The 453,722-nt window shown below is 70.8% G+C and carries 446 protein-coding genes, 1 tRNA gene, 2 pseudogenes and 1 riboswitch (1 of these 450 cut by a window edge); of the genes and pseudogenes, 208 read left to right on the plus strand and 241 right to left on the minus strand.

Annotated elements, in window-relative coordinates; all coding sequences use genetic code 11:
* Both secG and ABLE68_RS18585 read left to right on the plus strand, forming a co-directional pair.
* Positions 1–36: the end of a preprotein translocase subunit SecG gene (secG, locus tag ABLE68_RS18580; RefSeq protein ID WP_348873414.1), read on the plus strand. 195 nt of this gene lie to the left of the window's left edge; the window shows 36 of its 231 coding nt (coding positions 196–231); the start codon falls outside the window, past its left edge; the stop codon is at positions 34–36.
* A gap of 27 nt (positions 37–63) precedes the next feature.
* Positions 64–423, plus strand: coding sequence for an RNA polymerase-binding protein RbpA (locus ABLE68_RS18585; RefSeq protein WP_348873415.1), 360 nt, complete (start codon positions 64–66; stop codon positions 421–423).
* Positions 424–508: 85 nt separating this feature from the next.
* Here ABLE68_RS18585 and pgl read toward each other — a convergent pair whose 3' ends face one another.
* From pgl to tkt, 6 genes are read right to left on the minus strand one after another with little or no spacing between them, the layout of a single operon-like run.
* Positions 509–1,234, minus strand: coding sequence for a 6-phosphogluconolactonase (gene pgl / locus ABLE68_RS18590; protein WP_348873416.1), 726 nt, complete (start codon positions 1,232–1,234; stop codon positions 509–511).
* Entirely contained in the window at positions 1,231–2,142 is a 912-nt protein-coding gene (locus ABLE68_RS18595) for a glucose-6-phosphate dehydrogenase assembly protein OpcA (RefSeq protein ID WP_348873417.1), read from the minus strand. The genes pgl and ABLE68_RS18595 overlap by 4 nt, the downstream gene beginning before the upstream one ends.
* Complete coding sequence (gene zwf / locus ABLE68_RS18600) at positions 2,142–3,680, minus strand: glucose-6-phosphate dehydrogenase (protein WP_348873418.1); 1,539 nt, start codon at positions 3,678–3,680, stop codon at positions 2,142–2,144. The genes ABLE68_RS18595 and zwf overlap by 1 nt, the downstream gene beginning before the upstream one ends.
* On the minus strand, positions 3,677–5,335 hold the full coding sequence (gene pgi, locus ABLE68_RS18605) for a glucose-6-phosphate isomerase (protein ID WP_348873419.1): 1,659 nt from the start codon (positions 5,333–5,335) through the stop codon (positions 3,677–3,679). The genes zwf and pgi overlap by 4 nt, the downstream gene beginning before the upstream one ends.
* A complete protein-coding gene (gene tal / locus ABLE68_RS18610; RefSeq protein ID WP_348873420.1) occupies positions 5,332–6,438 on the minus strand; it encodes a transaldolase in 1,107 nt (368 codons plus the stop codon). Before tal ends, pgi begins: the two co-directional genes overlap by 4 nt.
* Before the next feature lie 44 nt (positions 6,439–6,482).
* Complete coding sequence (gene tkt / locus ABLE68_RS18615; protein WP_348873421.1) at positions 6,483–8,585, minus strand: transketolase; 2,103 nt, start codon at positions 8,583–8,585, stop codon at positions 6,483–6,485.
* A 97-nt stretch (positions 8,586–8,682) separates the two neighbouring features.
* Between tkt and ABLE68_RS18620 the strand changes: the two genes are divergently transcribed.
* Positions 8,683–9,627: a heme o synthase gene (locus tag ABLE68_RS18620; RefSeq protein WP_348873422.1), complete on the plus strand. Its 945-nt coding sequence runs from the start codon at positions 8,683–8,685 to the stop codon at positions 9,625–9,627.
* A gap of 92 nt (positions 9,628–9,719) precedes the next feature.
* Here ABLE68_RS18620 and ABLE68_RS18625 read toward each other — a convergent pair whose 3' ends face one another.
* From ABLE68_RS18625 to ABLE68_RS18640, 4 genes are read right to left on the minus strand one after another with little or no spacing between them, the layout of a single operon-like run.
* Positions 9,720–10,586 carry a COX15/CtaA family protein gene (locus tag ABLE68_RS18625; protein ID WP_348873423.1) on the minus strand — a complete coding sequence of 289 codons (867 nt, stop codon included), beginning with the start codon at positions 10,584–10,586 and terminating at the stop codon, positions 9,720–9,722.
* Entirely contained in the window at positions 10,577–11,347 is a 771-nt protein-coding gene (locus ABLE68_RS18630) for an ABC transporter permease (protein WP_348873424.1), read from the minus strand. Before ABLE68_RS18630 ends, ABLE68_RS18625 begins: the two co-directional genes overlap by 10 nt.
* On the minus strand, positions 11,344–12,153 hold the full coding sequence (locus ABLE68_RS18635; RefSeq protein ID WP_348874379.1) for an ABC transporter ATP-binding protein: 810 nt from the start codon (positions 12,151–12,153) through the stop codon (positions 11,344–11,346). The genes ABLE68_RS18630 and ABLE68_RS18635 overlap by 4 nt, the downstream gene beginning before the upstream one ends.
* Positions 12,154–12,205: 52 nt before the next feature.
* Entirely contained in the window at positions 12,206–13,510 is a 1,305-nt protein-coding gene (locus ABLE68_RS18640) for a cytochrome P450 family protein (RefSeq protein ID WP_348873425.1), read from the minus strand.
* Positions 13,511–13,613: 103 nt separating this feature from the next.
* On the opposite strand from ABLE68_RS18640, the gene ABLE68_RS18645 reads away from it, so the two are divergent.
* The 9 genes from ABLE68_RS18645 (at position 13,614) to ABLE68_RS18685 (ending at position 20,839) form a co-directional block, all read left to right on the plus strand.
* A complete protein-coding gene (locus ABLE68_RS18645) occupies positions 13,614–14,300 on the plus strand; it encodes a helix-turn-helix transcriptional regulator (RefSeq protein ID WP_348873426.1) in 687 nt (228 codons plus the stop codon).
* Positions 14,300–15,718 carry a Fe-S cluster assembly protein SufB gene (gene sufB, locus ABLE68_RS18650; protein WP_348873427.1) on the plus strand — a complete coding sequence of 473 codons (1,419 nt, stop codon included), beginning with the start codon at positions 14,300–14,302 and terminating at the stop codon, positions 15,716–15,718. Before ABLE68_RS18645 ends, sufB begins: the two co-directional genes overlap by 1 nt.
* Positions 15,719–15,775: 57 nt before the next feature.
* Positions 15,776–16,951 carry a Fe-S cluster assembly protein SufD gene (gene sufD / locus ABLE68_RS18655; RefSeq protein ID WP_348873428.1) on the plus strand — a complete coding sequence of 392 codons (1,176 nt, stop codon included), beginning with the start codon at positions 15,776–15,778 and terminating at the stop codon, positions 16,949–16,951.
* The gene (locus ABLE68_RS18660) at positions 16,951–17,286 is read left to right on the plus strand and encodes a non-heme iron oxygenase ferredoxin subunit (RefSeq protein ID WP_348873429.1); all 336 of its coding nucleotides are present in this window, start codon (positions 16,951–16,953) and stop codon (positions 17,284–17,286) included. Before sufD ends, ABLE68_RS18660 begins: the two co-directional genes overlap by 1 nt.
* Positions 17,283–18,041 (plus strand): Fe-S cluster assembly ATPase SufC, encoded by a 759-nt coding sequence (gene sufC / locus ABLE68_RS18665; RefSeq protein WP_348873430.1) that lies wholly within the window; start codon positions 17,283–17,285, stop codon positions 18,039–18,041. The genes ABLE68_RS18660 and sufC overlap by 4 nt, the downstream gene beginning before the upstream one ends.
* A gap of 1 nt (position 18,042) precedes the next feature.
* A complete protein-coding gene (locus ABLE68_RS18670; RefSeq protein ID WP_348873431.1) occupies positions 18,043–19,293 on the plus strand; it encodes an aminotransferase class V-fold PLP-dependent enzyme in 1,251 nt (416 codons plus the stop codon).
* A 3-nt stretch (positions 19,294–19,296) separates the two neighbouring features.
* Complete coding sequence (sufU, locus tag ABLE68_RS18675) at positions 19,297–19,764, plus strand: Fe-S cluster assembly sulfur transfer protein SufU (protein ID WP_348873432.1); 468 nt, start codon at positions 19,297–19,299, stop codon at positions 19,762–19,764.
* On the plus strand, positions 19,757–20,125 hold the full coding sequence (locus ABLE68_RS18680) for a metal-sulfur cluster assembly factor (RefSeq protein ID WP_348873433.1): 369 nt from the start codon (positions 19,757–19,759) through the stop codon (positions 20,123–20,125). The genes sufU and ABLE68_RS18680 overlap by 8 nt, the downstream gene beginning before the upstream one ends.
* 87 nt (positions 20,126–20,212) lie before the next feature.
* Positions 20,213–20,839 carry an acVLRF1 family peptidyl-tRNA hydrolase gene (locus tag ABLE68_RS18685; RefSeq protein ID WP_348873434.1) on the plus strand — a complete coding sequence of 209 codons (627 nt, stop codon included), beginning with the start codon at positions 20,213–20,215 and terminating at the stop codon, positions 20,837–20,839.
* A 1-nt stretch (position 20,840) separates the two neighbouring features.
* Here ABLE68_RS18685 and ABLE68_RS18690 read toward each other — a convergent pair whose 3' ends face one another.
* On the minus strand, positions 20,841–21,422 hold the full coding sequence (locus ABLE68_RS18690; RefSeq protein WP_348873435.1) for a hypothetical protein: 582 nt from the start codon (positions 21,420–21,422) through the stop codon (positions 20,841–20,843).
* 92 nt (positions 21,423–21,514) lie between these two features.
* Between ABLE68_RS18690 and ABLE68_RS18695 the strand changes: the two genes are divergently transcribed.
* The 3 genes from ABLE68_RS18695 to ABLE68_RS18705 are packed head-to-tail and all read left to right on the plus strand — an operon-like array spanning position 21,515 to position 24,919.
* Positions 21,515–22,432, plus strand: a complete 918-nt coding sequence (locus ABLE68_RS18695; protein WP_348873436.1) for an ABC transporter ATP-binding protein — start codon at positions 21,515–21,517, stop codon at positions 22,430–22,432.
* Positions 22,429–24,000 carry an ABC transporter permease gene (locus ABLE68_RS18700; RefSeq protein WP_348873437.1) on the plus strand — a complete coding sequence of 524 codons (1,572 nt, stop codon included), beginning with the start codon at positions 22,429–22,431 and terminating at the stop codon, positions 23,998–24,000. Before ABLE68_RS18695 ends, ABLE68_RS18700 begins: the two co-directional genes overlap by 4 nt.
* Before the next feature lie 10 nt (positions 24,001–24,010).
* Positions 24,011–24,919 carry a phosphotransferase gene (locus ABLE68_RS18705; protein WP_348873438.1) on the plus strand — a complete coding sequence of 303 codons (909 nt, stop codon included), beginning with the start codon at positions 24,011–24,013 and terminating at the stop codon, positions 24,917–24,919.
* On the opposite strand, the gene ypfJ is transcribed toward ABLE68_RS18705, so the two are convergent.
* Positions 24,916–25,839 (minus strand): KPN_02809 family neutral zinc metallopeptidase, encoded by a 924-nt coding sequence (gene ypfJ / locus ABLE68_RS18710; protein ID WP_348873439.1) that lies wholly within the window; start codon positions 25,837–25,839, stop codon positions 24,916–24,918. The two genes, ABLE68_RS18705 and ypfJ, sit on opposite strands and share 4 nt — an antisense overlap.
* A gap of 57 nt (positions 25,840–25,896) precedes the next feature.
* Between ypfJ and abc-f the strand changes: the two genes are divergently transcribed.
* From abc-f to ABLE68_RS18735, 5 genes are read left to right on the plus strand one after another with little or no spacing between them, the layout of a single operon-like run.
* Positions 25,897–27,495: a ribosomal protection-like ABC-F family protein gene (gene abc-f, locus ABLE68_RS18715; RefSeq protein WP_348873440.1), complete on the plus strand. Its 1,599-nt coding sequence runs from the start codon at positions 25,897–25,899 to the stop codon at positions 27,493–27,495.
* A gap of 44 nt (positions 27,496–27,539) precedes the next feature.
* Positions 27,540–28,196, plus strand: coding sequence for a maleylpyruvate isomerase N-terminal domain-containing protein (locus ABLE68_RS18720; RefSeq protein ID WP_348873441.1), 657 nt, complete (start codon positions 27,540–27,542; stop codon positions 28,194–28,196).
* A 21-nt stretch (positions 28,197–28,217) separates the two neighbouring features.
* The gene (locus ABLE68_RS18725) at positions 28,218–29,003 is read left to right on the plus strand and encodes an enoyl-CoA hydratase/isomerase family protein (protein WP_348873442.1); all 786 of its coding nucleotides are present in this window, start codon (positions 28,218–28,220) and stop codon (positions 29,001–29,003) included.
* Positions 29,004–29,016: 13 nt separating this feature from the next.
* Positions 29,017–30,900: an ABC transporter ATP-binding protein gene (locus ABLE68_RS18730; protein WP_348873443.1), complete on the plus strand. Its 1,884-nt coding sequence runs from the start codon at positions 29,017–29,019 to the stop codon at positions 30,898–30,900.
* 9 nt (positions 30,901–30,909) lie between these two features.
* Positions 30,910–31,665 carry an SDR family oxidoreductase gene (locus ABLE68_RS18735; protein WP_348873444.1) on the plus strand — a complete coding sequence of 252 codons (756 nt, stop codon included), beginning with the start codon at positions 30,910–30,912 and terminating at the stop codon, positions 31,663–31,665.
* Here the strand turns inward: ABLE68_RS18735 and ABLE68_RS18740 are convergent.
* Positions 31,551–32,525, minus strand: coding sequence for an SURF1 family cytochrome oxidase biogenesis protein (locus ABLE68_RS18740; RefSeq protein ID WP_348873445.1), 975 nt, complete (start codon positions 32,523–32,525; stop codon positions 31,551–31,553). The two genes, ABLE68_RS18735 and ABLE68_RS18740, sit on opposite strands and share 115 nt — an antisense overlap.
* 66 nt (positions 32,526–32,591) lie before the next feature.
* Between ABLE68_RS18740 and moaA the strand changes: the two genes are divergently transcribed.
* A complete protein-coding gene (gene moaA, locus ABLE68_RS18745; protein WP_348873446.1) occupies positions 32,592–33,593 on the plus strand; it encodes a GTP 3',8-cyclase MoaA in 1,002 nt (333 codons plus the stop codon).
* On the opposite strand, the gene ABLE68_RS18750 is transcribed toward moaA, so the two are convergent.
* Both ABLE68_RS18750 and ABLE68_RS18755 read right to left on the minus strand, forming a co-directional pair.
* Positions 33,590–33,790 (minus strand): acetone carboxylase, encoded by a 201-nt coding sequence (locus tag ABLE68_RS18750; RefSeq protein ID WP_348873447.1) that lies wholly within the window; start codon positions 33,788–33,790, stop codon positions 33,590–33,592. The genes moaA and ABLE68_RS18750 overlap by 4 nt on opposite strands.
* A gap of 124 nt (positions 33,791–33,914) precedes the next feature.
* Positions 33,915–34,268 (minus strand): DUF3099 domain-containing protein, encoded by a 354-nt coding sequence (locus tag ABLE68_RS18755; protein WP_348873448.1) that lies wholly within the window; start codon positions 34,266–34,268, stop codon positions 33,915–33,917.
* Between the two features lie 68 nt (positions 34,269–34,336).
* On the opposite strand from ABLE68_RS18755, the gene ABLE68_RS18760 reads away from it, so the two are divergent.
* From ABLE68_RS18760 to ABLE68_RS18775, 4 genes are read left to right on the plus strand one after another with little or no spacing between them, the layout of a single operon-like run.
* Positions 34,337–34,549: a dodecin gene (locus tag ABLE68_RS18760; RefSeq protein WP_348873449.1), complete on the plus strand. Its 213-nt coding sequence runs from the start codon at positions 34,337–34,339 to the stop codon at positions 34,547–34,549.
* A gap of 45 nt (positions 34,550–34,594) precedes the next feature.
* Entirely contained in the window at positions 34,595–35,314 is a 720-nt protein-coding gene (gene fabG / locus ABLE68_RS18765) for a 3-oxoacyl-ACP reductase FabG (RefSeq protein ID WP_348873450.1), read from the plus strand.
* Between the two features lies 1 nt (position 35,315).
* Positions 35,316–36,089, plus strand: coding sequence for an enoyl-ACP reductase FabI (gene fabI, locus ABLE68_RS18770; protein ID WP_348873451.1), 774 nt, complete (start codon positions 35,316–35,318; stop codon positions 36,087–36,089).
* Between the two features lies 1 nt (position 36,090).
* Complete coding sequence (locus ABLE68_RS18775) at positions 36,091–36,594, plus strand: SixA phosphatase family protein (protein WP_348873452.1); 504 nt, start codon at positions 36,091–36,093, stop codon at positions 36,592–36,594.
* Between the two features lie 101 nt (positions 36,595–36,695).
* Here the strand turns inward: ABLE68_RS18775 and serB are convergent, their stop codons facing one another.
* Positions 36,696–37,922, minus strand: a complete 1,227-nt coding sequence (gene serB, locus ABLE68_RS18780; protein ID WP_348873453.1) for a phosphoserine phosphatase SerB — start codon at positions 37,920–37,922, stop codon at positions 36,696–36,698.
* A gap of 61 nt (positions 37,923–37,983) precedes the next feature.
* Between serB and ABLE68_RS18785 the strand changes: the two genes are divergently transcribed.
* A complete protein-coding gene (locus tag ABLE68_RS18785; RefSeq protein ID WP_348873454.1) occupies positions 37,984–38,343 on the plus strand; it encodes a VOC family protein in 360 nt (119 codons plus the stop codon).
* Positions 38,344–38,349: 6 nt separating this feature from the next.
* Here the strand turns inward: ABLE68_RS18785 and ABLE68_RS18790 are convergent, their stop codons facing one another.
* A complete protein-coding gene (locus ABLE68_RS18790; RefSeq protein WP_348873455.1) occupies positions 38,350–39,084 on the minus strand; it encodes a hypothetical protein in 735 nt (244 codons plus the stop codon).
* A gap of 54 nt (positions 39,085–39,138) precedes the next feature.
* Between ABLE68_RS18790 and ABLE68_RS18795 the strand changes: the two genes are divergently transcribed.
* From ABLE68_RS18795 to ABLE68_RS18810, 4 genes are read left to right on the plus strand one after another with little or no spacing between them, the layout of a single operon-like run.
* Positions 39,139–39,933 (plus strand): ABC transporter ATP-binding protein, encoded by a 795-nt coding sequence (locus ABLE68_RS18795; RefSeq protein ID WP_348873456.1) that lies wholly within the window; start codon positions 39,139–39,141, stop codon positions 39,931–39,933.
* Positions 39,934–39,971: 38 nt separating this feature from the next.
* Positions 39,972–40,433, plus strand: coding sequence for an NfeD family protein (locus tag ABLE68_RS18800; RefSeq protein ID WP_348873457.1), 462 nt, complete (start codon positions 39,972–39,974; stop codon positions 40,431–40,433).
* A gap of 19 nt (positions 40,434–40,452) precedes the next feature.
* Positions 40,453–41,586 carry an SPFH domain-containing protein gene (locus tag ABLE68_RS18805; RefSeq protein ID WP_425475661.1) on the plus strand — a complete coding sequence of 378 codons (1,134 nt, stop codon included), beginning with the start codon at positions 40,453–40,455 and terminating at the stop codon, positions 41,584–41,586.
* Complete coding sequence (locus ABLE68_RS18810; RefSeq protein ID WP_348873459.1) at positions 41,583–42,347, plus strand: sulfite exporter TauE/SafE family protein; 765 nt, start codon at positions 41,583–41,585, stop codon at positions 42,345–42,347. Before ABLE68_RS18805 ends, ABLE68_RS18810 begins: the two co-directional genes overlap by 4 nt.
* Positions 42,348–42,356: 9 nt before the next feature.
* On the opposite strand, the gene ABLE68_RS18815 is transcribed toward ABLE68_RS18810, so the two are convergent.
* Positions 42,357–42,716 carry a DUF4267 domain-containing protein gene (locus ABLE68_RS18815; protein ID WP_348873460.1) on the minus strand — a complete coding sequence of 120 codons (360 nt, stop codon included), beginning with the start codon at positions 42,714–42,716 and terminating at the stop codon, positions 42,357–42,359.
* A 51-nt stretch (positions 42,717–42,767) separates the two neighbouring features.
* On the opposite strand from ABLE68_RS18815, the gene ABLE68_RS18820 reads away from it, so the two are divergent.
* Positions 42,768–43,427 carry a nitroreductase family protein gene (locus ABLE68_RS18820; RefSeq protein ID WP_348873461.1) on the plus strand — a complete coding sequence of 220 codons (660 nt, stop codon included), beginning with the start codon at positions 42,768–42,770 and terminating at the stop codon, positions 43,425–43,427.
* Here the strand turns inward: ABLE68_RS18820 and ABLE68_RS18825 are convergent.
* The 8 genes from ABLE68_RS18825 to ABLE68_RS18860 form a co-directional block, all read right to left on the minus strand.
* Positions 43,415–44,134 carry a hypothetical protein gene (locus ABLE68_RS18825; RefSeq protein ID WP_348873462.1) on the minus strand — a complete coding sequence of 240 codons (720 nt, stop codon included), beginning with the start codon at positions 44,132–44,134 and terminating at the stop codon, positions 43,415–43,417. The genes ABLE68_RS18820 and ABLE68_RS18825 overlap by 13 nt on opposite strands.
* A 121-nt stretch (positions 44,135–44,255) precedes the next feature.
* Positions 44,256–45,218 (minus strand): alpha/beta hydrolase, encoded by a 963-nt coding sequence (locus tag ABLE68_RS18830; RefSeq protein WP_348873463.1) that lies wholly within the window; start codon positions 45,216–45,218, stop codon positions 44,256–44,258.
* 2 nt (positions 45,219–45,220) lie between these two features.
* Positions 45,221–45,886 (minus strand): glycerophosphodiester phosphodiesterase, encoded by a 666-nt coding sequence (locus tag ABLE68_RS18835; RefSeq protein ID WP_348873464.1) that lies wholly within the window; start codon positions 45,884–45,886, stop codon positions 45,221–45,223.
* Positions 45,883–46,596 (minus strand): gamma-glutamyl-gamma-aminobutyrate hydrolase family protein, encoded by a 714-nt coding sequence (locus tag ABLE68_RS18840; protein WP_348873465.1) that lies wholly within the window; start codon positions 46,594–46,596, stop codon positions 45,883–45,885. The genes ABLE68_RS18835 and ABLE68_RS18840 overlap by 4 nt, the downstream gene beginning before the upstream one ends.
* Entirely contained in the window at positions 46,596–47,375 is a 780-nt protein-coding gene (locus tag ABLE68_RS18845; RefSeq protein WP_348873466.1) for a 3-oxoacyl-ACP reductase, read from the minus strand. The genes ABLE68_RS18840 and ABLE68_RS18845 overlap by 1 nt, the downstream gene beginning before the upstream one ends.
* A 68-nt stretch (positions 47,376–47,443) precedes the next feature.
* The gene (locus tag ABLE68_RS18850) at positions 47,444–48,802 is read right to left on the minus strand and encodes an aldehyde dehydrogenase family protein (protein ID WP_348873467.1); all 1,359 of its coding nucleotides are present in this window, start codon (positions 48,800–48,802) and stop codon (positions 47,444–47,446) included.
* Complete coding sequence (locus ABLE68_RS18855; protein WP_348873468.1) at positions 48,803–50,173, minus strand: glutamine synthetase family protein; 1,371 nt, start codon at positions 50,171–50,173, stop codon at positions 48,803–48,805.
* 32 nt (positions 50,174–50,205) lie between these two features.
* A complete protein-coding gene (locus tag ABLE68_RS18860) occupies positions 50,206–50,940 on the minus strand; it encodes a FadR/GntR family transcriptional regulator (RefSeq protein WP_348873469.1) in 735 nt (244 codons plus the stop codon).
* 151 nt (positions 50,941–51,091) lie between these two features.
* Between ABLE68_RS18860 and ABLE68_RS18865 the strand changes: the two genes are divergently transcribed.
* Genes ABLE68_RS18865 through ABLE68_RS18875 form a run of 3 tightly spaced genes read left to right on the plus strand, consistent with a single transcriptional unit; the run spans position 51,092 to position 56,000 of the window.
* Entirely contained in the window at positions 51,092–52,708 is a 1,617-nt protein-coding gene (locus ABLE68_RS18865) for an amino acid permease (protein ID WP_348873470.1), read from the plus strand.
* Positions 52,709–53,611 carry a phosphotransferase gene (locus tag ABLE68_RS18870; protein ID WP_348873471.1) on the plus strand — a complete coding sequence of 301 codons (903 nt, stop codon included), beginning with the start codon at positions 52,709–52,711 and terminating at the stop codon, positions 53,609–53,611.
* Positions 53,604–56,000 (plus strand): GcvT family protein, encoded by a 2,397-nt coding sequence (locus ABLE68_RS18875; RefSeq protein WP_348873472.1) that lies wholly within the window; start codon positions 53,604–53,606, stop codon positions 55,998–56,000. Before ABLE68_RS18870 ends, ABLE68_RS18875 begins: the two co-directional genes overlap by 8 nt.
* Before the next feature lie 4 nt (positions 56,001–56,004).
* On the opposite strand, the gene ABLE68_RS18880 is transcribed toward ABLE68_RS18875, so the two are convergent.
* Positions 56,005–56,784, minus strand: a complete 780-nt coding sequence (locus tag ABLE68_RS18880) for a chitosanase (protein WP_348873473.1) — start codon at positions 56,782–56,784, stop codon at positions 56,005–56,007.
* Positions 56,781–58,373, minus strand: coding sequence for a catalase (locus ABLE68_RS18885; RefSeq protein ID WP_348873474.1), 1,593 nt, complete (start codon positions 58,371–58,373; stop codon positions 56,781–56,783). The genes ABLE68_RS18880 and ABLE68_RS18885 overlap by 4 nt, the downstream gene beginning before the upstream one ends.
* A 274-nt stretch (positions 58,374–58,647) precedes the next feature.
* Between ABLE68_RS18885 and ABLE68_RS18890 the strand changes: the two genes are divergently transcribed.
* Together ABLE68_RS18890 and ABLE68_RS18895 are read left to right on the plus strand one after the other, a co-directional pair.
* The gene (locus ABLE68_RS18890) at positions 58,648–59,715 is read left to right on the plus strand and encodes a hypothetical protein (RefSeq protein WP_348873475.1); all 1,068 of its coding nucleotides are present in this window, start codon (positions 58,648–58,650) and stop codon (positions 59,713–59,715) included.
* Positions 59,708–60,355 carry a class F sortase gene (locus ABLE68_RS18895; protein WP_348873476.1) on the plus strand — a complete coding sequence of 216 codons (648 nt, stop codon included), beginning with the start codon at positions 59,708–59,710 and terminating at the stop codon, positions 60,353–60,355. The genes ABLE68_RS18890 and ABLE68_RS18895 overlap by 8 nt, the downstream gene beginning before the upstream one ends.
* On the opposite strand, the gene ABLE68_RS18900 is transcribed toward ABLE68_RS18895, so the two are convergent.
* Entirely contained in the window at positions 60,313–60,924 is a 612-nt protein-coding gene (locus tag ABLE68_RS18900; RefSeq protein WP_348873477.1) for a DUF2238 domain-containing protein, read from the minus strand. The two genes, ABLE68_RS18895 and ABLE68_RS18900, sit on opposite strands and share 43 nt — an antisense overlap.
* A 101-nt stretch (positions 60,925–61,025) precedes the next feature.
* Between ABLE68_RS18900 and ABLE68_RS18905 the strand changes: the two genes are divergently transcribed.
* A complete protein-coding gene (locus ABLE68_RS18905) occupies positions 61,026–62,150 on the plus strand; it encodes an LLM class flavin-dependent oxidoreductase (RefSeq protein ID WP_348873478.1) in 1,125 nt (374 codons plus the stop codon).
* On the plus strand, positions 62,147–62,743 hold the full coding sequence (locus ABLE68_RS18910) for an FMN reductase (RefSeq protein WP_348873479.1): 597 nt from the start codon (positions 62,147–62,149) through the stop codon (positions 62,741–62,743). The genes ABLE68_RS18905 and ABLE68_RS18910 overlap by 4 nt, the downstream gene beginning before the upstream one ends.
* Positions 62,744–62,849: 106 nt before the next feature.
* On the opposite strand, the gene ABLE68_RS18915 is transcribed toward ABLE68_RS18910, so the two are convergent.
* Genes ABLE68_RS18915 through ABLE68_RS18925 form a run of 3 tightly spaced genes read right to left on the minus strand, consistent with a single transcriptional unit; the run spans position 62,850 to position 65,787 of the window.
* Positions 62,850–63,914 (minus strand): amidohydrolase family protein, encoded by a 1,065-nt coding sequence (locus tag ABLE68_RS18915; protein WP_348873480.1) that lies wholly within the window; start codon positions 63,912–63,914, stop codon positions 62,850–62,852.
* Between the two features lies 1 nt (position 63,915).
* Complete coding sequence (locus ABLE68_RS18920) at positions 63,916–65,250, minus strand: type I glutamate--ammonia ligase (RefSeq protein WP_348873481.1); 1,335 nt, start codon at positions 65,248–65,250, stop codon at positions 63,916–63,918.
* A gap of 9 nt (positions 65,251–65,259) precedes the next feature.
* Positions 65,260–65,787 carry a YbhB/YbcL family Raf kinase inhibitor-like protein gene (locus ABLE68_RS18925; protein WP_348873482.1) on the minus strand — a complete coding sequence of 176 codons (528 nt, stop codon included), beginning with the start codon at positions 65,785–65,787 and terminating at the stop codon, positions 65,260–65,262.
* A gap of 96 nt (positions 65,788–65,883) precedes the next feature.
* Between ABLE68_RS18925 and cobA the strand changes: the two genes are divergently transcribed.
* Positions 65,884–67,107: a uroporphyrinogen-III C-methyltransferase gene (gene cobA / locus ABLE68_RS18930; RefSeq protein WP_348873483.1), complete on the plus strand. Its 1,224-nt coding sequence runs from the start codon at positions 65,884–65,886 to the stop codon at positions 67,105–67,107.
* A complete protein-coding gene (locus ABLE68_RS18935; protein ID WP_348873484.1) occupies positions 67,107–67,910 on the plus strand; it encodes a TrmH family RNA methyltransferase in 804 nt (267 codons plus the stop codon). The genes cobA and ABLE68_RS18935 overlap by 1 nt, the downstream gene beginning before the upstream one ends.
* A 159-nt stretch (positions 67,911–68,069) precedes the next feature.
* On the opposite strand, the gene ABLE68_RS18940 is transcribed toward ABLE68_RS18935, so the two are convergent.
* From ABLE68_RS18940 to def, 3 genes are all read right to left on the minus strand, one after another.
* Entirely contained in the window at positions 68,070–69,209 is a 1,140-nt protein-coding gene (locus ABLE68_RS18940) for a magnesium and cobalt transport protein CorA (protein WP_348873485.1), read from the minus strand.
* 116 nt (positions 69,210–69,325) lie between these two features.
* Positions 69,326–69,844 carry a GNAT family N-acetyltransferase gene (locus ABLE68_RS18945; protein ID WP_348873486.1) on the minus strand — a complete coding sequence of 173 codons (519 nt, stop codon included), beginning with the start codon at positions 69,842–69,844 and terminating at the stop codon, positions 69,326–69,328.
* Complete coding sequence (gene def, locus ABLE68_RS18950; protein ID WP_348873487.1) at positions 69,841–70,425, minus strand: peptide deformylase; 585 nt, start codon at positions 70,423–70,425, stop codon at positions 69,841–69,843. Before def ends, ABLE68_RS18945 begins: the two co-directional genes overlap by 4 nt.
* A 92-nt stretch (positions 70,426–70,517) precedes the next feature.
* On the opposite strand from def, the gene ABLE68_RS18955 reads away from it, so the two are divergent.
* Positions 70,518–71,882, plus strand: a complete 1,365-nt coding sequence (locus ABLE68_RS18955) for an acyl-CoA dehydrogenase family protein (protein ID WP_348873488.1) — start codon at positions 70,518–70,520, stop codon at positions 71,880–71,882.
* Entirely contained in the window at positions 71,882–73,102 is a 1,221-nt protein-coding gene (locus tag ABLE68_RS18960; RefSeq protein ID WP_348873489.1) for an acyl-CoA dehydrogenase family protein, read from the plus strand. The genes ABLE68_RS18955 and ABLE68_RS18960 overlap by 1 nt, the downstream gene beginning before the upstream one ends.
* 1 nt (position 73,103) lies before the next feature.
* Here the strand turns inward: ABLE68_RS18960 and ABLE68_RS18965 are convergent, their stop codons facing one another.
* From ABLE68_RS18965 to galK, 3 genes are all read right to left on the minus strand, one after another.
* Positions 73,104–74,453 carry an LLM class flavin-dependent oxidoreductase gene (locus tag ABLE68_RS18965; RefSeq protein WP_348874381.1) on the minus strand — a complete coding sequence of 450 codons (1,350 nt, stop codon included), beginning with the start codon at positions 74,451–74,453 and terminating at the stop codon, positions 73,104–73,106.
* A complete protein-coding gene (locus ABLE68_RS18970) occupies positions 74,450–74,860 on the minus strand; it encodes a hypothetical protein (protein WP_348873490.1) in 411 nt (136 codons plus the stop codon). Before ABLE68_RS18970 ends, ABLE68_RS18965 begins: the two co-directional genes overlap by 4 nt.
* Before the next feature lie 136 nt (positions 74,861–74,996).
* Positions 74,997–76,175 (minus strand): galactokinase, encoded by a 1,179-nt coding sequence (gene galK / locus ABLE68_RS18975; protein WP_348873491.1) that lies wholly within the window; start codon positions 76,173–76,175, stop codon positions 74,997–74,999.
* A gap of 25 nt (positions 76,176–76,200) precedes the next feature.
* Here galK and ABLE68_RS18980 point away from each other — a divergent pair, with 25 nt between their 5' ends.
* The gene (locus ABLE68_RS18980; RefSeq protein WP_348873492.1) at positions 76,201–77,637 is read left to right on the plus strand and encodes a GuaB1 family IMP dehydrogenase-related protein; all 1,437 of its coding nucleotides are present in this window, start codon (positions 76,201–76,203) and stop codon (positions 77,635–77,637) included.
* 1 nt (position 77,638) lies between these two features.
* Here ABLE68_RS18980 and ABLE68_RS18985 read toward each other — a convergent pair whose 3' ends face one another.
* The 6 genes from ABLE68_RS18985 to ABLE68_RS19010 form a co-directional block, all read right to left on the minus strand.
* Positions 77,639–79,288: a BCCT family transporter gene (locus ABLE68_RS18985; RefSeq protein WP_348873493.1), complete on the minus strand. Its 1,650-nt coding sequence runs from the start codon at positions 79,286–79,288 to the stop codon at positions 77,639–77,641.
* Between the two features lie 89 nt (positions 79,289–79,377).
* Positions 79,378–79,971: a LysR family substrate-binding domain-containing protein gene (locus ABLE68_RS18990; RefSeq protein ID WP_348873494.1), complete on the minus strand. Its 594-nt coding sequence runs from the start codon at positions 79,969–79,971 to the stop codon at positions 79,378–79,380.
* Positions 79,972–79,979: 8 nt separating this feature from the next.
* A complete protein-coding gene (locus ABLE68_RS18995) occupies positions 79,980–80,243 on the minus strand; it encodes a GlsB/YeaQ/YmgE family stress response membrane protein (protein ID WP_348873495.1) in 264 nt (87 codons plus the stop codon).
* 16 nt (positions 80,244–80,259) lie between these two features.
* Positions 80,260–80,976: an FAD-binding oxidoreductase gene (locus tag ABLE68_RS19000; protein ID WP_348873496.1), complete on the minus strand. Its 717-nt coding sequence runs from the start codon at positions 80,974–80,976 to the stop codon at positions 80,260–80,262.
* On the minus strand, positions 80,973–81,584 hold the full coding sequence (locus ABLE68_RS19005) for a sulfite oxidase-like oxidoreductase (protein WP_348873497.1): 612 nt from the start codon (positions 81,582–81,584) through the stop codon (positions 80,973–80,975). Before ABLE68_RS19005 ends, ABLE68_RS19000 begins: the two co-directional genes overlap by 4 nt.
* A gap of 92 nt (positions 81,585–81,676) precedes the next feature.
* Positions 81,677–82,900: a hypothetical protein gene (locus tag ABLE68_RS19010; protein ID WP_348873498.1), complete on the minus strand. Its 1,224-nt coding sequence runs from the start codon at positions 82,898–82,900 to the stop codon at positions 81,677–81,679.
* Between the two features lie 88 nt (positions 82,901–82,988).
* Here ABLE68_RS19010 and fadD1 point away from each other — a divergent pair, with 88 nt between their 5' ends.
* Together fadD1 and ABLE68_RS19020 are read left to right on the plus strand one after the other, a co-directional pair.
* On the plus strand, positions 82,989–84,578 hold the full coding sequence (gene fadD1 / locus ABLE68_RS19015) for a fatty-acid--CoA ligase FadD1 (protein WP_348873499.1): 1,590 nt from the start codon (positions 82,989–82,991) through the stop codon (positions 84,576–84,578).
* Between the two features lie 55 nt (positions 84,579–84,633).
* Positions 84,634–86,091: an LCP family glycopolymer transferase gene (locus ABLE68_RS19020; protein WP_348873500.1), complete on the plus strand. Its 1,458-nt coding sequence runs from the start codon at positions 84,634–84,636 to the stop codon at positions 86,089–86,091.
* A gap of 13 nt (positions 86,092–86,104) precedes the next feature.
* Here the strand turns inward: ABLE68_RS19020 and ABLE68_RS19025 are convergent, their stop codons facing one another.
* Positions 86,105–87,790 (minus strand): CHAP domain-containing protein, encoded by a 1,686-nt coding sequence (locus ABLE68_RS19025; protein ID WP_348873501.1) that lies wholly within the window; start codon positions 87,788–87,790, stop codon positions 86,105–86,107.
* Positions 87,791–87,972: 182 nt separating this feature from the next.
* On the opposite strand from ABLE68_RS19025, the gene ABLE68_RS19030 reads away from it, so the two are divergent.
* Complete coding sequence (locus tag ABLE68_RS19030) at positions 87,973–88,851, plus strand: alpha/beta hydrolase family protein (protein WP_348873502.1); 879 nt, start codon at positions 87,973–87,975, stop codon at positions 88,849–88,851.
* On the opposite strand, the gene ABLE68_RS19035 is transcribed toward ABLE68_RS19030, so the two are convergent.
* Positions 88,835–89,020 (minus strand): hypothetical protein, encoded by a 186-nt coding sequence (locus ABLE68_RS19035; protein ID WP_348873503.1) that lies wholly within the window; start codon positions 89,018–89,020, stop codon positions 88,835–88,837. The two genes, ABLE68_RS19030 and ABLE68_RS19035, sit on opposite strands and share 17 nt — an antisense overlap.
* A gap of 264 nt (positions 89,021–89,284) precedes the next feature.
* Between ABLE68_RS19035 and ABLE68_RS22335 the strand changes: the two are divergent.
* Positions 89,285–89,575, plus strand: a pseudogene (locus tag ABLE68_RS22335) (Hsp20/alpha crystallin family protein); the annotation flags it as partial.
* A 141-nt stretch (positions 89,576–89,716) separates the two neighbouring features.
* Here ABLE68_RS22335 and ABLE68_RS19040 read toward each other — a convergent pair.
* The 3 genes from ABLE68_RS19040 to ABLE68_RS19050 form a co-directional block, all read right to left on the minus strand.
* Complete coding sequence (locus ABLE68_RS19040; protein ID WP_348873504.1) at positions 89,717–90,415, minus strand: DUF4389 domain-containing protein; 699 nt, start codon at positions 90,413–90,415, stop codon at positions 89,717–89,719.
* 106 nt (positions 90,416–90,521) lie between these two features.
* Positions 90,522–90,728 (minus strand): hypothetical protein, encoded by a 207-nt coding sequence (locus tag ABLE68_RS19045; RefSeq protein ID WP_348873505.1) that lies wholly within the window; start codon positions 90,726–90,728, stop codon positions 90,522–90,524.
* 478 nt (positions 90,729–91,206) lie between these two features.
* Positions 91,207–91,292, minus strand: a tRNA-Leu gene (locus tag ABLE68_RS19050).
* Positions 91,293–91,370: 78 nt separating this feature from the next.
* On the opposite strand from ABLE68_RS19050, the gene ABLE68_RS19055 reads away from it, so the two are divergent.
* A complete protein-coding gene (locus tag ABLE68_RS19055; protein ID WP_348873506.1) occupies positions 91,371–92,708 on the plus strand; it encodes a M20/M25/M40 family metallo-hydrolase in 1,338 nt (445 codons plus the stop codon).
* Between the two features lie 94 nt (positions 92,709–92,802).
* Here ABLE68_RS19055 and ABLE68_RS19060 read toward each other — a convergent pair whose 3' ends face one another.
* Positions 92,803–92,994 (minus strand): DUF5703 family protein, encoded by a 192-nt coding sequence (locus ABLE68_RS19060; RefSeq protein ID WP_348874382.1) that lies wholly within the window; start codon positions 92,992–92,994, stop codon positions 92,803–92,805.
* A gap of 76 nt (positions 92,995–93,070) precedes the next feature.
* On the minus strand, positions 93,071–94,018 hold the full coding sequence (locus ABLE68_RS19065; protein WP_348873507.1) for an aldo/keto reductase: 948 nt from the start codon (positions 94,016–94,018) through the stop codon (positions 93,071–93,073).
* A gap of 120 nt (positions 94,019–94,138) precedes the next feature.
* On the opposite strand from ABLE68_RS19065, the gene ABLE68_RS19070 reads away from it, so the two are divergent.
* Complete coding sequence (locus ABLE68_RS19070) at positions 94,139–94,966, plus strand: undecaprenyl-diphosphate phosphatase (protein WP_348873508.1); 828 nt, start codon at positions 94,139–94,141, stop codon at positions 94,964–94,966.
* A gap of 31 nt (positions 94,967–94,997) precedes the next feature.
* Here ABLE68_RS19070 and corA read toward each other — a convergent pair whose 3' ends face one another.
* Positions 94,998–95,969 (minus strand): magnesium/cobalt transporter CorA, encoded by a 972-nt coding sequence (corA, locus tag ABLE68_RS19075; protein ID WP_348873509.1) that lies wholly within the window; start codon positions 95,967–95,969, stop codon positions 94,998–95,000.
* A gap of 32 nt (positions 95,970–96,001) precedes the next feature.
* Here corA and ABLE68_RS19080 point away from each other — a divergent pair, with 32 nt between their 5' ends.
* The 4 genes from ABLE68_RS19080 to mshC are packed head-to-tail and all read left to right on the plus strand — an operon-like array spanning position 96,002 to position 99,341.
* The gene (locus ABLE68_RS19080) at positions 96,002–96,733 is read left to right on the plus strand and encodes a histidine phosphatase family protein (RefSeq protein WP_348873510.1); all 732 of its coding nucleotides are present in this window, start codon (positions 96,002–96,004) and stop codon (positions 96,731–96,733) included.
* A 10-nt stretch (positions 96,734–96,743) separates the two neighbouring features.
* On the plus strand, positions 96,744–97,319 hold the full coding sequence (locus ABLE68_RS19085; RefSeq protein ID WP_348873511.1) for a DUF3090 domain-containing protein: 576 nt from the start codon (positions 96,744–96,746) through the stop codon (positions 97,317–97,319).
* The gene (locus tag ABLE68_RS19090) at positions 97,316–98,080 is read left to right on the plus strand and encodes an SCO1664 family protein (protein ID WP_348873512.1); all 765 of its coding nucleotides are present in this window, start codon (positions 97,316–97,318) and stop codon (positions 98,078–98,080) included. The genes ABLE68_RS19085 and ABLE68_RS19090 overlap by 4 nt, the downstream gene beginning before the upstream one ends.
* A 22-nt stretch (positions 98,081–98,102) precedes the next feature.
* Entirely contained in the window at positions 98,103–99,341 is a 1,239-nt protein-coding gene (gene mshC / locus ABLE68_RS19095; RefSeq protein WP_348873513.1) for a cysteine--1-D-myo-inosityl 2-amino-2-deoxy-alpha-D-glucopyranoside ligase, read from the plus strand.
* An 89-nt stretch (positions 99,342–99,430) separates the two neighbouring features.
* On the opposite strand, the gene ABLE68_RS19100 is transcribed toward mshC, so the two are convergent.
* Positions 99,431–100,279 carry a PAC2 family protein gene (locus ABLE68_RS19100; RefSeq protein ID WP_348873514.1) on the minus strand — a complete coding sequence of 283 codons (849 nt, stop codon included), beginning with the start codon at positions 100,277–100,279 and terminating at the stop codon, positions 99,431–99,433.
* A gap of 133 nt (positions 100,280–100,412) precedes the next feature.
* On the opposite strand from ABLE68_RS19100, the gene metH reads away from it, so the two are divergent.
* The 5 genes from metH (at position 100,413) to ABLE68_RS19125 (ending at position 107,288) form a co-directional block, all read left to right on the plus strand.
* On the plus strand, positions 100,413–104,135 hold the full coding sequence (gene metH / locus ABLE68_RS19105; RefSeq protein ID WP_348873515.1) for a methionine synthase: 3,723 nt from the start codon (positions 100,413–100,415) through the stop codon (positions 104,133–104,135).
* Positions 104,128–104,787 (plus strand): HAD family hydrolase, encoded by a 660-nt coding sequence (locus ABLE68_RS19110; protein ID WP_348873516.1) that lies wholly within the window; start codon positions 104,128–104,130, stop codon positions 104,785–104,787. The genes metH and ABLE68_RS19110 overlap by 8 nt, the downstream gene beginning before the upstream one ends.
* Before the next feature lie 99 nt (positions 104,788–104,886).
* Positions 104,887–105,309 (plus strand): hypothetical protein, encoded by a 423-nt coding sequence (locus ABLE68_RS19115; RefSeq protein ID WP_348873517.1) that lies wholly within the window; start codon positions 104,887–104,889, stop codon positions 105,307–105,309.
* A gap of 51 nt (positions 105,310–105,360) precedes the next feature.
* Positions 105,361–106,665 (plus strand): sensor histidine kinase, encoded by a 1,305-nt coding sequence (locus ABLE68_RS19120; protein WP_348873518.1) that lies wholly within the window; start codon positions 105,361–105,363, stop codon positions 106,663–106,665.
* The gene (locus ABLE68_RS19125; protein WP_348873519.1) at positions 106,662–107,288 is read left to right on the plus strand and encodes a response regulator; all 627 of its coding nucleotides are present in this window, start codon (positions 106,662–106,664) and stop codon (positions 107,286–107,288) included. The genes ABLE68_RS19120 and ABLE68_RS19125 overlap by 4 nt, the downstream gene beginning before the upstream one ends.
* Positions 107,289–107,380: 92 nt before the next feature.
* Here the strand turns inward: ABLE68_RS19125 and ABLE68_RS19130 are convergent, their stop codons facing one another.
* On the minus strand, positions 107,381–108,259 hold the full coding sequence (locus ABLE68_RS19130; protein WP_348873520.1) for a RecB family exonuclease: 879 nt from the start codon (positions 108,257–108,259) through the stop codon (positions 107,381–107,383).
* 97 nt (positions 108,260–108,356) lie between these two features.
* Between ABLE68_RS19130 and ABLE68_RS19135 the strand changes: the two genes are divergently transcribed.
* The 3 genes from ABLE68_RS19135 to arc all read left to right on the plus strand — a co-directional run bounded on the left by ABLE68_RS19135 (position 108,357) and on the right by arc (position 112,452).
* A complete protein-coding gene (locus ABLE68_RS19135; RefSeq protein ID WP_348873521.1) occupies positions 108,357–109,493 on the plus strand; it encodes a site-2 protease family protein in 1,137 nt (378 codons plus the stop codon).
* Positions 109,494–109,602: 109 nt separating this feature from the next.
* Positions 109,603–110,511, plus strand: a complete 909-nt coding sequence (locus ABLE68_RS19140; RefSeq protein ID WP_348874384.1) for a tRNA (adenine-N1)-methyltransferase — start codon at positions 109,603–109,605, stop codon at positions 110,509–110,511.
* Positions 110,512–110,697: 186 nt separating this feature from the next.
* Positions 110,698–112,452: a proteasome ATPase gene (arc, locus tag ABLE68_RS19145; protein ID WP_348873522.1), complete on the plus strand. Its 1,755-nt coding sequence runs from the start codon at positions 110,698–110,700 to the stop codon at positions 112,450–112,452.
* A gap of 90 nt (positions 112,453–112,542) precedes the next feature.
* On the opposite strand, the gene ABLE68_RS19150 is transcribed toward arc, so the two are convergent.
* Entirely contained in the window at positions 112,543–113,013 is a 471-nt protein-coding gene (locus ABLE68_RS19150) for an aminoacyl-tRNA deacylase (RefSeq protein ID WP_348873523.1), read from the minus strand.
* Positions 113,014–113,057: 44 nt separating this feature from the next.
* Here ABLE68_RS19150 and dop point away from each other — a divergent pair, with 44 nt between their 5' ends.
* From dop to ABLE68_RS19220, 14 genes are all read left to right on the plus strand, one after another.
* Complete coding sequence (gene dop / locus ABLE68_RS19155; protein WP_348873524.1) at positions 113,058–114,566, plus strand: depupylase/deamidase Dop; 1,509 nt, start codon at positions 113,058–113,060, stop codon at positions 114,564–114,566.
* Between the two features lie 17 nt (positions 114,567–114,583).
* A complete protein-coding gene (locus tag ABLE68_RS19160) occupies positions 114,584–114,781 on the plus strand; it encodes a ubiquitin-like protein Pup (RefSeq protein ID WP_348873525.1) in 198 nt (65 codons plus the stop codon).
* A gap of 3 nt (positions 114,782–114,784) precedes the next feature.
* Positions 114,785–115,627 carry a proteasome subunit beta gene (gene prcB / locus ABLE68_RS19165; RefSeq protein WP_348873526.1) on the plus strand — a complete coding sequence of 281 codons (843 nt, stop codon included), beginning with the start codon at positions 114,785–114,787 and terminating at the stop codon, positions 115,625–115,627.
* On the plus strand, positions 115,624–116,448 hold the full coding sequence (prcA, locus tag ABLE68_RS19170; protein ID WP_348873527.1) for a proteasome subunit alpha: 825 nt from the start codon (positions 115,624–115,626) through the stop codon (positions 116,446–116,448). The genes prcB and prcA overlap by 4 nt, the downstream gene beginning before the upstream one ends.
* Before the next feature lie 164 nt (positions 116,449–116,612).
* On the plus strand, positions 116,613–117,584 hold the full coding sequence (locus ABLE68_RS19175) for a hypothetical protein (protein ID WP_348873528.1): 972 nt from the start codon (positions 116,613–116,615) through the stop codon (positions 117,582–117,584).
* A 104-nt stretch (positions 117,585–117,688) separates the two neighbouring features.
* Positions 117,689–119,050: a Pup--protein ligase gene (pafA, locus tag ABLE68_RS19180; RefSeq protein ID WP_348873529.1), complete on the plus strand. Its 1,362-nt coding sequence runs from the start codon at positions 117,689–117,691 to the stop codon at positions 119,048–119,050.
* A 92-nt stretch (positions 119,051–119,142) separates the two neighbouring features.
* Positions 119,143–120,099: an FKBP-type peptidyl-prolyl cis-trans isomerase gene (locus ABLE68_RS19185; protein WP_348873530.1), complete on the plus strand. Its 957-nt coding sequence runs from the start codon at positions 119,143–119,145 to the stop codon at positions 120,097–120,099.
* Between the two features lie 13 nt (positions 120,100–120,112).
* A complete protein-coding gene (locus ABLE68_RS19190) occupies positions 120,113–121,093 on the plus strand; it encodes a helix-turn-helix transcriptional regulator (protein WP_348873531.1) in 981 nt (326 codons plus the stop codon).
* Positions 121,090–122,079, plus strand: coding sequence for a helix-turn-helix transcriptional regulator (locus ABLE68_RS19195; RefSeq protein ID WP_348873532.1), 990 nt, complete (start codon positions 121,090–121,092; stop codon positions 122,077–122,079). Before ABLE68_RS19190 ends, ABLE68_RS19195 begins: the two co-directional genes overlap by 4 nt.
* Positions 122,080–122,127: 48 nt before the next feature.
* Complete coding sequence (gene tatA, locus ABLE68_RS19200; protein ID WP_348873533.1) at positions 122,128–122,424, plus strand: Sec-independent protein translocase subunit TatA; 297 nt, start codon at positions 122,128–122,130, stop codon at positions 122,422–122,424.
* Positions 122,425–122,447: 23 nt separating this feature from the next.
* The gene (gene tatC / locus ABLE68_RS19205) at positions 122,448–123,290 is read left to right on the plus strand and encodes a twin-arginine translocase subunit TatC (RefSeq protein ID WP_348873534.1); all 843 of its coding nucleotides are present in this window, start codon (positions 122,448–122,450) and stop codon (positions 123,288–123,290) included.
* A complete protein-coding gene (locus ABLE68_RS19210; RefSeq protein WP_348873535.1) occupies positions 123,287–123,688 on the plus strand; it encodes a hypothetical protein in 402 nt (133 codons plus the stop codon). The genes tatC and ABLE68_RS19210 overlap by 4 nt, the downstream gene beginning before the upstream one ends.
* Positions 123,689–123,787: 99 nt before the next feature.
* Entirely contained in the window at positions 123,788–124,669 is an 882-nt protein-coding gene (locus ABLE68_RS19215; protein WP_348873536.1) for a diacylglycerol kinase, read from the plus strand.
* A 10-nt stretch (positions 124,670–124,679) separates the two neighbouring features.
* On the plus strand, positions 124,680–127,481 hold the full coding sequence (locus ABLE68_RS19220) for a DEAD/DEAH box helicase (protein ID WP_348873537.1): 2,802 nt from the start codon (positions 124,680–124,682) through the stop codon (positions 127,479–127,481).
* A gap of 1 nt (position 127,482) precedes the next feature.
* Here the strand turns inward: ABLE68_RS19220 and ABLE68_RS19225 are convergent, their stop codons facing one another.
* Positions 127,483–128,133 carry an NAD(P)H-binding protein gene (locus ABLE68_RS19225; RefSeq protein ID WP_348873538.1) on the minus strand — a complete coding sequence of 217 codons (651 nt, stop codon included), beginning with the start codon at positions 128,131–128,133 and terminating at the stop codon, positions 127,483–127,485.
* 45 nt (positions 128,134–128,178) lie between these two features.
* On the opposite strand from ABLE68_RS19225, the gene ABLE68_RS19230 reads away from it, so the two are divergent.
* Entirely contained in the window at positions 128,179–129,312 is a 1,134-nt protein-coding gene (locus ABLE68_RS19230; RefSeq protein ID WP_348873539.1) for an FAD-dependent oxidoreductase, read from the plus strand.
* On the opposite strand, the gene ABLE68_RS19235 is transcribed toward ABLE68_RS19230, so the two are convergent.
* On the minus strand, positions 129,309–130,214 hold the full coding sequence (locus ABLE68_RS19235) for a 5'-3' exonuclease (protein WP_425475662.1): 906 nt from the start codon (positions 130,212–130,214) through the stop codon (positions 129,309–129,311). The genes ABLE68_RS19230 and ABLE68_RS19235 overlap by 4 nt on opposite strands.
* Positions 130,215–130,275: 61 nt before the next feature.
* Between ABLE68_RS19235 and ABLE68_RS19240 the strand changes: the two genes are divergently transcribed.
* Entirely contained in the window at positions 130,276–130,728 is a 453-nt protein-coding gene (locus ABLE68_RS19240) for an Lrp/AsnC family transcriptional regulator (RefSeq protein ID WP_348873541.1), read from the plus strand.
* Positions 130,729–130,837: 109 nt separating this feature from the next.
* Here the strand turns inward: ABLE68_RS19240 and ABLE68_RS19245 are convergent, their stop codons facing one another.
* Genes ABLE68_RS19245 through ABLE68_RS19265 form a run of 5 tightly spaced genes read right to left on the minus strand, consistent with a single transcriptional unit; the run spans position 130,838 to position 136,709 of the window.
* Positions 130,838–132,304 (minus strand): KamA family radical SAM protein, encoded by a 1,467-nt coding sequence (locus tag ABLE68_RS19245; protein WP_348873542.1) that lies wholly within the window; start codon positions 132,302–132,304, stop codon positions 130,838–130,840.
* A gap of 59 nt (positions 132,305–132,363) precedes the next feature.
* Positions 132,364–132,957 carry a GNAT family N-acetyltransferase gene (locus ABLE68_RS19250; RefSeq protein ID WP_348873543.1) on the minus strand — a complete coding sequence of 198 codons (594 nt, stop codon included), beginning with the start codon at positions 132,955–132,957 and terminating at the stop codon, positions 132,364–132,366.
* Positions 132,954–134,555: an amidohydrolase gene (locus ABLE68_RS19255; protein WP_348873544.1), complete on the minus strand. Its 1,602-nt coding sequence runs from the start codon at positions 134,553–134,555 to the stop codon at positions 132,954–132,956. The genes ABLE68_RS19250 and ABLE68_RS19255 overlap by 4 nt, the downstream gene beginning before the upstream one ends.
* Complete coding sequence (locus ABLE68_RS19260) at positions 134,552–135,970, minus strand: AMP-binding protein (protein ID WP_348873545.1); 1,419 nt, start codon at positions 135,968–135,970, stop codon at positions 134,552–134,554. The genes ABLE68_RS19255 and ABLE68_RS19260 overlap by 4 nt, the downstream gene beginning before the upstream one ends.
* Complete coding sequence (locus ABLE68_RS19265; RefSeq protein ID WP_348873546.1) at positions 135,963–136,709, minus strand: enoyl-CoA hydratase/isomerase family protein; 747 nt, start codon at positions 136,707–136,709, stop codon at positions 135,963–135,965. Before ABLE68_RS19265 ends, ABLE68_RS19260 begins: the two co-directional genes overlap by 8 nt.
* Positions 136,710–136,798: 89 nt before the next feature.
* On the opposite strand from ABLE68_RS19265, the gene ABLE68_RS19270 reads away from it, so the two are divergent.
* The 4 genes from ABLE68_RS19270 to ABLE68_RS19285 all read left to right on the plus strand — a co-directional run bounded on the left by ABLE68_RS19270 (position 136,799) and on the right by ABLE68_RS19285 (position 140,668).
* Positions 136,799–137,383, plus strand: coding sequence for a TetR/AcrR family transcriptional regulator (locus tag ABLE68_RS19270; RefSeq protein WP_348873547.1), 585 nt, complete (start codon positions 136,799–136,801; stop codon positions 137,381–137,383).
* 458 nt (positions 137,384–137,841) lie between these two features.
* On the plus strand, positions 137,842–139,431 hold the full coding sequence (gene lnt / locus ABLE68_RS19275; protein ID WP_348873548.1) for an apolipoprotein N-acyltransferase: 1,590 nt from the start codon (positions 137,842–137,844) through the stop codon (positions 139,429–139,431).
* Positions 139,428–140,186 carry a polyprenol monophosphomannose synthase gene (locus ABLE68_RS19280; protein WP_348873549.1) on the plus strand — a complete coding sequence of 253 codons (759 nt, stop codon included), beginning with the start codon at positions 139,428–139,430 and terminating at the stop codon, positions 140,184–140,186. The genes lnt and ABLE68_RS19280 overlap by 4 nt, the downstream gene beginning before the upstream one ends.
* A 38-nt stretch (positions 140,187–140,224) precedes the next feature.
* A complete protein-coding gene (locus tag ABLE68_RS19285) occupies positions 140,225–140,668 on the plus strand; it encodes an FxsA family protein (protein WP_348873550.1) in 444 nt (147 codons plus the stop codon).
* On the opposite strand, the gene ABLE68_RS19290 is transcribed toward ABLE68_RS19285, so the two are convergent.
* The 3 genes from ABLE68_RS19290 to ABLE68_RS19300 form a co-directional block, all read right to left on the minus strand.
* Complete coding sequence (locus ABLE68_RS19290; protein ID WP_348873551.1) at positions 140,665–141,051, minus strand: RNA polymerase-binding protein RbpA; 387 nt, start codon at positions 141,049–141,051, stop codon at positions 140,665–140,667. The two genes, ABLE68_RS19285 and ABLE68_RS19290, sit on opposite strands and share 4 nt — an antisense overlap.
* 210 nt (positions 141,052–141,261) lie before the next feature.
* Positions 141,262–142,626, minus strand: coding sequence for an MFS transporter (locus ABLE68_RS19295; RefSeq protein WP_348873552.1), 1,365 nt, complete (start codon positions 142,624–142,626; stop codon positions 141,262–141,264).
* Positions 142,623–143,435, minus strand: a complete 813-nt coding sequence (locus ABLE68_RS19300) for a glycerophosphodiester phosphodiesterase family protein (RefSeq protein ID WP_348873553.1) — start codon at positions 143,433–143,435, stop codon at positions 142,623–142,625. The genes ABLE68_RS19295 and ABLE68_RS19300 overlap by 4 nt, the downstream gene beginning before the upstream one ends.
* Positions 143,436–143,525: 90 nt before the next feature.
* On the opposite strand from ABLE68_RS19300, the gene ABLE68_RS19305 reads away from it, so the two are divergent.
* A complete protein-coding gene (locus ABLE68_RS19305; protein ID WP_348873554.1) occupies positions 143,526–143,798 on the plus strand; it encodes a TFIIB-type zinc ribbon-containing protein in 273 nt (90 codons plus the stop codon).
* A gap of 123 nt (positions 143,799–143,921) precedes the next feature.
* On the opposite strand, the gene ABLE68_RS19310 is transcribed toward ABLE68_RS19305, so the two are convergent.
* Complete coding sequence (locus ABLE68_RS19310) at positions 143,922–145,448, minus strand: UDP-N-acetylglucosamine 1-carboxyvinyltransferase (protein WP_348873555.1); 1,527 nt, start codon at positions 145,446–145,448, stop codon at positions 143,922–143,924.
* Positions 145,449–145,552: 104 nt separating this feature from the next.
* Here ABLE68_RS19310 and ABLE68_RS19315 point away from each other — a divergent pair, with 104 nt between their 5' ends.
* Positions 145,553–146,569 (plus strand): zinc-dependent alcohol dehydrogenase family protein, encoded by a 1,017-nt coding sequence (locus ABLE68_RS19315; protein ID WP_348873556.1) that lies wholly within the window; start codon positions 145,553–145,555, stop codon positions 146,567–146,569.
* A gap of 3 nt (positions 146,570–146,572) precedes the next feature.
* On the opposite strand, the gene ABLE68_RS19320 is transcribed toward ABLE68_RS19315, so the two are convergent.
* Positions 146,573–146,983, minus strand: a complete 411-nt coding sequence (locus tag ABLE68_RS19320) for a hypothetical protein (RefSeq protein ID WP_348873557.1) — start codon at positions 146,981–146,983, stop codon at positions 146,573–146,575.
* 530 nt (positions 146,984–147,513) lie between these two features.
* Here ABLE68_RS19320 and ABLE68_RS19325 point away from each other — a divergent pair.
* The 6 genes from ABLE68_RS19325 to ABLE68_RS19350 are packed head-to-tail and all read left to right on the plus strand — an operon-like array spanning position 147,514 to position 152,017.
* A complete protein-coding gene (locus ABLE68_RS19325; RefSeq protein WP_348873558.1) occupies positions 147,514–147,891 on the plus strand; it encodes a hypothetical protein in 378 nt (125 codons plus the stop codon).
* Positions 147,892–147,910: 19 nt separating this feature from the next.
* Positions 147,911–148,360: a helix-turn-helix transcriptional regulator gene (locus ABLE68_RS19330; protein WP_348873559.1), complete on the plus strand. Its 450-nt coding sequence runs from the start codon at positions 147,911–147,913 to the stop codon at positions 148,358–148,360.
* Between the two features lie 5 nt (positions 148,361–148,365).
* Positions 148,366–148,776, plus strand: coding sequence for a VOC family protein (locus ABLE68_RS19335; protein ID WP_348873560.1), 411 nt, complete (start codon positions 148,366–148,368; stop codon positions 148,774–148,776).
* Position 148,777: 1 nt separating this feature from the next.
* Positions 148,778–149,014 (plus strand): hypothetical protein, encoded by a 237-nt coding sequence (locus ABLE68_RS19340; RefSeq protein WP_348873561.1) that lies wholly within the window; start codon positions 148,778–148,780, stop codon positions 149,012–149,014.
* Positions 149,015–149,042: 28 nt separating this feature from the next.
* Positions 149,043–151,391 carry an ATP-binding cassette domain-containing protein gene (locus ABLE68_RS19345; RefSeq protein ID WP_348873562.1) on the plus strand — a complete coding sequence of 783 codons (2,349 nt, stop codon included), beginning with the start codon at positions 149,043–149,045 and terminating at the stop codon, positions 151,389–151,391.
* A complete protein-coding gene (locus ABLE68_RS19350; RefSeq protein WP_348873563.1) occupies positions 151,391–152,017 on the plus strand; it encodes a GrpB family protein in 627 nt (208 codons plus the stop codon). Before ABLE68_RS19345 ends, ABLE68_RS19350 begins: the two co-directional genes overlap by 1 nt.
* On the opposite strand, the gene ABLE68_RS19355 is transcribed toward ABLE68_RS19350, so the two are convergent.
* Positions 151,968–153,338, minus strand: a complete 1,371-nt coding sequence (locus ABLE68_RS19355) for an oxygenase MpaB family protein (RefSeq protein WP_348873564.1) — start codon at positions 153,336–153,338, stop codon at positions 151,968–151,970. The genes ABLE68_RS19350 and ABLE68_RS19355 overlap by 50 nt on opposite strands.
* A 117-nt stretch (positions 153,339–153,455) precedes the next feature.
* Between ABLE68_RS19355 and lepB the strand changes: the two genes are divergently transcribed.
* Both lepB and ABLE68_RS19365 read left to right on the plus strand, forming a co-directional pair.
* Positions 153,456–154,223 (plus strand): signal peptidase I, encoded by a 768-nt coding sequence (gene lepB, locus ABLE68_RS19360; RefSeq protein WP_348873565.1) that lies wholly within the window; start codon positions 153,456–153,458, stop codon positions 154,221–154,223.
* A 24-nt stretch (positions 154,224–154,247) separates the two neighbouring features.
* Positions 154,248–154,745, plus strand: coding sequence for a VOC family protein (locus ABLE68_RS19365; protein WP_348873566.1), 498 nt, complete (start codon positions 154,248–154,250; stop codon positions 154,743–154,745).
* Between the two features lie 4 nt (positions 154,746–154,749).
* Here ABLE68_RS19365 and ABLE68_RS19370 read toward each other — a convergent pair whose 3' ends face one another.
* Genes ABLE68_RS19370 through ABLE68_RS19380 form a run of 3 tightly spaced genes read right to left on the minus strand, consistent with a single transcriptional unit; the run spans position 154,750 to position 156,935 of the window.
* Positions 154,750–155,316: an HAD family acid phosphatase gene (locus ABLE68_RS19370; protein ID WP_348873567.1), complete on the minus strand. Its 567-nt coding sequence runs from the start codon at positions 155,314–155,316 to the stop codon at positions 154,750–154,752.
* Between the two features lie 4 nt (positions 155,317–155,320).
* Positions 155,321–156,190, minus strand: coding sequence for an LLM class F420-dependent oxidoreductase (locus ABLE68_RS19375; RefSeq protein ID WP_348873568.1), 870 nt, complete (start codon positions 156,188–156,190; stop codon positions 155,321–155,323).
* Between the two features lie 10 nt (positions 156,191–156,200).
* A complete protein-coding gene (locus tag ABLE68_RS19380; protein WP_348873569.1) occupies positions 156,201–156,935 on the minus strand; it encodes a M50 family metallopeptidase in 735 nt (244 codons plus the stop codon).
* 55 nt (positions 156,936–156,990) lie between these two features.
* On the opposite strand from ABLE68_RS19380, the gene ABLE68_RS19385 reads away from it, so the two are divergent.
* From ABLE68_RS19385 to ABLE68_RS19400, 4 genes are read left to right on the plus strand one after another with little or no spacing between them, the layout of a single operon-like run.
* Positions 156,991–157,203, plus strand: coding sequence for a hypothetical protein (locus ABLE68_RS19385; RefSeq protein ID WP_348873570.1), 213 nt, complete (start codon positions 156,991–156,993; stop codon positions 157,201–157,203).
* The gene (locus ABLE68_RS19390) at positions 157,200–157,607 is read left to right on the plus strand and encodes a hypothetical protein (protein ID WP_348873571.1); all 408 of its coding nucleotides are present in this window, start codon (positions 157,200–157,202) and stop codon (positions 157,605–157,607) included. Before ABLE68_RS19385 ends, ABLE68_RS19390 begins: the two co-directional genes overlap by 4 nt.
* Before the next feature lie 10 nt (positions 157,608–157,617).
* Complete coding sequence (locus ABLE68_RS19395; RefSeq protein ID WP_348873572.1) at positions 157,618–158,448, plus strand: aldo/keto reductase; 831 nt, start codon at positions 157,618–157,620, stop codon at positions 158,446–158,448.
* A gap of 19 nt (positions 158,449–158,467) precedes the next feature.
* Complete coding sequence (locus tag ABLE68_RS19400) at positions 158,468–159,169, plus strand: peptidylprolyl isomerase (RefSeq protein ID WP_348873573.1); 702 nt, start codon at positions 158,468–158,470, stop codon at positions 159,167–159,169.
* 3 nt (positions 159,170–159,172) lie between these two features.
* Here the strand turns inward: ABLE68_RS19400 and ABLE68_RS19405 are convergent, their stop codons facing one another.
* Both ABLE68_RS19405 and ABLE68_RS19410 read right to left on the minus strand, forming a co-directional pair.
* Complete coding sequence (locus ABLE68_RS19405; protein WP_348873574.1) at positions 159,173–160,048, minus strand: oxidoreductase; 876 nt, start codon at positions 160,046–160,048, stop codon at positions 159,173–159,175.
* Entirely contained in the window at positions 160,048–160,473 is a 426-nt protein-coding gene (locus tag ABLE68_RS19410) for an OsmC family protein (protein WP_348873575.1), read from the minus strand. Before ABLE68_RS19410 ends, ABLE68_RS19405 begins: the two co-directional genes overlap by 1 nt.
* A gap of 112 nt (positions 160,474–160,585) precedes the next feature.
* On the opposite strand from ABLE68_RS19410, the gene ABLE68_RS19415 reads away from it, so the two are divergent.
* The 3 genes from ABLE68_RS19415 (at position 160,586) to ABLE68_RS19425 (ending at position 162,484) form a co-directional block, all read left to right on the plus strand.
* Positions 160,586–160,870, plus strand: coding sequence for a Fe-S cluster assembly protein HesB (locus tag ABLE68_RS19415; protein WP_348873576.1), 285 nt, complete (start codon positions 160,586–160,588; stop codon positions 160,868–160,870).
* A gap of 78 nt (positions 160,871–160,948) precedes the next feature.
* Positions 160,949–161,941: an NADP-dependent oxidoreductase gene (locus ABLE68_RS19420; RefSeq protein ID WP_348873577.1), complete on the plus strand. Its 993-nt coding sequence runs from the start codon at positions 160,949–160,951 to the stop codon at positions 161,939–161,941.
* A gap of 24 nt (positions 161,942–161,965) precedes the next feature.
* Entirely contained in the window at positions 161,966–162,484 is a 519-nt protein-coding gene (locus ABLE68_RS19425) for a hypothetical protein (protein WP_348873578.1), read from the plus strand.
* Between the two features lie 86 nt (positions 162,485–162,570).
* Here ABLE68_RS19425 and ABLE68_RS19430 read toward each other — a convergent pair whose 3' ends face one another.
* A complete protein-coding gene (locus tag ABLE68_RS19430; protein ID WP_348873579.1) occupies positions 162,571–164,268 on the minus strand; it encodes an aminotransferase class V-fold PLP-dependent enzyme in 1,698 nt (565 codons plus the stop codon).
* Between the two features lie 33 nt (positions 164,269–164,301).
* Between ABLE68_RS19430 and pepN the strand changes: the two genes are divergently transcribed.
* The 4 genes from pepN to ABLE68_RS19450 all read left to right on the plus strand — a co-directional run bounded on the left by pepN (position 164,302) and on the right by ABLE68_RS19450 (position 171,541).
* Complete coding sequence (pepN, locus tag ABLE68_RS19435; RefSeq protein ID WP_348873580.1) at positions 164,302–166,746, plus strand: aminopeptidase N; 2,445 nt, start codon at positions 164,302–164,304, stop codon at positions 166,744–166,746.
* Entirely contained in the window at positions 166,743–167,576 is an 834-nt protein-coding gene (locus tag ABLE68_RS19440; protein ID WP_348873581.1) for a formate dehydrogenase accessory sulfurtransferase FdhD, read from the plus strand. The genes pepN and ABLE68_RS19440 overlap by 4 nt, the downstream gene beginning before the upstream one ends.
* A 138-nt stretch (positions 167,577–167,714) precedes the next feature.
* Positions 167,715–168,878, plus strand: a complete 1,164-nt coding sequence (locus tag ABLE68_RS19445) for an exonuclease SbcCD subunit D (protein ID WP_348873582.1) — start codon at positions 167,715–167,717, stop codon at positions 168,876–168,878.
* Positions 168,875–171,541, plus strand: a complete 2,667-nt coding sequence (locus ABLE68_RS19450) for an AAA family ATPase (RefSeq protein ID WP_348873583.1) — start codon at positions 168,875–168,877, stop codon at positions 171,539–171,541. Before ABLE68_RS19445 ends, ABLE68_RS19450 begins: the two co-directional genes overlap by 4 nt.
* A gap of 3 nt (positions 171,542–171,544) precedes the next feature.
* Here the strand turns inward: ABLE68_RS19450 and ABLE68_RS19455 are convergent, their stop codons facing one another.
* Positions 171,545–172,015 carry a pyridoxamine 5'-phosphate oxidase family protein gene (locus tag ABLE68_RS19455; RefSeq protein ID WP_348873584.1) on the minus strand — a complete coding sequence of 157 codons (471 nt, stop codon included), beginning with the start codon at positions 172,013–172,015 and terminating at the stop codon, positions 171,545–171,547.
* Positions 172,016–172,078: 63 nt separating this feature from the next.
* Between ABLE68_RS19455 and ABLE68_RS19460 the strand changes: the two genes are divergently transcribed.
* From ABLE68_RS19460 to ABLE68_RS19480, 5 genes are all read left to right on the plus strand, one after another.
* Positions 172,079–173,599, plus strand: coding sequence for a TldD/PmbA family protein (locus ABLE68_RS19460; RefSeq protein WP_348873585.1), 1,521 nt, complete (start codon positions 172,079–172,081; stop codon positions 173,597–173,599).
* Positions 173,599–174,987 (plus strand): metallopeptidase TldD-related protein, encoded by a 1,389-nt coding sequence (locus tag ABLE68_RS19465; protein WP_348873586.1) that lies wholly within the window; start codon positions 173,599–173,601, stop codon positions 174,985–174,987. The genes ABLE68_RS19460 and ABLE68_RS19465 overlap by 1 nt, the downstream gene beginning before the upstream one ends.
* A gap of 89 nt (positions 174,988–175,076) precedes the next feature.
* Complete coding sequence (locus ABLE68_RS19470; RefSeq protein WP_348873587.1) at positions 175,077–175,589, plus strand: hypothetical protein; 513 nt, start codon at positions 175,077–175,079, stop codon at positions 175,587–175,589.
* Positions 175,590–175,666: 77 nt separating this feature from the next.
* Positions 175,667–176,413, plus strand: coding sequence for an Ig-like domain-containing protein (locus tag ABLE68_RS19475; protein ID WP_348873588.1), 747 nt, complete (start codon positions 175,667–175,669; stop codon positions 176,411–176,413).
* Positions 176,410–177,105, plus strand: a complete 696-nt coding sequence (locus tag ABLE68_RS19480; protein WP_348874386.1) for an Ig-like domain-containing protein — start codon at positions 176,410–176,412, stop codon at positions 177,103–177,105. The genes ABLE68_RS19475 and ABLE68_RS19480 overlap by 4 nt, the downstream gene beginning before the upstream one ends.
* Before the next feature lie 3 nt (positions 177,106–177,108).
* On the opposite strand, the gene ABLE68_RS19485 is transcribed toward ABLE68_RS19480, so the two are convergent.
* The 13 genes from ABLE68_RS19485 to ABLE68_RS19545 form a co-directional block, all read right to left on the minus strand.
* On the minus strand, positions 177,109–178,443 hold the full coding sequence (locus tag ABLE68_RS19485; RefSeq protein WP_348873589.1) for a serine hydrolase domain-containing protein: 1,335 nt from the start codon (positions 178,441–178,443) through the stop codon (positions 177,109–177,111).
* Positions 178,440–181,313, minus strand: a complete 2,874-nt coding sequence (gene gcvP / locus ABLE68_RS19490; protein WP_348873590.1) for an aminomethyl-transferring glycine dehydrogenase — start codon at positions 181,311–181,313, stop codon at positions 178,440–178,442. Before gcvP ends, ABLE68_RS19485 begins: the two co-directional genes overlap by 4 nt.
* A 67-nt stretch (positions 181,314–181,380) precedes the next feature.
* Positions 181,381–181,480: riboswitch (glycine riboswitch) on the minus strand.
* A gap of 86 nt (positions 181,481–181,566) precedes the next feature.
* Entirely contained in the window at positions 181,567–182,163 is a 597-nt protein-coding gene (locus ABLE68_RS19495; RefSeq protein ID WP_425475654.1) for a MerR family transcriptional regulator, read from the minus strand.
* A gap of 135 nt (positions 182,164–182,298) precedes the next feature.
* Positions 182,299–182,772, minus strand: coding sequence for a bifunctional nuclease family protein (locus tag ABLE68_RS19500; protein ID WP_348873591.1), 474 nt, complete (start codon positions 182,770–182,772; stop codon positions 182,299–182,301).
* A gap of 149 nt (positions 182,773–182,921) precedes the next feature.
* Entirely contained in the window at positions 182,922–183,662 is a 741-nt protein-coding gene (gene ftsR, locus ABLE68_RS19505; protein ID WP_348873592.1) for a transcriptional regulator FtsR, read from the minus strand.
* Between the two features lie 2 nt (positions 183,663–183,664).
* Positions 183,665–184,198, minus strand: coding sequence for a zinc-ribbon and FHA domain-containing protein (locus tag ABLE68_RS19510; RefSeq protein ID WP_348873593.1), 534 nt, complete (start codon positions 184,196–184,198; stop codon positions 183,665–183,667).
* 131 nt (positions 184,199–184,329) lie between these two features.
* Positions 184,330–184,716 carry a glycine cleavage system protein GcvH gene (gene gcvH / locus ABLE68_RS19515; RefSeq protein ID WP_348873594.1) on the minus strand — a complete coding sequence of 129 codons (387 nt, stop codon included), beginning with the start codon at positions 184,714–184,716 and terminating at the stop codon, positions 184,330–184,332.
* Between the two features lie 44 nt (positions 184,717–184,760).
* Positions 184,761–185,552, minus strand: coding sequence for a DUF881 domain-containing protein (locus ABLE68_RS19520; protein ID WP_348873595.1), 792 nt, complete (start codon positions 185,550–185,552; stop codon positions 184,761–184,763).
* Positions 185,545–185,877, minus strand: coding sequence for a small basic family protein (locus ABLE68_RS19525; protein ID WP_348873596.1), 333 nt, complete (start codon positions 185,875–185,877; stop codon positions 185,545–185,547). The genes ABLE68_RS19520 and ABLE68_RS19525 overlap by 8 nt, the downstream gene beginning before the upstream one ends.
* Complete coding sequence (locus ABLE68_RS19530; RefSeq protein WP_348873597.1) at positions 185,874–186,707, minus strand: DUF881 domain-containing protein; 834 nt, start codon at positions 186,705–186,707, stop codon at positions 185,874–185,876. The genes ABLE68_RS19525 and ABLE68_RS19530 overlap by 4 nt, the downstream gene beginning before the upstream one ends.
* Complete coding sequence (gene clsA / locus ABLE68_RS19535; protein WP_348873598.1) at positions 186,700–187,299, minus strand: cardiolipin synthase ClsA; 600 nt, start codon at positions 187,297–187,299, stop codon at positions 186,700–186,702. The genes ABLE68_RS19530 and clsA overlap by 8 nt, the downstream gene beginning before the upstream one ends.
* Positions 187,300–187,338: 39 nt before the next feature.
* Positions 187,339–188,406, minus strand: coding sequence for a hemolysin family protein (locus ABLE68_RS19540; protein WP_348873599.1), 1,068 nt, complete (start codon positions 188,404–188,406; stop codon positions 187,339–187,341).
* On the minus strand, positions 188,403–189,761 hold the full coding sequence (locus ABLE68_RS19545; RefSeq protein ID WP_348873600.1) for a hemolysin family protein: 1,359 nt from the start codon (positions 189,759–189,761) through the stop codon (positions 188,403–188,405). Before ABLE68_RS19545 ends, ABLE68_RS19540 begins: the two co-directional genes overlap by 4 nt.
* A gap of 213 nt (positions 189,762–189,974) precedes the next feature.
* Here ABLE68_RS19545 and ABLE68_RS19550 point away from each other — a divergent pair, with 213 nt between their 5' ends.
* On the plus strand, positions 189,975–191,552 hold the full coding sequence (locus ABLE68_RS19550; protein ID WP_348873601.1) for a DUF1800 domain-containing protein: 1,578 nt from the start codon (positions 189,975–189,977) through the stop codon (positions 191,550–191,552).
* Positions 191,549–192,811, plus strand: a complete 1,263-nt coding sequence (locus tag ABLE68_RS19555) for a DUF1501 domain-containing protein (protein ID WP_348873602.1) — start codon at positions 191,549–191,551, stop codon at positions 192,809–192,811. Before ABLE68_RS19550 ends, ABLE68_RS19555 begins: the two co-directional genes overlap by 4 nt.
* Positions 192,812–192,824: 13 nt before the next feature.
* Here the strand turns inward: ABLE68_RS19555 and ABLE68_RS19560 are convergent, their stop codons facing one another.
* The 4 genes from ABLE68_RS19560 to ABLE68_RS19575 all read right to left on the minus strand — a co-directional run bounded on the left by ABLE68_RS19560 (position 192,825) and on the right by ABLE68_RS19575 (position 196,750).
* Positions 192,825–193,679: an NAD(P)-dependent oxidoreductase gene (locus tag ABLE68_RS19560; RefSeq protein WP_348873603.1), complete on the minus strand. Its 855-nt coding sequence runs from the start codon at positions 193,677–193,679 to the stop codon at positions 192,825–192,827.
* Positions 193,680–193,701: 22 nt separating this feature from the next.
* Entirely contained in the window at positions 193,702–193,866 is a 165-nt protein-coding gene (locus ABLE68_RS19565; RefSeq protein ID WP_348873604.1) for a hypothetical protein, read from the minus strand.
* Between the two features lie 96 nt (positions 193,867–193,962).
* Positions 193,963–195,069: an NAD(P)H-dependent flavin oxidoreductase gene (locus ABLE68_RS19570; RefSeq protein WP_348873605.1), complete on the minus strand. Its 1,107-nt coding sequence runs from the start codon at positions 195,067–195,069 to the stop codon at positions 193,963–193,965.
* Positions 195,070–195,088: 19 nt separating this feature from the next.
* Positions 195,089–196,750: an acyl-CoA synthetase gene (locus ABLE68_RS19575; protein ID WP_348873606.1), complete on the minus strand. Its 1,662-nt coding sequence runs from the start codon at positions 196,748–196,750 to the stop codon at positions 195,089–195,091.
* 48 nt (positions 196,751–196,798) lie between these two features.
* On the opposite strand from ABLE68_RS19575, the gene ABLE68_RS19580 reads away from it, so the two are divergent.
* Together ABLE68_RS19580 and ABLE68_RS19585 are read left to right on the plus strand one after the other, a co-directional pair.
* Positions 196,799–197,605: a crotonase/enoyl-CoA hydratase family protein gene (locus ABLE68_RS19580; RefSeq protein WP_348873607.1), complete on the plus strand. Its 807-nt coding sequence runs from the start codon at positions 196,799–196,801 to the stop codon at positions 197,603–197,605.
* A gap of 32 nt (positions 197,606–197,637) precedes the next feature.
* Positions 197,638–198,474 carry a phosphatase PAP2 family protein gene (locus ABLE68_RS19585; RefSeq protein WP_348873608.1) on the plus strand — a complete coding sequence of 279 codons (837 nt, stop codon included), beginning with the start codon at positions 197,638–197,640 and terminating at the stop codon, positions 198,472–198,474.
* Between the two features lie 4 nt (positions 198,475–198,478).
* On the opposite strand, the gene ABLE68_RS19590 is transcribed toward ABLE68_RS19585, so the two are convergent.
* The 9 genes from ABLE68_RS19590 to ABLE68_RS19630 form a co-directional block, all read right to left on the minus strand.
* Positions 198,479–199,447 (minus strand): acetylxylan esterase, encoded by a 969-nt coding sequence (locus ABLE68_RS19590; RefSeq protein WP_348873609.1) that lies wholly within the window; start codon positions 199,445–199,447, stop codon positions 198,479–198,481.
* 4 nt (positions 199,448–199,451) lie between these two features.
* Entirely contained in the window at positions 199,452–201,740 is a 2,289-nt protein-coding gene (locus ABLE68_RS19595) for a beta-glucosidase family protein (protein WP_348873610.1), read from the minus strand.
* Entirely contained in the window at positions 201,737–202,768 is a 1,032-nt protein-coding gene (locus ABLE68_RS19600) for a LacI family DNA-binding transcriptional regulator (RefSeq protein ID WP_348873611.1), read from the minus strand. Before ABLE68_RS19600 ends, ABLE68_RS19595 begins: the two co-directional genes overlap by 4 nt.
* A gap of 10 nt (positions 202,769–202,778) precedes the next feature.
* Positions 202,779–203,618 carry a carbohydrate ABC transporter permease gene (locus ABLE68_RS19605; RefSeq protein ID WP_348873612.1) on the minus strand — a complete coding sequence of 280 codons (840 nt, stop codon included), beginning with the start codon at positions 203,616–203,618 and terminating at the stop codon, positions 202,779–202,781.
* A 10-nt stretch (positions 203,619–203,628) separates the two neighbouring features.
* Positions 203,629–204,609, minus strand: a complete 981-nt coding sequence (locus ABLE68_RS19610) for a carbohydrate ABC transporter permease (protein ID WP_348873613.1) — start codon at positions 204,607–204,609, stop codon at positions 203,629–203,631.
* Positions 204,610–204,616: 7 nt separating this feature from the next.
* Positions 204,617–205,909 carry an ABC transporter substrate-binding protein gene (locus tag ABLE68_RS19615; protein ID WP_348873614.1) on the minus strand — a complete coding sequence of 431 codons (1,293 nt, stop codon included), beginning with the start codon at positions 205,907–205,909 and terminating at the stop codon, positions 204,617–204,619.
* Positions 205,910–206,157: 248 nt separating this feature from the next.
* Entirely contained in the window at positions 206,158–207,753 is a 1,596-nt protein-coding gene (fadD8, locus tag ABLE68_RS19620; protein ID WP_348873615.1) for a fatty-acid--CoA ligase FadD8, read from the minus strand.
* A gap of 54 nt (positions 207,754–207,807) precedes the next feature.
* Positions 207,808–208,581: an NAD(P)-binding domain-containing protein gene (locus ABLE68_RS19625; RefSeq protein ID WP_348873616.1), complete on the minus strand. Its 774-nt coding sequence runs from the start codon at positions 208,579–208,581 to the stop codon at positions 207,808–207,810.
* Complete coding sequence (locus ABLE68_RS19630; RefSeq protein ID WP_348873617.1) at positions 208,578–209,621, minus strand: LLM class F420-dependent oxidoreductase; 1,044 nt, start codon at positions 209,619–209,621, stop codon at positions 208,578–208,580. The genes ABLE68_RS19625 and ABLE68_RS19630 overlap by 4 nt, the downstream gene beginning before the upstream one ends.
* A gap of 46 nt (positions 209,622–209,667) precedes the next feature.
* On the opposite strand from ABLE68_RS19630, the gene ABLE68_RS19635 reads away from it, so the two are divergent.
* From ABLE68_RS19635 to ABLE68_RS19655, 5 genes are read left to right on the plus strand one after another with little or no spacing between them, the layout of a single operon-like run.
* Positions 209,668–210,630: a Zn-ribbon domain-containing OB-fold protein gene (locus ABLE68_RS19635; RefSeq protein WP_348873618.1), complete on the plus strand. Its 963-nt coding sequence runs from the start codon at positions 209,668–209,670 to the stop codon at positions 210,628–210,630.
* Between the two features lie 10 nt (positions 210,631–210,640).
* Entirely contained in the window at positions 210,641–211,693 is a 1,053-nt protein-coding gene (locus ABLE68_RS19640; protein ID WP_348873619.1) for a thiolase domain-containing protein, read from the plus strand.
* The gene (locus ABLE68_RS19645) at positions 211,693–212,859 is read left to right on the plus strand and encodes a thiolase domain-containing protein (RefSeq protein WP_348873620.1); all 1,167 of its coding nucleotides are present in this window, start codon (positions 211,693–211,695) and stop codon (positions 212,857–212,859) included. The genes ABLE68_RS19640 and ABLE68_RS19645 overlap by 1 nt, the downstream gene beginning before the upstream one ends.
* Before the next feature lie 56 nt (positions 212,860–212,915).
* Positions 212,916–213,236, plus strand: a complete 321-nt coding sequence (locus tag ABLE68_RS19650; RefSeq protein ID WP_348873621.1) for a helix-turn-helix domain-containing protein — start codon at positions 212,916–212,918, stop codon at positions 213,234–213,236.
* Position 213,237: 1 nt separating this feature from the next.
* On the plus strand, positions 213,238–214,140 hold the full coding sequence (locus ABLE68_RS19655; RefSeq protein WP_348873622.1) for an arginase family protein: 903 nt from the start codon (positions 213,238–213,240) through the stop codon (positions 214,138–214,140).
* Here the strand turns inward: ABLE68_RS19655 and ABLE68_RS19660 are convergent.
* Genes ABLE68_RS19660 through ABLE68_RS19675 form a run of 4 tightly spaced genes read right to left on the minus strand, consistent with a single transcriptional unit; the run spans position 214,134 to position 217,071 of the window.
* Positions 214,134–214,910, minus strand: coding sequence for a maleylpyruvate isomerase family mycothiol-dependent enzyme (locus tag ABLE68_RS19660; RefSeq protein WP_348873623.1), 777 nt, complete (start codon positions 214,908–214,910; stop codon positions 214,134–214,136). The genes ABLE68_RS19655 and ABLE68_RS19660 overlap by 7 nt on opposite strands.
* A gap of 14 nt (positions 214,911–214,924) precedes the next feature.
* On the minus strand, positions 214,925–215,527 hold the full coding sequence (locus ABLE68_RS19665) for an ATP-dependent Clp protease proteolytic subunit (protein WP_348873624.1): 603 nt from the start codon (positions 215,525–215,527) through the stop codon (positions 214,925–214,927).
* Positions 215,524–216,132 (minus strand): ClpP family protease, encoded by a 609-nt coding sequence (locus ABLE68_RS19670; RefSeq protein ID WP_348873625.1) that lies wholly within the window; start codon positions 216,130–216,132, stop codon positions 215,524–215,526. The genes ABLE68_RS19665 and ABLE68_RS19670 overlap by 4 nt, the downstream gene beginning before the upstream one ends.
* Before the next feature lie 27 nt (positions 216,133–216,159).
* Positions 216,160–217,071, minus strand: coding sequence for an aldo/keto reductase (locus ABLE68_RS19675; RefSeq protein WP_348873626.1), 912 nt, complete (start codon positions 217,069–217,071; stop codon positions 216,160–216,162).
* Positions 217,072–217,109: 38 nt separating this feature from the next.
* Here ABLE68_RS19675 and map point away from each other — a divergent pair, with 38 nt between their 5' ends.
* Positions 217,110–217,883, plus strand: a complete 774-nt coding sequence (gene map / locus ABLE68_RS19680; protein WP_348873627.1) for a type I methionyl aminopeptidase — start codon at positions 217,110–217,112, stop codon at positions 217,881–217,883.
* Positions 217,884–217,898: 15 nt separating this feature from the next.
* Here the strand turns inward: map and ABLE68_RS19685 are convergent, their stop codons facing one another.
* Complete coding sequence (locus ABLE68_RS19685; protein WP_348873628.1) at positions 217,899–219,140, minus strand: cytochrome P450; 1,242 nt, start codon at positions 219,138–219,140, stop codon at positions 217,899–217,901.
* Between the two features lie 146 nt (positions 219,141–219,286).
* On the opposite strand from ABLE68_RS19685, the gene ABLE68_RS19690 reads away from it, so the two are divergent.
* Both ABLE68_RS19690 and ABLE68_RS19695 read left to right on the plus strand, forming a co-directional pair.
* Positions 219,287–220,450 carry a steroid 3-ketoacyl-CoA thiolase gene (locus tag ABLE68_RS19690; protein WP_348873629.1) on the plus strand — a complete coding sequence of 388 codons (1,164 nt, stop codon included), beginning with the start codon at positions 219,287–219,289 and terminating at the stop codon, positions 220,448–220,450.
* A 91-nt stretch (positions 220,451–220,541) separates the two neighbouring features.
* Positions 220,542–220,952, plus strand: a complete 411-nt coding sequence (locus ABLE68_RS19695; RefSeq protein WP_348873630.1) for a DUF7144 family membrane protein — start codon at positions 220,542–220,544, stop codon at positions 220,950–220,952.
* 1 nt (position 220,953) lies between these two features.
* Here ABLE68_RS19695 and ABLE68_RS19700 read toward each other — a convergent pair whose 3' ends face one another.
* The gene (locus tag ABLE68_RS19700; protein ID WP_348873631.1) at positions 220,954–221,835 is read right to left on the minus strand and encodes an SDR family oxidoreductase; all 882 of its coding nucleotides are present in this window, start codon (positions 221,833–221,835) and stop codon (positions 220,954–220,956) included.
* Positions 221,832–222,608, minus strand: coding sequence for an SDR family oxidoreductase (locus ABLE68_RS19705; RefSeq protein ID WP_348873632.1), 777 nt, complete (start codon positions 222,606–222,608; stop codon positions 221,832–221,834). Before ABLE68_RS19705 ends, ABLE68_RS19700 begins: the two co-directional genes overlap by 4 nt.
* Positions 222,609–222,667: 59 nt before the next feature.
* On the opposite strand from ABLE68_RS19705, the gene ABLE68_RS19710 reads away from it, so the two are divergent.
* The 4 genes from ABLE68_RS19710 to ABLE68_RS19725 are packed head-to-tail and all read left to right on the plus strand — an operon-like array spanning position 222,668 to position 226,129.
* Positions 222,668–223,423, plus strand: coding sequence for an enoyl-CoA hydratase family protein (locus ABLE68_RS19710; RefSeq protein ID WP_348873633.1), 756 nt, complete (start codon positions 222,668–222,670; stop codon positions 223,421–223,423).
* Positions 223,420–224,298, plus strand: a complete 879-nt coding sequence (locus ABLE68_RS19715) for a CoA transferase subunit A (RefSeq protein WP_348873634.1) — start codon at positions 223,420–223,422, stop codon at positions 224,296–224,298. The genes ABLE68_RS19710 and ABLE68_RS19715 overlap by 4 nt, the downstream gene beginning before the upstream one ends.
* Complete coding sequence (locus ABLE68_RS19720) at positions 224,295–225,065, plus strand: CoA-transferase subunit beta (RefSeq protein ID WP_348873635.1); 771 nt, start codon at positions 224,295–224,297, stop codon at positions 225,063–225,065. The genes ABLE68_RS19715 and ABLE68_RS19720 overlap by 4 nt, the downstream gene beginning before the upstream one ends.
* Complete coding sequence (locus ABLE68_RS19725; protein WP_348873636.1) at positions 225,062–226,129, plus strand: NAD(P)H-dependent flavin oxidoreductase; 1,068 nt, start codon at positions 225,062–225,064, stop codon at positions 226,127–226,129. The genes ABLE68_RS19720 and ABLE68_RS19725 overlap by 4 nt, the downstream gene beginning before the upstream one ends.
* On the opposite strand, the gene ABLE68_RS19730 is transcribed toward ABLE68_RS19725, so the two are convergent.
* Positions 226,126–227,112 (minus strand): GNAT family N-acetyltransferase, encoded by a 987-nt coding sequence (locus ABLE68_RS19730; RefSeq protein ID WP_348873637.1) that lies wholly within the window; start codon positions 227,110–227,112, stop codon positions 226,126–226,128. The genes ABLE68_RS19725 and ABLE68_RS19730 overlap by 4 nt on opposite strands.
* Positions 227,113–227,172: 60 nt before the next feature.
* Between ABLE68_RS19730 and ABLE68_RS19735 the strand changes: the two genes are divergently transcribed.
* Genes ABLE68_RS19735 through ABLE68_RS19745 form a run of 3 tightly spaced genes read left to right on the plus strand, consistent with a single transcriptional unit; the run spans position 227,173 to position 228,782 of the window.
* Positions 227,173–227,625 carry a hypothetical protein gene (locus ABLE68_RS19735; protein WP_348873638.1) on the plus strand — a complete coding sequence of 151 codons (453 nt, stop codon included), beginning with the start codon at positions 227,173–227,175 and terminating at the stop codon, positions 227,623–227,625.
* A 4-nt stretch (positions 227,626–227,629) separates the two neighbouring features.
* Complete coding sequence (locus tag ABLE68_RS19740; RefSeq protein WP_348873639.1) at positions 227,630–227,986, plus strand: hypothetical protein; 357 nt, start codon at positions 227,630–227,632, stop codon at positions 227,984–227,986.
* A 13-nt stretch (positions 227,987–227,999) separates the two neighbouring features.
* Positions 228,000–228,782: an isocitrate lyase/PEP mutase family protein gene (locus ABLE68_RS19745; RefSeq protein WP_348873640.1), complete on the plus strand. Its 783-nt coding sequence runs from the start codon at positions 228,000–228,002 to the stop codon at positions 228,780–228,782.
* Between the two features lie 20 nt (positions 228,783–228,802).
* On the opposite strand, the gene ABLE68_RS19750 is transcribed toward ABLE68_RS19745, so the two are convergent.
* Positions 228,803–231,106 (minus strand): M4 family metallopeptidase, encoded by a 2,304-nt coding sequence (locus ABLE68_RS19750; protein WP_348873641.1) that lies wholly within the window; start codon positions 231,104–231,106, stop codon positions 228,803–228,805.
* A gap of 404 nt (positions 231,107–231,510) precedes the next feature.
* On the minus strand, positions 231,511–231,861 hold the full coding sequence (locus ABLE68_RS19755) for a nuclear transport factor 2 family protein (RefSeq protein ID WP_348873642.1): 351 nt from the start codon (positions 231,859–231,861) through the stop codon (positions 231,511–231,513).
* Between the two features lie 79 nt (positions 231,862–231,940).
* On the opposite strand from ABLE68_RS19755, the gene ABLE68_RS19760 reads away from it, so the two are divergent.
* Positions 231,941–232,750, plus strand: a complete 810-nt coding sequence (locus ABLE68_RS19760; RefSeq protein WP_348873643.1) for a MerR family transcriptional regulator — start codon at positions 231,941–231,943, stop codon at positions 232,748–232,750.
* Between the two features lie 332 nt (positions 232,751–233,082).
* On the opposite strand, the gene ABLE68_RS19765 is transcribed toward ABLE68_RS19760, so the two are convergent.
* The 4 genes from ABLE68_RS19765 to ABLE68_RS19780 are packed head-to-tail and all read right to left on the minus strand — an operon-like array spanning position 233,083 to position 236,791.
* Positions 233,083–234,231: an acetyl-CoA C-acetyltransferase gene (locus ABLE68_RS19765; protein WP_348873644.1), complete on the minus strand. Its 1,149-nt coding sequence runs from the start codon at positions 234,229–234,231 to the stop codon at positions 233,083–233,085.
* A complete protein-coding gene (locus tag ABLE68_RS19770) occupies positions 234,224–234,817 on the minus strand; it encodes a TetR/AcrR family transcriptional regulator (protein ID WP_348873645.1) in 594 nt (197 codons plus the stop codon). The genes ABLE68_RS19765 and ABLE68_RS19770 overlap by 8 nt, the downstream gene beginning before the upstream one ends.
* Positions 234,810–235,613 (minus strand): SDR family oxidoreductase, encoded by an 804-nt coding sequence (locus tag ABLE68_RS19775; RefSeq protein ID WP_348873646.1) that lies wholly within the window; start codon positions 235,611–235,613, stop codon positions 234,810–234,812. The genes ABLE68_RS19770 and ABLE68_RS19775 overlap by 8 nt, the downstream gene beginning before the upstream one ends.
* Positions 235,610–236,791: an acyl-CoA dehydrogenase family protein gene (locus tag ABLE68_RS19780; protein ID WP_348873647.1), complete on the minus strand. Its 1,182-nt coding sequence runs from the start codon at positions 236,789–236,791 to the stop codon at positions 235,610–235,612. The genes ABLE68_RS19775 and ABLE68_RS19780 overlap by 4 nt, the downstream gene beginning before the upstream one ends.
* Positions 236,792–236,837: 46 nt before the next feature.
* Here ABLE68_RS19780 and ABLE68_RS19785 point away from each other — a divergent pair, with 46 nt between their 5' ends.
* From ABLE68_RS19785 to ABLE68_RS19825, 9 genes are all read left to right on the plus strand, one after another.
* Positions 236,838–238,316 carry a FadD3 family acyl-CoA ligase gene (locus ABLE68_RS19785; RefSeq protein WP_348873648.1) on the plus strand — a complete coding sequence of 493 codons (1,479 nt, stop codon included), beginning with the start codon at positions 236,838–236,840 and terminating at the stop codon, positions 238,314–238,316.
* A gap of 125 nt (positions 238,317–238,441) precedes the next feature.
* On the plus strand, positions 238,442–239,590 hold the full coding sequence (locus tag ABLE68_RS19790; protein ID WP_348873649.1) for an acyl-CoA dehydrogenase family protein: 1,149 nt from the start codon (positions 238,442–238,444) through the stop codon (positions 239,588–239,590).
* The gene (locus ABLE68_RS19795; RefSeq protein ID WP_348873650.1) at positions 239,587–240,405 is read left to right on the plus strand and encodes an acyl-CoA dehydrogenase family protein; all 819 of its coding nucleotides are present in this window, start codon (positions 239,587–239,589) and stop codon (positions 240,403–240,405) included. Before ABLE68_RS19790 ends, ABLE68_RS19795 begins: the two co-directional genes overlap by 4 nt.
* Positions 240,405–241,358 carry an acyl-CoA dehydrogenase family protein gene (locus ABLE68_RS19800; RefSeq protein ID WP_348873651.1) on the plus strand — a complete coding sequence of 318 codons (954 nt, stop codon included), beginning with the start codon at positions 240,405–240,407 and terminating at the stop codon, positions 241,356–241,358. Before ABLE68_RS19795 ends, ABLE68_RS19800 begins: the two co-directional genes overlap by 1 nt.
* A 4-nt stretch (positions 241,359–241,362) precedes the next feature.
* Positions 241,363–241,770, plus strand: coding sequence for a DUF4440 domain-containing protein (locus ABLE68_RS19805; RefSeq protein WP_348873652.1), 408 nt, complete (start codon positions 241,363–241,365; stop codon positions 241,768–241,770).
* Positions 241,771–241,796: 26 nt separating this feature from the next.
* A complete protein-coding gene (locus ABLE68_RS19810) occupies positions 241,797–242,186 on the plus strand; it encodes a cupin domain-containing protein (RefSeq protein ID WP_348873653.1) in 390 nt (129 codons plus the stop codon).
* 141 nt (positions 242,187–242,327) lie between these two features.
* A complete protein-coding gene (locus ABLE68_RS19815; RefSeq protein ID WP_348873654.1) occupies positions 242,328–242,483 on the plus strand; it encodes a hypothetical protein in 156 nt (51 codons plus the stop codon).
* Positions 242,484–242,525: 42 nt separating this feature from the next.
* Positions 242,526–242,675: a hypothetical protein gene (locus ABLE68_RS19820; RefSeq protein ID WP_348873655.1), complete on the plus strand. Its 150-nt coding sequence runs from the start codon at positions 242,526–242,528 to the stop codon at positions 242,673–242,675.
* Positions 242,676–242,730: 55 nt separating this feature from the next.
* A complete protein-coding gene (locus ABLE68_RS19825; protein WP_348873656.1) occupies positions 242,731–243,870 on the plus strand; it encodes an NAD(P)/FAD-dependent oxidoreductase in 1,140 nt (379 codons plus the stop codon).
* Here the strand turns inward: ABLE68_RS19825 and ABLE68_RS19830 are convergent.
* The 10 genes from ABLE68_RS19830 to ABLE68_RS19875 form a co-directional block, all read right to left on the minus strand.
* Positions 243,867–244,511 carry a flavin reductase family protein gene (locus ABLE68_RS19830; protein WP_348873657.1) on the minus strand — a complete coding sequence of 215 codons (645 nt, stop codon included), beginning with the start codon at positions 244,509–244,511 and terminating at the stop codon, positions 243,867–243,869. The two genes, ABLE68_RS19825 and ABLE68_RS19830, sit on opposite strands and share 4 nt — an antisense overlap.
* Positions 244,512–244,524: 13 nt before the next feature.
* Positions 244,525–245,427, minus strand: coding sequence for an iron-dependent extradiol dioxygenase HsaC (gene hsaC, locus ABLE68_RS19835; protein ID WP_348873658.1), 903 nt, complete (start codon positions 245,425–245,427; stop codon positions 244,525–244,527).
* Entirely contained in the window at positions 245,427–246,308 is an 882-nt protein-coding gene (gene hsaD, locus ABLE68_RS19840) for a 4,5:9,10-diseco-3-hydroxy-5,9,17-trioxoandrosta-1(10),2-diene-4-oate hydrolase (RefSeq protein ID WP_348873659.1), read from the minus strand. The genes hsaC and hsaD overlap by 1 nt, the downstream gene beginning before the upstream one ends.
* 1 nt (position 246,309) lies before the next feature.
* Positions 246,310–247,476 (minus strand): 3-hydroxy-9,10-secoandrosta-1,3,5(10)-triene-9,17-dione monooxygenase oxygenase subunit, encoded by a 1,167-nt coding sequence (gene hsaA / locus ABLE68_RS19845; protein WP_348873660.1) that lies wholly within the window; start codon positions 247,474–247,476, stop codon positions 246,310–246,312.
* Positions 247,477–247,563: 87 nt separating this feature from the next.
* Positions 247,564–249,063, minus strand: a complete 1,500-nt coding sequence (locus ABLE68_RS19850) for an FAD-binding oxidoreductase (RefSeq protein WP_348873661.1) — start codon at positions 249,061–249,063, stop codon at positions 247,564–247,566.
* A 62-nt stretch (positions 249,064–249,125) separates the two neighbouring features.
* Positions 249,126–250,238, minus strand: coding sequence for an FUSC family protein (locus tag ABLE68_RS19855; protein WP_348873662.1), 1,113 nt, complete (start codon positions 250,236–250,238; stop codon positions 249,126–249,128).
* 60 nt (positions 250,239–250,298) lie between these two features.
* On the minus strand, positions 250,299–252,992 hold the full coding sequence (locus ABLE68_RS19860) for an FtsX-like permease family protein (protein WP_348873663.1): 2,694 nt from the start codon (positions 252,990–252,992) through the stop codon (positions 250,299–250,301).
* Positions 252,993–252,994: 2 nt separating this feature from the next.
* Positions 252,995–256,180, minus strand: a complete 3,186-nt coding sequence (locus ABLE68_RS19865; RefSeq protein ID WP_348873664.1) for an FtsX-like permease family protein — start codon at positions 256,178–256,180, stop codon at positions 252,995–252,997.
* Positions 256,181–256,192: 12 nt separating this feature from the next.
* Positions 256,193–256,882 carry an ABC transporter ATP-binding protein gene (locus tag ABLE68_RS19870; RefSeq protein ID WP_348873665.1) on the minus strand — a complete coding sequence of 230 codons (690 nt, stop codon included), beginning with the start codon at positions 256,880–256,882 and terminating at the stop codon, positions 256,193–256,195.
* The gene (locus ABLE68_RS19875) at positions 256,879–257,781 is read right to left on the minus strand and encodes an ABC transporter ATP-binding protein (RefSeq protein ID WP_348873666.1); all 903 of its coding nucleotides are present in this window, start codon (positions 257,779–257,781) and stop codon (positions 256,879–256,881) included. Before ABLE68_RS19875 ends, ABLE68_RS19870 begins: the two co-directional genes overlap by 4 nt.
* Before the next feature lie 167 nt (positions 257,782–257,948).
* On the opposite strand from ABLE68_RS19875, the gene ABLE68_RS19880 reads away from it, so the two are divergent.
* Together ABLE68_RS19880 and ABLE68_RS19885 are read left to right on the plus strand one after the other, a co-directional pair.
* A complete protein-coding gene (locus tag ABLE68_RS19880) occupies positions 257,949–258,596 on the plus strand; it encodes a TetR/AcrR family transcriptional regulator (protein WP_348873667.1) in 648 nt (215 codons plus the stop codon).
* Entirely contained in the window at positions 258,589–260,064 is a 1,476-nt protein-coding gene (locus tag ABLE68_RS19885) for a DHA2 family efflux MFS transporter permease subunit (protein ID WP_348873668.1), read from the plus strand. Before ABLE68_RS19880 ends, ABLE68_RS19885 begins: the two co-directional genes overlap by 8 nt.
* On the opposite strand, the gene ABLE68_RS19890 is transcribed toward ABLE68_RS19885, so the two are convergent.
* Genes ABLE68_RS19890 through ABLE68_RS19900 form a run of 3 tightly spaced genes read right to left on the minus strand, consistent with a single transcriptional unit; the run spans position 260,036 to position 263,458 of the window.
* A complete protein-coding gene (locus ABLE68_RS19890; RefSeq protein WP_348873669.1) occupies positions 260,036–260,968 on the minus strand; it encodes an alpha/beta hydrolase in 933 nt (310 codons plus the stop codon). The two genes, ABLE68_RS19885 and ABLE68_RS19890, sit on opposite strands and share 29 nt — an antisense overlap.
* Positions 260,961–261,542, minus strand: a complete 582-nt coding sequence (locus ABLE68_RS19895) for a TetR/AcrR family transcriptional regulator (RefSeq protein WP_348873670.1) — start codon at positions 261,540–261,542, stop codon at positions 260,961–260,963. The genes ABLE68_RS19890 and ABLE68_RS19895 overlap by 8 nt, the downstream gene beginning before the upstream one ends.
* Positions 261,539–263,458: a flavin-containing monooxygenase gene (locus tag ABLE68_RS19900; RefSeq protein ID WP_348873671.1), complete on the minus strand. Its 1,920-nt coding sequence runs from the start codon at positions 263,456–263,458 to the stop codon at positions 261,539–261,541. Before ABLE68_RS19900 ends, ABLE68_RS19895 begins: the two co-directional genes overlap by 4 nt.
* A gap of 67 nt (positions 263,459–263,525) precedes the next feature.
* On the opposite strand from ABLE68_RS19900, the gene ABLE68_RS19905 reads away from it, so the two are divergent.
* Both ABLE68_RS19905 and ABLE68_RS19910 read left to right on the plus strand, forming a co-directional pair.
* Entirely contained in the window at positions 263,526–264,548 is a 1,023-nt protein-coding gene (locus tag ABLE68_RS19905) for an alcohol dehydrogenase catalytic domain-containing protein (protein ID WP_348873672.1), read from the plus strand.
* Positions 264,545–265,276: an SDR family NAD(P)-dependent oxidoreductase gene (locus ABLE68_RS19910; RefSeq protein WP_348873673.1), complete on the plus strand. Its 732-nt coding sequence runs from the start codon at positions 264,545–264,547 to the stop codon at positions 265,274–265,276. Before ABLE68_RS19905 ends, ABLE68_RS19910 begins: the two co-directional genes overlap by 4 nt.
* A 113-nt stretch (positions 265,277–265,389) precedes the next feature.
* Here the strand turns inward: ABLE68_RS19910 and ABLE68_RS22340 are convergent.
* The 6 genes and pseudogenes from ABLE68_RS22340 to ABLE68_RS19935 form a co-directional block, all read right to left on the minus strand.
* A pseudogene (locus tag ABLE68_RS22340) lies at positions 265,390–265,506 on the minus strand (hypothetical protein); the annotation flags it as partial.
* A 46-nt stretch (positions 265,507–265,552) separates the two neighbouring features.
* Entirely contained in the window at positions 265,553–266,884 is a 1,332-nt protein-coding gene (locus ABLE68_RS19915; RefSeq protein ID WP_348873674.1) for a hypothetical protein, read from the minus strand.
* A 14-nt stretch (positions 266,885–266,898) separates the two neighbouring features.
* Positions 266,899–267,939, minus strand: a complete 1,041-nt coding sequence (locus ABLE68_RS19920) for a hypothetical protein (RefSeq protein WP_348873675.1) — start codon at positions 267,937–267,939, stop codon at positions 266,899–266,901.
* A 402-nt stretch (positions 267,940–268,341) separates the two neighbouring features.
* On the minus strand, positions 268,342–269,424 hold the full coding sequence (dmpG, locus tag ABLE68_RS19925) for a 4-hydroxy-2-oxovalerate aldolase (protein ID WP_348873676.1): 1,083 nt from the start codon (positions 269,422–269,424) through the stop codon (positions 268,342–268,344).
* A gap of 50 nt (positions 269,425–269,474) precedes the next feature.
* Positions 269,475–270,377 (minus strand): acetaldehyde dehydrogenase (acetylating), encoded by a 903-nt coding sequence (locus tag ABLE68_RS19930; protein ID WP_348873677.1) that lies wholly within the window; start codon positions 270,375–270,377, stop codon positions 269,475–269,477.
* 4 nt (positions 270,378–270,381) lie between these two features.
* A complete protein-coding gene (locus ABLE68_RS19935) occupies positions 270,382–271,194 on the minus strand; it encodes a 2-keto-4-pentenoate hydratase (RefSeq protein WP_348873678.1) in 813 nt (270 codons plus the stop codon).
* 34 nt (positions 271,195–271,228) lie between these two features.
* Here ABLE68_RS19935 and kstD point away from each other — a divergent pair, with 34 nt between their 5' ends.
* Genes kstD through ABLE68_RS19950 form a run of 3 tightly spaced genes read left to right on the plus strand, consistent with a single transcriptional unit; the run spans position 271,229 to position 274,634 of the window.
* Entirely contained in the window at positions 271,229–272,950 is a 1,722-nt protein-coding gene (kstD, locus tag ABLE68_RS19940; RefSeq protein WP_348873680.1) for a 3-oxosteroid 1-dehydrogenase, read from the plus strand.
* On the plus strand, positions 272,950–273,798 hold the full coding sequence (locus ABLE68_RS19945; protein WP_348873682.1) for a MaoC/PaaZ C-terminal domain-containing protein: 849 nt from the start codon (positions 272,950–272,952) through the stop codon (positions 273,796–273,798). Before kstD ends, ABLE68_RS19945 begins: the two co-directional genes overlap by 1 nt.
* A complete protein-coding gene (locus ABLE68_RS19950; protein WP_348873683.1) occupies positions 273,795–274,634 on the plus strand; it encodes an SDR family NAD(P)-dependent oxidoreductase in 840 nt (279 codons plus the stop codon). The genes ABLE68_RS19945 and ABLE68_RS19950 overlap by 4 nt, the downstream gene beginning before the upstream one ends.
* Positions 274,635–274,714: 80 nt before the next feature.
* On the opposite strand, the gene ABLE68_RS19955 is transcribed toward ABLE68_RS19950, so the two are convergent.
* Positions 274,715–275,920 carry a DUF480 domain-containing protein gene (locus tag ABLE68_RS19955; protein ID WP_348873684.1) on the minus strand — a complete coding sequence of 402 codons (1,206 nt, stop codon included), beginning with the start codon at positions 275,918–275,920 and terminating at the stop codon, positions 274,715–274,717.
* Between the two features lie 34 nt (positions 275,921–275,954).
* Here ABLE68_RS19955 and hrpB point away from each other — a divergent pair, with 34 nt between their 5' ends.
* Positions 275,955–278,438, plus strand: a complete 2,484-nt coding sequence (hrpB, locus tag ABLE68_RS19960; RefSeq protein WP_348873685.1) for an ATP-dependent helicase HrpB — start codon at positions 275,955–275,957, stop codon at positions 278,436–278,438.
* Here the strand turns inward: hrpB and ABLE68_RS19965 are convergent.
* The 4 genes from ABLE68_RS19965 to bglX form a co-directional block, all read right to left on the minus strand.
* Entirely contained in the window at positions 278,435–279,397 is a 963-nt protein-coding gene (locus tag ABLE68_RS19965) for an RNA polymerase subunit sigma-70 (RefSeq protein ID WP_348873686.1), read from the minus strand. The genes hrpB and ABLE68_RS19965 overlap by 4 nt on opposite strands.
* Positions 279,394–279,705 (minus strand): hypothetical protein, encoded by a 312-nt coding sequence (locus tag ABLE68_RS19970; RefSeq protein ID WP_348873688.1) that lies wholly within the window; start codon positions 279,703–279,705, stop codon positions 279,394–279,396. Before ABLE68_RS19970 ends, ABLE68_RS19965 begins: the two co-directional genes overlap by 4 nt.
* Complete coding sequence (locus tag ABLE68_RS19975; protein WP_348873690.1) at positions 279,702–281,099, minus strand: MFS transporter; 1,398 nt, start codon at positions 281,097–281,099, stop codon at positions 279,702–279,704. Before ABLE68_RS19975 ends, ABLE68_RS19970 begins: the two co-directional genes overlap by 4 nt.
* Before the next feature lie 69 nt (positions 281,100–281,168).
* A complete protein-coding gene (gene bglX / locus ABLE68_RS19980) occupies positions 281,169–283,484 on the minus strand; it encodes a beta-glucosidase BglX (protein ID WP_348873692.1) in 2,316 nt (771 codons plus the stop codon).
* 102 nt (positions 283,485–283,586) lie between these two features.
* Between bglX and ABLE68_RS19985 the strand changes: the two genes are divergently transcribed.
* Both ABLE68_RS19985 and ABLE68_RS19990 read left to right on the plus strand, forming a co-directional pair.
* Positions 283,587–284,318 (plus strand): dienelactone hydrolase family protein, encoded by a 732-nt coding sequence (locus tag ABLE68_RS19985; RefSeq protein WP_348873693.1) that lies wholly within the window; start codon positions 283,587–283,589, stop codon positions 284,316–284,318.
* Positions 284,319–284,481: 163 nt separating this feature from the next.
* Positions 284,482–285,393, plus strand: coding sequence for a DUF559 domain-containing protein (locus ABLE68_RS19990; RefSeq protein ID WP_348873695.1), 912 nt, complete (start codon positions 284,482–284,484; stop codon positions 285,391–285,393).
* Positions 285,394–285,497: 104 nt separating this feature from the next.
* Here ABLE68_RS19990 and ABLE68_RS19995 read toward each other — a convergent pair whose 3' ends face one another.
* The 5 genes from ABLE68_RS19995 to ABLE68_RS20015 are packed head-to-tail and all read right to left on the minus strand — an operon-like array spanning position 285,498 to position 290,119.
* Positions 285,498–286,661, minus strand: a complete 1,164-nt coding sequence (locus ABLE68_RS19995; RefSeq protein ID WP_348873697.1) for a lipid-transfer protein — start codon at positions 286,659–286,661, stop codon at positions 285,498–285,500.
* Positions 286,658–287,044 (minus strand): MaoC family dehydratase, encoded by a 387-nt coding sequence (locus ABLE68_RS20000; RefSeq protein WP_348873698.1) that lies wholly within the window; start codon positions 287,042–287,044, stop codon positions 286,658–286,660. The genes ABLE68_RS19995 and ABLE68_RS20000 overlap by 4 nt, the downstream gene beginning before the upstream one ends.
* Entirely contained in the window at positions 287,041–287,439 is a 399-nt protein-coding gene (locus tag ABLE68_RS20005) for a Zn-ribbon domain-containing OB-fold protein (protein ID WP_348873700.1), read from the minus strand. The genes ABLE68_RS20000 and ABLE68_RS20005 overlap by 4 nt, the downstream gene beginning before the upstream one ends.
* Positions 287,436–287,939, minus strand: coding sequence for an FAS1-like dehydratase domain-containing protein (locus ABLE68_RS20010; RefSeq protein ID WP_348873702.1), 504 nt, complete (start codon positions 287,937–287,939; stop codon positions 287,436–287,438). The genes ABLE68_RS20005 and ABLE68_RS20010 overlap by 4 nt, the downstream gene beginning before the upstream one ends.
* Positions 287,936–290,119 (minus strand): acyl-CoA dehydrogenase family protein, encoded by a 2,184-nt coding sequence (locus tag ABLE68_RS20015; RefSeq protein WP_348873704.1) that lies wholly within the window; start codon positions 290,117–290,119, stop codon positions 287,936–287,938. Before ABLE68_RS20015 ends, ABLE68_RS20010 begins: the two co-directional genes overlap by 4 nt.
* A 124-nt stretch (positions 290,120–290,243) precedes the next feature.
* Between ABLE68_RS20015 and ABLE68_RS20020 the strand changes: the two genes are divergently transcribed.
* On the plus strand, positions 290,244–291,164 hold the full coding sequence (locus tag ABLE68_RS20020) for an alpha/beta fold hydrolase (RefSeq protein ID WP_348873705.1): 921 nt from the start codon (positions 290,244–290,246) through the stop codon (positions 291,162–291,164).
* On the opposite strand, the gene ABLE68_RS20025 is transcribed toward ABLE68_RS20020, so the two are convergent.
* Positions 291,130–292,572, minus strand: coding sequence for a WS/DGAT/MGAT family O-acyltransferase (locus tag ABLE68_RS20025; RefSeq protein ID WP_348873707.1), 1,443 nt, complete (start codon positions 292,570–292,572; stop codon positions 291,130–291,132). The genes ABLE68_RS20020 and ABLE68_RS20025 overlap by 35 nt on opposite strands.
* 276 nt (positions 292,573–292,848) lie before the next feature.
* On the opposite strand from ABLE68_RS20025, the gene ABLE68_RS20030 reads away from it, so the two are divergent.
* Entirely contained in the window at positions 292,849–294,111 is a 1,263-nt protein-coding gene (locus tag ABLE68_RS20030; protein WP_348873708.1) for an alpha/beta hydrolase fold domain-containing protein, read from the plus strand.
* Here ABLE68_RS20030 and ABLE68_RS20035 read toward each other — a convergent pair.
* The gene (locus tag ABLE68_RS20035) at positions 294,098–295,393 is read right to left on the minus strand and encodes a lytic transglycosylase domain-containing protein (protein ID WP_348873710.1); all 1,296 of its coding nucleotides are present in this window, start codon (positions 295,391–295,393) and stop codon (positions 294,098–294,100) included. The two genes, ABLE68_RS20030 and ABLE68_RS20035, sit on opposite strands and share 14 nt — an antisense overlap.
* A gap of 197 nt (positions 295,394–295,590) precedes the next feature.
* Between ABLE68_RS20035 and ABLE68_RS20040 the strand changes: the two genes are divergently transcribed.
* The gene (locus ABLE68_RS20040) at positions 295,591–296,148 is read left to right on the plus strand and encodes a dihydrofolate reductase family protein (protein WP_348873712.1); all 558 of its coding nucleotides are present in this window, start codon (positions 295,591–295,593) and stop codon (positions 296,146–296,148) included.
* Between the two features lie 24 nt (positions 296,149–296,172).
* A complete protein-coding gene (locus tag ABLE68_RS20045) occupies positions 296,173–296,325 on the plus strand; it encodes a hypothetical protein (RefSeq protein ID WP_348873713.1) in 153 nt (50 codons plus the stop codon).
* Here ABLE68_RS20045 and ABLE68_RS20050 read toward each other — a convergent pair.
* Complete coding sequence (locus ABLE68_RS20050) at positions 296,306–296,629, minus strand: hypothetical protein (RefSeq protein WP_348873715.1); 324 nt, start codon at positions 296,627–296,629, stop codon at positions 296,306–296,308. The two genes, ABLE68_RS20045 and ABLE68_RS20050, sit on opposite strands and share 20 nt — an antisense overlap.
* A 50-nt stretch (positions 296,630–296,679) precedes the next feature.
* On the opposite strand from ABLE68_RS20050, the gene ABLE68_RS20055 reads away from it, so the two are divergent.
* Complete coding sequence (locus tag ABLE68_RS20055; RefSeq protein ID WP_348873717.1) at positions 296,680–296,967, plus strand: DUF1905 domain-containing protein; 288 nt, start codon at positions 296,680–296,682, stop codon at positions 296,965–296,967.
* Positions 296,968–297,256: 289 nt separating this feature from the next.
* On the opposite strand, the gene ABLE68_RS20060 is transcribed toward ABLE68_RS20055, so the two are convergent.
* Complete coding sequence (locus ABLE68_RS20060; protein ID WP_348873719.1) at positions 297,257–297,715, minus strand: hypothetical protein; 459 nt, start codon at positions 297,713–297,715, stop codon at positions 297,257–297,259.
* Positions 297,716–297,833: 118 nt separating this feature from the next.
* Positions 297,834–299,894 (minus strand): acyl-CoA dehydrogenase family protein, encoded by a 2,061-nt coding sequence (locus ABLE68_RS20065; RefSeq protein ID WP_348873720.1) that lies wholly within the window; start codon positions 299,892–299,894, stop codon positions 297,834–297,836.
* A 49-nt stretch (positions 299,895–299,943) separates the two neighbouring features.
* On the opposite strand from ABLE68_RS20065, the gene ABLE68_RS20070 reads away from it, so the two are divergent.
* Positions 299,944–300,588 (plus strand): class I SAM-dependent methyltransferase, encoded by a 645-nt coding sequence (locus ABLE68_RS20070; protein ID WP_348873722.1) that lies wholly within the window; start codon positions 299,944–299,946, stop codon positions 300,586–300,588.
* Here ABLE68_RS20070 and ABLE68_RS20075 read toward each other — a convergent pair.
* The 3 genes from ABLE68_RS20075 to ABLE68_RS20085 are packed head-to-tail and all read right to left on the minus strand — an operon-like array spanning position 300,559 to position 303,678.
* Positions 300,559–301,680, minus strand: coding sequence for a prenyltransferase/squalene oxidase repeat-containing protein (locus tag ABLE68_RS20075; RefSeq protein ID WP_348873724.1), 1,122 nt, complete (start codon positions 301,678–301,680; stop codon positions 300,559–300,561). The genes ABLE68_RS20070 and ABLE68_RS20075 overlap by 30 nt on opposite strands.
* Complete coding sequence (locus tag ABLE68_RS20080; RefSeq protein WP_348873726.1) at positions 301,677–302,429, minus strand: class I SAM-dependent methyltransferase; 753 nt, start codon at positions 302,427–302,429, stop codon at positions 301,677–301,679. Before ABLE68_RS20080 ends, ABLE68_RS20075 begins: the two co-directional genes overlap by 4 nt.
* Positions 302,416–303,678, minus strand: coding sequence for a glycosyltransferase family 4 protein (locus tag ABLE68_RS20085; RefSeq protein WP_348873728.1), 1,263 nt, complete (start codon positions 303,676–303,678; stop codon positions 302,416–302,418). The genes ABLE68_RS20080 and ABLE68_RS20085 overlap by 14 nt, the downstream gene beginning before the upstream one ends.
* A 209-nt stretch (positions 303,679–303,887) precedes the next feature.
* Here ABLE68_RS20085 and ABLE68_RS20090 point away from each other — a divergent pair, with 209 nt between their 5' ends.
* A complete protein-coding gene (locus ABLE68_RS20090) occupies positions 303,888–304,493 on the plus strand; it encodes a TetR family transcriptional regulator (protein WP_348873729.1) in 606 nt (201 codons plus the stop codon).
* Here ABLE68_RS20090 and ABLE68_RS20095 read toward each other — a convergent pair.
* Both ABLE68_RS20095 and ABLE68_RS20100 read right to left on the minus strand, forming a co-directional pair.
* A complete protein-coding gene (locus ABLE68_RS20095) occupies positions 304,471–304,977 on the minus strand; it encodes a lecithin retinol acyltransferase family protein (protein ID WP_348873731.1) in 507 nt (168 codons plus the stop codon). The two genes, ABLE68_RS20090 and ABLE68_RS20095, sit on opposite strands and share 23 nt — an antisense overlap.
* A complete protein-coding gene (locus ABLE68_RS20100; RefSeq protein WP_348873732.1) occupies positions 304,974–305,438 on the minus strand; it encodes a GtrA family protein in 465 nt (154 codons plus the stop codon). Before ABLE68_RS20100 ends, ABLE68_RS20095 begins: the two co-directional genes overlap by 4 nt.
* A gap of 121 nt (positions 305,439–305,559) precedes the next feature.
* On the opposite strand from ABLE68_RS20100, the gene ABLE68_RS20105 reads away from it, so the two are divergent.
* Positions 305,560–306,054: a hypothetical protein gene (locus tag ABLE68_RS20105; RefSeq protein ID WP_348873734.1), complete on the plus strand. Its 495-nt coding sequence runs from the start codon at positions 305,560–305,562 to the stop codon at positions 306,052–306,054.
* Here the strand turns inward: ABLE68_RS20105 and ABLE68_RS20110 are convergent.
* The 18 genes from ABLE68_RS20110 to ABLE68_RS20195 all read right to left on the minus strand — a co-directional run bounded on the left by ABLE68_RS20110 (position 306,051) and on the right by ABLE68_RS20195 (position 322,514).
* Entirely contained in the window at positions 306,051–307,355 is a 1,305-nt protein-coding gene (locus ABLE68_RS20110) for a hypothetical protein (protein ID WP_348873736.1), read from the minus strand. The genes ABLE68_RS20105 and ABLE68_RS20110 overlap by 4 nt on opposite strands.
* 110 nt (positions 307,356–307,465) lie before the next feature.
* Positions 307,466–308,473, minus strand: coding sequence for a hypothetical protein (locus ABLE68_RS20115; protein WP_348873738.1), 1,008 nt, complete (start codon positions 308,471–308,473; stop codon positions 307,466–307,468).
* Entirely contained in the window at positions 308,470–308,961 is a 492-nt protein-coding gene (locus ABLE68_RS20120) for a SigE family RNA polymerase sigma factor (RefSeq protein WP_348873740.1), read from the minus strand. The genes ABLE68_RS20115 and ABLE68_RS20120 overlap by 4 nt, the downstream gene beginning before the upstream one ends.
* Positions 308,962–309,019: 58 nt before the next feature.
* A complete protein-coding gene (locus ABLE68_RS20125) occupies positions 309,020–309,520 on the minus strand; it encodes a pyridoxamine 5'-phosphate oxidase family protein (RefSeq protein WP_348873742.1) in 501 nt (166 codons plus the stop codon).
* 9 nt (positions 309,521–309,529) lie between these two features.
* Positions 309,530–310,297 carry an SDR family NAD(P)-dependent oxidoreductase gene (locus ABLE68_RS20130; RefSeq protein WP_348873744.1) on the minus strand — a complete coding sequence of 256 codons (768 nt, stop codon included), beginning with the start codon at positions 310,295–310,297 and terminating at the stop codon, positions 309,530–309,532.
* A gap of 1 nt (position 310,298) precedes the next feature.
* Entirely contained in the window at positions 310,299–311,198 is a 900-nt protein-coding gene (locus ABLE68_RS20135) for a 3-oxoacyl-ACP reductase (protein WP_348873745.1), read from the minus strand.
* A gap of 2 nt (positions 311,199–311,200) precedes the next feature.
* On the minus strand, positions 311,201–311,395 hold the full coding sequence (locus ABLE68_RS20140; protein WP_348873746.1) for a ferredoxin: 195 nt from the start codon (positions 311,393–311,395) through the stop codon (positions 311,201–311,203).
* A gap of 3 nt (positions 311,396–311,398) precedes the next feature.
* The gene (locus tag ABLE68_RS20145; RefSeq protein ID WP_348873747.1) at positions 311,399–312,379 is read right to left on the minus strand and encodes an NAD(P)/FAD-dependent oxidoreductase; all 981 of its coding nucleotides are present in this window, start codon (positions 312,377–312,379) and stop codon (positions 311,399–311,401) included.
* Positions 312,380–312,442: 63 nt separating this feature from the next.
* Positions 312,443–313,141 (minus strand): hypothetical protein, encoded by a 699-nt coding sequence (locus ABLE68_RS20150; RefSeq protein ID WP_348873749.1) that lies wholly within the window; start codon positions 313,139–313,141, stop codon positions 312,443–312,445.
* A complete protein-coding gene (locus ABLE68_RS20155) occupies positions 313,141–313,671 on the minus strand; it encodes a hypothetical protein (RefSeq protein ID WP_348873751.1) in 531 nt (176 codons plus the stop codon). The genes ABLE68_RS20150 and ABLE68_RS20155 overlap by 1 nt, the downstream gene beginning before the upstream one ends.
* The gene (locus ABLE68_RS20160; protein ID WP_348873753.1) at positions 313,668–314,936 is read right to left on the minus strand and encodes an MlaD family protein; all 1,269 of its coding nucleotides are present in this window, start codon (positions 314,934–314,936) and stop codon (positions 313,668–313,670) included. The genes ABLE68_RS20155 and ABLE68_RS20160 overlap by 4 nt, the downstream gene beginning before the upstream one ends.
* The gene (locus ABLE68_RS20165) at positions 314,933–316,300 is read right to left on the minus strand and encodes an MCE family protein (RefSeq protein WP_348873754.1); all 1,368 of its coding nucleotides are present in this window, start codon (positions 316,298–316,300) and stop codon (positions 314,933–314,935) included. Before ABLE68_RS20165 ends, ABLE68_RS20160 begins: the two co-directional genes overlap by 4 nt.
* On the minus strand, positions 316,297–317,520 hold the full coding sequence (locus tag ABLE68_RS20170; RefSeq protein WP_348873756.1) for an MCE family protein: 1,224 nt from the start codon (positions 317,518–317,520) through the stop codon (positions 316,297–316,299). Before ABLE68_RS20170 ends, ABLE68_RS20165 begins: the two co-directional genes overlap by 4 nt.
* A 1-nt stretch (position 317,521) precedes the next feature.
* A complete protein-coding gene (locus ABLE68_RS20175) occupies positions 317,522–318,505 on the minus strand; it encodes an MCE family protein (RefSeq protein ID WP_348873758.1) in 984 nt (327 codons plus the stop codon).
* Entirely contained in the window at positions 318,502–319,587 is a 1,086-nt protein-coding gene (locus ABLE68_RS20180) for an MCE family protein (protein ID WP_348873760.1), read from the minus strand. Before ABLE68_RS20180 ends, ABLE68_RS20175 begins: the two co-directional genes overlap by 4 nt.
* On the minus strand, positions 319,584–320,894 hold the full coding sequence (locus tag ABLE68_RS20185; protein ID WP_348873761.1) for an MCE family protein: 1,311 nt from the start codon (positions 320,892–320,894) through the stop codon (positions 319,584–319,586). The genes ABLE68_RS20180 and ABLE68_RS20185 overlap by 4 nt, the downstream gene beginning before the upstream one ends.
* Positions 320,894–321,733 (minus strand): MlaE family ABC transporter permease, encoded by an 840-nt coding sequence (locus ABLE68_RS20190; RefSeq protein WP_348873763.1) that lies wholly within the window; start codon positions 321,731–321,733, stop codon positions 320,894–320,896. Before ABLE68_RS20190 ends, ABLE68_RS20185 begins: the two co-directional genes overlap by 1 nt.
* Positions 321,734–321,740: 7 nt before the next feature.
* Positions 321,741–322,514 (minus strand): MlaE family ABC transporter permease, encoded by a 774-nt coding sequence (locus ABLE68_RS20195; RefSeq protein WP_348873765.1) that lies wholly within the window; start codon positions 322,512–322,514, stop codon positions 321,741–321,743.
* Between the two features lie 184 nt (positions 322,515–322,698).
* On the opposite strand from ABLE68_RS20195, the gene ABLE68_RS20200 reads away from it, so the two are divergent.
* Positions 322,699–323,250 carry a DUF1707 SHOCT-like domain-containing protein gene (locus tag ABLE68_RS20200; protein ID WP_348873766.1) on the plus strand — a complete coding sequence of 184 codons (552 nt, stop codon included), beginning with the start codon at positions 322,699–322,701 and terminating at the stop codon, positions 323,248–323,250.
* Positions 323,247–323,918, plus strand: coding sequence for an ion channel (locus ABLE68_RS20205; RefSeq protein ID WP_348873768.1), 672 nt, complete (start codon positions 323,247–323,249; stop codon positions 323,916–323,918). The genes ABLE68_RS20200 and ABLE68_RS20205 overlap by 4 nt, the downstream gene beginning before the upstream one ends.
* Here ABLE68_RS20205 and ABLE68_RS20210 read toward each other — a convergent pair.
* Positions 323,915–324,199: an MmcQ/YjbR family DNA-binding protein gene (locus tag ABLE68_RS20210; protein ID WP_348873770.1), complete on the minus strand. Its 285-nt coding sequence runs from the start codon at positions 324,197–324,199 to the stop codon at positions 323,915–323,917. The two genes, ABLE68_RS20205 and ABLE68_RS20210, sit on opposite strands and share 4 nt — an antisense overlap.
* Positions 324,200–324,407: 208 nt before the next feature.
* On the opposite strand from ABLE68_RS20210, the gene ABLE68_RS20215 reads away from it, so the two are divergent.
* A complete protein-coding gene (locus tag ABLE68_RS20215; protein WP_348873771.1) occupies positions 324,408–325,487 on the plus strand; it encodes a hypothetical protein in 1,080 nt (359 codons plus the stop codon).
* Between the two features lie 210 nt (positions 325,488–325,697).
* Here ABLE68_RS20215 and ABLE68_RS20220 read toward each other — a convergent pair whose 3' ends face one another.
* From ABLE68_RS20220 to uvrB, 6 genes are all read right to left on the minus strand, one after another.
* Positions 325,698–326,345 carry a DUF4145 domain-containing protein gene (locus ABLE68_RS20220; RefSeq protein ID WP_348873772.1) on the minus strand — a complete coding sequence of 216 codons (648 nt, stop codon included), beginning with the start codon at positions 326,343–326,345 and terminating at the stop codon, positions 325,698–325,700.
* Between the two features lie 187 nt (positions 326,346–326,532).
* Positions 326,533–327,093: a hemerythrin domain-containing protein gene (locus tag ABLE68_RS20225; RefSeq protein WP_348873774.1), complete on the minus strand. Its 561-nt coding sequence runs from the start codon at positions 327,091–327,093 to the stop codon at positions 326,533–326,535.
* A 115-nt stretch (positions 327,094–327,208) separates the two neighbouring features.
* Positions 327,209–328,495, minus strand: coding sequence for an MFS transporter (locus ABLE68_RS20230; RefSeq protein ID WP_348873775.1), 1,287 nt, complete (start codon positions 328,493–328,495; stop codon positions 327,209–327,211).
* 550 nt (positions 328,496–329,045) lie between these two features.
* Complete coding sequence (locus ABLE68_RS20235; RefSeq protein ID WP_348873777.1) at positions 329,046–329,411, minus strand: GIY-YIG nuclease family protein; 366 nt, start codon at positions 329,409–329,411, stop codon at positions 329,046–329,048.
* 206 nt (positions 329,412–329,617) lie between these two features.
* On the minus strand, positions 329,618–330,055 hold the full coding sequence (locus tag ABLE68_RS20240; protein WP_348873779.1) for a VOC family protein: 438 nt from the start codon (positions 330,053–330,055) through the stop codon (positions 329,618–329,620).
* Positions 330,052–332,172 carry an excinuclease ABC subunit UvrB gene (uvrB, locus tag ABLE68_RS20245; protein ID WP_348873781.1) on the minus strand — a complete coding sequence of 707 codons (2,121 nt, stop codon included), beginning with the start codon at positions 332,170–332,172 and terminating at the stop codon, positions 330,052–330,054. The genes ABLE68_RS20240 and uvrB overlap by 4 nt, the downstream gene beginning before the upstream one ends.
* 112 nt (positions 332,173–332,284) lie before the next feature.
* Here uvrB and ABLE68_RS20250 point away from each other — a divergent pair, with 112 nt between their 5' ends.
* The 5 genes from ABLE68_RS20250 to ABLE68_RS20270 are packed head-to-tail and all read left to right on the plus strand — an operon-like array spanning position 332,285 to position 337,365.
* On the plus strand, positions 332,285–334,756 hold the full coding sequence (locus ABLE68_RS20250) for a sensor histidine kinase (RefSeq protein WP_348873782.1): 2,472 nt from the start codon (positions 332,285–332,287) through the stop codon (positions 334,754–334,756).
* Positions 334,753–335,178 (plus strand): roadblock/LC7 domain-containing protein, encoded by a 426-nt coding sequence (locus ABLE68_RS20255; protein ID WP_348873783.1) that lies wholly within the window; start codon positions 334,753–334,755, stop codon positions 335,176–335,178. The genes ABLE68_RS20250 and ABLE68_RS20255 overlap by 4 nt, the downstream gene beginning before the upstream one ends.
* Positions 335,165–335,512, plus strand: coding sequence for a DUF742 domain-containing protein (locus tag ABLE68_RS20260; protein ID WP_348873784.1), 348 nt, complete (start codon positions 335,165–335,167; stop codon positions 335,510–335,512). Before ABLE68_RS20255 ends, ABLE68_RS20260 begins: the two co-directional genes overlap by 14 nt.
* On the plus strand, positions 335,493–336,086 hold the full coding sequence (locus ABLE68_RS20265) for a GTP-binding protein (RefSeq protein ID WP_348873786.1): 594 nt from the start codon (positions 335,493–335,495) through the stop codon (positions 336,084–336,086). Before ABLE68_RS20260 ends, ABLE68_RS20265 begins: the two co-directional genes overlap by 20 nt.
* A 16-nt stretch (positions 336,087–336,102) precedes the next feature.
* Positions 336,103–337,365 carry a phospholipase D-like domain-containing protein gene (locus ABLE68_RS20270; protein WP_348873788.1) on the plus strand — a complete coding sequence of 421 codons (1,263 nt, stop codon included), beginning with the start codon at positions 336,103–336,105 and terminating at the stop codon, positions 337,363–337,365.
* Here the strand turns inward: ABLE68_RS20270 and ABLE68_RS20275 are convergent.
* Positions 337,362–338,291 carry a DNA-3-methyladenine glycosylase family protein gene (locus ABLE68_RS20275; protein ID WP_348873790.1) on the minus strand — a complete coding sequence of 310 codons (930 nt, stop codon included), beginning with the start codon at positions 338,289–338,291 and terminating at the stop codon, positions 337,362–337,364. The genes ABLE68_RS20270 and ABLE68_RS20275 overlap by 4 nt on opposite strands.
* A gap of 53 nt (positions 338,292–338,344) precedes the next feature.
* On the opposite strand from ABLE68_RS20275, the gene ABLE68_RS20280 reads away from it, so the two are divergent.
* Together ABLE68_RS20280 and ABLE68_RS20285 are read left to right on the plus strand one after the other, a co-directional pair.
* Entirely contained in the window at positions 338,345–339,130 is a 786-nt protein-coding gene (locus ABLE68_RS20280; protein ID WP_348873792.1) for an enoyl-CoA hydratase/isomerase family protein, read from the plus strand.
* Between the two features lie 64 nt (positions 339,131–339,194).
* On the plus strand, positions 339,195–339,887 hold the full coding sequence (locus ABLE68_RS20285) for an alpha/beta fold hydrolase (RefSeq protein WP_348873793.1): 693 nt from the start codon (positions 339,195–339,197) through the stop codon (positions 339,885–339,887).
* Here the strand turns inward: ABLE68_RS20285 and ABLE68_RS20290 are convergent.
* The gene (locus ABLE68_RS20290) at positions 339,881–340,861 is read right to left on the minus strand and encodes a 5'-3' exonuclease (protein ID WP_348873795.1); all 981 of its coding nucleotides are present in this window, start codon (positions 340,859–340,861) and stop codon (positions 339,881–339,883) included. The two genes, ABLE68_RS20285 and ABLE68_RS20290, sit on opposite strands and share 7 nt — an antisense overlap.
* Positions 340,858–341,874 carry an App1 family protein phosphatidate phosphatase gene (locus ABLE68_RS20295; protein ID WP_348873797.1) on the minus strand — a complete coding sequence of 339 codons (1,017 nt, stop codon included), beginning with the start codon at positions 341,872–341,874 and terminating at the stop codon, positions 340,858–340,860. Before ABLE68_RS20295 ends, ABLE68_RS20290 begins: the two co-directional genes overlap by 4 nt.
* 44 nt (positions 341,875–341,918) lie before the next feature.
* On the opposite strand from ABLE68_RS20295, the gene ABLE68_RS20300 reads away from it, so the two are divergent.
* Entirely contained in the window at positions 341,919–343,421 is a 1,503-nt protein-coding gene (locus tag ABLE68_RS20300) for an ATP-dependent DNA ligase (RefSeq protein ID WP_348873798.1), read from the plus strand.
* Positions 343,422–343,497: 76 nt separating this feature from the next.
* Positions 343,498–344,178: a TetR/AcrR family transcriptional regulator gene (locus tag ABLE68_RS20305; RefSeq protein WP_348873800.1), complete on the plus strand. Its 681-nt coding sequence runs from the start codon at positions 343,498–343,500 to the stop codon at positions 344,176–344,178.
* A 60-nt stretch (positions 344,179–344,238) separates the two neighbouring features.
* On the opposite strand, the gene ABLE68_RS20310 is transcribed toward ABLE68_RS20305, so the two are convergent.
* On the minus strand, positions 344,239–345,525 hold the full coding sequence (locus tag ABLE68_RS20310) for an acetyl-CoA C-acetyltransferase (protein ID WP_348873802.1): 1,287 nt from the start codon (positions 345,523–345,525) through the stop codon (positions 344,239–344,241).
* 97 nt (positions 345,526–345,622) lie between these two features.
* Between ABLE68_RS20310 and ABLE68_RS20315 the strand changes: the two genes are divergently transcribed.
* Positions 345,623–346,969: a 3-oxoacyl-ACP reductase gene (locus ABLE68_RS20315; RefSeq protein WP_348873804.1), complete on the plus strand. Its 1,347-nt coding sequence runs from the start codon at positions 345,623–345,625 to the stop codon at positions 346,967–346,969.
* Entirely contained in the window at positions 346,969–347,772 is an 804-nt protein-coding gene (locus ABLE68_RS20320) for a MaoC/PaaZ C-terminal domain-containing protein (protein WP_348874389.1), read from the plus strand. The genes ABLE68_RS20315 and ABLE68_RS20320 overlap by 1 nt, the downstream gene beginning before the upstream one ends.
* Here ABLE68_RS20320 and ABLE68_RS20325 read toward each other — a convergent pair.
* The 5 genes from ABLE68_RS20325 to ABLE68_RS20345 all read right to left on the minus strand — a co-directional run bounded on the left by ABLE68_RS20325 (position 347,769) and on the right by ABLE68_RS20345 (position 352,289).
* Positions 347,769–348,443 (minus strand): hypothetical protein, encoded by a 675-nt coding sequence (locus tag ABLE68_RS20325; RefSeq protein ID WP_348873805.1) that lies wholly within the window; start codon positions 348,441–348,443, stop codon positions 347,769–347,771. The genes ABLE68_RS20320 and ABLE68_RS20325 overlap by 4 nt on opposite strands.
* A 112-nt stretch (positions 348,444–348,555) precedes the next feature.
* On the minus strand, positions 348,556–349,353 hold the full coding sequence (locus ABLE68_RS20330) for an aldo/keto reductase (RefSeq protein ID WP_348873807.1): 798 nt from the start codon (positions 349,351–349,353) through the stop codon (positions 348,556–348,558).
* A gap of 22 nt (positions 349,354–349,375) precedes the next feature.
* On the minus strand, positions 349,376–350,491 hold the full coding sequence (locus ABLE68_RS20335) for a DNA glycosylase AlkZ-like family protein (protein ID WP_348873808.1): 1,116 nt from the start codon (positions 350,489–350,491) through the stop codon (positions 349,376–349,378).
* A 15-nt stretch (positions 350,492–350,506) separates the two neighbouring features.
* The gene (locus tag ABLE68_RS20340) at positions 350,507–350,911 is read right to left on the minus strand and encodes a nitroreductase family deazaflavin-dependent oxidoreductase (protein ID WP_348873810.1); all 405 of its coding nucleotides are present in this window, start codon (positions 350,909–350,911) and stop codon (positions 350,507–350,509) included.
* A 7-nt stretch (positions 350,912–350,918) separates the two neighbouring features.
* A complete protein-coding gene (locus ABLE68_RS20345; protein ID WP_348873811.1) occupies positions 350,919–352,289 on the minus strand; it encodes an MFS transporter in 1,371 nt (456 codons plus the stop codon).
* Positions 352,290–352,307: 18 nt separating this feature from the next.
* Between ABLE68_RS20345 and ABLE68_RS20350 the strand changes: the two genes are divergently transcribed.
* Both ABLE68_RS20350 and ABLE68_RS20355 read left to right on the plus strand, forming a co-directional pair.
* A complete protein-coding gene (locus tag ABLE68_RS20350) occupies positions 352,308–352,682 on the plus strand; it encodes a winged helix-turn-helix transcriptional regulator (RefSeq protein ID WP_348873812.1) in 375 nt (124 codons plus the stop codon).
* Positions 352,679–353,182 (plus strand): PaaI family thioesterase, encoded by a 504-nt coding sequence (locus ABLE68_RS20355; protein WP_348873814.1) that lies wholly within the window; start codon positions 352,679–352,681, stop codon positions 353,180–353,182. Before ABLE68_RS20350 ends, ABLE68_RS20355 begins: the two co-directional genes overlap by 4 nt.
* Position 353,183: 1 nt before the next feature.
* Here ABLE68_RS20355 and ABLE68_RS20360 read toward each other — a convergent pair whose 3' ends face one another.
* The 3 genes from ABLE68_RS20360 to ABLE68_RS20370 are packed head-to-tail and all read right to left on the minus strand — an operon-like array spanning position 353,184 to position 355,860.
* Positions 353,184–354,062, minus strand: coding sequence for an acyl-CoA thioesterase (locus ABLE68_RS20360; RefSeq protein ID WP_348873816.1), 879 nt, complete (start codon positions 354,060–354,062; stop codon positions 353,184–353,186).
* On the minus strand, positions 354,059–354,916 hold the full coding sequence (locus tag ABLE68_RS20365) for an acyl-CoA thioesterase (RefSeq protein ID WP_348873817.1): 858 nt from the start codon (positions 354,914–354,916) through the stop codon (positions 354,059–354,061). The genes ABLE68_RS20360 and ABLE68_RS20365 overlap by 4 nt, the downstream gene beginning before the upstream one ends.
* On the minus strand, positions 354,916–355,860 hold the full coding sequence (locus tag ABLE68_RS20370; protein WP_348873819.1) for a proteasome assembly chaperone family protein: 945 nt from the start codon (positions 355,858–355,860) through the stop codon (positions 354,916–354,918). The genes ABLE68_RS20365 and ABLE68_RS20370 overlap by 1 nt, the downstream gene beginning before the upstream one ends.
* Positions 355,861–356,002: 142 nt before the next feature.
* On the opposite strand from ABLE68_RS20370, the gene ABLE68_RS20375 reads away from it, so the two are divergent.
* The 3 genes from ABLE68_RS20375 to ABLE68_RS20385 are packed head-to-tail and all read left to right on the plus strand — an operon-like array spanning position 356,003 to position 359,995.
* On the plus strand, positions 356,003–357,217 hold the full coding sequence (locus tag ABLE68_RS20375; RefSeq protein WP_348873821.1) for a thiolase family protein: 1,215 nt from the start codon (positions 356,003–356,005) through the stop codon (positions 357,215–357,217).
* Positions 357,217–359,280 carry a 3-hydroxyacyl-CoA dehydrogenase NAD-binding domain-containing protein gene (locus ABLE68_RS20380; protein ID WP_348873822.1) on the plus strand — a complete coding sequence of 688 codons (2,064 nt, stop codon included), beginning with the start codon at positions 357,217–357,219 and terminating at the stop codon, positions 359,278–359,280. Before ABLE68_RS20375 ends, ABLE68_RS20380 begins: the two co-directional genes overlap by 1 nt.
* A gap of 31 nt (positions 359,281–359,311) precedes the next feature.
* Positions 359,312–359,995, plus strand: a complete 684-nt coding sequence (locus ABLE68_RS20385; RefSeq protein ID WP_348873823.1) for a L,D-transpeptidase family protein — start codon at positions 359,312–359,314, stop codon at positions 359,993–359,995.
* Between the two features lie 52 nt (positions 359,996–360,047).
* Here the strand turns inward: ABLE68_RS20385 and ABLE68_RS20390 are convergent, their stop codons facing one another.
* Entirely contained in the window at positions 360,048–360,725 is a 678-nt protein-coding gene (locus tag ABLE68_RS20390) for a hypothetical protein (protein WP_348873824.1), read from the minus strand.
* A gap of 133 nt (positions 360,726–360,858) precedes the next feature.
* Between ABLE68_RS20390 and ABLE68_RS20395 the strand changes: the two genes are divergently transcribed.
* Entirely contained in the window at positions 360,859–361,257 is a 399-nt protein-coding gene (locus tag ABLE68_RS20395) for a universal stress protein (protein ID WP_348873825.1), read from the plus strand.
* A 620-nt stretch (positions 361,258–361,877) separates the two neighbouring features.
* On the opposite strand, the gene ABLE68_RS20400 is transcribed toward ABLE68_RS20395, so the two are convergent.
* The 8 genes from ABLE68_RS20400 to ABLE68_RS20435 are packed head-to-tail and all read right to left on the minus strand — an operon-like array spanning position 361,878 to position 370,396.
* Positions 361,878–362,783 carry a homocysteine S-methyltransferase family protein gene (locus ABLE68_RS20400; protein WP_348873827.1) on the minus strand — a complete coding sequence of 302 codons (906 nt, stop codon included), beginning with the start codon at positions 362,781–362,783 and terminating at the stop codon, positions 361,878–361,880.
* Positions 362,784–362,793: 10 nt separating this feature from the next.
* Positions 362,794–363,975 carry a GDSL-type esterase/lipase family protein gene (locus ABLE68_RS20405; RefSeq protein WP_348873828.1) on the minus strand — a complete coding sequence of 394 codons (1,182 nt, stop codon included), beginning with the start codon at positions 363,973–363,975 and terminating at the stop codon, positions 362,794–362,796.
* A 27-nt stretch (positions 363,976–364,002) separates the two neighbouring features.
* Entirely contained in the window at positions 364,003–365,496 is a 1,494-nt protein-coding gene (locus ABLE68_RS20410; RefSeq protein WP_348873830.1) for an amino acid permease, read from the minus strand.
* Between the two features lie 42 nt (positions 365,497–365,538).
* Positions 365,539–366,783 carry a hypothetical protein gene (locus tag ABLE68_RS20415; protein WP_348873831.1) on the minus strand — a complete coding sequence of 415 codons (1,245 nt, stop codon included), beginning with the start codon at positions 366,781–366,783 and terminating at the stop codon, positions 365,539–365,541.
* Positions 366,764–368,668, minus strand: a complete 1,905-nt coding sequence (gene dxs / locus ABLE68_RS20420) for a 1-deoxy-D-xylulose-5-phosphate synthase (RefSeq protein WP_348873833.1) — start codon at positions 368,666–368,668, stop codon at positions 366,764–366,766. The genes ABLE68_RS20415 and dxs overlap by 20 nt, the downstream gene beginning before the upstream one ends.
* Before the next feature lie 19 nt (positions 368,669–368,687).
* Entirely contained in the window at positions 368,688–369,626 is a 939-nt protein-coding gene (locus ABLE68_RS20425) for an SMP-30/gluconolactonase/LRE family protein (protein WP_348873834.1), read from the minus strand.
* Entirely contained in the window at positions 369,623–370,054 is a 432-nt protein-coding gene (locus ABLE68_RS20430; protein WP_348873835.1) for an NUDIX domain-containing protein, read from the minus strand. The genes ABLE68_RS20425 and ABLE68_RS20430 overlap by 4 nt, the downstream gene beginning before the upstream one ends.
* Positions 370,055–370,057: 3 nt before the next feature.
* Positions 370,058–370,396: a DUF6054 family protein gene (locus ABLE68_RS20435; protein WP_348873836.1), complete on the minus strand. Its 339-nt coding sequence runs from the start codon at positions 370,394–370,396 to the stop codon at positions 370,058–370,060.
* Between the two features lie 41 nt (positions 370,397–370,437).
* On the opposite strand from ABLE68_RS20435, the gene ABLE68_RS20440 reads away from it, so the two are divergent.
* Genes ABLE68_RS20440 through ABLE68_RS20450 form a run of 3 tightly spaced genes read left to right on the plus strand, consistent with a single transcriptional unit; the run spans position 370,438 to position 375,872 of the window.
* Complete coding sequence (locus tag ABLE68_RS20440) at positions 370,438–371,442, plus strand: glycosyl hydrolase family 18 protein (protein ID WP_348873838.1); 1,005 nt, start codon at positions 370,438–370,440, stop codon at positions 371,440–371,442.
* Positions 371,443–371,461: 19 nt separating this feature from the next.
* Positions 371,462–374,845 carry an ATP-binding protein gene (locus ABLE68_RS20445; protein ID WP_348873840.1) on the plus strand — a complete coding sequence of 1,128 codons (3,384 nt, stop codon included), beginning with the start codon at positions 371,462–371,464 and terminating at the stop codon, positions 374,843–374,845.
* 43 nt (positions 374,846–374,888) lie between these two features.
* Complete coding sequence (locus ABLE68_RS20450) at positions 374,889–375,872, plus strand: aldo/keto reductase (protein WP_348873842.1); 984 nt, start codon at positions 374,889–374,891, stop codon at positions 375,870–375,872.
* A gap of 19 nt (positions 375,873–375,891) precedes the next feature.
* On the opposite strand, the gene ABLE68_RS20455 is transcribed toward ABLE68_RS20450, so the two are convergent.
* The 3 genes from ABLE68_RS20455 to ABLE68_RS20465 all read right to left on the minus strand — a co-directional run bounded on the left by ABLE68_RS20455 (position 375,892) and on the right by ABLE68_RS20465 (position 379,457).
* Entirely contained in the window at positions 375,892–376,452 is a 561-nt protein-coding gene (locus ABLE68_RS20455; protein ID WP_348873843.1) for a TetR/AcrR family transcriptional regulator, read from the minus strand.
* A gap of 133 nt (positions 376,453–376,585) precedes the next feature.
* Positions 376,586–377,299 (minus strand): hemerythrin domain-containing protein, encoded by a 714-nt coding sequence (locus ABLE68_RS20460; protein WP_348873845.1) that lies wholly within the window; start codon positions 377,297–377,299, stop codon positions 376,586–376,588.
* Between the two features lies 1 nt (position 377,300).
* Positions 377,301–379,457 carry an MMPL family transporter gene (locus ABLE68_RS20465; RefSeq protein WP_348873847.1) on the minus strand — a complete coding sequence of 719 codons (2,157 nt, stop codon included), beginning with the start codon at positions 379,455–379,457 and terminating at the stop codon, positions 377,301–377,303.
* A 110-nt stretch (positions 379,458–379,567) separates the two neighbouring features.
* Here ABLE68_RS20465 and ABLE68_RS20470 point away from each other — a divergent pair, with 110 nt between their 5' ends.
* Positions 379,568–380,767, plus strand: coding sequence for a S8 family peptidase (locus ABLE68_RS20470; RefSeq protein WP_348873848.1), 1,200 nt, complete (start codon positions 379,568–379,570; stop codon positions 380,765–380,767).
* Here ABLE68_RS20470 and ABLE68_RS20475 read toward each other — a convergent pair.
* Genes ABLE68_RS20475 through ABLE68_RS20490 form a run of 4 tightly spaced genes read right to left on the minus strand, consistent with a single transcriptional unit; the run spans position 380,764 to position 386,421 of the window.
* Positions 380,764–381,417, minus strand: coding sequence for an ABC transporter ATP-binding protein (locus ABLE68_RS20475; protein WP_348873850.1), 654 nt, complete (start codon positions 381,415–381,417; stop codon positions 380,764–380,766). The genes ABLE68_RS20470 and ABLE68_RS20475 overlap by 4 nt on opposite strands.
* A complete protein-coding gene (locus ABLE68_RS20480) occupies positions 381,410–382,243 on the minus strand; it encodes an ABC transporter ATP-binding protein (RefSeq protein WP_348873852.1) in 834 nt (277 codons plus the stop codon). The genes ABLE68_RS20475 and ABLE68_RS20480 overlap by 8 nt, the downstream gene beginning before the upstream one ends.
* A gap of 29 nt (positions 382,244–382,272) precedes the next feature.
* A complete protein-coding gene (locus tag ABLE68_RS20485) occupies positions 382,273–385,299 on the minus strand; it encodes an FtsX-like permease family protein (RefSeq protein WP_348873853.1) in 3,027 nt (1,008 codons plus the stop codon).
* Positions 385,300–386,421, minus strand: coding sequence for a histone deacetylase family protein (locus ABLE68_RS20490; protein WP_348873855.1), 1,122 nt, complete (start codon positions 386,419–386,421; stop codon positions 385,300–385,302). It abuts the gene before it with no gap.
* Between ABLE68_RS20490 and ABLE68_RS20495 the strand changes: the two genes are divergently transcribed.
* From ABLE68_RS20495 to ABLE68_RS20505, 3 genes are all read left to right on the plus strand, one after another.
* Positions 386,420–387,481 carry a P1 family peptidase gene (locus ABLE68_RS20495; protein ID WP_348873857.1) on the plus strand — a complete coding sequence of 354 codons (1,062 nt, stop codon included), beginning with the start codon at positions 386,420–386,422 and terminating at the stop codon, positions 387,479–387,481. The two genes, ABLE68_RS20490 and ABLE68_RS20495, sit on opposite strands and share 2 nt — an antisense overlap.
* Positions 387,478–389,427, plus strand: coding sequence for a CocE/NonD family hydrolase (locus ABLE68_RS20500; RefSeq protein ID WP_348873859.1), 1,950 nt, complete (start codon positions 387,478–387,480; stop codon positions 389,425–389,427). The genes ABLE68_RS20495 and ABLE68_RS20500 overlap by 4 nt, the downstream gene beginning before the upstream one ends.
* A gap of 1,050 nt (positions 389,428–390,477) precedes the next feature.
* Entirely contained in the window at positions 390,478–390,660 is a 183-nt protein-coding gene (locus ABLE68_RS20505; RefSeq protein ID WP_348873861.1) for a hypothetical protein, read from the plus strand.
* Between the two features lie 82 nt (positions 390,661–390,742).
* Here the strand turns inward: ABLE68_RS20505 and ABLE68_RS20510 are convergent, their stop codons facing one another.
* The 8 genes from ABLE68_RS20510 to ABLE68_RS20545 all read right to left on the minus strand — a co-directional run bounded on the left by ABLE68_RS20510 (position 390,743) and on the right by ABLE68_RS20545 (position 399,263).
* Complete coding sequence (locus tag ABLE68_RS20510) at positions 390,743–390,946, minus strand: cold-shock protein (RefSeq protein WP_348873862.1); 204 nt, start codon at positions 390,944–390,946, stop codon at positions 390,743–390,745.
* Between the two features lie 217 nt (positions 390,947–391,163).
* Positions 391,164–392,309: an FAD-dependent oxidoreductase gene (locus ABLE68_RS20515; protein WP_348873864.1), complete on the minus strand. Its 1,146-nt coding sequence runs from the start codon at positions 392,307–392,309 to the stop codon at positions 391,164–391,166.
* Entirely contained in the window at positions 392,302–393,408 is a 1,107-nt protein-coding gene (locus ABLE68_RS20520; protein WP_348873866.1) for an aromatic ring-hydroxylating oxygenase subunit alpha, read from the minus strand. Before ABLE68_RS20520 ends, ABLE68_RS20515 begins: the two co-directional genes overlap by 8 nt.
* A 2-nt stretch (positions 393,409–393,410) precedes the next feature.
* Positions 393,411–394,406 carry an ABC transporter ATP-binding protein gene (locus ABLE68_RS20525; protein ID WP_348873867.1) on the minus strand — a complete coding sequence of 332 codons (996 nt, stop codon included), beginning with the start codon at positions 394,404–394,406 and terminating at the stop codon, positions 393,411–393,413.
* Positions 394,403–395,425 (minus strand): ABC transporter ATP-binding protein, encoded by a 1,023-nt coding sequence (locus ABLE68_RS20530; RefSeq protein ID WP_348873869.1) that lies wholly within the window; start codon positions 395,423–395,425, stop codon positions 394,403–394,405. Before ABLE68_RS20530 ends, ABLE68_RS20525 begins: the two co-directional genes overlap by 4 nt.
* Entirely contained in the window at positions 395,415–396,335 is a 921-nt protein-coding gene (locus ABLE68_RS20535) for an ABC transporter permease (protein WP_348873871.1), read from the minus strand. Before ABLE68_RS20535 ends, ABLE68_RS20530 begins: the two co-directional genes overlap by 11 nt.
* A complete protein-coding gene (locus ABLE68_RS20540; protein WP_348873873.1) occupies positions 396,332–397,381 on the minus strand; it encodes an ABC transporter permease in 1,050 nt (349 codons plus the stop codon). Before ABLE68_RS20540 ends, ABLE68_RS20535 begins: the two co-directional genes overlap by 4 nt.
* Before the next feature lie 4 nt (positions 397,382–397,385).
* Positions 397,386–399,263, minus strand: coding sequence for an ABC transporter substrate-binding protein (locus ABLE68_RS20545; protein WP_348873875.1), 1,878 nt, complete (start codon positions 399,261–399,263; stop codon positions 397,386–397,388).
* A 183-nt stretch (positions 399,264–399,446) separates the two neighbouring features.
* On the opposite strand from ABLE68_RS20545, the gene ABLE68_RS20550 reads away from it, so the two are divergent.
* Both ABLE68_RS20550 and ABLE68_RS20555 read left to right on the plus strand, forming a co-directional pair.
* Complete coding sequence (locus ABLE68_RS20550; RefSeq protein ID WP_348873877.1) at positions 399,447–401,516, plus strand: prolyl oligopeptidase family serine peptidase; 2,070 nt, start codon at positions 399,447–399,449, stop codon at positions 401,514–401,516.
* Positions 401,513–402,826 carry a M20/M25/M40 family metallo-hydrolase gene (locus tag ABLE68_RS20555; protein ID WP_348873878.1) on the plus strand — a complete coding sequence of 438 codons (1,314 nt, stop codon included), beginning with the start codon at positions 401,513–401,515 and terminating at the stop codon, positions 402,824–402,826. Before ABLE68_RS20550 ends, ABLE68_RS20555 begins: the two co-directional genes overlap by 4 nt.
* Positions 402,827–402,961: 135 nt before the next feature.
* Here the strand turns inward: ABLE68_RS20555 and ABLE68_RS20560 are convergent, their stop codons facing one another.
* Together ABLE68_RS20560 and ABLE68_RS20565 are read right to left on the minus strand one after the other, a co-directional pair.
* The gene (locus ABLE68_RS20560; protein WP_348873880.1) at positions 402,962–403,543 is read right to left on the minus strand and encodes a GNAT family N-acetyltransferase; all 582 of its coding nucleotides are present in this window, start codon (positions 403,541–403,543) and stop codon (positions 402,962–402,964) included.
* Position 403,544: 1 nt separating this feature from the next.
* Positions 403,545–403,949, minus strand: a complete 405-nt coding sequence (locus ABLE68_RS20565) for a secondary thiamine-phosphate synthase enzyme YjbQ (RefSeq protein WP_348873882.1) — start codon at positions 403,947–403,949, stop codon at positions 403,545–403,547.
* A gap of 36 nt (positions 403,950–403,985) precedes the next feature.
* Here ABLE68_RS20565 and ABLE68_RS20570 point away from each other — a divergent pair, with 36 nt between their 5' ends.
* The gene (locus ABLE68_RS20570; RefSeq protein ID WP_348873883.1) at positions 403,986–404,768 is read left to right on the plus strand and encodes a GNAT family N-acetyltransferase; all 783 of its coding nucleotides are present in this window, start codon (positions 403,986–403,988) and stop codon (positions 404,766–404,768) included.
* A 9-nt stretch (positions 404,769–404,777) separates the two neighbouring features.
* Here ABLE68_RS20570 and ABLE68_RS20575 read toward each other — a convergent pair whose 3' ends face one another.
* The 5 genes from ABLE68_RS20575 to ABLE68_RS20595 form a co-directional block, all read right to left on the minus strand.
* Positions 404,778–405,476 carry a thioredoxin-like domain-containing protein gene (locus tag ABLE68_RS20575; protein WP_348873885.1) on the minus strand — a complete coding sequence of 233 codons (699 nt, stop codon included), beginning with the start codon at positions 405,474–405,476 and terminating at the stop codon, positions 404,778–404,780.
* Positions 405,476–405,775 carry an MTH1187 family thiamine-binding protein gene (locus ABLE68_RS20580; protein ID WP_348873886.1) on the minus strand — a complete coding sequence of 100 codons (300 nt, stop codon included), beginning with the start codon at positions 405,773–405,775 and terminating at the stop codon, positions 405,476–405,478. The genes ABLE68_RS20575 and ABLE68_RS20580 overlap by 1 nt, the downstream gene beginning before the upstream one ends.
* Positions 405,772–406,248, minus strand: coding sequence for a SigE family RNA polymerase sigma factor (locus ABLE68_RS20585; RefSeq protein ID WP_348873887.1), 477 nt, complete (start codon positions 406,246–406,248; stop codon positions 405,772–405,774). Before ABLE68_RS20585 ends, ABLE68_RS20580 begins: the two co-directional genes overlap by 4 nt.
* The gene (locus ABLE68_RS20590; protein WP_348873888.1) at positions 406,235–407,530 is read right to left on the minus strand and encodes a hypothetical protein; all 1,296 of its coding nucleotides are present in this window, start codon (positions 407,528–407,530) and stop codon (positions 406,235–406,237) included. The genes ABLE68_RS20585 and ABLE68_RS20590 overlap by 14 nt, the downstream gene beginning before the upstream one ends.
* Positions 407,531–407,659: 129 nt before the next feature.
* The gene (locus tag ABLE68_RS20595) at positions 407,660–410,473 is read right to left on the minus strand and encodes an aconitate hydratase (RefSeq protein WP_348873889.1); all 2,814 of its coding nucleotides are present in this window, start codon (positions 410,471–410,473) and stop codon (positions 407,660–407,662) included.
* A gap of 340 nt (positions 410,474–410,813) precedes the next feature.
* On the opposite strand from ABLE68_RS20595, the gene ABLE68_RS20600 reads away from it, so the two are divergent.
* The gene (locus ABLE68_RS20600; protein WP_348873890.1) at positions 410,814–411,776 is read left to right on the plus strand and encodes a hypothetical protein; all 963 of its coding nucleotides are present in this window, start codon (positions 410,814–410,816) and stop codon (positions 411,774–411,776) included.
* Positions 411,777–411,891: 115 nt separating this feature from the next.
* Here the strand turns inward: ABLE68_RS20600 and ABLE68_RS20605 are convergent, their stop codons facing one another.
* Both ABLE68_RS20605 and ABLE68_RS20610 read right to left on the minus strand, forming a co-directional pair.
* Positions 411,892–413,019: a class I SAM-dependent RNA methyltransferase gene (locus tag ABLE68_RS20605; RefSeq protein WP_348873891.1), complete on the minus strand. Its 1,128-nt coding sequence runs from the start codon at positions 413,017–413,019 to the stop codon at positions 411,892–411,894.
* On the minus strand, positions 413,016–415,058 hold the full coding sequence (locus ABLE68_RS20610; protein ID WP_348873892.1) for an APC family permease: 2,043 nt from the start codon (positions 415,056–415,058) through the stop codon (positions 413,016–413,018). Before ABLE68_RS20610 ends, ABLE68_RS20605 begins: the two co-directional genes overlap by 4 nt.
* 72 nt (positions 415,059–415,130) lie before the next feature.
* Here ABLE68_RS20610 and ABLE68_RS20615 point away from each other — a divergent pair, with 72 nt between their 5' ends.
* Together ABLE68_RS20615 and ABLE68_RS20620 are read left to right on the plus strand one after the other, a co-directional pair.
* The gene (locus ABLE68_RS20615; RefSeq protein WP_348873893.1) at positions 415,131–415,793 is read left to right on the plus strand and encodes a potassium channel family protein; all 663 of its coding nucleotides are present in this window, start codon (positions 415,131–415,133) and stop codon (positions 415,791–415,793) included.
* Between the two features lie 7 nt (positions 415,794–415,800).
* Positions 415,801–416,472 (plus strand): potassium channel family protein, encoded by a 672-nt coding sequence (locus ABLE68_RS20620; protein WP_348873895.1) that lies wholly within the window; start codon positions 415,801–415,803, stop codon positions 416,470–416,472.
* On the opposite strand, the gene ABLE68_RS20625 is transcribed toward ABLE68_RS20620, so the two are convergent.
* The 4 genes from ABLE68_RS20625 to dut are packed head-to-tail and all read right to left on the minus strand — an operon-like array spanning position 416,460 to position 418,711.
* Positions 416,460–417,191 (minus strand): DUF3159 domain-containing protein, encoded by a 732-nt coding sequence (locus tag ABLE68_RS20625; RefSeq protein ID WP_348873897.1) that lies wholly within the window; start codon positions 417,189–417,191, stop codon positions 416,460–416,462. The genes ABLE68_RS20620 and ABLE68_RS20625 overlap by 13 nt on opposite strands.
* Positions 417,188–417,550 (minus strand): OB-fold nucleic acid binding domain-containing protein, encoded by a 363-nt coding sequence (locus tag ABLE68_RS20630; protein ID WP_348873898.1) that lies wholly within the window; start codon positions 417,548–417,550, stop codon positions 417,188–417,190. Before ABLE68_RS20630 ends, ABLE68_RS20625 begins: the two co-directional genes overlap by 4 nt.
* Positions 417,551–417,563: 13 nt before the next feature.
* Complete coding sequence (locus tag ABLE68_RS20635; RefSeq protein WP_348873899.1) at positions 417,564–418,208, minus strand: DUF3710 domain-containing protein; 645 nt, start codon at positions 418,206–418,208, stop codon at positions 417,564–417,566.
* A gap of 47 nt (positions 418,209–418,255) precedes the next feature.
* Positions 418,256–418,711, minus strand: coding sequence for a dUTP diphosphatase (dut, locus tag ABLE68_RS20640; protein WP_348873901.1), 456 nt, complete (start codon positions 418,709–418,711; stop codon positions 418,256–418,258).
* Positions 418,712–418,763: 52 nt separating this feature from the next.
* Here dut and ABLE68_RS20645 point away from each other — a divergent pair, with 52 nt between their 5' ends.
* Both ABLE68_RS20645 and ABLE68_RS20650 read left to right on the plus strand, forming a co-directional pair.
* On the plus strand, positions 418,764–419,231 hold the full coding sequence (locus tag ABLE68_RS20645; protein ID WP_348873902.1) for a DUF3093 domain-containing protein: 468 nt from the start codon (positions 418,764–418,766) through the stop codon (positions 419,229–419,231).
* A 21-nt stretch (positions 419,232–419,252) separates the two neighbouring features.
* On the plus strand, positions 419,253–419,546 hold the full coding sequence (locus ABLE68_RS20650) for a DUF4235 domain-containing protein (RefSeq protein ID WP_348873903.1): 294 nt from the start codon (positions 419,253–419,255) through the stop codon (positions 419,544–419,546).
* Between the two features lie 60 nt (positions 419,547–419,606).
* Here ABLE68_RS20650 and ABLE68_RS20655 read toward each other — a convergent pair whose 3' ends face one another.
* The 3 genes from ABLE68_RS20655 to ABLE68_RS20665 form a co-directional block, all read right to left on the minus strand.
* Complete coding sequence (locus ABLE68_RS20655) at positions 419,607–419,897, minus strand: DUF4193 domain-containing protein (RefSeq protein WP_348873905.1); 291 nt, start codon at positions 419,895–419,897, stop codon at positions 419,607–419,609.
* A 173-nt stretch (positions 419,898–420,070) separates the two neighbouring features.
* Positions 420,071–420,889, minus strand: coding sequence for an inositol monophosphatase family protein (locus ABLE68_RS20660; RefSeq protein ID WP_348873906.1), 819 nt, complete (start codon positions 420,887–420,889; stop codon positions 420,071–420,073).
* Complete coding sequence (locus ABLE68_RS20665) at positions 420,886–421,989, minus strand: ferrochelatase (protein WP_348873907.1); 1,104 nt, start codon at positions 421,987–421,989, stop codon at positions 420,886–420,888. Before ABLE68_RS20665 ends, ABLE68_RS20660 begins: the two co-directional genes overlap by 4 nt.
* 86 nt (positions 421,990–422,075) lie before the next feature.
* Between ABLE68_RS20665 and ABLE68_RS20670 the strand changes: the two genes are divergently transcribed.
* The 3 genes from ABLE68_RS20670 to ABLE68_RS20680 are packed head-to-tail and all read left to right on the plus strand — an operon-like array spanning position 422,076 to position 426,230.
* Positions 422,076–423,254, plus strand: coding sequence for an MFS transporter (locus ABLE68_RS20670; RefSeq protein WP_348873909.1), 1,179 nt, complete (start codon positions 422,076–422,078; stop codon positions 423,252–423,254).
* Positions 423,255–423,264: 10 nt separating this feature from the next.
* Entirely contained in the window at positions 423,265–424,911 is a 1,647-nt protein-coding gene (locus tag ABLE68_RS20675; protein WP_348873910.1) for an AMP-binding protein, read from the plus strand.
* A 14-nt stretch (positions 424,912–424,925) separates the two neighbouring features.
* Positions 424,926–426,230: a D-arabinono-1,4-lactone oxidase gene (locus ABLE68_RS20680; protein WP_348873911.1), complete on the plus strand. Its 1,305-nt coding sequence runs from the start codon at positions 424,926–424,928 to the stop codon at positions 426,228–426,230.
* Between the two features lie 130 nt (positions 426,231–426,360).
* On the opposite strand, the gene ABLE68_RS20685 is transcribed toward ABLE68_RS20680, so the two are convergent.
* Positions 426,361–426,996: a trimeric intracellular cation channel family protein gene (locus ABLE68_RS20685; protein ID WP_348873912.1), complete on the minus strand. Its 636-nt coding sequence runs from the start codon at positions 426,994–426,996 to the stop codon at positions 426,361–426,363.
* 159 nt (positions 426,997–427,155) lie between these two features.
* Here ABLE68_RS20685 and sepH point away from each other — a divergent pair, with 159 nt between their 5' ends.
* Complete coding sequence (sepH, locus tag ABLE68_RS20690) at positions 427,156–428,100, plus strand: septation protein SepH (RefSeq protein WP_348873914.1); 945 nt, start codon at positions 427,156–427,158, stop codon at positions 428,098–428,100.
* On the opposite strand, the gene ABLE68_RS20695 is transcribed toward sepH, so the two are convergent.
* A complete protein-coding gene (locus ABLE68_RS20695; RefSeq protein WP_348873915.1) occupies positions 428,084–428,896 on the minus strand; it encodes a sulfurtransferase in 813 nt (270 codons plus the stop codon). The genes sepH and ABLE68_RS20695 overlap by 17 nt on opposite strands.
* Positions 428,897–428,912: 16 nt before the next feature.
* Here ABLE68_RS20695 and ABLE68_RS20700 point away from each other — a divergent pair, with 16 nt between their 5' ends.
* From ABLE68_RS20700 to ABLE68_RS20710, 3 genes are all read left to right on the plus strand, one after another.
* Positions 428,913–429,569: a thymidine kinase gene (locus tag ABLE68_RS20700; protein WP_348873917.1), complete on the plus strand. Its 657-nt coding sequence runs from the start codon at positions 428,913–428,915 to the stop codon at positions 429,567–429,569.
* A 22-nt stretch (positions 429,570–429,591) separates the two neighbouring features.
* Complete coding sequence (locus ABLE68_RS20705; RefSeq protein ID WP_348873919.1) at positions 429,592–430,815, plus strand: SGNH/GDSL hydrolase family protein; 1,224 nt, start codon at positions 429,592–429,594, stop codon at positions 430,813–430,815.
* Positions 430,816–430,961: 146 nt separating this feature from the next.
* Positions 430,962–431,609 carry a hypothetical protein gene (locus ABLE68_RS20710; protein ID WP_348873921.1) on the plus strand — a complete coding sequence of 216 codons (648 nt, stop codon included), beginning with the start codon at positions 430,962–430,964 and terminating at the stop codon, positions 431,607–431,609.
* A gap of 67 nt (positions 431,610–431,676) precedes the next feature.
* On the opposite strand, the gene ABLE68_RS20715 is transcribed toward ABLE68_RS20710, so the two are convergent.
* Positions 431,677–431,877: a hypothetical protein gene (locus ABLE68_RS20715; protein WP_348873922.1), complete on the minus strand. Its 201-nt coding sequence runs from the start codon at positions 431,875–431,877 to the stop codon at positions 431,677–431,679.
* 52 nt (positions 431,878–431,929) lie between these two features.
* Positions 431,930–432,325: an aldo/keto reductase gene (locus tag ABLE68_RS20720; protein WP_348873924.1), complete on the minus strand. Its 396-nt coding sequence runs from the start codon at positions 432,323–432,325 to the stop codon at positions 431,930–431,932.
* Here ABLE68_RS20720 and ABLE68_RS20725 point away from each other — a divergent pair.
* Genes ABLE68_RS20725 through ABLE68_RS20735 form a run of 3 tightly spaced genes read left to right on the plus strand, consistent with a single transcriptional unit; the run spans position 432,279 to position 436,378 of the window.
* Positions 432,279–433,175, plus strand: a complete 897-nt coding sequence (locus ABLE68_RS20725) for a hypothetical protein (RefSeq protein ID WP_348873926.1) — start codon at positions 432,279–432,281, stop codon at positions 433,173–433,175. The genes ABLE68_RS20720 and ABLE68_RS20725 overlap by 47 nt on opposite strands.
* 12 nt (positions 433,176–433,187) lie before the next feature.
* A complete protein-coding gene (locus tag ABLE68_RS20730) occupies positions 433,188–434,861 on the plus strand; it encodes a bifunctional 3'-5' exonuclease/DNA polymerase (RefSeq protein WP_348873928.1) in 1,674 nt (557 codons plus the stop codon).
* A 26-nt stretch (positions 434,862–434,887) separates the two neighbouring features.
* Positions 434,888–436,378 carry an MFS transporter gene (locus ABLE68_RS20735; protein ID WP_348873929.1) on the plus strand — a complete coding sequence of 497 codons (1,491 nt, stop codon included), beginning with the start codon at positions 434,888–434,890 and terminating at the stop codon, positions 436,376–436,378.
* Positions 436,379–436,388: 10 nt separating this feature from the next.
* Here ABLE68_RS20735 and ABLE68_RS20740 read toward each other — a convergent pair whose 3' ends face one another.
* Positions 436,389–437,969: a sensor histidine kinase gene (locus ABLE68_RS20740; protein WP_348873931.1), complete on the minus strand. Its 1,581-nt coding sequence runs from the start codon at positions 437,967–437,969 to the stop codon at positions 436,389–436,391.
* Positions 437,970–438,105: 136 nt separating this feature from the next.
* Here ABLE68_RS20740 and ABLE68_RS20745 point away from each other — a divergent pair, with 136 nt between their 5' ends.
* Genes ABLE68_RS20745 through ABLE68_RS20755 form a run of 3 tightly spaced genes read left to right on the plus strand, consistent with a single transcriptional unit; the run spans position 438,106 to position 439,324 of the window.
* Complete coding sequence (locus ABLE68_RS20745; RefSeq protein WP_348873932.1) at positions 438,106–438,423, plus strand: ArsR/SmtB family transcription factor; 318 nt, start codon at positions 438,106–438,108, stop codon at positions 438,421–438,423.
* On the plus strand, positions 438,420–438,944 hold the full coding sequence (locus tag ABLE68_RS20750) for an SRPBCC family protein (protein ID WP_348873933.1): 525 nt from the start codon (positions 438,420–438,422) through the stop codon (positions 438,942–438,944). Before ABLE68_RS20745 ends, ABLE68_RS20750 begins: the two co-directional genes overlap by 4 nt.
* Complete coding sequence (locus ABLE68_RS20755; protein ID WP_348873935.1) at positions 438,944–439,324, plus strand: VOC family protein; 381 nt, start codon at positions 438,944–438,946, stop codon at positions 439,322–439,324. The genes ABLE68_RS20750 and ABLE68_RS20755 overlap by 1 nt, the downstream gene beginning before the upstream one ends.
* Before the next feature lie 13 nt (positions 439,325–439,337).
* Here the strand turns inward: ABLE68_RS20755 and ABLE68_RS20760 are convergent, their stop codons facing one another.
* From ABLE68_RS20760 to ABLE68_RS20770, 3 genes are read right to left on the minus strand one after another with little or no spacing between them, the layout of a single operon-like run.
* On the minus strand, positions 439,338–440,453 hold the full coding sequence (locus ABLE68_RS20760; RefSeq protein ID WP_348873936.1) for an alkaline phosphatase family protein: 1,116 nt from the start codon (positions 440,451–440,453) through the stop codon (positions 439,338–439,340).
* A 1-nt stretch (position 440,454) separates the two neighbouring features.
* Positions 440,455–441,048: a DUF5998 family protein gene (locus tag ABLE68_RS20765; protein WP_348873938.1), complete on the minus strand. Its 594-nt coding sequence runs from the start codon at positions 441,046–441,048 to the stop codon at positions 440,455–440,457.
* A 21-nt stretch (positions 441,049–441,069) separates the two neighbouring features.
* Complete coding sequence (locus ABLE68_RS20770; RefSeq protein WP_348873939.1) at positions 441,070–443,784, minus strand: bifunctional acetate--CoA ligase family protein/GNAT family N-acetyltransferase; 2,715 nt, start codon at positions 443,782–443,784, stop codon at positions 441,070–441,072.
* Positions 443,785–443,861: 77 nt separating this feature from the next.
* Here ABLE68_RS20770 and ABLE68_RS20775 point away from each other — a divergent pair, with 77 nt between their 5' ends.
* From ABLE68_RS20775 to ABLE68_RS20800, 6 genes are all read left to right on the plus strand, one after another.
* Complete coding sequence (locus tag ABLE68_RS20775) at positions 443,862–446,336, plus strand: DNA gyrase/topoisomerase IV subunit A (protein WP_348873940.1); 2,475 nt, start codon at positions 443,862–443,864, stop codon at positions 446,334–446,336.
* A gap of 4 nt (positions 446,337–446,340) precedes the next feature.
* Complete coding sequence (locus ABLE68_RS20780; protein WP_348873942.1) at positions 446,341–447,039, plus strand: LppX_LprAFG lipoprotein; 699 nt, start codon at positions 446,341–446,343, stop codon at positions 447,037–447,039.
* Entirely contained in the window at positions 447,036–448,790 is a 1,755-nt protein-coding gene (locus tag ABLE68_RS20785; RefSeq protein WP_348873944.1) for an MFS transporter, read from the plus strand. Before ABLE68_RS20780 ends, ABLE68_RS20785 begins: the two co-directional genes overlap by 4 nt.
* Before the next feature lie 21 nt (positions 448,791–448,811).
* Positions 448,812–449,303 (plus strand): beta-class carbonic anhydrase, encoded by a 492-nt coding sequence (locus ABLE68_RS20790; protein ID WP_348873945.1) that lies wholly within the window; start codon positions 448,812–448,814, stop codon positions 449,301–449,303.
* A gap of 40 nt (positions 449,304–449,343) precedes the next feature.
* Complete coding sequence (locus ABLE68_RS20795; RefSeq protein ID WP_348873946.1) at positions 449,344–449,595, plus strand: hypothetical protein; 252 nt, start codon at positions 449,344–449,346, stop codon at positions 449,593–449,595.
* Positions 449,596–449,796: 201 nt separating this feature from the next.
* On the plus strand, positions 449,797–451,050 hold the full coding sequence (locus ABLE68_RS20800; protein WP_348873948.1) for an HNH endonuclease signature motif containing protein: 1,254 nt from the start codon (positions 449,797–449,799) through the stop codon (positions 451,048–451,050).
* Between the two features lie 315 nt (positions 451,051–451,365).
* Here ABLE68_RS20800 and ABLE68_RS20805 read toward each other — a convergent pair whose 3' ends face one another.
* The gene (locus ABLE68_RS20805) at positions 451,366–451,557 is read right to left on the minus strand and encodes a DUF6019 family protein (RefSeq protein WP_348873950.1); all 192 of its coding nucleotides are present in this window, start codon (positions 451,555–451,557) and stop codon (positions 451,366–451,368) included.
* 30 nt (positions 451,558–451,587) lie between these two features.
* Positions 451,588–453,684: a DNA gyrase/topoisomerase IV subunit B gene (locus tag ABLE68_RS20810; protein ID WP_348874391.1), complete on the minus strand. Its 2,097-nt coding sequence runs from the start codon at positions 453,682–453,684 to the stop codon at positions 451,588–451,590.
* Positions 453,685–453,722: the final 38 nt, after the last annotated feature.

Raw genomic sequence — 453,722 nt, forward strand, 5'->3', positions numbered from 1 at the left:
TGCGTGGTGGCCCTCGGGCTCCTGCTCGCGTACTGAAGAACTTCTTCGAAAGGGAATCGTTCCGTGGCTGGTGGAGGAAACGCTATTCGGGGTAGCCGGGTGGGGGCCGGCCCGATGGGCGAGGCGGAGCGCGGCGAGGCCGCCCCGCGTCAGGCGGTGACGTACTTCTGTACCCGCGAGCACCGCTCGGTGGTCACGTTCTCGATCGAGGCCACCGTGCCCGACTCGTGGGACTGCCCCAAGTGCGGCCTGCCCGCCGGCCGGGACTCCGAGAACGCGCCCCCGGCGCCGAAGATCGAGCCCTACAAGACGCACCTCGCCTACGTGAAGGAGCGCCGCTCCGACCAGGAGGCGGCCGACATCCTCGACGAGGCGCTCCAGCTGCTGCGCTCGCGCCGCAAGTCCGGCGACATCATCTTCTAGGTTGAATCGAGACTTCCGTCAGTCGAATCGAGAGTTCTGTACGCCGGAACTCTCGATTGGACTGACGGAAGTCTCGACTCAACCGTCAGAGCTGGCTGGCGGCCGCGCGGTCGAGGAACCAGATGGTCTCCTCGTTGCCGGTGACCCCGGCGGCCGGGATGTCGTGGAGGTCGGCCCCGCCGAGGGCCTGGGAGACCGCGGACGCCTTGCCCTCGCCGCTGACCAGGAACCACACCGACCGGGCGCGGTTGAGGCAGGCGAAGGTCAGGCTGATCCGCTCCGGCGGGGGCTTCGGGGAGCCGGTGACGCCGACGGCGATGTCGTCGACATCGAGCTGCGGGAAGCCCGGGAAGAGCGACGCGACGTGACCGTCCGGGCCGATGCCGAGCATCACGACGTCGAACTCGCCGCTGCCGTGCGCACGCATCGTCTCGGCGTACGCCGCCGCGCCGGCGTCCACGTCCGCGGCGTCGTCCGTCGAGGGCATCTCGTGCACGTTCGCCCTGTCGGCGCCGACGGCGTCGAGGAACGCCTCGCGCGCCTGGAGCGCGTTGCGGTCGGGGGAGTCGGCGGCGACGAAGCGCTCGTCGCCGAACCAGAAGACCACCCGCGACCAGTCCACCTCGGACGACGGCGCGAGCCGGGCGATCTCCCGGTGGATCGACTCGGCGATGGTGCCACCGGTCAGCGCGATCTGCGGTGTGCCGCCGGCCGCCTGGGCGTCCGCGAGGCGGCTCAGCAGCTCACCGGCCACCGCGGTCGAGAGCGTGTCGCCGTCCGGATGGACCTCAATCCTCGGCTCGGTCGTCACTTCTTGGTCCCCATCTTCAGCAGGCGGCGAGCGGTCTCGGCGTAGACGTCGTCCTCGTCGAGACGGCGCAGCTCCTCGCCCAGCAGCTCGGGCAGGTCGCGACGCTTGAGCGCGACCGGGCGGTCGGGCCGGTCCGGCGAGGAGAAGGTCGCGAGCTTGCCGTCGGTGCGGCTGATCCGGATCGGCCCCTCCTTCGTCTCCATCACGACCTCGGTGATGCCGGGACCGGCGGAGTTCTTGCGGTCGACGTCGACCTTGAGCCGGTCGGCGAGCCACGCGGCGAGCAGGTCAGCGCTCGGGCTGATCCGCTCCGCGGTCACCGACGCGCGGGTCACCTTGAGCTGCTGCTGGTCGAGGGCGGCCGCCAGCAGCGCGCGCCACAGCGTGATCCGCGTCCACGCGAGATCGGTGTTGCCCTTGGTGTACGCCGTGCACTGCTGGTGCATCGCCTTCGTCTTGCCGCGTGCGGCGGCGGCCGCGTCGGTCACCCGGCGCTGCGCCAGCTTGCCGAGCGGGTCGCCGGCCGGGTCGTCCGGCGGGTGGTTGGGCCACCACACGGCCACGGGGGAGTCGGGCAGCAGCAGGGGGAGCACGACGGACTCCGGGTGCTTGACGACCTCCCCGCTGAGCCGGATCAGGGCGGTCTCGCCGGTCCAGCCGGCACCCGTGCCGACCTGGGCGTTGACCTGGCCGGTCCCGCGACCGTCGCCGAGGATGACGCCCAGCACGCGGGCGGGGTGCTCGTGGGAGGCCGCTCGCGCGGCCTTCATGGCACCGTCGGCGTCATCCTCGTCGACGACGATGACCAGGGTCATCACCATGCCCATCGCCGGGCTGCCGGCGCGCGTGCGCGCCCGCAGGAACTCGGTGGCGATCTCAGAAGAGTTGGTGTCGATCAGCTCGATCATCAGGGACGCCTCCAGACGCGACCGTCGCGGGCGAGCATGGCGTTGGCCGAAGCCGGACCCCACCCTCCCGACTCGTACTGCTCGGGCTTGCTCTTGCCGGCCGCGTCCTGCTTGGCCCAGTGCTCCAGGATCGGGTCGAGGATCTTCCAGGAGAGCTCGACCTCCTCGTGCCGCGGGAAGAGCGGCGGGTCGCCCAGGAGGACGTCCAGGATCAGCCGCTCGTAGGCCTCCGGGGACGACTCGGTGAACGCGCCGCCGTAGACGAAGTCCATGTTGACGTCGCGGATCTCCATGGCCGTGCCCGGCACCTTCGAGCCGAACCGCATGGTGATGCCCTCGTCGGGCTGCACCCGGATCACCAGCGCGTTCTTGCCGAGCTCCTCGGTGGCGGACTCGGCGAACGGCAGGTGCGGCGCCTTCTTGAAGACGATCGCGACCTCGGTGACCCGCCGGCCGAGCCGCTTGCCGGTGCGCAGGTAGAACGGCACCCCGGCCCAGCGACGGTTCTCGACGTTGAGGGTGACGGCGGCGAACGTCTCCGTCGTCGACGTCTTCTTGATGCCCTCCTCGTCGAGGAAGCCCTCGACCTTCTCGCCGCCGGCCCAGCCCGCGGCGTACTGCCCGCGCGCCGTCGTCAGGTCGAGGCGGCGGGGGAGCGTGATGCTCGCGAGCACCTTCTCCTTCTCGATCCGCAGGTTGTCGGCCGAGAAGTTCGTCGGCTCCTCCATCGCGACCAGGCTCATCAGCTGCAGGAGGTGGTTCTGGATGACGTCGCGCGCGGCGCCGATCCCGTCGTAGTAGCCGGCCCGGCCGCCGATGCCGATGTCCTCGGCCATGGTGATCTGCACGTGGTCGACGTAGTTGGAGTTCCAGATCGGCTCGAACATCTCGTTGGCGAAGCGCAGCGCCAGGATGTTCTGCACCGTCTCCTTGCCGAGGTAGTGGTCGATCCGGAAGATCGAGCCCGAGTCGAAGACGTCGGCGAGCGTGGCGTTGAGCTGGCGTGCCGACTCCAGGTCGTGGCCGAACGGCTTCTCCACGACGACCCGTCGCCAGGATCCCTCCGCCGGAGTCGCGAGCCCGTGCTCCTTCAGCTGGCCGACGACGTCACCGAAGAACCCGGGCGGGATGGCCATGTAGAACGCGTGGTTGCCGCCGGTGCCGCGCACCTCGTCGAGCTCCTCGATCGTGCGCCGGAGCTGGTCGAAGGCGTGGTCGTCGTCGAAGTTGCCCGGCACGAACCGGAATCCTTCGGCGAGCTGCTTCCACACCTCCTCGCGGAACTCGGTGCGCGCGTGCTGCTTCACCGAGTCGTGGACGATCTGTGCGAAGTCCTGGTCGGCCCAGTCGCGCCGGGCGAAGCCGGTCAGGCTGAAGCCCGGCGGCAGCAGCCCGCGGTTGGCCAGGTCGTAGATCGCCGGCATCACCTTCTTGCGCGACAGGTCTCCGGTGACACCGAAGAGCACCATGCCGCACGGTCCGGCGATGCGGGGCAGCCGGCGGTCACGAGGATCGCGCAGCGGGTTGTCGTAGGTCATCGGCGACGGTGCTCCTGGTAGTAGGCGATGAGGGCCTGGGTGGATGCGTCCTGCTCGGCGAGCGCGGCCGCGTCGCCCGCGATGGCGGGACCGACCTCCTGCGCCAGCTTCTTGCCCAGCTCGACGCCCCACTGGTCGAAGCTGTCGATGCCCCACACGACGCCCTGGACGAAGGTCAGGTGCTCGTAGAGCGCGACCAGCTGACCGAGGACCGACGGGGTGAGCTCCGGCGCCATGATCGACGTCGTGGGCCGGTTGCCGGTGAAGACCCGGGCGGGTACGACCGCCTCGTCGGTGCCCTCGGCGCGCACCTCGTCCGCGGTCTTGCCGAACGCGAGCGCCCGGGTCTGGGCGAGGAAGTTCGCGAGGAAGAGCTCGTGGACGTCCGTGTCGCCGTCGGCCAGGGCGTACGACGGGTTGGCGAACGCGATGAAGTCGGCCGGGATCAACCGGGTGCCCTGGTGGATGAGCTGGTAGAACGCGTGCTGCCCGTTGGTGCCGGGCTCGCCCCAGAAGACCTCACCGGTGTCCGTGGTGACCTGGCTGCCGTCCCAGCGGACGCCCTTGCCGTTGGACTCCATGGTGAGCTGCTGGAGGTACGCCGGGAAGCGGTGCAGCAGCTGCGCGTAGGGCAGCACCGCGTGGGTCTGAGCGCCGAGGAAGTTGGTGTACCAGACGTTGAGCAGCCCCATCAGCAGCGGGACGTTCTGCGCCGGCTCGGTGGTGCGGAAGTGCTCGTCCATCGTGTGGAAGCCGGCGAGGAACTCGGCGAACCGCTCCGGCCCGATGGCCAGCACCAGCGAGGTGCCGATGGCCGAGTCGACCGAGTAGCGACCGCCCACCCAGTCCCAGAAGCCGAACGCGTTGGCCGGGTCGATGCCGAAGTCGGCGACCTTGCCGAGCGCGGTCGAGACGGCGACGAAGTGCTTCGCCACCGCGTCGGTCTGGTCGACGTCCGCGCCGAGGCCGTCCAGCAGCCAGGCCTTGCACAACCGAGCGTTGGTCAGGGTCTCGAGCGTCCCGAAGGTCTTGCTGGAGACCACGAACAGCGTCGACGCCGGGTCGAGGCCGGCCAGGGTCGTGGCCGCGTCGGTCGGGTCGATGTTGCTGATGAAGCGGCACTCCAGGCCGGCTTGTCGGTAGGCCGCGAGCGCCTCGTAGGCCATCACCGGACCGAGGTCGGAGCCGCCGATGCCGATGTTGACGACCGTGCGGATCCGCTCGCCCGTGACGCCGGTCCGCTCGCCCGAGCGCACCTGGTCGGCGAAGGCGTAGACGCGCTCGAGGACCTCGTGGACGTCGCGTACGACGTCCTGTCCGTCGACCTCGAGGACGGCGTCGGCCGGCAGGCGGAGCGCCGTGTGGAGCACCGCCCGGTCCTCGGTGACGTTGATGTGCTCGCCGCGGAGCATCGCGTCGCGGCGCTCGACCACGCCGACCTCGTCGGCGAGGTCGAGGAGCGACGCGAGCACGTCGCCGTCGAGCAGCGACTTGGACAGGTCGACGACCAGGTCACCCGCGGTGAACGTGAGCCGCTCCACCCGACCTGCGTCCGCGGCGAACCACGAGCGCAGGTCGGGGGTGAAGTCGGCGGCCAGGGCGGTCAGCCGTGACCACGCCGGTGTCGAGGTCGGATCCACCGGCGCGTCGGTCACTGGGTCGCCTTCTCCATCTGGCCCTGGACCGTCTCGGTCAGCTCCTCCCACGACTTCTTGAACTTGTCGACACCCTCGTGCTCGACCGTGACCAGCACGTCCTCGAAGTCGATCCCGGCGGCCGACAGCTGGTCGAAGATCGACTGGGCGGCGGACGCCTTGCCGCTTACCTGGTCGCCCGCGACCTCACCGTGGTCGGCGAAGGCGTCCATGGTCTTCTCGGGCATCGTGTTGACCGTGTTCGCCACGACGAGGTCCGTGATGTACATCGTGTCGGAGTAGTCCGGGTTCTTGACGCCGGTCGACGCCCACAGCGGACGCTGCGGGTTGGCACCGGCCTCCTCGAGCTGCTTCCAGCGGTCGCTGGAGAAGACCTCCTGGTACGCCGCGTACGCGATCCGTGCGTTGGCGACAGCCGCCTTGCCCCGCAGGGCGAGTGCCTCGTCGGATCCGATCTTCTCCAGACGGGAGTCGACCTCGGTGTCGATGCGGGACACGAAGAACGACGCGACGGACTGGATGCGGCTGAGGTCGAGCCCGGCGTCGCGGGCGGCCTCGAGGCCGGTCAGGTAGGCGTCCATGACCTCCTGGTAGCGCACCTTGCCGAAGATCAGCGTCACGTTGACGCTGATGCCCTCGGCGATCGCCGCCGTGATGGCCGGGAGCCCCTCCTTCGTGGCGGGGATCTTGATCAGCACGTTGGACCGGTCGACGGCCGACCACAGCGCCCGCGCGGACGCGATGGTGCCCTCGGTGTCGTTGGCCAGCGTGGGCTCGACCTCGATGGAGACCCGGCCGTCGGCCGACTCCTCACCCGCGAGCGGCTCGAAGATGTCGCAGGCGTTGCGGACGTCCTCGGTGGTGAGTTCGAAGATCACCCGGTCGACGGGCTCGCCCTTCTCGACGAGCTTGCGGACCTGCGCGTCGTAGCGCTCGCCGTTGGCGATGGCCGCCGCGAAGATGGTGGGGTTGGTGGTCACCCCGACCACCGACTTCTCCTTGATCAGGTCGGCGAGGTTGCCGGACTCGATCCGTTCGCGGGAGAGGTCGTCGAGCCAGATGGACACTCCCGCGTCAGCGAGAGCCTTGAGACGGTCAGTCATTTGTTCCTCCTAGGGAAAGCATGGGGTGTGCGGCACGGCGTCGGTCAGACGCTGGCCGCCAGGATCGAGTCGTGCGCGGCGGAGACGACCGCCTCGGCGGTGATGCCGAACTCCTGGTAGATCCGGGCGTAGTCGGCCGACGCGCCGTAGTGGTCGATCGAGACGATCCGGCCGTGGTCGCCGACGTACTCACGCCAGCCCTGCTTGACGCCCGCCTCGACCGAGACGCGCGCCTTGACGATCGGCGGGATGACGGAGTCGCGGTAGGACTGGTCCTGTGCCTCGAACCACTCCAGGCACGGCATCGACACGACGCGCGCCTGGATGCCCTTCTCGGCGAGCTGGGTGCGGGCCTCGACCGCCAGCTGCACCTCGGAGCCGGTGGCCAGCAGGACCACGTCGGGCGCGCCGCCCTCGGCGTCGAGCAGCACGTAGCCGCCGCGGTGGACCTCGCTGGTCTCGGCGAAGCCCTCGGTGCCACGCGGGAAGACGGGCACGTTCTGGCGGGTCAGCGCGAGCGCCGCGGGCCGGTCGGTGTGTCCGAGGATCGTGAACCAGCAGGCGGCCGTCTCGTTGGCGTCCGCCGGGCGTACGACGTCCAGGCCGGGCATCGCGCGCAGGGCGGCGAGGTGCTCGATCGGCTGGTGGGTGGGACCGTCCTCGCCGAGCCCGATCGAGTCGTGGGTCCAGACGTAGGTGACCGGCAGCTGGCTGAGCGCCGCCACCCGCACCGCTCCGCGCATGTAGTCGGAGAAGGTGAGGAACGTGCCGCCGAAGACGCGCGTCAGGGCGTCGGCCGCGATGCCGTTCATGATCGCGCCCATGCCGTGCTCGCGGATGCCGAAGTGGAGCACCCGGCCCTGGTAGGGGTCGGCGGTCCACTCCTCGACGCTCCGGCTGGTCGGCAGGAAGGACGGTGCGCCCTTGATCGTCGTGTTGTTCGAGCCGGCGAGGTCGGCCGAACCGCCCCACAGCTCGGGCATCAGCGGCGCGACGGCGTTGATCACGTCACTCGAGGCGGTCCGGGTGGCAACACCCTTGGCGCTCGCCTCGAAGACCGGCAGTGCCCCTTCCAGCCCGTCGGGCAGCGCGCGCGCCTTGAGCCGGTGGAGCAGCGTGGCCTTGTCGGGGTGGGCGTCCGCCCAGGCGGCGTACTTCTCGTCCCAGGCTGCGCCCCACTCCGCGCCGCGCTCGCTGAGCTTGCGCGTGTGGGCCAGCACCTCGTCCGGCACCTCGAACGTCTTCTCGGGGTCCCAGCCGAGGACCTCCTTGGTGGCGGCCACCTCGGCGTCGCCGAGCGCGCTGCCGTGGGCCTTCTCGGTGCCCTGGGCGTTGGGCGCCGGCCACGCGATGATCGTGTCGAGCACGATCAGCGACGGCTTGTCCTTGACCTTCGCGGCCGCGGTGATGGCGTCGTAGAGAGCCGGCACGTCCTCGACGTACTTCTTGCCGCCGTTGGTCCAGTCGACGACCTGCACGTCCCAGCCGTAGGCCTCGTAGCGCTTCGCGACGTCCTCGGTGAAGGCGATGTCGGTGTTGCCCTCGATGGAGATCCGGTTGCGGTCGTAGATGACCGTCAGGTTGCCGAGCTCCTGGGTGCCGGCGATCGAGCTGGCCTCGCCGCTGACACCTTCCTGGAGGTCGCCGTCGGAGCACAGGGCGTAGACGTGGTGGTCGAAGAGGCTCTGGCCGGGCGCGGCCTCCGGGTCGAGCAGGCCGTGCACGCGGCGGGCCTCCATGGCCATGCCGACGGCGTTGGCGACGCCCTGGCCGAGCGGGCCGGTCGTCACCTCGACGCCCGCCGTGTGGTGGAGCTCTGGGTGGCCCGGCGTCTTGGATCCCCAGGTGCGCAGCGCCTTGAGGTCCTCGAGCTCGAGGCCGAAGCCGCCGAGGTAGAGCTGCGTGTAGAGCGTGATGCTCGAGTGGCCGCACGAGAGCACGAACCGGTCGCGGGCGATCCAGCGGGAGTCCGCCGGGTCGTGGCGCATCACCTTCTGGAAGAGGAGGTAGGCCGCGGGCGCCAGGCTCATGGCGGTGCCGGGGTGGCCGTTGCCGACCTTCTGGACGGCGTCCATCGCGAGCACTCGGGCCGTGTCCACCGCCTTCTCGTCGAGGTCGGTCCAGTCGAGGGCAGAGGGCTTGCTCACAGGTTTCCTTTCGAGGGCATCAGGCGATCACGAGCCTACTCACTCGGAGGGTTAGACTCACACCCGGCAAGTACCCGCTTTCCCAGCAAGGATCCCCGTGACGTACGTCGGCCAGTCGGCCTCTGCTGCACAGCAGCCCACGGCCGATCGGGCGACCTTCAAGGACGTCGTCGGCGCGTACGTCGGTCTCACGAAGCCGCGCGTCATCGAGCTGCTGCTGCTGACGACCGTTCCGGTCATGTTCTTCGCGGCGCAGGGCGTCCCCGATCTCGGTCTCGTCGTCGCGACCGTCCTCGGTGGGACCTTCTCCGCGGGGTCGGCCTCGGTCTTCAACTGCGTCTACGACCGCGACATCGACGAGCAGATGCGGCGTACACGACGACGGGCGCTGCCGCGCCACATCGTGTCGCCGCGCGCGGCACTCGTCTTCGGCTTCGTGCTCGGCATCCTGTCGACGGTGATCCTCTACGTGTGGGTCAACCCGCTGTCGGCGCTGCTGTCCGTGACGGCCATCGCGTTCTACGTCTTCGGCTACACGATGATCCTCAAGCGGCGCACGACGCAGAACATCGTCTGGGGCGGCCTCGCCGGCTGCTTCCCGACGCTGATCGGCTGGACTGCGGTCACCGGCTCGCTGGCCTGGACCCCGGTGGTGCTGTTCATGGTCGTCTTCTTCTGGACGCCGCCGCACACCTGGGCGCTGGCGCTGCGCTACCGCGAGGACTACGCCAACGTCGACGTCCCGATGCTCCCGGTCGTCGCGCCGGCGCGCGAGGTCGGCAAGCAGATCGTCCTGTACAGCTGGGTGATGGTCGCGACCTCGCTGCTGCTGTGGCCGGTCGCCGACACCGGGATCTTCTACCCGATCGCGGCCGCCGTCCTGGGCGCCGTCTTCCTCGTTGAGGCGCACCGGATGTGGGGCCGGACCAAGGGCACCGAGAACCTGGCCGAGATCCAGCCGATGCGGCTGTTCCACGCGTCCAACCTGTACCTGTCGCTGCTCTTCGTCGCCGTGGCGCTCTCGCCGCTGCTCTCGCGCTGATCGGGGTCCCGGCGTCACGGTGGGCACGCCACACCGTCTGACTCCTGGACGGCGGCTGTCCCGGGCACGGGGGTGTGGGGCAGTCGTCGTTCCTACTCGGCCTGGAGCGGGGCCTCGCGCACCTGCAGGAGCGCCCAGGTCACGGTCGCAGAGATCAGCGCGGCGCCGAGCATGTGGAAGCCGACCAGGACGATCGGCAGGTCGGTGAAGTACTGCACGAACCCGATCGCCCCCTGGGCGACCTCGACCACCAGCAGCACGACGACGGCCCGCTTCGCGATCGCCGGAGCGCCCGTCGCGTAGAGCGTGAACAGCAGCCCGAGCGTGAGGCCGACGAAGAGGAAGACCAGGTCGGCGTGGAGCTGGCTCATCTGCAGCGGCGACAGACCGTTGCGGGGCGAGTCGGCGTCGCCGGCGTGCGGACCGGAGCCGGTCACGACGGTGCCGACGTAGAGGACCGCCCACGCGGCCGCGAACGTCGCCCAGGCGAGGCCGACCGCCGCGCCGCGAGGGGGTACGGCGGGGGCCGGGTTCTCGATGCGCTGGAGGAACAGCACCGAGAGCCCGATGATCGCCATCGAGCAGAGCAGGTGCAGCGAGACGATCCACGGGTTGAGGTCGGTCAGCACCGTGATGCCGCCGATCACCGCCTGAGCGGGGATCCCGAGCGCCATGACCAGCGCGATCCGGCGCAGGTCGCGGCGGCCGGAGCGCCAGGCGACCACGAACGTGCCGACGGCGACCGCCACGAGCACGTAGGTGAGCATCCGGTTGCCGAACTCGATCGCCTGGTGGACGTCGTACGCCCCGTGCGGCGTGAACGACTCGTCGGTGCACCGCGGCCAGGTCGGGCACCCGAGCCCCGACCCGGTGAGCCGGACGACGCCGCCGGTCACCACGATGGCGCAGTTGACGACGATGGACGCCCAGGCCCATCGCCCGAGGGCGGTCACTCCCACTTGAAGGTCCTAGCCGTGAGCACGGTGCCGAAGACGGCCCAGATGGCGAGGACGCCGAGGTCGCGCCAGGCGACCCCGCCGTCGATGAAGCCGGTGCGCATCGCCTCGCCGAGCGCGGCGGACGGGAGCCACTGCAGGAAGGGCCGCGCGTCGCCGTACGCCGTGAGGGGCAGGACCACGCCGCCGCCGGTCATCAGCAGCAGGTAGATCAGGTTGGCGGCCGCCAGGGTGGCCTCGGCGCGCAGCGCACCGGCGACCAGGAGACCCAGCGAGGCGAAGGCCGCGGTGCCGAGCAGGATCGCCAGCGCGACCCCGATGACGCCGGGCTCCGGCGTCCACCCGAGCAGCTGGCCGACGCCGCCGATGATGACGACCTGGACGAGCTGGACGAGCAGGAGTGCGCCGACCTTGCCGGCGAGCAGGCCCGAGCGGGGGAGCGGCGAGCTGCCGAGCCGCTTGATCACGCCGTAGCGGCGCTCGAAGCCGGTCGCGATCGCGAGAGAGGTGAACGACGTCGACATCACCGCCAGCGCGATCACCCCGGGCGTGAAGGTGTCGACGAGGGGACGTGAGGTGTTGAGGTCGAGGTTGAGGTGCTCGCCCGCGGTGACGGCACCGAACAGCACCAGCACCGGGATGACGACGGCCAGGAGCAGCTGCTCGCCGTTGCGCAGCATCAGCCGCGACTCCATCCGCGACTGCGCGAGCACCTGCCGGGGGAGCGGCGCCGCGCCGGGCTTGGGCGTGAAGGTGCCGCTCACGGCGCGAGCTCCCGTCCGGTCAGCTCGAGGAACACGTCCTCGAGGGTGCGGGAGCCGAAGCTGATCGAGCGCACGCCCACGTCGTGCTCGGTGCTCCACCGGTCGACCGACGCCCGCAGCGCCGCCTCGGCGTCCGACGGCAGCTCCTGGTCGACGACGAGACGCACCGTCGCCGACGTGCCGCGGGTCAGCTCCTCCGGCGTGCCGGACGCGATGAGGCGACCGTGGTCGATGATGTGGATCTGGTCGGCCAGCCGCTCGGCCTCGTCCATGTAGTGGGTCGTCAGCACGACCGTGACGCCGTCGTCGCGGAGTTCCTCGAGCAGCTCCCACGTCGTACGACGGGCCTGCGGGTCCATGCCCGCCGTCGGCTCGTCCACGAAGACGATCTCGGGGCGGCCGACGATCGCCATCGCCAGGCCAAGTCGCTGCTGCTGGCCGCCGGAGAGCCGGCGGTAGGGCGTCCGACCGCAGTCGCCGAGACCGAGGCGCTCGGAGAGCATCGCGGTGTCGAGGGGGTGCGCGTGCAGCCGCGCGATGTGGTCGAGCATCTCCATGGCGCGCACGCCGCTCCACGCGCCGCCGCCCTGGAGCATCACGCCGATCCGCGGGAGCAGGTCGCGCCGGTCGCGCACGGGGTCGAGGCCGAGCACCCGGACCGAGCCCTGCTGCGGCTTGCGGTAGCCCTCGCAGGTCTCGAGCGTGGTGGTCTTCCCGGCGCCGTTCGGACCGAGGACGGCGGTGATCGTCTGACGCTCGACCGTCAGCGAGAGCCCGTCGACGGCGACCTTGTCGCCGTACCGCATCACCAGTCCGTCGACCTGCACGGCAGGGTCGGAGGGGGCGTCGGGCACCGGGTCAGTCTAGGGAGCCGCCCGCCCGGGTCCGACGGCGGCTGTAGGTCACCGGGCACGGGGATGCGGCGCGCGCCACACCGCCGATCTGCGCGGGCACGGGTGCGGGGTACGACGTCCACCCGGGCGTCAGCTCGAAGGTGCCGAAGAGGTGGCTGACCGCCGCGGTCATCGCGCTCAGGGAGAAGGGCTGCGCCGGACAGGTGTGCCGACCGTGACCGAACGCCGTGACGAGCTGCGGCGAGGCGAGCGCGCCGGTGTCGGCGAGCCGGTGGCGCGCCCACCGGTCCGGCTCCCAGGTGTCGAGGCCGGGGGCCGCGGACGTGTTGAGCAGCGGCAGCAGGGTCGCGATGGTGACGCCCGGCGCGACGGCGTACGTCGCGTCGCCGACGGCGAGGTGGACCGGAGCCATCACGTGGCGCGCCATGATCGAGCGCTGGGCCAGGCGGGTGGTCTCGAGGGCGCAGCGGTCCGCGAGGTCGCGGTCGCCGGCGACGACCCGGGCCAGCTCGGCGGGGTGCTGGGTGAGGTCGACCACCGCCCAGCCCAGCGCCGCGGCGAGATTGGACATCGACGCGATGTGGATGAGCGCGACGTCGTACGCCACGCCCGTGCGGCGTACGTCGTCCGGCTCGTCGGCCCAGGACTCGACGATCCGGGCGAACAGGGCGTTCTGCCCAGGGGCGTCGACGAGCGGTCCGACGATCGCGACGACCTCCGCCAGGGCGGCCCGCTCGGCGGACTTCCCGGAGGCGGCCACCGCGGCCATCGCGTCGGGGTGCACGAACGCGTCCGACCCGTCGAGCATGTCGAAGGCGACGACCAGACGCTCGAAGGCCTCGCCCTCGGCGCACCCTGGCCCGGCCCAGGAGGCGAGGCCCATCCGGTGGCCGAGGCGGCGGGTCAGGGCGAAGACGTCGGCGGTCCCGCTCTCGCCGAGCTCGGCGACGGTGGCGTCCAGGGCCAGGTCGAGGTTGGCGAGGTAGTGGACCACGTCGCCCTTGCGGAAGAGGAGGTGCGGCATCGTGCGGCGTCCGTCGAAGACCTCGTCGGGCAGCTTGCGGCGCAGCATCAGGTAGTCGGCGACGCCCTTGGACGCCTGCTCCTCGGGGAGCGCGTAGAACGACTCGACGCCGGTGGGCGAGAAGGTGAAGAGGTACTCGTCGCGCCCGCTGACGACGACGAACGTGTCGCCGTACCTCTCCCGCGCCTGGCGGACGACCTCGACGGCATCGTCGACCGGGACGTCCCACGGGAGGCCGGTCCCTGCGGCGAGCGGCGGGGGCGGACTGATGCGAGAGCTCGGCACCGCGGCATCATGTCACCGGCGACGGCCGGGCCGGCGGCGCAGCCACGCGGGGTTAGGACACCCTTGCTTGAACGGGTCCAGACAATAACGGCACACTGGTGTTGTGGAATTCGACGAGGCGCCTCTCCAGGTGCACGACCAGCCGACGCGCCAGCGCGTCGCCCGGTCGATCCTCGTCAACGGACCGTCGACCGCCGCGGCACTCGCCGAGCGGCTCGATCTCACCCCGGCCGCCGTACGCCGCCACCTCGACCAGCTGCTCGAGGAGGGTCTGGTCGAGGCCCGCGAGCCACGCAGCCAGGCCACCCGAGGGCGCGGCCGGCCCGCGAAGGCGTTCGCGCTGACCGAGTCGGGCCGCGACGGCTTCGACCAGCAGTACGACGACCTCGCCGCCCAGGCGCTCCGGTTCCTGGCCGAGACCGCCGGCGAGGACGCCGTCCGGGAATTCGCGGCGCGCCGGATGGCGTTCATCCCAGAGCGGTTCGAGCGGATCCGCGCGGAGCACCCCGAGCTGGGACCGGCCGAGATCCTGGCCCAGGTCTTCACCGACGAGGGGTACGCCGCGTCGGTGCGCGACCTGCCCATGGGAGAGCAGCTGTGCCAGCAGCACTGCCCGGTCTCCCACGTGGCCCACGAGTTCCCGCAGCTGTGCGAGGCCGAGACCGAGGCGATCAGCAAGGTCCTCGGCAGCCACGTGCAGCGACTGGCCACGATCGCCCACGGCGACGGGGTCTGCACCACCAGCATTCCGAAGAGCACATCCCCCACAACGAAGGAGCGGGTCAGCTGATGACCACCATCGACGAGCGCAACCCCGAGCTCGAGGGCATCGGGCGCTACGACTTCGGATGGGCCGACTCCGACGTCGCCGGCGCCGCCGCCAAGCGGGGCCTGAGCGAAGAGGTCGTCCGCGACATCTCCGCGAAGAAGAGCGAGCCGCAGTGGATGCTCGACCTGCGCCTCAAGGGCCTCAAGCTCTTCGGTCGCAAGCCCATGCCCAACTGGGGCTCGGACCTGTCGGGGATCGACTTCGACAACATCAAGTACTTCGTGCGCTCCAGCGAGAAGCAGGCGGCCACGTGGGACGACCTCCCCGAGGACATCAAGAACACCTACGACAAGCTCGGCATCCCGGAGGCGGAGAAGCAGCGCCTCGTCTCGGGCGTCGCGGCCCAGTACGAGTCCGAGGTCGTCTACCACTCGATCCGCGAGGACCTCGAGGAGCAGGGCGTCCTCTTCCTCGACACCGACACCGCTCTCAAGGAGCAGCCGGAGCTCTTCCAGGAGTACTTCGGCACCGTCATCCCCGTCGGTGACAACAAGTTCGCCGCGCTCAACACCTCGGTGTGGTCGGGCGGCTCGTTCATCTACGTCCCGCCGGGCGTCCACGTCGACATCCCGCTGCAGGCCTACTTCCGGATCAACACCGAGAACATGGGCCAGTTCGAGCGCACCCTGATCATCGTCGACGAGGGTGCCTACGTGCACTACGTCGAGGGCTGCACCGCGCCGATCTACTCGTCGGACTCGCTGCACTCCGCGGTCGTCGAGATCATCGTGAAGAAGGGCGGCCGCTGCCGCTACACGACCATCCAGAACTGGTCGAACAACGTCTACAACCTCGTCACCAAGCGCGCCGTCTGCGAGGCCGGCGCGACCATGGAGTGGGTCGACGGCAACATCGGCTCCAAGGTGACGATGAAGTACCCCGCCGTCTACCTCATGGGCGAGCACGCCAAGGGCGAGACGCTCTCCATCGCGTTCGCCGGCGAGGGCCAGCACCAGGACGCCGGCGCCAAGATGGTCCACGCCGCGCCCAACACCTCGTCGTCGATCCTGTCGAAGTCGGTGGCCCGTGGCGGCGGGCGTACGTCGTACCGCGGCCTGATCCAGATCAACGAGGGCGCCCACGGCTCGAAGTCCAACGTCCTGTGCGACGCGCTCCTGGTCGACCAGATCAGCCGCTCGGACACCTACCCCTACGTCGACATCCGCGAGGACGACGTCTCGATGGGTCACGAGGCCTCGGTCTCGAAGGTCTCCGACGACCAGCTCTTCTACCTGATGTCGCGCGGCATGGAGCAGGACGAGGCGATGGCCATGATCGTCCGCGGCTTCATCGAGCCCATCGCCAAGGAGCTCCCCATGGAGTACGCCCTGGAGCTCAACCGGCTGATCGAGCTCCAGATGGAAGGGGCCGTCGGTTAACAGCCGCCTCCTCTTCCCGAACGACCCGACGCACGTAGAGAGTTTTCTGTAGTGACTGTGACTGACACTGCCCGCGAGAGCGTGGCGGACTCCCTGGAGCTGGGTGCTGGCTTCAGCCACCTGAACCCGCCCCCGTCGTACGACCTCGCCGACCACCCGGTGCCCACCGGGCGGGAGGAGATCTGGCGCTTCACGCCGCTCAAGCGGCTGCGCGGGATCCTCGACGGCGACGCGTCCGACGCGAGCCTGACCTGGGAGACCACGCTGCCCGAGGGCGTGACGCTGACCGAGATCACCGCCGACCAGGCGCGTGAGATCGGCGAGCTCGCACCCAACGACCGGCCGTCCGCGCTCGCCGCGGCCAACGCCGGTGCGGCGATGCTGCTCGACGTCCCGGCCGAGGCCGAGATCACCGAGCCGATCGTGCTCCGCCTGCACGGGGAGTCCGTCGACGACCTGGTCTGGGGCCAGCTCGTGATCCGGGTCGGCCGGCACGCGCAGGCGACCGTCGTGGTCGCGCACTCGGGGTCGGCGCGCTACGCGGCGATCACCACGGTGCTCGCGGGCGACGCGTCCAACGTCAACGTGCTGTCGCTGCAGGACTGGGACGACGACGCGGTCCACCTCGGCCGCGACGCCATCCAGGTCGGTCGTGACGCCACCGTCAAGCACACGTCGATCTCCTTCGGCGGCGACCTGGTCCGGATGCACGCCAACGTCGAGTACGCCGGTCCCGGCGGCTCGGCCGAGCTGCTCGGCCTCTACTTCGCCGACGCGGGCCAGCACCTCGAGCACCGGCTCTTCGCCGACCACACCGCGCCCCGGACCAAGAGCCACGTGCTCTACAAGGGCGCGCTGCAGGGCCAGGGGGCCCACACGGTCTGGATCGGCAACGTGCTGATCCGCAAGGTCGCCGAGGGCATCGAGACCTACGAGGAGAACCGCAACCTGGTCCTCTCCGACGGCTGCCAGGCCGACTCGGTCCCCAACCTCGAGATCGAGACCGGCGAGATCGAGGGTGCGGGACACGCGTCCGCGACCGCCCGCTTCGACGACGAGCAGCTCTTCTACCTGCGCTCGCGCGGGGTCTCCGAGAAGGAGTCGCGCCGTCTCGTCGTGCACGGCTTCTTCAACGACCTGATCCGCAAGGTCGGCATCCCCTCGATCGAGGAGCAGCTGCTCACGACGGTCGAGGCCGAGCTTGCGAAGAACGTGCTCAAGGACCTCGACTGATGGGGTTCGAGCGGGCCTGCGATGTCGCAGACGTCGCCACCGACGAGGCGTTCGGCGTCACCGTCGGTGCCTACGACGTCGCGGTGGCGCGGCACGGTGACGAGTTCTTCGCCGTCCAGGACCTCTGCTCCCACGCAGCCGTCTCGCTGAGCGAGGGCGAGGTCGAGGACTGCACCGTCGAGTGCTGGCTGCACGGCTCGCGTTTCGACCTCCGCACCGGCAAGCCCACCGGCCTCCCGGCCACCGAACCCGTCGCGACCTTCCCGATCGAGGTCCGCGACGACCAGATCTTCATCGACACCACCACCACCCTGAACGGAGTCACCCCCTCATGAGCGAGCTCATCATCAAGGACCTGCAGGTGTCCGTCGACACCGAGGACGGGCCCAAGGAGATCCTCAAGGGCGTCACGCTGACCATCAAGGACGGCGAGACCCACGCGATCATGGGGCCGAACGGTTCCGGCAAGTCGACGCTGGCCTACTCGATCGCCGGCCACCCGAAGTACACGATCACCGGCGGCACCGTCACCCTCGACGGCGACGACGTCCTCGCGATGAGCGTCGACGAGCGGGCGCGGGCCGGGCTGTTCCTGGCGATGCAGTACCCCGTCGAGGTCCCCGGCGTCTCGGTCTCCAACTTCCTGCGTACGGCGAAGACCGCGCTCGACGGCGAGGCCCCGAAGCTCCGTACCTGGGTCAAGGACGTCAACAGCGCGCTCGAGAAGCTCAACCTCGACCCGACGTTCGGCACCCGCTCGGTCAACGAGGGCTTCTCCGGCGGCGAGAAGAAGCGCCACGAGATCGCCCAGCTCGAGCTGCTGAACCCGAAGGTCGCGATCCTCGACGAGACCGACTCCGGCCTCGACATCGACGCGCTCAAGATCGTCTCGGAGGGCGTCAACCGCTTCCGCGAGCAGGAGGGCAAGGGCGTCCTGCTGATCACGCACTACACCCGCATCCTGCGCTACATCGAGCCCGACTTCGTCCACGTCTTCGTCGACGGCAAGGTCGCCGAGTCCGGCGGTTCCGAGCTGGCCGAGGAGCTGGAAGCCAACGGCTACGAGAAGTACCTCACGGCGGCGGTCTGACATGACCACGACGCAGCTGGCCGGCCTCCTGCCTGAGCTGGAGGTGATCCGCGCCGACTTCCCGATCCTGGACCGCCTGGTCGCGGGTGGTCAGCCGCTGGTCTACCTCGACAGCGCCAACACCTCGCAGAAGCCGCAGGTCGTCATCGACACGATGGTCGACCACCTCGAGCGGCACAACGCCAACGTCGCCCGCGCCATGCACACGCTGGGCGCGGAGTCGACCGAGGCGTTCGAGGGGGCGCGCGACAAGGTCGCCGCCTTCCTCAACGCGCCGTCGCGCAACGAGGTGGTCTTCACCAAGAACGCCACCGAGGCGCTCAACCTGCTGGCGCGCACGATCGACCTCGGCCCCGGCGACAACGTCGTCATCACCGAGATGGAGCACCACTCCAACATCGTGTCGTGGCAGCTGGCGTGCGAGCGTTCCGGCGCCGAGCTGCGCTGGTTCGGGCTCACCGACGACGGTCACCTCGACCTGTCGAACGCCGACGCACTGATCGACGAGCACACCAAGGTGGTGGCCTTCACCTGGGTCTCCAACATGCTCGGCACGATCAACCCGGTCACCGAGCTGGTGGCGCGGGCGAAGGCCTTCGGTGCGTTCTCCGTCATCGACGCCTCCCAGGCCGCGCCGCAGCTGCCGGTCGACGTGGTGGCGACGGGGTGCGACTTCCTGGTCTTCACCGGTCACAAGGTCGTCGGCCCGACCGGCATCGGCGTGCTGTGGGGTCGCGAGGAGCTGCTCAACGCGCTCCCGCCCTTCCACGGCGGCGGCGAGATGATCGAGACCGTCACGATGGCGCGCTCGACCTACGCCTCGGCCCCGCAACGCTTCGAGGCCGGCACCCCGCCGATCGTCGAGGCCGTCGGGCTCGGCGCTGCGGTGGACTACCTCTCCCACATCGGGATGGACGCGATCCACCGGCACGAGCAGACGATCACGGCGTACGCCCTCGACGGCCTGGCCACCGTGCCCGGCCTGAAGGTGCTGGGCCCGCTGAGCGCCGCCGAGCGTGGGGGAGCGATCTCCTTCGAGATCGACGGCGTCCACCCCCACGACGTCGCGCAGGTGCTCGACTCGCGCGGCATCGCCGTGCGTGCCGGCCACCACTGTGCGAAGCCCGCGCACGCGCGGTACGGCGTGCAGAGCTCGACCCGGATGTCGTCGTACCTCTACACGACCCCGGCCGAGATCGACGCGCTGGTCGAGGGTCTGGAATACACCCGCTCGTACTTCAAGTTGGGTTGAGAGATGAGCACTGAACTCGACAGCCTCTACCAGGACATCATCCTCGACCACGCGAAGCGTCGGCTGAACGCCGGCCTTCGTGAGCCGTTCGAGGCCGAGGTCCACCACGTCAACCCGACCTGCGGCGACGAGGTCACCCTCCGCCTGCACCTCGACGGCGACGTCGTGCGCGACATCTCCTACGACAACCAGGGGTGCTCGATCTCGTCCGCGTCGGCGTCGGTGATGACCGAGCTGCTGATCGGCAAGACCGTCGCCGAGACCGAGCCGATCCACGCCGCGTTCCTCGAGATGATGCGCGGCAAGGGCCAGGTCGAGCCCGACGAGGACGTCCTCGAGGACGCCATCGCCTTCGCCGGTGCCGCCAAGCTGACCGCGCGCATCAAGTGCGCACTCCTGTCCTGGATGGCCTTCCAGGACGCCCTCGTCCGAGCCCAGGAGAACCCTTCCCATGGAGGCACAGATGCCTGACCACAGCGACCTTCCCGACGTACCCGAGGCCACCGGCGGTGTCGGCACCTCCACCGTCTCGGTCGAGGACGTGACCGAGGCGATGAAGGACGTCGTCGACCCCGAGCTCGGCATCAACGTCGTCGACCTCGGCCTGGTCTACGGCCTCCACATCGACGAGGGCTCCAACCTGGTCATCGACATGACGCTCACCTCCGCGGCCTGCCCGCTGACCGACGTCATCCAGGACCAGACCAACTCCGCCCTCGAGGGCCTCGTCAACGACGTCGCCATCAACTGGGTCTGGATGCCGCCGTGGGGCCCCGACAAGATCACCCCCGACGGCCGCGAGCAGCTGCGGGCTCTCGGGTTCAACGTCTGAGGAATACCCGGTTCACCGGGTATTCCAGATGTTCTGGGGTGTTGCAACACCCCAGAACATCAGGAACTGCCTGAGAAGATCGGGTCCATGACTCTCGTCCTGGTGCCATCAGCTCGGCTGGCCCGATGGGTCGAGAACTTCACGACGAGCCACGGCGAGACCGAGCTCACCACGACCGACGGCGCCCTGAGCGGTACGGCGGAGGACGGCAGCACCTTTAGCGCACGCCTCCCGTTCGGCGAGGCGTACGCCGGCCCGCCCGACCCGGCCGCCTTCGCCGAGGGGATCAGCGTCCCCGACGACTGGGGCATCCTGCTCGTCCGCAAGGGCGGGTTCGCGATCGCCCGGATGAGCGGGACGACCTTCGCCGAGTCCAAGGTCGGCCAGCGGCACGTCCAGGGCCGGACCAAGGCCGGCGGGCAGAGCCAGCAGCGCTTCGCCCGGAGGCGGGACAACCAGGCGCGGCAGGCCTACGAGGCGGCCGCCGAGCACGCCGCGCGGATCCTCGGCGAGGGTCTCGACAAGAGCGACCAACGCCGCACGGTCGTCACCGGGGGAGACCACGCGGCCGTCGACGAGGTGCTCGCCGACGTTCGCCTCAAGAGCCTCACCGTGGTCGAGCCCTGGCTCGCCGTACCCGACCCACGGCGCGGCGTGCTGGAGCAGGCGGCCCTCGACGCGCGCTCGGCACGCGTCGAGGTCCACAACAGCTGAGTCAGCCGCACCAGGTGGCGTCCTGGGTGCCCGAGATGCCGTGCCAGGCGCGGTTCATCGGCTTCTCCCACTTCTGGGTCACCGACGTGAACGCGCGCGGGGTGCGGATCGGGTCACCCGGCGGGTTCGTCGAGCGAGCGCGGATGACGGTGAGCGGCAGGGTCACGGCGGACGCCGTCGTGCCGGCCCAGCAGGACGAGGCGCGCTTCTTGGTCTTCGCGACCGCGTTCGTGACCTCGTCGCCCACCTTCTCGCCGGCGTAGCGGAAGGCGACCGTCGGCACGTAGCCCGCGCCGCCGTCCCAGGGCGCCAGCACGGTGATGCTCAGCCCGTGCGTGCGCGTGGTCGGGATGGTCCAGCTGACCTTGCCGTCCTTCACGGTGTGCTGCTTCGACTGCCACACCTTCTGGCGCCCCTCCAGCGCCTGGGTGAGGCGCAGGTGGCAGCCGTTGCAGCCGGCGACCTGGAGCGTCAGCTTCGTGGTGGGGGCGGCAGGCGCGGCCGTCGACGTCGGTGCGACACCGACGAGCGAGGCAGCGGCGATACCGAGGGTGAGAGCGGTGGTGGCGACCCGAGAGAACATGTCCGTCCTTCGTCGTACGAGGCCCGGCCGGTCCGGGCGTCCGTGGAGGAGACGTACCCATCCCGGCAAGAAGTTGCCCTAGATTTCGAGACGTGACCGATGAGCGCGTCATCGACATCCGCGGCCTGGTGAAGAGCTTCGGTAGCCTCCGCGCGCTCGACGGCCTCGACCTCGTCGTCGCACGCGGGGAGGTGCACGGCTTCCTCGGGCCCAACGGCGCGGGCAAGTCCACCACGATCCGGGTCCTGCTGGGGCTCCTGCGCAAGGACGCCGGCGAGGTCCGGCTCCTCGGCGGCGACCCGTGGCGCCAGGCCGCCGATCTGCACCGCCGGTTGGCCTACGTCCCGGGCGACGTCAACCTGTGGCCGAACCTCACCGGCGGCGAGGTGATCGACCTGCTCGGCCGGCTCCGCGGCGGCATCGACGAGCGGCGGCGCACGGACCTGCTGGAGCGGTTCGACCTCGACCCGACCAAGAAGGGCCGCAGCTACTCGAAGGGCAACCGGCAGAAGGTCGCCCTCGTGGCGGCGCTCGCCTCCGACGTCGACCTCCTGCTCCTCGACGAGCCGACCTCCGGACTCGACCCTCTGATGGAGGCGGTCTTTCGGGACTGCATCGACGAGTTCCGGTCGGAGGGGCACTCGGTGCTGCTCTCCAGCCACATCCTGGCGGAGGTCGAGCGGCTCTGCGACCGCGTGAGCATCGTCCGCGCGGGCCGCTGCGTCGAGTCGGGGACGCTCGCCGAGCTGCGGCACCTGACCCGGACGTCCATCACCGCTGACCTCGCCTCGGTGCCGGCCGGTCTGGCCGACCTCCCGGGCGTCCACGACGTCGACATCGACAACCACCGCGTGCACCTCGAGGTCGACACCACGCAGCTCGACGCCGTGCTCGACCTGCTGCAGACCGGCGGGGTGCGGTCCCTCGAGAGCCAGCCGCCGACGCTGGAGGACCTCTTCCTGCGCCACTACGGCGATCGCATCGACGGTCCGGAGGACGGCGGGCCATGACCGGGACCCTGGTCCTCCTGCGGGCGTTCCTGCGTCGTGATCGCTGGATGTACCTGTGGTGGCCCGTCGGGATCGCCGTGCTCTACGTCAGCCAGGGCTGGAGCGTCGACGGCCTTTACACGACCCAGGCGGAGTTCGACCGGGCCGCTGCCGGCATGGAGAGCAACGCGGCCCTGATCGCGATGGCCGGGCCGGCCCGGGCGCTCAACACCACCGGCGGACAGGTGACGTGGCAGTCGGCCGCCTTCGGCGCGATCCTGGTCGGTCTGATGAGCATGTTCATCGTGGGCCGGCACACCCGCGCCGAGGAGGAGTCGGGCCGCGACGAGCTCCTCCGGGCGGCCCCGGTGGGGCGCCACGCCGCGACGTCGGCCGCGGTCCTCGACGCCGCGCTCGCGAACGTCGTGGTCGGCGTCCTCACCGGCGCGGCGCTGATCGCCTACGGCCTCGCGGTGGCCGACTCCGTCGGGCTGGCGGTCGGGCTGACGCTGTGCGGCTGGTTCTTCACCGGCACCGCCCTGGTCGCCGCCCAGCTGACCACCAGCACCCGCGCGGCCTACGGGCTCGCGGGCACCGTGATCGGGCTGTCCTACGCCCTGCGCGCGATCGGTGACGTCAGTGCTCAGGCGTTGAGCTGGATGACGCCGATCGGCTGGTATCAGTCGATGCACGCCTTCTCGGGCCTCCGGTGGTGGCCGGGGCTCCTGCTGCTGGCAGGTGCCGGGGCAGGTACGGCGTTGGGGTACGCCGTCTTCGACCGCCGCGACTACGGGTCGGGGGTGCTGCCCGCCCGGCCGGGCCCGGCCCGAGCGAGCCGCAGCCTCGGCACGGGGTTCGGCCTCGCGTGGCGTCTCCAGCGCGCCGCGCTCGCCGGGTGGGCAGTGGGCCTCCTGCTCGGCGGCCTCGGCTTCGGGACGATGGGTGACGACGTCGGCGACCTCGTGGGCGACTCCGAGACCTCGAAGGACCTGATGCTCCAGGGCGCCGGCGACCTCGTCGACGGGTTCTACGCGACCCTGATCCTGATGCTGGCCCTGCTCGCCGCGGGCTTCGCGATCTCGTCGGCGCTGCGCCCCCACGGGGAGGAGGATGGTGGGCGGCTCGAGGTGCTCGTCGCGACCGCGCTCCCGCGCTCGACCTGGCTGATCGGTCACATCGTGGTCACCGTCGCCGGGACACTGCTGGTGCTCGCGCTCGCGGGTGCCGGCCTCGGCACGAGCTATGCACTCGTCACCGGGGACGGCGGGGCGGTGGTGCGCATGACGCTCCAGGTGCTGGCGGCCGCACCCGCCGTGCTCGTCCTGAGCGGGTTCGCGCGCCTCCTGCACGGCGCGCTGCCCCGGGCCACCCTGGTGGCCTGGCTCGCGCTGCTGCTGTGCTGCGTGGTCCTGCTCTTCGGCGAGCTGCTGCAGCTGCCGCAGTGGTTCCAGGACCTGTCGCCCTTCGAGCACCTGCCGCTGGTGCCGGTCGAGGACTTCCGGTGGGCGCCGTTCCTGGCGCTGAGCGCCGCCGCCGCCGCGCTGAGTGTCGCGGGCCAGATCGCCTTCCGACGGCGCGACCTGCACTAACGTGCGAATCATGTGGGAGCCCGAACCCGACTGGCACGCGCTGCCGGGCGGCGGTGGAGCATCGACGGTCGGCGTCTGGCGGACCGTGCTCGGTGAGCAGCCCGTGGTCGTGAAGCGTCTGGCCGCACCCGTCGACGGCGACCCGGCCGACCTCAGCAACCCACGCCACTTCGCCTACTGGCGCCGCGCGGCCGACGTCGTCACCGCGGGGACGGTGCTCGACACCACCGGCCTGCGCGCACCGCGGCTGGGAGCGGTCGAGGAGGACGACGAGGGGATCACGCTCTACGAGGAGTGGGTCGAGGACTCCTCCAACAGCGGGCTCTTCGCGGCCCACAGCCTGGGCCGGTTCGCAGGCACGCACCTGGTCGCCGCGCCGTGGTTGGCGCGCAACCACCTGCGAGACCGGATGGCGCGCGTGGAGAGGCACGGCGGCTGGAAGACCTTGGCGCGTACGACGGTCGCCGACGTGGCCGACCACCTGTGGCAGCGGCGGGAGGAGTTCCTCGCGGCCGCGGACGCCCTGGTCCAGGTGCCGGTGCACGGCGACGCCGTACCCCCCAACCTGCCGGGGCGCGACGGCGACGACCTGATCGCGATCGACTGGGCGATGCTCGGCACCGGTCCGGTGGGGGCCGACCTCGGTTACTACGCCCTCGCGGCCCGCGAGGAGCTCGAACCGCTGCTCGACGCTTACCTGATGGGCATGCCCGACGGGCTGGCCACGCGCGAGGAGGCCACCCTCGGTGCTCGCGTGACCGCGGTCTACACGGTCCTCAACCGTGCCGAGTGGGCGCTGGCCAGGGTCGCGGGCGGTGAGGGAGCGCTCGCCGGGAAGTACCGGCACCCGTCCGTGGCGCCGCACCTGCGGGCGCTGCAGCGTCAGTTCCCGCACCTCGAGGCGCTGGTCGACGGCTAGAGGGCTCCCGCCGCGAAGGTGTCGCACGCCTCGAGCGTGCCCTCGCGGTAGCCGGTCGTGAACCACTGCACCCGCTGCTGCGCGGACCCGTGGGTCCACGAGTCGGGGTCGACCTCGCCGCCGGAGTCCTGCTGGATCCGGTCGTCGCCGACGGCGGTCGCGGCGGCGATCGCCTGCTGGACGTCCTCCTGGGTGAGGTCGGAGATCAGCACGTTGCCGTCGGCGTCCTCGGTGGTCGTCGCCGACTTCGCCCACATGCCGGCGTAGCAGTCGGCCTGCAGCTCGAGCCGCACCGAGTCGCTCTTCGGACCTTGCTGGGTCTTCACCTGGCCCATGGTGCCGAGGAGGTTCTGGATGTGGTGGCCGTACTCGTGCGCGAGGACGTACGGCTCGACGAAGGCCCCGCTCGGGCCGTTGAGCTGACCTTCGAGGACGTCGTCGAAGAAGGTGGTGTCCAGGTAGATCGTCTGGTCGGTGGGGCAGTAGAACGGGCCGACGTCCGCGGTCGCGCCGCCGCAGCCGGTGCCGATCCCGTCGGTGAACGTCTCGACCTTCTTCTCGGGCTCGAAGGCGACGTCGGACTGGGCGGGCAGGGTGTCGGACCAGTAGTCGACGAGCGAGTTCTCGACCGCGACCCGGGCGCAGTCGGACGAGGAGTTGGCGTCCTCGCCGGTCTTGCAGTCCTTGTAGCGACCGGTGTCGGACATCCGGCTGGTGTCGTACGACGACCCCGAGCCGCCGCCCAGCCACATGCTGACCAGGACCACGATGACCACGAGGACCAGGCCGCCGACGCCGCCGCCGGCGAGGCCGCCGGGGATCGGGAGCGACCCGCCGCCGCCTCCGCCTCTGCCCGCGCCTGAGCGACCTGCGTCACCCATGCGTCGGGTGTCCAGGCGCGCCTTGGGGTTGAACCGCATGTGGCCTCCTCGCCGATGTCAGCGGGAACGGTACCCACACCTAGACTTTGGACTCTCATGATCACTGCCAACAAGCTCGAGGTCCGCGCCGGAGCACGCCTGCTCATGGAGGACGTCAGCTTCCGGGTGGCGGCCGGCGACAAGGTCGGTCTGGTCGGGCGCAACGGCGCCGGCAAGACGACGCTCACCAAGATCCTCGCGGGCGACGCACTGCCCGCGTCGGGCTCGGTGCAGACGACCGGTGAGGTCGGCTACCTCCCGCAGGACCCGCGCATCGGCGACCCCGAGGTCCTGGCTCGCGACCGGATCCTCTCGGCGCGCGGCCTCGACGACGTCGTACGCCGGCTGCGCAAGGCCGAGACCGACATGGGCAGCGACGACCCCGCCGTACGCGAGAAGGCGATGCGGCAGTACGAGCGGGCCGACTCCGAGCTGCACGCGGGCGGCGGGTACGCCGCGGAGTCCGAGGCGGCGACCATCGCGTCGAGCCTGGGCATCGAGGAGCGGATCCTCTCCCAGCAGCTCAAGACGCTCTCCGGCGGTCAGCGCCGCCGGGTCGAGCTCGCCCGCATCCTCTTCTCCGGCGCGGAGACGTTGCTCCTCGACGAGCCCACCAACCACCTGGACGCCGACTCCGTCGTCTGGCTACGTGGGTTCCTGAAGGCCCACAAGGGCGGGCTGATCGTGATCAGCCACGACAACGCGCTGCTCGAGGAGACGGTCAACAAGGTCCTGCACCTCGACGCGAACCGCGGCGAGATCGACGTCTACAACATGGGCTGGAAGGCCTACCTGACGCAGCGCGAGACCGACGAGAAGCGCCGCAAGCGGGAGCGGGCCAACGCCGAGACGAAGGCCAAGACGCTCACCGACCAGGCCAACCGGATGCGCGCCAAGGCGAGCAAGGCCACGGCTGCGCAGTCGATGCTCAAGCGCGCCGAGAAGATGATGGCCGGCCTCGAGGGGGAGCGCGCCGCCGACAAGGTCGCGCGGATCAAGTTCCCCGCCCCGGCGCCGTGCGGCAAGACGCCGCTCACCGCGACCGAGCTCTCGAAGTCCTACGGGTCGCTGGAGGTCTTCACCGACGTCGACCTGGCGATCGACAAGGGCTCGCGGGTCGTCATCCTCGGCCTCAACGGCGCCGGCAAGACCACGATGCTGCGCATCCTGGCCGGCGTCGACCAGTCCGACACCGGTGAGGTCGTCCCCGGGCACGGGCTGAAGGTCGGCTACTACGCCCAGGAGCACGAGACCCTCGACGTCAACCGCACCGTGCTCGAGAACATGCAGAGCGCCGCGCCCCAGCTCACCGACACCGAGGCGCGCTCCGTGCTCGGCTCGTTCCTCTTCTCCGGCGAGGACGCCCACAAGCCGGCCAAGGTGCTCTCCGGTGGCGAGAAGACCCGGCTCGCCCTGGCGTCGCTGGTGGTCTCGAGCGCCAACGTGCTGCTGCTCGACGAGCCCACCAACAACCTCGACCCGGCCTCCCGCGAGGAGGTGCTGGCCGCGATCCGCACCTACGAGGGCGCGATCGTCCTGGTCACCCACGACGAGGGCGCGGTCTTCGCGCTCGAGCCCGACCGGGTCCTGCTGCTGCCCGATGGCGACGAGGACCTCTGGAACGACGACTACGCCGACCTGGTGTCCCTGGCCTGACCGTCACGGGCCGCGTGTCCCCGGCAGCGCCTAGGGTCGCGCCCATGGACCTCACCATCGACCTGGAGACCGCCCCCACCGCCGCCCGCGACTCGGTGACGGCGTTCGTGGACGCCGTCGACGGCTTCGACGAGCTCGCGCTGCTCGGTGCCTCGCGCTGCCACGGCTGGACCCGCCTCGACGTCGTCGTCCACGTCATCGCGGGCTGGCAGGAGATGCTCGGCGGCTTCGTGTCGCCCGTCGAGCAGGAGCCGACGGTCGACGCCGCGTCGTACTGGCCGGTCTTCGCCGAGGAGGAGACCGGTGACCCGCTCGTGACGCTGATGGCGCAGCGACGACGGTCGGCGTCCTACTCCCGGCCCAGCTCCGCCTGCTCCCAGCTCCGCGACGTCGCCGAGGCGGTCCTCCGCGGCACTGCCGGGCTCGCCGAGGGCCACTACCTCTGGCAGGGGCAGGTGTTCACCGCGGGCGACTTCCTGGCGATCTGGGCCGTCGAGGACGTCATCCACCACCTCGACCTGCTGGCCGGGCAACCCGCGCCCGGCTCGGCGCTCGACCTGGCGGGCGACACCGTCGCGGCCCTCGCCGGACCCCTCCCGGCCGACTGGACGGCGGAGGACGCCGTGCTGATCGGCACCGGACGGCGACCGGTCCCCGACGGCGCAGGACCACTGGCCGCCCGGCTGCCGGCGCTCGGCTGAGCCACGGCTAGATTGCGCACCATGGACCCGAAGACGCTCGAGGACGCCGGCCTGCAGTACGACGTGGCCGGTCCGATCGCCACGATCACGCTCAACCGGCCGCAGGTGCGCAACGCGCAGACGCCGACGATGTGGCACGCGCTCGCCGCCATCGGCGCCGAGATCCCGGACGACGTCCGGGTCGTGGTGGTGAGGGGCGCCGGCGCGGCGTTCTCCGCGGGTCTCGACCGCTCGATGCTCGACCCGGCCGGCACCGGTCCCGACTCCGTGGCGTCCCTCATGACGCGCTCCGACGAGGAGGTGTCGTCGGCGATCGACGGCTTCCAGCGCGGCTTCACCTGGCTGCGCGACCCGAGCTTCGTGTCGATCGCGGCCGTGCACGGCTACGCCATCGGCGCCGGCTTCCAGCTCGCGCTCTCGTGCGACCTGCGGGTCGTGGCCGAAGACGCCCAGTTCTGCATGAAGGAGTCCGCCCTCGGCCTGGTGCCCGACCTGACGGGAACAAAGCCCCTCGTCGAGAGCGTTGGCTACGCCAGGGCACTGGAGATCTGCGCGACCGCACGGATGGTCGGGGCTGCGGAGGCCGTCGACATCGGGCTGGCGCTGGCCGCCGTACCCGTCGACGACCTCGAGGCCACGGTCGCGGACCTCGCCGGAGCCCTGATCGCGCCGATGGCCGGCGCGGTGCGCGAGACCACGGCACTGCTCCAGGGTGCTGCCGACCGCAGCCTCGACGAGCAGCGTCGCCTCGAGCGTGAGGCCCAGCTGCGGCGGTTCCGCGAGCTGGTCGCGCTGATGGGCGGATAGGAAGGCGGCAGCGATGTCGATGGGGATGGGTTTCGGCCCGGCGATGCGCGCGATGCGCAGCGATCGGAGCGCCGCCAACCAGAAGCTCGCCCCGGGCACGGTCCGGAGGGTGGTCAGCTACGCCCTGCCGCACCGGTCGCTGATCACGCTCTTCCTCGGGTTCACGGTCATCGACGCCGGGTTGGTCGTCGTGTCGCCCCTGCTGGTCAAGCGGATCGTCGACGACGGCATCGTGAAGGGCGACAGTGCGCTCGTGACCGGACTGGCGCTCGCCATGGTCGTCGTCGCACTCTTCGACGCCCTGCTCAGCGTCGTGACCGGCTACCTGTCCTCGCGCATCGGTGAGGGGCTGATCTTCGACCTCCGCACCCAGGTCTTCGGCCACGTGCAGCGCCAGTCGCTCGCCTTCTTCACCCGCACCCAGACCGGGGCCCTGGTCTCGCGGCTCAACAACGACGTCATCGGCGCCCAGCGCGCGTTCACCTCCACGCTCTCGGGCACGGTCTCCAACGCGATCTCCGTGGTCGTGGTCGGGATCGCCATGCTCGCGCTGAGCTGGGAGGTCACGGTGCTGTGCCTGCTGCTCTTCCCGATCCTGATCGTCGCCTCGCGCTGGGTGGGCAGCCGGCTGGCCGGGCTCACCCGCGACCAGATGAACGGCAACGCCGACATGGGCAACGCCATGACCGAGCGCTTCAACGTCGGCGGGGTGATGCTGCTGAAGCTCTTCGGTCGCCGCGACGAGGAGGACGCGATGTTCGCCTCGAAGGCCGGCGTGGTCCGCGATCTCGGGATCCAGATCTCCCTCATCCAGCGGGTCTTCCTCGCCGCGATGCTCGCGGTCCCCGCCGTCGCGACCGCGGTCGTCTACGGCGTGGGCGGCCGCCTCGCCATCGACGGCACGCTGACGGTCGGCACGCTCGTCGCCCTGGCCACCCTGCTCGTCCGGCTCCTGGGCCCGCTCCAGGGTCTCTCCAACGTGCGCATCGACGTGATGACCGCGCTCGTCAGCTTCGAGCGCGTCTTCGAGGTCCTCGACCTGCCGTCCCTGATTCAGGAGCGGCCCGACGCCGTCGCGCTGCCGCCGTCGGCGTCCCGGCTGGAGTTCGACCACGTCGCGTTCGGCTACCCGCGCGCGGACGAGATCTCGCTGGCGTCGCTCGAGTCGGTGGCGCGGGTCGAGTCGCGCGACTCCGGTCCGGTGCTCGGTGACATCACGTTCACGGCCGAGCCCGGTCAGATGGTCGCCCTGGTCGGCCCCTCGGGCGCCGGCAAGACGACGATCACCCACCTGGTCGCGCGGCTGTACGACGTCGGCGGGGGAGCCGTCCGGGTCGGCGGCCACGACGTGCGCGACGTGACGCTGCAGTCGCTCGAGGACGTCGTCGGCTACGTCACCCAGGACGCCCACATGTTCCACGACACGATCCGGGCCAACCTCCTCTACGCCCGGCCGCACGCCGACGACCCGGAGATCTGGGCGGCGCTGGAGGCCGCGCAGATCGCCCCGCTGGTCCGGGCCCTGCCCGACGGCCTCGACACCGTCGTCGGCGACCGCGGCTACCGGCTCTCCGGCGGCGAGCGCCAGCGGCTCGCGATCGCGCGGCTCCTGCTCAAGGCTCCGGCCATCGTGGTGCTCGACGAGGCCACCGCCCACCTCGACAGCGAGTCCGAGGCCGCCGTCCAACGCGCGCTCGACGCCGCACTCGACGGGCGGACCTCGCTGGTGATCGCGCACCGGCTCTCGACGGTCCGCAACGCCGACCAGATCCTGGTCGTCGACGGCGGCGAGATCGTCCAGCGCGGCACCCACGCGTCGTTGCTCGCCGACGGGGGCCTCTACGCCGACCTCTACCGCACCCAGTTCGTCGAGGACCTGCCCCCGACGCCGGTCTAGGTTGGCCGCATGGACCTCGAGCTGACCGACCGCGTCTTCATCGTCACCGGAGGGGCACGCGGGCTCGGCCGCGCGACCGCCGACTGCCTGGTCGCCGAGGGTGCCCGGGTGGTGCTCTCGGGCCGGAGCGAGGACACGCTCGCCGACGCGGCCCGGGCGCTGGGCGACGCGGCCGTGCCAGTGGTCGCCGACAACGCCGAGCCGTCCGCACCCGCGCGGCTGATCGCCGCCGCGACCGAGCGCTGGGGCCGGCTCGACGGGGCACTGATCAGCGTCGGCGGCCCGCCGAAGGGTCCGGTCTCCGCGATCACCGACGAGCAGTGGATGACGGCGTTCGGGTCGGTCTTCCTCGGTGCCGTCCGGTTGGCCCGCGAGGTCGGCCAGGTGCTGCCGCACGGCGGGTCGATCGCGTTCGTGCTCTCGTCCAGCGTCCGCGCCCCGCTCGCTGACATGGCGATCTCCAACGGTCTCCGGCCCGGTCTGGCCATGGTCGCCAAGACCCTCGCCGACGAGCTGGGGCCGGCCGGAGTCCGCGTCAACGCGCTGCTGCCGGGCCGGGTCGGCACCGACCGGGTCGCCGAGCTCGACGCCGCCACCGGCGACGCCGATGCTGCGCGTGCGTCGGCGGTGAGGTCGATCCCGCTCGGCCGCTACGGCGAGCCGGAGGAGTTCGGCCGGGTCGCGGCCTTCTTGCTGTCGCCCGCCTCGTCCTTCGTCTCCGGGTCGATGCTCCCGGTCGACGGCGGGATGCTCCGCGCCCTCTGAGCCCGCGCCTCCCGCTCGGCGGCGTACGCCTTCTGGTACGCCGCGCGCACCTTCTGCTTCTTGGCGTTCTTGGCTGCCCGCTTCTGCTTGCGCTCGGCCAGGACCGTCTCGGTGCGCGAGGTCTCCTCGCCGCGGCGGCTGGTGCGCCACTCGTCCCAGGCGAGGTAGCCGAAGCCGAAGACGGCGAGCACGCCGAAGAACCACCACTGCAGGCCGTAGAAGAAGTGCGGACCGTTGTCGAGCTCGGGCATCTCGACGGGCAGGAGGCCGTCGGCCGGCTGTCCGTCCTCGGACTCGAGCTCCACGAACCCGCCGTAGACCGGCCGGTCGAGGGCCGTCCCGATCTCCTCGCTGGAGATCGCCCGGGTCGACTGGTCGCTCACCTTGGTGCTGTCGCCGGTGGCGTCGGTGCGGACCCAGCCGGTGACGGTGACCTCGCCGGCTGGAGGGGCGGGCACGTCGTCGGGGGAGGCGCCCTCGTTGTCGGCCGCCATCCAGCCCCGGTCCACGAGCAGCGAGGTGCCGTCGGCGGTGACCAGCGGGACGACCGCGTCGATGCCCGAGGCGCCGTCGCGGGTGCGGTAACGGACGATGACGGTGTCGCCCGTGTCGTAGGTGCCGGTCGCGGTGACCTGGCGCCACTCCTCGGTGTCGTCGACCGGTCGGCCCGGGGTGAGCACCTCGGCCACGGGTGCCGGGTCGCGTGCCTCGTTGGTGCGGACGATCGCGTTGTCGGCCTTGCGGGCCGCCAGCCGGTGGAACTGCCACTCGCCGAGCCACCACGCGGCGTACGCCAGCAGGACGACGACGAGCGCGAAGAGCACCCACCGTCGGCTCAGCAGGAAACGCAACGACCGCACCCGTCGAGGTTATCCGGCGCGTGGGCGCCTGCGGCGAGCGGTGTCAGGTGCCCTCCCTAGACTGTGGTGGTGACGACACAGGGGCTGGTGGACCGGTACGGCCGGGTGGCGAGCGACCTGCGGGTCTCGCTGACCGACCGGTGCAACCTGCGCTGCTCCTACTGCATGCCCGCCGAGGGCCTCGACTGGCTGCCGGACGAGTCGGTGCTCACCGACGACGAGGTGGTCCGGCTGGTGCGGATCGGCGCGGAGCTGCTCGGCATCCGCGAGGTGCGCTTCACCGGCGGCGAACCCCTGGTGCGCCGCGGACTGGTCGACATCGTGCGCCGTACGCATGAGGCGGCCCCGTCGCTCGACCTCTCGATGACGACCAACGCCCTGGGTCTGGCCCGCAACGCCACGGCGCTCGCCGAGGCGGGGCTCGACCGGGTCAACGTCAGCCTCGACAGCATCCGGCGCGACACCTTCCGCGCGATCACCCGGCGCGACCGGCTCGACGACGTGCTCGCCGGGCTCGCGGCGGCTCGCGACGCCGGGCTGGGACCGGTCAAGATCAACGCCGTCCTGATGCGCGGCCACAACGACGACCAGGCGCCCGAGCTGCTGCGCTGGGCGATCGCGGAGGGCTACGAGCTGCGGTTCATCGAGCAGATGCCGCTCGACGCCCAGCACGGCTGGAGCCGCGACGGCATGGTGACCGCCGACGAGATCTTCACGTGGCTCGAGGCCGAGTTCGAGCTCACGCCGGCCATCGAGCCGCGCGGCAGCGCTCCGGCCGAGCTCTTCCAGGTCGACGGCGGCCCGGCCACGGTCGGCGTGATCGCATCGGTCACCCGGCCCTTCTGCGGTGACTGCGACCGGGTGCGGCTCACCGCCGACGGCCAGATCCGCAACTGCCTCTTCGCCCGTGAGGAGTCGGATCTCCGCGGTGCACTGCGTGCTGGCGCCACTGACGAGGAGATCGCCGACCGCTGGGTGACCGCCATGCTGGGCAAGCGGGCCGGGCACGGCATCGACGACCCGACGTTCCTGCAGCCGGACCGGCCGATGTCCGCCATCGGCGGTTAGTGCCCTACGACGTCCTTGAGGAAGCCTCGGGCGCCGAGGAAGTCCGACAGCGACGTCTTGTGGTCGTCGCAGGCCAGCCAGATCTTGCGGCGGTCGGGCGTGTGCAGCTTCGGGTTGTTCCAGAGGAGCTCCCAGGTGGCCGAGGCCTGGCAGCCCTTCGCCGAGCACACGTCGAGGTCGGCTTGGGCTTCGGTCACGAGAGTCTCCTGAACACGTGAAAGTGGTGCCAGACAGCCACGGGGGAAGCTGTCCGGCACCACGGCGACCCGGGACGGGGGAGACCCGGCTCGCGCGGCGATTCTGTCATTCCGGTGACCGAAGTCAAGGACGCGCGCCACCGGCTCCCGGCGTGTCTGGAGCAGTGCGTTCGGGGGTCCCGAGCTCGCGCGCGGCGTACTGGCCGGTAGGGAGATCGAAGCCGTCGTCCTTGGTGAAAGCGGCGTTCGCCATCACGACCGCGATGTAGGGGAGGATCAGCGCGCCGGCGATCAGGATCGGCCACAGCCACCCGACGCCGGACAGCGCCGCGATGATCGCGCCGACGAAGCACAGCGACCGGAGCGTCATCGAGAAGAGGTAGCGCTTCTGCCGGGCCGCGATGTCGGCGTGGCGGCTCGACGCGGCGGTGGTGATGCGGACCGCCTCGTCCTGCTCACGTCGCAGGTCCCTGGCCATGACGCCCACTGTACGTCGCTAGTGTCGGTGTCCCACGCCCGCATCTGCGCCCGTAACCGGAGGCCACCATGACCAACCGCACCTACCGCGTCACCGAGATCGTCGGCACCTCGCCGGACGGCATCGACGCGGCCATCCGCAACGGCGTCGAGCGCGCCGGCAAGACCCTGCGCCACCTCGACTGGTTCGAGGTCACCCAGGTGCGCGGGCAGGTCAAGGACGGCGTCGTCGAGCACTTCCAGGTCGGCATCAAGGTCGGCTTCCGGCTCGAGGACGACTGAGGCTGGGTTCTGTGTACCCACGGGTAGTCGCTAGCGTCTCGTGACGTGAGCGAACCAGTGGAGCCCAGGTCGGTCCTCGTGACCGGCGGCAACCGCGGCATCGGCCGCGCGATCGCCGAGGCGTTCGTGGCGAACGGCGACAAGGTCGCCGTCACCACCCGCAGCGGCGGAGCGCCCGACGGGACCCTCGACGTCCGGTGCGACATCACCGACGCCGGGCAGGTCGAGGCGGCGTTCGCGCAGATCGAGGAGGCCCACGGGCCGGTCGAGGTGCTGGTCGCCAACGCCGGCATCACCGCCGACACGCTGCTGCTGCGGATGTCCGACGACGACTGGTCCTCGGTCATCGACACCAACCTGACCGGCTCCTTCCGGCTCGCCAAGCGCGCCTCGAAGGGGATGCTGCGCCTGCGCCGCGGCCGGATCGTCTTCATCTCATCGGTCGTCGGCCTGCTCGGCTCGGCCGGGCAGGTCAACTACGCGGCGTCGAAGTCCGGCCTCGTCGGCATGGCGCGCTCGATCGCCCGCGAGCTCGGCTCCCGGTCGATCACGGCGAACGTCGTCGCGCCGGGCTTCATCGAGACCGACATGACCGGCGTGCTCACCGACGAGCAGAAGGCGGCCATCAAGGCACAGGTCCCGCTGGGCCGCTACGGCGCAGTGGAGGACATCGCGGAGACCGTGCTGTGGCTGACCGGCCCCGGCGCGTCGTACGTCACCGGGGCAGTGATCCCGGTCGACGGTGGACTGGGAATGGGGCACTGACATGGGCGGCATCCTCGAGGGCAAGCGGATCCTGGTCGCGGGCGTGACGATGGACAGCTCCATCGGCTTCGCGGCCGCGAAGGTGGCGCAGGAGCAGGGCGCGACCGTGCTGATCTCCAACTTCGGGCGGGCCCTGGGCATCACCCGGCGGATCGCCAAGCGGCTCCCCGTCGAGCCGCCCGTGCTCGAGCTCGACGTGACCGACGACGACCACCTCGCCGGCCTGGAGGCCCAGGTGCGCGAGCACGTCGACGGGCTCGACGGCGTGGTCCACTCGATCGCGTTCGGCAACCCGGAGACGCTGCTCGGCGGCCAGTTCCTGACCGGGCCGTGGCCCGACGTGGCCCAGGCCGTGCAGGTCTCGGCCTACTCGCTGAAGTCGCTGGCCGAGGCGGCCCGCCCGCTGATGGGCCCCGGCGGTTCCATCGTGGGTCTGACCTTCGACGCGACCGTCGCCTGGCCGGCGTACGACTGGATGGGCGTGGCCAAGGCCGCTCTCGAGTCCACCTCGCGCTATCTGGCGCGCGACCTCGGTGCGCACGGCATCCGGTGCAACCTGGTGTCCGCCGGTCCGCTGAAGACGCTGGCCGCGAAGGCGATCCCCGGCTTCGAGGACCTCGAGTCGATGTGGAGCGACCGCGCGCCGCTGGGCTGGGACAACACCGACCAGGAGCCGACGGCCAAGGCCGTCTGCGCGTTGCTGTCGGACCTCTTCCCGGCGACCACGGGCGAGATCATCCACGTGGACGGCGGTCTGCACGCGATGGGTGCGTGACGTGCGCCGACTGGTCGTGATGCGGCACGCGAAGGCCGAGCAGGACGGGCCGACCGACTTCGACCGGCCGCTGGCCGCTCGTGGCCACCGGGACGCCGAGGAGGCCGGCCGGTGGCTCGCCGGGATCGGTCCGGCGCCCGACCACGCGCTGGTGTCGGCCGCGCTGCGCACCCGCGAGACCTGGGCGTACGTCGAAGCCGGCGCCGACTGGGACCTCGACCCCGAGCTCGACCGCGGCCTCTACGCCGCCGGGCCGGACACCGCGCTCGACCTGATCCGGCTCACGGGCGACGACGTCACGTCGCTGGTCGTGGTCGGTCACAACCCGACGATGGGCTCGCTCGCGCAGCTGCTCGACGACGGGGACGCGTCGCCGGAGCACGCGGAGGGCCTCGTCTCGGGCTTCCCGACCAGCGCGGTCGCGGTGTTCGACCACGACGGTTCCTGGGCCGACCTCGGCTGGGGCTCGGCCAGCCTCGTCGACTTCCACGTCGGGCGCGGCTGAGCCTCGGTCTCGATACGTCGGTCGCGAGCTCGTTGCTCGCTCGCGCGACTGCTCGTCCTGGCTGCTGGGTCCCTGCCGTCGCAGGCTCCGGCAGGGGCAGCTCAGACGGGCGGGCTCGGGGTGACGAACCCCGCCTCGCGGTCGGCCGCCTCGATCTCCTCGCGGGAGATGCCGAGGAGGTACATGATCGCGTCGAGGTAGGGCACGTTGACGGCTGTGTCGGCGGCGTCCTGCACCAGGGGCTTGGCGTTGTAGGCGATGCCGAGCCCTGCGGCGTTGAGCATGTCGAGGTCGTTGGCGCCGTCGCCGATCGCGATGGTCGCCTCCTCGAGGACGCCGATCTCCGCGGCGAACTCGCGCAGCGCGGCCGCCTTGCCCGCGCGGTCGACGACCGGCCCGACGATGCGTCCGGTGAGGACGCCGTCCACGATCTCGAGCTCGTTGGCGCGGGAGAAGTGGATGCCGAGGTCGTCCGCGAGCCGGTCGGTGATCTGGCTGAAGCCGCCCGACACCAGCGCGAACCGGTAGCCGAGCCGGCGGAGCGTCCGGACCAGGGTGCGGGCGCCGGGGGCGAGCACGATCGCGTCGTACACCTCGTCGAGGGCCGTGGCGGGCACCCCCTCGAGGAGGGCGACCCGCGAGCGGAGCGAGGCCTCGAAGTCGAGCTCGCCGCGCATCGCGGCCTCGGTGACGGCGGCGACCTCGGGCTCGCACCCGGCGTGGGCGGCGAGCATCTCGATCACCTCGCCCTGGATGAGGGTCGAGTCCACGTCCATCACGATCAGTCGGGTGCCGCGGCGGAGCAGGTTGGCGGCCTGGACGGCGATGTCGACGCCATGGGTGGCGGCCTCGATCGCCAGCACGGTACGCAGCTGGTCGGTGTCGACCCCGGAGACGTGCAGGTCGATGGCGGTCACGGGATAGCGCGCCATCCGCTCGATCCGGTCGATGTTGCCGCCCGCGTCGGCGATCCGCCCGGCGACCGCGGCCATCGCGCTCGCGCGCAGCGGGGTGCCGATGATCGTCACGTGGGAGCGACCCTCGCCCCGGGACTTGTTGTCGCCGACGCCGTGGTCGACGTCGACGCTCATCCCGAGGTCGGACGCGGTCTGCTCCACGGCCGTCTTGACCCGCGCGACGTTGCGGGGAGCGGTCACGAGCACGCCGAGGATCAGCCGTCCGCGGAGCACGATCTGCTCGATGTCGAGGACGTGGATGCCGGCACCGGCGAGGGCCGCGAACACCGAGGACGTCACGCCCGGTCGGTCCTTGCCGGTCAGCGTGATGAGGAGGGTCTCCGGCTTCACACCGGCGCGTGGGTCAGTCATCTCAGTGCCTGAGGCTATCGGTGCCCGGGCAGATGTCCGTGGTCCGGCCTACCGTCGAGACATGACCAACATCCATCACGCGATCGACTACGTCGAGATCTACGTCGGCGACCGGATGGCCCGCACCCGGTCGTTCTACGAGCAGGCCTTCGGCTGGACGTTCAACGACTACGGGCCCGACTACGCCGGCATCCGCTGGAGCGACGGGGAGGGCGAGGTAGGCGGGCTCAACGCCGCCCGGGAGTCGGTCCGGGGCGGCGTCCTGGTCCTGCTCTACTCCGACGACCTCGACGCGACGGCGACGGCGGTGACGGCGGCCGGAGGGGAGGTGGTTGAAGGGCCCTACGAGTTCCCGGGCGGTCGGCGGTTCCACTTCACCGATCCGGCCGGCAACGAGCTGGGCGTGTGGGCGTCGGCCTGAGCGGGCTCAGGAGGGCGGCCACACCTCGGGCGAGCAGGCGGCGACGAGAGCACGGCGCCCAGCACGCTCGAGCGGCACCAGCGCGGCCCGGCGCTCGGCGATGTCGTACGCCGTGATCGCCCCGCCGTCGTCCTCGAGGGCGAGGTCGACGATGCCGGTCGCGAGGATCCCGCGCGCGGCCAGCTCCACGCACCGCGGCGGCACACCGTCCGGGGCGACGACGGGCTCGAGGTGGCGCAGGTTCATCAGCCGGTCGGCGACCTCGGGACGCCACTTCGCGACCTCGAGGCGGGCCAGCGCGTCTGCGGCGCCGACGAGCGTGGCGCGCAGGTCGCGGTCCGCGTCACCGACGTCGGGCAGCTGGCGGCGCTCGGCGGGGTGCGCCGTCCAGATCACCGCGGCGCCGGTGCGCTCCGGCACCAGGCCGAGCCCGGTTCCGGCGACGACGACGGCCTCGCCGACGTCGAGCGCGTCCGCGTTGAAGGCGGCCGGCCCGCCGAGCCCGAGCGGGTCGCCCTCGACCGGCAGGGCCAGCCCGAAGGACGTGGCGCCCGCCGTACGCAGGCGGCCGAGCGCGCCGACCAGGGTCTCCGTGCCGTCGGCGCCGGGCAGTCCGGCGACGGCGTGGGTCGCGTCGTCGCCGATCAGCGCGTCGACCAGGAGGTCCGTGACGACCTGCCCGCGCAGCCAGGCGGTGCCCCACCAGGCGAGGCGGGCGGACGGTGGCAGCGGGGTGGTCACGGCGCGTGACGATACGCCGTCGGCTCGCTCCGACGTCTCGCTAGGGTGGGCGCCATGACAGCCGTCCTGGACTTCGCCGAGGTCACCATCAGGCGGGGACAGGCCACCCTGCTCGACCGCGTCTCGTGGCGCGTCGAGGAGGACGAGCGCTGGGTGATCCTAGGTCCCAACGGCGCCGGGAAGACGACGCTCCTCCAGGTCGCGAGCGCCCAGATCCACCCGACCTCGGGGGTGGCCGGGATCCTCGACGAGGTCCTCGGCACCGTCGACGTCTTCGAGCTGCGCCCCCGCATCGGCATCACCAGCGCCGCCCTCGCGGAGCGGGTCCCACGGTCCGAGCGCGTCCACGACGTGGTCGTGTCGGCGTCGTACGGCGTCGTGGGCCGCTGGCGCGAGGCCTACGACGACCTCGACCACGAGCGGGCGGTCCAGCTGCTGACGGAGGTCGGCGCCAGCCATCTCGCCGACCGGACGTTCGGCACGCTCAGCGAGGGCGAGCGCAAGCGGGTGCAGATCGCCCGGGCGCTGATGGCCGACCCCGAGCTGCTGCTCCTCGACGAGCCCGCTGCTGGTCTCGACCTCGGCGGTCGCGAGGACCTCGTGTCGACGCTGTCGGTGCTGGCCGCCGACGAGGCGTCGCCCGCCACCGTGCTGGTCTCCCACCACGTCGAGGAGATCCCGCCCGGCTTCACCCACGCGCTGCTCCTGCGACGCGGCCAGGTCGTGGAGGCGGGTCCGATCGAGGAGGTCGTCACCGCGACGACGCTGTCGGCGACGTTCGGGATGCCGCTAGTGCTCAACCACGAGGACGGACGCTGGAACGCCCGTCGGCGTACCCGTCGGGGCTAGACCCTGGTTCTCGACGCATGTGCGGCTAGGGTCACGGCATGGACTGGTTGAGCGACAACGCGTGGGCCGCCTGGCTCAGTGTTGCCGTCCTGTTCGGGGTGGCAGAGCTGGTCAGCCTCGACCTCATCCTGGTCATGCTCGCCGTCGGCGCCCTTGCCGGCATGCTCACCGCAGCGCTCGGTGCGGCCGTCGTCGTGCAGATCCTGGTCGCCGGCGCAGCCTCCGTCGCGATGCTCGCGCTGGTGCGTCCCTCGCTCGTCGCCAAGCTGAACAGCGGCCCGGAGCTCCGTCTCGGGCACGGCAAGCTGGTCGGTGAGCGCGCGGTCGTCACCCAGCGGATGACCGGCCACGACCTGGGCCAGATCAAGCTGGCGGGGGAGACCTGGTCGGCCGCGCCGTACGACGAGCACCTCACGATCGAACCCGGCGCCACCGTGGAGGTCTTCGAGATCCGCGGCGCGACGGCGTACGTCCATCCAGTACCCGAGCTCGGCGAATGAGAGGGAGTGTCTCGTGCCCCTGGTGATCCTGATCCTGCTGTTGCTGGTCGTCATCTTCGTGATCGCGCTGCTCGCGAAGACGGTCCAGATCATCCCGCAGGCCCGCGCCGGCATCGTCGAGCGGTTCGGCAAGTACAAGGCCACGCTGCCCGCGGGCCTCAACATCGTCGTGCCGTTCGTCGACAAGGTGCGCTACGTCATCGACCTGCGTGAGCAGGTCGTGAGCTTCCCGCCGCAGCCGGTGATCACCGAGGACAACCTGGTGGTCTCGATCGACACGGTCATCTACTTCCAGGTCACCGACCCGATCGCCGCGACGTACGAGATCGCCAACTACATCCAGGCGATCGAGCAGCTCACGATGACCACGCTCCGCAACATCGTCGGTGGCATGGACCTCGAGGAGACGCTGACCAGCCGCGACCAGATCAACTCCGGCCTGCGCGGTGTCCTCGACGAGGCCACCGGCAAGTGGGGCATCCGGGTCAACCGCGTCGAGCTCAAGGGCATCGACCCGCCGCCCTCCATCAAGGACTCGATGGAGAAGCAGATGCGCGCCGACCGTGAGAAGCGGGCCGTCATCCTCACCGCGGAGGGTCAGCGGCAGGCCGCGATCCTCACGGCCGAGGGCGCCAAGCAGTCGTCGATCCTGAACGCCGAGGGTGCGCGCGAGTCGCAGATCCTGCGCGCCCAGGCCGACCGGGAGTCCTCGATCCTGCGGGCGCAGGGTGAGGGACAGGCCATCCAGACGGTCTTCCAGGCGATCCACGACGGTCGGCCCGACCAGTCGCTGCTGGCCTACCAGTACCTCCAGATGATGCCGAAGATCGCCGAGGGCGACGCCAACAAGGTGTGGATCGTCCCGAGCGAGATCGGCAAGGCCCTCGAGGGGCTCGGCTCGACGATGAACAGCCTCCAGGGCATCCCGGACAAGGTCGAGGGACCCGTGAAGCGCGTCGACATGGGCCCGAGCGAGCCGGTGGTGCCCGCGATCGACGAGCAGCTGAGCCAGACGAACGCCGCCGTCGAGGCCGCGATCGCCGAGGCCAACCGAGCCGCCAACCCAGGCAAGAACCTCCCGACGGCGACCGACCCGGCCGTGGACCCCGGTGAGGTGCCCCCGGCGCCGCCGGAGGAGCCGCCCGCTTCGTGAGCCCGTTCGAGGTCGTCGCGATCCTGCTCGCCGGGGTCGCGGCCGGCACCATCAACACCGTGGTGGGGTCGGGGACGTTGATCACGTTCCCGACCCTGCTGGCGTTCGGCGTCCCTCCGGTGACCGCCAACGTCTCCAACACCATCGGTCTGGTGCCGGGATCGGTCTCCGGAGTGATCGGCTACCGGCGCGAGCTCGCCGGCCAGCGCTCGCGGATCACCCGCCTGGCCAGCGCGTCGCTGCTCGGTGCGATCGTCGGGGCCGTCCTCCTGCTGGTGCTGCCCGACGGCGCCTTCATCGCCATCGTGCCCGCCCTGATCCTGCTCGGATGTGTGCTGGTGGCCCTCCAGCCCCGGATCTCGGCCGCGGTCGCGCGCCGCCACGACGCGAGCGGCGGGATGCCGCACCGCGGGGTCTGGTGGGTCTGGCCGGCCGTCGCCGGCACGGGTGTCTACGGCGGCTACTTCGGCGCTGCCCAGGGCGTGCTGCTGATGGCGATCCTCGGCATCGGGATCGACGAGGACCTCCAGCGGCTCAACGCCGTCAAGAACATCCTCGCCGCCATCGTCAACGCCGTCGCCGGGCTGATCTTCGCCTTCGTGGCGGACGTCGACTGGCGGATCGTGCTGCTCATCGGCGTCGGTTCGGTGATCGGCGGCCAGCTGGGCGCGACCGTGGGCCGCCGGCTGCCCAGCGGCGTGCTCCGGGTCGTGATCGTGCTGGTGGGCCTGGTCGCCCTGTCGGTCTTCCTGCTGACCTAGGGCGGGTGCTCAGCCGCGGCGTACGAGCGCGAGCAGCCCGGAGCCCACGGCACCCGCAGCGGGACCCATGAGCGTCATCGCGGTCTTGCGCGAGATCGAACCGTCCTGCATCGCGAGGTAGCCGGTCGCGCCGTCGGCGGCGTCGACGAGGATGCCGATGCCGACCATGCCCTTGCGGGTCTTGCCGCTGCTGATCAGCGTCGCCAGACCCAGCGCGATCTCCCGGATGCCGAAGAGCCGGGTGACGTAGGGGAGCTGGGGGTTCGACACCGGGTCGAGCTGGAAGATGCGCGCGCCACGCTCGGGGTCGGCCACCGCCACGGCACCGACCGCGATCCGGCCGAGGGAAAGTCCGGTCACAGGGTTCATGCGTGCACCGTAGCGGTCGCCCGGCGTGGACGGGCGTGACAGGCTCGACCCATGGACCTGTACGACGTGATGCGCTCGACCCCGGCCGTCCGCGACTTCACCGACGACCCCCTGCCCGACGAGACGCTGCACCGGATCCTCGACAACGCCCGGTTCGCGCCCAGTGGCGGCAACCGGCAGGGCACCCACGTGATCGTGATCCGTGAGCAGGCCACGCGCGAGGCACTGGTGGAGCTCTACGGCCCGACGGTGCGGCGCTACGTCGCCCAGATCGGCGCCGGCCAGAGCCCGTGGAACAGCCTCGAGCCGCCGATCCCGACGCCCGAGGAGATCGCGGCGACCGACGTACCCGAGCGGTTCACCGGGCCGGTGCTCGAGGCCCCTGCGGTCCTGGTCGTCTGCGTCGACCTCGGTGTCGTGGCCTCGACCGACCAGGACCTCGACCGGGTCGGGGTGATCAGCGGCGCGTCGGTCTACCCGCTCGTCTGGAACATCCTGCTCGCCGCCCGCAACGAGGGCTTCGGCGGCACCATCACCACGATGGCGGCCGCCCAGGAGCCGAAGGTCCAGGAGCTGCTCGGCATCCCACCGGAGTACGCCGTGGCCGCGGTGCTCCCGCTCGGCAAGCCGGTCAAGGTGCTCACCAAGCTGAAGAGGAACCCGGTCGAGGACTTCGTGACGCGGGAGCGGTTCGACGGTCAGCCGTTCTGAGGGCCCGGGCCGGCCGGCACCGGCGGGCTGAGCGGAGGCAGCCAGGACGACTCGCCCTCCTCGGGAGTGCCCCACCAGTCGTAGAACACCGAGAAGGTCTGGTCGGCGCCGTTGACGAATCCGGTGCTGGTCACGCCGACCCGGACCCACGGAGGGTTGCGCAGACACGTGCGCGGCACGCTCACCCGCACGAGATCGGCATCGAGATCGACGTCTGTGTGCAGACGGCGACAGGACACGTCGATGACCGAGGTGAACCAGCCGCAGCCGTCGGGGTCGTCCGGCGGGTCCGTCGGATCCGGGAACCTGGGCTCCTTGGACAGGTCGGTCGTCACCTTGGGCGGTCTGGACTTGCCCGCCGGGGACCGGGACACGTCGATGGACCAACCGCGGAGCAGCGGCGTCCCTACATGGATCGTCAGGTACTGCTCGAGCGTCGGGTCGAGGTCCTCGAAGCCGACGGTGATCGTGACCACCTTGCGGGTGTGCCGCACGGTCAGGTCCGTGATGTCGTCGTTCGTGTCGGTGGAGCCGTCCACGTCGGTGAACGTCCCGCACGGCTCCGGCGCCGGGTCGTAGTGGCTGCCGATCACGTCTCCGCCCGGGTCGGCACCATGCCACCGCTCCGCCTGCGCGCTCTGGGCGGCAGCGATGAGAACGAACGGCGCCATGAGCCCGATCAGGGTCACGCGAAGCATCCGAGACATGGCGCGATTGTGACCGCTGCGGCGCCCCGGGGGATGCGGTTTGGTCACAAACCGCAACCTGGGCGCGCTCCCACCTGCGGTTGGTGACCAAACCGCATTCCGACTCGGCGGCGGCGGAGCCTCAGTCGACGTACGCCGAGATCCAGCGATCCATCTCGGCGTACGCCTGGGCGCGCGGCTCAGGACGCGACAGCACGACGTCGTGGCGGGCGCCCTCGACGGCGACGTAGGTGACGTGGGCGCCGAGGGCGGTGGCCCACCGCCGGATCTGCGGGACCTCGAGCACGATGTCGTAGCCGTGGGCGTCGTCGCCCATCTCCTTGGGCCAGCGGGTGCCGGCGGACGACAGCACGAGCGTCGGACAGCCGACCTCGAGGCCGCGGTGCACCTCGTCGTGGCCGAGCCGGATCGCGCGGATCCAGCCGAAGGAGACCGGGAACGAGTCCAGCGGCTTCCAGTCGGTGTTGAACGACCACTCGCCGGCGTGGTCGGCGTGGAGGCTGCGGCCGTAGTGGCCCCCGACGGTGCGGGGGATGAGCTTCGTCGGGTTCCGGGCGCCGACCTGCTTGATCACCGACGTGCCGAGCCCCTGCACCAGCCGGCCGCCCTGCATGTCGAGCCACGGGGAGTTCAGGACCAGGCCGGCCAGCGCCGGCTTGCGCTCGTTGGCCCACAGGGACGCGATCAGGCCGCCCGTCGAGTGAGCGCTGACCACGACGTGGTCGTGGCCGTCACGCTCGGCGACCCGGTGGAAGGCGGCGTCCAGGTCGGGGAAGTGCTGGCGCAGGTCCGTCACGTAGTTGGGGGTCTGGTGCGGACGCAGCGACCGGCCGTACTTGCGCAGGTCGACGGCGTAGAAGTCGTAGCCGCGCTCGTTCCACCACTCGGCGTAGTCCGTGTGGAAGAAGTAGTCGCAGAAGCCGTGCACGTGGAGCACGGCCTTGCCGGTGGGCTCCGCCGCCCGTCGTACGACGAGGGTGACGACGACCGGACCCTCCTCGTCGGGCGGCAGCCCGATCGTCTCGGCCAGGTAGGGCTCACCCAGCACGTCGGGCACCAGCTCGTCGAAGACACCAACGCTCACGGTCAGATTCTGTCAGGACGCCGGAGGTCGAGGGCCACCTCGGGTCGGTTGGTGGTCACCAGCCAGGCTCGACCGGGCCGCATCCAGTAGGCCAACGACTTCTCGGTGTCGACGGTCCACACCAGCAGCGGGATCCGGTGCTTGCGCGCGAAGCGCCGCACCTGCAGCCGCGCGAGCCAGTGGTGGGCGACCGCGAGGTTCGCGCCCGCCTCCTGGTAGCGCGCCCGCGGGAAGAGCTCGGTCAGCCGGATCCGGATCGCGTGGAGCACCCGGATGTCGCGCAGGCCGCGGCCCAGCGAGAGCCCGACCAGGAGGTCGTCGTGGCCCGCCTCGACCGCCCACCGACGGACGGTGCGGACGCCGTCGTCCTCGAGCGTGGTCACGAGCAGCCGCTCGGTGCCGAGACGCTCGACGGCGCGGGCCACGATCGGCACCTCGCCGCCCACGACCTTGAGGTCGAGGTGCAGCCGGATCCGGCCGGCCACGATGTCGAGCGCCTCGTCGTACGTCAGCGTCCCCGGCGGAGGTACGGCGACCGCGTCGTGGAGCAGCACGAGCGACCCGTCGCCGCAGCGCTGCACGTCGAACTCCACGTAGTCGGCGCCCATGGCGATCGCCGCCTCGACGTCGGCGCGCGTGAGGCAGCGGTGAGCACTGACGAGGGTCATCGGGCAGCAGCGTACGTCGCGGCCGCGCGCACCAGCCCCGCGAGCAGGCCGACGTCGGCGGCCGTCTCCGGGTGCCACTGCACGCCGACGCAGAAGCGGTCACCGGGCGCTTCCATCGCCTCGAGCGTGCCGTCCGCCGCGCGCGCGACCGCGTCGTAGCCCGGGTGCGAGTCGACCGACTGGTGGTGGTGGCAGTTGACGCTCAGCCGGTCGCCCACCAGCCCGGCGACCCGGGTGCCGGCGGTGGTCGTCACCTCGACGGCGCCGAAGGCATCGCCGCCCGGGGAGTGCTGCTCGTGGTCGACCAGGTCCGGCACGTGCTGCACCAGGACTCCGCCGGAGCGCACGGCCATCACCTGCATGCCCCGGCAGACGCCCAGCACCGGCAGCCCGATCGCCTCGGCGGCGTCCAGCAGGGCGACCTCCCAGGCGTCGCGGTCCGGCCGCCAGCCCGCCGTGCGCGGGTGCGGCTCGGCGTCGTAGCGACCCGGGTCGACGTCGGCCCCACCGCTGATGACGAGCCCGTCGAGGCGCGCGACCACCGCCTCGGCGGCTTCCGGAAGCCCGAGCGGTGCGAGCAGCACGGGTACGCCGCCGGTCGCCTCGACCGCGTCGGCGTACTGCGTCGGCAGCAGGTCGGCGCGCTGGTGCCACACCCCCCAGGCCGCTTCCTCGCGGTAGGTGGTGAGGCCGATGACCGGAGCGACCATCAGAGCGGCGTGACGTAAGCCCCGGAGATGCCGCCGTCGACCAGGAAGGTGTTGGCGGTCATGAACGAGGAGTCGTCGGAGGCGAGGAACAGCACCGCGGAGGCCATCTCGGACGGCTCGCCGAAGCGACCCATCGGGACGTGCACGAGCCGGCGAGCGGCACGCTCGGCGTCCTTGGCGAAGAGCTCCTGCAGGAGCGGCGTGTTGACCGGCCCGGGGCACAGCGCGTTGACGCGCACCCCCTGGCGGGCGAACTGCACGCCGAGCTCGCGCGTCATCGACAGCACGCCGCCCTTCGAGGCGGAGTAGGAGATCTGCGACGTCGCGGCCCCCATCACCGCGACGAACGACGCGGTGTTGATGATCGAGCCCTTGCCCTGCTCGAGCATGTAGGGGAGCGCGGCCTTGCAGCAGAGGTAGACCGAGGTCAGGTTGACCTCCTGCACCTTGCGCCAGGCGTCGAGGTCGGTGTCGAGGATCGAGTCGTCCTCCGGCGGGCTGATGCCGGCGTTGTTGAAGGCGATGTCGACCGAGCCGTAGACGTCCTTCGCCGTCTTGAAGAGTGCGTCGACCTCGTCCTTGGACGTGACGTCCACGTGGACGTACGTCGCGATCTCGCTGCCGCCGAGCTGGCCGACGAGCTCGTGCCCGCGCTGGTCGTCGATGTCGCCGATGACGACCTTGGCGCCCTCCTCGACGAAGCGTTCCACCGTCGCCAGACCGATGCCCGAGCAGCCGCCGGTGATGACCGCGACCCGGTCCTGGATGCGTCCTGCCACTTGCTGTTTCCTTTCGGCTTTCCGGGGTTTCGAGACGGGCGCCGCGCGCCCTCCTCAACCGCCGGGGATCAGTGGGCGATGAAGACGTTCTTGAGCTCGGTGAACGCGTTGGGGGCGTCCGGGCCGAGCTCGCGGCCGAGGCCGGACTGCTTGTAGCCGCCGAACGGCGTCCAGTAGCGGACCGAGGAGTGCGAGTTGACGCTGAGGTTGCCGGCCTCGACGCCGCGCGCGACGCGGAGCCCGCGGCCGAGGTCGTTGGTGAAGATGGAGCCGGACAGGCCGTACTCCGTGTCGTTGGCGAGCTCGATCGCGTGCGCCTCGTCGTCGAACGGCATCACCGCGACGACGGGCCCGAAGACCTCCTCGCGCCAGATCCGCGCGCTGGGGTCGTCGACGGTCACGACCGACGGCGGCACCCAGAAGCCGTCGCCGCCAGGGGTGGACCCGGCGAACGCGACCTCCACCTCGTCGAGGTAGGCGCTGACCGTCGACTTCTGATGCGCGGAGATGAGCGGGCCCATCTCGCTGGACTCGTCGCTGGGGTCGAGCACCCGCATGCCGCTGACGGCGGGCTCCAGCTTCGAGAGGAACTCGTCGTACGCCGAGCGCTCGACCAGGATCCGCGAGCGGGCGCAGCAGTCCTGGCCGGCGTTGTCGAAGACGGCGTACGGCGCACTGGCGGCCGCCGCAGCGATGTCGGCGTCCGCGAACACGATGTTGGCGCTCTTGCCGCCGAGCTCCAGGGTCACCCGCTTCACCTGGTCGGCACAGCCGCGCATGATCCGCTTGCCGACCTCGGTCGAGCCGGTGAAGCAGACCTTGCGCACCAGCTCGTGGGTCACGAACCGCTCACCGACGACCGACCCCTTGCCCGGGATCACGGTCAGCACGTCGGCGGGCAGGCCGGCCTCGAGCGCGAGCTCGCCGAGCCGGATGGCCGTCAGCGGGGTGAGCTCGGCCGGCTTGAGCACGACCGTGTTGCCGGCGGCCAGCGCGGGCGCGAAGCCCCAGCCGGCGATGGGCATCGGGAAGTTCCAGGGCACGATGATGCCGACGACGCCCAGCGGTTCGTGGAAGGTCACGTCGATGCCGCCGGCGACCGGGATCTGCTGGCCGAAGAGCCGCTCGGGCGCCCCGGCGTAGTAGTTGAGGCAGTCGCGGACGTTGCCGGCCTCCCAGCGGGCGTTGCCCCAGGTGTGCCCGGCGTTGCGCACCTCGAGCTCCGCGAGCTCGTCGATGTGCGCGTCGACCACGGCGGCGAAGCGGCGGAGCACGGTGGCCCGCTCGCCCGGCGCCATCGCCTTCCACGCCGGGAAGGCGGCGTGCGCGCGCTCGATCGCGGCGTCGGCCTCCTCGACGGATGCCAGGTGTACGTCGGTCACCGGCGACGCCGTCGCCGGGTTGATGACGGTGAACGTGTCGGTCACTTACAGCCTCTCGAATCCACGGTGGAGCTCCCAGTCGGTGACTGCGGCGTTGAAGGCGGCCAGCTCGACGTCGGCCATGTTGACGTAGTGGTCGACGACCTCGTCGCCCAGGGTCGCGCGGGCGATCTCCGAGGTGGCGAAGGCGTCGCGGGCCGCGGCCAACGTCGAGGGCACCTTGGGACGGCCCGACGTGTAGGCGTTGCCCACGAGCTCGTCCTCGAGGGGCAGCTCGTGCTCGATGCCGTAGAGGCCACCGGCGAGCATCGCCGCCAGGGCGAGGTAGGGGTTGGCGTCCGCGCCGGGGACGCGGTTCTCCATCCGGGCGCCGGCACCGTGCCCGACCAGGCGTACGGCGCAGGTCCGGTTGTCCAGGCCCCAGGCGATCGTGGTCGGCGCGAACGAGCCGTCGGCGAAGCGCTTGTAGGAGTTGATGTTGGGCGCGAAGAGCAGCGTGAAGTCGGCGATCGTCGCGAGCACACCCGCGATGAAGTGGTCGTAGAGCGGGGTGCGCGCACCGTCCTTCCAGAACACCAGCTCGTCGTCGAGTCCGCGCAGCGACAGGTGGATGTGGCAGGAGCTGCCTTCACGCTCGTTGTACTTCGCCATGAACGTGATCGCCTTGCCCTGCTGGGCGGCGATCTCCTTCGCGGCGGTCTTGTAGACGACGTGGTTGTCGGCCGTCGTGAGCGCGTCGGCGTAGAGGAAGCCGATCTCGTGCTGGCCGAAGTTGCACTCGCCCTTCGCGCCCTCGACGTCGAGCCCGGCGTCGTACATCGTGTTGCGGATCGCGCGGAGCAGCGGCTCGACGCGGGTGGTGCCGAGGATCGAGTAGTCGACGTTGTACTGGTTGACCGGTGTCAGGTCGCGGTAGTGGGCGTCGTGGGCGTCCTCGTACGTCGTGTCGAACGCGATGAACTCGAGCTCGGTGCCGGCCAGCGCCTGCCAGCCGTGCTCCGCCGCGCGGTCGAGCTGCTTCTGCAGGATCGCCCGCGGTGACTGGACGACGGGGGAGTGGTCGGGCCAGACGAGGTCGCACTGCACCATCGCGGTCGCAGGCAGGTGCGTGAGCACCCGGATGGTGCGCTCGTCGAGGACGAACTCCATGTCGCCGTAGCCCTTCTCCCACGACGAGATGGCGTAGCCGCCGACGGTGTTCATGTCGACGTCGACCGCGAGCAGGTAGTTGCAGCCCTCGGTGCCGTGCGGGACGACGACGTCCGCGAAGTAGCGGGCGTGCAGCCGCTTGCCCTGCAGGCGTCCCTGCATGTCGGTGAAGGCGACGACGACGGTGTCGATGTCGCCGTCGTTGATCCGGTCGACGAGCTGCTTCATCGTCAGGTGCCGCTTGTTGCGCAGGTCGTTCTTGCTCACGCTGTCCCCTTCGTCGGACTCATCCGGCTCACTCATCCCACGAGCCCGCGCAGCAGCGCAGCCGTGTCGTCGCAGTGCTGCTCCATGACCAGGCGGGCGCGCTCGGCGTCGCCGGTGAGGATCGCCTTGACCAGGGCAGCGTGCTGCCGGTCGGAGTGGGCGATGTTGGTGTCGAGGACGGGGATCGCCAGCAGCATCTCGTGCAGTGTCGACTGCACCGAGGTGACCGCCTCGATCAGCCTCGACGACTCGCTGAGCGCGGCGATGGTGAGGTGGAAGCGGGAGTCGGACTGGCGGTGGGCGGCCGGTCGGGCAGCGGCCGCGACGTCGGCGTAGGCGCGCTCGAGCTGCTGGCGGCGTACGTCGGTCATCGGCAGGTGGGCGGCCAGGTAGGCGGCGCCCGGCTCGACCACGCGCCGGAAGTCGAGCGCGTCGAGCCAGTCCTGGCGGCGCTCCGGCGCGACGCGGGCCGCGGCTCGGGCCGACGGCGTCCGCGGCTTCAGGGTGACGACGGTGCCGCCGCCGCGGCCGCGCCTGGTCTCGACCAGTCCGGCCTCGCGCAGGGCTGCCATCGCCTCGCGGAGCGTGGCCCGGGAGACGCTCAGCATCACCGCCAGGTCCCGCTCCGAGGGGAGCGTGGTGCCGAGCGGGTAGACGCCCAGCCGGATCGCGGTCGCCAGCTGCTCCACGCAGGCCTCGAAGGCGTGGTGCCCACGAACGGGGCGGAGCACGGCCTCCGGGAGGTGCGGTTGGGGCGACGCGGTCACGGGCTCAACCTTCCGGCGCGCGGGAGTGGAGTGTCAATCGTTCAAAGGTCTGAGTTCATACCATTTTTACCAGCATGTATTTACACCCGAATCAACGCGGGTCTAGCGTCCGGTTCACATTCGCACGATCGCCCCTGGAAGGTGTGTCGCAATGCCTGAAGCGCACGAGCCGGTCCCGGCTCACCCGACCGCGGAGCTGACCGACGACGAGAAGCACCTGGCCAAACTCGGGTACAAGCAGGAGCTCAACCGTTCGTGGTCCGGCTTCTCCAACTTCGCCATCTCGTTCTCGATCATCTCGATCCTGGCCGGCTGCTTCACGACGTTCGGTCAGGCCTGGAGCAACGGTGGACCGATCGCCATCACGTGGGGTTGGCCGGTCATCTCGATCTTCATCCTGATCATCGGCTTCACGATGTCCGAGCTGGTGTCGGCGTACCCGACGTCGGGCGGCATCTACTGGTGGGCGTCGAAGCTCGGTGGACCGCGGGCCGGCTTCTACACGGGTTGGCTGAACTGGATCGGCCTGGTCGCCGTGACCGCCTCCGTCGGCTACGGCGCCGCGAACTTCGTCGACATCCTCTTCGGCCTGATCAGCGACAGCTGGGCGGAGAACTGGAGCCTGCAGCGGGTCTTCGTCATCTTCGTGGTGATCATGGTGCTCGCCGCGCTGGCCAACATCTTCTCGAGCCACCTGCTGGCCGTGATCAACAACATCTCGGTCTGGTGGCACGTGGCCGGTGCGGCGTTGATCATCGGCATCCTGATCGTGGTGCCCGACCACCACCAGAGCGTCAACTGGGTGATGACCGAGCGGATCAACAACTCCGGCTACGACGACGGTTCGTCGAGCTCGATGATGTTCTGGTTCCTGGTGCTGCCGCTCGGCTTCCTGCTCACGCAGTACACGATCACCGGCTTCGACGCCTCGGCGCACCTCTCCGAGGAGACCGAGGCCGCGTCGAAGTCGGCGGCCAAGGGCATCTGGCGCTCGATCTTCTACTCCGCCGTCGGCGGGTGGATCCTGCTGCTGGCGCTCCTCTTCGCCGTGAAGGACGAGCAGGGTGTCACCGACGGCGTCAACGTGGGGCTCTACGGCTCCGACGTGATCCTGGGCCAGGCGCTCAGCGACTCCTGGCACACGGTCGTGATCGCGATCTCGGCGGCGGGCCAGCTCTTCTGCACGGTCGCCTGCCTCACCAGCGCGTCCCGGATGACGTTCGCGTTCTCCCGCGACGGCGCGATCCCCGGCTCGGCGATGTGGTCGAAGGTCACCCGCACCCGGGTGCCGGCGAACGCCGTGCTGCTGGTCGCGACCATCGGTGTGCTGATCACCCTGCCGGCGCTGATCGAGGTCAACTTCGGCACCCCGGACGCGCCGATCATCCTGCCGACCGCGTTCTACGCCGTCGTCTCGGTCGCCGTCATCGGTCTCTACCTGTCCTTCGCGATCCCGATCTACCTGCGCTGGAAGATGGGCGACGCGTTCCAGGCCGGGTCGTGGAACAACGGGTCGAAGTACAAGTGGATGAACCTCGTCGCGGTCATCGAGATCGTGGTCATCTGCATCTACTTCATCCTCCCGCTCTACCCGTCGGGCTGGATTTTCAGCGACGCGTTCGAGTGGAAGTTCGTCAACTACGCCCCCATCCTGACGTTCGGCACGCTCCTGCTCGTGACGATCTGGTGGCAGCTGTCGGCGAAGAAGTGGTTCACCGGTCCGAAGCACACGATCGACCAAGCCGTCATCGAGGCGTTCGACGACTGAGTGACTGACGCAGCGCCGCTGGACCGCCTCGTCACCCTGGCGGGGCGGTCCTGGCGCGTCCAGGACCTGCCGGGCGGCCTGACCAACCGCAACTTCCACGTCACGGACGACGACGGCCTCGACGTCGTGGTGCGCTGGTCGCAGGGTGACGCCACGCTGCTCGGCATCGACCGCGACGCCGAGGCCTTCAACACCGCCGCGGCGTACGACGCCGGGGTGGGAGCCCCGGTCGTGGAGTACCGCCCGGACCTGTCGATGCTCGTCATCGGCTTCCTGGGAGGGCGGTCGCTGGAGAACGCCGACTTCACCGATCCGGGCGTGCTCGGTCGTGCGGCGTCCGCGACCCGCGCGCTGCACGCCGGCCCGCGGTTCCAGGGCGACTTCGACATGTTCGCGCGGCGAGCGGCGTACCTCGCGACCGTCCAGGAGCACGGCTACGGCCTGCCGAGCGGCTACCTCGACCACGCCGACGCCTGGGAGGACGTACGCCGCGCGCTGGCTGTCGCGCCCGGGCCGACCGTGCCGTGCAACAACGACCTGCTCGCCGCGAACTTCATCGACGACGGCAGCCGCTGCGCGCTGATCGACTACGAGTACTCCGGCAACAACGACGCCTGCTTCGAGCTCGGCAACACCGCGACCGAGTGTGACTTCGCCGCCGAACAGGTCGAGGCCTACACCGCGGCCTACTTCGGCAGTCCGACTCGCGGCGACCTGGCCCGGGTGCGCCTGCAGATGCTCGTCAGCGAGTACGGCTGGTCGCTGTGGGGCTTCATCCAGGCCGCCGCGAGCCCGATCGACTACGACTTCAACGGCTGGGGGATGGAGCGCTACGAGAAGGCGGTGGCGACCTTCCGCGGTCCACACCTCACGGGGTTGCTGGAGGATGTCGCTCGTGGCTGACCTTCCTACGCGCGCCCAGGTGGTCATCGTCGGCGGCGGGGTGATCGGCACATCGGTCGCCTACCACCTGACCAAGCTCGGCTGGACCGACGTGCTGCTGCTCGAGCAGGGCACGCTCTCGTGCGGCACGACGTGGCACGCGGCCGGACTCGTCGGACCGCTGCGAGCCTCGGAGAGCGGCACGCGGCTGGTGCAGTACTCCGCCGAGCTCTACTCCGCGCTCGAGGCCGAGACCGGGCTGGCGACGGGCTACCGCAACGTCGGTGGCGTGATCGTCGCGCGCACGGAGGACCGGATGGTCCAGCTGCGGCGTACGGCGGCCAACGCCACGGCGTACGACATGGAGTGCGAGCTGGTCTCGCCCGAGCGCGCGCGGGAGCTGTGGCCGCCGATGCAGGTCGACGACCTGCTCGGTGCGATCTGGCTGCCCGGGGACGGCAAGGTCAACCCTGCCGACGTCACCCAGTCGCTCGCCAAGGGCGCCCGGATGCGCGGCGCGCGGATCGTGGAGCGGGTCCGGGTCACCGGCTTCGACGTCACGGACGGTCGCGTCACCGGCGTCCGCACCGACCAGGGCGACGTGGAGACGGAGGTCGTCGTCAACTGCGCTGGTCAGTGGGCCAAGGCGCTGGGGGACCTGGTCGGCGTGACGATCCCGCTGCACTCTGCGGAGCACTTCTACGTCGTGACCGAGTCGGTGCCAGGGACCCATCCCGACCTGCCGATCATGCGTGACCCGGACGGGTGGACCTACTTCAAGGAGGAGACGGGCGGTCTGGTCGTCGGCGGCTTCGAGCCCGAGGCCAAGCCGTGGCGCTCGCCCGACGACCTGCCCTACCCCTTCGAGTTCCAGCTGCTCCCCGAGGACTGGGAGCACTTCTCGGTGCTGATGGACGAGGCACTGCTCCGGATCCCCGCGCTCGAGGAGACCGGGATCCGCAAGTTCTACAACGGCCCGGAGTCGTTCACCCCCGACAACCAGTTCTTGCTCGGTGAGGCCCCCGGGCTGGCGGGCTTCTTCGTCGCTGCCGGCTTCAACTCGGTCGGGATCGCTTCTGCCGGTGGCGCCGGACGAGCGCTGGCCGAGTGGATCGTGGCGGGGGAGCCGCAGGACGACCTGGTCGGGGTCGACGTACGCCGCTTCGCGCCGTTCCAGGCCGACAACCGCTGGCTCCGGTCGCGGGTCGCCGAGGTGCTCGGCCTCCACTACGCCGTGCCGTGGCCCAACCGTGAGCTCGAGACCGGCCGACCCCAGCGCACCTCGCCCTTGTACGACCGGCTGGCCGCCGCCGGAGCGCTCTTCGGCACCCGGATGGGGTGGGAGAGGCCGAACGTCCTCGGCCCCTCGCTCGACTACTCCTGGGGCAAGCCGTCGTGGCTGCCGTGGTCGGCGGGCGAGCAGCGCGCCACCCGCGAGGACGTCGCGGTCTTCGACCAGACGTCGTTCTCGAAGTACGTCGTCGACGGCCCTGACGCGCTCGAGGCCCTCCAGTGGATCTGCGCCGCCGACGTCGACGTGCCGGTCGACGGCTGCGTCTACACCCCGTTCCTCAACGAGCGGGGAACCTACGAGGCCGACCTGACCGTCACCCGCACCGGTCCCGACGCGTTCCTCCTGGTCTCGAGCTCGGCCACCACGGTCCGTGACCTCGACTGGCTGCGTCGCCACGGCGCACGTGCGCGCGACATCACGGAGGACCATGCCGTCCTCGGCGTGATGGGTCCGCGATCGCGCGCCCTGTTGTCCGGGCTGACTGACGCCGACCTCTCCGAGGAGGGCTTCCCGTTCGCCACGTCGCGCGAGATCACGCTCGCCGGCGCGACCGTACGAGCCACCCGGATGACCTACGTCGGCGAGCTCGGCTGGGAGCTGATGGTCCCGGTCGACGCCGCTGGTGCGGTGTACGACGCCATCTCGTCCGGCGGCGCGACCGACGCCGGCTACTACGCGATCGAGTCGATGCGCCTGGAGAAGGGCTACCGCGCCTTCGGTCGCGAGCTCACGCCGGACTTCGGCCCGGTCGAGGCGGGCCTGGTCTTCGCGACGGCGTTGAGGGGCGACAAGGACTTCCTGGGCCGCGCCGCGCTGGAGGCACACCGAGCGGCGCTCGCGGAGGGCGGTCCGAGGCGTCGGCTGGTGTCGTTCGTCGTCGACTCACCGGAGCCGATGCTGTGGGGAGGCGAGCTGGTGCTGCGCGACGGCATGCCTGCTGGCCAGGTCACCAGCGCTGCCTGGGGTGCGACCGTCGGCTCCTGCGTCGGCCTCGCCTACCTGCGCTCGGACGGCCCGGTCACCACGGCTTGGCTCGAGGCGAGTGTCTTCGAGGTCGACGTGGCGGGGGAGCGGTACGCCGTACGCGCGTCGCTGAAGGCGCCGCTCGCCGGCTGAGCCGTCAGCGCGAGATGTGGAACCGGTCGCCGTAGACGTGCCAGGTGAGCGGTGGCTTCAAGGTCATGTTCCGCTGCCGGAGGAAGACCCGCTGGGCGGTGTCGACCCGTGAGGTGTCGTCGTGGGCGGCCTCGGCCTTCATCGCGGCGACGCGGGCGTCGAGGAAGGCGTTGAGGTAGCGCACCTCCGAGCCACCCTCGGCCGGCGTGCGGGCGTGCTTCATCGCCGTCCGCCGGATGCCGCCGAAGCTCAGGTGGCTGCTTCCCGGGCCGTGCATGACGATCGCGTCGTAGTAGATGAACTGGCCGAGCGCCCGCAGGCCGTCGCGCTCGGCCCGGCGTACGGCGGGGTCGAAGTAGACCCGGTCCCGCTCGGCGTCCTGGGCGTGCCGGAACGCCGGGTCCTTCGCGGCCCGGTGCCAGGCCCTCACGAAGGGCTGGCCCAGTCCCTCGTGCGACTCCGTGCCGTTGACCCGGCGCAGGGCCGGGAGGAAGCGGGCGAGCGGGTTGTCCGGCTCAGCGTCGGTGTAGGCCTGCACCACCTCGAGCATGTCGCCGGTGCCGGAGCAGAAGCCGATGATCCCGCCGGTGTAGCCACGGCCGTCCCCGATGTCCTCGAGGTAGGTGTACTGCTGCTTCCACTTCAGCGAGGAGTTCTCAGCACTGGAGACGAGCTCCATCGCGATCTCCTTGCGGTCCGGGCGGTCCAGCCCGGGCGAGGACGCCGCCGCGGGCGCCCCGACCAACAGGGTCAGGGCGACCGCGCCGGCGGCAAGCAACCTCACGACTTCGCGTTCGTGTCCGACTCCACGATGGGATCCTGCGCGTTCTCCTTGGCCTTGTCATCCTGGCCGCCGGGTCCACCGAGGTCTGCGTCGGCGCGGACCAGCTCCTCGATCCGCTTCCCGCAGTCGGCGTCGACCGCCTTCCAGTAGGCGAAGGCTCGTTCGAGCACGTCGCCCTCGACCCCGCCGAGCAGGTGACCGGCAACGGTCTTCACGAAGGTCTCGCGCTGGTCGTCGTCCCACACGTCGCGGACGAGCGTCCCGGCCTGGGTGAAGTCGTCGTCGTCCTCGCGCAGCGTGTAGGCCTGCCGGACCATGGCGCCGTCGGTCTCCCAACCGGGGTCGACCTCGCCGACCTCGTCGGCGTACCCGCGTCCGAAGGAGTTGGGCGCGTAGACCGGGTCGTCGCTCCGGTGCTCGTAGGCCATCGGGCCGTCCTGGGTGTAGGTGTTGACCTCGACCTTGGGCCGGTTGACCGGGAGCTGCAGGTAGTTGGCCCCGATCCGGTGCCGGTGCGTGTCCGCGTAGGCGAATGCTCGGCCGAGCAGCATCTTGTCGGGCGAGAAGCCGATCCCGGGCACGAGCGCTGACGGCTCGAACGCCGCCTGCTCGATCTGGGCGAAGAAGTTGTCCGGGTTGCGGTTGAGCGTCATCGTGCCGACCTTGATCAGCGGGTAGTCGCTGTGCGGCCAGATCTTGGTCAGGTCGAACGGGTTGATCCGGTAGGTCTTCGCGTCGTCGTACGGCATCGCCTGGATCGACAGCGTCCACGACGGGAAGTCGCCCTTCGCGATCGTCTCGTAGAGGTCGCGGCGGTGGAAGTCGGCGTCCTCGCCAGCGATCCGGGTGGCGTCCTGGTCGGTGAGGCCCTCGACGCCCTGGTCGCTGTGGAAGTGGTACTTCACCCAGTGCTTCTCACCGGCCTCGTTGATCCAGAGGTAGGTGTGGGAGCCGTAGCCGTTCATGTGCCGGTAGCTCTTCGGGATGCCGCGGTCGCCCATCAGGTAGGTCACCTGGTGGGCGGACTCCGGGTTGAGGCTCCAGAAGTCCCACTGCATGTTGTTGTCGCGCAGGCCCGAGCCACCGCGGCGCTTCTGCGAGCGGATGAAGTGCGGGAACTTCATCGTGTCACGGATGAAGAAGACCGGGGTGTTGTTGCCGACCAGGTCGTAGTTGCCCTCGGTCGTGTAGAACTTCAGCGCGAAACCGCGGGGGTCGCGCCAGGTGTCGGGCGATCCCATCTCGCCGGCGACGGTCGAGAACCGAGCCAGCATCTCGGTCTTCGCGCCGGGCTGGAAGAGCGCGGCCTTGGTGTACGCCGAGACGTCCTCGGTGGTCTCGAACTCACCGAAAGCGCCGGACCCCTTGGCATGCACGTTCCGCTCCGGGGTGCGTTCCCGGTTGAAGTGCGCCATCTGGTTCAGGAAGTGGACGTCGTGCAGGACGATCGGTCCGTCCGGGCCGACGGTCAGGCTGTTGCGGTCGCTCGGGGCGGGCGCGCCGGTGTCGGTCGTCGACCCGAGGTGCGCCTCCTCCGAGGGAGCGTTCTTGATCGAGGTGCCGTCGGTGGGCTGGGGCAGGTCAGGCATGGGTCCTCCGGGTCGCGGATGGGCGGGTACGCCGGGAGGTACCCGCCTGGTCCCGACACAAGCACGAGAGCCCCAGGTGATCAACCGCAGTCCGCGCTACGACGTCGGGGAGGGACATGAGAACGTCTCGAAGAGCGGCTGGTCACGGGTGATCCGCGTCCTGTCTAGACCAGGTGTTGACATCGGTTTCCCGCGGCCCGCGTAAGGACACATCGTCTGTCCGTAGGGGGAACCGGCCGCGCCCGAAGCGGCCCCAACAACGGGAGAGATCACCATGCGGAGCTCGGTACGCACAAGCGCACTGGCACTGGCCACCGTCGCAGTCCTGGGGGTGTGGTCGACGGCGGGTGCTGCGATCGCCGACCCCAAGCCTGACCACGCGGACCACGGCAAGCACGTGGGCCAGGACAAGTCGCAGGACCAGGTCGCGGAGCACGGCGCGGGCAAGGATGCCGACAAGGCGAAGGGCCAAGGTCAGGGCAAGGGGCACCAGGGCCAGGGCTACGGGAACCAGGGCCAGAGCAAGGGCCACGGGAACCAGGGCCAGGGCAAGGGGCACCAGGGCAAGGGGCACGGCAACGGTCAGGCCCACGCTCCGGGCCAGCAGCCAGGCGGGGGACACGGCGACCCCGCCGGCAACAACGGCACCGTGAAGATCGCCGGCCCGGGCGACGCGGTCGGCCACCCGAGCAACAACCCGCACCCGGGTTGCACCTTCTTCGTCGAGTGGTTCGGCTATGACGAGGGCGCCGACGTCGTCTCGACGGTGACCTTCGCGTCGCAGGCCCCCACCTCGGACGTCGTCCTGGGCGGCACTTCGCCCTCGCAGGTCTTCGTCGGTGGCGACTCCGCTGGTGGTGGCACCGACCTCGACGGTCGCCAGGCCTACACGCTGAGCTTCAGCGGTGGCGCGCCGCACCCGAAGCAGGGCTACCACGTGAAGCTGACGGTCGCGACGCCGCGGTCCCAGGGCAACGACACGAAGACCAAGGTCTTCTGGGTGGAGCCCTGCGCGTCTGACACGCCCGCCCCCGGCTCCCAGTCGGGCACGGGGCCTGGTGCCACGGACGACGACACGAACGACGACGCGAACGACACTGCCACGGAGGCTGCTGACCAGGGCGTGCTCGGCACGTCGGCGACCGCGCCAGCCGCTGCGCCGGCCGGCACCGACGCCGACTCGAGCGGTGGCTCGGCCCCGGTGCCGACTGCGGTTGACGCGGGCGAGAGCAGCTCCGCCCTCCCCGAGTGGGCGCGTTCGCCGCTCCCGCTCACACTGATCGCCTTCGGGGTCGTGCTCGCCGGCGTCGGCATCGTGCTGCGCTCGCGGTCCCGTGCCTGACACCAAGGCCACTGCATCGTCGCGCGGCCACCACCTTGCTCGTTGGGTGGTGGCCGCCGGCGTGGTGGTCGTCGTGGTCGGCGCGATCGCGTGGTGGGACCAGTCTGACGAGGATCGAGCCGCCGCAGTGTCGGCCGGGAGATCCGGACAGGTCTCCACCGCTCCGGTTGCGCCCTCACCCGAGGCCGTGCGCGCTCGGTGGGAGCCGGGCGCGCCACGACACGTGCAGATCCCCGCGCTGGACGTCTCCGTTCCCGTCGTGCCGGTGAAGGCGCCCGGACGCACGCTGGTGCCGCCGAGCGATCCGCAGCAGCTCGGGTGGTGGGCGGACGGCGCCGAGCCCGGCGCGCGCCGCGGCAGCGCGCTCATCACCGGCCACACCGTGCACACCGGTGGTGGCGCCCTCGACGATCTCGAGCAGCTGGAGCCCGGTGACGCTGTCGTCGTGCGCACCCAGCGCGGGACGATCCGCTACGACGTGCGCCGCGTCCACATCTACAGCAAGGGTTCGCTGGCCGCCCACGCTGAGAAGGTCTTCAGCCAGCACGTCGCTGGACGCCTGGTGCTGATCACCTGCGAGGACTGGGACGGCGAGCGCTACCTGAGCAACGTGGTCGTGGTCGCTGTCCCACGCACCTGACGACGACGCGCTGCCAGGACGACCAGGCCGCCGAGCGTCGCTCCGACCGTCCCGAGCGTCATGTCGCCGAGGGTGTCCTCGTAGGCGGTCTCGATCTCGGTGCCGTGCCGGATGAACGTGTACCACTCACCCAGCTCCCACCCGAGCGCCAGCGCGGATCCCAGCCCCGCGACCAGGAGCACCACCGCCCAGTCGGGCTGGACCCGGGTGCAGATGATCAGTCCGATGCCGGTGAGCAGCAGGAACCAGTTGAAGAAGTGGTTGAAGTCGTCCCACCACACGATCGAGTCGTAGAGGTCGAGGCTGTTGCCGGTCACGTCGACCAGGAACGGCAGCATCACCAGCGTGAACGCGCCGTACGGCGGGGTGGGGCGCGGGTCCCGACGCCGCGTCGCGAGCCACCAGACGGCCGGCGTGAACAGCATCAGCAGGGGATAGGCGACCAGGCGTGCGCCGAACGCCTTGTCGGCGAACCGGTCGATCCCCGGCACCCACTCGGCGACCGCGAGCTGCCCCACGGTCAGGACGATGACCAGGGCGGGGAGCCACCACGAGATGCGTCGGTTCACGAGCCCATCGTGGTGTCTGACACGCGGAATACTGGGCAGCCGCGCAGGGTTGAGGCATTAGTTCGATATTCAACCATTGGCTTCCAGGAGTTGAGGTTCCCATGCAGTTCGGCATCTTCTCCGTCGGCGACGTGACGACGGACCCCACCACCGGTCGCACCCCGACCGAGCACGAGCGGATCAAGGCGCAGGTGGAGATCGCGAAGAAGGCCGAGGAGATCGGCCTCGACGTGTTCGCCACGGGCGAGCACCACAACCCGCCGTTCATCGCGTCCAACCCGACCGCGACGCTGGCCTACATCGGGGCGCAGACCGAGAAGATCATCCTCTCGACCGCGACGACCCTGATCACGACGACCGACCCGGTGCTCATCGCCGAGGACTACGCCAAGATCCAGCACCTCACCGACGGTCGCGTGGACCTGATGATGGGCCGGGGCAACACCGGCCCCGTCTACCCGTGGTTCGGCAAGGACATCCGCGACGGCATCAACCTGGCCGTCGAGAACTACGCGCTGCTGCGCCGCCTGTGGGACGAGGACGTCGTCAACTGGGAGGGCAAGTACCGGACGCCGCTCCAGGGCTACACCGCGACCCCGCGGCCGCTCGACGGCGTCGCGCCCTTCGTCTGGCACGGCTCGATCCGCAGCCCCGAGATCGCCGAGCAGGCGGCGTACTACGGCGACGGGTTCTTCCACAACCACATCTTCTGGCCGGCCGGGCACACCAAGCAGATGGTCGACCTCTACCGCCGGCGCTTCGAGCACTACGGCCACGGCACCGCCGACCAGGCGATCGTCGGCCTCGGCGGGCAGTTCTTCATGCGCAAGAACAGCCAGGACGCGGTCAACGAGTTCCGCCCGTACTTCGACAACGCGCCGGTCTACGGCCACGGCCCGTCGCTGGAGGACTTCACCGAGGCGACGCCGCTGACCGTCGGTTCGACGCAGCAGGTGCTCGAGCGCACGCTCGGCTTCCGCGACTACGTCGGTGACTACCAGCGCCAGCTCTTCCTCATCGACCACGCGGGTCTGCCGCTCAAGACCGTGCTCGAGCAGCTCGACCTGCTCGGCGAGATCCTTCCCGACCTGCGCGCCGGCATGGCCGAGGGACGCCCGGCGCACGTGCCGGACGCGCCCACCCACGCCTCGCTGGTCGCGAAGGCCGGCGGCGCCCACGACGCGACCCTCCACGCCGTCGACGACGTCACCGGGGTGTCGGTATGAGGCGCCTCGTCGTGATCAGTGCCGGCCTGAGCGTCCCGTCCTCGACGCGACTGCTCGCCGACCGGCTCTCGGCCGCGGCCGTGGAGGCGATCCATGGCCCGGTGGAGGTCGACGTCATCGAGCTGCGGCCGCTGGCCCACCTGCTCGCCGACAACCTGCTGACCGGGTTCGCGACGGGCGAGCTGGCCGAGGCCATCGAGACCGTACGCCGGGCCGACGCGCTGATCGTCGTCACGCCGGTCTTCGCGGCGTCGTACTCCGGTCTCTTCAAGACCTTCTTCGACGTCATCGAGCCCGACCTGCTGACCGGCGTGCCGGTGCTGATCGCGGCGACCGCGGGCACGGCTCGGCACTCGTTGGTGCTCGAGCACGCGCTGCGGCCGCTCTTCAGCTACCTGCACGCGACCGTCGTCCCGACCGCCGTCTTCGCGGCGAGCGAGGACTTCGGCGAGGCCGGTCTCGACTCCCGCATCGAGCGCGCGGCCGGTGAGCTGGCGATCCTGCTCTCCGGTGCGCCCCGCCAGCGGGCACGCACCCTCGAGGAGGAGTTCGCCGACCCCACGCCGTTCGAGGACCTGCTCCGCGGCGCCTGAGCCTCAGGCCCCGAGGCATGCGGTTTGGTCACAAACCGCATGTTCTGGGCCCGGAATGTTGAGGTTTGTGACCAAACCGCAGGTCCGGACGGACGTGCGGGGTGGCTCAGAGCCCGTAGACCCGACGCGCGTTGCCCGACCCGATCAGGTCGGCGACGCGCGTCGCGTCGTCGAGGGACCAGTCGCCGCGCTTGAGCCACGACCCGAGGACCAGGCTCATGGCGCGGCGCCACAGCAGCGACCCGAGGTAGTGCAGCTCGGGCAGGCCGTAGGCGTCGGAGGAGTAGAGCTGCTTCGCGAACGGCGCCAGCTCCATCGCCTCGCCGACCAGCTCGACCGAGCGGCTGCCGAGGTGGTTGATCGCCAGGCCGACGTCGAAGTGGACGTGGTCGAACGCCTGGGCGAGGTAGCCCGCCTGCCGGTGGTAGGGGTAGCAGTGCAGCAGCAGGACCGGTGAGTCGGTCATCCGCAGCAGCGGCAGGAGCAGCATCGGGTCGGCCCGGCGCAGGTCGAGGTCGCGGTCGCCGAGTCCGGTGTGCACCTGTAGCGGCAGACCGCGCGAGAGCGCCTCGTGGACGACGAAGGCGACCAGCACCGGGTCGTCGACCCGCGGTCCGCTCGCCCGCGCCTGACCGGCAACGGCCGCGTCCGTCGGCCGCGTCCAGTCGATGTCGAGACCGCTGCGGTAGGCCGCGATCGTCTTGGTGCCGACGATCGACGCCATCGCGGCGTCCAACCGGTCGCGGAACGCGCCCGGCACGTCGTCCGAGCCGAGCACCGACTCCAGGAGCGTCTCGAGCCGGAGCACCTCCGACGACGGCTCGGGCGACGACACCCGGTCGGGGTTGAGGCCCGTGTCGACGACCCAGTGGTCGATGCCGGCCTCGCGCAGGAAGAGCGCCACGAGTTCGTCGTACGGCGCGGCCGAGCGCGCGGCCCAGTAGTCGTCGGCCGAGGCGTGCGGCTCGAGGCCGAGGAGGGGCGCGCACCACCGACGGATCGCGACCCCGATCGGCAGGTCGAGGTCGGCGAGCGGGCTCCCGGACGCCTCGTTGAGCGCCGCCGTGAACGACGCACGGTCCCCGGGCTCGGTGAAGGTCCCGTGCACGTGGTGGTCGACGAGGCGCATCGCGCGCAGGTGCTCGTCGAGGTGCACCGTCTCCAGGGCCAACTCAGCAGCTCCAGGCCAGTCGCAGCGCTTCGGCCACCTCCGGCGCCGACGGGTCGGGGAAGGTGTCGACCTCGTAGCGACGCACGGCGAGCAGCCCGTCCACGATGGGTGTGCCGAGCACCGCGCGGGCGACCGGTGAGGCGGCGAAGGCGTCGAGCACGGCGGCCTGGCCCGCAGGCAGGGACGGGAGGTCGGCGGCCGATCCCGCCGGGTCGTCCGGGACCTCGGGCGGGAGCGGGAGGCCGGCCTCGATGCCGTGCAGGGCGCTGCCGAGCAGGGACGCGACAGCCAGGTAGGGGTTGGCGCTCGGGTCGACCACCTTGAGCTCGACGTTGGCGCCGTGCGCGCTCGAAGGCCCACCGGCGATCAGGCGTACGGCGGCCTCGCGGTTCTCCAGACCCCAGCAGAGCGCTGCGCCGGCCCAGTTGCCGGGCTGCAGCCGCGACTGCGACAGCACGGAGCCGGCGTACACCCCGACGAGCCCGGGCAGGGCGTCGAGGATCCCGGCGATCGCCGACTCGCCGGTCGTCGTCAGCCCGTGCGTTCCGGTGCCGCCGCCGAAGACCGGGCCGTCGGAGGTGGCGAGCGACAGGTGGAGGTGGGCGCCGTTGCCGACCTCGCCCGCGAAGGGGTACGGCGAGAAGGACACCTGCATGCCGTGCCGGGCCGCCGCGCGGCCGAGCACCAGCCGGGCGAGGACGACGTCGTCGGCGGCGCGGACAGGGTCGGACGGGGACAGCGAGATCTCGAGCTGGTCGTGGCCGTACTCCATGTGCAGCTGCTCGAGACCCAGTCCCACCGCGGCCGCTGACTCGGCGAGGTCGGCGAGGAACGCGGCCTGCTCGAGCGAGGTGCGCAGGCCGTACGGCGACCGGGCCCCGCTGGTCGCGTGGCCCCCGTCGGGCCCCAGGAGCGTGCACTCCAGCTCGGCGCCGACCAGTGCGGTCAGGCCCGCGTCCTCGGCCGCCGCGACCGTGCGTCGCAGCGCGGAGCGCGCACACATGTCGTTGCTGCCGCCGCCCTGGTCGTGGAACTCGCCCGGCGCCCAGGCGACCCCGTCCTCCACCACCCGCAGCTCGGCGGGGTCGATCAGGATCCGCAGGTCGCCGACCACGTTGAGCTCGGGCGTGAAGGCGATGTTGCCGTCGACGCAGAAGACGCTCCAGCACGGCGACGCGCCCATGCCGACCCGGTGGAAGGCCGCGAGCCGCGGCGTGGGCACGTACTTGGCCCGGGCGACGCCGCCCATGTCCACCACCGAGCCGCCGACCAGCCGGACGCCCTTCCCGGTGAGCTCCTCGACGTACGCGGCCAGGTCGGCATCGCTGTGGGTCATGGTCCCTGTCTAGTGCTGGTAGGTGCCGTGGAGGATGGCCCGGCCCGCGGTCTTGAACGCGAGGTTGAAGGACACCACGGCCGGCGAGGCGTCAGAGTCGACGCCGAGCGTCTCCTCCTTCACCGCGTGGACGACGAAGAAGTAGCGGTGCACCTGGTCGCCGGCCGGGGGAGCCGCCCCCATGAACGCCTTGGGCCCGCCGTCGTTGCGGCACATGAAGGCGTTGCCGGGCAGCGACGCACCCTCGGCGCCTGCGCCGGCGTCCAGCGAGGTCACGTCGGCGGGCAGGTCGACCAGCACCCAGTGCCAGAACCCGCTCGGCGTCGGGGCGTCGGGGTCGAAGCAGGTCACCGTGAAGCTCTTGGTCCCTTCCGGGGCACCCTCCCAGGACAGCTGCGGGGAGGTGTTGCCGGCGTCGGCGACCTGGTCGTCCTTCAACGGCTGGCCGTCGGTGACGTCGGCGCTCGTGACCGTGAAGGACGGCACGGCGGGAAGCAGGTCGTAGGGGTTCGGCGTGACCGGGCGGTCGAGACTCATGTCGCTCCTATCGCGTGGCTGCGGGACTCCTTCAACGTAGTCCGCTGGGTGAACCCGCGTCACGGGGCTCGCACCCGCGCCCGGGATGATGGTCCGATGGACGACTTCAGGATCTACCCGTCGGGCCTGCTGCTGACGGGCCGGCGGGTGGTCGTGGTCGGCGGTGGCCACGTGGCGCAGCGCCGGGTGCCGCACCTCATCGCGGTCGGCGCCGACGTCCACGTCGTCTCACCCGAGGTGACGCCCGCGATCGAGGGCATGGTCGGCTCCGGCGAGGTCACCTGGCACGAGCGCGGCTTCGAGCCCGCGGACCTCGACGAGACCTGGTACGTCATCGCCGCGACCGACGACCAGGCGGTCAACGAGGAGGTCACCCGGGCCGCGGAGGTACGCCGGGTCTTCTGCGTCCGCGCCGACGACGCGACCCGCGCCACCGCCTGGACGCCCGCGGTCGGCAGGCACGCCGGCGTGACCGTGGCGGTCCTCGGCCAGCGCGAGCCGCAGCGCTCTGCCGCCGTACGCGACGAGATCCTGGAGGGGCTGCGCGAAGGCACCATCGTCGCGCGCCACCAGCGCGACCGGCCGGCCGGCGTCGTCCTCGTCGGCGGGGGCCCGGGCGATCCCGAGCTGATGTCGGTCGCCGGGCGCAAGGCACTCATGGAGGCCGATGTCGTCGTCGCCGACCGGCTCGCGCCGCGGGAGCTGCTCGGCGAGCTGCCGCCCGACGTCGAGCTGATCGACGTCGCGAAGCTGCCCCGGGGCCGCTCGGCCCAGCAGGAGGAGATCAACCGGCTGCTCGTCGAGCACGCCCTCGCCGGCAAGTGCGTGGTGCGCTTCAAGGGCGGCGACAACTTCGTCTTCGGTCGCGGCTACGAGGAGGTCATCGCCTGTCGCGAGGCGGGCGTCCCCGTCACCGTCATCCCCGGGCTGAGCAGCCCGATCACGGTGCCCGGCGTCGCGGGCATCCCGATCACCCACCGGGGCGTCGCCCACGAGTTCACCGTCATCTCGGGTCACCTGCCGCCCGGTCACCCCGAGTCGCAGGTCGTCTGGCCCGCGGTCGCGCAGCTCACCGGAACCGTCGTGCTGATGATGGCCGTCCAGAACGCGCCGGCCATCGCCACCGCGCTGATCGAGGGCGGGCGACCCGGCACGACCCCGGTCGCCGTCATCTGCGACGGCACGATGCCGGGGGAGCGGACCGTCCTCGCCACCCTGGAGACCCTCGAGGCCGAGCTCGCGGCGCACCGCGTCCTGCCGCCCGCGATTATCGTGGTCGGCGAGGTGGTCGCCGTCGCGCACCCGGCGGCGTTCGCCTGATGGCGACGGTCGTCGAGATCTCGGATCCGGCCGACCCCCGGCTCGGGGACTACCGCGACCTGCGCGACGTCGAGCTGCGCAAGAGCTTCGAGGCCGAGCACGGCCTCTTCCTCGCCGAGGGCGAGAAGGTCGTACGCCGTGCCGTCGAGGCCGGCTTCGCACCGCGCTCGTTCCTGATGGCGCCGCGCTGGGTCGACGGGCTCGCCGACGTGCTGGCCGCCACCGACGCGCCCTGCTTCGTGCTCGCCGAGTCGCTCGCCGAGGACGTGACCGGCTTCCACGTCCACCGCGGTGCCCTCGCCTCGCTGGAGCGTCGTCCGCTGCCGAGCGTCGAGTCGGTGCTGGACGGCGCCCGGTCGGTCCTGGTGCTCGAGGACCTGGTCGACCACACCAACGTCGGGGCGATCTTCCGCGCGGGCGCGGCCCTCGGTTTCGACGGGGTGCTCCTCGCCCCGCGCTGCGCCGACCCGCTCTACCGGCGCTCGATCAAGGTGGGGATGGGTGCGGTCTTCACGACGCCGTGGACCCGGCTCCCTGACTGGTACGACGCGCTGCCGTCGCTCTCCGCACTCGGCTTCACCACCGTCGCGCTCACCCTGACCGAGGACTCCGAGCCGATCGAGGACGTCGTCGCCGGCCTCGACCGGGTCGCCCTCGTGCTGGGCTCCGAGGGGCACGGTCTCTCGCCGCGCTGGGAGCAGTCGGCCGACCGTCGCGCGATCATCCCCATGCGCGCGGGCATCGACTCGCTCAACGTCGCCGCCGCCAGCGCGGTCGCCTGCTACGTGACCGCTCGACGCTGACCGTCTGCTCGCTGGTCGAGTAGCGAGCGCCAGCGAGCGTATCGAGACCCCGGGTGAGGTCTCGATACGCCGGTCGCGAGCTCGTTCCTCGCTCGCGCGGCTACTCGACCTGGCTGCTGCGTCTTCCTCTCCCGAGCAAGCTCGGGAGAGGAAGGCAGCTCATATCCAGCGACGCGTCTTGAACACCGCCCAGAGCGTCACGCTGACGAAGAGCATCATCACCAGCGCGAAGGGGTAGCCGAGCGCCCAGTGCAGCTCGGGCATGTGGTCGAAGTTCATGCCGTAGACCGTGCCGACCAGCGTCGGGGCGAACAGGATGGCGGCCCAGGCGGAGATCCGCTTCACGTCGTCGTTCTGCTCGATGCTCGCCTCGGAGAGCGCGCGCATCTCCTCGTTCTGCCGCTGCGCGACCAGGGTCGCGTTGACGGTGAGGATGTCGCGCAGGAGCTGGCGGTAGCCGACGACCTGCTCGATGACCTGGGTGAGGTGGTCCTCGACGTCGCGGAGGTAGCGCTGCAGCTCCTCGTCGGTGCCGTACTTCTCGAAGCCCGCGGTCAGGCTCGCGAGCACCGTCACGAGCGGACGGGTGGCGCGCTGGAACTCGATGACCTCGCGGGAGAGCTCGTAGATGCGCCGCGACACCTGCGGGTCGCTGCCGAACACCTCGGTCTCGATCTCGTCGATGTCGTTGCCGAGGCCGGCGACGACCGGCGCGTAGCCGTCGACGATCCGGTCGAGGATCGCGTAGAGGATCGCCTCCGGCCCGAGTGCGAGCAGGTCGGGGTTGCTCTCGAGCCGACGGCGTACGGCGGAGAGGTCGGGCGACTCGCTGTGCCGGACGGTGATCACGAAGTCGGGACCGACGAAGAGGTGCACCTCGCCGAAGTCGACCTCCTCGCGCTCGTCGTCGTAGTGCGCCGCGCGCAGCACCACGAAGAGCGTGTCGTCGTAGCGCTCGAGCTTGGGTCGCTGGTGCGCGACGATCGCGTCCTCGATGGCCAGCTCGTGCAGGTCGAACTCGTCGGCGATCGACCCGAGCTCGTGGTGGTCGGGGCGGTAGAGACCGATCCAGGCCACCGCGTCGTCGTGGTCGCGCAGCGAGCGGTAGGTGTCGGCCAGTGTCGTGGGGGAGTCGACCCGGTCGCCGGCGACGTAGACGGCGCTGTCGACCATGCTGACCCGGTTGCCGATGCGCTCGACGGCGAGCGAGGCGCCGGGTGCGACAGGAGTGCGTCGTACGCCGGGCCGGCGGACGCGGCCGGTCAGCGAGCGGATCGGCTTGAAGCTGCGGTCAGACATGACAGGACCTCGGGGCTGGTGAGGATGCGGACGGGTGACTGGCAACTGTCGCTATGCATCGCACTCACCTCCGTCCGGCCGGGTCCTGGCTGACCGAGAGAAGCGTACGCCGGGGGTCAGCCGGTCGACGACTCGGTCCCGAGCTCGAAGATCAGCTCCAGGCCGTCCTCGTCGTCCCACTGCTCCCCGTTGTGGACGAACGGGTACTGCCGGATCAGGCCGAGGGACGCCTCGTTGTCCGGCGAGATCGTGGCGCGCAGCGTGCGCACCCCGGGCTCCCGCCGCGCGCGGTCGATCGCGATCTCCAGCGCCGCCCGGGCATAGCCCCGTCGCCGGTACGCCGGGTCGACGCCGTACCCGACCTCGACCATGCCGTCCTCGTCGGGCGCGGCGTGGAAGCCGGACTGCCCGACGGCCACCTGGTCGTCGTCGTCCCAGAGCACACCGGTGATCCAGGGCAGGTCCTCGGGCGACTCGACGGCCTGGACGGTGCGGTAGCTCCACGTGCGGATGGACTCGTCCGACACCATCCACGGGGAGAGCGGGACGGGGGAGTGCGCGTTGGCGGTCGCCAGGTCGCCGGCGGCCAGCGCGGCGATCGCCTCGGGCGACAGGTGGATGACGCGGACGTTCACGCGGGCCAGTCCGGCGGGAACTCGTCGGCGGTCTTGTCGTGGGCCTTCTGGAGCTTCTTGCGCTGCTTGGTGGAGAGCCGGTCGCCGAAGACCGTGCCGAGCGTGTGGTCGGTCTCGTGCTGCAGGCAGCGGGCGAGCAGGCCGTCGCCGCTGAACGACACCGGCTCGCCGTCGAGACCGGTGCCGCTGACCGACGCGAAGTCGGGGCGGGCGCACTCGACGAAGGCGCCGGGGAAGGAGAGGCAGCCCTCCTCGCTGTCGTCGAGCTGGCGGTCCTTCCCCTCGGGCAGCGTGAGCACGGGGTTGCAGACAATCCCGACGGTGTGCTGACCCGACTCGTCGGGGCAGTCGAAGACGAAGACCGCGAGGTCGACCCCGATCTGGCAGGCGGCCAGGCCGACGCCGTCGGCGGCGTACATCGTCGCGACCATGTCGGCGGCCAGGGCGCGGAGCTCGTCGTCGTACGCCGTGACCGTCGCCTGGGGCCGGTGCATGACCGGGGTCCCCCATCGGGTCATCGGTCGGACGGTGCCGCCCTCGGGGAGCGGGCCGTGCGGGGCGAGGGGTGGTGCGTCAGGCATGACGAGGAGCCTAGCCAGCGCCGGGCGCTCCTGTGACCGGACCCACGGCGGCTGCTGTAGCGGAGAGTGTAACTCCGAGTTACATTGACGACATGACTCTCATCCAGGGCCTCAAGCCCGGCGGGAAGCACGGACTGTCGTCGACGGAGTCGCGCGACCCGATCGGGTACGCCGTGGCCGCACTGAGCCGGCTCGCCCAGAGCGACCTGCTCGACCGGGTCGGGCTGCGCAAGCAGACCGAGCAGGTCGTCTTCACGACCACCCGGAGCGGCTTCAAGACGATCACCGCGGCCAGCCGGCAGTTCGCGAAGGCAGGGAAGCGCGGCAAGCCCGGCGCACGTCCGGCCAACGCCCCGCGCACCGGCGTCTTCGACCTGACCCCGTCCGAGGACGAGCAGATGCTCGTCGACGTCGTCACCGAGTTCGCTGCCGAGGTCGTGCGACCCTCCGCCGCCGAGGCGGACGAGGCCTGCGCCGCTCCTGAGGCGGTCCTCGCCGCCGGCCTCGAGATCGGGTTGCCGATCCTCGGCGTCCCCGAGGCGCTCGGCGGCATCTCCGAGGAGCGCTCGGCCATGGCCGGGACGCTCGTCGCGGAGGCGCTCGCCCACGGCGACCTCGGCCTCGCAGTCGCCTCGCTGGCGCCCGGATCGGTCGCGACCGCGCTCGGGCTGTGGGGGACCGACGCCCAGCAGCAGACCTATCTCCCGGCGTTCACGGGCGACGACGTCGCGGCCGCGGCGATCGCGCTCACCGAGCCGACCGTCCTCTTCGACGTGCTCTCGCCGTCGACGACCGCCGAGCGCACGGAGGACGGATTCGTCCTCAACGGCGTGAAGTCGGCGGTCCCGCGCGGCTCCGACGCCGAGCTCTTCGTCATCGGTGCGCAGCTCGAGGGCGCGCCCGTGCTCTTCCTCGTCGAGTCCGGCACTTCCGGGATCTCGGTCGTCGCCGACCCGGCGATGGGAGTGCGCGCGGCCGGGCTGACCCGCCTGGAGCTGACCGACGTGAAGGTCTCTGCCGACGCGGTGCTCGGGGCGACCGACGGGTCGACGTACACCGAGTGCGTCCGACTGGCGCGCCTCGCGTGGTGCGCCCTCGCCGTCGGGACGGGTCAGGCGGTGCTCGACTACGTGGCGCCGTACGTCAAGGAGCGTGAGGCGTTCGGCGAGCCCGTCGCCCACCGGCAGTCGGTGGCGTTCATGGTCGCCAACATCGCGATCGAGCTGCAGGCGATGCGGTTGCTGACCTGGAAGGCCGCGTCGCGCGCGGCCGCGGGCAAGGACTTCGCCCGTGAGGTCGCGCTGGCCCGCAAGCTGTGCTCCGACAAGGGCATGCAGATCGGCCTCGACGGCGTGCAGCTCCTCGGTGGCCACGGCTTCGTGAAGGAACATCCCGTCGAACGCTGGTACCGCGACCTGCGGGCCATCGGCATCATGGAAGGTGCGGTGCTGGTCTGATGGCCATCTACCTGGACGACCCGAAGAAGTTCCGCCCGCTCGTCGGGCAGGCCCACCAGGTCGCGATGAACATGCTGCGGCCGATCTCGCGCAAGTACGACAAGGCCGAGCACGCCTATCCGCAGGAGCTCGACATGCTCGCCGCGATGATCGACGGACTGTCGGAGTCCGGCGCCAGCGAGGGTGCCGGCGCGGCCGGCGTGAAGCGCGACGAGGCCTCCGCCTCCGACGAAGGTGGCGTCAAGAACGGCACCAACCTCGCCTCGGTCATGTCGATCGCCGAGATGTGCTGGGGAGACGTGGGGCTGCTGCTCTCGATGCCGCGTCAGGGTCTCGGCAACTCCGCGATCGCGTCGGTGGCCAACGCCGAGCAGCAGGAGCGGTTCGCCGGCGTCTGGGCCGGCATGGCGATCACCGAGCCGGGCACGGGCTCCGACTCGGCGAACATCAAGACGACCGCCGTCCTCGACGGCGACGAGTACGTCATCAACGGCGAGAAGATCTACGTCACCTCCGGTGATCGGGCCGACGCCATCGTGGTGTGGGCGACCCTCGACCGCGACCTGGGCCGGGCCGCGATCAAGTCGTTCGTGGTCCCGAAGGGCACCCCCGGAATGCGGGTCGACCGCCTCGAGCGCAAGCTCGGCATCAAGGCGTCCGACACGGCGACGATCATCTTCGAGAACTGTCGCGTGCCGGCCGAGAACCTCCTCGGCTCGCCCGAGATCGACACCAAGCAGGGCTTCGCCGGCGCGATGGCGACCTTCGACAACACCCGCCCGCTCGTCGCGTCGATGGCGGTCGGCTGCGCCAAGGCCGCGCTCGACCTGACCCGTGACCTGCTGGCGCAGGCCGGGGTGGAGGTCGACTACGACCGGCCTGCCGTCGTGCAGTCCGCGGCTGCTGCGAAGTTCCTGCAGATGGAGGCCGACTGGGAGGCCGCCCACCTGCTGATGCTGCAGGCCGCCTGGATGGCCGACAACCGGCAGCCGAACTCGCTCGAGGCCTCGATGGCCAAGGCGAAGGCCGGGCGGGTGGGGTCCGACATCACGCTCTCGTGCGTGGAGCTGGCGGGCTCGGTCGGCTACGCCGAGTCCGAGCTGCTCGAGAAGTGGGCTCGCGACTCCAAGATCCTCGACATCTTCGAGGGCACCCAGCAGATCCAGCAGCTGATCGTGGCCCGCCGGATCCTCGGGCTCTCCTCGGCGGAGCTGAAGTAGCTCACGCGGTCAGGCTGCTCAGCCGCTCGAGGTCGTCGGGCCCTGCGAGGTCGGAGATCGCGAGGTAGACGGTGTCCACGCCCTGGTCGGCCAGCGCGCCGTAGCGGTCGAGCTGCCGTGCCGGCGGGTCGGCGAAGTCGCGCCCACCCGGTGGCACGTCGAGCACGGTGACCTTCACGTCGGTGCCTGCGACGGCTGCGAGCGCCTTGTCGACATCGGCGGTCCGGACGTTGACGGCGTCGGCGAGCCGCGCACCGATGGACAGGGTGCGGGCACCTGACCCGCCGAGGACGATCGGGATGTCGTGCACGGGGCGCGGGTAGCAGGTCGTCTCGGGCAGGTCGCCGACCGCCTTGGTCCCGGGTGCCCAGAGAGCGCGCATCGTGGCGATCGCCCGCTCCACCTCGTCGAGACGTTCACGTGGGGGCGTGAAGGGCACGGCGTACGCCGCGTGCTCCCGCTCCCACCAGCCGGCGCCGAGGCCGACGAACGCGCGACCGCCGGTGAGGGCGTCCAGGGTGGCGGCGGCCTTCGCGGTGACGCCGGCCGGGCGGAAGGTCACCGGCGTGACCAGGGTGCCGAGCTCGAGACGCGTGTCGATGCCGGCGAGCAGGCCGAGGGTGACCCACGGCTCCGGGATCGGCTCCCACGCGCGCCCGACCTGGGGGATCTGGATGAGGTGGTCCATGACGGCCAGGCCCGCGAAGCCTGCATCGTCCGCTGCGCGCGCGATGCTGCCGAGCCAGGCCGCCGGGTCCTCGCCCCAGGGGAACCGGCTGACCTGCAGCACGAACCTCAGTCCTTGGCTGCTGCGGCGCTCCGGTGACGCGGTCGTGCGCCTGACACCGGTTTCCGGGTCGTCCTGAGGCGCACGACCCGTCTCGGGCACGTGCACGAGGTCCCAACCCTCGAGGTCGAGCGCGGTGCGTACGGCGTCCGCGCGCTTGAGCTGGCTCGCGAGGGCGGGCGCAGGCACGGGTCGGTCCCGTTCCCGGTTGCGGCGTCGGCACTCCTCGGCCGGGGTGTCGAGGCGTACGACGACCGTGGGCAGGCCGGCCGCGCGGCCCGCGTCACGCCAGCGGGCCCGGCGTACGTCGTCGAGGCCGAGCGTGTCGACGACGGTGGTCAGTCCGCGGCCGAGGCGGGCGTCGACGATCCGCTCCAGCAGGTCGAAGGCATCGTCGGAGGCGTCGAGGTCGTGCGGACCGCTGCCGACGACGCCGCGGAGCAGGTCGGACGAGACGATCTCGTCGGCCCGGTAGCGACCGCTCGCCCAGGTCGACTTCCCCGATCCCGAGGCACCGACCAGGACGACCAGGGCCGGGTCGGGCAGGCGTCCGGCCGTCGTCAGACCTTCTTGCGCGGGGGCAGCTTCGCGCTGGGCGAGGACGGGGCCTTCTTCGCCGGAGCCTTCTTGGCGGGTGCCTTGCGGACCGCGGCCTTCTCCGTCGGGCTCTTCTTCTCGACGACCTTGGCGACGTCCGCCGGCGTCCCGATCGTGGGCTTCTCGACCAGGGGAGCGGCCGGCTCGGCCTCGGGGCGCGGCGACGGGACGAACGCGGCGACCGTGCCGGTCGTCTTCACGGCCCGGTGCGTGGCGGAGCGGGCGACCTGCCCCGCCATCTCCCTGCCGATGGCGAAGGTGCCCTTCGCCTGCTGGACCGCCTTGCCGGCGCTGCCGGCGGGGTCGTGGACGACCCCCTTGACGGTCCCGACCACGAGGTCCTGGAGCTTCTGGATCGAACTCTTGCTGGCCACGGGCTTCCCTTCGATCGGAGATCTGGGTCGTGGTCTGGATTCAAGCACGCCCCTGGGCGCCGCGGCTGCTGCGGTTTGGTCACAAACCGCACGTGGGAGCGCTCCGAGGTTGCGGTTGGTGACCAAACCGCAACCGTCAGGGCGCCGGCCAGACCAGCTCGGCGGCCGGCCCGGGGGAGGCGAGGAGGTGCGCGGGAGGACCGAACCCGGCAGCCACGAACGCGACGTCGATGGCGCGGACCACGGCGTCGACCCGGTCGACCGGCACCAGCGCGATGGACGAGCCGCCGAAACCACCGCCGGTCATCCGGGCGCCGACGGCACCTGCCTCGACGGCGGTCGCGACGGCGACGTCGAGCTCGGCGCAGGAGATCTCGAAGTCGTCGCGCATCGAGGCGTGCGACGCGCGGAAGATCCGGCCGACCTCGTCCCAGTCCTGTGCGGCGAGCGCGGTGACGGTCTCCCGCACCCGCTCGATCTCCGTGACGATGTGGGTGGCGCGGCGGCGGACCCGATCGTCCGTCATGGCGGAGACGGACGACAGCGTCGCCTGGCGCAGCGAAGGTACGCCGAGGGCGTCGGCCGCGGCCTCGCAGTCCGCCCGGCGCTCGGCGTAGCCGCCGTCGACGAGCGCGTGCTTGACCCGGGTGTCGGTGACCAGCAGCGCCAGGCCGGCCTCCTCCAGGGGAAGTGCCACCGGCTCGGAGGTGCCCTCGTCGAAGTCGATCAGCAGTGCGGCGCCGGACGAGGCGCGCAGCGAGACGGTCTGGTCCATGCCGCCGGTCGGCGCTCCCGCGACCTCGGTCTCCGCCCGGATGCACGCGTCGATCAGCAGCTGCCGGTCGACGGGGACACCCACGGCCGCGCAGACCGCGAGCGCCACGGAGCACTCGAGGGCGGCCGACGACGACAACCCGGCACCGAGCGGGACCGTCCCGTGCACCAGCAGGTCGACGCCCGGGACCGGGATCCCGGCCTCGCCCAGCGCCCACACGACGCCCGCGGCGTACGCCGCCCAGCCGGTCGCCGACGACAGGGCGTCCGGCCCGCCGGTCCACGGCTCGTCCTGCTCGAGGCTGCCGATGCGCACCTGGTCGTCGTCGCGCAGCGCGACGGCGGCGAACGTCGCGTGGGGGAGCGCCACGGGCAGCACCAGCCCACGGTTGTAGTCGGTGTGCTCGCCGATCAGGTTCACCCGACCCGGCGCCCGGGTGACGAGCGCGGGCTCGACACCGTACGTCTCGGCGAACGCGGCCCGCACCTCCTCGACGAGGTCGGACGGTTCTCCAGCGGCGACGAAGGGGGTGGACGACACGCTAGGAACCGTAGACTGCGGCAACGTGCAGTTCCTCGACGGCCTCGTGCCCACCCACGACCTGACCTACGACGACGTCTTCATGGTGCCGCGGCACTCCGCGATCGCCAGCAGGTACGACGTCGACCTCTCCGCCGACGACGGGACCGGCGTGACCATCCCGCTGGTCGTCGCCAACATGACGGCGATCGCCGGCAAGCGGATGGCCGAGACGGTCGCCCGACGCGGTGGTCTGACGGTGATCCCGCAGGACATCCCGGCACACGTGGTCGCCGATGTGGTCCGCTACGTGAAGTCGCGGCACCTCGTCTTCGACACCCCGATCGAGCTGCGCCCCTCTCAGACCGTCGCCGAGGCCCTCTCGCTGATCCCGAAGCGCGCCCACCGGGCCGCGGTCGTCGTCGACGGGGGCAAGCCGATCGGTGTCGTGTCCGAGGCCGACTGCGCCGAGGTCGACCGCTTCGCCCAGGTGCAGCACGTGATGCGCCGGCCCGAGGTCGTGCTCCAGGAGGACGCCGACCCGCGGGCCGCGTTCGAGGCGCTGGACGCCGCGCACGCCGCACTCGCCGTGGCGGTCGACGGCGACGGCGACCTGGTCGGCGTCCTCACCCGCACGGGCGCGCTGCGCGCGACCCTCTACGACCCGGCGGTCGACGCCACCGGTGGGCTCCGGATCGCCGCCGCCGTCGGCGTCAACGGCGATGTCGCCCAGAAGGCCCAGGACCTCCTCGACGCGGGCGTCGACTGCCTCGTCGTCGACACCGCGCACGGCCACCAGGACCGGATGCTCGAGGCGCTGGCCGCCGTCCGCAGTCTCGACCCGCAGGTCCCGGTCGCCGCGGGCAACGTCGTCTCCGCCGAGGGCACCCGTGCCCTGATCGAGGCAGGCGCCGACATCATCAAGGTAGGCGTCGGGCCGGGCGCGATGTGCACGACCCGGATGATGACCGGCGTCGGTCGACCGCAGTTCTCGGCCGTCCTCGAGTGCGCCACCGAGGCCGCGAAGCACGGCAAGCACGTCTGGGCGGACGGCGGCGTACGCCACCCCCGCGACGTGGCCCTCGCGCTCGCGGCCGGCGCCTCCGCCGTGATGATCGGCTCCTGGTTCGCCGGCACGCACGAGTCGCCGGGCGACCTGATGCTCGACTCCGACGGCCGCGCGTTCAAGGTCTCCTTCGGGATGGCGTCGGCACGCGCGGTCGCCAACCGGACCAGCACCGAGTCGGCCTTCGACCGTGCTCGCAAGGGGCTCTACGAGGAGGGCATCTCCTCGTCGCGGATGTACCTCGACCCGGCCCGTCCAGGCGTCGAGGACCTGATCGACCAGATCTGCTCGGGTGTGCGGTCCTCCTGCACGTACGCCGGAGCCGGCACGCTCGCGGACTTCCACGAGCGTGCCGTCGTCGGCGTGCAGTCGGCGGCCGGGTTCCACGAGGGCCGGCCGCTGCCCGCGGGCTGGTGACCTAGGCCGAGGGGTCCTTCTCGACGGAGATCACGAAGTCGTCACCGTGCTCGGTGACGCCTGCGACGACCGCCGCCTCGACCGCCTCCGCGGCGTACCTCTTGCGCACCATCATCGGGTCGCTGCGCAGGTCCTTCACCAACGAGACGGCGAGCCCGATCATCACCACGACGAACGGCAGCGCGGCCACGACGGTGATCGTCTGCAGCCCGGTGAGGGCGTCGGAACCGCCGACCAGCAGCATCACCGCGGCGACGGCACCGGTGGCGACACCCCAGAAGACGACCGTACGGCGGGAGGGCTCGAGCGTCCCCCGCTCGGAGAGCGTGCCCATCACGATCGAGGCGGCGTCGGCGCCGGAGACGAAGAAGATCGCCACGAGCACCATCACGACGACGCTCGCGACCGTCGAGATCGGGTAGGCCTCGAGGGTCGTGAACAGCTGCGACTCGATGCCGCCTGCGCCGGCGATGTCCGTCCCGGTCTTCTGGAGGTCGATCGCCGCACCTCCGAAGATGCAGAACCACACCAGGCTGACCAGGCTTGGCACGAGGAGCACGCCGGTCACGAACTGACGGATCGTGCGGCCGCGGGAGATGCGGGCGATGAACATGCCGACGAACGGGGTCCAGGAGATCCACCAGGCCCAGTAGAAGACGGTCCACGACTGCAGCCAGGAGCTCGTCTCCGAGCCCTCCGCGCCGGTGCGGGCAGACATCATCGCGAGGTCCTGGAGGTAGCTGCCGAGCGACGTCGGCACCAGGTTGAGGATGAAGATCGTCGGGCCGAACACGAAGACGAAGAGCGCCAGCGCGAGCGCCAGCACCATGTTGATGTTGGAGAGCAGCTGGATGCCCTTGGCGACGCCGGTGACGGCCGAGAGGATGAACGCGGCGGTCAGCACCGCGATGATCCCGATCAGGATCCCGTTGCCGACCTTGCCGATCCCGCCGACGATCTCGAGGCCGCTCTGGATCTGCAGCGCGCCGAGACCGAGCGAGGCGGCCGAGCCGAAGAGCGTGGCGAAGATCGCCAGCATGTCGATGACCTTGCCCCAGCCGCCGTTCGCACGCTTGCCGAGCAGCGGCTCGAACGCCGCGGAGATCAGCTGCACCCGGCCCTTGCGGTAGGTGCCGTAGGCGATCGCCAGGCCGACGACGGCGTAGATCGCCCACGGGTGCAGGGTCCAGTGGAAGAGCGTGGTGGCCATCGCGTGCTGGGTGGCCTGCGGGTTGCCCGGGTCGCCGGTGCCGGGAGGCGGGGTGGCGAAGTGGGTGATCGGCTCGCTGACGCCGTAGAACATCAGGCCGATGCCCATGCCTGCGCTGAACATCATCGCGACCCAGGAGACCGTCCTGAACTCGGGTTCCTCGTCGTCGCGCCCGAGCGGGATGTTGCCGAACCGGCTGGCGGCCAGCCAGATCACGAACACCACGAAGGCGCTCGCGGTGGTCACGAACAGCCAGCCGGTGTCGCGCATCACCCAGGTGAGGGCGTTGCCCGACGCGGTGGCGAGCGAGTCGGTGCTGAGGAAGCCCCAGACGAGGAAGGCGACCGAGACCGCCGCGGTCACGCCGAAGACGACCTTGTCGAGGCCGCGCTCGGGTGCCGCTTCCTCGACGGCCTGGTCGAGCGCCGGATGGTCGGTCACGGGTGGAGAGGTCGGATCCGTGGGGCGTCGTTGCATGGTGGTCACCCGGTCCGCCTACCCACCTCGCCGCGTCTTACCCGTGAGGGGACTCACCCTCGTGAGCTGCGCTCCGACCGTCCTCGGACGATGCCGATGAACCGCTGGACCCACGGGTCCTCGTTGTCGACGAGCCAGGCCAAGCCGATCTGGGTCGGCGGCAGGTCGGTGACCACGCGGTACGTCGCGTCCCTGCGGTGGTGGAGGCGCGCGATCGACATGGGTACGACGGCGACGCCGGTGCCGCTCGCCACCACCTCGACAGCGTCGGCGACCGACATCGCCGGCCACGCCAGCTGCTCAGCGGTCGGCGTCCACCCGGAGCGCTCCGGGATGACCAGCTGCTCGTCGGCGAGGTCCGCCGTCGTCACCTCGTCGGCGAGGGTCAGCAGGTGCTCGGCGCCCATGACGGCAACCGGGAGCTCCTCGTAGAGCGGGATCAGGTGCAGGCCGTCCCGATCGACGGGCAGGCGCACGAGCGCCATGTCGAGCGTGCCGGCGCGGATCCGGTCCTCCTGCTCGGCCTCCTCGAGGGGCACCAGCTCGAGCTCGTCCCGGGCGAAGCGCTCGCGCCAGGTCCGCGCCCACTTGTCCGGCGTCGCACCGGTGACGAATCCGACGCGGAAGTGGCCGAAGGCCTCACTCAAGGGTGGGCTCAGGCCGTCTTCGAGCGGCCGGCGAAGTAGCGCCACAGGGCGGTCACGATGACGGCGCCCAGGATCGAGCCGATGATGCCGCTGGCGCGGAACTCGATCCCGTCACCCGCGATCAGGCTGAAGATCAGACCACCGACGAAGGAGCCGACGAGGCCGGCGACGATCGCCATGGTCCAGTCGATGCTGCCGCCGGACCGGCCGAGGATGAGCTGGGCCGCGGCGCCGATGAGCATGCCGAAGAGGATGATGCCAAGGATGAGCATGGCCCTGATCCTAGGGCTACGAGGTCTCCCCGAACTGCTCCACCCGGATCGTGTCGGTCCGGACGCCGGATTCCTGCAGCAGCCGGGTCGCGAACGACGCGAAGCCGACCGACCCGCAGACGTAGGCGCGCTCGGCTCCCTCGACGTACGCACCCATCTCGTCGGGGTACGGCGGGTGCGCGACCCGGTCGCCGTGGTTCTCGCGGGTCAGCGCGATGAAGGCGCCGTACTTCTCCAGCTCGGCGGCGTAGGGGAGTGCCTCCCAGGAGCGGGCGACCACGACCACCCGGAGCTTGTCCTGGATGCCCATCCGGGTGGCGTAGCGCGTCATCGCGACGATCGGGACCACCCCTGACCCACCGGCGACCGCCACCGCGGGCACGTCGCCGTCCCACACGAACCACCCACCGATCGGCCCGCGCAGCTCGAGCTCGTCGCCGACCTCGGCGACGTCGTGCAGGAAGCCCGACACCTCGCCGCCGGGCAGGCACTCCACCATCAGCTCAAGCAGCGGGTCGTCCGGGTCGCTGGCGATCGAGTAGGACCGCTGGGCCGTGTAGCCGTCGGGCGCGCGCAGGCGTACGACGTAGTGCTGCCCCGGGAGGTGGTCGACCCGGTCGTCGACGTGGAAGCGCAGCCGGACCAGGGTCTCGGTGGGCTTGTCGATCTCGATGATCCGCCCGGTGGTCCAACCGCCGGCCGGGGCGCTCTCCGGCAGGGGAGTGGCCGTCACGGATCGCCCTGGTAGCGCTGCTCGAGCCAGGGGTCGCCGCGGTCGTGGTAGCCGTTCTGCTCCCAGAAGCCGGGCCGGTCCTTGGCCATCAGCTCGAGGCGGGTGACCCACTTCGCCGACTTCCAGAAGTAGAGGTGGGGGACCAGCAGCCGCACCGGGCCGCCGTGGCCGCGCGGCAGCGGCTCGCCGTTGTAGTCCCAGACGACCCAGGCCTTGCCGCCGGTGACGTCCTCGAGCGGCAGGTTGGTCGTGTAGCCGGTGGTGGAGTGCGCCATCACGAAATGGGCGTCGGCGGTCGGTCCCGCCGCCTCGAGCAGCGTGTCGACGCTGACACCGGCGAAGGTGACGTCGAACTTGGACCAGGTGGTCACGCAGTGGATGTCGCCGAAGTACGTCGAGCCCGGGAGCGCGTGCATCTCGCGCCACGACCAGGTCTGCGGGCTGTCGACGAGACCGTCGACGGTCATCGACCACTTCTCGGGGTCGAGGTTCGGCGTCGCCTCCGCGGTCAGCGTCGGCCAGGAGCTGCCGGTGTCGTACTGCCCGGGTGGAAGACGGTCGGGACGTGACGGCTTGCGCTTCCCGATGAACCCTCGCGTGATGGCCACGCTCCCAAGTATGACCGGAGTTCCGGTGGTTGAGGAGGTTGCGCTGGCAACCGTCTCGAAACCCCCGCAGCCGACGTCACCTCGGCGGGAGGTCAGAGCACCGTGATGGGAATGGACTTCCTACCCTCGAACTCGAACGTCGCTCCGGTGCTGAAGCGGGTCACCGCGACCTCGCCGAGCTCGGGTGCCGGCTCGTCGCGCCGGACGAGCGTCGCGGTCCACGAGTCGGGGCCACCCGTGACGTCGACGTCCAGGTGCGGGTCGACCGCCCGCACAGCCGCCTGCAGGGGCCGCGTCTCGTCGGGACCGCAGAGCGCGACCCACGCGCCGTCGGCCGTCGCGTCCGAGGGCTCGACAGTGAGGGAGTAGCCGTCCAGCGACGCCTCGACGTACGCCGCGGGGTTGAGCAGCGGATGCAGCTCGAGCGTCCGGAGCGCACCCTCGGCGGTGTCGGGCAGGCCGAGGGCGCGGTGGATCCGCTCGCCGGCGATGCCCGCGATGCCGATCAGCTGCTTGGTCGCGATCTCGGTCGCCTGGGCGGCGTCGCTCGACCGCTGGCGGACGGCGTGCACGAAGGAGAGGTTGAGCAGGTGCATCTGCAGGCAGACCTCGTCCGCGATCCGCACCAGCGCCGAGTGGGAGAAGGCGCCGAAGTCGACGTCCGCGACCAGGTCGCCGGAGTAGTCGGCGGCGCCCTCGTCGGCCGGGTCGATCGGGTCGAGCTCGACCACCGCGGCGCGGGTCTTCTCGATGACGTAGTAGGGCGCGAGCGGGGTGACCTCGGGGTGGGACTCGTCGATGACGACGGTCCAGGCGCAGTGCGGCGTACGACCGGCCGGCGACCTCGGCGGCCGGTGGACGGGTCGCACCTGGGCCTTCGGGTTCGTCGCGACCGCGGTGGCGTCGAAGGTGGGGTCCTCGATGTCGTGGCACATGGAGCGCACGTAGTCCTCACCCATCGGCTCGACGTCCATCAGGGCACCGCAGTGGTCCAGGTGGAAGGTCCCGTGCCACCGGTCCTGGACGTCGTAGCGGAAGTCCATGAACTGCGGGGGAGCGCCGATGTCGAGCTGCAGGCCCTTGAAGATGGTGAAGATGTCCGTGCCCTCGTACCTCAGGGCCTTCTGCATCCGGCGGGTGTAGATCGGGCTCGACCCCGCCCACTCCTCGATCGCGACCTGCGCCATCTCCTCACGGCCCCACGCCGAGATGCACCACGCCATCCCGGAACGGTCGATCAGCTGACCGATGAGGAGCAGCTCGGGGACCAGGGTGGCGAGCTCGGAGCGGGTCAGGCTGGAGTAGCGGCTGGGCATGGTGTCTCCTGTGCTCAGAAGTAGAACGTGTTGCAGACTAGAGGATCGTCGCCTAGTTTGACGCGCGTCAACTATTCGAGGAGGACCCGTGGCTGAGACCGTCCAGCAGCTGTTGCGCGAGCGTGCGGAGGATGACCAGCCGGGCATCCTGTACGGCGACCAGGCCTGGTCGTGGCGCGAGTACGTCGCCGACTCGGAGACGGTCGCGGCTGCGCTCATCGAGATCGCGGACCAGGGTCGGCCGATGCACATCGCGAGCCTGCTCGGGAACACCCCGGACATGCTCCGGATGATGGCGGCCGCGGGCCTCGGCGGCTACACGCTCTGCGGCATCAACAACACCCGGCGCGGGGAGGGCCTGCTCAAGGACATCCGCCGCGCGGACTGCCAGGTGCTCGTCACCGACGCGGAGCACCGGCCCCTGCTGGACGGGTTGGACCTGACCGGCGTCCGCGTGCTCGACACGTCGACCGACGAGTGGGCGCAGCTCATCGCGGGAGCCGGTGCTCTCACGCCGTACCGCGAGGTCGAGGCGATGGACACCTTCATGATGATCTTCACCTCGGGCACGAGCGGCGACCCGAAGGCCGTGCAGGTCAACCACCTGATGGTGCTCTTCTCCGGCCTCAACCTGCAGGGCCGCTTCGAGCTCGGCACGAGCGACGTCTGCTACGTCGCGATGCCGCTCTTCCACTCCAACGCGGTCGTCGCGGGCTGGAGCCCCGCCGTCTGCGCGGGCGCTGCCATCGTCCCGGCCAAGTTCAGCGCGTCGCGGTTCCTCGAGGACGTCCGCCGCTACGGCGTGACCTACATGAACTACGTCGGCAAGCCCCTCGCCTACGTCCTGGCGACCCCCGAGCTCCCGGACGACGCCGACAACACCCTGCGCGTCGCCTTCGGCAACGAGGCCAGCGACCGCGACATCGACGACTTCAGCCGCCGCTTCGGCTGCGACGTCTGGGACGGCTTCGGTTCGACCGAGCTCGCCGTGATCATCACCCGCGAGCCCGGCACCCCGGTGGGCTCCATCGGCAAGGGCTTCGACGGGGTCGCGATCTACAACTCCGACACCGTCACCGAGTGCGCGGTCGCGGTCTTCGACGAGAACGGCGCGCTCGCCAACGCCGACGAGGCCACCGGCGAGCTGGTGAACACCCAGGGCGCCGGCTACTTCAACGGCTACTACAACGACAAGAGCGCGAACGACGAGCGGATGCGCCACGGCATGTACTGGTCGGGCGACCTCGCCTACCGCGACGCCGACGGCTGGATCTACCTCGCCGGCCGCACCGCCGACTGGATGCGCGTCGACGGCGAGAACCTCGCCGCCGCCCCGATCGAGCGGATCTTCCTCCGGCTGCCGGCGGTCAACCGGATCGCGGTCTACGCCGTCCCGGACGAGCACGTCGGCGACCAGGTGATGGCGGCCATCGTCCTCCAGGACGATGCGACCCTGTCGCCCGCGGAGCTCGAGGAGTTCCTCGCGGCGCAGCCCGACCTGTCCGCCAAGGCCTGGCCGCGCTACGTCCGGCTCGCGACCGACCTGCCGAGCACGGCGACCAACAAGGTGCTCAAGCGCGAGCTGGCCGCCGAGGGCGCGACCGCTGGCTCCGGCGTGTTGTGGACCCGCGACGCCCGCGGCACGGCGTACTCCTCGACGTCCGAGGTTCCCGCCTGAGGCTGCGCCTTCCCCGGTAGGCTCCGCGCAGGATTTCCGGCGCGGAAGGGTGCGGATGTCGGGATCGGTCGGCTCGAGCGCGCCCCAGGCACGTCATCGGGCGCCACGTCAGCGTGGCTTCCGGCGCGCCCGGACGCTCGCCGGCGCGCTCTGCGTGACGCTCCTGGGCGCGGCCGTCCCCGGCGCGGGCTACCTGTGGACCCGCCGACGGCTCGGGTGGTTCGTGCTGGTGCCCTTCCTGGTCGCCCTCGCAGCAGTCGGCTACTACGCCCGCGATTGGCGCGACCACATCGACTTCGCGTTCGACCCCACCCGGCTGCGGATCACCGGTGCCGTGATCGGCGTGCTCTTCGTGGTCTGGGCCTTCACGGTCGTGACGACGTACGTCATGGCACGGCCGCTCGGCATGACGCGACTCGAGAAGGGGCTCGGCGTAGTAGTGGTCGCGCTGCTGTGCGTCCTCGTCGCGCTCCCGGCCGTGCAGAGCGTCCGGCTGGCGAACACGCAGGCGGGCTTCGTCGCGGCTGTCTTCGACGACGAGAAGACCGCGACCATCCCCGAGCACGTGACCGAGGAGGACCCGTGGGCCGGCCGGGACCGGGTCAACGTGCTGCTGCTCGGCGGCGACGGGGGAGTCGGGCGCACCGGCATCCGGACGGACTCGGTGATCCTGCTCAGTATGGACACCCACACCGGGAAGTCCGTGATGTTCAGCCTGCCGCGCAACATGATGAACGCGCAGTTCCCGGCGGACAGCCCGTTGCACGAGGCCTTCCCCGACGGCTTCCGCAGCACGGACCCGGACGCCGACGCCGGCAACTGGATGCTGAACGCCGTCTACAGCCAGGTCCCCGCGCTCTACCCGCACATCCTGGGCGCGTCCGAGAACGAGGGAGCTGACGCGGTGAAGCAGGCCGTCGCCGGGAGCCTCGGGGTCGATGTCGACTACTACCTGCTGATCAACCTGCTGGGCTTCCAGCAGCTCGTCGACGCGATCGGCGGCGTGACCGTGAACATCAACGAGCCGATCGCGATCAACGGCAACACCGATGCCGGCATCCCGCCCACCGGCTACCTCCAGCCCGGCCCCGACCAGCACCTCGACGGCTTCCACGCCCTCTGGTACTCCCGCGGACGCTGGGGGTCCGACGACTACCAGCGCATGCTGCGGCAACGCTGCATGGTCAACGCGATCGTGGCCGAGGCGGACCCGCTCACGGTGCTCACGCGCTACCAGGCGCTCGCCAAGGCGGGCCAGGAGATCCTGCGCACCGACATCCCGCGCAAGCTGATGCCGGCGTTCGTCGACCTGGCCCTGAAGGTGAAGGACACGAAGATGAAGTCGGTCGCCTTCGTGTCCTCCGACAAGTTCTTCTCCGGGGACCCCGACTACCCCTGGATGCAGTCGGTCGTCGCGAAGGCTCTTGGCCCGCACCAGCCGCACGCGCCGAAGGACGACGCCGGCACCGCCGTCACCGCCAACGACGCCTGCGGCTACCACCCGGTCAGCTGAGAACGGCTGAGGGTCAGGGCATCCAGAGGGAGCCGTCGCGGGTGGCCCGCTCGACGGTCGGGCTGCCGGTGTAGGTCAGGTGGACCGTGCGCTGGCCCTTCGGCAGGTCACGGACGCTGACGTGGGCCTTGCCGTGGTTGAGGGTCAGGACCTGGCGGAAGCCGCCCTGCACGCGGACCACGACGCTGCCGGTGACCTCGTCGACGTCAGGGGCCGTCACCGTGATCACGAGCCGGACCCGGTGCTTGAGCTTGGTGCGCTCCATGACGATGTGCGGCGCGGAGCGGACGAGCGTCGTGGCAGGAGCAGTCAGGGTCGTGGCCTGGTAGCCGGCCCGCGACAGGGTGACCTGGGCCGACATCCGGTGGCCGAGGTCGAGCGCCGTGAGGACGTACGTCGGGCCGGTGGCGTTGAGGACGGGCTCGCCGTCCCGCAGCCACTGCACGGCGACCTGGACGTGGTCGTCGGACGGCCGGTAGGCGCCCTCGTCGAGGGTGAGCGTCTCGCCGAGGCGCGGCGTGCCGCTGATGCTGGGCTCGCGGTCGACCTTGAAGACGCCGGGAGCGACCTGCGCGGAGCCCGTCGTCGTGACGGTGACCGGGTCGTAACCCGCCCGGGTGGCGGTGACGGTCGCCGTGATGACGCGGTCGACGAGGTCCGGCCCGAGCGCCAGCGTGGAGCCGGTCGCGCCGTCGATCGCGACGCCGTCGGCGTACCACTGGAAGGCGAGCTTGTCGGGGGCCGGGTCCCAGGTGCCGGAGTCGAGCGTGAGCGTCTGCTCGACCTGTGCGACGCCGCCGAGCGTGGGCGCGGTGTCGTTGGAGATCACGCCGGGCAGCACGACCGCGGTGGGCGCGGACGTCGCGGAACGGGTCGGGTAGCCGAGCTTGGTGGCGGTGGTGGTGACCGTGAGCACCTGGCCGATCCGCTTGCGGCCGATCGTGAAGGTCGCGCCGGTGCCCTTCTTGATGGGCTGCCCGTCGGCCTTCCACTGGTAGGAGACCTTGGCGTCGGTGGGCTTCCACGTGCCGGGTGTCGCGGTCAGCTGCGCGCCGACCTTGGCGATGCCGTCGACGGTCGGCGCGGTCTTGTTGACCAGCGTCTGGTCGTTGAAGTGGATGAAGCCGCTCGGCCAGTTGCCGCTGCTGCGGGTGATCGTGGCCCACGAGAAGTCGCCGTTCCAGCTGTCCTGGGACACGATCACCTCGTCGGCGGAGACGACCTGCTCGACGTACGCGACGTGGCCGGCCGACCCGGCGGGGCCGGTGTTGGCCTTCCACCAGGCGACCGCGCCGACGTGCGGGACGTCGTCGGTGATCTGGGGCATCGACGTGCCCCAGTAGGTCGCGTTGCCGCCGCCCGACCACGGGCGCTGGTTGGGCAGCCCGCTGTGGACCATCCGGTAGGCCGCGTAGTTGGTGCAGTTGTGGCCGGAGTACATCCGCCAGTACATCTTGTCGTTGGCCGAGGCGTAGCCCGCGTTGCCCATCCCGGCGTCCTTGCAGTCCTGGTAGCCGTAGCAGAGGTAGGAGCTGCGCTTGAAGACGGTCTTGGTCGGGGTCTGGTCGGCCTTCGTGTGCGTGACGGGCGCCGGGACCGCGGCCGTTGCCGGTGTTGGGGCAAGCACCAGCACGCCCAGGACCAGGCCACCCGTCAGGGCAGCGGTCACGGGCGCGAGCAGGCGATTCCGCAGCGACACGGGTGGGAGTCTAGGGACACGAGACGGCTTATGGGAACGTTGTTGCGAAAGTTGTCAAGCAACACGCCGAACTTCAATAGTAAAATTACAGCGATGTGATTCGGCCTGTGCAGGATCCGGGACCAAGTCCTCTGGCCCCGGGCTGCGGGTCCCGCGAGCCTGGATGCGGGAGGTGAGGATCGGTGGCCAGAAGCCCCGGGGTACGACGTACGGGCATCATCGCGCTCGCGCTCCTGGTGGTCGGCGTCGTGGCCTGCGCCGGCCCGACGTCCGACTCCGACACGTCACCCGAACCCTCCGGGGCGCCTCCGGGCGGGAAGGTGGTCGAGGTGGAGTACGCGCCGGGCCTGACCGAGGAGCTCTACCTGCCTGCGCGTCAGGGGCGCGTTCCCCTGGTCGTGATGGTCCCGGGCGGTGGTTGGGCGACCGCCGACCCCACCGGGTTCGGAGGCCTCGCGTCGGACCTCGCGGCCCGCGGTGTCGCCGCAGCCCCGACCCACATCCGGTCCGCCGAGGACGAGGTCGTCTACCCGACACCGGTCGAGGACATCCTGTGCGCCACGGCGGCGGCTGTCGCCGAGCTGCGTGCGAGAGGTCGCGTCGCCAGGCCCGTGGCGGTGCTCGGGCACTCGTCGGGGGCGCAGCTGGCGGCCCTCGCGGTGCTGGCGCCAGGTGACTTCTCACCGACCTGCGACGCCCCCTCGGTGGAGACGGAAGCTCTGGTCGGGCTCAGCGGGCCCTACGACATCAGCCAGGTGCCGGACCTGGCGGCGACCCTGATCGGCTCGACGCCCGACGAGGACGCCGCGACGTGGGAAGCGGCCAACCCCGTGCTCCGGGCAGCGGAGCGTCCCGAGGTGCCGGTCCTGCTGCTGCACGGCGACGCCGACGCGGTGATGCCGGTCTCCTTCACCACGCAGTTCGCCGAGGCGCTGAAGGACGAGGGTCACCCGACCACCGTCGACATCGTCGACGGGGCGGACCACGACACCATCTACACCGCAGCGAACGCGGGCGAGCGCGTCGCTCAGTGGCTCGCCGGCCTCACTGCTGCCCCGTGACCACTCCGAGCAGCGCGTGCACGAGACGCACGAGCACGGTGCCGATCAGTCCGCCGGTGGACACACCGACGGCGACGAGGAAAAGGACCGTGGCCACGGATCCCAGCCACGGGTGCCTCTCGAGGAACCCGAACGAGCCCGGGCGACTCGGCGGGGTGATCGTGCTCATGGTGCAAGAGTCCTGGGGGTGCCGCGCGCGCAGCAGGGTCGACGGCCACGTCGTCGTAGGACCATGGACCCGGACCTCGACCGCCGCGCGTGCCACGCGCGCTCAGATGCCGTGGGTCGCAGGGAGTGATGACCTTCTCCTCTGTGCGCATCCTCGGCAGCGCGCTGTGCTGGAGGTGTCACAGGCACAGGAAGGAGAGTCACAGTCATGACTACTGCAGTTCAGCGCAACGGCCAGTCGCTGGTCGGCGAGCTGATGAGCTGGATGGGATCGGTCACCGATCCCGACATCCGGATCGAGGAGTTCGTGGAGGACGGTCACCGGGTCGTGCGCGCCGACATCCCTGGTGTGGACCCGGCTCGGGACCTCGACCTCGTGGTCGAGGGGAACGTCCTGCGGCTCCGCGGTGAGCGTCGGGCCGAGGAGCACGACACCCACCACACGGAGATCCGGTACGGATCGTTCGAACGGATCATCTCCCTGCCTCCGGGCACCACTCCCCAGGACGTCACCGCCGAGTACGTCGACGGCGTCCTGACGGTCACGATGCCGGCCGAGGCTGCGGTCAGCACCGCCAAGATCCCGGTCCGGCACCGCGAGCTGCCCGCCGAGCAGGCACCGACCAGCGACAGGTCCACGTGCCACGGCCCCCTCCTGCAGGAGGGGGCCGTGACGCGTCCGGTGACCGGTCAGCGCTCAGCCGTCGCCGGCGGCCAGCGGGCCGGCAGCCTGCGGGTCGGTGCCTCCGAGGTCCAGCCGGAACGGCGGGTAGTCGTCGGTCATCAGCGCCGCATAGGCGGCCACGCGCAGCGCCCACCGGTTGATCCCGAGCACCAGGTCGAAGATCGACCGCGGGTAGCGACCCGAGAAGAGCAGCCCGAGGGCGGCGAAGAGCACGAGCAGCCCGAGCAGGCCCGAGCTCCACAGGGCGGGCGAACCCGAGTCGGCCGTGCGCCCGCCGAGGTAGACCCCGCCGTTGAGGAGCACGCCGAGGACGAGGTAGTGCGGGATCGCCAGCAGCCACCACTTGACCAGCACCAGACCGCGCGACAGGTGCTCGGGGTAGGAGATGTCGAGCCGAGCGGGGTAGTCCGGCACGTCGGCCAGGGTGAACGGGGGATACCGGTCGGTCCCGAGCGCCCCGTACGCGTAGAACGACACGCGCCAGGTCCACCGGAGGACGCCGAGGTTGAAGTCGAAGATCGCCCGCGGGTAGCGGCCCGTGAACAGGATCGCGAAGAACGCGACGATGCTCGTGGCGACGAAGGCGATCCAGAGGAAGAACAGGATCACGTAGTGCGGCAGGGCCAGCAGCCACTTGAACAGCCACAGCCAGCGCCTGAGGTGGGTGTCGAGGAGTCCGTCCACGCGGACCGGGTACGTCGTCGTGCTCATCGTTGCCTCCCGTCGGATCGCGGAACTCCAGCGTCGTCCGTGGGGGCGTGAGGTGGGCAGGGCCGAAGGTCCGCGATCGCATGGACGCTCGGTCCGAGCGGGGAGGTCAGTCCCGGCGGGGCCAGGGTCCGGCGAGCGAGCAGGCGACGAGTGAGCCGAGCTCGAAGGCCCAGGACTCGAGGCAGTTCACGCAGGTGAACACGACGTCGTCCTCGCCGCTGACCGGCCGCAACCGGTACGAGCCGCAGGCCGGGCAGGTGCGAGGCGACGCGAGAGTGCTGGCGATGTCGATGTCGAGTGATTGCAGCTTCATACCTCGAGGCTTCCCCTCGACGTCCGCGCCGGGTGAGAGCGGAAGGTCCCCGAGCTGCCAGACGAACGTCCCGGCTGGCCTGGCCCAGAGACACCGGACCAGAGTCCGTGCCGGTCGGGTCGCGAGGCTGGACCCATGGGAGGACAGCACGTGCCCGTCACGTCGGCCCCAGCCCCGACCACGGCCTCTGCGGAGCCGTCACCCGAGAGTCGCTCGCGGCGGCGCAAGCCCGGCACGCCGACGTGTCGATGGAGCTGTCCGCCGGGCGCTTCACGGCGATCATGGGGCCGACACCACGCTGACGGCTACCGGGGGGGGGCCACGCTCTCCGAGCACGACCCCCGCGACGTTCCCGAGGTCGGCGACGAGCTCCTGCAGACGGCGGTCGCGGACGTCGAGCGCATCTCCGGTGCCTGAATGCGCAGACATGCAAGAAGGGCACCTTCTCCGGAATCTGGAGTCGGTGCCCTTCGCTGTGTGTCCGAGGGGGGACTTGAACCCCCACGCCCTAATACGGGCACTAGCACCTCAAGCTAGCGCGTCTGCCAATTCCGCCACCCGGACGAGTGCGGTGGAACAGTAGCAAAGGTGACGGGCAATCCTCACATCGGGATCGGCCCGTGTGGGTGTCATGCTGGGGCCATGTCGAACGAGTCCCCGAACGTGCCTCCGAACGACGCCCAGGACCCGGCCGGCGAGGTCGTCGAGCTCTGCCGCGAGCTGATCCGGATCGACACCTCCAACTACGGAAGCGAGGACGGACCGGGCGAGCGCAAGGCCGCCGAGTACGTCGCCACGCTGCTCGACGAGGTGGGCATCGAGTCCCGCCTCATCGAGTCGTCGCCGGGACGCACCTCGGTGGTCGCCCAGTGGGGTGGGACCCCGTCCTCGCGGACCGACGGGCTGCTCCTGCACGGTCACCTGGACGTCGTACCTGCCGCCGCCGAGGACTGGCAGGTCGACCCCTTCTCCGGCGAGGTCCAGGACGGCTACGTGTGGGGCCGCGGGGCGGTCGACATGAAGGACTTCGACGCGATGCTGCTCAGCGTCGTGCGCGACCGGCAGCGGACCGGGCGGGTGCCGGAGCGGCCGGTCACGCTCTGCTTCACCGCCGACGAGGAGGCGGGCGGCCACCTCGGCGCGCAGGTGCTCGTCGAGGAGCACGCCGACGAGCTCGCCCACTGCACGGAGGCGGTCGGTGAGGTCGGAGGCTTCAGCGCGACCGTCCGCGGTCGCCGCGTCTACCTGATCGAGGCCGCGGAGAAGGGCATGGCCTGGATGCAGCTGACCGCCCGTGGTCGCGCCGGGCACGGCTCGATGATCAACCGCGAGAACGCCGTGACGTCGCTGGCCGGCGCGGTGGCCCGGATCGGTGCCTACGACTGGCCGGTGCGGCTCACGCCGGCGATGCGCACGCTGCTGGCGGCCGTCGGCGAGCTGGCGGGCACCGAGGCGACACCGGAGAACGCCGAGGCGCTGGTGTCGGAGTTCGGGGGAGCGGCTCGGATGATGGGTGCCGTCATCCGCAACACCTGCAACCCGACGATGCTCGGGGCCGGCTACAAGGTCAACGTCATCCCGACCGAGGCGACTGCGCACATCGACGGACGCTTCCTGCCGGGCTACGAGGACGAGTTCTTCGCGACGTTGGCCGAGCTGGTGGGCGACGACATCGAGATCGACTACGTGAGCCACCAGCAGCCCTGGGAGACGCCGTACGACGGCGACCTGGTGGACGCGATGACCCGCTCGATCCTGGCCGAGGACGACGAGGCGATCGTCGCGCCGTACCTCATGAGCGGCGGCACCGACGCCAAGCACTTCCGCAAGCTCGGCATGAGCTCCTACGGGTTCGCGCCGCTGCGCCTGCCCGCCGACCTCGACTTCACCGCGCTCTTCCACGGTGTCGACGAGCGGGTCCCTGTCGACGCCCTGGAGTTCGGTGCGCGGGTCTTCGACCGGTTCCTCGACCAGGTCTGAGCGGCTCTCGCGGTTGCGGATTGGTCACCAACCGCAAGGTGGAGCGCTCCCAGGTTGCGGTTGGTGACCAAACCGCATGCCGGCGGCCGGTGCGTTACAGGTAGTACCAGGGCTGCTGCTGGCGGATGATCTTGCGGCGCAGGACGACCCGGCGGGTGCCGTCGGGGCCGATCCGGACCCGGTCGAGCTCCCAACCGCCGTGCTCGGCGCGCTCGACGAGCAGCTTGCGGACGACGTTGCGGGAGTACTCCCGGGAGAAGGTCACCTTGTCGAACTCCCACTCCACCCCGCGGGCGGGCGGTCGACGCTGCTCACGGCTCACGAGCGGCTCCTCATCGCAGGACTCTTCACATCTGGATGGGTCAGTCGGCGGACACGTCGTCGAGAGCGGCGGTGATCTCGGCGGGCAGGGAGAGCTCCTCGACGCCGAGCGCGCCGCGCAGCTGTGCCGCGGTCCGCGCGCCGACGATCGGAGCGGTGACGCCGGGCCGGTCCCGCACCCAGGCGAGAGCGACCTCGAGGGTCGACCACCCGAGGCCCTCGGCGGCGCGGGCGACGGCCTCGACGATGCCGGCGGACCGCTCGTCGAGGTAGGGGCCGACGAAGTTGGCGAAGTGCGTCGACGCACCCCGGGAGTCGGACGGCGTGCCGGTGCGGTACTTGCCGGTCAGGACGCCCCGGCCGAGCGGCGACCACGGGAGTACGCCGAGGCCCAGTGCCGCGGCCGCCGGCAGCACCTCGACCTCTATCGCGCGGTTGAGGAGGGAGTACTCGACCTGGGTGCACGCCAGCGGCGAACGCCCCGGGACGGCCCGCTGCCACGTCTGCGCCTGGGCGGTCTGCCAGCCGGTGTAGTTGGAGATCCCGACGTACGACGTGCGCCCGCTGTCGACGGCGCGGTCGAGGGCCGCGAGGGTCTCCTCGATCGGGGTGTCGTCAGACCAGATGTGCACCTGCCACAGGTCGACGTGGTCGGTGCCGAGGCGCGCCAGCGACGCGTCGAGGGTGGCGAGCAGGTGACCGCGCGAGGTGTTGTACTCGCGACCGCCACGCCGCGCGGAGATCCCCGCCTTGGTGGCGAGGACGATCTCGTCGCGGGCGACGACGTCGCCGATGAGGGTGCCGATCAGCTCCTCGGACGAGCCGTTGCCGTAGCCGGCCGCGGTGTCGACCAGGGTGCCGCCGGCCTCGGCGAAGGCGATCAGCTGGTCGCGCGCCTCGTGCTCGTCGGTGTCGCGTCCCCAGGTCATCGTGCCCAGGCCGAGCCGGGACACCGTGAGGCCGGTCGAGCCGACACGCCGCTGCTGCATGGAGAAGAAGGTAGCCAAGGCCACCACGTACGACGGAGTCGGCTCGCCGGTCACGTCGCGTGCAGGTTCGACCCCGTAGGCTCGCGTCCACGCCGACCCGACCCACCCGAAAGCGAGTCGATGGACTACTTCGACGCCATCGTCCTGGGCATCGTCGAGGGGCTCACCGAGTTCCTCCCCATCTCCAGCACGGGACACCTGACCATCGCGGAGAAGGCCCTCGGGCTCGATCTCACCGACCCCGCTGTGACCGGCTACACCGCCGTCATCCAGATGGGTGCCATCGCGGCGGTGATCGTCTACTTCGCCCAGGACATCTGGCGGATCGCCCGTGCCTGGTGCGTCGGCCTGGTGAAGCCGGAGTACCGCGGCCAGCTCGACCACCGGATGGGCTGGTACGTCATCGTCGGCACCATCCCGGTCGGCATCGCCGGGCTGCTGTTCAAGGACCTGATCACCGGAGACCTCCGCTCGCTGTGGGTGGTCGCGGTGGCGCTGATCGCCTGGAGCGGCGTGATGTGGGCCGCCGAGCGGGCGGGGCGCCAGGACCGCTCCGAGCGCGACCTCACCATGCGCGACGCGATCGCGGTCGGCCTGATCCAGGTCGTCGCGCTGATCCCGGGCGTCTCGCGCTCCGGCGCCACGATCTCGGGCGGCCTCTTCCGGGGGCTCGACCGCGTCACCGCGACCAAGATCAGCTTCTTCTTCTCGATCCCGGCGCTCGTGGCGGCCGGGATCTTCGAGCTGCCCGACGCGATGAGCGGCGACATCCCGCTGGGCGTGGCGCTGGTCGGCATCGTCACCGCGTTCGTCGTCGCCTACGCGACGATCGCCTGGCTGCTCCGCTTCGTCGCCGGGCACGCGATCACGTGGTTCATCCCCTACCGGGTCGGCCTGGGCGTGCTGCTGCTCGTGCTGCTCGGGACCGGCGTCGTGTCGGCGACCTGACCCGCCACCGGCTCAGAGCCAGCCCGGACTTTCAGAGCCAGCCGGACTTCTTGAACAAGGCCCACAGACCCACGACGGTCAGGGCCATCAGGAGCAGCGCGAACGGGTAGCCGTAGGTCCACCCGAGCTCGGGCATGTGCCGGAAGTTCATGCCGTAGATCCCGGCGATCAGCGTCGGGACCACGACGATCGCCGCACCGGCCGAGATCTTGCGCATGTCGTTGTTCTGCTGCACCGAGATCTGCGCCAGGTGGGCGTCGAACGCGGTCGACAGCAGCGAGTCGAGGGAATCGACGGTCTCGGCCGCGCGGGCCAGGTGGTCGGAGACATCGCGGAAGAACGGCGCGGCCTTCTCGGGTACGGCGGGCAGGTCGCCGCTCGCGAGCCGCAGCACCGGGTCCCGCAGGGGGAGCACGGCGCGGCGTACCTCGGCGAGCTCGCGCTTGAGCACGTAGATCCGCGCGGAGTCGTTGGTGCGCTGGTTGGAGAAGACGGACTCCTCGATCTCGTCCACGTCGATGACCAGCTCGTCGACGACGTCGAGGTACTCGTCCACCACCCGGTCCATCACGGCGTACAGCACGCCGCCCGGTCCGTGGCTGAGCACCAGCTGGTTGGACTCCAGCTCGCTGCGGGCGGTGTGCAGCTCGTTGCCCTTGCCGTGGCGGACGGTGACCACGAAGTCGTCACCGACGAACATCGCGATCTCGCCGGTCTCGACGGCGTCGTCCTCGTCGACGTACCAGAGCGTCTTGAGCACCAGGAAGACCATGTCGCCGTAGCGCTCGAGTTTCGGACGCTGGTGTGCCTGGACCGCGTCCTCGACCGCCAGCGCGTGCAGCCCGAAGGACTGCGCCATGTCGTGGATCTCTTCCTCGGTCGGCTCGTACAGGCCGACCCAGACGAAGTCGTCGGGTCCGGTCGCCTGGGCACGCATCGCCCGCCAGTCGGAGCCGGCCTCGGCACGCTTGCCGTCACGGTAGAGCGCGCAGTCGACGATCACGGGGTCACCGTAGTCCCACTACAGTCGCCGCCATGGCAACGGTGATCCTGGTCCGGCACGGACGTACGACGGCCAACGCGTCCGGCGTCCTCGCCGGACGGACCGTCGGCGTGCGTCTCGACGAGACCGGCGCGGGCCAGGCGACGCGGACCGGGGAGCGGCTGGCGGTCGCTCCGCTCGTCGCCGCCGTCACCAGCCCGCTGGAGCGCTGCCGCCAGACGACCAAGGCCATCCTGGCCGCGCAGCCGAACGCCCTGCGCGCGCAGACCGACCGGGGCCTCACGGAGTGCGACTACGGCGAGTGGCAGGGACGGCCGCTCAAGGAGCTCGCCAAGGAGAAGCTCTGGGCGACCGTCCAGGCACAGCCCTCGGCAGTGACCTTCCCCGGTGGTGAGTCGATGGTCGCGATGCAGGCGCGCGCCGTGTCCGCCGTACGCCGTCGCGACGCGCTCATCGAGGCCGAGCACGGACCCGGGGCGGTGTGGCTCGCGGTCAGCCACGGCGACCTGATCAAGTCGATCCTCGCCGACGCGCTGGGGATGCACCTCGACCTCTTCCAGCGGCTCCACGTCGACCCGGCCTCGGTGTCGATCATCCGCTACACCGCGACCCGGCCCTACGTGCTCGCGACCAACACGCATGCGGGCGACCTGTCCTGGCTGGCCCCGCCACCGGCGAAGAAGGCCGGCACCAAGACGCGTCGGAGCCGTCGTACGGACGACGCCGCGGTCGGTGGTGGCGCAGGCCCTTCGGCCACCGCCTAGGGTGACTTCCATGCCTCTCGTCCACGGATTCGACCCTCCGGAGCGGTTCGTCACGGGCACCGTCGGGCCGCCCGGACAACGGACCTTCTTCCTCCAGGCGCGCTCCGGTGCGCGGGTGGTGAGCGTCTCGCTCGAGAAGCAGCAGGTGCAGGCCCTCGCGGAGCGCATCGACGAGCTGCTCGACGAGATCATGGCCAGCACGCTCAGCGACTCGGTCATCCCCGCCGTCGCCCCGCTCGGCCTCGACGACAGCGACCCGCTCGAGCAGCCGATCGAGGAGGAGTTCCGCGCCGGCACCATGACGCTGTCCTGGGACCCCGGTGACGAGCGCATCGTGATCGAGGTGTTCCCCTACACCGAGGCAGCGGTGGTGTCGCCGGAGCAGATCGACGAGGACTTCGAGGAGCCCGAGCCGGACGAGGTCTTCCTGGTCCGGATCCCGCCGGGCCCGGCGCGGGCCTTCGTCAAGCGGGCCGAGCAGGTGCTCGAGGCCGGCCGGCCGAGCTGCCCCTTCTGCGGCAACCCCGTCGACCCGGAGGGCCACCTGTGCGTGCGGGCCAACGGCTTCCGTCGCAGGGACCCGTGACCGCACCGGACCTGGCCGAGGGGGAGCTGGTCCTCCACGGCCGGATCATGCCGGCGTCGAACGCCACCTTCGTCGGCGAGATCGACGGCGTGCGCGTCGTCTACAAGCCGGTCGCGGGGGAGCGGCCGCTGTGGGATTTCCCCGACGGGACCCTCGCCGACCGCGAGCGCGCGGCGTACCTCGTCTCGGAGGTCTTCGGCTGGAACGTCGTGCCCGAGACCTGGCTGCGCGACGGCCCGCACGGCCCCGGCATGGTCCAGCGCTGGCAGGAGCCGGACGAGGAGCAGGCCGCGGTCACGCTGGTCGCCGAGGGCGAGGTGCCCGAAGGCTGGCGGCACGTCTTCGACGGGTTCGACGCGCAGGACCAGCCGATCTCGCTGATCCACGAGGACTCCGCGCCGCTGCGGCGGATGGCGGTCTACGACGTGATCGTCAACAACGCCGACCGCAAGGGCGGGCACGTGCTTGAGATGACCGACGGGCACCGGTACGGCGTCGACCACGGCGTGACGTTCCACACCGACCACAAGCTGCGCACCGTGCTCTGGGGCTGGCTGGGCGAGGCCCTGACCACCGAGGAGTCCGCCGTGGTCGAGGCCGTCCGTGCGGAGGTCGCCGGACAGCTCGGCGACGCACTGGCCCCGCACCTCACCGACCTGGAGATCGAGGCCCTGCTCCGACGGTGCGACCGGCTGGTCGCGAAGGGCTCGATGCCGTTGCCGCGCGGCGAGTGGCCGGCCATCCCGTGGCCGCCCTTCTGACGTGAGTCGATAGTCTTTCCGCATGCGAGCCTGGCCGTCCCCCGAGATCCCCACCCTGCCCGTCGCGGGTCCGCCGGTCGCCCTCCACGACACCCCCTCCGGCGCGGCCGTCACGACGGCCCCGGAAGGCCCGGCGCGGATGTACGTCTGCGGCATCACGCCGTACGACGCCACGCACCTGGGTCACGCGAACACCTACGTCGCCTTCGACCTGCTCAACCGGGCCTGGCGCAACGCCGGCCACGACGTGACCTACGTGCAGAACGTCACCGACGTCGACGACCCGCTGCTCGAGCGGGCCGCGAAGGTCCACGTCGACTGGGTCGAGCTGGCGGAGCGCGAGACCGAGCTGTTTCGCCAGGACATGACCGCGCTGCGCGTGCTGCCGCCGGCGCACTACATCGGCGCGGTCGAGTCGATCCCGCTCGTGATCGAGCTGATCCAGCGACTGGACGCGGCCGGCTCGATCTACCGGGTCGAGGACGACCTCTACTTCTCGGTGACCGCCGACCCGGCCTTCGGCGCCGAGTCCGGCATGAGCCGCGAGACGATGCTCGAGATCTTCCCCGAGCGCGGCGGCGACCCGGACCGTGCCGGCAAGAAGGACCCCCTCGACTGCGTCGTCTGGCGCGGGGAGCGCGAGGGCGAGCCGTCGTGGCCGAGCCCGTGGGGCCCCGGACGTCCGGGGTGGCACGTCGAGTGCACCGCGATCGCCCAGGAGCACCTCGGCGGCGCCTTCGACGTCCAGGGCGGTGGCAGCGACCTGGTGTTCCCGCACCACGAGATGTGCGCGGGCCACGCCCAGGTGGCGGTCCCCGGTGTGCCGTTCGCGAAGGTCTACAGCCACGGCGGCATGGTCGGCTACGACGGCGAGAAGATGTCGAAGTCGCGGGGCAACCTGGTCTTCGTGTCCGCGCTGCGCAACAGCGACGTCGACCCGATGGCGATCCGGCTGGCGCTGATGCGCCACCACTACCGCGCCGACTGGGAGTGGGTCGACGGCGAGCTGTGGACCGCCGTCGACGACCTGGGCCGCTGGCGTCAGGCCGTCTCGCTCGGTGCCGGTGCCCCCGCGGCGCCGGTGGTCGAGGAGATCCTCGCGGCCCTGGCCGACGACCTCGACGCCCCGCGTGCCACGGCCGCCGTCGACCGCTGGGTGGCCGCCACGCTCGGCACCGACGGCGTCGCCGACACGACCGACCCCCACGCCGCCATCCAGATGCTCGCGGTCCTCGACGCCGCCCTGGGGCTCGCGCTCTGACCCTCCCGGCTCTGCGGTTTGGTCACAAACCTCAAGCCTGGAGCGCTCCCACCTGCGGTTTGTGACCAAACCACATGCCGGGGCAGCCGTCAGTCGTCGTCCTGGCGTCGCTTGAGGTAACGCTCGAACTCACGGGCGATGGCCTCACCGGAGGCCTCGGGCAGGTCGGTGGTGTCGCGGGTCTCCTCGAGGGCCCGCACGTAGTCGGCGACGTCCTCGTCCTCCTCGGCCAGCTCGTCGACACCGCGCTCCCACGCCCGGGCGTCCTCGGGCAGGTCACCGAGCGGGATGCTCACCTGCAGCAGGTCCTCGAGCTGCCCGACCAGGGCCAGCGTCGCCTTGGGGCACGGCGGCTGCGCGACGTAGTGCGGTACGGCGGCCCAGTACGACACCGCCGGCATGTCGAGCTGCACGCAGGCGTCCTGGAAGACGCCGACGATGCCGGTCGGGCCCTCGTACGTCGACTGCTCGAGCTTCAGCCGGTCGACCAGCTCGAGCTCGGTGGCGGTGCCGGTGACCGGGATCGGGCGCGTGTGCGGCGTGTCAGCCAGCAGCGCGCCGAGGGTGACGACGAGCTCGCCGCCGAGCTCGTCGCAGGCCGCGAGCAGCTCGGCGCAGAACTGGCGCCAGCGCATGTTCGGCTCGATCCCGCGGATCAGGATGATGTCGCGGTCGAGGTCCGGGGGAGAGGCGATCGCGATCTGGGTGCTCGGCCAGGTCAGCTTCCGGTGCCCGAGCGAGTCGGACCCGACGATCGGGCGGTTGACCTGGAAGTCGTAGAAGTCCTCCGGGTCGACGGCTCCGACGACGCGCGCCCCCCACACGTCGATCAGGTGGTCCACGGCCGACGACGCGGCGTCGGCGGCGTCGTTCCAGCCTTCGAACGCGGCGATGACCACCGGGTTCACCAGGTCGGTCACGCCCTCCAGCTCGATCACACCATCAGCCTAGTCCGCCCGTGGATTTCTGCTGCCGCCACGCCCGATGTCACGATCTGGGAATCAGGTCCAGCCCGTGGACGCTCTTCCTACGCTTGACCCCTGGTCGCGCCGCGACCCGAGAGGAGTCCCGTTGTCCGACCTGCGACCCGATGCCACCGAGGAGCTCACCCGCGCCCTCGAGACTCGGATCATGGTGCTGGACGGCGCGATGGGTACGGCGATCCAGCGCGACCGGCCCGACGAGGCCGGCTACCGCGGCGAGCGGTTCGCCGACTGGCCCAGCGACCTCCAGGGCAACAACGACCTGCTCACGATCACGCAGCCCGAGATCATCGCCGGCATCCACCGCGAGTACCTCGAGGCCGGCGCCGACATCATCGAGACCAACACGTTCAACGCCAACTCCGTCTCGCTCGCCGACTACGGCCTCGAGGAGCTCTCCTACGAGCTCAACCTCGAGTCGGCCCGCCTGGCTCGACGCGAGGCCGACGCCGCGGCGACGCCCGACAAGCCGCGGTACGTCGCCGGCGCCCTCGGGCCGACGACCCGCACCGCCTCGATCTCTCCCGACGTCAACGACCCCGGCGCGCGCAACGTGTCCTACGACCAGCTCGTCGCGGCGTACCTCGACGCCGCCCGCGGGCTCGTCGACGGCGGCGCCGACCTGCTGATGATCGAGACGATCTTCGACACGCTCAACGCGAAGGCCGCGATCTTCGCGGTCGAGACGCTCTTCGAGGAGCACGGTCGTCGGTGGCCGGTCATCATCTCCGGCACGATCACCGATGCCTCCGGTCGCACGCTGTCCGGCCAGGTGACCGAGGCGTTCTGGGACTCGGTCCGCCACGTCCGTCCGCTCGCGGTGGGCCTCAACTGCGCCCTCGGCGCGAAGGAGATGCGCCCGTACATCGCCGAGATGTCGCGTCTGGCCGACTCGTTCGTGTCCTGCTACCCGAACGCCGGCCTGCCCAACGCGTTCGGCGAGTACGACGAGGCGCCCGAGGAGACCTCGGCGATCCTCGCCGAGTTCGCCGACAGCGGGTTCGTCAACCTCGTCGGAGGCTGCTGCGGCACCACCCCGGCCCACATCGCGGCGATCGCCCAGGCGGTCGAGTCGAAGCAGCGCCGTACGCCCGTCGAGGTGGCGCCCGGCATGCACCTCTCCGGACTCGAGCCGTTCACGATCAACGACGACAGCCTCTTCGTCAACGTGGGCGAGCGCACCAACATCACGGGGTCGGCGAAGTTCCGCAACCTGATCAAGGCCGGCGACTACGACACGGGCCTCACCATCGCCGCGCAGCAGGTCGAGAACGGCGCGCAGGTCATCGACATCAACATGGACGAGGGCATGATCGACGGCGTCGCGGCCATGGACCGCTTCACCAAGCTGATCGCCAGCGAGCCCGACATCAGCCGCGTTCCGCTCATGATCGACTCCTCCAAGTGGGAGGTGATCGAGGCCGGTCTGAAGAACGTCCAGGGCAAGGCCATCGTCAACTCGATCTCCATGAAGGAGGGCGAGGACAAGTTCCTCGAGCAGGCACGCCTGGTGCGCAAGTACGGCGCCGCCGCGGTCGTGATGGCCTTCGACGAGGACGGCCAGGCCGACAACCTCGAGCGCCGCAAGGCGATCTGCGAGCGCGCCTACCGCCTGCTCGTCGACGAGGTCGGCTTCCCGCCCGAGGACATCATCTTCGACCCCAACGTCTTCGCGGTCGCGACCGGCATCGAGGAGCACGCGTCGTACGGCCTGGACTTCATCGAGGCCACCCGCTGGATCAAGCAGAACCTGCCCGGCGCCAAGGTCAGCGGCGGCATCTCCAACGTCAGCTTCTCGTTCCGGGGCAACAACCCCGTCCGCGAGGCGATCCACGCGGTGTTCCTCTTCCACGCCATCGAGGCCGGCCTCGACATGGGCATCGTCAACGCCGGCGCCCTGATCCCCTACTCCGAGGTCGAGCCCGAGCTGCGAGAGCGGATCGAGGACGTCGTCCTCAACCGGCGCCCCGACGCCGCCGAGCGGCTGCTCGAGATCGCCGAGGAGCACAACAAGCAGGGCGAGGTCGTCGAGGCGACCGCGGCCGAGTGGCGCAGCCTCCCGGTCGGGGAGCGGATCACCCACGCGCTCGTGAAGGGCATCGACGCGTACGCCGAGAGCGACACCGAGGAGCTCCGCCTGGAGATCGCCGAGCGTGGCAGGCGACCGATCGAGGTCATCGAGGGACCGCTGATGGACGGCATGAACGTCGTCGGCGACCTCTTCGGCGCCGGCAAGATGTTCCTCCCACAGGTCGTGAAGTCCGCGCGCGTGATGAAGAAGGCCGTCGCCTACCTCATCCCGTTCATCGAGCAGGAGAAGCTCGACAACCCGGAGTACGCCACCGCCAAGGACACCAACGGCACGATCGTGATGGCGACCGTCAAGGGCGACGTCCACGACATCGGCAAGAACATCGTCGGCGTCGTCCTGCAGTGCAACAACTTCGAGGTGATCGACCTCGGCGTGATGGTCCCCGCGCAGAAGATCCTCGACACCGCCAAGGAGATCGGCGCGGACGCGATCGGCCTCTCCGGCCTGATCACGCCGTCGCTCGACGAGATGGTCAACCTCGCCTCCGAGATGCAGCGCCAGGGCTTCGAGATCCCGCTGCTGATCGGCGGGGCGACCACGTCGCGCGCCCACACGGCCGTCAAGGTCGACGGCAAGTACGACGGCCCCGTCGTGTGGGTCAAGGACGCCTCGCGCTCGGTGCCGACGCTGGCAGCGCTGCTGAGCGACGCGCAGCGACCCAAGCTGATGGCCGACGTGAAGGCCGACTACGACTCGTTGCGCGAGCGGCACGCCGCCAAGCACGACCGGCCGATGCTGAGCGTCGAGAAGGCGCGCGCCAACCGCACCCCGGTCGACTGGGCCGGCTACGAGCCGCCGGCGCCGAACGCGCCGGGCACCCATGTCCTGACCGACTACGACCTCGCCGAGCTGCGCGACTACATCGACTGGCAGCCGTTCTTCAACGCCTGGGAGATGAAGGGCAAGTTCCCCGACATCCTCAACAGCCCGACCACGGGCGAGACCGCGAAGGCGCTGTACGACGACGCCCAGACGATGCTCGACAGGTTGATCGCGGAGAAGTGGCTGACCGCCAACGCGGTGTTCGGCTTCTTCCCCGCCAACGCGGTCGGCGACGACATCGAGGTCTACACCGACGACTCCCGCTCCGAGGTCCTCGCCACGCTCCACAACCTGCGCCAGCAGGGCGAGCACCGCGACGGCGTACCCAACCGCTCGCTCGGCGACTTCGTCGCGCCCCGCGACACCGGGCTCGCCGACCACGTGGGCGCCTTCGCTGTCACGGCGGGCCTCGGCGGCCAGGACCGGATCGCGGCCTTCAAGGAGGCGAACGACGACTACTCGGCGATCCTCCTCGAGTCGCTGGCCGACCGCCTGGCGGAAGCCTTCGCCGAGCGCCTGCACCAGCGGGTGCGGACCGAGTTCTGGGGCCACGTGCCCGACGAGCAGCTCGCCAACGAGGACCTGATCGCCGAGAAGTACACCGGCATCCGACCCGCTCCTGGCTACCCGGCCTGTCCCGAGCACACCGAGAAGCTCACCCTGTGGGAGCTGCTCGACGTGCAGGCGACGACCGGCATCGAGCTCACGGAGAGCATGGCGATGTGGCCGGGCGCCGCTGTCTCGGGCTGGTACTTCTCGCACCCCGAGGCGCAGTACTTCGTCGTCGGCCGCCTGGGTCGCGACCAGGTGAGCGACTACGCCGAGCGCAAGGGCTGGACGCTCCAGGAGGCCGAGCGGTGGCTGTCGCCCAACCTCGGCTACGACCCCGATGACTGAGACACGCCCCGCTGCCGTTCTTTGGGACATGGATGGCACGTTGGTCGACACGGAGCCGTACTGGATCGAGACCGAGTTCGCCCTCGCCGAGCAGTACGGCGGCACCTGGAGCCACGCCGACGCGATGCACCTGGTGGGGAGCGACCTGCTCGACTCCGCTGCGTACATCCGCGATCGCATGGGCATCGACCTGGAGCCCGAGGAGATCGTCGAGCGCCTGCTCGACGGCGTGGTCGCCCGGGTGCAGCACGAGGTGCCGTGGCGTCCCGGCGCCCGCGAGCTCCTCGCTGCGCTGGTCGCCGACGGCATGCGCTGCGCGCTGGTGACGATGTCGTACGAGCGGTTCGTCGCGCCGATCCTCGCCCAGCTGCCTCCCGAGACCTTCCGGGTCATCGTCACCGGCGACCAGGTGGAGTTCGGGAAGCCGCACCCCGAGCCCTACCTCACGGCCGCCGCGGCCCTCGGCGTACGCCCCGAGGACTGCCTGGCGATCGAGGACTCGAACACCGGAGCCAAGTCGGCCGAGACCGCCGGCTGCCTGGTCCTGGTCGTCGAGAACCACGTCCCCGTCCTCGCCAGCGAGCGCCGGGTCTTCGTGGACACCCTCGAGGGGCTCGACCTGGGCCAGATCTGGGCCGACCAGAGGTCCTAGTACCACCGGGCAATGGTGGACTGCACCGTCGCGGCCCCAGGATGAGGACATCTCGGGGGGAGCAGTTCCACCTGGAAGAGTCAGGTAGTAAGAGGTCACATGTTCGTCCGACGCGGTCCCGCCATCGTGCTCAGCCTGGTGCTGGGTGCAGCGGCCCTCTTTGTCGTGCCCAGCGCGGCGTGGAGTGATGGCGGGAACGCATCGGACGTCCAGACCGCCCGGGACGGGTGTGACACCGGTACGACGAGCCGAGCGAAGCTCAAGGTCGCGCCCGTCGACGGCAACAACCTGCGTCTCGCGATCACCGGCACGGTGTGGAGCGAAGACAGCGATGCCTGGGACTGGAAGCTCAAGCACAACGGTGAGCTGGCCTTCGACGGCCGCGCCCGTGGCAACGAGGACAGCGACCTCAGCTTCCGCGTCAACCGCACCATGTTCGACGGGTACGGCGAGGACGACATCGTCTTCCGCGCCCAGAACGCGCGGACCGGCGAGGTCTGCCGCGCCTCCCTCTCGTACTAGCCCCGATGTGAAGGACCTATCCTGAGCGGGCCCCGTCGAAAGGTGACCCGCTTGCGTGTCCTTCGCAACCCGGTCGCGCTCTTCTTGCTGATCGGGACCCTCACGGTCGTCGCGATCTTCCTCGGGACCAACAGACTCGCCGACCGCGCAGCTCGCCAGGAGGCGATCGCCGAGGCCCAGGGCACCACCGAGGTGCTGGCCCGCTCGATCGTGGAGCCCGATGTCCCGAAGGGCCTGGTCGACGTCACCAGGCGCAGGATCGCCAAGGCGGACCTGATGGACCAGACGGTCGGTGAGCGACTCCTCGACGTCGACACCGTCCGCCGCGTCAACATCTGGACCGCGGAGGGGCGCATCGTCTACTCGAGCGAGGGCACCCCGTTGAACGGCCGGAAGTTCCCGCTCCCGACCGACGAGCTCGAAGTGCTCAACAACGGCGGCCACGGCGGCGGCATCGCCGACCCGCAGCGGCCCGAGAACAAGGACATCGAGACCTCGACGGGCGACGGCGGGCTGGTGCTGACGTACACCCAGATCGAGTCTCCGGAGGGGCAGCCCCTGCTCCTCGAGGCCTACTACACGCTCGACGAGATCGAGAGCCGCAGCAACGAGATCTTCTCTGCGTTCCGGTGGATCACGCTCGGGCCCCTGGTCCTGCTGATCCTGGTCGCGACCGCGATCCTCGCCGGACTGACCCGACAGCTGCGCAGTGCGGCTGCCGAACGGGAGCGGCTGCTGCGCTCCGCGATGGACGCCTCCGACGCCGAGCGTCGTCGGATCGCCCGGGACCTGCACGACGGCGTCGTACAAGACCTCGCCGGCTCGGCGTTCGCGATCAGCGCCGTGGCGCGCAACCCGGCCACGGACGAGGACGCCCGGCAGACGCTCGACAGCGCCGGGTCCTCGCTGCGCACGAGCCTCACCTCGCTCCGCTCGTTGCTCGCGGAGATCCACCCGCCCGACCTGCACGCCGACGGCCTGTCCGCCGCGCTGGCGGACCTGATCGCACCGGCCGCGACGGCAGGTATCCAGGCGTCGGTGAGCGTGGAAGGTGTCGAGGGGGCGTCCAACGAGCGGGCGGCTCTGGTGTGGCGGGTCGCCCAGGAGGCGGTGCGCAACGCCATCCGGCACTCGTCCGCCTCCACCCTGGCCGTCACCGTGCGTGTCGCCGGTCCGCAGCTGGTGCTCGAGGTCGTGGACGACGGTGTCGGCTTCGATCCGAAGACCGTTCGCGACGCCGACCGCTACGGTCTTCGAGGGCTGCGAAGCCTGGTCACCGACAACGGTGGCCATCTCGACGTGCGTTCGTCACCCGGCGAAGGCACCACGGTCCGGATGGAGGTGGACGCCCGATGAGTGAAGTCAAGATCCGCGTCGTCCTCGTTGACGACCACGCGGTGATCCGCGGCGGCCTGCAGCAGCTGCTGGGCGGGACCTCCGACATCGAGGTCGTCGGCACGGCGGCCAACGGCCGGGAAGCGCTCGAGGTGGTCCGACGGATCCGCCCCGACGTGGTGCTCATGGACCTGCAGATGCCCGAGGTCGACGGTGTCGTCGCGACCCGGATGATCATGTCCGAGAACCTCGGCGTGGACGTCCTGGTCCTCACGTCGTTCTCCGACAGCGAGCGGATCCTCGCCGCACTCGACGCCGGCGCGGTCGGCTACCTGCTGAAGGACGCCGACCCGGACGACGTGCTCCAGGGCATCCGCGCGGTCAGCCGGGGCGAGTCTCCACTGCACCCCAAGGCGGCCCGGGCTCTCCTCGGCACCCGCGCCGGCTCGACCCAGGTGCAGCTGACGAGCCGGGAGACCGAGGTGCTCGGGCTGGTCCGCGAGGGGCTGGCGAACAAGCAGATCGCTCGGCGCCTCGACATCAGCGAGCGCACCGTCAAGGCCCACCTGACGTCCGCCTTCGCCCGGATCGGGGTCTCCGACCGCACCCAGGCCGCCCTCTGGGCCGAGCGCAACGGGCTCTGACCTGCCGGGCCGCGGTTTGCGGTTTGGTCACAAACCGCATTCCTGGAGCGCTCCCACTTGCGGTTTGTGACCAAACCACATGTGCCCGGCAATCAGTCAGCCGTGTCCACGGCAGCCGGGTCTTCCTTGACCGGCAGCGGCGGGGGAGTGCCGCCCCATGCGGGGCACACGGCCTGGTGCGCGCACCACGAGCAGAGCCGGCCGGGGCTGGGACGCCAGTCACCCGACTCCTCCGCAAGCCGGATCGCGTGCCAGATCGCCTCGACCTTGCGCTCGGTCGCGAGCAGGTCCTGCTCGTCCGGGACGTAGCGGAGCATCTCGCCACTGCCCAGGTAGACCAGCTGGAGCATCGCCGGCAGGACGCCGCGCGTACGCCAGATGACCAGCGCGTAGAACTTCATCTGGAAGAGGGCCTTGGCCTCGAACATCTCGTCGGGCGCCTTGCCCGTCTTGTAGTCGACCACCCGGATCGCTCCGTCGGGGGCGACGTCGATGCGGTCGACGAAGCCGCGCAGCAGCAGCCGTGAGTCGAGCAGCGTCTCGACGTACAGCTCACGCTCCGCCGGCTCGAGCCGGCGCGGGTCCTCGAGCGTGAAGTAGCGCTCGAGGACGCTGCGGCACGACGCCAACCAGGCGCCGGCTTCGGGACCGTCCTCGCCGAACATCTCGAGCAGCTCGGGCGACTGCTCGACCAGCGCCTCCCAGGCGGGTTCGAGCATCTGCTCGGCCTGCTCGGGGGTACGACGCTCTGCCGGCAGGTCGAACAGGTCCTCGAGCACCTTGTGGACCACGGTGCCGCGAACGGCGTCGGGCGAGAAGGGCTCGGGCAGGTGGTCGATCGTGCGGAACCGGTAGAGCAGCGGGCAGCTCATGAAGTCGCCCGCACGGCTCGGTGACAGAGCCCCGAGCACCTCGATGCCGTCGACCGGCGTGGAGATCCGTGTCGCCGGCGACTCCTGCTCCACACTCACGACGCCACCCTAGGCGAGCCCACCGACCAGCCCGACGACCCTGCTGCCCATCCGGCCTCCGCGTCGTACCCGCTGCCTCGTCGGATAGCCTCCAAGAGTGCCCGACACACCCTCCCGGCCCCGTCCGCCGGGCACCTTCAAGGTCGGCACCGTCGCGGGCAGCGACGTCCTCGTCTCGTCGTCGTGGTTCCTCGTCGCAGGTCTGATCGCGATCATCATGGCTCCGGTCGTCGAGGTCGCGCAGCCCGGCCTGGGGATCTGGAAGTACGTCGCGGGCGTGGCCTTCGCGGTGATCCTCTACCTGTCGGTCCTCCTCCACGAGGCCTCGCACGCGATCGTGGCGCGGCGCTACGGTTTTCCGGTCTCGTCGATCACGTTGCACTTCCTGGGCGGGATGACGGCGATCGACGGCGAGGCGCGTCGTCCGCGCCAGGAGTTCTGGATCGCGGTCGTCGGGCCGCTCACCTCGCTGGCCGTCGGCCTGGTCGGCCTCGGTCTGCACCAGGTCACACCGGACGGCCTGCTCCTGATCGCCGTGAACGGACTGGCGGGGGCGAACCTGCTGGTCGGACTGCTCAACCTGGTGCCCGGACTGCCGCTCGACGGTGGCCGGGTGCTCAAGTCGCTGGTCTGGAAGATCACCGGCAGCGTGCACCGCGGCACGATCGTCGCCGGGTGGGGCGGCCGCCTGACCGCGATCGCAGCGCTGGGCTGGCCCCTCCTGCAGGAGCGGATCTTCGGCACCCAGGCCGAACCCCTGGACTTCGTGCTCGCGGTCGTGATCGCCGGCTTCCTCTGGCAAGGCGCCACGGCAGCGATGTCCTCAGCCCGCCTCCGGAGTCGCCTGCCGCACCTGGTCGCCCGCGAGCTCGTCCGCAGCACCCTCGTCGTACCCAGTGACCTGCCGCTCTCCGAGGCCGTACGACGGGCCCACGACGCGCTCGCCAGCAGCGTGGTGACGGTGACCAGCAGCGGCGTACCCGTCGGGATCGTCAGCGAGGCCGCCCTCGCCGCGACGCCCGAGGATCGCCGGCCCTGGGTCCCGGTCTCGACGGTCGCGCGCACCATCGAGGACGGGCTGCGCCTTCCCGCCGCCATCGGCGGCGAGGACCTGGTGACGGCGATCACCCGGATGCCCGCGTCGGAGTACCTCCTGGTCGAGCCGGACGGCTCGATCCTCGGCGTGCTGGCGACCGCCGACGTCGATAGGGCGTTCCGCGAGAGCGCGCACTAATCTCTCCGGGGTGTCCGAGACCCCCGATGCTCCCGAAGTCCCCATCGCCTCACCCGTCGCCTCGCACTCCGAGCAGGCGCCGGACGTGCCCCTCGAGGCCTGGTCGGGCGTGCACCGCGGACCTCTCCGCGTCGGAGAGTGGATCCGGCTGGTCGACCAGAAGGGCCGCCGCCACAACTTCGAGCTCGTCGCGGGCAAGCGCTTCTTCTCCAACCGCGGACACATCGAGCACGACGAGCTGATCGGCCGCGAAGAGGGCTTCACCGTCGCCTCGTCCGCCGGCGGGGAGTACCTCTGCTTCCGGCCACTGCTCTCGGAGTTCGTCGTCTCGATGCCGCGCGGTGCCGCGGTGGTCTACCCCAAGGACGCCGCGCAGATCGTCGCGCTCGCCGATATCTTCCCCGGTGCGCACGTGGTCGAGGCCGGGGTCGGTTCCGGCGCGCTGACCTGCTCGCTGCTGCGGGCCGTCGGCCCGTACGGTCGCGTGACGTCGTACGAACGGCGCGAGGAGTTCGCCGACGTCGCCCGCAAGAACGTGAACCAGTTCTTCGGCGCACCCGAGGGAGAGACGCACCCCGCGTGGCAGCTCAGGCTGGGCGACCTCGCCGAGGCGCTCCCGGCCTCCGGTGAACGCGCCGACCGGATCATCCTCGACATGCTCGCGCCCTGGGAGTGCCTCGACGCCGCGGGCGACGCCCTGCGCCCGGGCGGCATCGTCTGCGCGTACGTCGCGACCACGACCCAGCTGTCGCGGTTCGTCGAGACCGTCCGCGTGCACGGCGGCTTCACCGATCCTCAGGCGTGGGAGTCGCTCGTGCGGGACTGGCACGTCGAGGGCCTCGCCGTACGCCCCGGTCACAAGATGATCGGCCACACCGCTTTCCTGGTGACCGCGCGTCGCATGGCTCCGGGTGAGCGGCCGCCGCTCAAGCGCCGGCGACCTGCTCCCGGCGCCTACGGACCCGACTACACCGGCCCGCGACCCGCCGACATCCCCACCGAGGAGCTCGCGGACTGATCCACCCGGCCGCGTGCTCGCGGAGCATGTGGTTTGGTCACAAACCGCAGAGATTCGGGCCTCGGGCGTGCGGTTTGGTCACAAACCACATGGTCGGTCGCGTCCAAATCGTGACCAACACCGCGAAATGTGCTCTTCCCTCGACGATGCTCGCGGGTAGGGTCGATCGCACAGGAGGTGGCGCTGATGTCGACATCCGAAGGCGTTTCCAGCACGGGGGGCCGCTCCCCGGACGAGCTCGCGGACCAGGTCCGGCTCCTCGAGGCCGAGATCTCCGACCTGCGCCACCGGCTTGCGGACGGCCCGTCTCCATCGCGCGGCCTGGAGCTGCGCCTCGCGGACGCCCAGCGTTCGCTGGCCGGGCTCACCTCCCAGAACGAGCGGCTCGCCCAGACGCTGCGCGAGGCCCGCGACCAGATCATGAAGCTCAAGGAGGAGGTCGACCGACTGGCGCAGCCGCCGGCCGGGTTCGGCACCTTCCTCGCCCGCAACGACGACGACTCGGTCGATGTCTTTACCGGCGGACGCAAGCTGCGCGTCAACGCGTCGCCCAGCATCGATCTCGACTCGCTGCAGCGTGGCCAGGAGGTCATGCTCAACGAGGCGTTGAACGTCGTCGCCGCGTTCGACTTCGAGAAGGTCGGCGAGGTCGTGATGTTCAAGGAGCTGCTGGCCGACGGCGATCGTGTCCTGGTCATCGCGAACGCCGATGAGGAGCGCGTCGTGCGCCTCGCCGAGCCGCTGCGCACCGAGAAGATCCGTGCGGGTGACTCGCTCCTGCTCGACGCGCGTTCCGGCTACGTCTACGAGAAGGTCCCGAAGTCGGAGGTCGAGGAGCTCGTCCTCGAAGAGGTCCCCGACATCGACTACAGCGACATCGGCGGTCTGTTCAGCCAGATCGAGACGATCCGCGACGCGGTCGAGCTGCCCTACCTGCACCCCGAGCTCTTCGTCGAGCACCAGCTCAAGCCCCCGAAGGGCGTGCTGCTCTACGGACCTCCCGGCTGTGGCAAGACCCTGATCGCCAAGGCGGTCGCCAACTCACTGGCCAAGAAGGTCGCCGCCAAGACCGGCCAGGAGGGGAAGTCCTACTTCCTCAACATCAAGGGGCCCGAGCTCCTCAACAAGTACGTCGGCGAGACCGAGCGTCACATCCGCCTGGTCTTCCAGCGGGCGCGTGAGAAGGCCAGCGAAGGTACGCCGGTCATCGTGTTCTTCGACGAGATGGACTCGCTCTTCCGCACCCGTGGCTCGGGCGTCTCTTCGGACGTCGAGAACACCATCGTCCCGCAGCTGCTCAGCGAGATCGACGGCGTCGAGCTGCTGGAGAACGTGCTGGTCATCGGTGCGTCCAACCGCGAGGACATGATCGATCCGGCCATCCTGCGACCCGGCCGCCTCGACGTGAAGATCAAGATCGAGCGGCCGGACGCCGAGTCCGCTCGCGACATCTTCAGCAAGTACCTGACCTCGTCCCTGCCGCTCCACGCCGAGGACCTCGGTGAGTTCGGTGGCGACCGCGAGGCCTGTGTCGCAGGCATGATCCGGGCGACGGTCGAGCGGATGTACACCGAGACCGAGGAGAACCGCTTCCTCGAGGTCACGTACGCCAACGGCGACAAGGAGGTCCTCTACTTCAAGGACTTCAACTCGGGCGCGATGATCCAGAACATCGTCGACCGGGCCAAGAAGATGGCGATCAAGGACCTCCTCGACCACGACCAGAAGGGTCTGCGGGTCTCGCACCTGCTGCAGGCGTGCGTGGATGAGTTCAAGGAGAACGAGGACCTCCCCAACACCACGAACCCCGACGACTGGGCCCGCATCTCCGGCAAGAAGGGCGAGCGGATCGTCTTCATCCGCACGCTCATCACCGGCAAGCAGGGCACCGAGCCGGGCCGGTCGATCGACACCGTCTCCAACACCGGCCAGTACCTCTGACGGCCGTCCGCGAGCTCGCCGGCGTGCGGTTTGGTCACCAACCGCACGTTGGTCACGCTCCCACCTGCGGTTGGTGACCAAACCGCAGGGCTAGCCGGACAGGTCCGTCACGTCCGCAACGGTGGCACCGAGAGCACCGAGCAGCTCTCCGGCGTCGACCGTGAGCGCGACGCCGGGTGCACCCGCGCCGATGCTGATCTCACCCTGGATCGACGCGTCGGCGATCACCGGCAGGGGAGAGGCGCTGCCGAGCGGCGTGATCGTGCCGCGGACGTAGCCGGTCACGTCGTACGCCGCCTCCGCGCTCGGCATCGACACCCGGTTGACACCCAGCAGCGCGCGCAGCTTGGGCCACGCGATCTCCCGGTCACCCGGGACGAGCACGAACCGGTGGTCGCCCTCGCTCACCCGCACCACCATCGTCTTGACGATCTGGCGCGGCTCGACCCCGCGCGCTGCGGCCGCTTCGGCGAGCGAACCCACCGCGCCGTGACGGGTGACGGTGTGCGCGACGCCGAGCGCAACCGCCGCGGTGATCGCCCGGTCGGCCGTGTCGCTCATGGTCACGAACCTACTGGCCCACCCTGCTCGCGTACGCTCGGAGCATGAGTGTTCGCCGGGTCATGGGGGCCGAGGTGGAGTACGGCATCGCGGTGCAGGGACAGCCCCTCGCGAACCCGATGGTCGCCTCCTCCCAGGTCGTCAACGCCTACGCGTCGGCGACCGTCCGCGCGCGGCGCGCGCGGTGGGATTTCGAGGAGGAGTCCCCGCTGCGGGACGCCCGCGGCTTCGACATGTCGCGCCAGGTCGCCGACCCCACGCAGCTCACCGACGAGGACATGGGGCTGGCCAACGTCATCCTCACCAACGGTGCGCGCCTATACGTCGACCACGCCCACCCGGAGTACTCCACCCCCGAGGTGACCACGCCGCTCGACATCGTCCGCTGGGACAAGGCGGGCGAGCTGGTGATGCTCGACGCGGCCAAGCGTGCGGCCCAGCTCCCCAACGGCCCCACGATCGCGCTCTACAAGAACAACACCGACAACAAGGGTGCGTCGTACGGCGCCCACGAGAACTACCTGATGCGCCGGTCCACGCCGTTCGCCGACATCGTCCGCCACCTCACGCCGTTCTTCGTGAGCCGCCAGGTGATCACCGGCGCCGGCCGGGTCGGCATCGGCCAGGACGGTCGCGAGCACGGGTTCCAGATCAGCCAGCGCGCCGACTTCTTCGAGGTCGAGGTCGGGCTCGAGACCACGCTGAAGCGGCCGATCATCAACACCCGCGACGAGCCGCACGCCGACCCGGAGAAGTACCGCCGGCTCCACGTGATCATCGGCGACGCCAACCTCGCTGAGATCTCGACGTACCTCAAGGTCGGCACCACCTCGCTGGTGCTCGCGATGATCGAGGACAGGTTCATCACCGCCGACCTGACCGTCGAGGGCCCGGTCGCCGGCCTGCGGGCGATCTCCCACGACGCGACGCTGCGCCACCAGGTCACGCTCACCGACGGACGTCAGCTCACGGCGATCCAGCTGCAGCTCGAGTACCTCGACCTCGCGAAGAAGTACGTCGAGGACCGGTACGGCGCCGACGCGGACGAGCAGACGGTCGACGTGCTCCGGCGCTGGGAGTCGGTCCTCGACCGGCTCGAGCGCGACCCGATGCTCTGCGCGAGCGAGCTCGACTGGGTCGCCAAGCTCCAGCTGCTCGAGCAGTACCGCCAGCGCGACGGCCTCGACTGGGACGACGCCAAGCTCCAGCTCATCGACCTGCAGTACTCCGACATCCGTCCCGAGAAGGGGCTCTACCACCGACTCGTCGCCGGCGGCCGGATCCAGCGCCTGCTCGACGACCACGCGGTCGAGGCCGCGATGCACGACCCGCCCGAGGACACCCGGGCCTACTTCCGCGGCCGGTGCCTCGAGAAGTACGCCGAGCACGTCGCCGCCGCCTCGTGGGACTCCGTGATCTTCGACCTGCCCGGTCGCGAGTCGCTGCAGCGCGTCCCGACCATCGACCCGCTCCGCGGGAGCAAGGCCCACGTCGGTGAGCTGCTCGACCGCAGTGAGACAGCAGAGGCTTTGTTCACCGCTCTCACCCGATGACTGGATAGGGTCGGGACATGGCACAGGAGCAGAAGCAGCCGCGGAAGTCCTCTGAGACCGAGGAGTCGGTCGAGACCGCCCCCGAGACGGATGTCGCCGAGCGCAAGGAAGCTCTCGACAACGACGTGGACGACCTCCTCGACGAGATCGACGACGTGCTCGAGACCAACGCCGAGGACTTCGTGAAGTCCTTCATCCAGAAGGGCGGCGAGTAGGCCTTGGCCGACCCGCGCCTCCCGGCCGCGTTCCTGCAGCCGGGTTCCTCGTCCTTCAGCGACTTCCTCGCCGAGCAGGCACCCGACCTGCTGCCCGGGCGTCGCGCCGTACCTCAGGGTCACGCAGGCGACCTCGCCCCGCACGGCACCACGATCGTCGCTGCGACCTTCGAGGGCGGCGTCGTCATGGCCGGTGACCGCCGGGCGACGATGGGCAACATCATCGCCCAGCGCGACATCGAGAAGGTCTTCCCTGCCGACGAGTTCTCCGTGGTCGGGATCGCCGGTTCGGCGGGTTTGGCGATCGAGATGGTCCGCCTGTTCCAGACCGAGCTCGAGCACTACGAGAAGATCGAGGGCACGACGCTGTCGATGGACGGCAAGGCGAACCGTCTCGCGACCCTGATCCGCTCCAACCTCGCCATGGCGATGCAGGGGCTGGCCGTCGTACCCCTGTTCGCCGGCTACGACCTCGCCACCGATCACGGCCGGATCTTCAGCTACGACGTGACCGGGGGGCGCTACGAGGAGACGGCCTTCCACTCGGTCGGCTCCGGATCGCTCTTCGCGCGCGGCTCGCTCAAGAAGCTCTACCGCGACGACCTCGACGAGACCGGGTGCGTCACCGCTGTGATCCAGGCGCTGTACGACGCCGCCGACGACGACTCCGCGACTGGCGGACCCGACCTGACCCGCCGGATCTTCCCGGTGGTCCAGGTGATCACGGCCGACGGTGGCCGACGGATCCCCGACTCCGCGGTCGCTGCGATCGCCGACGAGGTGATCGCCGGGCGGATGACGCGTCCCGACGGACCGTCGGCGCCGCTGACGGGAGGTGCGCGATGAGCATGCCGTTCTACGTCTCGCCCGAGCAGCTGATGAAGGACCGGGCCGACTTCGCCCGCAAGGGCATCGCCCGGGGCCGGTCCGTGGTGGCGGTGCAGTACGGCGACGGCGTGCTCTTCGTCTCCGAGAACCCGTCCCAGGCGCTGCACAAGGTGTCCGAGATCTACGACCGGATCGCCTTCGCCGCGGTCGGCCGGTACAACGAGTTCGAGAACCTCCGGATCGCCGGCGTACGCCTCGCGGACATGCGCGGCTACGCCTACGACCGGCGCGACGTCACCGGTCGTGGGCTCGCGAACGCCTACGCCCAGACGCTCGGGACGATCTTCTCGAGCGGCGGGGAGAAGCCCTACGAGGTCGAGATCTTCGTCGCCGAGATCGGTGACGAGGCTGCCGACGACCAGCTCTACCGGCTGACGTACGACGGCCAGGTCGCCGACGAGCACGGCTTCGCCGTCATGGGCGGTGCTGCCGACGTGGTGGCGTCGTACCTCAAGGAGCGGTACGTCGACGGTTCCAGCCTCGCCGACGCACTCGGTCTCGCCGTGGCCGCCCTCGGCCACTCCGCGAACGAGAAGGGCGATGCCGCGGACCGGATCATCCCCACCGGCGACCTCGAGGTCGCGATCCTCGACCGCACCCGCACCCGGCCGCGCAAGTTCGTGCGTCTCCGCCCCGCCCGTCTCCACGAGCTGCTCGGCGACCGCGGTCCGGCCGAGCACGCCCCCGAGCCCGGTGTCGAGCCTGGTGCCGAGCCTGGTGCCGACGTCGACTCGGCCGACGACACCGACCCACCGCCGCTCGCCCCGCCGATCGCCTGACGCGTCGGCGTGGACCTGCGGTTTGGTCACAAACCGCAGGTCGCGGCGGCCGTGCTGTGCGGTTGGTGACCAAACCGCAGCCTCAGACAGGTGGGGGCCGCGGCCATCCACAGGCCTGAGCGAGCGCTGTTTGTCCCAGGTCCGGTGCGCGCAGGTTGCGTGGCATGGATGAAGAAGACGACGACGCCCCGATCCGGGGCGAGGTGCGGCTGGCCAGCCACGAACGGATCAGCCACGGCCTCTACCGACGCAAACGACATGGCCTGACCTCGGACGACCAGTTCGTGCGCGAGCTCGAGTGCTATCAGCTGGTCCTTCCGGCGAACGCCGTTTTCACCCATCTGACGGGTGCCCGACTGCTCGGCTGGCAGCTGCCGAAGCTGCCGGAGCAGGTTCCGGTGTTCGCGGCTGTCGGCGTCAGGGATCCGAGACCGAGACGCCACGGCCTTCTCTGCTCCCGGCTGGTCCGCACGCCGCGGCCCCGTCGCGGGATGGGCGGCCTGCCCGTCGATGATCCGGAAGAGATCCTGCTGCGTGCCGCTCGGGACCTGGGCGTGCTCGACCTGGTCGTGCTGATCGACTCGGCACTCGCGAAGGGCCACCTCGACCGGCAGCGGATGGCTGAGCTCCTCGCGACCAGACGGCCCGGCGTTCGGATGCTGCGAGTTGCGTACGAGCTCTCCGACCACCGCGCGGAGTCCGGCCCCGAGACGGTCCTGAGGCTCTTCCACAGGGCGATCGCGGTGGGGGTGCAACCACAGGTGGAGCTCTTCGACGACCGAGGGACGTCGATCGGGCGGGTCGACCTGCTCGTGGTCGGCACGGCGTTCGTGCACGAGTACGACGGTGCCCACCACCGCGACCAGGCACAGCACCGTTCCGACCTGCGCCGTGAGAGGAGGTTCGCCGACTCGCCGTACGTCCGACGTGGGTTCACGTTGGACGACCTTCTCAACCACCCGGCGATCGCGATGCACGAGATCGACCGCACCCTGGACCGACCCCACGACCTGCGGCGGCTCGCCGTCTGGCGTCGGGTGGTCGACAACTCCCTCTACTCCGAGGTCGGACGTGAGCGCGTGATGAACCGGTGGCGTCGACAGCAAGGCATCATCGATTGGTCACGAACCGCATGAGCCGGCGCCCGTTTGTTGCGGTTGGTGACCAAACCGCAGCGCGCCAGCGCGCCGAGCCGCGACGAACACCCCCGGTTCGACCAACGTGCACCTAGGCTGATCACGTGGACCGGCGGATCTTCGGGATCGAGAACGAGTACGGCGTGACGTGCACGTTCAAGGGTCAGCGCCGTCTGAGCCCGGACGAGGTCGCTCGCTACCTGTTCCGCAAGGTCGTCAGCTGGGGTCGCAGCAGCAACGTCTTCCTCCGCAACGGGGCCCGGCTCTACCTTGACGTCGGCAGCCATCCCGAGTACGCCACCCCCGAGTGCGACGACATCACCGAGCTGGTGACCCACGACAAGGCGGGGGAGCGCGTCCTCGAAGGACTGCTCCTCGACGCCGAGCAGCGCCTCCACGACGAGGGCATCGCGGGCGAGATCTACCTCTTCAAGAACAACACCGACTCTGCCGGCAACTCCTACGGCTGCCACGAGAACTACCTCGTCGGCCGGGCCGGGGAGTTCTCCAAGCTCGCCGACGTGCTCATCCCGTTCCTGGTGACGCGCCAGATCATCGTCGGCGCGGGCAAGATCACCCAGACGCCCCGGGGTGCGACGTACTCCGTCAGCCAGCGCGCCGAGCACATCTGGGAGGGCGTCAGCAGCGCCACCACCCGCAGCCGGCCGATCATCAACACCCGCGACGAGCCGCACGCCGACGCCGAGAAGTACCGGCGCCTCCACGTCATCGTCGGCGACTCCAACATGAGCGAGACGACCACCATGCTCAAGGTCGCCAGCTGCGACCTGGTCCTGCGGATGATCGAGGAGGGCGTGGTGATGCGCGACCTCACGATGGAGAACCCGATCCGGGCGATCCGCGAGATCTCGCACGACGTCACTGGCCGCCGCAAGATCCGGCTCGCCAACGGCCGCGAGGCCAGCGCGCTCGACATCCAGCAGGAGTACCTCTCCAAGGCCCGCGACTTCGTCGACCGCCGCGAGATCAGTACGCCGGTCATCGAGCAGGCGCTCGACCTCTGGGAGCGCGGGCTCAAGGCGGTCGAGTCCGACGACCTGAGCCTGGTCGACCGTGAGATCGACTGGGTGATCAAGTGGAAGCTGATCGAGCAGTACCGCGCCAAGCACGGACTGCCGCTCGGCCACCCCCGCGTCGCCCAGCTCGACCTCGCCTATCACGACATCCACCGAGGTCGCGGGCTCTACTACCTCCTCGAGAAGCGCGGCATGGTCGAGCGCGTCACCACCGACCTCCGGATCTTCGAGGCCAAGTCGGTGCCGCCGCAGACCACCCGAGCGCGCCTGCGCGGCGAGTTCATCCGCAAGGCCCAGGAACGGCGGCGCGACTTCACCGTCGACTGGGTGCACCTCAAGCTGAACGACCAGGCCCAGCGCACGGTCCTCTGCAAGGACCCGTTCCGGGCGTACGACGAGCGGGTGCAGCGCCTCATCGACGGCATGTGAGCACCGCACAGCCGAACCTCAGGTTCGGCGGCTAGTGTGTCCCGCGCTGTTGCACCACCCCTGCTCCCGAGATCTTCAAAGGTGTGAAACCTGTGTCACGACGTCTCCGACGCCTCCCGATCCTGCTCCTGCCGCTGGTCATGATGACCGCGCTGTCCGCGTGCGGCAGTGACGACGGGAGCTCGTCCGACGGCTCCTCCTCGTCGTCCTCGGCCTCCACCGACGACCTCCACGGCATCTCCATCACCGGCGATGTCGGCAAGGAGCCCACGGTCACGTGGGACGGCAAGCTCGACGTCGACAAGACGGAGACCAGCGTCGTCACCGCCGGCGACGGCGACACCGTCGCCGAGGGTGACCAGGTCAACGCGCACCTGTGGATCGGCAACGGCACGACGCAGAAGAAGGCCTACAGCACGTACGACGCGGGCAAGCCCGAGACCGTCACCGCGAGCGACCAGCTCGCCCCGGTCTTCAAGGACGCGATCCTCGGTCAGAAGATCGGCTCCCGCGTGGCGGTGACCACCACCGCTGCCGACGCGTTCGGTGAGTCCGGCAACCCGCAGCTCGGGATCGGCAACCAGGACACCGTCCTGATCATCGTCGACATCATCGACCAGTACACCCCGCCGAAGCCGAAGGACGTCCCGTCCTCGCAGCTCCCCTCGCTGAAGATCGAGAAGGGTGACCCGGTCGGGTTCGACTTCTCCGGCATCGACGAGCCCAAGGCCGACGGTGACCTGCTGCGCAGCGTCATCAAGGAGGGCACCGGCGAGACGGTCACCACCGACATGACGATCAAGGCCGACTACCTCGGTGCGGTGTACGGCGCCAAGAAGCCCTTCGACGAGAGCTACTCCAAGGACCCGGTCGAGTTCGCGCTGACCGACGTCGTCCAGGGCTGGACCTACGGTCTCTCGGGGCTCAAGGTCGGCAGCCGCGTGATCCTCCAGATCCCGCCGTCGCTCGGGTACGGCGACCAGGCCCAGACCAACATCCCGGCCGGAAGCACGCTGTACTTCGTGGTCGACATCGTCTCGGCCAAGTAGCCTTCGGAGCCTGATGAGCAGCATGACGGTCCGGAAGAGCGAACGCCTGCTCAACCTGCTGATCATGCTGCTCGTCCAGCGCCACTTCGTCCCCAAGGAGCGGATCCGCGCGATCCTCTACCCCGACATGGGGGACGACGCGTTCGAGAAGATGTTCGAGCGCGACAAGGAGGAGCTGCGCAGCCTCGGCGTACCCATCGAGGTCGGCAGCCTGGACGCCTACTTCGACGACGAGCCCGGCTACCGGATCCGTCCCGACGAGTTCGCGCTGCCGGACATCTCGCTCACCGCGGACGAGGCGGCCGTCATCGGCCTGGCGACCCGGGTGTGGCAGCACGCCCGGCTCGCCGAGGCGACCACCGAGGCGGTCCGCAAGCTCACCGCCGCGGGGGTCGCGGTGGACGAGACCGCGCTCGACATCGCCGAGCCCCGGCTCAGTGCGGACGAGCCGTCGTTCGACGTCTTCTGGGAGGCGACCCAGGAGCGGACGCCGGTGGAGTTCGACTACCGCCGTGCCGGGGCCACCCGCACCAGCACCCGACGGCTCCAGCCCTGGGGCGTCGTGCGCTACTCCGGGCGTTGGTACGTCGTCGGCCTCGACACCGACCGCGGGGAGGAGCGGGTCTTCCGCCTGTCCCGCGTCCAGGGCGAGGCGCGCAAGGCCGGGGCGCCCGGCTCGTACGACGTCCCGGCCGGCACCGACGTACGCGCCACCACCGTGCGGCTCGCGCCCGCGCCCACCAGCGGTGAGGCGGTCGTCCTGGTCCGCACCGGTGCCGGAGTGGCGCTGCGGCGCGACGCCGTCTCGGTCGAGCGCGATGTCGCCGGACCGGACGACCGGAGCGGCTGGGACCGGCTCACGATCAGCCGCGGCGGCCCAGGGGTGGCCGACGAGCTGCTCGGCTACGGCGCGGACGTGTACGTCGAGGCGCCCGACGAGCTGCGACGGATCATGGTCGAGCGGCTGACCGCCGTCGTCGGGAGCACGGTATGAGCACGCCCGCGCCCGCCGGGGCCAAGGACCAGGTCGCCCGGCTGCTGACCCTGGTGCCGTTCCTGCACGCCTGGGGACAGGTGCGGCTCGACGTCGCCGCCGAGGCTCTCGGGGTGCCACCCGAGCAGGTGCTCTCCGATCTCAAGGTGCTGCTCATGTGCGGGCTGCCCGGCGGCTACCCCGACGACCTCATCGACGTCGACCTGGACGCGCTCGAGGGTCCCGACGCGACCGGCATGATCCGGGTGAAGAACGCCGACTACCTCGCCCGCCCCCTGCGGCTCACGCCGACCGAGGCCACGGCGATCATCGTGGCGCTCCGTGCTCTGCGCGGCAGCTCGGAGGCGGAGACCAGGGAGATCGTCGACCGTGCCCTGGCCAAGCTCGAGACAGCGGCGGCCGAGGGCTCGGCCAACGTCCAGATCGACCCGGGCGAGTCCCGCGGCGGGCCCGACCTGGTCCGCCTCGAGGCCGACCTGCGCCGGGCTGCCGCGACAGGTCGCCAGGTGCGCCTGCACTACTTCGTGCCGTCTCGCGACGAGATGTCCGAGCGCGTGGTCGACCCACGTGGAGTCGTCACCGCCCACGGGTTCGACTACCTCGACGCGTGGTGCCACAGCGCGGAGGCTCCCCGGTTGTTCCGGCTCGACCGGATCCAGGACGCCCAGGTGCTCGACACCCCGATCGCCACCGAGCCCCAGGAGCCCCGCGACGTCGGCCAGGGGCTGTTCCCGCGCTCACCGGAGACGACCGTCGTCACGCTCGAGCTCGACCCGGAGGCCCGGTGGATCGTGGAGTACTACCCCGTCGACGCCGTACGCAGCCGCCGCGGTGGCCGGCTCGAGGTCGACCTCGTGGTCGCCAACGAGCTCTGGCTGCGGCGGATGCTGCTGCGGCTCGCGCCCCACGCGCGGGTGCTCAGCCCCACGTCGTACGCCGAATCATTCACTGGGGCCGCACAGGCCACCCTCAGCCTGTACACCTAGCACGGCGTAGTATCTGAAGAGATCACAGACCTATACGTGAGGACGCACATGCTCCCGCTTCTCATCGGCGGCCTCGGCACTCCCGAGCTGCTGCTCATCCTGGCCGTCGTCGTGCTCCTCTTCGGCGCCACCAAGCTGCCCGAGCTCGCTCGGGGCAGCGGCCGTGCGCTGCGGATCTTCAAGGCGGAGACCAAGGGCCTGATGGACGACGACGAGGACGACAAGCCCGCCGCGGCCAAGACGGCCGAGCAGCGCGAGCTCGAGGCACGCCAGGCCGAGCTCGATGCCCGCCAGGCTGAGATCGACGCCGAGCGCGAGCGCCTGCGCGGCAACGACACCGCCTGACCTGCGGCGTCCCGGCTCCCACCTTGGCTATCAGCGGCGTCCTCGGCCTGTTCTCCGGTCGTCCACAGCACCCGATCGGTGCCGATGGCCGGATGGCGCTCTCGGACCACTTCCGGGAGCTGCGTGCGCGTTTGTTGCGCTCCGTCCTGGTCCTCGTCGTCGCGTTCTGCATCGCGCTCTTCTTCTACGACCAGCTCCTCGAGCTGATCCTGGTGCCCTACAACAAGGCCGTCGACCAGCTCGATCCCGAGACGAGGTCGGAAGCGGTCCTCAACGGCGTAGCCGCCGGTCTGCTTCTCCAGCTCAAGCTCTGCGGCGTCGCCGCACTCGTCGCCTCGAGCCCGTACTGGCTCTACCAGATCTGGGCCTTTATCGTCCCGGGCCTGCACCCGAGCGAGAAGAAGTGGACCCGGATCTTCGCCGCGGTCGCCGGCCCGCTGTTCATCGTCGGGGTGGCGGTCGGCTACTACGTGCTGCCGAAGGGCATCGCGGTCCTGATCGGCTTCACCCCTGTCGACGTCACCAACCTGGTCGAGTTCACCGAGTTCTTCTCGTTCATCAGCCGGATGCTGCTGGTCTTCGGCATCTCGTTCGAGATCCCGCTGTTCGTGATCATGCTCAACCTGGCCGGCGTGGTGAAGGGCAAGCAGATCGCGCGGTACCGCCCGTGGATCATCTTCGGCACCTTCGTCTTCGCCGCGGTCGCGACGCCGTCGACAGACCCGTTCTCGATGCTGTTCCTCGCGATCCCGATGTTGGTCCTGTTCCTCGTCGCCGAGGTGATCGCGAGATCCGTGGACAAGGCGCGCGGCCGCGACGCAGGCAGCACCGACCAATGGTCGGACGACGAGGTCTCGCCCCTGTGACGACGTCCGGCCTGACCGCGGTCGACCCCTTCGACCTGCCTGAGTGGCTGGGGGAGTGCGACGTCACCTGGTCCGCCGAGGGCGGGCTGCGCGCCGGCTCATCGGTCCCCGGCGGGCTGGTCGCTGACGACCACGACGTCCTCCCGTGCGACCTCCTCGCCGTGGACGACGCCTACCCGACCCCGGTGGCCACCGACGACGTCCGTCTGCGCGCTCACCAGGCCTGGCGCCACGGCGAGGTGTTCCTCGTCGACCGGGACGGCCGACTCACCCTGGCAGTGCCGGGTACGACGTTCTCCGCCGACCTGGTGCTCGACGCCGTCAGCCGGCTCGCCCGCGCCGTCGGCGCCTCCGCCGACCACTACTCCGTCCGGCTGCGGATCGGCCTCACGCGCTGAGCATGTGGTTTGGTCACCAACCGCAAGGTGGGAACGCTCCCGATTGCGGTTTGTGACCAAACCGCATGCCGGCGGCTGCGGATGGCTAGGGTCACCCCCGTGACCGGCAGCACCCGAGAGATCGCAGTCCTGACCAACCCGACATCGGGGAAGGGCAAGGGCGCGCGAGCGCGGGACGCGGCGGTGGAGCGGATGCGGGCGGCCGGGGTCAGCGTGCGGACCCTCGAGGGTCGCGACGCGGACGAGGCCCTCGACCTCGCGCACCAGGTCGTGGCCGACGGCGCCGAGACGCTGGTCATCGTCGGGGGCGACGGCATGGTGCACCTCGGCGTCCAGGCGCTCGCCAACACCCGGACCGCCCTCGGGATCATCCCCGCCGGGACGGGCAACGACGTCGCGCGCTACTTCGACCTCCCGCGCAAGGACCCCGTCGCCGCGGCCGACCGGGTGCTCAACGGCGAGAAGCGCACGGTCGACCTGGCCCGCAGCGGCAGCAAGTTCTTCACGACCGTCCTGTGTGCCGGCTTCGACGCCATCGTCAACGAGCGCGCCAACCGGATGACCTGGCCCAAGGGGCAGATGCGCTACAACATCGCGACCCTCGCCGAACTCCGCACCTTCGAGCCGATCCCGTACACCCTCGACCTCGACGGCGAGCAGCTGTCCTTCGAGGCGATGATGGTCTCGGTCGGCAACGGGCCGTCGTTCGGCGGTGGCCTCCGCATCACCGAGGGCGCGCTGCTCGACGACGGGATGCTCGACGTCGTCATCATCAAGCCGATGAGCAAGCCGAGCCTGGTCAAGACCTATCCCAAGCTGTTCAAGGGCACCCACGTCACCCATCCGAAGTACGAGCACCACCGGGTCCGCTCGGTCACCGTCGCGGCGCCCGGGATCGTCTCGTACGCCGACGGCGAGCGTTTCGGAGCGCTGCCGCTCACCGTGGAGTGTGCGCCGGGAGCGTTGACGGTCCTCGCGTAGGTTTGGGCGTATGAGCACCGCGGACGACCAGGAACTCTCCCCGTCCGAGCGGTACGCCGACTACCGCGCCGGTCGCAAGCACCCGGTGCTGCGGAGCTTCACCGACCTCTACGACTTCCCGCTCGACGACTTCCAGGTCCGCGCCTGCCAGGAGATCGAGGACGGGCGCGGTGTCCTGGTCGCGGCACCGACCGGGTCCGGCAAGACCATCGTCGGCGAGTTCGCCATCCACCTGGCCCTCGAGACCGGCCGCAAGTGCTTCTACACGACCCCGATCAAGGCGCTCTCCAACCAGAAGTACAACGACCTGGTCGCCCGCTACGGCTCCGACCAGGTCGGCCTGCTCACCGGCGACAACGTCGTCAACGGCGAGGCGCCGATCGTGGTGATGACCACCGAGGTGCTCCGCAACATGCTGTACGCCGGTTCGCGGACCCTCCTGGGTCTCGGGTTCGTCGTCATGGACGAGGTGCACTACCTGGCCGACCGGGCGCGCGGCGCGGTCTGGGAGGAAGTGATCATCCACCTCCCCGAGTCGGTCTCCCTGATCTCGCTCTCCGCGACCGTCTCCAACGCCGAGGAGTTCGGCGAGTGGCTCGAGACCGTCCGTGGCGACACGGTCACGATCGTCGAGGAGCGCCGGCCGGTCCCGCTCTACCAGCACGTGATGGCCGGCAGGCGCCTGCTCGACCTCTTCGCCTCCTCCGACGTGGATGCGGCGGCCGGCTTCGTCAAGGAGGGCGCACCGGTCAACGACGAGCTGGTCAAGCTCGCCCGTGACGACTGGGCCAGCAACCGGATGAAGGACCGTCGTACGCCGCGGGGCCGCTCCGCACCAGGCCGCGGTGGCGGCAAGCAGGTCGGCAACGGACGGCGGATCTGGATCCCCAGCCGGGCGGACGTGATCGACCGGCTCGACCGCGACGGGCTGCTGCCCGCGATCGTCTTCATCTTCAGCCGGGTCGGGTGCGACGCCGCGGTCACGCAGTGCCTCAGCGCCGGCATCCGGCTCACCACACCCGAGGAACGCGACGCGATCTACCAGTACGTCGAGGAGTCCTGCCGCAACCTCCCCGAGGACGACCGGCACGCCCTGGGCTACCACGACTTCCTCGACGCCCTGACCCGCGGCATCGCCGCCCACCACGCCGGGATGCTGCCCGCCTTCAAGCAGTGCGTCGAGGAGCTCTACATCCGCGGGCTGTGCAAAGTGGTCTTCGCGACCGAGACCCTCGCGCTCGGCATCAACATGCCTGCTCGCACGGTCGTCATCGAGAAGCTCAGCAAGTGGAACGGCGAGACCCACGCCGACATCACGCCGGGGGAGTACACCCAGCTCACCGGCCGCGCCGGTCGCCGCGGTCTCGACGTCGAGGGCCACGGCGTCGTCCTGTGGCAGCAGGGCATGAACCCCCGGGAGCTGGCCGGCCTGGCCTCCACCCGCACCTATCCGCTGCGCTCGTCGTTCCGGCCGTCGTACAACATGGCGGTCAACCTCGTGCACCAGTTCGGCCGGGAGAAGTCCCGCCAGCTCCTCGAGCAGTCCTTCGCGCAGTTCCAGGCGGACAAGGCGGTCGTCGGCCTCGCCCGCCAGCTGCGCAAGAGCCAGGACGCCCTCGACGGCTACCGCGAGGCCGCGACCTGCCACCTCGGCGACTTCATGGAGTACGCCGAGCTCCGTCGCAAGATCAGCGACGCCGAGAAGGGCGCCAGCAAGTCCCGTCGCAGCGACCGTCGCGAGGAGGCCATGGCATCGCTGCGCGAGCTCAAGCCGGGCGACGTGATCATGGTCCCCACCGGCAAGTTCGCCGGCTTCGCCGTCGTCATCGACCCGGGCTGGTCGCCCGAGGGACCCCGTCCGTACGTCGTCACGGCCGACCGGCAGGCGCGGCGGCTCGCGATGATCGACTTCCCGGAGCCGGTCGAGGCCGTCACCCGGCTGAAGATCCCGAAGAGCTTCAACGGCCGCAACCCGCAGATGCGCCGCGACCTGGCCGCGGCCCTCCGCAGCCGCACCCACGACCTCACCCCGCCGCCGCCATCGGCCAGGAAGAGCAAGGACCCGTCCCGCGGCCCCGTCGACGACCAGATCGCGGCCCTGCGCGCCCAGCTCAAGGCGCACCCGTGCCACGAGTGCGCCGACCGCGAGGAGCACGCCCGGTGGGCCGAGCGCTACTTCAAGCTCGACCGTGACGCGCAGACCCTCAAGCGGCGGGTCGAGCAGCGCACCAACACCGTCGCCCGCCAGTTCGACCGGGTCTGCGAGGTCCTGACTGCGCTCGACTACCTCGAGGGTGACACCGTCACCGACCGCGGCCGCCGGCTGCGCCGTCTCTACTCCGACATGGACCTCGTCGCAGCCGAGTCGATGCGCCAGGGGCTCTGGGACGAGCTCTCCGCGTCCGAGCTCGCCGCGGCACTGTCGGTGCTGGTCTTCGAGTCCCGCCGCCCCGACGACGCCTCGTCGCCGCGGATCCCGGGCGGTCGCGTGCGCGAGGTCATCGGCGAGATGGTCAAGCTGTGGGGGAGCCTCGACGCGCTCGAGCGGCAGCACAAGCTCGACTTCCTCCGCCAGCCCGACCTGGGCTTCGCCTGGGTCGCCTACCGGTGGGCCGAGGGGGACGACCTCGACGCTGTGCTCGAGGTCAGCGACCTCGCCGCCGGCGACTTCGTGCGCTGGATGAAGCAGCTCATCGACCTGGCCGGGCAGGTCGCCGACGCTGCGGGCGAGGCCCCGCTGCGGGAGACCGCCCGCGACCTCGTCCGCCAGCTGCGGCGCGGCGTGGTCGCCTACACGGCGCTCGCCGACTGACCTAGGCGCGGACGGCGTCGGCGACCGGCGTCTCGCCGTTCACGAGCGCCCACTGCTTGCCGACGGTGCTGTCGGCGTCGAGCACCGCGGCAACCACTGCTGCGACGTCGGCACGGGACACGTCACCACGAGCGACGTCCTCGCCCAGGGACACGAGCCCGGTGCCAGGGTCGTCGGTGAGCCGGCCGGGCCGGATGATCGTCCAGGCCAGCCCGCTCGCGCGCAGCGCGGCGTCGGCGTCGCGCTTCGCCTCGACGTACGCGCGCCACACGTCGGAGGTGTCATCGGGCAGCGGGTCGTCCACGCCGATCGCGGACACCTGCACGAACCGGTCGATGCCGGCGATCTTCGCGCCCTCGATCGACTTCAGCGACCCCTCGAGGTCGACGGTGCGCTTGCGCTCGATGTTGCCGTCCGCGCCGCCGCCGGCGGCGAAGACGACCGCGGAGCAACCCGTGAACGCCGCCGCGAACGCGTCGGCGCCGTCCTGCTCGATGTCGAGGATCCGCACCGCGGCACCGAGGCCCTCGAGCTCCTCGCGGTACTCCTCCTTCCGCACCAGGGCGACCGCGTCGTGGTCCGTCCGGCGCAGCACGTGGAGGAGTTGGATGGCCACCTTGCCGTGGCCGCCGACGATCGCGATCTGAGTCATGCCAACCACGGTACGAGCCCCGCGGTTGCGGCGTACCGTTCGAGCGTGGTCACCGAACGCACCGACTTGCTCGTCATCGGAGCCGGCCCCTACGGCTACGCCGCCGCGGCGTACGCCGGGGACCGTGGCATCGACACCCACGTCGTCGGCCTGCCGCTCTCCTTCTGGCGCGACCAGATGCCGTCCGACATGTACCTCCGCTCCGGGTTGGACTGGTACCTCGACGCGAACCGCGAGCACACCTTCGCGGCGTACGCCGAGGAGCACGGGATCGCCCCGGCCGACGTCGACCCGATCCCGATCGACGTGTGGCTCGACCACGCGGAGTGGTTCGCCCGGCAGAAGGGTCTGGCGGCCGACCCGCGCCTGGTCGCCGACCTGACCAAGCCGAACGGCTCCTTCGTCGCCGAGATGGCCGACGGCAGCCGGATCGAGGCGGAGAAGGTGCTCGTCGCCCCGGGCGTCGGCTACTTCGCGCAGCGGCCCGACTGGCACGCGCGGGTGCCCGCGGAGCGGCAGTCGCACACGCTCGACCGGGTCACCTTCGACGACCTGTCCGGTGCCCGGGTGGCGGTCATCGGTGGCCGGCAGAGCGCCTACGAGTGGGCGGCGCTGCTGTGCGACCACGGCGCGGAGCGGGTCGACGTGGTGCACCGCCACCCGACGCCGGCCTTCGAGCGGGTGAGCTGGGGGTTCGTGGACGCGTACGTCGACCAGACGCTCGCCCAGCGGGGCTGGTGGCGCAGCCTGTCGGCCGACGAGCGGGCCGGCATCGCGCAGGAGTTCTGGCAGGTCGGGCGGCTGACGCTCGAGCACTGGCTGGTCCCGCGGCTCCGGCCCGAGGTGGTGCACTCACATGGACAGTGCGCGGTCACCGACGTCGAGGGCGACGGGCCGGTCCGCCTGACGCTCTCGGACGGCGATGTGCTCGAGGTCGACCACGTCGTCTTCGCCTCCGGCTACAAGCCGGACATCGCCCGGGTGCCCTACCTCACCGGGGTGCTCGACCGGGTCCAGTCCACGGAAGGCTTCCCGGACCTCTCCGAGGGCTTCGAGACGAGCCTGCCGGGGCTGTACACCGTCGGGTTCCTCGCGACCAAGGACTTCGGGCCCTTCTACGGCTTCACGAAGGGCTGCCCGTCGGCCGCGAAGATCGTGGTCGACGAGATGGTGGGCTAGCGGGCCAGCAGGACCTCGGTGAGCCGCTGCACGGGGCTCTCGATGCCCCACTTCGTGCCGAGCTCGGCGACGCGGGCCAGGTCGCGCGGCTCGGACGGGAGCCGCGTGTCGGGGGAGCCGAGCTCGAGGTCGCGGGCCACCGCGACGACCTGGGGTGCGACCGCGAGGTAGTCGGCCGCGGCCTTGATCTTGCCGCGCGGCCCCGGCCCCATGTCGCCGTCCGGGTCGAGCGCGGCCGCGACGATGCCGTCAATGTCGCCGAACCGGTTGAGCAGCGTGGCCGCGGTCTTGTCGCCGACGCCCGCGACACCGGGCAGCCCGTCCGAGGCGTCACCGCGGAGCGTCGCGAAGTCGGCGTACTGGCGGGCGTCGACGTCGTACTTCGCCCGCACCCAGTCGTTGGTGACCCGCTCGTGGTTGCCGACGCCGCGCGCGATGTAGAGGACCCGCACGTCGGCCTGGTCGTCGACGAGCTGGAAGAGGTCGCGGTCGCCGGTGACGATGTCGACGGGCTGCTTCGCCTGCGCGGCGAGGCTGCCGATGACGTCGTCGGCCTCGTAGCCGTCGATCCCCTTCACGCAGAGACCGAAGGCGTCGAGGACGTCGAGGATGATCGGCACCTGCACCTCGAGCGGGTCGGGCACCTCCTCGACGTCGGGGGCGTCGGTGCGCTCCGCGACCACCCGGTGGGCCTTGTACGACGGGAGCAAGTCGACCCGCCACTGCGGGCGCCAGTCGTTGTCCCAGCAGCAGACGAGGTCGGTCGGACCGTAGTCACCGACCAGCCGGGAGATGAAGTCGAGGAACCCGCGGACCGCGTTGACGGGAGTGCCGTCCGGCGCCTTGATCTCGGGTACGCCGAAGAACGCGCGGAAGTACATGGACGCACTGTCGAGGAGCATCAGACGCCCCGGCTGGTCTGTCACCCGCCAGATCCTGCCATGCGCCGCTAGTCTGTCCGCCGTGAGCCAGTCCGAACTCGAAGCCACTGACCGGAAGATTCTCGAGCTTCTCGCCAATGACGGCCGGATGTCTTTCACCGACCTGGGCAAGGCGACGGGACTTTCGACGTCGGCCGTCCACCAGCGGGTGAAGCGACTCGAGTCGCGCGGACTGATCCTCGGCTACGGCGCGACGATCGACCACGAGCAGCTCGGGCTGCCGCTGACGGCGTTCATCTCGATCCGACCGATCGACCCCTCGCAGCCGGACGACTCGCCCGAACGCGTCCGCGGCATCCCGGAGATCGAGTCGTGCTGGTCGGTCGCCGGCGACGAGTCCTACATCCTGAAGGTGCGAGTCGGCATGCCCACCGACCTCGAGGACCTGCTCGCCCGGATCCGGGCGGCCGCCAACGTCTCCACCCGCACCACGATCGTGCTCTCCACGCCGTACGAGAACCGCCCCGTCACCTGACCGCGGGCCGCCCGGGCGTTGCGGTTTGGTCACCAACCGCAACATCGGAGCGCTCCCACGTGCGGTTTGTGACCAAACCGCATGCCCACGGGCGTGCGGGAGGGCGGACCTACCAGGCCTGGAGCGCAGCCGTACGACGCGACGCCTCGGCCACCTCGGCGGCCTTGAGAGCGGACTCGTCGAGGTCGGCGTGCTCGGCCCACCACTGCTGGCCCGACTCGGGCAGCGTGTGGATCGGGTCGTAGTACTCGTAGGTCCGCTCGAGGGCGTCGGCCGCCGTGGCCTCGATCGAGGTCCGGTAGTTCTTGGTCCAGTAGGAGATGCCGCGCTCGGTGTCGTAGGACGACAGCTGGTGCACCCAGCGCTTGCCGACGAACGGCACGTCGCAGACGATCCGCGGGGTCGCGAAGCCCGGCAGGTAGCCCATGATGTGGTGCTGCAGCCGCTGCGCGTCGGCGACCGAGACCCGCCAGTGCTCCGAGTAGGGGATCAGGTCGCACATGTAGAAGTAGTACGGCATGATCTGCGCGCCATCGAGCAGCCGGAAGCACAGGTCGAGCAGCGCGTGCGGGTCGGCGTTGACGCCGTTGAGCAGCACGCCCTGGTTGCGGACGTCGCGGATGCCGGCGTCGAGCATCGCCCGCGTGGCCTTCGCGACGAGCGGCGTGATCGAGTTGGCGTGGTTGGCGTGGGTGTGGATGGCGACCGAGACCCCGCGCGAGCGCGACATCGTGCCGATCCGGGTCATCCCCTCGACGACGTCGTCCTGCAGCCAGTGGTGGGGGAGACCGACCAGGGCCTTGGTGGCCAGCCGGATGTCGCGGATGTTCTCGATCGCGAGCAGCTCGGTCAGGAACGCCTCGAGCCGCGGCCACGGCATGTTGGCCACGTCGCCGCCGGAGACGACCACGTCGCGCACCTGCGGCGTACGGCGCAGGTAGTCGAGCATGTCGCCGAGCCGGTCGTTGGGCTTGCCGACGAACTTCAGCTTGTCGATGGTCGGGGTCGAGTTGCCGACCAGGTCCATCCGGGTGCAGTGGCCGCAGTACTGCGGGCAGGTCGGCAGCAGCTCGGCGAGCACCTTGGTCGGGTAGCGGTGCGTCAGCCCCTCGGTCGCCCACATGTCGTGCTCGTGCAGCGAGTCGCGGGTGGCGTGCGGGTGCGACGGGAAGTCGGTACGTCGGTCCGAGAAGACCGGGATCATGTAGTGGCGGACCGGGTCGGCGTAGAACGCCTCGGTCAGCGAGCCGGGGCCACCGGGGGTCTCGTGCGGCAGCATCGTGTTCATCATCTGCGGCGGCACGAGCATCGACATCGTCGCCCGCTCGGACTGGTCGCGCTCCAGGTCGGCGTAGAAGCGCTCGTCGACGAGGTCGCCGAGCAGCTCGCGGAGCTGCTTGACGTTCTTGATGCAGTGGGCGCGCTGCCACTGGACGGACTCCCACTCCGCGGTGGTGACGTCCTTCCAGCCCGGGAAGCGGGTCCAGTCGGGCTCCACCAGCTCGACGCGACGGTAGGGGTAGGGCTGACCGGTCTCGCCCTCGACGAGGGACGCGATCGACGTCTCGATGCTCATGCCCGCAAGGGTGACAAAGATATTGCGGCGATGCAAACACATCGCCGCATGTTCTCCTGTCAGAGAAGAGAACTGGCCAGTAACGTCCGGCGTACGACGGGATCGTCGGCAGCCAGCCCGTAGCGGTGCCGGAACACGCCCTCAACCACGGCGCGCAGCGTCGCGTCGTCGCCGTCTCCGAGCGGCGCGTCCATGAGCAGCAGCTGCGGGGCGTGCCCGTCGTCGTGCGGCGGGAAGTACTCCCGCACCGGGTGCAGCCGCCCGCCCAGGCGCTCGTAGAAGACGATCCGCCGACGGTGCTCGTCCTCGTGCTCGGGGGAGATGCCGGGCTCGGCCGGGTCCTCGACGTCCCAGATGAGACGCGTCCTGCCCTCGCCCGCGAGCAGCGCCGTGAGCGACGCCCACATCAGCGAGCCGATGCCCTGACCGCGACGGCCCACGGCGTAGAACCGCAGGAACGTCCACGTGGTCTCCGGCAGGTCGCGCACCAGGGCGAACCCCGCCGGGCCGTCCTCGTCCAGCAGCACGAGCATCCGATCGGCGAAGAGGTCCGTGAACGGCGCCTGCAGCTCGTCGGGGAACGCATCGACGTAGATGCGCTCGACCGCCTCCAGCTCACCAGGAGAGAGGCTCGCGGCCTCGACGAGCCTCATCGCTCCCACACGACCTCTCCGGCGAGCACGGTGCGGAGCACCTCGATGTCCTTGATCCTGGACGGATCCACGGTCGCCGGGTCGTCCGACAGCACGGCGAGGTCGGCGTACTTCCCGACGGCGACGGTGCCCCGGTCCGCCTCCGCGTGGGAGGCGTACGCCGAACCCAGCGTGTACGCCGTCAGCGCCTCCAGCCCGGTGATGGCCTCCTCGGGGCCGCAGGGCTGCCCGCCGTCGGTCAGCCGGTTGACCATGTCGTGGATGCCGCGCAGGGGAGCGCCGTCGACCACCGGTCGGTCCGAGCTCCCGGGCGGGGTGATGCCCGCGTCGAGCAGGGACCGGTAGCGGTAGGCCCACCCGGCACGCTCCGAGCCGAGGGCGCGCAGCATGCCGTCGCCGATCTCGCCGACGAAGCGCCCCTGCGGCACCGGCACCACCCCCAGCGCGGCCGCGCGCGCCACCTGGTCGGGACGCGAGACCCCGAAGTGCTCGATCCGGTGGCGTACGTCGTGGCGCGGCCAGCGTTCCTGGGCCTCGGCGACCGCATCGAGCACCAGGTCGATCGCGGCATCACCGATCGCGTGGGCCGCGACCCGCCACCCCGACCGGTGGGCGTCGAGGATCCGGGTGCGCAGGGCGTCGGCGTCGTCCTGGAGGAAGCCGCGCTCGCCGGGGGTGTCGGCGAAGTCCTCGGTCATCGCGCAGGTGTGGCCGATCAGGGAGCCGTCGCTGAAGATCTTGGTCGGCCCGATCCGGAGCCGGTCGTCGCCGAGACCCGTCCGGATGCCGAGGTCGAGCCCGAGGACGAGCCCGTCGGACTCGTGAGCAGGGAGCTCGTGCAGCGCGTCGGCGGCCACCATCAGCTCGACCCGCACCGGCAGCCGGCCGGAGTCGCGTGCGAGCTGGTAGGCCGCGACCTCGACCGGGCTCTTCCCGATCCAGCCACCACCGACGCCGGCCTCGACCACGCTGGTGATGCCCTGCGCGAGGTAGACCTGCCCGGCGCGCTCGATGGCATCCACCAGGGACGCCACGGGGTAGGGGAGGACCAGCCGGTTGAGCAGCTGCTGGGCCTGCTCCTGGAGCAGCCCGGTCGGCCGCCCGGTGTCGTCGGTGACGACGAGGCCACCCGACACCTCCACGGGCGCGTCCGCGATGCCGAGCTCCGCGAGCAGCGGCCCGTTGACGACGCACATGTGGCCCGAGGTGTGCCGCAGCCAGACGTTGCGGCCGGGCGCTGCCCGGTCGAGCGCGTCGCGGGTCGGGTGCCCGCCGATCTTGTTCTCGTCGTAGCCGGCGCCGACCACCCACTCACCGGGAGGCAGCTCGGCGGCCCGGGCCGCGACCGCGTCGTACAGCGCGTCGAGCGACGACACCCGGAGGTCCACCTCGGCGAGGGACAGGCCGTACCACGCCATGTGGTTGTGGGCGTCGTGGAAGCCGGGCGTGACGACGGCCCCGTCCAGATCGATCGTTCGATCGGCGGGCACGTCCTCGAGGGCGACGACCCGGTCCCGCCAGATCGCCACGGCCGGAGCGACGGCGTCCCCGTCGACGGTCCGCACCCGTGCGTTCGTCAGCAGCAGGTCGGCCTTCACAGCTTGCTCTTCTCGACCCGGTGTGACGCGGTCAGCGGCAGGTCGTCGCGGAACTCCCAGAAGCGCGGCACCTTGAACGACGCGAGCCTCTCGGTGCACCAGGCCGCCAGCTCCTCCTCGGAGGCGTCCGGCGCCACGACGTACGCCTTGACCTCCTCGCCGCGGATGTCGTCGGGCACGCCGACCACGGCGGCCAGCCGGACGGCGGGGTGGGAGAGGAGCACCTCCTCGACCTCGCGAGCTGCGATGTTCTCGCCGGAGCGCCGGATCATGTCCTTGAGCCGGCCCTGGAGGTAGACGCGGCCCTGGTCGTCGACGCGGGCCAGGTCGCCGGTTGGGAACCAGCCGTCGACGAACGGGTCGGGGTGGCCGAGGTAGCCGTCCATCATCCCGGCGCCGCGCAGCCACATCTGACCGCCGTCGTCGATGCGCACCTCGCGGTGCGCTGCCGGACGACCCAGGCATCCGCTTCCGACGAGCTCGTCGTGGTCGTCGGGCGACACCCGGATGTCGGCGCCGGTCTCGGTCATCCCGAACGCCTCGAACCACGGCGCACCCCAGCGCTTCTCGAGCTCGGCGTGCAGCGACGGCGGGATCGCCGAGCACTGCACGGCGCGCACCCGGTGCTCCCGGTCGAGGTGGTCGGGCGGCATCCGCAGCAGCAGCGTCGGCATCGCGGCCAGGCAGTAGAAGTACGTCACGCCATGGCGGCGCACCTGGTCCCAGAAGGTCGACGGGTGGAAGCCGTCGAGCACGACCAGGTGGGCGCCGGCGCTCAGCGCGGTGACCATGTTCCACATCGGGTCGATGTAGTGGAACGGCTGCGCGGTCAGCATCACGTCGTCGCTCCCGATGCGCGGGAACTCGTCCACCAGGCTGGTGGCCAACGTGGTCCAGTAGCGGTGCGAGAGCAGGCAGCCCTTCGGGCGCCCGGTCGTGCCGGAGGTGTACTGCACGTTGACGATCGCCGCCGGGTCGACCGGTCCCTGCGCGAAGTCACGCTCAGGGGAGAGGTCGTCGACGAGGTGCACCGTAGGCGGGCGGTCGAGCCGCCGGAGGAGGTCGGCGTACGCCGCGCTCGTGACTGCGACACGCACGCCGGCGTCGTCGAGGAGGTGTTGGGCGTCGACGGAGCGGTAGCGCACGTTGAGCGGGACGATCGCCGCTCCGAGACGCGTGAGCGCCAGCCAGGTCACCGGGAACTCCGGCTGGTTGTCGAGCATCACGGCGACCCGGTCGCCGGCCTCCACGCCGCGCTCGCGGAGCGCCTGCGCAACGGCTGCGGTGCGGAGCTCGACCTCGTCGAAGGTGAGGGTCACCTCGACGCCCTCGGCGTCGACGAAGGTCCACGCCGGTCGGTCGGGCCACCGGGCGGCGGCGTGCAGCAGCCGGGAGACGAGGGTGGTGTCAGGCACGCGTGAACGCCTCCTTGGGTGCGGCACCCTCGCCCGACATGGAGGTGATGATCGCGTGGTCGACCTCGCGGGCCATCGCCTCGTCGATCGTCGAGTCCAGGCCCTGGTCGAGCACCTGCTTGGCGAGGTTGACCGAGACCGCCGGCCGCTCGGCGATCCGCTGGGCCAGCTCGAGCGCGACCTGCTCGTGCTCACCGGTGGGTACGACGCGGGCGACCAGCCCGATCCGGGCCGCCTCGGTCCCGTCCACCCGTTCGCCGAGGAGCAGCAGCTCCTTCGCGCGTGCCCAGCCGACCAGCACCGGCAGCAACCGGGAGATGCCGCCGGTGACGCTGAGTCCGACGCTCACCTCGGGGAAGCCGAACTGCGCGTCCTCGCCGGCCACGACGAGATCGCAGGCCAGTGCGAACTCGCAGCCCGCGCCGAGCGCGTAGCCGTGCACCGCTGCGACGACCGGCCCGGGGAAGCGGCGTACCAGCCGGGTGACCTCCTGGATGTCCTCGAGACGGGCCCGGGTCTGGACGGGGTCCTCGACCGGTTCGGGCTCCTTCAGGTCGTGCCCCGCGCAGAAGGCCCGACCCCGACCGGCGATCACGACCGCGCGTGCGCCTTCGGCGGTGGCGCGCGCGAGCGCCGCGGCGAGTCCCTCCGTCAGCGCGGTGTTGACGGCGTTGAGCCGCTCGGGCCGGTTCAGGTGGACCAGCGCGACCGCACCGTCCCTGGCGTATTCGACCTCCACGGAGGCCTCCTTCTGTCCTGGGCTACCGATCGATCGATCGATCGGGCATCATGCTGACCGTAGGTCGTCGTCCGGAGAGGGGTCAAGTGGTGGCAGAGGCAGTCGCACCGACCACCGCCGAGCGCGTGCGGGCGGCGGCGCTCAGCCTCTTCGCCGAGCGCGGCTACCACGGCACCGGGATCCGCCAGCTGGCCGATGCCGCCGGCCTGTCCTCGGCCTCGCTCTACCACTACATGGGCACCAAGGAGGAGCTGCTGGTCGCGATCATGCGCACCAGCCTGACCCGGCTGGTCGACGCGGGGGAGGAGATCTGTGCCGACCCCGCGCTCACCGCGCGCGAACGCCTGGTCGCACTCGTCGAGATGCACGTGCGCACCCATGCTCGCTCACCCGAGGAGACCCGCGTCGTCGACGACGAGGTGCGGGCCCTGTCGGCCACGTCCCGGGGAGAGATCGTCGCGCTCCGCGACCGCTACGAGGACCTCTGGCAGGCGACGATCGACGAGGGCGTCCGCAGCGGGTCCTTCCGGGTGGAGACTCCGGCACTGGCCCGGCGCGCCCTGCTGGAGATGTGCAGTGGAGTGGCCCGCTGGTGGGTGCCGTCCGGGCCGCTCAGCCTGGACGAGCTCGCCGACGAATATGCGACGATGGCCGTCCATCTGGTGCGCGCCTGAGGCGCGGGTGACGCGACCCCGGCGCGTCGCGCGCGACACGCCGAATCCGCAGGAATTTTCACCCTCGATCTCACCCGGGCGACTGCCCCTCTGACCTGCGGGTTCACGCAAACGCGCAGGTCACGGAACGGTTGACAGCCACCCGCTCCGCATTCGAGGGTGTGCCGTCCACCCATGCAGATCGTGGCAGGTGGACCGACGTCCGAGTGGCCGGGTCGGAGGGTGGGGCTCCAACCATCCCGTCCGCCCCTGTTCGCGGAGGTCGGTCCGCTCCGCGAGGGTGGATACGGAAGGGACCCGTATCCCCTAGACAACAGCCACGTACCTGGCAGCCGGTCGGGGACGGACTGGTCCGAAGGGTGCGGGACCCTTCCGGAGCTCTGCAAGAGATGGACAAGGTGTCGCCAGAAGTTGTCTCGTGCCGGTCCCGCAGACGCGGGGCCGGTATTTTTCATGTCGTGCCCCTTCGGATCCTGGTCGCGCTCGCCTGCGGCGTCGCGCTGTCGCTCGCCTTCGAGCCGGTCGCGGCGCCGATCGTGATCCCGTTCGCGGTCGCCGGCTTCGTCCTGGCGACCCGTGGCCTCCGGGCCCGCTCCGCCTGGGTGGTCGGCCTCGCCTTCGGGCTCGGCTTCGAGCTGGTGCTGCTGTTCTGGATGCGAACGGTCGGACCGGACGCCTGGATCGGGCTCTCGATCTGGCAGTCGCTCTACTTCTCCGTGCTCGGGATCGGGTCGACGCTGCTCCAGCGACACCGGCTGTGGCCGCTCTGGTTGCCGGCAGCGTGGGTGACGACCGAGCTCTGGTACAGCACCTGGCCGTTCAGCGGGATGCCGTGGGGCCGCCTGGCGTTCGCCGTCATCGACACCCCGGTCGCCGACGCGATGCCCTGGCTCGGCACCGTTGGCGTCAGCTTCGTCCTGGCCCTCAGCGGCAGCCTCCTCGCGTGGGTCGTGCTCGCGCGCGAGCGGACCCGCCTCGTGGCAGGCGGGCTCCTGGTCGCCGTGGTCGCCGGGGCGCTCGTGCTGCCAGTCGCCTTCGCCTGGGAGCCGACCCAGGAGGGCGAGGTGACCGTCGCGGCCGTCCAGGGCGACGTGCCCGGCAACGGCGACGACATCCTCTACGACTACCGACAGGTCACCCAGAACCTCGTCGACGTCACCACCCGGCTCGCGCAGGACGTCAGCGCCGGGACGGTGAAGCAGCCCGACTTCGTCGTCTGGCCGGAGAACTCCACCGCCGTCGACCCCTTCCGCGACACCCGGACCAACGCGCAGATCGAGGCCGCGAGCGCGGCGATCAAGCTCCCGATCATGGTCGGCGCGATCGTCGACGCCGGCCCGACGCACGTGCTCAACCAGGGGATCGTGTGGGATCCCGTGACCGGGGCGGGGGACCGCTACACCAAGCACCACCCGGTGGTCTTCGGCGAGTACATCCCCTTCCGCGGCCAGCTCGACGACCTCCAGATCGGCCGGCTCACGATGGTGGGTCGCGACATGGTCGCCGGCACGCGCACGGAACCGCTGCGCGTCGCCGGCATCGAGGTCGCCGACTCGATCTGCTTCGACGTCGCGTACGACGACGCGATCTACGCCCAGGTCAGCCGCGGCGCCCAGCTGCTCACCGTGCAGACGAGCAACGCCACCTTCATCCACACGCACCAGATCGACCAGCAGTTCGCGATCACCCGCCTGCGCGCGATCGAGACCGGCCGGTGGCTCGTGGTCGCGTCGACCAACGGCGTCTCCGGGATCATCTCGCCCGACGGCACGGTCGTCGCCCAGGCCGCGCCGCGCACCCAGGCGGCCCTGGTCGAGACGGTCGGGCTGGACACCGCGCTGACCCCCGCGGTGCGGATGGGCGCCTGGCCCGGACGGGTCTGCATCGCGCTCACCGCCGTTGGCCTCCTGGTCACGTTCTTGGCAGGTGGGGTCCCGTATCCTCGGCGCCGGAACCGGCAGCAGGCCGAGGACGGCCGGGCAGGCTCCGACGCCCCGGTCGCCGCCTCAGCAGCGAACACAGCAGCGAGTGAAGGACGACCCGCGTGAGCGAGCGCAGCATCGATGGTCTCGGTCGGATCGTCGTGGTGATCCCCACCTACAACGAGGCCGAGAACATCGCCTGGATCGTCGGGCGTCTGCGCGCGGCGCAACCGGCGGTCGACGTCCTGGTCGTCGACGACGGGTCGCCCGACGGGACCGGCGGCATCGCCGACGACCTGGCGGCCGCCGACCCGGCCGTGCGCGTGATCCACCGCTCGGTGAAGGCGGGCCTGGGCGCCGCCTACCTCCACGGGTTCCGCGAGGCCCTGGCCGCGGGCTACGACGTCATCGGCGAGATGGACGCCGACGGCTCCCACCAACCCGAGCAGCTCGACCGGCTCCTCGACGCGCTGCGAGGCGCCGACCTGGTGATCGGGTCGCGCTGGGTCCCGGGCGGCTCGGTCGTGAACTGGCCGCTGCAGCGCGAGATCCTGTCGCGCGGCGGCAACCTCTACGTGCGGCTGCTGCTCGGCGTGAAGATCCGGGACGCGACGGCCGGGTTCCGGCTGTTCCGGCGCACGACCCTCGAGAAGATCGACCTCGACGCGGTCGAGTCGACCGGCTACGTCTTCCAGACCGACATGGTCGCCCGGACGCTCGCGGCGGGCCTGGTCGTGCGCGAGGTGCCGATCGAGTTCGTCGAGCGGATCCGCGGCGACTCGAAGATGAGCGGCGCGGTCGCCACCGAGTCGCTCAAGCGGATCACCGCCTGGGGCCTGCGCGAGCGCAGGGCCCAGATCACGAGGGCGCTGCGCCGATGAGGTCGCGTCGTCGCCGGTTGGTCTCGGGCCTGTTGTTCGTGCTTTTCGTGGTCGTGCCGCTGGTCGAGATCTACGTCCTGGTGCAGGTCGGCCAGGTGATCGGCGCCGGCTGGACGATCGCGCTGCTGCTGGCGGACGCGATCCTCGGCACCTGGCTGATCCGGCGCGAGGGCCGCCGCACCTGGCTGGCGCTGCGCGAGGCGCTGAACACCGGGCGGATGCCGGCGACCGAGCTCGCCGACGGCGCGCTGGTGCTGGTCGGCGGCACGCTGATGATCGCGCCGGGGTTCGTCACCGACATCTTCGCGTTCTTCCTGATCCTGCCGCTGACGCGGCCGGTGTTCCGGCGGCTGCTGACGGCGGTCGTCGCACGCCGGCTGGTCGTGAACGTGACTCGCCCCGGACCCGGGCCCTCGTCGGGGCCCGTGATCCGGGGCGAAGTCGTCAACGATCCTCCGGAAGAGGGTCAGGCCTCGCGCTAGGCGGAGGCCTTCCGCTTCTTCTGGTTGGCGCGGTGCAGGTGCGCCGGGCCGATCTCGCCGCCGCGCAGCAGCTCGAGGCGCTCCTTGAGGATGTCCTCGAGCTCCTTCTCCGAGCGCCGCTCCAGCAGCATGTCCCAGTGGGTGCGGGCCGGCTTCTCGGCCTTCACCTCGGGGACGATGCCGGAGATGCTGAGACCCTCCGCGCCGCAGCGCGGGCACTCCCAGATCGCCGGTACGTCGGCCTCGACCGACATCGTGATCTCGAACTCGTGTCCCTGCGGACAGCGGTAGCCGACCTGCTGACGAGCCGCGAACTCGATCCCGCGCTCGTCCTCAAAACTCTGGCCCCCGAGCCGCGCTCCACGCAGTGTGCGCTCTGCCATGAGCCACCTCCCGAATCTAGTTCCCCCGTTGTGCCTGACCGAGACGGACGAAACCTGTGTTCGTGACACCGGATTTCGGGGTTCATCTACCCACCCGGTCGACGTCTCAATCTGTTCAACGGTAGCGGTGAGGACAAGATTCCGGGAATTGCCCGATGAGGCAGCGGTCACAGCTCGAGGTACTAGTACCTCTGGGTCGTGGGCGTGCCCTCAGATGACCGCAGGCACCCGGTTGCCGGCTTCCTCGATGCCGCGCTTCGGGTCGAGCCGCAGCAGGAAGAAGGCACCGAGCACGAAGAACGCGATGAGCGCGAAGATCGCCGGTCGGTAGGACCCGGTCAGCTGGAAGACCAGGCCGAAGACGAACGTCCCGAACCACGACGTACCGCGCTCGCAGGCGTTGTAGAGGGCGAAGTACTCGCCCTCGCGGCCGCGGGGGATCAGCAGGCTGAAGAACGAGCGGGACAGCGCCTGCGTGCCGCCCAGGACGATGCCGATCGCGACGCCGACGACCAGGAAGAGGGCGACGTTCTTCTCGGGGAGGAACATCGCGGCGACCACGATCACCATCCAGGCGAAGACGCCCCAGAGGATCGAGCGGTAGGCGCCGTACGTCGCGGCGAGGCGGCCGAAGAGGAGCGCACCGCCGAAGGCCACGAACTGGATGAGCAGGATCGTCGCGATCAGCACGGAGTCACCGAAGTGCAGCTGCTTGGAGCCGTACGTCGACGCCGCGTAGATCACCGTCTGGATGCCGTCGTTGTAGAAGAGGTAGGCGACGAGGAAGGTCAGCGTCATCGGGAAGGCGCGCATCTCCTTGAGCGTGGCGAAGAGCTGCCCGAAGCTGCGCTGGAAGAGGCCGCCCGACTCCGCGACGACGTGCTGCGCCGGCCGGTTGCGGAGCCGGATCACCGGGATGATCGTGAAGCCGGCCCACCAGACGGCGGCGCTCAGCAGGGAGAGCCGCACCGACATCTCCTTCGAGAGCCCGAAGCTGTCGTGACCCAGCACCATGACCAGGTTGAGGAGCAGCAGCAGGCCACCGCCCAGGTAGCCGAACGCCCAGCCTCGCGAGGAGACGCGGTCGCGGTCGTCCTCGTCCGAGATGTCGACGAGGATCGCGTAGTAGCTGACCAGCGAGCAGCCGCCGAGGATGCTGCTGATCACGATGACCACGGCACCGAGCTGCCAGCTGTCGCCGTGCATGAGGAAGAGCAGGCCGCAGAAGAACGACCCGGCCCAGGCGAACCCGGCCATGTGCCACTTCTTGCGGCTCGAGCGGTCGACGAAGGCGCCGACGACCGGGAGCAGGAAGGCGCTCGCGATGGTGGCGAAGCTGGTCAGGTAGAACGGCAGCGAGCCTGCGGCGAGGTGGAGCCCGAGGACGTCGACGGTCTTCGAGCAGGTGTCGTCGGCATCGACGCACCCGGCCGCCTTGCCGGCGACGCTGATCATGAACGGCGCGAACAGGACCGTCAGGACGGTCGTGTAGTAGGCCGAGTTGGCCCAGTCGTACCAGTTCCAGGCCTTCTGCTCCCGGACCAGCTCCTCGGGACTGACCTGCGCTGTGGTCATCGGTCGTTCCTCCACTGGCCCCGCTCGACAAGGACGGACCTGAGTATGTCCGTCCGGTCCGTGAAGATGCCGTCAACGCCCCGGTCGAGCAAGGCGTTCATCTCGTCGGCGTCGTCGATCGTCCAGACGTGCACCTGGCGGCCGGTCGCGTGCGCGCGCCGTACGAGGCCGGGGGTGACGACCCGGAGCCGACCGCGTCGGTGCGGGATCTGCAGGGCCGCCGACTGGTGGCGCGTGAGCAGCCCAGCCAGACGTGCGCTCGGGAGGAAGCGGAACAGGCCGATCTCCCGCAGGGTCGCCGAAGTCGCGACCCGACCTCCGGTGAGCTCGCGGAACTGGTCGATCCGGCTCTGGGAGAACGAGCCGACCAGGACCCGGTCCCAGGCCTCGCGCGCGGCCACGAAGTCGGCGAGCGCCGTGACCGCACCGTCCGACTTGAGGTCGATGTTGAAGCTGGCCCCGGGCAGCGCGTCGAAGAGCTCGGCGAGCGTGGGGATCGGTTCTCGGCCGCCGACCCGGGCCTCGTGGATCTCGGCGTACGTCAGGTCCGCGACCGCGCCGGTGCGGTCGGTGGTCCGGTCCAACACGTCGTCGTGGAAGGCGAGCAGCACGCCGTCGCGGGTCGTGTGGACGTCGGTCTCGAGGTAGGTGTAGCCGAGGTCGGCAGCGTGACGGAAGGCGACCAGGGTGTTCTCGAGGCCGGCGGTCTCGGGGTGGTGGGCGCCGCCCCGGTGCGCGAACGCGAGCACCGTCCCGGGTCGGTCGAGCAGCCGGTCGAGGTACGGGAAACCCGTCCGGGGCGTAGGCACGTGTCGAAGTATCCCTGGTGCCCGCGTGCGCCCGGCCCTGGGTCGGCGAGGGTCCCTCACGCGTCACCACCGGAGCGGTAACGTCTCGGCATGGAGACCTTGACCTGTCCTCGATGCGGCGCCGAGATGGTCACGCGAGCCGTCAGCTCGTCCCTGGGGGAGGGAGAGGTCAGCTCGTGCCCCGACGGGCACGGCGTGTTCCTCGCCCGGGCCGACCTCGGCGCCCTGGTCGAGTCCGAGAGCGACTGGCACCGCCACGCGGGTCAGCACACCGCCCCGATGCCGCGGATCACCCCCGACATGGTCGCCCCGCCGGCCGGCAAGATCCCGGCACGCGCGTGGGTGGAGACCCTGTTCGACTGAGAGCGCCGGAGGTTGAGGAAGGACGAAGTCCTGTCTCGAAACCCCGGAAACCAAGGCTGGCGCTAGGGCTGCAGGGGACAACGAGTGCGGTTGCTGCGCAACCTCCTCAACCAACGAGATGGCTCAGATGTCGCGGAACGTCTCGATGCTGGCGCCGAGCTGGTTGAGCCGCTCGGCGAGGTCCTCGTAGCCGCGGTGGATGACGTACGTCGAGCGGAGCACCGAGGTGCCCTTCGACGCGAGCATGGCCAGCAGGATGACGACAGCCGGGCGCAGTGCCGGGGGGCAGACGAGCTCGGTGCCGGTCATGCTGGTCGGGCCCTCGATCATCACCCGGTGGGGGTCGAGCAGCTTGACCTTGGCGCCGAGCTTGTTGAGGTCGGTGAGGTAGATCGCCCGGTTCTCGTAGACCCAGTCGTGCAGCAGGGTCTGGCCCTCGGACACGGCGGCGATCACCGCGAAGAACGGCAGGTTGTCGATGTTGAGCCCCGGGAACGGCATCGGGTGGATCTTGTCGAGCGGGGCGTGCAGCTCGGACGGCTTCGTGGTGATGTCGACCAGGCGGGTGTGGCCGTTGCGGGCGACGTACTCCTCCGACCGGTCGTAGTTGAAGCCCATCTCCTCGAGGAGCGCGAGCTCGATCTCGAGGAACTCGATCGGCACCCGGCGGATGGTGATCTCGGACTTCGTCACGATGCCGGCGGCCAGCAGCGACATCGCCTCGATCGGGTCCTCGCTGGGGGCGTAGTCGACGTCGACGTCGATGTCCTCGAGCCCGGTGACGGTCAGCGTCGTGGTGCCGATGCCCTCGACGGTGACGCCGAGGCGCTGCAGGTAGAAGCAGAGGTCCTGGACCATGTAGTTCGACGACGCGTTGCGGATCATCGTCGTGCCGGGGTGCAGCGCAGCGGCCATCAGGGCGTTCTCGGTGACCGTGTCGCCACGCTCGGTGAGCACGATCGGGCGCTGCGGCTCGATGGCCCGGTTGACCTGGGCGTGGTAGCTGCCGTCGGTCGCCTTCACCTCGAGCCCGAACGGGCGCAGCGCGGCCATGTGCGGCTCGACGGTGCGGGTGCCGAGGTCGCAGCCTCCGGCGTACGGCAGCTCGAAGACGTCGGCACGGTGGAGCAGGGGCCCGAGGAACATGATGATCGAGCGCGTACGACGGGCCGCCTCGGCGTCGACGTGGTCGAGGTCGAGCTGCTTGGGCGGGATGATCTCGAGGTCGTTGTCGTCGTTGAGCCACCGCGCCTGGACGCCCATGCTGGTGAGCACCTCGAGGAGCCGGTTGACCTCCTCGATCCGGGCGACCTTGCGCAGCGTGGTGCGCCCCCGGTTGAGCAGCGAGGCGCAGAGCAGCGCGACGCCGGCGTTCTTGGACGTCTTCACGTCGATCTCGCCCGACAGGGTGGTCGGACCCGTCACCCGGAGGTGGGTGGGGCCGCCGCCGACGGCGACGATCTCGGAGTCGAGAGCGGCACCGATGCGCGCCAGCATCTCGAGGGACATGTTCTGGTGGCCCTTCTCGATCCGGTTGACCGCGCTCTGGCTGGTGCCGAGCAGGTCGGCCAGCTGGTGCTGCGTCAGACCGCGGTGCTTGCGGGCGTCCCGGATGAGGTTGCCGATGCGGTTCTTGTATCCCTCGCTCATGTCACTCACGGTAACTCATATATGAGATAACGCAACTCCCGGCGGGATCGGGAGTGTCGACAGGGGGAGCGGAGGCTCAGGACAGACCTGCGAGGATTGCCGTCATGCGTGCAACGACTCTCCACGGTACCCGAGACATCCGGCTTTCCGAGGTTCCCGACCCGACGATCCAGAAGCCGACCGACGCGATCGTCAAGGTCGTCGCCGGCTGCATCTGCGGTTCGGACCTGTGGCCCTACCGCGGCGAGAACGAGATCACCCCCGGCGAGACCATCGGCCACGAGTGCATCGGGGTGGTCGAGGAGGTGGGCGCCGAGGTGCGCTCCTTCAAGCCGGGCGACTTCGTGATCGTCCCGTTCGACCACTGCGACAACACCTGCCCGCACTGCCTCGCGGGGGCGCAGGCCGCCTGCGACAACCTCGGCTTCACCGAGAGCGGGCAGGCGGAGTACTCGCTGGTGAACCAGGCCGAGGGCAGCCTGGTGAAGACCGACGGCATGCCCGACGCGTCCCTGCTCCCGTCGCTGCTGACCCTCGCCGACGTCTTCCCGACCGGCTGGCACGCCGCGGTCTCCGCCGGCGTCCGTGAGGGCGGTACGGCGGTCGTGGTCGGCGACGGCGCGGTCGGCCTGTGCGGCGTGCTCGCCGCCTCGATCATGGGCGCCGAGAAGATCATCGCGATGTCGCGCCACGAGCCCCGTCAGGAGATCGCCCGGGCCTTCGGTGCGACCCACGTCGTCGCCGAGCGCGACAAGGAGGGCGCCGCGGCGATCAAGGAGATCACCGGGGGAGTGGGGGCCGACTCGGTGCTCGAGTGCGTCGGCACCGACCAGGCCATGAAGACCGCCTTCGCGATCGCCCGCCCGGGCTCGACGGTCGGGTTCGTGGGAGCGCCGCACGGGATCGAGCTCCCGGTGCGCCGGATGTTCGTCAAGAACATCGGGCTGGCCGGCGGCATGGCGCCGACGCGCAAGTACATCCCCGAGCTGCTCGACCTCGTGCTGTCGGGCAAGGCCGACCCGGGCAAGGTCTTCGACCTGACGCTGCCGCTCGACCAGGTCGCCGAGGGCTACCAGGCGATGGACGAGCGCCGAGCGGTCAAGGTGCTCCTGCAGCCGTGAGGGTCAGCTGCGGGTGCCGACGACCCGCAGGCCCACCCCGGCGAGCAGGCCGATGCCGGCGAGCAGCTCCGTCACGACGACGACCTGCTCGTCGTCGAGGAACAGCGCGAAGAGGATCAGCAGCACGCCGCAGAGCCCCAGCAGGGCGAGCGTCGGCTTCTCGGGCAGCGAGGTGTTGAGCGCCATCGCCGCGAGGACCACGACCGTCCCGATGATCCCGGCCCAGTAGCCGGCCCACATGCCCGAGGCCTCGTTGCCGTAGAGCAGCCAGCTGGCGAGGATCAGGCCGATGCCCGAGACCAGGATGAGCACCCACCCGAACGGTGCGAGCACCGGGACCGGTCCCGACGCCGAGGCCGGCGCGGTGTGGACAACGGGGGTGCCAGGTGCGGTACGTCGCTCGGGAGTCGCCATGGCAGAAATCCTACTCATGACGCAGGTCGGATGTGGGGAGTGGTCGACGGTCGCCAGGAACAGCCCGTGCTCAAGCGGGGTGGCGACCGTCGACCGAGCCGGCAAAAGCGCCGAGACGCGCGCTTCGCCGACATCCCAGGAGGGGGGTCGGAGTGAGGTCAGAGGCCGGTCACACGGTCACGAGGACCGTGGAGCGCCCGGGGACCGATGCCGGCTCGCAGTCGCAGGTGTCTCCACACGCAAGGTACGTGTGGAGGGCGTGCCCGCACTGCAGGCACGGCATGTCGTGCGACAAGTGCACCGAGTTCGTCTGAACGGTGTCCCACATGGCTCTACCTCCCCCCGTACCTCATGCTGCCCCCCAGCAGGCCCGACGTCGCGGGCCACCACCGACGGTAGGGAACCCCGGAGCGGCCCGTGGGCGGATTCGTCCGAAGATGGCCCAGATCGGGCATGCCGGCATGGCCCATCTGGGCCAGGGGTCGGCGCGTTCTCCGGACGGCCGCGCCGAGCGCTGCCATGCTGGACCGGTGATCTCGCATCGGTGGCGGCCGACCCTGCCCCTCGCCGCGACGGTGCTCGCCATGGCGCTGACGGCCGGCTGCTCGGGTGACGACTCGTGCGCGGGCAAGAGCTACCACCCGGATCTCGGTCAGAAGGGTGCGGCGACCCCGATCGACGCCCTGAACGTCTGGCTGGGCGGCACCACGGGCTACGGCGACGACCTGCCGCCCGACGACTCCTGGATCGTGTCGGAGCCCGATCCTCACGACACGACGGTCACGGTGATCCGCAACGACGACGGCGACGGCTGGTGGGTCTCGGTGAGGAAGACGGAGTCCGGTGGGTGGGTGGTCGCCGAGGCGACCGACGACGCGACCGGCTGCGCGGACGAGCTGTCCGGCTGACCCGTGGGACGATGACGTCGTGACCAGCACGGCCGCCGAGAAGCAGCGCCTGCGCGACCTCGCCCTCCTGCGCCGGGTGCGCGACCGGATGGATCGCGAGTACGCCGAGCCCCTGAACGTCGAGGCGCTCGCGCTCGGCGTGAACATGTCGGCCGGCCACCTGAGCCGGGAGTTCAAGCGTGCGTACGGCGAGTCGCCGTACTCCTACCTGATGACCAGGCGCATCGAGCGCGCGATGGCGCTGCTCCGTCGTGGTGACCTCTCCGTCACGGAGGTCTGCTTCGAGGTCGGCTGCCAGTCGCTCGGCACCTTTAGCACCCGCTTCACCGAGCTGGTCGGGATGTCGCCGAGCGCCTACCGGCGCGAGGCCGAGCGCGACGCCGACGGCATGCCCCAGTGCGTGGTCAAGCAGGTCACGAGACCGGTCAGGAATCGAGAAGCAGCTGGGGCTGACCGGCTACTAGCGTGAGCCACATGGACATCACCATTCACACCACGGTTCTCCCGCACGAGGATCCCGAGGCCTCGTTGGCGTTCTACCGCGACGTCCTCGGCTTCGAGGTCCGCAGCGACGTCGGCAAGGGCACGATGCGCTGGATCACCGTCGGACCTCCCGGGCAGCCCGAGACCTGCATCCTGCTCGGCCCGCCGGCAGCCAACCCCGGGATCACCGACGACGAGCGCACCACGATCACCGAGATGATGGCCAAGGGCACCTTCGGCTGGATCATGCTCGCGACCCGCGACCTCGACGGCACCTTCGACCGGGTCCAGGCCAGCGACGTCGAGGTCATCCAGGAGCCGACCGAGCAGCCCTACGGCATCCGTGACTGCGCGGTCCGCGACCCCGCCGGCAACATGGTCCGCATCCAGGAGGTGCGCTGAGATGAAGACGATGACCTGCCGAGAGATGGGCGGCCCGTGCGACCAGGCCTTCCAGGGCGAGAAGGCCGACGACGTGATCAACCAGCAGGACCAGCACCTGAAGGACATGGTCGCCGCCGGGGACGACGCCCACGGGCCCGCGAACGACGAGATGCGTGGTCGCTGGAAGCACCCCATCAAGGGGATGGGTTGGTACAAGAGCACCAAGAAGGCGTTCGCCGCCCTCCCCGAAGACTGAGCCGGAAGACTGAGGAGCCACCGCCCGCATGCACGAGGCCGACCGCCACGACCTGATCCGGGTGACCGGTGCCCGCGTCAACAACCTGCAGGACATCAGCGTCGAGATCCCGAAGCGACGGCTGACGGCGTTCACCGGTGTCTCCGGGTCGGGCAAGAGCTCGCTGGTCTTCGGGACGATCGCGGCGGAGTCGCGCCGGCTGATCGACGAGACCTACTCCACGTTCGTGCAGGGCTTCATGCCGAGCCTGCCGAGGCCCGACGTCGATGCGCTCGAGGGACTCACGACCGCCATCCTGGTGGACCAGGAGCGTCTGGGCGCCAACCCACGCTCGACGCTCGGCACGGTCACCGACGCCAACGCGATGCTCCGCTCGCTCTTCAGCCGCCTCGGCACGCCGTACATCGGTGGTCCGACCGCCTTCTCGTTCAACATCCCCACGACCAGGGCCAGCGGCGTCATGACCGGGCCCAAGGGTGAGAAGAAGATCGTCAAGGACGCGGTCTACCTCGGCGGCATGTGCGCGGAGTGCGAGGGGCGCGGCACGATCTCCGACCTGGACCTGTCGGTGATCATCGACGAGTCGAAGTCGCTGGTCGACGGCGCGATCCTGGTGCCGGGCTACACGGCCGACGGCTGGATGGTCGCGACCTACATCGAGTCCGGTTTCGTCGACCCGCAGAAGCCGATCAAGGACTACACCGAGAAGGAGCGCAACGACCTTCTCTACAAGCAGACGACCAAGATCAAGGCCAAGGGCATCAACGTCAGCTACGACGGGCTGATCCCGAAGATCCGCAAGTCGATGTTCAGCAAGGACGTCGACTCCCTGCAGCCCCACATCCGCGCGTTCGTCGAGCGGGCCGCGGTGTTCAAGACCTGCCCGGTCTGCGACGGCACCCGCCTGAACGAGTCGGCCCGGTCCTCGAAGATCGGCGGCGTCAGCATCGCGGACGTCTGTGCCATGCAGGTCGTGGACGCGGCGGCCTGGGCGCGCACCATCGACGACAGGGGAGTGGCGCCGCTCGTCGAGGGCCTCCTGCACCTCTTCGACTCCTTCGTCGAGATCGGTCTCGGCTACCTGTCCCTCGACCGGCCGTCGGGGACGCTGTCCGGGGGAGAGGCGCAGCGGACCAAGATGGTCCGCGCGCTCGGGTCGTCGCTCACCGACGTCACCTACGTCTTCGACGAGCCCACCGTCGGCCTGCATCCGCACGACATCGCGCGGATGAACAACCTGCTGCTGGAGCTGCGCGACAAGGGCAACACCGTGCTGGTCGTCGAGCACAAGCCGGAGACGATCGCGATCGCCGACCACGTCGTCGACCTCGGACCGGGCGCCGGCACCGGGGGAGGCACGATCTGCTTCGAGGGCACCGTCGACGAGCTGACGGCCTCCGACACGTTGACCGGTCGGCACCTCCACCAGCGGATCAGCCTCAAGGACGCGGTGCGCACCGCGTCGGGTCAGCTGGAGATCCGCGGCGCCAGCGAGCACAACCTGCGCGACGTCGACGTCGACGTGCCCCTGGGCGTCCTCTGCGTGGTCACCGGGGTGGCCGGGTCCGGCAAGTCGTCGCTCATCCACGGCTCGATCCCCACCGACGCGGAGGTGGTGTACGTCGACCAGGGGGCGATCAAGGGCTCCCGACGGTCCAACCCCGCGACGTACACCGGACTGCTCGAGCCGATCCGCAAGGCCTTCGCGAAGGCGAACGGCGTGAAGCCGGCGCTGTTCTCGGCCAACTCCGAGGGAGCCTGCCCGACCTGCAAGGGCAACGGGATGATCTACACCGAGCTCAGCTTCATGGAGACGGTGGCGACGCCGTGCGAGGACTGCGGCGGCAAGCGGTTCCAGGCCGCGGTGCTCGAGCTGCGGTTCGGGGAACTGAACATTGCCGAGGTGCTCGACCTGCCGGTCGCCGAGGCCCGTGCGTTCTTCGCCGAGGGCGACGCCAAGACCCCGGCAGCGGCAACGATCCTGACGCGCCTCGAGGACGTCGGCCTGGGCTACCTCAGGCTCGGCCAGCCGCTGACCGCACTGTCCGGCGGCGAGCGCCAGCGGCTCAAGCTGGCCATGAGCATGGGGGAGAAGGGCGACGTCTACGTCCTCGACGAGCCGACCACCGGTCTGCACCTCGCTGACGTCGAGAACCTGCTCGGACTGCTCGACCGGCTCGTCGACTCCGGCAAGTCGGTGATCGTCATCGAGCACCACCAGGCCGTGATGGCGCACGCCGACTGGATCATCGACCTCGGTCCGGGAGCCGGCCACGACGGCGGCCGCATCGTCTTCGAGGGCACGCCGGCCGACCTGGTCGGCGCGAAGAAGAGGACGCTCACCGGTGAGCACCTCGCGGAGTACGTCGGCGCGTGATGGCGACCCACCCGCTGTGGAACCCCTACGAGGTCCCGTCGATGGACGAGATCAACGCGGCGCGCGTCGAGATCGGCGCGTGGTCGCCCGCGGCTGTCGAGGTGGTCGCTCCGGACCCGGCGTGGCCGGCGGCGTATGCCGTCGTACGCGATCGCGTCGTCGACGCGCTCGGCGACCGGGTCGTGTCGATCGAGCATGTCGGCTCGACCTCCGTGCCGGGCCTGTGGGCGAAGCCGGTGATCGACCTCGACCTCACGGTGGCGGACTCCGGCGACGAGCACGCCTGGCTGCCCGACCTCGAGGCGGCCGGCTTCGTGCTGCGCGTCCGTGAGCCGGAGTGGGAGGAGCACCGCTGCCTGCGCGGCCAGGACCCGGAGTCCAACCTGCACGTCTTCTCTCCTGGCGCGCGCGAACCGCAGCGGCACCTGGTCTTCCGCGACTGGCTGCGCGCGCATCCCGACGACCGGGACCGCTACGCCTCGGTGAAACGCGCGGTGGCGGCTCGTGGTCACACCGACGCGATGCTCTACAACAACGAGAAGGCCTGGGTCGTCTACGACCTGTACGAGAAGGCGTTCACGGCCGACCCGCGGCACCAGCACGACCCGCAGCCGCGGCCGAGCTGACCGGCTTGTAGTTCGCTGCGTCCGAGCTGAAGTCCGCGTGGCCGAGACGCCCCAGGATCCGGTCCAGCTTGGCGACCAGCCGTCGGTCCGCGACCTCAGCGAGGCCGGGGACCCGCAGCGCGAGGTTGTAGCCGAGGACCTGACCACCGGCGAGAAGGGCGACGGCGAGCGCCTGCACCCGGTCTGCTCCGGTGAGCGCGACACCCATCTCGGCGGCTCGCGCGTCGTCGCCCTCGAGGAAGCGCTTCACGAAGAACGCCTTCGAGAAGCTGCGCTCGAACCGGTCGTGGACGCGGCTCCGCCGGGAGTGGTCGGGCTCGAGGTAGGCCTTCATGGTCGCGCGCAGCAGGGCGCCGCAGGTGTCGTCGTCGTACGCCTTGCGCAGCGTCGCCTGCCGGGTGCCGAGCGCGTCGATGATCCCGCGCGGCGTGCCGGGCAGCAGCTCCTCGGGCAGTCCCAGCAGGAAGCACCGGTAGCGCGACAGGTCGACCCGGGCCTGCTCCTCGCGGCTGAACTCGGTGCGCCCGGAGCGCACCACCTGCAGCGCCAGCACGAAGATCGTGAGCAGCCCGGCCGGCATCTGGTCGACCTGGGGGATCGGTACGCCGTAGACGGCCGAGTCCCACTTGCCGCGCCTCAGCACGTTGAACCGGACCATCGAGTGCATCAGCCGCACCTTGGCGGCCGCCTTGAAGCCCGGCCCGTGCCGCCCGAGGGCGCCCGGCAGCACGGTGCACGTGAAGAACGTGGCAGTCTCCTTGATCCGGTTGGCCGCCATGTCCTCACCCAGCGCGCCGGTGATCGCCATCGGCAGCGCGGCGTAGGCGTTCATGAACGTCGCGACGAACGCCCCGCGGATCGCGTAGGGACTGACGTGGGCGCTGAGGTTGCGATCGAGTCGGGCGCCGAGCTCGACGAGCTCCATGTCGAGCCAGTCCGGCCGGCGCTCCATGTCGGCGATCAGCGCCACCAGCTCGTCCGGAGCGTCCTGGACGGCGTCGATGCCGTGGTCGCACGCGTCGTCGAGCATCTGGACCAGGCGCTGGAAGCCGATCTCCGGCAGCAACGCGGCGTACGCGTCGGCCTCGGCGTCACCGAGCATCGTGAACGCCTCGATGACGGCGACCTGGTCCCGGTTCTCCAGGAGCTTGCGACGCTGCGGCGCCAGCGCGGCTCCAAGCTGCGACTCGTCGTCCGGATCGTCCGTGAAGCGCTCAGGACGCGCGTCGAAGTCGATCTCGCCGTACATCATCGGCAGTGCGGTGCGCTGGGAGGCGACCTGCCGGCGCAGGTCGTCGATCGAGGCGGTCGTGGGTGGCACAGTCAGACCGTAGGGGAATCCCCTTCTCCACGCCTGGATATATCGCCGATAACTGACATTATGTCAGTTAGTGAAGGCGCGAACAGGTAGTGACGGTGTACGCCGTACGCTCCCCTCGTGACGACGGGTGAGAACGAAGCGGCTGAGAACGAGGCGGCACCACGTGCCCCGAAGCCGACCAAGCGCAAGCACCTGTCGTGGTGGCAGGAGACGCTGCTGCTGGTGGTGATCGCCGTCGTCGTGGCGATCGTCGTGAAGACGTTCTTCGTCCAGGCGTTCTACATCCCGTCGCCGTCGATGGTGCCCGGACTGGTGAAGAACGACCGGATCCTCGTGGAGAAGCCGTCGTACTGGTTCGGCGAGCCGCAGCGCGGCGACGTCGTCGTCTTCAAGGACCCGGGCGGCTGGCTGCCGCCCGAGGACTCCGAGCCGCCGAACAAGGCGGCCGACCTGATGACGAAGATCGGCCTCTACCCCGCCGGCGGGCACCTGGTGAAGCGCGTGATCGGGACGCCCGGCGACGTGATCGTCTGCTGCGACGAGCAGGGACGGCTTTCCGTCAACGGACAGCCGCTCAACGAGGACGACTACGTCAACACCCCCGACGAGGTCGACTGCCGGGGCCCGATGGGCCCGGGCGACTGCGACTGGAAGGTCGGTCCGATCCCGGACGGCGACCTCTTCGTCATGGGCGACAACCGCGCGAACTCCGACGACTCCAGCGCCCATATGTGCCGCCCGGGCGAGACCGCGTGCGACCCCGACCGCGCCTTCGTCGACGAGGACCTGGTCGTCGGCCGGGTCTTCGCGGTGATCTGGCCGCGTGACCACATGGACTGGCTGCACCGGCCGGACACGTTCGCCGACGTACCGGACGCCCCGTAGCCGACCGGGAGTAGCGTTCACACCATGACCGATGTCGACCTCGCCGCGATCGAGACCGAGCGCGAGCGGATCCGCTCGACCTACCTCTCCCCTGATGGCGCTCGCCCGGTCTCGACGGCCCGCGGCCTGCACCACTTCGCGATCGTCTGCGCCGACGTCGAGCGCACCGTGCGCTTCTACCAGGAGCTGCTCGAGTTCCCGCTGACCGAGATCTTCGAGAACCGCGACTACCCCGGCTCCAACCACTTCTTCTTCGACATCGGCAACGGCAACCTGCTGGCCTTCTTCGACTTCCCCGGGCTCGACGTCGCGCCGTACGCCGAGGTCCTCGGCGGGCTCCACCACGTCTGCATCTCGATGGACCCGGCGCAGTGGGACCGGATCAAGGCCAAGCTCGACGACGCGGGCGTCGACTACGTCGCCGAGAGCGGCAGCTCGATCTACTTCCGCGACCCCGACGGCGCCCGGCTCGAGCTGATCTCGGACCCGCTCGGCGAGATGTACGGCACCAAGGTCACCTGAGCGATCAGGTCAGCTTGTTGCCGTAGCTCGGCAGCCGGAAGGCGCGCTCGTAGTTGCCTCCGACGAAGTCGGTCGAGTGGTTGCCGATGTTGGCGATGATCTTGTAGCCCTCGTCGACGAAGTGCCGGCGGCACCGCTGCTTGCTGTGGGCGACCTGCTCGCTGCGGTCCGTCTTGCCGCACAGCTCCTGCACGCGGTAGCCGGCGTCGACGAGCTCGCCCTCGGCGAGCTGCAGGGCCCGACCGCTGCGAGCCGTGTTGAAGAGCAGCACGACGCCGAGCTCGTCGGCATGGCGGGCGAACTTCAGGATCCGCGGGATCGCGTGGCCCGGGTCGTAGTGGCTGGCCAGCGACGAGTTGTCGATGTCGAGGTTGATCGCCAGACGGTCGCCCGTGCCCTCGGACCGGGCCACGCGCTTCTCCAGCCAGGTGTCGGAGCCGTGCATGACGCGGGCGACGTCCTGGGTCCACTTCCGCTCGCTGGGCAGTGCGGCCGACGCCGGCGTCGGTGCGGCGGCGACCAGGACGGCGCCTGCGACGACGGCCGCGGCCAGCATCTTCTGACGCAGCACGGGCTCAGACCTCCGCGAGACGCGGCAGGACGTCCTCGCACACCGACGTCGTCCACCCGACCGGGTCGTCGGTCGGCGGGACCATGGTGATGAGCTCGATCCCGAGAGCGGCGTACTCCCCCATCGACGTGAGGAACGCGTCGGTGTCAGAGAGCGGGTCGCCCATGATGATCATGGTCTTCTCGATCGCGTCGTAGTCGCGGCCGAGCGTGTCGCAGTGGCCGCGCAGCACCTCGAGCTTGTGGCGCACGACGTCGGGCTCCTGGCCGAAGATGTTGCAGGCATCGGCGTACTGCGCGACCATCCGCAGCGTCTTCCGCTCGCCACTCCCCCCGATCAGGATGGGCGGGTGCGGCTGCTGCACCGGAGGCGGGACGCAGACGGTCTCGGCGAGATGGAAGTGCTTGCCGTCGTAGGGGCCGTCCTCGGCGCTCCACATCTGCTGGCAGATCTGCAGGGTCTCCTCGAGCCGCTCGAAGCGGTCGGAGGTCGACGGGAACGGCACGCCGAGCCCGTCGTGCTCGCGGTCGTACCACGCCGCGCCGATGCCGAGCATCGCCCGGCCGCGCGAGAGCACGTCGAGGGTGGTCACGATCTTGGCGAGCAGGCCCGGGTAGCGGTACGTCGCGCCGGTCACGAGCAGGCTGAGCCGGACGTTCTCGGTCTGGCCGGCCAGGTAGCCGAGGGTCGTGTAGCCCTCCATCATCGGCTCGGGCGGGCCGCCCAGGTTCTCCATCTGGAACCAGTGGTCCATGACCGTGAATAAGGACACGCCCCCCTGGTCGGCGACCTTCGCGGTCTCCGTCAGCCGGTCGGCGAGACGGGTCTGCCAGTCGGGGTGGGTGAAGTTCGCGTAGTGGATGCCGATGCGCACGCCGACGACCCTACGCCGCGGCTCCCAGCAGCCACGCCGCCCCGAGCGTGAGGCACCCGCCCGTCACCACCAGGAAGATGCCGATCCACACCAGCCCGGGCAACGGCGTCAGCCGCGCGAGCACGTCGGCGTCGGAGGTCCGTGCCTGCCCGCGGCGTCGTTGCGCCTGCAGCTCGAGCACCGGACGCGGCGCCGCCAGCAGCAGGAACCAGGTCCCGGTGCACGCCGTGACGGCCTGCACGTCCCCGCTCCCCCACCACGACACCGCGAAGACCGCGACCCCGGCGACCAGCACGGCGTAGAGCCCGTAGAAGTTGCGGATCTGGAGCAGCAGCAGCCCGAGGAGCACGACCACCAGCCACAGCACGGCCAGCGCGTGCTGGCGCCCGAGGAGGTACGCCGCCCCGAGCCCGACCAGCGCCGGCCCGACGTACCCGGCGAACGCCGTGGCGATCATCCCGGGACCTGTGGGCCTCCCCTTCGAGACCGTCAGCCCGGAGGTGTCGGAGTGGAGACGGATTCCGGACAAGCGACGTCCGGCCAGCAGTGCGGCCACCCCGTGGGCGCCCTCGTGGGCGATGGTGACGACGTGCCGGCCGACCCGCCACAGCTGCGGCACGACCACCACGAGGAGCGCGACCACCCCGCAGAGCAGGGTCGCGCCGCGGTCGAGCGCGGGCTGGGTGCCGGTGATGTCGCCCCAGATCGACGACCAGGAGCCAGGGAGCGACTCGTGGACCAGCACGCCGACATCGTGCCCGACGCGCGTGTGAGAGCCGTGGATCGGGTACGCCCCCGCCATGACAGACGAGCGATACGAAGCAATCCAGGCAGTGGTCGACCGGGTCTCCTCCTACCAGGACGGTGCACCCGAAGGCACGGTGGAGAAGGAGCTGCGCGCCGGGCTCACCGAGGTCGGGGTCGAGACGACCGACGACGAGGTGACCGCTCTCGCCGAGGCGATCGAGTCCGAGCACGGCGCTGTGTCGGCAGCGGACGTCCTGGGCGGATGAGCGACCCCGACGACGCGACCGTCGAGGCCCTCGGCAAGCTCTCCGAGGCCCTCGAGGTCGTCGAGGAGGCGCGCGGCTTCCTCTACGCCTTCCACCGTCGCTGCGGGACGGCCGACCTGGCACTCGGCGAGGCCGTCGACCTGCTCCGCGAGGCCGGGCACGACGAGCAGGCCGACCGGATCTCCCGCGAGCTGGTGGGCCGCAACATCCTGCAGGGCCGCTGGTCCTTCCAGGTGGTCGAGGAGTACGACGACGGCTACTACGCGCTCTTCAAGGAGCTCGAGCAGGACGCCCGCGACGCTCTCGCCGACGGGCGCCGCCACCTCTTCGAGGCGCAGATGAAGGAGGACCGTCGCACGCACGGCGCTCCCGGTCACGCAGCGCGGCCGGAGAGTGCTGGGTAACGTGAGCGGCATGTCTGCACCGACCTACGAGCTCAACGACGGCACCACGCTGCCTGCGATCGGCTTCGGCACCTACCCGCTCCAGGGCGAGGACGGCATCACCGCGATCCAGAGCGCGATCGAGGTCGGCTACCGCCTGCTCGACACTGCCGTCAACTACGAGAACGAGGCGGAGGTCGGTGAGGCCATCCGACGATCCGGACTCCCCCGCGACCAGCTGCGGGTCGCCAGCAAGGTCCCCGGCCGCGACCACGGCGACGCCCTGGCGAGCGTGCGCGGCTCGCTGGAGCGGCTCGGCCTCGACTACCTCGACCTCCACCTCGTCCACTGGCCGAACCCCAGCGTCGGCAAGTACGTCGACGCGTGGCGCGGACTGATCGCGGCGCAGGAGGAGGGCCTGGTGCGCTCGATCGGCGTCTCCAACTTCAGCGCCGAGCACCTCGAGCGGATCATCGACGAGACCGGCGTGACGCCGGCCGTCAACCAGATCGAGCTGCACCCCTACTTCCCCCAGGCCGTCATGCGCGACGTCAACGCGGGCTACGGGATCCGCACCGAGTCGTGGAGCCCGCTCGGCAAGCGGCAGGCGCCGTTCAGCGAGCCGCCGATCGCCGCCGCAGCGGATAAGTACGCCGTCACGCCGGGCCAGGTGATCCTGCGCTGGCAGGTGCAGCTGGGGTCGATCCCGATCCCGAAGTCCGCCACGCCCGAGCGTCAGCGTCAGAACCTCGACGTGTTCGGCTTCGAGCTCACCGACGAGGAGGTCGCCGAGATCAGCGCTCTCGGTCGGCCGTCGGGCCGGTTGTTCGGTGGCGACCCGGACACCCACGAGGAGATGTGACCTCCCCTACGATCGGCACATGCTGATCCGCCCTGCTGCCGCCCTCGCCGGTCTGGCCGTCGCCGCCCTCGCCCTCGCCGGGTGCTCGTCCGACGGCTCGTCCGACACCGCCGCCGACCCCGCTCCGACGAGCGGGGTCTCGTGCGACTACCCGGCCGGTGGCGGGGACGCTGCCAAGGACGTCGACCCGCCGCCCGCGACCGCCACGCAGACCGGCACGGTCGCCGCGACCATCGCGACGAGCGCAGGTGACCTGCACGCCGACCTCGATGCCGATGCGACGCCGTGCACGGTCAACTCGTTCGTGTCCTTGGCGGAGCAGGGCTACTTCGACGGCACCAGCTGCCACCGGCTGACCACGGGCGGGATCTTCGTCCTGCAGTGCGGCGACCCGACCGGCACCGGCTCCGGCGGTCCGGGCTACTCGTTCGACGACGAGCTCGACTCCCTGCCGAAGCCCGATGCCGACGGGAGCATCGCCTACCCGGCCGGGACCCTCGCGATGGCCAACGCCGGCCCCGGCACCAACGGCTCGCAGTTCTTCGTCGTCTACGACGACACCAGGCTGCCCCCGGCGTACACGGTCTTCGGCACCATCGACGACGCCAGCGTCGCGATCGTGCAGAAGGTCGCCAAGGCCGGCACCGACGACGCCAACGGTCCCGGCGACGGCCACCCCAACACCCCGGTCGACATCAGCAAGGTCACCGTCGACAACTGAGGGCTACAGCGGGAACGTCACTCCGGTCATCTCCTCGGACCGCTCCCACAGGCCCTTGGCCAGGTCGGGGTCGACGGCGGCCCGGCTGCGGGCGACCCCGGTCGGCCAGCCGCTCATCTCCTTGAACCCGTCGGGACCGATGAAGCTGTTGCCGGGGATGTCCATGGTCGCGGCGTACAGGCTGCTCAACGCACCCTTCTCCACCGACATCCCCGCAATCTTGTGACCCCAGGACCCGACCCAGGTCTTGAACGCGTTGCCGGTGTTGCCGGTGATCGAGGTCGCCGTCGAACCGGGGTGAGCCGCGACCGAGCGCACCGGCGACCCGACGGCGGTGAGCCGACGCTGGAGCTCCGCCGTGAACAGCAGGTTGGCGAGCTTGGTCGTCGTGTAGACCGTGAAGCCCTTGTAGGGCCGGCGCTCCCAGTTGAGGTCGGTGAGGTCGAGCTTCGCGAGCCGGTGGCTGTCGGACGAGATCGCCACGACCCGGTCGCGCAGCTGCGGGAGCATCAGGTTGGTCAGCGCGAAGTGGCCGAGGTGGTTGGTGGCCAGCTGGGTCTCGAACCCGTCGGCGGTGAGTGCGAAGGGCACGGCGAGGACGCCGGCGTTGTTGACGAGCACGTCGACCGGGCCGATCTCGGCAGCGAACTCGCGCACCGAGGACAGGTCGGCGACATCGAGGCGACGTACGTCGACGGAGCCGGTGAGCGTGGCCGCGACGGCCTCGCCCTTCTCGACGTTGCGCACGGCGAGCACGACCTCGGCGCCGTTGGCCGCCAGCACGCGGGCGGTCTCGAGACCGAGGCCGCTGGAGGCCCCGGTGACGACGAAGCGACGGCCGTGCTGCGGCAGGTCGGCGCGCCAGCCCTCGCTGCCCATCAGACGATCACGTAGTCGACGGCGGACCCGAGCTGGACGGTGCGGCCGACCGTGCAGAGCCGGTCACCGGACTGGGCGACCGACCGCGGCAGCGCCTCGCGGGCGCGGTCGCCGTCCTCGCCCTCGGGAAAGCGCACCTCGAAGGTGATGCGCAGGTCGGTCAGGTGGTTGCCACCCTCGTCACGGACCTTCTCGCCGGACGCGGTCACCTCGAACGTCGTGGCTTCGGCGCGCTTGCCGGTGATCAGGTCGACGTCGATCGCGCTGCAGCCCGCGAGGGCGGCCAGCAGGAGCTCGACGGGCGTGAAGTCGGGGTCGCCACCAGAACCGACGGGGAGCACGCCACCGCGGGCGTTCGTGGCCTTGTAACGGCCCTCCCCCATCTTGCTGAGGCTGATGGAACGGAGGTTCTCCTGCGACGTCATGCGCACAGCGTGCCAGAGCCGCGACACGCCCGGGAGGCCACGTCGACTTGTCTCGTCGCGCCCGATCGGACACGGTGGAAGGGACCAGCCAAGCTATCCGGAAGGCGGAGCAATGCTCACCCTGACCGAGAACGCCAGTGCCATCGTCAACGAGATCACCTCCCAGCCCGGCCTCACCGAGACGGCTGGACTGCGGATCACCTCCGACAGCTCCCCCGACCCGGCCTTCGAGGTCACCGCGGCGGCCCAGGCCGAACCCGGCGACCAGGTCGTCGAGCAGGCCGGAGCCACGATCTACCTCGACCAGACGTCCGCCCAGCTCCTCGACGACAAGGTCCTCGACGCCGCCGTCGACGGCTCGGGCAAGGTGGAGTTCGCGCTCGCCCTCCAGGGCTGAGCCCGCACGTTCCGCGCAGGCCCCGGACCTTCAGGGTCCGGGGCCTGCTGCCATTTCCGCTGCTGGAAGGATCGACCCATGACGACCTCCCGTGAGATCCACCTCGCCTCCCGCCCGTCCGGCTGGCCGACCGCGGAGAACTTCCGCACCGTCGACACCGAGCTGGCCGACCCCGGCCCGGGCGAGGTGCTGGTGCGCAACACGTTCGTCTCGGTCGACCCCTACATGCGTGGTCGCATGAACGACGTGAAGTCCTACGTGCCGCCGTTCGCGCTCGACGCGCCCATGGACGGCGGCGCCGTCGGCGAGGTCGTCGCCTCCGGCGACGAGCGCTTCCAGCCCGGCGACACCGTCCTCCACCAGGCCGGTTGGCGCACGCACGCCCTGCTCCCCGCCGGCGAGGTGCGCACGGTCGACACGACCGCCGTCCCGGCCTCGGCGTACCTCGGAGTGCTGGGCATGCCCGGCATGACGGCGTACGTCGGTCTCACCCGCATCGCCGAGGTTCGCGAGGGTGACACGGTCTTCATCTCGGGCGCTGCGGGCGCGGTCGGCTCGCTGGCCGGCCAGATGGCCAAGCTGCTCGGCGCCGGGAAGGTGATCGGCTCCGCCGGGACCGCCGAGAAGACCGCCTGGCTGACCGAGCTCGGCTTCGACGTCGCGCTCAACTACAAGGACGCGCCGATCGGCAAGCAGCTGCGCGAGCACGGACCTGTCGACGTGTACTTCGACAACGTCGGTGGCGACCACCTGGAGGCCGCGATCTTCGCGATGGCCGACTTCGGCCGGATCGCCGAGTGCGGGATGATCGCCGACTACAACGCCGACGCTCCGGCGCCCGGACCGCGCAACATGATGATGATGATCAGCAAGCGGCTGACGATGCGCGGCTTCATCGTCACCGACCACCGCGACGTCGCCGGTGACTTCTACCGCACCGTCGGGCCGTGGCTGGCCGACGGATCGCTGGCCTACCGCGAGACCGTCGTCGACGGCATCGACAACGCGGTCGACGCGTTCCTCGGGCTCCACCGCGGCGACAACACGGGAAAGATGATCGTCAGCATCTAGGGGCTGCTGTGGCAGGGTGACCCCATGCTGCGATCTCTCGGGAAGATGCTCGGATGCACGGCGGCCGCTCTGGTGCTCGGCGCGGGCCCGGCCACGGCCGAGTCGGTCGTCATCGGCGAGGACGCCGGTGACGCGTCGGGTCCGCTCGACATCACCCGGGTCAAGGTCGACAACGGCGACCACGCGCTCGTGGCGTCCGTCCGCTACGACGGCTCGTCGCGCGGCAACCTGGTCGTCAGCATCGACCAGCGCGGCGGACGCGGCGTCCGGCTGATCAGCGAGCACCGCCCGGTCGGTCACACGACCGACCTCGTGGTCGGCCGCGCCTTCTCCGACCACGGCGGGAGCTCCGCACGGATCCCGTGCCCCGGCTTCCGGGTGACCTGGAGCGCTGACGAACCCACGGTCAGGCTCCGGATGCCGTCCTCGTGCCTCGGCGGCGGGGACTACGGGGCGATCCGCTTCGTCGTGCTCACCGAGGACGCGAGTGGCGGAGACTCGGACGACAGCTACCCCGTGTCCCCCTGGCTCGCCCGGGGTTGACCTACTCGGTCAGCAGCACAAGCTGGTCTCGATACGCGCCGTCGCGACCTCGTTCCTCGGTCGCGGGCGCTACTCGACCTGACCTCCTACTCCGCTTCGAGCAAGCTCGAAGCGGGGAGGTCAAACCACCTCAGGTGCTCGAAGTCGGCGCTGACGTTGCCGGGGTGCCCGGTGAGGTCCGGGCCGACGGCTGCCGCGAGCAGGGCGGCCCCGTCGCGCAGGTGCTCGGCGAGGAGGTCCTCTCCCCCGGTGGCCCGGTTGGTCGGCATGGTCGCGCGACCGTCGGCGTACGACACGTCGCGCAGCGACAGCGGCGGCGTGACGAGGCCGTCGCGGTGGCGCCACAGCCCGGTGGCGACCTCGAAGCGGTAGTCGCCGAGCAGCTTCCAGCCCTCGCGCGCGACCAGCGCGACCGCGGCGATGAGGTAGTCGACGACCGCGTCGGAGACGAAGTAGTTGAAGTTGATCCGGACCCACCCCGGCTTGATGCCCTCGCAGCCGCCGGTGATCTCGCGCTCGAACTCGTGGGAGCGCTCGAGGTCGATGCCGAGCAGCCGGTGGCCGTAGGGGCCGGCGCACGAGCAGCCGCCGCGCGACTGGATGCCGAAGAGGTCGTTGAGCAGGGCCACGACGTAGTTGTGGTGGAGGTAGCGCCCGCTCGGTGAGCGGAGCACGAAGGACACGATCGAGAGTCGGTCGGCGTCGAGGTTGCCGAGCAGCTCGATGGACGGCTCGTCGGCCCAGGCCGCGACGGCTCGGCGCAGGTGGCGCTCCTCCTGCTCCCGGATCGTGTCGGTGCCGACGGCCTCCTTGAGCTGGAAGACCAGCCCGGCGCGGATCGACTCGATGATCGCCGGCGTGCCGCCCTCCTCTCGGTGGGTGGGGTCGGCCAGGTAGCTGTGGTCGTCGTCGTTGACGTAGGCGACGGTGCCGCCGCCGGGGACGTCGGGCACCCGGTTGGCGAACAGCGCCCGGCGCGCCACCAGGACGCCCGGGGTGGACGGTCCGCCGATGAACTTGTGGGGCGACAGGAAGACCGCGTCCTTGTAGGACAGCGGCTGGTCGGCCACGGGACCCATCTGGATCCGGACGTACGGCGCCGCCGCAGCGAAGTCCCAGAAGCTGAGAGCACCGTGCTCGTGCAGGAGCGTCGCGATGCTCGCGGTGTCGGACACGATCCCGGTCACGTTGGACGCGGCCGAGAACGAGCCGATCTTCAGCGGACGGGCGGCGTACTTCTCGAGCTGGACGCGCAGGTCGTCCTGGTCGACGCCACCGTCCTCGTCCTGGCGGATGGTGACGACGTCCGCGATCGTCTCGCGCCACGGCACCTCGTTCGAGTGGTGCTCGTAGGGGCCGACGAACACGACCGGCCGCTCTTCGGGGGCGATGTGGTCGGAGAGGCGGTGGGAGTCCTCGAGGACCGACGGGATGCGCAGCCCGAGGACGCCGATCAGCTTGGCGATCGCACCGGTGCACCCGGAGCCGGCGAACAGGACGACGGTGTCGTCGTCGCCACCGACCGACTCCCGGATGATCTCCCGCGCCTCCTCGCGCAGCCGGGTCGTCTGGAGGCCGGTGCCGCTCGACTCGGTGTGGGTGTTGGCATAGCTGGGCAGCACCTGGTCGCGGATGAAGTCCTCGATGAAGGTGAGCGCACGGCCCGAGGCGGTGTAGTCGGCGTAGGTGACCCGGCGGGCGCCGTACGGCGTCTGCATGACGTGGTCGTCACCGATCACGGAGTCCCGGATCAGGGCCAGCAGCTCCTCCTTCGCCTCAGTCACGAAGCCAACATAAGCCCGACATAGGGTGTCCGCGTGAGCAGCCCGTACCAAAGCCTTCAGCGCACCGAGGCCATCGCCCGCCGCGAGCTCCTGAGCGTCGACGACTACGACGTCCGCCTCGACCTGGCCGGTGACGAGAAGACCTTCCGGTCGATCACGACCGTGCGTTTCACCAGCGCCGGCGGACCGACGTTCCTCGACCTGAAGCCCGAGCGCCTCGACGAGATCCGCCTGAACGGCGACGTGCTCGACCCGGGTCTGCTCGACCGCGGTCGCTACCCGCTGGAGACCGTCGCGGGCGCCAACGAGCTGGTCGTCGACGCCGTCATGCGCTTCCGCAACGACGGCGAGGGTCTGCACCGCAGCGTCGACCCCGCCGACGGGCTGCACTACGTCTACGGCATGTCCTTCATGGACGCCGCACCCTCGATCTTCGCCTGCTTCGACCAGCCCGATCTCAAGGCGCCGTACACGTTCCACGTCCGAGCTCCGGAGGACTGGACCGTGATCGGCAACGCCCCGGGGACCAACCCTGAACCCGGCGTCTGGGAGCTCGAGCGCAGCCACCCCCTGTCGACCTACTTCGTCACCCTGGTCGCCGGCCCCTACTACGTCATCCACGACGAGCACGACGGCATCCCGCTCAGCCTCTCGGTGCGGGCGAGCCTGGCCAAGGACCTCGACGCGGACGCCGAGGAGATCTTCACGATCACCAAGCAGTGCTTCGACGAGTTCCACCGTCTCTTCGGCATCCGCTACCCCTTCGGCAACTACCACCAGGCGTTCGTGCCGGAGTTCAACGCCGGAGCGATGGAGAACCCCGGCTGCGTCACCTTCCGGGACCCGCTGATCTTCTCCTCGCGGGTCACCCGCGGTCAGCGCATCAACCGCGCGTCGACCATCGCCCACGAGATGGCACACCAGTGGTTCGGCAACATCGTGACGCCGCAGTGGTGGGACGACCTGTGGCTCAACGAGTCCTTCGCCGAGTACATGGGCAACCGGGTGACCGCCGACGTCACGGAGTACGACGACACGTGGGTCGACAACGCCTACGCGCGCCGTCAGTGGGGTCTGACCGCCGACCAGGCGCCGAGCACCCACCCGGTGGCCGGCAACGGCGCCGTCGACGCGGTCGCCGCGCTGCAGGACTTCGACGGCATCTCCTACGCCAAGGGCTCGAGCATCCTCAAGCAGCTCGCCGCCTCGCTCGGCGACGACGTCTTCTTCGCCGGGGTGATCGACCACTTCACCCGGCACCGCTTCGGCAACGCGACGATGCACGACCTCATCGACAGCTGGGAGCGAGCCGGAGCCGGCGACCTCTCGTCGTTCAGCGCCAACTGGCTGCGGACCGCCGGTCCCGACGCCATCGTGCTCGACCGGGAGGCCGGCGTCGTCCGCCGTACGCCTCCGGCAGAGCACCCCGCCGACCGCTCCCACACGTTCCAGGTCGCGGTGGCGACCGACGGCACGTGGTCGACGCAGACGCTCACCGTCGAGGGACCCGAGACGCCGTTCGAGGTGGCTGGCGACGCCGTGGTGCTCGACCCCTACGAGGAGACCTGGGCCGCCGTCATGCCCGACCCGGCGACCGTCGACGCGCTGAAGTCGTTGCTGCCCGACATCGAGGACGCCGCCCTCAGGGCGGGCATCTGGAACAACCTGCGCACCGGCTTCCACAACGCCCTCGTCTCCCCCGCCGACCTGGTCGACCTGGCCGAGGCCAGCCTGCCGATCGAGGACCTCGAGGACACCCAGCGGCGTACGTTGCCGTGGCTGTTCGGCCGGGTCCTGCCCCTCGCACCCGCCGGGAGCGCTGACCGTCTCCACCGCGCCGCGCTCGCCAAGCTGGCCGGCCTGCCGGTCGGCTCCGAGCTGCAGCTGTCGGCCTTCCGGGCCTCGATCGCCTCGGCCTCGGACCCCGACGAGCTGCGCGGCTGGCTGTCGACCCCGCCCGAGGGCATCGACGTCGACCTCGAGCTGCGCTGGCGCCTCCTGGTCCGGCTGGCGACCCTGGGCGCGACCGACCGGTCCGAGCTGCAGGCCGCCCTGGACGCCGAGCCGACCGGCCGCTCGCGTGTGGAGCACATGCGGGCCGTGGTCTCACTGCCCGACGCCGAGGCGAAGGCTCTCGCGTGGGACGTCTTCACCGGGCGGCTCGACGTGCCCAACTACGAGCTCGAGGCGGCCGCCCTCGGCATGTGGCGCTCCGGCCAGGAGGCCGTGACCGACGAGTACGTCGACCGCTACTTCGCCGACCTGCCGGCCACCGTCGGGGTGCGCAGTGGATGGGTGCTCGCGGACGCGGCGCTCTTCTTCTTCCCGCGGACCGCCGTCCGGCAGTCGACGCTCGACCAGGCACAGACCCTGATCGACGACGAGAGCCTGGTCCCGCAGGTCCGGCGCCAGCTGGTCGACCAGGCGGACCTGCTGTCGCGGGAGCTCGCCGTACGCAAGGCGTTCCCGGTCTCGTGACCACCGACCGCGCGCGACGCCCGGGGCCGACGGTCCGCACGCGTGTGCGCGAGCTGACGGCGGCCGGCGAGCGCCACCACGAGGACCGTCTGGCGACCGAGGAGCCGCTGGAGATCCGGCTCGCGTGGCCCGGCGCACCGGCGCGGCGGGTGTGGGTCACGATGCGCACCCCCGGCAACGACTTCGAGCTGGCCGCTGGCTGGCTGCTGCACGAGGGACTCATCGGGCCGGGCGCGATCTCGGGGATCGCCTACTGCACCGACACCGACCTGACGCCGGAGCAGGAGTTCAACGTCGTCACGGTGACGCTCGGTGCTCCCCCGGCGCGCGATCCGGGGCACCGGCACGTCGGGCAGTCGTCCGGGTCGTCGGCCTGCGGGGTCTGCGGCAAGGACAGCATCGCGGAGGCGCTCGCGGCCCCGGCCGCCTCGCGGTGGACCGGTCCGCTGCCCTCGCCGGAGGTGGTGCGGACGCTGCCCGACCGGCTGCGCGAGCACCAGGCGGTCTTCGCGCGCACCGGCGGCGTCCACGCGGCCGCCCTGGCGACCGCTGACGGTGACCTGCTCGCCGTACGCGAGGACGTCGGGCGGCACAACGCCGTCGACAAGGTCACCGGCGCCCGCGTCCTGGCCGGCCACGATCCTGCTGCCGCCTGCCTGGTCGTGAGCGGCCGTGCCGGATTCGAGCTCGTGCAGAAGGCGGTCGCCGCCGGCACCGGGTCGCTGGTCGCCGTCGGTGCCCCCACGAGCCTCTCCGCCCGGCTCGCCGAGGAGTCCGGTCTGGTGCTCTACGGCTTCACGCGGGCCGATCGGTGCGTCCGCTACACCTGACCGTCGGCATGTGGTTTGGTCACCAACCGCAGACAATCGGCCCGTTTCGTTGCGGTTTGTGACCAAACCGCAGGCCCCGAGGGCTGCGGCTCGGCGTGGGTACGCAGCACTGTCGGCGCCCGCTCCTACCGTGGCGGTGTGCGCATCCTCCACACCTCCGACTGGCACCTCGGGCGGTCCTTCCACCGGGAGGGCATGCTCGGCCACCAGGCTGCGTACGTCGACCACCTGCTGGAGGTCGTGGAGGCCGAGCGGGTCGACCTCGTGGTCGTCGCGGGCGACGTCTACGACCGTGCGCTCCCCCACGTCGACGCCGTCCGGCTCGCCGACGAGACGCTCGCGCGGCTGGCGGCGAGCCGCGCCAAGGTGGTCATCACCAGTGGCAACCACGACTCGGCCCAGCGGCTCGGGTTCAGCTCGCGCCTGATCGACGCCGCCGGTGTCTTCATCCGCACCGACGCCGCCTCCGTTGGCACTCCCGTCCTGCTCGACGACGACCACGGGCCGGTCGCGGTCTACGGCATCCCCTACCTCGACCCCGACGCGGTCCGCGAGCCCTGGGGGCTGACCGGCCGCAGCCACGAGGCCGCCCTGGCCGAGGCGATGCGACGGGTCCGCAGCGACCTGGGCTCCCGCAACGCGCGATCGATCGTCCTCGCCCACGCGTTCGTGGCGGGCGCGCAGCCCAGCGACTCCGAGCGCGACATCAGCGTCGGCGGGGTCTCGCTCGTCTCCACCAGCGTCTTCGACGGCATCGACTACACCGCCCTGGGCCACCTCCACGGCCCGCACACCCTCACTGACGCGGTCCGCTACTCCGGCTCCCCCCTCGCCTACTCGTTCTCCGAGGCCGCGCAGGTCAAGGGCTCGTGGCTCGTCGACCTGGGGAGCGACGGCACCACCCACGCCGAGTTCGTCGAGGCACCGGTCCCCCGCCCGCTGGCCCGGATCCGGGGCACGATCGACGAGCTGCTCGCCGACCCCCGGCTCGATGTCCACGAGACGTCATGGGTGCAAGCGACGTTGACTGATGACAGCCGTCCGATGCAGGCGATGGAACGGCTCCGGGCGCGGTTCCCCCACACCCTGGTGCTCGCGTTCGAGCCGGCCGGAGGCGACCCCACGGCCGTCCCGCTCGCCCGCACCACGGGGCGCTCCGACCACGCCATCGCGCTCGACTTCGTCTCCGAGCTGCGCGGCAGCGCCGCCACCGAGGCCGAGTCCGCCCTGCTCCTCGACGCGTGCGACGCGTGCGCGGAGGACCCCGACGCCGACGTGCTGCTCACGGAGCCGGTCGGATGAGGCTCCACCACCTCGAGGCGACAGCCTTCGGGCCCTTCGCCGACACCGTCCACGTCGACTTCGACCACCTCTCCGACGCCGGTCTCTTCCTGCTCTCGGGGCCGACGGGCGCGGGCAAGACCAGCGTCCTCGACGCCGTCTGCTTCGCGTTGTACGGCGACGTCCCGGGCGACCGGTCCGCGGCCAAGCGGCTGCGCTGCGACCAGGCGGCGCCAGGTGTCGCTCCCCGGGTGACGCTCGAGACGACGCTCTCGGGACGCCGCTTCCGGATCACGCGGTCCCCCGCCTGGGAGCGCCCCAAGAAGCGCGGCTCCGGCACCACCACCGAGCAGGCGTCGGTGAGCATCGCCGAGCGGATCGACGGTGCCTGGGTCACCCACTCGACGCGCCTGGACGAGACCGGCCACCTGGTCAGCCGGCTGGTCGGGATGAACCTCGCTCAGTTCACCCAGGTCGCGATGCTGCCGCAGGGCCGGTTCCAGGCGTTTCTGCGGGCTCGCTCCGAGGAGCGCCACCAGCTCCTGCAGCAGCTCTTCCGCACCGGCCGCTTCGAGGACGTCGAGCGCTGGCTCCGCGACCGCAAGAACTCCCTGCGCCGCGCCTCCGAGTCGGCCCGCGAGCAGGTCGCCGACCTGGTCAGCCGGGTCAGCGAGGCGACCGGAGTCGCGGCGCCCGAGGTCGACGAGACGCCCGAGTCGATCGGACCGTGGGCGGTCGGCCTCCGCGAGGCTGCGACCGGCGAGAGCGCCCGCGCCTCGATCGTCGCCGCCGCGGCCACCGAGTCCGAGGCGAGCTCGCGCGCGGCCCTCGAGGCCGGTCGTGCCCTGGCGGAGCGGCGGGTCCGGCTCGCATCCGCCGCTGCCGAGCACCGTCGGCTCATCGAGACCGCCGCCGAGCACGAGACCGCTCGGGGGCGGCTCGACGACGCCCGTCGGGCCGCGGGAGTCGTCCCCCTGGAGCACCTGGCTGTCCGAGCCCGGCGGGCGCGCGCAGCGGCGCAGACCGCGGTGGCCAGGCTGGAGGTCGACGACCGTCCGACCCTCGAGGAAGCCCTCGCCGAGGCGGTCGACGGAGCCGCCTGGGTGCGGGCCCTCCAGCCCCGCGCCTCGCGCCTGCGCCAGGTGCGCAGCGAGATCGTCCGGCTCGATGCGCGGTTGGTCCAGCTCGCCGACGCCCAGGCGCGAGCCCGGGCCGACGCAGTCGCGCTGGTCGAGGCCCTCACCGACGAGCTGGGCGCTGCCCGGGTCGCCCACGACCAGGCCCGCGAGCACGCCTACGTCCTGCGCGGCCGCGCGCTCGACGTCCGCGAGGCCCGGCTGCAGGGCATGGCGGCCGAGATGGCGGGTCAGCTCGTCGTGGGTGGGTCGTGCCCGGTCTGCGGATCCTGCGACCACCCCCACAAGGCGCCCACCGGCACCGGATCGCCCGGCGACGACGACGAGAAGGCCGCGCAGAAGGCCGCCGACGGCGCCGCCGCGACCGAGCACCTGCGCGACACCGAGGTCCGCGACCTCGTGACCCGCCTCGCGGTGGCCACCGAGCGCGTCGACGTCGTGCCCCCGGCGATCGCCGAGGAGGTGAGCGCGGCGACCGCCTCGCTCTCCGCGCTCCGGGCCGAGGCGGAGGCGACCGAGGCGGAGCTGCTCGCCCACGGCGACCTCGACGCTCAGCTCGCGGCCCACACCCAGCGGGAGGCCGCGGCCCGCGCTGCGCTGAAGACGCTCGACGACCTCGCGACCGCTGACAGCTCGCTGGCCGCCGCGGAGCAGACGCTCACTCAGGCGGTCATCGACGCTGACTTCGCCTCCGCCACGGAGGCGGTCGCGGCCGCTCTCGACCAACGCGCGTACGACGCCCTGGCGCGCGACGTCGCCGACCACGACCGCCGTCTGGCCGCCGTGACGGCGGTGCTCTCCGCGCCCGATGCCGACGAGGTCGCCGCTGCGACCGCTCCCCCGCTGCCCGAGCTCGAGTCCGCCCACGCCGAGGCGCTCTCCGCGCTCAGCGCCGCCCGCGCACGCGAGTCGGTGTGGGCAACCCGTGTCGAACGCCTGGGCAACCTGGTCGCCGACCTCCAGGTGGCCCTCCGGGCCTGGTCACCGCTGCGCGACGACCTCGACCTGACCACCCGGCTGTCGTCGTTCGTCGACGGCAAGTCCGCCGACAACCGCCTGCAGATGCGCCTCTCCGCCTACGTCCTGGCCTTCCGCCTGTCCCAGGTCGTCGCAGCGGCCAACGCCCGGTTGGCCGGGATGAGCGACCAGCGCTACTCCCTCGAGCACACCGGTCGCCGCGGCGCCGGTGAGACGCGCGGCGGGCTGAGCATCATGGTCCGCGACGACTGGTCCGGCGAGTCCCGTGACCCGGCCACCCTGTCGGGCGGCGAGACGTTCGTGGTGTCCCTCGCGCTGGCCCTGGGTCTCGCCGACGTCGTCACGCAGGAGGCAGGCGGCGCCGACCTCGACACGCTCTTCGTCGACGAGGGGTTCGGCTCCCTCGACGCCGACACCCTCGACGACGTCATGGACACCCTCGACTCGCTCCGCGACGGAGGCAGGGTCGTCGGGGTCGTCAGCCACGTCGCCGAGATGCGCGACCGGATCCCGACCCAGCTCCTGGTCTCGAAGTCCCGGCAGGGATCGACGCTGCGGGTCAGCCGCTGAGCGTCAGACGTCGACCTGACCGTGGTCGGCGTCGAGGGTGTCACCGGTCAGCTTGGTCTTGACGAAGCTCAGGAGCGAGGCGACCTTGCTGCCGGGCGTGTCCCAGTACTCCCCGCTCTCGACGTCGACCCGGATCAGGGTCGCGTTCGGGTCTTCCGGCCCGCCGGGCAGCCAGGCCTCGGCGAAGGTGGTCCAGAGCTCGCGCAGCTTCTCCGTGTCGTCGACGACCTCGGCCCGGCCGTACGCCGCGACCCACGAGTCCCGCGCCGAGAAGGTCAGCGAGACCCGTGGTTCCTGCTGAATCGCGCGGGTGTGCGCCGTGTCCCGGGCCGTGATGAACCACAGCTCGAGGGACGGCTCGACCTCCTGCCGCGCCATCGGCACGCTGCGCGGACCCTCGGATCCGAACGTCGTCAGCATCGCGATCGGGATGTCGTCGATGAGCTCGGCCAGCTTCTTCGCGTCGTCAGTCATGGCGGGGCAGTACCCATCCGACGGTCCCAAAACGCGGTGGACGGCATCGGATAGGTTCGGCGCATGAGCGCGCGATCGCTGGACCCGACGTTCACCGCACTGCCCTACCGGAGCCTCGGCGACGTCGCCCTCCAACGGGCCGGCGAGCTCGGGGCGAGCCATGCCGACTTCCGCTTCGAGCGGGTGCGCTACCAGTCGCTGTCCGTCCGCGACGGCGCACTCCAGGGCGCGAGCGACCAGGAGGATCTCGGCTTCGCGGTCCGGGTGATCCACGGCGGCGCCTGGGGCTTCGCCTCCGGCGTCGTGCTGACCGTCGACGAGGCCGTCCGGGTCGCCGAGACCGCGGTCGCCGTCGCGCGCGTCTCCGCGGAGATGACCAGCGCGCCGGTCGTGATGGCCCCCGAGCCGGTCCACGCCGATGTCGAGTGGGTGTCGGCGTACGACGTGAACCCCTTCGACGTGTCGGTCCCCGAGAAGTCCGCGCTCCTCATCGACTGGACCGAACGACTGCGCACCGGAGCCGCGGTCGACCACGCGTCGGCCTTCCTCCTGCAGGTGCAGGAGAACAAGTACTACGCCGACCTCGCCGGCACCCGGACCACCCAGCAGCGGGTCCGCCTCCAGCCGGGCTTCGAGGCGATGGGCGCGGGCGCCGACACCTTCGACTCGATGTCGAGCATCGCGCCGCCCGTCGGTCGCGGGTGGGAGTACCTCACCGGCGGTCCCGCCAGCTGGGACTGGGACGGCGAGATCGAGGAGGTGCCCGAGCTGCTCGCCGAGAAGCTCAAGGCGCCGAGCGTCGAGGCCGACACCTACGACCTCGTGATCCATCCCTCCAACCTGTGGCTCACCATCCACGAGTCGATCGGCCACGCGACCGAGCTCGACCGCGCGCTCGGCTACGAGGCCAACTACGCCGGCACCTCGTTCGCGACGTACGACAAGCTCAACTCGCTGCAGTACGGATCGGCGGTCATGAACGTGACCGGCGACCGCACCGTCGAGCACGGGCTCGCCACGATCGGGTACGACGACGAGGGTGTCCAGACCCAGAGCTGGGACATCGTGAAGGACGGCGTCTTCGTCGGCTACCAGCTCGACCGGCAGATGGGCGAGATGTTCCCGGACCTCAACGGCGGACGCTCCAACGGCTGTGCGTACGCCGACTCCCCCGGCCACATCCCCATCCAACGGATGGCCAACGTGTCGCTGCAGCCCGCAGCCGACGGACCGAGCACCGAGGAGCTGATCAGCCGCGTCGACCACGGGCTGTTCATCGTCGGCGACAAGTCCTGGAGCATCGACATGCAGCGCTTCAACTTCCAGTTCACCGGGCAGCGCTTCTACAAGATCGCCGACGGCGAGCTGGTCGGGCAGGTGCGCGACGCCGCCTACCAGGCGACCACGACCGACTTCTGGAACTCCATGGAAGCCGTCGGCGGTCCCGACACCTGGCAGCTCGGTGGCGCGTTCAACTGCGGCAAGGCCCAACCCGGGCAGGTCGCGAGCGTGAGCCACGGCTGTCCGACGGCGCTGTTCCGCGGCGTACGCATCCTGAACACCACCACCGAGGCGGGCCACTGATGACGTCCCTCCACCAGTCCTTCGTCGAGCACGCGCTGGCGACGTCGATCGCCGACGACTGCATCGCGATCGTCCGGGACCGCACCAGCGCCAACCTTCGGTGGGCCAACAACACGCTGACCACCAACGGGGTCACGCACGGCCTCGACGTCACGGTGATCTCGTTCATCCGCACCGGGGCCGGCGTCGCCACCGGTTCGGTGACCGGCAACGCCACCGACCAGGCCGGGGTGACCGCCCTCGTCGAGGCCGCCGACGCCGCGGCCCGAGCCTCCTCGCCCGCCGAGGACGCCGCCGAGCTGGTGCGCGACAAGGCGTCACCCGACTGGGACGATGCGCCCGTCCCCACCGACATCCACGTCTACGACGCCATCGCGCCCGCCCTGGGTGAGGCGTTCGGCCGCGCGAGCTCCGCCGACCGGGTCCTCTACGGCTTCGTCAACCACGAGATGACGACGACCTACCTCGGCTCGACCACCGGCCTGCGGCTGCGCCACGTCCAGCCCACCGGCCACTACGGCTGCACCGGCAAGACCGCTGACCTCTCCGCGAGCGCCTGGGTGGGTGGCGCGACCCGTGACTTCGCCGACGTCGATCCGCTCGCCTTCGAGGCCGAGCTGGCCCAGCGCCTCGGCTGGGCGAACCGCCGTGTCGACCTGCCCGCCGGTCGCTACGACACGATCCTGCCGCCGACCGCGGTCGCCGACCTGATGATCTACGCCTACTGGAACGCCGGCGCGCGGGTCGCCCACGAGGGGCAGTCCGTCTACAGCCGTCGCGGCGTCGGCACCCGCGTCGGGGAGCGCATCGCCTCCCCCGGCGTAAACCTGCTCTCCGACCCGTCGTACGCCGGCCTCGCGTGCGCACCGTTCGCCGTGGCGACCCAGTCGAGCAACGAGTCGTCCGTGTTCGACAACGGGCTGACGCTCGGGCCGACCGACTGGATCCGCGACGGCGAGCTCACGTCGCTGGTCCAGACGCGACACTCCGCCGAGATGACCAAGCTGCCGGTCACGCCCGCGATCGACAACCTGGTGCTCACTGTCGACGGAGCCAGGGGCGGCATCGACGACGTGGTCGCCGGCACCGAGCGCGGTCTCCTGCTGACCTGCCTCTGGTACATCCGCGAGGTCGACCCGCAGACCCTGCTGCTCACCGGCCTGACCCGCGACGGTGTCTACCTGGTCGAGAACGGCGAGATCACCGGCGCGGTCAACAACTTCCGCTTCAACGAGAGCCCGGTCGACCTGCTCCGACGGTTCAGCGGGTCCACGGCGACCGTGCCGTGCTTCAGCCGCGAGTGGGGCGACGACTACTTCTCCCGCACGGCCATGCCCGCTCTCCGCGTGCCCGACTTCAACATGTCGAGCGTCTCCCAGGCCCAGTAGAACTTTCTGCGCCTCGCATGCAACCGACCTGCGAGGTCGGGCGTACTCCCTGTGTTCAGACACACCACACAGGAAGCAAGGAAGCCACCATGCGCAGCAACCAGCTGATCACGGGCGTCCTGGCCGCTGTCGCGACCTCCGGCCTGATCGGCCTGGGGAGCGCGGCACACGCCGGCGAGCCCACCACGACGTACGAGAACGGCACCGTCCTCGAGTGCTCCGGCACGTGGAAGGGCGACCGCGTCTACGCGCTCGTCTACGAGAACAGCACCGCCGGCAACACGGTGCAGGTCGTCATCAACGACGGGCAGTACGGCGCCAGCCACGGCACGAAGCACGATCTCGTGCAGGGCCGCAGGGTCCACGCCGCCGTCAAGCTCGACGGCAAGCGCGCTGTCATCCGGGGCGACGCACACGCGGTCGGCCGGAGGACGCCGGTCCACGAGGAGCTGGAGGACGCCGGCCAGCACATCGTCACCGACGGCACCCACCGCCGGCTGGCCAACCACGTCACCCTCACCTGGAAGGGCGTCACGACCCCGCTCGACTGCGCGGGCTCGTTCGTCTACGACCTGCAGGTGACGCGCACTCCGGTCGAGTAGCTGCAACAAATCGGCATCGAGGGCGCGTGTGTCCTACCGTTCTCCCGGTTCATCAACACTCGGAGAGCGGAACACCCATGCACGCACGCGCCCTCGCCCGGGCCATCACGGCCGTCCTCGCGATCGGGATCGGCGCGACACTGACGTCGGCCACCCCGTCGTACGCCGCCGACGTCGACCCGCAGGCACCGGTCGTCGTCAACGACTCGATCTCGCTCTGGCCCTACGAGGCCAAGCAGATCAACGTCCTGGCGAACGACACCGACCCGACCGGCGACGAGCTGTCCGTGTGCTGGCTCCCGCAGGAGGTCGGACCGGCCGTTCCGAGGGCCGTCGTCGCCGACGCCTCCCCGATGGGCGCCCCGGCCGGCACCCTGCTGGTGATGGCGCTGTCGCAGTCGTCGGGAACGTTCACCGTCGACTACTCGGTGTGCAGCCACACGCGCGTGACTCCGGCCACCCTCACGGTGACCATCCGCACGGCCGCGCCGGTGGTGGTCGAGAAGGTCGAGGACCACCCCGGCCGCCTGCGCGTCACCAACGAGAACGGCCAGGACATCAGGTTCTGGTACGGCTCACCCCGGGCTGCCCGAGCGGACGGCAAGATCACCATCCCTGCTCACGGCACCCGCGTCGTCCGGGTCCAGCGGCACACGATCCAGTGGATCGCGCTGATCGGTCACCGCGGTCTCGCCGGCCACGGCCGGGTCCGCGACATCGAGCTCGACGGTCCCGCCCTGCCCACGCCCCACCACGGTGGGCTCGGCTCCGGTGGCAAGGGCGGCGGCGGCACCCTCGGCACGATGCGGGCGTGGGCCCGATGAAGCGGCTTCCCGCGGTCCTCGCTCTGGTGCTCGGCGCCACACTCGTGAGCACGACGCCCGCCGTCGCGGCGGACGAGACGGATGCGCCGGTCGTCGTGAACGACTCCATCACCCTGTGGCCCGGCGAGAGCGGGACCATCGACGTCCTCGCCAACGACAGCGACCCGGCCGGCGACGACCTCGACCTGTGTCGACTCCCCGGCGAGATGTTCTCCTCGGCGCCCGTCTACGTCGAGGACGGCGGCAGCTACGGGATGCCGACCGGCACGATCCTCGTGGGGACGCGCCCGGGCGTGCGCGGGACCCACGCGATCGACTACTACGTGTGCAACCACACCCGGCTCACGCCGGCGACGCTGACGGTCGTCATCCGCCCGGTCCAGCCGGTCGACGTGTATCCGGTGGCCACCAGGCCGGGCGTGCTGCGGGTCCACAACAACAACGACCGCGGCGTCACCTTCGTCGCCACGGACAGGACCGGGTGCGAGCGCGATGCCATCGTGAACGTCCCGGCGCACGCCACGCGGACCGCGAAGGTCAAGCGTCACGCGGTGCGGTGGACGGCGTTCATCGGCAACGGCGGCGTCGCCGACCGGGGCAGGCTCAACCACCTCCGGCTCGACGGTCCCGCCGCACCTGCGGGCGACCCGCACACCGGGTGCTCCTTCAGCGTCGGCGAGGCGCCCTTCTAGGGCTCAGCCCGGGTGCCCGCCAGGAATGGGGGCATCCGGGTCGTACGGCGTGCGCGTGTAGATGAACGTCGCGATGTCGAGGTGGCTGATGGAGCCGTCCGCCCGTCGTACGACGCGCAGCTCCTCTCCCGCGTGGTAGCCCGTCCGTCCGACGACCCGACCGTCCACCACGGCGAACCGGTAGGACTCGGTGCCGTTGCGGCGGGCGACCAGCTCGGTGCCCTCCACGGCGAAGACGAACGGCGTGTTGCCCCAGTGCCACACGCCCGGCACGCCCGCCAGCTCGGTGGGGACGCCGGCGGACGGCAGCCAGGGCTCGGCGATCGTGGGCTCGCACTCCTCGAGCTCGGCCAGCAGGTCGGTGACGATCTGTACGGGTGAGTAGCCCGCGGTCGCGTTGGCGAGCACGACCGCACCGGCTCGACGCTTGCGGTCGACCACGCAGGCTGCCAGGAAGCCCGGCATCGAGCCGCTGTGCCCGGCGAGGGTGCCCGAACCGCCCGGGAAGAGCTGGAAGCCCAGCCCGTGCGCGTAGGTCACGCCGTCTCGCGGGTTGCCCGACTGCGGGCCGAAGGCCTGCGCGAGCTCCTCGCTCGACAGCACGTCGGGGTGGCCCTGGCCGAGGAAGGTCGCGTAGGTCGCGAGGTCGGTGATCGTCGCCCAGACCTGCCCGGCCGGTGCCATCGCGCCGGTGTCGGTCGACGGCTCGTCGACCAGCGTGCCGTCGTACGGGTGCACGGAGAGCCCCTGGGCGGCGGCGCCCTCCGGGAGGTACGACGTGCGGGTCATGCCGAGCGGTACGAGCACCCGGTCGCGGACCGCGTCCCACCAGGTCGTGCCGATCAGGCGGGCCGCCAGCTCGCCGAGGAGCGCGTAACCGAGGTTGGAGTAGTGGAACTCCTGGTGGGTCGGGAACGCCGCCGCCGAGCCGTCGTTGGCGGCGACCAGGTCCTCGAACGAGCCACCCACCGAGCGCTCCCACCACGAACCCGCCGGCTCCGACTGCATGCCGGAGCTGTGCGCGAGCAGCGTGCGGACCGAGCGGTCGGCGTACCCCACGTCTCCCAGCACGACGGACGCGGAATCGTCGAGGGCGAGGCGACCGTCCCGGACGAGCTGCAGGACCAGCACCGCGGTCATGGTCTTGGTGATCGACCCGATGCGGTACTGCACGTCGAGCGCGTCGTGACCCGGCACCGCGGGCGACCCGTAGGAGCCGAACCACACCGGCTCGCCGTCGCGGACCAGGCCCGCGACGACCGACGGCAGCTTGCCGGTCGACTGGGCGTGGGCGAGGCGGGCGCGGAGGCGGTGAGAGGTGTAGTCGGTGACCGTCACTCGGCGAATGCTTCCAGAGGCGGGCAGGCGCACACCAGGTTGCGGTCGCCGTACGCCTGGTCGATGCGGGCGACCGGGGGCCAGTACTTGTCCGGGTCGGGGCCGTTCGGGAAGACCGCCAGCTCGCGGGAGTAGGCGCGGTCCCACTCGCCGACGAGCGCGCGCGAGGTGTGGGGGGCACCGCGCAGCGGTGACTCCTCCGGCGTCCACTCCCCCGCCGCGACCCGGTCGATCTCGGCGCCGATCGCGATCATCGCCTCGACGAACCGGTCGATCTCGGCCAGGTCCTCGGACTCGGTCGGCTCGACCATCAGCGTGCCGGCGACCGGGAAGGACATGGTCGGCGCGTGGAAGCCGTAGTCGACGAGCCGCTTGGCGACGTCGTCCACGCTGACGCCGGTGTCCTTGCTCAGCCCGCGCAGGTCGAGGATGCACTCGTGGGCGACCAGCCCGCCGTGGCCGCGGTAGAGCACCGGGTAGTGCTCACCGAGCCGGGCTGCGATGTAGTTGGCCGACAGCACCGCGACCGCGGTCGCCCGGGTCAGACCCGCGGCTCCCATCAGCCGGACGTAGGCCCACGAGATCGGCAGGATCCCCGCCGAGCCGTACGGCGCCGCGCTGATCGGACCGATGCCGGAGCGCTTCGCCTCCTCGGGGTGCATCGCGTGCGAGGGGAGGTACGGCGCCAGGTGGGAGCGCACCGCGACCGGGCCGACGCCCGGACCGCCGCCACCGTGCGGGATGCAGAAGGTCTTGTGCAGGTTGAGGTGCGAGACGTCGCCCCCGAACTCACCCGGCTTCGCGTAGCCCAGCAGGGCGTTGAGGTTGGCCCCGTCGACGTAGACCTGACCGCCGTACTGGTGGACGGTCGCGCACAGCTCGGTGATGGTGTCCTCGTAGGCGCCGTGGGTCGACGGGTAGGTCACCATGATCGCGGCGAGGTCGTCGGCGTGCTTCTCGCACTGCGCGCGCAGGTCGGCGAGGTCCACCTCTCCCCCGTCGGTCGACTTCACGACCACGACCCGCATGCCGGCCATCACCGCGGAGGCCGCGTTGGTGCCGTGGGCGGACGACGGGATCAGGCAGACGTCGCGCTCACCCTGGCCGTTGGCCTGGTGGTAGCCGCGGATCGCCAGCAGGCCGGCGAGCTCGCCCTGCGAGCCCGCGTTGGGCTGGATCGAGACCCGGTCGTAGCCCGTCACCTCGGCGAGCCAGCCCTCGAGGTCGGTGATCAGCTGGCGGTAGCCCGCGGCATCCTCGGCCGGGGCGAAGGGGTGCAGGTCGGCGAACCCGGGCAGCGACACGGGCTCCATCTCGGTCGTCGCGTTGAGCTTCATCGTGCAGGAGCCGAGCGGGATCATGCCGCGGTCGAGCGCGTAGTCGCGGGCGGACAGCTTGCGCAGGTAGCGCAGCATCGCGGTCTCGCTGTGGTGGCTGGAGAACACCTCGTGGGTGAGGTACGGCGTGGTGCGACGCAGCCCCTCGGGCAGCGCGTCCTCGGTCGCCTCGTCGACGGCGTGGAGATCGGCCGAGACCCCGAAGGCCTTCAGCACGCTGGTGAGCGTCGAGCGGGTGGTGCACTCCGACGTCGTCACGCCCACGGTGTCCGCGTCGATGCGACGCAGCTGGAGGCCGAGCGTGCGGGCGGTCGAGACGATCTCGCCCGCGCGGCCGGGCACCACGATCGTGAGGGTGTCGAAGAACTCCCCGTGGGCGACCTCGACGCCACCCTCCCGGAGCGCTGCCGCGAGGACCGCCGCGTAGCGGTGGGTGCGCGCCGCGATCGACCGGAGCCCCTCGGGGCCGTGGTAGACGGCGTACATCGACGCCACGACGGCGAGCAGCACCTGAGCGGTGCAGATGTTCGACGTCGCCTTGTCGCGGCGGATGTGCTGCTCGCGGGTCTGCAGCGCGAGCCGGTAGGCCGGACGGCCCTCGGCGTCGACCGAGACCCCGACCAGGCGGCCGGGCAGGTGCCGCTCGAGCCCGGCACCGACGCTCATGAAGCCGGCGTGGGGGCCGCCGTAGAACAGCGGGACGCCGAAGCGCTGGCTGGATCCGACGACGACATCGGCGCCCAGCTCACCCGGCGACTCGAGGACGGTCAGCGCCAGCAGGTCGGACGCGACGACAGCGAGCGCGCCGCGCTCGTGGGCCTGCTCGATGACGTGACGGGGGTCCGAGACCCGGCCGGAGACACCGGGGTACTGCACCAGCACGCCCGACAGGTCGCCGTCGGGGAGGCCGTCGGTCAGGTCGGCGACGACGACCTCGATGCCCATCCCCTGCGCGCGGGTCCGGACCACGTCGATCGTCTGCGGCAGCGCGTCGGCGTCGACCACGAACGGGCCGGACGCCTTCTTGTTCGCCCGGCGGACGAGCGTCATCGCCTCGGCGGCCGCGGTCCCCTCGTCGAGGAGCGACGCGTTGGCCGTCGGCAGGCCGGTGAGGTCGCCCACCACGGTCTGGAAGTTGAGCAGCGCCTCGAGCCGGCCCTGCGAGATCTCCGGCTGGTACGGCGTGTAGGCGGTGTACCAGCTCGGGTCCTCGAGCACGTTGCGGCGGATCACCGGCGGCGTGATCGTGGCGTGGTAGCCGAGTCCGATCATCGCCTCGCCGGGACGGTTGAGGTGTGCCAGGTGCCGCAGCTCGCGCGCGGCAGCCTCCTCGCTCAGCGGCGAGGGGAGGTCGAGCTGGTCCGGCGTACGGATGCCACCGGGCACCGCAGCGGTCATCAGCGCGTCGAGGGTGTCGAACCCGAGCCGCTCGAGCATCAGCGCGATGTCGCTGTCCCGCAGGCCGATGTGGCGCTCGACGAACGGCAGGGCGGCGTCCAGGTCGTTCAGGGTGGGGCGGGACCGATGGGTCACGGGGGCTCCTCGAAGATCGTTCGGGTGCCTCCCCCTCTGTCGCGTCGACGGTGACGCTTCAGAGTGCCTGGCCTGCACGGTCCTGTGGCCTGAGAGGTTCCGGGGAGGAATTGCCCCTTCGGCGCCCCGGCCGAGACTGGCACCGAGGACTCTCCCGTGCGGGAGTTGTCAGCGGTCCCAACCTATCAAGCCACTCCGAAATCACAGCGACCCGTCCGACGGTGTCGGACGGGTCGCTCGAGAAGTCGGTGGGTCAGCCGGTCTGGCGGGCCGCCCGGCGAGCGGCGAGCTCGTCACCGGCGACCGGGTCGGCGTCGGCCTCCGCGGTGCGCTCGCTCGGCAGCTCGGCGAGGGTGCCCTCGATCTCCTGCCAGACACCGCCGATCGCGATGCCGAACACGCCCTGGCCGCCCTGGAGCAGGTCGATGATCTCGTCGTTGCTGGTGCACTCGTAGACCGAGACACCGTCGCTCATCAGCGTGACGCGCGTCAGGTCGTCGGTGCCACGCTCGCGGAGGTGCTGGACCGCCGTACGGATCTGCTGCAGCGAGATGCCGGCGTCGAGCAGTCGCTTGACGACCTTGAGCAGCAGGATGTCCTGGAAGGAGTAGAGCCGCTGCGAGCCGGAGCCCTTGGCGCCACGGACCGTGGGCTCGATCAGGCCGGTGCGGGCCCAGTAGTCGAGCTGGCGGTAGGTGATGCCGGCGGCGTTGCACGCGGTCGGGCCGCGGTAGCCGGTGTCACTGGGCAGCGGGGAGACATCGTCGGCGAAGAGCAGTCCCTGCTCCTCTGCAGCCTGGGCGGCGAGAGCCACCTCGACGTCCGCCTGCTGCTGCTCGATCTCGTTCACGGGTCCTCCGACGGTTATCCGTTGTGCGTAACACCGGGGAAGTAGTTACAACGGAGACAGTTCAAGGTAGGCCCCGTCCGCAGACCCGTCAAAGACGTTGGCGGCGTGTCGCAACTCTCAACCTCAGGTTGAGGGTTAGTCCTGGGGGGCCTCGAAGTCCTCCGGCGTGACGTGGTCGAGGAACTCGCGGAACTTCTCGACCTCGTCCTCCTGCTCGGCGGGCACGGCCAGGCCGGCCTCGTCGAGGACCTCCTCGGCGCAGAGGATCCGGGTGCCCGTACGCAGGGCCAGGGCGATCGAGTCGGACGGCCGGGCGCTCACCTCGACCCCCGACCCGAAGACCAGGGTCGCGAAGAAGACGCCGTCCTTGACCTCGGTGATCTGCACCTCGGCGAGCTCGTTGCCGGTCGCCTCCAGCACGTCCTTCATCAGGTCGTGGGTCAGCGGCCGAGGAGGTACGACGCCCTGCTGGGCGAAGGCGATGGCCGTCGCCTCGACCGCACCGATCCAGATCGGGAGATAACGCTCCCCCGACACCTCGCGCAGCAGCACGATCGGCTGGTTCGAGGGCATCTCGACCCGGACTCCCATGACATCGACTTCGCGCACGTGGTCACCCTACTCCGGATGCCGAAGCCGGCCAGACGGCGTACTTCTCAGGCAGTTCCTGCACTTCTCGGCCGATGCATCGCCCCAGAACAGCAGGAATCACCGGTGCACCGGGGATTCCGACGGCACCGCGAGATCGCACCGCGAGATCAGCTGGACCGCAGACCGGACTTCACGAGCGTGGCGTGGAGCCGGATCGACAGGGCGGCGATCTCGCTGACGGTCTCGTCGGCACGCGCCTTGGCGGCGGCGTCGCGGCCGTTGCGGTGCGGCGCGACCACCTGGTCGACCAGGCCGACCTCGCGGTCGGCAGCGGTCTTGAAGGCACGCAGGTGGCGCGGCTCGAAGCCGTAGTCGGCCAGCTCGCGGGCCGTGGTGGCGATGACCAGCGCGTCGGTGTCGTAGTGGCCGGTGCCGGGTCGCGGCGTGATCAGGCCGTACTGCTCGAGCTGGTCGAGCAGCTCGTCGGACACCTCCGCGATCTTGAGCAGCTCGCGACGCGAGAGCCGCAGGTTGTCACGGCGGGTGAAGGACTCGGCGCTGGGCAGACCGTCGGCGGCGAGCGCGACCCGCGGGACGGTCGGCACGACCGGGTCGATCGGCGGCGGCTCCAGGCCACGGTCGATCGCGTCGAGGTGCTCGCCGATCACCTTCAGGGGCAGGTAGTGGTCGCGCTGCATGCGCAGCACGTAGCGCAGCCGGTCGACGTCCTCGGCCGAGAACTTCCGGTAGCCGGCGGGCGTGCGCTCGGGCTTGATCAGCCCCTTGTCCTCCAGGAACCGGATCTTGGGGATCGTGATGCCCGGGAAGTCCGGGCGCAGTCGGTCCAGGACCTCCCCGATGTTCATCCGGGCCCGAGAGGACGACGCAGCGGCGCTCGACGCGGTCACGCTCAGCCGCCCGGGTGTCCCGAGAAGAACACCAGGCGGTACTTGCCGATCTGGACCTCGTCACCGTCGGTCAGCAGCACCCGGTCGATGCGGTCCCGGTTGACGTAGGTGCCGTTGAGGCTGCCGACGTCGCTGACGGTGAAGGAGTCGCCGTCGCGGTGGAACTCCGCGTGGCGACGCGACACGGTCACGTCGTCGAGGAAGATCTCGCTGTCGGGGTGGCGGCCGGCGTTGACCACGTCGGCGTCCAGCAGGAAGCGGCTCCCCGAGCCCGGGCCGCGCTGGACGACCAGCAGGGCGTGGCCCGACGGCAGCGCGTCGACCGCAGCGGCGTCGACAGCGTTGAGCTGGCGGTCGGACGTCTCGGTCTTGTCGGGCGTGCCGATGTTGATCGTCGCGGTCGACTCGCCGGCGACGTCGGGCGACGGGCCGGGGGCCTCGGTCGGCGCGGCAGGCGCCACCAGCCGGGTGCCGCACTGCGCGCAGAAGCGGGCGTCATCGGGGTTCTGCGTGCCACACGCTGTGCAGAACGGCATCGGACAGTCCTTCGATCGGGGCGAACCCACGGATCCCAAACCCTCAGGGCCGGGTTGAGGTTGATGGTTGCCCCGAACTTATCAGCCCGGCAGCGCCGATCAAGTGGACTCGCGGCCCGAGGCGACAGACCTCAGGAGTCGACGGACGCCTGGTACGTCGTCGCGTCCATGAGCCCGGCGAGCTCGGTGTCGTCCGAGGGCGCGACCTCGAAGAGCCAGCCCCCGCCGTACGGGTCGCTGTTGACCAGCTCGGGCGTCGCGTCGAGCGAGTCGTTGCGCGCGACGACCTCACCGGTCACCGGCGCGTAGATGTCGCTGACGGACTTCGTCGACTCGAGCTCACCGCACGTCGAGCCGGCCTGGACGGTGTCGCCCACCTCCGGCAGCGACACGTAGACGATGTCCCCGAGGGCGTCCTGGGCGTACTGCGTGATGCCGATCCGGACCGACCCTGCGGTCTCCCCGGGCTCGCGGACCCACTCGTGCTCAGAGGTGTACTTCAGGTCGTCGGGGTACACAGGGTCTCCTCCAGGTCGGGTCGTGCGGGTCACCAGCGGTGAGGTTACTGCGACGAGTCGGGCTGCGCGTACTCAGGCTTCTTCGGGGTCACGACGCTCTCGATGTCGAGCGCCTCGAGCTGCTCGACCTGCACGGTCGCGCCTTCGTCCTCGAACTGCTCGCGCGGACCCTTCGGGAAGGACACGGCGCCCGCGAGGGTGCTCGGCTCGCCGATCGCGTCGACGACGTACGGAGAGGAGACGAGCTGACCGTCGACGAGGATCCCGCCGACCGCGTCGTCGAACGACGTCTGCGCGACGACCCGGACCTGGCCGTTGAACTGGATCGACTCGGCGCCGGCGGTGCGCAGCTCCTGGATCATGTCGACCATGCTGTCGACGTCGATGGTGCCGTCCTGCTCGGTGATCGTGATCCGGATGCCGGGCCCGGTGACCGGGACCAGGCCGGCCATGATCGCGAGCGTGTCGGCGTCGTGCTCGGCCTGCGCCAGCGCCGCCTGCCGAGCGCCGGTGTCGGACTGCAGGTCGTCGCGCGTGCGCTCGAGGCGCGCGATCTCCGCCTCGGCACGCTGCGTCGTGCCGGCGAGTCCGTTGAGGACGTCGATCAGGTCCTGCTCGCGCAGGCTCGCGTAGGTGTTGTCGACCGTGTTGAAGCGCACCTGCGTGACCGCGGCGTAGCCGAGCAGCGCCAGCAGGACCGCGACGATCACCTGACCGCGGGTCGGTCGGAGCAGCGCGCCGCGGAGCCGGGCCCGCCCGGTCTCCTCGGAGGCCGGGTGCTCCTGAGCCGGCTGCTCCTCGGGCGCCTGCTCGTCGGGCCTCTGGTCGTCAGGCATGGAAGAGGTGCCGGCGGATGGCGGCGACGTTGGAGAAGATCCGGATCCCGAGCACCACGATCACGCCGGTCGAGAGCTGGCCACCGACGCCGAGCTTGTCGCCGAGGTAGACGATCGCGGCGGCGATCACGACGTTGCTGATGAAGGAGACGACGAAGACCTTGTCGTCGAAGATCCCGTCGAGGTAGGCGCGCAGGCCTCCGAAAACCGCGTCGAGCGCTGCGACGACGGCGATCGGGAGGTAGGGCTCCAGGCCGAGGGGTACGTCGGGCTGGAAGATGACCCCGAGGACGATGCCCACCAGCAGGCCGAGTGCGGCGATCACTGCGTTGTCTCCTTCGGGCGCTGGGTGGCGTTCTGCTCGGCGGTGCCGGTCTCTGCGAAACGTGGCTTCTGCGGTCGCGCCGCGGGCAGCGTGACCTGGTCGACATTCTCCATCGTCACCGGGAAGCCCAGTGCATTGGCTCCCGTCTGGAACTCCAGCCCGGTGGTGGTCTCGAGCAGGTCCGCCTGCAGGGTCTTGTTGTTGCCGATCGCGGTGACGACGTACGGCGGCGACAACGGGATCCCGTTGACGTTGATCGCGACGCCGGAGTTGCGGATCGCGGAGCGGGCGGTGAGCCGCTTGCCGTTGATCGAGATCGCCTCGGCGCCGGCCCGCCACAGTCCGTTGACGAGCCGCGCGAGGTCCTCGTCGCGCACCGCCTCGCCGTTCGGGGCGTCGTCGACGGTGATCCGGACGCCCGGACCGGTGACCGTGCCGTAGCCGGCCTGCGCCGCCAGCCGCACGTTGCGGCTCTCGGCTGCGGCGGCCGCGGTGGTCACCGCGTCGAGCTCGTCCTGCAGACCGACGTTGAGCTCCCGGAGCCGGACCAGCTTGCGCTGCAGCTCGGCCAGGTCGCTGCGCTTGTCGTTGATCGACTCGATGAGCGACGCCCGGCTGGCGTCCTCGACGCCGGAGCGTTGCGAGTTCTGCACGGCGGCCACCGCGACCAGGGTCCCGAACGCGGCGACGACGATCGCGGCGGTCCAGTGCGGACGTCGCGGCGACCGGTCGCCGGTCTCCTGGGCGCGACGACTGGCGACGTGCTCGTAGTCCTCGTCGAGCGAGCCCTGGGTGATGCGGGTCAGCAGCGGGGTGTTGACGTCAGGCATCGGGCACCGTCCGGCGCCGCTCCGTCGTCCTCAACAACGTGCGCACCTGCCAGGCGTAGAGAAGACCCGCCCACCAGTAGAGGCCGATCCCCCACAGCGCGAAGGCCCAGCCGAAGACGTTGGCCAGGGTGGCGACCGTGCCGTCGCCGTCGCCGAGGAGCAGCAGCGGGAAGGCGTAGAGGAGGTTGAACGTCGCGGCCTTGCCGAGGAAGTGGACCGGCAGCGCGCTGTAGCCCCGGGTGCGCAGCAGCGGCACCAGTCCCCACAGGAGCAGGTCGCGCAGCGGCAGTGACACCGCCACCCACCACGGGATGATGTCGCGCAGCGCGAGGCCGACGACCACCGCGAGGATGTAGAGGCGGTCGGCGACCGGGTCGAGGACCTCACCGACTGCTGACGTCTGTCCGAGCTTGCGCGCGAGGTAGCCGTCGAGGAAGTCCGTGACGCCAGCCAGCATGAGCACGCCGAGGGCGAGGCCGTCAGCCTCCGGACCGAGGACCAACCACAGGAAGAGCGGCACCCCGGCGAGCCGGATCATGCTCAGGAGGTTGGGCAGCGTCCACACGCGGTTGCGCGACGAGTCGTCTGCCACTGCTGCCTGCACTTCTCCCGGGTGGTTGCCGAGCACACCTTAACGGTCGGAGACGCCGCTGCTCGATTCCTCCAGGTGGGCCGCGTCGCGGATCTCGCCGACCAGCTCCTCGATCACGTCCTCGAGGGTCACCAGGCCCTGCACGGCGCCCGTGTCGTCGACGACCAGGCCCATGTGCGCGCCCCGGCGCTGCAGGCTGGCGAGCGCGTCGTGGAGCGCGTCGTCGGCACCGACGGGAGCGAACGGCCGGATCCACTTGTCGTCGAGCGGGCGCTGACGGCGTCGCTCGTCGGGCTCCAGCACGTCCTTGATGTGGAGGTAGCCGACCAGGCTCTCGTCATCGCCGACCACCGGGAACCGGCTGTAGCCCGTGGACGCGCACAGCTCCTCGACGTCGGCGGCGGTGGTCCCCCGGCGTACGGTCGTCAGCGACTCGGGCGGCATCAGCACCGAGCCCACGGTCTTCTCCGTGAAGCCGAGCGCGCCAGCCAGCCGGTCGTACTCGTCGGCCTCGAGCAGGCCCTCGCCCCGGGACTCCTCCACGAGAGCGGCGACCTCCTCGCGGGTGAACGTCGAGCTGACCTCGTCGGTGAGCTTCGCGCCGAGCAGGCGGAGGATGACCGACGCGATCGCGTTGATCACGACGACCACCGGACGCAGCACCGTCACGATGCCCCAGATCGGCGGACCGAGGATGAGCGCCGCTCGGTCCGGGCCGGCGAGAGCGATGTTCTTGGGGATCATCTCCCCGAGGACGACGTGGAGGTAGACGACCACCATCAGGGCGATCACGAACGAGACCGGGTGGAGGGCGCCCTCCGGCAGGTGGGCTGCGTGCAGGACCGGCTCCACCAGGTGCGCGACCGCGGGCTCGCCGACGGCGCCGAGCACGAGCGAGCAGATCGTGATGCCGAGCTGGTTGACGCCGATCACCAGGGAGATGTTCTCCATCGCCTTGATCGTGGTCTTCGCCATCCGCGACCCCGCCTCGGCGCGCGGCTCGAGCTGGGTACGGCGTGCGGAGACCAGGGCGAACTCGGCGCCGACGAAGAACGCGTTGCCGAGCAGCAGGAAGATCGCGAGCACGATCGCGGTGGCGCTGCTCATCTGTCCACCTCCTGGGTGGTCGAGCCGTCGAGCAGGCGCAGGGTCAGCCGGTCGATGCGCAGACCGTCCATCCGGTCGACCGTCAGGATCGCGAGCTGCTCACGCGGCTCGTCGGGGTCGGAGCGGTCGGGCACCTGCACCTCGGCGAGGTCACCCACCTCGGGGACCCGGCCGAGCACCTGGAGCACCAGGCCGGCGATCGTGTCGTAGTCCTCGTGGTCGGGCAGCTCGATGCCGGTCAGGTCCTCGACCTCGTCCGGGCGGAGCAGGCCGGAGAGCGACCAGGTGCCGTCACGGTGGAGGCGGGCGTTGGCGCTGAGCCGGTCGTGCTCGTCGGAGATGTCGCCGACGATCTCCTCGACGACGTCCTCGAGCGTCACGATCCCCGCGAACCCGCCGTACTCGTCCATGACGACGGCCATCTGGAAGCCGTCCTTGCGCAGCAGCGCGAGCAACGGGTCGAGTCGCAGCGAGTCGGGAACGATGATCGGGCGGACCATCAGGTGCTTGACCTTGGTCGTGGCCCGCTCGTTCATCGGCAGGGCCACGGCGTGCTTGACGTGGACGGTGCCCACGACGTTCTCCTCGGCGTCGACGACCGGGAAGCGGGAGTGTCCGGTCGCCCGGGTGAGCTCGAGCAGCGCGGTCGCGCGGTCGTTGACGTCGAGGCTGCTGCTGCGGACCCGCGGCGTCATGATCTCGCCCGCGGTGCGCGAGCCGAACTCCACCGAGCGCTCCATCAGCTCCGCGGTCTCGACGTCGAGCGTGCCGAGGTCGGCGGAGCGCTGGATCAGCGACGCCAGCTCGGTCGAGCTCCGGGCGGACCTGAGCTCCTCCTGCGGCTCGATGCCGAGGCGGCGTACGAACGCGTTGGCAGATCCGTTCAGCACCCTGATCGGACCGCGGGCGATCGCGGTGAAGGTCCGCTGGAAGCGCTGGGTCGCCCGGGCCACCTCCATCGGCTTCGCGAGCGCGAGGTTCTTGGGCACCAGCTCGCCGAAGATCATCGTGAGGATCGTGCCGAGGGCCAGGCCGATGCCGACGGCGACCGGCGTGATCGCGTTGTCCGGCACGCCGAGCGACTCGAGCGGCCCGTCGATCAGGTCGGAGATCGCTGGCTCGGCGAGGTAGCCGATCGCGAGGTTGGTGATCGTGATGCCGACCTGGGCCCCGGAGAGCTGCGTCGACAGGGACCGCAGGGCCAGCTGCACGCCGCGCGCGCCGGCGTCACCCGCGGCGGCGGCCTGGTCGACCTTCGTGCGGTCGACGGTCACGAAGGCGAACTCCGCGGCGACGAAGACGCCGCAGGCGACGATCAGCAGCAGAGCAGTGGCCAGCAGCAGCCACGCGGTCATCGGTGCTCTCCTTGGTCAGGGCGGTGGACCGCCTGGGAGAGCTGGGGACTTTGAGAGCCGTCCATGGGCTGGGCGTCGAGTCCTCACGGGTGCGGGATTGGTCATGAGCACTGTACCGGCGCAGCCACGCCGCGGAAGATTCCGGAATGCGCGAAATCGGGGTTGCGCGCGTCATAACCTGTGGCCCCGCACGATCACTCGGGAGATTTCGACATGCAGGTCCGCCCCCCGCGCGCGTCACGACGGACCCTCGCCGGAGGCGTCGGCGCCGTCACCGCGCTCGCCGCCGCCGGCTCGGCGGCGGCCGCGCCCGAGCGCGCGTCGTACGCGCCTGCGCGCTACCGCGGGGGCCCCAAGCTGCTCAGCACCCAGGACCGCCATCTCGTCAGCCGCTTCTCGTACGGCGTGACACCGGGCCTCGCCGCGGAGGTCCGTCGCGCGGGTGGCGGACGCGCGTGGTTCGAGGCTCAGCTCGACCCGTCCTCCGTGCCGGACGCAGCGGCCGACGATCTCGTCGCCTGGTGGCCGAGCCTCCAGCGCGGTCCCTGGGACCTCTGGAAGCGCCAGATCCACGAGGTCGAGGGCATCTGGGAGGTGATGGAGGCCTACCAGCGCTGGGTCCTGATGCGGCGGCTGAGGTCGCGCCGCCAGGTGCTCGAGGTGATGACCGAACTGTGGGAGAACCACTTCAACGTCCCCGTGAACGGTGACGCCCAAGGGACCTGGCGCAAGCGGTACGGCGACCAGATCCGGTCTCATGCGCTCGGCCGGTTCGAGGACCTGTTGCAGGCGACGACGACCCACCCGGCGCTGCTGATCAGCCTCGACAACGTCAGCTCGACCGCCGAGCACCCCAACGAGAACCTCGGCCGCGAGCTCCTCGAGCTGCACACCGTCGGCCGTGGTCACTACACCGAGGACGACGTCAAGGGCTCCGCCCGGATCCTGACGGGCTGGACCGTCGACATGTGGGACACCTTCGCGGCCCGCTACGACAAGTACGAGCACTACCGCGGCCCCGTCACGGTGATGGACTTCCACGCCGCCAACAGGAGCGCCGAGGGTCAGCAGGTCGCCCGCGACTACCTGACCTACCTGGCCCACCACCCCGCCACCGCGCGGCGGGTGGCCACGAAGCTCGCGGTGAAGTTCGTCAGCGACACCCCGTCCGATGCCCTCCTCTCCGACCTCGCGGAGGTCTACCTGACCCACGACACCCAGATCCGACCCGTGCTCCGGGCGCTGGTCCGCTCGGCGGAGTTCCGCACGTCCGTGGGTGGCAAGGTCCGTGACCCGGGCGAGGACCTGATCGCGTCGTACCGCGCCTTCGGCCTCTCCCCCACCAAGCCGCCGGTGGGCGAGGCGGGAGGGGCGTACGCCGCGACCGTGATGGTCTGGCAGGCCTCGAGCCTCGGCACCGCGCCGTTTGCGTGGCCGCGTCCCGACGGTCAGCCGATCACCAACGAGGCCTGGGCGACGCCGTCGCGGGTGCTCGCGTCGATGAGCCTCCACACCGACATCAGCGGTGGGTGGTGGCCGAGCAAGGGTGTGACCTACCGGACGCCCGCCGAGTGGGTGCCGGAGTTCCCGATCCGGTTCGACATGCTGGTCGACCACCTGTCGCAGCAGCTGCTGCACCGTCGTTCGACCGCGCCGCTGCTCGAGGCTTGCTGCCTGGCCGTGGACCTGCCTCCCGACGAGAAGATCACCCGCGCCCACGGACTCGTGAAGTGGAACATGGTCCGTCTTCTCACGACCTTCCTCGACTCCCCCGCCTTCCTGACCCGGTGAGCCCCGTGACCCTTCCCCCGACACCTCAGCCCTGCTGCCCGGAGTTCGCCGCCGTGTCCCGGCGTGGCCTCTTCTCGGGAGCCCTCGCGCTCGCGGGCGCGACCACGATCATCGGGTCTGCAGCCGTCACGACCTCGGCCGCCGCACTCACCCCGGCGTCCTCCGCCCTCGTTGTCCTGTCGCTCCGCGGTGCGGCCGACGGCATGTCGCTGGTCGTGCCGCACGCCGACCCGGTCTACTACTCGGCGCGACCACGGATCGCGGTCCCACCCGATCAGCTGCTCGCCAAGGACGCCATGTTCGGCCTGCACCCGCAGCTCGAGCCACTCCTCCCGATGTGGCAGTCGGGCCGCCTGGCCGCTGTCCAGGCGACCGGCCTTCCCGCCCCCAACCGCTCGCACTTCGCGGCCATGGAAGAGGTCGAGGACGCCGATCCCGGGTCGACAGTCCGCAGCGGCTGGCTCAACCGGCTGATCGGCACCGACGGCAGCACCTCTCCCCTGCAGGGCTTCGCGATGGGCGGCGGCGTCGTCCCGACATCGTTGTACGGCGCCCAGCCCGTGATGTCCGCGGCCGACGTCTCCTCCATGCAGATCCCCGGTGACGACGAGTGGGACACGACCCGTGGTCGCCGCGCCTCGCTCCACACGCTCTGGGACGCCGACCGCTCCCCGATGGGCACCGCGATGCGCTCGCTCTTCGGCGTTCTGGACGACTTCGGACCGGTCGTCGACGCGGCAGACCACTCCTCGTCGTACCCGGAGACGGACCTGGGTCGAGCCCTCGCAGAAGCGGCGCGGGTCATCCGCGGCGACGTGGGTGTCGAGGTGATCACCGTCGACCAGGGCGACTGGGACATGCACTCGGGCATGGGCACCGCGCAGGACGGTTGGATGAGCAACAACGCTCGCGACCTCGCCACCGCTATCGCGACCTTCTTCGCCGATCTCGGCGACCTCGCGTCGAAGGTCACCCTCGTGACGCTGAGCGAGTTCGGACGACGGGTGGTCGAGAACGCCAGCAACGGGCTCGACCACGGCTACGGCAACGTCATGTTCGTCGCCGGCGCAGGCGTCAAGGGCGGCACCTACTACGGCAGCTGGCCGGGCCTGACCGAGGACGACGACGCCGATCTCCTGGTCACCACCGACTACCGCAGCGTGCTCTCCGAGATCGTGTCGACCCGGTTCGGCGCCTCGACGGCCTCCGTGTTCCCCGGCTTCTCCCCCGAGTCCGTCGGAGTCATGACGTCGGTGTAGTCGGGCGGACGCCTCAGTGCGATCGGTAGGTCGCCGCCATGTCGAGGTCGCCGTGGCCGTCCGCGACCGCGCGGGCGAGGTGGTCGCGTGCCCCGGGCAGCAGAGCCAGTTCGACGCCGGCCTCCTCGGCCGCCTCCAGGATGAGCTCCGCGTCCTTGAGCGCGCCGGAGAGCGCGAACGCCGGGTCGAGCTGGTCGTCGAGCATCGCGGTGCCCTTGAGCTGCACGTACGGCGCGTCCATCGCGCCGCCCTTGACCGCCTCGAGGAAGAGCCGGGGGTCGAGGCCGAGCTCGCGGGCCAGGGTCAGCGAGTCCGCGATGCCCTCGAGCACCGTGAACACCCAGCCGTTGGCGACCAGCTTCAGGCGGGTGCCGGCTCCGGCCTCGCCGACCCACATGGTCCGGCTGCCGATGGCGTCGAAGACCGGTGCCACGGCGCTCTGGGCGTCCGCCGGGCCGGAGGCGAGCACCACGAGGGCACCGTCCTCCGCAGGCTTCTTGGTGCCGAGCACCGGAGCATCGACGAACGTCACGTCCAGGTCGGCGGCGAGTGCGATCAGCCGGTCGGTCGAGCCGATCCCCACGGTGGCGGCCTGCACCCACACCGCGCCGTCCGCCCAGGCACCGCGGGTCTCCGCGACCGTCGACTCCACGGACTCGCCGTCGTACAGCATCGTCACGACGATGTCGGCACCCGTGACCGCCTCGGCCGGGGTGTCGACGACGGTCGCGACGTCGCCGAGCGGCTCGGCCTTCTCGCGGGTGCGGTTCCAGACCCGGAGCGGGAGGCCGGCGGCCGCGATGTTGCGGGCCATGCCGAGGCCCATGGTGCCGGTGCCGAGCAGGGCGACAGTGGGAGCGGTTGTCATGCTCCCGACGGTACGGCGCCGATCAACGTCCGGGCGCGGTGTCGCTGCTCACCTGCCGGATCGACGTCCCGTCGTCATGCTTCAGGTCGCTGATCGCCCGGTCGACGGAGCCGACCTGGACCAACACACACACGGCTGCGACCAGCACGACCAGTGCGGTCGCGATCAGATGCACGATCTCACGCATCGCAGTACCCCCCAGTACTTCGTCTTGCGCCTGCCCTTCCATGGTGCCACGCAGGGGGTGAGGGATCCGGCAGATCCGCCGGACGAGGTGGTTCGGCTACGCGCGGATGGTGTCCAGCCGGGTCATGGTCGCCTCGAACTCCGAGACCAGGTCGGCCATCACGTCGGCGACCGGGCGGACCTCGTTCATCCGGCCCACGATCTGGCCGATGGGCATCGAGATCACGTCCGGGTCGTTGGCAGCGCTGATCCGGTTGTGGGCGTTGGCGACCAGGAGGTTCTGCAGCGGCATCGGGAGCGGGGCGGGCGCGCCCTCCTCGTTCCAGGCCTCGGTCCACTTGGTCTTGAGCAGGCGCGCGGGCTTGCCGGTGTAGACGCGGGTGCGGACGGTGTCGGAGGACGTCGCGCGGGTGAACGCGGTCTCCCACGCCTCGCTGTTGGCGCCCATCCCGCGGTACTCCTCGGTGCCGAGCCAGATCGAGCCCATCCACACGCCCTGCGCGCCGAGCGCGAGCGAGGCGGCGATCTGGCGGCCGGAGCCGATGCCGCCTGCACCCAGGACCGGCACGTCGGGACCGACCGCGTCGACGATGTCCGGCTGCAGCACCATGCTGGCGACCTCACCCGTGTGGCCGCCGGCCTCGTAGCCCTGGGCGATGATGATGTCGACGCCGTTGGCCACGTGGCTCAGCGCATGCTTGGCCGCACCGGCGAGGGCACCGATCTTGATGCCGTGCTCGTGGCACTTGTCGATGACGTCCTTCGGGGGCGAGCCGAGCGCGTTGGCGATGAAGACCGGACGGTGGTTGAGCGCGACGTCGAGGTGTGACCGGGCGACCGAGTGCAGCCAGCCCAGGACGCCTTCCCGCCCCTCCCCCTCTGGCAGGGGCGGGACGCCGAGCTTCAGCAGCGTCTCGTCGACGAACTTCTTGTGCTCCTCCGGGATCATCGCGCCCAGGTCGAGCGAGGTGCCCTCGGTGGGGATCTTCATCGGCATCACGATGTCGACGCCGTACGGCTTGCCGTCGGTGTTGTCGTCGAGCCAGGTCAGGACCCGCTCGAGCTCCTCGGTGTCGTTGAACCGCACGCACCCCAGCACACCGAGCCCGCCGGCGCGCGAGACCGCGGCGGCGACGTGCTCGGAGGGGGTGAACGCGAAGATCGGGTAGTCGATGCCGAACTCTTCACACAGGGGGGTACGCATGGCTGCCTTTCCGAGCAGGTCAGACGGAGGTCGGGTCGACGGTCGCAGCCTTGGCGGCGAAGCCGGCGAGCGCGAGCTCCTTCGCGGCGGGGTACTGCGCCTTGCCGGCGGCGTTGCGCGGCACCTGGTCGACCAGGGTCAGGGTGCGCGGGAGCTTGTAGCCGGACAGGTGGGCGCGGAGGTAGGTGCGCAGGTCCTCGAGCTCGAGGGACTCACCCTCGCGCAGCTCGACCACCGCGGCGACGGCCTGACCGTACTTCTCGTCGGGCACGCCGACCACGAGCACGTCGTAGACCGACGGGTGACCCTTGATGGCCATCTCGACCTCTTCGGGGTAGACCTTCTCGCCGCCGGTGTTGACGCAGTTGGAGCCGCGACCGAGGAGCGTGAGCCGGTTGCCCTCCTCGATCCGGGCGAAGTCGCCGGGGACGGAGTAGCGCTCGCCGTCGATCACGAGGAACGTCGCGGCCGACTTCTCGGGGTCCTTGTAGTAACCGACCGGCACCGAGCCGCCGCGGCCGAGGCGGCCGACCTTCCCGATGTCGGTCGCCGGGTCCAGGATCCGGTTGTCCTCGTCGATGACGACGGTGGCTGGCCCGATGCCGATGACCGGGCCGTCCGTCGAGATGTTGTTGGCGTCCTGCATGCCCATCCCGGAGAAGCCGGTCTCGGTGGCGCCGACGGAGTCGGTGAAGATCGAGTTCGGGAACGCCGCCATCCAGCGCGCCTTCACCTGCGGGCTGAAGATCGCGGCACTGCTCGAGATCGCGACCAGGTTGGACGCGTCGTACGGCGTGCCGGTGGCCGCCTTCTCCTCGTACGCCTCGATGAGCGGGCGGGCCATCGCGTCGCCGGTCATGAAGATCAGCTGGATCTTGTCCGCCTCGATGATCTCCCAGGTGCGGACCGGGTCGAACTTGGCCTCGAGGATCGTGAGGTGGCCGGCGAAGAGGTGCATCAGCAGGCCGGACTGGGCGCCGCCGTGCATCAGCGGGCTGAGCGGGAACGTCGCCATCCGCGGGTTGGTCGCCTGGCTCGACTGCGAGAACTCGTCCTGCGCCTCGCCGGTGTAGAAGTCGATGCCACCGCCGAGCACGCGCCACCAGTCCTCGTGGCGCCACATGACGCCCTTCGGGAAGCCGGTGGTGCCGCCGGTGTAGATGATGTGGATGTCGTCGGAGCTGCGCTCGCCGAAGTCGCGCTCGGCACTCTGCCCGGCGATCGCGTCGTCGTAGTGGACACCGCCGTACGACGAGTAGTCCGACTGGTCGGCCGGGTCGAGCGAGTCGTCCACGACGACCGCGACCTTGAGCTGGTCATGCTTGGGCCAGCAGGCCGCCACGAGCGGAGCGTAGGAACGCTCGTGGATCAGGGCGACCACGTCGGCGTTCTCGAAGATGTAGTTGAGCTCGCCCTCGACGTAGCGGTAGTTGACGTTGATCATCACCGCGCGGATCTTGACGATCGCCAGCATCGCGACGACGTGCTCGATGCTGTTCTTGGCGTAGATCGCGACGTGCTCCCCGGGCTTCACCCCCTGCGCCTGCAGGTAGTGCGCCAGCTTGTTGGAGTCGGACTCCAGCTCGGCGTAGGTCACGACGCGGTCCCCGAACTTCAGGGCGGGGTTGTCCGGCGCGACGTCGACAGCATGTTCGAAGAGGTCAGCGATGTTGTGAGCCACGACCGCGAGACTAGAACACGTTCTCGTTCTTGGCTAGCATCCCCCACCATGACCGAGTCGCAGGCCCCAGAGACCGCACCGCACTGCCTCGTGGAGCAGGACGGGCACAAGCTGATCGTCACCATGAACCGCCCCGAGACGCGCAACGCGCTCTCCGGCGAGATGATGGCGATCATGGAGGAGGCCTGGGACCGGGCCAACTCCGACGACTCGATCCGGGTCGTCATCCTCACCGGCGCCGGGGGCTACTTCTGCGCCGGGATGGACCTGAAGGCCGCGACCAAGCGCTCGCCCGACGAGAGCTTCAAGTCGGGCTTCGACCCGTCCGTCATCAAGGGTCTGCTCAAGGGCTTCCGGCTCACCAAGCCGCTCATCGCCGCGGTCGAGGGACCGGCCATCGCCGGCGGCACCGAGATCCTGCAGGGCACGGACATCCGGATCGCCGGCGAGTCTGCGCGCTTCGGCGTCGCCGAGGCACGCTGGAGCCTCTACCCGATGGGCGGGTCCGCCGTACGCCTGCCGCGGCAGATCCCCTACACGGTCGCCATGGACCTGCTCCTGACCGGCCGGGCGATCAAGGCGCCCGAGGCCAAGGAGATCGGCCTGATCGGGACCGTCGTCCCCGACGGCGAGGCGCTGGCCAAGGCCCACGAGATCGCCGACCTGATCTGCGCCAACGGCCCGCTCGCCGTCCAGGCCATCCTCAAGACCGTCCGCGACTCCGAGGGCAAGCACGAGGAGGACTGCTGGGCCGACGACGCCGTCGTCGGCATGGCCGTCTTCGCGTCCGAGGACGCCAAGGAGGGCCCCCGTGCCTTCGCGGAGAAGCGGAAGCCGAACTTCCAGGGTCGCTGACCTGGCTTCACGCACGCTGGCAGAATGGCCCGGTGCCGTGGCCGACGTGGGATCAAGCCGCAGTGGCCTGCGCGATCAGCCTGGCGCTGTGGCTGGTGCTGCGCACCTGGCCGACGAGGCTCACGTCCTGGGCGACGCCGGCCGCCGCTGAGTTCGCACTGATCGCCGGCCTCTACTCGATCTGGCGCCTGGCCCGGATGCTGCCGATCGCCTCCACCGACGGAGCCATCGACCGGGCGCACGACATCGCCCGGTTCGAGCAGGACCTGCACCTGCCCTCCGAGCTCAGCCTCGAGCACTTCATGCTCCAGCACCACGCGGTCGCCGAGGCGACCACCTGGTACTACGCGAGCGTCCACATCCCCGCGCTGATCGGCTTCCTGATCTGGATGTTCGTCCGCCACCGCGACCAGTACCCCCACTGGCGCAACGGGCTGGTCCTGGTCACCCTCGGCTGCCTGATCATCCGCTTCATCCGGGTCGCACCGCCGCGCTTCCTCTACGACCTCGGCTACACCAACCTGGCCGGCAACTACGGGCCGTCGGTCTACGGCTCGGACGTCTCGAAGGGCATCTCCGACCAGTTCGCGGCGATGCCGTCGATCCACGTGGGGTGGGCGGCCGTCGTGTCCTTCGGGATCGTGATGGCCAGCACCAGCAAGTGGCGCTGGGTCTTCCTCCCCCACGTGTTCATCACGACCGTGGTGGTGGCCGCGACCGCCAACCACTGGTGGATGGACGGCGTCGTCGCCGTGATCCTCCTGGCGGGAGGTCTGGTGCTCGACACCGCCGTACGCCGTGCCGCCGCGCGACGGGCAGCCCTGCAACCCGTCGAGACCGAGACCGCGCCGGAGCCGGTGAGCGCCTGACCCGTCAGAGCGTCGCGCGCAGGTGCTCCAACCGGCGCTCGGCGTGGACCGTCGGCACGTCGTGCCCGCTGTACGGATGGACGACGATCTCCTTCGCCGACGTGATCTCGTTGTAGGCGGCGAAGACCGTCGACGGCGGGCAGACCTCGTCCATCAGTCCGACGCTCAGCAGGCACGTCGCGCGGATCCGGCGGGCCAGCAGCGCAGCGTCGATGTGACGCAGGGTGTCCAGCGCCTGCGGCACGAGGTCGACCTGGTGGGCGAGGAAGTCGGCGACCTCCCGGTAGGGACTGGTCGGTGACAGCCCGATCGCGCGCTGGACGTCGCAGAGGAACGGGACGTCGGCGTGGCAGACCCGGACCAGGTCGGGTCGGAGTGCGGCCGCCGCCAGGGCCAGGCCGCCACCCTGGCTGACGCCCTGGACGCCGATCCGCAGCGGGTCGATCCCCTCGAGGCCTGCCACGACGTCGACGGCTCGGACCGCGTCGGTGATCAACCGCGTGTAGTAGTAGGTGTCGGGGCTGGTGATGCCCCGGGTCATCACGCCCGGGTGCTCCGGCCCCTCCCCACGGCGGCCCGGGTCGCCGGTGGCACCGGTGGTCCAGCCGCCGCCCTGGCCGCGGCTGTCCATCACGAACGTCGCGATGCCGACGGCCGGGAGCGTGAGGTGGTCGACCGGGACACCGCGCCCGCCGCCGTACCCGATGAAGGTGACGACGACGGGCGCGGGCGCCGAGCCGGGCGGCCTCAGCAGCCAGCCTCGGATCGGGTCTCCCCCGTCACCGGAGAACGTGACGTCGTCGACGGTGACGGGACCGTAGACGTGCGGCGCGTGCGGGCTGAGGACCGTCGGTGTCGCCGAGCCCGCGGCGGCCGCGAGCCGAGCCCGCCAGAAGTCGTCGAGGTCGGCGGGCTCGGCGGTCGCGGTGCGGTGGCTCCGCAGCTCCGCCTCAGGCAGGTCGTACCAGGGCATCGGATCAGTGCAGGCTCACGTCGACGATCGGCTCGAGGACACGATCGGTCCCCACCTCCCGCGACGGGCCGACCAGGTCGAGCGGCAGGATCGCCCGGATGTCCGCGCTCGAGGCGCCCACGTGGAGCTCGACGGCGCCGGGCTCGACGATGCGCGCCCGGTCGCGCCCGGTGAAGGAGGTCTGGTCGGCGTGCAGGGTGAGGCGCACCTGCGCGCGCTCGCCGACGGCGAGATCGACACGGACGGCACCGACCAGCTGCAGGACCGGCCGCACGACGGACGCCGTGACGTCGTGCAGGTAGACCTGCACCACCTCCGACACCTCGCGCTCGCTGTCGTTGGCCAGCGCGACGGTGACCTCGCAGCTGCCGTCGGTCTCCCACCTCGGCCCGGTGGGCAGGGCCACCTCGCCCCAGGTGGCCTCGGCGTACGCCAGGCCGTGGCCGAAGGCGAAGAGCGGCGTGGGGTCGACGACGCTGACGTCGCTGCGCCGGCCGAGCACCGGCGCGAGGTACGTCGAGGGGTGGCTCGACCCAGCCCCGGGGAAGCTCACAGGGAGGTGACCCGATGGGTTGACCCGCCCGGTCAGCACGTCGGCGATCGCCTGCGCGCCCTCCTCACCGGGGAAGAACCCGCAGACGAGCCCGGCCAGGCGGTCGGCCTGCCGGCTCAGGTCGTAGGGACGTCCGACGAGCAGCACCGCGACGACGGGCGTCCCCGTGTCGAGCAGGGCCTCCAGCAGCTCTTCCTGCCGTCCCGGGAGCCGGAGGTCGGCGACGTCGCAGCCCTCCCCGGACGTGCCCTTGCCAAAAAGGCCGGCCTGGTCGCCGAGCACCGCCACGCAGACCTCGGCGTCCTCTGCCGCTGCGACAGCGGCGTCGATGTCGGCGTCGCGACCGCCGAGGACCGGGCAGCCGAGCGCGTAGGTCACCTCGAGGGTCTCGGCGAGGACATCGCGGACCGTGCGGATCTCCAGCCCGTCCTCGACCTCCGGGTGGTGGACGAGCACGTGCATCGGGAACGAGTAGCAACCGAGCATCGCCTGCGAGGTGTCGGCCCGGGGCCCGACCACGGCCACCTTCGCGCCGGAGGCCAGCGGCAGGCTGCCGTCGTTGGACAGCAGCACGACCGAACGGCGGGCCAGGTCGAGGGCGAGTGCACGCGACTCCGTGTCGTCGAGATCGACATCGCTGGGTTCGACCGGGGCCCAGCCCGGGTCGAGCAGACCGAGCTCGCACTTCTGCCGCAGGACGCGCGAGAGCGCTCGGTCGACGACCTTCTCGTCGACGAGCCCGGCCGAGACGGCCTGCAGCAGCGGCTCGCCGTACGCACTGGTCGACGGCAGCTCCACGTCGATGCCGGCCTCGAGGGCGAGACCGGCGGCCTCACCGAGGTCCCCGGCGACCCGGTGCAGGGTCTGCAGGAACGCCACGGAGAAGTAGTCCGAGGCGACCGTGCCCTCGAAGCCGAGGTGGTCGCGCAGCAGCGTGGTCAGCAGCCCGGGGTCGGCCGCCGCGACCACGCCGTCGATGTCGGTGTAGGAGTTCATCACCGAGCGCGCCCCAGCCCGCAGCGCCATCTCGAAGGGCGGCATGACGACGTCCGCGAGCTCCCGAGGCCCCATCGACACCGGCGCCAGGTTGCGGGCGCCCCGCGACGCCGAGTAGCCGAGGAAGTGCTTGAGGGTGGCGACGACGCCAGTGCTCTCCACGCCGCGGACGTAGGCGCTCCCGATGACGCCGACCAGGAACGGGTCCTCACCCAGGGTCTCCTCGACCCGGCCCCAGCGCAGGTCGCGGACGACATCGAGGACAGGAGCCAGGCCCTGGTGCACACCGAGGCTCCGCATGGAGTCGCCGATCCGGGCGCCCATCCGCTCCACGATCTCGGGATCGAAGGTCGCCGCCCAGCAGAGGGGCGACGGGTAGATCGTCGCCCGCCACGCTGCCAGCCCGGTCAGGCACTCCTCGTGCACCTGCGCCGGGATCCCGAACCGGTTCGCCGCCACCACGTCGCGCTGCCGCTGCGCCAGGGTCCGGAGGCCGTCGGCCGGTTCGAGGGGTGCGGTGCCGTACATGCGGGTGATCTGGCCGAGACCGTCGGCGACCACCTCGTCCCACGGGGGCAGCGGACCGACCGACTCCCGCAGCATCGGCGCCATGCCACCCGCGTCGGGCTCGAGCCACCACACGCCCGAGAGCTGGGCGACCTTCTCCTCCAGCGTCATCCGCGGGACGAGGTCGGAGACCCGCGCCTCGACGGAGGCCGACGGGTCGCGCCACAGCTCGGTCATCGGCTGCCTCCGGGTCCGGCGGTCGAGTGTCGACGCACCAGCGTGGTCTCGAGCATCACGTGGGTGTCCTCCAGGGCCTCGCCCGCGATCAGCGTCACCAGCATCGCGATCGCGTCGTGGCCCATCTGCCGGATCGGTTGCTGGACGGTGGTGAGCGGCGGGTGCGCCATCGCCGCCTCCGGGATGTTGTCGAAGCCGACGACCGAGAGCTGGCCGGGCACGTCGATGCCCAGCTCGGCCGCGACCTCCAGCGTCGCGATCGCGGACAGGTCGTTGGCCGCGAACACCGCGGTCGGCGGCTCGGGCAGGGTGAGCAGCGTGCGCGCGGCCTCGCGGGCCTGCTCGGGCTCGTAGGCGCCGGGCTGCAGGAGTGCTTCGTCGACGACGACACCGGCCGCCTGGTGGGCATCGCGGAAGCCCCGCTCACGGAGCTGGGCGGAGACGAGGTCCCGGCGACCCGTCACCATGCCTATCCGGCGGTGCCCGAGCTCGAGCAGGTGGTCGACACCCAGCCGGGCACCCTGGAGGTTGTCGCCGGCCACCGTGGGCAGCTCGGACCTGCCGGTGTGGGGGTCGACGGCCACGATGGGGCCGTCGTAGCGGACGTCGGTGACCGTCGGCGTCACCAGCACGGCGCCGTCCACGAGGGTGCCCATGACCCGCGACAGGTAGCGACGCTCCCAGCCGACGTGCTCGTCGATCCGGCCGCCGGCGGAGTAGGCGACCAGCTCGAACCCGGTCCCCCGGATGGCGTCGGCCGCGCCCTTGAGGACCTCGGTGCTGAAGGGTTCGAAGTCGGCGACGAGCACGCCGATCACGTTGGTGCGGCTGTTGCGGAGGCTCCGGGCGACCAGGCTGGCCTCGTAGCCGAGGCGGTTGATGACCGCGGTGACGGTCTCGACCGTGTCGCTCGAGACGCCGTACCGGCCGTTGATGACCTTCGAGACCGTCGAGACCGAGACCCCGGCCTCGGCAGCCACCTGCTGCATCGTGACCCGGCCGTTGGTGTGGTTCGTGGTGTCCGTCATGAGTGCCTCCTCAGCCCTTGACCGCGCCCTGGAGGCCGCCGACGATCCGGCGCTGCATCGCCAGGAACAGCACTAGCGCCGGGATCATCGCGATCGTCGTGAACGCGAGCACGCCGGCCGTGTCCGCAGAGTGCTCGGTCGAGTAGTCAGCCACGCCGAGTGGAAGGGTACGCATGTCGTCCTGCAGCAGGAGCAGAGGCAGCAGGTAGGCGTTCCACGAGGCGACGAAGGCCAGCACACCGACGGTCACCAGCGCCGGCATCGACAGCGGCAGCGCCAGCCGCCAGAAGATGCCGATCCGCGAGGCGCCGTCGATGAGGGCGGCCTCCTCGAGCTCCTGGGGCATCGCCATCAGGAAGGGGCGCAGGATCACCACGGTCATCGGCAGCGCGAACGCCGCCTGCGGGAGCGCGACGCCCCACCAGCTGTTGGCCATGTGGAGGTCGTGGGTGATCAGGATGAAGAGCGGGATGATCGCCACGGCCGCGGGGAACAGCAGGCCGAGCACGAACACCATGAACAGCGGCTCGCGCATCCGGAACCGGTAGCGGGCGAGCGGGTACGCCGCCATCACGCCGGCGAGCACGGCGACGAACGTGGTGATCAGGGCGATCACCGTCGAGTTGAGGGCGTAGCGCCAGAAGTCCGCGTTGGTGACGACGTCCGTGTAGTTGTCGAACACCCAGGGGTCCGGCAGGCCGGCCGGGTCGCTGGCGAGCTGCTCGTTGCTGCGGAACCCACCCAGCGCGCCGTACAGCACGGGACCGAGCGTGAGCGCGACGACCACGAGGGCGAGGCAGTAGACCAGCGGCCCTCCGGCGCCGAACTGCTTCGTGCGTCCTGCCGTCATGCGGTCCCCCTCATCGTTCCTGCACCGTGTCCCGGCGGAGGATGAACACCTGGTAGAAGAGCGCGAGCACGAAGCCGACCACGAACAGGACCACCGACGCGGCTCCGGCGATGCCGTAGTTGTGGCGCTCGGTGCCCTGGTTGACGAGGTACGTCGCCATCGTGGTCGTCGCGTTCGCCGGACCGCCGCCGGTCAGCACCCAGACCATGTCGAAGAGCTGGATGGAGCCGATCATCGACAGGAACAGCCAGGTGCGGATCGTCGGGCCGAGCAACGGGATCGCCACCCGTCGCTGCGCCTGCCACCAGCTCGCCCCGTCGAGCTGGGCCGCTTCGAACAGCTCGTCGGGGACGTTCTGGAGTCCGGCCAGGAACAGCAGGACGGCCAGGCCGAGGTACTTCCACGTCAGCACGACGAACACGGTGGGCAGCGCGAGCGACGGGGTCCCGAGGAAGCCTTGCTCCGGCGGGGTCAGTCCTACGGCCTCGATCAGGCTGTCGACCACGCCGTACTCCGGCTGCAGGAGCTGGAACCAGATGACGCCCGCGATCACCTCGGCCACGACGTACGGGACGAAGACGATCGTGCGGAGCAGACCCCGGCCCTTGATCCGGCGGTTGAGCAGCAGCGCGAGCCCGAGCCCGAGCGGTAGCTGCACGAGGATCGACGCGACGACGATGGTGAGGTTGTGCATCACCGCGTCGGTGAACACCTCGTCCTGGAGGACCAGGCGGTAGTTGTTCAGGCCGACGAAGTCGTCCATCGGGCCGAAGCCCTTCCAGCGGTAGAACGACATCCGGACCGCCGACACGATCGGCCAGGCGACGAAGACCCCCATCAGGATCAACGCCGGCGACACGAACATCGCGATCTCGAGCCGCTGCCTCCCCCGCCCGCCGATCGGGCGGGGGATCGCCCGGCGCATGTCCTCGCGCCGGGCGACCCCCTCGTCCTGTGCGGGTGTCGCCGGGGCGACACCCGGATGCGTCACGGTCAGCTCACCCCTCCTGGTCCGCGGCCTGCTGGGTGGCATCGACCACGTCCTGCGGTGACGCCTGCCCGGCGAACAGCAGGGCGATCTCGTCGTTCATCGCGCCACCGACGGACTCGCCGAAGGCGGTGTCGAAGTACAGCTGGATGTACGGCGAGCTGTCGCGCACCTTCAGCAGGTCGGCCAGGGCCGGGTCGGCCACGGAGCCCGACGCCGCGGAGTTGGTCGGCAGACCCATGTTGTTCTCGGCGAAGCCCTTCTGGAGGTCGTCGGAGAGGAGGTACTTCACGAAGTCGACCGCCACGTCGGGAGCGTCCTCCGACACCGCCCAGGCGTCACCGCCGCCGAGCTGGGCAGTCGGGTCGCCCTGGCCACCGTCGATGGCCGGGAAGGGGAACCAGCCGGTCTTGTCGCCGAGGCCCTTGCCGTCGTCGGTGAGGCCCTGCATGACGCCGGGCTCCCAGTGGCCCTGCATCTCCATGGCCACCTTGCCGGTGGCGAGCAGCCCGGACGCCGAGGTGGCCCCCTCCTGCGCGGGGGTGCTCAGGAAGCCCTTGTTGAAGGGGTCGGTGGCCAGCAGCTCCTCGACCGCGTCACCGGCGGCGACGAAGCACGGGTCGGAGAAGTCGAGGCTGGTGACGGCGTCCTTCAGGACGTCCTCGGGGCACTCACGCAGCGCGGCTTGGTACCAGTAGTGGGCAGCGGGCCACTTGTCGCCCGCGCCGACCGAGAGCGGCGTCATGCCGGCGTCCTTCAGCGTGGCGATGTCGTCCTCGAGCTCGGCCATCGTCGTCGGCGTGGTCGTGATGCCCGCCTGGTCGAACATCTCCGTGTTGTACCAGAACCCGACCACGCCCAAGGAGAACGGCAGCGCGTAGGTCTTGCCGTCGACCTGCCAGCCGGCGACGGAACCGCCGATCTTGGCGATCTCGTCCGACGCGTCGTCCGAGATGTCCCGGACCAGACCCGCCTCCACGTGGTCGGCGAGCTCGCCGCCGCCGCGCTCCATGTAGATGTCGGGGACGTCACCGCTCTGGAACGCCGCCGCGAGCTTGGCGACCATGTCCTCGTGCGCCATGGCGCTGATCTCGATCTTGACCCCCGGGTGGTCGGCCTCGAAGTCCTTCGCCGCCTGCTCGTAGAAGCCCTTTCCGGGCTCGTTGTTCGAGTTGTGCCACCACGTGATCGTGGTTTCGCCCCCCGCGTCCGACGAGTCGCTGTCGCTGCCGCATGCCGCGGCCAGCACCAACGCACCCGCACAGAGCACGGCGAGAGCCGCGCTTCGAGTCTTCGACCTCATCCGGAAAGCCTCCATTTCCGCCCAGCCGTTGCGTGCGACGTGCGTCACACCAGGGAGAACGTGGCAGGCGCGGAGGGAGCGTGTCAATCGTTATCGATAACGATTTCCATCGCAACCGTTTACGTCCGCGACATCGCACGCCAAGGCATGCGGATTGGTCACCAACCGCAACTGGGAGCGCGACCAGTCTGCGGTTGGTGACCAATCCGCAGACCGGTCGGGCTGAGGACGACCGACCTCGGACCGGGTCAGCCGACGGCGCGGTCCCCGGTCCAGTACTGCGCGCGGAGCGCCTTCTTGTCGGGCTTGCCGAGACCGGTCAGCGGCAGGGAGTCGGCCACGATGACCTGCTTGGGCGACTGCACCGAGCCCTTGCGCTCCTTGACCGCCTCCTGGATCTCGGCCGTCATCCTCGCGATCGACTCCTCGTCGGTGGGCGCGTCGGAGCGGAGCACGACGATCGCAGTGACGGCCTCGCCGAACTTCTCGTGCGGGGTGCCGATCACGCCTACCTGGGCGACCATCGGGTGCTCGGCGACGACGTCCTCGACCTCGCGCGGGAAGACGTTGAAGCCGCCCGTGACGATCATGTCCTTGGTCCGGTCGACGATGAACCAGAAGCCGTCCTCGTCCTCGCGGGCGACGTCGCCGGTGTGCATCCAGCCGTCGCGGAAGGTCTCCGCGGTCTCGTCCGGGAGGTTCCAGTAGCCACCGGCGAGCAGCGGGCCGGCGACGCAGATCTCGCCCGGCTCCCCCACCGGGACGGGCTTGCCGTCCTCGCCGAGCAGCGCCGTACGCAGGAACGCCGACGGCCGGCCGCACGACGACAGCCGCTTCTCGTCGTGGTCGGCCTTGGCGAGGTAGCTGATCACCATCGGCGCCTCGGACTGGCCGTAGTACTGCGCGAAGATCGGGCCGAACCGGTCGATCGCCTCCTGGAGACGCACCGGGTTGATCGCGGACGCGCCGTAGTAGACGGTCTCGAGCGACGACAGGTCGCGGGTCTTGCTGTCGGGGTGGTCCATGAGGGCGTAGAGCATCGACGGCACCAGCATCGTGGCCGTGATCTTCTGCTCCTCGATGGTCCTCAGCACCTCGGCCGGGTCGAACTTCGAGAGCACGTAGAGGCAGCCGCCCTTGAGGATCGTCGGCACGAAGAACGCCGCGCCGGCGTGCGACAACGGGGTGCACATGAGGAAGCGCGGCGACTCGGGCCACTCCCACTCCGACATCTGCACCGTGGTCATCATGTTCATCTGCCGCGAGAGCCCGATGACGCCCTTCGGCTTGCCCGTCGTGCCACCCGTGTAGGTGATCGAGACCATGTGCTCGGGGTCGAGCGTCTTGGCGGTGAGCGGCTGCGGGTCGAACGACGCCGCAGCGGCGACCAGGTCCTGGCCGACGTGCGCGAGCTCCTCGGGCACCGGCCCGATGGTCAGCACCTTCTCCAGCTTCGGGCACTTCTCGAGCAGTCCCAGCGTGCGCTCCACGAACATCGGGACCGGGTCGATCGTGATGTGGGTGATCTCGGCGTCGTTGATGACGTAGGCGTGGTCGTCGAGCGACCCGAGCGGGTGCAGCGAGCTGCGCCGGAAGCCCTGGGTCTGCCCGGACCCGAGGATGAAGAGCACCTCGGGGCGGTTGAGCGCGAGCAGCGCACCCGCCGTACCCGAGCCGGCGCCGAGCGCCTCGTACGCCTGGACGTACTGGCTCATCCGCTCCGCGGCCTCGGCCCCGGTGATCGTGGTGTCCCCGAGGTACATCACCGGCTTGTGCTGGTGCCGCTTCAGCGCGGCGACCATCAGGTGGCCGTTGTGGGAGCCGGTACGCATGTCATCCGTCATGCGCCCGAGAGTAGAACGTGTTCCAGTTCCGGGCAACGGCCTCGGCCGGATGTCTCAGCCCAGAAGTCGGGCCAGGACCCCGTCCATCCCCGCCCCGACGGCATCGACGGCGCCGGCGTCGCGGAGGTGACGCGCGAACTGCTCGTTGAGCCCCCCGGGTGTCGCCACCTCGGTGATCAGCTCGTCGAAGTCGACGTCAGCGCCGCGGAGCGACTCCGTCGCCCCGAGGTACGTCGCGGCCACGTAGCCGCGCGCCGCCGCGGGCTCGAGACCGCGCTCGACCAGCCAGTCGGCGATCGCGCCGAGGTAGGCGAAGTGGGCGGCCACGGTCGCGGACGACACCGTGAGCGCCTCGTACGACGCGAGGTCCTCGACCGGCAGGGCGCGGCCCAGCCGGTCGAACAGCGCGACCGCCTCGGGCAGCGGCGGGTAGACCGGGGTGACTCCGTCGCGGCCGGCGACCGCAGGCAGCGGGACCGACCGGGCGACCTTGGCCGCGGGCGCGACCCAGCTCCTCAGCCGGTCGAGGTCCACGCCGGCGACGACGCTGATCACGACGTGACGGTCCTCGAAGGTGAGGTCGGCCAGCACGGGTTCGACCTGCTGAGGGAGCACGGCGACGATGACGACGTCCGCACCGTCGACGACCTTCTGGTTGTCGGCAGCGACCGTGACGCCGTCGAACCGCGCGGCCAGGTCGGCGGCGGTGTGCGCGCTGCGCGGCGACAGGAGGACGCGTGGCGCGTCCTCGACCCCGTCGGACAGCCCGACCACGATGGCCGCCGCGATCGAGCCGACCCCGATGACGCCGTACGTAGGTCCGCTCACGTGAGCAACTCTGCCACCGACCTGATCTCGTCGGCCGAGCGGGCGCTCAGGAGCAGCGTGGTCACGCCGGTCTCCTCCCACTGCGCGACCCGCTCCTTGACCTCGCCGGCCGTCCCGACGATGTGCATGTCGTCGACGAGCTCGTCGGGGATCAGCGCGGTCGCCTTGTCCTTCTCGCCGTTCAGGTAGAGCTTCTGCACCTCGGCGGCGAGGTCCTCGTAGCCCATCCGGACGAAGACCGCGTTGTGGAAGTTTGCGTCCTTGGCGCCCATGCCGCCCATGTAGAGCGACACGGACGGCTTGATCGCATCGAGGACGAGCTGCTTCTCCTCGGCGTTCTTGACCACCTGCAGGTGGCAGGTCGCGGCGATCTCGAAGTCGGCGCGGGTACGCCGCGCGCCGGGCCGCGCGAAGCCCTCGTCGAGCCACGGCTGGTACATGCCCGCGGACTTCGGCGTGTAGAAGATCGGGATCCAGCCGTCGGCGATCTCGGCCGTGAGCGCGACGTTCTTCGGGCCCTCGGCGCCGAGCCAGATCGGGACGTCCGCGCGCAGCGGGTGCACGATCGGCTTGAGCGGCTTGCCCAGTCCCACGGAGTTCTCGCCGCGGAACGGCAACGGGTAGTGCGGCCCGTCGTTGGTGACCTTGTCCTCGCGGGCCAGCACCTGGCGGATGATGTCGACGACCTCGCGGGTCCGGGCCAGCGGCTTGCCGAACGGCTGGCCGTACCAGCCCTCCACGACCTGCGGGCCGCTCACTCCCATGCCCAGGATGACCCGGCCGTTGGAGAGGTGGTCGAGCGTCAGCAGGTGCATCGCGATCGAGGTCGGCGCGCGGCCGGACATCTGGATGATCGACGTGCCGAGCTTGATCCGGGAGGTCTCGCGACCCCACCAGGCCAGCGGGGTGAACGCGTCACTCCCCCACGCCTCGGCGGTGAAGATGGCGTCGAAGCCCGCCTCCTCGGCCGCGGCGACGAGCTCGCCGACGCCCTGCGGGGGCTGTGCGCCCCAGTAGCCCAGCTGCAGTCCCAGCTTCATGGTCGTCTCCTTGTGCGATCCCTAGAACGTGTTCTACTTTCGGATCATGCCACGAACTTTGTCCGCACCGGTCACCGTAGCGTTCGACTACACCCGATCGACCGGCCCCGTGCTCGGTCGCTTCCTCACCGGCCTCCGCGACGGCGTCGTCGTCGCCGGTCGTACGTCGGAGGGCGAGGTCGTCGTACCGCCCCTGGAGTACGACCCGGTCACCCACGAGGCCACCACCGACTTCATCGAGGTCGCGCCGGTCGGGACCGTCACGTCCTGGACCTGGGTGCCCGAGCCCGTCGCGGAGCAGCCCTTCGACCGGCCGTTCGCGTTCGCACTCGTGACCCTCGACGGTGCCACCCGCCCGTTCCTGCACGCGCTCGACGTCTCGTCGCCCGACGAGGTCACCACGGGCATGCGCGTGCAGATCCGCTGGGCCGACGAGCGCGTCGGGTCGATCACGGACATCGCCTGCTTCGAGCCGCTCGGTGACGAGTCGGCGGCGCGTCCCGCCGGTGGCGGCCTGATCGAGGACCACCTGATCACCGGGATCACGGTGCCGGTCTCGCTCGACTACCTGTACGCCGCGAGCCCCGAGGAGTCGGCGTTCTACCGGGGCCTCAACGAGGGCCGGATCGTCGGTCAGCGCTGCCCCACCTGCCAGAAGGTCTACGTCCCGCCGCGGAGCGCGTGCCCGGCCGACGGCACCCCGACGGCGGAGGAGGTCGAGGTGTCGCAGACCGGCACCATCACGACGTTCTGCATCGTCAACGTGCCGTTCCTCGGCCAGAAGATCGTGCCGCCGTACGTCTCGGCGTACGTCCTGCTCGACGGCGCCGACATCGCCGTCCTCCACCTGATCCTCGGCATCCCGGCCGATGAGGTGCGGATGGGCATGCGGGTCAAGGCCGTGTGGAAGCCGCGCGAGGAGTGGACCTACTCGCTCGAGAACATCGACCACTTCGAGCCCGCCGACGAGCCCGACGCGGACTACGACACCTACCGGCACCACCTCTGAAGGGCGTGAGATGAGAGACGTTGCAGTCGTCGGGTTCGCCCAGCGACAGATGGCAGAGTTCGACGGGTCGCCGACCTGCGTGGAGATGCTGGTGCCGCTCTTCGCGGAGTGCTACGAGCAGACCGGCTGGACCCGGCGCGACATCGGCTTCTGGTGCTCGGGCTCGTCCGACTACCTGGCCGGCCGGTCGTTCTCGTTCGTGTCGGCGGTGGACGCCATCGGCGTGATCCCGCCCGTGAACGAGTCCCACGTCGAGATGGACCTGGCGTGGGCGATGTACGAGGCCTGGCTGAAGATCCAGACCGGCGAGGTCGACACCGCCCTGGTCTACGCCTTCGGCAAGTCCTCGGCCGGCGTGCTGCGCCGCACGCTCGGACTCCAGCTCGAGCCCTACACGATGACGCCGCTGTGGCCCGACACGGTGTCGCTCGCCGGGCTCCAGGCCCGCGCCGGCATCGACGCCGGCGTCTGGGACGAGACCGCGATGGCCGAGGTGGCCAACCGGTCGCTGACCGACGCGGAGAAGAACGAGTGGTCCATCCGCAAGGGCGGCTCGTCGGTCGAGGAGCTGCTCGCCCGACCGATGTACGCCGACCCGCTGCGCAAGCACGACTGCTCCCCCGTCACCGACGGTGCCGCCGCGATCGTGCTCGCCGCCGGTGACAAGGCGCGTGACGTCCGGGACAAGCCGGCGTGGATCAACGGTCTCGCGCACTACATCGACCCCATGGGCATGGGTACCCGCGACCTGACCCGGTCGCCGTCCGCCGCTCGCGCGGCCGCTGCGGTCGACCTGACCGGCGTCGAGGTCGCGGAGCTGCACGCGCCGTTCAGCCACCAGGAGCTGATCCTGCGCCGCGAGCTCGGCCTGGCCGACGACGTACGCATCAACCCGTCGGGCGGCGCGCTGACCAGCAACCCGATGTTCTCCGGCGGCGGCATCCGGATCGGCGAGACCGCCTCGCGGATCTGGTCCGGCGAGATCACCAAGGGCGTGGGGCACGCGACCTCCGGTCCTGCCCTGCAACAGAACCTGCTCTGCGTGCTGGAAGGAAGCAACTGATGGCCAAGCAGCCCGCCGCCGTGGTCGGGGTCGGTCAGACCCACCACCGCGCCAAGCGCCTGGACGTCTCGATGGCCGGTCTGTGCCGCGAGGCGATGGACCGGGCCCTCGAGGACGCCGGGATGACGCTCGACGAGATCGACGCGATCGTGGTCGGCAAGGCGCCCGACCTGTTCGAGGGCGTGATGATGCCCGAGCTGTTCCTCGCCGAGGCCCTCGGTGCCGCCGGCAAGCCGCTGCTCCGGGTGCACACCGCCGGCTCGGTCGGCGGGTCGACTGCGATCGTCGCCGCGTCGCTCGTCCAGGCCGGGGTCCACCGCAAGGTGCTGACCGTCGCCTTCGAGAAGCAGTCCGAGTCCAACGCCATGTGGGCCCTCTCGGTCCCGCTGCCGTTCAACATGCCGGTGCACGCCGGTGCCGGCGGCTACTTCGCACCGCACGTCCGGTCCTACATCCGGCGCTCCGACGCGCCCAACCACATCGGCGCGATCGTCGCGGCCAAGGACCGCAACAACGCGCTGAAGAACCCCTATGCCCACCTGCACAACGAGGGCACCACGGTGGAGTCGGTGATGGCGTCGCAGATGCTCTGGGACCCGATCCGCTACGACGAGACCTGCCCGTCCTCCGACGGTGCCTGCGCGCTCGTGATCGTGTCCGAGGACGTCGCGGCCGCCTCGCCCAACCCGGCGTGGATCCACGGCACCGTGATGCGGTCGGAGGCCACGTCGGCCGCCGAGCGCGACCAGGTCAACCCGCAGGCCTCGCGCGACGCGGCCGCGGCGCTGTGGAAGCAGACCGGCATCACCAACCCGCTCGAGGAGATCGACGCCGCGGAGATCTACGTGCCGTTCTCGTGGTTCGAGCCGATGTGGCTCGAGTCGCTGGGCTTCGCCGACGCGAACGGCGGCGGCTGGCGGCTCACCGAGTCGGGCGGCACGGCGATGGACGGCGTCCTCCCCGTCAACTGCTCGGGCGGCGTCCTCTCGTCCAACCCGATCGGCGCGTCGGGCATGCTCCGCTTCGGCGAAGCCGCCCTGCAGGTCCGTGGCGCGGCCGGCGAGCACCAGGTCGACGGCGTCCGCAAGGCGCTCGGCCACGCGTACGGCGGCGGCTCGCAGTTCTTCGCCATGTGGGTCGTCGGCGCGGACAAGCCGACCAACTAGTTCGCCCACAGAGAACAGCCGACGACGTCACCCGCGTCCCGCCCTACTGTCGGGACATGGGTGACGTCGTCGTACTTCCGGTCCAGCCGCTGCACTCCCCTGCCCCGGATCCCGAGCCCCTGTGGCGCGAGTCCGTCGGCCGCGAGCTGCGCGAGGAGCGCCGTACGGCGGACCGCACGCTCGCCGACGTCGCCGAGGAGGCAGGGGTCTCGACGCAGTACCTGTCCGAGATCGAGCGCGGGCTCAAGGAGCCCAGCTCGGAGATCATCGGAGCCGTGTCGGGCGCCCTCGGACTCCGGCTCGTCGACCTCACGACGCGCGTCAGCCGACGGCTGAGCGCCGGCGCGATCTCCGGGCCGGTCTGTCTGGCGGCCTGACATGTCCCGCACCCTCTCGGTCGTCGGCGCGCCCTCGAGCGCAGGCGCCTACGCGCCCGGCCAGGAGCGAGCCCCCTCGGCCTGGCGCGCCCACGGGCTGCTCGACGCCCTGCGTGGTGCCGGTCGCGATGTCCGCGACCGGGGCGACGTCGACGGCTTCCGATGGAGCCTCGATCGCGACCACCCGGACGCGATGAACGTCGACGCCGCCGCCGGGACCGCTCGTGCGCTCGCCGACCGCGTGGCCGACGCGCTCGAGGCCGACGACGACGTCCTCGTCCTGGGCGGTGACTGCACCGTCGAGCTCGGCACCATCGCCGGCGCCCTGCGCCGAGGCCGGTCCGTGGCTCTCGTCTACATCGACCTGGATGCCGATCTCAAGGTGCCCGCGACCGGTGAGGGGGCGCTCGACTGGATGGGGGTGGCCCACCTGCTCGACGTGGCCGGCGCCCGGGAGGAGCTCAGCTCGCTCGGCGCGCGCCGTCCGATGCTGAGCGGGTCCGACGTGCTGCTCTTCGCCCAGGACAACATCACCGGGTCCGAGGCCGAGATCATCGCCGCCGCCGAGATCGAGGTCGAGACGCTCGCTGCCGTCCGCGCCGACCCCGACGCTGCCGTGGACCGCGTGCTCGACTGGGCGGCAGGACACGACGAGATCTGGGTCCACGTGGACATCGACGTGCTCTCGTGGCTCGACTTCCCCATCGCGGAGAACAGCCGCCGCGGAGACGGCCTCACCCTCGTCGAGCTGACCGCCGTCCTGGGTCGACTGGTGTCCGCGCCCTCCTGGCGAGGGCTCACCGTCTGCGAGGTGAATCCCGACCACGCGTCCGACGAGGCTGAGTCGTTCGAGCGGCTCGTGGCCGCGGCAGCCGAGATCTTCTCGACCGAGCGGCCTCAGTAGCCCGGGAAGACCTTCCGCAGGTCGTCCAGCGACACGTTGCCCGTGACCTGCACTCCCGCGGGGGTGAACTCCGACTTCAGCCGACCGGTCAGGAGCCGGGCGACAGCCTCGGCGGGGCCCTCGAAGGTCGCGGTCGCGTCGTCTAGGTCGGACGTCACGGCGACGGCGTCGGTCACGACGATCCCGCCGCCGGGAACGGCGACCCGGGCGGGCTCGGAGAGCTGGTCCGGCTTCGCCGCGAAGCCGAGCAGGAAGCCCAGCGGGCCGGCGTACAGCTCGAGCAGCAGCGCCGCCGACCCCGGGTCGATGCCCGCCTCGGGGTCGAGCCCGACGCGCACGTCCCAGGCGTGGGCGGCGACCTCGTTGAGGCGCATCCCGAGAGCGACCACGAGCGGCACCGGCTCGGGCAGGAAGCCCAGGTCGATGCTCAGGTCAGCCTTCTGCGCTGCAGACAGTCCCTCGACCACGTCGAGGTAGTGGGCGTCGTGCTCCACGAAGCCCGCCGCCTGGTCGAGCGGCGCCGAGGCGTCCCACCGCGCCCACACGTCCTGGTTGTCCTCGGCCTCGAACGGCAGGCCGGCCGCGTCCGCGATCGGCTTGACGGTGATCTCGGCGCCGCTGCCGAGGTGGGACAGCGCCTGGGCGACAGTCCACTCCGACGCGCCGCTCGGTCCGGTCAGCTGCTCCTCGTCGAGGTCCGGGACCAGCGCAGCGAGGACGTCGTGGTTGGTGCGCAGGGCCGCGGTCACGCGGTCGACGAGTTCGGTCATGCGGGGGCAACCTCTCAGTCGGTGGTTTTCTTCCGACTGCTCAGGACCCCGTCCACGATGCCGTAGGTCACCGCCTCCGTCGCCGAGAGCACCAGGTCGCGCTCGGTGTCCTCGCGGATCTGCTCCACGGACCGCCCGGTGTGTGCCGCGAGGATCTCCTCCATCTCCACACGGGCCCGGGCGATCTCCTTGGCCGCCACGGCCAGGTCGGGCAACGCGCCCTGTCCGCCACCGGAGGGCTGGTGGAGCACGACCCGCGCCCGGGGCAGCACCATCCGTTGACCCGGCGCACCGGCCGCGAGCAGCACGGCGGCGGTCGACGCGGCCTGACCGACGCACTTCGTCCCGACCTCCGGCCGGATGAACTCCATGGCGTCGTAGATCGCGAGCATCGAGGTCATCGAGCCGCCGGGCGAGTTCAGGTAGAGGTCGACGGGGGCGTCGGGGTTCTCCGACTCCAGGTGCAGCAGCTGCGCGATGACGACGTTGGCCACCCCGTCGTCGATCTCGGTGCCGATGTAGACGATCCGCTCTGTGAGCAGCCGGCTGTAGATGTCGACCGCACGCTCGCCACGGTGGGTCTTCTCGATGACGGACGGGATCGTGTACTGACTCATGCGCGCACCATCCCGAAGCTCGGCGCCGACCGGGTCGGCGTCACGGCCGCCACGTCGTTGATCACCTGGTCGACGAAGCCGTAGTCGAGGGCCTCCTGGGCCGTGAACCACCGGTCGCGCAGCGAGTCACGCTCGATCACGTCGCGCGGGTGGCCGGTGTGGTCGGCGATCAGGCCGATCATCACGTTCTTCGTGTGCTCGAGGTTCTCGGCCTGGATCTCGACGTCGACCGCGGAGCCGCCGATCCCGGCCGAGCCCTGGTGCATCAGGATCCGCGAGTGCGGCAGCGCGTAGCGCTTGCCCGGCGTACCGGCCGAGAGCAGGAACTGCCCCATGCTGGCCGCGAGCCCCATCGCGAGCGTGCTCACGTCGTTGGGGATCAGCCGCATGACGTCGTAGATCGCGAGCCCGGCGCTGACGCTGCCGCCGGGCGAGTTGATGTAGAGCGCGATGTCGCGCTTCGGGTCCTCGGCCGAGAGCAGCAGCAGCTCGGCGCAGAGCTTGTTGGCGATGTCGTCGTCGACCTGCTGGCCGAGCACGATGATCCGCTGGTGGAGCAGCCGGTCCGCGGCCGTCAGGCCGGCGAGGGAGGGTGTCTGGGTCATGCTCCGAGCCTGCGTGGGCACGGTCCGTCACGGAAGCAGATCTGCTCCTGGCAGATCTGCCGTGAGCAGCACCGAGGCCAGTGCGGAGTCCAGCTGCTCGACGGAGCTGACACCGATGATCGGCATCCAGCCCCGGCGAAGCATCCACGCGAGGACGAGCTGGGATGCGGGTACGCCGCGCTCGCCCGCGACTCGGCGGAGCGTGGCGAGCCGCTCCGTGGTGCCCGGGTGGTCGTAGGCCTCCGGGAACGGACGGTCGGCTCGGTCGAAGCTGCCCTGCACCAGCGGGCTGTAGACCCACAGGTCGAGGTCCGGATGCACGTCGAGGTAGTCGACCGTCTCGTCGCTGACGAACCCGAACCGGTGGTCCTTCCCGGCCACCTGTGCACCCGGACGCGGCGCGACGTACGACGTCGTGAGCTGGAGTGCGGTGTACGGCTCCACCTCGAGACGAGCGGCGATCGAGCGCGCCTGCTCGACCCGCCAGGTCGGGTGGTTGGAGACACCGAGACGCCGTACGGCGCCCTCGGCGACGAGTGCTCCGAACGCGGCCACCGTTTCGTCGAGCGGCACCGACCGGTCCTCGCCGTGCGCCCAGTAGAGGTCGATCGCGTCGACGCCGAGCCTTTCGAGGCTGCGGGCCGCCTCGCGCGCGATCACCGGCGCCGACAGACCTTCGGTGCCACCGTCGTCGGTGGGCTCGACGCCGACCTTGGTCGCGATGACGAGCTCGTCACGCAGTCCCGGGTTCGCCGTCAGCCAGCGCCCGATCAGCGCCTCGCTCTGCCCGCCGTGGCCCGTCTCCGACGACCAGAAGGAGTAGCAGTTGGCGGTGTCGAGGATCCGGCCGCCGGCCTCGACGAACCGGTCGAGCAACGCGAAGGACGTGGCTTCGTCGGTGCGGGTGCCGAAGTACATGGTGCCGAGCACGAGGTCCATTCGGTGGAGCCTAGATGCGCCGCGTAATGTCCGGTTCCATGATCGAGCTCCGCACCCCCACCCAGATCGAGCAGATGCGACCGGCCGGTCGCTTCGTGGCCGACGTGATCACCGCACTCGGCGCGGCCGCCGACGTCGGGGTCAACCTGCTCGAGCTCGACGAGCTCGCCCACAAGATGATCCGCGACATCGGCGCCGAGTCCTGCTACATCGACTACCACCCGTCCTTCGGCGCCTCGCCGTTCGGCAAGGTGCTCTGCACGTCGGTCAACGACGCGGTGCTGCACGGACTCCCCCACGACTACGTCCTCCAGGACGGCGACCTGGTCAGCGTCGACTTCGCCGCCAAGGTCGAGGGCTGGGTGGCCGACTCGGCGCTCAGCGTCGTCGTCGGTACGCCGCGCGCCGAGGACCTCGCGCTCATCGAGACCACCACCCAGGCACTCGCTGCCGGGATCGAGCAGGCCCGTCCGGGCAACCGCCTGGGCGACATCTCGGCCGCCATCGGCGACGTCGCCCGCGCGGCCGGGCTCGGCGTCAACCTCCAGTTCGGCGGTCACGGCGTCGGGCGCACCATGCACGGCGAGCCGCACGTGCCCAACGACGGGCGAGCCGGACGTGGCCTCAAGCTGCGTCCCGGGCTCGTGATCGCCATCGAGCCGTGGTTCCTGCACACCACCGACGAGATCTACACCGACGACGATGGCTGGACGCTGCGCAGCAAGGACGGCTCGCGCGGCGCCCACATGGAGCACACGGTCGCCATCACGATCGACGGCCCGCTGGTTCTCACCGAGCGGGCCGTCGCCTGAGGTTCGTCGTACGACTTAGGCGTACTTGGTCTGCAGGTCCTTGATCCCGTTGATCCAGGAGTGGCGCAGCCGCACCGGCTCGGCGATCTTGGAGATGTCCGGCGCGTGGTCGGCCAGCGCGTCGAAGATGACCCGGATCTCCTGGCGGGCGAGGTTGGCGCCGAGGCAGTAGTGAGCCCCGTGGCCACCGAACCCGAGCTGCGGGTTGGGGTCGCGCAGGATGTTGAACGTGTGCGGGTCCTCGAAGACGGTCTCGTCGAAGTTGGCGCTGGCGTAGAAGAGTGCGGCCCGCTCCCCCTTCTTGAAGAGGTGCCCGTTGACCTCGACGTCGTTGAGCGCGGTGCGCTGGAAGACGTTGACCGGGGTGCCCCAACGAACCACCTCGTCGACCATCGTCGCCGGCCGGTCGCGCTTCCAGATCTCCCACTGCTCCGGGTTGTCGAAGAAGGCGTTCATGCCGTGCGAGATGGCGTTGCGGGTGGTCTCGTTGCCGGCGACGGCCAGCAGGATCACGAAGTAGCCGAACTCGTCGTCGTTCAGACCGCGCTCGCCCTTGTGGGCCTGGATCAGCTTGGTGATCAGGTCGTCACGCGGGTTGGCCTGCCGGTCGGCGGCGAGCATCATCGCGTAGCCGAGGATCTCGGCGGCGGCGACGTCGTTGTTGCCGGCGTAGTCGGGGTCCTCACCGGCGAGCATCTGGTTGGACCACTCGAAGAGCTTGTGCCGGTCCTCCTGCGGGACGCCGATCAGGTCGGCGATCGCCTGCAGCGGGAGCTCGGCGGCGATCTCCTCCACGAAGTTGCCGGTGCCACGAGAGACGGCGTCCTTCACGATCGAGTTCGCCCGCTGGACCATCGTGTCCTCGAGCTCGGCGATCGAGCGCGGCGTGAAGCCGCGGGAGATGATCGCCCGGGTCTGGGTGTGCTCCGGCGGGTCCTGGTTGATCAGGATGACGCGCTGCAGCTCGATCTGGCCGCGGTCCATCTCGCCGGGGAAGCGGATGATCGCGCCGTTCTCGGAGGTCGACCAGTTCTTGCTGTCCTTCGAGATCGCCGAGACGTCCTCGTGGCGGGTGACGGCCCAGTAGCCGGTGCCGGACTCCTCGGCGAAGCCGCTGCGCTGCTCCAGAGGCTGCTCGATCCAGTGGATCGGCGAGTTCTGGCGCGCGAGCCGGAAGGCGTCGTACGGGACGGACTTCTCGTTCAGATCCGGGTCGGTGAAGTCGAACCCAGCAGCGAAGAGATCGGTTGCGGTCACGGGGGCTCCCTTGAGAGTTCTGAAACACGTTCTAGTGGCACAGGTTACATACCGAAGGTAGGTCAGGGAAGGCTTCGAGACGGTTGCTGCGCAACCTCCTCCACCCAAGGGTTGTTGCAGACAAGAACGTGTTCTAGTTTTGTCACATGGGTACTCCGGTCATCATCGACGCCGTCCGCACTCCCCTCGGCAAGAGGAAGGGGTGGCTCGCCGGCGTGCACCCGGCCGTCCTCATCGGTCATGCGATGGGTGAGGTCCTCGCCCGCTCCGGGCTCGACTCCGCACTGGTGGACCAGGTCGTCGCCGGCTGCGTGACCCAGGCGGGCGAGCAGTCCAACGGCATGGTGCGCCGCGCCTGGCTGCACGCCGGACTGGCCCAGCACACCGGCGGCACGATGGTCGACGCGCAGTGCGGCTCCGGTCAGCAGGCCGCCCACATGATCAACGACATGATCAGCGCCGGCACCATCGACATCGGCATCGCTGCCGGCGTCGAGGCGATGAGCCGGATCCCGCTCGGCGCCAACGTGCCGCCCGGCACCGGTGACCCGCGCCCCGACGACTGGTCGATCGACATGCCCAACCAGTTCGAGGCAGCCGACCGGATCGCGAAGAACCGTGGTCTGAGCCGCGCCGACCTCGAGGCGTTCGGCCTCGCCTCGCAGCAGAAGGCGCGCGTCGCGGTCGACGAGGGTCGTTTCAAGCGCGAGATCGCAGCGATCACGGCACCGGTCCTCGACGCCGAGGGCAAGCCCACGGGCGAGACCCGCGTCGTCGACACCGACCAGGGTCTGCGCGACACCACGCTCGAAGGTCTGGCGGGTCTCAAGACCGTGCTCCCCGACGGCCTGCACACCGCGGGCACCTCCTCGCAGATCAGCGACGGTGCCTCCGCGGTGCTCATCATGGACTCGGACCGCGCGGCCGCCCTGGGCCTGAAGCCGCGGGCCCGGATCGTGTCCCACACGCTCGTCGGCTCCGACCCCTACTACCACCTCGACGGTCCGATCGCCGCGACGCAGAAGGTGCTCGACCGGACCGGCATGTCCATCTCCGACTTCGACCTGTTCGAGGTCAACGAGGCGTTCGCCTCCGTCGTCCTCTCCTGGGCCGGCCAGCACCACGTCGACATGGACAAGGTCAACGTGAACGGCGGCGCCATCGCCCTCGGTCACCCCGTGGGTTCGACAGGCACCCGCCTGATCACGACCGCACTGCACGAGCTCGAGCGGCGCGACCAGACCACGGCGCTGATCTCGATGTGCGCCGGCGGCGCCATGGCGACCGGGACCGTCATCGAGCGCATCTGAGGGAGCCTGCCCACCCACCCCGCCCCGGGTGGGGCCGGTCCACCCGCTCCGCGGCGACCATCGGTGTCACACGTCACCGAGGAGGCGCCGCATGAGCACGCCACGCAACCAGAACGATCTCTCGACCGGGAGCTTCGTCGCCGACCTGACCGCGATGTTCGCCGGCGTCCTGCTCGTGGTCACGTCGCTCTTCGACATGCTCCAGGGTGCTTCGGCGATCGCGAACGACGACCTGTTCTCGGCCGGTTCGGAGTACCTCTACAAGCTCAACATGACCACGTGGGGCACGGTCCACCTGATCATCGGCGCCATCGGGTTCGTCGCCGGCATCGGGATCCTGCGCCAGGCGACCTGGGGTCAGCTCATCGGCATCGGCATCGCGGGCCTCTCGATGCTGACCAACTTCGCCTTCATCCCGATCTACCCCTGGTGGTCGATCACGATCATCGCGTTCGACCTGCTCATCATCTGGGCGCTGACCACCCAGCTCAAGGAGGGGTGACTCAGGCGCCGTAGACCGGCTCCGGCGTCGGCGCCGCGGCGAGCAGAGCGCGGAGAGCGGGACCGACCTCGGGCGCCGTCCACCGGGTGCCGAGGTCCTGGGTGGGGCCGTGCGCCCACCCTGTCTCGACGGTGATCTTGCCGCCCTCGATCTCGATCACGCGGCCCGTGACGTCGCCGGCCTCCTCGGAGGCGAGCCAGGCGACGATCGGCGAGTTGTCCTCGGGGAGCGCCATCGCCGAGGTGTCGAAGGCACCCTCGGTCATCCGGGTCTTGGCGACGGGGGCGATGGCGTTGACCGTCACGCCGTACCGCCCCATCTCCTGGGCCGCCACCAGCGTGAGTCCGGCGATGCCGGCCTTGGCGGCGGAGTACGTCGCCTGCCCGACCGAGCCCTGCAGACCAGCGCCGGACGAGGTGTTGATGACGCGGGCCGCGCGCTGGCGACCCTCCTTGGACTCCGCACGCCAGTAGGCGCCCGCGTGGCGCAGCGGCGCGAAGTGTCCCTTGAGGTGCACGCGGATGACGGCGTCCCACTCCTCCTCGGAGGTGTTGACGAGCATGCGGTCGCGGACGAAGCCGGCGTTGTTGACGAGGATGTCGAGCCCGCCGAAGGTGTCGATCGCCTGCTGGACCATCGCGGCTGCCTGCTCGAAGTCGGCGACGTCGGCGGTGTTGACGACCGCACGACCCCCAGCGGCCTCGATCTCCGCGACGACCTCCTCAGCGGGCGTGTCGCCGGTGCCCTCACCGGCCAACGAGACGCCGCAGTCGTTCACGACCACCGCGGCGCCGTGCGCCGCGAGCTCGAGCGCGTGCGCCCGACCGATGCCGCGGCCGGCGCCGGTGACGATCGCGACGCGACCTTCGAGAAGCTTGCTCATCTCAGTGCATCCTTTTCCGGCCATCTCTGGACCAACAGGAAGGCGGGGATCTCTCCCCCGCCGTGACAGGCCACGGTCGAGCCGGAGACGTACGACGCCAGGTCGCTCGCCAGGAACGCCACGACGTTCCCGACCTCCTCCGGTCGAGCCATCCGGCCGAGTGGGATGGTCTGCTCGATCGCATCGACCGAGGCGTCGTCGCCGTAGTGGTCGTCGGTCTGCTCCGTGCGGCAGAGGCCGACGTCGATCGCGTTGACGCGCACCTTCGGAGCCCACTCCATCGCGAGCGACGACGTCAGGGAGTCGAGGCCCGCCTTGGCCGCGCCGTACGCAGCGATCGTGGGCGCGGGCCGGTTGGCGGAGATCGAGGAGATGTTGACGATCGCGCCGCCGGCGTCCTGGGTCTGCATGACGGCGTTGGCGGCCTGGGCGCAGACCAGCGGGGCCAGCAGGTTGAGGCCGACGATCTTGTCGTGGAAGCGCGGCGAGGCCGTCGCGGCGTCGGCGGCCGGCGCTCCCCCGGCGTTGTTGACCAGGACGTCGAGACGGCCCAGGTCGGCGACGACCGACGTGACCAGCGCGTGCACGGCCTCCGAGTCGCGCACGTCGCAGACGCGGTGCGTGGTGCCCGGCTCGGGATCGACGTCGGAGCGGGAGCAGGTCACCACCGTGGCGCCCGCGGCGAGCAGGGCGCGGGTGATCCCGAGCCCGATCCCCTGGGTCCCGCCCGTGACGAGCGCAACCCGTCCGGAGAGGTCCACCGACAGCACCATGCTGGTAGCCTACCAAGCACTTGCTTGGTTTCGACAAGCTCAACCGCCGTGGAGGCACCGTGCCGATCACATCCGAACTGCGCCCCGACGGGATCCGGGTGGTGACGATGAACGCCCCGCCCGTCAACGCGCTGACCGTGCAGGGCTGGTACGACGTGGCCGCCGCGATGGACGAGGCCGCCAGCGACCTCGACACCAAGGTGGTCGTGCTCCGTGCCGAGGGCCGCGGGTTCAACGCGGGCGTCGACATCAAGGAGATGCAGAACACCACGGGCTTCGACGCCCTGATCGGCGCCAACAAGGGCTGCTTCGCGGCCTTCAAGGCCGTCTACGAGTGCGCGGTCCCGGTGGTCGCCGCGGTCAACGGCTTCTGCCTCGGTGGCGGGGTCGGGCTGGTCGGCAACGCCGACTGCATCGTCGCGAGCGACGACGCGTTCTTCGGCGTGCCCGAGGTGAAGCAGGGTGCGCTCGGTGCCGCCACCCACATGGCGCGGCTCGTGCCGCAGCACATGATGCGCACGCTCTACTTCACCGCGCGCACCATCAAGGCGGCGGACCTGCTGCAGTTCGGCAGCGTGCTCGAGGTGGTCCCCCGCGACCAGCTCGACGACGCCGCGCTCAAGGTCGCCGGCGAGATCGCCGCGCACGACACCCGGGTGATCCGCGCGGCCAAGGAGTGCCTCAACGGCATCGACCCGATCGACGTCAACAAGAGCTACCGGTTCGAGCAGGGCTTCACGATGGAGCTCAACCTCGCCGGTGTCAGCGACGAGCTGCGCGACGAGTTCGCGGGAACGGACAAGAGCAAGCGATGAGCAGAGGCCCACGCGACAAGCGGATGACGATCGACGAGGTCGTCGGCGAGCTGAAGGACGGCATGACCATCGGGATCGGTGGCTGGGGTCCGCGGCGCAAGCCGATGGCCCTGGTGCGCGCGATCCTGCGCAGCGACCTCAAGGACCTGACCCTCGTGAGCTGGGGTGGCGCCGACGTCGGCCTGCTGGTGCGCGCGGGCAAGGTCCGCAAGCTCGTCTACGCGTTCGTCTCCCTCGACACGGTCCCGCTGGAGCCGAACTTCCAGAAGGCCCGCCAGGAGGGCACCATCCCCGAGGTCGTCGAGCTCGACGAGGGCATGTTCCAGACCGGGCTCCGTGCCGCCGCCCAGCGGCTGCCGTTCCTCCCCATGCGCGCCGGCCTGGGCTCTGATGTCCTGGTCAACAACCCGGACATCACGACCGTCACCAGCCCGTACGCCGACGGTGAGGAGCTGGTCGCCGTGCCCGCGCTGAACCTCGACGTCGCGCTGGTCCACCTCAACCGGGCCGACCAGCACGGCAACGCGACGTACCTCGGTCCCGATCCCTACTTCGACGACCTCTTCGCGATGGCCGCCGACCGCTGCTACGTCAGCGTCGAGCAGGTCGTCGACACCGCCGGCCTGACCGTGGACACCCCGGTGCAGCGGCTGCTGCTCAGCCGGATGATGGTCAGCGGCGTGGTCGAGACACCCAACGGCGCGCACTTCACCACCTGCTCCCCCGACTACGAGCGCGACGAGAAGTTCCAGCGTGCGTACGCCGCCGCGGCCGGTGGGTCCGACGAGGACTGGGCCGCGTTCAGCGCCCGGTTCCTGGAGGGCGACGAGGCCGCCTACCAAGCCGCGGTCCGCGAGTTCGGGGAGGAATCATGAGCGACGCCACCCGCGCAGACGTCTGCGCAGCCGCCATCGCCGACGCGTTCAAGGACGACGGCGAGATCTTCGCCAGCCCGATGGGCATGCTGCCGATGCTGGGAGTCCGGCTCGCCAAGCTGACCAGCAACCCCGACCTGGTGATCTCCGACGGTGAGTCGCTCTTCCTGGCCGGCGTACCGCCGCTCTTCGCCAAGGCGGACGTCGTCGAGGGCTGGATCCCCTTCCGCAAGGTCTTCGACGTGGTCGCCTACGGCAAGCGGCACGTGATGATGGGCGCGACCCAGGTCGACCGCCACGGCAACCAGAACATCTCCGCGATCGGTGACTTCGCCCAGCCCAAGCGCCAGCTGCTCGGCTCGCGAGGCGCCCCGGGCAACACGGTCAACAACCGGACGTCCTACTGGGTGCCCAAGCACTCGTCGCGCGTGTTCGTCGAGAAGGTCGACATCGTCTCGGGCGTCGGCCCCAAGCTCGCCAAGGAGGCCGGACCGGCCGCCGCGCGCTACAACGACATCCACCGGGTCGTCAGCAACCTCGGCGTCTTCGACGTCACCGGCCCCGACGACACCCTGCGCCTGCTCAGCGTCCACCCGGGGGTCACGATCGACGACGTCCGCGAGGCGACCGGCTTCGAGCTCGAGGTCGACGGCGACGTCCCGACCACGCGTGAGCCCACCATGGAGGAGCTGATCATCATCCGCGAGGTGCTGGACCCGAAGGGCTTGCGCTTCAAGGAGGTTCCCCAGGAAGTGACGCCGCAGTGATCGACCAGCTGCTCAAGACCCCGTTCACCGAGCTCGTCGGCGTCCGCCACCCGGTCGTGCAGACCGGCATGGGCTGGGTCGCCGGTCCCCGCCTCGTCGTCGGCACGGCCAACGCCGGCGGTCTGGGCATCCTCGCCAGCGCGACGATGACCTTCGAGGAGCTCGAGAGGGCGATCCTCGAGGTGAAGAGCCGCACGGACCAGCCGTTCGGCGTCAACCTGCGGGCCGACGCAGCCGACGCCCCCGCCCGCTGCGACCTGCTGATCAAGCACGGCGTGAAGGTCGCATCGTTCGCGCTCGCGCCCAAGCAGGACCAGATCTCGAAGCTCAAGGACCACGGGATCGTCGTGATGCCGTCGATCGGTGCCGCCAAGCACGCGGTCAAGGTCGCCTCGTGGGGCGCCGACGCGGTGATGATCCAGGGCGGCGAGGGCGGCGGACACACCGGACCGGTGCCGACCACGCTGCTGCTGCCGACCGTGCTCGACGCCGTCGACATCCCGGTGGTCGCGGCTGGCGGCTTCTTCGACGGGCGCGGCCTCGCGGCAGCGCTGTCGTACGGCGCCGCCGGGATCGGTATGGGCACCCGCTTCCTGCTGACCAAGGACAGCGCCGTTCCCGACGCGGTCAAGGCGCTCTACCTCGAGCGCGGGCTCACTGACACGATCGTGACCGCCAAGGTCGACGGCATGCCGCACAGGATGCTGCGCACGGCGCTGGTCGAGGAGCTCGAGGAGACCAGCGCGGTCAAGCGGATGGGGCCGACGCTCAAGCGCACGCTGGAGTTCAAGAAGACCAGTGGGATGAGCTGGGTCGGCCTCGCCAAGGACGGCCGGGCCATGAAGAAGGCCCAGGGCCGCTCCCTCGCCCAGATGGCGCTGGCCGCGAACACCCCGATGATGCTCAAGGCCGGCCTGGTCGAGGGCGACACCGACGCGGGCGTCCTCGCCAGCGGCCAGGTGGTCGGCGTGATCGAGGACCTGCCCACCTGCGAGGAGCTGATCGACCGTGTCGTCACCCGCGCGGCCGACGACCTGCGCCGGGCCGCCGGTTACGTGATCTAGAGCGGGCGCTGGAACGCCAGCCCGCGCGCGAGCACCTCGTAGCCGAGGATCTCGTTCACGGAGATCATGTGGCCGTTGGACTCCGCGTTCCAGGTGTCGACCGTCTCCACCTGCGGCTGGACCTCGTCGAGCCAGCGGACCATGTCGGCCTTCAGCAGCACCCCGAGGCGGTGACCGCGGTGCTCGCGCGACACCGCGGTGTCGTGCTGGTGAGCGATCGACGGCCTCGCCGACTCGACCGCGACGACCGTGTGGCCCGCGAGCTCACCCGTCTCACGGTGCCGGGCGACGATGCGGTGCAGCAGGTGACCCTGGCCGGCACGGGCAGCCTCGTAGGCCGCGATCCGCTCCGGAGGGAACTCCTCGTCCTCGATGTCCAGGTCACCGATGGGGGCGTCGTTGATCGATGCGGACAGGTGGGCAACCGCCGGCAGCTCGGCCGGGGGCGTCGCACCCGTCCGTCGTACGAGCTCGTAGTCCGCGGCCGCCGCCGACGCCTCGTCGTGGATGCGGTCGAGCGCGCCGCGGTCGACCTTCGCCAGGTGCTGGCGCCGGTTGACCGACACCTGCTTGAGGTCGAAGCCGTGGGCCGCCGCGAACGCCCGGGTGCCGGGCAGGTCCCACCCGTCCATCCCGACCGACGTCTTGCCGTCGGACCGCGCGCGGTCCAGGAGGAAGGCGAGGATCGCCGACCCGTGGCCCTGCCGGCGGTGGGCCGGGTGGACGTCGATCCCGAACCACGCGACGTGGAGGTTGTCGTACGTCGAGGTCTCGTACTGCGCGACCGCGACGACCGTGTCGTCAGCGGTCGCCAGGAAGTAGTCGGTCGGCTCGCCGTCCCAGCCGTAGCGCATGCTGCCGGCCACCACGTCGGCGACGAACGGGTGCGACCACGGCTGCTCGTGGAGGCGGACCGCCTCCATGACCGCGGTCCGCGCGCGGACCGCCTCGACGTCGTCCCACGACACCTGCCGGATCTCCATGGTTCGAGGATGGACCGGCAGCCGCCCACCGCGCACCTGACTTTCCCCTAGGGTTCCGGCGTGACCGCACTGGGACGTCGAACGCTGCTGTGGATGATCCCGCTCAACCTCTTCCTCGTCGCCTGGGTCTGGCTCGGCCGGATCGTGTTCGGCGTCGGCGGTTGGTTCATCTTCATCTTCCTGTTCACCGTCGTGCCGGTCGTGCTCGTCGGGCTCCTGGTGACGACGGTCCTGACCTTCACCCAGCACGGCCGACCGCGGTCGTTGACCACCCTCCAGGCCACGGCACAGATCCTCACCTGGCTCGGGCTCCTGCTCTTCGGAGCGTTCATGCCCGACTTCGGCGACACCGACGACAGCCAGCTCTCGCTGCTCACCCAGGTCTTCGGCTACTCCGACACTCTGTGGAGCCTGAGCTTCACGATCGCCCTGGGTGCGGCGGCCCTCGCGGTGGTGGCGTACGCCGTGTTGCTGGGGTCGCTGGTCTTCGCGCGACGCGAGGCGGGACAATGATCCCGTGAGCGAGCAGCCGGTCCGGAAGCGACCCCGTCACCTGATGGACCCGGACAACCCGCGGCGGGAGGTCAAGTCCGCGGCCACGGGCATCATGCACCTCGAACCGGTGCAGAAGTGGGTGCTCTCGATCCTGGCCGCCACCACGATCGTGCACCTGGCCGGCGGTCTCGTCATCGCCGCGATGTACGTCGACGAATCCCGCACCAGCGCCGAGATCGGGCTCAACGTCCTGGCCGGCGCCTTCGGCGTGATCGCCGTCGTGGTCTTCCGCGCCATCCACCAGAAGAAGATGCTCTCCCCCTGGTTGGTGCTCGGGGTGATCCCGACCTTCGTCGGGCTGTATCTCACCTTCCGGTGAGTAGCGTGGGGTCATGACTGACTCCAGCACCCAGGCCAAGGCGACCACCCTCCTCCAGCTCCACCAGGCTCCCGAGCTGCTCACCGTCGTGAACGTCTGGGACGTGATCAGCGCCCAGGTCGTCGCGCAGGTCGACGGCACCGCGGCGCTGGCGACGGCCAGCCACTCGATCGCGGCGTCGTACGGCTACGAGGACGGCGAGAACATCCCGCTCGACCTGATGCTCGAGGCGGTCGGACGCATCGTCGCCGCGACCGACCTGCCCGTCACCGCCGACCTCGAGGGCGGGTACGGCGACCCCGCCGAGACGGTCCGCCGTGCGATCGGGATCGGTGTCGTCGGCGCCAACATCGAGGACCAGATGCGACCGCTGGCCGAGGCCGCTGCCAACGTCGAGAAGATCATGAAGGCCGCCGAGCAGGAGGGCGTCGACTTCGTGCTGAACGCACGCACGGACGCCTTCCCGAAGGCCGGCGACCGCGACCCGGCCGACGTGCTCGCCGACGCGGTCGAGCGGGGCAAGGCCTTCCTCGACGCCGGCGCCCCGGTCGTCTTCGTCCCGGCCCGTCTCGACGAGGACCAGGTGTCGACGCTGGTCGAGGCGTTCGGACCGCAGCGGCTGACCATGATCGGCATCCCCGGCGTTCCTTCCCTCGCCCGGCTCCAGGAGCTCGGCGTGGCCCGGGTGTCCTACGGCCCGATGGCGCAGAACGTCGCGCTCACCGCGCTCCAGGAGCTCGTCGAGGATGTGCACCGTGGCGGCGGCGTGCCCGCCACGATGCGCATCCTCAACTGACGAACAGCTGACGAGCGCGGTCAGCTCAGTGTGAGCGCCGTGTCGTCGATGACGAAGCTGGTCTGCAGCGTGCTGTCCTCCGCTCCCGTGAAGCTGATCGAGACCGTCTGGCCCGCGAGCGACGACACGTTGAAGGACTTCAGCACGTAGCCGGAGGCCTTGTTCAGGTTGGAGAAGGTCGCCAGCGTCGTCGAGCCTGCCTTGACGGTGAGCTTGTCGTACGCCGAGCTCGAGGTCGTCTCAGCCGAGTCGATGTGCAGGTAGAACGACAGCGTCGCCGAGCACCCGGACGGGATGCTGACCGACTGGCTCAGCGTGTCCGTGTGCGTCGCGCCGTAGCCGTCCAGCCACGCCTTGTAGCTGCCGGCGTGGGCGGCCTGGCCGCTGTCGGTCGTGATGACACCGGTCGAGGACGTCCAGGACGTGGCGCCCGACTCGAAGCCCGGGTTGAGCAGCTTCTGGCCGGAGCAGCTGCCGCCACCGCCGGTGCCGGAGATCGTCCAGGTGAAGGTGGCCGACCCGGACGCGCTCGTCGTGTCCGTCGCCGTGACCGTCGAGCTGTAGGTGCCGGCCGTGGTCGGCGTACCCGAGATCAGACCCGTGGAGGCGTTGATCGAGAGACCAGCCGGGAGACCGGTCGCCGCGTAGGTCAGCGTCTGGCCCGAGGCCGAGTCGCTGGCGTTGACCTGCAGGCTCTTCGCCGTGCCGACGGTGCCGGTCTGGCTGCCCGGGTTGGTGACCGTCACCGTGTTGCCGGTGCTGGTGGAGCAGGTCGGGTCGGCCGACTGCGCCGGGACGCTGACCGCGTTCCAGGCCGCCTTGACCGCGTTGAACTCGGCGCACGAGCCCGGGTAGAGGTTCTTCGCCGCGGTGAGGGTCCAGGTGCGGTACTTCAGGTACGACGCGGACGACGTCTTCATGAGCATCGCGTTGTACATGATCTTGATGGCCTTCTGGATGCCCAGGCCGGAGATCGAGGTGCTGTTGCAGGTCGGGCTGGTCGGCTGCCCGTCGCTCGGGCTGGTGCCCTCGGCGAGCAGGTAGAACCAGTGGTTGCCCGGCCCGGCGGCCGCGTGCACCTCGTCGGTGGGCGTCGACGACGAGTAGCAGTTGTCGTCGCCCGCGAGGGACGGGTTGTACATGTAGCGGATCGGCCCGCTGCCGACCAGGTTGACCTGCTCGCCGACGGTGTAGTCGGGGGTGTCGGTCGCGTTGTTGGCGTACCACTCGGTGGCCGCACCGAACGTGTCGGCGACGAACTCCTGCGTGCCGTTGCCCGAGATCCCGCCCGGCGTGTGGTCGTCGACGCCGTGGCCGAACTCGTGGGCGACGACGTCGATCGAGCCGATCCACTTGCTGCCGGTCTGGGTGTGGCCGACCTGCACCTGGGTGCCGTCGTAGTAGGCGTTCACGTCGTTGAGGCCGACCCGGATCGGCACCCAGCCGCCGGAGCCGTCCATGCCGCTGCGACCGAGCCAGCTCGACAGCATCTGCCGCTCCTGCTCGGCGGCGTAGAACGCGTCGACGCAGCCGGTCTCGCGGTTGGTCGCGTCACCGTTGCCCCACGCGTCGTCGGTGCCGGTGTAGGTCACGTTGCCCGAGGCGTTCTGGCACTTCAGCGTCGAGGCGTTGGAGTTGGTCATCGAGAACGACGACCCCGAGCCGGAGGTCGGGATCGTGACCGTCCCCGCCCAGGCCGAGCTGCCGGTGCCTTCCATCACGTGCTCCTGCGTCGAGAGCACCTTCTTGCTGGTCGCGTCGACGAGCACCGTGAGCCGCGAGGCCTCACCGGCCCGCGTGCCGACGACGGTCGTCTCCCAGGCGAGGTGCGAGCCGCGCTCCTGCAGGACGACGAGGTGGGTCGCACCGTCGTACCGGCCGTTCTGCACCTGGGTGAGGGCGACCGCGCGAGCCGCGCTCTTGGCGACCGTCGGCCGGACCGAGGTCAGGCTGACCGGCGCGCTCTGCGCGACGCTGGTCGTCAGCAGGCGGCCGGCCGAGTCGGTGACGACCACGAAGTCGCCGCCGACGACGTGGAGACCACGGTAGGTGCGCTCGTACGGGACGTACTGCACGCCGCCCGAGGACTGCACGCGCTGCGCCTGGAAGGCGTCGTGCGAGCTGGCCTTGAGGACGGCGGGCGGGGTCTTGACCAGCTTGCTGGCAGTGGCGGCGGCCTGTGCCCGTGCGTGCTGGTGGTCGAGGCTGACGGACTTCACGGCAGGTGCTGACTTGGTGGTGGCATCGGCGCCGGACGGCACCGAGACGACTGCCATCGCCGAGATGAGGGCTGCGATGAAGCCCCCCGAGACGAGTCGATTCACGGACACTCCTTGTGGACGGGCTGGGTGGAGCCCTGGGATGGAAGGAGGCGCGTGTCAGCGGAGGTCTTGGTGGGACGCCCGAGACAACGAACCCTGGGCACCTTCGCCCCGCCGCAAAGATCACGTCAACGCAGGATTTCTGCGCAAACGTGCACTGCGAGAACCTGCAAATGTTGGAGGACTTCCGCCTGAACACTCAGTCAGCCGGATAGGAGACCTCTTACTCGGTGCGTCCGTGTCCGGCCGCCCCAGGCAGCAGCCGTCGACCGGAGCCGGTGGTCGGGTTTCGGCGTCAGGACGTCATACGAGTTGGCTGACCCAGCGACCGGCTCGTATGACGTCCCGCGACGAGCGACCCGCGCAAGATCGGTTGCCTGCTCACCGCCGCCGGGACCTGCCGGCGGTCACGGCGCGAGGACGATGTCGATGCGCTCGATGAGCTCGCCGGCGAGCGCGAACCGGTAGTCCAGGTTGGCGGTCCCGCCCGGGAAGTCGCCCTCCAGGTGGTGCCCGACCACCCAGGCGTCACCGTCGCGACGTACGCCGGTGATCGTCGTGACGACGGTGAACTCCGCCCCGGCCTCGGTGACGAACCGGCGGAGGCCGTCCTGGCCGCTGAAGGACTCCCCGACGTCGGAGATGACGGCGCCGGGGCTCAGGAGGGCCAGGGCGGCGTCGGCGTCGCGAGCCTCCTGGGCGCCCAGGTAGGCGCGGATCGTGGCGGGCAGCTGGGCGGTGTGGGTGTTGGTTTCCATGTGTTCGAGCCTGGGCGCTCGGGCGGCGCGAGGGTCAAGGACTGGTGTCTCCCCCAGGGGGAGAGTCCAGACTTCACCCATGTTGACGATCGGTGAGTTCTCGCGCCTGACCCACCTCAGCATCCGCACGCTGCGTCGCTACCACGAGGGAGGTCTGCTCGAGCCGGAGCTGGTGGATGCGTCCAGCGGCTACCGGTACTACACGGCCGACCAGATCCCCACGGCGCAGGTGATCCACCGACTGCGCGAGCTCGACGTGCCTCTCGCCGACGTACGACGCATCCTCGGTGCATCCGAGCCCGATCAGCGAGCGGCACTGGTCAGCGAGCACCTCGTGCGCCTGGAGGCCGAGCTGGATCGCACCCGCGTGGCGGTCAGCTCGTTGCGGCGGCTGCTGGCGCCGGAGCCGGCGCCGCTGCAGGTCGAGCTGCGCGCGGAGCCCGAGGTGACCGTCGCCGCCGTCGAGGACGAGGTGGACTCGGAGGACGTCGGCACCTGGTTCGCCGGCGCGATGGCCGAGCTGGACGCAGCGCTCGGGCCGGTCACGGATGCTGGACCGCCCGGCGGCCTCTACGACAACGAGCTCTTCGAGAACGGGCACGGACGGCTCCTGCTCTACCGGCCGTCCCCCGAGCCTCCCCAGCGCGGACGTGTCCGTCCGGTCCGGCTGCCCGCCGTCGAGCTGGCCGTCACCACCCACCACGGTGACCACGACGGCGCCGACGTGACCTACGGCCAGCTCGGGTCCTGGGTCGTCGCCAACGCCCTCACCGTGGCGGGACCTGTGCGGGAGCGCTACCTCGTCGGTCCGCGTGACACCGATGACAGCACCGCGTGGCGCACCGAGATCGGCTGGCCGGTGTTCCGCGTGACCACTGACCTGCGCTGACCCGGCGGTGAGTGGGCAACCGTTTCCGGCGCACGATCGGTTGCCTGCGCACCGCCGCCCGGGCCGTCCCCGGGGCAGCGGTGCGCCAGCAACCTTCTGGCGGTCACATCCGGTTGCCTGCTCACCGCCGCCCAGACCACCCCCGGTGCAGCGGTGCGCCAGCAACCTTCTGGCGCTGACATCCGGTTGCCTGCTCACCGCCGCCGGGGCCACCCCCGGTGCAGCGGTGCGCCAGCAACCTTCTGGCGGCGACATCCGGTTGCCTGCTCACCGCCGCCGGGGCATCCGGAGCTGCCGCGATCCGCGATCCGCGCGCCGGGCGCAGGAAGCCGTCAGAGCCGCTCGATGATCGTCACGTTGGCCTGGCCGCCGCCCTCGCACATGGTCTGCAGGCCGTAGCGGCCACCGGTGCGCTCGAGCTCGTTGAGCAGCGTGGTCATCAGGCGGGTGCCGGTGGCGCCGATCGGGTGGCCGAGGGCGATGCCGCCGCCGTTGACGTTGACCTTCTCGTGCGGGGCGCCGGTCTCCTTCATCCACGCGAGCACGACCGGCGCGAAGGCCTCGTTGCACTCGAAGAGGTCGATGTCGTCGATCGACAGGCCCGTCTTCTCCAGGGCGTGGGCGGTCGCCCGGATCGGTCCGGTCAGCATCCAGACCGGGTCGTCGCCGCGCACCGACAGGTGGTGGATGCGGGCCCGGGGCGTCAGGTCGTGGTCGCGTACGGCGGTCTCGGAGGCGATGAGCATCGCGGTCGACGCGTCGCAGATCTGCGAGGCGACGGCGGCGGTGATCCGACCACCAGGCGCGAGCGGCTCGAGGCCGGCCATCTTCTCCAGCGAGGTCTCGCGCGGGCACTGGTCGGTGTCGAAGTCCCCCACCGGCTCGATCTCGTTGGTGAACCGGCCCTCGGCGATCGCTGCACGGGCGCGGTCGTGGGAGGCGAGGGCGAAGGCCTCGAGCTCCTCGCGGGACAGGTCCCATTTTTCGGCGATCATCTCGGCCGAGCGGAACTGGCTGACCTCCTGGTCGCCGTACCTCGCCTGCCAGCCGGGCGACTCGGCGAAGGGCGTGGAGAAGCCGTACTGCTGGCCGACGATCATCGCGGCGGAGATCGGGATCGCGCTCATGTTCTGCACGCCACCCGCGACCACGAGGTCCTGCGTCCCGGAGAGTACGCCCTGGGCGGCGAAGTGCACCGCCTGCTGGGACGAGCCGCACTGACGGTCGATCGTCACGCCCGGCACGTGGTCGGGAAGACCGGCCACCAGCCACGCCGTACGAGCGACGTCACCGGCCTGCGAGCCGATCGTGTCGCAGCAGCCGAGGATCACGTCGTCGACGGCACCCGGGTCGACACCGGTGCGGCGCATCAGCGCGGAGATCGTGTGGGCGGCGAGGTCGGCGGAGTGCATCGTCGCCAGCGCTCCCCCGCGCTTGCCGACCGGCGTCCGCACGGCATCGACGATGTAGGCCTCAGGCATGGTTGATTCCTTCCAGGAGGATCGACAGGTACTGCCGCGCGATCTCGGTGTGCGTACGGCGACCGCCGGGGCGGTACCAGGACACCGCGACCCACACGGTGTCGCGGATGAAGCGGTAGGTGAGCTCGAGGTCGAGGTCCTTGCGCAGCACGCCGGCGTCGATGCCGTTCTGCAGCAGCGTCAACCAGACCTCACGGGACTGCTGGTTGCGGTCGGCGAGGTAGGAGAACCGGTCGAACGTCAGCAGGTAGGCCGCCTCGTTCTGGAAGATCGCCACCTCGTCGCGGTGCTTGTCGATCGCCTCGAAGGAGACCAGGACCGCCTGCTCCAGCTGCGCCAACGGTGGTGCGTCACTGGCGAGGATCTCGTCGTACTGGCCGAAGAGCTCCTCCTGGAAGGTCCGGAGGATCTCGTCGACCATGGACTCCTTGGAGTCGAAGTGGTGGTAGAGACTGCCCGACAGGATGCCCGCGGAGTCGGCGATGTCGCGCACCGTCGTGTTCTTGAAGCCCTTCTCGGCGAAGAGCCCGGCGGCGATCTCCAGGAGCTCGTCCCTGCGGGTGGCCTGCGGAGCCGACTCAGGCATGTTGGCTGCTCACCGAGACCACCTCGCCGGTGAGGTACGACGAGTAGCCGCTCGCCAGGAAGACCATCACGTTGGCGACCTCCCACGGCTCCGCCGCGCGGCCGAACGCCTCGCGCTGCTTGAGCTCGTGCAGCAGCTCGTCGGAGGTCACCTTGGCGAGGAACGGGTGCATCGCCAGGCTGGGCGACACCGCGTTCACGCGGATGCCGTGCGGCGCCAGGTCGAGCGCGGCACACCGCGTCAGCGCCATCACGCCGGCCTTGGCCGCCGCGTAGTGGGCCTGACCCTCCTGAGCGCGCCAGCCGATCACCGAGGCGTTGTTGACGATCACGCCCTGCTTGCCGGAGGCCACGAACCGCTGTCCGGCAGCACGCACGCACCGGAAGGTGCCGTTGAGGGTGATGTCGAGGACCTTGAGCCACTGCTCGTCGGTCATCTCCAGGATGCTGGCGGTGCCGCCCAGACCCGCGTTGTTGATCATGATGTCGACGCCACCGAGCTCGTCGGCCGCGTCGAGCAGCGCGGCCACCTGGGCCTCGTCGGTGACGTCGCAGACCAGCTGGCGCACCCGGTCGGCGCCGAACTCGGCGGCCAGCGCCTCCTCGGCCTCGGCCAGCCGGCGGGCGTGGGTGTCGCTGAAGACCACCGCCTTCGCGCCCTCCTCCAGCGCCCGCCGTACGACGGCCGCACCGATGCCCGCGCCGGCAGCCGCGGTCACCACGACGACCTTCCCGGCCAGCAGGTCGTGGCCCGGGACGTAGTCGGGGGTGGGCTGCTCGGGACGAGTGGCCGTCATTGCGTGGCTCCCTTGGGTTCGCGGGGCAGGCCGAGCACGCGCTCGGCCAGGATGTTGCGCTGCACCTCGTCGCTGCCGCCGTAGATCGTGTCGGCACGCGAGAAGAGGAAGAGCCGCTGCCACTGGTCGAGGTCGTACGACGAACCGGGCCGTGCGGTCAGCCCGGCCGGACCGGCGATGTCCATCGCCACCTCGCCGAGCCGCTTGTGCCAGTTGGCCCACACCAGCTTGAAGACCGAGGCCGCACCAGGCTCGTCGGTCGACAGCCCGCGCAGCGCCTGGAAGCGCATCACCTCGAGCTCGACCTTCAGGCTCGCGAGCCGGTCGCGGAGGACGGCGTCGTCGATCGCGCCGTTCTCCTTGGCCAGCGCGACGACCCCGTCGAGCTCGCGCGCGAAGCCGACCACCTGCGCGAGGACCGAGACACCGCGCTCGAAGCCGAGCAGCGCCATCGCGACGCCCCAGCCCTTGCCGGGCTCCCCGACCACGAGGTCGGCATCGGTGCGGGCGCCGGTGAAGAAGACCTCGTTGAACTCCGAGCCGCCGGTCAGCTGCTCGATCGGCCGGACCTCGACGCCGTCCTGGTCGAGCGGGACCAGGAGGAAGGACAGGCCGTGGTGGCGCTCGGAACCGGGCTCGGAGCGGCAGACCACGAACGCCCACTGGCTGAAGTGGGCGTTGGAGGTCCACACTTTCTGCCCGTCGACGACCCAGGAGTCGCCGTCGAGACGGGCCTTCGTCTGCACGTTGGCCAGGTCGGAGCCGGCTCCGGGCTCGGAGTAGCCCTGCGCCCACAGCTCCTCGACCGCCACGATCTTGGGCAGGAAGCGCTGCTTCTGCTCCTCGGTGCCGAACGCCATCAGGGTCGGACCGAGCAGCTCCTCGCCGAGGTGGTTGACGCGCACCGGCGCGTCGGCGCGGGCGTACTCCTCGTGGAAGATCACCTGCTGGATCAGGCTCAGCCCCCGTCCGCCGTACTCGGTCGGCCAGCCGACGCAGGTCCAGCCGTGCTCCGCCAGCAGGCGGTTCCAGGCGACCCGCTCGTCGTGGGCCTCGTGGTCGCGGCCGGCGCCGCCGAGGCCGCGCAGCTCGGCCCACTCGCCGCTCAGGTGCTCCTCGAGCCAGCCCCGCACCTCGGCGCGGAAGGCCTGGTCCTCGTCGGAGTAGGTCAGGTCCACAGGTGATACCCTACCAAGCAATTGCTTGGTTGGCTCAGGAGGTTCGGTGACAGGCACGATCCCGGCCGCGCTCGGCGACGCGGCGGACCGGTTCGGTGAGCACCCGGCGTACGTCCAGGACGGCGAGTCCGTCTCGTTCCTCGAGCTGCTGCGCCGCGTACGACGAGCAGCCCGCGGCTACGTCGCGCTGGGCCTCCAGCCGGGTGACCGCGTGTGCGTCTGGGCGCCCAACAGCATCGGCTGGGTGGTCTCCGCACTCGCCGTGTCGTACGCCGGCGGCGTGCTCGTCCCGGTCAACTCGCGCTACACGGGCCACGAGGTCGCCGACATCGTCGACCGCACCAGCGCCCGGATCGTCGTGGTCGAGGACGGCTTCCTCGGCCGCACCCAGATCGCCGACCTGCGCGCAGCCAGCGACCTCGCCTCGGTGCTGGCCGTCATCGAGCTCGCGGACCTGCCCGACCTCGACCTGGGCTCGGTGACCACGGCCGAGATCGACCGGATCGCGGAGTCGGTCTCCCCCGACGACGTCGCCGACATCCTCTTCACGTCCGGCACCACCGGACGCGCCAAGGGCGCCATGTCGGCCCACCGCCAGACCATCGGCGTCGCCCGGGCGTGGGGCGAGCTCGGCGGGGTCAACGGCCAGGACCGCTACCTCGTCATCAACCCGTTCTTCCACTCCTTCGGCTACAAGGTCGGCATCGTCACGGGTCTGCTGACCGGTGCGACGCTCTACCCCCTCACGACGTTCGACCTCGACGAGACGATGCGGATCATCGAGACCGAGCGGATCTCCGTGCTGCCCGGTGCGCCCACGATCTACCAGTCCCTGCTGACCGCCCCGGGCCGGGCCGAGCGCGACCTGTCGTCGCTGCGGCTCGCGGTGACCGGGGCGGCGGTCGTCCCCGTCGTGCTCATCGAGCGGATGCGCGACGAGCTGGCGATCGACCAGGTCGTGACCGCCTTCGGCATGACCGAGGCGGTCGTCGTGACGATGTGCCGCCAGGGCGACTCGGCCGAGACCGTCGCCACCACCTGCGGACGCGCCATCCCCGGCATGGAGACGGCGATCGGCGACGACGGCGAGCTGCTGGTCCGCGGCGACTACGTGATGCTGGGCTACCTCGACGACCCCGAGGCGACCGCCGAGGCGATCGACGCCGACGGGTGGCTGCACACAGGCGACATCGGCACGCTCGACGACCACGGCAACCTGGCCATCACCGACCGGCTCAAGGACATGTACATCTCCGGCGGCTTCAACGTGTATCCGGCCGAGGTCGAGCAGGCACTGGCCCGGATGGAGGGCGTCGCCGACGTCGCGGTCGTCGGGGTGCCCGACGAGCGGATGGGTGAGGTCGGCAAGGCGTACGTCGTGGGCACGGTGTCCCCCGACGACGTGATCGCCTTCGCCAAGGAGCGCCTCGCGAACTTCAAGGTGCCGCGCCACGTCGAGCTCGTCGACGCGCTGCCGCGCAACCTCTCCGGCAAGGTCCTCAAGACGGAGCTCCGCAATGGCTGAGCGCCCCTGTCGGCTTTCCGGGGTTTCGAGACAGGCGCTAGCGCGCCTTCCTCAACCACCGGTGGTTGAGGAGGTTGCGAGCAACCTAACTCGTTACCCCCGCACCCGAAAGGAAGCCTGAACCCGTGGATCTCACCCTCTCTGAGTCCGAGCTGGCCTTCCAGGCCGAGGCGCGGGAGTGGCTCGCGGCCCACGTGCCCGCCGAGCCGCTGCCCTCGATGGACACCGCCGACGGCTTCGTCGCCCACCAGGAGTGGGAGAGGAAGCTCTCCGACGCCCGGTGGTCCGTGGTGTCCTGGCCGACGGCGTACTCCGGTCGCGAGGCCTCGCTCGTCGAGTGGGTGGTCTTCGAGGAGGAGTACTACCGCGCCGGTGCACCGGGGCGCGTCTCGCAGAACGGCATCTTCCTGCTCGCGCCGATCATCTTCGACCACGGCACCCCGGAGCAGCAGGACCGCTTCCTGCCGACGATGGCGACCGGTGAGCGGATCTGGGCGCAGTGCTGGTCCGAGCCTGAGGCCGGGTCCGACCTGGCGTCGCTGCGCTCGACCGCCGCGCGTGACGACGAGCGCGGCGGCTGGGTGCTCAACGGCCAGAAGACGTGGTCGTCACGGGCGTCGTTCGCCCACTGGGGCTTCGGGCTCTTCCGCTCCGACCCCGAGGCCGCCCGGCACAACGGGCTGACCTACTTCCTCTTCCCGCTGGACGCCGACGGCATCACGGTCCGCCCGATCGCGCAGCTTGACGGCGAGGCGGGGTTCGCGGAGATCTTCTTCGAGGACGTCTTCGTCCCCGACGCGGACGTGCTCGGCGCACCCGGCGACGGCTGGCGGGTCGCGATGAGCACGGCCGGCAACGAACGCGGTCTGTCGCTGCGCTCCCCCGGTCGGTTCTGCGCGGCCGCGGACCGGCTCGTCGACCTCTACCGAGAGCGGCCCGATCCGGCGTTCTCCGACGGCGTCGTCGACGCGTGGGTCAAGGCGCAGGCCTACCGGCTCTACACCTGGGGCACCGTCACCCGGCTCGCCGCGGGCGGCGACATGGGTGCCGCCGGCTCGGTCAACAAGGTCTTCTGGTCCGAGCTCGACATCGCGATGCACGAGACCGCGCTCGACCTGCTCGGGCCCGAGGCCGAGGTCGAGTCGACCTGGCTCGACGGCTACACGTTCTCGCTGTCCGGGCCGATCTACGCCGGCACGAACGAGATCCAGCGCAACATCGTGGCCGAGCGGATCCTCGGCCTCCCGCGCGAGCCGAAGGGGGCGGGCAAGTGAGGTTCGAGCTCGACAGCGACCAGAAGGACTTCGCCGCCGCGCTGGAGTCCCTGCTCGCCGGCACCGACACCGTCGCCGCCGCCCGCGCCTGGGCCGACGGCGACCACGACCCCGGCCTCGCACTGTGGTCCCGGCTCGCCGAGCTCGGCGTGACCGGGCTGGCTGACGAGCCGGTCTTCCTCGCGATCGCGTTCGAGCGGCTCGGCTACCACGCCGTCCCCGGGCCGTACGTCGAGTCCATCGCCTACCTGGCCCGGGACGAGGGCATCGGCACGGTCGCCCTCCCACCGCACGTGCCGTACGCGCTCGACGCCGACGTCACCGACGTCCCGCACGGGCCGATGCGCCTGTCGGTGGACCGGACCCGGCGACTGTTCGAGGTCGACGCACCGGACCAGGTCGACGAGACCGCCTTCGACCGTGCCGTCCTGGCCACGTCCGCCCAGCTGCTCGGCTGCGGCGAGCGGGTCCTGGCCGACGCGGTCACCTACGTGAAGCAGCGCAAGCAGTTCGGTCGCGAGATCGGCTCCTACCAGGCGATCAAGCATGCGCTGGCCGACGTACGGATCGCGCTCGACTTCGCCCGCCCGCTGGTCCTCGGCGCGGCGCTCGGCGAGGTCCCGCCCTCCGCAGCGAAGATCGCCGCCGGCGACGCGGCCTACCTCGCCTCCCGCACCGGCCTCCAGGTGCACGGCGCGATCGGCTACACCCAGGAGTTCGACCTGAGCCTGTGGATCACCAAGATCCGCGCGCTCGTGACCGCCTGGGGCACCCCGGCGTACCACCGCTCGCGTGTCCTGGAAGGACTGCTCTGATGGAGTTCGCGCTCACCGAGGAGCAGCAGGAGCTCGTCGCAACGGTCCGGTCGCTGCTGGCCAAGCGCGCCGACCCTCGCGTCGAGACCTACGACGAGGCCCTCTGGCAGACGCTCTGCGAGCAGATCGGTGTGGCGGCGCTCGGCATCCCGGAGGAGTACGACGGAGCCGGGTTCTCGCTCTTCGAGTCACTGATCGCCCTCGAGGAGGTCGGTCGCTCGCTCGCGCCGTCTCCCCTGCTGTCGTCGCTGGTCACCTCCGAGGCGCTGCTCGCCGGAGCCGACGAGGACGCCAGGCAGCGGCTGCTCCCCCGCATCGCGATGGGCGAGGTCGCCACCTTCACCGAGACCGGCGTCGACGTCCTCGACGGCGACCTGGCCGCCGTGGTCGTCCTGGCGACCGACGACGGGCTCGTCGAGGTCGAGGGCGCCGAGGCGACGTGGACGCCGTCGATGGACCAGACGATCCGCCTCGCCACGATCACCGGCGGCACCCGCACGAGGATCGGCGACGCCGCCGCCGCGAGCGAGCGCGCCCGGCTGGTCGGCGCGGTCGGGTGCGCCGCCCTCGCCGTCGGCTGTGCCCAGCGGGCACTCGACATGACGGTGGCGTACACGCAGGAACGCGTCCAGTTCGGCCGGCCGATCGGCTCCTTCCAGGCGCTCAAGCACCGGATGGCCGACATGCTGGTCCTGGTGGAGATGTCGCGCTCCGCGTCCTGGGCGGCGTCGTACGCCGTCGCGACCCACGCCGACAACGCCGACCTGCTGGCCCACGCCGCGAAGTCCTACTGCTCCGAGGCGCTCGCCCACGTCGCGAGCGAGACCGTCCAGCTGCACGGCGGTATCGCGATCACCTGGGAGCACGACGCCCACCTGGTCTTCAAGCGCGCCCACGCGCTGGGGCAGCTCTTCGGGGCTCCCCACGAGCACCGGGCGCTCGTGACACTCTGACGCCATGACCGACGACCACGCAGACATCGAAGCGGTCGTGGCCACGTTCTTCGCGGCCTTCACCTCCGGGCCGGACCTCGACGCACGCCTCGACCAGCTGCGGACCGTCCTGCTCCCGGAGGCCGTCGTCACCCGCACGTGCGGGCAGCCGGCGACGTACGACGTGGAGGGCTTCATCGAGCCGCGCCGGGAGCTGCTCAGCAGCGAGCGGCTGACCGACTTCCGCGAGTGGGAGGTCGAGGGCACGACGCAGGTGTGGGGCGACGTCGCCCAGCGCTGGAGCCGCTACGCCAAGGCGTGGGTCGAGTCCGGCACCGCCGCCACGGGGAGCGGCACGAAGTCGATCCAGCTGGTCCGCACCGACGACGGATGGCGGATCAGCGCCGTCGCGTGGGACGACGAGCGTCCCTGACCCGTCGGCCGTGACACCCTGAGGCCATGAGCGGTCTCGAGCTCCCCCGTCCTGTCCGTGTCCTCGGCCCGGCCGACCTGGTCGCGGCCGATCCCACCCCCGGGATGAACCGGGAGCGCGCCTTCGAGCTCCCGCTGCTCTGGGCCGGCCAGGTCGAGACCGCGCCGGGAGCGATCTCAGGGTGGCACCACCACGACCTCAACGAGTCGAGCCTGTACGTCGTGCGCGGCATCCTGCGCTTCGAGTTCGAGGGCCACGAGGGCTACCTCGATGCCGGGCCGGGTGACTTCGTGCACGTGCCGTCCTACACCGTCCACCGCGAGATCAACCCCACGGACGAGCCGTCGCTCGCCGTCATCGCCCGCGTGGGCGGCGGGATCCCCACCGTCAACGTGGATCGCCCGGAGTCCCTGTAGCGACGGAATCCGCTCAACGGAAGGGCTGTGGACGACTCGTGGACGTGTCGTGCACGTCCCGTTACCCATCGCTCTGGACCTGTCCGACCAATTCCCGGCGAGACCTCGCCAGTCACATGCGTCACACCTACCGTGGAGCTCATGATCACCAACGTGTTCAGCACCCTCGATCTCGACGCCCCCGCCGACCTCGGTGACGACCGCGAGTCCTGGTCGCCACGCTCGGTCGCCAACCCCGCACGCACCACCTGGACCGGCTACGCCAAGAACGACGCCGACCGCCTCCCCGCCAGCTGATCTCCGGCCTGTCTCCAGCGTGGAGGCAGCCTTGCGATGGTCTTGAGGTTTCCCAGAAGTACGCGCGGCAGAGTTCTGCTCATCAGCCGCAAGACCTACGGATCGGAGCCGACCATGACCGCCAAGACCGCCGCCCAGAAGCCCGTCACCGCCGCCCTCGTCGCCAACCCGCGCCGTACCAAGGTCGCCTGATCCCGCTCGTCTGAACCACCCCCGCGCAGCCCGCGGAACCGCTAGGTTCCGCACCATGCGCGTACTGATCCTCGGCGCCGGCTTCGGCGGCCTGGAGCTGGCCAGCACCCTCTGCACCGGACTCGGATCCGGCTCCGAGGTGGTGCTGGTCGACAAGGCCGAGGGGTTCGTCTTCGGCTTCTCGAAGCTCGACGTGATGTTCGGCCGCACCACCGCCGACCACGTCCTCCACCGCTACGTCGACCTCGCCCCGCCCGGCCTGCAGTTCGTCCAGGCCGAGGTCCTCTCCATCGACCCGGTCGCGAAGCGGGTCGTGACCGACGCCGGCACGTACGACGGCGACGTGCTCGTCGTGGCGCTCGGCGCCGACCTCCACCCCGCTGCGACTCCCGGGCTGGTCGAGCACGGCCACGAGTTCTACACGGTCGCCGGAGCCTTCGCGCTGCGTGACGTGCTCGCCGGCTTCGACGGTGGACGGATCGTCGTGGCGGTCACCTCGACCCCGTTCAAGTGCCCGCCCGCTCCCAGCGAGACCGCGCTGCTGGTCCACGACCTGCTGTCACGACGCGACCTGCTCGACCGCTCGTCGGTCTCCCTGGTGATGCCGCTCGGCGTGCCGATCCCGCCGTCACCGTCTGCCTCCGCCGCCCTGCTCGCGGAGTTCGAGGAGCGCGGCATCGCCTGGCGTCCCGGCACGCTCGTGCGCTCGCTCGAGCAGGGACGGGCACTGCTGAGCGACGACACCGAGCTGCCGTTCGACCTCTTCCTCGGCGTGCCCACCCACCGCGCTCCTGCCGTCGTGGTCGACGCCGGCCTGACCGAGGACGGCTGGATCCCGGTCGACCCGCTAACCCTGCGCACCCGTTTCGACGACGTGTACGCCGTCGGCGACGTGACCAGCGTCGGCACGCCCAAGGCGGGCGTGTTCGCGGAGGGCCAGGCGAGCGTCGTCGCCGCCCAGCTGCTGGCCCGCGACCGCGGGGAGACCACCTCCACGACGTACGACGGGCGCGGGATCTGCTACCTCGAGTTCGGCGAGGACCAGGTCGCCAAGGTGGACGTGACCTTCCTCAGCGGCCAGGCGCCGGCGGGCGAGCTGGTGGGTCCGTCGACCGACCTGGTCGCGGACAAGACCGCGTTCGGGGCCGAGCGGGTCGCGCGGTGGTTCGGGCGGGACTGGACGCCGGTCCGCTAGCGGGCGTCGGTGGTGCGGTACTTCCCCTGGAAGAACAGCAGCGGGTCGACGGTGCCGTCGTCGATGCCCAGGTCGAGGACGCGACCGATCACGACGTAGTGGTCTCCGGCCTCGTGGACCTGGTGGATCGTGCAGTCGACGTGGGCGAGGGACCCCTCGAGGATCGGCGAGCCGGTGGCCTGCGACGGCGTCCACTTCACGTCGCCGAACTTGTCGGTGCCCCGGCTGGCCATCGTGTTGGACAGCTCGGCCTGGTCGGCGGCGAGGAAGTTGACGCAGAACTTGCCGGAGCGCTGGATCAGCGGCCACGAGCGCGAGCTCTTGGCCGGGATGAAGAGCACCAGCGGCGGCTCGAGCGAGACGCTGGAGAACGACTGGCAGGTCATGCCGACCGGCTCGTCGTTGCTGGTCGTCGTCACGACGGTGACGCCGGAGGCGAAGCGACCGAGGACGTCGCGGAAGCGCCGCGCCGCCGCGACCGCCTCGGGGTCGTCGGGGACGGCGACGTCCTCCCCGGGGCGGAACTCGAAGTCGACGTCCTGGTCGCCGAGCCAGGAGTTGATCAGCTCGGGGCTGGGCCAGGTCTCGCGCGCGTCCGGGCTCATGCCCTCCGGGATGTCACTGCCGTTGCCCGAGCTCATGCCCCGCAGTCTTTCACTGGCCGCCGGCGCCGAAGTTGTGGCCCCAGTAGGACACCGCCGTCGACTCGCGGGCGACCCACCGGTCGTCCTCGACGGTGAGGCCGTCGGTGCCGAACTCGATGTCGAAGCCGCCCGGCGACTTCACGTAGAACGAGATCATCTCGTCGTTCATGTGCCGACCGAGCGTCGCCGACAGCGGCGCCTTGTGCTTGCGCACGCGCTCCAGCGCCCGACCGACGTGGTCGAGCTCGTCGACCTCGAGCATGATGTGGACGCACTTCGACGGGTTGGGCATCGGCAGGAACGCCAACGAGTGGTGCCGCGGGTTGACCCCGAGGAACCGCAGCCAGACCTTGGAGCCCGGCTCCTTGCCGACGAACTCGCCCGGCATGCTCATCGAGTCACGCAGCCGGAAGCCGAGCACGTCGGTGTAGAACCGCAGCGCCTCCACGTCGTCGAGGACCGGCAGCACGATGTGGCCCATGCCCTGGTCGCCGGTCACGAAGGTGGCGGCGTACGGCGTGACGACGGGTCGCGACTCGTAGGTGATGCCGTGGAAGAGCTCGAACACGTTGTCCCAGGGGTCGCTGAACCGCACCAGCTCCTGGACCCGGCGCTCGTCCAGCTCCTCCCGGGTGCCCTCCTCGAACTCCACGCCGGCCTTGGCGAGGTGCTCGCGAGCCTCCTGCAGCGCCCGGTGGTCGGCGAGCTCCCAGCCGACGCACGCGAGCTGGTCGACGTCACCGGGCTCGACCACGAGCCGGGCGGAGACCTGGTCGATCCGCCAGTACTGGTGGGCCGGGTTCGGTCCCCGGCCCTCGGCCAGGCCGAGCACCTTGCCGGCGAAGAGCTTCCACTGGTCGAGGTCGGTGCTGGTCACACGGACGTAGCCCATGGACTTAATGTCGATGGTCATCAGGCACTCCTCTCGACGTGGCGAGCGAGGAACGACGTGGAGATCTCGGCGAACTCCTCGGCTGCCTCGATCTGGGCCCAGTGCCCGCAGTTGGGGAAGACATGCAGCTGAGCCTTGGGGATCAGCTTGAGCGCGACCATGGCGCCGTCGAGCGGGTTGACCCGGTCCTCCCGGCCCCAGGTGAGCAGCGTGTGCTTGCGGAGCTGGTGGGCCTCACGCCAGAGCATGCCGTCCTCGGCGGTCTCGGGGTTCCAGAACGACATCCCCATCGACCGCATCGCGTCCTGGGCGCCCGGCGCCGTCGCGTCGGCGAACCGCTCCGCCACGAGCTCGTCGGTGACCAGCTTCTGGTTGACGACCATGCAGGAGATGAAGGCCCGCAGCCGCTCGGGCGTCGGGTCGGCACCGAAGTCCATCAGGCGCTGCACGCCCTCGGTCGGGTCGGCGTGGAAGAGGTTGAGCGACAGGCCGCCCGGGCCCATCAGGATCAGCCTCCCGACGCGGTCGGGGTAGGTGAGCGCCAGGCGCATCGCCGTACCCCCGCCGAGGCTGTTGCCGAGCAGGTGGATGCGGTCGATGCCGAGCTCGTCGAGCAGCTTGACGACGTAGTCGGCCGAGTGGCGGTAGTAGTTGCCCACCACCGGCGGCTTGTCGGACGCGCCGAAGCCCGGCTGGTCGACGAGCAGGGTGCGGAACGTCGAGGCGAAGTGCGGCAGCGCGCTCCCGAAGTTGGACCACGCCGACGCGCCCGGTCCGCCGCCGTGCAGCATCACCAGCGGCAGTCCCCCGCCGACCTCGGTCGGCTCCCCGGCCTCGTAGTAGTTGAGGGTGAGGTCACCGGCCTTGCCCGACCGCTGGACGGACTCCTTGCTGATGCTCAACTCAGTACATCCCCGGGTCGACCTTGTGCCCGAACTCGTGCGCGCCGAACATCTGCAGCGCCCGCTCGGGGTCGTTGGCCGCGTGGACGCGCCCCGCGTGGGCGTCGCGCCAGGCGCGCTGGAGGTAGGTGCCCTGGGCGAGCGCCCGGCCACCGGAGGCCTCGAAGAGCGAGTCGATCGCGTCGATCGCCCGCTGCGAGCCGAGCACCTGGTCACGGCGGACCTTGAGCCGGGTCTTGAGCGGGATCTTCTCGCCCTTGGCGACGTAGGCCTGCTCCTCGCGGATGTTGTTGACCAGCAGCGCCCACGCGGCGTCGATCTCCGACGACGCCTTGGCGATCCGGACCGCGGAGAACGGGTCGAGCGACGCCTTCTCACCGAGGTAGGCCGCACGCGTGCGCTTCTGCTGCATCTCGACGTGCTCGTCGTAGGCGCCCATCGCCATGCCGATGATCGGCGTGGTGATGGTGCCGGTGAAGATCGAGTGGAAGGGCAGCTTGTAGAGGTCGGAGGGGTTCTGCTCCTGGCCCGGGCCGAAGCAGCGGCCGGTGTCGCCCATCGACAGGGTGAACGCGTCGGGCACGAAGACGTCCTCGACGACGATGTCGTTGGAGCCGGTCCCGGACAGCCCGACCATGTGCCACACGTCGTTGATCGTGTAGTTCTCGCGGGGCACCATGAACGTCTTGAAGTCGACGACCTGGCCCTCGTCGTTGAAGACGAGCCCACCGAGCAGCACCCAGCTGCAGTGGTCGCAACCGGACGAGAAGCTCCACTTGCCGGACAGGATGTAGCCGCCGTCGGTGAGCTGGGCCTTGCCGGTCGGCGCGTACGACGAGCTCAACCGGGTCGTGGTGTCTTCTCCCCACACGGCCTGCTGCGCCTCGTCGGAGAAGAGCGCGACCTGCCAGGGGTGCACGCCGACCACGCTGGACACCCAGCCGGTCGAGCCGCACGCGCCGGCGATGTCGCGCACCGCGGTGTAGAAGTCGACGGGGTCGGACTCGAAGCCGTCGAAGCGCTTCGGCTGCAGCAGCCGGAAGAATCCGACCTCCTCCAGCTCCTTGATCGAGGCCTCGGGGACGACGCGAAGACGCTCGGCCTCGTCGGCCCGCTCCCGGATGGAGGGAAGCAGGTCACGAACGCCGTCGAGAACAGCCTGGGACATCGAGATCTCCTGTCGTGGTGGGACAGGATCGATACTAGAACACGTTCTCGTTTTGGTCGAGATCCGGGGTGTTACGAGCGTGAGTCGTCAGAAGTCCTGCGGCTGCGTGAAGAACCCGTCCGGGTCGTACGCCGAGCGCACCTGTGCCAGCCGGTCGGCGTTGTCACCGAAGTAGGCCGTCCGGTAGTCCGCGATCGTCGCGTCGGAGTAGTTGACGTAGGCGTGGTTGCCCCAGTGCGGGAGCATCGCGGCCCGGAACCCGCGCACGTAGGCGTCAGCGGCCCTCGGGGTGCCGGGCGGGAAGGTGGCGGTGTACTGCACGGTGGCCAGCGCCGTGCGGTGCACGAAGGCGGTGTCGCCCGGCCCCAGGTCGCGGACCTTGCCGCCGAGCGCGTCGATCGAGACACCGGCCTCCTTCAGCCCGGAGGCCTGCGCCGCCTGGACCTGGTCGACCAGGTCCGCGATGCCGGCGGCGGTGAGGGCGTCGTACGCCACGTGCGAGGTCGCGGCGAACGCCTCGCGGCCCCCGGCTCCGGCGTACGCCTGCATCGCCTCGAGGTAGGCGCGGACGTGGTCCGAGCGCACGCTCGGCGCCGGCACGTGGTCGAGCAGTCCGGCGAGCTGGGCGTCGAGGGCCCCGGTCGGGCCGGTCCAGGTGCCCGAGAGGAGCAGGATCGGGGAGCCTGCGTGCTCCGCTCCCCCGAGCGCCTTGAGCGTCGACCACAGACGTGCGTCGGCGGTCGGCGCCCAGTCGAACCACGCAGCGATCACGTCCGCTGCCGCCGACAACGGCCACTGCAGGTAGACCGAGCTGATCGTCGGCGCGGCCGTCGTCTCGAACTCGAAGGAGGTCACGACGCCGAGGTGTCCCCCACCGCCGCCACGCAGCGCCCAGGAGAGGTCGGGCTCGTCGTCGGCACTCGCGGTGCGCAGCGTGCCGTCGGCCGTGACCACCCGCATCGAGCGGACGGCGTCGCAGGTCAGCCCCATCGCCCGGGTGAGCACCCCGACGCCGCCGCCGAGCGTCAGCCCCGAGATCCCGACGGTGGGACAGGACCCGCCCGCGATCGCCCGTCCCCGCCCGCCGATCTCCTCGTAGACGTGCGCGAGCGCGGCACCGGCGCCGACGGTCGCGGTCGCGCCGCTGACCTGGACCCGGTCCAGCGGTCGGCAGTCGATCACCAGCGCACGCGGACTGCCGCCGCCGGACCACCCCGGATAGCTGTGGCCGCCCGACCGGATCGCGATCGGAAGGTCGTGGTCGCGGGCGAACGACAGCCCGGTCGCCACGTCCTGCTCCGAGCCGACCGACAGCACCGCGAGCGGCCGCTCCCCGTCGTACCGCGGGTTCTGGAGGAGCCGGACCTGGTCGTACGCCGGATCACCGGGCCGGGCGAGCGTGCCCTGCACCGACCGGCGGAGCTGGGGCCACGGGACCCTCCCGCTCGGCGACGGGGACGTCGACGGGCTGGGCGAGGGTGTGGGTCCGGGTGTCGAGGCCGAGGTGTCGCTCCCGGTCGACGTGCAGGCCGACAGCGCGCCGAGTGCTCCCGCCCCGAGGACGGCTCGCCGGGTCCAGGTCGCCACGACCGACACGGTACGCACCATTCCCTGACGTGGTGACCGTGATCAGCACGCTGCTCCACGGGTCACTCCGGCGTGGATCGGCGCAGCGTGGCCAGAGGCAACGGGGGCTGACCCATCGGGTTGGCGGCGGCCACCTCGTCCATCGCGTCGAGCGTGTTGCGCAGGTTGATGACGAGGGCGCCGTGCACCGGCCACTGCGACGAGGCGGGGTCGGCGGTCCCGAGGTCGTCGACCAGGGAGCCGAGCCGCTCGCGCGCGGAGCGGATCGCGTCCGGGTCGGCGTCGTCGATCGCACGGCCGGCATCGACGACCAGCTGCGGCCAGCGTTCGCGGAACTCCGGGTGCCACAGGTCGTGGCTGCTGGCGTGGTAGCCGAGCGTCCGAGCCATGCTGCGCGTCTCGGCGACCGCCTGCTCCATCCGCCGGAGCAGTGCGCTCCACTGCTGAGGATCGCGCAGCTCGCGGGCCGGACGACGGGGGTTCAGCCGACCGCTCTCCTGCGCCTGGCGCACCAACGCCCAGGCATGGTCGAGGTCGCCGTCGATGGACCGGCTGCGGTCGACCCAGACGGCGACGTCGTCCGCGCCGTACCCGTCGACCACGGTGGCACCCATGTCACCGAGCAGTGCTCCGATGCTGTCGTCGATGCGGTTCATCGCCGCGATCGCCGTACGCCGGCGCAGGGGTGGCCAGACGGCCGCGTTGACCGCCAGGCCGACGACGATGCCGATCGCCGTGTCGCCCAGCCGGTCGAGCAGCACCGAGTCGTCGCTCGAGAAGCCGGTCGTCAGCACCACCATCGCGGTCGCCGCGACCGTGATCGACTCCTCGCCGAACCACCGGAGCGCGCCCAGCGCCAGCCCGAGCGTGAGCACCACCGCCACGGAGATGGTGTCCAGGCCGAACGTGTTGCCGACGGCCCAGGCGAGCAGCACGCCCGCGACGGCTGCGGTCACCTGGCGCAGGCCGCGGGAGAAGGTCCGGTAGACCGTCGCGTGCACGACGAGCAGCGCCGCCCAGGGCGCAAGGAACGACTGCGACAGGTTGAACACCTCGGTCGCGACCACCCAGGCGAGCACCGCTGCCAGCACCGTCTTGACCAGCTGGGTGACGGCGTTCCAGAACACCGGGTCTGCGAGCCGGGCGCGCAGGGCATCGGTCGCAGGCGGTGTCATCCCGCGACGCTACGCCGTGCTGTCGCGCTGCCTGCTTTCCGCAGCTCCTCCTGCCACGCCTCAGCGCGGCGATCCGCCGCGCAGGAGCTGCCCGAGCGCGATCCCCCGGAGCCGGACCCACTCGACCTGGGTGAGGACCACGGCAGCGGCGACCAGCGCGACCGGCCCGACGAGCACCCACCACGGGATGCTGACGGAGGGTGCGCTCACCTGGCCCGTGACGCTCTCCAACGACAGCTGGCCGAACATCGCCACGGCCGCGCTGAGCCCCAGGGCGAGGCCGGCGAGCGCCTCGATCAGGACCGGCGCGAGCAGCTCACCCCCCAGGACCCGGCGCAGCTGACGGTCACGGGTCCCGAGGGCACGGAGACGACCCAGGGAAGCCGCGCGCGAGTCGGCCTCGCTCGCGGCCGCCATCACGACGCCGAGCAGAGCGAAGAGGAGCAGCAGCAGGGACGCGGCCACGGCCAGCCGCACCAGGCCAGTGACCACGGGTGCATCGCGACGAGCGTCCAGCTCGTCGGCGTAGGTCACCACCTCGTCGGACTGCCTGACCTGGGCCTGGAGCGCCGATGCGGCACCCGGCCCGACCGCCCAGACCGTGTCGGGCTCTGCCAGCCCTCCGGCGCGGGCGTACGCGGTCGCGTCCACGACGACCACCGGCTCGAAGGTGTCCTGCACCTGCGGCGCCCTGCCGACCACGCGCAACCTCACGGAGGGACCGTCGTCGCTGCGCACCGAGAACCCGTCCTGCAGACCCGACGCTCCGCCGAGGAGCAGAGCAGGGACGCCGGTGCCGTCGTCGCCCGCCAACGTGGCGAGCTGGGGTGCGTCGGGCAGCGCGCTCACGGCCAGGAGGTGCTCGTAGGCGGAGGCGTCGACGACCGTGAGCAGCACCGTGTCCGCACCGGAGGTGCTCGTCGCGGGCACCCCGCTGTCGATCCGGGCGGCGACGGCTGCCGTGACGCCCGGCGCCCCGTCGACCGCACGTGCGACCTTGGTCGCCGAGCGCCCCGGCGACAGCGTCGCGCGGGCGTCCCCGCCGACGCTGAGCAGGGCACCGTCCGCCTGCCCGCGCTGCTCGGTGCTGGTCAGCGCGAGGGCGAAGGTGAGCTGAGCGACCGTCACCGTGATGACGACCAGGGGCAGCGCACGAGCCCCGGTCTCGCGCACCCGGGCCGCGACGAAGAACGCGACGCTGCCCGACGTACGGCGAGCTGCGTCGAGGAGCAGACCGGTCAGCGCGGGCACGGCGGCCACCACGAGCAGCGTCCCGGCGACGGCCCACCAGACCGGGGCACCGGCCGCCGTCAGGTCTTCGCCGTCGCCCACACCCCGCTGGCGGAGGGCGACGAACGAGAGCGCGGCGGCGGCGACCACCGCGGTCACGGCCGTGACCCGGCGCAGCTGCCGGGCACGGGCCACGACCCGCCGGGCATTGCGGTTGGCCGGCGTACGCCGGGGATCCGTGGCGCGCGACGCGAGGAACGCGGCCCGTGCACCGGCAGCGCCCGCCGCGACGAACGGGACCACGAACCCCCACGACCACCCCGCCTCGCCGAGCCACCACCACGCGCCGAGCACTCCCACGACGACCCCGACCGCGACCCACCCCGCGGCCTCGAGGAAGAGCTCGGCGGCGATCTCGGCCAGCGTCCCGCCGCGCTCGCGGGTCAGCAGGACGGACGTCGCCCGGCGACGCACCAGGAGGTCCGCGGCCAGGCACAGCACGAGGAGCGCGCACACGAGGAGCGACAGGAGCAGCACGTCGGCCTGTCCACGGGCAGCGGTGATCTCGGAGCGCCCGTCCTCCAGGACCTGGTCGAGCGCGCTGTCCCAGACCGGGCCGCCGGCAGCCGGCGGCGCCGCCTTCAGGGCCCCGATGGTGCGCACCAGCTCCTCCGAGTCGGACCACCGCACGGCGTCCGGGCGCGGCGCCGCGTAGATGCGCTGGTTGAGGTCGTCAGTGGGTACGGCGAGCTGCAGGTCGGGCAGCGCCGCCGCCGAGACGATCGCAGCGGCGGAGGAGGTGTGCACGCCGTCCGACACACCCTGGGTCGGGTGCAGCAGCTGCGGGACCGGTTGCCACACCAGGTCGCCGGGGTCGTGGGGCACGTAGATCCCGCTCACCGTGGCGACGACCGGCCGCCCGACCAGGTCCTTCATCGTGAGCCGGTCACCGGGCTGGAGGCCCAGCGCCTCGGCCGCGGCGCTCGACAGGGCGACCTGGACGCGCCAGGGCGGCGCGTCGGCCGACACCTCGGCCGACGCCCGGTCGGAGCCGACGGAGGCTCGTGGTGGGCCGCCTGCTGTGTAGCGCACTGCGGGGGCACCGGCCGGGGTGTCGAGGTAGGCCAGGCTGAGGTAGCGACCGGGTCCGGCGTCGAGCAGCTGCAGCGGCGTGGTCGTGACGGCAGTGATCCCAGGCTGCACAACGTCGGCGACCCGGTCCGGGAGCAGGAGCTGGGCACCGGTCACGGCCGCACGGAGCTTCTCGGCGGCCCGGGGTTCGCGCGTGCGCGTGTCGTAGAAGGCGTCCCCTCGCGGGAACGTCCCCACGACCGAACCCTGTGCACCGGCCTTCCGTACGGCGTCCGCCAGGGCGTGGTCCGAGGCGCGTGTCGTCAACGGACCCGCCACCGCCAGGAGCGCCGTCGTGAGGGCGACGACCACCGCTATCAGGACCAGCGGCCCCGGGTCGGTGCGCATCCGGCCCACGATGCTCGGCGCGTGCAGCCTCGGTCGGGGAAGCATCGTCACTCACTCTCCCGCAGGTGCGTCAGGTCCGAGGCACCGACCTGCGAGACCGCGGCCACCGCCGCGATCGCCAGGCAGGCGACCACGAGACCCCCCACGAGCAGGGTCTCGGCCCCCCACGGCCACACCAGGACCGCCGACGGGACCGGCGCCGTCCCGTCCTCGGACCGGACCAGGTCGCGGCAGAGCGCGATCGCCGCCCCGGCTCCGACCACCGCACCGGTGACGACGAGGGCGACCAGGAGCACTCCGTGCTGGACGAAGACGAGCCTCCGGGCTCCCGACCGGGGCTGTCCCAGCGCACGGAGCCGCGCGACCTCCGCGGTCCGCCGCCTCCGGTCCGCGCTCACCACGAGAGCAGCACCCGCGAGGAACAGGAGGACCGCGGAGCCGGCGACGGTGGCGTACGCGACCGGGAGCACGACCTGCATCGGCCCGCTGGTCAGGTCGGAGGTCACCTGCTCGCGGGTCGTCACGTCGCCCAGCTCCAGCCGCCGCAGGGCGCTGGCCGCTCCGCTCGTGGGGCGGGAGACCCAGAAGCCGTCGACGGCGGGCTCCAGCTCGCCGCGACCGATCAGGGCACGCGACACCGTGTCGACGTCGGCCAGGACGGCGACGCGCCCGGGTGCGGACGGCACCGTCGAGACGATGTCCACGACCTGCAGGGTGAGGTCGCTGTTGCTGACCGTGGCGGACAGCTCGCCGCCGACCTTCGTGCCGAGGGCGTCCGCCAGCGCCCGCGAGACGACGACGGGGACCGTCCGCGGCGGGTCGAAGGACGTGGCGAGCACCTCGCCGGTCTCGTAGCGGAGGTAGTCGACCCGCACCTGCGCCTTCGTCGTGAGGACGACCGCGTTCCCGGCCCTCCGCACGGAGACCGACGGACCGACGACGACGCCGTCGGTGCCCAGCACCCGGTCTCGCCAGTCGGCGGCAGTGCCGGCAGAGGAGTCCGCAGCCTGACCGGGGATCCGCAGCGAGACGGAGACCTGGGAGCCCCCGCCTCCTCCGGTCGTGTCGCTGCCGGCGTCCTGGAGGCTGAGCCGTACGGCGACGACCTCCCCACCCCTTCCCGGGGGGATCGACCAGTTCACGAGGTGGGACCTGCCGTCGAGGAGCACGGGCTCGGCCTCCGCCGCGCTGCGGAGCCCGGTGGCGTCCTGCACGACGACGGTCGGGATCACGGAGACCGCGACTCCCGCAGGTGCGTCGCCGGTGATCGTGACCCCGCTGCCTCCGGGAGGAAGCGGCACTCCGTGGACCGAATCGCCCGGCACCAGCTGGTCACCGATGCCGGACCACGACGTGCTCCCGTCGATCCGGCCGCGGAGCAGCGTGCCCGCGTGCCGCGAGTCGATCGCCACCAGCTCGGGTGGCTCCCCCGGCCGGCCGAGGTACTTCCCGAGCGTCAGGAGGCGTGCGGTGACCGGCGACACGAACGATCCGTCGTCCCCCGGTTTGTCGCCGAGCGCCGCGCGCACGATGCTCCCGGCGTCATCGGCCGTGGGCGGTGCGTCGAGCGCGAGGGAGAGGTCCGTGCCGACCCGCAGGTCCGCCTGGTCGCGCTGCGAGCGTTCCCACGTCGCGTGGGTCGCGACGCCGAAGGATGCGGCCGCGGACGCCAACGAGAGGAGGACGAGCGCCGTCCCGGCGCCGAGGCGGAGGGCCGGTGGGTCGAAGGACAGTGGCAGCAGGGAGCGGGACCGACGTGCGATGCGGGAGGCCGTCGCGAAGAGCGGCGGCAGGGCACGCACCGCCACCACGGTGACGGCGGCCAGGCACACCGCAGGCGCGAGCAGCAGCAGGGTGTCACCGGTGGTGGCCGCGGGCGACCGGGAGTCGAGCTGCCTCCAGGCGACCACCGCCGCGACCAGGAGCAGGACGTCGATCCCGGAGCGGGCCCACACGCGTCGGCGTCCGGGTGGACGCTCGGCGTCCGGGGTCAGGAGCGGCGACACGACGAGCACCAGGCTGAGGACGAGGGCACCGATCGCGACCACCAGGAGCAGGCCTGGCGTCACGGTCACGCCCTCGGTCAGCCGGGCGTCCCTCAGGCTCGGCAGACGGGTGACCGCGGCGAACGCGACGGCGGCCACCGGCACCGCCACGGCCGCTGAGACGGCGGCGAGCAGGACCGCCTCGGCCAGGGCGGAGCCGAGCTGCTGGCCGCGCGAGAGACCGAGGGCCGTCATCAGCTCCCGCTCGCGCGTCCGGCTGTCGGCGAGGAGCCGACCGGCCAGGACGAGGGCAGCGATCCCCAGCATCGTGTCCAGCAGCAGGGCGACGAGCACCGCCGAGCGGGTGGTGGCCTGCTGGGCGTGCAGCCGGTCGAGCGTCGCAGGAAGCCCCGACCCGACCCGGGTGATCTCGGCCGCGTCGCCCACCCGCGCGGACAGCAGGGTCGACGCGCCGTCCAGGGAGTCCACGGTCGCGCTCAACGAGGCGTCGTCCGCCGTCCGCAGGTCGGGGGCGCCGTCGACGCGCAGCGCGGCCACGTCGAGGCCGGTGCTGACGAGCGCGGCGTCGCCGACCAGGAACGGTCCGTACGCCGCCGTCGTCACGCCTCCGGTGGTGAAGGAGGGGTCCGACCCGGCACCCTCCAGCGGGTCGCTCGCGGCGGCAGGGTCCGGCAGGCCGCGGAAGGTCCCCACGATCACGACCGTCGCCCGGTGCTCGCTCGCGCCGAGCCCGGTGCCGGGCCCGAGAGTCAGCCGATCGCCGAGGTGGAGGCGCAGCCCGCGGGCCGCGGCGTCCGGGGCGACGGCCTCGATCGTCCTGCCCGTGCCGTCGTCGGGCCAGCGGCCCGAGGTCAGCGTCCCGCGTGCGGCGTCCGCGTCGGTCGCCGCCAGGTAGCCGAACCGGCCCGAGTCACCGATCTGCCGCATCTCCGAGGTCGCCGTGCTGACCAGGGACGGGTGCAGCGGGGCGAGGATGCCCTGGACCACGTCGCGCGCCTCGCCGCGGGTGGCCTCGAGGTCGCTGGCGACCAGGCCGACGGCGTACGCCGTCACGTCGACGTCGTCCGGCTGCGAGCGCTGCACCTGCTCGGAGAACGACCTCGGTCCGGTCACCCCGAGGAGCAGGGCGTAGAACCCCATCAGGGTGGTGGCGACGGTGACCAGGACCACGACCGCCGCCAGCAGCCGGCGTTGGACCCAGGCTCGTCGGACGACGAGCCTCAGCACGGCGTGGTCACCTCAGGACCCCACCCGGCCGTCGGCGATGGTGAGCACGCGGTCCGCCAGCGCGACCAGCACCGGGTCGTGCGTCGCCACGATGGCGGTCACGCCCTCGGACTCGACGATGCCGCGCAGCAGCGCCATCACGGCGAGGCCGGTCTCGGCGTCGAGCTGCCCGGTCGGCTCGTCCGCGATGAGCAGCCGCGGGGAGCCGGCCAGGGCGCGCGCGATCGCCACTCGCTGCTGCTGCCCACCCGACATCTCGCCGGGTCGCTGCTCGGCGTGGCCGCTCAGCCCGACCAGGTCGAGGAGCAGCGCCGCTCGCTTCTCACGCTCGGCCACCGGCGTACGCCGCAGCCGGAGCGGGACGCCCACGTTCTCGGACGCGGTGAGCGACGGCAGCAGCCCGAAGGACTGGAAGACGTAGGACACCGTCTCGCGACGGATCGTGCTCAGACCTGCGTCGTCGAGAGCGGTCACCTCGATCCCGTCGACGTGGACCGTCCCGGCGTCCGGGCGGTCCAGTCCGCCGAGCAGGTTGAGCAGGGTCGTCTTGCCCGAACCGGAGCGGCCGACCACGGCGACCATCTCGCCCGGCGCGACCTCGAGGGACACGTCGCTCAGCGCGTGCACGAGGCTCGGCTCGGAGCCGTAGCTGCGGGACAACCCCTGCGCCGAGACCATCGGCGCGCCCGCGAGGGAGGTCACCGTGCCTCCCCACGGTCGGAGCGGATCTCGATCCGGTCCTCGGTGAGCGCGAGGCGCACCCGGTTGGTCAGCTCCAGGGCCTCGCGGAACTCGCGGGGCACCTGGACGCGCCCGGCCCGGTCCATGACCGCGAACTCCTCGGCGATCCCGGGGACGCCGCCCACCTCGTCGCTGCGCAGGACCTCGCTGCTGGTGCGGCCGTCACGGATGGCGACCGTCCGAGCGACCTGACCGCTGACCGCCGCGTCGTGGGTGACGATGACGACGGTGGTGCCCCACTCGCTGTTGGCCGTGCGCAGGGCAGCGAAGACCTCCTGCGCCGAGGTGCTGTCGAGCTCGCCGGTCGGTTCGTCGGTCAGCAGCACCTCGGGCCGGTTGGCGAGCGCGACGCAGATGGCCACCCGCTGCTGCTCACCTCCGGACATCTGGTGCGGCTTCAGGTGTGCGCAGTGCTGGACGCCGAGGGTGTCGAACAGCTCGCCGGTCCGCTGCTTCCGCTCGCGACGGGGAACGCCCGCGAAGCTCTGCGGGAGGTCGACCACCTGGCTGGCGGTGAGGTAGGGCACCAGGTTGCGCGTGCTCTGCTGCCGCACGAACCCGACCACGTGGCGGCGGTAGTGCACCCGCTCGCGGCGCGTCATGCCGAGCAGGTCGTGGCCCGCCACGCGCGCCCGGCCGGCGGTCGCGGCGTCCACACCGGCAAGCACCTGGAGCAGCGTCGACTTGCCGGAGCCCGAAGCGCCCACGATCGCGATCATCTCGCCGTCGTGCACCAGCAGGTCGAGGCCCTGCAGGGCCTGCACCTCGACGGTGTCGGTCTGGTAGATGCGCAGCAGGTTGTCGCACACGATGACCGCGTCGTGCCCGAACTCGCGCGGGCGCTCGTCGACGCCTTCCATGTCCTGCTCCCCTTCGATCACCCAGAGCCGGACCGGCGCGGACCTGGTCGCGCGGGCTGCACCCCCGCGCCGCGACTGTACCCAGCAGGACGGGTCGTGGCGGGCATATGCCGCGAGCTTCTTCTTTTCGATACGGACCCGTTCCGTTTCATGCTAGTTTCACCGCCGTGGACACCACCGAAGCCGCGCTCGGCGAGGAGCAACGCCGCGGCCGCCCTCGGGACCCGAGCCGCGACGAGGCGATCATCGACGCCTCGATCGACGCCCTGGTCCGCGACGGCTACGACCGCCTGTCGATCGAGGGGGTCGCCACCGCAGCCGGTGTCGGCAAGGCCACCGTCTACCGCCGGTGGAGCAACAAGGCCGAGCTCGTCATCGATGCGATGGCGACGTTGAAGCCCGCGATCGACTCCATCGACACCGGGTCGCTCGACGGCGACATCGAGCTGATGGTCGCCGCGTCCTGCAGCCCGAGCTCGCAGCGGCTGCTGCAGGTGATGGTGAGCGTCTGCTCGGCCCTGCCCCGCGAGCCCGAGCTGCTCGAGGCCTTCAGGACCCGCTTCACCGAGCCACGGATCGCCCGCATCACCGCGATGCTCGAACGCGCCCGCAGCCGCGGCGAGCTCGGCCCCGGCGTCGACGTGCCCATGGCCGCGAGCCTGGTGCCGTCGCTGATGCTGCAGCGCGTGCTCATGACCGGCCAGCCAGCGGGGCGCGCGTACGCCGAGCAGGTCGTGAGCAGCGTGCTGCTCCCGGTGCTCGGCCGCCCGGCTCGACCCATCTCGACCACCAACCCGGAGACTCCTCGTGACTGAAGCAGCACCCACGTCCACGGTCCGCAACGGCGGGCTGGCGCTCGCTGTCATCTGCGTCGCACAGCTCATGGTCGTCCTCGACGCCACCGTGGTGAACGTCGCCTTGCCCAGCATCCGCGCCGACCTCGACTTCTCCACCGACAACCTGACCTGGGTCGTCACCGCCTACTCGCTCGCCTTCGGCGGTCTCCTGCTCTTCGGGGGCCGCACCGGCGACCTCTTCGGGCGCCGTCGGATGTTCATGGTCGGCATCGGCCTCTTCGCTGCGGCTTCGCTGGTCGGTGGGCTCGCGAACGGCGAGATGATGCTGATCGGCGCCCGGGCCGCACAGGGCGCGGGCGGCGCCATCGCCGCACCCACGGCGCTCGCGCTGCTGGCCACGACGTTCACCGAGCCGGCGGCACGCGCCCGGGCCTTCGGCGTGTTCGCGGCGATGGCCGCATCGGGTGGTGCCCTCGGGCTGCTGCTCGGCGGCGTGCTCACCGAGTTCGCCAGCTGGCGCTGGGCGCTGTTCATCAACGTCCCGATCGGCGCGATCGTGCTCTTCCTCGCCCCCCGCGTGCTCACCGAGTCGCAGGGCTCCGGCACCAAGCTCGACCTGCCCGGCGCGATCACCGTCACCGCGGGGATGTCGACCCTGGTCTACGGCCTGACCCAGGCCGCCAGCGACGGCTGGGGCTCCACGACCACCGTCGTGACCCTCGGCGTCGCCGCCGCCCTGCTGGTCGCGTTCGTGGTCATCGAGCACGTCTCGACCCACCCGCTGATGCCGTTCCGGATCTTCGCCAACCGCAACCGCACCGGCGCCTACCTGATCATGCTCTTCCTCGCCGCTGGGCTCTTCACGACGTTCTACTTCCTCGCGCAGTACCAGCAGAACGTCCACGGCTGGACCCCGCTCGAGACCGGCCTCGGCTTCCTGCCCATGCCGTCGCTCATCATGTTCATGTCGATCGTCGTGGTCCGCCGGCTCGTTCCGCGGATCGGCATCCGCCCGTTCCTCACGGTCGGCCCGATCCTCGCGATCCTCGCGATGGCGTCGTTCTCGCAGCTTGAGGTCGACAGCAGCTACTGGCCGTTCCTCGGCTCGATCCTGCTGCTCGGCCTCGGCATGGGCTGCTGCTTCGTGCCGCTGACCATGACCGCCGTCAACGGGGTCGCACCGCACGAGACCGGCCTCGCCTCGGCCCTCCTGAACACCGGCCAGCAGCTCGGCGGGTCGATCGGCCTCGCCCTCTTCGGCACGGTCTTCGCCCACGCCGCGGCCGACCGCGCGGGTGAGCTCGGCACGGCTGCCGGCACGGCCGCGGGACAGGCCGACATCTTCGTCGCCGGTCAGCAGCAGGCCTTCACCGTCGCGATCGTCGTGATGGCGCTGGCGCTCATCGCGTCGCTCGCGTTCATCCGCGTCAACAAGGTGGCGCCGCCGTCGGCGGCTCCTAGCGCGGCTCCGGCTCTCGCAGACTGAACGCCGAGCGCAGCGCGTCGACCTGGCTCGCCCGGAAGTCGCGGGCGACCGGCGTGCCGGCGAACGCGTCGAACCCGTGGAACGCCCCGGGGACGACGTACGTCGCGCAGCCGACGCCGGCGGCGCGCAGCGACTCGGCGTACGCCAGGTCCTCGTCGTGGAAGAGGTCCAGGGTGCCGACGCCGATCCAGGCGGTGGGCAGGTCGGAGTGGTCCTCGCACCGCGACGGTGCCGCCGTCGGGTCCACCCCGGGCCGGCCGGGTTCGTGGCCGAGGTAGCTCGACCAGCCGTAGTGGTTGGCCTCGTTGCTCCAGAGCCGTCGGTAGGCCCGGTTCGGGTCGGGGCGCACGGCCGTCCGGTCGTCGAGCATCGGGTAGACCAGCAGCTGCAGGCACAGTGCGGGGCCGTTGCGGTCCCGGGCCGTGAGTGCGGTCGCGGCGGCGAGGCCACCTCCGGCACTGCCACCGCCGATGGCGACGCGCGCCGGGTCGATCCCGGGCTGCGCGGCCAGCCAGCACAGCGCGTCGTAGCAGTCGTCGCGTGCGGCCGGGTAGCGGTGCTCGGGGGCCAGCCGGTAGCGGACCGTCGCCACCACGACGCCCAGCTCGTCGGCGATCGAGCGCAGCGCGGGCTCGTCCTGGAGGGGGCTCCCGATCAGGAGCCCGCCGCCGTGGACGTAGAGCAGCGCAGGACTCTGCGTCGGCGCGTGGGCCGGGCGGTAGACACGGATCGCAGCGGTGTCGGACACCTGGGTCTCGACGAAGTCCGGGTCGGCAGGCATCCGGGCGATCGCCCGGCGGATCCACGGCACGAGCCGCGGGCTCGCCGCGGCCCGCGGCAACAGCCGTGATCCGGTGCGGAGGTCGGGGTGGAAGCGACGAGCCCCGCGCAGGCGGCTAGACATCGGCGAACGCCGGGCTCAGGAAGGCGTCGAGGTGGGCGACCAGCGAAGCGCGGGAGGTGATGTCGACGGCGCGGCCCGGGACCTCCACCAGCGAGACCACGATCCGGATCACCCACTCCGCCCCGGCGACGACGTCGAGGTCACGACGGACCAGGCCGCGGTCCTGCGCCGCTGTCAGCTGGTCCACCCAGAAGCCTGCCAGGCCGGGGACGACCTCGTGGACGAAGGTGCCCATCACCTCGGCGTACTCCCGGGGCTCGGACTCCGCCAGGGCGAGCGCCAGGGTGCCGAGCGGCGACTCGCTCGACATCAGCACCGCCTCGGCCACCATCTCCGAGATCGTGCCGGCGGCGGACACCCGGGCGTTCGCCCGGGCCCAGAACTCCTCGTCGCGACGGATCAGCGCCGCCGAGACCAGCGTCGCCTTGTCCGGGAAGAAGCGGTAGAGGTAGACGCGGGACAGGCCCACCTCGTCGGCGACCGCCTGGACCGTCGTACGCCGGATCCCGTCTCGTCGCAGGCACGCCTCGGCGGCGTCGAGGATGCGCTCGCGGGATCGGTCCCGAGCGGTCATGAGAGCCGGTAGTCGGCCGGATCGGGGCGGCGGGTCCACGCCCAGTAGTCGACGATGCGGAACGGGTTCAGGCCGTGCACGTCGCCCTCGGCGTTCTTGTAGTAGTTGTGCGCGATGTGCGGCGACGCCCACACCATCGTCTGCGCCTCGGCCTGCACCCGGTCGTACCAGTCGTCGTACGCCGCGCGCGTCGGCTCGATCGCGCCGTGCCCGCCCTCGGCGACGAGTCGCAGGCACTCGACCGTGAACGCGACCTCGCACTCCGAGGCGAAGATGATGCTGCCACCGCTGGCCAGGTTGGTGTTGGGGCCGTAGAGCAGGAACAGGTTCGGGAACCCGCTGACCGTCACGCCGAGGTGAGCGCGCGGGGCACTCCCCCACGTCTCGCGCAGGTCGAGGCCGTCGCGCCCGATGATCCGCAGCGGCAGCAGGAAGTCGTTGACCCGGAAGCCGGTCGCCCAGACGATCACGTCGGCCGGGTGGTGCCGGCCGTCGCTGTCGACGAGCCCGTCGGGCACGAGCCGCTCCACCCCGGCGCGCACCAGGGTCACGTCGTCGCGGCGAAGGGTCTGGAGCCAGCTGCCGTTGTCCTGCAGGGTGCGCTTGCCGGTCGCCGGGTAGTCCGGCACGACCAACGCCTGGAGCTCGGGGTCGTCGGGCAGCTGGCTGGTGATCCACTCGGTGAACATCAGGCGGGCGATGTCGTTGACCTCGCTGACCGAGGTCGCCTGCGGCTCCCAGTCGGGGTCCACCTTCGCCGCGACCAGACCCGCGTCGCAGCCCGGCCAGAAGATGAGGAACCGGAACCACCGGCCGTAGAACGGCAGGTGCCGGATCGCCCAGCCGACGCCGGGCCCGACCTTGTCGTGGTAGCCGGGGTTCGGGAACATCCACTGAGCGCTGCGCTGGACGACGGTGAGCGACTCGACGCGGTCGGCGATCGCCGGCGCGAGCTGGAACCCGGTCGCGCCGGCCCCGACCATCACGACGCGCTTGCCGGTGAGGTCGACGTCGTGGTCCCACTCGGCCGTGTGGAAGGCGGGTCCGTCGTACGCACCGGGGACCTCGGGCACGAACGGCCGGTTCATCTGGCCGACGGCCGCCACGACCGCGCGCGCGACGAGCGTCGTACCGTCGTCGAGCTCGACCGACCACGTCCCGGCGGCCTCGTCCCACGTGGCGCCGACGACCTCGGTGGAGAAGCGCGTGTGCTCGCCCAGGCCGTGCTTGTCGAAGACCCGCTGGAAGTAGGCCTGCACCTCCGGCTGCTGCGGGAAGAACTCGGTCCAGTGGTCGGCGGGCTCGAAGCTGTAGCAGTAGAAGTGGCTCCCGACGTCCACGCGAGCGCCGGGGTAGGAGTTCTCCCACCACGTCCCGCCCACGCCGGCGTTCTTCTCGACGATGACGAACGGGAAGCCCGCTTCGGCGAGCCGGATCGCGGCGAGGATGCCGGACATGCCGGCGCCGATGACGACCACCGGGTAGTCCGCGGCGCCCGCGACGGGTGCGCTCGCGCGGCGGTCGACGCCGTCGAGCTCGAGCTCCTCGAGCATCATCGGGACGTACTCGTCGCCGACCTCGGCCCCGACGATCCAGGCCATCAGCTGCTTGACCATCTCCGCCGAGACGGGCTCCGGCTCCGGGCAGCCGCGGTCGCGCCAGTCGCGGATCACGTCGAGCGCGAACGCGCGCGCCGCCGCCTGGGCCTCCGCGTCCATGAACCCCTGGTACTCGTTGAGGAAGCTCCCCAGCGGGCGCAGCTCGCTCGCGAGGATGGCGGCCCGGTCCTCGGGTCGGCTCATGTGCACGCAGGACACCAGCAGCGCGGGGACGGAGAGGTCCTCCAGCGCCGCGGCGACCTGCTCGTCGGAGAACTCGGCGGCCGTGAACGGCAGGCCGGCGTGCACGTTGCGCATGGGCCGGACAGTACACACTTTTCAGAATCTGTAAACAGAACGCACAAACGGTCCTACGGTGTGCGCCATGCGTTCCGTCATCGTCACCGGACCAGGCCAGATCGCCGTCGAGACCGTGCCCGACCCGGTGCTCGCCGGGCCGGGTGATGCGCTGGTCCGCGTCCGGTCCTCGGCGATCTGCGGGTCGGACCTCCACTTCTACGACGGCGACCTGCCGTTCTTCCCGGTCGCGGTCGGCCACGAGGTGATCGGTGAGGTCGTCGAGGTCGGCTCGGACGTACGTCGCTTCCGGGCGGGAGACCGGGTGCTCGTCGCCTCGGTCGCGGGCTGCGGGAGCTGCGTGGGGTGCGCCTCTGGCGACCCGGTGACCTGCCTCCAGGGCCCGAAGGTCTTCGGCGCCGGTGAGCTCGGCGGTGGGCAGAGCGAGCTCCTCGCCGTACCCGCCGCGGACTTCCAGCTGCTCCGCATCCCGGACGGCGTCGACGACGAGGCCGCCCTGCTCCTGACCGACAACCTCGGCACCGGTTGGGCGGGAGCACGACGCGCGGACATCCCACCGGGCGGCACCGTGGTCGTCCTGGGACTCGGCGCGGTCGGTCAGTGCGCGGTCCGGTCGGCACTCCTCCAGGGCGCGGGTCAGGTCCTCGCGTTCGACCCGGTCGCCGGCCGTCGGGAGCTGGCGGCCCGGTCCGGGGCGGTCAGCGTCGACGGGCCGCTGCTGGACGCCGTGATGGAGGCGACCGGAGGGCGCGGCGCCGACTCGGTCATCGAGGCGGTCGCCATCGACGCCACCCTCGACGACGCCTTCGCCGCCGTACGCGCGGGCGGTACCGTCTCGGTGATCGGGGTGCACGACATGAACCCGTATCCGCTGGGAGCCCTGATGGGCGTCTACCGGAGCATCACCCTGCGCATGACGACGGCACCCGTTCATCGCACCTGGACCGAGCTGGTCCCGCTCGTGCAGCACGGCCGGTTGGACACCGGGGGCCTCTTCACGCACACCTTCGGGCTCGAGGACGCAGCGGCGGCGTACGCCGCGGTCGCCGAGCGCGGGTCGGACTGCCTGAAGGCGAGGTTCCTGCTGTGACCGCGCTCGACGGGAAGCGCGTCATCGTCACCGGTGGCGCGTCCGGCATCGGGCTCGCCACGGCCGAGGTGCTGGTCGAGCGCGGCGCGAGGGTCGCGATCTGGGACGTCGCTCCCGACACGGTGGCGGTCGCAGAGCGCATCGGCGCCCACGGCCAGGTCGTGGACGTCACCGGAGATCTCGACCGCCCGGTGGCGGAAGCGGTCGCCGCGCTCGGGGGCCTGACCGGGCTGGTGCACGCCGCCGGCCGGGTGTCCCCGGAGCCGGTCGGGGCTCTCACCGCCGACTCCTGGGACCAGGTGCTCGACGTCAACCTGCGTGCGCACGCGCTGCTCTCGCAGGCGGCGCTCCCCCACCTCGACCGGAGCGCGGGTCCGTCGATCGTCGCGATCTCGTCGATCGAGGGCATCGCGGCCAACCCGTGGATCCCGTCCTACTGCGCGTCGAAGGCCGGCCTGCTCGGGCTGACCCGGTCCATGGCCGCTCAGCTCGGCGGCGAGGGCATCCGCGTCAACTCCGTCTGCCCGGGCTTCGTGGTCACGCCGATGCTCCAGCCGGCGCTCGACATCCCCGAGCTCACCGCCGAGTTCGAGCAGGCGACGCCGTTGGGGCGCATGGCGCAGCCGCGCGAGATCGCCACCGCCGTCGCGTTCCTGCTGTCCGACGACGCGTCGTTCGTCACCGGCACCGAGCTCGTCGTCGACGGCGGGCTGATCTGCAAGCACTGACGCGCGGCGAGGTGGTTTCGAGGCTCGTCGCTAGCGCTCCTCGCACCTCAACCACCGACACGGTGGTTGAGGTGCGAAGGCCGCTAGGCCTGAGCCTCGAAACCACCCGAGCGTCAGGAGTTCGCGGCTTCCTTCTCCTGCTCGGACTTGAGCATCAGCGCGATGTGGATGAGTTGGTCCTCCTGGCCGCCGATCAGCTTGCGGCGACCGGCTTCCAGCAGGATCTTCGCGCCGGAGAGGCCCTAGCGGGCAGCCGCGTTGCCAGCGTGGTGATACCTAAGCCCAAGGCGCGCGTAGCAACGCGGCGCGCGCGCTACCCTCCGCCGCTGGAGTTGCGAGTTCGACACTGATTGTGACGTAAACATCCGTTGCCTCGTCCCCCAGTGGTCTGTCGCGCACATTGAGGAGTGGAGGTGGATCGACCGGCGCCACGCGCCAGAGCTGGGGTGCTGCGTCGACCAAAAGTACAAATCCATCCTGCATCTGGGTGCTGGTGTACACCGCAGGAATCGATCGATGGGCGAGATTCTCCTCGCGCCATCGATCTGCCGCCCAATCGATGGAACAGATCATCGTCTTCCATCCGTGCTCAGAGAGATGCTCGAGCAGAGACCCGTCGACCACCCGTACAGCGGACGCGAGCCAGTCGTTAAGCACCGCCTCAGTCTCAAGACGTATGAGGTTGTCCGCCGCGGCTCGCCCGATCTCGTCCTCGCCTACGTAGTTCGTTCCATCTACCAGGAAGCCACGACCTGCAGACAACTCAAGGGCTGTCGTGGCCGGCCCGGCCTCACGCCGGGCACCTGCGAGGTCCAGCAGGGTCGGAAGGTCGCGTGCCTCTTTCCACCGCTCGCCTAGCGCGATCGCGATTCGGGCCAGCTTCTTTTCCGAGATTGGAGCAGCCAAGATCCGCTCGGCGACAATGCGTCTGGCGCGATCACGAAGTCCCTTAAGCCTCTCTACGATCGGGTCGTCTCCAATCGCCGCCAGGTCGGCGCGCGACAGGATCAAGCGCACGTCCGCCACCGCGTGAGTTAGCTCCTGGTCATCGCTATCAGCGATCCAGTCACCGACGTATGTCTGTGACCTGTCGCCGATTGCAGTCCAGAACGCGAGCAGTCTCACAAGAGCCGTTCGCAGACCTTCTACGAACGCAACTCGTCGCTCAGGAAGACTGTCTCGGACAAGTTCGTCCCAGAGTTCTTCCGCCGCCGAGCCCTCGTCCTGCATCATTTCAGCGATGGCTGACAGGGCCCCCGGGTCTGGTGGCCTGCTCGATAGTCGTCGCGTCAACGCGAGGCTTTGCTCAGACCACTCCTCGGCACCGAGCCGCGAGAGCAAATATGCAACGACGACGATCGTCAACTGCAGGCGCACCGAGCCGAGCTGACCCTCTTCTCGCAATCTCCGTGAACCTGAAAGCCCAGCCCAGCTCCGCCACATTGCATCGAGGTCTTGACTACCGACGCGTTCCGCCTCGACAAGAACCCTCGCCAACTGTTTCAACCCGGCGGTTGCTACAAAGTTGACCTCAGAACTACTGAGACTACCCAGTTCGATGCCGTCGCGCGCTGCGGGAGCGATCGTGTAGTTGACCGCGTCGAACAAGCGTCGCCAGTCACTCACGCTGCACCACCAAGACTCTTGACGATCATCATCCTGCTCAGCACGAGGAACTCCGCCGATACTCGTGCGTTCCCACCGTCAATCGCGGCCTGAGCGATCGACAGAGTCGCTGACAAGACCTTGTTGTCAAAGTCCGCCGTCCCCCCGGCAGACGCGTGTGAGTGGAGTCGCAACAGGCTCCGCCGCACCTCAACTAGAAGATCTGTGTCGCCTGAGACGCTCATGCCACCGATCTTGCCTAGCGCGGTGTCGCACTCCAGGAGGGTGACGACGACAAGCTCGTAGAGTTCAAGAGACTGCTCCACCCGACCCATGTCCTCCGCCCTCATGGCCGCAGAAGCTTCTTCGTCCAATCCCTTCAGTACCGCGAACTCGTCCCAGCGGGCGCCAGATCGCCCACGAGGGGAGACGACCAGGTAATCGGGAAGTTGGCACTGAACGTCACTCGTCGCGACCACCGATCCTGCTCGCACTCGAGAGAAGAGCGGAATACCGACTCTCACTGAGGGGTCTGCTGCGGCACATGCCCAGAGGTTCTTCAAACGTACATCCGTCACGACGCCAGAACGGACCACCCTCAGGACCGCTGCACTAGCGGGCGTCAGTGGATAGTGGTTCGTGTAGCCACGGTCTGTCATCTCTGCCCGGAGATGGGCATCCATCGATGCCGTGAGTAGGTCACGGCCCACAGACTCGACAACGCGGGGAACGAGCATGTCTCTCTTCAGATTGTGAACACTGGCAGCTCCGACGAGCGAGGAGATCGATCTGAAGGCTGCAGGCAGCATGAGAATTCCTATAACCGACACAACTACCGCGAGGAACCCGGCCCAACCTCTTGGTGCCCCGTCCCCGATCCCGAGCAGGGCCGAACCGAGAAGCAGGAGACTCGACGTGAGGACCACGACCAGCCTCATGACACCGGTGCGCTTGGCGAACTCCGCAAACGTCACGCCTCGGCTAGATCGGAAAGAGGCACCGTACGCCTCGTGGATGAACAGAATGATCGCGACAGCAATCCCAAGGGTTCCGGCCATGACTTGCCACAAGACCGAGAGGAACGTCGATGCGACCCGATCATTCGGCCACAGGGATGGTCCCCCAGTAAGGGGCAAGGTCGACGCGAGCAATACCAAGCCGATAGGAATGAATGGCCTGCGGGCCATTAGACGTACGACCGAGCGATAAGCGTGTCGTACGAGCCAACGGACTACGTGACCACGCGACAGTTCGAAGCTCTTAACGAGATTGATCCGCGCCGCATCCGAAAGCAGGTCTTGTCGGTCGGACAGACTGCCGCCGGCGACAAACGCAACTAACGAAAGCCAGGCAATCTTTCGCTGCGGCACGCTCAGGAGTTCGTCTAGCAGCCGGCTTTGAGCGTCGCTCACGCCCTGAGGGTGCCACGTTGCTGTCGCTGGGACAGTAAACGCGTGCGATTAGATATTCGCAGCTTCCTTCTCCTGCTCGGCCTTCAGCATCAGCGCGATGTCGATGAGCTGGTCTTCCTGGCCACCGATCAGCTTGCGGCGGCCGGCCTCCAGCAGGATCTTCGCGCCGGAGACGCCGTAGCGGTCGGCCGCGTTGCCGGCGTGCTTGAGGAACGACGAGTAGACCCCGGCGTACCCCATCATCAGCGTCATCCGGTCGAGCTGGCACTCCTCGGGCATCGCCAGCTTGATGACGTCCTCGGACGCGTCGACGATGGTGAGGAAGTCGATGCCGGTCTTCCAGCCGAGCTTGTCGCAGACCCCGACGAACGCCTCGAGCGGCGTGTTGCCGGCGCCAGCGCCGAAGCGGCGGACCGAGCCGTCGATCTGGGTGGCGCCCGCACGGGCGGCGATCACGGTGTTGGAGACGCCGAGGCCGAGGTTCTCGTGGCCGTGGAAGCCGACGGTCGCCTCGTTGCCGATCTCGGCGACGACGGCGGCGACCCGGTCGGCGGTCTGCTCCATGACGAGCGCGCCGGCGGAGTCGACGACGTAGACGCACTGGTTGCCCGCGTCGACCATGATCCGCGCCTGCTTGGCGAGGACCTCGGGCGGCTGGGTGTGGCTCATCATCAGGAAGCCGACGGTCTCCAGGCCGAGCTCGCGAGCCAGGCCGAAGTGCTGGATCGAGGTGTCGGCCTCGGTGCAGTGGGTGGCGATCCGGCAGATCTGGCCGCCGTTGTCCTGAGCGGCACGGATGTCGTCCTTGGTGCCGACGCCGGGGAGCATGAGGAACGCGATCTTGGCGCGCTTCGCGGTCTCGGCCGCGATCCTGATCAGCTCCTGCTCGGGCGTCTTGGAGAAGCCGTAGTTGAACGACGATCCGCCGAGCCCGTCGCCGTGGGTCACCTCGATGACCGGGACGCCGGAGTTGTCGAGGGCCTCGACGATGTCGTGCACCTCCTGCGCCGTGAACTGGTGGCGCTTGTGGTGCGAGCCGTCGCGCAGGCAGGTGTCGGTCAGCCGGAGGTCGAGCCCGCTGGCCGCATCCGTGTCGGTCCACTTGCGGGTCAGGGTGTTGATGTCGCTCATGGGGTTGCCTTTCGGGTTCCGGGGTTTCGAGACGGCGCTAGCGCGCCTCCTCAACCACCGGAGGCGAGGATCGAGCGGGCGATGTTCTGGCCGACCTGCGTGGCAGCCGCGGTCATGATGTCGAGGTTGCCGGCGTACGGCGGCAGGAAGTCGCCCGCGCCCTCGACCTCGACGAAGACGCTGACCTTCGTCTGGCCGCGGGTGGCGGGAGACGGGTCGTCGATCTGTGGTTCCTGGAGCAGCCGGTAGCCCGGGACGTACTCCTGCACGGCCTTCTCCATCGCGAAGATGCTGGCGACGATCGCGTCGCGGTCGGCGTCGGGGGCGACCGCGCAGTAGATCGTGTCGCGCATGATCATCGGCGGCTCTGCCGGGTTGAGGATGATGATCGCCTTGCCCTGCTGGGCGCCGCCGATCGTCTCGACCCCGGCCGAGGTGGTGCGGGTGAACTCGTCGATGTTGGCGCGGGTGCCAGGACCGGCCGACATGCTCGACACCGACGCGACGATCTCGGCGTACGACACCGCGGCCGCGCGCGAGACCGCGGCGACCATCGGGATCGTGGCCTGACCACCGCAGGTGATCATGTTGACGTTCATCTTCGCCACGTGCTCCTCGCCGTTGACCGGCGGGATCACGGCGGGTCCGACGGCGGCGGGCGTGAGGTCGATCGCCCGGATGCCGGCCTCCTCGTAGCGAGGGGCGTACTCGCGGTGCACGTACGCCGAGGTCGCCTCGAAGATCAGGTCGGGCAGCTGGTCCTGCTTGAGCAGCCAGTCGACGCCCTCGTGGGTCGACTCGAGCCCCTGCGCGGCGGCGAGCTTGAGGCCCTCCGACGACGGGTCGACACCGATCATCCAGCGTGGCTCGATCACGTCGCTGCGCAGCAGCTTGTACATGAGGTCGGTGCCGATGTTGCCCGGCCCGACGATGGCCGCGGTCAGCTTGGTCATCTGCTCACTCCTTGAAAGTGACACTCAACGGCGCGAAGCCGCTGATGGTGGCCACGACCCGGTCCCCCGGGGCGAACGGCACGAACGGGCCCAGGGCCCCGGACAGGATCAGGTGGCCGGCGCGCAGCGGGTCGCCGAAACGATAGGCCTGCACCGCGAGCCAGCGCAGCGCCTCGAGCGGGTCGCCGAGGCAGGCGGCGCCGTTGCCCGACGAGCGCTCCTCGCCGTTGATGGTCAGCGACATGGTGACGTCGACCGGCTCCACCTCGTCGAGGCTGCGGCCCTCCTGGCCGACGACGAAGAGCCCGCTCGACGCGTTGTCGGCGACGGTGTCGGTGAAGCCGATCGCCCAGTCGGCGATCCGGGAGTCGACGATCTCCAGTGCTGGGAGCGCCACCTCGACCGCGGCACGGACCAGCTCGATGGTGATGTCGGCCTCGTCGGCCGGGTCGATGTCCTGCGCGAGGACGAAGGCGACCTCGCCCTCGACCCGCGGCTGCAGCAGCGTGTGCATCGAGATCGGGTCCGCCCCCTCGACGGCGCCGGCACTGACGTCCATGTCGTCGAGCAGGTAGCCGAAGTCGGGCTGGTCGACGCCCAGCTGGTTCTGCACCGCCTCCGACGTGGCACCGATCTTGCGCCCGACCACGCGCGCTCCCCCGGCGATCCGTGCCTGCACGAGACCCTGCTGCACGGCGTACGCCGCGGGCAGGTCGTCGGTGCCGATCAGGTCGCGCACCGGCGGGCACGGGACCCGCGTCGCCTGCGCCTCGGAGAGACGCGTCACAGCGGCCGAGATGGAGTCCGGAGAGGTCACGTGACGATAGTAGAACCTGTTACAGTTTCTCGCCATGACGACCCCCCTCCCCGAGGCTGTCGACGTCGTGGTGGTCGGCGCCGGTGGCGCCGGCATGACCGCGGCGCTCGCGGCGAAGGCCCGTGGCCTCGACACCGTGCTGATCGAGAAGAGCGCCTACTTCGGCGGCTCGACCGCGCGCAGCGGCGGCGGAGTCTGGATCCCCAACAACTACGCGCTGAAGGCGGCCGGTCAGGGCGACGACCCCGAGGCGTCCAAGCTCTACCTCGACTCCATCGTCGGCGACGTGGTGCCGAAGGTGCGCCGCGACACCTACCTCGAGCGCGGTCCGGAGGTCCTGGACTTCATCAAGGAGAAGACCCCGCTGCGCTTCACCTGGGTGCCGGACTACGCCGACTACCACCCGGAGGCCCCCGGCGGCCGCCTGGCCGGACGCTCCGCGGAGCCGATCCCGCTCGACGCCCGGTTCCTCGGCGAGGAGCTGTCCCACCTGCACCCGGCGTACACGAAGGCCCCGGCCAACCTGATCGTCACCCAGGCCGACTACCGCAAGATCAGCCTCGGGCTGCGCACCATCCGGGGCCCGCTCACGATGGTGAAGGTCCTCGTCAAGCGCATCGTCAGCCTGCTGCGCGGCCAGAAGATGTACGCGATGGGCAACGCGATCGCGATCGGGCTGCGCAAGGGCCTGGTCGACGCGGGTGTGCCGGTCGCCTACGAGACCGAGCTGACCGACCTGGTCATCGAGGACGGTCGCGTCGTCGGCGTCCGCGTGCTGCGCGACGGCACCGAGACGGTCGTCCGCGCCCGCCGCGGCGTCATCCTCGGCAGCGGCGGCTTCGAGAAGAACCTCGAGATGCGGGAGAAGTACCAGCCCCAGCCGACCTCGGTCGACTGGACGACCGGCTCCCAGTTCAACACCGGCGGCGGTGTGCTCGCCGGCATCGCCGCCGGCGCCGACATCGACCTGATGGACGACGCCTGGTGGGGTCCGACCATCCCGCTGCCGTCCGGTCCCTGGTTCTGCCTCGCCGAGCGCAACCTGCCCGGCTCGATCATCGTCAACCAGGCGGGCCGGCGCTTCATGAACGAGGCGCTGCCGTACGTCGAGGCCGTGCACGAGATCTACAAGGGCGAGGCGACCGGCGTCGGCCACGTGCCCGCGTGGATGATCATCGACCAGCGCTACCGCAACCGCTACCTCTTCGCCGGCCTCTCGCCGCGCCAGCCCTTCCCGGGCCGGTGGTACAAGAACGGCACCGTGAAGAAGGCGGACTCGCTCGCCGCGCTGGCCGCCGAGATCGACGTACCTGCCGACGCACTGACGGCGACCGTCGAGCGCTTCAACGGCTTCGCCTCGACCGGGGTCGACGCGGACTTCCACCGCGGCGAGAGCGGCTACGACAAGTACTACTCCGACCCGACCGTCAAGCCGAACCCGTCGCTGCACAGCATCGACCAGGGGCCGTTCTACGCCGTCAAGATCGTGCCCGGCGACCTCGGCACCAAGGGTGGCCTCGTGACCGACGAGAAGGCGCGCGTGCTGCGGGCCGACGGCTCCACGATCCCCGGCCTGTACGCCGCCGGCAACGTGTCGTCCGCCGTCATGGGCAACACGTACGCCGGCCCCGGCGCGACGATCGGCCCCGCGCTGACCTTCGGCTACCTCGCCGCCGAGACGATCTCGCAGACGCCGGTGGTTGAGGAGGTTGCGCAGCAACCGTCTCGAAACCCGGTGACCGAGGAGACTGCCTGATGCCCATCGACCCCGACATCGCGATCGGCGCCGAGCTCGGCTCGGTCGACTTCTCCTGGTCGGAGAGCGACGTGCTGCTCTACCACCTCGCGCTCGGCTCGACCGACCTGTCCTACACGCTCGAGAGCGCCGGACTCCAGGTGCTGCCGTCCTTCGGCGTCGTCGCCCCGACGTTCCATGCCAGCGACCCGCCCCCGCTCGACCTGCCCGGCTGCGACATCAACCTCGCCCAGGTCGTGCACGGCTCGCAGTCCATCTCCGTCAACGGCGCGCTCCCGACCTCGGGATCGGCGACCGTGACGACCCGGATCAGCGAGATCTGGGACAAGGGCAAGGCCGCGGTCATCTGGCAGGAGGGCGTCGCCCGCTCGGCGTCGGGCGAGGAGCTGTGGACCACCCGCTCGTCGATCTTCGTCAAGGGCGAGGGCGGCTGGGGCGGCGACCGCGGCTCGTCGGAGCCCGTCGAGCTCCCCGACAGCGCCCCCGACACGGACACGACGTACGACGTCTGGCCGCAGCAGGCCCTGCTCTACCGGCTCTGCGGCGACCGCAACCCGCTGCACGCCGACCCTGACTTCGCGAAAGCAGCCGGCTTCCCGGCGCCGATCCTGCACGGGCTGTGCTCCTACGGGATCGTCCTGCGCACGCTGACCGAGCAGCTGCTCGACGGCGACGCGACGAGGGTCGGGGGCTTCGCCGTGAAGTTCGCCGGCGTGGTCTTCCCGGGCGAGACGATCCGGATCCGCGGCTGGCGAGACGGGGGCCGGATCATCGGCTCCGCGGCCATCGCCGGCGGTGAGCGCGACGGCGCACCGGTGCTCGGTGACGTCGTACTGTCCCTCGCATGAGCGATCAGACGATGGTGGGCCGCACGGTCCTGGTGACCGGCGCGAGCGACGGGATCGGCGCGGAGACCGCGCGCGTGCTGGCCGGCAAGGGAGCGACCGTCCACGTGACCGGGCGGTCCGCGGACAAGCTGCGACCGATCGCCGAGGCGGTCGGCACCGAGCCGCTGATCGCTGACTTCTCCCGCCTCGACGACGTACGCCGCCTCGCTGACCAGGTCGGCGAGCGCGTGGAGACGCTCGACCTCCTGATGAACAACGCGGGCGGCACGTTCGTGCCGTCGAAGAAGACCCACGACGGCCACGAGCCGAACTTCCAGGTCAACCACCTGGCGCCGTTCCTGCTCACCCAGCTGCTGCGCCCGAAGCTCGCGGCCGCCGGGTCCTCGCTGGTCGTCAACACCTCCAGCATCGGCAACCTGATGGGCAAGATCGTGCTCGACGACCTCGACTACGAGCACCGTCGGACCTCCGAGCTCCGGGCCTACGGCACCGGCAAGCTCATGAACATCCTCTTCACCCGCGGCATCGCCCAGCGCTGGTCCGACGACGGCGTGGTCTCGGCCGCCGTCCACCCCGGCCCCGCAGGCAGCTCGTTCGGCCGTGACTCGTGGTTCATCGGTCTGGTCTACCGCTCCCCGATCAAGCGGTTCGCCACGATCAGCGTCCCGGACGGCGCGGCGCCGCTGATCGCCCTCGCCGAGCGCGGTCCCGACCCCGAGATCAACGGGCGCTACTTCAGCCGCTTCAAGATCGACGGCCACGAGAACAAGCAGGCCCACGACCAGGCCCTGATCGACGGTCTCTGGGAGCGTTCCGAGGCCCTCGTCGCTGGTTGAGTCGAGACTTCCGTCAGTTGAGTCGAGACTTCCGCTTGACGAAACTCTCGATTGGACTGACGGAAGTCTCGACTCAACGGTTAGGGCTTGCGGGCGATCACGTAGAGCCGATTGCTGGTCTCGCCCCGGTGCTCCAGGGCACCGCGGCGGTACCACTCGACGTCGACCAGACCGGCCGCCCGCACCAGCGCGACGACGTCCTCGGTCTCGTTGAAGACGAAGTCGAGGTCGACCGGGACGTCGAACCACTCGTCGTGGTGACGCACCTCGGCGCCGGCGTGCAGGGCGAGGACGAGCCACCCGCCGGGCGCGAGCGGCCGGGTCAGCGCACCGATCGCGTCGGGCAGCTCGGAGGCGGCCAGGTGGATGAGGGAGTACCACGCGAGCACGGCCGACCAGCCGGTCGCCGTGGTCGGACGCATCAGCCTGCGCAGGTCGCCGACCTCGTAGGCGCCGTCCGGGTAGCGGGTCCGCGCCTGCTCCACCATCGCGGGCGAGAGGTCGATGCCGAACGCGTCGGCGCCGGCGTCGGCGAGGTACGCCGTGACGTGGCCCGGTCCACAGCCGACCTCGACCACCGGGCCGCCGTCGGCGTGCGCGGCCACCCGGTCGAGCAGCCACGTCTCGAAGGGCAGCCCGTCGAGCAGCTCGCCGGACAGCCGTTCGGCGTAGGCGGCCGCCACGGCGTCGTACGACGCACGCACTCGCTGGTCCCGGGCGTCGGCACCGTCCGCGAGCACCGAGTCGCGGTCCACGGCGGGCGCTGCGGCGACGGCCGCGACCGTGGCCACCTCGCCGAGGCAGTGCGCCCAGCGGTTGTCGTGCTGACCGGCCTGACGGGGCAGCTCGACGACCAGCCCCCGCTCGGCCATCTCGCGCAGGACCGCCTCGACCGCGCCTCGGTCGGCGAACGGGTGCAGCCGCTCGGTGCGGGTCTTCAGCTCGCCGGGTGCCTGCGGCCCGCGCAGGAGCAGCACCGTGACGATGGCGCGCTCCTCGTCGCCCAGCCCGAGCGTCTCGTCGAGCACCTGGTGGTACTTCAACGTCCGCCGGCCGCTGTCGGACCAGACGATCCGGAGCAGGCCACGGTCCTTGAGCCGGCGGCCGACCTGCTCGACGGTCTGCTCGTCGTAGTCCGCGATCGGGTCGCGACTGCTGGTCTGGTTGCAGGCGCTGCGCAACGAGCTCAGCGTGAGCGGGTAGGACGCGGGCACGGTGCGCTGCTTCTCGAGCAGGCTGCCGAGGATGCGCTGCTCCTCGGCGTCGAGCACGGGGAGGTCGGCCATGCGTCCGACCCTACTGACCCGCCAGACTGAGGTCGTGCCCGTCGACCAGATCCAGCGCCTCCTCGCGGATCCCCCGGCACTGCCGGTCCGTCACGGCCTCGCCGAGATCACGACGGGGCTCTCGGCGTACGGCGCGGTGGTGGTGCAGGCGCCGCCCGGCACCGGCAAGACGACCCTCGTCCCGCCCGCGGTCGCCGCGCTGGTGGACGGTCGGGTCGTCGTCACGCAACCGCGCCGGATCGCCGCCCGGGCCGCGGCCCGACGCCTCGCCCAGCTGCTGGACGAGCCGGTCGGTCAGACCGTCGGCTACTCCGTCCGCGGCGACCGGCAGACCAGCGCCCGCACGCTGATCGAGTTCGTGACGACCGGCGTGCTCCTGCGCCGGCTCCAGCGGGACGCCGACCTGCCCGGGGTCGCGGCGGTCGTCCTCGACGAGGTGCACGAGCGCCAGCTGGACGCCGACCTCACGCTCGCGATGCTCGTCGACGTCCGCGCCAACCTGCGGCCCGACCTCGCGCTCGTCGCCATGTCGGCGACCGTCGAGGCCGGACGGACCGCCGAGCTCCTCGGCGGTGCCCCGGTCGTCACCGTGCCCGGCGCGCTGCACCCGGTCACCGAGGTGTGGTGCCCGCTCCCGCCGGGCGTACGGCGCAGCGACGACCGCGGCCTCACGCCGCAGTTCCTCGACCACGTCGCCGCGTGCGTACGCCGGGCCCTCGCCGAGCAGCCCGGCGACGTGCTCGTCTTCCTGCCGGGAGTGGCCGAGGTGTCCGGGGTGGCCAGACGGCTGGACCGCGTGGACGCCGACGTCCGCCCGCTCCACGGTGGGCTGCCCCACCGCGAGCAGGACCTCGCCCTGAGCGCCGGTGAGCGGCGCCGGGTCGTCGTGTCGACCGCGGTCGCCGAGTCGTCGCTGACCGTGCCCGGGGTCCGCACCGTCGTGGACGCGGGCTTGGCCCGTCAGCCGCGCACCGACCACCGGCGCGGCCTCGCAGGGCTGGTCACCGTCAGCGTCAGTCGGGCCGCCGCCGAGCAGCGCGCGGGTCGCGCCGGCCGTGAGGCGCCCGGTGCGGTCTACCGCTGCTGGTCGCAGGCCGAGCACGCCCACCTCGCCGCCCACCCCGAACCCGAGATCGCGACCGCCGACCTCACCTCGTTCGCCCTGGAGATCGCGGCCTGGGGCATCCCCGATCCGGCCGGCCTCGCCCTGATGGACCAGCCGCCCGAGGCGGCCGTGGCGGCCGCTCGGTCGACTCTCATCGGCCTCGGCGCGGTCACGGACGGCGGGGCGATCACCGAGCGCGGCCGGGCGATCGCCGGCGTCGCTGCCGACCCGAGGCTCGCGCGGGCACTGCTCGACGGCGCCGCGGTCGTGGGCGACCGGCGCGCGGCCGAGGTCGTGGCCCTGCTGTCCGAGGACGTGCGAGCGCCTGGCGGTGACCTGGTCGCCGCGCTCCGCTCCGTACGCCGTGGAGGACCGGAGAGCTCCGCGTGGACAGCGTCGACCAAGCAGCTCCGCGCGACGCTCACCGCCTCGGACCAGCCCACGATCACCGACGACCTGGCCGTCGGGATCGTCGTCGCGCTCGCCCACCCGGACCGGATCGCGCGCTTGCGCCCGGGAGGTACGTCGTACCTGCTGACCTCGGGGACCGGTGCCGCCCTGGCGCCCGGCTCCGCGCTCGCCGGCCAGCCCTGGCTCGCGATCGCCGACGCGGACCGCCGGCCGGGCGTCCGGGACGCCACGGTGCGCTCGGCCGCGCCGATCACCGAGGACCTGGCGCTCGAGGCCGCGTCGGCGCTGTGGCACGAGTCGGAGGAGGTGGCCTGGTCGGACGGCCGCGTCGTCGCCCGTCGGGTCGTCGCGCTCGGCGCGATCGAGCTGACCTCGGTGCCGATGACCGACCCGCCCGCGGCGCTGGTCGCGGGTGCCGTGCGCGAGGGGCTGCGCCAGGAGGGCCTCAGCGCTCTCCCCTGGACAGAGGCGGCGACGGCGCTCCGGGCCCGGATGGCCTTCCTGCACCGGGCGCTGGGCGAGCCGTGGCCGGACGTCTCCGACGACGCGCTCACCGCTGGCCTCGAGGACTGGCTCGGTCCCGAGCTGGCCCGGATCCGCGGCACCCGCGACCTGCGCAGGATCGACGTGCTCACCGCCCTGCGCCGCCTGTTGCCCTGGCCGCAGGCCGGTCGGCTCGACGAGCTCGCACCCGAGCGGGTGGTGGTGCCGAGCGGCAGCGGCATCCGGGTCGACTACGACGGCGACCAGCCCGTGCTCGCCGTACGCATCCAGGAGGTCTTCGGCTGGTCGGCCACCCCGCGGCTGGCCGACGGCCGGGTGCCGCTGCTCCTGCACCTGCTCTCCCCCGCCCGACGGCCGGCCGCCGTCACGGCCGATCTGGCGTCGTTCTGGGCGAACGGCTACCCGCAGGTGCGCTCCGAGCTGCGGGGGCGCTACCCCAAGCACGCCTGGCCGGACGACCCGACGACCGAGCCACCGACCCGCGGCGTCCGGCGCTAGGCGACCAGGGTCGGGTCGAGGAACGAGTCGAGGCTGGCGATGCGCCCGTCAGCGGCGAAGGTCAGCACCGTGATGCTGTGGGCGAGGAACGCCCCGACCTCGTCGTCCCACACGTGCTTCTCGACGGTCGGCTGGCCGTTGGCGGTCCCCGCGCGGCACGACCACCGGCGGCCCTCGCGCAGGGGGTAGGTGCCGATGAAGTCGACCACCGCGGCGCGTCCGGCGTACCACTCCCCGAACGGCGGCATCGCCATCACGACGTCGTCGGTGAGCAGCGCGACCACCGCGTCGACGTCAGCGCGGTCCCAGGCGGCGACGTACGCCGCCACGGTCGCCCGGACCTTGTCGTCGCCCAGGTCGCGAAGCACCTGTTGCTGGCTGCGCTCGGGCATCCGCTCGCGCATCGTGGCGCGGGCACGCTGCAGCGCGCTGTTGACCGCCGGCACGCTCGTCTCCAGCGCGTCGGCGACCTCGGCAGCGGGCATCGCGAGCACCTCACGCATGACCAGCACCGCTCGCTGGAGCGGGGGCAGGTGCTGCAGTGCCGCGACGAACGCGAGCTCGACGGCCTCCTTCTGCTCGTAGACCGCGTCGACGGGCGACGACTCCCAGGTGAGTCCCGCACCGGGCAGCGGACCCAACCAGACCGTCTCGGTCAGCGGCGCACCGAGCGCGACCCCGGGTCGTGCCGCGGGCGAGAGGTCGATGGGCAGCACCCGCCGCCCGCGCCGCTCGATCTCACGCAGGCAGACGTTGGTCGCGATCGTGACCAACCAGGTGCGCAGCGCGCTGCGTCCCTCGAACCGGTCGATGCTCTTCCACGCCCGGATCAGCGTCTCCTGCACGGCGTCCTCGGCGTCGTGGGCGGAGGCGAGCATCCGGTAGCAATGGAGCAGCAGTCCGGGCCGCAGCGGCGCGACGAGCTCGTCGAACGCGGCCGGGTCGTCGGTGGTGATCACGGCTGGCTCCCCTCGTGGCTGCCGTCGTAGCGGCCGATGCGACGTACGCCGACGGCCACGGGTGGATTCTCGCACCGCTCGCCGACAGTCGAGGCGAACCGCTGGAAGGCCGGGGTCGCCTGGAGCGCCTCGTCGTCGCCGGCCTCGACGAGGTGGACGAAGGTGACTCCGTCGGCGAGCAGCATCGACTGGTAGACGAGTCCCTCGGGAGCCGTCGCCTCGAGCTCGGCGAAGACCTCGCGGACGAGCGACTCGTTGAGCGCCACGCACTCCGGGCGCACCCGGTAGCGCACCATCACGGCGCTCACGACGCCACCGCCACGACCGGCGCGGCAAAACGGCGGCGGGACGGGAGGGCGAGCCCGGCGGCAGCACCGGCGGCCGACAGGGTGGCAGCGGTGATCAGCGCGGGCACGAAGCCGTCGAGGAAGTCCTGCGGCGAGCCGTAGCCGCCGTACGCCCCGAAGACGGCGACGGTCACGGAGATCCCGAAGACCCCACCGAGCTCGCGCATCGTGCTGTTGACCCCGGCGGCGGTGCCGACGTCGCGGTCCTCCACCGCCGAGATCACCGCGCTCTGGCCGCACGGCACCGCCATCGACACCCCGACGCCGCCGACCACGAACGGTCCGAGCACGTCGAGGTAGGTGCTCGACGTGTCGACCACCCCCGCCAGCCAGAGCATCGCGGCGGCCTGGATCAGCAGCCCGGTGCCGAGCAGGAAGCGCTCGCCGATCCGGTCGGCGAGCTTGCCGACCCCGGGCGCCACGACGATGAAGGTCCCGGTCCAGGCCATCAGCCTGAGCCCGGCGCCGAGCGGGCTCTCCCCCATCACGACCTGGAGCAGCTGGCCGTAGAAGAAGACCGCCGAGAAGAGGGAGGCGAGCGTCAGCGCGCTCGCGACGTTGCCGGCCACGAACCCGCGTCGGGCGAGCAGGCTGCCCGGGATGAGCGGATGGGCGGCGCGGCGCTCCCAGAGAGCGAAGGCGCCGATCAGGAGCGCGCCCACGACCAGGGAGCCGATCACCTCGGGCTCACCCCAGCCGATCGTCGCGCTGCGTACGAGCGCCCACACCACCGCGAAGCAGCCGGCGCCCAGGAGCAGGACCCCGGGGATGTCGAGGGTGCTGTCCGGCACGCGGACCTCGGGGACGTGACGCAGCACGAGAGGTACGGCGACCAGGCCGATCGGCACGTTGAGCCAGAAGATCCACTGCCAGTCGAGCCCCCCGACCACGAGGCCGCCGATCAGCGGTCCGCAGGCGACCGCGATCCCGGTGACGGCGCTGTAGAGGCCGACCGCCTCTCCCCGGCGCTCGGCGGGGAAGGCACCGGTGAGGAGCGCCAGCCCGAGCGTCAGCACCAGGGCGGCGCCCACGCCCTGGACGGCGCGCATCGCGATGAGCACCCCCACCGACGAGGTCAGCGCGCAGCCGAGCGACGCCAGCGCGAAGAGTCCGAGCCCGGCCGCGTAGCAGCGCGCCCGCCCGAGCCGGTCGCCGAGGACGGCGGCCGGCACGAGCAGCACGGCGAGACTGAGGTTGTAGGCGTTGATCGTCCACTCGAGCTGGGGCAGCGTGGCCCCCAGGTCGGCGCGGATGGTCGGGATCGCCGTCGTGACCACCAACGTGTCGAGGGCGGCCATGAAGGAACCGATCGCCGTGAGCACGATGACCCACGGACGGTGTCGGGTGTCGGGCATGTGGTCCTCCAGGAGACGGGCAGCCTGGGTGACTGCCTTCTCCCGTGTGATCCGGCCCGAGCGGTCAACTCATCGGGTCACCTGGAACGTCTTGGTCAGCGTCGCCGTCGAGTCGTCGCCGGCGTACACCTGGATGGCGCCCGGCTCGACCACGAACCTGCCACGGTTGTCGTAGAACCCGAAGTCGCTCGCGTCGAGGGTGAACTGCAGCGTCTTCGACGCCCCGGGGGCGAGCGTCACGCGCTCGAAGCCGCGCAGCCGACGCACCGGCTGCGAGATGCTCGCGACCGGGTCGTGGAGGTAGAGCTGAGCGACGTCGTCACCGGCGACGTCACCGGTGTTGGTGACCTTCATCGACACCACGACGCTCCCGCTGCGCTTCACCGAGCTGCGGCTGAGCTGGAGGCCGGAGACGTCGAACGTGGTGTAGCTCAGCCCGAAGCCGAACGGGAAGAGCGGGTCGCAGGTGCGCAGGTCGCGGTAGCGCGAGTCGTACTTCTGGTCGACGTCGCACGGGCGGCCGGTCGGCTCGTGGTTGTAGTAGATCGGGACCTGGCCGAGCGCCTGCGGGAAGGAGACCGGCAGCTTGCCGCCGGGGTTGACCTTGCCGAAGACGACGTCCGCGACCGCGTTGCCGGCCTCGGTGCCGGGGAACCACGCCTCGAGCACGGCGGGCGCCGCGTCGACGACCTTCGAGAGCGTCAGCGGACGCCCGTTGAACAGCACGACGGCCAGCGGCTTGCCGGTCGCCGCGATCGCGTCGATCAGCTTCTGCTGGTCGCCCGGCAGGTCGATGGTGGACCGCGACGTCGCCTCGCCGCTCATCTCCCGGGTCTCACCGACGGCGAGCACGACCTGGTCCGCGGCGGTCGCCGCGGCGACGGCGTCCGCGAACGCGTCGTCCGAGGTGCAGTCGTCGGCAGGGTCGTAGTCGGGCGGCTCCTCGTTGCTGAGCGAGCAGCCCTGGACGTACGTCGTCGTGCCGGTCGACGCGTCCGCGATGCCCGTGCGCACGCTGACCGCGTCGTCGTCCTCGCCCTTGCCCCACCAGGGGCCGAGCATGTCGTGCTGGTCGTCGCCGAGCGGCCCGATGACCGCGGTGTTCTTGGTCTTGTCGAAGGGCAGCGTGCTGTCGTCGTTCTGGAGCAGCACCATCGACCGGCCGGCCGCGGTGCGCGCCGCAGCGCGGTCCGCGTCGGTCACGAAGCTGGCCGGGTCGGCCGCCTTCGCCTGGTCGACGTAGGGGTGCTCGAAGAGGCCGGCGCGGAACTTGACCCGCAGGATCCGGCGTACGGCGTCGTCGAGCCGCTTCATGGTGATCTGGTGGCTGGCGAGCAGCTGCTTGCCGTAGTCACGGATGTTGGTGCTGACCATCTCGGAGTCGGTGCCGGCCATCAGCGCGTTGGCGCCGGCGCTCGGTCCGTCGGCGGCGGTGCCGTGGCCGCAGGGACCCTCGTCGGGCTTCACGGGCGGGCACGCCCGTGTCTCCGCGACCGCGGTGTAGTCGCTCTCGATGAAGCCGTCGAAGCCCCACTCCTTCTTGAGGATCTGGGTCTCGGTGTAGGAGTTGGCGCAGCCCGGCACCCCGTTGAGCGAGTTGAACGAGCACATCACCGTGTCGGCGCCGGCGTCGATCGCGGCCTTGAACGGCGGGAGGTAGAGGTTGCGCAGCGTCTGCTCCGACATGTCGGTCGTGTTGTAGTCACGGCCACCCTCGGGGGCGCCGTACCCCACGAAGTGCTTGACGCTGGTCACGACCTTGTCGGGCTTGCTGTAGTCATCGCCCTGCGCCCCCTTGACCCGGGCGGCCGCGAAGACGGAGCCGACGTACGGGTCCTCGCCGTTGCCCTCGACGATCCGGCCCCAGCGCGGCTCGTGGGAGACGTCGACCATCGGGCTGTAGACCTGCTTGATGCCGACCGTCGCGGACTCGCGGGCGCCGATCCGGGCGTCGGTGCGCGCGACGTCGGGGTCGAAGGAGCTCGCGGCGCCGAGCGGCACCGGGAAGATCGTGCGGTAGCCGTGGATCGTGTCGTAGGCGAACAGGATCGGGATGTGCAGCCGCGACTGGGTCATCGCGACGTGCTGGAGGTGGTCGATCTTCGCCGGGTCGGTGAGGCTGAAGACGCCGCCGACCCCGGCCTTCGCGTCGGCGTCGGTCACCTGGCCGTCCGAGAGCAGCTGCACCTGCTGCAGCTTCTCCGCCGTCGTCATCTTGCCGATCAGCCGGTCGATCCGCTTCTCGACCTGGTGGCTGGGCGACCCGCGCAGCGGCGCGAGCGCCGCCTCGTCCGGGGCCTGGGTCGGGGCGAGGACTCCGCTCGCCGTCGCCGTCCCGCTGATCCCCAGCGCTGCCACTACTCCTGCGAGCACGATCCGTCTCATCACTACTCCTTCGTCGGCGCACCCCGAGTGGGCACCGGGGAGCCCCCTTCCCCGTGACGCAGGTCACAAACGCAGCAGAGCCGGTCCCGCGATACTCAGCGCATGACCCTCCTGGACAGCTGGACCGCGGGCGAGCACTCGGCCGACGGCGTCACCCATCCGACGTACCGCAAGGGCACCGGTCCCGGCGTCATCGTGATCCACGAGATCCCCGGGATCACGCCGGAGGTGATCGCCTTCGGGCAGGAGGTCGTGGACGCCGGGTACACCGTCGTGATGCCGCACCTGTTCGGTACGCCGGAGAAGCCAATGAGTCCGGCCTACATCGGCACGGTCCTGCCGAAGCTGTGCGTGAGCAAGGAGTTCACGACCATGGCGGTCGGCCAGACCTCGCCGATCGCCGTGTGGCTGCGGTCGCTCGCTCGGACGCTGCACGAGGAGCTCGGCGGGCCGGGCGTCGGGGCGCTGGGCATGTGCTTCACCGGCGGCTTCGCGCTGGCGATGATGGTCGACACCTCCGTCGTCGCGCCGGTCCTGGCCCAGCCGTCGCTGCCGTTCGCCGTGGGCAGGAAGCGCGGCGCCGACCTCAACCTCTCCCCCGCCGACCTGTCGACGGTCAAGGAACGCGTCGCCGGCGGCTGCCAGGTCCTCGGTCTGCGCTACAAGTCCGACATGGCCGTCGGCACGCGCTTCGAGACCCTCACCCGCGAGCTCGGCGACGGCTTCATCCGCGTCGAGTTCGACGGCAAGGGCCACTCCACCGTCACCGAGCACCGCCAGCAGGAGGCCGTCGACCGCGTCCTGTCCTTCTTCGCCGAGAAGCTGCACGGTTGAATCGAGACTTCCGTCGGTTGAGTCGAGAGTTTCGTCCGTCGAGTCGAGACTTCTGGATCGCCTGAGACCACTCACCGTCCACAGGAGCGAGTCGTAGACCCGTCCTCCACAGCCTCGGGTCCGGCGCCCGGCCACCTGCGAGCGGAGCGGAGAGGCTGCCGCCATGAACCGGTGGCCCGACGATCCCTTCACCCGCGCCGACCTGCGTGCGCTCGACCTCACCGAGTCCGACCTGCGCAGGGCGCATCGCTCGGGTGTCATCCGGAGCGTCCTGCGAGGTGTGTTCGTCGTCAGCACCAGGAGCGACGGCATCGAGCTGCGCGCGGCCGCGTTGGCGAGGGCGGTCGGACCCCATCAGGTCGTCACCGACCGAACCGCCGCGTGGCTCCACGGCGTCGACGCGCACGTGTACGGCGAGCTCGACGGTGAACCGGTCGTCGAAGCGTGCGCGCTGCGCTGGAACGCGCCGACCATGATCGGCGGCGTCGACGGTCGGACCCGTGACCTGACCGCGCGCGACACGATGCTCCTCCACGGCGTACGCGTGACCACGCCGCTGCGTACGGCGCTCGACCTCGGCTGCTGCCTGCGCCGCCGCGAGGCCTACGCCGCCATGTGCGCCCTGGCACGCGGGCACGACTTCACCCGCGTCGACCTCGTCCGCGAGCTGTCGCGCTACCGGCGACGCCGCGGCGTCATCCAGCTCCGTTCCCTCGCTGGTCTCGTCGACCCGCGCTTCGAGTCGCAGCGCGAGGCCTGGTGCTTCCTCGCGATCGCCGACGCCGAGCTGCCGCTTCCCGAGCCGCAGCTCTGGATCGAGATCGACGGAGTCCCGACGTACCGTCTCGACCTCGCCTACCGGCGCAGGAAGGTGTGCGTCGAGTACGACGGGGGCGAACACCACTCCACTCCCGAGCAGCGCGCACACGACGAGAGGCGCCGCGGGTGGCTCCGCGACCACGGTTGGACCGTCATCGTCGTCGAGCACGGCGACTTCACTGCCGACGCTCTCGACCGGTGGCTGCGCACGCTCCGGGCAGCGCTCGAACCGACGTACGCCAACCGGAGGTGGTGACGAAACCCTCGATTCGACCGACGAAACCCTCGATTCGACCGACGAAACCCTCGATTCGACCGACGGAACTCTCGACTCGACCGACGGAAGTCTCGATTCAACGGTCAGACGGAGAGGACCAGGCCGCTGGTGGGGACGCCGGTGCCGGCGGTGACGACGAGGTGCTCCACGTCGTCGACCGGGTTGACCGAGGTGCCGCGGATCTGGCGGACGCCCTCGGCGATGCCGTTCATGCCGTGGATGTAGGCCTCACCGAGCTGGCCGCCGTGGGTGTTGAGCGGGAACGCGCCGTCGACCTCGATCCGGCCGTCGGCGACGAAGCCGGGTGCCTCGCCCCGGCCGCAGAAGCCGAGCTCCTCGAGCTGCATCAGGACGTACGGCGTGAAGTGGTCGTAGAGGATGCCCATCCGCATGTCGTCGGGACCGAGCCCGGACTGGCGCCACAGCTCGCGGCCGACCACGCCCATCTCGGGGATGCCGATGTCGTCGCGGTAGTAGGACGTCATCACGAACTGGTCGGCGCCGCTCCCCTGCGCAGCAGCCGCGATGTACGCCGGCTTCTGCTTCAGGTCGCGCGCCCGCTCGGCCGACACGACGACCAGCGCCTGCGCCCCGTCGGACTCCTGGCAGCAGTCGAGCAGGTGCAGCGGGTCGACGATCATCCGCGAGGCCTGGTGGTCCTCGATGGTGATCGGCTTGCCGTAGAAGAACGCGTTCGGGTTGGTGGCGGCGTGCCGGCGGTCGGCGACCGCCACGGCCCCGAAGTCGCGCGAGGTCGCGCCGTACTCGTGCATGTAGCGGGTCGCCTGCATCGCCACGGTCGCGGCCGGCGTGCCGAGGCCCATGGGGTACGAGAAGGCGTTGTCGAGACCGTTGGTGTTGACCTGCGTCGCAGCGGCCACGGAGAACTGGCCGAAGCGCGACTCCGAGCGCTCGTTGAAGCCGCGGTAGCAGACGACGACGTCGGCGACACCGGTCGTGACGGCCATCGCGGCCTGCTGGACGGTCGCGCACGCAGCGCCGCCGCCGTAGTTGATGCGGCTGAAGAAGCGCATCTCCTTCATGCCGAGCTCGCGGGCGACGGCGATCTCCGAGGACGTGTCCATCGTGAACGTCGTGAGGCCGTCGACGTCGTCGACGGTCAGCCCGCAGTCGGCCAGCGCGTGCTGGACCGCCTCGACGGAGAGCTGCAGCTCGGAGCGCCCGGACGCCTTGGAGAACTCCGTGGCGCCGATGCCGACGATCGCGGCCTTGCGGTAGAGGCTCATGTGTGCACCCGCACGGTGCCGGTGACGTGGTCGCCGAGCGACACGGAGCCGACGACCTTGATCGTCGCGATGCCGTCCTCGACCGACTCGACGGTGCCGCGGAAGGTCAGCGTGTCGTAGGGGTGCGCGGGCGCACCCAGCCGGATCGCGATGCCGGCGAGCTGGGCGTCGTGACCGATGGCGTCGACCACGAACTTCTCGACCAGGCCGTTGCTGGTCAGGATGTTCATGAAGATGTCCTTCGACCCGGCCGCCTGGGCGATGTCGCGGTCGTGGTGGACGTCCTGCCAGTCGCGGGTGGCGATCGCGGTGCTCACGATCGTCGTCGGGGTCATCGGCAGGCTCCACTCCGGGAGCTCCTGCCCGGCCTCCAGGGTGATCATGCTCGTCTCCAGATCGGCAGGGTGAGTTCGTCGTCGATGCGGCGGTAGTCCACGCGCAGGGGCATCCCGATCTCGATCTCGGTGTCAGCGATGTCGACGACCTCGCCGACCATCCGGACGCCCTCGTCGAGGTCGACCAGGGCGATCACGATCGGCAGCTCCTTGCCCGGGACGGGCGGGTAGCGGTGCACGACGTACGAGAAGACGGTGCCGGTGCCGGCCGCCACCACGTGGCCGCGGTCGAACTTGCCGCACACGACACACGTCGGACCGGGCGGGAACCGCAGGGCACCGCAGGCGTTGCACTTCTGGATCCGCAGCTCGCCGACGGCCGTGCCGTCCCAGAAGAACTGCGAGTCGCGGCCCATCATCGGCCGGATCACGCCGGCAGTCATGCCTTCTCCTTCGGGATGAACTTCAGCACCCGGAAGAGCATCGTCGCGACCTTCTCGTCGCCGACGTACCAGGTGTTGCGCGACGTCACGAAGTAGCCCTCGCCCATCGCGGTGTTCTTGGGACCGGCCACCGAGTCGAGCGCGGTGGTGACCCGGAGCTGCTCGCCGACCTTGAGGTAGCGCTCGTAGGTCTGCTCACAGTTGGTGCCGAGCACGGCGGTGTAGCCCGCGTCGGTGAGGACCTCCATCATCGTGCTCAGCGGGTCGTCGCTCGGACGCCGCCGACCGAGCCCGGGCATGGTCCAGACCTGGGCCATCGAGGGCGGCGCCTCGCCGTTGCGGAAGCGCTCGTTGTCGTAGCCCATCGCGTCGAGCCAGGTGCCGATCGTCGGCTGGTTGACCTCGTACGGCGCCTGCGACTCCGACGCCTCGCCCAGAGCCTTGATCCGCTCGGCCTCCGCCATGATCCGCTCGTGGCCCCCAGAAGTGTGCCCCGTCATCGGGGCACCCGCGGCAGGCCCATGCCGAACATCGCGATCAGCTCACGCTGCACCTCCTGCACCCCACCACCGAAGGTGAGGACGAGGTTGCGCTTGGCCTGGCCGTCCAGGTAGGTCATCAGGTGATCGGTCTCCTCATCAGCGGGATCGCCGTAGCGGTGGACGATGTCGACCAGGTCGGACGAGAGGTGCTGCACCTGGTCGGCCGCGAAGACCTTGGACGACGACGCGTCGCCGACGGAGATCTCGCCCTTCGCGGCAGCGCGGGCGACCTCCCAGTTGAGCAGCTCGTTGACGCGGAAGACCGCGGTCACCTCGCCCATCGTGCGGCGTACGTCGGGCTGGTCGATGACCCCCGCCTTCGTCGCCCACTCCGCCACGCGGTCGCGCAGTCCCTCGATGCGCCCGGCCGGGCCGAGCATGACCCGCTCGTGGTTGAGCTGGGTGGTGATCAGCTTCCAGCCCTGGTTCTCCTCGCCGACCAGCATGTCGACCGGGACCCGCACGTCGTTGTAGTACGTCGCGTTGACGTGGTGAGAGCCGTCGGCCGTGATGATCGGCGTGTGGGAGTAGCCGGGGTCTCTGGTGTCGACGATCAGGATCGAGATGCCCTTGTGCTTCGGGGCGTCGGTGTCGGTGCGCACCGCGAGCCACACGTAGTCGGCCTGGTGCCCACCGGTCGTCCAGAGCTTCTGCCCGTTGACGACGTAGTGGTCGCCGTCGCGCTTGGCGGTCGTCCGCAGCGCGGCGAGGTCGGTCCCGGCGTCGGGCTCGCTGTAGCCGATCGCGAAGTGCACGTCGCCGGCCAGGATCCGCTTCAGGAACATGTCCTTCTGCTTCTCGGTGCCGTACTTGATCAGCGTGGGGCCGACGGTCTGGAGCGTCACCGCCGGCAGGTGGACGTCGGCGCGCTGGGCCTCGTTGGCGAAGATCGTCTGCTCGATCTCGCCGAGCCCGTGACCGCCGTACTCCTTCGGCCAGCCGACGCCCATCCAGCCGTCGGAGCCCATCTGGCGTACGACGCGCTGGTAGGTCTCGCCGTGCCGGTCGAGCCCCATGTCGCGGTGCTCGTTCTGGTCGGCGAGGCCGGTGAAGTAGTCCCGCAGCTCGGCCTTGAGCGCGCGCTGCTCCTCGGTGAGCTCGAGGTTCTTCGAGGTCGGGTCCTCGGTGTGCACGTCCTCCGCCCGCGCGCCGAGCGCGTGTGAGATGTCGGTGATCCACGAGAAGTAGCGCGACATCGGATAGGTGATGTCAACGCCCATGCCGCCGTGGAGGTGGTGGCAGGTGCGCATCGCGGCCGGCGCCTCGTGGCAGACCCAGTAGGCCGCGACCGCCAGGTCGTCGGTGACGTCGAGCCCGGAGGTGATCCGCCACGCGGCGTTGTCGGCGGCGAGGGCCAGGGTGCGCGAGGCGATGTAGACGTCGGCGATCTGCATCGCGACGGCCTGGAACTCCGCCAGCGACCGCCCGAACTGCGTGCGGCCCTTGATGTACGTCGCCGTCAGGTCGCGCGCTCCGGCGACCAGGCCGGCGGCCGTCAGGCACAGGCCGACCGTCGCCAGCTCCCTCAGGACCCGCGCGGCGTCGTCGCCCGGGAGCAGCTCGGCGGGCGCTCCCTCGAGGACGACGGTGTACTGCGGGTCGCCGTACGACGAGTGCGACTCGAGCAGTGTCACGCCCGGTCCGGCCGGGTCGACCAGGGCGACGACCTCACGCTCGCCGTCGGTCGCCGTGACGAGCAGGCGAGCGGCCCGGTCGGCGTACGTCACGCCGATCTTGCGGCCGGTCACCGTGTCGAAGGAGAAGGTGACGGGGTCCCCGAAGTCGCGGATCGCCGGCGTCAGCAGGGTCTTCCCGGCCGCGACCCCCGGAAGGAGCGCCTCGCGCTGCTCCTCGGACCCGACGGCGGCCAGGGTCAGGACCCCGCAGCAGAGCGTCTCCCAGACCGGGAGCTGGTAGGCGCGGGCACCTGTCTCGCGCAGCAGCACGGCCACCTCGGACAGTCCGAGCCCCTCGCCACCCTGCGCCTCCGGCACGGGCAGGGACAGCAGTCCGGCCGCGGCCAGCGCTTCCCAGGCCTGCTCCGTGTCGTCGCCGACGCGGTCCAGGGCCTCTCGGGCCACCGAGCGAACAGCCTCGACCGCTTCTGCGGACGACTGGGCATCCTGCGTCACGTGCATCTCCTACGACCGTCTCGGGTACACCGGGTATCTGCCGGATCAAAACTGTAACCTGTTCTACTCTAGCGAGTAGGACGCCGTCGAGAGAGGAGCAACGATGGGCTTTCTCTCACCTCGAGGCTTCATGACCCGCCGGGTCTACATCCCGTACACCCGGATCCCGTCCGGAGCGATGGTCGAACTGCCGGGGCGCGGATCGACGTACGTCACCGACACTCCCGGCCCGAGCCCGGACTCCCCCGCGATCGTGCTGCTGCACGCCGTCGGGTGCACCGGGCTGCTGACCTGGTTCCCGTCGATCGAGCCGCTGTCGCGGCGCTTCCGGGTGATCACGATGGACCAGCGGTGGCACGGTCGCGGCATCCAGTCCGAGGGGTTCTCGCTCTACGACTGCGCCGACGACGTCGCCGCCCTGATCGACGTCCTCGAGCTCGACCAGCCGATCGTGGCCGGCTACTCCATGGGCTCGATCATCGCCCAGCGGGTCTGGCGCCAGCACGGCGAGAAGATCGGCGGGCTCATCCTCTGCGCGACGACCGACCGGTTCCGCTCCTCCATCCCGGAGCGGCTCTTCCACCAGGGCCTCGAGGTCGCGATGTTCGGCACCCGCGAGGTGTCGCGCTCGCGGACCGCTGTGCTCGCTGCGAAGACCACCGCCAAGGCGCTCGACCTCGAGCCCGGCGACATCTACCAGTGGGCGATCGAGGAGTTCCGGACCACCAGCCCCTGGGCCGTCGGCACCGCCGTCGCTGCCCTCGGTCGGCACCACTCCCGGCCCTGGTTGGGGAAGATCGACGTGCCCACCGCGGTCGTCGTCACGCTCAAGGACAAGGTGCTGCCGCCCGACAACCAGATCGCCCTGGCGCGACGGATCCCGGGCGCGACCATTCACGACCTCAAGGGCGGCCACGCGGCCTGCGTGCTCCAGGCGGAGCGGTTCGTCCCCGCGCTGCTCGAGGCCGCGGCCACCGTCAACGCCCGTCGACGCGACTTCCCGCGGCGCGACGGGGTCAGCGGGCGGCGGACTTCTTCCGCGTCCGCCTGATCGGCGTCGGGGTCTGCTGGGCCACCACGGCGGCCTTGAGAGCGGCCAGCTCGACCGGAAAGCGCTGGACCAGGTCGTCGACGTCGGGCATCGACTCGCGACAGGCGATGATCCCGACGTGCACGTGCCCGTTGTTGGACATCACGGTGATGTTGACGCCGGCGCCGTGGAAGACCGGTCCGAGCGGGTAGAGGCCCAGGATCTCCGCGCCCATGAAGTAGAGCGGCACCGGCGGCCCGGGCACGTTGGAGATGACCAGGTTGTGCACGACGGGGTGCTTCTCGGGCAGCTTCCAGCCGGCGTACGCCCGCACGGCCAGGCCGAAGGTGCGCGGCGCAGCGAACTCGGCCCAGTCCTGCAGCGAGTCGGCGCTGATCGCCTGGTGGTGCTCCTTGGCGTTCTTGTTGCGCTCGGCCATGTCGCGGAGCCGCTCGAGCGGGTCCTCGGTGTCGGTGCCGAGCTTGGCGAAGAGGGCGGAGACCTTGTTGGCCCCGCCGGATCGCTTCGACTCCGAGCGCACGGACACCGGCACCGTTGCCAGCAGCGAGCTGGACGGCAGCTCGTCGCGGTCGAGGAGGTAGGAGCGCAGCGCGCCGCCGGCCACCGCGAGCACGACGTCGTTGACCGTCGTGCCGGTGACCTTCTTGATCTGCCGGATGTCGCCGAGGTCCATGTCGGCCAGGGCGATGACGCGCTGCCCGGTGATGGTGCCGTTGAAGGACGTCCGCGGCGCGGAGAAGGGGGCGGCCATCGCGGTGCCGGCGCGGGCCCGACCGATGGTCCTGGTCACCAGCTGGGCGGACGGCGTGACCAGGCGTACGGCGTTGAGCGGGCGGGTCACCGAGCTGACGACCGCGCGACCGAGGAGCTCGGCCTGGCCGGGCTCGTGGCTGCGCTCCTGGGGCTGGGCGGGCTCCATCGGCGGCGCGCCGGCCTCGAGGCTGCACAGGTGGGACAGCAGGTTGGATCCCGAGACCCCGTCGACGGTCGAGTGGTGCATCTTCATGAAGACGACGACCTTGCCGTCGTCGTACCCCTCGATGACCCACATCTCCCACAGCGGTCGGGACCGGTCGAGCGGGATGCCGGCGAAGTGGCCGGTGAGCTGGGCGAGCTCGGCCGCGCCGCCGGGTGACGGCAGCGCGAGGCGGTGGACGTGCCGGTCGATGTCGAAGTGCCGGTCGTTCACCCACACCGGGTGGTCGAGCCCGAGCGGGACCTTGCGCAGCTTGCGCGTGAACTCGGGGACGTCGCTGACCCGGCGGTCGATCTCGTCGCGGAAGCCCTCGAAGGTGTAGCCGTCGGGCATGGTCGACGGGTCGAGCACGATCACCCCGCAGACGTGCATGAGCTGCGCGGGCGTCTCCAGGTACAGGAAGCTCGCGTCGAGCCCCGACAACCGGTCCATGTGCTGCACCCTCCGACTCCCCCGGAATGAAACTTGTTCTACTTCAACGACGCCGAGGCTCCGCCGCCACGCGTGACGGGCGTCTCACCCACCGCAACTGTGCCCCCGCGCGCGACGTTGAACCCCCGTGACCTCGAGTCTCCTCGCCGCCACGACCGATCGTCAGGCCGACGTGCTCCTCTCGCTGGGACTTCCGGCCCTCGCCACCCCTCGGCACGCGAGTCTCTGATGTCGAGCACGGCGGGGCGTCCCGACCCCACGTTCTACGGTTGTCACATGTCCTTCCTGCGACGTCAGCTCGTGACCGCCGCCCTCACCGCCAACGCGATCCGCCCGGTCCCCGGCTTCCGCGCCGGCATCCCCGCCTTCGCGGCCGGCTGGCTGACGACCGAGCTCGCCGAGCACCTGATGGCGTTGACCGCGCTCGACGCCACGACCCACGTCGTACGCCGTCGAGGTCGACGCAGCCGCGCCGGGCTCGCGATCGCCGCGGCCAACCTGGCCGGCCAGGCCTTCCTGCTCGACCAGGCCCGGCGCGTGCAGAAGGACGCCGAGGACGCGCTCACCGAGGGCCTCGGCCTCGACTACGGCGAGCAGCTCGACGCCCAGCCGACGCCGGCCGAGCTCGGGACGCCGTGGCGCAAGCTGGTCAACCCGTTCCGGATGCGCGACGTCTCGGTCCGGGTCGAGAAGAACGTCGTCTACGCACCGGAGAACGGCAAGCGCGGCCTGCTCGACATCTACCTGCCGGCCGAGGGCGAGGTCTCGAAGGCGCCCGTCCTCCTCCAGGTGCACGGTGGCGGCTGGACGATCGGCAACAAGGACCAGCAGGGCATCCCGCTCATGCAGCACCTCGCTGCCAAGGGCTGGGTCTGCGTCGCGATCAACTACCGGCTCGCGCCCCGCGACCCGTTCCCCGCGCAGATCATCGACGTGAAGCGCGCGATCGCCTGGATCCGCGAGCACATCGAGGAGTACGGCGGCGACCCCGACTACATCGCCATCACCGGCGGCTCGGCGGGCGGTCACCTCACGGCGCTGGCCGCGGTGACGCCCAACGACCCCGACTACCAGCCCGGGTTCGAGGACGCCGACACCAGCGTCGCCGTCGCCGTCCCCCACTACGGCGTCTACGACTTCGCCGGCTCGACCGGTCTCAAGAGTGCCGAGCTGATGCGCGACACGTTCCTCGCACCCCGCGTCGTCAAGCGGAAGTGGTCCGAGGACCCGGAGGTCTTCGAGGCCGGCACTCCCCTGCTCCGGATCACCAAGGAGGCGCCGGACTTCTTCGTCCTCCACGGCGCCCACGACACGCTGGTCTCGGTCGAGCAGGCCCGGCTCTTCGTCGCCCGGCTGCGCGAGACGTCCGGCGCCACGGTCGTGTACGCCGAGCTGCCGGGTGCCCAGCACGCGTTCGACGTCTTCCCGTCGATCCGCAGCGTCCACGTGGTGCGCGCGATCGACCGCTACCTGCACTGGCACTGGAACGGCTGGCGCCGCCAGCGCGAGTCCGCTGCTGCTGCTGTCAGCGGTAGCTGAGGTCGCCGACCGCCAGCAACGACGGCAGGTCGTCGCCCGCGATCGCGGTCGTCGTGACGGTGACCTGCTGGTCGAGCAGGCCGGTCAGCTCCTCGGCGTTGGTCTCGACGACCCCGTCGGCGTCGAAGTCGTCGAGCGCGGTCGCGGCCAGGTGGTCGGCGTCTCCGACGTAGATCTCGACGTCGTCGACGCACCACGCCGGCTCGGTCTCCGTGCCGCACTCGACCCACGTGCCGGTCAGCGTCCGGGTCGGGTTGGGCCCCGTCGTCGGGTCCGGCTCCGTCGTCGGGTCCGGCTCCGTCGTCGGGACCGGCTCGGTGGTCGGGTCAGGCGTCGGCTCCGGGTCGGGCTGGTGGACGGCGTGACCGTGGTGGCCGTGCGGGCCTGCTTCGTGAGCGTCGTGGTGGTGACCGGCCGAGGCGTGCGGGGTCTTCGCCGGCGAGGCCGAGTCGCCGGCACCGACCTGGGCGTGGGCCGGGATCCGCACGGTGACCGGGGTGACGTGCAGCGCCGGGACCACGGCGTCGTCCGCGGCGTACGACGCCTCGATCCGGAGCACGTCGTCGACGTACGACTGCGAGTGGTTGTAGCGGTAGACGGCCGACCGCATGCCCGGGCGGGTGGTCAGGTCGGCCTTGCCCGCGCAGAGGTAGACGGCCGCACCCATCGCGGCGTCGTCGATGTCGTCGGCCGACCGGACGCCGTCGCCGTCGGCGTCGACACCGACCGTGCGCCAGGTGGAGGGCAGGAACTGCATCGGCCCGACCGCGCGGTCCCAGCGTCGGTCCCCGTCGATCGCGCCGGCATCCGTGTCGCGGACCTTCGAGACCCGTCCGCGCCCGTCGAGGGCGACACCACGGATCGCCGGGGTCGAGACCCCGTCGGCGCCCAGCGTGGCGCCGCCGTGGCGCCCATGGTCGGACTCGATCTCGCCGATCGCGGCGAGCAGCGTCCAGGTGAGGCCGCAGCCGGTGTCGACCTCGGTCATCACCGCAGCCGCCCGCTGGTACGCCGCCTTCGCGGTCGCCGGGATCGCGGACAGGGCCGCGTCGGGGTCGTGGGCACTCAGCGCGTCGCGAACGACACCCGACCCGGCCCGCGGCGCCAGGGCGATGCCCGCCTGGGGCACGGCGACCGGGGCCTCGGCGGGCGCGACCGACGCCGGGGTCACGAGGGCGACGGGGAGCGGCGCGTGGTCACCGCGGTGCACGAAGGCACCACCGACCGCGGCGGTCGCGAGGGTCACGCTGAGGGCGATGCGGAAGGACGGGGTGAGACGCATGTGCTTGGTCGTGATCCTCGACTGGTGCGGTGGGGACGATGCGGTCGGGTCGACCGTCAGCGGCGACTCTATGCACGAGCAGGACCGTTCGTCGGCCAAACTCGAGTGATTTACTGAACTTTAGGTGAACGGACGGTGGCGCTGATCGCCGGGAGTACGTTCCCGTCCATGCCGAGCTCCTCGAGGAGGGAGACGAGATGAGACCACTTCGCTACTCGATCAACGTCACGCTCGACGGCTGCTGCCACCACGAGGCCGGGCTCCCGCCGGACGACGAGTCGATGCGCTACTGGGCCGCACAGATGGAGCGAGCCGACGCACTCCTCTTCGGCCGGGTGACCTACGAGATGATGGAGTCGGCGTGGCGGCGGCCGGCCACCGGCACCTGGCCCGACTGGATGGGTGAGCGCGAGATCCGGTTCGCCGAGGCCATCGACCAGGCCAAGAAGTACGTCGTTTCGGGCACGCTGAGCGACGTCGACTGGAACGCCGAGCTGGTGGGCGGCGACCTGGGTCAGGCGGTCCAGCGGCTCAAGGAGGAGCCGGGCGAGGGCCTGTGGGTGGGCGGGGTGACGCTCCCCCGGGCGCTGGCGGACCTCGGGCTGATCGACGAGTACGAGTTCGTCGTGCAGCCGATCCTCGCCGGACACGGGCCGACGCTGCTCGCCGGCCTCGGCGAGCGCATCCAGCTCGAGCTCGTCGATCGCCAGGAGCTCGGCTCGGGGGCAGTCGTCCAGCGCTTCCGACCCGCCTGACGACCTGCGGCGTACATTCGCCTCATGGCGTACCGGTCGGATCGCGTGTGTGTGCCGATGGAGATCGAGATCATCCCGCTCTACCGCGACTCCCCCGAGATGACCCGGTTCCTCCGTGACCAGCGACGTCAGCGCCGCCGGGCGTTCCTGGCGCGACTCACCCGCTGGCGTCGGTGATCCCGTCGCGCCGCTGCTGCAGGCGCTCCTGCGCGGCCTCGAGGTAGGCCAGACACGGCGCTTCCGCGTCGGGGTGCTTCTCGGTCAGGTGGAAGGTCCAGCGGTCCATCGCGGCCATGTAGCCGTTGTCGCCACCGGGTCGGTAGGCCGACCAGTTCTTCCCGTTGCGGGCCGGACAGGTCGAGCAGCCGATCTTGTAGACGAACTGCTTGTCCTCGCCGAGGACGATCGACACCGTGGCCAGCGGACCGGCCTCGACGGCCGCCTTCCGCTCCCGAGCAGACCTGCTCGCCACCATCGCCATCCCCCTCCACTCGGAAGCTGGAGCGTACGCCGCCCGCTTATCGTGTCGGCATGGACCTCGAGCTCACCGGCGAGATCTGGCACTGGCGTGGGCCGGCCCCGCACCACTTCGTGAGCGTGCCCGAGGACGACGCCGCGGTGATCGAGGACGTCGCGGCAGCGGTGACCTACGGCTGGGGCATGATCCCCGTGACCGTGCACCTCGGCGGGTCGACCTGGACCACGTCACTCTGGCCCAAGGACGGCGGCTACATCGTGCCGCTCAAGCTCGCCGTACGCCGGGCCGAGGGTGTCGACGTCGGTGACGTCGTGAGCCTCCGGCTGGCGATCGACGTCTAGACGTTGGCACCCAGGCGACCGGATCTGCCGATGAGCGCATGCCTGGTTTGCGACTGACGGCACCGGGGCAACGGGACTAGACGGTCTCGGGATAGAGCACGGCCGCGAGCGTGAAGACGACGATAACGAGGGCCGGAACCGAAAGGGCCAAAACTACGAGCGTCCAGAAAGCCGAGAGGTTGAGGTTCACCGGCGCAGCGTAATCGACACCAGTTCGATGCGGTGAGCGGTCCTGCCGACGAGCGGGCGCCCCGGTTCAGCCTCGACGCGTTAAGGGGCGCGACCTCGCCTATCTGACCGAGAGAGTGGTTGAGCCTGGCACGGGCGTGATGTCGCCGTTCTCTCCGGTCTGCACGCCGATCAGGCAAGCACGTCCCGAATGGGCGTCGACAGTGATGCCCATGGCTCGAACCGTGATGTCGGGTGCCGGGCTTCCCGGCGGCACGACATGGCCTGTGGTCACCGTGTGGGGGAACTCGCCGATCAACGTGATCTGTAATTCGCGGCCAGATGTGCAGGCGTGGCCGGTGTTCGACTCCTTGATCTTCCCGGAGCGGGCGATGACAGAAGCGCTTGACACGGACGCGCCCTGGTCCGCGATGACCTCGCGAGCGACTGCCTCAGCCTTGGCAACCTCCTCCTGGGTCAAAGATGTTTCGCGGCCATCGGCCCCGGCCGGCGGCGTGTCGTCCGAGGAGCAGGATGCCAGGAACGACACGAGTACGAGCGCGGCGAGAAGAGGCTTCACAACCACTCTGACGCAGGATCGTGCACGACGGTTGCACCAGGAGGCCGTCGCACTCTCCTGAAATGAGGTCGAACGCACGCATCTGCCGCGGTAAGGGCGCGGAGCTGCCGAGCTGCGTCTAGCGCGGCAGCCCGAGGATCCGCTCGCCGGCGACGTTGCGCAGGATCTGGGTGGTGCCACCAGCGATCGAGAGGCAACGGGTGTTGAGCATCTCCCACACGTCGTCCTTCACCTCGTCGCCACCGAGCACGATCGCGTCGCCGTGCAGCGTCACGACCAGCTCCGCGCCGTCCTGGCGGTTGCGTACGCCGAGCAGCTTGGCGACGCTCGACTCCGCGCCCGGTCCCTGACCGGCGAGCGAGCGCAGCGTCGACCGCACGCCCAGGAGCGCGCAGACGGTCGCCAGCGCGATCGAGTGGCCGACCGCGACGCGCTGGGCTGAGGTCGCGCCGTCGGACACCAGCTCGATCGCGCGCTCGGTGCTCTTGCTGAGGCGGCTGGTCGCCATCGCGACCCGCTCGTTGGCCAGCGTGGTGCGGGCGAGCTTCCACCCGTCGTCGACCTCGCCGACGAGCATCGAGTCGGGCACGAAGACGTCGTCGAGGAAGACCTCGTTGAAGAGTGCCTTGCCGGTGATCTCACGCAGCGGCCGCACGTCGAGGCCGTCGCTGTTCTTCATGTCGACGAGGAAGTAGCTGATCCCCTTGTGCTTCGGGGCGTCCGGGTTGGTGCGCGCCAGGCAGATGCCCCAGTCGGCGCGCTCGGCGACGGAGTTCCAGACCTTCTGCCCGTTGAGCTTCCAGCCACCGTCCACCTTCTCGGCGCGTGTCCGCAGCGAGGCCAGGTCCGAGCCCGCACCCGGCTCGGAGAAGAGCTGGCACCACACCAGGTCACCGAGGAGCGAGTCGCGCACGAACTGCTCGCGCTGCTCGTCGGTGCCGTGCTCGAGGATCGTCGGGACCGCCCAGCCGGCGATCACGATGTCCGGCCGGGTGAGGTCGGCTCGCGCCAGCTCCTGGTCGATCACGATCTGCGTGATGGCGTCCGCCCCTAGGCCGTACGGCGCGGGCCAGTGCGGCGTCAGGTAGCCGGTCTCGACGAACGCCGGCCGACGCTCGTCGGCAGGCAGCGCGGCGATCCGCTCGACGGTCTCGCGGATCTCGTCGCGCACCGGCTCGTCGCGCCCTTCGAGGTCGAGCTGCACCCGGCGTCGTACGCCGCCGACGGCCCGCTCGGTGAGGCGCTCCGCGGCGGAGTCGCTGTCGCCCACCAGCGCGCGCAGGCTCATCGCCCGGCGCAGGTAGAGGTGGGCGTCGTGCTCGAAGGTGAAACCGATGCCGCCGAGGACCTGGATGCAGCTCTTGGCGACCTCGACCGCGCCGTCGAACACGACGGCCAGCGCGACGTCGGCGGCGAACTCCCACTGCTCGTCGTCCACGCTCTGCCCAGATCGAGGGCAGACCGAGGCGACGTCCCACGCCGCCGCGGTGACCGACTCGGCGGTCTCGAGCATCTCGGCGCACAGGTGCTTGATGGCCTGGAACGACCCGATCTTCTGGCCGAACTGCTCGCGCACCTTGGCGTACTCCACCGCGGTCGACAGGCACCAGCGCGCGACCCCGGCGGCCTCGGCGGCGGCCAGCGTGACGGCCGTACGCCGGACCACGTCGGTCGTGAGGTCCACGGCTGTGCCCGACGCGTCGCCGGAGAGCTGCACCGTCCCGAAGCGGCGGGTCAGGTCGAGCCCGACCGTCGAGGTGAGCTCGACCGCGTCGCGCGGCAGCAGCCGCCAGCCGTCGGCGTCGAGGAGCACGTGGGTCGCCGATGGTGCGTCCCAGACCACGCCACCGAGGGCGATCCCCACGACAGCGTCGTCAGGGATCTCCGGGAGCAGCAGCGAGGCGACCGCTGGCCCGAGCAGCGGACCCGGCACCAGCTCGTGGGCGCAGGCCTCCAGGGCCACCGCCACGTCGAGCACGGTGCCGCCCCCGCCGCCGGCCTCCTCGGCCAGGCCGATCGTGGCGATCCCCATCTCGACGGTCGCCGCCCACACATCCGCGAACGTCGCGTCGGCGTCCTCCTCGGCCGTGCGCGCCAGCTCCCGACCACCCAGGTCGGCGGCCCACTTGCGCAGGCTGGACGCCAGCTCACCGTGCTCGTCGGAGATCCCGATCGACATGCTCACCCCACAGAACTAGAACGTGTTCCAATCCTACTAGAGTGCGGCCGTGACCACCGACTGGATCAGCCACGCCCTCGCCGCCAAGGGCTTCATGCCCGAGGACGAGGGCATGCTCCTGCACCGCTACGCCCGTGAGCGACTCCCCCACGGCCCCGGGCTCGAGGTCGGCACCTACTGCGGCAAGTCGGCGATCTACGTCGGCGCCGCGGCCCGCGAGGTCGGCGGCACGTTCTTCACCGTCGACCACCACCGTGGGTCCGAGGAGAACCAGGCCGGGTGGGAGCACCACGACCCCACGCTGGTCGACGACGAGCTCGGCGTGATGGACACGCTGCCGGTCTTCCGGCGCAACATCGCCCTGGCCGGCCTCGAGGACCAGGTCATCGCGGTGGTCGGCAAGAGCACGACGGTCGCGACCTTCTGGCGCACTCCCCTGTCGTTGCTCTTCATCGACGGCGGGCACGCCGAGGAGCACGCCCAGAACGACTACTCCGGCTGGGCCCACTGGCTGATGGCCGGCGGGCTCCTGGTCATCCACGACGTCTTCCCCGACCCGGCCGACGGCGGGCAGCCGCCGTACCACGTCTTCCTGCGCGCGCTCGAGAGCGGCGCCTTCACCGAGGTGGAGGCGCTGGGCTCGATGCGGGTGCTGCGCCGGACCTCAGGTGGTGCTGGAGACGCTGTCGGCTGACGGGCAGCCGCACTCGAGCGCGAGCTCGGCGAAGTGCGGCGCCAGCGAGGTGCCGCGCATGATGCCGGAGCCTGCGGTGCTGTGGCCGGCGACCTCACCGAGGGCGTCGATCGCCAGGATCACGGCGGCGGCGGTGTAGGTCGTGTACTCCACCGGCCAGTAGACGTTGCGCGGCTCGCCGTCGGCCTCCGCCTCGTCGCCGTAGACCCAGCCGGTCCAGTAGCGGCCGTCGTCCTCGCGCAGGTGCTGCATGTCCTTGATCAGCGCCAGTGCGCGGCGGTGGTCGCCGATCGTGTCGAGCGCCATCGCGAGCTCACAGGTCTCGGCACCGGTCACCCACGGGTTGGTGTCGACGCAGAGGATGCCGAGGCCCGGGCGCACGAAGTCGTCCCAGCGGCTCTCGAGCAGCTCGAACGCGTCGCGGCCGCGGACCGCACCGCCGAGGACGGGGTAGTACCAGTCCATCGAGTGGGCCGACTTGTCCTCGAACAGGTCGCGGTGCTCGCGTACGGCGTGGCCGAGCCGGCCGCCAGCGAGCTCCCACTCCGGCTGGGGGTCGTCGAGCAGGTCGGCGAGCGCGACGCCGGCGCGCAGCGACTGGTAGATGCTGGACGAGCCGGTCAGCAGGCAGAAGTCGTCGACCGGCGTCCAGCTGATGCCGCCCCACGAGGTCTGCAGGGACACCACCCAGTCGAGGGCGGACCGCACGGTCGGCCAGAAGCGGCTGACGAACGCGATGTCGCGGCGCACCAGCCAGTGGTGCCAGATGCCGACCGCGAGGTAGGCGGTCATGTTGACGTCGCCGCGCTCGTCGTCGGGGACGCCGTTGACGATCTTCATCGGGAACGAGCCGTCGGCGCGCTGCATGGTCGGCATCCAGGAGTAGGCGCGCTCGGCGGCCTCGACCTCACCGCCGACGAGCATCGCCATCGCCGCCTCGACGTGGTTCCACATGTCGACGTGCTCACCGACGCTCCACGGCACGGCGCCGCAGGGCTCCTGCATCGCGACGATCGATGCCGCGGTCGCGGCGACCTGCTCGGCGGTGAGGATGCCCTCGACCCAGGGAAGCTGCGCGAGCGGATCGCTCACGAGGTGGCTTCCGGCTTGCGGAAGTAGAGCACCATGCTCTTGCCGATCAGCGGGTCGAGCACCTTGCCGGCGTACTGGAGCGCCTTGGGCTGCTTCATGATCTCCCACACCAGGAGCTTGTGATAGCTGCGGGCGAAGAAGTTGTCGTCGTTCTCGACGCCGACGGCGCACTTGATCCACCAGTACGGCGCGTGGAGTCCGTGGGCGTAGTCCTTGCCCTCGAAGATCATCGCGTCGCCGGGCTCGCCGTCGTTGTACTTGCCGGCCTTGGTGACCTTGTCGACCAGCTCGTGGTCCGTGTAGATCCGGATGTGTCCACCCGCGGCGTTGTGGTAGTCGTCGGAGAGCTTCCAGTTGATGACCTCGGGCAGCCAGCGCGGCACCGAGATCGCCAGCGTGCCGCCCGGACGGAGCACGCGGACGAGCTCCTTGATCGCGTCGACGTCGGCGTGGATGTGCTCGAGCACCTCGGCCGCGACGATCCGGTCGAACTCGCCGTCCGCGAACGGCAACTGGAGCGCGTCACCCTGCTTGATGTCGGCCAGGGCGCCGGCCGGGACCTCGCCCTGCTCCTTCATCGCGCCGAAGATCTCGAGCACGCCGGCCAGCTCGTCGGCGTCCATGTCGAACGCGACGACGTCGGCCCCGCGGCGGTACATCTCGAACGCGTGGCGTCCGCCACCCGCTCCCATGTCGAGCACGCGCTCACCGGGCTTCAGGCCCAGCCGGTCGAAATCAACGGTCAGCACTGGTGCTCTCCTCCATCTCACGCCGGTAGTCGGCGATGACTTCTTCGTACGCCGTCGCGACGGTCGCAGCGACCGCCCGCCAGCTGAACAGCTCGTCGACGCGCTTGCGCCCCGCCGCGCCGTACCGCGCACGTCGCTCGGGGTCGTCGAGCAGGGCCGCGATCGCGGCCTCGAGCTCACCGACGTCGCCGGGCTTCACCAGGTCGGCGCAGAGGCCGTCGGGACCGACGACCTCGGGGATCGCGCCGGCGTCGGAGACGACCAGCGGGGTCGCGCAGGCCATCAGCTCCGCGGTCGGCAGCGAGAAGCCCTCGTAGAGCGACGGGACGCAGGCGACCTCCGCCGAGCCCATCAGCTCGACGAGCTCCTCCTCGCTCACCCCGTGCACGAAGTGGACGGAGTCGGAGATGGAGAGCTTGTCGATCAGCTTCTCGGTGGTGCCGCCGGCCTTGGGCTTGGTGACCAGGAAGAGCTCGATGTCGCGCTCGGTGCGCAGCTTGGCGAAGGCCTCGAGCAGGGTCGCGATGCCCTTCATCGGTGCGTCGGCGCTGGCCATCGCCATGATCCGGCCCGGGACCCGCGGCTTGGTCGGCGGCTTGAAGCCGTCGTCCACGCCGAGCAGGATCACCTGCATCTTGGCGGGGTCGACGCCGAAGTCGGTGGCGATGTCGCGCTTGGAGGTCTCCGAGGGCGTCATGATCTTGCGCATCTGGCGCGCCACCCGGGCCTGCATCTTCACGAAGCCGTACCAGCGGGTGAGCGTGAACTTGCGCCACGGGTTGCGTGCGGCCTTGATGTCGATGCGCCGGTCGTAGCTGATCGGGTGGTGCAGCGTCGTGATCAGCGGCAGGCCGAGCTTCTCGATCTCGAGCATGCCGTAGCCGAGCACCTGGTTGTCGTGGACGATGTCGAAGTCGTCGACGCGCTCGCTCAGGGCGCGGACGGCGCGCAGGCTGAACGTCTTCGGCTCGGGGAAGCCGGCCGCGCACATGGTGGCGAACTCCTCGACGTCGATCCGGTCGCGGAACTCCTTGAGCTTCGGCACCCGGAAGGGGTCGGGCTCGCGGTAGAGGTCGAGGCTGGGCAGCTTGGTCAGCGCCACGCCCTCGTCGAGGTCGGGGTACGGCTGCCCGGAGAAGACCTCGACCTCGTGGCCCAGGTTGGTCAGCTCGCGGCTCAGGTGGCGGATGTAGATGCCCTGACCACCGCAGTGCGGCTTGCTCCGATACGACAGCAATGCGACGCGCATCCGCACCCTCTCTACTCACGTGGGCCGCCAGGGAGGCGGAGCCCATGGGCCGGATGCCATGACACGCCGGGCCAAACTGAAGTGGAACGTGTTCCTATTTTAGACCATCGGTTGCTAGCCTAGTTGGCGATATCAACGGGACACTCGGGGGTCTCTAGACTCTGCGGACCATCGTCGTTCCGATCGACACACCGAGCATGGGGGTCCCTGTGAGCAGCGCCAACTCATTGGCCGTCGAGGATCTGGGTTCTGCCGCGCAGCGTGACCGGCGCAAGCGGATCCTCGATGCCACGATCGCGCTCGCGTCCCAGGGTGGCTTCGACGCCGTCCAGATGCGCTCCGTCGCCGAGAAGGCCGACGTCGCCCTCGGCACCCTCTACCGCTACTTCCCCTCGAAGATCCACCTGCTGGTCTCGGCCCTGCAGCGCGAGTTCGAGCGCACCGAGTCCACCCTGCGCGAGCGGCCGATCGACGGTGACACCACCGCCGACCGGGTCATCAACGTCCTGAAGCGGACCACCCGGGGCATGCAGAGCGACCCCCAGCTGACCGAGGCGCTGACCCGCGCGTTCATGTTCGCCGACGCGTCGGTGGCGGCCGAGATCCACCAGGTCGGCATGCTGCTCACCTCGATGCTCACGCGCGTCATGTACCCCGAGGGCGACCACCGGCTCACCGAGGAGGACGTCGCCATCGCGCGCGTCATCGGTGACGTCTGGCTCTCCGCCCTCGTCGGCTGGGTCACCGGACGCAGCAGCGCCGCCGAGACCGGTCAGCAGATCGAGGTCGCGGTCAAGCTCCTGCTGCGGGACTAGCCTCGAACGACGCCGCGGTCCGCCCACGGCGCCGCGACCGACGCAGCGGCGAGGTCAGGGTGTAGAGGCCCATCATCCCGACCGAACCGAGCAGCATCAGGTGAGCGCCGGCCGCGTCGGCGACGCCGTACGACGCGGCTGCACCGGGTGCGGCCATCGCCCAGCGCCGGACCTGGCTGCTCCTGGGCGCGCCTGTTGCGGACCAGGTCGCGAGGTGCTCGCAGTTGTTGCGCACCAGGTGGTAGCCGTGGGTGCCGAGCCTGGACTCCGCGTTGCGGATGATCTCCTCGACGGGCAACCGGGTCCGGTAGGCACGCACCTGGATCTCGCCGCCGCTCGCGAACGACTCCAGAGGGGTCCGCTCGACGCGGCGGAGCGTTCCGCGACCGCCGACGTAGTGGATGACCGTGCCGTCGCCGCAGTAGATGCCGTGGTGGCTGTAGCGCGCGCGACGGCGGACGTAGATGTGGTCGCCGCGGTTCACGCCGGCGCCGTCTCGACGAAGACGAAGCGCCGGAAGACCCAGAACCGGGTGGCGGTCCCGAGCCCCAGACCGATCACGTTGGCGGCCAGGTTGTCGGAGAGCGGGCTGCTGAGACCCAGCACGTGGCGGCTCACCCACAGGCACACGACGGGGATCGCCATGGTGAGGGCGCCGAGGCCGAAGAACGCGACCAGGCCGGAGCCGGGGTCGCTGAGCTCGCGGTCGCGGAACGTGTAGAGCCGCATCCCGGCGTACGCGACGCACCCGGCCAGGACGTTGACCAGGACGAATGCCAGGACCGCCTGGTTCGCGAGTGGTGCGCTCCGCAGGAACAGCCCGTGAACGAGGACGTTGAACCCGAGGAACGAGACCGCGGTCGCGAGGCCGCCGACGACGAGGAAGCGGACCAGCTCTCCCCACACGCGCCGCACCGCGGAGGGGGGTGCGGATGCCGGGCTCACCGGGCAGAGGCTACCGGCGAGTCGGGCGCTTCCCACGATCGGCGCACCCGCTGAGCGACGCCTTGGGACGACAGGTCAGACTCGTGGGCGCACCTACCACTCGATCCACACGGAGAAGTTCATGCCTCGCCTGACCCGCCTGCTGATCCTCCCCTGCGCCGCCGTGCTCGCCACCGTGCTCGTCGGCTGCAGCAGCGACGACTCGTCGGACGCGTCCGCCGACCCTTCGACGTCGACCTCGGCGTCCGCGAGTGCGTCCGCCAGCCCGTCCGCCACGGGCTCGCCGCTGCCGGGATCGGCTCAGGTGTGCGCCGCCGGCGCCGCGGTGAAGGAGAGCATCGGCGAGGTCAACTCTGCCCTGCAGGCCGGCAACTTCGGTGACGCCGTGACCAGCCTGGGCAAGGTCCGGACGTCGCTCGGGCAGCTCACCACGGCGAGCAAGGAGCTCACGTCGCAGGCCCGCGACGCGCTCGACCCGCGCACCCAGGAGATCACCACCCAGATCAAGCTGCTGGCCGACGCCCAGACCCTCGACCAGCTGCAGTCGGCGTTCACGATCATCCCGCTCGAGTTCCAGCAGCTCGAGGGCGACATCAAGACCAACGCCGGCTGCTAGCCCGGGAACGTCCCGCAGCCCGCGGGGTACGACGCGTAGTAGGACTTGTCGAAGAGCTTGGCGGTCGCGAGCGAGGCGGAGAACCCGAAGAACGAGGCCTTGATCCCGGTCGAGGCCTGGATCTGGAACTTGCGGGTGTCGCAGCCGGCGCCGTACGTCGCGATGCCGCTCGACCCGATGAGGGTGACGTTGCCGGCGATGTTGAGGCCCTTGGTGCCCATCCCGAGCTCGAGCTGGGGCAGCTGGGCGCCGAGGACGAAGCTGATCGGTCCGGTCGCGACCGCGTGGGCCGCGTCGAGGACGATCTTGCCGAGACCCTTGAGCACGCCCTGGGTCGTCGTCGCGCCGCTGTCGGAGAGCTTGAAGCCACCCTTGCCGTCGTAGTCGAGGCTGTAGCTGCCGGTGAGCTCCTGGTCGAAGCTCGAGAAGCCCGCGCTGGCGAAGAACGCCACCTTGACCCCGACGTAGAACGGGATGCCGCCCACCAGGAACGGGACTGCCACCTCGGCGGGCAGCGTGACCTTGATGCCGCCGGCGTCGCCCAGGCCGAAGGCGGAGATGGGCTTGGCTGAGTAGCCCAGCTCGAACTTCCCGGCGAGGTTGTTGGCGAGCCACTGCGCCTGGCCGAGCTTGCCCTTGCTGACCGTGATCGAGCCCGCCGTCCTCAGGTTGGTCAGCGTGCCGGTGACGTTGACCTCGAGCTCGACGGGGGTGTCCCGGGTGATCGCGATCTTGACCGCCATCCCGGACCCGGACGGCGTGAACGTCGCGGAGTAGCCGTAGCCCTCGACCTTGCCCTTGAGCGTGAATCCGCCGCTGGCCCGCTGGGCGGCGGTCCGCGCGACGGGCACCCCGTCGCCGCCGATGGCGAAGGCCTTGGACCAGTCGACGCCCGAGCTCCACGAGAGCGTGCCGTCGGCGACCACGTCGGTCAGCGCTGCGTCCGAGGTGGTCACGACCAGGTGCTTCGCGACGACGTCGACGGCGGTGACGTCGCGGACCGCCTTCTTCTCGAGCAGCATCACCGAGCCGGCCTTCAGCTTCGCCAGGACTCCGGAGGCCGACTTGAAGGTGTACGTCGTGCCGTCGCCGGAGACCTTCATGAGCTGCTTGGCCACGACCGCCGAGGGAACCACCACGGTCTGCGGGGTGTACGTGACCTTGCCGGCGGCAGCGGCTGCGGTGGTGGGCGGCGGTGCAGCCGTGGCGGCCGGCGAACCACCGGCCGTGCCGGCGAGGGCGAGAGCCGTGCTGAGCACGGCGACTCCGGCAGCGAGCATCCGTCGGGACGAGCGGGCCACAGCGCACCTCCAGGTCAGCCGTCTGCGCGACGGACCCTGTCAACGTAGGACGCTCAGCCGCCGGGGCGCATGGCTCATCCGGGTGGTTCGCCGGGCCGCCCGACGCCGCGTCAGCGCAGGGACAGCGTGCCGGTCGGGTCGGTCAGGCGGTCCACGCAGCCCTGGCGGGTGCACTCCTGGAGGACGTGGGCGTCGCCCTGCTGGGTGACGACGTAGAGGTCACCGTCGATCCAGTCGAGGTCGAGCGCCTGCCCCGTGAGCGGGACCCGCTCCTGGTGACCGCTGGCGACGTCGAAGAACGCCAGGCCGGGCTCCATGCCGGCCGCCGCCTCGCGGGCACTCGGCGCGAAGGCGTACGTGTCCCCGTCAGCGGAGAGGGCGCCGTTCTCGCCGCCCAGGAAGGACTGGCCGCGGGTCCCGTCCGCTCCGAAGAACTGCACGGTGCCGTCGGCCACGACGGCGACGGTGAATCCGCCCACCTCCACCCGGTCGGGCTCGACGGCGTTGCCGTCACTGCCGAGATCGACTGGGTGGAGTCCCTCGGCGTCGTGCACGACCAGGTCGGTGGACTCCCCGGTCACCACGAACGCGTGCTCCCCCGCACCCAGCAGGGTGCCGTCCATCCAGGCGCTGTCCTGGCCGCGGGTGCCCGTCCAGTGGATCGCACCCGTGGTCGTCTCATAGGTGACGCCCGTGCGGTCCACGAAGGCGGTCGCGACGCCGTCGATGACGCCGTCGGTCAGGCCGAGCAGCCGGTGCCCGGAGAGCACGACCTCCCGACCGTCGAGCCGACCGAGCGGGCGTCCGGCGAGACCGGTGTCGGTGAGGGTGCCATCGGCGGCGAGGAGCTCGACCCGGCCGCCGAGCACGACCGCGACGCCCGGGTCCGGCGCAGCGGCGTAGGTCGTCGGGTCCGAGCGGTCGCCGAGGTGCGGGACGACCACCGCGAACGCGGTGGCGACGGCGGCCACGGCCGTCGCTCCGACGAGCGCCTGGACGCCGCGGCGGCGGCGACGCGCACGGCGTACGCGCCCGTCGAAGACGACCTGGTCGACGGGCGGCACGGTGATGGCCTCGTGGATGGCGTGGAGGTTCTGGCGGAGCTCGGTGTCGGTCATGGCAGCAACTCCAGGTCGGGGATCGCGGCGCGCAGCCGCTTGAGGGCGTGGTGGGTCTGGCTCTTGACCGACCCGAGCGAGACGCCGAGCGCGTCGGCGGTCTCCTGCTCGGAGAGGTCCTCGATGTAGCGGAGCACCAACGTCGCGCGCATCCGGGGCGGCAGCCGCCGGATCTCCTCCCACAGCGCGAGGTGCTCGGCGCGGACGTCGATCCCGCCGCCGTGCCCGCGGTCGGGCAGCTGGTCGGAGACGGTCTCGCGGCCGCGTCGACGCCACTGGCGCGACGCCTGGTGGAGCATCGCCTTGCGCACGTAGGCCTCGGCCGCGCCCTTGGCACGGATCGAGCGCCAGCGGACGCAGGTGCGGGCGAGGACGTCCTGGAGGAGGTCCTCGGCCTGGTGGTGCTCGCCGGTGAGGAGGTACGCCGTGCGGTAGAGGGCCGCCCAGCGGGCAGCCATGAACTCGGCGAACGTGGTGTCGGGTTCCATCACCAGTACAAGAGCCCCGTCCCGGTCAGAAGGTTGAGGACCGACCGGGAGAAGTTTGCTACTCGATGAACTCCGCCGTGGAGCCACCCAGCTCCATGGGGGCCATGCCGAGCTTGCGGTGGTCCCACGAGCGGATCCGCGCGGCGTCGAGCCGGACGGCCGCACGGTTGTGGGCCATGAACTCCACGAAGGGCTTGAGCTCCTCGGTGTACGGCGCGTTGTAGCGCTCGAAGATGTTGACGCAGACGTCCCAGACGACGGCCTCGTCCTCGATCACCTCGGCGGTGCCCTCGATGGCGACGCCGCGGAGCTGGTCGTAGGTGTGGCCCGTCTCGACCAGGAAGCTGCACCGGGGGTCGCGACGCAGGTTGACGGTCTTCTGCGCCTTCTTCTTGGTCTCGAACCAGATGCTGCCGTCGTCCGTCACGGCGTACCACATGCCGACGAGGTGGATCTGGCCCTGGGGCCCGAAGGTGCCGAGGGTGCAGGAGCGCTGCTGCTGCAGGAACTGGGTGACCTCGTCGTCGGACATGACGATCTGACCGCGCTGGTTAGCCATGCGAGGAACCTATCCGCCGAAGGCGTGCGTGGCCGTCACGCCGCCGTCGACCGAGATCTCGGCGCCGTTGATGTAGGACGACTCGTCGCTGCCGAGGAAGACGTAGAGCGGGGCGATGTCCTCGGGGTGGCCGACGCGACGCAGCGGGACCTTCGAGGCGCCGTACGCCATCGCGTCGTCGCCACCGTGCACGCGCGTCATCGGGGTGTCGATCATGCCGGGGTGGACCGAGTTGACCCGGATCCCCTTCGGGCCGAGCTCCATCGCGGCGCACTTGGTCATGCCGCGGATCGCCCACTTGGTGGCGGCGTACGCCGCACAGCCGGCCATGCCGGCCAGGCCCTCGACCGAGGAGGCGTTGATGATCGAGCCGCCGCCGTTCTCGCGCATGGTGCGGGTGACTGCCTGCATCCCGAGGAAGCACCCGAGCTGGTTGACCCGCCAGAGCAGCTCGACCTCGTCGACGCCCATCCGCTCGATGTCGCCGAAGCGCAGGATCCCGGCGTTGTTGGCCAGCACGTTGACCGGGCCGAAGCGCTCGTTGGTGTCCTCGACCAGCGAGGTCCAGGAGCCGGCGTCGCTGACGTCGTGGTGAGCGAAGCGAGCGCTGCTCTGCCCGAATTCCTGGCAGAGCTCGTCGGCGAGCGCCTGGCCGGCGTCCTTGGCGACGTCCGCGATGACGACCTTCGCGCCCTCGGCGACGTAGGCCCGGGCGATCCCGGCGCCCTGCCCCATCGCGCCGCCGGTGACGATGGCGACCTTGCCTTCCAGTCGCATCTCAGGCCTTCAGCTTCATGATCGAGTCGGCGGCGAAGCCGACGGTGGGGTCGCGGTCGGTGAAGTAGCCACCGAGCTGCTTGTCGAGGTCGTCAGCGGTCCAGAGCGAACCGGACTTGTCGAAGCGCTCCTCGACGATGGGTGCGGCGACCAGGGCCACCATCCCGCCGTAGACGACGAAGACCTGGCCGGTGATCCGCGCGGCGGCCGGCGAGGCGAGGTAGGCGACGACGGGCGCGACGTGCTCGGGCGAGTAGGGGTCGACCTCGAGGCCGGACTCGTCCTCGCCGAAGACCTGGGCGGTCATCGCGGTCCGCGCCCGCGGGCAGATCGCGTTGGCGCGTACGCCGCTGCTCGCCATGGACCGAGCGGTGGAGACCGTCAGCGCGGCGATGCCGGCCTTGGCGGCGCCGTAGTTGGCCTGGCCGGGCGGACCGGAAAGGAACGCCTCGGACGCGGTGTTGACGACGGCCGCCTCGACGGAGGCGCCGGACTCCTTCGCCTTCGCACGCCAGTAGGCCGCGGCGTTGCGCGACAGCAGGAAGTGACCGCGGAGGTGGATGTGGATGACCAGGTCCCACTCCTCGTCGGACATGTTGAAGAGCATCCGGTCCTTGGTGATGCCCGCGTTGTTGACGACGATGTCGAGGCCGCCGAAGCCGTCGACCGCCGCGGCGACCATGGCGTCGGCGGTGGACCGCTCCCCCACGTCGCCGGCGACGATGGTCGCCTCACCACCGCGCGAGCGGATCTCCTCGGCCGCCTCGTCGGCGCCGCCGGGCAGGTCGTTGAGCACGATGCGCGCGCCCGCGTCGGCCAGGGCCAGCGCCTCGGCGCGCCCGAGTCCGGCGCCGGCACCGGTCACGATCGCGACCTTGCCGTCGAGAGAAGTGTTCGTCACGCTTAGTCCTCCAGCAGGGAGATCGCGGCGCGCGGGCAGGCAGCCACGGCGCGCTTCACGTTGTCGATGTTCTCGGGAGTCGTCTCCTCGGTCTTGAGCTGGAGGAAGTCGTCGTCATCCAGCTCGAACACCTCGGGGGCCATCGCCTCGCACAGCGCGTTGGACTCGCAGAGGTCGAAGTCGACCTTGATCTTCATGGCTCAGCTTCCTTCACTCGAGTGACCGGGGAACACGTGGGCGGTGGGGTCGATCACGACGGCCGCGTTGTTGACCGCCGTGGCGGCCTCGCCGAAGCCGACGGCGATCAGGCGGACCTTGCCGGGGTACTCCGTGATGTCGCCGGCGGCGAAGACGCGCGCCAGGTTGGTGCGCATCGCGGAGTTGACGACGACGTGCCGCTTCTCGACCTCGATGCCCCACTGCTGGATCGGGCCGAGGTCGGCGACGAAGCCGAGCGCCGCGACGATCGCCTGGGTCGGCCGGGTCGTGACCTCGCCACCGACGGAGATGTCGATCGACTCGACGGTGCCGTTGCCGTTGATCGCGGTGACCTCGGCCTTGGTGACGATCTCGACCTTGGGCGAGGCGCGGACCGCCTCGACGGTGCGCTCGTGGGCGCGGAAGGCGTCGCGGCGGTGCACCAGCGTGACCGAGCGGGCGACCGGCTCGAGGTGGAGCGCCCAGTCGAAGGCGCTGTCGCCGCCACCGACGATGACGACGTCCTTGCCGACGTAGGGCTGGAAGCTGGGGACGAAGAACTCCAGGCCGCGGCCCAACCACCCGTCGCCGGCGGGCAGGGGTCGCGGGCTGAACTTGCCGATGCCGGCGGTGATCAGGACGACCTTCGCGCGGACGTCGGTGCCGTCGTCGAGTCCGACGGTCACGCCGTCCTCGTCCTCGACCAGGGTCAGAGCAGTGCGCTCGAGGAGGTAGACCGGCTCGGAAAGGGCGGCCTGCTCGACCAGGCCCTCGACCAGCTCGCGACCCTTGACCGACGGGAAGCCCGCCACGTCGAGGATCTGCTTCTCGGGGTACATCGCGGTGATCTGGCCGCCGAGCTCGGGCAGCGAGTCGACGACGGCGATCCGCATGCCGCGGAAGCCGGCGTAGTAAGCGGCGAACAGACCGGTGGGACCGGCGCCGATGACGAGGAGGTCGGTGTCAACCGTGGGTGCGGGCACGCGGCGATCCTTCTCCTGTCGGGCGGTCGACTCAACTATAACCTGTTCTAGTTTTCCGGGACCCTACTGCGTCTCGATGTTGGAGACCAGCCACCCCTGGTCGGTGTGGACCACCGTGACCAGGGCGCGGTACTGCGCGATGTCGGTCTTCGGCTGCCCGTCGACCGTCTTCTCGACGTACTGGTTGAGGAAGAGCAGCGCCTGCACCTGCTCGGGCGAGGCCTGCACGACGCCCTGGGCGACGACCTTGAACTGCAGCTTGGTCCGCTGCGCGATGAACTGGTCCTTGATGCCGTCCGCCGTCTGGCGGTACTGCTCGGCGAAGGTGTCGGTCATCTTCGAGGTCGCCTGGTCGATCTGGTGGTCGTAGTCCTCGTAGGACGTCGACAGGATCTCCTCGGTCGACGTGGCCGCGGCGTCGACCGCAGCACGCTGGGTCAGGGTGCCGGTGACGACCGGCCGCTGCGCGGAGATGGTCGGGGTGGCGTCGCGGACCAGGTAGACGGTCTCGGCGATGCCGACCACGAGGAGCACCACCGCGGCCGCGATCAGTGCGATCGTCGTACGACGGCCGCCGGATCCGCGCGGCTTCTTCGGCTTCTTCGGTGTCTTGGGCTTCTTCGGCGGCGCAGGCGGCTCTGCGGCTGCGGGGGGCTCGACAGGCTCGACCACCGAGGAGTCGGGCTCGACCACCGGGGGTTGGGGTGTGGGGCGCTGACCCGCGATCTTGCGCGGGCGTCCGACCGGGTTGCGTGACGTCATCAGCCCACGAACTCCAGGTTCTGGGTCTTCCAGGTGCCGTCCTCGTTGACCAGGTCGAGCTTGACGCGGAAGCTGCGCGCGACGGGCTTGTTCTTGGTCGAGACGTTGGCGACGGTCCCGGTCGTCGCGGCGATGACCGTGGCGCTGTCGGCGTCCTGGTCGACCACGCCGGCCCACAGGACCTTGCCGTCCATCACCGACTTGTTGCGCCGCAGCACCTCGAGCACGCTGTCGGTGCTCGAGTCGTACTGCTTGGCGAAGTCACCGGTCGCGCCGGCACCGACGGCGTCGATGCTCTCCTTGGCGTTGCGGTAGTCGATGTTGATCAGGGCCTCCACCTCGGTGCGCGCGGACGCGAGCACGTCGCCGTACCGCTCCTGCTCCACGGCCGCACGGTCCCGGTCGCGGTGCTCCTGGACGACCAGCACCCCACCGAACACGCAGCCGCAGGCGAGCAGCAGCGCGAGCACGAAGAGGCCGATGTTCAGACCGCGGCGGCGACCCGGCTGGCTCACGGTCTCCTCGGTCACTTGCTGACCACCGGACCCACCAGAAGCCACTTCCACGCGTCCCCTCCCAGGATCGACAGGTTGCCCTGATCGACGAACCGTACCGGGTTGCCGTGCCGGTCGACGGCGCCTCCGATGATTCCGGTCTGCGGGTCGTAGGACGACCGGTAGACCCGTCCCGGGGACGGGTTGCCCGGGCTGCCGGGCGAGTACTTCGGGCCGCGCATGACGTACGGCGGACCGCTGGTGCACCGCGCCGGGTAGATCGCCGAGTCGGACAGGTCGCTCGCCGGCCGCCACTGGCTGCGTGGCTTGTAGCCCTCGGTGCACGGCGGCACGCTGTTGTCGAGCTGGAGGTTGACGTGGCCGTAGCCGTCGCCCGGGGTGCCGGTGAAGCCGGCCGAGATCACCCGCGGGTAGGTCACCAGCAGCTGCTCGATGCCGTCGAGGTGGGAGACGACCACCTGGTTGACGCTCACCGCGCTGCCCAGCAGCACCGGCAACGTGGGCTCGAGGTCCTGGAGCAGCCCGTCGACCTCGCGTGCGGTGCCCGGAGTGCCGTCGAGGACCTTCTCGAGGTCGTCGTCGCTCCCGGCGAGCGCGTCGGTCAGGCCGTGCAGGTCGCGGGAGAAGCTGCGGATGTTCTCGCTCTGGCCCTGCTGGGTCGTGAGCACCCGCTTGCCCCGGTCGAGCAGCCGGATCGTGTCGGCCGTGTGCGCGGACGCCTCCCGGACGAAGGTGCTCCCGCTGTCGATGAGCTTCTGCAGGGGGACGCCGGTGTCGGTGAACATGGTGCCGAGCTCGTGGACGACGACCTGGAGGTTCTTCTTGTCGACCGAGCTGACGAACCGGTTGAGCTCGACCAGGAGGTCGCCCTCGTCGACCGGCAGCGACTCGGCGGTGCCGTGCAGGGTCGATCCGGCCTCGGCGTACGGGCCGTCGTCGTCCGGCGGCTCGAAGTCGAGGTACTGCTCCCCCACCGCCGAGAGGTTGTGGACGTACATCGGTGAGTCCATCGGCAGCTTCGTGCCGTCCTCGAGCGCGAGGTCCAGGGTGACGCCGTCCTGGGTCGCGTGCATCGCGGAGACCTTGCCGACCTTGACGCCGCGGTAGGTGACCTCGCTGCCGTCGAACAGCCCGCCCGAGGTGGGAAGCGTGGCGTGGACGGTGATCCCGCGACCGAGGATCCGGTCGACGATGCCCAGGTAGGACCCGGCCACGTAGACGATGCCCACGGCGCTGAGCACCAGGAAGGCACCGATCCGGATGCGGATCCCGCGCTTCACGCCGCACCCCCGTAGAACGCGGTCGGGTCGGGCGCCGGCGAGGCGGCCCCGCTGGTCAGCGCGTCACCCAGGAGACCGCCGAGGCCCGGCAGACCGGGCAGGCCGGGAAGTCCACCGCCGCCACCGCCGCCACCGGGCAGCGCCTCGACGATCGTGCAGACCGGGTTGCCGTCGTACTTCTTCTTCTTGCACTGCTTGGTCAGGTTCTTGACGAGGTCGACCGAGTCGAGCACCTTCTGGCAGGCCTTGCTCGTCAGGTCGCCGCTGCGCAGGCACTTCTCGACCTGGGTGAGCACGTGGCCGGGATCGATCACCGGCGGGAGCCCGCCGCCGTCGTTGCCGTTCGGGAGCAGGTTCTCGAGGTTGATGTCGGCGCGGATCGAGGTGTTGGCGTAGTCGCCCTTCACGATCTCGGACGCCTCCTTCGGGAAGGGGAAGCTCACCAGGAGGTTGAGGCCGGGCGCGAGCGCGTCACCGGCCTGGTGCAGCTTCTGGAGCACCGGCTGGAGGTCGTCGAGGGAGGACAGGATGTCGTCCTTGCTCTGCCCGATGACCCGGGTGCCGACCACGCCGAGGTGGTCGAGGGACTTGAGCATCGCGATCAGCTCGTCGTGCTGGGCGGCGAGGACCTGGACGGCCGGCCCGGCCACGTCGAGGGCGCCGGTGATCGTCTTCTTCTCGGTGTTGAGGGTCTCGGTGAGGTGGTTGACCGACTCCATCGCGTGGATGATGTCTTCCTTCTGGTCGTCGATCGTGCCCACGACGTCGTCGAGCGAGCCGAGCAGGTGGCGCAGCCGGTCGGTGCGTCCGTCCATCACCTGGTTGAGCTCGTGGGTGATGGTGCCGAGCTGGCCGACGCCGCCACCGGACAGCAGGAACGACAAGGCACCGAGCACCTCCTCGACCTCCGGGTTGCGGCCGGTGTCGGACAGCGGGATGTTGTCGCCGTCGGAGAGCCTGTCGTCGCTCGCGCCGGTGGTCGGGGCCTCCAGGGAGACGTACTTCTCGCCGAGGAGGCTGACCTGGCGGATCGACGCGAGGGCGTTGTCGGGCAGGACCACGTCGTCCTTGATCCGCAGCGTGACCACGGCGTTCCAGCCGTCGCGCTCGATGTCGGTCACCTCGCCGACGGTGACGTCGTCGACCATCACCGGGGACTTCGGGACCACGTTGAGGATGTCGGCGAACTCGGCCGTGACCTCGTAGGAGTGGTCGGCGTCGACCGGCGACCCCGGGAGCGGGAGGTCGTAGGCGCCGTCGAACTTGCAGCCGCCCACGACCAGCGCGAGGCCGGTCACCAGGACGGCTGCCCGGGCAGCGCGGCCGGTCACCAGGACGGCTGCCCGGGCAGCGCGGCCGATCACGAGGCACCGCCCATCAGCTGACCGAGCGAGGTCGTGCCGGTGACGGCGTACCGCTGCTGCACCTGCGCCGCCCGGTTGGCGGTCGCGCCCTGGGCGCTCGTCTTGCCCGAGGGTCCGGGCGGGATCGTCGGGAGCTGGCCCTCGATCGGCTCGAGCAGCTGCTTGAAGAGGCTGCAGGCGAGGTCCTTGCTGGCCTTCGGCAGCGACGACTGCTGGACGATGCCGCAGAGGAAGCCGTCGGCGTCCCAGACGTTGCCGCTGATCCCGATCCGCGAGCCGATCGACCCGGACTTGGTGTTGTAGGCCAGCGTCAGGTTGCCGATCGCCGTGGGCGCGACCTGCAGGGCCTTGTCGAGGCTGCCCTTCTCGGAGTTGATGGTCTGCATGACGCGGGTGAGCTTCTGGACGTCGGTGACCAGGGCGTCGCGGTTGTCGTGGACGAACGTCTTGACGGTCCCGACAGCGTCGGCGACCGCAGCCAGGGCGCCCTGGATCTCGGTGCGCTCGCCGACCAGCTGCGACGAGACGCCGGCGAGGTCCTTGATGAAGGCCCGCACGAACTTGTCGTTCTGCGCCAGCGTGGTCGTGAACTCGGCGAGCTGGCTGACGGTCTGGAAGAGCGGGCCGCTGCCGTCGCCGAAGGTCTGGGCGGCCGCCGCCAGGTTGGTGAGCATCTCGTTGCCGAGCTCGCCCTTGCCCTTCAGCGCGTTCGCACCTGCCTTGAGGACGTGGTCGAGGGTGCCGTCCTTGTTGACGCCGTTGGGGCCGAGCGCCTCGGAGAGGTCGCGCAGGCTGGCGTAGATCCGGTCGAGCTCGACCGGGACGGCGGTGTCGGGCAGCGCGATGTCCGCACCGTCGGCCATCAGGGCGTCGCCCTCGGCGAAGGCCGGCGTGAGCTGGACGAACCGGTCGGACACCAGGGTCGGCGTCACGATGACCGCCTTCGCGTCGGCCGGGACGTCGTACTTCGCGTCGTACTCCATGTCGACGCGGACTGAGTTGCCCTCCGGCGTCACGGCGGTCACCCGGCCGACGTTGACGCCGAGGATCCGGACGTCGCTGCCGACGTAGACGCTGACCGCGCGCGGGAAGTGGGCGGTGACGGTCTTCGTCTCGTCGCTGTCACGGATCGCGAAGAAGTAGAGGGCGAGGCCGAGCACCAGGGCGAGCACCACGGCAAGGGATCGTCCGGCGACGCGGTTGAGGTGGGCGGAGGCCATGTCAGTCCACCGATCCGGGCTGGAACTCGCCGGTCGGGATGGCGGCGAGGTTGACGGCGTACGCGTCGAACCACGGACCGGTGCCGATGATGTTGCCGAGGATCGACACGTAGGGCCCGAGCGCGTGCAGGGTCGCCTTCAGCTCCTTGTCCTTGTCGTTGAGCAGCGACAGCAGCTGGTCGACCTGCTGGAGGGCGGGGCCGATCTGCGCCTGGTTGTCGGTCGCGACGCCGTGGAGCTGGTCGGCGAGGTCGCGCGCATTGACCAGCAGCAGGTGGATCGCCTGCTTGCGCCGCTGGACCTCCTTGAAGACCAGGTCGCTGTGCTTCATCAGGTCGACCAGGTCGTTACTGCGGGCGGCGAGCACCTTGGTCACGCTCTGCGAGCTCTGCAGCAGTGCCTGGATCTCGTCGTCGCGCGACGCGACGCTCTTCGAGAGCCGTGAGATGCCCTGGAAGCTGGACTCGATCTCGGGCGCCGCCTTGTTGGTCGTGTCGGCCACGACGTCGAGGGCCTTCGCGAGCTGGTCGGTGTCGATCCGCTCCGTGGTGGTGGTCAGGTCGCTGAAGACGCCGACGATGTCGTACGCCGAGTTGGTGCGGTCGACCGGGATCACGTCGTCGGAGGCCAGCTGGCCGGAGCCGGCGGGCTGGAGGTCGAGGTACTTCTCCCCGAGCAGGCTGAGCACCTCGATCGACGCGCGGCTCTCGTCGCCGAACTCCACGCTGTTGTCGACCTCGAAGGTCACCAGCACGGTGTTGCTGTTCTCCAGGGAGACGTCGGTGACGCGGCCGACCCGGATGCCGCCGACCTGGACCATGTTGCCGGTGTGCAGGCCGCTCGCGTCCTTGAACTCGGCGTGGTAGGTCGACCCGCGGAAACCCGGGAACTTCGACAGGTTGAACGCGGCCGCCATGATCAGCGCCATGATCACCAGGGTGATCGCGCCCAGACGGAGCGTCTTGGCCTCGCTGTAGCGGCTCATGGCGTGGCCGCCTGGTTGCAGCGAGGCGCGGTGGAGTGGAAGTTGAGGTTGTTGAGCTGGGCGAAGAGCTGCTTCACGCCGGGGATCTCTCCGAGACCTGCGGGCAGCGTGATCCGGCCGCTGAAGCCGCAGACGTAGTAGTTGTACCAAGAGCCGTAGGTGCCGGTCCGGGTCTGGTCGGTCATCGACTCGGGCAGCCGGTCGAAGAGCTCCCGGAGCAGGTTGCTGTTCTTGTCCTCGTTGAGCAGCGCGGCGAGCTGGCGCAGCTTGGCGACGTCGGACTTCACGAGCGGCCGGCCCTGTCGGAGCAGGTCGGCGACGACGACGGTGAGGTTGGAGACGTTCTTCAGCGACGAACCGATGGTGTCGCGGTCTCGGGCCAGGTCCGCCATCCAGTTCTTCAGCCCGATCACCAGGTCGTTGAGCTGCTGGTGCCGGCTGTCGACCGTCGAGAGCGTCTGGCCGAGGTTGTCGACGACCTCGCCGATCAGCTGGTCGCGGTCGGCCAGGGTGTTGGTGAGCGAGGCGGTCTTCTGGAGCAGCCCCTGGACGGTGCCGCCCTCGCCCTGGAGGACCTGGACGAGGTTCATGCTCAGGTCGTTGACCTCCTTCGGGTTCAGCGCCTGGAACAGCGGCTGGAACCCGTTGAAGAGCGTCGTCAGGTTGAGCGCGGGCTTGGTCTGCTCGACCGGGATCACGCCGTCGGCGGGCAGCGGCTTCGCGTTGGTGTCGGAGCCCTCCTCGAGCGCGAGGTAGCGGTCGCCGACCAGGTTGAGGAACCGGATCTCGGCGAGCGAGGCCGTGGTCAGCGGCACGTCGGACTGGACCCGGAAGGTCACCAGCGCCTCGGTGCGGTGGTAGTGCTCGACGTTCTTGACCTCGCCGACGCTCACCCCGGCGACGCGGACGTCGTCACCCTTCTGGAGCATCGAGGCGGTCGTGAAGATCGCCTGGTACGTCGTGCCGCCACCGAACCCGACGTTGCCCATGATCACCGCGAGCAGGCCGGTGACCAGGATCGAGACGACGGTGAAGATGCCGAGCTTGATCCCGGCAGCGATCGTCGTGCTGTTGCGGCTCATCGCCCACCCCCGGCGGGCTCGCGCACCAGCGGGCCGTACATCAGCGAGCCGAGCGACCCGTAGGTGTCGGCCGATGCGCCGGTGCGCTGGGCGAGCATCGCGTTGAGGATCTGCTGGTCGCCCGTGCTGCCGGAGTAGTCGGCACCGACCCGACCGAGCCCGAACTGGCTGGGCAGCGGGCTCGTGGGCGGGTGCTCGTCGATGTCGCTGCCCTGGTCGAGGGAGACCGGCGGCGCGGGCACCTTCGGGTTCGGCAGGCCCAGGCACCACGGTCCGTGGCCGACCTCGCCGTACGTCGGACGGTCGTCGGCGTCGTACGGCTTGTACTGCGCCGTGCCGAGCTCGAGGTACTGCTTGACCTGGTTGCCCTCGAAGGTCCGGGCCAGGCGGGGTGCGTACTTCGCTGCGCCCTCGAGCAGGCAGGGCAGCTCGGGCGCGTAGACCGCGGCCAGCTTGAGGATCGGGGCGGTGACCTGCCCGACGCGGATGATGTTGCTCTCGTTGTCGGAGAGGACCCGGGTCGAGGTGTCGGCAAGACCCTGGAGGTCGGAGAAGAAGGTGCCGAGCTGTTTCTTGTTGTCGATCACGGTCTGGCCGGTCACGGTGACGTTGCGGAGCACGCCCAGCAGGTCGGGCGCGGCGAGGTCGTAGGTGTCGGCGACGTCCGCGAGCTTGACCAGGTCGGTCTTGAGCGTCGGCAGGTGGTCGTCGATCTCGCCGAGGTAGGAGTCCAGCTGGTCCATCGTGTCGCCGATCTGCGCGCCGCGTCCGCCGAGCGCGGTGGCGAGGGCGTTGAGCGTGGCGTTCAGGTCGGCCGGCTGGATGGACCGCAGCAGCGGGAAGAGGTTGGCGAGGATCCGGCTCAGCTCGACGTTGGTGGTCACCCGGCTGGCCGGGATCACGTCGCCGTCGGCGAGCGGCGTCGACGAGGGGTCGTCCGGGGTCACGAAGGAGATGAACTTCTGGCCGAAGAGCGTCGTCGGCAAGATCTCCACCGACACGTTGTCGGGGATCCGCTCCGCCTCCTGCGGGTTGAGCGCGACGGTGATCACGGCCTGCTCGCCGTCCTGGTCGACGTGGCGGACCTGGCCCACCAGCACGCCGTGGATGCGGACGTCGCCGAACTTGGTGAGCTGGAGCCCGGCCCGGTCGGCGTTGATCTTCACGGTCGTGACGTCGGTGAACACCTTCTGGTACATCGCGATCGACAGCCCCACCAGCAGCGCGATCACGGCGATGAAGACGACGCCCGCGACCGCCAGCCGACGGTGCTCCGCCGGGCTGTCGTGGTAGATGTTGACCAACATCAGCCGGTGATCCTGACGGTGGTCGTGGAACCCCAGATGGCGAAGCTCAGGAAGAAGTCGGCCACCACGATCGTGACGATGCTGGTGCGGATCGCCCGGCCCACGGCCGTGCCGACGCCGGCCGGACCGCCGGACGCGGTGTAGCCGTAGTAGCAGTGGATCAGGATCACCGCGGTCGCCAGGAAGAGCAGCTTGAAGAACGACCACAGGATGTCGATGGGCGGCAGGAACTGCAGGAAGTAGTGGTCGTAGGTGCCCGGCGACTGGTGGTAGATGTAGGTCGTGATCAGCCGGGGTGAGAGGTAGGACGCGCTCAGCGCGACGACGTACAGCGGGATCACCGCGATGAACCCGGCGATCATCCGGGTCGTCACCAGGAACGGCAGCGACGGGATGCCCATCACCTCGAGCGCGTCGATCTCCTCCGAGATCCGCATCGCACCCAGGCGCGCGGTGTAGCCGCAGCCAACGGTCGCGGCGAGCGCGATCGAGCAGATGAGCGGGGCGACCTCGCGGGTGTTGAAGTAGGCCGAGATGAAGGCACTGAGCTTGGCGACGCCGAGCTGGCTCAGCGAGGCGTAGCCCTGGATGCCGACCTCGGTGCCGGCGAAGAACGACAGGAACGCGATCACGCCGACCGAGCCGGCGATCAGGGTCAGGCCACCGGCGCCGAAGGTCACCTCGGCGAGCGTGTTGACGATCTCGCGGGGGTAGCGCTTGATCGCACGCGGCACCCAGGCGAGCGCCTTGACGTAGAACATGAGCTGGTCGCCGTACGCCTCGAGGGAGTCGCGTCGACCCTTGACGAAGGAGGTGCCCATCGCACCGATGCTGGCCATCAGTCGCTCACAGCCCCGGGGGTGGGATGACTTGGAAGTAGATGGCGGTGATCACGGCGTTGATGAAGAAGAGCAGCATGAAGGCGACGATCACCGACTCGTTGACGGCGCGACCCACGCCGCTCGGGCCGCCGCCGGCGTTGAGGCCCTTGTAGGCACCCACGATGGCTGCCATCCCGCCGAAGACGACCGCCTTGACGATCGCGATGTAGAGGTCGGTGATGCTGGCGAGGGCCGTGAACGAGGAGAGGAAGGCGCCCGCGGAGCCGCCCTGGACGATCACCGTGAAGAAGTAGCCGCCGCCGATCCCGGCGCCGATCACGATCCCGATGATCATGAACGCCACGAACATGGTGGCCAGCACGCGCGGGACCACGAGCCGCGCGATCGGGTCGACGCCGAGGACCTCCATCGCGTCGATCTCCTCGCGGATCTTGCGGGCGCCGAGGTCCGAGCAGATGGCGGAGCCGGCGGCGCCGGCGATGATCAGGGCCGCGGCGATCGGTGCTGCCTCCCGCACGACGGCGAGGACGGCGGTGGCGCCGGCGAACGACTGGGCGCCGAGCTGGCCGGTCAGGTTGCCGACCTGGAGGGAGATGACCGCGCCGAACGGGATCGACACCAAGATGGTCGGCATCAGGGTCACGCTGGTGATGAACCAGGCCTGCTCGATGAACTCACGGAACTGGAACTTCGTGGTGAAGGTCTGGACGGCGACGTCGACCACCATGGCGGCCAGCTCGCCGGGTCCTCGGATCACGGACGCAGCAGTGAGCGCCATCAACACCTCCCCTGACCTGTCTAGACCGGCGCCAGACTAGAACGTGTTCTCATCTGAGGCAACACGTGTCCACCCTGGGTAGAACAAGTTCTCCCACCACCCCAACGACGGTCCTGCCCTGAGGTAACGCCGCCGAAACGTGTGTCCGGCCTGGGCTGGACCGGGGTGCTCCTACGATGTGCGCGTGGAGAAGCAGGTCTGGTCCGAGTTCACGCACGACCCGCGGGATCCGCAGGTCGCGGCGCTGCGGGCCTCCGACCTGGACCGCTCGGTCGTGCAGCAGGTGCTGACCGACGCCTACGCCGACGGGCGCCTGGACCGCGACGAGTACGACGAGCGGAGCGACCGCGCCAACGCGGCCCGCACTCTCGGCGAGCTGCCTCCGATCGTCTCCGACCTGATCGCCGTCAAGGCGGTCGAGCCGGTCCGCGCCGGACTCGCCCACGCAGGCGCGGACGAGATCCACCGGCTCGCCGTCGACGCCTACCGGTCCGACCGCCGGGAGGCGGTCTTCGGGTTTCTCTTCGCCACCCTCGTCTGCACGGTGATCTGGTTCCTCGTGACTCGTGACGTCATCTTCTGGCCGGGGTTCGTCGCGCTGGGCACCGGGATCAACGTCGCCAAGACGGTCTCCCGCAAGTCCGACATCGTCGCGACCCACGAGCGCAAGCTCCGCAAGAAGCAGGCCAAGGAGCTCGGTCAGCCCTGGAAGCCCAACGACAAGGCCTCCGAGTGAGGATCCGCGAGCGCGCCGACGCCGTGCTCGCGCACCCCTCGGCGGTCCTGCTCGCGACCCAGCTCGTCGTGGTCCTCGCCTATCCCTTCCTCGAGGGCTCGGTGGGAGGCCGCGCCGTCCTGGGGGTCGTCCAGCTCGGGGTGGTCGTGGCGGCCGTCGCCGCGGTCCGGCTGACACCCGCGCTGACCTGGGTGGCCGTGCTGCTCGGCGGGCCGGCGATGGTCCTGACCGTGCTCGAGGCGTGGCAGCCGCACAGCGACCCGATCGTGCTCGCCTCCGCCGCCTTCCACGTGCCGTTCTACTTCTACATCTCGTTCGCGATGCTGCGCTATCTGTTCCACGACGACCGGGTGACCCGCGACGAGCTCTTCGCGACGGGTGCCGCGTTCACGGTCGTCGCGTGGGCCTTCGCCTACGCGTACGCCGCCTGTCAGGTCCTCTGGCCGGGATCGTTCATCGGCGCCGACGGCACCGGCGACCGCACCTGGTTCGAGCTGCTCTTCCTGTCCTTCACGACGCTGACCAGCGTCGGGCTCTCCGACGTGCTCCCCGTCGAGGGCCACGCCCGCTCGTTCGCGATGCTCGAGATGATCGCCGGGGTCTTCTACGTCGCACTGGTGGTCGCCCGGCTGGTCAGCCTGGCGGTCGTGCGGCACGAGCGGCGCTAGTGGTCCCAGCCCGGCGGTCGGTGCTTCTTCGGCAGCTTGGACACCACCAGCCGGTAGGACTCGTCGACCGCGTCGAGCAGCTCGTCGTCCGGGATCGCGCCGCCGTACGCCAGGTCGTTCCAGCCGGACCTGCCGATGTAGCGCATCACCGTGGCGTCGCCCGGGAAACGGTCCAGCCACTCGTCGGCCGCTTCGCGGCTGGGTCCGCCCTTGACGCCGACTCCCCCGGCGCCGAGGAACGCGAAGATCTTCCCGGCCTCGCCCGGACCGACCTTGACCACCGGGTGGTCGTGGTCGGAGCGAATTCCCCGGCCAGTCTCACGAGAACCCTGGCCAGAGTCGTCTGGACCGCCTCCCCACGGCCAGTCCTGCCACGCGCCGGGCTTCGCCAAGCAGAACTCAAGCATCTGGGCTGGCGTCATCGATCCACTTTAAACGCCGCACGACATCGTCCCGGGGTTTCCGCCCGCCACGCGGGAGACTCCAAGCATGACCGAGGAATCGACAGCGTTCGACGCCGAAGCCTTCTTCGCCAGGATGGAGCAAAACCGGCTTGAACTGGAGATGGTCGTCGCCCGCCGTCCGACCGCGTCTGACCTTGCTGACTCAATCAAGACCATCACCGGTCTGGTCTACGAGACCATCGACACACTGCGGAAGATCGCTGCCCTGGAACTTGGCCTCGACCCCGACGCCACGTCGCAATGGTTTCCACGAGCAGGCACACAAGGGGCGTCGGACTTCGACGACATGGAGCCACTCGTCGCAGCCTTCGTCGAGTCCGCTGAGCCGGCAAGTACGCATTGGCTGGAAACCAATCCAACCCGAAACCCGGCAGCTTGGAGCCTCGCCTACCTGAAGCGTTGCTTTCACACCGTCATCGATGACTTCGTCGGGATCGGTCGTCTTGTCGATTCGGAGGACCACATTCGGGCGCCGATCACGTTGGCCCGATCCGTTCTTGAGGCCGCGGCGATGGGTTGCTTCCTGCTCGATACGTCCGTTGACGTCCGGGAGCGCACGCGGCGGACGTTGAATCTCCACTTCGCGGAGTTGAAGGAGTCCTCCAACGCCGGCGTATCCCGTGGCGAGGATCGAGCCGCCGATACGCAGATTGACGAGTTGACCGCGTTCGCCAACACGCTCGGCTTCGTCGTCAAGTACCGACGAGATCGCCACTACCCGCCGATCATCCTGGCACCTGGCCAACGCCAGCCAGACTCGACGCGACTCGTCCTTGACGAGGTGTTACCGAACGGCCTCGGCCGAGCAATGTGGCGTTCGCTGTCTGCAGTTGCTCACTCGCGGGCATCACACTCACTCCTGCCCGACGAATACCTCTTGCCCCATACGGTGATCGCATGGCAGCGGACGAAGGCGGCTGCCTGGCACACCATGCCGGCCTTCTATGTCGTCAAGGAACTCTGCCAGCGGATCGACTCCGCTCTCGGTTGGGAACTCGACAGCACGATAGAAGCGCTTGACGTCGTCGGGGTCCAGTGGGCGATCGGTGCAGGTCTGTACGACGCACAGATCCGACTGGACCTCGGTCTGGACCCTCTGAACTAGACAGCGCGATTGAACTAGACAGCCCGATTGCACCCAGCCTCGATGACGGTCAAGCAATACGTTGTTCGCGACCCGTCTCCCGGCCACCGGCAACGGTTTCCCGTGCCGACTTCGTCGGGTCCACCACCCCCTGGCAGTGAGGCCACGCGCCTGGCCCAGGCGAACAGTGCGTGCACATCCTCGAGAGGTCGCGCGAATCGATCCCTTCGGCTACTTCTTCAAGGCGTCGAGTTGCGCAATGAGCGCGTCGTACTGGTAGACGGCTTTCAGAACTTCCTTTGCGACATCAAACGAAACCTGAATCTCGTCGCGACCAATCTCAGAGAACGTCTTCGATTCAATGTGGGCGGCGTCGTTGCCAAGCAACCGGAGGCTGTTCATACCCGCGAGCAAAGCGGGCGGGAGAATGACGAGACTCCCCAAGGACTGAAGCCGCTCTGCGAGATTCGCGCCAGTCGCGGACCGGTCCTCACACATTTCCTCGAGCGTCTTGCGAATCATGATGGCCGCTGCCACGTAGCAATCGTTCGTGAAGCAGACCGCTGCCTCCTGCATGCAGGAAAGAACAGCAGTCGGCAGATCCGTCGTGTCGAAGTCCAGGGTCTCTCGTGGAGCGGTGAAGATGATCTCACGGCCGCCCCCCACTAGCTCGGTCACGACAAAGACGATCTGTCCGCACGTCTCTTCGGGACAGTGCCTGACCCCGACATAGACAGTTCGTCCGTCTTCAAGTTCCACTTCGTGGTCGAGCTCACCGTGGATCATCTCGAGCCGGACGGTGTGGTGACATTCCGGGCACCGCACCCGGACAACGGACGCGGTCGACATGCCTCTTTTGCCAACAAGTCCCAGATACATCACACGCTCCCTCATTGAGTGGCAACGAGTGTCTCGCCATTCGCGGGATTACGCTCCCCTTCGGCCCTGGATCGGGACGGATCCAGCATCCCTGCATGGTTAAGCCCTACTCCGCTCCCAGGGGTCGTCCGGCCAGGCTCCGGGCTTCGCGAGGCAGTGCTCGAGCATCGCGTCGACGTCCACGGGGTCAGTCTTCGTCGCCCTCGTCGTCATCGTCCAGCAGGCCATCCTTGCGTGCGGCGGCGACGATCCTGCGGACGTTGGTGAGCGTGCCGCAGTTGTCGTCGATCTGGGCGTTGCGCTCCCGGGCGAACTGCTCCCCCAGCTCGGCACGCAGCTGCGAGCCGACCTCCTCGCGGGCCGGGTTGAGGATGGTCAGCTCCTCCTCGGTGAGGTGGTGGTTGACCACCTTCGCCAGCTCCTCGACGGCGTCGTCGAAGGCCTGGGTGTCGGTGCCCTTCAGCTCGAGGACGGCGAGCAGGGCCTCGTGACCCTCGGCGTGCTCCTCCTCGCCGTGCTCGGCCTCGCGGGCGCCGACGGCGTGCTTGGTGCGGAGCTTCGGGTAGACGTACTTCTCCTCCGCCTCGGCGTGGGCGACGTGGAGGGTGGCGAAGGCGCGGCGCACGGCGTCGCGGTCCGAGCTGCTGTCGCGCAGGTCGCGCAGCAGCGTCTCGAAGCGGCGGTGGTCGTCGAGGATCAGGTCCACGACGTCACCCTGGACGGGGCGGCCGAGATCAATGGTCGTCATGGCGTCCTCGTACCCACCGATGGCCCACTCAGAACGCGCAGATCAGAACGCGCACAGCACCTCGGGCTCGGCGAACGCGGCGGACGCACCCGACTGGTCCTCCGGGGTGCGCAACTCAGCCGGGCAGATCCGCCACCACACCCTCGAGCTCGTCGCGGTCGACGACCCGACGAGCCTTGACCCGGTAGCGGTAGACCTGGGTCAGCCCGAGCGCCCAGAGGACGTACTGCGTGCACATCGCCCAGCGGAACGCCGAGGGCGTGTAGTCGCTGCCGCCGCCCGGCGTACGCCAGTCGAGGACGAGGCCGATGGCGATCACCAGGGTCAGGCTGGCGAGGAAGCCGCCCTGGTTGATGATCCCGCTCGCGCTCGCGAACCGGTGGTGCGGGTTGGAGGTGCGGCCCACGTCGAAACCGATCATCGAGGCCGGGCCGCCGACCCCCACCACGATCGCGAGCACGACCAGCAGCCAGGTCGGGGCGTGGTCGGGCCAGGCCAGCACGACCGTCCAGACCACGACGATGGTCGAGACGATCGTGAGCACCATCGTGGAGCGGTGCCACGGGTGCGCGCCGACGAGCCAGCCGAGGGTCGGGCCGGCCAGCATCACCGCGAGGACCATCAGCGTGAGCAGCAGGCCGGCGGTCGACGACGACTGGCCCTCACCCTTCACGAAGAACGGGTAGCCCCACAGGAGGCTGAGCGCGGTCGAGCTGAACTGCGTGGAGAAGTGCATCCAGAAGCCGAGTCTGGTGCCGGGGTGCGACCAGGAGGCGGACAGGCTCTCGCGCACCGCCGGGAGCGACATCGCCGGGCCTCGCAGGTGCTTGTGCTCCGGGGTGTCCCAGAGCACGACCAGGACGGCGATCGCGAGGAAGACGCCGAGCGAGGCGGCGAGCAGGTAGGCGTGCGTCCAGCCCAGGTGGCTCAGCGCCCAGGTCATCGGGATCGCGGCGCCGATTGCCCCGAGCTGGCCGAGCGTGCCGGTCAGCTGGGTCATCAGCGGGATCCTGCGGCCAGGGAACCAGCTGCTCACCAGGCGGAGCACGCAGATGAAGGTCATCGCGTCGCCCATCCCGACGAAGACCCGCGCGACGAGCGCCGCCGGGTAGCTCTCGGCCAGTGCGAACCCGGTCTGCGCGATCGTCAGGACGATGGTGCCGGTGAGCAGCACGCTGCGGGAGCCGAAGCGGTCGACCAGCAGCCCCACCGGGATCTGCATCCCGGCGTACACCAGGAGCTGGAGCATCGTGAACGTCGCCAGCTGCGCCGCCGAGATGTCGAACCGGTCGGTGGCCGCCAAGCCCGCAACGGCGAGCGAGGACCGGTGGAAAACCGCCACCAGGTAGACGAGGAGCCCGACCACCCACACCGCATACGGACTGCGGACGGTCGGCTTCACTCCCCCGATCCTAGGTCTGGTGGTTTCGAGGCTCAGGCGCGGGTCCCGGTGGTTGAGGCGGTTGCGCAGCAACCGTCTGGGCGCCACCTCCACCACCACCCGTTGGTTGAGGAGGTTGCGCAGCAACCGTCTCGAAACCCGGTGACCCGCTCACCAAGATCGCTTCCACGTTTCCGGGGTTTCGAGACAGGCGCTGCGCGCCTTCCTCAACCACCGGTCTCCTCCGCTGGTTGAAGAGGTTGCAATGTCTGGACGCCACCTCCACCACCATCCGTTGGTTGAGGAGGTTGCGCAGCAACCGTCTCGAAACCCGGTGAGCCGCTCACCAAGGTCGCTTCCACGTTTCCGGGGTTTCGAGACAGGCGCTGCGCGCCTTCCTCAACCACCGGTCTCCTCCGCTGGTTGAAGAGGTTGCAATGTCTGGACGCCACCTCCACCACCACCCGTTGGTTGAGGAGGTTGCGCAGCAACCGTCTCGAAACCCGGTGACCCGCTGACCAAGGTCGCTTCCACGTTTCCGGGGTTTCGAGACAGGCGCTGCGCGCCTTCCTCAACCACCGGTCTCCTCCGCTGGTTGAGGAGGTTGCGCAGCAACCGTCTCGAAACCCGGTGAGCCGACCGCGCTCCTGTATCGCCAGGCCCGGCTCGCGAGCGACGGAAGCTCGTCGAAGCGACCCTCGATCAGCGCTGTCCGCTTCGCCCGGCTCCAACCCTGGACCCGCTTCTCGTAGGCGAACGCGTCGTCGATGCGGCTGAACTGAGCAGCCCACACCAACCGGACCGGCCGACGCCGGCGTGGTCTCGTGTAGGCGGCCGCGACGCCCGCGTCGTGCTCGCCGATCCGACGGTCGAGATCGATCGTGCTTCCGACGTAGAACGACCCGTCGGCGCACTCGAGGATGTAGGTCCAAGCCATGCGCCTGTGCTGCCCCGGTCGCTCGAGCGTGAACCGCGACGTACGACGCCCTGTGGAGAAGGTCGCTTCTTCGTTTCCGGGGTTTCGAGACAGGCGCTGCGCGCCTTCCTCAACCACCGACGGCTTCCGGGGTTTCGAGACAGGCGCTGCGCGCCTTCCTCAACCGCCGGGGATCCGCTGCGCGCCTTCCTCAACCACCGGCACTGCTAGTCGAGGCAGAACTCGTTGCCCTCGGGGTCCTGCATGACGATGTGGCCGCCGCTCATCGGCGGGGCGGGCTCGAAGCGCTCGATGCGGGTCGCGCCCTGGGCGACCAGCCGATCGGCCTCGGCCTCGAGGGCGGCCATCCGCTCGTCGCCCTGGAGGCCGGGGGCGGCGCGGACGTCGAGGTGGAGGCGGTTCTTGGCCGTCTTGCCTTCCGGCACGCGCTGGAAGAAAAGCCGCGGACCGTTCCCCGCCGGGTCCTCGGAGGCGGAGGCGGAGTTCTGCTGCTCGGGCGGCAGGGTCGCCGAGAAGTCGTCCCACGAGTCGAAGCCGGGTGGGGGCGCCGGGAACTCGTAGCCCAGCGTGGAGTTCCAGAACAACGACAGGGACCGGGGGTCGGCGCAGTCGAAGGTGACCTGCACCTGCCTGATCTCGCTCACTTCGCACCTGCTTCCATCATCTGCCGGAGCTCCTTCTTGAGGTCTCCGATCTCGTCGCGGAGCCGGGCCGCGAGCTCGAAGTGGAGCTCGGCGGCGGCACCCTTCATCTGGTCGGTCAGCTCCTGGATCAGCTGGGCGAGCTCGGCGCTCGGCAGCCCGGCCAGGTCACGGCTGTGCTGTCCGGCCTCGCCGCCGGCGGCGCGCGAGAGCGACGGGACCGGAGCCTTGCGGCGCTTCGGGTCGCCCTGCTGCCAGCTCTGCAGCAGCGCCTCGGTGTCGCCCTCCTCACGGGCGAGCATCTCGGTGATGTCGGCGATCTTCTTGCGCAGCGGCTGCGGGTCGACCCCGGCCGCCGTGTTGTAGGCGACCTGCTTGGCCCGGCGCCGGTTGGTCTCGTCGATCGCCTTCTCCATGGAGGGGGTGATCTTGTCGGCGTACATGTGCACCTGGCCGGACACGTTGCGCGCCGCGCGACCGATCGTCTGGATCAGCGACTTGTCGGAGCGCAGGAAGCCCTCCTTGTCGGCGTCGAGGATCGACACCAGGGAGACCTCGGGCAGGTCGAGACCCTCGCGGAGCAGGTTGATGCCGACGAGCACGTCGTACTCCCCCATCCGCAGCTCGCGGAGCAGCTCGATGCGGCGCAACGTGTCGACCTCGGAGTGGAGGTAGCGGGTGCGGATGCCGGCGTCGAGGAGGTAGTCGGTGAGGTCCTCGGACATCTTCTTGGTCAGCGTGGTGACCAGGACCCGCTCGTCCTTCTCGGCGCGGGTGCGGATCTCGTGGATCAGGTCGTCGATCTGGCCCTTGGTGGGCTTGATGACGACCTCGGGGTCGATCAGGCCGGTCGGGCGGATGATCTGCTCGACGACGTCGCCCTCGACCTTGTCGAGCTCGTAGTTGCCGGGCGTCGCGGAGAGGTAGATCGTCTGGCCGATCCGGTCGAGGAACTCCTCCCACCGCAGCGGGCGGTTGTCCATCGCGCTGGGCAGCCGGAAGCCGTGGTCGACCAGGTTGCGCTTGCGGGACATGTCGCCCTCGTACATCCCACCGATCTGCGGGACCGCCACGTGGGACTCGTCGACCACCACGAGGTAGTCCTCGGGGAAGTAGTCGAGCAGGCAGTTGGGCGCCGAGCCGTGGGTGCGACCGTCCATGTGCATGGAGTAGTTCTCGATGCCGGAGCAGGAACCGACCTGGCGCATCATCTCGACGTCGTACGTCGTGCGCATGCGCAGCCGCTGGGCCTCCAGCAGCTTGCCCTGCTTCTCGAAGACGTTGAGCTGGTCCTCGAGCTCGAGCTCGATGCCACGGATCGCCTTCTCCATGCGCTCCGGGCCGGCGACGTAGTGGGTGGCCGGAAAGACGTAGAGCTCCTTGTCCTCGGTGACGACCTCGCCGGTCAGCGGGTGGAGCGTCATCAGCCGCTCGATCTCGTCGCCGAAGAACTCGATGCGCACGGCGTGCTCCTCGTAGACCGGGAAGATCTCGAGGGTGTCGCCGCGGACCCGGAAGGTGCCACGGGTGAAGGACATGTCGTTGCGGGTGTACTGGATCTCGACGAGCTGGCGCAGGATCGAGTCGCGGTCGCGCTCCTCGCCCACCCGCAGCCGCAGCATCCGGTCGACGTACTCCTGCGGGGTGCCGAGGCCGTAGATGCAGGACACCGTGCTGACCACGATCACGTCACGACGCGTCAGCAGCGAGTTGGTCGCCGAGTGGCGCAGCCGCTCGACCTCCTCGTTGATGGAGGAGTCCTTCTCGATGTAGGTGTCGGTCTGGGGGACGTAGGCCTCGGGCTGGTAGTAGTCGTAGTAGGAGACGAAGTACTCGATCGCGTTGTCCGGGAAGAGCTGGCGCAGCTCGTTGGCGAACTGGGCGGCGAGCGTCTTGTTGGGCTGGAGCACCAGCATCGGCCGCTGGACCTGCTCGGCCACCCAGGCCACGGTCGCGGTCTTGCCGGTGCCGGTCGCGCCGAGCAGGACGACGTCCTTGACGCCGGCTTCGACGCGCTTGGTGATCTCCTTGATCGCCGCCGGCTGGTCGCCGGAGGGCTGGTAGTCGGAGACGACCTTGAAGGGCGCCACCCGGCGCTCGAGATCGGTCACTGGTCGCATGCTCACGAGCCTAGACGGGCCATCCGACATAGCCATGTGGCCGATGTGGCGCGACTCCCCCAGGGGCAAGGCTGGGCGGTCAGATCATCGCCTCGTGACCTAGGGGATGTCGATGTCACGGAAACTACCGAACGTCTCCGGCTGGCCGTTGCGACGCAAGCTGGCGCTGGCGCTCGCCGTACCCATGCTCTTCGCCGCCACCTTCGGCAGCCTGCGCGTCGCCAAGGAGGTGGGCAACAACGCCGACCACGCCGCGGCGGCCAGCCAGGTGACGGTGCTGCCGTCCGCCGTCGCCTACCTCGACGCCGCCGAGGACGCGTCGGTCCTCGCCCGCCGCAAGACCGCGGCCGTCGACGCCGAGCGCGACAAGGCGGTCGTCGAGGTCAACGCCGCTGCCGACGACTTCGCCGCAGCCGCCGACGCCGCCGACCTCAGCCCGACCCAGCGCGCCCAGGCGGACTCGATCCTCGACCTCAGCACGCAGCTGCGCGACGGTACGGCGTACCTCAGCGTCGGCCAGTCCGTCTCGCAGGTGCGCCAGCTCCACGCCGGTGTGACCCAGCTGATCACCGACATCGTCAACGAGCAGCTGCAGCCCGAGCCGCTCCTGCTGGTCCTCGGCCAGGCGCTGGACGGTCGCCTGTCGCTGTCGATGCAGCAGTTCCAGGTCGCGTACGACGACGGCGCGGACGCCAACCCCATCGACCTGGCCTCGGAGCTCGGGGTCGAGGCGGCTGCGATCGACCGCCTGGGGGCCGCCCTCGGCAGCACGCAGCCCCAGGTGAGCGCGATGACGCAGGGCAACGCCCGGCGCTTCGGCGAGGTCAGCGGCGGCGGCGTCGACCTGGGCGGCCACGGCGCCTACGCGCCGTACGACACGCTCACCCCGAACCTGCTGGCGGAGATCGACAGCCACCTGACCGCGGCGGCCGGGAGGGCACGACTGCTCGCGGTCGCGAGCGCCGTGGTCACCGGCGCGGCCCTCCTGGTCGCCGCCCTCCTGGCGCTCCTGGTGGCCAGGACGCTGACCCGTCCGATCCGGCGGGTGCGCGACGGCGCCCTGCAGGTGGCCCACGTCGAGCTGCCTGAGACCGTCGAGCGGATCCGCGCCGGCGAGGCGCCGGGCGAGATCACCCCGATCGACGTCGACACCGACGAGGAGATCGGGCAGGTCGCCCGCGCCTTCGACGAGATGCACCGCCAGGCGATCACGCTGGCGGCGGGCGAGGCCGAGCTGCGCACCCAGGTGGGCGACATGTTCGTCACCCTGTCGCGCCGCAACACCTCGCTGATCAACCAGCAGCTCGGCCTGATCGAGAGCCTCGAGCAGGACGAGGAGAACCCCCGGCGGCTCGACAGCCTCTTCCGGCTCGACCACCTCGCGTCCCGCATGCGTCGTACGGCGGACAGCCTGATGGTCCTCGCCGACGCCCCTGCCCTGGCCGGCGACGGCACCGCGCTCACGGTCTCCGACGTGCTGCAGGCAGCGATCGCGGGCGTGCGGGACTACCAGCGGGTGCAGTTCGTCTCGACCCCGAGCGCCCGGATCAGCGCGACCGCGGCGCCGGACGTCGTGCACCTCCTGACCGAGCTGGTCGACAACGCGCTGAGCTACTCCCCGCCCACGAGCGTCGTGCGCGTGCAGACCACCGCGTCGATCGCGGGGGTCCTCGTCGAGATCGCCGACGCCGGCCTCGGCATCCCCGACGACGAGCTCGCCCGCCTCAACGCCCAGCTCCTCTCCGGCGGCGAGGTCACCGCCGACACGGCCCGCCGGATGGGCCTGCTGGTGGTCAGCCGCCTCGCGCGCCGCCACGGCCTGCGGGTCCAGCTGGAACCCAACGCCGACGGCGGTACGACGGCCCGCGTGGTGCTCCCCGCCCAGCTCCTCCACGGCCAGCCGGAGCCGGCCGCGGCGGTGCCCGCGCCGACGCCGCTGCCCGAGCGGGTCCCCGAGCGCGTCGTGGCGACCGCCCCTGACCCGGTCGACCTCGTGGCGAGGTCGATCGAGCCGCAGACCGGGACCCCGGCAGCCGCCGGGCTCCCCCAACGCCGGGTGCTCGCCGAGTGGCTCGCCGAGCGGGTGCCCGAGCCGGAACCGGAGCCGGACCCCGTCCCGCAACCGGTCTCCGTGTCGGTGCCGGAGCCGCGACGGGAGCCGGACCCTGTCCCGGTGCCCGCCGCAGCTCCGGTGCCGGTCCCCGCTGAGGAGCACGGGTTCCTCGACGCCGACGTCCAGGTGCCGCTGCTGACCGACGCGACCCCGATCTTCCAGACGCTGCAGTCGAACTGGTTCAGCGGCGACGCCGCGCAGCCCTGGTCGACCTCCGAGATCGAGGCCGGCTGGCAGGCCGCGGACCGGGTCGCGGAGGTGCCGGTCGCCCAGCTCACCCCGGCCGGGCTGCCGATCCGCCGACCGGGTCAGCACCTGGTCCCCGGCGGGGTGACACCCGCCGACACCGCGGTCGTCCGTGACCCCGACGCGATCCGGGCCCGGTTGGCCGCGCACGCCGCCGGCGTCTCACGCGGTCGCACGGCCGTCGTACCTCCCGACCCGTCCCGGCAGGAAGCAGGCCCAGCATGAGCGAGAGCACCCTCACCACCGCCGACCTCGGGGGCGCGCCGCGCGACCTCGACTGGGTCGTCAGCCGGTTCGTCGACGAGGTGCCGTCGGCGGCGCACGCCATCCTGGTCTCGGCCGACGGGTTGCTGATGGCCGCCAGCGCGGGCATCCCGGAGGAGCGCGCCGAGCAGGTCGCGGCGGTGTCGTCCGGCGTGGCCAGCCTGGCGGTCGGTGCGGCCCGGCTCTTCGACGGCGGCGCGGTGCTGCAGACGGTGATCGAGATGCAGCACGGCTACCTGCTCCTGATGAGCGTCGGCGACGGGTCCCACCTGGCCGTGCTCACCCAGGACTCCGCCGACATCGGGCAGGTCGGCTACGAGATGGCGCTCCTGGTGGACCGGGTCGGCCGGATGGTCCAGGCCAGGGCCCGTGTCCACGAGTGAGGAGCGGGCCGCGGTCCGCGTCCGCCCGTTCACGCTGACCGCCGGCCGGACCACGCCCCAGGTCGACCTGCCCATCGAGGCGACATTGCGCCGCCTCGGGTCCGCCGACCCTGTCGACGGGCCACTCAGCCAGGTGCTCGAGGTCTGCGACCGACGGTCGGTCGCCGAGGTGTCCGCGTGGCTGGCCATGCCGATCGGCGTCGTGCGCGTCCTGGTCGCCGACCTGGTCGAGATGGGACACGTGCGGGTCCAGGCGACCCTGCAGGACGACTCGTCGCTCGACGAGCGTCGTGAGCTGATCGAGAGGACCCTCCGTGGACTACGCACGCTCTGACCCGCGGACCGCCGCGTCGACCAAGATCGTCATCGCCGGCGGCTTCGGCGTCGGCAAGACCACCCTCGTCGGGGCGGTCTCCGAGATCGTGCCGCTGCGCACCGAGGCCCTGGTGACCAACGAGTCCGAGGGCATCGACGACCTCGCCGCGGTACCGCGCAAGGCGACCACCACGGTCGCCATGGACTTCGGCCGGATCACCCTCGACGAGGACCTGGTGCTCTACCTCTTCGGTACGCCGGGCCAGCGGCGCTTCTGGTTCATGTGGGACGACCTCTGCGTCGGCGCCATCGGCGCGATCGTCGTCGTGGACACCGAGCGGCTCGACGAGGCGTTCTCCCCGCTCGACTACTTCGAGCAGAAGGGGATCCCGTTCATCGTCGCGGTCAACCAGTTCGAGGATGCCGGGGAGTACGCGCTCGACGCGATCAGCTCGGCGCTCGCCCTCTCACCCGGCGTCCCGATCATCCGCATCGACGCTCGCCGCCGCGAGTCGGTGAAGCAGGCGCTGGTCCGCGTGACGGAGTACTCCCTCGAGCAGCTCACCGGGGCCGTCCAGGTGTCGGCTCGGTAGTGGCTAGATTGGGGCCGTGAGCATCCGGATCCCCTCTCCCACCGAGCGGGTGCTGCGGATCCTGCGCCGCACGCTGCTCACCGTGGTCGGTGTCCAGCTCGCGCTCGCGATCGGGATGTCGCTCGTCGACTCCTACCGGCGCCGCGGCAAGAAGCCGAAGCCCTTCCCCATCACCCCGCCCAGGCCGGTGCCGGTCGGTGACGGCACGCTCACGCCGTACACCTACGGGCAGGACCTCTACGACGACATGCTGGCCGCGATCGACGGCGCCCAGAGACAGATCCTCTTCGAGACCTACATCTGGAAGGGCGACGAGACCGGCGAACGGTTCAAGGCGGCCCTCGCGGCGGCCGCCGACCGCGGCGTCGAGGTCTACTGCGTCTACGACGGGTTCGCCAACCTGGTCGTGTCGCCGCGGTTCAAGCGCTTCCCGGCCACGATGAAGGTGCTGCGCTACCCGATCTACCCGGCGGGCTGGAAGTTCTTCGACCTCGCCCGCTACGGCCGCGACCACCGCAAGATCCTGGTCGTCGACGACGCCGTCGGCTTCGTCGGCGGCTACAACATCGGTACGCCGTACGCCACCGAGTGGCGCGACACCCACGTCCGGATCACCGGCCCCGGCGTGTGGGACCTCAAGCGGGCGTTCGCGGACTTCTGGAACCTCAACCGGCGGCGCCGGATCGGCCACTCGGAGCGCCCGCTGCTCCTCGAGACCTCGTCGACCTGGGAGTCGCGGATCCGGTTCCACCGCAACGTGCCGCGGCTGTGGATGTTCCCCATCCGGTCGATGTACATCGAGGCGATCAACCGCGCGTCGGTCAACGTCTGGATGACGCACGCCTACTTCTGCCCCGACCAGGACTTCGTCGACGCGATGAAGCAGGCGGCGGGCCGCGGGGTCGACGTACGCCTCCTGCTGCCGCTGAAGTCCAACCACATCGTGGCCGACTGGATCTCGCGCGGCTACTTCTCCCAGCTGCTCAACGCCGGTGTCCGGGTCTTCCGCTTCAAGGACGCGATGGTGCACGCGAAGACGTCGACCATCGACGGCACCTGGTCGACGGTCGGGACGGCGAACGTCGACCGGCTCAGCCTCCAGGGCAACTACGAGATCAACGTCGAGGTCATCGACGAGGCGTTCGCCCAGGCGCTGGAGGAGATCTACCGCGCCGACGAGTCGAACTGCCTCGAGCTCACCCGGGCGGAGTGGGAGGCCCGCGACCTGCACCGGAAGTTCACCGAGATGATCCTCGCGCCGCTGCGGCCACTGCTCTAGTTGCGCGTCACCTTCGCCGGCAGGTGGGTGCGCGGCGCCATCCGGGCGCCGTGGCGCGGTCGGCGGCCGACCTGGAGGGCGAGCAGTGTGGGCACCCGGCCGCGATGGGGGCGCCACGGCTCGAGGAACTCCGCCATCTCGTCGTCGGTGTAGGGACGGCCGGCGACGGCCCAGCCGAGGTCGGCGGCCACGTGGTAGTCGCCGAAGGACACCGCGTCGGGGTCGCCGTGGGCGCGCTGGCGCACCTCGGCGGCGGTCCAGACGCCGATCCCGGGCAGTGACGTGAGCCGTCGCTCGACCTCGTCTCCGGGCAGCCCGACGGTGCGCTCGAGCGAGTCGGCCACCCGGGCGGCGTTGACGAGCGTGCGGGACCGGGCCGGGTCGACGTGCATGCGCAGCCACTCCCACGACGGCACCTGGCGGATCGTGTCGGCCGACGGCTGGACCCACAGCTTGAGGTCGCCGCCCGGGCCGGGTGCGCGCTCGCCGTAGCGGTGGACGAGCATCCGGAAGCCCGCGAACGCCTCCTGACCGGTCACCTTCTGCTCGATGATCGCCGGGGTGAGCGCCTCCATCACCAGGCCGGTGCGTCCGATGCGCAGGTGGTCGTAGCGCCGCCACGCCTGCTCGACCACCGGGTGGCGCGGCTCGAAGCCCCGGACGTCGTCGTCCGCCCCGAGCAGCGCGGGCAGGGACTCGAGCACCCACTCGGCTCCCGGCCCCCAGGCCTCGGCACGCACCACACCGTCGGCCGCGCGCGACTCGACCGCCAGGGTGACCGACCCCTGCGGCGTACGGATGCCGCGCCAGTGGCGCTCGCCGACGATCTTGTACGTCGGGTCACCACCGCCGCGCTTGTGGATCCGCAGCACGGACGACACGGAGCAGGGCCAGCCCGGTCGCCACTCCCGCACCCGTCCGTCCACGGCTCGACCCTAGCCCGGGCCTCCGACAGTGGAACACGTTCTAGTCTGCTGCCATGACGCTGCAGATCGAGGACCGCAACCGGGTCCGCACGCTCACCCTGGACCGGCCGGACGCGCTCAACGCCTTCAACGAGGCGCTCTACGACGCCACGACCGAGGCGCTGCGGGACGCGGCCGACGACCCGGCCGTCGCCGTCGTGCTGCTGACCGGCAACGGCCGCGGCTTCAGCGCGGGCACCGACCTGCTCGAGATGCACGCGCGCGTCAGCGACCCCGACTTCGTGCCCGGCAAGCACGGGTTCATGGGACTGCTGGACGCCCTGGTCGACTTCCCCAAGCCGCTGGTCTGCGCGGTCAACGGCGTCGGCCTCGGCATCGGTACGACGATCCTCGGCTTCGCCGACCTCGCCTTCATGTCGACCACGGCGCGCCTCAAGTGCCCCTTCACCAGCCTGGGTGTGGCCCCCGAGGCGGCCTCGTCGTACCTCCTCCCCCAGCTGCTCGGCCGCCAGGACGCCGCGTGGGTGCTGCTCTCGGCCGAGTGGATCGGCGCGCAGGAGGCGAAGGAGATGGGGCTGGTCTGGCGGGTCTGCGAGCCCGACGACCTGCTGCCGGAAGCGCGGCGGCACGCCGAGCTGCTCGCTGCCCGGCCGATCTCGTCGCTGATCGCGGTGAAGCGCACCATGACCGAGCCGCTCAAGGCCGGCATCGCCGCCGCACGCGAGCGCGAGAACGCCGCCTTCGCCGAGCTGATGGGCGGGCCGGCCAACATCGAGGCGCTCACGGCCTTCGCCGAGGGCCGGGAGCCCGACTTCACCTCGCTGCCGCCCGGCTGGTGAACACCCCCTGAACAGCCCATCTGGCCCATGGTGGGAGCGCGTCCATGACGACTAGCGTCGGTGCATGACCGATCTCCCCCACATCGTCCTGGTGCACGGCGCCTGGGCCGACGGCTCCTGCTGGAGCGCCGTCATCAGCCAGCTCCACGAGCGCGGGTACTCCGTCACCGCGCCCCAGTTCCCCGAGACCTCCCTCGCCGCCGACGTGGCGCGGCTCCGGCAGGTGCTCAACCGGCAGAGCGGCCCGACCATCGTCGTGGGCCACTCGTACGGCGGCCAGATCATCACCGCCCTCGGTGAGGACGCCCCGAACGTCGTCGGCCTCGTCTACATCGCGGCCTTCGGCCTCGACGAGGGTGAGTCGATCGGCGCCCTGGTCGAGGGCGGCCCGCCGAGCCCGGCGCTGGCCCACCTCGACGTCGACGCGCTCGGCTTCGCGTGGCTGCCCGAGGACGACTTCGTCGGCCACTTCGCCTCCGACGTCGACCCCGCGAAGGCCCGCGTGATGTTCGCCGTGCAGCAGGCGACGTCGCTGTCGGTCTTCGGCGACGTGATGGGCCACCCGGCGTGGAAGGACCACCCGAGCTGGTTCCTCGTCGCCACCAACGACGAGGCGATCCCGCCGGACGCCGAGCGCCAGTTCGCGGCGCGGATGGGCGCGACCACCGTCGAGGTCGAGTCGAGCCACGTGCCGATGGTGTCGCAGCCCGCGAAGGTGGTCGAGCTGATCGAGGCGGCCGCCGCCGGCGTTCAGTAACTGGCCGGAGGCTCGGTCAGCACCCGCAGGGCCAGGTCGGTGGTGGCGGGTACGCCGAGGTAGCCGACGACCCGGAGCACGCGCTCCGGGTCGAGCGGCAGCAGTCCGGGCGTGCCGGGCTCGTCGGGCGTGAGCCCGAGGTCGAGGTCGGTGCGCCCGGACATCATCGAGAGGTTGAAGTCGAACCGCTCGCGAGCGCCCTCTGCGCTGAGCCGCTTGAGCAGCGCCGAGCCCATCCGCCGCTGACCGGTCTCCTCGCACCAGGAGTCGATGGTCGCGACCAGCGTGGCCCCGTCGCAGTGGTCGATGTCGGCCCACACGGCCCGCATCGAGCCCATCAGGTCGAGCAGCATCGGCGCGGTCTTCTCGCCGATCCCGGGCACGCCGGGCAGGTTGTCGCTGGTGTCGCCGCGCAGAGCCGCGAACTCGAGGTAGTTCTCGGGCGCGACGCCGTACATCGCCCGCAGCCCCGCAGGGCCGAGCAGCGGCGACCCGTTGATCCCGCCGGTGATCAGGCGCAGCACCTGGGTGCGGTCGCTGATGTGCGCGAACGCGTCGCGGTCCGAGGTGATGAGCACGCAGCGCCAGCCCTCGCGCTCGGCCCAGGTCGCCGCCGACGCGTTGACGTCGTCGGCCTCGAGCCCGTCGGGGGTGACGGTGAGCAGGCCGAGGGCGTCGAGCAGGTCGGCGGCGCGCTCGAGCTGGTCGACGAGCTCGGGGTCCTTCGCGGCGCGACCCGCCTTGTACGCCGGGTAGGCCAGCTCACGGACCGACGTCCGCCGGTCGTCGAGGCCGAAGAGCACGGCGTCGGGCGCGAACTGGTCGATGGCCTCGAGGATCTGGCGCAGCATCCCGTGCAGCGCCCAGACGGGCCGCCCGCTCTGGTCGCGCAGGTCCGAGTCGACGCGCGCGTGGTGGTTGCGGTGGAGCAGCGACGGTGCGTCGACGGCGAGCAGGAGCCGGTCGTCGCTCACAGCAGTCCCAGGGTCGTCGCGTGGCGTCGTACGGCGTCGCTGTCGGCCGCCAGCACGAACGGCACGTCGTGCTCCCACCCGTCGGTGACCGCCTCGACGCGGCCGTCGCCGGGGTCGAGGCGGACCTCGCGGATGTAGACGGCGAGGATCCGGCCCGGGTGGTCGCGGACGATGTCGGCGTAGATCTGGGGGTCGTGCTCGCCGGAGTCGCCGATCAGCACGAACGACAGCCTCGGGTGCAGGCCGAGGATCTCCTCGATCCGCTCGTGCTTGCGGGCGCGTCCCGCGCGCGTGCCGATCAGGTCGCGGAGCAGGAGCGGGCCGAGCGGGAAGGCGCGGTGCTCGAGGAAGGCGCTCAGGAAGGAGTGGAGGTTCCAGGGGCTCGACGAGACGTAGAAGAACGGGTTCCCGGCCGCGGCGAGGTCGCGGTAGAGCTCGGGAGCACCCTCGAACGGCACCCGCGTCAGCGCCGAGCCCGCGAACGTCTGGATGAGCATCTCCGCGACCTTCTGCACGCCGGTCTCGATGATCGTGTCGTCGATGTCGGAGATGACGCCGAACGCGGCGTCCGCGGCCGGCACCCGGAGCATCGCCGGTGTCGCGTGGGGGTCGGTCAGCCCGCGGTACGGCGTGACCAGCTCGACGCTGCCGACGACCCACGGGCTCGTGACCTCGGTGGGCCTCAGCTCGACGCGGAAGTAGCCCTCGCCGTCGGTGACGGTCTCTGCCTCGGCGTCCCCCACGGTGATCCTCAGCGGGACCTTCGGCAGCTCGTCGGTCACGAACTGGCTGAGGCTCCGGCGCACCGCCGCGCCCACGCCCTCGCCGTCCTCGGCGGCCGACGGCGGCGGGTTGTCGAGCACCCGCCCGCGCACCACGACGCCCGCGGCGCCACCGTGCCCGCCGTACGACTCGATCCGGAAGTGCTCCGGCACCTTGCGCGCCTTGCGACCGCGCCGGACGCCGTCCCACAGCTTCTCGGCGCCGACCAGGAGGTCCTGCTTCCGTCCCACGCCGCCAACCTACTGATGTCGGCAGCATCGTCTTGAATGGACCCGTGCTCCTCGCCGACGTCGTCACCACCTCCGGGACCGTCGCGGCCACCCGGTCCCGCAAGGCCAAGGTCGCGGCGATCGCCGCGCTGCTCGCCGACGCCTCACCCGACGAGCTCGAGACGGTGACGGCCTACGTCGGCGGCGCGCTGCGCCAGCGACGCACCGGTCTCGGGTGGCGTGGCGTCGGCTCGCTGCCGTCGCCGGCCGACGCGCCGACGTTGACCGTCACCGAGGTCCACGAGGCCTTCGAGCAGATCGCCGCCCTGTCCGGCGCCGGGTCCCAGGGCGCACGGGCGTCGGCGGTCGCCGACCTCTTCGGCCGCGCGACGGCTGCCGAGCAGGAGTGGCTGCGCGCGGTCGTCACCGGCGCGGTCCGGCAGGGCGCGCTCGACTCGCTCGTGCAGGAGGGGCTCGCCGTCGCTGCCGAGGTGCCGCTCGCCGCCGTACGCCGCGCCGCGATGCTCGCTGGTTCGACGGTGGCGGTCGCGGCTGCGGCGTTCTCGGGAGAGGACGCGTTGGACTCCTTCTCGCTCGAGGTCGGTCGGCCGGTGCTGCCGATGCTCGCCTCCAGCGCACCTGACATCGAGGCCGCTCTCGTGAAGGCCGGCGCAGGCGCCGAGGTCGCGGTCGACGTCAAGCTCGACGGCATCCGGATCCAGGTGCACCGGTCCGGCGACTCGGTGCTGGTCGTCACCCGCTCGCTGGAGGACATCACCGCGCGGCTGCCCGAGGTCGTCGAGGTCGCGCTCGCGCTGCCGGCCACGTCGTTCGTGCTCGACGGCGAGGCGCTGGCGCTCGACGACGCCGGACGCCCGCGGCCCTTCCAGGAAACGGCGTCGCGCACCGCCATGGCCGAGGGAGTCCGCGTCACGCCGTACTTCTTCGACGTGCTGGCGCTCGACGGCCAGGACCTGCTCGACTCGCCCGCCTCCTCGCGCGCGGCTGCGCTCGAGCGGCTGGTCCCGGCCGACCACCGGGTCCCGCGGCTCGTGACGGCCGACCCTGCTGCCGCTCGGGCCTTCCTCGACGAGACCCTCGGCTCCGGCCACGAGGGCGTGGTGGTCAAGGCCCTCGACGCGCCGTACGACGCCGGCCGGCGGGGCTCCTCCTGGGTCAAGGTCAAACCGGTCCACACCCTCGACCTGGTCGTGCTCGCCGTCGAGTGGGGCTCGGGTCGCCGCGAGGGCTGGCTCTCCAACATCCACCTGGGCGCCCGCAACTCGGAGGGCGGGTTCGTCATGCTGGGCAAGACGTTCAAGGGCATGACCGACGAGATGCTGGCCTGGCAGACCGAGCGCTTCCAGGAGCTGGAGACCTCGCGGTCGTCGTACGTCGTGCACGTCGAGCCGATCCAGGTCGTCGAGATCGCCTTCGACGGCGTGCAGCGCTCGACCCGCTACCCGGGCGGCGTCGCGCTCCGCTTCGCGCGGGTGGTCCGCTACCGCGACGACAAGACCGCTGCCGAGGCCGACACGATCGAGACGGTTCAGTCGTTCCTGGGCTGAGGCCCGTCCCCGACCTGGATCGCAGGACTCGTCACAGTTGTGCAACTCCGAGTTGCACGAGCCCTACGATGTCGACATGACGACCCAGCCGGAGACAGACGGCCGCCGGACCGCGGCTGCCGCTCGGCGCCGCGCGCGCGAGCGGGACATCATCGCGGCGACCCGGGCGCTCTTCGACCAGCGCGGCGTGCGCGACGCGCAGATCGAGGACATCGCGAAGGCGGTCGGCATCAACCGCGCGATCGTCTACCGGCACTTCACCGGCAAGGAGGAGCTGTTCGCCCTCACCCTGGTGAGCTACCTCGACGAGCTCTGCGAGCAGCTGGCCGAGGCTGCCGCCTCGAAGAAGAAGCCCGCCGCCCGGTTGTCCGCTCTCGTCGGTGCGTTCGTCGACTACGGCGTCAGCCACCCCGCCTTCGTCGACTGCGCGCAGACCCTGATGCGGCGTACCGGACCCGAGCTCCTCGACGAGATGTCGGAGAGCGCGCTCTTCCGGCTCGGCCGCGGCATCTCGTCGTGCCTGGCACTGCTGACCGCGGTCCTCGAGGACGGCGTCGCCTCCGGGGCGTTCACGATCGACGACCCGGTGCTGCTCGCCAACACGCTCTACGCGAGCGGCCTCGGGGCCCTCCAGCTCGCCCGCGTCGGCATCCTGGTCAAGGAGGCCGCACCCGGCATCCCGACCGTCGGCACCATCTCGCCGGAGCAGGTCCGCGAGTTCATGGTGCACACCGCGCTGTCGCTCGCGACCCGGTGATCCAGGACGTCATACGGTCGGAGCAAGGGGACGCACCGTTCGTATGACGTCCCGGCGAGATCAGCGCTCCAGGATCGCCACGACGCCCTGACCCCCGGCGGCGCAGATCGAGATCAGCGCGCGGCCGGAGCCCTTCTCCGCGAGCAGCTTCGCGGCGACGTTGAGGATCCGGCCACCGGTCGCGGCGAACGGGTGGCCCGCGGCGAGCGAGGAGCCGTTGACGTTCAGCTTCGTCCGATCGATCGAGCCCAGCGGCGCGTCGAGGCCGAGCCGCTCCTTGCAGAAGACCGGGTCCTCCCACGCCTTGAGCGTCGAGAGCACCTGCGAGGCGAACGCCTCGTGGATCTCGTAGAAGTCGAAGTCCTGCAGGGTCAGGCCGTTGCGCGCCAGCATCCGCGGCACGGCGTACGCCGGAGCCATGAGCAGCCCCTCGCCACCGTGCACGTAGTCGACCGCGGCGGTCTCGTAGTCGGCGAGGTAGGCGAGCACCGGGTGGCCGTGCTCCTCGGCCCACTCGTCGGAGGCGAGCAGGACGACCGATGCGCCGTCGGTCAGCGGGGTCGAGTTGCCGGCCGTCATCGTGGCCGCCTCGCCGCGGCCGAAGACCGGCTTGAGCGTGGCGAGCTTCTCGACGGTCGAGTCGGGACGGAGGTTCTGGTCGCGCGTCACCCCGCGGAACGGCGTCAGCTGGTCGTCGAGGAAGCCCGCGTCGTACGCCGCCGCCAGGTGCTGGTGCGACGCTGCGGTGAGCTCGTCCTGCTCCTCGCGGCTGACCTGCCACTCGAGCGCGGTGAGCGCGGCGTGCTCCCCCATCGAGAGGCCGGTGCGCGGCTCGCCGTTCTGCGGGATCTCGAGCCCGATGTCGCCGGGCCGGATCGCACCGAGGGCCTTTGCCTTGCCGACCGTGTCGCGCGCGGCGTTGACCTTCATCAGCTTCTTGCGCAGCTTGTCGCCGATCGCGACCGGGGCGTCCGAGGTGGTGTCCGTGCCGCCGGCCACGCCGACGTCGTACTTGCCGAGCGCGATCTTGTTCGCGACCTCGATCGCCGCCTGCAGGCCGGTGCCGCAGGCCTGCTGGATGTCGATCGCGGGCGTCTCGGGCGACAGCTTCGAGCCGAGCACCGACTCCCGCGTGAGGTTGAAGTCGCGCGAGTGCTTGAGCACCGCGCCGGCCACGACCTCGCCGAGGCGCTCGCCCTCGAGGCCGAACCGCTCGACCAGTCCGTCGATCGCGGCGGTGAGCATGTCCTGGTTGGAGACGTCGCTGTAGACGGTGTTCGAGCGGGCGAACGGGATCCGGTTGCCGCCCACGATGCCGACGGGACGCGTGCTGCCTGTGGTGACCATGCACTCATCCTTGCCCGCACATCGGGCACAGAGAAGGCTATGAGGGGCACGTCACGAAAAGTGGACATCGAGTTACACAGGGAGTTGCATCGTCACCATGACTGATCTCTACCAGGGCTTCGCGTCGTCCTCGATCGGCGGCCTGATCACCAAGAACCTCGGCCTGCCGGCACCCACCAAGCTGGAGCGGTACGTCGAGGGCGCGCCGCTCGTCGACGGCACCGTGGCCGTCGGCGGACGCGGCCGGCTGGCCGAGTCGCTGGTCGGGATCCTCGACACCCTCGGCATCGCGGCTGTCGGCGAGACCGACGCGGACTCGACGTACCGCGGCCTCGTCTTCGACGCGACCGGGCTGACCAGCTCCGACCAGCTGGTCGCGCTCCGCGACTTCTTCACCCCGCTCCTGCGCAGCCTCGACCGCTGCCCCCGCGTGGTCGTGCTCGGCACGCCGCCCGAGCAGGTGACGGGCAGCGAGCGGGTCGCCCAGCGCGCGCTCGAGGGCTTCACCCGCAGCCTCGGCAAGGAGATCGGCCGCGGCGGCGCCGTCCAGCTCGTGTACGTCGCCGACGGGGCCGAGGGCGCGGTCGCGAGCACGCTCGCGTTCCTGCTCTCCCCCAAGTCGGCCTACGTCTCCGGGCAGGTCGTGCGGATCGGCGCCCACGGCGCCGCCAAGCCCGGCCCGGTCACCGACTGGACCCGACCGCTCGAGGGCAAGGTCGCGCTGGTGACCGGCGCCAGCCGCGGCATCGGCGAGCAGATCGCGCGGGTCTTGCACCGCGACGGCGCGACCGTCGTCGGCGTCGACGTGCCCCAGGCGGCCAGCGAGCTGCAGGGCGTGATGAAGGAGCTCGACGGCGACCACCTCGTCCTCGACATCACCGCGAAGGACGCGCCCCAGCGGATCGCCCACCACCTGTCGACCAAGCACGGCGGCGTCGACGTCGTCGTCCACAACGCCGGCATCACCCGCGACAGGAAGCTCGCCAACATGGCTCCCTCGGACAGCGGTGACCGCTGGGAGTCCGTGATCGCCGTCAACCTGACCGCGCCCGAGCGGATCACCCGCGAGCTGCTCGACCAGGGCGTCGTCAACAAGGGCGGCTCGATCATCGGCGTGGCCTCGATCGCGGGCATCGCCGGCAACGTCGGGCAGACCAACTACGCCGCGTCCAAGGCCGGCGTCATCGGCCTGGTCGACTCGCTCGCCGACGAGCTGAAGGACGGGATCACCATCAACGCCGTCGCACCCGGCTTCATCATCACCCAGATGACCGCGGCGGTGCCGTTCGCGACCCGCGAGGTCGGCCAGCGGCTCAACGCGATGGCGCAGGGTGGGCTGCCGGTCGACGTCGCCGAGACGATCGCGTGGTACGCCAACCCCGCCTCCACCGCCGTCAACGGCAACGTGGTCCGCGTCTGCGGCCAGATGATGCTGGGGGCGTGATGATCCCGCTGCTGGTCAAGGCCGCGCTGCCCAAGCTCCGCGCGGGAAGCGAGCTCCCCGAGCTCTCCCTCGAGCGCCACGACGTCCCGATCGACGTCGAGCACGCCGCGGCGTACGCCGCCCTCTGCGGCTTCCCGCGCAAGGATGTGCTGCCGCTGCCCTACCCGCACCTGCTCGCCTTCGAGCTGCACATGCGGATCATGACCGACGGGTCGTTCCCGTTCCCGGCGATCGGCACGGTGCACCTGGAGAACTCCATCACCCAGCACCGACCGATCGCGGTGACCGAGAAGCTCCAGGTGACAGCACGCCCCGACAACCTGCGGCCGCACGCCAAGGGCCGGGTCTTCGACCTGCTCACCACCGTCCACTCGCGCGGCGAGCTGGTGTGGGAGGAGACCTCGACGTTCCTGCGCCGGGGTGAGGGCGACGCCGTTGCCGCAGCGAGCCCGTCCTTCCCCGAGGCGCCCCCGACCGGCACGACGTGGAAGCTGCCGGGCGACCTGGGACGCACGTACGCCGGCATCTCCGGCGACCACAACCCGATCCACCTCTACGGCCTGACCGCCAAAGCGTTCGGCTTCCCGCGCCAGATCGCGCACGGCATGTGGTCGATGGCCCGCTGCGTCGGCGCCCTCGAGAACCGGCTGCCCGACCACGTGCGCGTCGACGTCGCGTTCAAGAAGCCGATCCTGCTCCCGGGCACGGTCGCCTTCGGCTCACGCCACCTCGACGACGGCTACGCCTTCTCGCTCACCAACCCGAGGTCGGGCGCACCGCACCTCGCCGGCACGGCGCGCTAGTCCCACCTGGTCGCCACCACCGCCTGGTGGTCCGAGGCGGTCACCAGCCGGCGTACGTCGTGGGCCGGACCGGGCCCGTGGACGTCGTCGATCTTGCGCCGCCCGTCGCCAAGGGTCCCCGGCTCGTCCTCGCGCCCCTCCCACGCCGACGTCAGCGTCGGCAGTCGCAAGCCGTCGAAGTTGGAGTCGCCCACGGCGTAGACCACGTGGCCGGCCCGGTGGTGCTCGACGACGAGATCGGCAAGGCTCCTGACCTCCCTCGCGTGGCGCGCGGTGAGCCGCGGGCGGTCCGGTCGGTAGCTCCCGCGCACCTGGACCCCGGCGGTGAGGTGGTAGCTCAGCACCGCGACCGTGCGGTCGACCACACGGTCGCGGAAGACGCCGACACCGATGAACCGCGGCGGCTCGATCCCCAGCAGCTGTCCGGGCCGTTCGCAGCGCGCCGGCCCGACGGTGAGGACCGCGCGCGCGGAGAGCAGGTCGAACCGATCGGCGCGTGCGCCGACGACGTTGCCGTCGGCGAGCGTGGCCACCCAGTGGTACGACGGGCCACCGGAAGCCTGCGAGCCAGGGACCGGCACCGATGGAAGCCCGACACCCGGCGCCAACCGCACCTCGCCCCGCGCCCGCAGGGCGGCGACCCGGGTCGGGTACCACTCCTGAAGTCCCACCAGGTCAGGTCCCTCGGCCAGGACCTGGTCGAGGGCTCGGACGGCGGTCCCGACCGGGAGCCGGTAGAGGATGTTCGCGCTGGCGACGACGGTCCGCAGGGTCGCGCCCTGGTCAGCGGCCGCTGAGGGCGTCGAGAGCCGCCATGTCGTCGTCGGTCAGGGTGAACCCGGCGACGTCGGCGTTCGAGCGGATGCGGTCGGCGTGGACCGACTTCGGGATCACGATCACCTCGTGCTGCACGTGCCAGCGGATGATCACCTGGGCCGCCGTGCGCCCGGTCCGCTCCGCGATCTCCAGGACGGCCGGATGCTCGAGGGTGCCGCCACGAAGTGCGCTGTAGCCCTCGAGCGCGACCCCGCGGGCGCGATGCTGGGCCAGCGTGTCGGCGTCGAACAGCAACGGGCTCCACTCGATCTGGTTGACCGCGGGCGCCACCCCGGTGGCCTCGGTGATCTCGTCGACCAGTGACGCGTCGAAGTTGCTCACGCCGATCTCCCGGGCGAGTCCCGCATCGCGCGCCTCGATGAACGCGCGCCACAGATCCACGTCGACCGACCCGCCGGCGGGCCAGTGGATGAGCCAGAGATCCACGCGGTCGGTCTGCAGCAGTTCCAGGCTCTCGCGGAGGGTGTCGAGCTCCCGTCCGGCGCGGTTCGGCGGGCACTTGGTGGTGAGGAACACGTCATCGCGCGCCACCCCACTGTCGGCCAACGCCCGGCCGACCTCGCCCTCGTTGCCGTACACCGTCGCCGTGTCGAGATGGCGGTAGCCGGCCGCCAGCGCGGCCGAGGTCGCGTCGACCGCGTCCTGACCCTTGATCTGCCAGGTGCCGAAGCCGAGGAGCGGGATCCGGGCGCCCTCGGCGAGCGTGATGGCGTCATCGGGGAGGTGGGGGGCGTTGTCCGTCATGTCGCCGATGCAACCACCTCGGTCAAGCGCCCTCGACCTGGGGCCCTGTGAGCTCGAGCCCCAGGCAGCGGGCCAGGTCGGCGAGCTCGGCGTCGACGGCCTCGGTGACGTCCGCCGCGAACGGCTCGTCCTCGTGGACGGCATTGACGACCAGCGCACCCTCCGTGCGGTCGGCCGTGAGGTCGGCCTTCCCGACCAGCCGGTCGCCGTGGAGGACCGGGAGTGCGAAGTAGCCCCACCGTCGCTTGGCCGCCGGCTTGTACATCTCCAGCTGGTAGTCGAACTCGAAGAGGTCGGTCATCCGCTTGCGGTCGATCACCAGCCGGTCGAGCGGAGAGATCAGCGCGGTGCGCCCGGTGAACGGCTGGCCCAGCTGCTCGGGGTCGACGCGCCACTCCCCCTTCACGCCGTCGATGACGGCGTGATCGCCGATCGCGGCGTGCACCGGCTCCTCGGCGAGGTCCTCACCGGTGGGGCGGACGATGCCGAGGCTGCGCAGCCGGCGCTGCTCGCGGATCGCCCAGGCCTCCTCGGCCGGCACTCGGCCCTCGTCCGGGTCGTCGTCGGGGTAGATCCGGTCGGCGAGGTCCCACAGCTTGTGGCGACCTGCACGGCCCACCGCGGCGATCTCGCCGCGCTGCTCCATCAGGTCGAGCAGCCGCTGGACGTTGCGGTTGTTGTTCCACCCCGACGACCGCCACGGCACCTCGCAGGTGTCGGGCAGGTCGGCCGCCGTGAGCGGCCCGTCCTGGCGGAGCCGGTCGAGCAGGTCCCGACGGCAGGCGTCGTTGGCGTGCACCCAGCCCGCGACGTCCTCCTGCCAGTCGCGCAGCAGCGGCCACGGCCAGCGCGCCATCGCGTCGCGGAAGAGCCGGACGTCCTCGACCGGCCTGAGGAACCCGCACAGGTCGACGATCCGCCCTTCCTCGAGCGGCGCCTCCACGTCACCGAGCGCGTACGACGCACCCAGGCGGCTCCAGAGCACCAGGTCGGCGCTCGGCGCGACGTGCGCGGTCTGGTCGTGCTGGATGGCGGTCAGGTGACGGACGACGGCGAGCAGGTCCGTCGGGCACGGCTCGGCGAGCAGCTGCGCGCGCACCGCGATCCGGCGCGCGTCGGTGCGGGACAGCTCGAGCACTGCGACGAGGCGGGGTCAGCGCGGCACGAGGGCGACCACCGGGATGACCCGGTCGGTCTTCTCCTCGTACTCCTTGAAGCCGGGGTAGAGCGCGGCCTGCTCGGCGTACTTCTCGTCACGCTCGGCCCGCGGGAGCTCCTCCGCACGGACGTCGACGGTGTCGTCGCCGACCTCGATCGAGGCGTCCGGGTTGACCTTGAGATTGTGGTACCAGTCCGGGTTGTCGGGCGCACCGGCCTTGGAGGCGAACACGAGGTAGCGGTCACCGTCGCGGAGGTACATCATCGGGCTGACCCGCTCCTGGCCGCTCTTCGCTCCGGTCGAGTGGAGCAGGAGCAGCGGCGCACCCTCGAAGTTGCCGCCGACCTTCCCGTGGTTGGCGCGGAACTCCTCGATGATGCGGGTGTTGTAATCGCTCACGTCCCCATCATGCCCGCGCACGGCCGGTCAGCGCGATGGTCGCCGCGCCGAGCAGCGTCAACGCGCTGGCGAGCAGCACGGCGACGTTCCACCCGTCGACCAGCGAGTCACCGGCGTGCGTCGCGACCACGACGAAGAGCGTGATCCCGCAGGCGGCGCCGAGGTAGCGCGCGGTGTTGTTGGCACCCGACCCCATCGCCGCGCGGTCCGGCGGCACGCTCGCGACCGCCTCGCGTCCGAGCAGCGCGTTGAGCACGCCGGTGGCGAGCCCGGCGACGATCATGGGTACGGCGAGCCGCCACGGGCTGGAGGTCGTGTCGAGGCCGTAGCCGAGGAGCTGTCCGGCGGCGACGACCACGAGCAGGAGCGCGATCGGGCGCGGTCCCTCGAGAGATCGGCGCAGGTGCCGGACGAGGTACGACGTCACGACGCTGGTGCCCGACCACGCCACCACCAGCAGGCTGGCGACCCACAGGCTGCTGCCGAGCCCGAGCTGGGCCACCGTCGGCACGAACGACGCCATGCCGATCATCCCGGCCCCGAGCGCCAGCGAGCCGAGGGTGGCCGCGCGGAAACGGGGTCCGCGCAGGAGGTCGGGCTCGACGAGCGGCTGCGGCACCCGCCGCTCGACAGCGCCGAAGCCGATGGCGGCGACCACGGCGAGGACGGCCAGGACCACCGTCGGCGCGTCGACGCCGTTGCGGCCCTGGGTGAGCGCGGAGACGAGCAGGGTCATCGCGGCGATCAGCAGGACCAGGCCGGGCACGTCGATGCGACGCGGGTCCACGGCCGAGGACTCGGTGATCAGCCTGCGGCTGGGCCACAGCAGGAGGAGCGCCAGCAGGCCCACCGCGACGTACGTCGCCCGCCACCCCGACCAGGTGTCGAGCGCCGGCGGGATGAGCGCACCGACGGTGATCCCGAGACCGACACTGGCGCCCCAGATCGACGTGGCGTGCACGCGGGCGGGCCCGGGAGCGAAGTCGTGGGCGAGGACCGCCAGACCGCACGCGAGGACCGCCGCTCCCCCGACCCCCTCGGCGGTGCGGGCCGCGATGAGGAGCAGCGGCTCCTGCGCGACCGCGCAGACCAGGGCACCGAGACCGAGGGTGGCCAGGCCGGCGGCGTACACCCGGCGGCGCCCGTAGGCGTCACCGAGCACCCCGGAGGCCAGCAGCGCGGCCGCGAGACCGACCGACATCGAGCTGAGGATCCAGGCCCGGGCGACCGGGCCGGCGCCCAGGTCGGCGGCGGTCGCGGGGATCGTCGCCATCGGGGTCACGTAGGTGACCAGGACCAGCGCGGTCCCGAGCGCGACGGGCAGGAGCGATCGGGTCTCGACCCGACCATTCGCAGAGGGTTTGACTTCCAAACTCACTCGCGGGACGCTACACGCGTGCAGACCGTTCCGCTAGCCGAGATCCCCGGGCGTCCGTGCCCGATCGCGGCGTCCCTCGAGCTGGTCGGCGAGCGCTGGGCGTTGCTCGTGGTGCGTGAGATCGCGATGGGCAGCACCCGCTTCGGCGACATCGTCCGCGGCACCGGCGCTCCCCGCGACCGGATCGCGGCGCGGCTCCGGACGCTCGAGGAGGCCGGCGTGATCACGCGGACGGCCTACCAGCAGCGGCCCGAGCGCTTCGACTACCAGCTCACCGAGTCGGGCGAGGACCTGCTGTCGGTGCTCGATGCTCTGCTGGCCTGGGGTGACAAGCACGTCGTGGCGCCCGACGACCCGAAGCGACTGAAGCACTACAGGAGGATCAGCGGATGACGCAGGACCCGACGACGCAGCGGTCGCGCACCGTCACGTGGGAGGACCCGGGCCCGGGCACGCTGCAGGGCCTGTCGATGCCCGGCATCGACTACATGAACGCCGTGATGAAGGGTGAGCTCCCGGCTCCCCCGATCGCCTCGACGCTGCAGTTCGACCTGGTCGAGGTCGCCCACGGCCGCGCCGTCTTCACGTGCACGCCGGACGAGTCGGTCTACAACCCGATCGGCGCGGTCCACGGCGGACTGGTGTGCACCCTGCTCGACTCCGCGGCCGGCTGCGCGCTCCACACGACGCTGCCGCAGGGCAAGGGCTACACCTCGGTCGAGATCAAGGTGAGCTACCTCAAGGCGGTCCGCGCCTCCAGTGGCCTGCTCACCGCGACCGGCACCGTCATCAAGGCGGGCTCGCGCGTGGGGTTCACCGAGGCCGTGGTGACGGATGCCTCCGGCGACGTCGTCGCCACCGCCAGCAGCACGCTGCTGGTGTTCGACCTCTGACCTACTCCTTGACGCCCGGGCCCTCGCTGCCGCCGCGGCGCGGGCGGATCAGCCCCTCCTGGGCGGCGGTCGCCACGAGCGTGCCGTCCTGGGTGAAGATCCGGCCGAAGGCCATGCCGCGCGCGCCCTGGGCGGACGGCGACCACTGGTCGTAGAGCCACCACTGGTCGGCCCGAAACGGCCGGTGGAACCAGATGGTGTGGTCGAGGGAGGCCATCTGGGTCTTCGACGGGTTCACGTCGTGGACCGACAGGGTGGAGCCGAGCAGGCTCACGTCGCTGGCGTAGGTGAAGGCGGCGGCGTGCACGCGAGGGTCGTCACCGAGCCCCTCCTTGAGCCGCACCCACATCCGCGCCTGCGACACGTGGCCGTCGTCGGACTCGAGACCGAAGCGGGTGTTGCCGAGCCAGCGCACGTCGAGCGCGCCCCACTCCTTGCCGAGCGCGTCGGCCTCGTCGTTGCCGCCCTTGCGCATCACCTCGACCAGGTCGAAGCCGGTCTCGGGTGCACCGACGTCGGGGATCAGGTCCTGGTGCTCGTAGCCCTCCTCGGGCTTCTGGAAGTTGAGGGTCTGGTAGTAGATCGGGCGGCCGTGCTGCCGGGCGACCACCCGCCGGGTCAGGAAGGAGCGCCCGTCCCGGATCCGCTCGACGTCGTAGATGATCGGCACGGCGTAGTCGCCGCCGAGCAGGAAGTAGGAGTGCAGCGAGTGGACGGCGTACTCCTCCGGCACCGTGCGGATGCCCGCCATCAACGCCTGCGCAGCGACCTGGCCGCCGTACACACGGGCGCGGGCGGACTCGGGCTGCTTGCCGCGGAACAGGTCGCCGTCGATCTGCTCCAGGTCGAGCAGGTCGACGAGCTCCTCGGTGGGGTTCACGACGACGCTCCCTTCCGAGGACGCAGAACGGCTTCCTGGGCGACGGACGCGACCAGCTGGCCGTCCTGGGTGAAGACGCGCGCGATCACCAGCGCCCGACCGGCCGACGCCGACGGGGAGACCTGGTCGTAGAGCCACCACTCGTCGGCTCGGAACGGCCGGTGGAACCACACGGCGTGGTCGAGGGACGCGACGAACGCGTCGCCCTTGCCGAAGCTGATCCCGTGCGGCGACATCGCCGCCCCGATCAGCGTCATGTCCGAGAGGTAGGTGAACGCGGCACGGTGCCAGAACTGGTCGTCCGGCAATGGTGACGAGACCCGCAGCCACACGCGCTGCCGGCCCGGGTGCCGTGGGTCCTCGTCGAGACCCTGGGCCGAGGAGCCGACGAACCGGATGTCCGCGACGTTCCACTGGTCGGCATGCAGCTCTTCCTGCTGCTTGCGGCTGACCGGTCGCACCGAGGAGTCGTCGGGGCCGGGTACGTCGGGCATCGACTCCCCGTGCTCGAAGCCGTCCTCCGCCTTCTGGAAGTTGACCGTCTGCGCGTAGATCGGTCGGCCGTGCTGCTGGGCGATCACCCGTCGGGTCACGAACGACCGGCCGTCGCGCAGGTTCTCGACGTCGTAGACGGTCGGCACGCTCGGGTCGCCCGGCTGCAGGAAGTAGGAGTGCAACGAGTGGGCGACGTACGGCTCCTCGACGGTCAACGAGGCGGCGACCAGCGACTGGGCGGCGATCTGACCACCGAACACCATCGGCCGGGTCGTCGGCATCTGGTTGCCGCGGAAGAGGTCGTCGTCGAGCTTCTCGAGGTCGAGCAGCGCGAGCAGCTCGTCGGCGTCGCGGGGCATCAGTCGGTGTTCCCGTCGTCGTCGGTCTCCGGCCCGTCGAGCCCGGCGAGGAACGCCTCGAACTCCTTGCCGAGCTCCTCACCCGTCGGCAGCGGCTGGTCACGGGCGAGCAGGCTCGACCCGGACTCCTCGGCGCGCTCGAACGCGTCGTACTGACGCTCGAGCGCCTGCACCACCTCGGCGACCTCCTCGTTGGCGGTCAGGTAGCGGGCGATCTCGGCCTCGCGGTCCTCGGCCTCCGCGCGCAGCCCGGACAGGTCGATGGTCAGCCGGCCGGCGATCTCGACCTGCTCGAGCAGCGCCGCGGACGCCTTCGGGTAGTCCATCTGCGCCAGGTAGTGCGGGATGTGCGCGACGAAGCCGGCCATGTCGTGACCCCACTCGCCGAGGCGCACCTCGAGCAGCGACTGCGCGCTGCTCGGGATCCGCAGCTCACCGCGCCAGGGGCTCTCGCCGCTGAGCAGGTCGGGATTGTTGGCGTGGTGGGTGATCGCGGTCGGCCGCGTGTGCGGCACGGCCATCGGGACCGACCCGATGCCGATCACGCGGGTCACGCCGAGCCGCTCGACCACCTCGAGCACGGTCCGGCAGAAGGCCTCCCACCGGTTGTCGGGCTCCGGGCCGTGGAGCAGGAGGTACGGCGTGCCGCCGGTGTCGCGCAGCAGGCGGACGACCAGGCGGGGCGCGTCGTACGACTCGTAGTGGTCGCGGACGAAGGACATCGGGGGCCGCCGGGCGCGGTAGTCGTGGAACTGGTCGACGTCGAAGGTCGCCACGACCGGGCCGTCGGAGAGGTCCACGAGGTGCTGCGCGGCGCGGCCCGCCGCGTTGCCGGCATCGAGGAACCCGTCCAGGACCAGGACCATCGTCAGGTCGCGCGCGCCGTCGGTGTCCAGCGCGGACAGGTCGTCGACGATGTGGACGAGGCGGGGTTCGGTGGGCACGAGCCTCACCCTAGGGCGTCGAGCCGTCGCCGGACGGAGGGATACGCCGACGGGTGACAGGTCGCACACCGCCCGGGGTCGTCGTCGTTGTTACTGCGCAGTAATGTTGCCCAGACCCACTTCACCCCCACAAGGAGCAACGGTGCCCCGACAGCTGCGAGAGGTCGTCTTCGTCGACGGCGTACGCACCCCGTTCGGCAAGGCCAAGGGCCAGTACGCCGAGACCCGTGCCGATGACCTGGTCATCAAGTGCATCCGCGAGCTCATCCGACGCAACCCGTCGCTGCCGCCCGAGCGCGTGGACGAGGTGGCGATCGCCGCCACCACCCAGATCGGCGACCAGGGCCTGACCATCGGCCGGACCGCCGCGCTGCTCGCGGGCCTGCCGCAGAGCGTCCCCGGCTTCGCCATCGACCGGATGTGCGCCGGCGCGATGACCGCGGTGACGACCACCGCGTCCGGCATCGCCTTCGGCTCCTACGACATCGCCATCGCCGGCGGCGTCGAGCACATGGGCCGCCACCCGATGGGCGAGGGCGTCGACCCCAACCCGCGGATCATGTCCGAGCGGATCGTCAACCCGGACGCGCTCGTGATGGGCAAGACCGCCGAGAACCTCCACGACCGCTACCCGACGATCACCAAGGAGCGCGTCGACGCCTACGCCGTGCGCTCGCAGGACAAGACGGCGGCGGCGTACGACGCCGGCAAGATCCAGCCCGACCTCGTCCCGGTCGCCACGAAGTCGGCCGAGCTCGGCTGGGGCCTGGCCTCGACCGACGAGCCGATGCGCCGCGGCACGACCATGGAGTCGCTGGCCGCGCTCAAGACCCCTTTCCGCGCTCACGGCAAGGTGACCGCCGGAAACGCGGCGGGCATCAACGACGGCGCGACCGCGGCGCTGCTCGCCGACGAGGAGACCGCGAAGGAGCTGGGCCTGCCGATCAAGATGCGGCTGGTGTCCTACTCGTTCGTGGGCGTCGAGCCCGAGGTGATGGGCGCCGGCCCGATCCCGGCGACCGAGAAGGCGCTCAAGCAGGCCGGCCTGACGATCGACGAGATCGGCGCGTTCGAGGTCAACGAGGCCTTCGCCGTGCAGGTGCTGGCCTTCCTCGAGCACTTCGGCATCGCCGACGACGACGAGCGGGTGAACCCCTACGGCGGCGCGATCGCGATGGGTCACCCCCTCGCCAGCTCCGGCGTACGCCTGATGACCCAGCTCGCCGCGACCTTCGCCGAGCACCCCGAGGTCCGCTACGGCCTGACGACCATGTGCATCGGCATCGGCATGGGCGGCACCGTGATCTGGGAGAACCCGCACTGGACCGCCGACGCCGATGAGAAGGGTGCCGCCTGATGACGATCGAGAACCTGCTCACCCGCGCCCAGGAGATCTCCTCCGACGCCGAGCGCGTGACCCAGGCCCACCTGCGCAAGGTCGCCTTGCCCGGGGCCGGTGTCATGGGCCTGATCACCCTCGACAACGGCGAGGACCACACCAAGCCCAACACGTTCGGCCCGCGCTCGCTGCTGGCGCTGAACGACGCGATCGACGCGGCGCTCGCCGACGACGAGATCACCTCGCTCGGCGTGACCGGCAAGCCGTTCATCCTGGCGGCCGGCGCCGACCTGACGTCGATCGCGGGCGGCGGGTCCGACGCCGTCCGCGTCGTGGCCGAGCTCGGCCACGCGGTCTTCCGCAAGCTCGGTGAGGGCGGCAAGAAGTCGTTCGGCTTCATCAACGGCCTCGCCCTGGGCGGCGGCCTCGAGGTCGCGCTGCACTGCGACTACCGCACGGTCATGGACAGCGCGCCGGCCCTCGGCCTGCCCGAGGTCATGCTCGGCCTGGTGCCCGGCTGGGGCGGCGCCTACCTGGTGCCCAACCTGATCGGCGCGGACAACGCCGTCACCGTGATCCTCGAGAACCCGCTCAACAACGGCAAGACGCTCACCGGCGACGCGGCGTACGACCTCGGCCTGGCCGACGCGATCTTCGAGGGAGCGGACTTCCTCGAGCAGTCGTTGATCTGGGCCTCGGCCGTGCTGCGTGGGGAGCTCGTCGTCGAGCGGCAGCACGTGGACCGGGGCGACGCCTGGGACGCCGCCGTCGCCCGTGGCGAGGCGCTCGCGCAGGCGAAGACCGGCGGCGCCAGCCCGGCGGCGAAGAAGGCCGTCGAGCTCATCGCTGCTGCGAAGACGTCGACGCGCGACGAGGGCTTCGCAGCCGAGGACGACGCGCTCGAGGCGATGTCGCAGACGCCCGAGCTGCTCGCGTCGCTCTACGCGTTCGACCTGGTGCAGAAGCGGGCCAAGCGTCCGGCGGGTGCGCCCGACCGCTCGCTGGCGCGCCCGGTCACCAAGGTCGGCATCGTCGGCGCGGGCCTCATGGCCAGCCAGCTGGCGCTGCTGTTCGTACGCCGCCTCGAGGTGCCGGTCGTGCTGACCGACCTCGACCAGGAGCGCGTCGACAAGGGTGTCGGCTACGTCCACGCCGAGATCGACAAGCTGCTCGCCAAGGGCCGGATCAACAACGACAAGGCCAACCGCCACAAGGCCCTGGTCTCCGGCGCGGTCGACAAGTCGGAGGTCTTCGCGGATGCCGACTTCGTGATCGAGGCGGTCTTCGAGGAGATGTCGGTCAAGAAGTCGGTCTTCGCCGACGTCGAGAAGGCCGTCTCCCCCGAGTGCATCCTGGCGACGAACACCTCCTCGCTGTCGATCACCGAGATGGCCGCCGACCTCGAGCACCCCGAGCGGGTCGTCGGCTTCCACTTCTTCAACCCGGTCGCGGTGATGCCGCTGCTGGAGATCGTGAAGGGTGAGCGGACCGACGACGCCACGCTGGCAACAGCGTTCGCGACCGGCAAGGCGCTGAAGAAGACGACGATCCTGGTCAACGACAGCCCGTCGTTCATCGTCAACCGGTTGCTCGGCCGCTTCATGGGCGAGGTCGGCCGGATCGTCGACGAGGGCACCCCGGTGCCGGTCGTCGACGGCGCGTTCGCGGGCGTCGCACCGATGCCGCCGTTCGTGCTGCTGTCGCTGGTCGGCCCGGCGATCGCGCTGCACAACAACGAGACGCTGCACGGCGCCTTCCCCGACCGCTTCTACGTCTCCCCCGCGCTCGCGCGGGTCGTGGCGGCGCGCAAGGCGTCCTACTACGGCGCCGACGGCGCGCTCGACCCCGAGGTAGAGGCCCTGCTCGAGAAGCCGGCCTCGCCGGTCGTGCTCGAGCCCGCCGAGATCCGCACCCGCGTGCTCACCGGCCTCGCCGACGAGGCGCGCCGGATGCTCGACGAGGGTGTGGTCGTCGCGGCCGAGGACCTCGACCTGGCGATGATCACCGGTGCCGGGTTCTCGTTCTGGAACGGCGGCCTGACGATGCTGCTCGAGCGTGAGGGCCTCGGTTCGTTCCACTGACCGGTGCCTCGGCCCGTGTTTGACTGACGCCATGAGGCGTCTGGTCGTGCTGGCGGTGCTCGCGCTCGTCGCCACCCAGTCCCCTGCCGCAGCGGCAGCGGACTGGGTGGCGCAGGCGCAGGCCCGGCTCAACCACCTCGGCTGCCACGCCGGAACCTCCGACGGCCAGCTCGACCGACAGACCCGCTCCGCGGTCGTCCGCTTCCAGTCCCGCTCGGGGATCAAGCAGACCGCGCACCTCGACGAACGCACCCGCAGGCTCCTGGGCGCGGACGGCGCCCCGCGCTGCGACGTACGCCCCGTGCCGTCCCGGTCGGGGACGGGCCGTCGGATCGTGGTGTCGCAGGGTCAGAACTGGGTGTGGCTGGTCGGACCGAAGGGCGGCATCGTCGACCAGGGTCCAATGGTCGACAACCCGGCGGTGCTGCACCGCGGCACGGACGCGACCGGCTCCTATTGCGGCCGGGCGGCGCGGATCAGGCTCAACCAGGACGCCAGCGGCTCGGTGTGGCTCGACAACTTCGTGCGGTTCGCGCCCTGCGGCATCGGCTTCCACCGGATCCCGCGGGCGAAGGCGACCGGGCGGCAGATCCACGCCGACTGGGTGCTCGGGACCGACATGGCCCGCTCGCACGGCTGCATCCGGCTCGGCCGGGAGCTGTCCCAGCGGGTCTGGTCGTTCACCATCCGCCGTACACCGGTGCACGTGGTCTGAAATGGCCGAAGCCCGGGACCTTGCGGTCCCGGGCGCCAGCCCCCAACGGGGGTTACTTCGAGGTGGTGTTCACCGTGATCTTGGCGATGCCGACCAGGAGGCCGGGCTTGACGGCGTCGGTGTTGAACGTCTGGTTCAGCAGCGGCGCGGCGTCAGCGGAGATCTCGACCTTGGTGCCCTCGAGGATCGCGGTGTTGCCCTCGGTCTCGAGGGGCTTCAGGGTCCGACCGTCGAGCTGGAAGAGGAACGCGTTCGTCGCGGCCACCTCACCGTTGACGGTCACGTCACCGTAGACCCGCGAGACACCGGGGTCGACGTTGAAGTTGGTGAGCTCGACCTTGGTGCCACCGGCGGTCAGCGAGAGACCGGAGCCCTCGTGCTGGATCTGACCGATGACGTACGGCGAGACCTCGCCCGGCTTGAAGACGGTGACGTTGCCGCCCGTGATCGGGAAGATCAGCGAGCCGTCCTCGAGCTTGGCGGTGCCGACGACACCGGGGGTGAGCTTGAGCGACGTCAGGGCGTCGGTGAAGCCCTTGTCGAGTGCGATCGCGGTGGTCTCGCCCTGCAGCGCGTCGATGGACGCGACCGGCTTGGGAGCCGACGCGGAGCTCGAGTCGGAGCCCGCGCTGTCCGAGCTGCTGCACGCCGACACCGGAATGGCGATCGAGGCAGCGATGGCGAGTGCGGCGAGGCCGCGCTTGGCAGTGAACTTCTTGGTGGTCTGCATGTGCGACACATCCTCCGTTGGGGATCTTGGTTGACATGTGGCATTCGCACCTGTGCCCCCATCGGATTGGTCCGATCTGAGATTGATTGGTTCAGAACTCCCTTGCGGCGCTCGGGACTGGCACTGTGGGCGCATGAAGATCGTCGTCGGCTACGTCCCGACTCCCGAAGGTCTCGCTGCGATCGACTACGCGATCGCGCAGGCGACAGGAGACGGCTCCGCACACCTGGTCATCGTCAACTCCGGCGTCCGCGGCAACGACGCGGACCCGGCCTTCGCGAGCTCGGCGGACTGGGATGCGCTCGATGCGCGACTCACGTCGCTGGGCATCGCCCACGAGCTGCGCCAGGCGACGCAGGCCATGTCGCCGGCCGACGAGATCCTCGGTGCCGCCACCGACGTCGGCGCCGACCTGATCGTGATCGGGCTGCGCCGACGCTCCCCGGTCGGCAAGCTCTTCCTGGGCAGCGCCTCGCAGCAGATCATCCTCGAGGCCGAATGCCCGGTCGTCGCGGTCAAACGTCCGGCCTGACCTACCGCCAGGGTGCGCTGAAGCAGCCGGTCATCCTCACGACCTCCGGCGGTTGAGGAGGGACGAAGTCCCGTCTCAGAGCGACCTCCTCAACCACCGGTCATCCTCACGACCACCGGTGGTTGAGGAGGGACGAAGTCCCGTCTCGAAACCCCGGAACCGACGTGACTGCCTTGGCTGCGGGGGTGTCGAGACGGTCGCAGAGCGACCTCCTCAACCACCGGTCATCCTCACCACCTCCGGTGGTTGAGGAGGGACGGGGTCCCGTCTCAGAGCGACCTCCTCAACCACCGGTCATCCTCACGACCACCGGTGGTTGAGGAGGGACGAAGTCCCGTCTCGAAACCCCGGAACCGACGTGACTGCCTTGGCTGCGGGGGTTTCGAGAGGGTCGCAGAGCGACCTCCTCAACCACCGGTCATCCTCACGACCACCGGTGGTTGAGGAGGGACGAAGTCCCGTCTCAGAGCGACCTCCTCAACCACCGGTCACCCTCACCACCACCGGTGGTTGAGGAGGGACGAAGTCCCGTCTCGAAACCCCGGAACCGACGTGACTGCCTTGGCTGCGAGGGTTTCGAGACGGTCGCAGAGCGACCTCCTCAACCACCGAGGCGGTCGCTAGACGCCCCAGAGCCTCGCGACGTGGCGAGCGTCGGTGCCGCAGCAACCACCCACGATCCGCAGCGACGGCAACAACGGCCGGAGGGCGTCGTACGACGAGGCGAGGAGGTCGAGGTCGCCGGCGTCGAGCTCCTCGGCCTCGTCGAGCTCGGCGTGGGTGAGGGTGGAGGCATTCGGGTTGACCTGGACGATGCGGGACAGCCAGTCGCCGCCCTCGAGGGCGGGGGCGATGTGGGTCGGGTGGGCGCAGTTGACGATGAACCCGTCCGGGGCGTCGGTGGCGTCGACGAGAGCGAGAGCGTCACGCAGCGTGGTCCCGTCCGGCAGGAGACCGTCGGTCTCGACGGTGAAGCCGACCAGGACCGGGATCCCGACAGCACGCGCCGCGCGAACGACGCCGATGCCCTCCTCCGCGCCGGTGAGCGTGTACGCCGCGACCGCGTCGGCACCGGCCTCGGCGAACGCCGTGACCTGGGGTCGGTGGTAGTCCGCAGCCTCGTCCGGGTCGGCCCGCTCCCCCGCGACGTAGCCGTCACCGCGCGGCCCGACGGCGCCGAGCAGCCGCACGTCCGAGAGGTCGGCGTAAGTGGACCGCAGGTCGGCGAGGAACGAGATGGCTGCGCGGTTGACCCGGTCGAGACCGGCCTCGTCGTAGCCGACCAGCGCACCCGAGTCGGGGTTGGCACGCCAGGTGGGCGACTCGAGGGTCAGCCCGGCGCCGGCACGACGGGCGATCGCGGCGTACCCGTCGTAGTAGTCACGGAGCATCGAGCGTCCGTCACCAGACTCGACCAGCGGGAAGGAGGCGAACTCGGGCAGGTCGACGCCGTGGTTGAAGATCAGGTCGGTCTCGAGACCGCCGTCGCTGACGTAGCCGTCCGCGGGCAACCAGCTCAGGTCCATGGCCCCATCCTCACCTGCTCGCGAACGCACCGCCATCACCGAAGACCAACGACCCGAAGCGTTCCCCGATCAGCCGGTGGGACGCCGGGTCGGGGTGCAGCTGGTCCGGCAACGGCAGCTCCTCGTGGTCAGCCTCGCCGTAGAGCTCGAGACCGTCGAGGTAGGAGATGTTCGGGTCGTACGACGCCCGCGCGGCGACGATCCGGGCCAGGTGCTCGCGGATCACCGTGAGCGTCAGCTTGCCGGCGGCGACCTCGCGCGGGTCGCCGGTCGCGACGAAGCGCACCAGCCCGTCGCTGAAGTCCGGAGCGCCCGGGCCCGGGGTGTGCTCGTGGATCGGGCAGTAGATCGGTGACACCACCAGCAGCGGGGTGTCGGGGTGGCCGTCACGGATCGTGTCGAGGAAGCCGTGCACCGCCGGGACGAAGGCGCGCAGCCGCATCAGGTCCAGGTTGACCAGGTTGATGCCGATCTTGACGCTGATCAGGTCGGCGGGCAGGTCGCGCATGGTGCGGGCCGTGAACGGGTCCAGCAGCGCACTGCCGCCGAAGCCGAGGTTGACCAGCTCCACGTCACCGGCTGCGGCGGCCAGTGCGGGCCAGGTCGTGGTCGGACTCTCGGCAACCGAGCCGTGGCTGATCGAGCTGCCGTGGTGCAGCCAGACCGGGCGGCCCGACGAGGCCGCGGGCGTGAGCGGGGCATCCGTGCGCAGCGACACCAGCTCCGTCGTCTCGGCGTACGGCAGCCAGAGCTCCACGTCCTTCTCACCGGCAGGCAGGCCGGTGAAGGCGATGGTGCCGACCGGCCCCTCCACCACCTCGGTCGAGCCCGTCGACAGGTCGACCCGCAGGACGCGGCCACCGCTCCCCGGCATCCGCCCGACGAGCGTGCCGTCGACGACCAGGTCGTACTGCCCCGCGGGACGCAGTGGTGACCCGACGTAGTCGACCATCGTGCGGATCGTGTCGAGCTCGATCGCGGTGGCGCTGGTGCGGAAGAGGAGGCGTACGCCGGAGGGCTGGGCCTCCGCCATCGCCAGCTGCCCGTCGGCCCCTCCGACCGCCGACTGCGCGCGGGCCCAGGCAGGCAGCCGGTGCGGGAGCACACCCTGCTCGGTGGTCTCCAGCTCGACGTGTCCGCGGAGCAGCTCGTCGGTGATCGGGGTGGTCGTCCACGAAGGCCGGGCGGTCATGCCGACCAGCCTGTCACCTCCCCCCGGTCAGGCGGCCGTCTTCTCCTTCTCGGCGATCCCCACGCGGCTGTGGCGCTGGCCGTAGCCGTAGTAGATGGCGAACCCGATGACCATCCAGACCAGGAACCGCAGCCACGTCTCCACGGTCAGGTTGAGCATCAGGTAGAAGCAGACCAGCGCGGCCAGGATCGGCAGGTAGGGACTGAACGGCACCTTGAACGGACGCTCCAGGTCGGGGCGGGTGCGCCGCAGGATCGGGACGGCGAGCGAGACGAGCAGGAACGCGGTCAGCGTCCCGATGTTGACCATCTCCTCGAGCTTGTCGATCGGCGTGAAGCCCGCGATGACGGCGACCACGGCGCCGATCGTGAGGGTGATCCGGACCGGCGTGCCGGTCTTGGGGTTGGTGTGCGCGAAGGCGACCGGCAGCAGCCCGTCGCGGCTCATCGCGAAGAGCACCCGCACGGCTCCGATGAGCAGGGTCATGACGACCGTGGTCAGACCGGCGACGGCACCGGCCGCGATCATCGTCGCGAAGCCGTCCTTGCCGATCGAGGTGAAGGCTGTTGCGAGCGCGGCGTCCGGGTCGATCTTGTCGTAGGGCACCATCCCGGTGATCACGAGCGCGACCGCCATGTAGAGCACCGTGCAGATCGCGAGCGAGCCGAGGATGCCCTTGGGCAGGTCCTTCTGCGGGTTGTTCGCCTCCTCGGCCGTGGTCGCGACCACGTCGAAGCCGATGTAGGCGAAGAAGACGACCGAGGCCGCGGAGATGATGCCGAGCACGCCGAAGGTCTGGGGCTCGATGCCGAAGATGACCTGCATCAGCGGCTGGGTGAGGCCGCTGGAGTCGATCGGGTCCGCGGCCGGCGGGATGAACGGGTGGTAGTTGGCGCCGGACACGTAGAACAGCCCGGCGATGATGACGAAGAAGACGATGAAGAGCTTGACCGCGACCAGGGCGAGGTTGACCCGCAGCGACTCCTTGATGCCGATCGCGATCAGCGTCGTCAGCACGACGACCAGGAGGACGGCGGCCAGGTTGAAGTGGCCCCAGTGGAAGTCGGCGGAGTCGGCCGGACCGACCGAGGACGGCCAGGTGATGCCGATCTCGTCCAGGAACGTGACCAGGTAGGTGCTCCAGCCCTGGGCGACCACGGACGCACCGAGCATCAGCTCCAGGATCAGGTCCCAGCCGATGATCCACGCGATCATCTCGCCGAGCGTCGCGTAGGAGAAGGTGTACGCCGACCCGGCGACCGGCACCGTGGACGCGAACTCGGCGTAGCACAGCGCGGCCAGGGCGCAGCAGATCGCCGCGAGCAGGAACGAGAACACCACGCCCGGCCCGGCGTACTGGCTCGCCACCTTGCCGGTGAGCGTGAAGATACCGGCGCCGATGACGACCCCGATGCCGAAGACCGTGAGGTCGAGGGCCGTGAGCCCCTTCTTCAGCTTGAACTCGACGTCCTCGGTGTCGTCGAGCGACTGTTCGACCGACTTGGTGCGTAGAACCTTCATGCCTCCACACTGTCCTCCAGCGCGGAGGCCGAAACCACTCGCTCAGCGGGCGCCCGAGGTCGGGCCGTAGAGCGCGAGGATCTGCCGATCCGCCTGGACGGCGAGGTCGTGGGTCGTGGTGCCGAACTGCTCGCGGAGCACCGTGTCGGGGTCGGCGCCCGGCTCGTCCATGGCATCGAGCAGCTGCCACGGAGCGTCGTCGCCGTACGCGTCCGCGACGTACTGCACCGCCCACCAGGCGAGGCCGTAGTGGGCCTGGGAGTCGTCGTCGTTGAACGTGTCGTCGTCGGGGAGGTCGTCGCTCCCCTCCTCGGCAGCCACGAGGGCTGCGTCGGGGAGCCGACGGTCCTCGGGCGCGAGCGGGCGCACGGAGACCCACTCGGCGAGACCTTCGGACAACCAGACGGGCGCGTCGTCGTCGCGGGTGCCGATCGCGACGTGGGTCAGCTCGTGCCGGACGAGCCGGTCGCGTTCGCGGGCGGCCCCTGCGCCAGACCCGATGCTCAGCATCCGGGGGTTGAGCACGAAGCGGGTGCCGCTGCCGACCGGGAAGGCGACCGCGTCGAGGTCGCCCGGGTCGTCGCCGGGCAGGTCCTCGAGGCTGTCGAGGAAGCTCTCGTCCGAGAGCGCGTAGACGACGACCGTGCGCGACCAGTCGTAGGGCACGAGCGCGGAGACGTCCGCGATCCCGCTCTCGACCGAGGCCAGCAGCGCCGGGGCACTGGCCACCGACGTGGGGTCGAAGATGCCGAGCACGCCGGCTCCCTCACGCACGTCGATCGGTCCGGTGTCCCACGGCTGGGGGTGCACGTCGTGGGCGGCCAGCCAGGCCGCGTCGGCGACCCCGCTCAGGCGCAGCCTCCCGAGCGGACCCGGCGAGAGCCGGAACCGGCCCGGGGTGGTCACCGGCTCGGCGTCGTACCCCTCGAGCTGGAGCGACTCCTGGGCGGTGATCCAGTAGCCGTCACCCTCGCGGACCAGGCTGCCCGGGTCGACGGCGTAGCGCAGGCGACCGATCGGGAGCTGGGTGAGGTTGTCGTACCAGGTGCGCTGGCCGGCGCGGAAGGAGGCGGTGCCACCGAGCTGGTGGCCGAACGCGTCGGGATCGGCGTGGCGGACCGCACGGGCCCGTTGGTCGAGCAGGCGGCTCGCGATCGCCACGACGTCCTTCGGGGGCGCCGAGGACGCGGCCGCACCCGGTTCGTCCGAGCCCGAGCAGCCGGCCAGCCCCGCCAGGGTCGCGATGACCAGGACGAGGAGGAGAGCCCTAGCTCGTGTGCTCGACATCAAGTGGAGAACGACCGTCGGAGAGCGAGGTCATGTCCTCCACGATGGACCGTGCGAGCGTCTGCGCGGTGAGGCCGATCCGCTCGAGGATGGCGTCGCGCTTCGCGTGGCCGAGGAACTCCTGCGGGATGCCGTGGAGCCGGAACGGCGTGTGGACGCCCGCGGCGTTCAGGGTCTGGAGCAGGACCGCACCGCAGCCGCCGGTCTCGCCGTTGTCCTCGAGGCTCACCACGAGCCGGTGCTCCCGGGCCAGCTCGACGATCGCGGGGTCGACCGGCTTGACCCATCGTGGGTCGACCACGGTGACGCCGATGCCCTGGGCGACCAGCCGGTCGGCCAGGTCGACCGCGACGGTGGCCATCGAGCCGACAGCGACGACGAGGACGTCCTTGGTGCCGCTGCGCACCAGCACGTCGCAACCGCCGGCCGTGCCGACCGCGTCGATGTCGGCCGGGGGCGGGCCCTTCGGGTAGCGCACGACCGTCGGTGCGTCGCTGACGTCGACCGCCTCGTTGAGCAGCTCGCCGAGCCGGGTGGCGTCGCGAGGGGCGGCCAGTCGCAGGCCCGGCACGATCTGCAGGAGCGACATGTCCCACATGCCGTTGTGGCTGGCACCGTCGTCGCCCGTGACGCCGGAACGGTCGAGCACGAACGTGACGCCGCACTTGTGCAGGGCCACGTCCATCAGGACCTGGTCGAAGGCCCGGTTGAGGAAGGTCGCGTAGACGGCGAAGACGGGGTGCATGCCGCCCATCGCGAGGCCGGCCGCCGAGGTCGCGGCGTGCTGCTCGGCGATGCCGACGTCGAAGGTGCGCTCGGGGAAGCGGGCCTCGAACGTGTCGAGGCCGACCGGGTGCATCATCGCGGCCGTGATCGCCACGACGTCGGGTCGGCGCTGGCCGATGTCGACGATCGCGTCGGAGAAGTAGTCGGTCCAGATCCGCCCCTTGGGCTTCTCGGCACCGGTCTGCACGTCGAACGGGCCCGGGCCGTGGAACTGGTCGGCCTCGTGGCGCTCGGCCGGGTCGTAGCCGTAGCCCTTGCGGGTCAGGGCGTGCACGATCACCGGACCGTTGAACTTCTTCGCCTGGGTGAGGACGTGCTCCACCGCCGCGCGGTCGTGGCCGTCGACGGGGCCGACGTACTTGAGGCCGAGGTCCTCGAAGAGGCCCTGGGGCGCGAGCGCGTCCTTGACGCCCTTCTTCATGGCGTGGAGGGCGTCGTACGCCGCCGGGCCGACGCCGGGGACCGCGTTGAGCCGGCGCTTGACCAGGTCGAGGACGTGCTCGTAGCGCGGGTTGGTCCGCAGCCCGGTGAGCGCCGTCGCCAGGCCACCGATGGTCGGCGTGTAGGAGCGGCCGTTGTCGTTGACGACGATGACCAGCTTGCTGTCCTTGGCGATCGCGATGTTGTTGAGCGCCTCCCAGGCCATGCCGCCGGTGAGCGCGCCGTCACCGATCACGGCGATCACGTGGCGGTCCTCGCCGCGGATCCGGTAGGCCTTGGCCAGGCCGTCGGCGTAGCTCAGCGCGGTGGACGCGTGGGAGTTCTCGATGATGTCGTGCTCGGACTCCGCCTGGCTCGGGTAGCCGCTGACACCGCCCTCCTGGCGGAGCTTCTCGAAGCCGGCCTTGCGGCCGGTCAGCAGCTTGTGGACGTAGGCCTGGTGGCCGGTGTCGAACACGACGCGGTCGTGCGGGGAGTCGAAGGTGCGGTGGATCGCCATCGTCAACTCGACCACGCCGAGGTTGGGGCCGATGTGGCCGCCCGTGCGCGCGCAGGTGGTGATCAGGAAGTCCCGGATCTCGGTCGCGAGCTGGTCCAGCTGCGGGTCGCTGAGCGCCCGCAGGTCACGGGGCGACGTGATCGACTCGAGAATGGCCATAACGGGTGAGTTTACGTGCCTAGAGCTGGATCACCGCGACCGCGGGCTCGTGCAGGCTGCCGAGCCACAGCCGGCCGTCGTGCTCCCGCACGCCGGTGACCATGTGGTAGCCCGAACCCCCTCGGTCTGACGGCACGTCGATGTCGTGCACGAGGGTCCCGGAGTCGTCGTACGCCTGGGCGCGGACGGTGCGCTTGGGCTTCGGCTGGAGCGGCTCCGGGATCCGGGTGACCGCACGCCGGATCGGCCGCGGCGCACGCTGCAGTCGCTCGACGACGGGGTCCGTGGGGCTCGCCAGCGAGATCCAGATCAGGCCGTCGCTCCCCCGGGCGATGTTGTCCGGGTAGCCCGGCAGGTCCTGGGCGAGGAAGTCGCGGGTGCCGGCCCGGTCGCCGGTCAGCCAGTGCCGGATGATCGTGCGGGCGCCGGTCTCGGCGACCGCGACGTACGACTCGTCGGCGCTGAGCGCGACACCGTTCGCGAAGGCGAGGCCGTCGAGGACGACCTCCAGCGAGCCGTCGGTGCCGAGGCGGGCGAGGCGGCCGGTGCGGGTGTCCTGGACGAAGTCGTCCTTCCACCTCTCGATCCCGAACTTCGTCGACGAGTCGCTGAACCACACCGTCCCGTCGCCGGCGATCGCCGCGTTGTTGCAGAACATCATCCGCGTGCCGTCGAGGCTGTCGGTCACGGCCTCGACCGCGCCGGAGCGTACGTCGACGCGCAGCACGCCCCGGTGGGCGTCGCAGACCAGCAGGCGACCGTCGAGGTCGATCTCGATGCCGAGCGGTCGGCCCTCGGTGTGGGCGATCCGCTCGATGTGCTCGCCGTCGTGGGAGATCCGGAAGATGCTGCCGTCCTCGGTGCCGGTGAAGACCGCCCCCTCGTCGGGGCCGGGGCCGCCGACCACGACGTCCTCGGCGCCGTCAGCGGGGACGGGGATCACGCGCAGATCGCTCATCTCGTGAGTATCTCGCGATACTCCGGCGAGTCCAGGAAGTCGGGGACCACCGTCGTGGCGCTGGTCGTCAGGTCGAGCCGTCGGGCCTCGGCCGGGGCGACGAAGACGATCTGCCGGCCCTCGCCCACGACGATGTCGGCGTCGGTCAGGTCGGTGACGCCGACCCAGACCTGGGTGGTGTCGAGACTTCCGTAGGCCTCGTGGAAGACCCGCTGCTCGCGCCACAGCCGGAGCTCACCGGGCGCCATCCGGATGCCGGTCTCCTCCTCGAGCTCGCGGTAGGCCGCCGGCTCGTAGTCCTCGCCGTCCTCGACGTGGCCGCCGGGCAGTCCCCACTTCTCGGGGTCGATCACCGGGTGCTCGTCACGCTCCTGCAGCAGCAGCCAGCCCCGCCGGTCGACGAGCAGGATCGAGGAGAACCGGTGCACCGCTCAGCCCTTGAAGGAGGCGAGGGCGTCGACGCCCTTCTGGAGGAACGCGTCCTCGCCGAAGGTGTTGAGCTTCCAGAACATCGCCTCGCTCCCGCCCGCGGTCACGACCGAGACCGACAGGTCCTCGCCGACCGCCAGCACGCTGACGTTCAGGCTGAGGCGGTTGCTGCCCATCGCGCTGTAGCGCTCCCAGACGCTGACGACCATCCGGGCGTCGCCGATCTGGTGGTTGATCCGGACCTCGTGCTTGGCGGTCACGCTCCCGCCCACGATCTCCCGGTCGAGGTGGAGGATCAGGGCATCGAGGTCTCCGGTCATCCGCTGCTCGTGGTGGGCCATGGCGCCACTCTGCCCCGAAGCCCGCGGGTTAATGTGCGCGGGTGAGAGATATCGGGATCAAGCGTGGAGCCGCGGCCCTGGCCGCTGCCGTGTCCCTCCTGCTCGTCAGCGGCGGTACGGCGAGCGCGGTGCCCACCGGCCTGGAGGTCACCGGCTGGATCCTCGGCAGCGGCACCAACCGGCTGGTCGACCGCAACGCCGACGGCATCACGACGCTCAGCGTCGACGGGGTGCTCCTCCACTCCGACGGCGCCGGTGTCGACGCGCCGGACGGCGACGCGAAGCGGCTGCTGAGGGCCGCCCACCACCACGGGCTCACCGCGGAGCTGCTGGTCAGCAACTACAGCGACGCCCTCGGTGACTTCGACCCGCACGCCAACCACCGCCTGCTGTCCGACGACGACCACATCGCCGCGGTGGCGGCCCGGGTGGGCAGGTTCGTCCGGACGCAGGGCTGGGACGGCGTCAACGTCGACCTCGAGCGGGTCCGCAAGGGCGACGGCGCCGGGTTGGTCCGCTTCGTCCAGGCGATCCAGGCGGCGATGCCTGCCGACCGGACCGTCTCGATCGACGTGAGCGCGTCGACCTCCCAGCGCGCCTACCGCGACCGCGGCTACCGGCTCGCGGGCATCGCCCGCGCTGCCGACGTGATCGACCTGATGACCTACGACCTGCACGGGCCGACCTGGTCCGGCCCGGGTCCGGTCGGCGCACTCCCGTGGCAGCGCGACGCGCTGGAGAGCCTGCTCGACGTCGTACCCCCCGAGCAGGTGCAGCTCGGCGTCGCCGGCTACGGCTACACCTGGCCGCGCCAGGGCACCGGCCGCAGCATCAGCCCGAAGCACGCCCGGAACCTCGTCGAGCGCGACGGAGCCCAGCCGCACTGGAAGGCGCGGGACGGCGAGTGGACCGCGCGGCTGAGCAACGGGACCGTGCTGTGGTGGTCCGACGGCCGCTCCTACCGCAAGCGGATCGCCCTCGCGCGTGAGTACGACGTACGCGGACTGGCGGTCTGGCGACTCGGATCTGCGGACACCCTGCACTGAGCGCCCCTATTCTTCGGGCATGCGGATCGGCGTCCTCGGCACCACCGTGGCGACCGCGCCCTCCGGTCCGGTGAACCTCGGTGGTCCCAAGCAGCGCGCTCTCCTCGCCGTGCTGGCCCTGCACCGGGGTCGAGCGGTCCCCGTCGACACGATCGCAGACCTCATCTGGGACGGGACTCCCCCGCCCGGGGTCGCCGGCACGCTGCAGGGCTACGTCGCCGGCCTGCGTCGTGCGCTCGAGCCCGACCGCACCACCCGGGGCGGCGGCACGCTGCTGGTGACCGAGGCGCCGGGCTACGCCCTGCGGCTCCCCGAGGAGGACCTCGACACCGCGTCCTTCGAGAGCGTCGTCGGAGCCACCCACACGCAGGTCGCGCCGCTCGCCGACGCGTTGTGCCGTGGTCGCGCGCTGCCGCCGGGTGCGCCCGACGCCGGCCGGCTGAGCGCACTCCACGACCGGCTCGCCGAGGCCCTCGGCCTGTGGCGTGGCGTGCCGTTCGCCGAGCTCGGCGAGGTCGCGGCCGCTGCCGCCGAGCGCGCACGGCTCGAGGAGCTGCGTGTCCTGGCCACGGAGGACCGCGCGGCGCTCGGCATCCTGCTCGGCCTGCACGCCACCGTCGCCGCCGAGCTCGAGACCCTGACCCGTGCCCACCCGCTGCGGGAGCGTGCCTGGGCGCTGCGGGCGCTCGCGCTCGCCGGTTCCGGGCGGCAGGCCGACGCGCTGGCCGTGCTCCGCGAGGTCCGGGACGTGCTCGACGAGGAGCTCGGGCTCGAACCGGGGCCCGAGCTGCGCGCCGTCCAGACGGCGGTGCTCCGGCAGGAGACGTCCGCCACCGCCGAGCCTGCCGCCGCGCCGCTCGCTGCTCCGGTGCCGGTGGAGACCCATGCGCCGCTGCCGTTCCCGACCATCTGGCCGTGGTCGCTCGCCGGTCGTGACGACGAGCTCGCCGCGCTGACCGCGCTGGTCGACCGGACCGTCGCCGGAGCCGAGTCGGCGCCGGCCTTCGCCGCGCTGACCGGCGAACCCGGCATCGGCAAGAGCCGGCTGGCGATCGAGCTCGCGCAGCACGCCGACACGAAGGGCATGACGATCGCGTGGGGCCGGTGCTCGCAGGACGACGGCGCCCCCGCCCTCTGGCCGTGGGCGACGATCCTCGAGCGGCTCGGGTCCGAGCTGCCGTCGAGCGCCGAGGACGAGAGCGGCGACGGCGGTGCTGCCTTCCGTGCCTGGGAGTCGGTCGTCGCGAAGGTCCTCGCGGTCGCAGAGCAGGCACCGCTGATGCTCGTCCTCGACGACCTGCACTGGGCCGACACCTCGAGCCTGCGCGTGCTTCGCCTCCTGACCGAGGCGGCGGCCGCCGACAACCAGGCTCGCCTGCTGGTCGTGGCCACCTGGCGCGAGCACCCGGTCCCGACCGGAGCGCTGGCCGAGGTCGCCGAGGCCCTGGCCCGCAAGCATGCCCTGCGTCTCCAGCTCCGCGGCATCTCCGCCGAGGCCGCGGCCCAGGTCTTCGCCCAGGTGTCCGAGTCCGACCCCTCCGAGCCGGACGCGGACGCCCTGCGGCGTCGTACGGAGGGCAACCCGTTCTTCCTCGTGGAGTACGCGCGTCTCGCCCGCGACGGCGACCTCGCGACGCTGATGGCCGAGGGGCGGCCGCCCGCCGCGGTGCACGAGGTGCTGTCGCGTCGGCTGGCGCACCTCGACGGCGACACCCAGGACCTCCTCCAGACGGCCAGCGTCCTCGGCCGGATCTTCGACCTGTCGACGCTCGCCGAGGTCGCCAAGCTCGACGAGGACACCGCGCTCGACCGGCTCGACCCGGCGATCGAGGCGGGGCTGGTCGCCGAGGACGGCATCGACCGCTTCCGCTTCAACCACGCGCTGGTGCGCGACACCGTGCTCGCCGGGCTGCCGCAGTCGCGACGCGGCCGCGTGCACGCCCGGGCCGCGCAGGCGCTCACCGGCAAGCGCAACCGCGAGGCCGAGATCGCCCGGCACTGGCTGGCCGCCGGTCCCCGCCACGTCGGCGACGCCTGGCCGGCCGCACAGGCTGCCGCCCGCTCGGCGATCGACGTCTACGCGTACGTCGAGGCCCTCGAGATGCTCGAGTACGCCCTGCGCGCACAGGACGAGGACCCCGGGTCGGACCCGCGGGCGCGGTTCGAGCTCCTCCACGACCTGGCCCAGGTGCTGCAGCGTGCGGGCCGGTGGATCGAGCTGGGCGACGTCGCCCACGAGGCGATCGAGGTGGCGGACGAGATCGGCGACCTCGAGCTGCTCATCCGGGCCGGCGAGATGACGAGCACCGGCTCGCTGTGGACCCCGGCGGGCGGCGTCGTCGACGACGAGATCGTCGGCGCTCTCCGTCGCGCGCTCGACCAGCTGCCCGACGAGGACAACCAGCTGCGCTGCCGGGCGATGCTGGCGCTGGCCGGCGAGATCTACCACGGCGCCGCCGCCCAGGAGCGTGAGGCGCTCGCCGAGGAGGCCATCGCGATGGCCCGTCGCCTGGGCGACCCCGCGCTCACTGCCGCCGCGTGCCTGAAGGCCACGATCGCGATCTGGCACCCCAGCACGGTCGACCTGCGCCTCGAGCTCTCCCAGCGGGCCGCGGCCATCGCCCGTGAGCTGGGCGACCCGACGTCGCTCGCCTCCGCCCTCACGCTCGCCGCGGTCGCCGCGGGGGAGCTCGGCGACATCCCGGTCCTCGACGAGTGCGTCGCCAACGCCCGGGCCGAGGCGGACCGGGTCCGCCACGTCTACGCCCACATCCTGCTGGACTCGATCGAGACGGGCTGGTCGGCGATGCGCGGCCAGTTCGACGAGGCCGGCAAGCACGTCGAGCACCTCGCGAGCATCGGCGAGGTCGTCTCGATCATCGGCTACGACGAGGCGATCGCCGGCGCGATGATGATGCTGGCCCTGTGGGGCGGCCAGGACGCCGCGGTCCTGGACGGCGTCGTCTCCCTCATGGAGGAGGGCAGCTTCCTGCCGCTCTCCACCTCACGGCTGGGCATGCTCTGTCGGGTCGGCAAGCTGGACGAGGCACGCGACTACCTGACCACCAACCGCGCCGAGATCGACCAGACGCTGGCGAACAACACCTGGTTCGCGACGATGGCGCTGTGCATGGGTGCCGAGTCGGCCTGTCACCTAGGCGAGCCCGAGCTGGCGGCGACGACGTACGGGCGGTTGATCGAGTTCACCGGTCGACCGGCCTGTGCCGGGTCGGGCACCGTGGTCGGGCCGGTCGACATGTTCCTGGCGATGGCCGCGCACGCGACCGGTCAGGACGACCTCGCCACCCGGCACGCCGACGACGCCCTGGCGCAGTGCGACGCCTGGGGGGCCGTGCTTGCGGCCGAGTGGGTCGCTCGCGAGCGCCAGCGGTTCGGGTTCTGACCACCCTTGACCTGGACCGCACTCCAACGTCCAGGATGACGGGATGCGCTATCGCGAGATCGGGCCCGACGACCGCAAGCTGACCGTCAGCGTGATCGCCCTCGGGGCGATGCTGATGGGGAGCCGGACCGACGAGGAGACGTCGTACGCGATCCTCGACCGGTTTGTCGAGGCCGGCGGGACGTTCCTGGACACCGCCAACAACTACGCCTTCTGGGTCGCCGGCGACAATATGGGCGGTCAGAGCGAGGAGCTCCTCGGCCGGTGGCGCAAGGACCGCGGGATCGGCGACGAGATCAAGATCGCGACCAAGGTCGGTGGCCGGCCGCTGAAGCCGGGACCGGACTTCTCGCAGGGCATGGAGCCACTGACGGCGGCCAACATCCGCGCGTCGGCCGAGCGCAGCCTGGAACGGATGGGGCTCGAGCGGCTCGATCTCTACTACGCCCACGTCCAGGACCTCGACGTCCCGCTCGAGGAGCAGGTGGAGGCCTTCGGTCAGCTCGCCGCCGACGGCACGGTCGGGATCCTGGGCGCCAGCAACCACTGGGCCTGGCGCGTCGAGCGGGCGCGGACCCTGGCGAAGGCGGCCGGGCTCCCGGCGTACGACGTGCTGCAGTACTCGCACAGCTACCTCAACGCCCGCACCGACCAGCCGGCGCTGCGCGCGCCCGAGGGCAACGCAGGCACGGCGAGCGGCGAGATCCGCAGCCTGGTCCGCGACCAGGGCCTGCACCTCGTCGCCTACTCGCCGCTCCTCAGTGGTGCCTACGTGCGCGCCGACAAGCCGATGCGCGACAGCTTCGACCACGCCGGCACTCCCCCGCGCCGGGCCGCGCTGGCCGAGGTCGTCAAGCAGACCGGTGCGACGGCCAACCAGGTCGTGCTGTCGTGGCTGATCGGCGGCGAGCTGCCGGTCGTCCCGCTCGTCGGCGCGTCGTCCGTCGCCCAGCTCGACGAGACGCTCGCCGCCGTCGACCTCGACCTGACGCCCGAGCAGCGGGAGCTGCTCGACGCCGCCGGCTGAAGCTCGGTCCTGATCGCGGTCAGGCGGCAGCCTCGTCGACCGGGACGCCGAGGGCACGACACGCGTGGAGGAGGGCGTTGAGCGCGTCCTCGTAGGACATCGGATCGGTCCTGGCACACCGGGCCATCCAGAGCCCGGTGACCAGGCTGTGGAGGACGTCCATGCCCACCCGGTCATCGTGCGCGAGACGGCACGCCGACTGAATGAGCCAGCGGTGCTCCTCCTCCTGCACGTGGGCGACCACGGGTGCGAGTGCGTCGTCGCCGCGGGCGAGCTCGCACATCGCGAGCCAGCTGCGCACGAGCGGCAGCAGCTCGTCATCGGGAACGAGTCGAGCTGGGCCGTGCTCGCGGATCGAGTAGCGGATCTCGTCGAGCAGCCGGGCCGAGATCCGATGCGTGATCAGCCGAGTCATCCGCTCCTTGTTGTCGAGCTGTGCGGCCACCGACGACGGGCTCACCCGTGCGACCGTTGCGATCCTGCGAAGGGTGAAGGCGGTGATCCCCTCCGTGTCCAGGAGGTGGATCGCGGCACTGGTCAGGTCATCGACGCGGTGGTCGTGGTCGAACAGGCGAGGCATGACATCACCTCAGCACAGGATCCGGTCCTGGGCTGTCGGTCCTCCACAGGCGGTCAGGGGGTGCCTGCGCGTTGTTCACACGTTCGTACGTAGATCACGAACGAACGTGTGAACAACCAAATCCGGTGCACTGTCAGGCGAACCGGAACGTCCGCGCGTGCCGGCGGGCGAACCGGCGCCGCGTCAGCCGCCAGATCACCCGGAAGCCACCGCCGCCCGGCTGGGTGAAGACGCGCTCGAGCGCCTCGCGCGGGACGCCGAACGCCGCCCAGGGGACGATCCGCACCACCTTGGCGAACGTCGGCTTCGGGATGTGCTCCTCCTCGATCCGCTCCCAGTCCTCAGCCGTCAGCCGGCGCTGGATGATCGAGATCGCCTCGGTCTCCTCGTGGGCCAGGTGGCGGCGGAGCGACTCGCGGGCCGCACACACCCGCACCGTCAGGGCGGCCCGGGCGTCCTCGTCCGCGTGGTCGGTCAGCCGCCGGAAGCCGGCAGCACAGGCCTCGAGGAGGGGGTCGATCTCGCCGTGCTCGGACTCCATCGCGGCCAGGGTGGCGCGCTCGTCCGACGTGCAGACCTGCGCGAGCGCCGGCCAGACGCCGTCGTCCTCGACCGTGTGGTGCTCGTGGAGCACCTCGGCGAAGAGCTCCCACCGCTCGGCCAGCAGCGCCCAGGTGCCCCGCTCGGCGGCGGGCGTGTTGCGCACCGCCGCCGAGAAGAGGTCGAGGTCGCGCCGGAACGCGTGGTGCATGACGTACATCATCCGCATGTCGATCGGCCCGTCCGGGGCCGCCACCTGGCCGGGCAGCCGGAGCTGCCGCGGCCACGTGCTCGTGCCGGTGCTCATGTCAGACACCGGCCTTCTCGCCGGCGTCGGACTCGTCCAGCTCCACCCAGAGGTCCGCGTCGTCGTGCGTCTCCGCGGAGATGGTCGGGAGCAGGCGGTCGAGCCAGGCCGGCAGCCACCAGTTCCACGAGCCGAGCAGCGTCATCGTCGCGGGGACGAGGACCATCCGGACCACGGTGGCGTCGAGCACGATCGCGACCGCCATGCCGAAGCCGAGCTGCTTGACCACGGTGTCGGCCTCGGTGGAGAAGCCGAGGAAGACGACGACCATGATCGCGGCGGCCGAGCTGATCACCCGGCCGGTCGAGGCGAGGCCGCGCTCCACGCTGCCGCGGGCGTCACCCGTGCGCAGCCAGTCCTCGCGGATCCGCGAGAGCAGGAAGACCTCGTAGTCCATCGACAACCCGAAGAGGATCGCGAACATCAGGATCGGGATCCAGCTCGACACCGCAACCGGGTGGTCGATGCCGAGCAGGCTGCCGCCCCAGCCGTGCTGGAAGGCGAGGGTGAGTACGCCGTACGCCGCACCGATCGAGAGCAGGTTCATGACCGCTGCCTTCAGCGGCACGACGACCGAGCGGAACATCATCGCCAGCAGCAGCACGGACACCGCGACCACGAACCCGACGACGGTCCAGATCTTGCCGGAGAGCATCCCGGACAGGTCGGAGAACAGCGGCGTGAGCCCGGTGACCTCGACCCCGGCCGGGAGGTCGGCGCGGAGGGTGGTGACGAGGGCGGAGGTGCGCTCGTCGGCAGGGCCGTACGCCGGCTGTGCCTCGAAGACGCTGATCGCACCGTCGGGCGTCGTGACCGGGGTGGTGACCCCGACGACTCCGGGCTCCGCGGCCACCTGGTCAGCGACGGCCTGCGGGTCGAGCCCCTGGGACCGGAGCTGCGTCGTGTCGACGACGAGCGTGAACGGTCCGTTCGCGCCGTCGCCGTACTCGGCGGCGATCAGGTCGTAGGCACGGCGCTGCGACGTCTCCGTGCTGTTGCTGCTGCCGTCCTGCGGCCAGGTGCGCATGCCCAGGGTGGGGGCGGCGAGCAGGAGCAGGAAGGTCAGTGCAGCGAGAGCCGCGGCCACGGGCCGCTTCGACACCCCGGCGGCCCAGCGGGCGGTGAGGGGCTTCGTGGAGCTGGCGGGGCGGTTCTTGCGGACCTTGCGGGGCAGCAGGCGGTTGCCGGCCAGGCCGCAGAGGGCGGGCACCAGGGTGATGGCGGCCGCGAGGACCGAGACGACGGCGATCGCGGTGGCGTAGCCGAACGTCGAGTAGACGGGGAGCCCGCCGAAGCGGAGACCCATCAGGGAGATGAGGACCGTGGCCGACGCGAAGACGACCGATCGGCCGGCGGTGGCCATCGCGCGGCCGGCGGCCTCGCGCTTGTCGACGCCCTGGCCGAGGAACTCCACGTGCCGGGTGACGAGCAGCAGGGCGTAGTCGATGCCGACGCCGAGGCCGACCATCGAGGCGACGGTCGGCGCCGAGGTGCTGACGTCCATCACCGAGGCGAGGAGGGTGACGCCCGCCGAGCCGACGGCGAGACCCATCAGGGCGACCGCGAGCGGCAGGCCGGCGGCCACGACGGAGCCGAAGGCGACGATCAGCAGGACCAGCGCCGCGATGACGCCGGCCAGCTCACCGGTCCCCTTCATCTGCGACTCGGAGTTTCCGGGCAGCTCGCCGCCGAGCTCGGCCTGGAGGCCGGCCTCGCGCAACGGCTCGATGGCGTCGACGAGCGGGTCGTAGCCCTGGGCACCGGCCAGGTCGGGGTCGGTCACCGGGACGTCGTACGACACCGTGACGAACGCGGTGTCCGAGTCCTCGGACATCCGCGGCTCGGTCACGTAGCTGACGTGGTCCACGCCGTGGAGGCGCTGGACGAGAGCGTCGACGTCGGACGCGCGGAGCGCGTCGCCCGACGGGTCGTGGACGACGACCTGGGCGGTCGCGCCGCCGCCGTCGGGGACGTGGGCGCGCAGCTGCTCGATGCCGGCCTGCGCCCGCGCCGCCGGGATGTCGTAGTCGTCGTGGAAGGTGCCCCCGAAGGAGCCCGCCAGCCCGAAGGCGGCGATGACGACCACGACCCAGGCGGAGATCGTCCGCCAGGGATGGGCCGCGGTCTGGTAGCCGAGACGGTGGAGGATGCGGGTCACGGTCGTGCTCCTGTGCTTGGTCAGAGGTGGTCTGGTGAGAGGACTCTGACCGCGGCTCCTTGAGGCCGACTGGGATCTGACTGGGAGCCGCCGGGCGTACGCTGCCGTCCGTGACGAGCCGGCGAGCACTCAGATGGGGGCCGGCAGCCATGCTGGCCGCGGCGCTGACCCTGACGGCGGTCCCGACCGCGCAGGCCGCTCCACCCGACGCGCCCGCGACGCGGGCCGCCCACGGCACCCGTCACTACATCGTGGTGCTCAGGGCCACGCTGCCGAAGCACCCGACCAAGCAGTCCGAGAAGAGGGCGAAGGCCGCGGACGACCGGATCGCCGCCTGGATCGGCGCGAAGCCGGACTTCGAGTACGTCGCCGACCTCGAGGGCTTCGCCGCGAGGCTGACCCGCGCCCAGGTGCGGCGCCTGCGCCACTCGCCCCAGGTGATGTACGTCGTCCGGGACACCCGCGTCCACATGGACGCCACGCAGACCGGGGCGCCCTGGGACCTCGATCGCATCGACCAGACCGCGCTGCCCCTCGACTCGACGTACTCCTCCACGTCGCAGGGAGCCGGCGTCCACATCTACGTCATCGACACCGGGATCGAGCCGCGGCACCCGGACTTCGGCTCGCGCGCCACAAGCGCGTTCGACTCGGTCGACGCGGGCTCGGTCCGCGACGACTGCCACGGCCACGGCACGCACGTCGCCGGGATCGCGGGCGGCAGCACGTACGGCGTGGCCAAGAAGGCGACGCTCGTCGGCGTCCGCGTGCTGGGCTGCGGAGGATCGGGCTCGTCGGCGTCCGTCCTGGCCGGCATCGACTGGGTGACCGCCCACCACGCCGACAGGTCCGTGGCGAACATGTCGCTCGGCGCGAGCGGGTCCGAGGTGATCGACACCGCCGTGCGCCACCTGATCGCGTCCGGCGTGTTCGTGGCCGTGGCCGCCGGCAACTCGAACGCCAACGCGTGCTCCTACTCGCCGGCCCGGGTCCCGGCAGCGTTCACGGTCGCGGCCAGCACGTCGACCGACCAGAAGGCGTCCTTCTCGAACCACGGCTCGTGCGTGGACGGCTACGCACCGGGCGCCGACATCCCCAGTGACTGGATCGGGGGGATGACGAAGACGATCAGCGGCACGTCGATGGCCTCACCCGTCGTCGCCGGGGTCGCCGCGCTCTACCTCGCCAGCCACCACTCGGCGACGCCTGACGACATCACCCAGTGGCTCACCTCGCACGCCACCGCCGGCGTGATCGGGGGCAACCCCGCGAACACCGCGAACCGCCTGGTCTTCACGGGCGGTCTCTAGAGCGGTCGGCGCCACTCCGCGACACCCTCGTCGAGGTGGAGCTCCCCGTCCGTCTGGGCCGCCGCCTCGGGGTCGTGCGTGGCCATCACGACGATCGCGCCGCGCTCGGCCTCGGCGCGCAGCGTGACCATGACCCGCTCGCGGTTGGCGGCGTCGAGGTCGCTGGTGGGCTCGTCGGCGAGGAGCACGACGGCCTGCGCGGCGAAGGCACGCGCGAGCGCGACCCGCTGCTGCTGGCCACCGGAGAGCTCCTCGATCAGGTGGTTGCCGCTCTCCTCGAGGCCCACGAGGGCGAGGGCGTCCTGGGTGCGCTGGTAGGCCTCGTCGGCGCCGACCCCGGTCGCCAGCATCGGGACGACGACGTTCTCGGTCGCGGTGAGGGACGACGCGAGCCCGTTGCCCTGCGGGACGATGACGACGCCGCGACCTGCTGCCTGCTCGCGGGTGCCGATCGGCGACCCGTCGAAGGAGACCTCGCCGCTCGTCGGGGTGAGTGCGCCCGCGAGCGCCCAGAGCAGCGTGGACTTCCCCGCGCCGGACGGGCCGGTGACCGCCAGCAGCTGACCGGGCCGCACCGCCAGCGAGAGGTCGCGCAGGGCCACCAGGTCGCCGTACGCCACGCTGACGTCGGTCGCACGCAGCTCAGTCATCGGGACCCTCCCCTGTCTGTTGGTCCGCGATCAGCACGTACTGGCCGTCGACCAGGTGGAAGCGCACCAACGTCCCGGGCTGGAGGTTCTCGCGGACGTGGAGCGGCAGCGGGAGGAACCCGTCGGCCGTGACCACGGCGTACTCCTCGCCGCTGCGGCCCTCGCCACCGACGCGGCCGTCGCGGATGGTGACGGTGCGGGGAAGGTACGCCGCCACGTCGGGGTCGTGGGTGACGAGCACGACCGTGGTGCCGAGCTCGCGGTTGACCGCCGACATCCGCTCCAGGACCAGGTCGCGGGCCGGGTGGTCGAGCTGGCTCGTGGGCTCGTCGGCGAGCAGCAGCCCGGGCCGCGGCGCCATCGCGACAGCCAGCGCGGCGAGCTGCAGGTGACCCGGCGTGAGCTCGGCGAGCGGCCGGTGGGCATCGGCTCCGAGCCCGACGGTCGCGAGCACCTCGTCCGGGTCGGGGAGGTCCTTGCCGGCCTTGCGCGCCGCACCCTGGGCGAACCCGACGTTCTCGTGGGCGGTGAGGTAGGGCAGCAGGTTGCGGCTCGCGCCCTGCAGCATCAGGGACACGTCGCGCGCCCGCATGTCGTCGAGCTCGCGGGGCGTCGCCGCCGACAGCTCGAGCGGACCGACGAACACCTTGCCGGCACTGGGCTTGAAGACGCCGGCGAGCAGGTTGAGCAGCGTGGACTTGCCGGCCCCGGAAGGACCGAGCAGTCCGATCATCTCCCCCGCGGCGACGTCGAGCCCGACGCCGGAGAGCGCCGCGACCTCGTGTCCCTCGGACCGGTAGATGTGCACCAGTCCCTGGGTCCTCACGTGCAGGCCGGTCCCGGTCCCTTGCGCCATCACAGGGTCTCCCTCAGTCGTCGGACCTCGGAACGGCGGGCGAGCGCGCGCCCGATCAGGCTGGCGCCGAGGCCGAGCACGACAAGCGCCAGGACCGCGGCCACGACGACCGCTGACCACGCGGTGTCGAGGTCGAGGGTGGAGACCTCGGGCGCCGTCGCGAACAGCGGCACGATCGGGAGGGCGAGCTGGGCGCCGTACACCCCGCAGATGCTGCCGACGACCACACCGACCAGCACGGCCGGCAGCTGGCCGGCGACCGACATCGCCCGGATGGACCGGCCGGGGACGCCGCTCATCCGCAGCGCCGCCAGGTCGCGGGTGCGGAAGCGCCAGCCGCTGAGCGCGCTGACGAGCAGCACCAGCAGCGCGATCAGCAGCGAGACCGCGCCGACCAGGCCGGACAGCTGGAGGCTCCAGGCAGCCACGGTGTCGTCGTACGTCGCGCGCACGTCGCCGAGCGTGGTGACGTCCGCGACGGCGATGCCGCGGTCGTCGAGTGCCGTCGTGAGCTCGTCGAGGAGGGCCGGGTCGTCGTGGGCGAACCACACCTCGATGTCGGCCAGGCTGGTGACCCCGCTGCCGCGGCCGATCAGGTCGAGGTTGACGACGTTGCTGTCCGGGCCGGACCCCGGGACGGGGTCGAGCGTCCCGACGGCCTTCGCGTCGCGCTGCTGCCCGTCGAGACCGACCACGGTGAGGTCCGTCGCGTCGTCTCCCCCGGGCGGCACGAGCGTCGGTACGATCCCGGGCACCCAGGCGTGCGGCAGCGTGAAGACCGTCGTGCCGGGACTCTGCACGGTGATGCTGAGCTCATCGGCACCCTGGTCGTCGGCCTGGAAGATGCCGTTGTCATCGTCGACGACGTCGACCCACTGGTCGGCGGGCGTGAGGTCGATCTGGCCGCTGGAGAGCAGCGCGGTGCCCTTGATCGACGCACCGGGCAGGGTGCCGACCCAGATCCCGGTCACGTAGCAGCCGTCGGTGCAGCTGACGGCCTTGGTCAGGCGGAAGTCACCCGTCCTGTCGAGGTGGCCCAGCGTGGTGTGGAGCGTCTCGCCGTTGCGGACCAGGTCGACGCCGATCGAGACCGGGTTGGGCCCGCCGTCGATCCGGGTCGACTTCAGGGTCGAGTCACGGACGTCGAGGGTGAGCTCGGGCCCGGTGAGCTCGATCGGGTCGACGTCGGGGACGGCCAGCGGGTCCCACGTCGACGCAGGCGGTGCGCCACCCGGGAAGAGCGCGATGGACCGGAAGCCGTCCGGGACGACGGCCACCGTGGTCGGCCCGTCCCCGGACGGCCGGACCGAGACCACCGGGGTCAGCTCCTGGCCGTCGGGGTCGACCTCGTCGATCGCGTCGCGCATGGCGCTGAGGTTGTTGCCGCTGACGGTGGCGACGAGCGGCGCGCCGGCCTCCTGCTCGGCGGCCGACGCCCGGTTGCGGTCGCCGACGACGTACGCGTCGGCCGAGAAGACCGCGAGCGCGGAGGCCAGGGTGACAACGGCGACGATCCGCCGGGTGCCGGGACTGCGCGCGGCGTCGAGGACGCTCACACCGGCGCGGACGCGGCCCCGGCGCAGCAGGCGCCGACCGACGATCGAGGCGGTGGGCGCAGTCAGGTGGGCCATCACCAGACCGACGACGATCGCGAGGAGGCCGGGCGCGGCCAGCGCGATCGGGCCGTCCAGGCTCCCGGTCGCGAAGGCGACCACGAGGGCGCCGCAGCCGGCGATGACCAGGGCGTCGGCTACCCCCAGACCCCAGCGGGTCTGGCGCGGCGGGACGCGCCGCAGCAGGGTCGCCACGGGCTCGCGCACGATCCGGGCGACCGCGACGACGGTGACGAGGGTGAGCACGACGACGGCGAGGAGCACGGCGGCCGCGACCGGCAGGCGGATCTCGAAGGGCGCGTCGCCAGGGAGCATCACCGTGCGGGCGAACCAGGCGCCGAGCAGGGCGGCGACGAAGCCCGGGACCACGCCGACCAGTGCGACGGGCAGCAGCTCGCCGAGCAGCAGGCCTCGCGCGCCCTTGCGGCCGCGGCCTCGGAGCCGGGCCAGCGCGACCTCGGGTCGCCGCTGCTCGGTGACGGCCAGCAGGACCAGCCAGAGCACGACGACGGCCAGCAGTCCGAGCTGCGCCATCAGCAACGGCACGGTGACCCGAGACTGCTCGGTCTGGTCGCGGATGTCCTGGGCGATGTCGGGCAGGCCGGTGACGACGTGGACCTCGGCCTGGGTGCGGGCGTCGTGCTTGGCCTGGTCCTCGATCACGGCAAGGTCGTCGGACAGCGCGAGGACGTCGTCGACGCCGACGTTGTCGCTGTCGAGCGGCAGGTCGACCGACGAGCTCAGGCCGGGCAGCAGCGGCAGGGAGCGCGAGTCGAAGGTCTCGCGCGGCGTGAGCCAGACGTCGTGCTGCCTGATCCCGCTGACGGGGTCGCTGACGCCCGAGTAGCCGGTCAGCACGAGGCCGAACCAGTAGTCGCCGGCCTCCTGCTCGTAGACACCCGTGACCGTCAGCGTCGCCGAGCGGGAGTCTCCGGCGACGCGGAACGTGGTGCCCACGTCGTACCCGAAGATCTTGGCGTCGGCCTTGCTGACGGCGATGTCACCGGGACCGGTGGGGCAGGCACCGTCGACGAACGTGAGGTGGTCGCACTGGCCGTCGCGCCACGTGATGGACCCGGCCGGGTCCTGGACGCCCTCGGGCAGCGGCCGCACGTCCGCGGAGTAGCCGACGATCGGACCCAGGTAGTGGTCCTGCGTCGACGCCGGGACCCGCCGGAGCAGGTCCTCGGGGGTCGGCAGCGTCGGGGCGGGACCGCCGGCGTACTCGGGCTCGCCCTGCTCGGCGCTGAGCTGAAGCCCGACGACCGACGGCGCCTCGTGGGCGATCGCGATGTCGGTGAGCGCCTGCTGCATCGCCCGGTCGTAGAGCGGTGCGAAGGCCGCGCACGCGGTGATCAGGGCCGCCAGCGCGGCGATCGCCGCAGCCTGGAACGGCCGGTACCGCCAGCGCATCTACCAAGTCCCCCCGTGGCCGTCCAGGTAGGCCGAGACCAGTCCACCCATGTTCGCGAGATCGTAACCCCCTTCCTGGACCAGGACGCTGGGCAGGTCGAGCGCGCCGAGGGAGACCCCAGCAGCCCGGAAGCCGTCGGCGGTCACCTGCAGCGGGCTCTCCGGGTCGTCGCCCGCGGCGTCGACGCCGAGCGAGACGACGAGGGCGTCGCAGTCGGCATCGGCGACCCACCGCGCGAGGTCGGCGACCGCCTCGGTCCACGGACCGTCACCGGTGCCCTCGGCGAGCGGCAGGTTGCGGGTGGCGCCCTCACCGTCGCCCACCCCGGTCTCGGACGCGTGCCCGAACACGTGCGGGAACCAGCCCGCCGCCGGGTCGACGTGGAGCGAGCCGTAGAGCACGTCCGGGCGCTCCCAGAAGATCGCCTGGGTGCCGTTGCCGTGGTGGGCGTCGATGTCGATGACCGCGACCTTCGCCCGGCCGGCGGCGCGCAGCCCCTCCGCGGCGACCGCCGCGTTGTTGAGGTAGCACGACCCGCCGTACCCGCTCGGCGTGACGTGGTGGCCCGGCGGCCGGCAGAGGGCGTACGCCGCACGCAGACCCTTGTCCTGGCCGGCGACCACGAGGTCGACCGCGGTGAGGGCGACGTCGACGGCCGCGCGGGCGGCCTCCCAGGTGCCGGGACCGACGAGCGTCATCGTGTCGTAGCAGTGCTCCCCCGCCTGCGCGTGGAGTGCGGTGGCTGGCGTCGGCTCCATGCCGGCCAGCAGCCCGGCGGTCTGGAAGAAGTAGGGCACGACCCGGTCCTGCCCGACGATCTCCTCGTACGGCGCCGCTGCCCAGGCCGCGGCCGCGCCCTCGAGGAAGGCCAGGAGCTCACCGTCGTGCACGAGATCGAGCAGCTCGTCGTCGTGCGGTGCCGCCTCGTGGAGCCGGTGGCCCTCGAGGGCAGCCAGGATGACGTCGACCCGCTCGGGCAGCTCGGTGCCCGGCGTGGGTACACCGACCCAGACCTCGTGCTTCGGGACGTGCAGCCGCGTCGTCGGCGACCAGACCACGGGGATGCTCACCGCGTCAGCATCCCACCCGATCTGCGCCGACTCCGGCAGGATGACCTGCATGCCTCGCGCGCGCGATCTGGGGATCCGGATCGGCTCCTTGCCGACCGGGCCGACCAACTCCGTCCTCGACGTCGAGGGGGTCGGTCTCGGACACGCGACCGTCCACCGCGACGAGCCGCTGGTGGCCCGGACCGGGGTCAGCTGCCTGGTGCTGGCCGAGGACGCCTACCTGCGGCCGGTCCCGGCCGGTGGGGCGGTGCTCAACGGTGCGGGCGAGTGCACCGGGTTCATCACCGCACAGGAGTGGGCGTCCGCCGAGACGCCGGTCTACCTCACATCGACCATGCAGCTCGGCCGGGTCTACGACGCGGCCTGCGAGATCGCGCTCGAAGCTCACGCCGAGGTCGCCGACGACGTGATCATCCCGATCGTCGGCGAGTGCGACGACTCGTACCTCAACGACTGCCGGCGGATGCACGTGACCGCTGACGACGTCCGCGCGGCACACGCGGCGGCGCTGGCATCGCGAGGATCCTCGACCGCTCCGGACGAGGGCGCGGTCGGCGGGGGGACGGGCATGTCCTGCCTCGGGTTCAAGGGCGGCATCGGTACGTCGTCGCGGGTGACCGCCGAGGGTCACACGGTCGCCGTCCTCCTCATGACCAACTTCGGTGCTCGCTCCGAGCTCACGGTCGCAGGTGTCCCCGTCGGGCGGCTGCTCGAAGATCGGTGGTCGAGCCTGTCGAGACCGTCGGAACCCGAGAAGCCCGCCGGGTCGTGCATCGGGATCGTCGTCACCGACGCCCCGGTCGACGGCGCCTCGTGCGCCCGCCTCGCCCGCCGGGTCGGTCTCGGCCTGGCTCGGGCCGGGTCGGTCGCCCACCACGGCAGCGGCGAGATCTTCATGGCGTTCGGCACCGGGATGCGGCTCGACCGCGACCAGCGGGCGGACGTCGTCCCTCTCAGTGGCCGTGGCATCGACCCGCTCTTCCAGGCGGTCGTCGAGGCGACCGAGGAGGCGGTGCTCAACTCCATGTTCACCGCCCCCACGACGGTCGGCCGCGACGGCCACTCCAGCGAGTCCCTGCACTCCCCGGCCGTCCTGGACCTGCTGCGATGAGCGAGGTCCGCATCCGGATGAGCGACGGGGTAGAGCTCGCCGCCACGCTCTACCTGCCGGACCCGGAGTCCGGACCGCAACCGTGCCTGCTCGAGGCGCTGCCCTACCGCAAGGACGACCTGACGTCGTCGTACGCCGCGGGCTACGACGACCTGCGCGACCGGTTCGGCTTCGCGGTCTGCCGCGTCGACGTGCGCGGCACGGGATCGTCCTCCGGCGACGCGCTCGACGAGTACCAGCCCGCCGAGCAGCGCGACCTGCCCGAGGTGATCGCCTGGCTGGCGGAGCAGGACTGGTGCAACGGCCGCGTCGGGATGTTCGGCACGTCGTACTCCGGCTTCAACTCGCTGCAGATCGCCTGCGAGGACGTGCCCGCGCTGGGTGCGGTGTTCGCGATCTACTCGAGCGACGACCGCTGGACCGACGACGTGCACTGGCGCGGCGGCGCGCTGAAGCTGGTGGACCTCGTGGACTACAACCACTACATGACGCCGATGTGCGTGCTGCCGCCCGTTCCTGGGCTGTGGGGCGACGGTTGGCGGGCCGAGTGGGAGCGGCGTCTGGAGACCAACGAGCCCTGGGTGCTGACCTGGCTCCGCGAGAACGTGCACGGCCCCTACTGGCAGGGCGGGTCGGTGCGGCTCGATGCCGCGGGTGACGGCTACGAACGGCTCGACATCCCGACCATGCTGGTCGCGGGCTGGGCCGACGGCTACCGCAACAACTCGTTCCGCACCGTCGCCGCCCTCGCGGAGAACGCCGTCCCGCACCGGCTGCTCGCCGGACCCTGGGCGCACGCCGACCCGATGCACGCGATGCCCGGCCCGCGGATCGACCTCGACGTGGAGATGGCCGCGTGGTTCGACCAGTGGCTGCGCCCTCCGTTGGTTGAGGAGGGTGCGCAGCAACCGTCTCGAAACCAGCCGTACGAGTCGCACTGCGACGTCTTCGTCCGCTCCTCCACCGTGCCTGCTCCCGACCTCGACCTGCACGAGGGCTGGTGGCTCCGGCTCCCCTCGGTGCCACCGACCCGGCCGTGGTCGGTCGAGCTCACCGGGCACCGACGGCTGGAGGTCATCCCCGACACCGGGACGGCCGCGTGGATCGACTGCGCGGGCCACCTCCCCTGGGGCCAGTCCGGCGACCAGCGGCTCGACGACGCCCGCTCGCTGACCTGGGACGTCGTCCCCCCGGCGGACCCGGTCGTCGGCCAGCCACGCGCCACCTTGCGCGTCAGTGCCTCGGCGCCCCAGGCATCCCTGTCGGTGAAGCTCTGCGACGTCTTCCCGGACGGCACCTCCGCCCTGGTCGCGCGCGGCACCCTCGACCTCGCCTTCCGAGACGGCGTCCACGGATCGCCGTCGCCGCTGGTGCCGGGTCAGGAGTACGACGTCGTGGTCGACCTCGACGCCTGCGCCTACTTCTGGACGCCGGGCAACCGGCTCCGGATCAGCGTCGCCGGCTCCGACTGGCCCAACACGGTCGCCCCGCCCGCACCGGTGACCCTGACCGTGCACGGCGGCTCGGTCTCGCTGCCGCTGCTGGAGGGTGCCTACCCCGCGCCGACCTTCACGCCCGGAGCACCGCACTCGTCGGAGTCGATCGACGGCACCACCTGGGAGATCAGCGACGACGTGCTGCGGCGGACCACCACCGCCCGCACCCACACCGTGTCGGAGTACGAGACGCCGTACGACGGGCTCGCCCGCGAGGACTACTTCGGTGAGGTCAGCGTCGAGCGTCGTACGCACCACCAGACCGCACACGCCGTCACGACCTACGACCTCGAGTGGCCGGGCGCCGACGTCCAGGTCACGTCGACCATGGACATCGCGGTCACGGCCGCCGGCGTCGACGTCACCATCGACCTCGACGCCACCCTCGACGGCGCGGAGGTCTCCCACCGCACCTGGTCCGAGCACATCCCGCGCCCCGCCGCTGGTTGAGGAGGTCGCGCAGCAACCGGTCTCCGCTGGTTGAGGAGGTCGCGCAGCGACCGTCTCGAAACCCCCGCACTCAACCGCCGACGTCGGCTGCGGGGGTTTCGAGACAGGCCCCCAGGGGGCCTTCCTCAACCAACGGGGACCAACAGCGACCGTCTCCGCTGGTCGAGGAGGTCGCGCAGCGACCGTCTCGAAACCCCCAGGGGGCCTTCCTCAACCAACGGGGACCAACAGCGACCGTCTCCGCTGGTTGAGGAGGTCGCGCAGCGACCGTCTCGAAACCCCCGCACCCAACCGCCGACGTCGGCCGCGGGGGTTTCGAGACAGGCCCCCAGGGGGCCTTCCTCAACCAACCGGGACCAACAGCGACCATCTCCGCTGGTTGAGGAGGTCGCGCAGCGACCGTCTCGAAACCCCCGCACCCAACCGCCGACGTCGGCCGTGGGGGTTTCGAGACAGGCCCCCAGGGGGCCTTCCTCAACCAACGGGGACCAACAGCGACCGTCTCCGCTGGTCGAGGAGGTCGCGCAGCGACCGTCTCGAAACCCCCAGGGGGCCTTCCTCAACCAACGGGGACCAACAGCGACCGTCTCCGCTGGTTGAGGAAGTCGCGCAGCGACCGTCTCGAAACCCCCGCACCCCACCGCCGACGTCAGCCGCGGGGGTTTCGAGACAGGCCCCCAGGGGGCCTTCCTCAACCAACGGGGACCAACATCGACCGTCTCCGCTGGTTGAGGAGGTCGCGCAGCGACCGTCTCGAAACCCCCGCACCCCACCGCCGACGTCAGCTGCGGGGGTTTCGAGACAGGCCCCAAGGGGGCCTTCCTCAACCAACGCGGTCGCGCAGTGACCGTCTCGAAACCCCAGGGGGCCTTCCTCAACCAACGCGGTCGCGCAGCGACCGTCTCGAAATCCCCAATGGGCCTTCTCGACCAACGGGGACGAGCAGCCGGGGTACGGTGTCTCTCACCTGCACGGGAGGCACCCATGTCCGACCCGCACCCAGCGCCGCTGGGGACCCTGGGCCGTCGTGTACGCGACGCCCGGACGCACGTGAGTGAGCGCCGACACGGCCTCACCGGCCATGCCGGCCACATCGAGTTCGCGCACGCGCAGCGCGACCTCTGGCAGGCGCTCGAGGCCTACGTGAGCAAGCTCGAGCTCGAGGGTCTGCCGGTGCCGCGCACGATCCGCTCCGAGCTGCAGCTGCACCGCGAGCTGTTCAGCCGCCGCTGACAGGTGAGGCTGGCAGAAATGAGAAACGGCGGCCGTGCTCCGAGGAGCACGACCGCCGATCTATGAGGCGTGAGCCGTCAGGTCAGAGACCCTTGACGTTCTCGGCCTGCGGGCCCTTGGGGCCCTGCGTGACGTCGAACTCGACGGCCTGGTTCTCGCGCAGCGACTTGTAGCCGGTGCCCTGGATCGCGGTGTGGTGGACGAACACGTCCGGGCCGCCACCCTCCTGCGCGATGAAGCCGAAGCCCTTGTCGTCGTTGAACCACTTAACAGTTCCGTTGGCCATGATGTGCCCCTCTCGGGTCGATATGTCGGCTGACCCTGGTGGTCGGCCGCAAAGCTGAAGACATTGCGTACGACCTGATGTCCAGCTGATCGACAACCAAGAACGTGGCAAAACCGGCACCTCGTGGTGGGTGCCGAGAGGACGAGTCCTCTTCCAACAGGAACGACGGTACCAGTGCCGGACCCCGGCGCCCCCATTCGCGCTCCTGACCCGCGCGTCACACCAGCCAGTGCGCTGCGTACGACGGGTCCGTGAGGGCTGGGCGATCGAGGGCGAACGTCGACGAGATGGTCTCCCGCTCCCCCGTGACGAGGTCCGCGAGCAGCCGGCCGAAGGTCGGCGCGAACTTGAAGCCGTGCCCAGCGCCCAGTCCCACCACGACATCGGGGTGCCCGGGCACGCGGTCCATCACGAAGTCGCGGTCCGGCGTGAGGGTGTACTGACACCGCAGCGATCGCACGACCGGCCCCGAGCCGGGCAGCATCTGCCCCACGTGGCCGGCGAGGAGACCCAACATCTGCTCGGACGGATCGGTGCCGCGCGCGTCGGGGTCGACCTCCGGGCCACCGCAGTCCTGAGCCGCCTTGATCGTCGCCTCGCCGTAGCAGGGAAACCCGTAGAACGACGGCTCGTCCATCCAGATCCACAACGGCATCCGCTCGGGGGCGAAGTCGTCGGGCTCCTCGGGGGCGAAGTACGTCGCCTGCTCGAGCGTCACCGTCAGCGGGATCTCGTGGCCGATCCCGGCGAGCACCTGGTTGGTCCAGGCGTCGGCGCAGACGACCACGCCCCGGCAGGAGTACGTCGTGCCGTCGTCGAGCGTGACCGAGCCGTCGCCCACCGACGCCACGATCGTCCGGTCCTGCAGCACCGCGCCGTGCCGGACGGCCAGCTCCTGCATGACGGCGGTGCCGGGTCCGGCGGGGACGATCGCACCGCGCTCCTGGAAGAGCCCGATGGTGCCGGCCGGCAGCGAGAACTGCGGCCAGCGCGCTGCGATCTCGTCGACGTCGAGCAGCTCGAAGCCGATCCCGACCTCGGTGAGGGCGTCGGTGTAGTCGATCAGCGGGATCGCGGGCTCGGGCGGGAAGAGGTCGAGCCCGCCCACCACGGTCACCAGCTCCTGGCCGGCCGCCTCGGAGAGTCGCACCCAGTCGTCGTACGCGTCCTGCGTGAGCCGGACGTACTCCGGAGTGTGGTAGCTGTGCCGCAGGATCCGGCTGGTGTCGTGGCTGGCGCCGCGGCTGTGCCCGAGCTCGAAGCGCTCCAGCCCGAGCACCGAGAAGCCGCGCGAGGCGAGCTGGTGTGCCGTCGCTGACCCGAGCGCCCCGAGCCCGACGACGATGTAGTCGTAGTCAGTCATCGGTCGACTCCAGACGTGGCAGCAGCCAGCGGCGGATGTCCGCGGAGTCGTCCTCCATCGGCGCGAACCACCCGTGCGTGTAGGACCGCGACGACATGCCGCGCTGGACCGACTCGCAGATCGCCCAGTCCTGCTTGTTGACCAGGTCCCAGAGGTCGCCCGCGTCCGACGGGTCGAACGCCGGGTCGGCGACCGCCGACGGGTGGAAGAGCAGCAGGCACTCGATCCGCGTGTGGTCGACCGACTGCGGCAGCAGCACGAACGCTGCGACGTGGTCGGCCGAGGCCGACAGCATCAGGTTGGGGTGGACCATCTCGCCCTTGTGGCGCACCTGCTCGTGCTCGTCGAGGCCGGGGAGCGGCGCGCGCTCGGTCGTCCCGCTCATCGTGAACGTCCACGCACCCTCGCGGTGCGGCACGCCGTTGTCCCAGTCGATGTCGGTCCCGCCGCCTCCGAAGGCCGGCACCAACCGGGTGAGCTCGGGGTGGACCGGCCCGCAGTGGTAGCACTCGTTGTAGTTCTCGGCGACGACCTTGTAGTTGGCGGCGACCTCGTAGCTGAACCGCAGCCCGGTCACCAGCTCGCCCATCGCGTAGTTGGCGAGGGTCGACGCCGGTCGTGCCATCGCCTCGGCGAGCGAGACCGTCGGCGCACCGAGGTGCACGAAGACGAAGCCGGCCCAGGCATCCACGGCGACCGGCTTGAGCGAGAAGGCCGTACGTTCGTCGTCGCTGAGCTCGGCGTGCGGTGCCTTGAGCAGCTCGCCGGACAGCGAGTAGGTCCACGAGTGGTAGGGACAGCGCAGCGAACCGGCCGCCGTGCACACGGGCTCCGCACCGGGCAGGGCCGTGAAGAGCTGGGAACCCCGGTGCCGGCAGACGTTGTACGACGCGTGCAGGGATCCGGCCGCGTCGCTGGTGACCAGCACGGACTCCCCGACGACGTCGACGACCGCCACTCGGCCGGGCTCGTGCAGTCCTAGGTCGGTGGTCCGGCCCACGCAGAACCACTCCCCGTGGAGCACCCGGTCGCGCTCGACGGCGAACGCCTCGGGGTCGACGTACATCTCGCGCGGCAGGGCCGCCTGCAGGTCACTCATCGTCACTCATGGGCAGCGCTCCTGGATGCGACGAGGTGGCACGCGCTCTGGTGCCCCTCACTGGCCGGCAGCACCTCCAGCGGGATGGTGCGGCAGGCGTTCTCGACGAGGGCGGCGACGCCGCTCGCCAGGGCGGGGCAGCGCGGGTGGAAGCGACAGCCCTGCGGGATCCGGGTCGGGTCGGGGATCTCGCCCTCGAGCACGACCGGCTCGAGCCGCTCCATCTCGGGGACGACCGAGAGCAGCGCCTGGGTGTAGGGGTGCTGCGGGTCCGCGAGCACCTCCTCGGTCGGCCCGGCCTCGACGATGCGGCCGAGGTACATGACCGCCGTCCGGTCCGCGATGTTCCAGGCCAGGCCCAGGTCGTGGGTCACGACGAGCACGCCGAGACCGAGCTCGGTGCGCAGCTTGAGCAGCAGCGCCAGGATCTCGCCGCGGATCGAGGCGTCCAGGCTGGACACGGGCTCGTCGGCGATCAGCAGCTCCGGCCCGAGGGCCAGCGCGCCGGCGATGAGCACCCGCTGCCGCTGGCCGCCCGAGAGCTCGTGCGGGTAGCGCAGGAACAACCGCTCCGGCGGTCGCAGGCCGGCCGCGGAGAGCGCGTCGGCGACCTGCTGCTCCTCGGTCCGGTCGCCGCCGTGCGACAGACCGTGGAGGCGGAGCCCCTCGGCGACGGAGTCGTAGACGGTGTGCCGTGGGTTCAGTGCACCGGCGGGGTCCTGGAGGATCATCTGGGCCCGGCGGCGGAACGGCTTGAGGTCCTTGGTGCGGTAGCTCAACGGCTGCCCGTCGACCAGCACCCGACCGGCGGTGGGCGGCTGCAGGCCGACCAGGGCGCGGGCCAGGGTCGTCTTGCCCGAGCCCGACTCCCCCACCAGCGCGACGATCTCGCCTGACCTGAGGACCAGGTCGGCGCCGTCGAGTGCCGTGGCCGTCGGTCCGCCGCGGGACCCGAACGCCACGGTGAGACCCTGGGCCTCCAGCCTGAAGGTGCTCATGCGTCCACCCGGATGCAGGCGACGTCGCGAACTCCTCGTTGGTCGCCTGTCCTTCGTTGGTCGAGCCTGTCGAGACCCACCAGCGCAGGATCGGCGGTCGTGCACTCGTCGACCCCGATCGGGCAGCGCGGGTGGAACGAGCACCCGGTGGGCAGGAACCGCGGATCCGGCGGGTCACCGGCCAGTCCCGCCGGCGCGTAGCGCGCCGCCGGGTCGCCGATCCGCGGGAACGACGCACCGAGCGCGGTCGTGTAGGGGTGCAACGGGTCGGTGAAGAGCTGGCCGGCAGGACCCTGCTCGATCACCCGCCCGCCGTACATCACCGCGATCCGGTCGCTGGTCTCCGCGAGCACCGACAGGTCGTGGCTGATCAGCAGCATCCCGACGCCGAGTTCGCGCACCAGGCTCGACAGGACGTCGAGCACCTGAGCCTGCACCATCACGTCGAGCGCGGTGGTGGGCTCGTCGGCCACGACCAGCGACGGCCGGCAGGCCAGGGCCATCGCGATCATCACCCGCTGCCGCTGGCCGCCGGAGAGCTGGTGGGGATAGGCCTTTGCGCGTACGGCGGGCAGGCCGACCTGGCTCAGCAGGTCGGCGACCCGACGGTCGACCTCGGCCGCGCCGACGCCGGGCTCGTGCAGCCGGATCGGCTCCGCGATCTGGTCACCGATCCGGTGGACGGCGTTGAGCGAGTGCAGCGCGCCCTGGAAGACGATCGACGCTCCGGCCCAGCGGAGCGCGCGCAGGTCGCCCCAGCGCATGGTGACGACGTCCTCGCCGTCGACGAGCACCTGGCCGGTGACCGTCGCCGACGCGGGCTGCAGGCGCAGGATCGTGCTGGCCAGCGTCGACTTCCCGCAGCCGGACTCCCCCGCGACGCCCACGATCTCACCGCGGTCGACGGCGAGCGACACGTTGCGCACGGCGGGCAGCGGCCCCTCCTCGGTGCGGTAGGACACCGAGAGGTCCTCGATCCGCAGCAGGTCGCCCATCAGCGCTCCCCCCTCATCGTTCACGGAGCTTCGGGTTGAGCACGGCCTCCAGCGCCTGACCGACCAGGGTGAACGACAGCACGACGAGCACCACGCAGAGCCCCGGCGGCACGAAGAACCACCACGACCCGGTGGTGATCGCGCCGACGCTGTAGGCGTCGTCGAGCATCGAGCCCCACGACACGCGCGTCGGGTCACCGAGGCCGAGGAAGCTCAGCGTCGTCTCCGAGAGGATCGCCACCGCGACGCAGAGGGTGGTGTTGGCGAAGACGAGTGGCACGACGTTCGGGAAGACGTGCCGGTTGATCAGGTGCCGGTGGCCGGCACCGAGCGCGCGGGAGCGCTCGAGGAACGCGCGCTCCTTGATCGACAGCACCTGGCTGCGGATCAGCAAGGCGGTGCCGGGCCACGAGGTGACACCGATGACGATCACGATGTTGACCAGCGACCGCCCGAGGACGGTGGCGAGCACGATCGCGAGCGGCAGGAACGGGATCGCCAGGAACCACTCGGTCAACCGGAAGAGCACCGCGCCGACCCAGCCGCCGAAGTAGCCCGACGTCAGCCCGACGAAGGTCCCGATCAGCATCGAGATCACGGTCGCCATCAGGCCGACGAACAGGGAGATCCGCGAGCCCCAGATCAGGAGGGTGAGCACCGACCGGCCGTTGTCGTCGGTGCCGAGCCAGTACTCCCTCGACGGCGGCTCGAGGATGCCGCCGGTCGCCTGCGTGACCTCCAGCCCGGAGCGGTCGGCGATCAGCGGGGCGAACACGGCGACCAGCACGAAGATCGACAGCACCACCAGGCCGAACATGCCGGCGCGGTTGCTGCGGAACTCCCGCCAGGCGCGGGACCGGCTGGCGCGGCGACGGCGTCTTGTCAGCTGCCGCGACGTGAGGGTGACTGCCCCGTCCCCAGCAGGGGTACTCACGTGCGCACCCGCGGGTCGAGCCAGCCGTAGAGCAGGTTGGCGGCGAGGTTGGCCAGGATCACGCCTGCCGACGACAGCAGGAAGATCCCCTGCAGCAGCCAGTAGTCCGGCACCGAGAGGGCCTCCGTGGTCAGGAGCCCCAGCCCGGGGATCGAGAAGATCGTCTCGATGGTGATCGCACCGGCCACCACGAAGCCGAAGTTGAGCGCGACCACGGTCGTCGTCGGGAGCAACGCGTTGCGGACGCCGTGACGGTTGCGGACCTGCACGTCGCGCAGCCCCTTCGCCCGCGCCGTCGTCAGGTAGTCGGAGCCGAGCTCGTCGACCAGCGACCCCCGCATGATCAGCGCGTAGTCGGCGAGGTAGGCGAGGGTCAGCGTGATCACCGGCAGCGCGAGGTGCCAGAGCGTGTCGAGCACGCCGGACAGCGACGACGGGTCCGCGTCGACCGAGTGCAGCCCGCCCGTCGGGAAGATCCCGGGCAGCGGACCGATGCCGACCGCGAACGCCGCGATCAGGAGCAGCCCGAGCCACCACTCGGGCATCGAGTAGAGCGTCAACGACGCACCCGTCGACAACCGGTCGAAGCGGGAGCCGCGGTCCCAGCCGGCCCGGATCCCGATCCAGACCCCGAAGAGCGCGGCCAGCACGGTCGACGTACCGACCAGGAGCATGGTCGGCCAGAGCCGTTCGAGAAGGACGTCGGAGACGTCCTTGTGGTAGAGGATCGAGTAGCCGAGATCGCCGTGGACGATGTTCTTCAGGAAGGTCACGAACTGCTCGCCGAGCCCCTGGTCGAGCCCGTACGTACGCCGGAACTCCTCGAGCTGCTCCGGCGTGCTGAGCCGGCCACGACCGAGGGTCCGCGCCGGGTCGCCGGGCAGCACGCGGAAGAGGAAGAAGTTCACGACCAGCATGAACATCAGGCTCCCGAGCGCGCCGGCGACCTTGCTCCCGGCGTACCGGCCGTAGCCGGACCACCGTCGGCGGTTGCCCTGCCGCGCCTCCGCGGACACCGCGGCGGGATCCGCCGCGACGATGCTCATGCACTCACTCCCGGTCCGCCGTGGTGCCTCGACGGCGGACGGCGATGACGACGCCGAGGATGACGATCACGGCCGCGGCCACGCCGATCCCGATCAGGACCGCCGGGCTCGTGCTGCCGGAGTCCGAGGTCGAGTCGCTCGCCGCGGTGGCGTTGGCGGAGCCGTCGCAGTCGCCCGCGTCGGCGACCGGCCGCACGTGCATGTAGCTGTAGACGCCGGACTGGAAGAGCCACACGCCACCCGGGTCGGGCTGCTGCGCGAAGCAGGCGAACCGGTCGCTGCGGAACGCCTCGCCGATGGTGTCGTACGCCGTGACCAGGTAGGGCGCGTCCTCGTAGACCATCTGCTGCATCTGGTGGACCATGTCGACCCGCTTGGCCTTGTCCATCTCCACGCTCTGCTGGTCGTAGAGCTTGTCGTAGGCGTCGTTGCAGTACCACGTGTCCGACCACGACCCGAGCTGGCCGCAGGTCAGGTAGTCGAGCATCGTGGTCGGGTCGGGGTCGACGTACCAACCCCACTCGAAGGCGTCGTAGTCGCCGTCCAGGATGACGTTGGTGAGCTTGCTCGACTCCATGCTCACCACGTCGGCCTTGATGCCGATGTCGGACAGCCACTCCTTGAAGTAGTTCATCGTGTTCAGCGACGTCGGCGACTCGGAGCGCGCCGCCAGCCGCAGCGTGCCGATCGGCGAGCCGTCCGGCATCGTGCGCAGCCCGTCGCTGCCCTTGGTGTAGCCGGCGGCGTCGAGCAGCTCGCCGGCCTTCTCGGGGTCGTAGGTGTAGGCCTCGTCCGCCGGCGGCTCCCAGCGCCACGTCGTGAACGCCGGCGGGATGATCACGCTGCCGGGGACACCGGCGCCCTGGTAGACCTTGTCGATGATCTTCTGCGTGTCGATGGCGTAGCCGAGGGCGTGGCGGAACGCCGCGTCCTGGAGCGCCGGGTTGCCGTCGCCGATCGGGTCGCCGGTCTTGGTGTCGACCGCACCGGTGTTGAAGGCGATCTCGTCGAAGCTCGGTGCGTTGCCGTTCTGCGCGGTGATCCCGTCACGGCCCTGCAGCGACTTCACCTGCAGGGCGTTGATGCCGTCGATGAAGTCGACCTCGCCCTTGATCAGCGCCTGGATCATCGGGTCCTGGCTCTTGTAGACCCGGTAGACGACCCGGTCGACGTGCGCGGCGCCCTTCCAGTAGTCGGGGTTCCTCTCGAAGACGTACGTCGACGCGCCTGCGCTGCCCTCGACCAGCCGGAAGGGGCCTGACCCGACGACCGGCTGCCCGTCCTCCGGCTCGTTCGTGTAGGTCTTCACGTCCTTCTCGGCGACGTCCTTCCAGATGTGCTCCGGGACGATCGGGATCGGGAGCAGCGGCAGGCTGGAGTTCGGCTTCTTGAGGTGCAGGACGAGCGTCTTCGGATCGGTCGCCTCGGCCCCGGTGACCTGGTTGAGGTAGGCGCCCCAGGTGGCCGCCTCCGGTCCGCCGTCGATGACCCGGTTGTAGGTGTAGGCGACGTCCGCGGCGGTCAGCGGCACCCCGTCGGACCACATCGCCTTGTCGGTCATGTGGAAGGTCCAGGTGAGTCCGTCGTCCGAGGTGTCCCAGCTGGTCGCCAGCGACGGCTCCGGGGACAGGTCCTTGGTCGTGTAGGTGACGAGGGTGTCGTACATCAGGCCCCACATCTCGAACGACGTGGCCTCGATCCCGACGAACGGGTTGAGCGAGTCGGCGTCGTTGAGCATCGCGACCGTCAGCGTGACCGGGTCGTCGGCGGCGTGCGCGGGGCTGGCGACGGTGGTGCCGAGTGCGAGACCGGGAGCCATGGCGGTGAGGAGCAGGGCCCCCGCCGCGAGCAGTGAGGTACGTCGTTCCCTGCGCTTGCCCATGACACTCCCTGGTGGCTGGCCTGGCCCTTGAACTGCTGTTCAGGTGTTCCTACTACATCGCGCGCGATACCGGGAGAGCCTCCGTCGATCGATCGGGGAAATCCCCGGTATTGAAACCCGTTCGAAACAGGATCCGGGGTCCGCGGCCGGTCCGGGGACGAAATCGGCAGTACCTTGGCCCACGTGACGGACAACCCGCCCACGGCGACCCGCATCCCGCACGAGCACACCGAGCACGGCGTCTCCCGTCCCGATCCCTACTTCTGGATGGGCTCCGGCGGTGACGAGCTGCTCGAGCACCTGACCGCCGAGCGGGCGTTCTACGACGCCTCGACCGCGCACCTGTCCGCCCTGGTGTCGGACCTGACGACCGAGATGGTGTCGCGCGTCGCAGCGACCGAGACCTCACCGGCCTGGCACCGCGAGCGGTTCTCCTACTCGTCGCGCACCGCGGCCGGGCAGGAGTACGCCGACCTCGTGCGTGCGCCGGCCGGATCCTCCCTCGCCGACGCCGCCCCCTTCCTCGACGTGAACGCGCTCGCCGAGGGCGCGGACTACCTCGAGCTCGGCGTGACGATCGTGAGCCCCGACGAGGACCTGCTCGCCTGGTCCGTCGACCGCACCGGCGACGAGGTCTACGAGCTGCGCTTCCGCGACCTGCGCACCGGGACGGACCTCGCGGAGGTGGTCCCGCGGACCTACTACGGCGGTGCGTGGAGCGCCGACTCCCGGTGGTTCTTCTACACCGTCCACGACCAGGCCTACCGGCCCTTCCAGGTGTGGCGGCACCGGATCGGCACGCCGGTGACCGACGACCTGCTCGTGCTCGAGGAGCCCGACGAGCGCTTCGACCTCAACCTCCGCGCCACCCGCAGCGGCGGCGCCATCCTGATCCTGAGCGAGAGCCGGGACACCGGTGAGACCTGGGCGATCGACGCGACCGCGCCCGAGTCGGCGGCACGGTCCGTGGGCGGCCGGCGTCCGGGCGTGCTCTACCGGGCCGAGCACGTCCGCGAGAGCGACGTACTGCTCCTGGTGACCAACGACGACGCGGTCGAGTTCCGGCTGATGTCCGCGCCGCTCCCCCGTGACGCCGACCAGGACCACACGACCTGGAGCGAGGTGCGGCCGGAGCAGCGCTGGCAACGGCTGCTGCGTGCGGACGCCTTCGCCGCCGGTGTGCTGCTCACGGTCCGGGAGGACGGGAAGCGCCAGCTGGTGCAGGTCCCCCACGACGACCTGGCCGGTGCGGGCGGCTACCGGCTCATGGCGTCCGACGAGCCCGACGGCGACACGGTGCTGCTCCGGTCGCCGCGGTACGACGCGGATGCGGTGACCGTGCTCGAGGAGTCGTGGCTGCGACCGGGCGTCGCCCGCTCGGTGACCCTCGACGGTGGCCTGCTCACCACGGTCTGGTCCGAGGAGGCGCCCGGACACGACCCGTCGCGCTACGTGAGCGAGCGCCGTACGTTCCCGTCCGCGGACGGGACCGAGGTCCCGGCCACGGTCCTGCGCCGCCGCGACACGCCGCTCGACGGCACGGCGCCCGCGCTGGTCTACGGGTACGGCGCCTACGAGGCGGTCGACGAGCCCACGTGGGACCCGGCGCTGCCGAGCCTGCTCGACCGGGGCGTGGTCTACGTGGTCGCCCACATCCGCGGCGGCGGCGAGGGCGGCCGCCGCTGGTGGCTCGACGGTCGGATGGAGCACAAGCAGCACACGTTCGACGACCACATCGCGGTCGCCGACGGCCTCGCCCGCGACGGCCTGGTGGACCCGACCCGCATCGCCACCCGCGGGTTGAGCGCCGGGGGGCTGCTCCAGGGCGCGGTCTTCAGCCAGCGACCGGACCGGTGGCGGGCGGTGGTCGCCGAGGTGCCGTTCGTCGACGTGGTGACGACGATGCTCGACGCCACGATCCCGCTGACGATCAACGAGTGGGACGAGTGGGGCGACCCGCGGCGCAGGGCCGACTTCGACTGGATGCTCGCCTACTCGCCGTACGACAACCCGCCGGCCCCCGGCGGCCGCCCTGACCTGCTGGTCACCGGGGCCGTGCACGACCCGCGCGTGATGGTCCGCGAGCCGGCGAAGTGGGTCGCGCTGCTGCGCGAGACCGACCCGGAGTGGTCGCCGCGCTGCCTCTTCCGCTGCGAGACCGGGGCGGGCGCGCACGTCGGACCGTCCGGGCGCTTCGCGCACCTGGCCTACGAGGCCGAGGTCTACGCGTGGATCCTGGAGCGACTGCTGTGACCCCCCTTCATGAGGAGGTCATCGAGGTCGCGCGGGCGCTGATCCGCTTCGACACGAGCAACGCGCCCGGTCTGGACGCCCACGAGTCCGCGCCGGCCGCCTATCTGCGCGACTACCTGACCGGCGCCGGCGTCGACTGCGAGCTGGTCGCCCGCGAGCCGCGCCGCGCGAACCTGGTCGCGCGCATCCCCGGCACCGGCGACGCCCCGTCGCTGGCGTTCGTCGGGCACCTCGACGTCGTGCCGGCCGACGCGCGGGACTGGACGCACCCGCCGTTCGCGGCCGTCGTCGACGAGGGCGGCTGGCTGTGGGGCCGGGGCGCGATCGACATGAAGAACGAGGTCGCCGCGCGCGCCGTCGCGATGGCCGAGCTGGCGCGGTCGGGCTTCCGGCCGAAGGGTGACCTGTGGCTGATCGCCGTCGCCGACGAGGAGGACGGCATCGCCGACGTCGGCATGCGGTGGCTGCTCGAGACGCGACCCGACATCCGGCCGGACCTGGCGATCAACGAGGGCGGCGGCGAGCGGCTGCCACTGACCGACGGACGGGTGGTGCAGACCGTCAGCGTCGGCGAGAAAGGCACCTACCCGGCTCGCGTCGTGGCGGTCGGCGAGGCCGGGCACGCCTCGACCCCGGACGTCGGCGCCAACGCCGTAACGCTCCTGGGTGAGCTGCTCCGCCGCGTCGGCCGCGGCATGCCGACTCCCGAGGGATCACCGCACGTCGACAAGATGCTCGAGGTGCTGCTCGGGTCGTACGACGACCGGGGCGCCGCCCTGCTCGCGGCGGCCGCGCTCCATCCGGTGCTGGCGCACTCGATCCCCGCGCTCGGCGGCACCACGATGGCGCCGACGATCCTGAGCGGCTCGGGCAAGCGCAACGTGATGCCGGCCCGCGCGTCGGTCGAGCTCGACTGCCGGATCCTGCCCGGGACCACCGAGGCGGACGTCGAGCGCGCCGTCCGCTCCCGGCTCGGCGCCGACCTCGCCTACGAGCTCGAGTGGCCCGAGCCGCTGATCGCCGGCAGTGCCTCGTCGCCCACGACCAACCTGATGGACGCCATCTCGCGGGTCCTGGTCGCCTCGGGCGACGACGCCGAGCTGCTGCCGATGCTGTGCACCGGCTTCACCGACTCGGTCTACCTCCGCGCGGCGGGCACCCCCACGGCGTACGGCTTCAGCCCGTTCCGCTCCACCTCCGCCCAGGTCATCACCTCCGGCTTCCACAACGCCGACGAGCGCGTCCACATCGACGACCTGCTGCTGTCGGTGGAGTTCCACCTCGCCCTCGCGAAAGACCTCCTCGGCTAGCCACCACCGGTGGTTGAGGAGGTTGCGCAGCACCTCCGGTGGTTGAGGAGGTTGCGCTAGCAACCGTCTCGAAACCCCCGCAGCCCAAGAGACCACCCCGGTTCACGGCGTTTCGAGACTGGACGTCGCCCTTCCTCAACCACCGGAGGAGGAGCCGAAACGCCCCTCGACCTCCGCGAGCCGCGGGTCGCGCAGCCCGACGCAGTCGAGCGCCCAGAAGGGCTCGCAGTAGACGAGGGCGCCCGTCATCCAGGTCTCGTGCGCGGGCAGCACGACCACCTGGAACGCCGGCTCGGGGATCCGCACCGACGGGCGGGTGAAGCCGAGCGGCGTCGCAGGTGACCACCCGCGCGAGCCGTAGTAGCCAGGATCGCCCTCGAGGAAGACCGCCGGCGCGCCGAGCCGCTCGGCCTCGGCGACAGCAGCGGACAGGAGCGCCGTCCCGATGCCGGAGCCCTGGTGGGCGGGCGAGACGGAGAGCGGGCTGAGGACGAGGACGCCGACCAGCTCCCGACGTGCGTCGACCCAGGACCGGCTCAGCTGCACGTGTCCGACCACGGTCCCGTCCACGACGGCGACCAGGCTCGCGCGGGTGCTGTGCGAGGCGTCCAGGGCCGCGACCATCCGGGCCACGTCGACGCCGTGGTCGCCGAAGGCGGCCTCGACGACGGCGAGGACCGATGCCATGTCGGCCGGGACCGCGGGTCCGACCTCCACGTCAGCCCGCCAGGAAGCTGAGTCGCACCTCGCGCTCGGCGTTGTCGACGTTGAGGTCGACCAGGCAGATGCTCTGCCAGGTGCCGAGGGTGAGGCGTCCGTCCAGCACCGGCACGGTGGCGTACGGCGGGACGAGCGCGGGCATCACGTGCGACCGGCCGTGACCGCGGCTGCCGTGCCGGTGCTGCCACCGGTCGTCGGCGGGCAGCAGGTCGGCCAGCGCGGCGAGCAGGTCGTCGTCGCTGCCGGCGCCGGTCTCGAGGATCGCGATGCCGGCGGTGGCGTGCGGGACGAAGACGTGGAGGAGTCCGTCGCCGCGGCCGGATGCGAAGTCGCGGCAGTCGGAGGTCAGGTCGAGGACGGCCTCGCGGTCGCCGGTGCGGTAGGTGCGGGTCTCGGAATCCACGCGACCGATCGTGCCACGGGTGGCTACGGTCGGCGCATGGACGTGACGTCGTTGGCCTATCGCACCGATCTCGCTCTCCTGCGGCTGGCCGGCAGCGAGGTCCACGACCACGGGACCCACATCATCGTGCGGACGGCCGACAACCCGACGTACTGGTGGGGCAACTTCCTCCTCATGTCCCACCCTCCCCGGGCCGACGAGGTGCCGGCGTGGATCGAGCTGTTCGAGGCGACCTACCCCGCGTCGCGACACGTCGCCTTCGGGGTCGACGGCGCGGACGGATCCGTCGAGGACCTCGCGGCCTTCCGCGACGCAGGGCTGAACGTCGAGGGCTCGACGGTGATGACGGCGACCTCGGTCCACGAGCCGCCCCGTCCCAACCGCGAGGCGACGTACCGCCCGCTCGTCAGTGACGACGACTGGCAGCAGCAGGTCGAGCTCGGCATCGCGGGCGAGCACGAGGACGGCGGCCAGGACTTCGTGATCGCCAAGACCGCCGCCGAGCGGTCGCTGACCGGTCGCGGGATCGGCGAGTGGTGGGGCGCCTTCGTCGACGGGCGGCTGCTCGCCTCGATGGGGCTCTTCTCGGCCAGTCCCGGGCTCGCCCGGTTCCAGCAGGTGAAGACCCACCCCGACGCCCGGGGTCGCGGCCTGGCGGGGACGCTGGTCCACGAGGTCAGCCGCTTCGGCTTCGACGAGCTCGGGGCGCAGACGCTGGTGATGGTCGCGGACCCCGACTACCTCGCGATCAGGGTCTACCGCTCGGTCGGCTTCGCCGACACCGAGACCCAGCTCCAGGCGGACCGGAAGCCCACATAGACGGCGCAGCTAGACCGCGGTGCCGGTGTCGCCGCCGGGATCGCGGACGCCGCCCGCGCACGACGCGAACGGCTCCGGAGCGGTCTCGCCGCCGCCGAAGGCGTGGATGAAGAGCGCCAGCCGAGGGTCGTCGGCCCCGGTGAGCTCGAGCTGCCGGCCCCAGACGGTCACGACCACCGGGGCGTCGAGGCCGGGGTACGGCGCCATGATGCCGTTCTGCGGCAGCGCGCCGGCCAGCGTGCTGACGTCGTCGGCGTCGAGGTCGGGGTCGTAGCTGATCCAGACGCTGCCGTGCTCGAGGTCGTGCACGACGTTCTCCTCGCGGACCGGCTGGTCGTAGGCACCGCAGTCCAGCCACACCGGCGCGTGCGGACCACCGACCGGCGGGCTCTGCGGGTAGTTGATGTCGGCCGACGTGTGGGTCACCTTCAGGTCGTCGTACACCTTGACGCCCTTGAGGTCGGCGCTGCCCGCGGTCGCGTCGAGCGGGTCGTCGTCGTTCACCAGGAGAGGTACGGCGAGGGCGGTGGTGAGCACCAGCAGCGCCACGGCGACCGCGAGGACGACGATCGTGCTGCGAGAGCGCTTCGGCTCCTCGACCGCACCGACGGTGAGGTGCACCGGCGGCGGGTAGCCCGGCGGGGGCGGTGGGTAGGGCGGCGGTGGCGGGATCGACGAGCGGTCGGACTCCGGTGGGTGGTCCGTCATCAGTCGGCGAGCAGTCGTTCGACGCGCTCGACCTTGGCGCTGAGCTGCCCGTCCCAGCCGGGACGGATGTCGGCCTTCAGCACCAGGCCGACGCGCGGGGACACCGCGGCGACGACGTCGACGGCCTGCTTGACCACGGCCATCACCTCGTCCCACTCCCCCTCGATGTTGGTGAACATCGAGTTGAGCTCGTAGGGAAGCCCGGAATCCTTGACCACCCGGACGGCGGCGGCGACGGCCTCGGAGACGCTCCCGGTCTCGTCAGCGGTCCCCGGCGAGATGCTCATGGCCACGATCATGCTGAAACGGTATCGACTGCCTCCACGCGAAGTCGTGCCAGGGCGTCGCGCGCCTGCGACTTCACCGTGCCGACCGAGATCCCGAGCACCCGCGCCGTCTCCACCTCGGTCAGGTCCTCGTAGTAGCGCAGCACGATGACCGCACGCTGCCGCGGCGCCAGCGCCGAGAGCGCCTGGCGCAGCGCGAGCCGGTCATCACCCGGCCCGTCGACCGGCGTCTCCGGCAGCCGGTCGGTGTGGACCTCGCGCCACCGACGCCGCCGCCAACGGCTGACACTCTCGCGGGCCAGCACCTTGCGCACGTAGGGATCGGGCCGGTCCGCGATCTTCTTCCAGTGCGGGACGGCCTTGATCAACGCCACCTGCACGAGGTCCTCGGCGTCCTCGTGGGAACCGGTGAGGAGGTACGCCGTCCGCAGCAGCGCCGGACGGCGCGCCGCGACGTACTCCTCGAAGGACTCAGGGCCGGACACGGCGCCTCCAGATCAGAAGTCCGGCTGCCGCCGCAAGGCACACCGCCGCCGCCAGGCCAGCAGCCAGGCGCGGATCCATCGGCGACGCCGGTCGCTCTGCATCAACCGAGGGCGAGCTGAGCAGGTCGGTCGCGAACTGCCAGCCGCCGCCCAAGGAGTCGGTCGGGAAACGGACCAGCTCCTGCGTCTCACCGCCTGTCAGCGAGTGCTTGACGAGGGCGGTCTTCCCGGTGCGCCAGCCGCCGATGCGCTGCAGTGTCACGATCGCATCCGGGTCGAGCCAGTCGACCACCCCGAAGGAACCGTGGGTGCCACTGACGACCCGCAGGTCGGCCGCCGGCCCGGCCATGACGTCGTTGGGCGAGCGGTTGCCGAAGACCGCCGCGATCTCGTCCCCGGACGGGCCGAGCCCGATGAAGTGCATGCTGCCGAAAGCACCGGAGACTGCGGGATAGCTGATCCGCCGCGCTCGCTCCGACTCGTCCAGCGCGACGAGCCGATGGTTCATCAGGATCCGGCCGTGCGCTGCTCCCATCAAGGACGCTCCGGCAGGTACGCCCGGCACGGCAACCGGCGCCGCGCCGAGCCGCCAAGCGGTGACGGTGCCGAACCTCGACGACGACCGGTCCATGTCCGAGGCGTCGTCCCCGCCGACGATCTGACCGGCGGAGAAGACGACGGTCGCGGCATCGGCCCACGTGAGGAAGTCCGGGCGCAGGCCGTGAGCAGTGTCGATCCAGTGCCGCGTCACCTCGCCCGTCACGAGGTCGTAGACGGCCACACCTGCAATGGGGCCGTCCGCGGTGTTGGGCGTGCCCGTGGTCGGCCCGGTCAGCCAGTAGGCGACGTGCCGCCCGTCTGGCGCCAGGTCGACATCGGCGTACTCGAGATCAGCGTCGGGCAGGTCGACGAACGCGTAGTCACCCGACGTCGCCGACACACCCACCGTGCCGGCGTGGCTGCCCGTCCAGCTGCCGCGATCAGCGCTGGTGATGGCGACGAGCTGCCCGGGCGTCTCGGTCGACGGCAGCCACGGGCCCGGCGCCCACATCCGGTTCGGCAGACCCGCGGGTCCCTCAGCAGGCACCGGCGTCGGTGCGGACCGTTGCCAGTCGACCGTCGCGATCGTCGCCAGCAGGACGGCCGCGGCCGCCGCGATCACGACGGTCCCGGCGCGCCGACGCCGGTGATAGCGGCGCCCGCGGTCCCACAGGCCGGGGTCGGGCACCGCGGCCGGCGCCTCGCCCGCCAGGTCGGCGAGCCGGTCGTGCAGCGTGGTCATCGGACCTCCCGGAAGGTGCTCACACCTCTACCCACGCCACCGCCTCACCAAAAGGAGGGGTCCGCTGAGCCATCAGAAATGCCGAGTCGGCGCAGTGTCAGGCTGACACTGCGCCGACTCGGCTGTCGATCAGGCGGACTGAGCCCGGAGGTTGCGGAGCACGTACTGCATGATGCCGCCGTTGCGGTAGTAGTTCGCCTCGCCGGGGGTGTCGATGCGGACGACGGCGTCGAACGACACGTCGCCGGCGGTGACCTTGACGGTCTTCGGCGTACGACCCTCGTTGAGCTCGGTGATGCCGGAGATCGAGAAGGTCTCCTCACCGGTCAGGCCGAGCGACTCGGCGCTCTCGCCCTCGGGGAACTGCAGCGGGATGACGCCCATGCCGATCAGGTTGGAGCGGTGGATCCGCTCGTACGACTCGGCGATGACGGCCTTCACGCCCAGCAGCGAGGTGCCCTTGGCCGCCCAGTCGCGCGACGAGCCGGAGCCGTACTCCTTGCCGCACAGGACGACCAGCGGGATGCCGGCGGCGATGTAGTTCTCGGAGGCCTCGAAGACCGAGGTCACCTCGCCGCCCGCGGTGAAGTCGCGGGTGAAGCCGCCCTCGGTGCCGGGAGCGATCTGGTTGCGCAGCCGGATGTTGGCGAACGTGCCCCGGATCATCACCTCGTGGTTGCCGCGACGCGAGCCGTAGGAGTTGAAGTCTCGGTTCTCGACGCCGTGCTCGGCGAGGTACTTGCCCGCGGGCGAGTCCTTCTTGATCGCACCGGCCGGGCTGATGTGGTCGGTGGTGACCGAGTCGCCGAGCTTGAGCAGCACGCGGGCGCCCTCGATGTCCGTCACCGGCTCGGGGGTGTCGGGCATGCCGTCGAAGTACGGGGGCTTCCGCACGTACGTCGACTCCGGGTCCCAGGCGAAGGTCTTGCCCTCGGGGGTCGGCAGCGACTGCCAGGCCTCGTCGCCGGCGAAGACGTCCTTGTAGCTCTCGCCGAACATCTCGGAGCTGATCGCTCCCGCGATGACCTCCTCGACCTCGGACGGCGACGGCCAGATGTCGCGCATGAAGACGTCGTTGCCGTCCTGGTCCTGACCGAGCGGGTCGTTGAACAGGTCGACGTCCATCGAGCCGGCCAGCGCGTAGGCGACGACGAGCGGCGGGGACGCGAGGTAGTTCATCTTGATGTCCGGGTTGATCCGGCCCTCGAAGTTGCGGTTGCCCGACAGCACCGACACGACCGCGAGGTCGTTGTCGTTGACGGCCTGGCTGACCTCGGGGATGAGCGGACCGGAGTTGCCGATGCACGTGGTGCAGCCGTAGCCGACCAGGTTGAAGCCGAGCTTGTCGAGGTACGGCGTGAGGCCGGACTTCTCGTAGTAGTCGGAGACCACCTTGGAGCCGGGCGCCAGCGTCGTCTTGACCCACGGCTTGCGCTGCAGGCCCTTCTCGACGGCCTTCTTCGCGAGCAGGCCCGCGCCGATCATCACCGACGGGTTGGACGTGTTGGTGCACGACGTGATCGCCGCGATCGTGACCGCACCGTGGTCGATCGTGAACGACGTGCCGTCGTCCAGGGTCACCTCGGCGGGGTTGCTCGCGCGGCCGGCGCCGGCGTGGGCGTGCTCCAGCTCGCCGGGCGCCGCCTCACCGTGGCCGTTGGACGGCGCGTCCGAGGCCGGGAAGGACTCGGCCACGGCCTCGTCGTACCCGTTCTGGTCGCCGCTGTCGTCGACGTAGTCGGCCAGCGCGGTGCGGAAGGAGTCCTTCGCCTCGGACAGCGAGACGCGGTCCTGCGGGCGCTTGGGGCCGGCGAGCGACGGGACGACCGTGGCCATGTCGAGCTCGAGCTTCTCGGAGAAGCGCGGCTCGTGGTCCGGGTCGTGCCAGAGGCCCTGCTCCTTGGCGTAGGCCTCGACCAGCGCGAGCTGCTCCTCGGAGCGGCCGGTGAGCTTGAGGTACTTCGTGGTCTCCTCGTCGATCGGGAAGACCGCGATCGTGGAGCCGAACTCCGGGCTCATGTTGCCGATCGTGGCGCGGTTGGCCAGCGGCAGCACGGAGACGCCGGGGCCGTAGAACTCGACGAACTTGCCGACGACGCCGTGCTTGCGCAGCATCTCGGTGATCGTGAGCACCAGGTCGGTGGCGGTCGCGCCCTCGGGCAGGTCGCCGGAGAGCTTGAAGCCGACGACGCGCGGGATCAGCATCGACACGGGCTGGCCGAGCATCGCGGCCTCGGCCTCGATGCCGCCGACGCCCCAGCCGACCACGCCGATGCCGTTGACCATCGTGGTGTGGGAGTCGGTGCCGACGCAGGTGTCGGGGTAGGCCTGCAGCTCACCGTCGACCTCGCGGGTGAAGATCGTGCGGGCGAGGTGCTCGATGTTGACCTGGTGGACGATGCCGGTGCCCGGCGGGACGACCTTGAAGTCGTCGAAGGCGCCCTGGCCCCACCGCAGGAACTGGTAGCGCTCGCGGTTGCGCTCGTACTCGATCTCGACGTTGCGGCCGAAGGCCTCCGGCGTACCGAACACATCGGCGATCACGGAGTGGTCGATGACCATCTCGGCGGGAGCGAGCGGGTTGATCTTGGTCGGGTCGCCGCCGAGGTCGGCCATCGCCTCACGCATGGTGGCGAGGTCGACGACGCACGGGACGCCGGTGAAGTCCTGCATGATCACGCGCGCCGGCGTGAACTGGATCTCCTTGCTGGGGTCCGCGTCCGCGTCCCAGCCGGCGATCGCCTTGATGTCGTCGGCGGTGATGTCCGCGCCGTCCTCGGTGCGGAGGAGGTTCTCCAGGAGCACCTTGAGGCTGAACGGCAGGGACTTCACGTCCAGGCCGTCACCCTCGACCGCGTCGAGGCGGAAGATCTCGTAGGACTTGCCGTCCACGTCCAAGGTGCTCTTCGCACCGAAGCTGTCCTGACTGGCCACAGCAGTCATCTCCTGATGTCTCGTCGTCTCAGCTGCTCGCTCCACCATCCTGCCGTCGCACGGAGGCGTCGCAAAAGGAAGGCTGCCCTAACTAGGTCGGGGCGGTCGTGAAGCAATATCTCTTGACATCAAGATACATGACGTCGAGTGGATTATCGAGCCGGACACTCCGGCCCCGGCGCTCCCTGCTGGTCGCGGGCGGCGGTGACTCTTCCACCTCTTGATCGACTCGGGTCGGTGGACCTCCCACCGCCCACCCGGTGTCCACAGAGACGTTGTGCCGCAGGTTCATCCACAAGTAGTCGTGCGGGGCGAGCGCGATCACCGAGATCCGACGTCGACTGCCCGCATGCATCCGATCCCCGAGGAACTCACGTCCGGTCCCTTCACACGCGCCCGGGCCCGCTCGCTCGGCGTCTCGAATCGTCAGCTCGACGGCAAGCGCTTCGTGCGCGTGTATCCCCGGGTCTTCCGAGCGGCCGAGCACCAGATGTCTGATACCGACTGGGCGAACGCTGCTCGGCTCGCGCTCCCACCCGACGCTCACCTGACCGGCATCAGTCGCCTCCAGCAGCTAGGCCTCGACTACGGTCCGCACTTCCCGATCAGGTTCGTGGTCGCTCGCGACCTCCACCTGGCCTTCGACAACGTCTTCCTCCACCGCACCAAGGTGCTGCCCCCGACCGACGAGACCGGGGTATCGGTTGCCGGGGCCTTCATCTCGTACTGCGCCCACAGCCGAGTCATCGACGCCATCAAGGTCGGCGACTGGTTGCTCCGTCGCAAGCACACGACGTTGGACGAGATCCGCACGCTTGCCCTCTCCGGCCTCTGGCGCCACGGCGCGGACGAGGCCGTCTGGATCCTCGAGCACCTGGACGGCCGGGCTCGGTCGCTGATGGAGAGCGAGCTCCGGGCGATCCTCACCTTCTGCGGGCTGCCGCAACTCGACGTCAACGTCTCAGTGAGCATCGACGAGGAGGTCGAGGTGATCGGCGACCTGGTCTACCGACCGTGGCGCACGATCGTCGAGTACGAAGGCGGCCACCACCAGGAGGACCGCGCGACGTACAACGCCGACATCGACCGCTACGAGCTGCTCCGTTCATCCGGACACCACTACATCCAGGTCACCAAGGAGCGCATCCGACAGCCGCGGATCCTGGTGGGGCAGGTGTACCGAACCCTGCTCGATCGCGGGTACGACGGTCCGCCGCCAGCGTTCGGCACGCAGTGGGAGCTGCTGTTCAGATCGGTCTCGGTCGCCATCGGACCACGTCAGGATCGCGACCGCCGCCCAGCGGTGGGCTAACCACCGAAAGCACTCGCGGTTTCGGTGGAGCGCACACCGCCGGACCGGGTCAGCGGTGCGAGATCCACCGACCGGCCCCTACCGGAAGGTGGAGGACCCACCGCCCGACGGTGGCTCAGACCCGCTCCAGCAAGGCCACGCACTCCACGTGGTGCGTCATCGGGAAGAGGTCGAACGCGCGCAGCTCCTGCAGCGTGTAGCCGTGCTCGGCGAAGGTCGCCAGGTCGCGGGCCAGGGCGGCGGGGTCGCAGGCGACGTAGGCGATCGCGCGCGGGGCGCGGTCGACGATCGCCTCGACGACCGGACGGCGAGCGCCCTCGCGCGGCGGGTCGAGCACGACCAGGTCGAAGGGTTCGTCGTACGACGTCGCGAGCACGGCGTCGACCGATCCGGCGGAGACGACCGCGCCGGGGCAGTTGACCGACGACAGGCGGGAGGCCTCGGGGTCGCCCTCGATGGCGACGACGCGGCCCGACTCCCCCACCGCGTCGAGCAGGAAGGCTGCGAACAGCCCGACGCCGGCGTAGAGGTCGAGGCAGCGCTCTCCGGGCTGCGGGCGCAGCATCGACAGGACGGTGGTGACGAGTGCGTCGGGAGCACCGGGGTGCACCTGCCAGAAGCCGTCGTCGGCGACCTCGAAGGTCCGGCCGAGAGCCGTGTGCGGCGACGGCGAGGCCGCCTCGAGCAGGCAGGTGTCGACCGGGACCAGCTCGTGGGAGCGGTGCTTGCGCATCGCCCGGCCACCGCCGGGGAGCGTGACGTAGCGCTGGCGGGTCCGCCAGTGCAGGCCGTCGTCGTCGCCGGGCACCGCCTCGACCTCGACGTCGACGTCGAGCTTCGCCAGCCGGTGCAGCTGCTCGCGGACGACGTCGGCCTTGAGGGACCGCTGCCGGTCGAGCGTGACGTGCTGGAAGTCGCACCCGCCGCAGAGGTCGGGGCCGGCGTACGGGCAGGGAGCCAGGACCCGGTCGGGCGACGCCTCGAGGACCTCGACCGCGTCGCCGCGCCAGAAGCGGTCGCCGTCGGTGCCCTCGGTGATCTCGAGGACGACGCGCTCCCCCGGGATCGCGTGCCGCACGAACACGACGCGGGAGACGGGGTCGGGCAGGCGTACGACGCAGTGGCCGCCGTGGGCGACCGGGCCGACGACGGCCTCGAAGCGCTCGCCGACACGGGACGCGCCGCGTGCCTGCTTGGCACGAGGGTGGCGCGGGCGGCCACGGTTGTTGCCGGGAGGGGTCATCGTCGCGGGATCTGCCGGTCGCGACGGCGCTCGGGGACGTCACCGAAGCGCACCTCGTTGGGACGCACCCAGGTGCCCTCGCGCTCCTCGCGCTCGCGCACGATCTCCGAGGACCGCAGCTGGTAGGGCACGGACGTGACCATCACGCCGGGGGCGAAGAGCAGCCGGCCCTTGAGCCGCAGCGCGGTCTGGTTGTGCAGGAACTGCTCCCACCACCGACCGACGACGTACTCCGGGATGTAGACCGCGACCACGCCGCGCGGGTTGGCCCGGCGGATCTCCATGGCGTACTCGACGATCGGCCGCACCAGCTCGCGGTAGGGCGAGTGCAGGACCTTGAGGGGTACGTCGAGGTTGCGCTCGTCCCACTCCTCCAGCAGCCGGTTGGTGGCCTCTGGGTCGACGGAGACGTAGACGCCCTCGAGGACGTTCGGCCGGGTGGCCTTCGCGAAGGCCAGCGCCCGCAGCGTGGGCTTGTGCAGCTTGGAGACCAGGACGATCGCGTGCACCCGGCTGGGCATCATCTTGTCCTCGTCGTCGGCGGCCAGCTCCTCGCTGACGTTGGCGTAGTGCCGGTGGATGCCGCGCATGACGATGTAGAAGACGATCATCGCCAGGATCGTGATCCACGCGCCGGCGAAGAACTTGGTGATCAGCACGATCACGAGGACGACCGCGGTGAACGTGAGACCGACCGCGTTGATGACCCGGGAGCGATACATCCGGGCCCGTTCGGACGGGTCCTTCTCGGTCTTCAGGTGGCGGGTCCAGTGCCGGATCATGCCGAGCTGGCTCAGGTTGAACGACACGAAGACGCCGACGATGTAGAGCTGGATCAGCCGGGTCGGCTCCGCATCGAAGATCTGGATCAGGATGATCGCCATGATCGCCAGGAAGAGGATGCCGTTGCTGTAGGCGAGCCGGTCACCCCGCGAGCCGAGCGCCCGGGGCGCGTAGCCGTCCTTGGCCAGGATCGAGCCGAGCACCGGGAAGCCGTTGAACGCGGTGTTGGCGGCGAGCACCAGGATGATGCCGGTGACCGTGATGATGAAGTAGAAGGCGGCCCGGAAGTCGTGGAAGATCGCGTCCGCCATCTGCGCGATGAGCGGGTGCTGGTCGGCGGTCACGGGCTGGCCGTTGAGCGTCAGCCGGCTCAGGTCGCCCGGGTCGACGATCTGCACGCCCATCTGCTTCGCCAGCACGATGATGCTGAGCATCATCGTGATCGCGATCAGGCCGAGCAGCAGCAGCGTGGTCGCGGCGTTCTTGCTCTTCGGCCGCCGGAAGGCCGGGACGCCGTTCGAGATCGCCTCGACGCCGGTCAGCGCCGCACAACCGGACGAGAAGGCACGCGCCAGCAGGAAGACCAGGGCGGCGGTCGTCATCGTGTCGCCGTAGCCGCTCGCCGGGGCGAGGTCGTACTGCGCGCTCGCCGCCTTCGGCAGGTCGCCGAACGCGAACTGGAAGAACCCGTAGGCACACATGCCGAGGACCGCGACCATGAAGGCGTACGTCGGGATCGCGAAGAACGTCCCGGACTCTCGGATGCCGCGCAGGTTGAGCGCCGCGAGGACGATCACCAGCAGCGTCGCGAACCACGCCTCGTGGCCGTTGAGCGGATGGATCGCGCCTGCGGCGTACTGCGCACCCGACGAGATCGACACCGCGACCGTCAGGACGTAGTCGACGAGGAGCGCGCTGGCGACGGTGGTGCCGGCCTTGGAGCCCAGGTTGACCGTGGCGACCTCGTAGTCGCCACCGCCGCTCGGGTAGGCGTGCACGGTCTGCCGGTAGGACGCGACGACCGCGGCCATCACGCAGGCGACGACGATGCCGATCTTCCAGGACCAGACGAACGCCGACGCGCCCGCGAGCGACAGCATGATGAAGATTTCGTCCGGGGCGTAGGCCACCGACGAGAGAGCGTCGCTCGCGAAGACGGGAAGGGCGATGCGCTTCGGGAGAAGAGTCTCCCCGAGCTGGGAGCTGCGGAGCTTGCGCCCGAGCAGGATCCGCTTCGATACGTCGCTGACGCCCACGAGCGGAAAGGCTAGACCCACCGTGTGGCGCGCAGTGCATCCACGCCGCTGGATGCATGTAGCGTCTGCACCGTGCACGTCGTGATCATGGGCTGTGGGCGCGTCGGTTCCACGCTGGCGCGCAGCCTCGAGGACCGCAACCACACCGTGTCGATCATCGACAGCGACCCCGACGCCTTCCGGCGCCTCGGCCCCGGCTTCAACGGTGACAAGGTCACCGGCCAGGGATTCGACCAGGAGGTCCTGGAGAAGGCCGGCGTACGCCGCGCCGACGCGTTCGCCGCGGTCTCGAGCGGCGACAACTCCAACATCATCGCCGCGCGGGTGGCGCGCGAGAGCTTCGGGATCCAGGCCGTCGTCGCCCGGATCTACGACCCGGGCCGCGCCGAGGTCTACCAGCGGCTCGGCATCACCACGGTCGCGACCGTGAAGTGGACCGCCGACCAGGTGCTCCGTCGGCTGCTCCCGGCCGGCGCCGAGCCCGACTTCCGCGACCCCTCCGGCACCATCCGGGTCGACCAGATCCCGGCGCCCGAGCCGTGGATCGGCCACCGGACCATCGACTTCCAGTTCCAATCGAACAGCCGGATCGCCTGGATCGACCGGCTCGGCGAAGGCACCTTGCCGACGCGTGACAGCGTCATCCAGGAGGGCGACATCCTGCACGTCGTGATGCGCGAGGAGCACGCCGCGAACGCCTACACGGTCATCAACGACGGCCCGGACGAGAGCTGAGGGACCCATGCGCGTCGCCATCGCCGGAGCCGGTGCCGTCGGCCGTTCCATCGCCCGCGAGCTGATCCACAACGGTCACCAGATCCTGCTGATCGACAAGGACCCCGACTCGATCAAGCCGGAGCGGGTGCCCGACGCCGAGTGGCTGCTCGCCGACTCCTGCGAGCTCTCCTCGCTCGAGGAGGCGCGGCTCGACCAGTGCGACGTGGTCATCGCCGCCACCGGCGACGACAAGGTCAACCTGGTCACCTCGCTGCTCGCCAAGACCGAGTTCGGCGTGCCGCGCACGGTCGGCCGGGTCAACCACCCCAACAACGAGTGGCTCTTCACCGAGGCCTGGGGCGTCGACGTCAACGTCTCGACCCCGCGGATCATGTCCGCGCTCGTGGAGGAGGCGGTCACGGTCGGCGACCTGGTGCGGCTCTTCACGTTCCGCCAGGGCAACGCCAACCTGGTCGAGATGACGCTGCCCGCCGACTCGCCGTACGTCGGCAAGCCGGCCGGGCTGATCCCGTTCCCGGAGAACTGCGCGCTCGTGACGATCCTGCGCGACGGCCAGGTCTACGTGCCCGACGCCGAGCAGCCGGTCGAGGCCGGCGACGAGCTGCTGTTCGTCGTGCCCGCCGACGTCGAGGACCAGCTCGAGCGCCTGCTGGCGCCCGGGGCTCACCCTGCCTGAGCGGGCTCCAGCGGCGTCCTGTTGCGGGACAGCACCCACACCATCGCCGTCAGGGCGGCCAGCTGGAGCGGCCAGCCCATCGCGATCTTGAGGATGCCGAGGGTGGCCACTGCCGTGTCCGCGTGCATCCCGCCGGACTTGCCGGCGAACCAGATCGGCGCCTGCACGACGACCCGCAGGATGCACGGGATCGTCAGCAGCCAGGTCAGCTGCGAGCACAGCCGGACGACCTGCTTGTCCTGGTGCCAGGCCGTCGGGTCACCGGTCACGCTGCCGACCATGAAGCCGACCAGCGGCCACCCGACCAGGCAGGTCATCGCGAGGACCACCGAGTAGCCGGTGTTGTAGATGATGCCGGGCAGGAAGTAGGCCAGCGCCTGGTCGTCGGCGCTGCCGCCCCGGCTCGCCGAGATGTGCACGAAGAGCCAGCCGATGCCGATCCCGAAGAGCGCGTTCAGGCAGAACTGCACCGACGATCGCTGCACGATCCGGGCGACCAGCAGCACCACCGCAGCGGCGATGCTGACGGCGAGCGCGACCGTGAGGTCGCTGGTGGTCAGCCACAGGATGGTGAAGAGGATCGTCGGGACGGCTGCCTCGACCATGCCCCGTCGACCGCCGAGCGCCTTGGACATCTGCGCGCGGACCACGGCCTCGACCGTGTCGACGGACGGCTGCGCCGGGTGCTGGGACTCGTCCTGAGCCTGTCGTTCGGTCACGGAATCAGCTCGTAGCGCGGGTTGTAGAGGATGCGCTCCCCGTCGTGCTGACCGATCCGGCCCTGGACGGCGATCGGGCGACCCGGGGCGATGCCGGTGATCCGGCGCCGGCCGAGCCAGACGATCGTGATGACGCCCGTGCCGTCGTCGAGCTCGGCCTCGAGGGCCGGCACGCCGCCGCGGGGACGCAGGGTCACGGTGCGCAGGGTGCCCCGGAGCCGGACGCGTTCGCGGTCGGGCGCCTCACCGATCCGGTCGAAGCCCTCCTCGGCGTACGTCTTGCGGAGGTCGCGCGCATGCTGGTCGGTGGTGTTCGCCCACCGGCTGATGCTGCGCCGCAGCCGACTCTTCTCGTGCATGCGCCGGTGCTCGTCAGTGCTCGTGGACGACGAGGTTGTCGGCTGCCGGCAGGACGAGGGGGAGCTCGGCGCCCACGGGCATGGCTTCCTTGCCGCGGCGTACGACGAGCTTCGCGACCGCGGACTCCCACAGCTGGGCGGCCTCGGCGTCGACGGCCGGGCTGCCGAGGAACGTGGCGCGCAGCATCCAGCGAGCGCCGTTGATGCCGACGACCCGCGAGGCCTGGTTGCCGGTGCGGCCGTCGTCGGTACGGACGGTCAGGTTGCAGACCAGCTCGGTGCCCCAGCGGCCCTCCTGGGCCGACGCGGTGCCGCCGCGCTGGGCGTACTCGGCCGCGATCTGCGGCCGGACCTCGCTCCAGAGGTCACCGTTGCGGGGTGCGGCGAAGGCCCGCAGCTCGACGGCGCCCTCGGGTCCGGCCAGCATCACGGACTGGACGGTCTGGGTGGCGTCCTCCACCTGGAGCCGCAGCTCGAGGCCCTCGACAGGCTCCACCAGGAGCGAGCCGAGGTCGATGCGGACGATCTCGTCGTCAGCGGCGAGGTCGTCGACGTCGTACGGCCCCACCACCGGCCCGGCGGCCTCGACCTCGTCGACCTCAGCGGTCTCGGTGGTGTCGGCGGCCTCGCTGGACTCGGACTTGCGGCGGAACTTCACGGGAACGACTCTCTCTCGGACGTGCGGATTGCGACATGCGGGTGGGCTCAGGAGCGACCGAAGCCTCCGGTAGAACCGTAGCCCCCGGTGCCGCGCGCCGAGTCGGGGAGATCCCCGACCTCCACGAACGCGGCCCGCTCGAAGCGCTGGATGACCAGCTGCGCGATCCGGTCACCGCGACGCAGCTCGACGGGCTCGAGGGGGTCGTGGTTGATCAGCATCACCTTGATCTCGCCGCGGTAGCCGGCGTCGACGGTGCCCGGGGTGTTCACGATCGACAGCCCGTGCTTGGCCGCCAGGCCCGACCGGGGGTGCACCAGGGCGACGAACCCCTCCGGCAGCGCGATCGCGATCCCGGTCGGGACCATCGCGCGCTCGCCGGGGGCGAGCGTCACGTCGACCGTGGTGAGCAGGTCGGCTCCGGCGTCGCCGGGATGGGCGTACGACGGGAGCGGCAGGTCCTGGTCCAGCCGCTGCACCAGGATCTCGAGGTCTGCAGGCACGTCGCCGGACCCTACCGGCCGTCCCCGCGAGGACCAATGACAGGATTCTGCCGTGACCGTCTCCCCCGCCTACAGCGAGCGCCTCGGCGTGCCGCTGCGCTGGTGGGTGCAGGGCACGATGCTGGTCGCCACGCTCTGGCTCGCGGTCGTGGTCGCGCTCCCGGCAGCGGCCGCCTGGACGGTCACGGCCGTCGCCCTGGCCGTGCTCGGCCTGGTCCTCTGGTCCTTCGGCTCGGCTCGGATCAGCGTCACCGACGGCACCTTCCGCGCCGGCCGGGCGCACATCGCGGCCCAGCACCTCGGTGCGGTCACGGCGCTCGACGCCGACCAGACCCGGCGTACGGCGGGCGTCGACGCTGACGCCCGCGCCTACCTGCTGCTCCGGCCCTACCTCAAGCGCGCGGTCAAGGTGGAGATCACCGACCGGGCCGACCCTGCGCCGTACTGGCTGATCTGCACCCGGCACCCCGAGGAGCTGGCGAAGGCGCTGACCGCGCTGACGCAGTCGGTTGACGGCTAGCCATCTGGGTACTGTTCCGCCATGGCTTCTGGTGGTGGATCGAAGGTGTGGACCGTCTTCTCGCTGATCTCGGCGCTTGCTGCGGCGGCGCTCGCGAAGAAGGTCATGGACAAGTCGTGGTCGATCGCGACCGGCAAGAAGCCGCCGGAGAACCCGGCCGACCCCGACGTCGAGATCTGGGAGGCCGTGCTGTGGGCCGGCGTCAGCGGCACCGCCGTCGGGCTCGCCCGGATGCTCGCCCAGCGCCGGGCCGCCTCCTACTACCAGCGCTCGACCGGGCACCTGCCGGCCGACCTCCAGGCCGACGGCAGCTGATCTGAACGACGAAGGGCCGCAACCCCACGGGGTTGCGGCCCTTCGTGCGTCAGCCTGCGATCAGGCGCAGTCCTTGCAGATCATCTTCTTCGCGTCAGCCAGCTGGCTGCGGTGGTGCACCAGGAAGCAGCTCATGCAGGTGAACTCGTCGTCCTGCTTGGGCTTGACCTCGACGGCCAGCTCCTCGTGCGAGAGGTCGGCGCCCGGCAGCTCGAAGGACTCGGCGGCTTCCGCCTCGTCCTCGTCGACCTTGCCGGAGTTCTTGTCGTGGCGCCGGGCCTTCAGCTCCTCGATGCTCTCCTCGGACTGGTCTTCCTCGTTCTTGCGCGGCGCGTCATAGTCAGTCGCCATTCATCACTCCATCCCCGGGAAACGTGCGGCCCCACGTCTCATCAATTCGTCGTCTCGTCGTCTCGTGATCGTTCGGTCGGCGCTGCGGCGTCGGCGCCAGATTGTGCACCATGAACGATCAAAAAAGCACACCGGAAAGGCGTTGCCGTGCGTGAACATCGGGTGACGACCCGCTATTCCCCCGAATCGGGTGAGAAGCCGGCGCTCCGAACCGCCTCGAGCACCTCGTCGAAGCTGTGCTCAGGGGCACACACCAGCAGATCGAGGCCACCCGCACCGGCGAGCACGAGGGTACGTGCTCCGGCAAGTCTCGCGATCATCCCCGCGGCGGCGTGGTCCCAGAAGTTCACGCCCTCCTCGACGTAGGCGTCCATCCGGCCGTCGGCGACCAGGCACAGGTCGAGGGCGCAGGAGCCCAGGCGCCGGATGTCGCGCACGTGCGGCAGCAGCCGGGTGACTGCCTCGGCCTGGAGCACGCGGACCCGGCGGTCGTAGGAGAAGCCGGTCGCGAACAGCCGCTCCGACATCGGCGCGGGACCACGGACCGTGATCGGTCGGCCGTCGCGGGTGGCCGACGCCGGACTGTCACCGTCGGCGAGCCGACCGACGTACTCGACGCCGGACTGCACGTCGAGCACGACACCGGCGACCACGACGCCGTCGACCTCGGCCGCGATGGAGACGGCGTACTGCGGGATCCCGTAGAGGAAGTTGACGGTGCCGTCGATCGGGTCGATCACCCACCGGACCCCGGTGGTGCTGGCGACGTCGCTGCCCTCCTCCCCCATGAACCCGTCGCCGGGACGGGCCTCGGAGATGCGGGCACGGATCAGTGCCTCGCTGGCGCGGTCGGCCTCCGTGACGACGTCGATGTCGCTGGACTTGGTCGCCGCCACGGTCACCTCGCCGCGGGCGCGCTCGCGGACGAGCTCCGCCGCCTCGCGGGCCGTGGCCAGCGCCAGGTCGGCGAGCTCCCGGGGGGAGACCGTCACGAGTCGACCTGCGACAACGCCGGTCGCTCGGCCCGCGGGTTGGGGCAGCAACCGACGAAGCAGCGGTCCCAGCAGGCCGGCCACGAGCCGACGGCCGCCCGGACGACGTCCTCGCCACGCTCGACGGCGGCCCGCTCGAGCAGCAGGTCGCGTACGGCGGCGACGAAGCGCGGGTCGATCCCGGCGGTGGCCGCGCGGGTGGCCGGCAGGCCGAGCTTCTCGGCCGTGGCCAGGGCCTCGGTGTCGAGGTCGTAGACGACCTCCATGTGGTCGGAGACGAAGCCGATCGGCACCATCGCGACCCCGGTCACGCCGTCCGCGTGCAGCTGCTCGAGGTGGTCGTTGACGTCCGGCTCGAGCCACGGCGTCTGCGGCGAGCCGGAGCGCGAGCAGAAGACGAGCTCGTGGCCGTGCCGGCGCCCGGTCTCCTGGCGGACCCGCTCGACGACCTCGTCCATCAGCGAGCGGTGCTGGGAGACGTACGCGCCACCCTCGGGTCCGCTGCCGTCGTTCATGGTGTCCGGGATCGAGTGGGTGACGAAGGCCAGGTGAGCGGTGTCGCGCACGTCCGCCGGCAGGTCGGCCAGGGCCGCGAGGGTCGCGTCGACCATCGGCTCGACGAAGCCCGGGTGGTTGAAGTAGAGGCGCAGCTTGTCGAGCTGGGGTGCGCCCTCCGCCAGGGACTCGGGGAGGGCGTCGACCGCGTCGTAGAGGTTCTCGCGGTACTGCCGGCAGGAGGAGTACGACGAGTAGGCGCTGGTCACGAAGCACGCGACGCGGGTGATCCCGTCGGCGGCCATCTGGCGCACGGTGTCCGTGAGGTAGGGGTCCCAGTTGCGGTTGCCCCAGTAGACCGGCAGGTCGATGCCGGCGCCGGCGAGGTCGTCGCGCAGCGCCGCCAGGAAGGCGCGGTTCTGGTCGTTGATCGGCGAGCGGCCGCCGAAGTCGTAGTAGTGCTGCCCGACCTCCTCGAGCCGCTCGCGCGGGATGCCGCGCCCGCGGGTGACGTTCTCGAGGAACGGCACGACGTCGTCGGGCCCCTCGGGACCACCGAACGACACGAGCAGCACGGCGTCGTACGGACTCCAGTCAGGGTTCATGAAATCGATCCTAGTTAGACCCGGTTGCCCTCGCGGTTGCGGTGGGCGATTGGGTGACCACAGCGGCACGGCCATACCCTCCGAGGGTGTTCACGTCGTACCGGCGGATCCTCGCCCGGCCCGGCGCGCTCCGCTTCTCACTGACCGGTCTGGTCGCCCGTCTGCCGATCTCGATGGTCGGTCTGGGCATCGTGCTGCTCGTCTCGGCGGCCACGGGTTCGTACGGCGTCGCCGGGGCCGTGTCCGCGGCGTACATGGTGGCCAACGCGGGCTTCGCGATCCTCCAGGGACGGCTGCTCGACCGGCTCGGCCAGGCCCGGGTGCTCGCCACGGCCAGCATCGGCTTCGGCCTCGCGATCTCGCTGGTGGTGTGGTCGGTGCAGGGCGACTGGCCGATCGCGACGACGTACGTCCTGGCAGCCGTCGGCGGTGCGCTGCTTCCCCAGGTCGGCTCGAGCGTGCGCGCGCGGTGGTCCTACGTGCTCGACCAGCCGGCCGACGTGCAGACGGCGTTCGCGCTGGAGGCCGTGTTCGACGAGGCCGTCTTCATCCTCGGCCCGATCGCCGTCACCGTGCTCGCCACGGCGTGGCACCCGGTCGCCGGCCTCGCGGTCGCGGTCGTCGCCTGCGTGGCCGGCACCCTCGCCTTCGCCGTGCAGCGGACGACCGAGCCGCCGCCGCACGCGTCGTCGGGCGCGACCGGCCCGCGACCCGACATGCCGTGGCGGACCGTCGCACCGCTGGCGGTCGTCAGCGCCGCGCTCGGCATCCTCTTCGGCGCGGCGGAGGTCACGACCGTCGCGTTCGCCGACGAGCACCACCACAAGGCGTACGCCGGCGTGCTGCTCGCACTGTGGGCCCTCGGCAGCCTGAGCGCCGGGGTCATCACCGGCGCCATCCGCTGGCGGCAGGGCCCGACGGTCCGGGTGCGTTGGGGAGCGTTCGCCATGGCCTGCGCGATGGTGCCGCTCTGCTTCATCCACTCGCTGCCCCTGATGGGCGCGACCCTCTTCGTGGCCGGCTTCGCGATCGCCCCGACGTTGATCGGATCGATGTCGCTCACCGAGGCGAGCGTGCCGACCGGACGGCTCACCGAGGGCATGGCGATCATGCAGACCGGGCTGGTCGCGGGCGTCGCGCCCGGTGCCACCCTGAGCGGCCTCGTCGTCGACCACCAGGGGTCGTCGGCGGCGTACCTGGTCTCGGTGGCGGCCGGCATCGTCGCCGCCCTTGCGGCACAGACCCTGCCACGCACGGCGAGGTAGCCTCCGCGACGTGATCGCGACGCTCGCCGGCCTGCTGCTCGCTCGCGCCGAGGACGACTCGGACGCCCTGCTGTTCGAGGACCAGCGCTGGTCGTGGCGCGAGCTGCTCGCGGAGACCGCCGTCCGCTCGGCCGCGCTCCAGGAGCTGCGCCCCGACGGGCGGCCCTGGCACGTCGGCGTGCTCCTCGACAACTCCCCCGAGTACCTCTTCCTCGTGGCAGCGGCCGGGCTGTCCGGCGCCACCGTGGTCGGGATCAACCCGACCCGGCGAGGCACCGAGCTGGCTGCCGACATCCGCACCACCGACTGCGACACGATCATCACCGAGCCCGGCCACCTCGCCCTGCTCGACGGGATCGACCACGGGGCCGCCCGGGTGCTGGTCGCCGGCGAGCCGTCGTACGACGACCTGCTCGAGCGCCACCGGGAGGCACCTGTCGAGGCCACGCCGGCCGCGCTGGACCCGGCCACCCTCCTGCTCCTCCTCTTCACCTCCGGCTCGACCGGGACGCCCAAGGCGGTGGTGTGCACGACCGGCCGGTTCGCGGTGCTCTGTCAGGTGACCCCGCTCCAGCTCGGACCGGACGACGTCGCCTACAACGCGATGCCGATGTTCCACGGCAACGCCCTGATGGCGTCGTGGGGTCCGTGCCTCGCGCACGGCTCGACCTTCGCGACCCGGCGGCGGTTCTCGGCGTCGGGGTTCCTGCCCGACGTGCAGCGCTTCGGCGCGACGTACTTCAACTACGTCGGGCGCTCCCTCTCCTACGTGCTCGCCCAGCCGGAGCGGCCCGACGAGCGCGACAACCGGCTGCGGATGGGCTTCGGCACCGAGGCGTCCGAGCGCGACCGGGCGGAGTTCGAGCGGCGCTTCGACTGCCCCCTGGTCGAGTCGTACGGCTCCTCGGAGGGCACCTGCTCGATCCGCCGGGTGCCCGGGACTCCCGCGGGCGCGCTCGGGCTGCCCGCCGAGCAGACGCCGGTCGAGGTGCTCGCTCCCGACGGGACGCCCTGCCCACCGGCGCGCTTCTCCGCCGACGGCCGGATGGACAACCCGGAGGAGGCCATCGGCGAGATCGTCGCGACCGGCGCCGCCGCGCGGTTCGAGGGCTACTACAACAACCCCGACGCGACGGCCGACAAGATCCGCGGCGACGACTACTGGAGCGGCGACCTGGCCTACCGCGACGAGGACGGGTGGTTCTGGTTCGCCGGGCGTACGGCGGACTGGATCCGGGTCGACTCGGAGAACTTCGCGGCCGCCCCGGTCGAGCGGATCCTGGCCCGCCACCCGGACGTCTCGGTCGCCGCGGTGTACGCCGTGCCCGACCCCCGTACCGGCGACCGGGTGATGGCGACCCTGCAGCTGTCGACGCCGGTGGCCGACTTCGACCCGGACGCGTTCGCGGCCTTCCTCACCGAGCAGGCCGACCTGGGCACCAAGTCGATGCCCTCCTTCCTGCGGGTGACCGCCGACCTGCCCGTCACCGCGACCCGCAAGGTCGACAAGCCGGAGCTCAAGCGGCTGCAGTGGACGGGCCCGGACCCGGTCTTCGAGCGGACCCCGGACGGCTACCGGCCGCTGACCGACGAGCGGGTCGCCGCGTTGCGGGCCGAGTTCGCGGAGCACCGGCGTACCGGCCTGCTCACCGGCTGACTACGATTCGCGCCGTGAGCACCTGGAAGAACTGGTCGGGCATCGAGTCCGCCACGCCGACCCGCGTCGAGGAGCCGGCCGACACCGCCGCGATCGTCGCTGCCGTCGAGCGCGCGCGGACCGAGGGCACGACCGTGAAGATGATCGGCACCGGCCACTCCTTCACCGCGATCTCGGCGCCCGAGCACACGATGCTCCGGCCGACCAACCTCGGCGGGATCATCTCCGTCGACCGCGAGGCCCTGACCGTCACCGCGCTGGCCGGGACCCGTCTCCAGGACCTCAACGAGGGTCTCGAGCGCCTCGGGCTCAGCCTCCACAACATGGGTGACATCGCCGAGCAGACGCTGGCCGGCGCGACGTCGACCGGCACGCACGGCACCGGTGGCGTGGCCTCCTCGCTGTCCGCGCAGATCTGCGGCCTGACGCTGGTCACCGGCACCGGCGAGGTGGTCACCGCCACGGAGACCGAGAACCCGGACCTCCTGGAGTTCGCGCGGCTCGGGCTGGGCGCCCTCGGCGTCCTCACCACGATCACGTTCCGCGTCGAGCCGCTCTTCGTCCTCGAGGCCACCGAGACGCCGATGGGCTGGGCCGACTACGTCGCCGGCTTCGACGAGCACATCGCCGACCACCACCACGTCGACACCTACTGGTTCCCGCACACCGACCGGATGCTGGTGAAGACCAACGACCGCCTCGCCGGTGGCATCGACGAGGTCGAGCCGCTCTCGCGCTGGCGCTCCTGGCTGGACGACGAGTTCCTCTCGAACACGCTCTTCGGCGCGCTCAACCACGTCACCAACCGGGTGCCGGCGATCATCCCCCGCTTCAACCAGGTGTCGAGCCGGATGCTGTCGGCCCGCACCTACAGCGACGTCGCCCACAAGGTCTTCGTCTCGCCGCGCACCGTCGTCTTCCGCGAGATGGAGTACGCCGTCCCGCTCGAGGCCGGTCTCACCGCCCTCGCCGAGGCCCGCGCGGCTCTCGACGCCTCCGACATCAAGATCACGTTCCCGGTCGAGATCCGGGTGACGCCGGCCGACGGCATCCCGATGTCGACGTCCGGCGACCGGCGCTCGATGTACCTCGCGTTCCACACCCACCGCGACGCCGACCACCTCGAGTACTTCGCGCTGATCGAGCCGATCATGCGGGCTCACGACGGCCGCCCCCACTGGGGCAAGGTCCACACCCGGACCGCCGCCGACCTGGCACCGACGTACTCCCGCTTCGAGGAGTTCCTCGCCCTGCGCGACAAGCTCGACCCGGACCGCGTCTTCGCGAACCCCTACCTGCGGCGGGTCCTCGGCGACTGAGGCTGGTGGCGTCCTCCGGGCGCTTCATTGTCTGACCCACCCGCCGATCCGGGCCAGCGGTGCGCCATCCACCCTTCCGGTCCCGCGAAACGGTGGATCACCCACCGCCGACCCGCGAGCGCCGACCGGGTCACACCGACGCCGGCCCCGTCGAGATCGGCGCCTGCCAGTGCCGCCAGATCGCGATCAGCCGCCAGCCGATGCACAGCCCGGCGCCGCAGAACGCGACGACGACGACCGGGACGTCCAGGTGCGTGCCGGCGACGACGACCGCGGCCCCGGCCAGCGCCGGCGTGCCGTAGAGCTCGCCGCGGAAGACCGCCGGGACCCGGCCGGCGAGCACGTCGCGGATCATCCCGCCGCCGATGCCGGTGACCATCCCCATCAGCGCCGACGGGACCGGGCCGAGCCCGTAGTCCATCGCCTTGAGCGCGCCGGTGACGCAGAAGAGCCCGAGGCCGAAGGCGTCGAGCACGTTGATCGAGCGCTCCACCCGGCCCAGGGCGGGGTGGTAGACGAACGCCAGCAGGCCGGCGACGACCGGCACGATCAGGTAGCGCCAGTCCTCGAGGGCGTCCGGCGGGGTCGCCCCGATCAGCACGTCGCGGAGGAACCCACCGCCCAGGCCCGTCGTACCGGCCAGCACGAGGACGCCGAAGACGTCCAGGCCCTTGCGTACGGCGACCAGGCCGCCGGCGATCGCGAACACGAAGATGCCCACCAGGTCGAGGACGACCAGCGTGGTGGAGGGGTCGGTGGTGGTCACGACCACCAAGTGTTGCGGATGTGACAGGAGTGACCCGGAGGCGCGCGGCATTGCTCCGCGTCTCGCGCCGTTCGCTGGCGTAGGCTCACCGCACCGATGACCGCATCCATCCCGCACCAGACACCCCGGTCCGCACCAGGAACGGAAGCTTCGCCTGCCATGTCCTACCTCCGACTCGTCGGTGTGAGTGAAGACGGCAGCCAGCTGCGCCTGGTGGACGAGGAAGGTGCGGAGCACGTGCTGTCGATCGACGACCGGCTGCGTGCGGCGGTGCTCCCGCCCGCGGCCCCCGCGTCCGCGGCCACCCGAGGAATGGAGAAGAAGATGGAGAGCACGCTCCGCCCTCGTGACATCCAGGCCCGGATCCGGGCCGGCGAGTCAGCCGAGGCGGTCGCGCAGGCGGCCCAGACGTCGGTCGACAAGATCATGGCCTTCGCCGCTCCGGTGCTCGCCGAGCGGCAGCACGTCGCCGAGCGCGCCCAGCGGTCGTCCGTACGCCGCAGCGACGGCGGCCAGTCCGCCGGCGGCGCACGCACCCTGGGCGACGCGGTCGCGGCCCACCTGCGTTCGTCGAACGTCGACCCCCAGACCGTCGAGTGGGACGCCTGGCGCCGCGAGGACGGCCGCTGGTCGCTGACCGGCGGCTTCGCCACGTCCGGCCGGTCCGGGACCGCCGAGCTCACCTTCGACGCCCCCGGCAACTACGTCACCCTCGACAACGAGGACGCGCGCTGGCTGGTCGGCGAGGCGGTCGCCGCCCCCGCGCCGCAGCAGGACGACCTCCGTCAGGTCCGCGAGCGTCGGCTCACCTCCGTCGCCGACGACGACCAGCAGCTCCCGCTCGGCGACGAGCTGGGCGACGACGCGATCGGCCTGGTCGCCGAGCAGCCCGTGGAGGCGTTCCTCGACGACCAGCCGCCGACCGACGACGTGGTCGTCGCGGAGGAGGCCGAGCTCCGCGAGGAGGCGACCGACGCCGCCGCCGAGGATCGTGCGGACGAGCACGAGCCGCCCGCCCGCCGTACGGTCAAGAAGACCCGCGGCCGGGCGTCCGTCCCGAGCTGGGACGAGATCATGTTCGGCGGTTCTAACGGTCCGGAGTGACCGGACGCTCCGGGTCGGTGATCCAGCCTGACCAGCTGCCCGGGTAGAGCGCCGCAGGGATGCCCGCGATCTCGAGCGCGATGATGTCGTGCACCGCCGTGACACCTGAGCCGCAGTACGCCGCCACCGCCTCGTCACCGGTGACACCCGCAGCACCGTAGAGAGCGCGCAGCTCCTCCGCGCTGCGGAACCGGCCGTCGACGCGCAGGTTGGTGCTGGTCGGCACGTTGACGGCGCCCGGGATGTGTCCGGCGACCGGGTCGACCGGCTCGGTCTCACCGCGGAACCGCTCCGGCGCCCGGGCATCGACGAGCACGGGGACGCCGAGCACCTCGTCGGCCTCGACCACCGGCATCTGCCCGGGCCGCGCGGTGAAGTCGCCACGGCCCGGCAGCTCGGCGCCGGTCTGCACGGCTCCCCCGGCCTCCTTCCAGCCCGACCAGGCGCCGTCGAGCACCCGCACGTCGGAGTGACCGTGGTAGCGCAGCAGCCACCAGGCCCGGCCGGCCGCGAGCGCCGACCAGTCGTCGTAGACGACCACCGGCCGGTCGTTGCGCACGCCGACGCGGCGCATCGCCGCCTCGAAGTCCTCGGTCGCCGGGAGCGGGTGGCGCCCACCGGCGCCCGGCGGCGCGGCCAGGTCGGTGTCGAGGTCGACGTACACCGCACCGGGCACGTGCCCGGCCTCGAACTCGGGCAGCCCGCCGGGGCCGCCCATCCGGTAGCGGACGTCGAGGACGGTGACGGAACCGAGGACCGAGTCGAGCTCGGCGGCCGAGATCAGCGGAGAAGCCATGAGAGGATTCTGCCCCGTGGCTGAACTGCATTTCTTCACCGGCACCATGGACTCGGGCAAGAGCACGTTGGCGCTCCAGACCAACCACAACCACGCCGCGCGTGGGCGGATCGGCCGCATCTTCACGACCCGGGACCGCGCCGGCGCGTCGATCCTCTCCAGCCGCCTGGGTCTGACCCACGACGCGATCGAGGTCGACGCCGACTTCGACTTCTGGCGCTACGTCGTCGACTCGCTGACCCGTGGCGGGAGCCGGATCGACTACCTGATCTGCGACGAGGCCCAGTTCTACACGCGCACCCAGATCGACGGGCTCGCGAAGGTGGTCGACGAGCTGCAGATCGACGTCTTCGCGTTCGGGATCCTCACCGACTTCCGCACCCAGATGTTCGAGGGCAGCGCCCGCCTGGTCGAGCTCGCCGACCGGATGAACGTGCTCCAGGTCGAGGCCCTGTGCTGGTGCGGCAAGCGGGCCACCCACAACGCGCGCACCGAGAACGGCATCATGGTCGTCGAGGGCGAGGTGATCGTGGTCGGCGACGTCGACACGATCGACGAGGCCCCGGCCGACGTCGCGTACGAGGTCCTGTGCCGGCAGCACCACCGCCGCCGGCTCACCGCGGCCCGGGCCAAGGCGGTCAGCCTGGCGCCGGAGCCATTGCCGTTCGGGTAGCCCGACCTCTAGGTTCGTGACCGTGGTCACATCTCGGGCTCGGACCCGCATCCTCAGCGTCCTGACCGTCCTCACCGCCGCCACGGCGGGCCTGCTCGTGGGGGTGCCCCCCGCGAGTGCCGACGGCCCCGGTGCCGGTACGCCGTGGGTCGTCACCCTCGGCGACTCCTACATCAGCGGCGAGGCCGGCCGCTGGGCCGGGAGCAGCAACTCCTCGTCCTCGCGGGCCGACGCCCTCGGCGGCACGGCGTACTTCGACAACGCCGCCGGCACGGCCGAGACGATCCCGCGCTGCCACCGCAGCAAGTCGGCCGAGTCCTACATCGGCGGCGGCGTCAACGGCCTCAACCTCGCCTGCTCCGGCGCCACGACGGCGACCAGCGACGGTGACAACTTCAAGCCCGGCTTGGACTTCTTCGACAACGGGGCCGGCAAGCAGGGCCAGGCGAAGATGCTGCAGACGTTCGCGGCCTCCCACCGGGTCGGCATGGTCGTGGTGTCGATCGGAGGCAACGACTTCAAGTTCGCCGACGTCGTGCAGTCCTGCGTCGTCGACTTCCTCTACTCCCCCAGCTGGGCCAAGGACTACTGCAACGACGACAGCTCCGTGAAGGCGAACTTCACGGCCGCCAACGTCGCCGCCGTCCGCGCCCGGATCGCCGCCGGGCTGCGCAACGTCGCGGCCGCGATGCGCAACGCGGGCTATGCCGACTCCCAGTGGACGCTGCTCGTGCAGAACTACCCGAGCCCGATCCCGAAGGCCTCCGGCTTCCGCTACTCGCAGAGCGGCTACACGCGGCAGAGCACCGGCGGCTGCGGCTTCTGGGACAGGGACGCCGACTGGGCCAACGACACGGCCCTCCCGACGATCAACAGCGCCGTGTTCGGCGCCGTCGCCGACTCCGGCCTCAGCAACACCCGCACCCTCGACCTGTCCTCGGCGTTCAACGGACGACGGCTCTGCGAGAACACCGTCGGCCTCTACGAGGAGCGCGGCATCGCGAGCTGGACCTCGCCGGGCGCCGTCGACCAGACCGAGTGGATCAACCAGATCCGCACCGTCAGCACCATCGGGTCGTCGAGCCCCTACTACGTCCAGGAGTCGCTGCACCCCAACTACTGGGCGCAGCTCGCCGCCCGCTCGTGCGTGCGCCAGGTCTGGAACGGCGGCGCACCCCGCAGCGGGAAGTGCACGATCGCCGGCACCGGGCTGGTCAACGGTGAGCCGAGGATGAACCTCAGCTAGTTGGTGCGCTCGTCGGTCGCGGCAGCCTGAGAAGTCACTGAGAGTACGGTCGTTCTCCCATCTCTTCCCAGGCTCGCCGCGAATCCCTCGTGCACGACGGAACGCTCGACCGGGTGTTCTACGTCAACGATGGGATGTACCAGACCATGTCTCGCAACATCATCAAGCTCAGCGCCACGATGCTCGCCGCCACCGCGACGACCGGGGCGCTCGTCCTGGCCTCCCCGGGTCTGGCCAACGCCGCCACGATCTCGCACGGCTTCTCCGACTCCGAGCGCTCTGCGGTCGACGGGTCGGGCGACGCAGACGCGCAGGCCCGCGCCACGGACTCGGGCCGGCTCAGCGTGTCGACCAAGGCCGACGGTGGCGACACCACCGGACCTCTCGGCGGAGTCACCAGCACGGAGACGCGGGCCTCGGCCAACGCCTCCTTCTCGAGCAAGCGGATCGCGGTCGCCAAGGGCACCTACCGCGTGGTCTTCACCTACCAGGGCCTCAAGGGCAACCAGGACGACCGCGGCGACGCCTCGAACGCCAAGGTCACGCGCAACTCGGTCGTCCACTACGTCGCGCAGTCCGGCGGCAGCGCGCGTGAGGTCCACCGCACCCAGCAGGTCGACCAGCGCAAGGGCACCGAGCGCACCGTGCTGCTCATCAACATCCCCAACGGCTCCAGCGGCTACCTCAAGGTGAGGGCGCTGCTCAGTGCCGTCTCGACCGCTGACGGGTCGGGGAGCTTCGCCAAGGGCAACGCCTCGGTGACGGACGTGAAGTTCAAGGTCAACCGGGTCTGATCCGACCGGCGTGACAAAGGCGGGGCGGCGGAGGGTTGACCCTTCCCCCGCCCCGCCTTCTGCCTGCTCAGGCCTCCGGGATCTCGCGGCTGAACGTCGGGAAGACGACGTCCTCGGGAGCGGGACCGCCGCGCTTCCCGGTGTCGAGGGAGTGGATGGCCGCGAGCTCGTCGGAGGTGAGCTCGAAGTCGAAGACGTCGATGTTCTCGGCGATGCGGGCAGGCTTCGTCGACTTGGGGATCACCTGGCGGCCCTCCTGCAGGCCCACCGGAGCATCACCTGGGCCGGTGACTTGCCGTGCGCGGTCGCGATCTCGCCGATCACCGGACCTCGAGGGTGCTGGTGTGGCCGCTGTCGCGGTAGAAGGTGATGCCGCCGATCGGCGCCCACGCCTGGGTCAGGATGCCGTGCTCGGCGCCGTACGCCTGCTCCGCGGGCTGCTGGAAGTAGGGGTGCACCTCGATCTGGCTGACCGCCGGCACGACGGTCGCGACCTCGGCCAGCCGGGTCAGGTGGTCGACCATGAAGTTGCTGACGCCGATCGCCCGGACCTTGCCGTCGCCCAGCAGCGTCTCGAGGGCGCGGTAGGCGCCGTGCGGTCGGCGACCCTGGTGGCCCCGGTCGCGCAGGAGCAGACTGGACCCGCCTGCTCGGGAGGGAGGTGTGGTGATGGGCTGGCCGAGACTCGCGACGTACGACCGCGTCGACCTCGGCAACGACCCGGCCGGCCGCGCCGCGGGCTACGAGAAGTCCTACTTCGGCATGCGGCTCGTGATCGGTGTCATCGGCGTCGCGCTCCCCATGCTCCTGGTCGTGGTCGACCAGCTCTTCCTCGACGCGCCGTTCTCGGTGCGCGGATCGATGAGCGCCTACTACCACTCGGGGGCGCGCGACCTCTTCGTCGGCGGCCTGGCCGCGTGCGGGGTGACGCTGGTCAGCTACATGTTCTGGAAGTGGTGGACCTGGGACTTCCTGATCTCGTTGGTCGGCGGGCTCGCCGTCCTCGGCGTCGCGGCGTTCCCGACCGCCCGGGAGCGTCTCGCCACCGACCCGGACGTCCCCGCCAACTGCGACTACCACCGCGCCGGCGTACCCGACTGCACGGCGCTGCAGCAGGCCTGGGGCGAGGCCACGGTGCAGCACGTCCACCTGGGAGTCACCGCGGTCGTGGTGGTGTCGTTCGCCCTCCTGTGCGTGGTCTTCGCGCTGCGCGACTTCGGGTACGGCGTCGGCGCCCATGCCCTCGTCGGCGACGACGTGTCCGGGCTCGGACCGCGGCGTATCTGGTCGCGACGCAAGCCGGTCGGCATCGTGCGCTACACGTGGACGAAGGCTCCACGCACGGTCCTCTACCTGGTCTGCCTCGTGGGCGTGCTCGCCGGAGCCGCATGGGCGCTCCTCGGGCCGGACTGGGTCGTGCCGCACGGCTACGCCGGCGAGTTCGTGGCCTTCACGTTCTTCGGCTGGGCGTGGATCGTCGCCAGCTGGGACCTCCTCAGGCGCGCCGGTCCGCTCGAGGTGGCCATGACCGCCGTCGGGCAACGTCTGGGTGTCGACGCTGGGTGACAGAGTGACCCCGTGGCTCGGATCTCGCTCTCTCGGCTGCCTGGAGACCGGGTGCTGGTGGTCGACGGCGCGACCGAGCACGAGCTGGCGCAGACCGACCTGCCGGCGTACGTCGGCGAGCGCGAGCCGGACACGCGCTGGGTGTGGGACGACACCGCACGGTGGTACCCACCCCTCCTGGCGGCGGGCGTGCGCGTCGGGCGTTGCCACGACCTGCGGCTCGGGCACCACCTGCTGCGGCGTGCTCCAGCGGTCGACCGACAGCTCCTGGTCGGTGACCAGTCGGACCACTGGGACCGCCTCGGACCGAGCGTGCCGTCGGACCCCGCGCTCTTCTCGGCCGACGACACGGCCGAGCACCTGCGCGCCGACCTCGAGGACGCCCGCCAGCTCGCGGCGGTGGCCGCGTCGCCCGAGTCCACGCGGCTCGCCCTGCTGCTCGCGGCCGAGTCGGCAGGCGCGCTGGTCGCCGCCGAGATGACGTACGCCGGGGTGCCCTGGCGGCTCGACGTCCACGAGCAGCTGCTGACCGACCTGCTCGGCCCGCGACCGCCGCGCGGCGCCCGGCCGCAGGGTCTCGAAGCCGCGGCCGCCGAGGTGCGCGCGGCGTTCGACGCACCCGACCTCAACCCGGACTCGCGTCCGGAGCTGCTGTCCGCCCTGCGCCGGGCCGAGCTCGAGGTCACCGACACCCGGGCCTCCACCCTGCGCAGGCTCGACCACCCGGGCATCGAGCCGCTGCTGCGCTACAAGAAGCTCTCGCACCTCTTCTCGACCAACGGCTGGGCCTGGATCGACGAGTGGGTCAGCGACGGCCGGTTCCGTCCGTCGTACCAACCCGCCGGATCCACCACCGGCCGCTGGTCGTCGAACGGCGGCGGCGCGCTGTCGTTCCCCCTCCAGGTCCGGCCCGCGGCCGTGGCCGACGAGGGCTGGATGCTCGTCGTCGCCGACGTCGCCCAGCTCGAGCCCCGGGTGCTCGCCGGGATGAGCAGGGACCACGCCCTGGCGAAGGCCGCTCGCGGCGCCGACCTCTACCAGGGGATGGTCGACGCCGGCGCCGTCACGACCCGCCAGGACGCGAAGATCGGGCTGCTCGGTGCGATGTACGGCGCCACCACCGGCGAGAGCGGCCGGATGGTCGCGGACCTCACCCGGCGCTACCCCGCCGCCTTCGGCCTGGTCGAGGAGGCGGCCCGTGCCGGCGAGCGCGGCCAGGTGGTGCGCACCCTGCTCGGGCGCGGCTCCCCCGGCCTCGGCGAGGCGTGGGACCGCGACCCCGACGACCCGCCCCCCGACCCGGACAGCCAGGCCCGCTATCGGCGTGCCTTCGGGCGCTTCACCCGCAACTTCGTCGTCCAGGGCACCGCCGCCGAGTGGGCGCTGTGCTGGATCGCCGACCTCCGCAACCGGCTCTGGCGGATGGGTGACAGCGGGCCGCTCGACGCCCGGCCCCACCTCGTCTTCTTCCTCCACGACGAGGTCGTCGTGCACACGCCCGCCGCCCTGGCCGACGCCGTCGCCGTCGCCGCGACCGAGGCCGCCGCGACGGCCGCCCGCCTGCTCTTCCGCGACCTGGCCATCGACTTCCCGCTCACCACGTCGATCGTGACGTCGTACGCCGATGCCGGGAAGCCCGGCGCCGCAGCCGGTTCCACCGCTGAAGGCGGCGTGAAACCGGGCTGAAAGCGCCCGGACCTAGCGTCAGCGGCATGACGACCACCACCCCGACGGCCACCTCGCCGTCACGCACCTACACCTCGCTCCGCGCAGCTTGGATCCCGCTGGCGGCCCTCTGCCTGGCCTTCTTCGTCGAGATGGTCGACAACACGCTGCTGTCCATCGCGCTGCCCACCATCGGCCGCGACCTCGGCAGCGGCACCACCGCCCTCCAGTGGGTCACCGGCGCCTACTCGCTGACCTTCGGCGGGCTCCTCCTCACCGCCGGCTCCATCGCCGACCGGTTCGGCCGCCGACGCGTGCTCCAGGTCGGTCTCGCGGTGTTCGGCCTGCTGAGCCTGTGCGTCGTCTTCGTCTCGACGGCCGGAGAGCTCATCGGCCTGCGCGCCGGGCTCGGCGTCGCTGCCGCGATGATGGCCCCGATCACCAACTCGCTGGTGTTCCGCCTCTTCGACGACAAGGCGCTGCGGATGCGCGCCATCACGCTGATGATGGTGGTCGGCATGTCCGGCTTCATCCTCGGCCCGCTGCTCGGCGGCACCGCCCTCGCCCACGTGCGCTGGGAGTGGCTGCTGGTCGTCAACGCTCCGATCGCGCTCATCGCCTGCATCGGCGTACGCCTCGGCGTGGCGCCCGACGACCCGGCCGGTCTGACGCACGACGCGCTCGACCTCCCCGGTGCCGCGCTCAGCATCACCACGATCGGCCTCGCGTGCTGGTCGCTCACCAGCGGCGTGCTGTACGGCTGGCTCGACACCGTCACGATCGCCTCGATCGTCGGCGCGATCCTGGCCGGCGCCGCCTTCGTCTGGCACGAGCGCCGCAGCGCCGCCCCCATGCTCGACCTGCAGCTCTTCTCCACCGGCACCGTCCGCGGCGCGGCCATCGCGCAGGCCGGGACGGCCATCGCCATGGCCAGCATGATGTTCGGGCTGATCCTGCACTTCCAGTTCGCCTACGGCTGGAGCCCGGTGAAGGCTGGCCTGGCCAACCTCCCGATGATCATCACGATGATCGCCGCGACGCCCTTCACCGAGTCGCTGGTCAAGCGCTACGGCCACCGCATCGCCTGCGTCATCGGCGCGGTGTTCCTGACCGGCGGCGTCGGGGGCATGGCCTGGGCCGTCGACCACGGGTACGCCGCCATCGCTGCCTGCATGGTCGTGATGACGATCGGCCTGCGCACCGTCATGACGATCTGTGCGGTCGCCCTCGTCGACGCGATGCCGGCCAACCGCACCTCCATCGGCGCCGCGCTCAACGACACCGCCCAGGAGGTCGGCACCAGCGTCGGCACCGCCATCGTCGGCACCATGATCGCCGCGCTGGTCACCACCCGGCTCCCGGCCGGCGTCTGGTCCCACGACCTGGTCCAGTCGTTCTTCCACGGCGAGCGGATCACGTACGCCGTGCTCGCGTCGATCGTCGCTCTGGTGGCCGGCTACGGCGCGCTCACCCTCACGGACTCCCGCTCGGTCGAGGAGCACCCGGACGAGGAGCTCGAGGAGACCGCCGTCGGCTGACGACGCCCGCTCAGCAGGCCAGCGAGCCCGTCCGCGCCGCCGGCACCCGGACCCGGACCGTGGTGCCGAGGCCGGGCTCGCTGTCGAGGTCGACCGTCCCGTGGTGGGCCTCGACCAGCCGCTTGACGGTCTGGAGCCCGAGGCCGATGCCCTGGATGGCGCCGACTCGGGCGGCGTCCCCGCGCTGGAAGCGGTCGAAGGCGTAGGCGCGGTCCGCGCTGCTCATCCCGATGCCGGTGTCGGCGACCTCGAACTGCACGTGCCGCTGGTCGCAGACCAGGCGGACGCGTACGTCGCCGCCGGCCGGGGTGAACTTGGTCGCGTTGGACACGAGCGCGTCGAGGACGCGGGTCATCTGGTGCGGGTCCACGTCCGCGAGGACGTCGTCGCCGACGTCAGCGACCAGCCGCAGGCCGAGGTCGTCACACGCCCCGCGCCAGCGCTCGAGGGCGGCCAGCAGGAGGACGCTCAGGTCGACCAGCTCCTGGTGCGGCTGAGGATGGTCGTGGGTCTCGTCGAGCAGCTGGGCGACGAGGGTGGCGAGCTGGTCGGAGTTGCGGCGGATCGCGGCGAGCGAGCGGCGGAGCAGCTGGTCGTCGGCGGACGAGAGCGACTCGGCGACGTCGACGTACCCGACGATCGACGTGAGCGGGGTGCGCAGCTCGTGCGAGACGGTGCCGAGGAACTGCTCCTGGCTGCGGCGCGCCGAGAGCAGCGCGGTCAGGTCGTGGCAGACGACGACGGTGCCCAGCACCCGGCCGTCGTCGTCGTGCATCCGCCGCGCGTGCCACCCCGCCGCGGTCAGGTCGTGCAGCGGGCCGAGCCACTCGACGGTGTCGTGCAGACGCTCGCTCCCACACGCGCGACCGAGGGCCTGCTCGTCGCCGACCACCGGCGTCTGGCGATCGGCGCTCCAGACGAGCGTGCCCGGTCGCCGCGGGTGCGCGAGGTCGTAGCCGCCCCGCTCGGCGATCGAGCGGGCCTGGCCGTTGGCGAGCAGGAGGCGGTCGTCGGCGTTGTAGACGAGGACACCGGCGGCGACGGTGTTCAGGATCGTGCGGCCGAGCAGGTCACGGCGTCGCAGCTCGACGACGACGACGTGGGCGAGCAGCGCCAGTCCGGCGGTCTGGAGCTCCCAGAGCAGCAGTCGGCTCCAGTCCGCCTCGGACTGCACCACCTGGTCGGGACCGAGCCCGGGCAGCAGGAAGACGAGCACGCCGCCCGCGCCCGCCACGGCGACGCCGGTCCGGCCGAAGTCGGCACCGAGCCACAGGGCCGGGAATCCCGCCAGGACGGCGAGTGCCGCCATCGTCGGCATCAGGTCGGCGCGGAGCAGCGCCACCGCGACCAGGTCGACGGTCGGTATCGCGATCCAGGCGAGGTGCGGGAGCGCACGCCACGGCACCGTCACCGTCGCGAGCGTCGCCGTCACGACGGCGGCGCACCCGGCCCAGAACAGCCCGCTGGTGCGAGCGACCGGCATCCCGACGAGCAACGCGAGCGCGATCAGGAGGGTGGCGGCGAAGAACAGGTGCTGCGCGGCGGTGCGCGTCCGCGCGAGAGCAGGGTCGTAGACAGAGACGGTGCGCACGGCCGGGCCTCCCTTCCGAGACGAAGCCCTTCCGCCAACCAACATACCCACGGCATGACCTCTCCACTCGGACCACTTCATCCGACAACTTTCAAGAACTTTTGGGGTTATGTACCCATTCGGTTACATTGACTCCATGAACGCCGTGATGCACGCGCTGGCCGACGAGAGCCGGCGGACGGTTCTGGAGATCCTCCGCGACCACCCGGCGAGTGCCGGAGAGCTGGCCGAGGCTCTGCCGATCGCCCGGCCGGGGGTCTCCCGGCACCTCCGGGTGCTGCGGGAGGCCGGGCTGGTCGACGTACGCCAGGACGCGCAGCGCCGGATCTACGCACTCCGCCCGGAGGCGCTCGTCGAGGTCGACGAGTGGCTGGGGCCCTACCGCCGGCTCTGGGAGAGCCGGCTCGACGCACTCCACACCGAGATCGCACGAGGGAAGAAGGAACGACGATGACCACGAACGCCACGATGCGGGCACTCGACGAGACCCGCGGAGCAGTCCGGGTCGAGGACATCTACGACACGGACATCGACGACCTCTGGCAGGCGTGCACGACGCCCGACCGCCTGGCCCGGTGGATCGCCCAGGTCGACGGCGACCTGCGGGTCGGCGGCACGGTCCAGGTCGTCTTCACGAGCACCTGGACCGGTCCGGTGCGGGTCGAGGTGTGCGAGGCGCCCCACCACCTGCTGCTGACGACGGAGCCGGGCACGGACGACGAGGGCCAGATCGAGGCGTGGCTGACCGAGGAGGGCACCCGGACCCGCCTGGTGGTCGAGGAGCGTGGGCTGCCGACGACGCACCTGCCGTTCCACGCGTCGGGCTGGCGGGTCCACCTCGAGGACCTCGGCCGGTCGCTGGAGGGCGACGGCCCGGTCCACCCGGAGGGGTGGAGCTCCGCTGCCGGGGCGCCCGGCTGGAAGCGGCGCTGGGAGGAGCTCACGCCGGCGTACCAGCAGATGGAGATCGGCTGATGTCGGACCTGATCCGGCTCAGCGGGACGACGGTCAACGCGCCCGACGCGATCGCGCTCGCCCGTTTCTACGCCGAGATCACCGGAGGGGTCGCGCAGGGCGACGAGCGCTGGGCGCTGGTCACGGGGCCGAACGGCGCCATCGGGTTCCAGCAGGCCGAAGACCACCGACCTCCCACGTGGCCCGGTGGCGACGTCCCCCTGCACCTGCACCTCGAGTTCCTCGTCGACGACCTGGAGGCGACCGGGGCGCGGGTGCTGGCGGCCGGCGCCACCCGGTTCGAGCACCAGCCCAACGACGACCACTGCTTCGTGTACGCCGACCCCGTGGGGCATCCGTTCTGCCTGTCGACGTGGGACCTCCCCAGCGTGGGCGGCTGACTCGGGCCGAGGCTCAGCTGACCACCATGGGGATCAGCATCTCCTCGGGCGTCAGCGACCCGTGCAGACCGACCAGCGTCGCTTCGTAGGGGAAGTCGTTGGTCGAGAGGATCGCGGTGTCGCCGTGGCAGGCGACGATGACGTCGCCGAGCCGGGGCAGCACCCCGGACGACACCGCCCCGAACCAGCCCCGGCCAATCGCGGTCTCGCGGGTCAGTACGTCGGCCCGGTCGCCCAGGACGGACGACCAGGTGGCGACGACGTCGTCGACGGCGCCGCGCTGGCAGTAGAGGTGGCGGAAGCGGGCTTCACCACCGAGCAGGGCGACACCGTCGCGGAGCTCGGTGCGGTCGTCGACGTCGACCCGGCTCTCGGGAGCGGAGTCGACCATGCCGTGGTCGGCGACGACGAGCATCCGGACCGATCCGGGCAGCGACTCGCGCAGCTGCTCGGCCTCGGCGTCGACCATCGAGAGCTGCTGGAGCCACTGGGTCGAGGCGATGCCGTAGCGGTGGCCGGTCCAGTCGAGGTCACCGTCGTAGAGGTAGGTGAGCGAGGTGCGCTCCGAGGACGCGGCGACCGCGGCAGCGAGCCGCTCGCCGACCCGGTCGGCACCGACGTACTCCGCGCCGCGGTGGGCGGCGACGGTCAGGCCGCTCCCCCGGAACTCGCGCTTGTTGACCACCGTGACGCTCGCGCCCAGTGAGCGCAGCCGGGAGAAGGCCGTGTCGTGCGGCTGCCACTCCATCGGGTCGACGTCCTTGTCCCACAGCAGCGCGTTGAGCAGCCGGTCGGTGCCGGGCACGCGTGAGGTGAAGCCGACCAGCCCGTGCGCGCCGGGGGTCAGCCCGGTGCCGAACGACGTCAGGCTGGTCGCGGTCGTCGACGGCACCCCGGCGGTCGCGGGCGCCTGCTCCTCGAGCAGGGTCGAGAGGAACGGCGCCATGTGGGCGTAGCGCTCGAGCAGCGTGGCGCCGAGGCCGTCGACGAGGAGGACGACGTACGCCAGGGCCTCGGGCAGCACCAGGCCGGTCGGCGCGTCGTCGATGCGCAGCCCGAGGGCGACACCGACCGCCGGGACGACGTCACCGAGCGACCGGTCGCCGTACGCCGGCTGGACGAAGGTCACCTCAGTGGGGGCTGTGGGTGCGGGCCGACAGCGACTCGGCGAAGGCCAGCAGGCCGGCGACGGCATCGGCGCCGTCGGCTGCGGCCGAGACGCGCAGCGAGAAGTCGTCGGAGGCGAGCACGCCGGTGTAGCCGTGGTCGGCGTCGCACTGCGGGTCGCTGCAGCCGGCGGGCTCCAGGTCGACCCGGCTCACCCCACCCCAGCCGATCGTCATCACGGCCTCGGCCGGCGGCTGCGGGCCGGCGGTCGGGTTGGCGACCATCCGGGTGACGACCACCGAGCGGACCGACGAGAGCCGGATCGCCTCGGTGGAGGTGGACGTGTAGGGCTCGGGCAGCAGGTCGTCGCCCTCGTGCTCGTCGGTGTGGGCCAGGATCAGCCGGCTCGGCGTGAGCACGACGACCGACAGGTGGCGACGGACCTCGTCGCGCTCGAACGTCGGCTCGTGGTGGACGTAGAACGACACCACTTCCTCACCGGCGACAGCACCGAGCACACCGTCGACGACCACCTCGGGGTAGTAGCCGGTCCGGTCGATGGCGTCCCTGAGCTCCAGGGTCCGGTCGTGGTCCTCCGTGGTCCTGCTGGTCCGCATGTGTTCAGTCTGTCACGCAGGTCAGGACGGCAGGGTGTCGCCCGCGGGCCGCGGCATCCGGCGCACGAACCAGTCGGACCGCGGGTCGGCCACCGGGTCCACGCGGGCGGACGCGGTGAGCACCGTGGCGCCGTCCGCGCCGGCGAGCACCAGCGACAGGTCGAGGGCACTGACCTGGGGCAGGTCGTTCTGGAGCTGGGAGACCCGCTGGATCAGCCGCTCGATCTCGGCGACGTCGACGACCTCGCTGCCGCGGTAGCCGAAGAGCATCGGTGACGACTTGATCTCGCGCACCATGGACGCCGCGTCGCGCGCGCCCAGCGGAGGGATCCGGTAGGCCTTGTCGGCGAGCAGCTCGGTGAGCGGACCGGCGATGCCGAAGGAGAGGACCGGCCCGAAGAGCGCGTCCTCGACGCTGCGGATCGACACGGGCACACCCGGCCGCGAGTTCTTCTGCACCACGAAGCCGGCCCGGTCGGGCTCGGAGATCAGCGCGCCGAGGGAGTCCCAGGCGTCCGCCATCTCCTCGGCGTCGTCGATGTTGCGCCACACGTGGGCCTGGTCCGGCCGCTCGCGGAGATGGTCGGCGGTCGCCTTGAGGACGACGTCCCAACCGAGCGACTCCCCCGCCTCGACGGCCGCGTCGCGCGAGTCGACCTCACGGGTCTGCCAGAGCTCGATGTCGTACGCCGCGAGGAGCTTGGTCAGCGTCTCGAGGTCGAGGTCGGCGCCCTCGGGGTTCTCCGCGAGGACCTCGTTGACGAGCGTCTTGGCCAGGGCCGCGTCGACCGCCGCCGGGTCGACCGGCACGCCGTCGGGGGTCCGCAGCCACACGGCGTACTCGACCACCCGCGCGAGGGCGCGCACCGCCGCCTCCACGCCGGGGTAGGACGGGACCGAGCCGCGACCCGCGGTGGAACCGGCGACGTCGGGCACGCGGAGCAGCTCGGGAACACCTTCGGCACCGAGGAACGACGAGACGAGCGGCTTGTCGGACTGCTCGCCGACGGCGGCGAGCACGTTGGCGACCTCCTCGCCCGAGACGTTGATCGGCGGGACGTAGACCGCGACCACCGAGTCGATCTCGGGGTCGTCGATCGCGGCGTCGAGCGCGTCCTCGAACTCCTCGGCGCCGGCCTCGACGCCGAGGGCGATCGACTTGTTGACGACCAGCCCGACCGAGGCGGCCGCGTCGGCCGCGAGCAGCCCGAGCGCGTCGGAGTTGCCGACGATCGCCACCCGGCGACCGCGCGGGAGCGGCTGGTGGGCGAGCAGCTGAGCGACGTCGAACATCTCGTCGAGCGTGTCGACCTGGATCACGCCGGCCTGGCGGAACATCGCGTCGACGGCTGCGGCCGGGGCCGCGATCTTGCGGACCGCGTGTCCCATCGGCACACCCTGCGTCGTACGCCCGGAGCGCACCGCGATGATCGGCTTGCGCAGCGAGACCCGGCGCGCGATCCGCGAGAACTTGCGCGGGTTGCCGATCGACTCCAGGTAGAGCAGGACGACCTCGGTGGAGTCGTCCTCCTCCCAGTACTGCAGCAGGTCGTTGCCGGACACGTCGGCGCGGTTGCCGGCGCTGACGAACGTCGAGAGGCCGAGGCCCCGGTTGTAGACCTTCTCGAGGATGGCGGTGCCGAGCGCACCGGACTGGCAGAAGAACCCGGCCCGCCCGCGCGCCGGCATCAACGGCGACAGCGACGCGTTGAGCGACACCTTCGCGTCGGTGTTGATGATGCCCAGGCAGTTGGGGCCGATCAGGCGCAGGCCGTAGGAGCGCGAGAGCCCCACGAGCTTGCGCTGCCGCACCCGGCCCTCCTCGCCGGTCTCGGCGAAGCCCGACGAGATCACGATCAGCCCGTGGACGCCCTTGGCGGCGCAGTCGAGGACGACGTCCTGCACGGACTCGGCCGGCACCGCGACGACCGCCACGTCGACGTCGTCGGGGATGTCGCCGACGGTCTTGTACGTCGGGAGCCCGGACACCGCGTTGGAGGTCGGGTTCACGGCGTAGACCCGGCCGGTGAAGTCACCGGTGATCAAGTTGCGCACCAGCGCCTGGCCGATCGTCTCCTGGCGGCGACTGGCGCCGATCACGGCGATCGAGCGGGGGTTGAAGAACTTCTCGATCGAGGCGGCCTCGGCCCGGTGCTCCCGGCCCATCATCAGCCCGATGGCGGTGTCCGTCGGGTCGATGGAGAACTCGAGCTGCAGCACGCCCTCGTCGTACTCGCTCACGAGGCGGTAGCCCGCGTCGCGGAAGGTCTGGATCATCCGCGAGTTGTCCGGCAGCACCTCGGCGACGAACCGGTCGACGCCCCGCTCGCGCGCGACCTGCGCGAGGTGCTCGAGGAGCAGCTGGCCGATGCCGCGGCCCTGGTGCTGGTCCTCGACCAGGAACGCCACCTCGGCCTCGCCGGGGCGGATGACGTCGTAGCGACCGACGGCGATGATCTTGCCCTGGAGCGTCAGCACCAGCGCGACCCGGTTGATGTGGTCGACGTGGGTGAAGCGGTCGACGTCGCGGTCGGAGAGGCGCGGCATCGGCGAGAAGAAGCGGTAGTACTTCGACTGGTCGGACACCCGGGAGTAGAACTCGACGAAGACCTCGCGGTCCTCGGGCTTGATCGGGCGGATGTGCGCGGTGCGACCGTCCCGGAGCAGCACGTCGGACTCCCAGTGCGCCGGGGGCGGCGGGATCACCAGGTCCGAGGTGATGGGGAGGTCGGTCACGTGCGAAATCTAGCGTGGACGCGTGAATCCGGCGTGCCCCCGCGGTTTCGGTGACCACGCCTTGAAAGAATCCCCTCATGGCACGTGGCAAGACGAAGCAGGACCTTCCCGACGACTTCGAGGAGCACATCCTCGACACCGACATCAAGCAGGAGATGGAGTCGTCGTTCCTCGAGTACGCCTACTCCGTCATCTACTCCCGAGCGCTGCCCGACGCGCGCGACGGTCTGAAGCCGGTGCAGCGCCGGATCCTCTACACGATGAACGACATGGGCCTGCGGCCCGACCGCGGTCACGTGAAGAGCGCCCGCGTCGTCGGTGAGGTCATGGGTCGCCTGCACCCCCACGGCGACAGCGCGATCTACGACGCCCTGGTCCGGATGGCCCAGCCGTGGTCGATGCGGCTGCCGATGGTCGACGGGCACGGCAACTTCGGCTCGCCCGACGACTCCCCCGCCGCCATGCGTTACACCGAGTGCCGGATGGCTCCGCCCGCTGCGGCGATGACCGCCTCGATCGACGAGGACACCGTCGACTTCCGGCCCAACTACGACAGCCGCGAGACCGAGCCGTCCGTGCTCCCCTCGGCGATCCCCAACCTGGTCGTCAACGGCACCACCGGCATCGCCGTCGGCATGGCCACCAACTGCGCGCCCCACAACCTGGTCGAGGTCGTCCAGGCGCTGCGCCACCTGATCACCCACCCGAAGGCCGGCACCGACGACCTGATGCGCTTCATCCCCGGACCGGACCTGCCCACCGGCGGCAAGATCGTCGGCCTCGACGGCATCCGCGACGCCTACGAGACCGGCCGCGGCTCCTTCCGGATGCGGGCGACCGCCCGGGTCGAGTCGGTCACCAACCGCCGCAAGGGCATCGTCGTCACCGAGCTGCCGTACGGCGTCGGCACCGAGAAGGTCATCGAGCGGATCAAGACCCTGGTCCAGGGCAAGAAGCTCCAGGGCATCTCGGACGTCAAGGACCTCACCGACCGCGAGAAGGGTCTGCGACTGGTCATCGAGGTCAAGAACGGCTTCGTGCCCGAGGCCCTCCTCGAGCAGCTCTACCGGCAGACCCCGATGGAGGACTCCTTCGGCATCAACGCCGTCGCCCTCGTCGACGGCCAGCCCCGCACGCTCTCGCTCAAGGAGATGCTGCAGGTCTTCCTGGACCACCGCTTCGACGTCGTACGCCGCCGCTCGGTCTTCCGCCGCGGCAAGGCCGCCGACCGGCTGCACCTCGTCGACGGGCTGCTGCTCGCGATCATCGACATCGACGAGGTGATCCAGCTGATCCGCTCGTCCGACAACGCCGCAGCGGCCAAGGAACGCCTCATCGACGTCTTCGACCTGAGCGAGATCCAGGCCGACTACATCCTCGACATGCCGCTGCGCCGGCTGACGAAGTTCTCCAAGATCGAGCTCGACAAGGAGAAGTCCGAGCTCGAGAAGGTCATCGAGGACCTCGACGCGATCCTCGGCGACGAGAAGCTGCTGCGGAAGGTCGTCTCCGACGAGCTGGCCGAGGTCGCTAAGACCTACGGCACCCCGCGTCGTACGGTCCTGCTGGAGTCGTCCGGCACCACCGTGACGGCATCGGCCACGCCGCTCGAGGTCGCCGACGACCCGTGCTTCGTCTACCTGTCCTCCACAGGCCTCCTGGCGCGTACGGCGAACGCCGAGCAGCCCGGTTCCGGCGGTGGCCGCGCCAACCACGACGTGGTGACGTCGGTGGTCCGCGCGACGGCCCGCGGCGAGGTCGGCGGCCTCACCAGCGCGGGACGCCTGGTGAAGATCGGCGTCCTCGAGCTCCCCCAGCTCCCCGACACCGCCAACGACCCGCACCTCGCGGGCGGCCTGCCGGTCAGCGAGATCCTGTCGCTCGATCCCGGCGAGCGCCTGCTCGGGCTCTGCACACTCGCGACCGACGGACCCGGGCTCGCGCTCGGCACCCGCCAGGGCACGGTCAAGCGGGTCAACCCGGAGGTGCTCGGGCGTGACGACTGGGAGGTCGTCCGGCTCGCCGACGGTGACGAGGTCGTCGGGATCGTCGAGCTGACCACCGGTCGCGAGACGCTCTGCTTCGTCACCTCCGACGCCCAGCTCCTGCACTTCGGCGCCGACGCCGTGCGCCCCCAGGGTCGCTCCGGCGGCGGCATGGCCGGCGTCCGCGTCGCGGCCGGTGAGCGTGTGGTGTGGTTCGGCATCGTCGACCCGGATGCCCCCGAGGGCTCGGTGGTCGTCACCGCATCCGGCTCCTCGACCGCGCTGCCGGGCACCGAGCCGGGGGCGGTCAAGGTGACCACCTTCGACGAGTACCCGCCCAAGGGCCGGGCGACCGGCGGCGTGCGCTGCCACCGCTTCCTCAAGGGCGAGGACACGTTGGTCTTCGCGTGGGTCGGCAGTGCTCCCGCCCGCGCGGCGGCCGCCAGCGGCGCTCCCATCGAGCTGCCCGAGGCCACCGGTCGACGCGACGGTTCGGGCATCCCCGGCAGCCAGCCGATCACGGCCTGCGCAGGCCCGGTCGCCGTCCGCGTGCGTGTGTCAGGCTGACCGGGTGCGCACCCAGACTCGGCTCGCGGCCGCCGTACTCGCCACTGCTCTCTCGTTGACCGCGTGCGGCGGCTCGGACTCGGGCGGCGGCGCCAGTGGCACCCCGGAGGAGGTCCTCGCCCAGGCGAAGACGACCCTCGACGAGACCAGCGGGGTCGACCTGACCCTGACCACCGACGACCTGCCCGACGGGGTGACCGGCGTCGAGAAGGCCGAGGGCGTCGGCACCCACGCGCCGGCCTTCGACGGCACGATCACGGTCACCCTCAGCGGCCAGGCCTTCGAGGTGCCGGTGATCGCGGTCGACGGCAAGGTCTACGCCCAGATCCCGCTCACACCGGGCTGGCAGGACATCGACCCGAGTGACTACGGCGCCCCGGACCCGGCCCAGCTGATGAGCACCGACCACGGCTTCTCCTCCCTCCTGCCCGCCACCACGGACCTCGAGAAGGGCGAGAGCGTCCGCGGCGGCGAGGACAACAAGGAGGTGCTGACCGAGTACACCGGCACCGTCGGCAGCGACACCGTCAAGAACGTCATCCCGACGGCGTCCGGCGACTTCCAGGCGACGTACACGATCACCGACGACGGTGAGCTGCGCTCCGCCGAGCTGACCGGGGTGTTCTACCCCGACTCGGAGTCGATGACCTACACCGTCACCTTCGAGGACTACGGCACGGACAAGGACATCACCGCGCCGTGACCCGGTCGCCGCGGGTGCTGCTCGCGCTGGCCGCGATCGCCGTGGCGTTCGCGGCAGCCGACACGTACGTCGTCGTGCTGGCGCTGCCGGACATGATGGCGAGCGCCGGCATCCCGGTCGACCAGCTCCAGCGGGCTGCCCCGATCGTGTCCGGCTTCCTGCTCGGGTACGTCGCGATGCTGCCGCTGATCGGCCGGATCGCCGACCTGCGCGGCCGGGTGCCGGTGCTGGTCGCCGCGCTGCTGGTCTTCGCCCTCGGCTCGCTCGTCACCGCGCTCGCCTACGACATGTCGAGCATGGTGGTCGGCCGGTTCCTCCAGGGCGTCGGTGGTGGCGGCCTGGTGCCGGCCACGCTCGCCCTCGTCGCCGACCTCTACCCGGTGCAGCGGCGCGGCGTCCCCCTCGGTGTCGTCTCGGCCGTCCAGGAGCTGGGCAGCGTGATCGGGCCGCTCTTCGGCGCGCTGGTCCTCGCCGTCTCCGACTGGCGCACGATCTTCCTGATCAACCTCGCCGTCGGTCTCGTCCTGGCCGCCGCGATCTCCTCGGTGGTTGAGGAGGGCGCTCTGCGCCCCTCTCGAAACCCCCGAGGCGGACGGTTCGACTGGATCGGCCTGCTCCTCGCCCTCGTCACCCTGGTCTCCGGCGTCCTCGTCTTCGTCGAGCCCAGCCAGCTGATGCGCGACCTGACCTGGGGCCAGCTGTTCATCCCGGTCGCCGGGGACGGCCGCTGGCTGACCCCGCTCGGCCTGACCGCGATCGGCGCGTTCGTGCTCCTCGTGGTGCGCTGCGCGACCGCGGCGCGCCCGCTCCTCGACGTCCGGAGCTGGTCGCGCACCCTGCGCGAGGCCGACCTGCTCGGGGCCTTGTTGCTCGCACTGGCGCTCGCAGGCGTGATCCTGGCCTTCGCGACCGCCGACCCGAAGGTGCAGGTCTTCTCCGACCAGGGGGCCTGGTACCTCCTCGGCTCGGCGCTCGCGACGGCCGCGTTCGTCCTCCACCTGCGCCGCACCACCAACCCGCTCGTGCCGACCGGCGCCCTGCGCCGTACGCCGGCCTGGGGCGCGATGCTGGTCAGCTTCTTCATCGGGGCTGCGCTGATCGCGGCCCTCATCGACATCCCGCTCTTCGCCCGCACCACCGTCTACCCGAGCTCGCAGCTGATGGCCGCCCTGGTGCTGGTGCGCTTCCTGGTCGCGCTGCCGGTCGGCGCCGTGCTCGGCGGCTACCTGACCCACCGGCTGCCCGCCGGTGTGGTCGCTGCCGTCGGGATGGCGCTGGCGGCAGTCGGCTTCCTGCTGATGGCGCGATGGGACATCGAGAGCCTCGACCACGCCTGGTCGACCCTGCCGCTGCTCGTCGGCGGCTTCGGCTTCGGGCTCGCGCTGGCGCCGGTCAACGCCGCCGTGCTGGCTAGCACCGACGACGACGTCCACGGTCTGGCCAGCGCCTTCGTGGTCGTCTCGCGGATGGTCGGGATGCTGGTCGGCATCTCGGCCCTCACCACGATCGGACTGCGCCGCTACTACGCCGCGCAGGCCGACGTACCGACTGCTCGTGAGGTCTGCGGCGGCGCCAGTCGCTGCGCGGAGTTCACCCACCTGCTCAAGGTCGCCGGGATCGCGCAGGAGCACACCGTGTTCACCGGAGCAGCCGTCTGTGCGGCCGTTGCCGGCGTCCTCGCGCTGGCACTCTTCCGCACCGCCACGACCCGGGGAGTCTCGACCGGCGACCTGCTCAGGTCGGCCGGCTGAGGCATTGGCTAACCTGCCAGCGTGAGCTTCGACGACCTGCTGGCCGCCAACCGCGAGTTCGCGGCCTCCTTCGACCTGGCCGGCTTCGACGGCGTCGCCCATGCGGGCGTCGCGATCGTGACCTGCATGGACTCGCGCATCGATCCGCTGCGGATGCTCGGGCTCAAGGCGGGCGACGCGAAGATCTTCCGCAACCCCGGTGGCCGCGTCACACCGCAGGCCATGGAAGCCCTGGTCCTCGGCGTCCACCTGCTCAAGGTCGAGCGGGTGCTGGTCATCCCCCACACCCGCTGCGCCGTGGCGAGCAGCACCGAGGCCGAGCTGCGCGAGAAGGTCGGCGCCTCCGCCGGCATCGACGCCTCCTGGCAGCCCTTCCCGGTCATCGCCGACCAGGTCGCCGCCCTCGGCGAGGACGTCCACAAGGTGCGCGCGCACCCGCTGGTGCCGGACAGCGTTGAGGTCGGTGGCTTCATCTACGACGTCGACACCGGGCTCCTCGACCAGCGCTACTGAGCCGGCTCAGGACGGCGCGGCCGCTGCCGATGAAGAAGTCGTGGCCGACTACAACGTCCTGACGCACTCCGACATGGTCTCGGCCGGGCGTTCCTACTACCGAGGTACGTCGGGACGCAGCGCACCCGAGCACCACTACGTCGAGGCGACGATGATCGAGCTCACGACCAACCAGAGCTACGACTTCGTCAGCGTCGTCCCCGCCTGGGGCGACCGCGAGCCGCTCTACATCTTCACCTCGACCCTGGTGCTGCGCGACCCCGAGGAGAAGCACCGGCTCGGCGACGGCTGACCCCTCGCTGGTTGAGGAGGTTGCGCAGCAACCGTCTCGAAAACCCCGCAGGCTGCGGGCCGCCTGTGGTGGCGCGCCGACGTGGCACTTACACGGGTACGGCGCGCGGAGATCACTGCCGCATCCCGGCTTTCAGAGCGCCCACCGAGATTATCGACGATTAGGTCTTCTATTCGAATGTATGTTCGAGTAGAATGTGGTATGGCTCAGTTTCCCGACCCCGAGATCACCCGGTCCCACCGGGTGGCGTCGGCGACCGCGCAAATGCAGGCGGTTGCTGACTCGGTGGTCGACGCATCGGTGTGGTCGATGACCGCGGTCGAAGCCAGCACGACTCTCGTCGACCTGACTCGTCTCGAGGCCCGGGTCTGCGAGCTGAAGGCACGTGTTGCCGCGCACGCCGATGACCTGGGCGTCGGCGAGGAGGTCGGTGCGACCTCGACCGCGAACTGGCTGGCCCACCAGACCAAGCAGACCCGTCCCGAGGCTCACCGGGTCGTGCGCCTGGGTCACGACCTCCAGGTCCACACCATCACCCGCGACGCCCTCGCTGCCGGCGACCTGGTGGTCGAGCAGGCCCGGGCCATCATTCGCGCGGTCGACGCACTGCCCGACGACCTCGACTCAGAGCTCGTCGCCCAAGCCGAGAGGTTCTTGGTGGAGCGCGCCGCTGAGCTCGACGCCAGGGCACTTGCCATCGCCGGCAAACGGCTCCTCGAGGTGATCGCACCCGACGCCGCGGACGCCCACGAGGCCAAGCTGTTGGAGCGCGAAGAAGCACTCGCGGCGCAGTCGTGCCGGCTCACGATGACAGACGACGGCCACGGCACCACCCACGGACGCTTCGCCCTCCCGACCGCCCAGGGTGCGATGCTCGCGAAGATCCTCCGCGGGTTCGCCGCACCCAGGCACCAAGCCGCTACCGGTCCCCTCGGCGAACGTCGTCCGGGGCCGCAGCGGATGGGGAAGGCGTTCTGCGAGCTCATCGAGCGCTACCCGACCGACCGGGTCCCCGATGCCGGCGGCGTCAACGCCACCGCCGTCGTGATCATGACCTACGAGACCCTCATGGGCGGGCTTAAAGCAGCCCACCTCGACACCGGCGAACCCATCTCAGCCGGACAAGCGCGCCGGTTGGCGTCGCAGGCCGGGATCATCCCCGTCGTGCTGGGATCGAAGTCCGAGATCCTCGACGTCGGCCGGCAGAAGCGGTTCCACACCAAGGCCCAACGGATCGTGCTGATGGTCCGCGACCAGCACTGCACCGCCGACGGGTGCGACTGGCCACCAGGCATGTGCCACGCCCACCACGACCACCTCTGGTCCCAGGGCGGCCGCACCGACGTCGAGCACGGCAGGCTTCTCTGCCCCAGGCACCACGCCAGAGCCCACGATCCGGCGTTTGAGATGACGAAGCTCCCGGGCGGGAAGGTCGCCTTCTACCGGCGGACGTAAACCGACGCCCTGCCTTGGCTTTCCGGGGTTTCGAGACGGTTCCTAGCGGAACCTCCTCAACCAACGGCGAGAGCGCTGCGCGCCTTCCTCAACCAACGGGATCTCTCTTTCGACCGCTACCACGACGGTCGACCCCAGCGCGCCCGCAAGCCGGCCAGCGACTGGAAATCGCCATCGCAACCACAGACTCCGGTGACCACACCTCTCGTCAACCGCGACCGCAACCACCAGCGGCCCATAGGCAGCACACATTGCCCTGCCTTCGCTGCGGGGGTTTCGAGACGGCGCTAGCGCGCCTCCTCAACCACCGGGGTCCTACCCGCGACTGTTGGGGCTCCGCTCCGGGCCGAGGCGCAGGTCGCTGCGGACCCGGTCCGCGTCGAGCTTGCGGTGCGCGTCGAGCATGCCGTCGCGCACGGCGTAGCGGATGACGTAGTAGACGACAGTCAGGGCGACGAACGTCGCCACGACGAAGGCCAGGATCCCGAGAACGCTGATGTCGAGCATGGCTCAGGCTAACGCGGAGAGCGACCGCCCTCAGGCGTCGAGCGCCTCGACGTCGACCTCGTAGGCGCCCTGCACGATGAACTCCTTGCGGGGTGCCACGTCGGAGCCCATCAGCAGCTCGAACACGTTGGCAGCGGCGTCGGCGTCGTCGATCGTGAGCCGGCGGAGCGTCCGGTGGCGCGGGTCCATGGTGGTCTCGGCCAGCTGGTCGGCGTCCATCTCACCGAGACCCTTGTAGCGCTGGGGGGTGTCCTTCCAGCGGATGTTCTTCTTCTTGAGCTCGGCCAGCGTGCGCTGCAGCTCCGGGTCGGAGTAGGTGTAGACGTATTTGTCCATCCCCTTCTTGGGGTTGGAGATCTCGATCCGGTGCAGCGGCGGGACGGCGGTGTAGACGCGTCCGTCGGCGATCAGGTCGGGCATGTACTTGTAGAAGAGCGTGGCCAGCAGGCAGCGGATGTGGGCGCCGTCGGAGTCGGCGTCGGCCATGAAGATGATCCGGCCGTAGCGACGGGCCTCGAGCTCGAAGGTGCGACCGGAGCCCGCGCCGACGACCTGGATGATCGAGGCGCACTCGGTGTTCTTCAGCATGTCGCCGACCGAGGCCTTCTGGACGTTGAGGATCTTGCCGCGGATGGGCAGCAGCGCCTGGAACTCCGAGTTGCGGGCCAGCTTGGCGGTGCCGAGGGCGGAGTCACCCTCGACGATGAAGAGCTCCGTGCGCTCGTTGTCGGCGGCGCGACAGTCGGCCAGCTTGGACGGCAGCGCCGAGGACTCCAAGGCGTTCTTCCGCCGCTGCGTCTCCTTGTGCTGACGGGCCGCGATCCGGGTCTTGGCCGCGCCGGCGACCTTCTCCATCACCAGCTTGGCCTGGGCCTTCTCGGCCCGCTTCGTCGAGGTGAGGAACTTCTTCAGCTCCGCCGAGACCACCTTGCGCACGACGGTGCGCGCGGCGGGCGTCCCGAGGATCTCCTTGGTCTGGCCCTCGAACTGCGGCTCGGCGAGGCGCACGGTCACGACCCCGGTCAGGCCCTCGAGGACGTCGTCCTTGGTGACGTCGTCGTCGTTGACCTTGAGGACCTTGGCGGCCTTCATCGCGTCGTTGAACGTGCGGGTCACGGCCTGCTCGAAGCCGCTGAGGTGGGTGCCGCCCTTGGGCGTCGCGATCACGTTGACGAAGGAGCGCAACGTGGTGTCGTAGCCGGTGCCCCAGCGCACCGCGACGTCGACGTGCAGCTCGCGCTCGACCTCCTGCGGGGTCATGTGGCCCTTGTCGTCGAGCAGCGGCACCGTCTCGGTGAACGTGTCGGAGCCCTGCAGGCGGACGATGTCGGTGACGGGCTCGTCGGGCGCGAGGAAGTCGGTGAACTCCGCGATGCCACCGTCGTGGCGGAACTTCTCCTCGACCGGCTGGTCGCCGCGCTGGTCACGGATGACCAGCTCGAGACCAGGCACGATGAACGACGTCTGCCGGGCTCGCCCGATCAGCTCGTCGAAGACGAAGTCGGCGTCCTTGGTGAAGATCTGGCGGTCCGGCCAGAAGCGGATCCGGGTGCCGGACTTGCCCTTGGCGACGCGCGGCCCCTTGCGGGTGAGGCCGGACTTCGGCTCGAACGCTGCGGCCGGCCCGTCGCCGGCGAAGACACCCGGGGCGCCCCGGTGGAACGAGATGCCCTGCTGGGACGGCGAGCGGTCGACGTCGACATCCATGCGCGTCGACAGCGCGTTGACGACCGAGAGGCCCACGCCGTGCAGACCGCCGGTGGCGACGTACGAGCCACCGCCGAACTTGCCGCCCGCGTGCAGCTTGGTCGCCACGACCTCGACACCCGTCAGCCCGGTCTTGGGCTCCTTGTCGGTGGGGATGCCGCGACCGTCGTCGTGGACCTCGGCAGAGCCGTCGGGGTGGAGCGTCACCTCGACCCGGTGAGCGGCGCCCGCGAGCGCCTCGTCGACACCGTTGTCGATGATCTCCCACAGGCAGTGCATGAGACCGCGCGTGTCGGTCGAGCCGATGTACATCCCGGGACGCTTGCGCACGGCCTCCAGGCCCTCGAGGACGAGGAGGTGCGCCGCGTTGTACGTGTTGTCGATCGTGGGGCTCCTGCTGCTGAAATCTGGTCCGGAAATCTGATCGTTACGTCGCCTCCGAATCTACCTGCGACACG

It is taken from the genome of Nocardioides pollutisoli (genome assembly GCF_040045055.1).
Classification (GTDB): Bacteria; Actinomycetota; Actinomycetes; order Propionibacteriales; family Nocardioidaceae; genus Nocardioides; species Nocardioides tweenelious.

Coding starts and splice junctions, on each gene's coding strand:
- ABLE68_RS19950 (WP_348873683.1), top strand. CDS start 273,795: ATGAGCGATCAGACGATGGTGGGCCGCACGGTCCTGGTGACCGGCGCG.
- ABLE68_RS20450 (WP_348873842.1), top strand. CDS start 374,889: ATGCGCTATCGCGAGATCGGGCCCGACGACCGCAAGCTGACCGTCAGC.
- ABLE68_RS18935 (WP_348873484.1), top strand. CDS start 67,107: ATGGCGACGGTCGTCGAGATCTCGGATCCGGCCGACCCCCGGCTCGGG.
- abc-f (WP_348873440.1), top strand. CDS start 25,897: ATGATCACTGCCAACAAGCTCGAGGTCCGCGCCGGAGCACGCCTGCTC.
- ABLE68_RS19830 (WP_348873657.1), bottom strand. CDS start 244,511: ATGAGCTCGGGCAACGGCAGTGACATCCCGGAGGGCATGAGCCCGGAC.
- ABLE68_RS20415 (WP_348873831.1), bottom strand. CDS start 366,783: ATGTCGAGCACACGAGCTAGGGCTCTCCTCCTCGTCCTGGTCATCGCG.
- ABLE68_RS18960 (WP_348873489.1), top strand. CDS start 71,882: ATGGCCATCTACCTGGACGACCCGAAGAAGTTCCGCCCGCTCGTCGGG.
- ABLE68_RS20410 (WP_348873830.1), bottom strand. CDS start 365,496: ATGAAGGTTCTACGCACCAAGTCGGTCGAACAGTCGCTCGACGACACC.
- ABLE68_RS20025 (WP_348873707.1), bottom strand. CDS start 292,572: ATGGACCGGTTGTCGGGGCTCGACGCGAGCTTCCTGTACCTGGAGACG.
- tal (WP_348873420.1), bottom strand. CDS start 6,438: ATGACTGACCGTCTCAAGGCTCTCGCTGACGCGGGAGTGTCCATCTGG.
- ABLE68_RS19690 (WP_348873629.1), top strand. CDS start 219,287: ATGGGTACTCCGGTCATCATCGACGCCGTCCGCACTCCCCTCGGCAAG.
- ABLE68_RS20710 (WP_348873921.1), top strand. CDS start 430,962: ATGTCTCGCAACATCATCAAGCTCAGCGCCACGATGCTCGCCGCCACC.
- ABLE68_RS18595 (WP_348873417.1), bottom strand. CDS start 2,142: ATGATCGAGCTGATCGACACCAACTCTTCTGAGATCGCCACCGAGTTC.
- ABLE68_RS20065 (WP_348873720.1), bottom strand. CDS start 299,894: ATGTCGATCGGGATCTCCGACGAGCACGGTGAGCTGGCGTCCAGCCTG.
- ABLE68_RS20030 (WP_348873708.1), top strand. CDS start 292,849: ATGTCCTTCCTGCGACGTCAGCTCGTGACCGCCGCCCTCACCGCCAAC.
- ABLE68_RS19860 (WP_348873663.1), bottom strand. CDS start 252,992: ATGCTTCCCCGACCGAGGCTGCACGCGCCGAGCATCGTGGGCCGGATG.
- ABLE68_RS18885 (WP_348873474.1), bottom strand. CDS start 58,373: ATGCCTGACCTGCCCCAGCCCACCGACGGCACCTCGATCAAGAACGCT.
- ABLE68_RS18635 (WP_348874379.1), bottom strand. CDS start 12,153: ATGCGGTACGGCGACAAGGTCGCCGTCGACGGGCTCTCGCTGACGGTC.
- ABLE68_RS19985 (WP_348873693.1), top strand. CDS start 283,587: ATGACCCTCCTGGACAGCTGGACCGCGGGCGAGCACTCGGCCGACGGC.
- ABLE68_RS19390 (WP_348873571.1), top strand. CDS start 157,200: ATGAGCGACCCCGACGACGCGACCGTCGAGGCCCTCGGCAAGCTCTCC.
- ABLE68_RS20310 (WP_348873802.1), bottom strand. CDS start 345,525: ATGGTCACCACAGGCAGCACGCGTCCCGTCGGCATCGTGGGCGGCAAC.
- ABLE68_RS20140 (WP_348873746.1), bottom strand. CDS start 311,395: ATGAAGATCAAGGTCGACTTCGACCTCTGCGAGTCCAACGCGCTGTGC.
- ABLE68_RS20405 (WP_348873828.1), bottom strand. CDS start 363,975: ATGACCGCCCGGCCTTCGTGGACGACCACCCCGATCACCGACGAGCTG.
- ABLE68_RS19310 (WP_348873555.1), bottom strand. CDS start 145,448: ATGAGCGAGGGATACAAGAACCGCATCGGCAACCTCATCCGGGACGCC.
- kstD (WP_348873680.1), top strand. CDS start 271,229: ATGACGACCCCCCTCCCCGAGGCTGTCGACGTCGTGGTGGTCGGCGCC.
- ABLE68_RS19775 (WP_348873646.1), bottom strand. CDS start 235,613: ATGACGGCCACTCGTCCCGAGCAGCCCACCCCCGACTACGTCCCGGGC.
- ABLE68_RS18920 (WP_348873481.1), bottom strand. CDS start 65,250: ATGACCCACAGCGATGCCGACCTGGCCGCGTACGTCGAGGAGCTCACC.
- ABLE68_RS20055 (WP_348873717.1), top strand. CDS start 296,680: ATGGACCTCGAGCTCACCGGCGAGATCTGGCACTGGCGTGGGCCGGCC.
- ABLE68_RS20595 (WP_348873889.1), bottom strand. CDS start 410,473: ATGACTGCTGTGGCCAGTCAGGACAGCTTCGGTGCGAAGAGCACCTTG.
- ABLE68_RS19770 (WP_348873645.1), bottom strand. CDS start 234,817: ATGCCTGAGTCGGCTCCGCAGGCCACCCGCAGGGACGAGCTCCTGGAG.
- ABLE68_RS19395 (WP_348873572.1), top strand. CDS start 157,618: ATGTCTGCACCGACCTACGAGCTCAACGACGGCACCACGCTGCCTGCG.
- ABLE68_RS19115 (WP_348873517.1), top strand. CDS start 104,887: ATGTTCGTCCGACGCGGTCCCGCCATCGTGCTCAGCCTGGTGCTGGGT.
- ABLE68_RS20650 (WP_348873903.1), top strand. CDS start 419,253: ATGGCTTCTGGTGGTGGATCGAAGGTGTGGACCGTCTTCTCGCTGATC.
- ABLE68_RS19930 (WP_348873677.1), bottom strand. CDS start 270,377: ATGACCAAGCTGACCGCGGCCATCGTCGGGCCGGGCAACATCGGCACC.
- ABLE68_RS18685 (WP_348873434.1), top strand. CDS start 20,213: ATGACTCTCGTCCTGGTGCCATCAGCTCGGCTGGCCCGATGGGTCGAG.
- ABLE68_RS20435 (WP_348873836.1), bottom strand. CDS start 370,396: ATGGCCCACCACGAGCAGCGGATGACCGGAGACCTCGATGCCCTGATC.
- ABLE68_RS20045 (WP_348873713.1), top strand. CDS start 296,173: ATGGCGTACCGGTCGGATCGCGTGTGTGTGCCGATGGAGATCGAGATC.
- fadD8 (WP_348873615.1), bottom strand. CDS start 207,753: ATGACGGATGACATGCGTACCGGCTCCCACAACGGCCACCTGATGGTC.
- ABLE68_RS19550 (WP_348873601.1), top strand. CDS start 189,975: ATGCAGGTCCGCCCCCCGCGCGCGTCACGACGGACCCTCGCCGGAGGC.
- ABLE68_RS19640 (WP_348873619.1), top strand. CDS start 210,641: ATGAGAGACGTTGCAGTCGTCGGGTTCGCCCAGCGACAGATGGCAGAG.
- ABLE68_RS19635 (WP_348873618.1), top strand. CDS start 209,668: ATGCCACGAACTTTGTCCGCACCGGTCACCGTAGCGTTCGACTACACC.
- ABLE68_RS18705 (WP_348873438.1), top strand. CDS start 24,011: ATGTGGGAGCCCGAACCCGACTGGCACGCGCTGCCGGGCGGCGGTGGA.
- ABLE68_RS19400 (WP_348873573.1), top strand. CDS start 158,468: ATGCTGATCCGCCCTGCTGCCGCCCTCGCCGGTCTGGCCGTCGCCGCC.
- map (WP_348873627.1), top strand. CDS start 217,110: ATGATCGAGCTCCGCACCCCCACCCAGATCGAGCAGATGCGACCGGCC.
- ABLE68_RS19040 (WP_348873504.1), bottom strand. CDS start 90,415: ATGAGCACGACGACGTACCCGGTCCGCGTGGACGGACTCCTCGACACC.
- ABLE68_RS20460 (WP_348873845.1), bottom strand. CDS start 377,299: ATGAGCACCGGCACGAGCACGTGGCCGCGGCAGCTCCGGCTGCCCGGC.
- ABLE68_RS20050 (WP_348873715.1), bottom strand. CDS start 296,629: ATGGCGATGGTGGCGAGCAGGTCTGCTCGGGAGCGGAAGGCGGCCGTC.
- ABLE68_RS19340 (WP_348873561.1), top strand. CDS start 148,778: ATGAAGACGATGACCTGCCGAGAGATGGGCGGCCCGTGCGACCAGGCC.
- ABLE68_RS18835 (WP_348873464.1), bottom strand. CDS start 45,886: ATGACCCTCGTCAGTGCTCACCGCTGCCTCACGCGCGCCGACGTCGAG.
- ABLE68_RS20020 (WP_348873705.1), top strand. CDS start 290,244: ATGACCCGCCGGGTCTACATCCCGTACACCCGGATCCCGTCCGGAGCG.
- ABLE68_RS19655 (WP_348873622.1), top strand. CDS start 213,238: ATGTCCCGCACCCTCTCGGTCGTCGGCGCGCCCTCGAGCGCAGGCGCC.
- ABLE68_RS19595 (WP_348873610.1), bottom strand. CDS start 201,740: ATGACCGAGCTGTGGCGCGACCCGTCGGCCTCCGTCGAGGCGCGGGTC.
- ABLE68_RS19730 (WP_348873637.1), bottom strand. CDS start 227,112: ATGGAGATCCGGCAGGTGTCGTGGGACGACGTCGAGGCGGTCCGCGCG.
- ABLE68_RS19290 (WP_348873551.1), bottom strand. CDS start 141,051: ATGGCAGAGCGCACACTGCGTGGAGCGCGGCTCGGGGGCCAGAGTTTT.
- ABLE68_RS20085 (WP_348873728.1), bottom strand. CDS start 303,678: ATGCGCGTCGCATTGCTGTCGTATCGGAGCAAGCCGCACTGCGGTGGT.
- ABLE68_RS19415 (WP_348873576.1), top strand. CDS start 160,586: ATGCTCACCCTGACCGAGAACGCCAGTGCCATCGTCAACGAGATCACC.
- ABLE68_RS19405 (WP_348873574.1), bottom strand. CDS start 160,048: ATGGGCAGCGAGGGCTGGCGCGCCGACCTGCCGCAGCACGGCCGTCGC.
- ABLE68_RS19035 (WP_348873503.1), bottom strand. CDS start 89,020: ATGAGCACGATCACCCCGCCGAGTCGCCCGGGCTCGTTCGGGTTCCTC.
- ABLE68_RS19080 (WP_348873510.1), top strand. CDS start 96,002: ATGGCAACGGTGATCCTGGTCCGGCACGGACGTACGACGGCCAACGCG.
- ABLE68_RS18795 (WP_348873456.1), top strand. CDS start 39,139: ATGACAGCCGTCCTGGACTTCGCCGAGGTCACCATCAGGCGGGGACAG.
- ABLE68_RS19065 (WP_348873507.1), bottom strand. CDS start 94,018: ATGCAGCAGCGGCGTGTCGGCTCGACCGGCCTCACGGTGTCCCGGCTC.
- dxs (WP_348873833.1), bottom strand. CDS start 368,668: ATGGCCATTCTCGAGTCGATCACGTCGCCCCGTGACCTGCGGGCGCTC.
- ABLE68_RS20175 (WP_348873758.1), bottom strand. CDS start 318,505: ATGAGCCGCTACAGCGAGGCCAAGACGCTCCGTCTGGGCGCGATCACC.
- ABLE68_RS19895 (WP_348873670.1), bottom strand. CDS start 261,542: ATGACCGCTCGGGACCGATCCCGCGAGCGCATCCTCGACGCCGCCGAG.
- ABLE68_RS19955 (WP_348873684.1), bottom strand. CDS start 275,920: ATGGCCGACCTCCCCGTGCTCGACGCCGAGGAGCAGCGCATCCTCGGC.
- ABLE68_RS19900 (WP_348873671.1), bottom strand. CDS start 263,458: ATGCGCAACGTGCACGCCGGCCTGCCGTTCACGGCCGCCGAGTTCTCC.
- ABLE68_RS19905 (WP_348873672.1), top strand. CDS start 263,526: ATGCGTTCCGTCATCGTCACCGGACCAGGCCAGATCGCCGTCGAGACC.
- ABLE68_RS19570 (WP_348873605.1), bottom strand. CDS start 195,069: ATGCGTACCCCCCTGTGTGAAGAGTTCGGCATCGACTACCCGATCTTC.
- ABLE68_RS20365 (WP_348873817.1), bottom strand. CDS start 354,916: ATGCCCCGCGACGCCGACGAGCTGCTCGCGCTGCTCGACCTCGAGAAG.
- ABLE68_RS18760 (WP_348873449.1), top strand. CDS start 34,337: ATGACCAACCGCACCTACCGCGTCACCGAGATCGTCGGCACCTCGCCG.
- ABLE68_RS20195 (WP_348873765.1), bottom strand. CDS start 322,514: ATGGCGCTCACTGCTGCGTCCGTGATCCGAGGACCCGGCGAGCTGGCC.
- ABLE68_RS20750 (WP_348873933.1), top strand. CDS start 438,420: ATGACCACGAACGCCACGATGCGGGCACTCGACGAGACCCGCGGAGCA.
- ABLE68_RS19465 (WP_348873586.1), top strand. CDS start 173,599: ATGACGTCCCTCCACCAGTCCTTCGTCGAGCACGCGCTGGCGACGTCG.
- ABLE68_RS19815 (WP_348873654.1), top strand. CDS start 242,328: ATGATCACCAACGTGTTCAGCACCCTCGATCTCGACGCCCCCGCCGAC.
- ABLE68_RS19510 (WP_348873593.1), bottom strand. CDS start 184,198: ATGCCGTTCTGCACAGCGTGTGGCACGCAGAACCCCGATGACGCCCGC.
- ABLE68_RS20590 (WP_348873888.1), bottom strand. CDS start 407,530: ATGACCACGCTGCACGACCGGCTCGCCGACCTGGCGGGCGAGGCGCCG.
- ABLE68_RS19295 (WP_348873552.1), bottom strand. CDS start 142,626: ATGACCACAGCGCAGGTCAGTCCCGAGGAGCTGGTCCGGGAGCAGAAG.
- ABLE68_RS19975 (WP_348873690.1), bottom strand. CDS start 281,099: ATGCCCGACACCCGACACCGTCCGTGGGTCATCGTGCTCACGGCGATC.
- ABLE68_RS18865 (WP_348873470.1), top strand. CDS start 51,092: ATGCCTGAAGCGCACGAGCCGGTCCCGGCTCACCCGACCGCGGAGCTG.
- ABLE68_RS18755 (WP_348873448.1), bottom strand. CDS start 34,268: ATGGCCAGGGACCTGCGACGTGAGCAGGACGAGGCGGTCCGCATCACC.
- ABLE68_RS20280 (WP_348873792.1), top strand. CDS start 338,345: ATGACGCTGCAGATCGAGGACCGCAACCGGGTCCGCACGCTCACCCTG.
- ABLE68_RS20545 (WP_348873875.1), bottom strand. CDS start 399,263: ATGGGCAAGCGCAGGGAACGACGTACCTCACTGCTCGCGGCGGGGGCC.
- ABLE68_RS19675 (WP_348873626.1), bottom strand. CDS start 217,071: ATGGACCTCGTGCTCGGCACCATGTACTTCGGCACCCGCACCGACGAA.
- ABLE68_RS20400 (WP_348873827.1), bottom strand. CDS start 362,783: ATGGACCTGAGCTGGTTGCCCGCGGACGGCTACGTCAGCGACGGCGGT.
- uvrB (WP_348873781.1), bottom strand. CDS start 332,172: ATGCGACCAGTGACCGATCTCGAGCGCCGGGTGGCGCCCTTCAAGGTC.
- ABLE68_RS19220 (WP_348873537.1), top strand. CDS start 124,680: ATGAGCACCGCGGACGACCAGGAACTCTCCCCGTCCGAGCGGTACGCC.
- ABLE68_RS18690 (WP_348873435.1), bottom strand. CDS start 21,422: ATGTTCTCTCGGGTCGCCACCACCGCTCTCACCCTCGGTATCGCCGCT.
- ABLE68_RS20745 (WP_348873932.1), top strand. CDS start 438,106: ATGAACGCCGTGATGCACGCGCTGGCCGACGAGAGCCGGCGGACGGTT.
- ABLE68_RS19670 (WP_348873625.1), bottom strand. CDS start 216,132: ATGACCCAGACACCCTCCCTCGCCGGCCTGACGGCCGCGGACCGGCTG.
- ABLE68_RS20490 (WP_348873855.1), bottom strand. CDS start 386,421: ATGCAGGTCATCCTGCCGGAGTCGGCGCAGATCGGGTGGGATGCTGAC.
- ABLE68_RS20385 (WP_348873823.1), top strand. CDS start 359,312: ATGAGGCGTCTGGTCGTGCTGGCGGTGCTCGCGCTCGTCGCCACCCAG.
- ABLE68_RS20320 (WP_348874389.1), top strand. CDS start 346,969: ATGATCCCGCTGCTGGTCAAGGCCGCGCTGCCCAAGCTCCGCGCGGGA.
- tatA (WP_348873533.1), top strand. CDS start 122,128: ATGCTCCCGCTTCTCATCGGCGGCCTCGGCACTCCCGAGCTGCTGCTC.
- ABLE68_RS19590 (WP_348873609.1), bottom strand. CDS start 199,447: ATGCCCTGGTACGACCTGCCTGAGGCGGAGCTGCGGAGCCACCGCACC.
- ABLE68_RS20355 (WP_348873814.1), top strand. CDS start 352,679: ATGACGCAGGACCCGACGACGCAGCGGTCGCGCACCGTCACGTGGGAG.
- ABLE68_RS19875 (WP_348873666.1), bottom strand. CDS start 257,781: ATGGAAGGCGTCGACGAGCGCCCGCGCGAGTTCGGGCACGACGCGGTC.
- ABLE68_RS20495 (WP_348873857.1), top strand. CDS start 386,420: ATGCCTCGCGCGCGCGATCTGGGGATCCGGATCGGCTCCTTGCCGACC.
- ABLE68_RS19520 (WP_348873595.1), bottom strand. CDS start 185,552: ATGCCTGACGACCAGAGGCCCGACGAGCAGGCGCCCGAGGAGCAGCCG.
- ABLE68_RS19990 (WP_348873695.1), top strand. CDS start 284,482: ATGAACCGGTGGCCCGACGATCCCTTCACCCGCGCCGACCTGCGTGCG.
- ABLE68_RS19715 (WP_348873634.1), top strand. CDS start 223,420: ATGAGCAGAGGCCCACGCGACAAGCGGATGACGATCGACGAGGTCGTC.
- ABLE68_RS19660 (WP_348873623.1), bottom strand. CDS start 214,910: ATGACCGAACTCGTCGACCGCGTGACCGCGGCCCTGCGCACCAACCAC.
- ABLE68_RS19320 (WP_348873557.1), bottom strand. CDS start 146,983: ATGGCGACTCCCGAGCGACGTACCGCACCTGGCACCCCCGTTGTCCAC.
- ABLE68_RS20040 (WP_348873712.1), top strand. CDS start 295,591: ATGAGACCACTTCGCTACTCGATCAACGTCACGCTCGACGGCTGCTGC.
- cobA (WP_348873483.1), top strand. CDS start 65,884: ATGGACGACTTCAGGATCTACCCGTCGGGCCTGCTGCTGACGGGCCGG.
- ABLE68_RS19315 (WP_348873556.1), top strand. CDS start 145,553: ATGCGTGCAACGACTCTCCACGGTACCCGAGACATCCGGCTTTCCGAG.
- ABLE68_RS20515 (WP_348873864.1), bottom strand. CDS start 392,309: ATGACTGACTACGACTACATCGTCGTCGGGCTCGGGGCGCTCGGGTCA.
- ABLE68_RS20475 (WP_348873850.1), bottom strand. CDS start 381,417: ATGACTGAGCTGCGTGCGACCGACGTCAGCGTGGCGTACGGCGACCTG.
- ABLE68_RS20235 (WP_348873777.1), bottom strand. CDS start 329,411: ATGGCTTGGACCTACATCCTCGAGTGCGCCGACGGGTCGTTCTACGTC.
- ABLE68_RS18680 (WP_348873433.1), top strand. CDS start 19,757: ATGCCTGACCACAGCGACCTTCCCGACGTACCCGAGGCCACCGGCGGT.
- ABLE68_RS19110 (WP_348873516.1), top strand. CDS start 104,128: ATGACTGAGACACGCCCCGCTGCCGTTCTTTGGGACATGGATGGCACG.
- ABLE68_RS20665 (WP_348873907.1), bottom strand. CDS start 421,989: ATGAACCCTGACTGGAGTCCGTACGACGCCGTGCTGCTCGTGTCGTTC.
- ABLE68_RS19245 (WP_348873542.1), bottom strand. CDS start 132,304: ATGAGCATCGAGACGTCGATCGCGTCCCTCGTCGAGGGCGAGACCGGT.
- ABLE68_RS18820 (WP_348873461.1), top strand. CDS start 42,768: ATGGACCTGTACGACGTGATGCGCTCGACCCCGGCCGTCCGCGACTTC.
- ABLE68_RS19190 (WP_348873531.1), top strand. CDS start 120,113: ATGAGCAGCATGACGGTCCGGAAGAGCGAACGCCTGCTCAACCTGCTG.
- arc (WP_348873522.1), top strand. CDS start 110,698: ATGTCGACATCCGAAGGCGTTTCCAGCACGGGGGGCCGCTCCCCGGAC.
- ABLE68_RS20390 (WP_348873824.1), bottom strand. CDS start 360,725: ATGCAGACCACCAAGAAGTTCACTGCCAAGCGCGGCCTCGCCGCACTC.
- ABLE68_RS19345 (WP_348873562.1), top strand. CDS start 149,043: ATGCACGAGGCCGACCGCCACGACCTGATCCGGGTGACCGGTGCCCGC.
- ABLE68_RS19825 (WP_348873656.1), top strand. CDS start 242,731: ATGCGCGTACTGATCCTCGGCGCCGGCTTCGGCGGCCTGGAGCTGGCC.
- ABLE68_RS19175 (WP_348873528.1), top strand. CDS start 116,613: ATGGATGAAGAAGACGACGACGCCCCGATCCGGGGCGAGGTGCGGCTG.
- ABLE68_RS18725 (WP_348873442.1), top strand. CDS start 28,218: ATGGACCCGAAGACGCTCGAGGACGCCGGCCTGCAGTACGACGTGGCC.
- ABLE68_RS19350 (WP_348873563.1), top strand. CDS start 151,391: ATGGCGACCCACCCGCTGTGGAACCCCTACGAGGTCCCGTCGATGGAC.
- ABLE68_RS18940 (WP_348873485.1), bottom strand. CDS start 69,209: ATGTCTGACCGCAGCTTCAAGCCGATCCGCTCGCTGACCGGCCGCGTC.
- ABLE68_RS19540 (WP_348873599.1), bottom strand. CDS start 188,406: ATGAGCAGCGCCACCGCGATCGTGCTCGCGATCTTCCTGCTGCTCGGC.
- ABLE68_RS19705 (WP_348873632.1), bottom strand. CDS start 222,608: ATGGTGCTGTCGGTGGACCTCTCCGGACGGGTTGCGCTCGTCACGGGC.
- ABLE68_RS19650 (WP_348873621.1), top strand. CDS start 212,916: ATGGGTGACGTCGTCGTACTTCCGGTCCAGCCGCTGCACTCCCCTGCC.
- hsaC (WP_348873658.1), bottom strand. CDS start 245,427: ATGACCATCGACATTAAGTCCATGGGCTACGTCCGTGTGACCAGCACC.
- ABLE68_RS20725 (WP_348873926.1), top strand. CDS start 432,279: ATGGGCTGGCCGAGACTCGCGACGTACGACCGCGTCGACCTCGGCAAC.
- ABLE68_RS19920 (WP_348873675.1), bottom strand. CDS start 267,939: ATGGCCGGAACCCTTGGGATTGCTGTCGCGATCATTCTGTTCATCCAC.
- ABLE68_RS20445 (WP_348873840.1), top strand. CDS start 371,462: ATGCGGATCGGCGTCCTCGGCACCACCGTGGCGACCGCGCCCTCCGGT.
- ABLE68_RS19470 (WP_348873587.1), top strand. CDS start 175,077: ATGCGCAGCAACCAGCTGATCACGGGCGTCCTGGCCGCTGTCGCGACC.
- ABLE68_RS20330 (WP_348873807.1), bottom strand. CDS start 349,353: ATGACGGACAACGCCCCCCACCTCCCCGATGACGCCATCACGCTCGCC.
- ABLE68_RS19010 (WP_348873498.1), bottom strand. CDS start 82,900: ATGCCCAGCCGCTACTCCAGCCTGACCCGCTCCGAGCTCGCCACCCTG.
- ABLE68_RS19160 (WP_348873525.1), top strand. CDS start 114,584: ATGGCACAGGAGCAGAAGCAGCCGCGGAAGTCCTCTGAGACCGAGGAG.
- ABLE68_RS20580 (WP_348873886.1), bottom strand. CDS start 405,775: ATGATCGTGGCCATGAGCATCTCGCCGGGGACCGCTGACGAGACCGGG.
- ABLE68_RS19480 (WP_348874386.1), top strand. CDS start 176,410: ATGAAGCGGCTTCCCGCGGTCCTCGCTCTGGTGCTCGGCGCCACACTC.
- ABLE68_RS20305 (WP_348873800.1), top strand. CDS start 343,498: ATGACGACCCAGCCGGAGACAGACGGCCGCCGGACCGCGGCTGCCGCT.
- sufC (WP_348873430.1), top strand. CDS start 17,283: ATGAGCGAGCTCATCATCAAGGACCTGCAGGTGTCCGTCGACACCGAG.
- ABLE68_RS18995 (WP_348873495.1), bottom strand. CDS start 80,243: ATGCTCATCCTTGGCATCATCCTCTTCGGCATGCTCATCGGCGCCGCG.
- ABLE68_RS19425 (WP_348873578.1), top strand. CDS start 161,966: ATGCTGCGATCTCTCGGGAAGATGCTCGGATGCACGGCGGCCGCTCTG.
- ABLE68_RS20510 (WP_348873862.1), bottom strand. CDS start 390,946: ATGGCCAACGGAACTGTTAAGTGGTTCAACGACGACAAGGGCTTCGGC.
- ABLE68_RS19995 (WP_348873697.1), bottom strand. CDS start 286,661: ATGAGCCTCTACCGCAAGGCCGCGATCGTCGGCATCGGCGCCACGGAG.
- ABLE68_RS20185 (WP_348873761.1), bottom strand. CDS start 320,894: ATGTTGGTCAACATCTACCACGACAGCCCGGCGGAGCACCGTCGGCTG.
- ABLE68_RS18660 (WP_348873429.1), top strand. CDS start 16,951: ATGGGGTTCGAGCGGGCCTGCGATGTCGCAGACGTCGCCACCGACGAG.
- ABLE68_RS19055 (WP_348873506.1), top strand. CDS start 91,371: ATGTCGAACGAGTCCCCGAACGTGCCTCCGAACGACGCCCAGGACCCG.
- ABLE68_RS18890 (WP_348873475.1), top strand. CDS start 58,648: ATGCGGAGCTCGGTACGCACAAGCGCACTGGCACTGGCCACCGTCGCA.
- ABLE68_RS19475 (WP_348873588.1), top strand. CDS start 175,667: ATGCACGCACGCGCCCTCGCCCGGGCCATCACGGCCGTCCTCGCGATC.
- ABLE68_RS19805 (WP_348873652.1), top strand. CDS start 241,363: ATGACCGACGACCACGCAGACATCGAAGCGGTCGTGGCCACGTTCTTC.
- ABLE68_RS19760 (WP_348873643.1), top strand. CDS start 231,941: ATGTTGACGATCGGTGAGTTCTCGCGCCTGACCCACCTCAGCATCCGC.
- ABLE68_RS19565 (WP_348873604.1), bottom strand. CDS start 193,866: ATGCGTGAGATCGTGCATCTGATCGCGACCGCACTGGTCGTGCTGGTC.
- ABLE68_RS19530 (WP_348873597.1), bottom strand. CDS start 186,707: ATGCCTGACGTCAACACCCCGCTGCTGACCCGCATCACCCAGGGCTCG.
- ABLE68_RS20180 (WP_348873760.1), bottom strand. CDS start 319,587: ATGAGCCGCAACAGCACGACGATCGCTGCCGGGATCAAGCTCGGCATC.
- ABLE68_RS20775 (WP_348873940.1), top strand. CDS start 443,862: ATGGCACGTGGCAAGACGAAGCAGGACCTTCCCGACGACTTCGAGGAG.
- ABLE68_RS20655 (WP_348873905.1), bottom strand. CDS start 419,897: ATGGCGACTGACTATGACGCGCCGCGCAAGAACGAGGAAGACCAGTCC.
- ABLE68_RS19800 (WP_348873651.1), top strand. CDS start 240,405: ATGGAGTTCGCGCTCACCGAGGAGCAGCAGGAGCTCGTCGCAACGGTC.
- def (WP_348873487.1), bottom strand. CDS start 70,425: ATGCCTGACGCACCACCCCTCGCCCCGCACGGCCCGCTCCCCGAGGGC.
- ABLE68_RS19020 (WP_348873500.1), top strand. CDS start 84,634: ATGTCGGGATCGGTCGGCTCGAGCGCGCCCCAGGCACGTCATCGGGCG.
- ABLE68_RS19420 (WP_348873577.1), top strand. CDS start 160,949: ATGACGACCTCCCGTGAGATCCACCTCGCCTCCCGCCCGTCCGGCTGG.
- ABLE68_RS20035 (WP_348873710.1), bottom strand. CDS start 295,393: ATGCGTCTCACCCCGTCCTTCCGCATCGCCCTCAGCGTGACCCTCGCG.
- fabI (WP_348873451.1), top strand. CDS start 35,316: ATGGGCGGCATCCTCGAGGGCAAGCGGATCCTGGTCGCGGGCGTGACG.
- ABLE68_RS20220 (WP_348873772.1), bottom strand. CDS start 326,345: ATGTATCTGGGACTTGTTGGCAAAAGAGGCATGTCGACCGCGTCCGTT.
- ABLE68_RS19250 (WP_348873543.1), bottom strand. CDS start 132,957: ATGAGGCTCGTCGAGGCCGCGAGCCTCTCTCCTGGTGAGCTGGAGGCG.
- ABLE68_RS18910 (WP_348873479.1), top strand. CDS start 62,147: ATGAGGCGCCTCGTCGTGATCAGTGCCGGCCTGAGCGTCCCGTCCTCG.
- ABLE68_RS18825 (WP_348873462.1), bottom strand. CDS start 44,134: ATGTCTCGGATGCTTCGCGTGACCCTGATCGGGCTCATGGCGCCGTTC.
- ABLE68_RS19545 (WP_348873600.1), bottom strand. CDS start 189,761: ATGACCGCGTGGCTGCTGCTGGCCACTGCTCTGCTGCTGATCGTCGCC.
- ABLE68_RS19695 (WP_348873630.1), top strand. CDS start 220,542: ATGAGCACGCCACGCAACCAGAACGATCTCTCGACCGGGAGCTTCGTC.
- ABLE68_RS20800 (WP_348873948.1), top strand. CDS start 449,797: ATGGCTCAGTTTCCCGACCCCGAGATCACCCGGTCCCACCGGGTGGCG.
- ABLE68_RS20285 (WP_348873793.1), top strand. CDS start 339,195: ATGACCGATCTCCCCCACATCGTCCTGGTGCACGGCGCCTGGGCCGAC.
- sufU (WP_348873432.1), top strand. CDS start 19,297: ATGAGCACTGAACTCGACAGCCTCTACCAGGACATCATCCTCGACCAC.
- ABLE68_RS19125 (WP_348873519.1), top strand. CDS start 106,662: ATGAGTGAAGTCAAGATCCGCGTCGTCCTCGTTGACGACCACGCGGTG.
- mshC (WP_348873513.1), top strand. CDS start 98,103: ATGCGAGCCTGGCCGTCCCCCGAGATCCCCACCCTGCCCGTCGCGGGT.
- ABLE68_RS20425 (WP_348873834.1), bottom strand. CDS start 369,626: ATGAGCGATCTGCGCGTGATCCCCGTCCCCGCTGACGGCGCCGAGGAC.
- ABLE68_RS20765 (WP_348873938.1), bottom strand. CDS start 441,048: ATGCGGACCAGCAGGACCACGGAGGACCACGACCGGACCCTGGAGCTC.
- ABLE68_RS19580 (WP_348873607.1), top strand. CDS start 196,799: ATGACCGAGTCGCAGGCCCCAGAGACCGCACCGCACTGCCTCGTGGAG.
- ABLE68_RS18955 (WP_348873488.1), top strand. CDS start 70,518: ATGACTCTCATCCAGGGCCTCAAGCCCGGCGGGAAGCACGGACTGTCG.
- ABLE68_RS19720 (WP_348873635.1), top strand. CDS start 224,295: ATGAGCGACGCCACCCGCGCAGACGTCTGCGCAGCCGCCATCGCCGAC.
- ABLE68_RS20215 (WP_348873771.1), top strand. CDS start 324,408: ATGACCGAGGAATCGACAGCGTTCGACGCCGAAGCCTTCTTCGCCAGG.
- ABLE68_RS19615 (WP_348873614.1), bottom strand. CDS start 205,909: ATGAGGTCGAAGACTCGAAGCGCGGCTCTCGCCGTGCTCTGTGCGGGT.
- ABLE68_RS18840 (WP_348873465.1), bottom strand. CDS start 46,596: ATGGTCGCTCCGGTCATCGGCCTCACCACCTACCGCGAGGAAGCGGCC.
- ABLE68_RS19455 (WP_348873584.1), bottom strand. CDS start 172,015: ATGACTGACGACGCGAAGAAGCTGGCCGAGCTCATCGACGACATCCCG.
- ypfJ (WP_348873439.1), bottom strand. CDS start 25,839: ATGCGGTTCAACCCCAAGGCGCGCCTGGACACCCGACGCATGGGTGAC.
- ABLE68_RS19235 (WP_425475662.1), bottom strand. CDS start 130,214: ATGCTCCTCGACAGTGCGTCCATGTACTTCCGCGCGTTCTTCGGCGTA.
- ABLE68_RS19450 (WP_348873583.1), top strand. CDS start 168,875: ATGAGGCTCCACCACCTCGAGGCGACAGCCTTCGGGCCCTTCGCCGAC.
- sufB (WP_348873427.1), top strand. CDS start 14,300: ATGACCACCATCGACGAGCGCAACCCCGAGCTCGAGGGCATCGGGCGC.
- ABLE68_RS19630 (WP_348873617.1), bottom strand. CDS start 209,621: ATGAAGCTGGGACTGCAGCTGGGCTACTGGGGCGCACAGCCCCCGCAG.
- ABLE68_RS19460 (WP_348873585.1), top strand. CDS start 172,079: ATGAGCGCGCGATCGCTGGACCCGACGTTCACCGCACTGCCCTACCGG.
- ABLE68_RS20125 (WP_348873742.1), bottom strand. CDS start 309,520: ATGGCTAACCAGCGCGGTCAGATCGTCATGTCCGACGACGAGGTCACC.
- ABLE68_RS19755 (WP_348873642.1), bottom strand. CDS start 231,861: ATGGAAACCAACACCCACACCGCCCAGCTGCCCGCCACGATCCGCGCC.
- ABLE68_RS20695 (WP_348873915.1), bottom strand. CDS start 428,896: ATGGCTTCTCCGCTGATCTCGGCCGCCGAGCTCGACTCGGTCCTCGGT.
- ABLE68_RS20170 (WP_348873756.1), bottom strand. CDS start 317,520: ATGGCCTCCGCCCACCTCAACCGCGTCGCCGGACGATCCCTTGCCGTG.
- ABLE68_RS20120 (WP_348873740.1), bottom strand. CDS start 308,961: ATGGAACCCGACACCACGTTCGCCGAGTTCATGGCTGCCCGCTGGGCG.
- ABLE68_RS19150 (WP_348873523.1), bottom strand. CDS start 113,013: ATGAGCGACACGGCCGACCGGGCGATCACCGCGGCGGTTGCGCTCGGC.
- ABLE68_RS18700 (WP_348873437.1), top strand. CDS start 22,429: ATGACCGGGACCCTGGTCCTCCTGCGGGCGTTCCTGCGTCGTGATCGC.
- ABLE68_RS19335 (WP_348873560.1), top strand. CDS start 148,366: ATGGACATCACCATTCACACCACGGTTCTCCCGCACGAGGATCCCGAG.
- ABLE68_RS18905 (WP_348873478.1), top strand. CDS start 61,026: ATGCAGTTCGGCATCTTCTCCGTCGGCGACGTGACGACGGACCCCACC.
- ABLE68_RS18800 (WP_348873457.1), top strand. CDS start 39,972: ATGGACTGGTTGAGCGACAACGCGTGGGCCGCCTGGCTCAGTGTTGCC.
- ABLE68_RS19045 (WP_348873505.1), bottom strand. CDS start 90,728: ATGAAGCTGCAATCACTCGACATCGACATCGCCAGCACTCTCGCGTCG.
- ABLE68_RS20455 (WP_348873843.1), bottom strand. CDS start 376,452: ATGCCTCGCCTGTTCGACCACGACCACCGCGTCGATGACCTGACCAGT.
- ABLE68_RS19225 (WP_348873538.1), bottom strand. CDS start 128,133: ATGACTCAGATCGCGATCGTCGGCGGCCACGGCAAGGTGGCCATCCAA.
- ABLE68_RS20540 (WP_348873873.1), bottom strand. CDS start 397,381: ATGAGCATCGTCGCGGCGGATCCCGCCGCGGTGTCCGCGGAGGCGCGG.
- ABLE68_RS20630 (WP_348873898.1), bottom strand. CDS start 417,550: ATGCACGAGAAGAGTCGGCTGCGGCGCAGCATCAGCCGGTGGGCGAAC.
- ABLE68_RS19305 (WP_348873554.1), top strand. CDS start 143,526: ATGGAGACCTTGACCTGTCCTCGATGCGGCGCCGAGATGGTCACGCGA.
- bglX (WP_348873692.1), bottom strand. CDS start 283,484: ATGAGACGGATCGTGCTCGCAGGAGTAGTGGCAGCGCTGGGGATCAGC.
- ABLE68_RS20380 (WP_348873822.1), top strand. CDS start 357,217: ATGACGATCGAGAACCTGCTCACCCGCGCCCAGGAGATCTCCTCCGAC.
- ABLE68_RS20500 (WP_348873859.1), top strand. CDS start 387,478: ATGAGCGAGGTCCGCATCCGGATGAGCGACGGGGTAGAGCTCGCCGCC.
- ABLE68_RS20520 (WP_348873866.1), bottom strand. CDS start 393,408: ATGAGTGACCTGCAGGCGGCCCTGCCGCGCGAGATGTACGTCGACCCC.
- ABLE68_RS20575 (WP_348873885.1), bottom strand. CDS start 405,476: ATGACGGACCACCCACCGGAGTCCGACCGCTCGTCGATCCCGCCACCG.
- ABLE68_RS18815 (WP_348873460.1), bottom strand. CDS start 42,716: ATGAACCCTGTGACCGGACTTTCCCTCGGCCGGATCGCGGTCGGTGCC.
- ABLE68_RS19745 (WP_348873640.1), top strand. CDS start 228,000: ATGACTGACTCCAGCACCCAGGCCAAGGCGACCACCCTCCTCCAGCTC.
- ABLE68_RS18735 (WP_348873444.1), top strand. CDS start 30,910: ATGGACCTCGAGCTGACCGACCGCGTCTTCATCGTCACCGGAGGGGCA.
- ABLE68_RS20105 (WP_348873734.1), top strand. CDS start 305,560: ATGCCTCGCCTGACCCGCCTGCTGATCCTCCCCTGCGCCGCCGTGCTC.
- ABLE68_RS20525 (WP_348873867.1), bottom strand. CDS start 394,406: ATGAGCACCTTCAGGCTGGAGGCCCAGGGTCTCACCGTGGCGTTCGGG.
- ABLE68_RS20190 (WP_348873763.1), bottom strand. CDS start 321,733: ATGGCCAGCATCGGTGCGATGGGCACCTCCTTCGTCAAGGGTCGACGC.
- ABLE68_RS20805 (WP_348873950.1), bottom strand. CDS start 451,557: ATGCTCGACATCAGCGTTCTCGGGATCCTGGCCTTCGTCGTGGCGACG.
- ABLE68_RS19560 (WP_348873603.1), bottom strand. CDS start 193,679: ATGACAACCGCTCCCACTGTCGCCCTGCTCGGCACCGGCACCATGGGC.
- ABLE68_RS19765 (WP_348873644.1), bottom strand. CDS start 234,231: ATGCCTGAGGCCTACATCGTCGATGCCGTGCGGACGCCGGTCGGCAAG.
- ABLE68_RS18730 (WP_348873443.1), top strand. CDS start 29,017: ATGTCGATGGGGATGGGTTTCGGCCCGGCGATGCGCGCGATGCGCAGC.
- ABLE68_RS18720 (WP_348873441.1), top strand. CDS start 27,540: ATGGACCTCACCATCGACCTGGAGACCGCCCCCACCGCCGCCCGCGAC.
- ABLE68_RS20000 (WP_348873698.1), bottom strand. CDS start 287,044: ATGATCACCCTGGAGGCCGGGCAGGAGCTCCCGGAGTGGAGCCTGCCG.
- dmpG (WP_348873676.1), bottom strand. CDS start 269,424: ATGAGCGACATCAACACCCTGACCCGCAAGTGGACCGACACGGATGCG.
- ABLE68_RS20395 (WP_348873825.1), top strand. CDS start 360,859: ATGAAGATCGTCGTCGGCTACGTCCCGACTCCCGAAGGTCTCGCTGCG.
- ABLE68_RS20315 (WP_348873804.1), top strand. CDS start 345,623: ATGACTGATCTCTACCAGGGCTTCGCGTCGTCCTCGATCGGCGGCCTG.
- ABLE68_RS20150 (WP_348873749.1), bottom strand. CDS start 313,141: ATGACGTCACGCAACCCGGTCGGACGCCCGCGCAAGATCGCGGGTCAG.
- ABLE68_RS18925 (WP_348873482.1), bottom strand. CDS start 65,787: ATGAGTCTCGACCGCCCGGTCACGCCGAACCCCTACGACCTGCTTCCC.
- ABLE68_RS20250 (WP_348873782.1), top strand. CDS start 332,285: ATGTCACGGAAACTACCGAACGTCTCCGGCTGGCCGTTGCGACGCAAG.
- ABLE68_RS20225 (WP_348873774.1), bottom strand. CDS start 327,093: ATGACGACCATTGATCTCGGCCGCCCCGTCCAGGGTGACGTCGTGGAC.
- ABLE68_RS20005 (WP_348873700.1), bottom strand. CDS start 287,439: ATGACTGCCGGCGTGATCCGGCCGATGATGGGCCGCGACTCGCAGTTC.
- sepH (WP_348873914.1), top strand. CDS start 427,156: ATGTCCTACCTCCGACTCGTCGGTGTGAGTGAAGACGGCAGCCAGCTG.
- ABLE68_RS19410 (WP_348873575.1), bottom strand. CDS start 160,473: ATGACGTCGCAGGAGAACCTCCGTTCCATCAGCCTCAGCAAGATGGGG.
- ABLE68_RS19855 (WP_348873662.1), bottom strand. CDS start 250,238: ATGACACCGCCTGCGACCGATGCCCTGCGCGCCCGGCTCGCAGACCCG.
- serB (WP_348873453.1), bottom strand. CDS start 37,922: ATGACTGACCCACGCGCCGGTGTGAAGCCGGAGACCCTCCTCATCACG.
- ABLE68_RS20735 (WP_348873929.1), top strand. CDS start 434,888: ATGACGACCACCACCCCGACGGCCACCTCGCCGTCACGCACCTACACC.
- ABLE68_RS20255 (WP_348873783.1), top strand. CDS start 334,753: ATGAGCGAGAGCACCCTCACCACCGCCGACCTCGGGGGCGCGCCGCGC.
- ABLE68_RS20115 (WP_348873738.1), bottom strand. CDS start 308,473: ATGACCGACACCGAGCTCCGCCAGAACCTCCACGCCATCCACGAGGCC.
- ABLE68_RS19605 (WP_348873612.1), bottom strand. CDS start 203,618: ATGACGGCAGGACGCACGAAGCAGTTCGGCGCCGGAGGGCCGCTGGTC.
- ABLE68_RS19365 (WP_348873566.1), top strand. CDS start 154,248: ATGACCGATGTCGACCTCGCCGCGATCGAGACCGAGCGCGAGCGGATC.
- ABLE68_RS20605 (WP_348873891.1), bottom strand. CDS start 413,019: ATGACCCCTCCCGGCAACAACCGTGGCCGCCCGCGCCACCCTCGTGCC.
- ABLE68_RS20130 (WP_348873744.1), bottom strand. CDS start 310,297: ATGCGACTGGAAGGCAAGGTCGCCATCGTCACCGGCGGCGCGATGGGG.
- prcA (WP_348873527.1), top strand. CDS start 115,624: ATGAGCATGCCGTTCTACGTCTCGCCCGAGCAGCTGATGAAGGACCGG.
- ABLE68_RS18785 (WP_348873454.1), top strand. CDS start 37,984: ATGACCAACATCCATCACGCGATCGACTACGTCGAGATCTACGTCGGC.
- ABLE68_RS19810 (WP_348873653.1), top strand. CDS start 241,797: ATGAGCGGTCTCGAGCTCCCCCGTCCTGTCCGTGTCCTCGGCCCGGCC.
- ABLE68_RS20485 (WP_348873853.1), bottom strand. CDS start 385,299: ATGCGCTGGCGGTACCGGCCGTTCCAGGCTGCGGCGATCGCCGCGCTG.
- ABLE68_RS20755 (WP_348873935.1), top strand. CDS start 438,944: ATGTCGGACCTGATCCGGCTCAGCGGGACGACGGTCAACGCGCCCGAC.
- hsaA (WP_348873660.1), bottom strand. CDS start 247,476: ATGTCCCAGGCTGTTCTCGACGGCGTTCGTGACCTGCTTCCCTCCATC.
- ABLE68_RS19945 (WP_348873682.1), top strand. CDS start 272,950: ATGCCCATCGACCCCGACATCGCGATCGGCGCCGAGCTCGGCTCGGTC.
- ABLE68_RS19645 (WP_348873620.1), top strand. CDS start 211,693: ATGGCCAAGCAGCCCGCCGCCGTGGTCGGGGTCGGTCAGACCCACCAC.
- ABLE68_RS19700 (WP_348873631.1), bottom strand. CDS start 221,835: ATGAGCAAGCTTCTCGAAGGTCGCGTCGCGATCGTCACCGGCGCCGGC.
- ABLE68_RS19085 (WP_348873511.1), top strand. CDS start 96,744: ATGCCTCTCGTCCACGGATTCGACCCTCCGGAGCGGTTCGTCACGGGC.
- ABLE68_RS20570 (WP_348873883.1), top strand. CDS start 403,986: ATGGACGTGACGTCGTTGGCCTATCGCACCGATCTCGCTCTCCTGCGG.
- ABLE68_RS20010 (WP_348873702.1), bottom strand. CDS start 287,939: ATGACGGGGCACACTTCTGGGGGCCACGAGCGGATCATGGCGGAGGCC.
- dop (WP_348873524.1), top strand. CDS start 113,058: ATGAGTGTTCGCCGGGTCATGGGGGCCGAGGTGGAGTACGGCATCGCG.
- ABLE68_RS19890 (WP_348873669.1), bottom strand. CDS start 260,968: ATGTCTAGCCGCCTGCGCGGGGCTCGTCGCTTCCACCCCGACCTCCGC.
- ABLE68_RS18670 (WP_348873431.1), top strand. CDS start 18,043: ATGACCACGACGCAGCTGGCCGGCCTCCTGCCTGAGCTGGAGGTGATC.
- ABLE68_RS19665 (WP_348873624.1), bottom strand. CDS start 215,527: ATGAGTCAGTACACGATCCCGTCCGTCATCGAGAAGACCCACCGTGGC.
- ABLE68_RS20620 (WP_348873895.1), top strand. CDS start 415,801: ATGCGCGTCGCCATCGCCGGAGCCGGTGCCGTCGGCCGTTCCATCGCC.
- ABLE68_RS19385 (WP_348873570.1), top strand. CDS start 156,991: ATGACAGACGAGCGATACGAAGCAATCCAGGCAGTGGTCGACCGGGTC.
- ABLE68_RS20015 (WP_348873704.1), bottom strand. CDS start 290,119: ATGCACGTGACGCAGGATGCCCAGTCGTCCGCAGAAGCGGTCGAGGCT.
- zwf (WP_348873418.1), bottom strand. CDS start 3,680: ATGACCTACGACAACCCGCTGCGCGATCCTCGTGACCGCCGGCTGCCC.
- ABLE68_RS19070 (WP_348873508.1), top strand. CDS start 94,139: ATGGACTACTTCGACGCCATCGTCCTGGGCATCGTCGAGGGGCTCACC.
- ABLE68_RS20600 (WP_348873890.1), top strand. CDS start 410,814: ATGCATCCGATCCCCGAGGAACTCACGTCCGGTCCCTTCACACGCGCC.
- ABLE68_RS19195 (WP_348873532.1), top strand. CDS start 121,090: ATGAGCACGCCCGCGCCCGCCGGGGCCAAGGACCAGGTCGCCCGGCTG.
- ABLE68_RS19600 (WP_348873611.1), bottom strand. CDS start 202,768: ATGACGGACACCACGAACCACACCAACGGCCGGGTCACGATGCAGCAG.